At 70.3% G+C, this 455062-nt stretch carries 399 protein-coding genes, 4 tRNA genes and 23 pseudogenes (2 of these 426 only partly in view); 230 read left to right on the top strand and 196 right to left on the bottom strand.

From position 1 onward, the window contains the following. Positions 1 to 76, bottom strand: partial view of a 30S ribosomal protein S6 gene (gene rpsF, locus ABD932_RS22905; protein ID WP_007383258.1) — the 5' portion only. It extends 215 nt beyond the left edge of the window; the window shows 76 of its 291 coding nt (coding positions 1-76); its start codon is at positions 74 to 76; its stop codon lies off the left edge, out of view. A gap of 287 nt (positions 77 to 363) precedes the next feature. On the opposite strand from rpsF, the gene ABD932_RS22900 reads away from it, so the two are divergent. From ABD932_RS22900 to ABD932_RS22890, 3 genes are all read left to right on the top strand, one after another. After that, positions 364 to 675: a hypothetical protein gene (locus ABD932_RS22900; RefSeq protein WP_126393479.1), complete on the top strand. Its 312-nt coding sequence runs from the start codon at positions 364 to 366 to the stop codon at positions 673 to 675. 215 nt (positions 676 to 890) lie between these two features. After that, on the top strand, positions 891 to 2009 hold the full coding sequence (femX, locus tag ABD932_RS22895; RefSeq protein ID WP_345015378.1) for a peptidoglycan bridge formation glycyltransferase FemX: 1119 nt from the start codon (positions 891 to 893) through the stop codon (positions 2007 to 2009). A 98-nt stretch (positions 2010 to 2107) separates the two neighbouring features. Next, entirely contained in the window at positions 2108 to 3139 is a 1032-nt protein-coding gene (locus tag ABD932_RS22890; RefSeq protein WP_250083672.1) for an alanine racemase, read from the top strand. 94 nt (positions 3140 to 3233) lie between these two features. Here ABD932_RS22890 and ABD932_RS22885 read toward each other — a convergent pair whose 3' ends face one another. Together ABD932_RS22885 and ABD932_RS22880 are read right to left on the bottom strand one after the other, a co-directional pair. After that, positions 3234 to 4733, bottom strand: a complete 1500-nt coding sequence (locus ABD932_RS22885) for a glycosyltransferase family 87 protein (RefSeq protein ID WP_345015377.1) — start codon at positions 4731 to 4733, stop codon at positions 3234 to 3236. Positions 4734 to 4989: 256 nt separating this feature from the next. Then, positions 4990 to 7677, bottom strand: a complete 2688-nt coding sequence (locus ABD932_RS22880) for a transglycosylase domain-containing protein (RefSeq protein WP_345015376.1) — start codon at positions 7675 to 7677, stop codon at positions 4990 to 4992. A gap of 352 nt (positions 7678 to 8029) precedes the next feature. Between ABD932_RS22880 and ABD932_RS22875 the strand changes: the two genes are divergently transcribed. The 4 genes from ABD932_RS22875 (at position 8030) to ABD932_RS22860 (ending at position 11903) form a co-directional block, all read left to right on the top strand. Then, positions 8030 to 8713, top strand: a complete 684-nt coding sequence (locus ABD932_RS22875) for a PadR family transcriptional regulator (RefSeq protein ID WP_345015375.1) — start codon at positions 8030 to 8032, stop codon at positions 8711 to 8713. Positions 8714 to 8757: 44 nt separating this feature from the next. Continuing rightward, complete coding sequence (locus tag ABD932_RS22870; RefSeq protein ID WP_126393485.1) at positions 8758 to 9840, top strand: inositol-3-phosphate synthase; 1083 nt, start codon at positions 8758 to 8760, stop codon at positions 9838 to 9840. 130 nt (positions 9841 to 9970) lie between these two features. Then, the gene (locus tag ABD932_RS22865) at positions 9971 to 11248 is read left to right on the top strand and encodes an MFS transporter (protein WP_345015374.1); all 1278 of its coding nucleotides are present in this window, start codon (positions 9971 to 9973) and stop codon (positions 11246 to 11248) included. Between the two features lie 109 nt (positions 11249 to 11357). After that, positions 11358 to 11903 carry an LppU/SCO3897 family protein gene (locus ABD932_RS22860; RefSeq protein ID WP_345015373.1) on the top strand — a complete coding sequence of 182 codons (546 nt, stop codon included), beginning with the start codon at positions 11358 to 11360 and terminating at the stop codon, positions 11901 to 11903. An 85-nt stretch (positions 11904 to 11988) separates the two neighbouring features. Here ABD932_RS22860 and ABD932_RS22855 read toward each other — a convergent pair whose 3' ends face one another. Beyond that, the gene (locus ABD932_RS22855; protein ID WP_345015372.1) at positions 11989 to 13461 is read right to left on the bottom strand and encodes a CCA tRNA nucleotidyltransferase; all 1473 of its coding nucleotides are present in this window, start codon (positions 13459 to 13461) and stop codon (positions 11989 to 11991) included. Between the two features lie 269 nt (positions 13462 to 13730). Between ABD932_RS22855 and ABD932_RS22850 the strand changes: the two genes are divergently transcribed. From ABD932_RS22850 to trxA, 7 genes are all read left to right on the top strand, one after another. Continuing rightward, a complete protein-coding gene (locus tag ABD932_RS22850) occupies positions 13731 to 16139 on the top strand; it encodes a DUF6049 family protein (RefSeq protein WP_345015371.1) in 2409 nt (802 codons plus the stop codon). Between the two features lie 45 nt (positions 16140 to 16184). Beyond that, the gene (murJ, locus tag ABD932_RS22845; RefSeq protein WP_345015370.1) at positions 16185 to 18431 is read left to right on the top strand and encodes a murein biosynthesis integral membrane protein MurJ; all 2247 of its coding nucleotides are present in this window, start codon (positions 16185 to 16187) and stop codon (positions 18429 to 18431) included. Positions 18432 to 18568: 137 nt separating this feature from the next. Continuing rightward, complete coding sequence (locus ABD932_RS22840; RefSeq protein ID WP_345015369.1) at positions 18569 to 20287, top strand: protein kinase family protein; 1719 nt, start codon at positions 18569 to 18571, stop codon at positions 20285 to 20287. A 30-nt stretch (positions 20288 to 20317) separates the two neighbouring features. After that, complete coding sequence (gene sigM, locus ABD932_RS22835; RefSeq protein ID WP_250083650.1) at positions 20318 to 21058, top strand: RNA polymerase sigma factor SigM; 741 nt, start codon at positions 20318 to 20320, stop codon at positions 21056 to 21058. Beyond that, positions 21055 to 21978: an anti-sigma factor family protein gene (locus ABD932_RS22830; protein WP_345015368.1), complete on the top strand. Its 924-nt coding sequence runs from the start codon at positions 21055 to 21057 to the stop codon at positions 21976 to 21978. Before sigM ends, ABD932_RS22830 begins: the two co-directional genes overlap by 4 nt. Positions 21979 to 22148: 170 nt before the next feature. Continuing rightward, positions 22149 to 23117, top strand: a complete 969-nt coding sequence (gene trxB, locus ABD932_RS22825; RefSeq protein ID WP_250083647.1) for a thioredoxin-disulfide reductase — start codon at positions 22149 to 22151, stop codon at positions 23115 to 23117. A gap of 41 nt (positions 23118 to 23158) precedes the next feature. Continuing rightward, entirely contained in the window at positions 23159 to 23491 is a 333-nt protein-coding gene (trxA, locus tag ABD932_RS22820; protein ID WP_031484651.1) for a thioredoxin, read from the top strand. 84 nt (positions 23492 to 23575) lie between these two features. Here trxA and ABD932_RS22815 read toward each other — a convergent pair whose 3' ends face one another. The 9 genes from ABD932_RS22815 to rpmH form a co-directional block, all read right to left on the bottom strand. Further along, positions 23576 to 24193: a GNAT family N-acetyltransferase gene (locus ABD932_RS22815; protein ID WP_126393495.1), complete on the bottom strand. Its 618-nt coding sequence runs from the start codon at positions 24191 to 24193 to the stop codon at positions 23576 to 23578. Between the two features lie 322 nt (positions 24194 to 24515). Continuing rightward, positions 24516 to 25613, bottom strand: a complete 1098-nt coding sequence (locus ABD932_RS22810) for a ParB/RepB/Spo0J family partition protein (protein WP_345015367.1) — start codon at positions 25611 to 25613, stop codon at positions 24516 to 24518. Beyond that, a complete protein-coding gene (locus tag ABD932_RS22805; protein ID WP_079051223.1) occupies positions 25610 to 26683 on the bottom strand; it encodes a ParA family protein in 1074 nt (357 codons plus the stop codon). Before ABD932_RS22805 ends, ABD932_RS22810 begins: the two co-directional genes overlap by 4 nt. A 298-nt stretch (positions 26684 to 26981) precedes the next feature. Continuing rightward, positions 26982 to 27698 (bottom strand): 16S rRNA (guanine(527)-N(7))-methyltransferase RsmG, encoded by a 717-nt coding sequence (gene rsmG, locus ABD932_RS22800; protein WP_345015366.1) that lies wholly within the window; start codon positions 27696 to 27698, stop codon positions 26982 to 26984. 125 nt (positions 27699 to 27823) lie between these two features. Then, entirely contained in the window at positions 27824 to 28336 is a 513-nt protein-coding gene (locus ABD932_RS22795; RefSeq protein WP_250083643.1) for a Jag family protein, read from the bottom strand. Positions 28337 to 28351: 15 nt separating this feature from the next. Then, positions 28352 to 29623 carry a membrane protein insertase YidC gene (yidC, locus tag ABD932_RS22790; protein ID WP_345015365.1) on the bottom strand — a complete coding sequence of 424 codons (1272 nt, stop codon included), beginning with the start codon at positions 29621 to 29623 and terminating at the stop codon, positions 28352 to 28354. Between the two features lie 3 nt (positions 29624 to 29626). After that, entirely contained in the window at positions 29627 to 29980 is a 354-nt protein-coding gene (gene yidD / locus ABD932_RS22785; RefSeq protein ID WP_126393500.1) for a membrane protein insertion efficiency factor YidD, read from the bottom strand. Next, positions 29977 to 30348, bottom strand: coding sequence for a ribonuclease P protein component (gene rnpA, locus ABD932_RS22780; protein WP_345015364.1), 372 nt, complete (start codon positions 30346 to 30348; stop codon positions 29977 to 29979). Before rnpA ends, yidD begins: the two co-directional genes overlap by 4 nt. A 21-nt stretch (positions 30349 to 30369) precedes the next feature. Then, on the bottom strand, positions 30370 to 30507 hold the full coding sequence (rpmH, locus tag ABD932_RS22775; protein ID WP_015659252.1) for a 50S ribosomal protein L34: 138 nt from the start codon (positions 30505 to 30507) through the stop codon (positions 30370 to 30372). Between the two features lie 382 nt (positions 30508 to 30889). Here rpmH and dnaA point away from each other — a divergent pair, with 382 nt between their 5' ends. The 10 genes from dnaA (at position 30890) to ABD932_RS22725 (ending at position 44804) form a co-directional block, all read left to right on the top strand. After that, a complete protein-coding gene (gene dnaA, locus ABD932_RS22770; RefSeq protein ID WP_345015363.1) occupies positions 30890 to 32848 on the top strand; it encodes a chromosomal replication initiator protein DnaA in 1959 nt (652 codons plus the stop codon). 884 nt (positions 32849 to 33732) lie between these two features. Beyond that, positions 33733 to 34863, top strand: a complete 1131-nt coding sequence (gene dnaN / locus ABD932_RS22765) for a DNA polymerase III subunit beta (RefSeq protein WP_250083623.1) — start codon at positions 33733 to 33735, stop codon at positions 34861 to 34863. 178 nt (positions 34864 to 35041) lie between these two features. Continuing rightward, positions 35042 to 35917 carry a phosphogluconate dehydrogenase (NAD(+)-dependent, decarboxylating) gene (gene gnd / locus ABD932_RS22760; RefSeq protein WP_250083618.1) on the top strand — a complete coding sequence of 292 codons (876 nt, stop codon included), beginning with the start codon at positions 35042 to 35044 and terminating at the stop codon, positions 35915 to 35917. 142 nt (positions 35918 to 36059) lie between these two features. Further along, the gene (recF, locus tag ABD932_RS22755; protein WP_345015362.1) at positions 36060 to 37181 is read left to right on the top strand and encodes a DNA replication/repair protein RecF; all 1122 of its coding nucleotides are present in this window, start codon (positions 36060 to 36062) and stop codon (positions 37179 to 37181) included. Then, a complete protein-coding gene (locus ABD932_RS22750; protein WP_345015361.1) occupies positions 37178 to 37741 on the top strand; it encodes a DciA family protein in 564 nt (187 codons plus the stop codon). The genes recF and ABD932_RS22750 overlap by 4 nt, the downstream gene beginning before the upstream one ends. Positions 37742 to 38253: 512 nt before the next feature. After that, the gene (gene gyrB / locus ABD932_RS22745; RefSeq protein ID WP_345015360.1) at positions 38254 to 40314 is read left to right on the top strand and encodes a DNA topoisomerase (ATP-hydrolyzing) subunit B; all 2061 of its coding nucleotides are present in this window, start codon (positions 38254 to 38256) and stop codon (positions 40312 to 40314) included. A gap of 42 nt (positions 40315 to 40356) precedes the next feature. Then, entirely contained in the window at positions 40357 to 42954 is a 2598-nt protein-coding gene (gene gyrA / locus ABD932_RS22740) for a DNA gyrase subunit A (protein ID WP_345015359.1), read from the top strand. An 18-nt stretch (positions 42955 to 42972) separates the two neighbouring features. Next, positions 42973 to 43785, top strand: coding sequence for a DUF3566 domain-containing protein (locus ABD932_RS22735; RefSeq protein WP_345015358.1), 813 nt, complete (start codon positions 42973 to 42975; stop codon positions 43783 to 43785). Between the two features lie 111 nt (positions 43786 to 43896). Further along, positions 43897 to 43973 (top strand) — tRNA-Ile (locus ABD932_RS22730). A gap of 78 nt (positions 43974 to 44051) precedes the next feature. Beyond that, a complete protein-coding gene (locus tag ABD932_RS22725; protein ID WP_345015357.1) occupies positions 44052 to 44804 on the top strand; it encodes an AAA family ATPase in 753 nt (250 codons plus the stop codon). Positions 44805 to 45033: 229 nt separating this feature from the next. Here the strand turns inward: ABD932_RS22725 and ABD932_RS22720 are convergent, their stop codons facing one another. Beyond that, positions 45034 to 45414 carry a DUF6344 domain-containing protein gene (locus ABD932_RS22720; protein WP_345015356.1) on the bottom strand — a complete coding sequence of 127 codons (381 nt, stop codon included), beginning with the start codon at positions 45412 to 45414 and terminating at the stop codon, positions 45034 to 45036. A gap of 346 nt (positions 45415 to 45760) precedes the next feature. Between ABD932_RS22720 and ABD932_RS22715 the strand changes: the two genes are divergently transcribed. Both ABD932_RS22715 and ABD932_RS22710 read left to right on the top strand, forming a co-directional pair. Beyond that, positions 45761 to 45889, top strand: a complete 129-nt coding sequence (locus tag ABD932_RS22715; RefSeq protein ID WP_003999697.1) for a DLW-39 family protein — start codon at positions 45761 to 45763, stop codon at positions 45887 to 45889. 253 nt (positions 45890 to 46142) lie between these two features. Next, positions 46143 to 47492 carry a hypothetical protein gene (locus tag ABD932_RS22710; protein WP_345015355.1) on the top strand — a complete coding sequence of 450 codons (1350 nt, stop codon included), beginning with the start codon at positions 46143 to 46145 and terminating at the stop codon, positions 47490 to 47492. A 208-nt stretch (positions 47493 to 47700) separates the two neighbouring features. Here the strand turns inward: ABD932_RS22710 and ABD932_RS22705 are convergent, their stop codons facing one another. Both ABD932_RS22705 and ABD932_RS22700 read right to left on the bottom strand, forming a co-directional pair. Next, positions 47701 to 49455: a serine/threonine-protein kinase gene (locus ABD932_RS22705; RefSeq protein ID WP_345015354.1), complete on the bottom strand. Its 1755-nt coding sequence runs from the start codon at positions 49453 to 49455 to the stop codon at positions 47701 to 47703. 314 nt (positions 49456 to 49769) lie between these two features. Further along, positions 49770 to 50318, bottom strand: coding sequence for a helix-turn-helix domain-containing protein (locus ABD932_RS22700; protein WP_250083590.1), 549 nt, complete (start codon positions 50316 to 50318; stop codon positions 49770 to 49772). A gap of 182 nt (positions 50319 to 50500) precedes the next feature. On the opposite strand from ABD932_RS22700, the gene ABD932_RS22695 reads away from it, so the two are divergent. Further along, positions 50501 to 50573, top strand: a tRNA-Ala gene (locus tag ABD932_RS22695). Positions 50574 to 51282: 709 nt separating this feature from the next. On the opposite strand, the gene ABD932_RS22690 is transcribed toward ABD932_RS22695, so the two are convergent. After that, positions 51283 to 51996 carry a DUF5324 family protein gene (locus ABD932_RS22690; protein ID WP_345015353.1) on the bottom strand — a complete coding sequence of 238 codons (714 nt, stop codon included), beginning with the start codon at positions 51994 to 51996 and terminating at the stop codon, positions 51283 to 51285. A gap of 325 nt (positions 51997 to 52321) precedes the next feature. Between ABD932_RS22690 and ABD932_RS22685 the strand changes: the two genes are divergently transcribed. After that, positions 52322 to 52849, top strand: coding sequence for a peptidylprolyl isomerase (locus tag ABD932_RS22685; RefSeq protein ID WP_126393516.1), 528 nt, complete (start codon positions 52322 to 52324; stop codon positions 52847 to 52849). Positions 52850 to 52957: 108 nt separating this feature from the next. Next, positions 52958 to 53845, top strand: a complete 888-nt coding sequence (locus tag ABD932_RS22680) for a rhomboid family intramembrane serine protease (protein ID WP_345015411.1) — start codon at positions 52958 to 52960, stop codon at positions 53843 to 53845. Between the two features lie 314 nt (positions 53846 to 54159). Here the strand turns inward: ABD932_RS22680 and crgA are convergent, their stop codons facing one another. Next, positions 54160 to 54414, bottom strand: a complete 255-nt coding sequence (gene crgA, locus ABD932_RS22675; protein WP_126393517.1) for a cell division protein CrgA — start codon at positions 54412 to 54414, stop codon at positions 54160 to 54162. A gap of 142 nt (positions 54415 to 54556) precedes the next feature. On the opposite strand from crgA, the gene ABD932_RS22670 reads away from it, so the two are divergent. Genes ABD932_RS22670 through ABD932_RS22645 form a run of 6 tightly spaced genes read left to right on the top strand, consistent with a single transcriptional unit; the run spans position 54557 to position 59009 of the window. Further along, positions 54557 to 55333: a DUF881 domain-containing protein gene (locus ABD932_RS22670; protein ID WP_345015352.1), complete on the top strand. Its 777-nt coding sequence runs from the start codon at positions 54557 to 54559 to the stop codon at positions 55331 to 55333. Positions 55334 to 55352: 19 nt separating this feature from the next. Beyond that, entirely contained in the window at positions 55353 to 56060 is a 708-nt protein-coding gene (locus tag ABD932_RS22665) for a class E sortase (RefSeq protein ID WP_345015351.1), read from the top strand. A 17-nt stretch (positions 56061 to 56077) separates the two neighbouring features. After that, the gene (locus tag ABD932_RS22660) at positions 56078 to 56275 is read left to right on the top strand and encodes a hypothetical protein (RefSeq protein WP_199830144.1); all 198 of its coding nucleotides are present in this window, start codon (positions 56078 to 56080) and stop codon (positions 56273 to 56275) included. Next, positions 56272 to 56910 carry an aminodeoxychorismate/anthranilate synthase component II gene (locus ABD932_RS22655; RefSeq protein WP_126393520.1) on the top strand — a complete coding sequence of 213 codons (639 nt, stop codon included), beginning with the start codon at positions 56272 to 56274 and terminating at the stop codon, positions 56908 to 56910. Before ABD932_RS22660 ends, ABD932_RS22655 begins: the two co-directional genes overlap by 4 nt. Beyond that, positions 56907 to 58229, top strand: coding sequence for a class E sortase (locus tag ABD932_RS22650; protein ID WP_345015349.1), 1323 nt, complete (start codon positions 56907 to 56909; stop codon positions 58227 to 58229). The genes ABD932_RS22655 and ABD932_RS22650 overlap by 4 nt, the downstream gene beginning before the upstream one ends. 6 nt (positions 58230 to 58235) lie before the next feature. Then, positions 58236 to 59009, top strand: a complete 774-nt coding sequence (locus tag ABD932_RS22645) for a class E sortase (RefSeq protein ID WP_425587499.1) — start codon at positions 58236 to 58238, stop codon at positions 59007 to 59009. Between the two features lie 92 nt (positions 59010 to 59101). On the opposite strand, the gene ABD932_RS22640 is transcribed toward ABD932_RS22645, so the two are convergent. From ABD932_RS22640 to ABD932_RS22610, 7 genes and pseudogenes are all read right to left on the bottom strand, one after another. After that, positions 59102 to 60136 carry a restriction endonuclease gene (locus tag ABD932_RS22640; protein WP_345015347.1) on the bottom strand — a complete coding sequence of 345 codons (1035 nt, stop codon included), beginning with the start codon at positions 60134 to 60136 and terminating at the stop codon, positions 59102 to 59104. 202 nt (positions 60137 to 60338) lie between these two features. Next, a complete protein-coding gene (pknB, locus tag ABD932_RS22635) occupies positions 60339 to 62339 on the bottom strand; it encodes a Stk1 family PASTA domain-containing Ser/Thr kinase (RefSeq protein ID WP_345015346.1) in 2001 nt (666 codons plus the stop codon). Positions 62340 to 62509: 170 nt separating this feature from the next. Continuing rightward, positions 62510 to 63982: a peptidoglycan D,D-transpeptidase FtsI family protein gene (locus tag ABD932_RS22630; RefSeq protein WP_345015345.1), complete on the bottom strand. Its 1473-nt coding sequence runs from the start codon at positions 63980 to 63982 to the stop codon at positions 62510 to 62512. Next, positions 63979 to 65418 (bottom strand): FtsW/RodA/SpoVE family cell cycle protein, encoded by a 1440-nt coding sequence (locus ABD932_RS22625; RefSeq protein WP_345015344.1) that lies wholly within the window; start codon positions 65416 to 65418, stop codon positions 63979 to 63981. Before ABD932_RS22625 ends, ABD932_RS22630 begins: the two co-directional genes overlap by 4 nt. Positions 65419 to 65445: 27 nt before the next feature. Next, complete coding sequence (locus tag ABD932_RS22620; RefSeq protein WP_345015410.1) at positions 65446 to 67032, bottom strand: Stp1/IreP family PP2C-type Ser/Thr phosphatase; 1587 nt, start codon at positions 67030 to 67032, stop codon at positions 65446 to 65448. A gap of 90 nt (positions 67033 to 67122) precedes the next feature. Beyond that, on the bottom strand, positions 67123 to 67635 hold the full coding sequence (locus tag ABD932_RS22615) for an FHA domain-containing protein FhaB/FipA (RefSeq protein WP_062721291.1): 513 nt from the start codon (positions 67633 to 67635) through the stop codon (positions 67123 to 67125). A gap of 10 nt (positions 67636 to 67645) precedes the next feature. Further along, positions 67646 to 68496 (bottom strand): annotated as a pseudogene (locus ABD932_RS22610) (FHA domain-containing protein). A gap of 531 nt (positions 68497 to 69027) precedes the next feature. On the opposite strand from ABD932_RS22610, the gene ABD932_RS22605 reads away from it, so the two are divergent. Beyond that, positions 69028 to 69111: transfer RNA gene (locus tag ABD932_RS22605), tRNA-Leu, on the top strand. A 133-nt stretch (positions 69112 to 69244) separates the two neighbouring features. Here the strand turns inward: ABD932_RS22605 and ABD932_RS22600 are convergent. Further along, entirely contained in the window at positions 69245 to 69607 is a 363-nt protein-coding gene (locus tag ABD932_RS22600; protein WP_250083569.1) for a DUF1304 domain-containing protein, read from the bottom strand. Between the two features lie 237 nt (positions 69608 to 69844). Between ABD932_RS22600 and ABD932_RS22595 the strand changes: the two genes are divergently transcribed. Further along, the gene (locus tag ABD932_RS22595) at positions 69845 to 71305 is read left to right on the top strand and encodes a glycosyltransferase 87 family protein (protein WP_345015343.1); all 1461 of its coding nucleotides are present in this window, start codon (positions 69845 to 69847) and stop codon (positions 71303 to 71305) included. 29 nt (positions 71306 to 71334) lie between these two features. Beyond that, a complete protein-coding gene (locus ABD932_RS22590) occupies positions 71335 to 71511 on the top strand; it encodes a hypothetical protein (protein WP_345015342.1) in 177 nt (58 codons plus the stop codon). 170 nt (positions 71512 to 71681) lie between these two features. Here the strand turns inward: ABD932_RS22590 and ABD932_RS22585 are convergent, their stop codons facing one another. Beyond that, the gene (locus ABD932_RS22585) at positions 71682 to 72332 is read right to left on the bottom strand and encodes an FMN-dependent NADH-azoreductase (RefSeq protein ID WP_345015341.1); all 651 of its coding nucleotides are present in this window, start codon (positions 72330 to 72332) and stop codon (positions 71682 to 71684) included. Positions 72333 to 72482: 150 nt separating this feature from the next. Between ABD932_RS22585 and ABD932_RS22580 the strand changes: the two genes are divergently transcribed. From ABD932_RS22580 to ABD932_RS22565, 4 genes are all read left to right on the top strand, one after another. Beyond that, complete coding sequence (locus ABD932_RS22580; protein WP_345015340.1) at positions 72483 to 72848, top strand: winged helix-turn-helix transcriptional regulator; 366 nt, start codon at positions 72483 to 72485, stop codon at positions 72846 to 72848. A gap of 231 nt (positions 72849 to 73079) precedes the next feature. Then, positions 73080 to 74582, top strand: a complete 1503-nt coding sequence (locus ABD932_RS22575) for a DUF2252 domain-containing protein (protein WP_345015339.1) — start codon at positions 73080 to 73082, stop codon at positions 74580 to 74582. Between the two features lie 241 nt (positions 74583 to 74823). Further along, complete coding sequence (locus ABD932_RS22570) at positions 74824 to 75729, top strand: J domain-containing protein (protein ID WP_425587498.1); 906 nt, start codon at positions 74824 to 74826, stop codon at positions 75727 to 75729. A 177-nt stretch (positions 75730 to 75906) separates the two neighbouring features. Further along, on the top strand, positions 75907 to 76236 hold the full coding sequence (locus ABD932_RS22565) for a rhodanese-like domain-containing protein (RefSeq protein ID WP_250083802.1): 330 nt from the start codon (positions 75907 to 75909) through the stop codon (positions 76234 to 76236). Between the two features lie 19 nt (positions 76237 to 76255). On the opposite strand, the gene ABD932_RS22560 is transcribed toward ABD932_RS22565, so the two are convergent. Beyond that, entirely contained in the window at positions 76256 to 77389 is a 1134-nt protein-coding gene (locus tag ABD932_RS22560) for an acyl-CoA dehydrogenase family protein (RefSeq protein WP_345015338.1), read from the bottom strand. A gap of 268 nt (positions 77390 to 77657) precedes the next feature. On the opposite strand from ABD932_RS22560, the gene ABD932_RS22555 reads away from it, so the two are divergent. Genes ABD932_RS22555 through ABD932_RS22545 form a run of 3 tightly spaced genes read left to right on the top strand, consistent with a single transcriptional unit; the run spans position 77658 to position 80547 of the window. After that, the gene (locus tag ABD932_RS22555) at positions 77658 to 78578 is read left to right on the top strand and encodes a DUF5819 family protein (protein WP_345015337.1); all 921 of its coding nucleotides are present in this window, start codon (positions 77658 to 77660) and stop codon (positions 78576 to 78578) included. Continuing rightward, complete coding sequence (locus tag ABD932_RS22550; RefSeq protein WP_345015336.1) at positions 78575 to 79804, top strand: HTTM domain-containing protein; 1230 nt, start codon at positions 78575 to 78577, stop codon at positions 79802 to 79804. The genes ABD932_RS22555 and ABD932_RS22550 overlap by 4 nt, the downstream gene beginning before the upstream one ends. Beyond that, on the top strand, positions 79801 to 80547 hold the full coding sequence (locus tag ABD932_RS22545) for a TrmH family RNA methyltransferase (protein ID WP_345015335.1): 747 nt from the start codon (positions 79801 to 79803) through the stop codon (positions 80545 to 80547). The genes ABD932_RS22550 and ABD932_RS22545 overlap by 4 nt, the downstream gene beginning before the upstream one ends. A gap of 17 nt (positions 80548 to 80564) precedes the next feature. Here ABD932_RS22545 and paaN read toward each other — a convergent pair whose 3' ends face one another. Then, the gene (gene paaN / locus ABD932_RS22540) at positions 80565 to 82256 is read right to left on the bottom strand and encodes a phenylacetic acid degradation protein PaaN (RefSeq protein WP_345015334.1); all 1692 of its coding nucleotides are present in this window, start codon (positions 82254 to 82256) and stop codon (positions 80565 to 80567) included. Positions 82257 to 82416: 160 nt separating this feature from the next. On the opposite strand from paaN, the gene ABD932_RS22535 reads away from it, so the two are divergent. Both ABD932_RS22535 and ABD932_RS22530 read left to right on the top strand, forming a co-directional pair. After that, on the top strand, positions 82417 to 83943 hold the full coding sequence (locus ABD932_RS22535) for a 3-hydroxyacyl-CoA dehydrogenase (RefSeq protein WP_345015333.1): 1527 nt from the start codon (positions 82417 to 82419) through the stop codon (positions 83941 to 83943). Beyond that, positions 83940 to 84530 carry a TetR/AcrR family transcriptional regulator gene (locus ABD932_RS22530; RefSeq protein ID WP_345015332.1) on the top strand — a complete coding sequence of 197 codons (591 nt, stop codon included), beginning with the start codon at positions 83940 to 83942 and terminating at the stop codon, positions 84528 to 84530. Before ABD932_RS22535 ends, ABD932_RS22530 begins: the two co-directional genes overlap by 4 nt. A 173-nt stretch (positions 84531 to 84703) precedes the next feature. On the opposite strand, the gene ABD932_RS22525 is transcribed toward ABD932_RS22530, so the two are convergent. Beyond that, positions 84704 to 85189, bottom strand: a complete 486-nt coding sequence (locus ABD932_RS22525; RefSeq protein WP_126399877.1) for an Lrp/AsnC family transcriptional regulator — start codon at positions 85187 to 85189, stop codon at positions 84704 to 84706. 190 nt (positions 85190 to 85379) lie between these two features. Here ABD932_RS22525 and pdhA (ABD932_RS22520) point away from each other — a divergent pair, with 190 nt between their 5' ends. From pdhA (ABD932_RS22520) to ABD932_RS22495, 6 genes are all read left to right on the top strand, one after another. Beyond that, positions 85380 to 86516: a pyruvate dehydrogenase (acetyl-transferring) E1 component subunit alpha gene (gene pdhA, locus ABD932_RS22520; protein WP_345015331.1), complete on the top strand. Its 1137-nt coding sequence runs from the start codon at positions 85380 to 85382 to the stop codon at positions 86514 to 86516. Then, positions 86513 to 87517 carry an alpha-ketoacid dehydrogenase subunit beta gene (locus ABD932_RS22515; protein ID WP_126393542.1) on the top strand — a complete coding sequence of 335 codons (1005 nt, stop codon included), beginning with the start codon at positions 86513 to 86515 and terminating at the stop codon, positions 87515 to 87517. Before pdhA (ABD932_RS22520) ends, ABD932_RS22515 begins: the two co-directional genes overlap by 4 nt. Beyond that, positions 87517 to 89025 (top strand): dihydrolipoamide acetyltransferase family protein, encoded by a 1509-nt coding sequence (locus tag ABD932_RS22510; protein ID WP_345015330.1) that lies wholly within the window; start codon positions 87517 to 87519, stop codon positions 89023 to 89025. The genes ABD932_RS22515 and ABD932_RS22510 overlap by 1 nt, the downstream gene beginning before the upstream one ends. Positions 89026 to 89089: 64 nt before the next feature. Beyond that, positions 89090 to 90046 carry an NTP transferase domain-containing protein gene (locus tag ABD932_RS22505; protein ID WP_345015329.1) on the top strand — a complete coding sequence of 319 codons (957 nt, stop codon included), beginning with the start codon at positions 89090 to 89092 and terminating at the stop codon, positions 90044 to 90046. After that, on the top strand, positions 90043 to 91413 hold the full coding sequence (locus tag ABD932_RS22500; RefSeq protein WP_345015328.1) for a molybdopterin molybdotransferase MoeA: 1371 nt from the start codon (positions 90043 to 90045) through the stop codon (positions 91411 to 91413). The genes ABD932_RS22505 and ABD932_RS22500 overlap by 4 nt, the downstream gene beginning before the upstream one ends. After that, a complete protein-coding gene (locus ABD932_RS22495) occupies positions 91401 to 92507 on the top strand; it encodes a potassium channel family protein (RefSeq protein WP_345015327.1) in 1107 nt (368 codons plus the stop codon). The genes ABD932_RS22500 and ABD932_RS22495 overlap by 13 nt, the downstream gene beginning before the upstream one ends. A 31-nt stretch (positions 92508 to 92538) precedes the next feature. Here ABD932_RS22495 and ABD932_RS22490 read toward each other — a convergent pair whose 3' ends face one another. Both ABD932_RS22490 and ABD932_RS22485 read right to left on the bottom strand, forming a co-directional pair. Next, the gene (locus ABD932_RS22490) at positions 92539 to 93387 is read right to left on the bottom strand and encodes an ABC transporter permease (RefSeq protein WP_250083534.1); all 849 of its coding nucleotides are present in this window, start codon (positions 93385 to 93387) and stop codon (positions 92539 to 92541) included. Further along, a complete protein-coding gene (locus tag ABD932_RS22485; RefSeq protein ID WP_345015326.1) occupies positions 93384 to 94412 on the bottom strand; it encodes an ATP-binding cassette domain-containing protein in 1029 nt (342 codons plus the stop codon). The genes ABD932_RS22490 and ABD932_RS22485 overlap by 4 nt, the downstream gene beginning before the upstream one ends. Positions 94413 to 94622: 210 nt before the next feature. Here ABD932_RS22485 and ABD932_RS22480 point away from each other — a divergent pair, with 210 nt between their 5' ends. The 3 genes from ABD932_RS22480 to ABD932_RS22470 all read left to right on the top strand — a co-directional run bounded on the left by ABD932_RS22480 (position 94623) and on the right by ABD932_RS22470 (position 98772). After that, positions 94623 to 95603 (top strand): NAD(P)H-quinone oxidoreductase, encoded by a 981-nt coding sequence (locus ABD932_RS22480; protein WP_345015325.1) that lies wholly within the window; start codon positions 94623 to 94625, stop codon positions 95601 to 95603. A 1945-nt stretch (positions 95604 to 97548) separates the two neighbouring features. Next, entirely contained in the window at positions 97549 to 98079 is a 531-nt protein-coding gene (locus ABD932_RS22475; RefSeq protein ID WP_345015324.1) for a PadR family transcriptional regulator, read from the top strand. A gap of 150 nt (positions 98080 to 98229) precedes the next feature. Continuing rightward, positions 98230 to 98772, top strand: coding sequence for a bacterial proteasome activator family protein (locus ABD932_RS22470; RefSeq protein ID WP_250083524.1), 543 nt, complete (start codon positions 98230 to 98232; stop codon positions 98770 to 98772). Positions 98773 to 98898: 126 nt separating this feature from the next. Here the strand turns inward: ABD932_RS22470 and ABD932_RS22465 are convergent, their stop codons facing one another. Beyond that, the gene (locus ABD932_RS22465; RefSeq protein WP_345015323.1) at positions 98899 to 100641 is read right to left on the bottom strand and encodes a protein kinase domain-containing protein; all 1743 of its coding nucleotides are present in this window, start codon (positions 100639 to 100641) and stop codon (positions 98899 to 98901) included. Positions 100642 to 100993: 352 nt separating this feature from the next. On the opposite strand from ABD932_RS22465, the gene ABD932_RS22460 reads away from it, so the two are divergent. The 4 genes from ABD932_RS22460 (at position 100994) to ABD932_RS22445 (ending at position 106684) form a co-directional block, all read left to right on the top strand. Continuing rightward, a complete protein-coding gene (locus ABD932_RS22460) occupies positions 100994 to 102559 on the top strand; it encodes a protein kinase domain-containing protein (protein ID WP_345015322.1) in 1566 nt (521 codons plus the stop codon). A 508-nt stretch (positions 102560 to 103067) separates the two neighbouring features. After that, positions 103068 to 104246, top strand: coding sequence for a pyruvate dehydrogenase (acetyl-transferring) E1 component subunit alpha (gene pdhA / locus ABD932_RS22455; RefSeq protein WP_345015321.1), 1179 nt, complete (start codon positions 103068 to 103070; stop codon positions 104244 to 104246). A gap of 1 nt (position 104247) precedes the next feature. After that, positions 104248 to 105237, top strand: a complete 990-nt coding sequence (locus tag ABD932_RS22450; protein ID WP_345015320.1) for an alpha-ketoacid dehydrogenase subunit beta — start codon at positions 104248 to 104250, stop codon at positions 105235 to 105237. 10 nt (positions 105238 to 105247) lie between these two features. Then, on the top strand, positions 105248 to 106684 hold the full coding sequence (locus ABD932_RS22445) for a dihydrolipoamide acetyltransferase family protein (RefSeq protein WP_345015319.1): 1437 nt from the start codon (positions 105248 to 105250) through the stop codon (positions 106682 to 106684). An 81-nt stretch (positions 106685 to 106765) separates the two neighbouring features. Here ABD932_RS22445 and ABD932_RS22440 read toward each other — a convergent pair whose 3' ends face one another. Beyond that, on the bottom strand, positions 106766 to 107668 hold the full coding sequence (locus ABD932_RS22440) for a D-alanyl-D-alanine carboxypeptidase family protein (RefSeq protein ID WP_345015318.1): 903 nt from the start codon (positions 107666 to 107668) through the stop codon (positions 106766 to 106768). 229 nt (positions 107669 to 107897) lie between these two features. On the opposite strand from ABD932_RS22440, the gene ABD932_RS22435 reads away from it, so the two are divergent. Together ABD932_RS22435 and ABD932_RS22430 are read left to right on the top strand one after the other, a co-directional pair. After that, positions 107898 to 108560 carry a GntR family transcriptional regulator gene (locus ABD932_RS22435; protein ID WP_345015317.1) on the top strand — a complete coding sequence of 221 codons (663 nt, stop codon included), beginning with the start codon at positions 107898 to 107900 and terminating at the stop codon, positions 108558 to 108560. Then, positions 108557 to 109852, top strand: coding sequence for an MFS transporter (locus ABD932_RS22430; protein WP_345015316.1), 1296 nt, complete (start codon positions 108557 to 108559; stop codon positions 109850 to 109852). The genes ABD932_RS22435 and ABD932_RS22430 overlap by 4 nt, the downstream gene beginning before the upstream one ends. 22 nt (positions 109853 to 109874) lie before the next feature. On the opposite strand, the gene ABD932_RS22425 is transcribed toward ABD932_RS22430, so the two are convergent. Together ABD932_RS22425 and ABD932_RS22420 are read right to left on the bottom strand one after the other, a co-directional pair. Further along, positions 109875 to 110654, bottom strand: coding sequence for an SAM-dependent methyltransferase (locus tag ABD932_RS22425; protein ID WP_345015314.1), 780 nt, complete (start codon positions 110652 to 110654; stop codon positions 109875 to 109877). Between the two features lie 229 nt (positions 110655 to 110883). Next, entirely contained in the window at positions 110884 to 111708 is an 825-nt protein-coding gene (locus ABD932_RS22420) for a maleylpyruvate isomerase family mycothiol-dependent enzyme (RefSeq protein WP_345015313.1), read from the bottom strand. Between the two features lie 202 nt (positions 111709 to 111910). On the opposite strand from ABD932_RS22420, the gene ABD932_RS22415 reads away from it, so the two are divergent. Further along, positions 111911 to 112708 carry a carbon-nitrogen family hydrolase gene (locus ABD932_RS22415; protein WP_345015312.1) on the top strand — a complete coding sequence of 266 codons (798 nt, stop codon included), beginning with the start codon at positions 111911 to 111913 and terminating at the stop codon, positions 112706 to 112708. Positions 112709 to 112721: 13 nt separating this feature from the next. On the opposite strand, the gene ABD932_RS22410 is transcribed toward ABD932_RS22415, so the two are convergent. From ABD932_RS22410 to ABD932_RS22390, 5 genes are all read right to left on the bottom strand, one after another. Further along, complete coding sequence (locus ABD932_RS22410) at positions 112722 to 113219, bottom strand: LURP-one-related/scramblase family protein (protein WP_345015311.1); 498 nt, start codon at positions 113217 to 113219, stop codon at positions 112722 to 112724. 81 nt (positions 113220 to 113300) lie between these two features. Beyond that, the gene (locus ABD932_RS22405) at positions 113301 to 113552 is read right to left on the bottom strand and encodes a DUF6458 family protein (protein ID WP_250083500.1); all 252 of its coding nucleotides are present in this window, start codon (positions 113550 to 113552) and stop codon (positions 113301 to 113303) included. A 75-nt stretch (positions 113553 to 113627) separates the two neighbouring features. Continuing rightward, positions 113628 to 114926, bottom strand: coding sequence for a M18 family aminopeptidase (locus tag ABD932_RS22400; protein ID WP_345015310.1), 1299 nt, complete (start codon positions 114924 to 114926; stop codon positions 113628 to 113630). Between the two features lie 168 nt (positions 114927 to 115094). After that, a complete protein-coding gene (locus tag ABD932_RS22395; protein ID WP_345015309.1) occupies positions 115095 to 116921 on the bottom strand; it encodes an acyl-CoA dehydrogenase in 1827 nt (608 codons plus the stop codon). 130 nt (positions 116922 to 117051) lie between these two features. Next, a complete protein-coding gene (locus tag ABD932_RS22390; RefSeq protein WP_345015308.1) occupies positions 117052 to 117897 on the bottom strand; it encodes an intradiol ring-cleavage dioxygenase in 846 nt (281 codons plus the stop codon). A 179-nt stretch (positions 117898 to 118076) separates the two neighbouring features. Between ABD932_RS22390 and ABD932_RS22385 the strand changes: the two genes are divergently transcribed. Next, positions 118077 to 118550: an SseB family protein gene (locus tag ABD932_RS22385; RefSeq protein ID WP_217206467.1), complete on the top strand. Its 474-nt coding sequence runs from the start codon at positions 118077 to 118079 to the stop codon at positions 118548 to 118550. Positions 118551 to 118657: 107 nt separating this feature from the next. Here the strand turns inward: ABD932_RS22385 and ABD932_RS22380 are convergent, their stop codons facing one another. Next, on the bottom strand, positions 118658 to 119401 hold the full coding sequence (locus ABD932_RS22380) for a TetR/AcrR family transcriptional regulator C-terminal domain-containing protein (RefSeq protein WP_345015307.1): 744 nt from the start codon (positions 119399 to 119401) through the stop codon (positions 118658 to 118660). A gap of 135 nt (positions 119402 to 119536) precedes the next feature. Here ABD932_RS22380 and ABD932_RS22375 point away from each other — a divergent pair, with 135 nt between their 5' ends. The 3 genes from ABD932_RS22375 (at position 119537) to ABD932_RS22365 (ending at position 123532) form a co-directional block, all read left to right on the top strand. Next, a complete protein-coding gene (locus tag ABD932_RS22375; protein ID WP_345015306.1) occupies positions 119537 to 121048 on the top strand; it encodes an MFS transporter in 1512 nt (503 codons plus the stop codon). Between the two features lie 187 nt (positions 121049 to 121235). Beyond that, positions 121236 to 122216, top strand: coding sequence for a pirin family protein (locus ABD932_RS22370; RefSeq protein ID WP_345015305.1), 981 nt, complete (start codon positions 121236 to 121238; stop codon positions 122214 to 122216). Between the two features lie 167 nt (positions 122217 to 122383). After that, positions 122384 to 123532: an AI-2E family transporter gene (locus tag ABD932_RS22365; RefSeq protein WP_345015304.1), complete on the top strand. Its 1149-nt coding sequence runs from the start codon at positions 122384 to 122386 to the stop codon at positions 123530 to 123532. Here ABD932_RS22365 and ABD932_RS22360 read toward each other — a convergent pair. Then, a pseudogene (locus ABD932_RS22360) lies at positions 123487 to 125634 on the bottom strand (SpoIIE family protein phosphatase); the annotation flags it as partial. The gene ABD932_RS22365 and the pseudogene ABD932_RS22360 overlap by 46 nt on opposite strands. Before the next feature lie 179 nt (positions 125635 to 125813). Between ABD932_RS22360 and aspS the strand changes: the two are divergent. Both aspS and ABD932_RS22350 read left to right on the top strand, forming a co-directional pair. Further along, the gene (gene aspS / locus ABD932_RS22355; RefSeq protein ID WP_345015303.1) at positions 125814 to 127577 is read left to right on the top strand and encodes an aspartate--tRNA ligase; all 1764 of its coding nucleotides are present in this window, start codon (positions 125814 to 125816) and stop codon (positions 127575 to 127577) included. Between the two features lie 126 nt (positions 127578 to 127703). Continuing rightward, entirely contained in the window at positions 127704 to 128699 is a 996-nt protein-coding gene (locus ABD932_RS22350; protein ID WP_345015302.1) for an intradiol ring-cleavage dioxygenase, read from the top strand. A 103-nt stretch (positions 128700 to 128802) separates the two neighbouring features. Here ABD932_RS22350 and ABD932_RS22345 read toward each other — a convergent pair whose 3' ends face one another. Continuing rightward, a complete protein-coding gene (locus tag ABD932_RS22345) occupies positions 128803 to 130248 on the bottom strand; it encodes a VCBS repeat-containing protein (protein WP_345015301.1) in 1446 nt (481 codons plus the stop codon). 140 nt (positions 130249 to 130388) lie between these two features. Beyond that, positions 130389 to 133595, bottom strand: coding sequence for an FG-GAP repeat domain-containing protein (locus ABD932_RS22340; protein ID WP_345015300.1), 3207 nt, complete (start codon positions 133593 to 133595; stop codon positions 130389 to 130391). Positions 133596 to 133742: 147 nt separating this feature from the next. Between ABD932_RS22340 and ABD932_RS22335 the strand changes: the two genes are divergently transcribed. Continuing rightward, positions 133743 to 134015 (top strand): hypothetical protein, encoded by a 273-nt coding sequence (locus ABD932_RS22335; RefSeq protein WP_345015299.1) that lies wholly within the window; start codon positions 133743 to 133745, stop codon positions 134013 to 134015. 76 nt (positions 134016 to 134091) lie between these two features. Here ABD932_RS22335 and ABD932_RS22330 read toward each other — a convergent pair whose 3' ends face one another. Together ABD932_RS22330 and ABD932_RS22325 are read right to left on the bottom strand one after the other, a co-directional pair. After that, complete coding sequence (locus tag ABD932_RS22330) at positions 134092 to 134457, bottom strand: PH domain-containing protein (protein WP_048581363.1); 366 nt, start codon at positions 134455 to 134457, stop codon at positions 134092 to 134094. A 112-nt stretch (positions 134458 to 134569) separates the two neighbouring features. Next, positions 134570 to 135046, bottom strand: a complete 477-nt coding sequence (locus tag ABD932_RS22325; RefSeq protein ID WP_345015298.1) for a hypothetical protein — start codon at positions 135044 to 135046, stop codon at positions 134570 to 134572. A gap of 268 nt (positions 135047 to 135314) precedes the next feature. On the opposite strand from ABD932_RS22325, the gene ABD932_RS22320 reads away from it, so the two are divergent. Both ABD932_RS22320 and ABD932_RS22315 read left to right on the top strand, forming a co-directional pair. Then, positions 135315 to 136469: an RNA-guided endonuclease InsQ/TnpB family protein gene (locus ABD932_RS22320; RefSeq protein WP_345015297.1), complete on the top strand. Its 1155-nt coding sequence runs from the start codon at positions 135315 to 135317 to the stop codon at positions 136467 to 136469. Between the two features lie 269 nt (positions 136470 to 136738). Then, positions 136739 to 137086, top strand: coding sequence for a DoxX family protein (locus ABD932_RS22315; protein ID WP_345015296.1), 348 nt, complete (start codon positions 136739 to 136741; stop codon positions 137084 to 137086). Between the two features lie 76 nt (positions 137087 to 137162). Here the strand turns inward: ABD932_RS22315 and metG are convergent, their stop codons facing one another. Both metG and ABD932_RS22305 read right to left on the bottom strand, forming a co-directional pair. Further along, the gene (gene metG / locus ABD932_RS22310; RefSeq protein WP_345015295.1) at positions 137163 to 138872 is read right to left on the bottom strand and encodes a methionine--tRNA ligase; all 1710 of its coding nucleotides are present in this window, start codon (positions 138870 to 138872) and stop codon (positions 137163 to 137165) included. Positions 138873 to 139016: 144 nt separating this feature from the next. After that, a complete protein-coding gene (locus tag ABD932_RS22305; protein ID WP_345015294.1) occupies positions 139017 to 140714 on the bottom strand; it encodes a VWA domain-containing protein in 1698 nt (565 codons plus the stop codon). A 276-nt stretch (positions 140715 to 140990) separates the two neighbouring features. Here ABD932_RS22305 and ABD932_RS22300 point away from each other — a divergent pair, with 276 nt between their 5' ends. Continuing rightward, entirely contained in the window at positions 140991 to 143078 is a 2088-nt protein-coding gene (locus ABD932_RS22300; protein ID WP_345015293.1) for a PhoX family protein, read from the top strand. A gap of 25 nt (positions 143079 to 143103) precedes the next feature. Here ABD932_RS22300 and ABD932_RS22295 read toward each other — a convergent pair whose 3' ends face one another. After that, positions 143104 to 144048 carry a LysR family transcriptional regulator gene (locus tag ABD932_RS22295; RefSeq protein ID WP_126393583.1) on the bottom strand — a complete coding sequence of 315 codons (945 nt, stop codon included), beginning with the start codon at positions 144046 to 144048 and terminating at the stop codon, positions 143104 to 143106. Between the two features lie 184 nt (positions 144049 to 144232). Between ABD932_RS22295 and snpA the strand changes: the two genes are divergently transcribed. Next, entirely contained in the window at positions 144233 to 144886 is a 654-nt protein-coding gene (snpA, locus tag ABD932_RS22290) for a snapalysin (RefSeq protein ID WP_425587502.1), read from the top strand. A gap of 98 nt (positions 144887 to 144984) precedes the next feature. Here snpA and ABD932_RS22285 read toward each other — a convergent pair whose 3' ends face one another. After that, on the bottom strand, positions 144985 to 146940 hold the full coding sequence (locus tag ABD932_RS22285; RefSeq protein ID WP_345015291.1) for an FUSC family protein: 1956 nt from the start codon (positions 146938 to 146940) through the stop codon (positions 144985 to 144987). Positions 146941 to 146969: 29 nt separating this feature from the next. Then, on the bottom strand, positions 146970 to 148007 hold the full coding sequence (locus tag ABD932_RS22280; protein ID WP_425587501.1) for an endonuclease/exonuclease/phosphatase family protein: 1038 nt from the start codon (positions 148005 to 148007) through the stop codon (positions 146970 to 146972). A 111-nt stretch (positions 148008 to 148118) separates the two neighbouring features. Between ABD932_RS22280 and ABD932_RS22275 the strand changes: the two genes are divergently transcribed. After that, complete coding sequence (locus ABD932_RS22275) at positions 148119 to 148307, top strand: hypothetical protein (protein WP_345015289.1); 189 nt, start codon at positions 148119 to 148121, stop codon at positions 148305 to 148307. A 22-nt stretch (positions 148308 to 148329) separates the two neighbouring features. Here ABD932_RS22275 and ABD932_RS22270 read toward each other — a convergent pair whose 3' ends face one another. Then, on the bottom strand, positions 148330 to 149109 hold the full coding sequence (locus ABD932_RS22270) for an alpha/beta fold hydrolase (RefSeq protein WP_345015288.1): 780 nt from the start codon (positions 149107 to 149109) through the stop codon (positions 148330 to 148332). Between the two features lie 77 nt (positions 149110 to 149186). On the opposite strand from ABD932_RS22270, the gene ABD932_RS22265 reads away from it, so the two are divergent. Beyond that, positions 149187 to 150506 carry an aminotransferase-like domain-containing protein gene (locus ABD932_RS22265; protein WP_345015287.1) on the top strand — a complete coding sequence of 440 codons (1320 nt, stop codon included), beginning with the start codon at positions 149187 to 149189 and terminating at the stop codon, positions 150504 to 150506. On the opposite strand, the gene ABD932_RS22260 is transcribed toward ABD932_RS22265, so the two are convergent. Continuing rightward, a complete protein-coding gene (locus ABD932_RS22260) occupies positions 150421 to 151341 on the bottom strand; it encodes a hypothetical protein (protein WP_345015286.1) in 921 nt (306 codons plus the stop codon). The genes ABD932_RS22265 and ABD932_RS22260 overlap by 86 nt on opposite strands. A 152-nt stretch (positions 151342 to 151493) precedes the next feature. On the opposite strand from ABD932_RS22260, the gene ABD932_RS22255 reads away from it, so the two are divergent. Then, a complete protein-coding gene (locus tag ABD932_RS22255; RefSeq protein WP_345015285.1) occupies positions 151494 to 151946 on the top strand; it encodes an SH3 domain-containing protein in 453 nt (150 codons plus the stop codon). A 75-nt stretch (positions 151947 to 152021) separates the two neighbouring features. Here ABD932_RS22255 and ABD932_RS22250 read toward each other — a convergent pair whose 3' ends face one another. Further along, positions 152022 to 152480 (bottom strand): hypothetical protein, encoded by a 459-nt coding sequence (locus ABD932_RS22250; RefSeq protein ID WP_345015284.1) that lies wholly within the window; start codon positions 152478 to 152480, stop codon positions 152022 to 152024. A 170-nt stretch (positions 152481 to 152650) separates the two neighbouring features. On the opposite strand from ABD932_RS22250, the gene ABD932_RS22245 reads away from it, so the two are divergent. The 3 genes and pseudogenes from ABD932_RS22245 to ABD932_RS22230 form a co-directional block, all read left to right on the top strand. Further along, positions 152651 to 153814, top strand: a complete 1164-nt coding sequence (locus tag ABD932_RS22245) for a PP2C family protein-serine/threonine phosphatase (protein ID WP_345015283.1) — start codon at positions 152651 to 152653, stop codon at positions 153812 to 153814. Between the two features lie 171 nt (positions 153815 to 153985). Next, positions 153986 to 155056 (top strand): RNA-guided endonuclease TnpB family protein, encoded by a 1071-nt coding sequence (locus ABD932_RS22240; protein WP_345015282.1) that lies wholly within the window; start codon positions 153986 to 153988, stop codon positions 155054 to 155056. Positions 155057 to 156740: 1684 nt separating this feature from the next. After that, positions 156741 to 157166, top strand: a pseudogene (locus ABD932_RS22230) (hypothetical protein); the annotation flags it as partial. Positions 157167 to 157197: 31 nt separating this feature from the next. Here ABD932_RS22230 and ABD932_RS22225 read toward each other — a convergent pair. From ABD932_RS22225 to ABD932_RS22205, 5 genes are all read right to left on the bottom strand, one after another. Then, positions 157198 to 159195 (bottom strand): Ig-like domain-containing protein, encoded by a 1998-nt coding sequence (locus tag ABD932_RS22225; RefSeq protein ID WP_345015281.1) that lies wholly within the window; start codon positions 159193 to 159195, stop codon positions 157198 to 157200. Positions 159196 to 159366: 171 nt separating this feature from the next. Next, the gene (locus tag ABD932_RS22220) at positions 159367 to 159621 is read right to left on the bottom strand and encodes a Txe/YoeB family addiction module toxin (RefSeq protein ID WP_345015280.1); all 255 of its coding nucleotides are present in this window, start codon (positions 159619 to 159621) and stop codon (positions 159367 to 159369) included. Then, complete coding sequence (locus ABD932_RS22215; RefSeq protein ID WP_345015279.1) at positions 159618 to 159887, bottom strand: type II toxin-antitoxin system Phd/YefM family antitoxin; 270 nt, start codon at positions 159885 to 159887, stop codon at positions 159618 to 159620. Before ABD932_RS22215 ends, ABD932_RS22220 begins: the two co-directional genes overlap by 4 nt. 153 nt (positions 159888 to 160040) lie before the next feature. Further along, positions 160041 to 160820 (bottom strand): NPP1 family protein, encoded by a 780-nt coding sequence (locus ABD932_RS22210; protein ID WP_345015278.1) that lies wholly within the window; start codon positions 160818 to 160820, stop codon positions 160041 to 160043. Between the two features lie 140 nt (positions 160821 to 160960). Next, complete coding sequence (locus tag ABD932_RS22205; protein WP_345015277.1) at positions 160961 to 161647, bottom strand: ATP-binding protein; 687 nt, start codon at positions 161645 to 161647, stop codon at positions 160961 to 160963. Between the two features lie 254 nt (positions 161648 to 161901). On the opposite strand from ABD932_RS22205, the pseudogene ABD932_RS22200 reads away from it, so the two are divergent. Continuing rightward, positions 161902 to 162109 (top strand): annotated as a pseudogene (locus ABD932_RS22200) (mobilization protein); the annotation flags it as partial. A gap of 8 nt (positions 162110 to 162117) precedes the next feature. On the opposite strand, the gene ABD932_RS22195 reads toward ABD932_RS22200, so the two are convergent. After that, positions 162118 to 162978 (bottom strand): WD40 repeat domain-containing protein, encoded by an 861-nt coding sequence (locus ABD932_RS22195; RefSeq protein ID WP_345015276.1) that lies wholly within the window; start codon positions 162976 to 162978, stop codon positions 162118 to 162120. A 361-nt stretch (positions 162979 to 163339) separates the two neighbouring features. Here ABD932_RS22195 and ABD932_RS22190 point away from each other — a divergent pair, with 361 nt between their 5' ends. The 5 genes and pseudogenes from ABD932_RS22190 to ABD932_RS22170 all read left to right on the top strand — a co-directional run bounded on the left by ABD932_RS22190 (position 163340) and on the right by ABD932_RS22170 (position 170934). After that, positions 163340 to 164230 carry a ribosome-inactivating family protein gene (locus ABD932_RS22190; protein ID WP_345015275.1) on the top strand — a complete coding sequence of 297 codons (891 nt, stop codon included), beginning with the start codon at positions 163340 to 163342 and terminating at the stop codon, positions 164228 to 164230. Positions 164231 to 164535: 305 nt separating this feature from the next. Continuing rightward, positions 164536 to 164646: pseudogene (locus ABD932_RS22185) on the top strand (IS5/IS1182 family transposase); the annotation flags it as partial. A 929-nt stretch (positions 164647 to 165575) separates the two neighbouring features. After that, positions 165576 to 169325, top strand: coding sequence for an nSTAND1 domain-containing NTPase (locus tag ABD932_RS22180; protein ID WP_345015274.1), 3750 nt, complete (start codon positions 165576 to 165578; stop codon positions 169323 to 169325). 185 nt (positions 169326 to 169510) lie between these two features. After that, positions 169511 to 170170, top strand: a complete 660-nt coding sequence (locus ABD932_RS22175) for a hypothetical protein (RefSeq protein ID WP_345015273.1) — start codon at positions 169511 to 169513, stop codon at positions 170168 to 170170. Between the two features lie 107 nt (positions 170171 to 170277). Further along, positions 170278 to 170934 (top strand): Uma2 family endonuclease, encoded by a 657-nt coding sequence (locus ABD932_RS22170; protein ID WP_345015272.1) that lies wholly within the window; start codon positions 170278 to 170280, stop codon positions 170932 to 170934. On the opposite strand, the gene ABD932_RS22165 is transcribed toward ABD932_RS22170, so the two are convergent. Further along, the gene (locus ABD932_RS22165) at positions 170836 to 171051 is read right to left on the bottom strand and encodes a hypothetical protein (protein ID WP_345015271.1); all 216 of its coding nucleotides are present in this window, start codon (positions 171049 to 171051) and stop codon (positions 170836 to 170838) included. The genes ABD932_RS22170 and ABD932_RS22165 overlap by 99 nt on opposite strands. 123 nt (positions 171052 to 171174) lie before the next feature. Between ABD932_RS22165 and ABD932_RS22160 the strand changes: the two genes are divergently transcribed. The 5 genes from ABD932_RS22160 (at position 171175) to ABD932_RS22140 (ending at position 175520) form a co-directional block, all read left to right on the top strand. Then, on the top strand, positions 171175 to 172524 hold the full coding sequence (locus tag ABD932_RS22160; RefSeq protein ID WP_345015270.1) for a helix-turn-helix domain-containing protein: 1350 nt from the start codon (positions 171175 to 171177) through the stop codon (positions 172522 to 172524). Between the two features lie 82 nt (positions 172525 to 172606). Beyond that, positions 172607 to 173611, top strand: coding sequence for a permease (locus tag ABD932_RS22155; protein ID WP_345015269.1), 1005 nt, complete (start codon positions 172607 to 172609; stop codon positions 173609 to 173611). After that, positions 173608 to 174414, top strand: a complete 807-nt coding sequence (locus tag ABD932_RS22150; RefSeq protein WP_345015408.1) for a TIGR03943 family putative permease subunit — start codon at positions 173608 to 173610, stop codon at positions 174412 to 174414. The genes ABD932_RS22155 and ABD932_RS22150 overlap by 4 nt, the downstream gene beginning before the upstream one ends. 150 nt (positions 174415 to 174564) lie before the next feature. Next, positions 174565 to 175320: a GAF and ANTAR domain-containing protein gene (locus tag ABD932_RS22145; RefSeq protein WP_345015268.1), complete on the top strand. Its 756-nt coding sequence runs from the start codon at positions 174565 to 174567 to the stop codon at positions 175318 to 175320. 35 nt (positions 175321 to 175355) lie between these two features. Then, a complete protein-coding gene (locus tag ABD932_RS22140; protein ID WP_345015267.1) occupies positions 175356 to 175520 on the top strand; it encodes a hypothetical protein in 165 nt (54 codons plus the stop codon). Positions 175521 to 175582: 62 nt separating this feature from the next. On the opposite strand, the gene ABD932_RS22135 is transcribed toward ABD932_RS22140, so the two are convergent. After that, positions 175583 to 176362 (bottom strand): hypothetical protein, encoded by a 780-nt coding sequence (locus tag ABD932_RS22135; RefSeq protein ID WP_345015266.1) that lies wholly within the window; start codon positions 176360 to 176362, stop codon positions 175583 to 175585. Between the two features lie 256 nt (positions 176363 to 176618). Between ABD932_RS22135 and ABD932_RS22130 the strand changes: the two genes are divergently transcribed. From ABD932_RS22130 to ABD932_RS22115, 4 genes are read left to right on the top strand one after another with little or no spacing between them, the layout of a single operon-like run. Further along, a complete protein-coding gene (locus ABD932_RS22130; RefSeq protein ID WP_345015265.1) occupies positions 176619 to 177107 on the top strand; it encodes a hypothetical protein in 489 nt (162 codons plus the stop codon). A 40-nt stretch (positions 177108 to 177147) separates the two neighbouring features. Beyond that, positions 177148 to 177591, top strand: a complete 444-nt coding sequence (locus ABD932_RS22125; RefSeq protein WP_345015264.1) for a hypothetical protein — start codon at positions 177148 to 177150, stop codon at positions 177589 to 177591. 17 nt (positions 177592 to 177608) lie between these two features. Further along, positions 177609 to 178316 carry a two-component system response regulator CseB gene (gene cseB, locus ABD932_RS22120; RefSeq protein ID WP_345015263.1) on the top strand — a complete coding sequence of 236 codons (708 nt, stop codon included), beginning with the start codon at positions 177609 to 177611 and terminating at the stop codon, positions 178314 to 178316. A gap of 8 nt (positions 178317 to 178324) precedes the next feature. Continuing rightward, positions 178325 to 179518, top strand: coding sequence for a HAMP domain-containing sensor histidine kinase (locus ABD932_RS22115; protein ID WP_345015262.1), 1194 nt, complete (start codon positions 178325 to 178327; stop codon positions 179516 to 179518). Here the strand turns inward: ABD932_RS22115 and ABD932_RS22110 are convergent. Next, a complete protein-coding gene (locus ABD932_RS22110) occupies positions 179494 to 179769 on the bottom strand; it encodes a DUF397 domain-containing protein (RefSeq protein WP_345015261.1) in 276 nt (91 codons plus the stop codon). The genes ABD932_RS22115 and ABD932_RS22110 overlap by 25 nt on opposite strands. Then, positions 179729 to 180577 (bottom strand): helix-turn-helix domain-containing protein, encoded by an 849-nt coding sequence (locus ABD932_RS22105; protein WP_345015260.1) that lies wholly within the window; start codon positions 180575 to 180577, stop codon positions 179729 to 179731. Before ABD932_RS22105 ends, ABD932_RS22110 begins: the two co-directional genes overlap by 41 nt. 292 nt (positions 180578 to 180869) lie before the next feature. On the opposite strand from ABD932_RS22105, the gene thrS reads away from it, so the two are divergent. From thrS to ABD932_RS22085, 4 genes are all read left to right on the top strand, one after another. Then, on the top strand, positions 180870 to 182147 hold the full coding sequence (thrS, locus tag ABD932_RS22100) for a threonine--tRNA ligase (RefSeq protein WP_345015259.1): 1278 nt from the start codon (positions 180870 to 180872) through the stop codon (positions 182145 to 182147). A gap of 43 nt (positions 182148 to 182190) precedes the next feature. Then, positions 182191 to 183162, top strand: a complete 972-nt coding sequence (locus ABD932_RS22095) for a nucleoside hydrolase (protein WP_345015258.1) — start codon at positions 182191 to 182193, stop codon at positions 183160 to 183162. Positions 183163 to 183262: 100 nt separating this feature from the next. Then, positions 183263 to 184258, top strand: a complete 996-nt coding sequence (locus ABD932_RS22090) for an ArsR/SmtB family transcription factor (RefSeq protein WP_345015257.1) — start codon at positions 183263 to 183265, stop codon at positions 184256 to 184258. A gap of 90 nt (positions 184259 to 184348) precedes the next feature. Beyond that, positions 184349 to 184831 carry a hypothetical protein gene (locus ABD932_RS22085; protein ID WP_345015256.1) on the top strand — a complete coding sequence of 161 codons (483 nt, stop codon included), beginning with the start codon at positions 184349 to 184351 and terminating at the stop codon, positions 184829 to 184831. 62 nt (positions 184832 to 184893) lie between these two features. Here ABD932_RS22085 and ABD932_RS22080 read toward each other — a convergent pair whose 3' ends face one another. Beyond that, positions 184894 to 185829: an LAETG motif-containing sortase-dependent surface protein gene (locus ABD932_RS22080; RefSeq protein ID WP_345015255.1), complete on the bottom strand. Its 936-nt coding sequence runs from the start codon at positions 185827 to 185829 to the stop codon at positions 184894 to 184896. A gap of 287 nt (positions 185830 to 186116) precedes the next feature. On the opposite strand from ABD932_RS22080, the gene ABD932_RS22075 reads away from it, so the two are divergent. Beyond that, positions 186117 to 187778 (top strand): glycoside hydrolase family 13 protein, encoded by a 1662-nt coding sequence (locus tag ABD932_RS22075; protein ID WP_345015254.1) that lies wholly within the window; start codon positions 186117 to 186119, stop codon positions 187776 to 187778. Positions 187779 to 187788: 10 nt separating this feature from the next. On the opposite strand, the gene ABD932_RS22070 is transcribed toward ABD932_RS22075, so the two are convergent. The 3 genes from ABD932_RS22070 to ABD932_RS22060 form a co-directional block, all read right to left on the bottom strand. Then, on the bottom strand, positions 187789 to 188436 hold the full coding sequence (locus ABD932_RS22070) for a DUF4142 domain-containing protein (RefSeq protein ID WP_345015407.1): 648 nt from the start codon (positions 188434 to 188436) through the stop codon (positions 187789 to 187791). Positions 188437 to 188581: 145 nt separating this feature from the next. Then, positions 188582 to 189391, bottom strand: a complete 810-nt coding sequence (locus ABD932_RS22065; protein ID WP_345015253.1) for an ABC transporter permease — start codon at positions 189389 to 189391, stop codon at positions 188582 to 188584. A gap of 38 nt (positions 189392 to 189429) precedes the next feature. Continuing rightward, on the bottom strand, positions 189430 to 190368 hold the full coding sequence (locus ABD932_RS22060; protein ID WP_345015251.1) for an ATP-binding cassette domain-containing protein: 939 nt from the start codon (positions 190366 to 190368) through the stop codon (positions 189430 to 189432). A 160-nt stretch (positions 190369 to 190528) separates the two neighbouring features. On the opposite strand from ABD932_RS22060, the gene ABD932_RS22055 reads away from it, so the two are divergent. From ABD932_RS22055 to ABD932_RS22045, 3 genes are all read left to right on the top strand, one after another. Further along, positions 190529 to 191227, top strand: coding sequence for a TetR/AcrR family transcriptional regulator C-terminal domain-containing protein (locus ABD932_RS22055; RefSeq protein WP_345015250.1), 699 nt, complete (start codon positions 190529 to 190531; stop codon positions 191225 to 191227). Positions 191228 to 191295: 68 nt separating this feature from the next. Then, complete coding sequence (locus ABD932_RS22050) at positions 191296 to 191580, top strand: hypothetical protein (RefSeq protein WP_345015249.1); 285 nt, start codon at positions 191296 to 191298, stop codon at positions 191578 to 191580. A 168-nt stretch (positions 191581 to 191748) separates the two neighbouring features. Further along, positions 191749 to 192648 (top strand): collagen-like domain-containing protein, encoded by a 900-nt coding sequence (locus tag ABD932_RS22045; RefSeq protein ID WP_345015248.1) that lies wholly within the window; start codon positions 191749 to 191751, stop codon positions 192646 to 192648. On the opposite strand, the gene ABD932_RS22040 is transcribed toward ABD932_RS22045, so the two are convergent. Then, positions 192642 to 193100 carry an FxLYD domain-containing protein gene (locus tag ABD932_RS22040; protein WP_345015247.1) on the bottom strand — a complete coding sequence of 153 codons (459 nt, stop codon included), beginning with the start codon at positions 193098 to 193100 and terminating at the stop codon, positions 192642 to 192644. The genes ABD932_RS22045 and ABD932_RS22040 overlap by 7 nt on opposite strands. 194 nt (positions 193101 to 193294) lie before the next feature. On the opposite strand from ABD932_RS22040, the gene ABD932_RS22035 reads away from it, so the two are divergent. Further along, positions 193295 to 193846 carry a DUF7144 family membrane protein gene (locus tag ABD932_RS22035; protein WP_345015246.1) on the top strand — a complete coding sequence of 184 codons (552 nt, stop codon included), beginning with the start codon at positions 193295 to 193297 and terminating at the stop codon, positions 193844 to 193846. On the opposite strand, the gene ABD932_RS22030 is transcribed toward ABD932_RS22035, so the two are convergent. The 5 genes from ABD932_RS22030 to ABD932_RS22010 form a co-directional block, all read right to left on the bottom strand. Continuing rightward, positions 193806 to 194039, bottom strand: a complete 234-nt coding sequence (locus ABD932_RS22030; RefSeq protein WP_425587497.1) for a hypothetical protein — start codon at positions 194037 to 194039, stop codon at positions 193806 to 193808. The genes ABD932_RS22035 and ABD932_RS22030 overlap by 41 nt on opposite strands. A gap of 66 nt (positions 194040 to 194105) precedes the next feature. Then, positions 194106 to 194474 (bottom strand): DUF6479 family protein, encoded by a 369-nt coding sequence (locus ABD932_RS22025; RefSeq protein WP_345015244.1) that lies wholly within the window; start codon positions 194472 to 194474, stop codon positions 194106 to 194108. Between the two features lie 75 nt (positions 194475 to 194549). Continuing rightward, positions 194550 to 195029 carry a VOC family protein gene (locus ABD932_RS22020; RefSeq protein WP_345015243.1) on the bottom strand — a complete coding sequence of 160 codons (480 nt, stop codon included), beginning with the start codon at positions 195027 to 195029 and terminating at the stop codon, positions 194550 to 194552. Between the two features lie 198 nt (positions 195030 to 195227). Then, positions 195228 to 196451, bottom strand: coding sequence for a sensor histidine kinase (locus ABD932_RS22015; RefSeq protein WP_345015242.1), 1224 nt, complete (start codon positions 196449 to 196451; stop codon positions 195228 to 195230). A gap of 32 nt (positions 196452 to 196483) precedes the next feature. Then, positions 196484 to 197521: a zinc-dependent alcohol dehydrogenase gene (locus ABD932_RS22010; RefSeq protein WP_345015241.1), complete on the bottom strand. Its 1038-nt coding sequence runs from the start codon at positions 197519 to 197521 to the stop codon at positions 196484 to 196486. A 133-nt stretch (positions 197522 to 197654) separates the two neighbouring features. Here ABD932_RS22010 and ABD932_RS22005 point away from each other — a divergent pair, with 133 nt between their 5' ends. Then, positions 197655 to 198176: a MarR family winged helix-turn-helix transcriptional regulator gene (locus tag ABD932_RS22005; RefSeq protein ID WP_345015240.1), complete on the top strand. Its 522-nt coding sequence runs from the start codon at positions 197655 to 197657 to the stop codon at positions 198174 to 198176. A gap of 68 nt (positions 198177 to 198244) precedes the next feature. Continuing rightward, a complete protein-coding gene (locus ABD932_RS22000; protein WP_345015239.1) occupies positions 198245 to 198985 on the top strand; it encodes a response regulator transcription factor in 741 nt (246 codons plus the stop codon). 108 nt (positions 198986 to 199093) lie between these two features. On the opposite strand, the gene ABD932_RS21995 is transcribed toward ABD932_RS22000, so the two are convergent. The 5 genes and pseudogenes from ABD932_RS21995 to ABD932_RS21975 form a co-directional block, all read right to left on the bottom strand. Further along, on the bottom strand, positions 199094 to 199750 hold the full coding sequence (locus ABD932_RS21995) for a DUF305 domain-containing protein (protein ID WP_345015238.1): 657 nt from the start codon (positions 199748 to 199750) through the stop codon (positions 199094 to 199096). Between the two features lie 130 nt (positions 199751 to 199880). After that, positions 199881 to 200309, bottom strand: a complete 429-nt coding sequence (locus ABD932_RS21990) for a DUF6153 family protein (RefSeq protein WP_345015237.1) — start codon at positions 200307 to 200309, stop codon at positions 199881 to 199883. 68 nt (positions 200310 to 200377) lie between these two features. Beyond that, positions 200378 to 201460: pseudogene (locus ABD932_RS21985) on the bottom strand (cytochrome P450); the annotation flags it as partial. A 72-nt stretch (positions 201461 to 201532) separates the two neighbouring features. After that, positions 201533 to 202270, bottom strand: a complete 738-nt coding sequence (locus ABD932_RS21980; RefSeq protein ID WP_345015235.1) for a TetR/AcrR family transcriptional regulator — start codon at positions 202268 to 202270, stop codon at positions 201533 to 201535. Between the two features lie 174 nt (positions 202271 to 202444). After that, complete coding sequence (locus ABD932_RS21975; protein WP_345015234.1) at positions 202445 to 205714, bottom strand: FG-GAP-like repeat-containing protein; 3270 nt, start codon at positions 205712 to 205714, stop codon at positions 202445 to 202447. A gap of 304 nt (positions 205715 to 206018) precedes the next feature. On the opposite strand from ABD932_RS21975, the gene ABD932_RS21970 reads away from it, so the two are divergent. From ABD932_RS21970 to ABD932_RS21960, 3 genes are all read left to right on the top strand, one after another. Further along, on the top strand, positions 206019 to 206420 hold the full coding sequence (locus tag ABD932_RS21970) for a sortase-dependent protein (protein WP_345015233.1): 402 nt from the start codon (positions 206019 to 206021) through the stop codon (positions 206418 to 206420). Beyond that, positions 206417 to 207067 carry a class F sortase gene (locus ABD932_RS21965; protein ID WP_345015232.1) on the top strand — a complete coding sequence of 217 codons (651 nt, stop codon included), beginning with the start codon at positions 206417 to 206419 and terminating at the stop codon, positions 207065 to 207067. Before ABD932_RS21970 ends, ABD932_RS21965 begins: the two co-directional genes overlap by 4 nt. A gap of 117 nt (positions 207068 to 207184) precedes the next feature. Beyond that, complete coding sequence (locus ABD932_RS21960; protein ID WP_345015231.1) at positions 207185 to 207685, top strand: RNA polymerase sigma factor; 501 nt, start codon at positions 207185 to 207187, stop codon at positions 207683 to 207685. Positions 207686 to 207778: 93 nt separating this feature from the next. Here the strand turns inward: ABD932_RS21960 and ABD932_RS21955 are convergent, their stop codons facing one another. Continuing rightward, positions 207779 to 208147 (bottom strand): hypothetical protein, encoded by a 369-nt coding sequence (locus tag ABD932_RS21955; RefSeq protein WP_345015230.1) that lies wholly within the window; start codon positions 208145 to 208147, stop codon positions 207779 to 207781. A 227-nt stretch (positions 208148 to 208374) separates the two neighbouring features. Further along, the gene (locus ABD932_RS21950) at positions 208375 to 209103 is read right to left on the bottom strand and encodes a DUF6461 domain-containing protein (RefSeq protein WP_345015229.1); all 729 of its coding nucleotides are present in this window, start codon (positions 209101 to 209103) and stop codon (positions 208375 to 208377) included. 310 nt (positions 209104 to 209413) lie between these two features. On the opposite strand from ABD932_RS21950, the gene ABD932_RS21945 reads away from it, so the two are divergent. Both ABD932_RS21945 and ABD932_RS21940 read left to right on the top strand, forming a co-directional pair. Next, entirely contained in the window at positions 209414 to 210208 is a 795-nt protein-coding gene (locus ABD932_RS21945) for a serine/threonine protein kinase (RefSeq protein ID WP_345015228.1), read from the top strand. Next, positions 210205 to 211932 carry a serine/threonine-protein kinase gene (locus ABD932_RS21940; protein ID WP_345015227.1) on the top strand — a complete coding sequence of 576 codons (1728 nt, stop codon included), beginning with the start codon at positions 210205 to 210207 and terminating at the stop codon, positions 211930 to 211932. Before ABD932_RS21945 ends, ABD932_RS21940 begins: the two co-directional genes overlap by 4 nt. 42 nt (positions 211933 to 211974) lie before the next feature. Here ABD932_RS21940 and ABD932_RS21935 read toward each other — a convergent pair whose 3' ends face one another. The 3 genes from ABD932_RS21935 to ABD932_RS21925 all read right to left on the bottom strand — a co-directional run bounded on the left by ABD932_RS21935 (position 211975) and on the right by ABD932_RS21925 (position 214093). Further along, the gene (locus ABD932_RS21935; protein WP_345015226.1) at positions 211975 to 213171 is read right to left on the bottom strand and encodes a hypothetical protein; all 1197 of its coding nucleotides are present in this window, start codon (positions 213169 to 213171) and stop codon (positions 211975 to 211977) included. Next, entirely contained in the window at positions 213168 to 213539 is a 372-nt protein-coding gene (locus ABD932_RS21930) for a hypothetical protein (protein WP_345015225.1), read from the bottom strand. The genes ABD932_RS21935 and ABD932_RS21930 overlap by 4 nt, the downstream gene beginning before the upstream one ends. Before the next feature lie 68 nt (positions 213540 to 213607). Beyond that, positions 213608 to 214093, bottom strand: coding sequence for a hypothetical protein (locus ABD932_RS21925; RefSeq protein ID WP_345015224.1), 486 nt, complete (start codon positions 214091 to 214093; stop codon positions 213608 to 213610). Between the two features lie 502 nt (positions 214094 to 214595). On the opposite strand from ABD932_RS21925, the gene ABD932_RS21920 reads away from it, so the two are divergent. Then, entirely contained in the window at positions 214596 to 215342 is a 747-nt protein-coding gene (locus ABD932_RS21920; protein ID WP_345015222.1) for a hypothetical protein, read from the top strand. 33 nt (positions 215343 to 215375) lie between these two features. Then, a pseudogene (locus ABD932_RS21915) lies at positions 215376 to 215607 on the top strand (transcriptional regulator); the annotation flags it as partial. Positions 215608 to 215657: 50 nt separating this feature from the next. On the opposite strand, the gene ABD932_RS44025 reads toward ABD932_RS21915, so the two are convergent. After that, positions 215658 to 216275: an expansin EXLX1 family cellulose-binding protein gene (locus tag ABD932_RS44025; RefSeq protein WP_425587496.1), complete on the bottom strand. Its 618-nt coding sequence runs from the start codon at positions 216273 to 216275 to the stop codon at positions 215658 to 215660. 583 nt (positions 216276 to 216858) lie between these two features. On the opposite strand from ABD932_RS44025, the gene ABD932_RS21905 reads away from it, so the two are divergent. From ABD932_RS21905 to ABD932_RS21885, 5 genes are all read left to right on the top strand, one after another. Then, complete coding sequence (locus ABD932_RS21905; protein WP_345015220.1) at positions 216859 to 218415, top strand: hypothetical protein; 1557 nt, start codon at positions 216859 to 216861, stop codon at positions 218413 to 218415. A gap of 79 nt (positions 218416 to 218494) precedes the next feature. Beyond that, entirely contained in the window at positions 218495 to 219760 is a 1266-nt protein-coding gene (locus ABD932_RS21900) for an AAA family ATPase (RefSeq protein WP_425587495.1), read from the top strand. Beyond that, positions 219757 to 221019 carry a vWA domain-containing protein gene (locus ABD932_RS21895; protein WP_345015219.1) on the top strand — a complete coding sequence of 421 codons (1263 nt, stop codon included), beginning with the start codon at positions 219757 to 219759 and terminating at the stop codon, positions 221017 to 221019. The genes ABD932_RS21900 and ABD932_RS21895 overlap by 4 nt, the downstream gene beginning before the upstream one ends. A gap of 220 nt (positions 221020 to 221239) precedes the next feature. Next, the gene (locus ABD932_RS21890) at positions 221240 to 223462 is read left to right on the top strand and encodes an MMPL family transporter (RefSeq protein ID WP_345015218.1); all 2223 of its coding nucleotides are present in this window, start codon (positions 221240 to 221242) and stop codon (positions 223460 to 223462) included. A gap of 198 nt (positions 223463 to 223660) precedes the next feature. Beyond that, the gene (locus ABD932_RS21885) at positions 223661 to 224908 is read left to right on the top strand and encodes a sensor histidine kinase (RefSeq protein WP_345015217.1); all 1248 of its coding nucleotides are present in this window, start codon (positions 223661 to 223663) and stop codon (positions 224906 to 224908) included. A 35-nt stretch (positions 224909 to 224943) separates the two neighbouring features. On the opposite strand, the gene ABD932_RS21880 is transcribed toward ABD932_RS21885, so the two are convergent. Next, positions 224944 to 225510: a tellurite resistance TerB family protein gene (locus tag ABD932_RS21880; RefSeq protein ID WP_345015216.1), complete on the bottom strand. Its 567-nt coding sequence runs from the start codon at positions 225508 to 225510 to the stop codon at positions 224944 to 224946. 201 nt (positions 225511 to 225711) lie between these two features. Between ABD932_RS21880 and ABD932_RS21875 the strand changes: the two genes are divergently transcribed. Both ABD932_RS21875 and ABD932_RS21870 read left to right on the top strand, forming a co-directional pair. Beyond that, positions 225712 to 226560, top strand: a complete 849-nt coding sequence (locus ABD932_RS21875) for a PP2C family protein-serine/threonine phosphatase (RefSeq protein WP_345015215.1) — start codon at positions 225712 to 225714, stop codon at positions 226558 to 226560. A gap of 101 nt (positions 226561 to 226661) precedes the next feature. Next, the gene (locus ABD932_RS21870; protein ID WP_345015213.1) at positions 226662 to 227681 is read left to right on the top strand and encodes an MASE1 domain-containing protein; all 1020 of its coding nucleotides are present in this window, start codon (positions 226662 to 226664) and stop codon (positions 227679 to 227681) included. An 82-nt stretch (positions 227682 to 227763) separates the two neighbouring features. On the opposite strand, the gene ABD932_RS21865 is transcribed toward ABD932_RS21870, so the two are convergent. Then, positions 227764 to 228384: a DUF7691 family protein gene (locus ABD932_RS21865; protein ID WP_345015212.1), complete on the bottom strand. Its 621-nt coding sequence runs from the start codon at positions 228382 to 228384 to the stop codon at positions 227764 to 227766. Between the two features lie 31 nt (positions 228385 to 228415). Continuing rightward, entirely contained in the window at positions 228416 to 228865 is a 450-nt protein-coding gene (locus tag ABD932_RS21860; RefSeq protein ID WP_345015211.1) for a DUF5707 domain-containing protein, read from the bottom strand. A 234-nt stretch (positions 228866 to 229099) separates the two neighbouring features. On the opposite strand from ABD932_RS21860, the gene ABD932_RS21855 reads away from it, so the two are divergent. Genes ABD932_RS21855 through ABD932_RS21845 form a run of 3 tightly spaced genes read left to right on the top strand, consistent with a single transcriptional unit; the run spans position 229100 to position 232472 of the window. Then, the gene (locus ABD932_RS21855) at positions 229100 to 231445 is read left to right on the top strand and encodes a sensor histidine kinase (RefSeq protein ID WP_345015210.1); all 2346 of its coding nucleotides are present in this window, start codon (positions 229100 to 229102) and stop codon (positions 231443 to 231445) included. Next, positions 231442 to 232125 (top strand): response regulator, encoded by a 684-nt coding sequence (locus ABD932_RS21850; RefSeq protein WP_345015209.1) that lies wholly within the window; start codon positions 231442 to 231444, stop codon positions 232123 to 232125. Before ABD932_RS21855 ends, ABD932_RS21850 begins: the two co-directional genes overlap by 4 nt. Before the next feature lie 29 nt (positions 232126 to 232154). Then, entirely contained in the window at positions 232155 to 232472 is a 318-nt protein-coding gene (locus tag ABD932_RS21845; RefSeq protein WP_345015208.1) for an SCO4225 family membrane protein, read from the top strand. A gap of 486 nt (positions 232473 to 232958) precedes the next feature. Here ABD932_RS21845 and ABD932_RS21840 read toward each other — a convergent pair whose 3' ends face one another. The 5 genes from ABD932_RS21840 to ABD932_RS21820 all read right to left on the bottom strand — a co-directional run bounded on the left by ABD932_RS21840 (position 232959) and on the right by ABD932_RS21820 (position 238754). Further along, the gene (locus ABD932_RS21840; protein WP_345015207.1) at positions 232959 to 235529 is read right to left on the bottom strand and encodes an FtsX-like permease family protein; all 2571 of its coding nucleotides are present in this window, start codon (positions 235527 to 235529) and stop codon (positions 232959 to 232961) included. Next, positions 235526 to 236275: an ABC transporter ATP-binding protein gene (locus tag ABD932_RS21835; protein WP_345015206.1), complete on the bottom strand. Its 750-nt coding sequence runs from the start codon at positions 236273 to 236275 to the stop codon at positions 235526 to 235528. Before ABD932_RS21835 ends, ABD932_RS21840 begins: the two co-directional genes overlap by 4 nt. A gap of 27 nt (positions 236276 to 236302) precedes the next feature. After that, positions 236303 to 236719 (bottom strand): hypothetical protein, encoded by a 417-nt coding sequence (locus ABD932_RS21830; protein ID WP_345015205.1) that lies wholly within the window; start codon positions 236717 to 236719, stop codon positions 236303 to 236305. A gap of 137 nt (positions 236720 to 236856) precedes the next feature. Then, positions 236857 to 237531 carry a response regulator gene (locus tag ABD932_RS21825; protein ID WP_345015204.1) on the bottom strand — a complete coding sequence of 225 codons (675 nt, stop codon included), beginning with the start codon at positions 237529 to 237531 and terminating at the stop codon, positions 236857 to 236859. Then, the gene (locus ABD932_RS21820; protein WP_345015203.1) at positions 237528 to 238754 is read right to left on the bottom strand and encodes a sensor histidine kinase; all 1227 of its coding nucleotides are present in this window, start codon (positions 238752 to 238754) and stop codon (positions 237528 to 237530) included. Before ABD932_RS21820 ends, ABD932_RS21825 begins: the two co-directional genes overlap by 4 nt. A 132-nt stretch (positions 238755 to 238886) precedes the next feature. On the opposite strand from ABD932_RS21820, the gene ABD932_RS21815 reads away from it, so the two are divergent. Both ABD932_RS21815 and ABD932_RS21810 read left to right on the top strand, forming a co-directional pair. Beyond that, on the top strand, positions 238887 to 239690 hold the full coding sequence (locus tag ABD932_RS21815; protein ID WP_345015202.1) for an SGNH/GDSL hydrolase family protein: 804 nt from the start codon (positions 238887 to 238889) through the stop codon (positions 239688 to 239690). Positions 239691 to 239805: 115 nt separating this feature from the next. After that, positions 239806 to 241179, top strand: coding sequence for a cryptochrome/photolyase family protein (locus ABD932_RS21810; protein ID WP_345015201.1), 1374 nt, complete (start codon positions 239806 to 239808; stop codon positions 241177 to 241179). A gap of 59 nt (positions 241180 to 241238) precedes the next feature. On the opposite strand, the gene ABD932_RS21805 is transcribed toward ABD932_RS21810, so the two are convergent. From ABD932_RS21805 to ABD932_RS21760, 10 genes are all read right to left on the bottom strand, one after another. Further along, positions 241239 to 241751 carry a peroxidase gene (locus ABD932_RS21805; protein WP_345015200.1) on the bottom strand — a complete coding sequence of 171 codons (513 nt, stop codon included), beginning with the start codon at positions 241749 to 241751 and terminating at the stop codon, positions 241239 to 241241. 282 nt (positions 241752 to 242033) lie between these two features. Next, the gene (locus tag ABD932_RS21800; RefSeq protein ID WP_345015199.1) at positions 242034 to 243233 is read right to left on the bottom strand and encodes a cysteine desulfurase-like protein; all 1200 of its coding nucleotides are present in this window, start codon (positions 243231 to 243233) and stop codon (positions 242034 to 242036) included. A 173-nt stretch (positions 243234 to 243406) separates the two neighbouring features. After that, entirely contained in the window at positions 243407 to 243727 is a 321-nt protein-coding gene (locus ABD932_RS21795; RefSeq protein ID WP_345015198.1) for a GYD domain-containing protein, read from the bottom strand. 135 nt (positions 243728 to 243862) lie between these two features. Then, positions 243863 to 244432, bottom strand: coding sequence for a DinB family protein (locus tag ABD932_RS21790; RefSeq protein ID WP_345015197.1), 570 nt, complete (start codon positions 244430 to 244432; stop codon positions 243863 to 243865). 85 nt (positions 244433 to 244517) lie between these two features. Then, positions 244518 to 245102: a cysteine hydrolase family protein gene (locus ABD932_RS21785; protein ID WP_345015196.1), complete on the bottom strand. Its 585-nt coding sequence runs from the start codon at positions 245100 to 245102 to the stop codon at positions 244518 to 244520. A 39-nt stretch (positions 245103 to 245141) separates the two neighbouring features. Next, on the bottom strand, positions 245142 to 246098 hold the full coding sequence (locus ABD932_RS21780; protein ID WP_345015195.1) for an LLM class F420-dependent oxidoreductase: 957 nt from the start codon (positions 246096 to 246098) through the stop codon (positions 245142 to 245144). A gap of 272 nt (positions 246099 to 246370) precedes the next feature. Continuing rightward, positions 246371 to 247852 (bottom strand): aminotransferase class I/II-fold pyridoxal phosphate-dependent enzyme, encoded by a 1482-nt coding sequence (locus tag ABD932_RS21775; RefSeq protein ID WP_345015194.1) that lies wholly within the window; start codon positions 247850 to 247852, stop codon positions 246371 to 246373. A gap of 121 nt (positions 247853 to 247973) precedes the next feature. Beyond that, entirely contained in the window at positions 247974 to 249038 is a 1065-nt protein-coding gene (locus ABD932_RS21770) for a Ppx/GppA family phosphatase (protein WP_345015193.1), read from the bottom strand. 127 nt (positions 249039 to 249165) lie between these two features. Next, positions 249166 to 250947, bottom strand: a complete 1782-nt coding sequence (locus tag ABD932_RS21765; protein ID WP_345015192.1) for a transglycosylase domain-containing protein — start codon at positions 250945 to 250947, stop codon at positions 249166 to 249168. Next, positions 250944 to 252005 (bottom strand): sigma factor-like helix-turn-helix DNA-binding protein, encoded by a 1062-nt coding sequence (locus tag ABD932_RS21760; RefSeq protein ID WP_345015191.1) that lies wholly within the window; start codon positions 252003 to 252005, stop codon positions 250944 to 250946. The genes ABD932_RS21765 and ABD932_RS21760 overlap by 4 nt, the downstream gene beginning before the upstream one ends. A gap of 192 nt (positions 252006 to 252197) precedes the next feature. On the opposite strand from ABD932_RS21760, the gene ABD932_RS21755 reads away from it, so the two are divergent. From ABD932_RS21755 to ABD932_RS21740, 4 genes are all read left to right on the top strand, one after another. Next, positions 252198 to 252713 (top strand): SigE family RNA polymerase sigma factor, encoded by a 516-nt coding sequence (locus ABD932_RS21755; RefSeq protein ID WP_345015190.1) that lies wholly within the window; start codon positions 252198 to 252200, stop codon positions 252711 to 252713. Beyond that, the gene (locus tag ABD932_RS21750) at positions 252703 to 253401 is read left to right on the top strand and encodes a hypothetical protein (RefSeq protein WP_345015189.1); all 699 of its coding nucleotides are present in this window, start codon (positions 252703 to 252705) and stop codon (positions 253399 to 253401) included. Before ABD932_RS21755 ends, ABD932_RS21750 begins: the two co-directional genes overlap by 11 nt. A 10-nt stretch (positions 253402 to 253411) precedes the next feature. Beyond that, the gene (locus ABD932_RS21745) at positions 253412 to 254359 is read left to right on the top strand and encodes an RNA polymerase sigma-70 factor (protein ID WP_345015188.1); all 948 of its coding nucleotides are present in this window, start codon (positions 253412 to 253414) and stop codon (positions 254357 to 254359) included. A gap of 125 nt (positions 254360 to 254484) precedes the next feature. Then, the gene (locus ABD932_RS21740; RefSeq protein ID WP_345015187.1) at positions 254485 to 255681 is read left to right on the top strand and encodes an NAD(P)/FAD-dependent oxidoreductase; all 1197 of its coding nucleotides are present in this window, start codon (positions 254485 to 254487) and stop codon (positions 255679 to 255681) included. Between the two features lie 12 nt (positions 255682 to 255693). Here ABD932_RS21740 and ABD932_RS21735 read toward each other — a convergent pair whose 3' ends face one another. Next, a complete protein-coding gene (locus ABD932_RS21735) occupies positions 255694 to 256626 on the bottom strand; it encodes a helix-turn-helix domain-containing protein (protein WP_345015186.1) in 933 nt (310 codons plus the stop codon). A gap of 119 nt (positions 256627 to 256745) precedes the next feature. On the opposite strand from ABD932_RS21735, the gene ABD932_RS21730 reads away from it, so the two are divergent. From ABD932_RS21730 to ABD932_RS21700, 7 genes and pseudogenes are all read left to right on the top strand, one after another. Then, positions 256746 to 257777 (top strand): saccharopine dehydrogenase family protein, encoded by a 1032-nt coding sequence (locus ABD932_RS21730; protein WP_345015185.1) that lies wholly within the window; start codon positions 256746 to 256748, stop codon positions 257775 to 257777. 174 nt (positions 257778 to 257951) lie between these two features. Next, entirely contained in the window at positions 257952 to 258410 is a 459-nt protein-coding gene (locus ABD932_RS21725; RefSeq protein ID WP_345015405.1) for a MarR family winged helix-turn-helix transcriptional regulator, read from the top strand. 377 nt (positions 258411 to 258787) lie between these two features. Beyond that, positions 258788 to 259360, top strand: a pseudogene (locus ABD932_RS21720) (HNH endonuclease family protein); the annotation flags it as partial. 286 nt (positions 259361 to 259646) lie between these two features. Then, a complete protein-coding gene (locus ABD932_RS21715; RefSeq protein ID WP_345015184.1) occupies positions 259647 to 261080 on the top strand; it encodes a family 2B encapsulin nanocompartment shell protein in 1434 nt (477 codons plus the stop codon). A gap of 5 nt (positions 261081 to 261085) precedes the next feature. Then, the gene (locus ABD932_RS21710; protein ID WP_345015183.1) at positions 261086 to 262381 is read left to right on the top strand and encodes a family 2 encapsulin nanocompartment cargo protein terpene cyclase; all 1296 of its coding nucleotides are present in this window, start codon (positions 261086 to 261088) and stop codon (positions 262379 to 262381) included. 58 nt (positions 262382 to 262439) lie between these two features. Beyond that, entirely contained in the window at positions 262440 to 263315 is an 876-nt protein-coding gene (locus tag ABD932_RS21705; RefSeq protein ID WP_345015182.1) for a geranyl diphosphate 2-C-methyltransferase, read from the top strand. A 193-nt stretch (positions 263316 to 263508) separates the two neighbouring features. Further along, positions 263509 to 264309 carry a cutinase family protein gene (locus ABD932_RS21700; protein WP_345015181.1) on the top strand — a complete coding sequence of 267 codons (801 nt, stop codon included), beginning with the start codon at positions 263509 to 263511 and terminating at the stop codon, positions 264307 to 264309. Positions 264310 to 264420: 111 nt separating this feature from the next. Here ABD932_RS21700 and ABD932_RS21695 read toward each other — a convergent pair whose 3' ends face one another. The 4 genes from ABD932_RS21695 to ABD932_RS21680 all read right to left on the bottom strand — a co-directional run bounded on the left by ABD932_RS21695 (position 264421) and on the right by ABD932_RS21680 (position 270917). Beyond that, a complete protein-coding gene (locus tag ABD932_RS21695) occupies positions 264421 to 267405 on the bottom strand; it encodes an AfsR/SARP family transcriptional regulator (protein ID WP_345015180.1) in 2985 nt (994 codons plus the stop codon). Between the two features lie 122 nt (positions 267406 to 267527). Then, positions 267528 to 269003 carry a DEAD/DEAH box helicase gene (locus ABD932_RS21690; protein WP_345015179.1) on the bottom strand — a complete coding sequence of 492 codons (1476 nt, stop codon included), beginning with the start codon at positions 269001 to 269003 and terminating at the stop codon, positions 267528 to 267530. Between the two features lie 122 nt (positions 269004 to 269125). Continuing rightward, positions 269126 to 269329: a cold-shock protein gene (locus ABD932_RS21685; RefSeq protein ID WP_250083286.1), complete on the bottom strand. Its 204-nt coding sequence runs from the start codon at positions 269327 to 269329 to the stop codon at positions 269126 to 269128. Between the two features lie 244 nt (positions 269330 to 269573). Beyond that, positions 269574 to 270917, bottom strand: coding sequence for a helix-turn-helix domain-containing protein (locus ABD932_RS21680; RefSeq protein ID WP_345015178.1), 1344 nt, complete (start codon positions 270915 to 270917; stop codon positions 269574 to 269576). Positions 270918 to 271104: 187 nt separating this feature from the next. Here ABD932_RS21680 and ABD932_RS21675 point away from each other — a divergent pair, with 187 nt between their 5' ends. Both ABD932_RS21675 and ABD932_RS21670 read left to right on the top strand, forming a co-directional pair. Then, on the top strand, positions 271105 to 271845 hold the full coding sequence (locus ABD932_RS21675) for a DUF4232 domain-containing protein (RefSeq protein WP_345015177.1): 741 nt from the start codon (positions 271105 to 271107) through the stop codon (positions 271843 to 271845). Positions 271846 to 271903: 58 nt separating this feature from the next. After that, the gene (locus ABD932_RS21670; protein WP_345015176.1) at positions 271904 to 272035 is read left to right on the top strand and encodes a hypothetical protein; all 132 of its coding nucleotides are present in this window, start codon (positions 271904 to 271906) and stop codon (positions 272033 to 272035) included. A 206-nt stretch (positions 272036 to 272241) separates the two neighbouring features. On the opposite strand, the gene ABD932_RS21665 is transcribed toward ABD932_RS21670, so the two are convergent. Beyond that, complete coding sequence (locus tag ABD932_RS21665) at positions 272242 to 274263, bottom strand: sensor histidine kinase (protein WP_345015175.1); 2022 nt, start codon at positions 274261 to 274263, stop codon at positions 272242 to 272244. A 115-nt stretch (positions 274264 to 274378) separates the two neighbouring features. On the opposite strand from ABD932_RS21665, the gene ABD932_RS21660 reads away from it, so the two are divergent. Then, positions 274379 to 275317: a CPBP family intramembrane glutamic endopeptidase gene (locus tag ABD932_RS21660; protein WP_345015174.1), complete on the top strand. Its 939-nt coding sequence runs from the start codon at positions 274379 to 274381 to the stop codon at positions 275315 to 275317. A 160-nt stretch (positions 275318 to 275477) separates the two neighbouring features. Here ABD932_RS21660 and ABD932_RS21655 read toward each other — a convergent pair whose 3' ends face one another. Further along, on the bottom strand, positions 275478 to 276632 hold the full coding sequence (locus tag ABD932_RS21655) for a L,D-transpeptidase (protein WP_345015404.1): 1155 nt from the start codon (positions 276630 to 276632) through the stop codon (positions 275478 to 275480). Between the two features lie 275 nt (positions 276633 to 276907). On the opposite strand from ABD932_RS21655, the gene ABD932_RS21650 reads away from it, so the two are divergent. From ABD932_RS21650 to ABD932_RS21630, 5 genes are read left to right on the top strand one after another with little or no spacing between them, the layout of a single operon-like run. Next, entirely contained in the window at positions 276908 to 278134 is a 1227-nt protein-coding gene (locus tag ABD932_RS21650) for a lipid II:glycine glycyltransferase FemX (RefSeq protein ID WP_345015173.1), read from the top strand. Positions 278135 to 278139: 5 nt separating this feature from the next. Further along, positions 278140 to 279753, top strand: coding sequence for a murein biosynthesis integral membrane protein MurJ (murJ, locus tag ABD932_RS21645; RefSeq protein WP_345015403.1), 1614 nt, complete (start codon positions 278140 to 278142; stop codon positions 279751 to 279753). Positions 279754 to 279776: 23 nt separating this feature from the next. After that, entirely contained in the window at positions 279777 to 280460 is a 684-nt protein-coding gene (locus ABD932_RS21640) for a response regulator (protein ID WP_345015172.1), read from the top strand. Between the two features lie 53 nt (positions 280461 to 280513). Beyond that, positions 280514 to 281935: an ATP-binding protein gene (locus ABD932_RS21635; protein ID WP_345015402.1), complete on the top strand. Its 1422-nt coding sequence runs from the start codon at positions 280514 to 280516 to the stop codon at positions 281933 to 281935. Continuing rightward, positions 281932 to 282600: a hypothetical protein gene (locus ABD932_RS21630; RefSeq protein WP_345015171.1), complete on the top strand. Its 669-nt coding sequence runs from the start codon at positions 281932 to 281934 to the stop codon at positions 282598 to 282600. The genes ABD932_RS21635 and ABD932_RS21630 overlap by 4 nt, the downstream gene beginning before the upstream one ends. A gap of 132 nt (positions 282601 to 282732) precedes the next feature. Here ABD932_RS21630 and ABD932_RS21625 read toward each other — a convergent pair whose 3' ends face one another. Then, positions 282733 to 284034, bottom strand: a complete 1302-nt coding sequence (locus tag ABD932_RS21625; protein ID WP_345015170.1) for a phosphatase PAP2 family protein — start codon at positions 284032 to 284034, stop codon at positions 282733 to 282735. 552 nt (positions 284035 to 284586) lie between these two features. Between ABD932_RS21625 and ABD932_RS21620 the strand changes: the two genes are divergently transcribed. Next, entirely contained in the window at positions 284587 to 286080 is a 1494-nt protein-coding gene (locus ABD932_RS21620) for a M1 family metallopeptidase (RefSeq protein ID WP_345015169.1), read from the top strand. On the opposite strand, the gene ABD932_RS21615 is transcribed toward ABD932_RS21620, so the two are convergent. Further along, on the bottom strand, positions 286052 to 287704 hold the full coding sequence (locus tag ABD932_RS21615; protein ID WP_345015168.1) for a serine hydrolase domain-containing protein: 1653 nt from the start codon (positions 287702 to 287704) through the stop codon (positions 286052 to 286054). The two genes, ABD932_RS21620 and ABD932_RS21615, sit on opposite strands and share 29 nt — an antisense overlap. A 109-nt stretch (positions 287705 to 287813) precedes the next feature. Between ABD932_RS21615 and ABD932_RS21610 the strand changes: the two genes are divergently transcribed. Both ABD932_RS21610 and ABD932_RS21605 read left to right on the top strand, forming a co-directional pair. Then, a complete protein-coding gene (locus tag ABD932_RS21610) occupies positions 287814 to 289034 on the top strand; it encodes a sensor histidine kinase (protein ID WP_345015167.1) in 1221 nt (406 codons plus the stop codon). Continuing rightward, positions 289025 to 289672, top strand: a complete 648-nt coding sequence (locus ABD932_RS21605; protein WP_345015166.1) for a response regulator — start codon at positions 289025 to 289027, stop codon at positions 289670 to 289672. The genes ABD932_RS21610 and ABD932_RS21605 overlap by 10 nt, the downstream gene beginning before the upstream one ends. 46 nt (positions 289673 to 289718) lie before the next feature. On the opposite strand, the gene ABD932_RS21600 is transcribed toward ABD932_RS21605, so the two are convergent. Both ABD932_RS21600 and ABD932_RS21595 read right to left on the bottom strand, forming a co-directional pair. Next, positions 289719 to 290633: a peptidoglycan-binding protein gene (locus ABD932_RS21600; RefSeq protein ID WP_345015165.1), complete on the bottom strand. Its 915-nt coding sequence runs from the start codon at positions 290631 to 290633 to the stop codon at positions 289719 to 289721. A gap of 91 nt (positions 290634 to 290724) precedes the next feature. Then, positions 290725 to 292740 carry an ATP-binding protein gene (locus tag ABD932_RS21595; protein WP_345015164.1) on the bottom strand — a complete coding sequence of 672 codons (2016 nt, stop codon included), beginning with the start codon at positions 292738 to 292740 and terminating at the stop codon, positions 290725 to 290727. 200 nt (positions 292741 to 292940) lie between these two features. Between ABD932_RS21595 and ABD932_RS21590 the strand changes: the two are divergent. After that, a pseudogene (locus ABD932_RS21590) lies at positions 292941 to 293165 on the top strand (response regulator transcription factor); the annotation flags it as partial. Between the two features lie 42 nt (positions 293166 to 293207). Further along, a pseudogene (locus ABD932_RS44020) lies at positions 293208 to 293339 on the top strand (SCO4225 family membrane protein); the annotation flags it as partial. A 156-nt stretch (positions 293340 to 293495) separates the two neighbouring features. Here the strand turns inward: ABD932_RS44020 and ABD932_RS21585 are convergent. From ABD932_RS21585 to ABD932_RS21575, 3 genes are all read right to left on the bottom strand, one after another. Next, positions 293496 to 293987 (bottom strand): DUF5994 family protein, encoded by a 492-nt coding sequence (locus ABD932_RS21585; RefSeq protein WP_345015163.1) that lies wholly within the window; start codon positions 293985 to 293987, stop codon positions 293496 to 293498. Positions 293988 to 294098: 111 nt separating this feature from the next. Next, positions 294099 to 294512: a DUF5994 family protein gene (locus tag ABD932_RS21580; RefSeq protein ID WP_345015162.1), complete on the bottom strand. Its 414-nt coding sequence runs from the start codon at positions 294510 to 294512 to the stop codon at positions 294099 to 294101. Positions 294513 to 294921: 409 nt separating this feature from the next. Continuing rightward, positions 294922 to 295605, bottom strand: a complete 684-nt coding sequence (locus tag ABD932_RS21575; protein ID WP_345015161.1) for a DUF5994 family protein — start codon at positions 295603 to 295605, stop codon at positions 294922 to 294924. A 1086-nt stretch (positions 295606 to 296691) separates the two neighbouring features. Between ABD932_RS21575 and ABD932_RS21570 the strand changes: the two genes are divergently transcribed. From ABD932_RS21570 to ABD932_RS21550, 5 genes are all read left to right on the top strand, one after another. After that, positions 296692 to 297225 carry a hypothetical protein gene (locus ABD932_RS21570; protein ID WP_345015159.1) on the top strand — a complete coding sequence of 178 codons (534 nt, stop codon included), beginning with the start codon at positions 296692 to 296694 and terminating at the stop codon, positions 297223 to 297225. A 279-nt stretch (positions 297226 to 297504) separates the two neighbouring features. Beyond that, positions 297505 to 297708 (top strand): cold-shock protein, encoded by a 204-nt coding sequence (locus ABD932_RS21565; protein ID WP_345015158.1) that lies wholly within the window; start codon positions 297505 to 297507, stop codon positions 297706 to 297708. 252 nt (positions 297709 to 297960) lie between these two features. Further along, positions 297961 to 299118 carry a ferredoxin reductase gene (locus ABD932_RS21560; RefSeq protein ID WP_345015157.1) on the top strand — a complete coding sequence of 386 codons (1158 nt, stop codon included), beginning with the start codon at positions 297961 to 297963 and terminating at the stop codon, positions 299116 to 299118. A 104-nt stretch (positions 299119 to 299222) separates the two neighbouring features. Beyond that, entirely contained in the window at positions 299223 to 300233 is a 1011-nt protein-coding gene (locus ABD932_RS21555; RefSeq protein WP_345015401.1) for a fatty acid desaturase family protein, read from the top strand. Positions 300234 to 300708: 475 nt separating this feature from the next. Further along, complete coding sequence (locus ABD932_RS21550) at positions 300709 to 301392, top strand: hypothetical protein (RefSeq protein ID WP_345015155.1); 684 nt, start codon at positions 300709 to 300711, stop codon at positions 301390 to 301392. A gap of 14 nt (positions 301393 to 301406) precedes the next feature. Here ABD932_RS21550 and ABD932_RS21545 read toward each other — a convergent pair whose 3' ends face one another. From ABD932_RS21545 to ABD932_RS21520, 6 genes are all read right to left on the bottom strand, one after another. Beyond that, a complete protein-coding gene (locus ABD932_RS21545) occupies positions 301407 to 303221 on the bottom strand; it encodes a SpoIIE family protein phosphatase (protein ID WP_345015154.1) in 1815 nt (604 codons plus the stop codon). Positions 303222 to 303344: 123 nt separating this feature from the next. Then, on the bottom strand, positions 303345 to 303527 hold the full coding sequence (locus ABD932_RS21540) for a hypothetical protein (protein WP_345015153.1): 183 nt from the start codon (positions 303525 to 303527) through the stop codon (positions 303345 to 303347). A gap of 24 nt (positions 303528 to 303551) precedes the next feature. Beyond that, positions 303552 to 303908 (bottom strand): PRC-barrel domain-containing protein, encoded by a 357-nt coding sequence (locus ABD932_RS21535; protein ID WP_345015152.1) that lies wholly within the window; start codon positions 303906 to 303908, stop codon positions 303552 to 303554. Between the two features lie 60 nt (positions 303909 to 303968). Then, positions 303969 to 304241, bottom strand: coding sequence for a hypothetical protein (locus ABD932_RS21530; protein WP_345015151.1), 273 nt, complete (start codon positions 304239 to 304241; stop codon positions 303969 to 303971). 171 nt (positions 304242 to 304412) lie between these two features. Continuing rightward, a complete protein-coding gene (locus ABD932_RS21525) occupies positions 304413 to 304907 on the bottom strand; it encodes a DUF5994 family protein (RefSeq protein WP_345015150.1) in 495 nt (164 codons plus the stop codon). A gap of 165 nt (positions 304908 to 305072) precedes the next feature. Continuing rightward, on the bottom strand, positions 305073 to 305342 hold the full coding sequence (locus tag ABD932_RS21520) for a hypothetical protein (RefSeq protein ID WP_345015149.1): 270 nt from the start codon (positions 305340 to 305342) through the stop codon (positions 305073 to 305075). Positions 305343 to 305629: 287 nt separating this feature from the next. Here ABD932_RS21520 and ABD932_RS21515 point away from each other — a divergent pair, with 287 nt between their 5' ends. The 4 genes from ABD932_RS21515 to ABD932_RS21500 all read left to right on the top strand — a co-directional run bounded on the left by ABD932_RS21515 (position 305630) and on the right by ABD932_RS21500 (position 307972). Further along, the gene (locus tag ABD932_RS21515) at positions 305630 to 306235 is read left to right on the top strand and encodes a DUF5994 family protein (RefSeq protein ID WP_345015148.1); all 606 of its coding nucleotides are present in this window, start codon (positions 305630 to 305632) and stop codon (positions 306233 to 306235) included. A 5-nt stretch (positions 306236 to 306240) separates the two neighbouring features. Beyond that, positions 306241 to 306489 (top strand): hypothetical protein, encoded by a 249-nt coding sequence (locus ABD932_RS21510; RefSeq protein WP_425587494.1) that lies wholly within the window; start codon positions 306241 to 306243, stop codon positions 306487 to 306489. Between the two features lie 434 nt (positions 306490 to 306923). Further along, positions 306924 to 307295 (top strand): STAS domain-containing protein, encoded by a 372-nt coding sequence (locus ABD932_RS21505; protein WP_345015147.1) that lies wholly within the window; start codon positions 306924 to 306926, stop codon positions 307293 to 307295. After that, complete coding sequence (locus ABD932_RS21500; protein ID WP_345015146.1) at positions 307292 to 307972, top strand: hypothetical protein; 681 nt, start codon at positions 307292 to 307294, stop codon at positions 307970 to 307972. Before ABD932_RS21505 ends, ABD932_RS21500 begins: the two co-directional genes overlap by 4 nt. A 431-nt stretch (positions 307973 to 308403) precedes the next feature. Here ABD932_RS21500 and ABD932_RS21495 read toward each other — a convergent pair whose 3' ends face one another. The 8 genes and pseudogenes from ABD932_RS21495 to ABD932_RS21460 form a co-directional block, all read right to left on the bottom strand. Further along, the gene (locus ABD932_RS21495; RefSeq protein ID WP_345015145.1) at positions 308404 to 308757 is read right to left on the bottom strand and encodes a MerR family transcriptional regulator; all 354 of its coding nucleotides are present in this window, start codon (positions 308755 to 308757) and stop codon (positions 308404 to 308406) included. Between the two features lie 697 nt (positions 308758 to 309454). Further along, positions 309455 to 309766, bottom strand: a complete 312-nt coding sequence (locus ABD932_RS21490; protein ID WP_345015144.1) for an SCO5918 family protein — start codon at positions 309764 to 309766, stop codon at positions 309455 to 309457. Positions 309767 to 309831: 65 nt separating this feature from the next. Continuing rightward, positions 309832 to 310116, bottom strand: coding sequence for a CBS domain-containing protein (locus ABD932_RS21485; RefSeq protein WP_345015143.1), 285 nt, complete (start codon positions 310114 to 310116; stop codon positions 309832 to 309834). Positions 310117 to 310220: 104 nt separating this feature from the next. Beyond that, the gene (locus tag ABD932_RS21480; protein ID WP_345015141.1) at positions 310221 to 311723 is read right to left on the bottom strand and encodes a DEAD/DEAH box helicase; all 1503 of its coding nucleotides are present in this window, start codon (positions 311721 to 311723) and stop codon (positions 310221 to 310223) included. A gap of 253 nt (positions 311724 to 311976) precedes the next feature. Continuing rightward, positions 311977 to 312180, bottom strand: coding sequence for a cold-shock protein (locus tag ABD932_RS21475; RefSeq protein WP_093912074.1), 204 nt, complete (start codon positions 312178 to 312180; stop codon positions 311977 to 311979). A 371-nt stretch (positions 312181 to 312551) separates the two neighbouring features. After that, entirely contained in the window at positions 312552 to 312611 is a 60-nt protein-coding gene (locus ABD932_RS21470) for a hypothetical protein (protein WP_345015399.1), read from the bottom strand. A 138-nt stretch (positions 312612 to 312749) separates the two neighbouring features. Beyond that, positions 312750 to 313217, bottom strand: a complete 468-nt coding sequence (locus ABD932_RS21465; protein WP_345015139.1) for a DUF5990 family protein — start codon at positions 313215 to 313217, stop codon at positions 312750 to 312752. A gap of 114 nt (positions 313218 to 313331) precedes the next feature. Further along, positions 313332 to 313687 (bottom strand): annotated as a pseudogene (locus tag ABD932_RS21460) (response regulator transcription factor); the annotation flags it as partial. Positions 313688 to 314142: 455 nt separating this feature from the next. Between ABD932_RS21460 and ABD932_RS21455 the strand changes: the two are divergent. Together ABD932_RS21455 and ABD932_RS21450 are read left to right on the top strand one after the other, a co-directional pair. Further along, the gene (locus ABD932_RS21455) at positions 314143 to 314538 is read left to right on the top strand and encodes a hypothetical protein (RefSeq protein WP_345015137.1); all 396 of its coding nucleotides are present in this window, start codon (positions 314143 to 314145) and stop codon (positions 314536 to 314538) included. Positions 314539 to 315144: 606 nt separating this feature from the next. Further along, positions 315145 to 315810: pseudogene (locus tag ABD932_RS21450) on the top strand (CU044_5270 family protein); the annotation flags it as partial. A gap of 57 nt (positions 315811 to 315867) precedes the next feature. Here ABD932_RS21450 and pssA read toward each other — a convergent pair. From pssA to ABD932_RS21405, 9 genes are all read right to left on the bottom strand, one after another. Beyond that, positions 315868 to 316683, bottom strand: a complete 816-nt coding sequence (pssA, locus tag ABD932_RS21445) for a CDP-diacylglycerol--serine O-phosphatidyltransferase (RefSeq protein ID WP_345015398.1) — start codon at positions 316681 to 316683, stop codon at positions 315868 to 315870. A 176-nt stretch (positions 316684 to 316859) separates the two neighbouring features. Beyond that, the gene (locus tag ABD932_RS21440) at positions 316860 to 317849 is read right to left on the bottom strand and encodes a branched-chain amino acid transaminase (RefSeq protein WP_345015135.1); all 990 of its coding nucleotides are present in this window, start codon (positions 317847 to 317849) and stop codon (positions 316860 to 316862) included. Further along, positions 317846 to 318517 carry an HAD family hydrolase gene (locus ABD932_RS21435; protein ID WP_345015134.1) on the bottom strand — a complete coding sequence of 224 codons (672 nt, stop codon included), beginning with the start codon at positions 318515 to 318517 and terminating at the stop codon, positions 317846 to 317848. The genes ABD932_RS21440 and ABD932_RS21435 overlap by 4 nt, the downstream gene beginning before the upstream one ends. Further along, entirely contained in the window at positions 318517 to 319854 is a 1338-nt protein-coding gene (locus tag ABD932_RS21430; protein ID WP_345015132.1) for a D-arabinono-1,4-lactone oxidase, read from the bottom strand. Before ABD932_RS21430 ends, ABD932_RS21435 begins: the two co-directional genes overlap by 1 nt. Further along, complete coding sequence (locus ABD932_RS21425) at positions 319851 to 320759, bottom strand: SDR family oxidoreductase (protein ID WP_345015130.1); 909 nt, start codon at positions 320757 to 320759, stop codon at positions 319851 to 319853. Before ABD932_RS21425 ends, ABD932_RS21430 begins: the two co-directional genes overlap by 4 nt. Positions 320760 to 320768: 9 nt before the next feature. Continuing rightward, the gene (locus ABD932_RS21420) at positions 320769 to 321443 is read right to left on the bottom strand and encodes an RraA family protein (RefSeq protein ID WP_345015128.1); all 675 of its coding nucleotides are present in this window, start codon (positions 321441 to 321443) and stop codon (positions 320769 to 320771) included. Between the two features lie 43 nt (positions 321444 to 321486). Then, on the bottom strand, positions 321487 to 323403 hold the full coding sequence (locus tag ABD932_RS21415) for a transketolase family protein (RefSeq protein WP_345015126.1): 1917 nt from the start codon (positions 323401 to 323403) through the stop codon (positions 321487 to 321489). A 32-nt stretch (positions 323404 to 323435) separates the two neighbouring features. Then, entirely contained in the window at positions 323436 to 324239 is an 804-nt protein-coding gene (locus ABD932_RS21410) for an SDR family oxidoreductase (RefSeq protein WP_345015397.1), read from the bottom strand. 13 nt (positions 324240 to 324252) lie between these two features. Beyond that, positions 324253 to 325302: an N-acetylneuraminate synthase family protein gene (locus tag ABD932_RS21405; RefSeq protein ID WP_345015124.1), complete on the bottom strand. Its 1050-nt coding sequence runs from the start codon at positions 325300 to 325302 to the stop codon at positions 324253 to 324255. 275 nt (positions 325303 to 325577) lie between these two features. Between ABD932_RS21405 and ABD932_RS21400 the strand changes: the two genes are divergently transcribed. From ABD932_RS21400 to ABD932_RS21390, 3 genes are read left to right on the top strand one after another with little or no spacing between them, the layout of a single operon-like run. Further along, positions 325578 to 326840 carry an ATP-grasp domain-containing protein gene (locus ABD932_RS21400; RefSeq protein WP_345015122.1) on the top strand — a complete coding sequence of 421 codons (1263 nt, stop codon included), beginning with the start codon at positions 325578 to 325580 and terminating at the stop codon, positions 326838 to 326840. Then, a complete protein-coding gene (locus ABD932_RS21395) occupies positions 326837 to 328087 on the top strand; it encodes an ATP-grasp domain-containing protein (RefSeq protein ID WP_345015120.1) in 1251 nt (416 codons plus the stop codon). The genes ABD932_RS21400 and ABD932_RS21395 overlap by 4 nt, the downstream gene beginning before the upstream one ends. After that, the gene (locus tag ABD932_RS21390) at positions 328084 to 329292 is read left to right on the top strand and encodes an MFS transporter (protein ID WP_345015118.1); all 1209 of its coding nucleotides are present in this window, start codon (positions 328084 to 328086) and stop codon (positions 329290 to 329292) included. The genes ABD932_RS21395 and ABD932_RS21390 overlap by 4 nt, the downstream gene beginning before the upstream one ends. 333 nt (positions 329293 to 329625) lie before the next feature. Here the strand turns inward: ABD932_RS21390 and ABD932_RS21385 are convergent, their stop codons facing one another. Further along, positions 329626 to 331170: a fused MFS/spermidine synthase gene (locus tag ABD932_RS21385; protein ID WP_425587493.1), complete on the bottom strand. Its 1545-nt coding sequence runs from the start codon at positions 331168 to 331170 to the stop codon at positions 329626 to 329628. Positions 331171 to 331599: 429 nt separating this feature from the next. Here ABD932_RS21385 and ABD932_RS21380 point away from each other — a divergent pair, with 429 nt between their 5' ends. From ABD932_RS21380 to ABD932_RS21365, 4 genes are all read left to right on the top strand, one after another. After that, positions 331600 to 332052: a hypothetical protein gene (locus ABD932_RS21380; RefSeq protein WP_345015113.1), complete on the top strand. Its 453-nt coding sequence runs from the start codon at positions 331600 to 331602 to the stop codon at positions 332050 to 332052. Between the two features lie 45 nt (positions 332053 to 332097). Further along, entirely contained in the window at positions 332098 to 332661 is a 564-nt protein-coding gene (locus ABD932_RS21375) for a hypothetical protein (RefSeq protein ID WP_345015111.1), read from the top strand. A gap of 493 nt (positions 332662 to 333154) precedes the next feature. After that, a complete protein-coding gene (locus ABD932_RS21370; RefSeq protein WP_345015110.1) occupies positions 333155 to 333424 on the top strand; it encodes a hypothetical protein in 270 nt (89 codons plus the stop codon). Positions 333425 to 333470: 46 nt separating this feature from the next. Continuing rightward, positions 333471 to 334094: an SGNH/GDSL hydrolase family protein gene (locus tag ABD932_RS21365; protein ID WP_345015108.1), complete on the top strand. Its 624-nt coding sequence runs from the start codon at positions 333471 to 333473 to the stop codon at positions 334092 to 334094. A 288-nt stretch (positions 334095 to 334382) separates the two neighbouring features. Here ABD932_RS21365 and secD read toward each other — a convergent pair whose 3' ends face one another. The 9 genes and pseudogenes from secD to ABD932_RS21315 form a co-directional block, all read right to left on the bottom strand. Further along, entirely contained in the window at positions 334383 to 336725 is a 2343-nt protein-coding gene (secD, locus tag ABD932_RS21360) for a protein translocase subunit SecD (protein ID WP_345015106.1), read from the bottom strand. Positions 336726 to 336787: 62 nt separating this feature from the next. Further along, positions 336788 to 337192 (bottom strand): hypothetical protein, encoded by a 405-nt coding sequence (locus tag ABD932_RS21355; protein WP_345015104.1) that lies wholly within the window; start codon positions 337190 to 337192, stop codon positions 336788 to 336790. A 399-nt stretch (positions 337193 to 337591) separates the two neighbouring features. Further along, positions 337592 to 339298 (bottom strand): alpha/beta hydrolase, encoded by a 1707-nt coding sequence (locus ABD932_RS21350; protein WP_345015102.1) that lies wholly within the window; start codon positions 339296 to 339298, stop codon positions 337592 to 337594. Further along, complete coding sequence (locus tag ABD932_RS21345; protein ID WP_345015100.1) at positions 339295 to 340503, bottom strand: serine hydrolase domain-containing protein; 1209 nt, start codon at positions 340501 to 340503, stop codon at positions 339295 to 339297. The genes ABD932_RS21350 and ABD932_RS21345 overlap by 4 nt, the downstream gene beginning before the upstream one ends. Positions 340504 to 341135: 632 nt before the next feature. Beyond that, on the bottom strand, positions 341136 to 341426 hold the full coding sequence (locus ABD932_RS21340; protein WP_345015098.1) for a hypothetical protein: 291 nt from the start codon (positions 341424 to 341426) through the stop codon (positions 341136 to 341138). Between the two features lie 20 nt (positions 341427 to 341446). Continuing rightward, positions 341447 to 345379: an ALF repeat-containing protein gene (locus ABD932_RS21335; RefSeq protein WP_345015096.1), complete on the bottom strand. Its 3933-nt coding sequence runs from the start codon at positions 345377 to 345379 to the stop codon at positions 341447 to 341449. A gap of 247 nt (positions 345380 to 345626) precedes the next feature. Then, on the bottom strand, positions 345627 to 346715 hold the full coding sequence (locus ABD932_RS21330) for an ALF repeat-containing protein (protein WP_345015094.1): 1089 nt from the start codon (positions 346713 to 346715) through the stop codon (positions 345627 to 345629). A 130-nt stretch (positions 346716 to 346845) separates the two neighbouring features. Then, positions 346846 to 348474 carry an AbfB domain-containing protein gene (locus ABD932_RS21325; RefSeq protein WP_345015092.1) on the bottom strand — a complete coding sequence of 543 codons (1629 nt, stop codon included), beginning with the start codon at positions 348472 to 348474 and terminating at the stop codon, positions 346846 to 346848. Between the two features lie 785 nt (positions 348475 to 349259). Beyond that, positions 349260 to 349394 (bottom strand): annotated as a pseudogene (locus ABD932_RS21315) (IS3 family transposase); the annotation flags it as partial. Positions 349395 to 349717: 323 nt separating this feature from the next. Between ABD932_RS21315 and ABD932_RS21310 the strand changes: the two are divergent. Continuing rightward, a complete protein-coding gene (locus ABD932_RS21310; RefSeq protein ID WP_345015090.1) occupies positions 349718 to 352285 on the top strand; it encodes a hypothetical protein in 2568 nt (855 codons plus the stop codon). Positions 352286 to 352407: 122 nt separating this feature from the next. On the opposite strand, the gene ABD932_RS21305 is transcribed toward ABD932_RS21310, so the two are convergent. Next, positions 352408 to 352611, bottom strand: a complete 204-nt coding sequence (locus tag ABD932_RS21305; RefSeq protein WP_345015088.1) for a hypothetical protein — start codon at positions 352609 to 352611, stop codon at positions 352408 to 352410. Positions 352612 to 352631: 20 nt separating this feature from the next. On the opposite strand from ABD932_RS21305, the pseudogene ABD932_RS21300 reads away from it, so the two are divergent. Both ABD932_RS21300 and ABD932_RS21295 read left to right on the top strand, forming a co-directional pair. Next, a pseudogene (locus ABD932_RS21300) lies at positions 352632 to 352835 on the top strand (tyrosine-type recombinase/integrase); the annotation flags it as partial. 355 nt (positions 352836 to 353190) lie between these two features. Beyond that, a pseudogene (locus tag ABD932_RS21295) lies at positions 353191 to 353316 on the top strand (transcriptional regulator); the annotation flags it as partial. A gap of 101 nt (positions 353317 to 353417) precedes the next feature. On the opposite strand, the gene ABD932_RS21290 reads toward ABD932_RS21295, so the two are convergent. Next, positions 353418 to 356072, bottom strand: a complete 2655-nt coding sequence (locus ABD932_RS21290; RefSeq protein ID WP_345015086.1) for an RICIN domain-containing protein — start codon at positions 356070 to 356072, stop codon at positions 353418 to 353420. 335 nt (positions 356073 to 356407) lie between these two features. On the opposite strand from ABD932_RS21290, the gene ABD932_RS21285 reads away from it, so the two are divergent. Beyond that, positions 356408 to 356998 (top strand): hypothetical protein, encoded by a 591-nt coding sequence (locus tag ABD932_RS21285; RefSeq protein ID WP_345015084.1) that lies wholly within the window; start codon positions 356408 to 356410, stop codon positions 356996 to 356998. Positions 356999 to 357093: 95 nt separating this feature from the next. Continuing rightward, complete coding sequence (locus ABD932_RS21280) at positions 357094 to 358515, top strand: non-reducing end alpha-L-arabinofuranosidase family hydrolase (RefSeq protein WP_345015082.1); 1422 nt, start codon at positions 357094 to 357096, stop codon at positions 358513 to 358515. A gap of 72 nt (positions 358516 to 358587) precedes the next feature. Here ABD932_RS21280 and ABD932_RS21275 read toward each other — a convergent pair whose 3' ends face one another. Together ABD932_RS21275 and ABD932_RS21270 are read right to left on the bottom strand one after the other, a co-directional pair. Further along, entirely contained in the window at positions 358588 to 359484 is an 897-nt protein-coding gene (locus ABD932_RS21275; RefSeq protein WP_345015080.1) for a nuclear transport factor 2 family protein, read from the bottom strand. A gap of 87 nt (positions 359485 to 359571) precedes the next feature. Next, positions 359572 to 359823, bottom strand: a pseudogene (locus ABD932_RS21270) (two-component system sensor histidine kinase CseC); the annotation flags it as partial. A gap of 170 nt (positions 359824 to 359993) precedes the next feature. Here ABD932_RS21270 and ABD932_RS21265 point away from each other — a divergent pair. From ABD932_RS21265 to ABD932_RS21240, 6 genes are all read left to right on the top strand, one after another. Further along, complete coding sequence (locus ABD932_RS21265) at positions 359994 to 360686, top strand: hypothetical protein (protein WP_345015078.1); 693 nt, start codon at positions 359994 to 359996, stop codon at positions 360684 to 360686. A gap of 550 nt (positions 360687 to 361236) precedes the next feature. Continuing rightward, positions 361237 to 362370 carry an SGNH/GDSL hydrolase family protein gene (locus tag ABD932_RS21260; protein ID WP_345015396.1) on the top strand — a complete coding sequence of 378 codons (1134 nt, stop codon included), beginning with the start codon at positions 361237 to 361239 and terminating at the stop codon, positions 362368 to 362370. 120 nt (positions 362371 to 362490) lie between these two features. Then, positions 362491 to 362901 (top strand): ASCH domain-containing protein, encoded by a 411-nt coding sequence (locus ABD932_RS21255; RefSeq protein ID WP_345015076.1) that lies wholly within the window; start codon positions 362491 to 362493, stop codon positions 362899 to 362901. A gap of 207 nt (positions 362902 to 363108) precedes the next feature. Next, complete coding sequence (locus ABD932_RS21250) at positions 363109 to 363276, top strand: hypothetical protein (RefSeq protein WP_345015074.1); 168 nt, start codon at positions 363109 to 363111, stop codon at positions 363274 to 363276. 143 nt (positions 363277 to 363419) lie between these two features. Continuing rightward, positions 363420 to 363950, top strand: coding sequence for a SigE family RNA polymerase sigma factor (locus ABD932_RS21245; protein WP_345015072.1), 531 nt, complete (start codon positions 363420 to 363422; stop codon positions 363948 to 363950). Then, positions 363947 to 364732, top strand: coding sequence for a hypothetical protein (locus ABD932_RS21240; protein ID WP_345015071.1), 786 nt, complete (start codon positions 363947 to 363949; stop codon positions 364730 to 364732). The genes ABD932_RS21245 and ABD932_RS21240 overlap by 4 nt, the downstream gene beginning before the upstream one ends. On the opposite strand, the gene ABD932_RS21235 is transcribed toward ABD932_RS21240, so the two are convergent. Next, a complete protein-coding gene (locus ABD932_RS21235) occupies positions 364623 to 364931 on the bottom strand; it encodes a hypothetical protein (RefSeq protein ID WP_345015395.1) in 309 nt (102 codons plus the stop codon). The two genes, ABD932_RS21240 and ABD932_RS21235, sit on opposite strands and share 110 nt — an antisense overlap. A 76-nt stretch (positions 364932 to 365007) precedes the next feature. Between ABD932_RS21235 and ABD932_RS21230 the strand changes: the two genes are divergently transcribed. Continuing rightward, positions 365008 to 367455, top strand: a complete 2448-nt coding sequence (locus ABD932_RS21230) for a non-reducing end alpha-L-arabinofuranosidase family hydrolase (RefSeq protein ID WP_345015070.1) — start codon at positions 365008 to 365010, stop codon at positions 367453 to 367455. Between the two features lie 357 nt (positions 367456 to 367812). Here the strand turns inward: ABD932_RS21230 and ABD932_RS21225 are convergent, their stop codons facing one another. Together ABD932_RS21225 and ABD932_RS21220 are read right to left on the bottom strand one after the other, a co-directional pair. Further along, the gene (locus ABD932_RS21225; RefSeq protein WP_345015068.1) at positions 367813 to 369522 is read right to left on the bottom strand and encodes an RICIN domain-containing protein; all 1710 of its coding nucleotides are present in this window, start codon (positions 369520 to 369522) and stop codon (positions 367813 to 367815) included. A 791-nt stretch (positions 369523 to 370313) separates the two neighbouring features. Next, entirely contained in the window at positions 370314 to 372050 is a 1737-nt protein-coding gene (locus ABD932_RS21220) for a serine/threonine-protein kinase (protein ID WP_345015066.1), read from the bottom strand. 356 nt (positions 372051 to 372406) lie between these two features. On the opposite strand from ABD932_RS21220, the pseudogene ABD932_RS21215 reads away from it, so the two are divergent. Then, positions 372407 to 372595 (top strand): annotated as a pseudogene (locus tag ABD932_RS21215) (replication initiator); the annotation flags it as partial. Positions 372596 to 372651: 56 nt separating this feature from the next. Here ABD932_RS21215 and ABD932_RS21210 read toward each other — a convergent pair. The 3 genes and pseudogenes from ABD932_RS21210 to ABD932_RS21195 all read right to left on the bottom strand — a co-directional run. Beyond that, positions 372652 to 372933: pseudogene (locus ABD932_RS21210) on the bottom strand (TetR-like C-terminal domain-containing protein); the annotation flags it as partial. Positions 372934 to 373099: 166 nt separating this feature from the next. Beyond that, positions 373100 to 373231, bottom strand: a pseudogene (locus ABD932_RS21205) (chitinase); the annotation flags it as partial. Between the two features lie 642 nt (positions 373232 to 373873). Beyond that, positions 373874 to 374341 (bottom strand): peptidoglycan-binding domain-containing protein, encoded by a 468-nt coding sequence (locus ABD932_RS21195; RefSeq protein WP_345015064.1) that lies wholly within the window; start codon positions 374339 to 374341, stop codon positions 373874 to 373876. A gap of 313 nt (positions 374342 to 374654) precedes the next feature. Between ABD932_RS21195 and ABD932_RS21190 the strand changes: the two genes are divergently transcribed. Continuing rightward, positions 374655 to 375452, top strand: a complete 798-nt coding sequence (locus ABD932_RS21190; protein ID WP_345015062.1) for a peptidoglycan-binding protein — start codon at positions 374655 to 374657, stop codon at positions 375450 to 375452. Beyond that, positions 375449 to 376318 (top strand): helix-turn-helix domain-containing protein, encoded by an 870-nt coding sequence (locus ABD932_RS21185; RefSeq protein ID WP_345015060.1) that lies wholly within the window; start codon positions 375449 to 375451, stop codon positions 376316 to 376318. Before ABD932_RS21190 ends, ABD932_RS21185 begins: the two co-directional genes overlap by 4 nt. Positions 376319 to 376320: 2 nt before the next feature. On the opposite strand, the gene ABD932_RS21180 is transcribed toward ABD932_RS21185, so the two are convergent. Beyond that, positions 376321 to 377229, bottom strand: coding sequence for a LysR family transcriptional regulator (locus ABD932_RS21180; RefSeq protein ID WP_345015058.1), 909 nt, complete (start codon positions 377227 to 377229; stop codon positions 376321 to 376323). A 149-nt stretch (positions 377230 to 377378) separates the two neighbouring features. Between ABD932_RS21180 and nadC the strand changes: the two genes are divergently transcribed. The 3 genes from nadC (at position 377379) to ABD932_RS21165 (ending at position 379532) form a co-directional block, all read left to right on the top strand. Then, positions 377379 to 378272, top strand: coding sequence for a carboxylating nicotinate-nucleotide diphosphorylase (gene nadC, locus ABD932_RS21175; protein ID WP_345015056.1), 894 nt, complete (start codon positions 377379 to 377381; stop codon positions 378270 to 378272). After that, a complete protein-coding gene (locus tag ABD932_RS21170) occupies positions 378260 to 379132 on the top strand; it encodes a PhzF family phenazine biosynthesis protein (protein ID WP_345015054.1) in 873 nt (290 codons plus the stop codon). Before nadC ends, ABD932_RS21170 begins: the two co-directional genes overlap by 13 nt. Before the next feature lie 106 nt (positions 379133 to 379238). Next, positions 379239 to 379532, top strand: coding sequence for a DUF1330 domain-containing protein (locus ABD932_RS21165; protein ID WP_186285217.1), 294 nt, complete (start codon positions 379239 to 379241; stop codon positions 379530 to 379532). Positions 379533 to 379738: 206 nt separating this feature from the next. Here the strand turns inward: ABD932_RS21165 and ABD932_RS21160 are convergent, their stop codons facing one another. Next, positions 379739 to 380074: a hypothetical protein gene (locus tag ABD932_RS21160; protein WP_345015050.1), complete on the bottom strand. Its 336-nt coding sequence runs from the start codon at positions 380072 to 380074 to the stop codon at positions 379739 to 379741. Between the two features lie 857 nt (positions 380075 to 380931). Between ABD932_RS21160 and ABD932_RS21155 the strand changes: the two genes are divergently transcribed. From ABD932_RS21155 to ABD932_RS21130, 6 genes and pseudogenes are all read left to right on the top strand, one after another. Further along, a complete protein-coding gene (locus ABD932_RS21155; protein ID WP_345015048.1) occupies positions 380932 to 381150 on the top strand; it encodes a hypothetical protein in 219 nt (72 codons plus the stop codon). A gap of 655 nt (positions 381151 to 381805) precedes the next feature. Further along, complete coding sequence (locus ABD932_RS21150) at positions 381806 to 382900, top strand: sigma-70 family RNA polymerase sigma factor (RefSeq protein ID WP_345015046.1); 1095 nt, start codon at positions 381806 to 381808, stop codon at positions 382898 to 382900. 143 nt (positions 382901 to 383043) lie between these two features. Next, positions 383044 to 383307, top strand: a complete 264-nt coding sequence (locus ABD932_RS21145; protein WP_345015044.1) for a hypothetical protein — start codon at positions 383044 to 383046, stop codon at positions 383305 to 383307. A gap of 622 nt (positions 383308 to 383929) precedes the next feature. Next, positions 383930 to 384202, top strand: a pseudogene (locus ABD932_RS21140) (helix-turn-helix domain-containing protein); the annotation flags it as partial. A 329-nt stretch (positions 384203 to 384531) separates the two neighbouring features. After that, the gene (locus ABD932_RS21135; RefSeq protein WP_345015042.1) at positions 384532 to 385722 is read left to right on the top strand and encodes an amidase domain-containing protein; all 1191 of its coding nucleotides are present in this window, start codon (positions 384532 to 384534) and stop codon (positions 385720 to 385722) included. Between the two features lie 43 nt (positions 385723 to 385765). Further along, complete coding sequence (locus tag ABD932_RS21130; RefSeq protein WP_345015040.1) at positions 385766 to 386248, top strand: hypothetical protein; 483 nt, start codon at positions 385766 to 385768, stop codon at positions 386246 to 386248. A gap of 181 nt (positions 386249 to 386429) precedes the next feature. Here ABD932_RS21130 and ABD932_RS21125 read toward each other — a convergent pair. Both ABD932_RS21125 and ABD932_RS21120 read right to left on the bottom strand, forming a co-directional pair. Beyond that, a pseudogene (locus ABD932_RS21125) lies at positions 386430 to 386806 on the bottom strand (hypothetical protein). Then, positions 386806 to 387207 carry an ATP-binding protein gene (locus ABD932_RS21120; RefSeq protein ID WP_345015038.1) on the bottom strand — a complete coding sequence of 134 codons (402 nt, stop codon included), beginning with the start codon at positions 387205 to 387207 and terminating at the stop codon, positions 386806 to 386808. The pseudogene ABD932_RS21125 and the gene ABD932_RS21120 overlap by 1 nt, the downstream one beginning before the upstream one ends. Between ABD932_RS21120 and ABD932_RS21115 the strand changes: the two genes are divergently transcribed. The 6 genes and pseudogenes from ABD932_RS21115 to ABD932_RS21090 all read left to right on the top strand — a co-directional run bounded on the left by ABD932_RS21115 (position 387133) and on the right by ABD932_RS21090 (position 389691). After that, positions 387133 to 387399 (top strand): SpdD protein, encoded by a 267-nt coding sequence (locus tag ABD932_RS21115; RefSeq protein ID WP_345015036.1) that lies wholly within the window; start codon positions 387133 to 387135, stop codon positions 387397 to 387399. The genes ABD932_RS21120 and ABD932_RS21115 overlap by 75 nt on opposite strands. A gap of 154 nt (positions 387400 to 387553) precedes the next feature. Further along, positions 387554 to 387982 (top strand): annotated as a pseudogene (locus ABD932_RS21110) (replication initiator); the annotation flags it as partial. Continuing rightward, on the top strand, positions 387888 to 388151 hold the full coding sequence (locus tag ABD932_RS21105) for a hypothetical protein (protein ID WP_425587500.1): 264 nt from the start codon (positions 387888 to 387890) through the stop codon (positions 388149 to 388151). The pseudogene ABD932_RS21110 and the gene ABD932_RS21105, both read left to right, overlap by 95 nt. Next, complete coding sequence (locus ABD932_RS21100) at positions 388111 to 388635, top strand: DUF6879 family protein (RefSeq protein ID WP_345015032.1); 525 nt, start codon at positions 388111 to 388113, stop codon at positions 388633 to 388635. Before ABD932_RS21105 ends, ABD932_RS21100 begins: the two co-directional genes overlap by 41 nt. Before the next feature lie 7 nt (positions 388636 to 388642). Continuing rightward, positions 388643 to 389497, top strand: coding sequence for a helix-turn-helix domain-containing protein (locus ABD932_RS21095; protein ID WP_345015030.1), 855 nt, complete (start codon positions 388643 to 388645; stop codon positions 389495 to 389497). An 11-nt stretch (positions 389498 to 389508) separates the two neighbouring features. After that, positions 389509 to 389691, top strand: coding sequence for a DUF397 domain-containing protein (locus ABD932_RS21090; RefSeq protein ID WP_345015028.1), 183 nt, complete (start codon positions 389509 to 389511; stop codon positions 389689 to 389691). Positions 389692 to 390161: 470 nt separating this feature from the next. On the opposite strand, the gene ABD932_RS21085 is transcribed toward ABD932_RS21090, so the two are convergent. After that, positions 390162 to 393305, bottom strand: a complete 3144-nt coding sequence (locus tag ABD932_RS21085; protein WP_345015026.1) for a helix-turn-helix domain-containing protein — start codon at positions 393303 to 393305, stop codon at positions 390162 to 390164. Positions 393306 to 393322: 17 nt separating this feature from the next. On the opposite strand from ABD932_RS21085, the gene ABD932_RS21080 reads away from it, so the two are divergent. Both ABD932_RS21080 and ABD932_RS21075 read left to right on the top strand, forming a co-directional pair. Continuing rightward, the gene (locus ABD932_RS21080) at positions 393323 to 393598 is read left to right on the top strand and encodes a hypothetical protein (protein WP_345015025.1); all 276 of its coding nucleotides are present in this window, start codon (positions 393323 to 393325) and stop codon (positions 393596 to 393598) included. A 51-nt stretch (positions 393599 to 393649) separates the two neighbouring features. After that, positions 393650 to 394161: pseudogene (locus tag ABD932_RS21075) on the top strand (hypothetical protein); the annotation flags it as partial. A gap of 18 nt (positions 394162 to 394179) precedes the next feature. On the opposite strand, the gene ABD932_RS21070 reads toward ABD932_RS21075, so the two are convergent. The 7 genes from ABD932_RS21070 to ABD932_RS21040 form a co-directional block, all read right to left on the bottom strand. Continuing rightward, on the bottom strand, positions 394180 to 394782 hold the full coding sequence (locus ABD932_RS21070) for a hypothetical protein (protein ID WP_345015023.1): 603 nt from the start codon (positions 394780 to 394782) through the stop codon (positions 394180 to 394182). A gap of 249 nt (positions 394783 to 395031) precedes the next feature. After that, complete coding sequence (locus ABD932_RS21065) at positions 395032 to 396750, bottom strand: relaxase/mobilization nuclease domain-containing protein (RefSeq protein ID WP_345015021.1); 1719 nt, start codon at positions 396748 to 396750, stop codon at positions 395032 to 395034. Next, positions 396747 to 397412 (bottom strand): plasmid mobilization relaxosome protein MobC, encoded by a 666-nt coding sequence (mobC, locus tag ABD932_RS21060; protein WP_345015019.1) that lies wholly within the window; start codon positions 397410 to 397412, stop codon positions 396747 to 396749. Before mobC ends, ABD932_RS21065 begins: the two co-directional genes overlap by 4 nt. A gap of 126 nt (positions 397413 to 397538) precedes the next feature. Then, positions 397539 to 397958: a hypothetical protein gene (locus ABD932_RS21055; RefSeq protein WP_345015017.1), complete on the bottom strand. Its 420-nt coding sequence runs from the start codon at positions 397956 to 397958 to the stop codon at positions 397539 to 397541. Positions 397959 to 397975: 17 nt separating this feature from the next. Beyond that, positions 397976 to 398530: a DUF2637 domain-containing protein gene (locus ABD932_RS21050; RefSeq protein WP_345015015.1), complete on the bottom strand. Its 555-nt coding sequence runs from the start codon at positions 398528 to 398530 to the stop codon at positions 397976 to 397978. A gap of 262 nt (positions 398531 to 398792) precedes the next feature. Next, positions 398793 to 399482, bottom strand: a complete 690-nt coding sequence (locus tag ABD932_RS21045; protein WP_345015394.1) for a zinc finger domain-containing protein — start codon at positions 399480 to 399482, stop codon at positions 398793 to 398795. 12 nt (positions 399483 to 399494) lie between these two features. Next, a complete protein-coding gene (locus ABD932_RS21040) occupies positions 399495 to 400340 on the bottom strand; it encodes a helix-turn-helix domain-containing protein (protein WP_345015013.1) in 846 nt (281 codons plus the stop codon). Between the two features lie 480 nt (positions 400341 to 400820). Between ABD932_RS21040 and ABD932_RS21035 the strand changes: the two genes are divergently transcribed. The 5 genes from ABD932_RS21035 (at position 400821) to ABD932_RS21015 (ending at position 405324) form a co-directional block, all read left to right on the top strand. Continuing rightward, positions 400821 to 401078: a helix-turn-helix domain-containing protein gene (locus ABD932_RS21035; protein ID WP_345015011.1), complete on the top strand. Its 258-nt coding sequence runs from the start codon at positions 400821 to 400823 to the stop codon at positions 401076 to 401078. A gap of 141 nt (positions 401079 to 401219) precedes the next feature. Next, a complete protein-coding gene (locus ABD932_RS21030) occupies positions 401220 to 401432 on the top strand; it encodes a helix-turn-helix domain-containing protein (RefSeq protein ID WP_345015009.1) in 213 nt (70 codons plus the stop codon). Continuing rightward, the gene (locus ABD932_RS21025; RefSeq protein WP_345015007.1) at positions 401432 to 402583 is read left to right on the top strand and encodes a tyrosine-type recombinase/integrase; all 1152 of its coding nucleotides are present in this window, start codon (positions 401432 to 401434) and stop codon (positions 402581 to 402583) included. The genes ABD932_RS21030 and ABD932_RS21025 overlap by 1 nt, the downstream gene beginning before the upstream one ends. Positions 402584 to 402790: 207 nt before the next feature. Next, positions 402791 to 404848 (top strand): GNAT family N-acetyltransferase, encoded by a 2058-nt coding sequence (locus tag ABD932_RS21020; protein ID WP_345015005.1) that lies wholly within the window; start codon positions 402791 to 402793, stop codon positions 404846 to 404848. Further along, positions 404845 to 405324, top strand: a complete 480-nt coding sequence (locus tag ABD932_RS21015) for an ASCH domain-containing protein (protein WP_345015003.1) — start codon at positions 404845 to 404847, stop codon at positions 405322 to 405324. The genes ABD932_RS21020 and ABD932_RS21015 overlap by 4 nt, the downstream gene beginning before the upstream one ends. A 58-nt stretch (positions 405325 to 405382) precedes the next feature. On the opposite strand, the gene ABD932_RS21010 is transcribed toward ABD932_RS21015, so the two are convergent. Together ABD932_RS21010 and ABD932_RS21005 are read right to left on the bottom strand one after the other, a co-directional pair. Continuing rightward, entirely contained in the window at positions 405383 to 405910 is a 528-nt protein-coding gene (locus ABD932_RS21010) for a hypothetical protein (protein WP_345015001.1), read from the bottom strand. 528 nt (positions 405911 to 406438) lie between these two features. Continuing rightward, positions 406439 to 406512, bottom strand: a tRNA-Gly gene (locus ABD932_RS21005). Between the two features lie 323 nt (positions 406513 to 406835). On the opposite strand from ABD932_RS21005, the gene ABD932_RS21000 reads away from it, so the two are divergent. The 3 genes from ABD932_RS21000 to ABD932_RS20990 all read left to right on the top strand — a co-directional run bounded on the left by ABD932_RS21000 (position 406836) and on the right by ABD932_RS20990 (position 408199). Then, complete coding sequence (locus ABD932_RS21000) at positions 406836 to 406961, top strand: hypothetical protein (protein ID WP_345015414.1); 126 nt, start codon at positions 406836 to 406838, stop codon at positions 406959 to 406961. 138 nt (positions 406962 to 407099) lie between these two features. After that, positions 407100 to 407675: a dCTP deaminase gene (dcd, locus tag ABD932_RS20995; protein ID WP_126393788.1), complete on the top strand. Its 576-nt coding sequence runs from the start codon at positions 407100 to 407102 to the stop codon at positions 407673 to 407675. 8 nt (positions 407676 to 407683) lie between these two features. Beyond that, on the top strand, positions 407684 to 408199 hold the full coding sequence (locus ABD932_RS20990; protein ID WP_345014999.1) for a phosphoribosyltransferase: 516 nt from the start codon (positions 407684 to 407686) through the stop codon (positions 408197 to 408199). A 100-nt stretch (positions 408200 to 408299) separates the two neighbouring features. Here the strand turns inward: ABD932_RS20990 and ABD932_RS20985 are convergent, their stop codons facing one another. The 9 genes from ABD932_RS20985 to ABD932_RS20945 form a co-directional block, all read right to left on the bottom strand. After that, positions 408300 to 408809: a hypothetical protein gene (locus ABD932_RS20985; protein ID WP_345014997.1), complete on the bottom strand. Its 510-nt coding sequence runs from the start codon at positions 408807 to 408809 to the stop codon at positions 408300 to 408302. Positions 408810 to 408904: 95 nt separating this feature from the next. Continuing rightward, a complete protein-coding gene (locus ABD932_RS20980; protein ID WP_345014995.1) occupies positions 408905 to 409456 on the bottom strand; it encodes a YcxB family protein in 552 nt (183 codons plus the stop codon). Between the two features lie 339 nt (positions 409457 to 409795). Then, the gene (locus tag ABD932_RS20975; protein ID WP_345014993.1) at positions 409796 to 410017 is read right to left on the bottom strand and encodes a hypothetical protein; all 222 of its coding nucleotides are present in this window, start codon (positions 410015 to 410017) and stop codon (positions 409796 to 409798) included. 174 nt (positions 410018 to 410191) lie between these two features. Further along, positions 410192 to 411238 carry a Yip1 family protein gene (locus ABD932_RS20970; RefSeq protein ID WP_345014991.1) on the bottom strand — a complete coding sequence of 349 codons (1047 nt, stop codon included), beginning with the start codon at positions 411236 to 411238 and terminating at the stop codon, positions 410192 to 410194. 94 nt (positions 411239 to 411332) lie between these two features. After that, the gene (locus tag ABD932_RS20965; protein WP_345014989.1) at positions 411333 to 412766 is read right to left on the bottom strand and encodes an FG-GAP-like repeat-containing protein; all 1434 of its coding nucleotides are present in this window, start codon (positions 412764 to 412766) and stop codon (positions 411333 to 411335) included. A gap of 20 nt (positions 412767 to 412786) precedes the next feature. Further along, complete coding sequence (locus tag ABD932_RS20960; RefSeq protein WP_345014987.1) at positions 412787 to 414259, bottom strand: hypothetical protein; 1473 nt, start codon at positions 414257 to 414259, stop codon at positions 412787 to 412789. Next, complete coding sequence (locus ABD932_RS20955) at positions 414256 to 415665, bottom strand: FG-GAP-like repeat-containing protein (protein ID WP_345014985.1); 1410 nt, start codon at positions 415663 to 415665, stop codon at positions 414256 to 414258. Before ABD932_RS20955 ends, ABD932_RS20960 begins: the two co-directional genes overlap by 4 nt. A gap of 78 nt (positions 415666 to 415743) precedes the next feature. Next, positions 415744 to 417222 (bottom strand): hypothetical protein, encoded by a 1479-nt coding sequence (locus ABD932_RS20950; protein WP_345014983.1) that lies wholly within the window; start codon positions 417220 to 417222, stop codon positions 415744 to 415746. A gap of 224 nt (positions 417223 to 417446) precedes the next feature. Continuing rightward, entirely contained in the window at positions 417447 to 418712 is a 1266-nt protein-coding gene (locus ABD932_RS20945; protein ID WP_345014981.1) for an FG-GAP repeat domain-containing protein, read from the bottom strand. Positions 418713 to 418895: 183 nt separating this feature from the next. Between ABD932_RS20945 and ABD932_RS20940 the strand changes: the two genes are divergently transcribed. Continuing rightward, on the top strand, positions 418896 to 419690 hold the full coding sequence (locus ABD932_RS20940) for an SAM-dependent methyltransferase (protein WP_345014979.1): 795 nt from the start codon (positions 418896 to 418898) through the stop codon (positions 419688 to 419690). Positions 419691 to 419723: 33 nt separating this feature from the next. Here ABD932_RS20940 and ABD932_RS20935 read toward each other — a convergent pair whose 3' ends face one another. After that, positions 419724 to 420191 (bottom strand): GNAT family N-acetyltransferase, encoded by a 468-nt coding sequence (locus ABD932_RS20935; RefSeq protein WP_345014977.1) that lies wholly within the window; start codon positions 420189 to 420191, stop codon positions 419724 to 419726. Positions 420192 to 420238: 47 nt separating this feature from the next. On the opposite strand from ABD932_RS20935, the gene ABD932_RS20930 reads away from it, so the two are divergent. From ABD932_RS20930 to ABD932_RS20920, 3 genes are all read left to right on the top strand, one after another. Continuing rightward, a complete protein-coding gene (locus tag ABD932_RS20930) occupies positions 420239 to 420787 on the top strand; it encodes a YciI family protein (RefSeq protein ID WP_345014975.1) in 549 nt (182 codons plus the stop codon). Between the two features lie 93 nt (positions 420788 to 420880). Next, positions 420881 to 422068: an MFS transporter gene (locus tag ABD932_RS20925; RefSeq protein ID WP_345014973.1), complete on the top strand. Its 1188-nt coding sequence runs from the start codon at positions 420881 to 420883 to the stop codon at positions 422066 to 422068. Between the two features lie 399 nt (positions 422069 to 422467). After that, on the top strand, positions 422468 to 423181 hold the full coding sequence (locus tag ABD932_RS20920) for a DUF2637 domain-containing protein (RefSeq protein ID WP_345014971.1): 714 nt from the start codon (positions 422468 to 422470) through the stop codon (positions 423179 to 423181). Positions 423182 to 423190: 9 nt separating this feature from the next. On the opposite strand, the gene ABD932_RS20915 is transcribed toward ABD932_RS20920, so the two are convergent. Both ABD932_RS20915 and ABD932_RS20910 read right to left on the bottom strand, forming a co-directional pair. Next, positions 423191 to 423484: a zinc-ribbon domain-containing protein gene (locus ABD932_RS20915; RefSeq protein WP_345014969.1), complete on the bottom strand. Its 294-nt coding sequence runs from the start codon at positions 423482 to 423484 to the stop codon at positions 423191 to 423193. An 87-nt stretch (positions 423485 to 423571) separates the two neighbouring features. After that, positions 423572 to 425854 carry a (Fe-S)-binding protein gene (locus ABD932_RS20910; protein ID WP_345014967.1) on the bottom strand — a complete coding sequence of 761 codons (2283 nt, stop codon included), beginning with the start codon at positions 425852 to 425854 and terminating at the stop codon, positions 423572 to 423574. A 189-nt stretch (positions 425855 to 426043) separates the two neighbouring features. Here ABD932_RS20910 and ABD932_RS20905 point away from each other — a divergent pair, with 189 nt between their 5' ends. The 5 genes from ABD932_RS20905 (at position 426044) to ABD932_RS20885 (ending at position 431382) form a co-directional block, all read left to right on the top strand. Next, positions 426044 to 427108, top strand: a complete 1065-nt coding sequence (locus tag ABD932_RS20905) for an MraY family glycosyltransferase (protein WP_345014965.1) — start codon at positions 426044 to 426046, stop codon at positions 427106 to 427108. A gap of 94 nt (positions 427109 to 427202) precedes the next feature. Further along, the gene (dnaK, locus tag ABD932_RS20900) at positions 427203 to 429050 is read left to right on the top strand and encodes a molecular chaperone DnaK (RefSeq protein WP_126393824.1); all 1848 of its coding nucleotides are present in this window, start codon (positions 427203 to 427205) and stop codon (positions 429048 to 429050) included. Further along, on the top strand, positions 429047 to 429700 hold the full coding sequence (grpE, locus tag ABD932_RS20895) for a nucleotide exchange factor GrpE (protein WP_345014962.1): 654 nt from the start codon (positions 429047 to 429049) through the stop codon (positions 429698 to 429700). The genes dnaK and grpE overlap by 4 nt, the downstream gene beginning before the upstream one ends. A 42-nt stretch (positions 429701 to 429742) precedes the next feature. After that, a complete protein-coding gene (gene dnaJ, locus ABD932_RS20890; protein WP_345014959.1) occupies positions 429743 to 430924 on the top strand; it encodes a molecular chaperone DnaJ in 1182 nt (393 codons plus the stop codon). Between the two features lie 5 nt (positions 430925 to 430929). Beyond that, the gene (locus ABD932_RS20885) at positions 430930 to 431382 is read left to right on the top strand and encodes a heat shock protein transcriptional repressor HspR (RefSeq protein ID WP_126393830.1); all 453 of its coding nucleotides are present in this window, start codon (positions 430930 to 430932) and stop codon (positions 431380 to 431382) included. 92 nt (positions 431383 to 431474) lie between these two features. On the opposite strand, the gene ABD932_RS20880 is transcribed toward ABD932_RS20885, so the two are convergent. Continuing rightward, positions 431475 to 433229, bottom strand: a complete 1755-nt coding sequence (locus ABD932_RS20880; RefSeq protein ID WP_345014955.1) for a PA14 domain-containing protein — start codon at positions 433227 to 433229, stop codon at positions 431475 to 431477. Between the two features lie 234 nt (positions 433230 to 433463). On the opposite strand from ABD932_RS20880, the gene ABD932_RS20875 reads away from it, so the two are divergent. Together ABD932_RS20875 and ABD932_RS20870 are read left to right on the top strand one after the other, a co-directional pair. Then, complete coding sequence (locus ABD932_RS20875; protein WP_345014952.1) at positions 433464 to 433658, top strand: hypothetical protein; 195 nt, start codon at positions 433464 to 433466, stop codon at positions 433656 to 433658. Positions 433659 to 433675: 17 nt separating this feature from the next. Further along, positions 433676 to 433936, top strand: coding sequence for a hypothetical protein (locus ABD932_RS20870; protein ID WP_345014950.1), 261 nt, complete (start codon positions 433676 to 433678; stop codon positions 433934 to 433936). Between the two features lie 181 nt (positions 433937 to 434117). Here ABD932_RS20870 and ABD932_RS20865 read toward each other — a convergent pair whose 3' ends face one another. Further along, positions 434118 to 435128 carry a helix-turn-helix transcriptional regulator gene (locus ABD932_RS20865; RefSeq protein WP_345014948.1) on the bottom strand — a complete coding sequence of 337 codons (1011 nt, stop codon included), beginning with the start codon at positions 435126 to 435128 and terminating at the stop codon, positions 434118 to 434120. A gap of 282 nt (positions 435129 to 435410) precedes the next feature. Here ABD932_RS20865 and ABD932_RS20860 point away from each other — a divergent pair, with 282 nt between their 5' ends. Further along, entirely contained in the window at positions 435411 to 435656 is a 246-nt protein-coding gene (locus ABD932_RS20860) for a helix-turn-helix domain-containing protein (protein ID WP_126393836.1), read from the top strand. A 113-nt stretch (positions 435657 to 435769) separates the two neighbouring features. Here the strand turns inward: ABD932_RS20860 and ABD932_RS20855 are convergent, their stop codons facing one another. Continuing rightward, positions 435770 to 436414 (bottom strand): hypothetical protein, encoded by a 645-nt coding sequence (locus ABD932_RS20855; protein ID WP_345014945.1) that lies wholly within the window; start codon positions 436412 to 436414, stop codon positions 435770 to 435772. A 104-nt stretch (positions 436415 to 436518) separates the two neighbouring features. Beyond that, positions 436519 to 438288 carry an ABC transporter ATP-binding protein gene (locus ABD932_RS20850; protein ID WP_345014943.1) on the bottom strand — a complete coding sequence of 590 codons (1770 nt, stop codon included), beginning with the start codon at positions 438286 to 438288 and terminating at the stop codon, positions 436519 to 436521. A 314-nt stretch (positions 438289 to 438602) separates the two neighbouring features. Here ABD932_RS20850 and lxmA point away from each other — a divergent pair, with 314 nt between their 5' ends. From lxmA to ABD932_RS20800, 10 genes are all read left to right on the top strand, one after another. Continuing rightward, positions 438603 to 438821 carry a lexapeptide family class V lantibiotic gene (gene lxmA / locus ABD932_RS20845; protein ID WP_272114553.1) on the top strand — a complete coding sequence of 73 codons (219 nt, stop codon included), beginning with the start codon at positions 438603 to 438605 and terminating at the stop codon, positions 438819 to 438821. Between the two features lie 94 nt (positions 438822 to 438915). Then, positions 438916 to 439524: a peptide terminal cysteine decarboxylase LxmD gene (gene lxmD, locus ABD932_RS20840; protein ID WP_345014938.1), complete on the top strand. Its 609-nt coding sequence runs from the start codon at positions 438916 to 438918 to the stop codon at positions 439522 to 439524. Next, the gene (locus ABD932_RS20835) at positions 439521 to 440534 is read left to right on the top strand and encodes a hypothetical protein (protein WP_345014936.1); all 1014 of its coding nucleotides are present in this window, start codon (positions 439521 to 439523) and stop codon (positions 440532 to 440534) included. The genes lxmD and ABD932_RS20835 overlap by 4 nt, the downstream gene beginning before the upstream one ends. A 5-nt stretch (positions 440535 to 440539) precedes the next feature. Further along, a complete protein-coding gene (gene lxmK / locus ABD932_RS20830; protein WP_345014934.1) occupies positions 440540 to 441829 on the top strand; it encodes a class V lanthionine synthetase subunit LxmK in 1290 nt (429 codons plus the stop codon). Further along, a complete protein-coding gene (locus ABD932_RS20825) occupies positions 441826 to 442896 on the top strand; it encodes a T3SS effector HopA1 family protein (protein ID WP_345014932.1) in 1071 nt (356 codons plus the stop codon). Before lxmK ends, ABD932_RS20825 begins: the two co-directional genes overlap by 4 nt. Next, positions 442893 to 443687, top strand: a complete 795-nt coding sequence (locus tag ABD932_RS20820; RefSeq protein WP_345014930.1) for a class I SAM-dependent methyltransferase — start codon at positions 442893 to 442895, stop codon at positions 443685 to 443687. The genes ABD932_RS20825 and ABD932_RS20820 overlap by 4 nt, the downstream gene beginning before the upstream one ends. Beyond that, complete coding sequence (locus tag ABD932_RS20815; protein WP_345014928.1) at positions 443684 to 444937, top strand: M16 family metallopeptidase; 1254 nt, start codon at positions 443684 to 443686, stop codon at positions 444935 to 444937. Before ABD932_RS20820 ends, ABD932_RS20815 begins: the two co-directional genes overlap by 4 nt. A 67-nt stretch (positions 444938 to 445004) precedes the next feature. Then, entirely contained in the window at positions 445005 to 446246 is a 1242-nt protein-coding gene (locus ABD932_RS20810) for a M16 family metallopeptidase (protein ID WP_345014926.1), read from the top strand. After that, entirely contained in the window at positions 446243 to 447304 is a 1062-nt protein-coding gene (gene lxmJ / locus ABD932_RS20805) for a F420-dependent peptide dehydroalanine reductase LxmJ (protein WP_345014924.1), read from the top strand. The genes ABD932_RS20810 and lxmJ overlap by 4 nt, the downstream gene beginning before the upstream one ends. 257 nt (positions 447305 to 447561) lie before the next feature. Further along, the gene (locus ABD932_RS20800; RefSeq protein ID WP_345014922.1) at positions 447562 to 448689 is read left to right on the top strand and encodes a sugar ABC transporter substrate-binding protein; all 1128 of its coding nucleotides are present in this window, start codon (positions 447562 to 447564) and stop codon (positions 448687 to 448689) included. 143 nt (positions 448690 to 448832) lie between these two features. Here ABD932_RS20800 and ABD932_RS20795 read toward each other — a convergent pair whose 3' ends face one another. From ABD932_RS20795 to ABD932_RS20785, 3 genes are read right to left on the bottom strand one after another with little or no spacing between them, the layout of a single operon-like run. Then, on the bottom strand, positions 448833 to 449675 hold the full coding sequence (locus ABD932_RS20795) for a transglutaminase family protein (protein WP_345014920.1): 843 nt from the start codon (positions 449673 to 449675) through the stop codon (positions 448833 to 448835). 1 nt (position 449676) lies between these two features. Beyond that, positions 449677 to 450609: an alpha-E domain-containing protein gene (locus ABD932_RS20790; protein WP_345014918.1), complete on the bottom strand. Its 933-nt coding sequence runs from the start codon at positions 450607 to 450609 to the stop codon at positions 449677 to 449679. Beyond that, a complete protein-coding gene (locus tag ABD932_RS20785; protein ID WP_345014916.1) occupies positions 450606 to 452150 on the bottom strand; it encodes a circularly permuted type 2 ATP-grasp protein in 1545 nt (514 codons plus the stop codon). Before ABD932_RS20785 ends, ABD932_RS20790 begins: the two co-directional genes overlap by 4 nt. 438 nt (positions 452151 to 452588) lie before the next feature. Between ABD932_RS20785 and ABD932_RS20780 the strand changes: the two genes are divergently transcribed. Beyond that, positions 452589 to 453686: a helix-turn-helix transcriptional regulator gene (locus tag ABD932_RS20780; RefSeq protein WP_345014914.1), complete on the top strand. Its 1098-nt coding sequence runs from the start codon at positions 452589 to 452591 to the stop codon at positions 453684 to 453686. Here ABD932_RS20780 and ABD932_RS20775 read toward each other — a convergent pair. Beyond that, on the bottom strand, positions 453595 to 454632 hold the full coding sequence (locus ABD932_RS20775) for a helix-turn-helix transcriptional regulator (protein WP_345014912.1): 1038 nt from the start codon (positions 454630 to 454632) through the stop codon (positions 453595 to 453597). The genes ABD932_RS20780 and ABD932_RS20775 overlap by 92 nt on opposite strands. Beyond that, on the bottom strand, positions 454629 to 455062 hold the 3' end of the coding sequence (locus ABD932_RS20770) for a helix-turn-helix transcriptional regulator (RefSeq protein ID WP_345014910.1). Its footprint extends 538 nt past the window's final position; only the last 434 of its 972 coding nucleotides appear in the window; the start codon falls outside the window, past its right edge; the stop codon is at positions 454629 to 454631. Before ABD932_RS20770 ends, ABD932_RS20775 begins: the two co-directional genes overlap by 4 nt.

Below are 455062 nucleotides of genomic sequence, written 5' to 3'. Positions count from 1 at the left end.
AGTTCTCGATCAGGGGGGCGACAGCGCGCTCCTCCAGATCGGGGTCGAGGATGACCATCACCTCGTAGTGACGCATGTGGAACCCACCTCCTTTGGACTCAGCGGCCACGGTCGTTCCGTGGCAGGAGGGTCGTGATGCGTACGCAACGGTATCGGCCACCACTGACAATCGGGGGGCCGGCTGGCGGCTTCCCCGCGTGGACTGGGTGGACTCCCTGGCATGGCCTGGGCAGACACCGGTGCAGACGGTACAGAGTACCCGCACACGTGCTTCCGGTTGAAATCAGCCCCCAGGGCCCGTCAATCTGTACACATCGGGTGTGTATGGCGCTACGATGCGCCGCCTTTCGCAGGAGGTGCCCTATGGCACAGGCATTGCGACCCAACACCGTCGGAGGCCTCTTCGCCACGGACGGAAAACCCCACCCTCTCCAGGACACCCTGCTCGCGGTGACCCTGGTGCTGGGCATCACGTCTTTCGTCACGGCGATGTTCCACAGCCTGCATCTGCTCAGCTCCTGGACCGGCCTGGTGGGCATCCTCACCGGCGCCTACGGCCAGTGGGTCTCGGAGACGACCCGCGAGCGCTTCGGACTGATCATCGGTCTCGGCGCCTCGGCGGTCGGCTTCTTCCTGGGCATGGCGCACGGCGGTCTCTTCGGCGGGGTCTTCTGACGCCAGGGGCACCGTCCTTTCCACGTCGGCCACGGAGGAAGCCCTCCGAACACCGGTAAAACACCGAATAGAACGGCAGCGAACGTCTCGGAGGCCTGAAGGTCGAGGCGCAGCTGCCGTACGCCCAGGCGGGGCGCTCTCAAGGCGCAGTAGGCTTCCGCGAGAGCCGGAGCCCCTGTACCCATGGGGACACACCAGCCCGAGGAGCGCCCCGAATGAGCCTGACCCTGAGGACGATCAGTCGCGAGCAGCATCTGGCATACATCCAGAGCCTGCCGTCGGCGAGCCACATGCAGGTTCCGGCCTGGGCGGACGTCAAGGCGGAGTGGCGCTCGGAGAGCCTCGGCTGGTTCGACAAGAGCGGCGAACTCGTCGGCGCCGGCCTCGTCCTCTACCGGCAGCTGCCCAAGATCAAGCGCTATCTCGCCTATCTGCCCGAGGGCCCGGTCATCAACTGGTTCACGCCAAATCTGAACGACTGGCTGGAACCGATGCTCGCGCATCTGAAGCACCAGGGCGCCTTCTCCGTGAAGATGGGCCCGCCGGTGATCATCAGGCGCTGGGAGGCCACCTCCATCAAGGCGGGCATCCAGAACCCGGACGTGAAGCGGCTGCGTGACATCGAGGCCGACTTCATCGAGCCGCGCGCCTTCGAAGTCGCCGACAAGCTCCGTCGTATGGGCTGGCAGCAGGGCGAGGACGGCGGCGCCGGCTTCGGCGACGTCCAGCCGCGGTACGTCTACCAGGTGCCGCTGGCGAACCGCTCCCTGGAAGAGGTCCACAAGAACTTCAACCAGCTGTGGCGGCGCAACATCAAGAAGGCCGAGAAGGCCGGTGTCGAGGTCGTCCAGGGCGGTTACCAGGACCTCGAGGAGTGGCAGCGCCTGTACGAGATCACCGCCGTGCGCGACCATTTCCGGCCACGCCCGCTGTCGTACTTCCAGCGCATGTGGACGGCCCTCAACACCGAGGACCCCAACCGCATGCGGCTGTACTTCGCCCGCCACGACGGTGTGAACCTGTCGGCGGCGACGATGCTGATCGTCGGCGGGCACGTCTGGTACTCCTACGGCGCCTCCGACAACATCGGCCGTGAGGTCCGGCCCTCGAACGCGATGCAGTGGCGGATGCTGCGCGACGCCTACGCGCTCGGCGCGACCGTCTACGACCTGCGCGGCATCTCCGACTCGCTGGACGAGACCGACCACCTCTTCGGCCTGATCCAGTTCAAGGTGGGCACAGGCGGCCAGGCGGCCGAGTACCTCGGCGAGTGGGACTTCCCGCTGAACAAGCTGCTCCACAAGGCGCTCGACATCTACATGTCGCGTCGCTGACCTCGCGCTCCCTGCTTCGATACCGTCAATTGCTGCACCGTCGATAGCTTCCATATCTCTGATACACCGCAGCCACGAGAAAGGTTCCAGGTCCGGCCATGGCGCTCACGCTCTACGTCGACACCGCGCGCTGGCGGGCGCACCACAAGCACGTGCAGGAGCAGTTCCCGGGACTCGTACCGGTCTGCAAGGGCAACGGCTACGGGTTCGGGCACGAGCGGCTGGCGGAGGAAGCCACTCGGCTGGGCTCCGAGGTGCTCGCCGTCGGCACGACGTACGAGGCCGCGCGCATCAAGGACTGGTTCGGCGGTGATCTGCTGGTGCTGACGCCGTACCGGCGCGGCGAGGAGCCGGTACCGCTGCCCGACCGGGTCATCCGCTCGGTGTCGTCGGTGGACGGCGTGTACGGCCTCGTCGGTGCCCGCGTCGTCATCGAGGTGATGTCCTCGATGAAGCGGCACGGCGTGAGCGAGCGTGATCTGCCGCAGCTGCACGCCGCCATAGAGAATGTCCGGCTGGAGGGCTTCGCCATCCACCTGCCGCTGGACCGCACCGACGGCTCGGACGCCGTCGAGGAGGTCATCGGCTGGATGGACCGGCTGCGTGCGGCCCGGCTGCCGCTGCACACGATGTTCGTCAGCCACCTCAAGGCCGAGGAACTTGCCCGCCTGCAGCAGCAGTTCCCGCAGACCCGCTTCCGCGCCCGTATCGGCACGCGGCTGTGGCTGGGGGACCACGACGCCACCGAGTACCGCGGCGCGGTCCTGGACGTCACCCGCGTCTCCAAGGGCGACCGGTTCGGCTACCGGCAGCAGAAGGCGGCCTCGGACGGCTTCCTGGTCGTCGTGGCGGGCGGTACGTCACACGGGGTGGGCCTGGAGGCCCCAAAGGCCCTGCACGGCGTCATGCCGCGCGCCAAGGGCGTCGCCCGGGCCGGCCTCGCCACGGTCAACCGGAACCTTTCTCCGTTCGTCTGGGGCGGCAAGCAGCGCTGGTTCGCCGAGCCGCCGCACATGCAGGTCTCGATCCTGTTCGTCCCCGCGGACGCTCCCGAGCCGAAGGTCGGCGACGAGCTCGTCGCCCATCTGCGGCACACCACCACGCAGTTCGACCGACTCGTCGACCGCTGAACGACTGCCGCGCGGCAACGCCGTAACCGGCAAAGGCCGTACACGGACGATTCCGTGTACGGCCTTTTGCGTGCCCTTCCTACGCCCTGTTCGCTCAGAGCGAACTGTCGGTCGCCTCTCGGCTGCCCCACTCCACCTGCACCCCGTCGAAGTGGGCCGCGTGCCGCGGTGGATGGGCCGCGGGGCCGAGCACGAAGACGTCCTCCGCCCGGTCGAGCACCCCGCCCGAGGGGTCGTCGTCGCCGGCCCTGCGTACCGGGTCCCGATCGGGCATGAGGATGTCCCGTACGACGACGGCGCACAGGTACAGCGTGCCCAGCAGGTGCGCGCCGATCGCCCAGTGGTAGCCGTCGGGCGGCAGTCCCTTGTGGGCGTCCCCGCTGGTCGTGTACGCGAGGTACATCCAGATCCCCAGGAAGTACGCCACCTCGCACGCCTGCCAGATGAGGAAGTCCCGCCACCTCGGCCGGGCCAGCACGGCCAGAGGCACGAGCCACAGGACGTACTGCGGCGAGTAGACCTTGTTGGTGAGGATGAACGCGGCGACGATCAGGAAGGCCAGCTGGGCGAAGCGCGGGCGGCGCGGGGCGGTGAGCGTGAGCGCGGCGACACCGGCGCAGCACAGCAGCATCAGCAGGGTGGCGAGCGTGTTGACGGTCTCGGTGCTCAGCGGGTCGGTCGAGTTCTGGGCCAGGATCAGCCAGAAGGACCCGAAGTCGACGCCCCGTTCCTGACTGAACCGGTAGAACTGCGACCACCCGTCCCAGGCGAGGAGCATCACCGGAAGGTTCACGACCAGCCAAGCGAGGACCGTGCCGCCCAGCGCCTTGCCGAAGTCCCGCCATTTGCCCGCGCGCCAGCACAGCACGAACAGCGGACCTAGCAGGAAGACGGGATAGAGCTTCGCGGCCGTGGCAAGCCCCAGCAGGACACCGAAGGCGAGCGAGCGGCCGCGCGACCACATCAGCATCGCCGCGGCCGTCAGGGCGACAGCCAGCAGGTCCCAGTTGATGGTCGCGGTCAGCGCGAAGGCGGGGGCCAGGGCGACCAGCAGGCCGTCCCAGGGGCGCCGGCTGTGCGTGCGGGTCACGCAGACGGCGATGACGGCCGCGCACACCATCAGCATCCCGGCGTTGACCATCCAGTACCACTGCTCCTGGTCCTGGATGCTGCCGCTGCCCGGCGTGAGCCAGGAGGCGACCTCCATGAACACACCGGTCAGCACGGGGTACTCGAGGTACTCCATGTCACCGGCGAGCTTGTCGAAGTACGGCACGAGCCCGTCAGCGAAGCCCCGTCCCTGATAGAGGTGCGGGATGTCCGAGTAGCAGGCATGCGTGTACTGCGAGCTGGCGCCGAAGAACCAGGCGCCGTTGTAGCAGGGTGCCTTCTGGACCAGGCCGAGGGCGAACATGCCGATCGCCACCAGCGCGATGATCCGCACGGGAGTCCACCAGGACGTCCCGAGCAGGGCGCGCCGTCCGATGGGGCCGCCGATCAGCTCACTCCCGCTCGCGGCGACCTCGTCCTCCTTGGTCGGCCGCACCGGGTCCGGCTCGTGCACGCTCGTGGGCGTCGTCTCTGCGCTGGGCATGGGGGACATCCTGCCGTACGTCCCTGAGACGTCCCCAAGACTCCGACAAACGTTGAGTGCGGCTGTGCCGGTCGGGCCTCCCCCAAGTCATGCACGTGTCCCGAGGAGAGTCCGGAAGCTGAGTGTTTCACGTGAAACCGACGTTTCACGTGAAACAGTCCGGCGTCCGAGGCACGCCCAGGAGCGGAAATGCCAGTGGCCGGCACCCCGCTTGTGGGTGCCGGCCACTGGCCTTCGTGCGACTGGTGAGCCTCGGTCAGCCTGACGGCCCGCCGAAGATGCCTCCGTTGCCGTTGGCATTGCCGTTGCCGTCGGTCTCCGTCTCTGTCGGAGTCGGTGACGACGTCACGCCCCCGTCCGTGCCGCCGTTGTCCGTGCCGCCGTTACCGGGGCACTGGAAGCCGAAGCAGGTCTCGGTCGGCGTGGGCGTCGGCGAGATCAGCGACTCGCTGGGCGTCGGGCTCGGGGACGGGCTGGCTTCCTCGGTCTGGGTGGGCGTAGGCGTGGGCGTCGGGGTCGGAACGTCGTTGACGATCACACCGATGGGCTCCGGCGTCGGGAACGGCTTCGGCTCCGTTCCCTTGAGCGCCTGCTCCATGTAGTCGTGCCAGATCTCGGCCGGGAACGAGGCACCGTGGATCTTCTCCTGGCCGCCCGTTCCGAACATCTTCAGGAACTCACGGTTCTGGTTCTTCTCGTTGTCGTCCATCCGGAACATCGAGATCGCCGTGGACAGCTGCGGGGTGTAGCCAACGAACCAGGCGGACCGGTTGCCGTCCGTGGTACCGGTCTTGCCGGCCACCTCACGGCCGGTCAGCTGGGCGTTGGTTCCCGTGCCGTCCTCGACCACGGTCTTCAGGACGTCCGTGACGTTGTCGGCGACCGGTGCGGTGAAGGCGTCCTTGGTCACGGTCTCGTGGGTGAAGACCTCGCCGTCCTTGCTCGTCACCTTCGTGACGGAGAAGGGAGCACGCTGCTTCCCGCTGGCCGCGAAGGTGGCATACGCGCCCGCCATGCGGATCGCGCTGGGCTGAGATGTGCCGATGGAGAAGGAGGGGTAGTCGGTACCGGTCAGACTGGGCTCGAGGATGCCCGAGTCCACGGCCGCCTCCTTCACCTTGTCCAGCCCGACGTCCATGCCGAGTTGCACGAAGGCGGAGTTCACCGACTCTCGCATCGCCTCACGAAGGTCGATCTGGTAATTCGGGGGAGTGCCGTACGACTGGTCGCCGTCGTTGACCTGGTTCCACTCCTCCCCCTTCTCGTTCTGCCAGATGTCGCCCTTGTAGTCCTTGATCTTGAGCTTGTTCTTGCCGCTGAAGAAGCTCTTCGGAGAGACCTTGGTGCGCTCGTCCTGTGCCTGTTCCGGCGGGCCGTCTTTGTCCCGGACGCCCCACTTCATCGCGGCCGCGAGCACGAACGGCTTGAACGTCGAACCGACCTGGGCACCGGTCACGTCGCAGTTGTTGGTGAAGTGCTTGGTCGCGTCCGAGCCTCCGTAGCAGGCCCTGATCGCACCCGTGGTCGGGTCCACGGAGGCCCCGCCGAACTGGACGTGGGTGTCGGTCTTCGGTCGCTCCTCCGGCTTGATGTTGGCCTTGTACACCTTCTTCACCGCGGACTCGAGCTCCTTGACCTTCTTCTTGTCGAAGGTCGTGTAGATCGAGAGACCGCCCTCACGCAGCTTCTTCTCGGTGATCTTGGTCGTCTCGCTGTTGTTGACCAGGTAGCTGTTGGCAAGGTCGACGAGGTAGCCGACCTGGCCGCTCAGCGCGGTGTTGAAGCGCGGGTTCTGCCACTCGGGCAGCTTGGTGTACTTGGCTCGCACATCGGCGCTCAGATGCCCGTACTCGACCATCTTGTCGAGGGTGTCCTGCATCTGGATCAGGGCCCGCTTTTGGTTTGCCGCAGGCGTGGCCGCAGGGTCGATGGAGACCGAGCCCGCCGGGTCGTAGTACGTGGCGCCCTTGAGCATGGCCGCGAGGAAGGCGCACTGCCCCTCGTTCAGGTCGATGGCGTTCTTGTTGAAGTACGCGCGTGCGGCGGCCTGGATCCCGTAGGCATTGCGCCCGTAGTAGCCGGAGTTCAGGTAGCCGGCCATGATGTCGTCCTTCGACACCGTGGTGCCCACCTTGACCGAGATGAAGATCTCCTTGAACTTACGCGAGATCGTCTGCGACTGGTCGCCGAGCCGCGCGTTCTTCACGTACTGCTGGGTGATTGTGGAACCACCCTGCGTCTCGCCACCGGTGGCCATGTTGAACACGGCACGGGCGATGCCCTTGGGGTCGATCCCGCTGTCGCTGCGGAACGTCTTGTTCTCCTGCGAGATCACCGCGTTCTGCATGGCCTTGGGAATCTGCGACAGATTGATGATCTGCCGGTTCGTCTCACCGCCCGTGGAGACCATCTCGTCTCCGTTGGACCAGTAATAGACGTTGTTCTGAGCCTTGGCGGTCTCGTCGACGACGGGGACGGCCACCATCGCGAACCCGATGCCCGCCACAGCCACCAGGCTGCCCATGAAGCCGATGAACATGCCCATCACGAGCTTCCACGACGGCACCCAACGCCTGATGCCGTACTTACCGGCCCGCGGATAATCGATGAACCGCTTCTTTCCGGGAGGAACTGCCCGCCCGCGGCCCCGGCCGGGACCGTTCGGACCGCCCGGAGCGGCACGGCGGCCACCCCTGCCCGGCGGCTCGGCCGCTCTGCGACGGCCCCCACTTCTCTGTGCCGCGCGTCGTGCCTCGGCGCGGCCGCCGTACTGACGATCCTCGCCTCCCGAACCGGTGGGTTCCGACCCGTACGAGTCGGAAGGAGATCCGGTGGCGCCTCGCGGTGCCGCGCGGCGGCCGGAGGACGAGCCGGACTGGCCGCGTCGGGCCGCGGCACGTCCGCCTCCCTGCGGCTGCGGCGGTTTGCGACGGTGCTCGCTCATGGAACGACTACTCCTCGGGCAGGCGCTCCCCAGGGCGCCCGGCAACGACGGCTGTTTTCCGGTCCCCCCGAAGTACGGATGCGGTCGGTTCCGCATTCACCCGTACTGCACCAAGGATGACGACGCCCTCGGACGTCACTCGGTTCCCGGTGGTGTGCATGGCGCACAGACTACGCACCGTCAAAGCCCACCTAGCTCCGAACTTCACCCCAAATCAGGCAACTCGCTCCACATGAATCGTTGATGTGATCCCGTTCACCGTTCCCCCACTTGTCGCGTCCGGGAGGTCGTTCTATCGTCTTGATGTATCGAGTCGATACATCAGCGCGAGATAAGTCGAGGAGGCGAGGGGATGAGCCGACGTTCCGGGATCCTTGAGTTCGCCGTACTCGGACTTCTCCGCGAATCCCCGATGCACGGCTATGAGCTGCGCAAACGACTCAATACATCGCTGGGCGTGTTCCGTGCCTTCAGCTACGGCACGCTCTATCCCTGCCTCAAGACGCTGGTCGCCAACGGCTGGTTGATCGAGGAACCGGGGAACACCGCCGAGGACGCGCTCGCCGCGCCGCTCGCCGGGCGCCGCGCAAAGATCGTCTACCGATTGACCGCGGAAGGTAAGGAGCACTTCGAGGAACTGCTCTCGCAGACCGGCCCCGATGCGTACGAGGACGAGCACTTCGCTGCCCGATTTGCCTTCTTCGGCCGCACGCCGCAGGACGTACGCATGCGCGTGCTGGAGGGCCGTCGCAGCCGGCTGGAGGAGCGCCTGGAGAAGATGCGCGCCTCTCTGGCACGCACCCGGGAGCGCCTCGACGATTACACGCTTGAGCTCCAGCGCCACGGGATGGAGTCCGTGGAGCGCGAAGTGCGCTGGCTGAACGAGCTCATCGAGAGCGAGCGGGCCGGACGGGACCTGAACGGTTCCGCCTCCGGGGGGCCTGCTCAGCAGGACACCACATCTGGAGCGCCGGGCGATCTGCCCCGTCCCGGGGACACCCCCGGGACGGATTCGTCCGGCGACACCGCCACGTGAGAGCCAAGTCAGGGCCTCACTCGTACACACAGGGAGCAACCGGAATGGGTTCGGTTCGCGTAGCCGTCGTCGGCGTGGGCAACTGCGCCGCGTCGCTGGTTCAGGGAGTCGAGTACTACAAGGACGCCGACCCGGCGTCCAAGGTCCCCGGCCTGATGCATGTGCAGTTCGGCGACTACCACGTCCGGGACGTCGAGTTCGTCGCCGCCTTCGATGTCGACGCGAAGAAGGTCGGCCTCGACCTCGCGGACGCCATCGGCGCCAGCGAGAACAACACCATCAAGATCTGCGACGTGCCGAGCACCGGCGTGACCGTCCAGCGCGGCCACACCCTCGACGGCCTCGGCAAGTACTACCGCGAGACCATCGAGGAGTCCGCCGAGGCCCCGGTCGACGTCGTCCAGGTCCTCAAGGACAAGCAGGTCGACGTCCTCGTCTGCTACCTGCCCGTCGGCTCCGAGGACGCGGCGAAGTTCTACGCCCAGTGCGCCATCGACGCCAAGGTCGCCTTCGTCAACGCCCTGCCGGTCTTCATCGCCGGTACGAAGGAGTGGGCGGACAAGTTCACCGAGGCGGGCGTCCCGATCGTCGGTGACGACATCAAGTCCCAGGTCGGCGCCACCATCACGCACCGCGTCATGGCGAAGCTGTTCGAGGACCGCGGTGTCGTCCTGGACCGCACGATGCAGCTGAACGTCGGCGGCAACATGGACTTCAAGAACATGCTCGAGCGGGACCGCCTCGAGTCCAAGAAGATCTCCAAGACGCAGGCCGTCACCTCGCAGATCCCCGACCGGGAGCTCGGCGAGAAGAACGTCCACATCGGCCCGTCCGACTACGTCGCCTGGCTCGACGACCGCAAGTGGGCCTACGTCCGTCTCGAGGGCCGCGCCTTCGGTGACGTCCCGCTGAACCTGGAGTACAAGCTCGAGGTCTGGGACTCCCCGAACTCCGCCGGCGTCATCATCGACGCCCTGCGCGCCGCGAAGATCGCCAAGGACCGCGGCATCGGCGGCCCGATCCTGTCCGCGTCCTCGTACTTCATGAAGTCCCCGCCGGTCCAGTACTTCGACGACGAGGCCCGCGAGAACGTCGAGAAGTTCATCAAGGGCGACGTCGAGCGCTAGCAAGACACAGCGCTGCGCACGGGAAGCAGAACAGCGCCGCAGCGCCGCACCAGAACGCTCCTGCCAGAGCTGCCGAGGGTCCCCGGGTTGTACCGCCCGGGGACCCTTCCCATATGTGAGGCTGTGCCCCATGTCCGTCGTACGCGACCTGCGGGTCCTGCTGCGCTTCCGGAACTTCCGGCGCCTGCTCTCCGTACGCCTGCTCTCGCAGGGCGCCGACGGCGTCTACCAGACCGCGCTCGCCACATACGTCGTCTTCTCCCCGGAGAAACAGACCTCGGCCGCCGCGATCGCCTCCGCGATGGCGGTACTGCTCCTGCCGTACTCCCTGGTGGGCCCGTTCTCCGGCGTCCTGCTGGACCGCTGGCGCCGCCGCCAGGTTCTCCTGTACGGCAGCCTGCTGCGCACCGTCCTGGCCTCGGCCACGGCCATCCTGATCATCACCGAGGTCCCGGACTGGCTCTTCTACGTCTCCGCCCTGTGCGTCACCGCCGTCAACCGCTTCGTCCTGTCCGGCCTGTCCGCCGCCCTCCCGCGCGTGGTCGACGAAGAGCGTCTCGTGATCGCCAACTCCCTCTCCCCGACCGCGGGAACGCTCGCCGCGACCGTGGGCGCCGGTCTGGCCTTCGTCGTACGGCTGTTGGTCTGGGACTCCGATGCCGCCGTGGTGCTGGTGGGCGCCGCCCTGTACCTGTGCGCGGGGCTGGCGTCACTGCGTATGTCACGGGAACTGCTGGGCCCCGACCGCGTGTTGACGCAGCCGCGCCTCCGAGCGGCCCTCTCCGGCACCGCGCACGATCTCGCGGCAGGCGTGCGCCATCTCGCCACTCCGCCGCGCCGGGAGGCAGCCTGGGCGCTGCTCACCATGACCCTGATGCGCTTCTGCTACGGCGCCCTGCTGGTCACCCTGCTGATGCTCTGCCGATACGCCTTCACCTCGAACGCCGATGACGGACTCGCCCTGCTGGGGCTGGCGTTGGCCATCTCGGGCGCTGGATTCTTCGCCGCGGCCGTGGCAACACCCTGGTCGGCGGGGCGACTTGGCCCGGGCCGCTGGATCGTGGTGTGCGCGGCGGCAGCGGCCGTCCTGGTCCCCGCGCTCGGCCTCCCGTTCGCCACAACTCCCATGCTGGTGGCGGCATTCGTCCTGGGTCTGACGACGCAGGGGGCGAAGATCGCGACGGACACGATCGTGCAGACCTCGGTCGAGGACGGCTTCCGTGGCCGGATCTTCTCCGTCTACGACGTGCTGTTCAACGTCGCGTTCGTCAGCGCCGCGGGCGTGGCCGCCCTGATACTGCCGCCGGACGGCCGCTCGGCATCTCTCCTGGTCACAGTCGCCGTTATCTACGCGGCAGTTGCTGTGGCTATGGCCCGCTATGAACGCCGCGCCGTGTCACATCAATGACACAGAGTCCCCCTCGGTTACAGGGCTGTCAGTGGTGGCCGGTAATTTACGTGCGTCTTATTGCGCGCATTGCACGCGTCACGCATCCATGTTCTAGGGGGACCCCCAAGTGACAACTCCGCCGCCCCAGGGCAACCCGTACGCCCAGGGCCAGAACCCGTACGGCCAGCAGGCCCAGCAGGCCTACGGTCAGCCCCAGGGTCAGGCCCCGTACCCGCCCCAGGGCGGGTACCCGCAGCAGCCGGGCCAGCCGGGCTTCCCCCCGCAAGGGGCGGCACCGTACGCGCCGGTTCCGCCGCAGCAGCCGGGCCGCAGGTTCAACTTCAAGACGATCAAGAACGTCGCTGCTGTCGTGATCGTCGCCATCATGATCGTCGTCGGCTACATAATGAGCCAGGACGACGCCAAGAACGCCGAGGCGGGTGACTGCCTGAAGGCTCCGTCGTCGTCGGTCTCGGACGACAAGCTGGAGGTCGTGGACTGCTCCTCCTCCGAGGCCGAGGTGAAGGTACTCAAGAAGATCAAGGGTCACTACACCGCGATCACCGCCGACACCGAGTGCAGCAAGGTCGAAGGGGCGACCAGCGTCTACACCGAGACGATGCGGACAGGAACCAGCGACGACGAGTTCCTGCTGTGCCTCAAGGACCTCTGATCGGTCGTTGTTTCACGTGAAACATCGAAGAGCGGCGCCATGTTTCACGTGAAACATGGCGCCGCTCTTCGTCTGTCGGCTCGGCTCAGGCCTCTGGCTCCTGCGCCCACCACTCCTTGAGCGCGGCCACCGCCTCGTCGTGCTCCATCGGCCCGTTCTCCAGCCGCAGCTCCAGCATGTGCTTGTAGGCACGGCCGATGACGGGCCCGGGACCGACGCCGAGGATCTCCATGATCTGGTTGCCGTCGAGGTCGGGGCGGATGGCGTCCAGTTCCTCCCGCTCCTGGAGCTGGGTGATCCGTTCCTCCAGGCCGTCGTAGGCACGCGACAGGGCGGCCGCCTTGCGCTTGTTCCGCGTTGTGCAGTCCGAGCGGGTCAGCTTGTGGAGGCGGTCCAGGAGCGGGCCCGCGTCCCGGACGTAGCGGCGGACGGCGGAGTCCGTCCACTCGCCGGTGCCGTAGCCATGGAAGCGCAGGTGGAGCTCGACCAGACGTGAGACGTCCTTCACGAGCTCGTTGGAGTACTTGAGCGCGGTCATGCGCTTCTTGGTCATCTTCGCGCCGACCACCTCATGGTGGTGGAAGGAGACCCGGCCGTCCTTCTCGAACCGGCGCGTGCGCGGCTTGCCGATGTCATGCAGCAGGGCGGCCAGCCGCAGGGCCAGGTCGGGTCCGTTCTCCTCCAGCGCCATCGCCTGCTCCAGGACGATCAGCGTGTGCTCGTAGACGTCCTTGTGCCGGTGATGTTCGTCGCTCTCCAGACGCAGGGCCGGCAGCTCCGGCAGCACGTGCGCGGCGAGCCCGGTGTCGACCAGCAGCGTCAGGCCCTTGCGCGGGTGAGCGGAGAGGATCAGCTTGTTCAGCTCGTCCCGCACCCGCTCCGCCGAAACGATCTCGATACGCCCGGCCATCTCCGTCATGGCCGTCACGACCTCGGGAGCCACCTCGAAGTCGAGCTGCGCCGCGAAGCGCGCCGCCCGCATCATGCGCAGCGGGTCGTCCGAGAAGGACTCCTCGGGGGTGCCCGGAGTGCGCAGCACACGCTCTGCGAGGTCCTCCAGCCCACCGTGCGGATCGATGAACTCCTTCTCCGGCAGCGCGACGGCCATCGCGTTCACCGTGAAGTCGCGCCGGACGAGGTCCTCCTCGATGGAGTCGCCGTACGACACCTCGGGCTTGCGGGAGGTGCGGTCGTAGGCCTCCGACCGGTAGGTCGTCACCTCGATCTGAAAGTTCCGGTCAACAGCTCCGTCGCGGGCACGCTTCTGCGCACCGACCGTGCCGAAGGCGATCCCGACGTCCCACACGGCGTCGGCCCACGGGCGCACGATCTTCAGTACGTCCTCGGGGCGGGCATCGGTCGTGAAGTCCAGGTCGTTGCCGAGCCGACCGAGCAGCGCGTCCCGGACCGATCCACCGACCAGCGCGAGTGAGAACCCGGCGTCCTGGAAGCGGCGGGCAAGGTCGTCGGCGACAGGGGCGACCCGCAGCAGTTCACTCACCGCGCGGTGCTGCACCTGACTCAGGACACTGGGCTTGTCTTCGTTGGCGTTCGGCACAACAGAAGAGGGTACGTGGCCCCGGCGGCCGCGAGCTCCTCCATTAGACGTGCACTACGCGTGCACAGACACGTCTATCCATACGTGCACAAGGACTGCTCTTGAGGCGCAGGGAAACGCTCCGCTTTATACCTACACATAGGGGACAGGCCGACGCCGCGGCCCGATCTTGCGGAGCACTCCGCGGCACTTCCCCTCAGCGCGCATCGTTACCATGCCTGGACGCACATTCCGACGACCACTGACGACGACGAGGGACGGGCGAGCGCGTGGCCGAGGCGGCAGACTTCCAAGGGACGAGTCCCTCACCTGCCCGCCGGTGGCTGCGGCGGACAGGAGCACTGTTCGCCGGAGCACCTCTGCTGGCCGGCCTGCTCCAGCTGCCCGCCGCCGCGCCCACGCACGCTGCCGGGCAGGACTCCCTGAAGGCCGCCTCCGGCTCCGGCACGGTGGCCGTCGCTGTGGACTCGCTCACTCCGACCGTTCCCGGTGAAGGCGACACGCTGACCGTGTCCGGCACGGTGACCAACAAGGGCAAGCAGGCGGTCACCGACGCACAGGTGGACCTGCTCCTGGGCCCCGCCCTGAACACACGCTCCGAGATCGACACGGTCGCCGAGCGCACCGACTACCAGGCAGGCCTCGACGGGTCGCCGGTGGGCGGGAAGTACGTCAAGGAGTTCTCCAAGCTCACGCCGGGCGTCGCCCAGCGCTTCAGCATCTCCGTGCCGGTCGACAAGCTGGACCTCGGTGGGGATGGGGTCTACCAGTTCTCCGTCTCGCTGTCGGGCGAGACGTCCGCGCGGCCCTGGGAGCAGGTGCTGGGCATCCAGCGGACGTTCCTGCCGTGGCAGCCCGACGAGGCCGACACGAAGACGCGGACGACCGTTCTGTGGCCACTCGTCTCCACCGCGCACATGACGGCGCAGACGGGCTCGAACGAGGAGCAGACTCCTGTCTTCCGTGACGACGCCCTCGCCGAGGAGATCTCCGCGGGCGGCCGGCTGCAACAGCTCGTGTCGCTGGGCAAGGAGCTCGATGTCACCTGGGTGATCGACCCCGACCTGCTGGCCTCCGTGGACGCCATGACGGAGAGCTATCGCGTCCAGGGCGAGGGCGACACGACCACGGCGGGCGCCCACCGCGAGGTCGCCAGGCAGTGGCTGGTCGAGTTGCAGGAGGCGGTGCAGGACAAGGAAGTCGTCGCCCTGCCCTTCGCCGATCCCGACGTGGCCTCCCTGGCCCACAACGGCACGAACGTCACCGGCTCGCTGAGCCATCTCAAGGAGGCCACCGACGTCGCCGCCGACACGGTCGACTCGGTCCTCCACGTGCAGCCGACCACCGACTTCGCCTGGCCCGTCAACGGCGCCGTCGACCCGTCCATCGTCAAGGTCGCCACCTCCGCCGGCGCGGACAAGGTGATCGCCCGCAACGACAGCCTCGTGGAGACCGGCGGCCTGCCCTACACACCCTCCGCGGCCCGTCCCATCGGCGGCGGCACGACAGCGGTGGTCGCGGACGCACGGATGTCGACGTTGTTCCAGGGGAACCTGACAAGGGCGTCGAGCTCGACGCTCACCGTGCAGCGGTTCCTCGCCCAGAGCCTGGCCCTCAATCTCCAGGTGGACAAGCAGCGCAGCATCGTCGTCGCCCCGCAGCGGATGCCGACGGCGAGCCAGGCCCAGGCGATGGCCGAGGCGGTGAAGGCGCTCCAGGACGGCACATGGTCCGAGTCCCAGGAGCTCACGGCCGCGGCCACGGCCAAGCCCGACTCCGGTGCCACCACGAAGGTGCCGGCAGCATCCGCATACCCCTCCTCCCTGCGCAAGCAGGAGCTGCCGCGCGCGGCCTTCGAGCAGATCGCGACCACGCAGGACAAGCTCGACAAGTTCAAGGTGATCCTCAGCAGGGAGTCCCGCGTGGTGACCCCCTTCGGGCGGGCCATGAACCGCGAGATGTCCACGTCGTGGCGCGGCCGCTCCGGCGAGGCAGCCGACTACCGCAACGGCATCGAGGCGTACATCGACTCCCTGGCCGGCCAGGTCACACTGATCGAGAAGTCCGACACCAAGCTCTCCGGACGCAGCGCCACGATCCCCGTGACGGTGCAGAACAACCTGGTCCAGGGCGTCGAGCACCTGGTGCTCCGGCTCACCTCGGAGAACCCGAGGCGCCTCGAGATCAACGGCGAGCGCTACTACGAACAGCCCGTCGAGGTCTCCGGCGGGCACAGCCAGACGGTGAAGTTCACCACGTCGGCTCAGGCCAACGGTCAGGCGGCGGTCGTCGCCCAGCTGTTCACGGAGGACGGCCAGCCGTACGGCGCACCGGTCACCTTCGACGTGAAGGTCACCGAGTTCACGGCCACCGTGATGCTGGTCATCGGCGGCGGCTTCCTCCTGCTCGTCCTCGCCGGATTCCGTATGTACACGCAGCGCAAGCGCGCGGCCGCCCGCGACGCCGAGCAGGACGCCTCCCAGGAGGCGAGTGAGACCGACGGCGAACCGGAGAACCCGGAAGGCCCCGAGGGCCGTCTCACGCCCGAGGACCTCCTCGAGGAGGAGTCGGTCACCCGAACCCGGGCAGACGCCCCGGAGCAGCAGAGTGACCCGACACCGGACACCCCAGTGGAAAGCGCCGACCCGTCCGGCACGGGTGAGAGAGTGGACCGTTGAGCGATGTCGTGGCAAGTGGGCCCGGGACGATGAGGTGGGGTAACCATGAACGCGCCGTACGACGGTGACCGCGGCCAGGCCGCGGGCAGCTCGGGGCACCCCGAGGGCCCGCCGCCCGAGCAGGGCCAGGTACCGCCGCAGCACCCCGCGGACATGTACCTCCAGGACGCCTACGACCAGGACCCCTACCGGGCACAGGACCTCTCCGCCCAGGACCCGGTCGCCGAGGCGCTCTACGACCGTGCCGCGCACCCGCCGCCCCCGCCGGGCACGTACCAGCAGCCGCAGCAGCTGTACGCCCAGCCGCCCCAGTCGCCGTACGCCCCCGACCCGCAGGTGTGGGCCCAGACCCCGGCCCCTGAGCCGGAGGGCCCGAACCAGTACATGCCCTACGGCGACGACCCCCGTACGACCCAGTACGTGGGCGTCGACGACCTCGTCACGCACTCCACCGAGGGGCACCAGGAGCACGACGCCTTCGCTCACCTCTTCCGGGACCAGCAGCAGGGCGGTCATCCGCAGTACCAGCAGCCCCCGGCCGTTCCGGGCCCTTCGCCGGCGCCCGCCGCGGGCCCGTACCAGGGATCCACTACGCCGCCTCCCGCAGCCGATCCCCCCGCGCCCGCTCCGGAACCCGCTCCAGCTCCGGCCGCCAAGAAGAGCGGACGGGTCGGCGGTCTGCTGAAGTCGAGCGCGGTGATGGCGGCGGGCACGCTGGTCTCCCGGCTCACCGGCTTCGTCCGGTCCATGATGATCGTCTCGGCACTGGGCCTCGGCCTGCTCGGCGACTCCTTCCAGGTCGCCTACACACTGCCGACGATGATCTACATCCTGACCGTCGGCGGCGGCCTCAACTCCGTCTTCGTGCCCCAGCTCGTACGCGCCATGAAGGACGACGAAGACGGCGGCGAGGCGTACGCGAACCGCCTGCTGACCCTGGTGATGGTGGCGCTCGCCGCACTCACCGCCCTCGCGATGGTCGGCGCGCCGTATCTGGTCCGCGCACTGTCCAACCCCGTGGCCGGCGACCCCGCGGCCAACGACGTCGCGGTCACCTTCACCCGCTACTTCCTGCCCTCGATCTTCTTCATGGGCGTCCATGTGGTGATGGGACAGATCCTCAACGCCCGCGGCCGCTTCGGCGCGATGATGTGGACGCCGGTCCTGAACAACATCGTCATCATCGTGACGCTCGGCGCGTTCCTGTGGGTGTACGGCACGGCCGAGCACTCCGGCATGAGGGTCACGAACATTCCGCCGGAGGGGCAGCGGCTCCTCGGCGTCGGCATTCTCCTCGGCCTGGTCGTCCAGGCCCTGGCGATGATCCCTTACCTGCGCGAGACCGGCTTCCGGCTGCGCCTGCGCTTCGACTGGAAGGGCCATGGCCTCGGCAAGGCGGCCATGCTGGCCAAGTGGACGATCCTGTTCGTCCTGGCCAACCAGGCGGGTGCCCTCGTGGTCACCCAGCTGTCCACCTCCGCCGGCATCGACTCCGGCGTCGACGGCACCGGCTACGCCGCCTACGCCAACGCCCAGCTCATCTGGGGCCTCCCGCAGGCCATCATCACCGTCTCTCTGATGGCCGCCCTGCTGCCACGTATCTCGCGTTCGGCCGCCGAGGACGACTCGGGCGCCGTACGCGACGACATCTCCCAGGGCCTGCGCACCACAGCGGTCGCGATCGTGCCGCTCGCCTTCGGCTTCCTGTCGCTGGGCATCCCGATGTGCACGCTGATGTTCGGCTCCTCGGGCACGAGCGAGGCCACGAACATGGGCTTCATGCTGATGGCCTTCGGCCTCGGCCTGATCCCCTACTCGGTGCAGTACGTCGTGCTGCGTGCCTTCTACGCCTACGAGGACACCCGGACCCCCTTCTACAACACGGTTATCGTGGCGGCCGGCAACGCCGCCGTCTCGGCCGCCTGCTACTTCGTGCTCCCGGCCCGCTGGGCCGTGGTCGGCATGGCCGCCGCGTACGGCCTGGCCTACGCGATCGGCGTCGGCGTCGCCTGGAACCGGCTGCGCAAGAAGCTCGGCGGCGACCTGGACGGCGCCCGGGTGATGCGGACCTACGCCAGACTCTGCATCGCGTCGGTGCCCGCGGCACTGCTGAGCGGTGCGGCCTGCTACGGCATCGGCCGGACCCTCGGTCAGGGCGTCCTCGGCTCCTTCGCCGCTCTGCTGGGAGGTGGAGTCGTGCTGTTCGTGGTCTTCTTCGTCGCCGCCCGCAAGATGCGCATCGAGGAACTGAACTCACTGGTCGGCATGGTCCGCGGGCGCCTGGGTCGCTGAAGCTGGGGTACGCGCACAACCATCGTCCGCCACCGTGTGTCGTGCATAGCGGCGGACTGTGGGCACAATTGGTTTCGGCGTCGGACGGCGCGCACGAAGTCGTACGGCGCGCAATGGATGGGGAGGCAGGAACGACGGTGGCGGAACGGAGCACGGCTGCCGTCGACGTGGCAGACAACAGCGGCGACGAGCCGCTGACCGCACAGGCGGACCAGTCCACGGCCGACGGGGTGGCCAAGAATCGGGAGCGGGACACGGACACCGACGAGGCACAGGGGAGTGGCGGGACCGAGAGTCCCGGAAAGGCCTCACCACCCGAACTGCACAGCGGTCACAAACTCGCCAGACGCTACCGCCTCGAGGAGTGCGTCACCCGTCTGGACGGTTTCAGCAGCTGGCGCGCGGTCGACGAGAAACTCCGTCGCGCCGTCGGCGTGCACATCCTGCCGGCGGACCACACACGGGCCCGTTCCGTTCTGGCCGCGGCCCGCTCCTCGGCACTGCTCGGCGACCCCCGCTTCGTCCAAGTCCTCGACGCCGTCGAGGAGAACGACCTGGTCTACGTCGTCCATGAGTGGCTCCCCGACGCCACCGAGCTGAGCACGCTCCTCGCGTCCGGCCCTCTGGAGGTCTACGAGGCCTACCAGATGGTCACTCAGGTGTCCGCCGCCATGGCCGCCGCCCACCGCGAGGGCCTGGCCCATCTGCGTCTCAACCCGAACGCCGTGCTGCGCACTTCGTCCGGTCAGTGGCGCATCCGCGGCCTCGCGGTGAACGCCGCCCTGCGCGGCATCAACTCCGAAACCCCGCAGCGCACCGACACGGAGGCCATCGGCGCACTGCTGTACGCCGCGCTCACCCAGCGCTGGCCCTACGAGAGCGACGCCTACGGCCTGTCCGGGCTGCCCAAGGACGTCGGTCTGATCGCCCCCGACCAGGTACGCGCCGGCGTTCACCGCGGCCTGTCGGAACTCACCATGCGCGCCTTGGCCAACAACGGCGCGACCGCCTCCCGGCACGAGTCCGCGTGCACCACGCCGGAGGAACTGGTGAAGGCGATCGGTGAGATGCCCCGCATCCGCCCGCCGGAGCCTTCGTTCACGGCCCCGCCGGACTATCAGCGCACGACCTACCAGCAGGGCACGTACGGCCGCCAGACGCAGCACCCTGGTGCCACCCAGCCGGTGCCGACCCCGCCGCCCCCGCTGCAGAGCCGCACCGGCAAGGCCCTGAAGTGGGCCGTGTCGGCCCTCCTGATCGCCGCCCTGGGCCTCGGCAGCTGGCAGTTGGCGGATGCGCTCATGGACCAGGGCAACAAGTCCGACGACACCAACCAGACGCAGACGACGGACGACAACGACAAGAACGGCGACAACGCCAAGCCGGTCCAGCAGATCAAGATTCAGAACGCCCAGGAGTTCGTCGCGAAGGGCGGGGCCCAGGCTCCGGAGGACGTGGCGAAGACGTACGACGGCAGCAGCTCCACGTACTGGCGGACCAAGAGCTTCGTCGACGGGCCGGCCATGAACCCCGCCTACAAGCCCGGTGTCGGGATCGTCTACGACCTCGGATCGGCTCAGGCGGTGTCGGCCGCGTCGATAGGGCTGCTGTACCCCGGCGACCACACCACCGTCACGCTCTACGCGGCGGACTCCCTGACACCTTCGTCGCTGGACTCGATGGAGAAGATCGGCACCGTCACAACGAGCGGCACCAGTGCGACGGTGGAGGTCACCAAGTCGGTGAAGACCCAGTACGTTCTCGTATGGCTCACCGCTCTGCCCCACGCGGACGGAGACCAGTACAGCGGCTCCGGATTCAAGCAGGCCATCACCGACCTGAAGTTCACCGGCTAGAGCTCACCACGCCCAACGGGAGGGGGTCCGATGGCAGAGGGCACCGCGAACCGCGATGCGAGCGACCAGGACCTCCTGGCCCGCCACGTAGCGGGCGACCGGGATGCCTTCGGTGAGCTCGTACGGCGTCACCGCGACCGGCTCTGGGCAGTGGCCCTGCGGACGCTCGGGGACCGCGAGGAAGCCGCTGACGCCGTCCAGGACGCCCTCGTCTCCGCCTACCGGGCCGCCCACACCTTCCGGGGCCAGTCGGCCGTCACGACGTGGCTGCACCGGATCACCGTGAACGCCTGCCTGGACCGCGCCCGTAAAGCGGCCTCCCGGAAGACCTCCCCGGTCGACGACACCGAACGCCTCGAGCAGCTTCTGGAGCCGCACGAGTCCGCTTCGGCGCCCGCGGAGCGCAACGATCTGCATCGCCAGCTCCTGGAAGCGCTCGGCACGCTGCCGCCCGACCAGAAGGCGGCGCTCGTCCTGGTGGACATGCAGGGCTACCCCGTCGCCGAAGCGGCCCGAATCCTCGACGTGCCGACCGGCACCGTCAAGAGCCGCTGCGCGCGCGGCAGAGCCAGACTCCTGCCTCTCCTCACCCACCTGCGGCCGGAAAATGCCGGAGACGGCAAGGACTCCGGCGAGAGGCGGAACCGGACGCAGGGGACATCCGTCCCACCGGCAGCGGGTCCACCTGCCACGGGGACACAAGCAAGGGATCCGCGCGATACCGGGCCGAGTGATTCAGCTGCAGTGAAGGGCGGAGGTGGGCGAGCGTGACATCCACGACGGACACGGCCGGGCACCCGGACGTCGCCGAGATCTCCGACCTCACCGAGGGCCTTCTCCCCCCGTCCAGGACCGCCGCCCTTCGACGGCATCTGAACGAGTGCGAGCTGTGCGCGGACGTCCACGCATCGCTGGAGGAGATCCGGGGGCTGCTCGGCACGCTTCCCGGCCCGGCACGCATGCCCAACGATGTCGCCGAACGCATCGACGCCGCCCTCGCCGCAGAGGCTCTGCTGAGTGCCACGGCGCCCGACGACCTCGACCAGCCGAAGTTCGTCGGCACTGCCCCCTCGGCCTCCGGCGGGGACGACAGTGCGCATGTTTCACGTGAAACATCGGCAGCAGGACGTCCGGCGGGACACGCACGCTCCTCGACTACCGGCCCCGGCCGCAAGAACCGCCAGAAGGGCGGGCGGCGGAGGGTCGCCGTACTGAGCGCCGCGTTCACGGCCGCCGCCCTGGGACTCGGTTCTGTGCTGCTGACCTCATTGATGGGCGGCGCAGGGTCCGGTCCGTCGGCCGACGGGGGTCAGAGCACCGCTGACACCTTCTCGGCGGCGAAGCTGGAGAATCAGGTCTCCGACCTCCTCGCCAAGAGCGAGAGCTCCACCGGTAGCTCCCAGAAGCCGGACCGCAGCCTGGGCGCGGTGGGCGAGCCCGACCCCGCGAGCCCCAGGATCTTCCGCGAGATCACGGTGCCCGACTGCATCCGCAAGGGGATCGGCCGCAACGACCCGGCCCTTGCCGCCGAGGAAGGCGTCTACAAGGGCAAGGACGCTCTCCTCGTTGTGCTGCGCGACGCCTCTGATGTCAGCCGAGTCACGGTCTACGTCATGGACGCGACCTGCGTGAAGCATGCGTCGTCCACGACGGCCGAGGTCCTCCTGACGGACTCCTTCACTCGCCGCTGAGAGGCTGGCGGTTCGTCTCTGTCCGAAGCGGCAACCCCCGCAGTGTGGCGTCACCGTGTGCCCGGACACAGTGGGAATGCGCGCCCCTTAGGATCCGTTGGGTGGGGTGAGAGTTCTGAAAGGGGCTCCCACCGGTCCGACGAGGTATTCCAGAGACGAGGAATCAAGCCGTGAGCGACGTCCGTAACGTGATCATCATCGGCTCCGGGCCCGCCGGCTACACGGCGGCGCTCTACACCGCGCGCGCGTCGCTGAAGCCGCTGGTGTTCGAGGGCGCCGTCACCGCCGGTGGTGCGCTCATGAACACCACCGAGGTGGAGAACTTCCCGGGCTTCCAGGACGGGATCATGGGCCCCGAGCTCATGGACAACATGCGTGCCCAGTCCGAGCGCTTCGGAGCCGAGCTGGTCCCGGACGACATCGTCAACGTCGACCTCACCGGTGAGATCAAGACCGTCACCGACACCGCAGGCACGGTCCACCGTGCGAAGGCCGTCATCGTCGCCACCGGCTCGCAGCACCGCAAGCTCGGCCTGCCGAACGAGGACGCCCTCTCCGGCCGCGGTGTCTCCTGGTGTGCCACCTGTGACGGATTCTTCTTCAAGGACCAGGACATCGCCGTGATCGGCGGCGGCGACACTGCGATGGAAGAGGCCACCTTCCTCTCCCGCTTCGCCAAGTCCGTGACGATCGTCCACCGCCGCGACACCCTTCGCGCCTCCAAGGCGATGCAAGACCGCGCCTTCGCCGACCCGAAGATCAAGTTCGTCTGGGACAGCGAGGTCGCCGAGGTCCAGGGCGACCAGAAGCTCTCCGGCCTGAAGCTGCGCAACGTCAAGACCGGCGAGCTCTCGGACCTGGCGGTCACCGGCCTGTTCATCGCGATCGGCCACGACCCGCGCACCGAGCTGTTCAAGGGCCAGCTGGAGCTGGACGAGGAGGGCTACCTCAAGGTCGACGCCCCCTCCACGCGCACCAACCTGACCGGCGTCTTCGGCGCCGGCGACGTGGTGGACCACACCTACCGCCAGGCGATCACCGCAGCCGGCACTGGCTGCTCCGCCGCCCTCGACGCTGAGCGTTTCCTCGCCGCCCTCGCGGACGAGGAGAACGCCGAGCCCGAGAAGACTTCTGTCTGACCCCCACCCGCCCCACGCACCAAACAGTTAAGGAGCCCGCCGTGGCCGGCACCCTGAAGAATGTGACCGACGACTCCTTCGAGCAGGACGTCCTCAAGAGCGACAAGCCCGTCCTGGTGGACTTCTGGGCCGCCTGGTGCGGCCCGTGCCGCCAGATCGCGCCGTCCCTCGAGGCGATCGCCGCCGAGCACGGCGACAAGATCGAGATCGTCAAGCTCAACATCGACGAGAACCCGGGTACGGCCGCCAAGTACGGCGTCATGTCCATCCCGACGCTGAACGTCTACCACAACGGCGAAGTCGCCAAGACCATCGTCGGCGCCAAGCCGAAGGCCGCGATCCTCCGCGACCTTGAGGACTTCATCGCCGAGTGACGTTTCACGTGAAACACGAATGGGCCAACCCGAGCGGGTTGGCCCATTCGCTTTGGATAGACCCGCTAGAGCACCGCGTCGGCTCTAGAGAGGCCGCAAGGCCGGCTCCTTCTGCACGGCCCCCAGCAGCCGATCGATCGCCATCTCCACGTCTTCCTTCCAGGACAGCGTCGTCCGCAGCTCCAGACGCAGACGCGGAACGGTGGGATGCGGGCGCACCGTCTTGAAGCCCACGGCCAGGAGATGGTCTGCGGGCAGCACACACGCCGGCTCTTTCCAGCGCACGTCGCCGAAGGCCTCGATCGCCTTGAAGCCCCGCCGCAGCAGATCCTTGGCAACCGTCTGGACCATCACCCGGCCCAGTCCCTGGCCTTGGTAGCCCGGCATGATGAACGCGGTCATCAGCTGCACCGCGTCCGGTGAGACAGGGCTCGTGGGAAACGCCGTCGCGCGGGGCACGTAGGCCGGAGGCGCGTACAGCACGAAGCCCACCGGCACGTCGTCGACGTAGACGACCCGCCCGCAGGATCCCCAGTCCAGCAGAACTGCGGAGATCCACGCTTCCTTCTCGAGGGCGGGTGTCCCCGCTTTTACCGCGGCTTCACCGCTGACCGTGTCCAATTCCCAGAAGACACACGCGCGGCAACGCTTGGGAAGGTCCTGAAGGTTGTCCAGCGTGAGCGGTACGAGCCGACGCCCCATGAAGGCTGTTCCTCGCTTCCTTCGCCCGCGGCGTCGCGAGCGGCTGTCAGGGCGTTACGTTCCCTGAGCAGGCTGCCGACGAACCCGCCGACCGCGCCCAACCCAAGACCCGCGCTCACCAGTCCGGTGCGGCTCACCGTTCGCATGGACCCCGCCTCCCCTAAGAGGTCTGCCAGGTGGATGCGCCATACCCAAACGCATCGTATCCACGATGCGTTTCCATCGACACCAGCCAGAGAGCAAAGAGCGGGCCGTGTTCCGGTGTGTACCGGAACACGGCCCGCGCAGATAGGTCAGGAGGCGAAACCCGGCCCATCGGGCGTCAGCCCTCGGAGTCCTCCGTGTCATCGTCCAGAAGGCTCTTCTGAAGAGCCAGCTTCTCGCCCGGAGCGAGCGTGCTGAGGATTCGCTCGAGGTCATCCGGAGAGGCGAACTCGACGGTGATCTTGCCCTTCTTCTGGCCCAGCTCGACCTTCACCCGCGTCTCGAAGCGATCCGAGAGCCGGGTCGCGAGGTCGGACAGCGCCGGGGAGGGCACCGAGCCGGCCCGCGGCCCCCTGGCACGCTGAGTCTTCTGCGGGCGCGAGCCCATCAGCGTCACGATCTCCTCGACGGACCGCACCGACAGGCCCTCGGCCACCACCCGGTAAGCAAGCCGCTCCTGCTCCTCCGGGTCCTCGACAGAAAGGAGCGCCCGCGCATGCCCGGCGGAGAGGACTCCGGCGGCCACCCGGTTCTGGACCTTGGGCGAAAGCTTCAGCAGTCGCAGGGTGTTGGAGACCTGCGGCCGGGAACGGCCGATGCGGTCCGCCAACTGGTCGTGCGTGCAGTTGAAGTCCTTCAGCAGCTGATCGTAAGCAGCGGCCTCTTCGATCGGGTTCAGCTGAGCGCGGTGCAGGTTCTCCAGGAGCGCGTCCAGGAGAAGCTTCTCATCGTCCGTGGCCCGCACGATCGCGGGGATCGCGTCGAGGCCGGCCTCACGGCAGGCCCGCCAGCGCCGCTCGCCCATGATGAGCTCGTAGCGTGCGGGACCGATCTGCCGTACGACGATCGGCTGAAGGAGTCCGACTTCCTGGATGGAAGTGACGAGCTCCTGCAGCGCGTCCTCGTCGAAGACCTCACGGGGCTGCCGCGGGTTCGGCGTGATCGCATCGAGGGGGATCTCCGCGAAGTGTGCGCCCATGGGAGCCGCGGGCGTCTCCACGGCGCCGCCCAGCGAGGGCTCCTCGGTTTCATGTGAAACATGCGGCAGCGTGGCCACCTTGGCCGCGGCCACCCCGCGCTCGGACAGCACCGGGACAGCGGCCGGGGACGTGGGGGCAGCTCCCCCCACCGGGGCCGGGGCCACCGTCTTCTCCGTCGGTGCTGCAGGGATCAGTGCGCCGAGACCACGGCCCAACCCCCTCCGTCGCTCGCTCACTGGATCCCCTCCACCATGCTCGGGTTGCTCTGGGCGCCGATATGGGCGTGCGTCGGGTCGTAACTGACGCCGACACCCTTCAGCGCGATTTCTCGTGCCGCCTCAAGATAGGACAGGGCACCGCTCGACCCCGGATCGTAGGTCAGCACTGTCTGTCCATAACTCGGCGCCTCGGAGATACGGACCGAGCGCGGAATGCTCGTTCGCAGCACCTCGTCGCCGAAGTGGCTGCGCACCTCGTCCGCGACCTGTGACGCAAGCCGCGTCCGGCCGTCGTACATGGTGAGCAGGATCGTCGATACATGCAGGGCAGGGTTGAGGTGCCCCCGTACGAGGTCGACGTTGCGCAGCAACTGGCCCAGGCCCTCCAGCGCGTAGTACTCGCACTGGATCGGGATCAGGACCTCCTGCCCGGCCACCAGCGCGTTGACCGTCAGCAGGCCGAGCGAGGGCGGGCAGTCGATCAAGATGTAGTCCAGCGGCTGCTCGTAGGCCTGGATCGCCCTCTGCAGTCGGCTCTCACGTGCCACCAAGGACACCAGCTCGATCTCCGCACCGGCGAGATCGATCGTGGCCGGGGCACAGAAGAGGCCCTCGACGTCGGGGACCGGCTGGACGACTTCCGCGAGCGGCTTGCTCTCGACCAACACGTCATAGATGGAGGGAACTTCGGCGTGATGGTCGATCCCCAGGGCAGTGGACGCGTTGCCCTGCGGGTCGAGGTCGATGACCAGCACACGGCCGCCATGCAGGGCCAGCGACGCGGCAAGGTTGACGGTCGTCGTCGTCTTGCCCACGCCACCCTTCTGGTTGGCAACCACCATGACGCGGGTCTGCTCGGGCCGTGGCAGGCCCTCGCCGGCACGGCCTAGAGCCTCCACCGCCAGTTGGGCAGCACGACCGATGGGAGTGTCGTCCATCGGGGGCGGTGTTTCACGTGAAACATCCTCCCCCATCGACTCGGTACGGGGACCGGGGACCGGATCGGTCATCGGTCCCGCGATGTTGGCGTCGGACCGCAAGGATTCACTCTCCTCGACTTCAGGCTCGCAATGAACAGAGCCTCCCATGTCTTCGGGGTCGTGAACCAGTGAGGCCTGTTGTTCTGTGGAGAAATCCACCTCTGTGGAAAACTCCGTGCCCCTCCAGGAGGACGGAGCGTCACCGGAAGGACCGTCTCCGAGAGAACCGAGGGGCTTTCGGTCGCGAGGTTCGGCCGCAGCGCGGCCACGGCTGATGATGCCATGCAGCAGTGAGCGACGTTTCACGTGAAACACGATGCACAGCAGATGGAGCCGAACTGTCGCGACACTCCGGCATGCATAGGTTTGCCAGCTTGTGTGGAGTACGTCTCGTCGTCAGGACGGATCAGCGGCGCCGACGAGCACGTCCCGTCCTGGCCGCCTTCGCCCGCTTCGCAGCGAAGCGCACACCGCCCGGACTCTCCCCGACCTCGACGCGCACGACCGTGGACATCGGATCCACCACGCCCTCCCCGACATGCAGGATCGACGTCTCGACCGCGCCCAGCTTGCTCAGAGCCGTCGCAGCACTCTTCAGCTCCTCCTCCGCTGTGTCGCCTTTCAGCGCCAGCATCTCGCCGTACGGGCGCAGCAACGGGATCCCCCACGTGGCCAGCCGATCCAGCGGAGCCACCGCACGCGCGGTCACGACATGCACCGGCGGCAGCTTCCCCATGACCTCCTCAGCGCGACCACGGACGACCGTCACATGGTCCAGCCCCAGCAGCTCCACGACTTCCATCAGAAAGTTCGTACGCCGCAGCAGGGGCTCCAGCAGCGTGATCTTCAGGTCCTCCCGGACAAGCGCCAGGGGAATGCCGGGCAGGCCGGCCCCCGAACCGACGTCGCACACCGTCACGCCCTCGGGAACAACCTCGGAGAGCACCGCACAGTTCAGCAGATGCCGCTCCCACAAGCGGGGCACCTCACGCGGGCCGATCAGACCACGCTGCACACCCGCCTCGGCGAGCAGCTCGGCATAGCGGACCGCATCAGCGAAGCGATCGCCGAACACCTCACGTGCCTTCTCGGGCACAGGGGGAAGCTCCGCTGCCTCCGTCACGGGGGACCGTCCTTCCGTACGGCGCCGGCGCACCCGGCGCCGACACCAGAACCACCAGAACTATCAGGCTGACAAAGTTCGGCCCCGCCTGCGGGCAGACGGGGCCGGGAGAACCTAAGGGCCGATCAAGCGGGCAGCACGACGACGAACCGCTGCGGTTCCTCGCCCTCCGACTCGCTTCGCAGGCCCGCCGCCTTCACCGCATCGTGCACGACCTTGCGCTCGAACGGCGTCATCGGCTTCAGCTTCACAGGCTCGCCGGTGTTCTTCACATCGGCGGCGGCCTTGGCGCCCAGCTCGGAGAGCTCGGCACGCTTCTTGGCCCGATAACCCGCGATGTCCAGCATCAGGCGGCTGCGGTCCCCGGTCTCCCGGTGCACGGCCAGGCGCGTGAGCTCCTGCAGTGCCTCCAGCACCTCGCCGTCACGACCGACCAGCTTCTGCAGGTCTCGGCCGCCCGCGTCGCTGATGATCGAGACAGCGGCGCGGTCGGCCTCGACGTCCATATCGATGTCGCCGTCGAGATCGGCGATGTCGAGCAGACCCTCGAGGTAGTCCGCCGCGATCTCACCCTCCTGCTCCAGGCGGGTCAGGGTGTCTGCACCCTCGGCAGCGGCGGAGGTGGTGCCTTCCGTCACGGGATGGGCTCCTTCTTACTTCTTGGACGGGGACTTGGGGCGCTGCGGGCCGCCCTTGCGCTGCCCGGACTGGGCCTTGCTGCGAGTGCTGCCACCAGGCTTCTGAGCGGCCTTCTTGGCAGCGTCGGGCTTGGCGTCCTCAGGCTCGTCGTCGGACTTCTTGAGCGACGTCGGCTCATCGGCGTGCTTCGCACCGCCGGACTGACGCTGGGACTTGCTCTGCCGCTTCGGCTGCTGACGCTTGGGAGCAGCCGCAGTGGTCGGCGTACCGTCCTCGGCCACGGTGGCGACAGCACCCTCGCTCTTGATCACGCTGCCGTCGGCCTGCGCCGCGAGACCCGCCTTGTTCAGGCCGTTGATGAACTTGCGCTCGTACTCGTTACGGTCGCGGCCCTTGGCCACGATCGCCTTGACGATGGCCTTCTCACCACGACCACGCGTCTTGCCGTGGTTCGTTACGTGCTTGTGCAGGCGCTCCAGGTACGCGGCCTGAGCCTTGGAACCCGGGGTCGGGTTGTTGTGAATGACGTACATCTGCTGGCCCATGGTCCACACGTTGGTGGTCAGCCAGTAGACGAGGACACCGACGGGGAAGTTGATACCGAAGACGGCGAACATGACCGGGAAGATGTACATCAGCATCTTCTGCTGCTGCATGAACGGCGTCTTCACCGTGGTGTCGACGTTCTTCGTCATCAGCTGGCGCTGCGTGTAGAACTGCGACGCCGACATCAGGACGATCATGACCGCGGTGACGATGCGGACGGTGGTCAGTGAGGCCTCGAGCGCCGCGACGTCCGCGGAGCTGTCGGTGAACTTCGCGGCCAGCGGAGCCCCGAAGATGTGCGCCTGCTGCGCGCTCTTCAGCAGGCTCTCGTTGATCACACCGATGGTGTCGTTGTTCGCGATGCTGTTGAGCACGTGGTACAGGGCGAAGAAGAATGGCGACTGCGCCAGGATGGGAAGGCACGAGGAGAGCGGGTTGGTACCCGTCTCCTTGTACAGCTTCATCATCTCTTCGGACTGACGCTGCTTGTCGTTCTTGTAGCGCTCCTGGATCTTCTTCATCTCGGGCTGGAGCGTCTGCATGGCCCGGGTCGCCTTGATCTGCTTCACAAAGAGCGGGATCAGGCAGATACGGATCAGAATCACCAGGGACACGATGGACAGGCCCCAGGCCCACCCGGTGTCAGGGCCGAAGAGGGCGCCGTACACCTTGTGGAACTGGACGATGACCCAGGAAACGGGTGTCGTGATGAAGCTGAAGAGGCTGGCAATCGTGTCCACTAATCATGCTCCTTGCGCATGGGACGAGGTCTCTGCGGCCGGGCTCGAAGGAACATTCTCCTCGGTGGCCGTTTCGGCGGCGGAGGGCCCGCCCTTCCGTGCACGCCACGCATTGCGCAGCAACTCGTGCCACCGCGGACGCTTGCGCGGCGGGACATGGTCCACACCACCCAGCGACCACGGGTTGCACCGCAGGATGCGCCAGGCGGTGAGCGCTGTGCCCTTGATCGCACCATGCCGGTCGATGGCCGTATAGCCGTAGTGGGAACACGACGGGTAGTACTTGCAGACCGGCCCGAGCAGCGGACTGATCGTCCACTGGTACAGCTTGATCAGAGCCAGCAGCGGGTACTTCATCGCGCGCCCCCTCCCAGCAGCCGCTGCAGAGCGGCATCCAGGTCTCGGGCCAGCTGTGCATGGTCGGCGTCACCCGCACCGGGCAGCGCTCGTACGACTACCAGGCTACCGGGGGGCAGCTGGTCGACTCGGTCGCGCATCAGATGGCGAAGCCTGCGCTTCACCTTGTTCCGCACGACCGCGCCTCCCACAGCCTTGCTCACGACGAAACCCGCACGCGTCGGGGGAGCGCTCTCCCCAGGCGCGTGCGGGTCCGTGGCACCGCTACGAAGGTGGACGACGAGGTGCTGGCGTCCTGCCCGGCGTCCTCGTCGAACTGCGGTCGCGAAGTCCTCGCGCCGCCTCAGCCGGTTCTCGGTGGGCAGCACGACGGCATGACCTGACCGGAATCAGGCGGACAGGCTGGCGCGACCCTTGGCACGACGGTTCGCGAGAATCGCGCGACCGGCACGGGTGCGCATCCGCAGGCGGAAGCCGTGGGTCTTCGCGCGACGACGGTTGTTCGGCTGGAAGGTGCGCTTGCTCACTCGGGGGCTCCAGAAATAAATCGGGGTTTGCGGGTGCCGTCCTGGCTGTCACCGTGCGCCCACGAGTAGCTCGCGTTACGCCCGAGTGCACCGCTTACCGATCACCTTTACGCGATCTGTGCCCATCGGAGGCAGGCGGCAGCAGCCATCGACAACTCGACCTGGTTACGGTACGCGCGGCTACGCCATCCGGTCAAACCAGAGGTCACTGGGAGACACTATCCACAGGCTGGGGACAACAACTTGAACCGCACCCGCCGCCCTGACTACCTTGACTGGACTCCGATTCGTTCCCTTGTCCCCCTGATTCCGGCTCCACCCGTTTGAACCCCGACCCGTCCCACAATCACACGTTCGTGGGACCCGTGAGAGAGCGTGCCCTGTGGCTGACGTACCTGCCGATCTTGCCGCAGTGTGGCCACGAGTACTGGAGCAGCTCCTCGGCGAGGGCCGCGGACAGGGTGTCGAGGTGAAGGACGAGCACTGGATCCGGCGCTGCCAGCCCCTCGCTCTGGTCGCCGACACCGCCCTGCTCGCCGTACCGAACGAATTCGCGAAGGGCGTACTGGAGGGCCGTCTGGCCCCCATCGTCAGCGAGACCCTGAGCCGCGAGTGCGGCCGCCCGATCCGCATCGCGATCACCGTCGACGACTCCGCCGGCGAACCCCCGGCCCCGCCGGTGCCCTCCGCCCCCAAGCTCTCAGCTCCGTACGAGCAGGGGGGACACCCATCGCCCCAGTCCCGCTACGAGGAGCCCGAGCTCCCCTCGTACGAGGGCTACGGCCGCCACCGCGCCGACGACCAGATGCCCGGCGCCTCCGCCGACCCGCTGCCCACCGCGCGCCCGGCCTACCCGAACGAGTACCAGCGCCCCGAGCCCGCCCCCGGCAGCTGGCCGCGACCGACGCAGGACGAGTACAGCTGGCAGCAACAGCGGCTCGGCTTCCCGGAGCGGGACCCCTACGCCTCGCCGTCGCAGGACTCCTACACACAGGACTCCTACGGCTCCCCCGCCCAGGACTACCGCCCCCAACCGATGGAGCGGCCGTCCTACGACACACGCCGCTCCGACTACGACGGACACCGCTCCGACTACGACGGACACCGCTCGGACTACGACCAGCAGCGGCCCGACTACGACCAGCCGCGCGGTGACTACGACCAGGGCAGCCGCCGCGAGCGGCCCGAACCGCCCTCCGGTCACGGCCATGTGCACCGCGGCGGCCCCGTCGGCGCCAACCTGCCGACCACCGGCGCCCCCGGCCCGCTGGCCGCACAGCCCGCACCGGCACCCGGACCCGGCGAACCGACCGCGCGCCTGAACCCGAAGTACCTCTTCGACACGTTCGTCATCGGCGCCTCCAACCGCTTCGCGCACGCCGCCGCGGTCGCCGTCGCCGAAGCACCGGCGAAGGCCTACAACCCCCTCTTCATCTACGGGGAGTCCGGCCTCGGCAAGACGCACCTGCTGCACGCGATCGGGCACTACGCGCGGAGCCTCTACCCAGGCACGCGCGTGCGCTATGTGAGCTCGGAGGAGTTCACCAACGAGTTCATCAACTCCATCCGCGACGGCAAGGGCGACAGCTTCCGCAAGCGCTACCGCGAGATGGACATCCTGCTCGTCGACGACATCCAGTTCCTCGCGGACAAGGAGTCGACGCAGGAGGAGTTCTTCCACACCTTCAACACGCTCCACAACGCCAACAAGCAGATCGTGCTCTCCAGCGACCGGCCGCCCAAGCAGCTGGTCACGCTGGAGGACCGACTGCGGAACCGTTTCGAGTGGGGCCTGATCACCGACGTCCAGCCGCCCGAGCTGGAGACACGCATCGCGATCCTCCGCAAGAAGGCGGTGCAGGAGCAGCTCAACGCCCCGCCGGAGGTCCTGGAGTTCATCGCCTCCCGCATCTCGCGCAACATCCGCGAGCTGGAGGGCGCGCTGATCCGGGTGACGGCGTTCGCCTCGCTCAACCGCCAGCCGGTCGACCTGGGCCTGACGGAGATCGTCCTCAAGGACCTGATCCCCGGTGGCGACGACGCGACGCCGGAGATCACCTCGACGGCCATCATGAGCGCCACGGCCGACTACTTCGGCCTCACGGTCGAGGACCTGTGCGGCAGCTCCCGCGGCCGCCAGCTGGTCACCGCCCGCCAGATCGCCATGTACCTCTGCCGCGAGCTGACGGACCTGTCGCTGCCGAAGATCGGCGCGCTGTTCGGCGGCCGCGACCACACCACGGTGATGCACGCGGACCGCAAGATCCGCAACCTGATGGCCGAGCGACGCTCCATCTACAACCAGGTCACCGAGCTGACCAACCGCATCAAGAACGGCTGACGGAGCCGGCCGCCAGGACGGCCGGACGAGTCAGTCCTACGACGCCGAGGGCGCCCACGGAGGAGATTCCGGGGGCGCCCTTCGTCATGTCGCGGACGTCGGCTGTTCGAATATGCGCCGCGTTACGGCCACTCTCCACAGATTCGGTGAGTTTTTCCCGTCCACACCCTGGGGACTGGGAAGTTGTCCAGACTGTGTCCACAGGGGCCGCTGTTGAAAGACCATCAGACCAGGTCACCCGGGTGTGGATTCGTGGACGAACGATCTCCACAGACTGTGGACAGAGCCGAGATCCACAGGCTGTGCAGAAAGTTGTCCACGGGCAACCCACAGGCTGAGGTCAGTTGTCCCCAGCGATCCCCAGCTTCTCCACATCACTGTCCACTGTTCGGCAACGCGACGCGCCTTCTCACCGAGTCGAGTGAAAGCCGTCACACAAAGATGCCGGGTTGGGCTGTGGGAAAGGTGGGTAAAGCTGGGGACGGCACTGGGGAGAACTCCCCTCAGGCTGTGCATGGGGTGTGCAGAACTTTCCGTTCTCCACAGAGATGCTCAGTTGTCCACCGCCGCCGCCCACAGGCCCCGTGGACAAAATCTCGGCCCTGACCTGGGCAAACGAGGTTATCCACGGTATCCACAGGCCCTACTACTACTCCCAACTAGAGAGAGCTGGGAATCCGTTTCGAAGAGGGCCCTGTGCACAACTCGCTGTCCGGCTCCCGGCTGCCCCTCGTCACGACTTGACCCCGAGAGGCACCTACTGTCAGTGGGGTGCGTCAGACTGTTCCCCGGTGTCCTTCCCGTCACAGGGGCCGACGACACCGAGACAGACGACGAAGCCAGGCAGGCCGAAGAAGCGCCGGCAACAGCAGGAGGCGGCAACAGTGAAGATCCGGGTGGAACGCGACGTACTCGCGGAGGCAGTGGCCTGGGCGGCGCGCAGCCTCCCGGCCCGTCCGCCGGCGCCTGTCCTCGCCGGCCTCCTGCTGAAGGCCGAGGACGGTCAGCTGAGCCTGTCCAGCTTCGACTACGAGGTCTCCGCGCGTGTGAGCGTCGAGGCGGAGGTCGACGAGGAGGGCACGGTCCTCGTCTCCGGCCGGCTCCTCGCGGACATCTCCCGCGCTCTGCCCAACCGCCCGGTGGAGATTTCCACAGACGGTGTACGGGCGACCGTGGTCTGCGGTTCTTCGCGGTTCACACTCCACACGCTGCCTGTGGAGGAGTACCCGGCGCTCCCGCAGATGCCGAACGCGACCGGCACGGTCCCCGGCGAGGTCTTCGCGTCCGCCGTGCAGCAGGTGGCCATCGCGGCCGGCCGTGACGACACGCTTCCCGTCCTCACCGGTGTGCGGATCGAGATCGAGGGCGACACGGTGACGCTGGCGTCCACCGACCGCTACCGCTTTGCGGTCCGTGAGTTCCTGTGGAAGCCGGAGAACCCGGAGGCGTCCGCCGTCGCCCTGGTGCCCGCCAAGACGCTCCTGGACACCGCCAAGGCGCTGACCAGCGGTGACAGCGTCATTCTGGCGCTGTCCGGCTCGGGCGCGGGCGAGGGCCTGATCGGCTTCGAGGGCGCCGGCCGTCGTACGACGACCCGTCTGCTGGAGGGCGACCTCCCGAAGTACCGCACGCTGTTCCCGACGGAGTTCAACAGCGTCGCCGTGATCGAGACCGCCCCCTTCGAGGAAGCCGTCAGGCGCGTGGCCCTGGTCGCCGAGCGCAACACCCCGGTGCGGCTGAGCTTCGAGCAGGGCGTGCTGATCCTGGAGGCCGGCTCCAGCGACGACGCACAGGCTGTTGAAAGGGTGGACGCACAGCTGGAGGGCGATGACATCTCGATCGCCTTCAACCCGAACTTCCTGCTGGACGGCCTGAAGGAAATCGGCTCCCCGGTGGCCCAGCTGGCGTTCACGACGTCCACCAAGCCGGCGCTGCTGAGCGGCAAGCCGGCGTTGGACGCCGAGGCGGACGAAGCCTACAAGTACCTGATCATGCCGGTGCGGCTGAGCGGCTGAGCGGCCGGAGTTGTCCACAGGCCGTGGAGAAGATGATGCCCGGCCTGTGGGGAAACCTGCAGGTGAGGGCGTACGAATGAGCGCGTATGCCCACAGCTGTGCGTGAGCGTCCGGGTTTAGGGTCGTACGTGGGTACGGAAGTGCCCCACACGCCTCAGCGACCTAAGGAACACAACTGATGGAGCTCGGTCTCGTCGGCCTCGGCAAGATGGGCGGCAACATGCGCGAGCGGATCCGCCGCGCGGGCCACACCGTCGTCGGATACGACCGCAACCCTGACCTCGCGGATGTCCACAGCCTGGAAGAACTTGTGGGCAAGCTTTCGGGCCCGCGCGTCGTCTGGGTCATGGTCCCGGCGGGTGCGCCGACCCAGGCGACCGTCGACGAGCTGGCCGAGCTGCTGGAGCCCGGTGACGTCGTGGTCGACGGCGGCAACTCGCGCTGGACGGACGACGAGAAGCACGCCGAGGAGCTGGCGGCCAAGGGCATCGGCTTCGTCGACTGCGGGGTCTCCGGTGGCGTCTGGGGCCTGGAGAACGGCTACGCGCTGATGTACGGCGGCGACGCGGAGAACGTCGCGAAGGTGGAGCCGATCTTCGACGCCCTCAAGCCGAAGGGTGACTTCGGTGCGGTGCACGCGGGCAAGGTCGGTGCGGGGCACTTCGCGAAGATGGTCCACAACGGCATCGAGTACGCGATGATGCAGGCTTATGCCGAGGGCTGGGAGCTGCTGGAGAAGGTCGACTCCGTGACCGACGTCCGGGAGGTCTTCCGTTCCTGGCAGGAGGGCACAGTCATCCGTTCCTGGCTGCTGGACCTGGCGGTGAACGCCCTCGACGAGGACGAGCACCTGGACAGGCTGAAGGGTTTTGCACAGGACTCGGGTGAGGGACGCTGGACTGTGGAAGCCGCCATAGACAACGCGGTGCCGCTGCCGGCGATCACCGCGTCGCTGTTCGCGCGGTTCGCGTCCCGTCAGGAAGACTCTCCGCAGATGAAGATGATCGCGGCGCTGCGGAACCAGTTCGGCGGCCACGCGGTCGAGACGAAGTGACCGTCGGGGAAGCAGCGACGGTCGGCAACGAGCAGAAGTAATCCACACCCTGGGGATGGCACCCTGGCACCCTCGGGGGTGACCCGGTTGTCCACAACTGGGGAAAGTTGACGCACTTGTTGGGGGAGGTCGGCGAACGACCATGCACGTCACGCATCTGTCGCTGGCCGACTTCCGCTCGTACGCCCGGGTCGAAGTTCCACTGGACCCGGGCGTCACCGCGTTCGTCGGCCCCAATGGCCAGGGCAAGACGAACCTCGTCGAGGCCGTGGGCTATCTCGCCACCCTGGGCAGCCATCGCGTCGCCTCCGACGCCCCTCTGGTGCGCATGGGTGCTGAGCGGGCGATCATCCGGGCGCAGGTGCGGCAGGGCGAGCGGCAGCAGCTGGTCGAGCTGGAGCTGAATCCGGGCAAGGCCAACCGGGCTCGCATCAACAGGTCGTCGCAGGTCAGACCGCGTGACGTTCTCGGCATCGTCCGTACGGTTCTGTTCGCGCCGGAGGATCTCGCTCTGGTCAAGGGCGATCCGGGTGAGCGGCGCCGTTTCCTCGACGAGTTGATCACCGCTCGCTCTCCGCGCATGGCGGGCGTCCGCTCCGACTACGAGCGGGTCCTCAAGCAGCGCAACACCCTCCTGAAGACGGCGGCGCTGGCCCGTCGGCACGGCGGCCGCACGATGGATCTGTCCACGCTGGACGTCTGGGACCAGCATCTCGCGCGTGCGGGCGCCGAGTTGCTCGCTCAGCGCCTCGATCTGATCGCGACGATGCAGCCGCTGGCCGACAAGGCGTACGAGCAGCTGGCTCCGGGCGGTGGCCCGGTCGCGCTGGAGTACAAGCCGTCGGCTCCCGGTGAGGCGCACACCCGTGAGGATCTTTTCGAGCAGCTGATGGCGGCGCTCGCCGAGGTGCGTAAGCAGGAGATCGAGCGGGGTGTGACGCTCGTAGGCCCGCATCGGGACGATTTGCTTCTCAAACTCGGTCAGTTGCCCGCCAAGGGATACGCCTCCCACGGTGAGTCCTGGTCCTATGCGCTGGCGCTGCGTCTGGCGTCGTACGACCTGCTGAGGGCGGAGGGCAACGAGCCGGTGCTGGTTCTCGACGACGTCTTCGCCGAGCTGGACGCCCGTCGTCGGGAGCGTCTGGCCGAGTTGGTGGCGCCCGGTGAGCAGGTCCTGGTGACGGCCGCGGTCGACGACGACGTACCGCATGTGCTGGCTGGGGCGCGGTACACGGTGTCCGAGGGGGCGGTGGAGCGCGTATGAGCGAGAAACCGTCCGAGAACCCGTCCGAGAATCTGTCCGGAAGTGCGCCCGAGAAGGCTCCCGAACCTTCTGGCGTCGACCTTGCGCGCGTGGCGTTGCGTGCGGCCAAGGAGCAGGCACGCGCGCGTGGGGACGCGGCGCGGCAGAAGAAGCAGGCGCGGCGAGGGGGTCTGCGCTCCGGCGCGCGGGCAGACGGTCGTGACCCCATGGCGCTGGGCTCTGCCATCAACCGCTTGATCACCGAGCGGGGGTGGGAGACGCCGGCCGCGGTGGGCGGTGTGATGGGGCGGTGGCCGCAGATCGTCGGCGATGACGTCGCCAAGCACTGTGTGCCGGAGAAGTACGACGAGGACGAGCGGGTCCTGGTCGTGCGTTGTGACTCGACGGCCTGGGCGACGAACCTGCGGCTGCTGGCCCCGACGCTGGTCGCCCGGCTCAACGAGGACCTGGGCCATGGCGCGGTGCGGCAGATCAAGGTGAACGGCCCCGGTGGCCCGGCCCGCCGTTACGGCCCGCTGCGCGCGCCCGGCAGCACGGGTCCCGGCGACACCTACGGCTGATCACCTAGGGCTGATCGGCCCGGCGCGGGGTGGTGAGCGGCTGTGCGGCAACGGGTGAATCGGGCTTGCCCTGCGGCCGTCACAGCGGTCCCCGGAGCCCCGTCGGCCACAGGTGACAGACATCACATCAGTAGCCGCCGGCGGTCACGGCGTACCGCCGGCGACCTCCTCCTCGTGCAACCGCACGCGGTTGCGAATCGCGACCTGACTCCGAAGTAGCCAAGGGTTGACGGCCGGAAGCGCTGAGTGGCTCCGTGAGCCTCTTGGAGCCCCCATCCGCATATCGGGAGTCGGCCGAGCCGGGTTCAGGGCGGCACATGCGGACTCAGGTACCGGCAAACCCCCATCACTGTCGGCGCTACCGGTAGACTGGAGGCCAATCCCGCCCCAAACGTGGGGACCGCCGGGAAAAGCTGAGCAACGCTGATCAAGGCTTACCAACGCAACATGCCGCAGCCGCTCCGGCAACCCGCCGACGAGCCTGGCTCGTGCTGTGCCAGAAAGGGCGCTTCGTGGCCGATTCCGGCAACCCCAACGAGAACATCCCGTCCACCGACGCCGGCGCCAACGGCGCGATGACCTCGTCGAACGGCGAGGTCACCGCCTCGTACGACGCCAGCGCCATCACCGTCCTCGAGGGTCTGGACGCGGTCCGCAAGCGACCCGGTATGTACATCGGTTCGACCGGCGAGCGCGGCCTGCACCACCTTGTGCAGGAGGTCGTCGACAACTCCGTCGACGAGGCGCTTGCCGGGCACGCGGACACGATCGACGTGACGATCCTCGCCGACGGCGGTGTACGGGTCGTGGACAACGGCCGTGGCATCCCGGTGGGCATCGTGCCGTCCGAGGGCAAGCCGGCCGTCGAGGTCGTGCTGACCGTGCTGCACGCGGGCGGCAAGTTCGGCGGCGGCGGCTACGCGGTCTCCGGTGGTCTGCACGGCGTCGGCGTGTCCGTGGTGAACGCCCTGTCGACGAAGGTCGCCGTCGAGGTCAAGACCGACGGCCACCGCTGGACGCAGGACTACAAGCTCGGCGTCCCGACGGCCCCGCTCGCCAAGCACGAGGCCACCGAGGAGCACGGCACCTCGGTCACCTTCTGGGCCGACCCGGACATCTTCGAGACCACCGACTACTCCTTCGAGACGCTCTCGCGGCGTTTCCAGGAGATGGCGTTCCTCAACAAGGGTTTGAGGATCAAACTCACTGACGAGCGCGAGTCGGCCAAGGCGACGTCGGGGGCGGACGAGGCGGGCGCCGACGAGAAGGCCGAGGTCAGGTCGGTCGACTACCACTACGAGGGCGGCATCGTCGACTTCGTGAAGTACCTCAACTCCCGCAAGGGAGACGTGGTGCACCCCACCGTGATCGACCTGGAGGCGGAGGACAAGGAGAAGCTCCTGTCCCTCGAGGTCGCGATGCAGTGGAACAGCAGCTACACCGAGGGCGTGTACTCCTTCGCCAACATCATCCACACCCACGAGGGCGGTACGCACGAAGAGGGCTTCCGCGCCGCGCTCACCTCGCTGATCAACAAGTACGCGCGCGACAAGAAGCTGCTGCGCGAGAAGGACGACAACCTCACGGGTGACGACATCCGCGAGGGTCTGACCGCGATCATCTCGGTGAAGCTGAGCGAGCCGCAGTTCGAGGGCCAGACCAAGACCAAGCTGGGCAACACCGAGGTGAAGACCTTCGTACAGAAGGTCGTCTACGAGCACCTGGCGGACTGGCTGGACCGCAACCCGAACGAGGCGGCGGACATCATCCGCAAGGGCATCCAGGCGGCCACCGCGCGCGTGGCGGCCCGCAAGGCCCGTGACCTGACGCGTCGTAAGGGCCTGCTGGAGACGGCGTCCCTGCCGGGCAAGCTTTCCGACTGCCAGTCGAACGACCCCACCAAGTGCGAGATCTTCATCGTCGAGGGTGACTCCGCCGGCGGCTCGGCCAAGTCCGGCCGCAACCCGGAGTACCAGGCGATCCTCCCGATCCGAGGCAAGATCCTCAACGTCGAGAAGGCGCGGATCGACAAGATCCTGCAGAACCAGGAGATCCAGGCGCTGATCTCGGCCTTCGGCACCGGCGTGCACGAGGACTTCGACATCGAGAAGCTGCGCTACCACAAGATCATCCTGATGGCGGACGCCGACGTCGACGGCCAGCACATCAACACCCTGCTGCTGACCTTCCTGTTCCGCTTCATGCGGCCGCTGGTCGAGGCCGGGCACGTGTTCCTGTCGCGCCCCCCGCTCTACAAGATCAAGTGGGGCCGGGACGAGGTCGAGTACGCCTACTCCGACCGCGAGCGCGACGCGCTGATCGAGATGGGCCGTCAGCGCGGCAAGCGCGTCCGCGAGGACTCGATCCAGCGCTTCAAGGGTCTCGGCGAGATGAACGCCGAGGAACTGCGCATCACGACGATGGACCAGGAGCACCGCGTCCTGGGCCAGGTCACCCTCGACGACGCCGCCCAGGCCGACGACCTGTTCTCGGTCCTCATGGGCGAGGACGTCGAGGCCCGCCGCCAGTTCATCCAGCGCAACGCCAAGGACGTCCGCTTCCTCGACATCTGAGTCGGTCTCAGCTGACCGCACCAGGAAGGATCTTCACCAGCAATGACCGACGAGAACACTCCCGTCACGCCTGACGAGGGCGGCGACATCGCCCAGCGTGTCGAGCCCGTCGGGCTCGAGACGGAGATGCAGCGCTCGTACCTCGACTACGCGATGTCCGTCATCGTCTCGCGTGCGCTGCCGGACGTCCGCGACGGCCTCAAGCCCGTCCACCGCCGCGTCCTGTACGCGATGTACGACGGCGGCTACCGCCCCGAGCGCGGCTTCTACAAGTGCGCGCGCGTGGTCGGCGACGTCATGGGCAACTACCACCCCCACGGCGACAGTTCGATCTACGACGCCCTGGTGCGCCTCGCCCAGCCGTGGTCGATGCGCATGCCGCTCGTCGACTCCAACGGCAACTTCGGCTCTCCGGGCAACGACCCGGCGGCGGCCATGCGCTACACCGAGTGCAAGATGGCGCCGCTGTCGATGGAGATGGTCCGTGACATCGACGAGGAGACCGTCGACTTCACGGACAACTACGACGGCCGCTCCCAGGAGCCGACCGTCCTGCCCGCCCGCTTCCCGAACCTGCTGATCAACGGCTCGGCCGGTATCGCGGTCGGCATGGCCACCAACATCCCGCCGCACAACCTGCGCGAGGTCGCGGCCGGCGCCCAGTGGTACCTGGAGAACCCGGAGGCCTCGCACGAGGAGCTCCTGGACGCACTCATCGAGCGCATCAAGGGCCCCGACTTCCCGACCGGCGCCCTGGTGGTCGGCCGTAAGGGCATCGAAGAGGCGTACCGCACCGGCCGCGGCTCCATCACCATGCGCGCGGTCGTCGAGGTCGAGGAGATCCAGAACCGCCAGTGCCTGGTGGTCACGGAGCTGCCCTACCAGGTCAACCCCGACAACCTCGCGCAGAAGATCGCCGACCTGGTGAAGGACGGCAAGATCGGCGGCATCGCGGACGTCCGCGACGAGACGTCGTCCCGCACCGGTCAGCGCCTGGTCATCGTGCTGAAGCGCGACGCGGTCGCCAAGGTTGTCCTGAACAACCTGTACAAGCACACGGACCTGCAGACGAACTTCGGCGCCAACATGCTGGCGCTCGTCGACGGCGTCCCGCGCACCCTCTCCCTGGACGCGTTCATCCGGCACTGGGTGACGCACCAGATCGAGGTCATCGTCCGCCGTACGCGCTTCCGCCTGCGCAAGGCCGAGGAGCGGGCGCACATCCTGCGCGGCCTGCTGAAGGCCCTGGACGCCATCGACGAGGTCATCGCGCTGATCCGGCGCAGCGACACCGTCGACATCGCGCGCACGGGCCTGATGGAGCTCCTGGAGATCGACGAGATCCAGGCCAACGCCATCCTCGAGATGCAGCTGCGCCGACTGGCCGCCCTGGAGCGCCAGAAGATCATCCAGGAGCACGACGAACTCCAGGCGAAGATCACCGAGTACAACGAGATCCTCGCCTCGCCGGTCCGCCAGCGCGGCATCGTCAGCGCGGAACTCGCCGCGATCGTCGAGAAGTACGGCGACGACCGCAAGACCATGCTGGTGCCCTACGACGGTGACATGTCCATCGAGGACCTGATCGCCGAGGAGGACATCGTCGTCACGGTCTCGCGCGGCGGTTACGTCAAGCGCACCAAGACCGTCGACTACCGGGCGCAGAAGCGCGGCGGCAAGGGCGTACGCGGTACGAAGCTCAAGGAAGACGACATCGTCGACCACTTCTTCGTCTCGACGACGCACCACTGGCTGCTGTTCTTCACCAACAAGGGCCGGGTGTACCGGGCGAAGGCGTACGAGCTGCCGGACGCCGGCCGTGACGCGCGTGGACAGCACGTCGCGAACCTGCTGGCCTTCCAGCCGGACGAGGCGATCGCCGAGATCCTCGCCATCCGCGACTACGAGGCGGCGCCGTACCTGGTGCTCGCCACGAAGGCCGGACTTGTGAAGAAGACCTCGCTGAAGGATTACGATTCGCCCCGCTCCGGCGGTGTGATCGCGATCAACTTGCGTGAGCGCGAGGACGGTTCGGACGACGAACTGATCGGCGCCGAACTCGTCTCGGCCGACGACGATCTGCTTCTGATCAGCAAAAAGGCGCAGTCGATCAGGTTCACGGCCACGGACGAGTCGCTGCGTCCCATGGGCCGCGCCACCTCGGGCGTCAAGGGCATGAGCTTCCGCGAGGGAGACGAGCTGCTCTCGATGAATGTTGTTCGAACCGGTACGTTCGTGTTCACTGCCACCGACGGCGGGTACGCGAAGCGAACCCCCGTCGACGAGTACCGCGTCCAGGGTCGCGGTGGCCTCGGAATCAAGGCCGCCAAGATCGTGGAGGACCGCGGATCGCTGGTCGGTGCGCTGGTGGTCGAGGAGACCGACGAGATCCTCGCCATCACGCTGGGCGGCGGTGTGATTCGTACGCGAGTCAACGAGGTCAGGGAGACGGGCCGTGACACCATGGGCGTCCAACTGATCAACCTGGGCAAGCGCGATGCCGTGGTCGGTATCGCTCGTAACGCCGAGGCGGGACGCGAGGCGGAGGAGGTCGACGGCGACATTGCCGACGACGAGACCGCCGAGGGTGCCGCCACGACCATCGGCACGGACGAGGGTGACGCACCCTCGGCCGAGTAGCACGAGGAGAGAGTCATCGTGAGCGGAGCCACGGGCGCCGGATCGTCCGGTACCTCGACCGGTTCTACGGCCGGTAAGGACACGGACGGCGGCGGCCGTGGCTCCGCCGCGCGTGCGGCGGACCCGCACACCACCCAGCTGAAGGCGATCAAGCCGTCCGCGAAGAACCCGTCCTCGCCCGACGCACCTGGATCCCAGGGGGGACCCGTGACGGACACCCGAGGCCCGCAGGCCCAGCAGTATGCGGCCGGGGCGGCTCCGGGCGCCCAGCCGCAGCCTCAGTCCCAGCCCGCGCCTTCAGGGGCGCAGCAGGCGGCTCAGGCGCCGCCGGCGTCGCCGCTGCCCGGGGAACGCCAGCCGCAGCAGCCCGCGGGGCCCTACCACCCGCCGCAGGCCTACCAGACGGATGCTCCGGCCGCTTCGGTCCGTCGGCCGCGCACAGGGGCGCGTACGGCGCCCCGCACCCGCAAGGCGCGCCTGCGCGTGGCCAAGGCCGACCCGTGGTCGGTGATGAAGGTCAGCTTCCTGCTCTCCATCGCGCTGGGCATCTGCACGATCGTCGCGGCCGCGGTGCTGTGGATGGTCATGGACGCGATGGGCGTCTTCTCGACGGTCGGCGGCACGATCTCCGAGGCGACCGGCTCGAACGAGTCGAACGGCTTCGACCTGCAGTCCTTCCTGTCGCTGCCGCACGTCCTGATGTTCACGTCGATCATCGCGGTCATCGACGTCGTCCTCGCGACGGCGCTGGCGACGCTCGGCGCCTTCATCTACAACCTCTCCGCCGGCTTCGTGGGCGGCGTGGAGCTGACGCTCGCGGAGGACGAGTGACCTGCCGCTAAACCGCGGCTGACGGTCCTCCGACAACCGATTTTGGGACTGCCCCAGTCGTGCGCTAATCTTCAGGAGTCAGCGCGCGGGACACACACCGCAGAGCGCGGCGGGGCTATAGCTCAGTTGGTTAGAGCGCATCCCTGATAAGGATGAGGCCACAGGTTCAAATCCTGTTAGCCCCACCAGCGAAAAGACCCCCGGTCCACACGGACCGGGGGTCTTTTGCATGCCCGGTTGTCAGTGCCGGATGAGAGCCTGGCGGCATGATCGTCGAACGGGCATACGCGCATGTCGCCGAGGGCGAGCTGGGGGCAGACGGGGAGGACGGACCGTGGCCGTGGTCGGTTCCGTGCGTGCGGCAGCTGCTGGACGACGGCCTGAGATTCACCGCGCCGGTCACGTTCCTGGTGGGGGAGAACGGTTCGGGCAAGTCGACGTTGGTCGAGGCGCTGGCGGAGGGGTTCGGGCTGGACTCCTGGGGCGGATCCGCGGGCTACAAGTACGCCAGTTGGCGCGAGCCGTCGGCACTGGGCGGCCGGATACGCTTCGAGGCGACCGCGACCGGCCGCCGTATGTTGCAGGGGCCTCGCACGCGCCGCAGAGGCTTCTTCCTGCGGGCGGAGACCGCGCTGGACGCGCTGGGCCGGGAGCAGCGGACGGGAAGGGTGTCCGGGGCCGTGGACGAGATGAGCCACGGCGAAGGCTTTCTGATGGCCTTCCGGGAGCGGTTCCGGGAGCCGGGGCTGTACGTCCTGGACGAGCCCGAGGCCGCGCTGTCCTTCGCTTCCTGCCTTCAACTCGTCGCGCTGCTGCATGAACTGGGGCGCTCCGGTGCGCAGATCATCTGCGCCACGCACTCACCCGTGCTGACGGCGCTGCCCGGCGCCGAGATCATCGAGGTGGGCGACCACGGAATGCGTCCCGCCGGCTGGCGGGATCTGGAACTCGTCGACCACTGGAGGCGTTACCTCAACGACCCGTGGGCCTATCTCCGACACATCGTCGAAGCGGGATGAGGTTCGCCGTAGGGGCCTTCGTCATGAGGGTTACGGCATCAAGGGGTGCTGCTCTGCGGTACGGCATGAGCATGCTGCTCAGTGGTGCGCATGAGCGTGCTGCTCAGTGGTGTGGCAAACGCGTGCTGGTCAGCGGTGCTGTGTACGCAAGCTCGCTGTGTCGGTGCAGTGGGACAAGAGGTGGTGCTGCTTCAGGAGAAGACGTGACGGCTCGGGGCGAGTCGTCGGTTCAGCGCTGGTGCGGGACCAGGGGCCGGTCCGGGGCGTCGACCGAGTCGCACGCGCCGGTGGCCGAGGTGGCCGTTGCCGCTTCCGATTCCGTGAGCGGGCGGTGCCGGCAGCTGGGGGTTCTGCCATGGGCCTCGGCGCGGATGCGCTGCTTCATCGTGGGAGGCAGTGATCTGGCATAGGACCACGCCCATTGGGGCATCGCCGGCACCGTCAACTGCATCGTGTTGCGGTCGCCGTCGTCGCTGTCGCTCCTGCGCGTCGTCTCGGTGTTCGGTACGGCCGCGGCGTTGCTGGTGGTGACGAATCCGAGCGCCGTGAACAGCGCGAGGAAGGCAGTGACGATGCTGGTCCACAGGTTCATGACCTTGTTCCTGGCCATGGCCCCTCACTTTCGGGTTGGGCGATTTGCGTACTTTCCTCATGATGTGTATGGGGGCCGCGAAGTCATGGACCGACGCCCGTGGCGCGTCGATCTTCAGATGAACACCACCCGGATGGGCGTAAGAAGCCTGGAAAGTCATAGAAAGTGCAGTAGGTGAGGGGAAGGGGAGAAAGTCACCGTCTGTCGAGGTGTGATCACCCTCCGATCGGAGCGGCGCAATCCGCTTCTACTGCGCTGTTCCCAACGGCAGTTGAGCATCCGACGCAGGTCACCGATCGATATCGGTCGGTGTGTATAGTCGGGCGCCAGAGGTCCCTTACGTCAAGAAAGACGAGGTCGCGCGGTGAAGAAGCTTCTCCTGGTCGCACTGGCCGCCATCGGCGGGCTCCTCGTGTACCGCCAGATCCAGGCGGATCGCGCCGAGCAGGATCTGTGGACGGAGGCGACTGACTCCGTGCCCACGGGTTCGTGAGCCATCACATCGGAATCTGAAGCAGACCCCGGCCGCCTCGCGGTCGGGGTTTTGTGTGCTCGGGGCGCGCGGCGCTTGAGATCCCGGCCGTGGAGTGCCGCCGCGTCGTGCCGTTGCGTCGAGTTGCGGGAGCGATCCGGATGCCTTAGAGCCGGGCGTTTCGGACGGTCGTACGGATTGCGTGGGTGACGCGCGGCCGCGCTGGGCAGGATGGCCGACGTCCATGGTCCGGTGACGACAGGGGTGGCGCGTGATGGGGCGGCGTACGGCGTGGTGGCGCCGCGAGAGGGCGCGGGGTGGTCATCCCTCGCGCTCGGCACGCGCCCGTGCGGCCTTCATCGGCGCGGCCCTGCTGCTGTGCACAACAGCTGCCCTGCCGGCCCAGCCCGCACTCGCGGCAGGAACGCCCAGCCCCTACGCCTTCGCACCGGACGCCCGGCCCGTCACGGGCACGACGAGCACCACCGACGCCGCGGCCCTCACGCCCGGCGCGACGTACAAGAGCTCCCTGCCGAGCAGCGGACAGATCCACTACAGCCTCGACCTCGACGCCACCTCTGTCACGTACGTCTCCGTGACCGCGATCCCCGCCCCCGGCAGCACCGTCACCGCTCGCGACGGCATCAGGGTGTCCGTGGAGGACCCCGACGGCCGTCCCTGCTCCCTCAAGACCGAGACCTTCGACGCCGTCCGCAGCGCGCGTCCTATCGCGGCGTGGGGCGTGCGCGAAGTCTCCGCACACCGGACTCGCTGCAAGAGCGCGGGCACCTACGACGTGATCGTCGAGCGCGTCCGTGCGGCGACTTCCACGCCGGACACCTGGGACCTGGAGCTCTTCGCCACCTCGGAGCCGTCCCTGCGACAGACCGGCGAGACGAGCGCCCCCGAAGCCTGGAACTCCGCCTCCCCGGCCCCCCTCACCGACGAGGACGTGCCCCGCGAAGGCGGCTCCGGCTTCGCCTCGGCGGTATCCATCGGCCAGGGCGTCTGGAGCTCCGACATCGAGCCCGGCCGAACGCTCTTCTACAAGGTGCCCCTCGACTGGGGCCGACAGCTGTACGCCACCGCCGAACTGGGCGGCTCCAGCAACGGCGACGGATACACGGTCGGCGCCCTCAACCTCGCGCTCTACAACCCCGCGCGCGGCCTCGTCGACGACACGAGCGCCAACTACAACGGCAAACGGACGGCCGCCGAACTCGACCCCCTCCCGCCGGTCGCATACGAGAACCGGTACGGCAACCCCGAACGGTTCCGCACCATGCGGTTCGCCGGGTCCTACTACCTCGTGGTCCACCTCGCCGCCGGAATCGCCGAGAGGTACGGCGACGGGCCGTTCGAGCTGACGCTGCGCGTGCGCGTGGGTGGCGAGGAGGCGGCCGGTCCCGGTTACGCGGGGGAGTCCGAGCCCGAGGGTCTCTTCCAGGTTTCGGCGAGCGACCGGGAAGCGGCCGCGGCGAACGGGCCTGCGGACGGGACCGGGAGCGACGGTGACGCTGCGATGACCGTGCTCGCGGTGAGCGGGATCGGGACGGGGACTTTGGTGCTGGTGGTGCTGGGGGTGTGGGCGGTGGTGGCTCGGCGGAGGGTTGGAGCCTGGTAGGGCGGGCGTGGCGGCGGGGCGATGGAGCGGCGGGGTCTGGGCAGGGTGGGGTCTGGCAGGGCGGGTGGAGGTCCTGCGTGGGGTGTGCGGCTCGGGCGCTCTCGGGTTCTCGGGCTGAGGGCCGGGGGCTGAGGGCCGAGGCCGGGGGATAGACGATCACGGATTCGCAGGGGCGGGACCGTGAGCTAAGGGCCCGCGGTCAGCGCTGTCAGATGTGGGCCAGCGCCCAGAACCCCACGGCGTAGCAGGCCAGCGCCAGCAGCAGGAGCGGTACCGCCACCTTGGCGGGCGGGCCGGGGCGGCGTGCGAGGTCCTGGGGGGTGCGGCGGGCGGCGCGATGGCTGCCGCGGCGGTGCTGCTGCGGAATTGGGGGCGCCGAAGGCGGAACCTGCGGGCTCTGGGCGGTGTACGAAGCAGTAGAGGCATCGACGAGCTGGTGCGGCGTCGGCGTCGGCGACGGCGTGGGTGTCGGCGTCGGCGTGGGCGTCTGCGTCGAGGGCTGGGCCGGGTACTGCGGTGCGTGTGCAGGAGGGGAGGACAGGACGTGCGTGGTGTCGTAGGGGGAGACGTGAGCGGAGTGGTACCGCGCGTCCTGGCGTGCCTGTGCCTGGCCTTGAGCTTGCTCTGGCTGTCCCGGGCCGTGCGCCTGCGGGTGGAGTGGTGCCTGTACCGGGTACGGCTGCGGAGGGGGCGTTCGAGTCTGAGGGGAGGACCCGGTGTCCTGAGGCGGCGGCAGATGGAAGCTGCCGGTGTCCGACATGCTCCGGGGCCCGCTGCTGTCGCCGGACTGTGGGGGGACGGACGACTCTTGGGCAGCGGACGGTTGGGGCCCCGGCGGCGGCATGTGCGGGGCACGCCAGGACTGGGACGCCGTGACGTCAGCAGCAGGAATCGGCCGGGCGACGCCCCGGCGTGGATCGCTCGATGCGGTGCCGGCGGACCCGCTGTCTGTCGGCGCAAAGCCGGCCCCCGTCCGTCCGGAGTCGCCGCCCCTCGATACGGACCCGGTGACATCCGCCCCCACCGTGCCCGCCCCGAACTGCCGGGAGCCACCCCTGCCCGCTACGACTCCCGGAGCGGGTTTGAGCGGCCCGCCCGGCCCGTACCCCGGTGGCAGTGGCCCGAGTTGGTCGAAGATCTCGATCAGTTCGTCGTCGGGACCGGCTTCCGGCAAAAGCTCCGCGGCCGAGGCGAGAGCCTTGCGCGCACCCGTGGCCGTGCGGAACCGCGCATGCGGATCCGGCTGCAGCAGCGAGGCCACGACCTGCCACAGCGGTTCGGGAATTCCCTTGGGCGCACCGGGAGTTCCGTGCTCGGCGAAGTACTGGATGAGCGCCTTGGCGTCAGGCTTGGCGCCCTCCAGCAGGTACAGCGCGACCAGTCCTACCGCGAACAGGTCGGCCGGGAAGTCCGGCTCCGCGCCCATGAGTTGCTCGGGCGCGAGGTAACCGGGCGTTCCCACCACGAGGTTGGTCTCGGTCAGGCGCGGCTCGCCCAGCCGCATGGCGATACCGAAGTCGGACAGGCGCAGTCGCGGGCGCGCTGTGCCGGTGGCCTCGAGGAGCAGGTTGGCCGGCTTGACGTCCCGGTGGACGACACCCTCCGCGTGCACCGCGGCCAGACCCGCGAGGAGCTGGTCGAGGAGCGTGCAGACGAAGGAGGGCGGCAAGGGGCCGTAGTCCCCGATGAGATGGACCAGCGAACCACCGGCCACCAGGTCCATGGTGAACAGGACCTTGTCGTCGTCGGCGGCCCAGCTGGCGGGCGCGAGCACATGGGGATGATCGATCCGGAGTGCCTGCTCGCGGACGAACCGCAGCAGCGAGTGCGCGTCGCTCTGCTGCAGCACCTTGGCAGCCACGTACCGGCGGCGGCGGTGGTCCCAGGCACGCCAGACGGCGCCGACGCCTCCGCGTCCGATCGGGTCGACCAGTTCGTACCGGCCGGCGAAGACCTCACCCATGGTTGTGCGTCGCTCCTCCCCCTTCGGTTACCCCCCTTGCTTCCCCCTCGACGAGCGATACGACTCCCCCTCGCCGGCATCTTCGCCCCCGGACGGATTCCCTCCCGGGACTCTCTCTGCCGACTCCCCCGTCACCGACTCCCGGCCCGACCCTCCTCGCCGAGCTACACGCCCCCGTCGTGCAGCTCACCGCGAACGCGTCGGCCAGACGCCCGTGTGACCTGGCCGCTGAACCGCACGACCCCCTCGTGCCGCTCAGAACGCAGGCCGTCGGCCCGGCTGCCGAACCCCCTTCGGCGACCGGGGCCTCAGGGTCAGTTCTGGTGGGACTGGTAGTGCGCGACCGCGTCGGAGGTGCGGCCGGCGCCGTACACCCGGAGGAACTCTGCCAGTTCCGGGTGGCTGGAGGCGAGGGTGTCCGCGGCCTCGATGATGTCTCCCGCGGCCGCCACCGAGCGCAGCAGCGACTGGATCTCGCGGACCACCCGCTTGACCGTGGGCGCCCCCGAACTACTCGTCGTCTGTGTCGTGTTGCTGAGCACCGAGCCCCCCTGCGACTTCTTGATCTCCTCCATGCGGTCGGTGGCCTCGGCCGCGCTCACGCTGCCGTCCGCGACCTGCCCCGCCAGGTCCTGCAGCAGCTGCACCCGCTGGACCACGGCGGGATTGCCGATCTTCGCCCGCTGGCCGCTCATCAGCTGCGACAGCATCGGTGCGGACAGTCCCAGTACCCCCGCGAGACGAGCCTGGTTGAGACCAAGATCGTCGATGAGCTTACGGAAGAGCGCCCCCAGCGGCTCCCCGTACCAGTTCCGCTGCAGTTCCCGCGCTCTTGCGGTGGCTTCCTGCTGTGCGGCGTCCATTGCGTCTCCCCATCGCTTCCCCAAAAACCGTGGTTCGCTGTAGCGAACCACGCCGAGCATCTTACGGAGAGTGGTCGTTCATCGGGACCCCCAATCTTTTTGCGAGATACGGGGGGCGACCCGGTACTCTGGTCTGCGGCGCCCGCCGGAGTGTGGTTCTTCCGGCCGGACGTGCCTCTTCCGGGGCCTTAGCTCAGTTGGTAGAGCGCTGTCTTTGCATGGCAGATGTCAGGGGTTCGACTCCCCTAGGCTCCACTCCTCGGACCGGTCAGACGCCCAAGCGGCCTCTGGCCGGTTTCTGCATTCCAGGTCCCCACGCCGCGGTCCCCGATGGGCCACTCCCCGGGTGACGTGTGTCACGTGACTGGAGACAGTCACGTTGCAGATGTTTGCGCAAACGGGTCGGGTGAATCCAGTCCGCGCGCTGATTGAGTAGGTGGCCGATGTGGCGCCACGGTGGCGTGCTGCGGAGCGCAGCCGTGTGTGAGCTGGCATAAAAGCGGCTCGGTAATCAGAAAGATGCGTTCCGTTAAGAAAATCTGTGCGGGACTTGCACACATGGGCCGTTGCAAACGTCATCGTGGGCGGAGGGCGTAAACACGTGACGTCCCGGGGCCGACGGGGGCAGACATGAGTCAGTCCTTGCCGTGGACGCCGCCTTCGGGCAGCTGCCGAAGGTACCGAGCAACACACCGACCAAGGGGAACCCCGCCGCGTACGCCGGGCGGATCGGGCAACTGCCGATGCGTCAGATGGGCGTGCTCCACCCGCACTTCGAGCTCGGCTGGAGCACGGCAGCGGGCTCGGCCCCTGCCATCACACCGACGGAGCCACAGCCCAGCTCACACCACAGCCGAGGGCCTGACGGCGATGTTCCACGTGAAACATCGCCGTGGGGCGGAAGACCCTCAAGTCTCCCGCCCCACAGTCGAGTTCACCGGGCCGGCCGACGCCGGCCCTCACATCACCGGCCCTCGTCGCGCCGGGCCGCCTCTTCCTCTGCCTCCTTCGCCTGGACCTCGGGATCCAGGTCGGACTGGCCACTGCCGTCCACCGAAGCGAGACGGCCCGACTCGGGCACCTCGGTCGCGGCGGGAGGCTCGACCAGCCAATCCGGGTTGGCCTGCTTGTCCCACCACTTCCAGGCCGCGAAGGCAGCGCCCGCCAGGACACCGACCACCGCCAGCACCTTCGCGGCACTACCCGCCTTGGCGCGCCTCTCGTGCTTGCGGACCAGCCTCTGGATCTCCTTCGGTGAGACCTGCCCGCGCAGCGCCGCCAACGCGGCGGCACTACGTGCGGCCGCCTCGTCCTTGACGGGCACCGCCGCGGCTACGGCCTGCTCGATCCTCGGCCTGGAGTAGACGGCGGCCTGCCGGGCAGCCTTACGCGTACGGACGGCAGCCTCATGAGCGGCCTGGTCGACCTTCGGCGGCACATGGGAACGGGCCTGCTCCAGACGTGGCGCGACATGCGCCCCGTACTGCAGAAGAGCCTGCGCGCGGGCCTGCTCGGTGGCCTGCGTCACCACGGGCGCGAGTCGTACGCGTGCCTCGTGCGCATAGTGCGCGGCCCGGTCCTTGGCGGTGTCGGCGTAGGGCGCCACCACTTCCGCGGCGTGCAGCACGCTGTCCTTCGCCGAGCCGGTCGCGGCGCGCACGCTGTCAATGCGGGTCACGGGATCCTCCTCCTCGGTGGCGTACGGTTTTCGACTTTCCACCCTTTTACGGATCATGCCTGCCAGAACGAAACGCGGCATGTGAGGGCGGGCATATGGGTGCCGATCGACTAGATCAAGTGCAATAACGGATTAATGCGGGCCAACGCGGGCTTGTCGTCGACAATGCCACGGTTCGCCGCTTCGCGCCCCCGCCACGGGCCTTCTCGACCGGTTTTCTGCAAGCGATCGCCACGGTTGCGGGCCGGTGAACGGGTGCCGGGCGACGTAAGCCGCCGTCCATGCGAGGATCAGGGGGTCACAGGAAGACAACGGAAGGCAGATCGTGGCCGAGCAGCTCTACGCCACCCTGAAGACCAACCACGGCGACATCGAGGTCCGGCTCCTCCCGAACCACGCGCCGATCACGGTCAAGAACTTCGTCGAGCTCGCCAAGGGCGAGCGTGAGTGGACGAACCCCGCCACCGGAGAGAAGTCCACCGCCAAGCTCTACGACGGCACGGTCTTCCACCGGGTCATCAGCGGCTTCATGATCCAGGGCGGTGACCCGCTGGGCAACGGCACCGGCGGCCCCGGCTACCAGTTCCAGGACGAGTTCCACCCGGACCTCTCCTTCGACAAGCCGTACCTGCTGGCCATGGCCAACGCCGGCCCGGGCACCAACGGCTCGCAGTTCTTCATCACGGTCTCCCCCACGACCTGGCTGAACCGCAAGCACACCATCTTCGGCGAGGTCACCGACGCGGCCAGCCAGAAGGTCATCGACACCATCGCGACCATCCAGACCAACCCGCGCACCGACCGACCGCTCAATGACGTCGTCATCGAGTCGGTCGTCGTCGAGACCCGCTAAGGCTGAGTCCGACACCTCCCACAGGGAACCAAACGCCCCGCTCGTCCGTAAGGAAGAGCGGGGCGATGCATGAGGACGTGCATCGCGTACGACGACCTAGGGGACCTCATGGACCAGCCGGCCGGCAGCTCACAGGATGCCCAGAGCCTGCCCGTCTGCTACCGACACCCGGACCGCGAGACCGGCGTCCGTTGCACCCGCTGCGAACGCCCTATCTGCCCCGACTGCATGGTCAGCGCCTCCGTCGGATTCCAATGCCCCGACTGCGTACGCGGCGGCTCCGGCACCGGACACGCCCCCGACGCCGCCCGGCCCCGCACCATCGCCGGCGGCACCATCACCGCAGACCCCCGCCTGCTCACCAAGATCCTCATCGGGATCAACCTCGCGATCTTCATCGCCGTCCAGACCAGCGAAGCCCTGCGCAACGACCTCGTCCTCCTCGGCGCCTGGCCGCCCGCCCCCGTCAGCCCCACCGAAGGCGTCGCCGGAGGCGAGTGGTACCGCCTCGTGACCTCGATGTTCACCCACGAGGCCCCCTGGCACATCGCCTTCAACATGCTCAGCCTGTGGTGGCTCGGCGGCCCCCTCGAAGCCGCCCTCGGCCGCGCCCGCTACCTCACGCTCTACCTCTGCTCCGGCCTCGCGGGCAGCGCACTGGCCTACCTGCTGGCCTCCCCGACCACGGCCACGCTCGGCGCCTCCGGCGCCATCTTCGGCCTCTTCGGCGCCACCGCGGTCCTCATGCGCCGCCTCAACTACGACATGCGGCCGATCATCGCGCTGCTGGTCATCAACCTGATCTTCACCTTCAGCCCCGGATTCAACATCTCCTGGCAGGCCCACATCGGCGGCCTCGTCGCCGGCGTCATCATCGGCTACGCCATGGTCCACGCACCGCGCCGACGTCGGGCCCTGGTCCAGTACGGCACCTGCGCGCTGGTCCTGGCCGTGATTGTCCTGGTGACCGTGCTGAGGACGCTGCAGCTCACCTGAGCCCCACGGTTATCCACGTGAGCGGCACTGTTGTCCACAGTCTGTGGCGGATCTTGTGCGCACGGTGCGGGGATAGGTGTGCCCCCTGTCAGTGACCTTTGTTTCCGCAGGTCAGACAGGGGGCGTACATGCATTCGGGTTGGCGCCGAGGGGCCGGTGTGGCAGTCATACCGGCGTCAACGCTCGATGGGTTATCCACAGATCGTCGTCTTTTCCCCAGTCAGCTTGTGGAAATTGCTGCAAGGCTGTGGATAACTCAGCGGATAGCCCTGGGCAGAGCTATGTTCACCGCGACGTGGCCGTCGCGTCGACCGCTACTTCCACTGGGTGGAGACGCCGAATCCCGCCGCGATGAAGCCGAAGCCCACCACGATGTTCCAGTTGCCGAGGGCGTCGATGGGCAGTGAACCGTCGGTCACGTAGAAGACGACGATCCATGCCAGGCCGATGACGAACATGGCCAGCATCACGGGCGCGACCCAGGCGCGGCTGTTCAGCTTGATGGACGTCGTCTGCTTCGACGGCGGCGGCGTGTAGTCGGCCTTCTTGCGGATACGTGACTTCGGCACGAGGGTCTCTCCTGTCGATGCGCTGCGTGGCCGCGCAGGGAACTGTGGCTGGCTCCGGGGCAGCGTACAAGGGGACTCTGATTGCTCCCCCGGGCGTCCGTTAGCGTAGTGCTTCCGCGGCGCCGAAGGAGATAAGGGTACGTTGAGCAATTCTGCCGACTCCCCCGGGACTGGATCCAGTCCTGTCCGCGGCCGTTTCCGGCCGGTGCGGGTGCTCACCGCGGCTGTCTTCGCTCTCGCGGGGCTGATTTTCTTCACGAGTTTCAACACGGCCAAGGGCACGGACATCCGTACGGACGCCTCGTTGCTGAAGCTCTCGGACCTCATCCAGGAGCGCAGTCACGAGAACGGCCGGCTCAATGAGACCAATGGCGCCCTGCGTGACGATGTGGAGGCGTTGGCGGAGCGGGACGACGGCAGTACGAAGGCCGAGGACGACAAGCTGGCGGCGCTGGAGCGGAGTGCGGGTACGCAGAAGGTGACGGGCGAGGCGATCACGGTCACGCTCAATGACGCCCCGCCGGATGCCACCGCCAAGCTGCCCGGGTATCCGGAGCCGCAGCCGGACTATCTGGTGATTCACCAGCAGGATCTGCAGGCGGTGGTCAATGCGCTGTGGCAGGGCGGTGCCAAGGGCATCAAGGTCATGGACCAGCGGTTGATCTCCACCAGTGCTGTGCGTTGTGTGGGGAACACGCTGATTCTGCAGGGTCGGGTCTATTCGCCGCCGTACAAGATCACGGCGGTGGGTGATCCGGAGGTGTTGCAGAAGGCGCTCGCGGCGTCGCCGGCGATCCAGAACTACATGGTGTACGTCAATGTCTACGGTCTCGGCTGGAAAGTCACCGAGGACGGGACGGTGACTCTGCCGGGCTACTCGGGCACAGTGGATCTGCAGTACGCCAAGCCCGTGGAGTGACTCCTCTCTGGAGCTGCCGGTGCGTGTCGTCGTCAGGACCGTCAGCGAACTGTGCATCACCTTCGGGACGGTGGTCGTCCTTTTCGTCGTCTATGTGCTGTTCTGGACCGGCGTGAAGGCCGACAACGTCATGGACGACCAGATTGATCAGCTGGAGGAGCAGTGGGCGCAGGGGGCGGTAGGGCCGACCGCCGGGGCGCCTGACGGTTCGGTGAGTCCGGGCGCGACCGCCAGTCCGCCGAAGCCGGCCCCGTACGCCGCGGACGAGCCCTTCGCGATCATGTACATCCCGCGCCTTGGTTTCACGTGGAACAAGCCGGTTCTCGAAGGGACTGCCACCAAGACCCTCAAGAAGGGTCTCGGCCACTACGCGAACACCGCCCAGCTGGGTCAGAAGGGCAACTTCTCGGTGGCCGGCCACCGGCGTACGTACGGCGATCCCTTCAAGGACTTCCCGAAGCTGCGCCCCGGTGACGCCGTGGTCCTGACCGACGGGACTACCTGGTTCACGTATCGGATCGACAAAGGCCCCTACAAAACCCTGCCCACCGACATTGAGGTGATCGACGCTGTGCCCCGTAAGTCGGGGTACACGCGTGAGGGCCGCTATCTGACCCTGACCACGTGTGATCCGGAGTGGGGGCACAGTCATCGGCTGATCGTGTGGGCTCATCTGGACTCCACGCAGCCTGTGGAGGCCGGGAAACCGGAAGCGTTGCGCCGTTAGTCTGTTGGCTGTACGGCGTGAGTCTGGTGCCGTGGTGCGACGGAAGGGACGGCATGTACGGCTGGATCTGGCGGCATCTGCCGGGGAATGCGTGGGTGAGGGCGCTGATCTCGCTCGCTCTGGTCGTGGCCGTGGTCTACGTCCTGTTCAACTACGTCTTCCCGTGGGCCGAACCGCTGCTGCCCTTCAACGATGTGACGGTGGACAACCAGTGAGCGCGCGCATTCTCGTCGTGGACAACTACGACAGCTTTGTCTTCAACCTGGTGCAGTACCTGTATCAGCTGGGCGCCGAGTGCGAGGTGGTGCGCAACGACGAGGTGTCGACGGCGCACGCCCAGGACGGTTTCGACGGGGTGCTGCTGTCGCCGGGTCCGGGTACGCCGGAGGAGGCCGGGGTGTGCATCGAGATGGTCCGCCACTGTGCCTCGACCGGGGTGCCGGTGTTCGGTGTCTGTCTCGGCATGCAGTCGATGCAGGTGGCGTACGGCGGTGTCGTGGACCGTGCGCCGGAGCTGCTGCACGGCAAGACGTCGCTGGTCGAGCACGAGGGCAAGGGTGTCTTCGCGGGCCTGCCGACGCCGTTCACGGCGACGCGCTATCACTCCCTTGCCGCCGAGCCGGAGACGGTGCCGGCGGAGCTGGAGGTGACCGCGCGTACGCACGACGGGATCATCATGGGTCTGCGGCACCGTGAACTGCGGGTCGAGGGTGTGCAGTTCCACCCCGAGTCGGTGCTGACCGAGCACGGTCATCTGATGCTGGCCAACTGGCTGGTGGAGTGCGGTGACCAGGGTGCGGTGGCGAGGTCGGCGGGGCTCGCCCCGGTGGTGGGCAGGGCCACGGCGTGACCGCGCTGCGCCCCGAGCGCGAGTCCGGCGCCGCATACGGCGAGTCCTTCACGGACTCTCACGGCGGCGCCGGCGACCAGGGCACCTCGTACGGGCAGCAGCCGTACGAGGCGTCCGGTGCGCTCGGGGAGTGGTACGGCGGGAACGACCAGGTCGCTCAGGGTCGGGGTGCCGGGGGATACGGCGCCGAGGGGCTTGGCGCCGACGGTTACGGCGGCGAGGGCTACGGCTCGGAGGCGTACGGGACCGAGGGGTATGGCACCGGCGGTCACGGCACCGACGGGCACGGTCGCGAGGACTTCGGCCGCGAGGCTTACGGCGTCGGCGGCCTCGGTGCCGAGGGGGCCGGCGGGTCCCAAGAACCGTACGCGGAGCCGTACATACCGCCGCCGGACGACGAGACGGTGGCGCTGCGGATAGCGGAGCCGTCCGCAGGCGAGTCCATATCGGCTTCTGCCGCCTCTTCCGCCACGTCTGCCACCGGAACCCCTACGGGTGGCCGTGCGGCCCGCAGAAAGGCCGCCAAGCGGCGCCACGGGCGTCATGGAGGCGCACGCCAGGCGTCGGAGGCCGTGGAGAGCGGTTCGGAGGCCTCGCAGGCCCCCCTCTCGCGTGTGGAGGCGCGCAGACAGGCACGGGCGCGCAGGCCCAGCCCGGGCGTGCTCGCCAGCCGGGCGATCGGTGAGGTGTTCATCACCACCGGCGTGCTGATGCTGCTGTTCGTGAGCTACCAGCTGTGGTGGACGAACGTCCGGGCGCATGCGCAGGCGGACAAGGAGGCGAGCAGCCTCCAGGACGACTGGGCGAGCGGCAAGCGCGCCCCGGGAAGCTTCGAGCCGGGGCAGGGCTTCGCCATCCTGCACATTCCGAAGCTGGATGTCGTCGTCCCGATCGCTGAGGGCATCAGCAACAAGCAGGTGCTGGACCGGGGCATGGTGGGGCATTACGGCGAGGGCAAGCTGAAGACGGCGATGCCGGAGGACAAGGCGGGTAACTTCGGGCTGGCGGGTCACCGCAATACTCATGGTGAACCGTTCCGGTACATCAACCGGCTCGCCCAGGGCGACGCGATCGTCGTCGAGACGCAGGACAAGTACTACGTGTACAAGATGGCGTCGATCCTGCCGGTGACGTCGCCGAGCAACGTGAGCGTGTTGGATCCGGTTCCGCGGGACGCCGGTTTCACCAAGGCGGGCCGCTACATCACACTCACCACGTGCACGCCGGAGTTCACCAGCAAGTACCGGTTGATCGTCTGGGGCAAGATGGTCGAGGAACGGCCGCGCAGCAAGGGCAAGCCGGATGCGCTCGTCAGTTAAGGGCAGATGAACGTGGCAGCGACCACCGACGACACCGAGCACGATCGGCGCACCGACGCGCCCGGGTCCCCGCGCAGGCCGGCGCGCCGTCGCATGGGCAGAATCGCGATGGCGGTCAGCGTCTTCGGTGAACTCCTCATCACGGCGGGCCTGGTGCTCGGTCTGTTCGTCGTCTACTCCCTGTGGTGGACGAACGTCGTCGCCGACCGGGAGGCGGCCAAACAGGCCGACAAGGTTCGCGACATCTGGGCCCACCAGGACGAGGGCTCCGACCGTCCCGCCGAGTTCGACTCCAAGAACGGCATCGGCTTCCTGCACGTGCCCGCGATGAGCGACGACGACATCCTGGTCGAGAAGGGCACGACGTCGAAGATCCTCAACGACGGCGTCGCCGGCTACTACACCGACCCGGTCAAGGCGACCCTGCCCACGTCGGGCAAGAAGGGCAACTTCTCCGTCGCCGCCCATCGCGACGGGCATGGCGCCGAGTTCCACAACATCCACAAGATCAAGAAGGGCGACCCGATCGTCTTCGAGACGAAGGACAAGTGGTACGTCTACAAGGTCTACGCCGTCCTTCCCGAGACCTCGAAGTACAACGTCAAGGTCCTCTCCGCGATCCCGAAGGAGTCGGGCAGGACGAAGGCGGGGCACTACATCACGCTGACCACCTGCACGCCGGTGTACACGAGTCGGTACCGGTACATCGTGTGGGGGGAGTTGGAGCGGGTGGAGAAGGTGGATGTGGAGCGGACGGTGCCGGAGGAGCTGAGCGGCTGACTGAGGTCCTTGGAGGACCTCGGTCCCCTAGCATGGCGGAGGCCCGAAGCCGCAACTTACTCTTGCGGCTTCGGGCCTCCGCCATCCCGTGCCTACTCCAATACCTCCAGCGGTTCCCCGGCGCTCCACTCCTCCAGCACCCCACGGTGTACGGCGGTGATGCCGGCCTCGGCGGCGATGCTCAGGGCCTCAGGCGTGAAGGGGCATGTCGCTACGTAGAGCGCCACGTCCGCACCGTAGAGAACCTTCGCCGACCCGATGAACTTCTGGACTTCCGGGCTGGTGATGGAGAGGTAGGGCGCGAACCTCTTGCACTGGACGACGAGGCGTCGGCCGTCGGCCGTGAGCGCGATGATGTCGACGCCCCGGTCGCCGTGACCGCCCTGTACGACGACGTTCGTGCAGCCGTCGCGGCGCAGGAGTTTGGCGATGTGGTGCTCGAACGTGCGGCCGTGCATGGCGTCCATGGCGGCCATGACTCCGACGGCGGGCCTGTCATCTCGTACGCCTTCGAGCCTCCGCAGCCGGGCGTGGTGCTGGTGGAGCCGTCGTTCGATGCGCTGGACGCCTGCGCGGAGTGCGATGAGTTCCCTGCGGTGCTCGCCCGACGTTTCGATCAGGGCGTTGAACATGGGGACGACGGTCTTGCCGAGGATGTGGGTGATGCGCTGGTCGATGCGGTCGTCGAGAGGATCGACTGCCGTGGGCGCGGGCTGGTTTTCCACAGGCTGTGTGCGGGCCAGGTACTCCATGTCCAGGAGGTACACACGCACCTGACGTGCGACTTTGCTGTCTCGGAGCAGCATGGCGATGTTGAGGACGGCTCGTCGGGAGAAGAGGGCGAGTGCCTTGGCGCGTGACTGGATCCCACTGGCCCTCTTAAAGAGGGCCAGTCGCGTACCTGTCAGGACTTGGTAGCCATTGGCTGCCAACTCTTCCTGGTGGTCCTCCACGACTGACTCGAGCGTTTTCACGGCAACCTCGAAGTGCGCCGCCACCATCGCCGTAGTCACATGCATCCCGTCCGGCAGCAACGACAGCGCCTTCACCCGGTCAAGCACGTCGGTTCGGTCCAGCACGCTGTCGCGCAGTGTCTTCGACTCCATGAGCGCCGATTCGTTGATCACGTTCTGCCCTTCACTCGTGGTGCGGCCGCATGGCCGGGACGGAGCTCTGAGTCCCCACCCCATCCGATCAACGAGTCATGAAATAAGAAGACACGATCGAGGAAGGAATGAATGTCCTATAGTCGCGCGGTCGGGGCAGCCGGGCATGACTGAGCCCCGGCACCCTGCTCAGGGCACCGGGGCTCACTCACGTGCGTCGGTGTCAGTCCTCCGTGCGGGCCGCCGTTCCGGTGACGCCGCCGAAGATCTGGCCGCCGTCGTTGCCGCCGTTGTTGTTGCCGCCCTGGTCGACTGCGACCAGGTTGACCGCGGTGCCCTGGGCGACCGGGGTGTTCGGCTGGGGGTCCTGGGCGAGGACCACCGCGTTGTCGTCCTGGGAGCCCTGGATGTTGCCCACCGTCAGACCCGCGCCCTCGATGGCCTTCCTGGCGTCCTTCAGGGACAGCTGGGTCACGCTCGGCACGGCCACCTGCTGCTGCTCGGCCGCCTTGCCGATCTGGATGTTCACCGAGGAGTTCTTGTCGGCCGTGCTACCCGCCTCCGGCGAGGTCGCGATGACCTTGCCGACCTGGTTCGGGTCCTGGGTCTCCACCTCGGTGCAGGTACCCACTAGCTCGTTCGCCGTCATCTGGGCCTTGGCCTCGTCGCAGGTCTTGCCGAGGACGTCCGGAACAGTGGACTGTTCCTTCTCCTTGGCGACGGTGAGGGTGATCGTCGAGCCCTTCTCCTGCTCGGTGCCCCCCTCGGGGTCCTGGCTGATGACCACGCCCGGCGTCCGTTCGGACTCCTCGGTCTTCTGCTCGACCTCGAAGCCCTTGTCCTCGAGGTCGGCCTTGGCCTCCTTGTATTGCTGGCCCTCAACGTCCGGCACGCTGACCTTCGGGGCACCGGTCGACACCACGACGTTGACGGTCGAGCCCTTCTTGACCTTCTCCCCGAACTCCGGGTCCTGCGAGCAGATCTTGCCCGTGCTCTGGTCTTCACAGGGCTTCTTCGTCGGAACCAGTGTGAGGTCGCTGTTGGACGCCTGTTTCTCGGCCTCGCTCAGCGTCTGGCCCTTGAAGTTCGGCACCGGCACCGTGTCGTTGGCCACGCCGTCGCCGTCGAACACCCACTTGCCGATCAGTACCGCGCCCACGAGGACCAGTACCGCGGCGACGACCAGCAGGATCGTCGAGGTGTTGGACTTCTTCTGGCGGCGCCGGTCCACGCGGTCGTCGTAGCCGTAGCCGCCGTCGTCCGGGTTCATGGGCGGCAGCATCGACGTGGCGCCGGCGTCCGTGGCGCGCAGGGCCGTGGTCGGCTGGTCGTCGGGGTAGCCGCCGTAGCCCACCGAGCCCATCGCGGCCGTGGCGGCGACGGGCTGGCCGTCGAGGCAGGCCTCGATGTCGGCGCGCATCTCGTCGGCCGACTGGTAGCGGTAGTTCGGGTCCTTGACCAGCGCCTTCAGGACGATGGCGTCCATCTCCGGCGTGATCTCGGGGTCGAAGACCGACGGCGCCTGCGCCTCTTCGCGCACGTGCTGGTAGGCGACGGCCACCGGGGAGTCGCCCACGAACGGCGGGCGGACCGTCAGGAGCTCGTAGAGGAGGCAGCCGGTCGAGTACAGGTCGGACCGGTTGTCGACCTGCTCGCCCTTCGCCTGCTCCGGGGAGAGGTACTGGGCGGTGCCGATGACGGCCGCGGTCTGGGTCATCGTCATGCCGGAGTCGCCCATGGCGCGGGCGATGCCGAAGTCCATCACCTTGACCTGGCCGTTGCGCGTCAGCATGACGTTCGCGGGCTTGATGTCGCGGTGGACGATGCCGCTGCGGTGGGCGTACTCCAGGCCCTGGAGGATGCCGATGGTCATCTCCATGGCGCGCTCCGGCAGCAGCTTGCGGCCGGAGTGGAGCAGCTCGCGGAGCGTGGACCCGTCTACGTACTCCATGACGATGTACGGGATCGACACGTTGTCGATGTAGTCCTCGCCCGTGTCGTAGACCGCGACGATCGCGGGATGGTTGAGCGAGGCGGCCGACTGGGCCTCCCGGCGGAACCGGGCCTGGAAGGACGGGTCGCGCGCGAGGTCCGCGCGCAGCGTCTTCACCGCCACGGTGCGGCCGAGGCGGGTGTCATGCGCGAGGTAGACCTCCGCCATGCCACCACGACCGAGCACCTGGCCCAGTTCGTACCGGCCGCCGAGGCGACGCGGCTCTTCCATAAGCTACCTACCAGCCCTCTCCGTCGGTCCCGACCTCACCCTTGTGGGTGCGTCGGTGTGCCGTCCGGGCATACCGTACCCGGCTCATCTTGTGTGACCTGGCCAAGTCCGTAACCCGATACAGGACCGGTATCGCAACGTGCACCGATGTGAAGGGGACGTGAGCGGGGTCACTTCTTGCTGTTGATGACCGCCTCCATGACGCTCTTGGCGATGGGGGCCGCGAGTCCGCCACCGGAGATGTCGTCGCGGACCGCCTTCTCGTCCTCGATCACCACGGCCACGGCGACCGGTGAGCTGCCGTCGTCGGCCTTGGCGTAGGAGATGAACCAGGCGTACGGGTTCTCGCTGTTGTCCACGCCGTGCTGGGCGGTACCGGTCTTGCCGCCCACCTTGACGCCGTCGATCTGTGCGTTCTTGCCGGTGCCGTCCTCGACGACCGTCTCCATCATCGACTGCAGGATCTGCGCGTTCTCCGCCGACAGCGGCTTGCTCAGCTCCTCGGGGTCGGTCTTCTCGAGGGGGTCGAGGTTGTGCGTCTGGACCTCGTCGACCATGTAGGGCTTCATCAGCGTGCCGTCGTTGGCGACGGCCGAGGCGACCATGGCCATCTGCAGCGGGGTGGCGGCGGTGTTGTACTGGCCGATGGAGGACAGCGCGGTCTGCGAGGGGTTCATGTCGTCGGAGAAGACCGAGGCGCTGGTGCGGATCGGCGTGAACTGCTCCTCGGTGAAGCCGAACTTCTTGGCCTCTTCCAGCATCTTCTCGTTGCCGAGGTCGGAGCCGACCTTGCCGAAGACGGTGTTGCAGGAGTACTGCAGGGCGACTCGCAGCGTCGCGTTCTCGCAGGGGATGTTCCCCTCGTTCTTCAGCACGGTCGTGGTGCCCGGCATGGTCCACGGCAGGGGCGTCTTGGTCTTCTGGTCCGCCTCCGTGTAGAGGCCGTTCTCCAGCGCCGCGGCCGCGGTGACGACCTTGAAGGTCGAGCCGGGCGGGTAGACCTCGCGCAGGGCCCGGTTGAGCATCGGGTCGTCCGGGTTGGTCTTCTTCTGGAGCTTCGCCCAGGCCTCTTCGTCGGAGGTGCTGCCGCCGGCGATGGTCGACGGGTCGTACGACGGGAAGGACGCCAGCGCCAGGATCTTGCCGGTGGACGGCTCGATGGCGGCGACGGCACCCTTGCCGCCCTGCTTCTTCAGGCCGTTGTAGGCGGCCTTCTGCGCGGCGGCGTTGAGGGTGGTGACGACGTTTCCGCCCTCCTTCTCCTTCCCCGTGATCATGTCGAGGGTGTTGCGGAAGAAGAGCCGGTCGTCGGTGCCGCTGAGGATGCCGTCGTTGATGGATTCGAGCTGGTTGGCGCCGTAGGCCTGCGAGACGAAGCCGGTGACGGGCGCCCACATCGCGCCGTCCTTGTACGTGCGCTTGTACTTGAAGTCGCCCTTGGTCTCCGTGTACCCGGTGATCGGGTTGCCGCCGACGATGATGTCGCCGCGGGGTGTGGCGTAGCGGGCGATGAGGACACGCCGGTTGTCGGGGTCCTCCCGCAAGGTGTCGGCCTTGACGTACTGGAGCCAGTTGTCGCGCAGGAGCAGGGCGAGGACGAGGAGGCCACAGAAGATCGCGATCCGGCGCAGGGGCTTGTTCACGGTCGGACCACCTGCGTCATCTCGGCGTCGGGGTTGGGGGCGGGGGCGGGCGCGGGGCGGCGCGCGGTGTCGCTGATGCGGATGAGTACGCCGATGAGTGCCCAGTTGGCGATGACGGAGGAACCGCCGTACGCCAGGAACGGCATCGTCATACCGGTCAGCGGGATCAGGCCCATCACACCGCCGGCCACGACGAAGACCTGGAGCGCGAAGGCGCCGGAGAGGCCGATGGCGAGCAGCTTGCCGAAGGGGTCGCGGGCGGCGAGTGCGGTGCGCACGCCGCGCTCCACGATCAGGCCGTAGATCAGCAGGATCGCCATGACGCCGGCCAGGCCGAGCTCCTCGCCGAAGGTGGCGAGGATGAAGTCGGAGTTGGCGGCGAAGCGGATGAGCTCGGAGTGGCCCTGGCCCCAGCCGGTGCCGAGGGTGCCGCCGGAGCCGAACGCCCACAGGGCCTGCATCGACTGCTCGGAGTGGCCGCCGACGCCCTGCCGGCTGAGCGTGTACTCACGCATCGGGTCGAGCCAGGCGGCGACGCGCTGCTGGACGTGCGGTTCGAAGCTCGCCACGCCGACGGCGCCGGCTCCGGACATCAGCAGACCGAAGACGATCCAGCTGGTCCGCTCGGTGGCGACGTACAGCATGATGACGAACATTCCGAAGAACAGCAGTGACGTACCGAGGTCGGTCTCGAAGACCAGGATGAGGATCGAGATCATCCAGACGACGATGATCGGGCCGAGGTCGCGGCCGCGCGGCAGGTACAGGCCCATGAAGCGGCGGCTGGCGAGGGCGAGCGCGTCGCGCTTGACCATGAGGTAGCCGGCGAAGAAGACCGCCAGCACGATCTTGGCGAACTCACCGGGCTGGATGGTGAAGCTGCCGACCTGGATCCAGATCTTGGCTCCGTAGGTGAGTTCGGCGCCGAGGCCCGGGACCAGCGGGAGCAGCAGCAGGATCAGCGCACCGGCCATGGAGATGTAGGTGTAGCGCTGCAGTGTGCGGTGGTCCTTGAGGAAGACCAGCACGGCGGCGAAGAGGGCGATGCCCATCGCCGTGTAGATCAGCTGGTTGGTCGCCTTGCCGCCGGCCTGCCCGATGTCCTGCAGCAGCTTCGACTGGTCCAGCCGCCAGATGGCGACCAGTCCGAGTCCGTTCAGCAGCGTCGCGAGCGGTAGCAGCAGCGGGTCTGCGTACGGCGCGAATTTCCGTACGACGAGGTGGCCGATGCCGGCGAGGAGGCCGAGGCCTATGCCGTAGCTCAGGAGGCCGGCCGGTACCTCGTCGTTGATCGCCAAGCCCACGTTGGCGTAGGCGAACACCGGAATGACAACCGCGAACACCAGCAGCGCGAGTTCGGTGTTGCGCCGGCTCGGCGCGCCGATCGCGCCGATCGTGGACGTGTGGTGCGTCGACGGGTTCGTAGTACTGCTCATCGTGTGACGGGGCCTCTCACGCCTTGCCTACTGCGTACCGCAGTTCGTGACGACCTTCTGCTCTTCCTCCGAGAGTGTGGGGCCGGGGCTTGGTGTCGCAGTCGGTGTCGGGGAGGTGGAGGGGGGCGGGGTGGTCGCGGGCTTGGACGCCGAGGGATTCGGCGTCGATGTCGCCTTGGACGTAAGGGAGGTACGGGTGGTTCCCGTGGTGCCTCCGGCCTCGCCTTCGCCGGTCCCGGCGTTCTTGTCGCTCTCGGCGGACTGCTGCGCGGACCGCTTCTTGCACGCGGAGGCCTGCACGGAGAGCTCGTCGATCTTCTTCTGGGCGTCCTTCAGGCCGCCCTCGGCGATGGTCGCCTCGACCGACTTCTGCCAGACCGGCGGGAGGTACTTGAGTTCGATCTCGGGGTGGTCCTTCTCCACCTCCGACAGCGACACCCAGGCCAGGTCCTGGCTGATGCCCTGGTAGAGGGCGACGTGGTCGCCGTTGACGCCGACGTAGTACTGCGTCTGCGTCCAGCGCCAGCCGCCGTAGAGGCCGCCGCCGATCACACCGAGCGCGAGGGCGATGTAGAAGGATCTCTTCAGCCACGTGCGGCCCTTGCGGGGTTTGACGAAGTCGTCGTCGGTGTAGTCGCCGAAGCTTCCCGCGGGGATGTAGCCGGTGGTGTCGCCGGAGCCGGGCGGGCCGAACTCGCCGCCTCCGCCGCCCTGTCCGGGCACCTGGCGGCCGAGCCCGGAGGCGCGGCCGGCCGGGGTCTGCATGATGCCGTTGTCGTGCAGGTGGTGCTGCTGGTTCTCGGCGACCGCGCCCACCACGACGGGGGTGTCGGACAGCTGGCTGGCGAGGGTGTCGCCGGTGTCCAGGTCGAGGACGTCGGCGACGATCACGGTGATGTTGTCGGGGCCGCCGCCGCGCAGCGCGAGCTGGATGAGTTCCTGGACGGTCTCCTGGGGGCCCTGGTAGCTGGCGAGGGTGTCCTCCAGGGTCTGGTGGGACACGACGCCGGACAGGCCGTCGGAGCAGATCAGGTACCGGTCGCCGGCGCGGACCTCGCGGATGGACAGGTCGGGCTCGACGTGGTCGCCGCTGCCCAGCGCGCGCATCAGCAGGGAGCGCTGCGGGTGGGTGGTGGCTTCCTCTTCGGTGATGCGGCCCTCGTCGACGAGGCGCTGCACCCAGGTGTGGTCCTGGGTGATCTGCGTGAGGACGCCGTCGCGCAGGAGGTAGGCGCGGGAGTCGCCGACGTGGACGAGGCCGAGGCGCTGTCCGGTCCACAGCAGGGCGGTGAGCGTGGTGCCCATGCCTTCGAGCTGGGGGTCCTCCTCGACCATCGAGCGCAGCTGGTCGTTGGCGCGCTGGACGGCCGTACCGAGCGAGGTGAGGACGTCGGAGCCGGGGATGTCGTCGTCGAGGGCGACGATGGTGGAGATGGCCTCGGAGGAGGCGACCTCGCCCGCGGCCGCGCCGCCCATGCCGTCGGCGATGGCGAGCAGGCGGGGTCCGGCGTATCCGGAGTCCTCGTTGCCCTCGCGGATCATGCCTTTGTGCGATCCGGCGGCGAAGCGCAGTGACAGACTCATGCGCACCTCGCCCGTCGGCTCCGGGTACATCCGCACGGTGCCCACCCTCCGGTCGGGAGCGCGCCGGGGCCCGTGGTGTGGGCCACCGCTGCGTGCTCGCTCCGCTCGCTCATTGTCGTACTACTTCCGCAGCTCGATGACGGTCTTGCCGATGCGGATCGGCGCGCCCAGCGGAATCGGTGTCGGGGTCGTCAGCCGCGTTCGGTCGAGGTACGTGCCGTTGGTGGAGCCGAGGTCCTCGACGATCCACTGGCCGTCGCGGTCCGGGTAGATCCTGGCATGCCTGCTGGAGGCGTAGTCGTCGTCCAGCACGATCGTGCTGTCGTGTGCCCGGCCCAGCGTGATGGTCTGGCCCTGGAGCGCGACGGTGGTGCCGGTGAGGGTGCCTTCGGACACGACCAGCTTGGTGGGGGCGTTACGGCGCTGGCGGCCGCCGCCCTGCTGGCCGCGCTGCTGCGGCGGTGCCGCCTGTCGTGCGGCCTGCTGCGGTCGGGCGGCCTCGCGGCGCGCGCCGCGCTGGGTGACGCGCGTACCGAACAGGTCGCTGCGGATGACCTGCACGGCCACGATCACGAACAGCCACAGGACGGCCAGGAAACCCAGCCGCATGACCGTGAGGGTCAGCTCTGACATTGCCCCCGCTTCACCCTTCGGCTTGCCGGTAAATGATGGTGGTGCTGCCCACGACGATCCGCGAGCCGTCGCGGAGCGTAGCGCGGGTGGTGTGCTGCCCGTCCACCACGATGCCGTTGGTGGACCCGAGATCCTGGATCGTCGAGGGCGTTCCGGTCCGGATCTCACAGTGCCGGCGGGAGACGCCGGGGTCGTCGATCCGCACGTCGGCCTCGGTGCTGCGGCCCAGCACCAGCGTCGCGCGGGAGATCTGATGGCGGGTGCCGTTGATCTCGATCCAGTAGCGGGTGCGGCCGCCTGCCGCGGGCGCGGCGGGAGGACGCTGGCCGCCCGCGGGCTGCGGGTAGCNNNNGGTGGCGGCGCGGCCGGCATGGGCGGGGCGCCCGTGGTCGCGCCGGGCGGCGGGTAGCCGTAGCCGCCCTGGCGCTGGGCGCCACCGGGCCGCCCGGCCGGGGCGGCGGGAGCCTGCGGGCTCTGCTGGTCGGTGGAGCCGGCGAGGGTGCGGCTGCGTACGCGGTACAGGCCGGTGTCGAGGTCGTCGGCCTTCTCCAGGTTGACCTTGATCGGGCCCATGAAGGTGTAGCGCTGCTGCTTGGCGTAGTCGCGGACCATGCCGGCGAGCTCGTCGCCGAGCTGGCCGGAGTAGGGGCTCAGCCGCTCGTGGTCCGGTGTGCTCAGCTCCACGATGAAGTCGTTGGGGACGACCGTGCGGTCGCGGTTCCAGATGGTGGCGTTGTTGTCGCACTCGCGCTGGAGTGCTCCCGCGATCTCCACGGGCTGGACCTCGGACTTGAACACCTTGGCGAAGGTGCCGTTGACCAGACCTTCGAGACGCTGCTCGAACTTCTTCAGGACTCCCATGAGGCACCTCCTCCGTAGTTGCCTTCGTCGTGCATCCCGCCGGGCGGGCACTGCCTTACCTGGTACTGCTTACTGATCGTATCCACGCGCCGGTAAATCGGCTGGTTCCCCCTGTCGGCCCGGTCGACGGGTGTCGACGCCCTCGAAGTTCCCTTCGGAGCTCCCCTTCGAACTCCTCACGGACACAGTCTTGCCATGGATCGTAGAGGCGGCCGCAAACCAGTGTCCCGCACCTGACTGTGGACCCCGACCGGCTCCTGGGGAGATGTGCGGTACCGGTACGAGGTTGATACGTGAACAGGTTCTCGTTGATACGGAGCGGAGGGCGCCGTGGGTTGCCCGGTGCCCGGGGCGGGTCCGCGGGGGCCGGCGCCGACTGTGCTGGTGGGCGGCGACAGGGCGGCAGCCCAGGGATGCAGGGGCGGCTGCCCAGGGATAAGGGATGTGAACCCACCCTGGCCGGCGTGCTAATGTTCTGGATGTCGGAAGGCGCCAAACCCCAAGGGGCACGGGCCGGAAGACACACCCAATGCGCGGGTGGCGGAATAGGCAGACGCGCTGGATTCAGGTTCCAGTGCCCGCAAGGGCGTGGGGGTTCAACTCCCCCCTCGCGCACTCTCGAAGAGGCGGCATCGTAGACACGATGCCGCCTCTTCTGTTGTGTTCTGTTGTGTTCGACACATGAGGTCGGTACGGCGTCCTCGGTGGCCGTGACCTGTGATGAAGCTCTCAGGCCACGGCAACGGGCTCAGCCTGCCGCGATGACCGTGGCGAGGGTCACGGCGGCGGGCAGGGCCTGGGCGAAGAGGATGCGGCGGTTGGCGGTGGCCGCGCCGTAGACGCCGGCGACGACGATGCAGGACAGGAAGAAGATCTGGACCCGGTAGCCGGTCGGGTCGTCGGCGATCAGCCCCCAGACCAGGCCTGCGGCGAGGAAGCCGTTGTAGAGGCCCTGGTTGGCCGCCAGCGCCGCGGTGGAGCGGGCCATTTCGGCGTCGAAGCCGGAGAAGCGGCGGCCCGGGCCGCGCTGCCACAGGAACATCTCCAGGACCAGGATGTAGGCGTGCAGCAGCGCCATGAGGGCGACGAGGACGACGGAGATCAGATGCATGCGGTGATTGTGCCGGTGCCGACGTCGCTGTCGTGTCCGTGGTCCGTCAACCTGGCCCGCCGTTCGATGTCCGCCGTTCGCCCTTCGCTGTCCGCTGTCCGCCGTTCAGTGTTCGCCGTTCGTCGGACTTTCGGCTGAGCCGCTGGTTTCGGGGGGTGTGAAAGGTGGCCGTTCGGCCGAGGTGGCCGGTGTGGCCTCGGCGCGAGATTGGAGCTCTCCTTCTCCAGGAGCCCACCGATGCCACCCGAATCACTCACCCTCGTCGCCGGGGCCCGACCCGGCGGTTCCGTCCTCGCTCCCGCGCGGCAGGAAGCCCTCCAGGGCGGCCGTGAGCCGTCCCGCCGGGTTCTCCGCGTGCGCCGGGACGTGTTGTTCTGGCTCGGGTGCGCGGGTTTCGCGCTGACGCTGGCTGTGGTGACGACCCTCACCCCGCACCGGATCTGGGGCGTCTGCGCGGCCGTCGGGTACGCCGTCGCGGCGGAACTCGCCCGTCGCTCGCCGCGCCCCTGGGACCGGCGCGGTGCGGTCGCAGCACTGCTCGGATCCGTCGTGGTCCCGCTGGCGCTCATGGTCGTGGTGGGCGCCGGGCAGTCGGAGGTGCACGTCGTCGAGCGCGCCGGGGGCCTGCTGCTGGACTCCGGCAGCCCTTACCTGCCGCACCCGGCCGATGTCGACGACTACAACCCCTACCTGCCCGGCATGGCGCTCTTCGGGATACCCCACGCGCTGTTCGGCGGTACGCCGCTCGCGGACGCCCGGGTGTGGTTCTGCGCGGCGTTCCTGGCCTGCATGGCGATCTCGGCTCGGAGGACGGGGCGTAACACCCTTTGGCGGGAGTGGGCTTCGGGGAGCGGGTTGGCACGCGGGACGTCGGGCAGGGGCCTCGAGCTTGGGATCTCCAGCAGGCGCACGGCAGACGGGACGTCGAGCGTGAACGCCGTGCTGTTCCTCGCGGCCTTTCCGGCCGTCGCGCTGCCGCTGGCCGTCGGCGGGGTCGACCTGCCGGTGATCGGGCTGATGTGCCTGGGGCTGGCGTTGGCCGGCCGGGGCGGGTCCGGTACGGCGGCGGGGCTGGCGATGGGGGCCGCGGCCGCGCTGAAGTGGACCGCCTGGCCGCTGCTGCCGGTGGGGCTGGTGCTGCTCGCGGTGACGGCGGGGCGGCGGGCGGCCGTACGGGCCGGGGTCGTCGCCGTGCTGGTGGCCGCCCTGGCTGTGGTGCCGGTGGCCCTGGCGAACCCGCACGCCTTCGTCGAGCACGTGGTGCTCTTCCCGCTCGGCGAGGGCGGGGTGCGCTCGCCGGCGGCCAGCCCACTGCCCGGCTACCTGCTGGCCACGTACGTCCCCGGCGGCTCCGCCCTCGCCATGGCCGCCCTCGCGGCCGCCGCGGTCGGCGTGGCGGTGTCGTTGGCGGTACGCCCGCCCCGGACCGTCGTCGCCGCGGCGGACCGGCTGGCGATCGGGTTGGGGCTGGCGATGTGCCTGATACCGGCGACGCGGTTCGGGTACCTGGTCTATCCGCTGGTGCTGGCCGTGTGGTTCCGGCGCACGGAGCTGGTGACGGCTGCTCGGCGGGTGGGGCGGCTGGTGCGGGGTGGGCGGAAGGTGCAGGGCGAGCCGAGGGTGGAACTGGAACAGGAGCGGCGCGTGGATGCGCGTTTGGTGGAGGACGAGCGGTTGATGGGGGTCGGGCGTGGGTGAGGGGCGGGGGGTGCGTCGGGGGAGTGCGGGTGGTGCTTGAGCGCCGGGACGCCTGTCTGGTGCGGGTCACCGTGCTCGCGGTGGTCGGGCTCGTCGTGGCGCTGTTTCTTCCGTCGGCGGGGCAGCAGCCGGCCGGGGATCCGCCGGGAGCCTCAACCGGTGTGTCGGTGCGGGGAGCCGGCGCGGCTGCCGGTGAGGCGTCGTAGTGGCGCCTTCGGGTCAGGCGGCTTGTCCGGTTCCCCGCCACGCGCGTACGCCCAGTCGCTGACCCGCTGACCCGCTGACCCGCTGACCCGCTGACCCGCTGACCCGCCGACCGCGCGAGGCGCCGACCGCCGGAGCACGGCACTACGCCCGCGTGCGGCCCCGACCCGTGCTACACCGCGAGCCGCTGTGCCAGGTGCTTCGCCTTCGTGGCGGCCTCGTCGAGGGCGCGTTCGCGGGAGGCCTCGAAGAGGGGGACCAGGTCGGCCATGTCCGGGTTGGCCGGGGCCATCGTGAGCTCCGGGACGATGAAGTCGACGTCGGCGCCGAGGAAGTCGGACAGGATCGCCGACAGGTAGTTCTGCACGTACTCGTAGCCCTCACGCGGCGTGCCCGGCCCGTACGCGCCGCCCCGGCTGGCGACCACGGTGACCGGGGTGCCCTTGACCGACTGGGCGTTGCCCGCCGTACGGCCGAGCAGGACCACGTTGTCCAGCCACGCCTTCAGCGTCGAGGGGATCGTCAGGTTGTACATCGGGGCGCCGATCAGCACGGCGTCCGCGCGCTCCAGCTCCTCGATCAGCTTCAGCCGCTCCGCGAAGGCCGCGGCCTGCTCGGGGCTGTGCGTGGCCGGATCGGAGAAGCCGGCGGTGTGGGCGTGGGCGGTGATGTGGGGCACGGGGTTCGTGGCGAGGTCGCGGTGGATCACCGTGCCCTCCGGGTGCTGTTCCCGCCAGGTGCGGCGGAAGGCGTCGGTGACGGCGCGGGAGGAGGAGGCGTCGGCCGGGAAGACCGAGGAGTCGATGTGCAGGAGCGTTGCCATGGGGGTCTCCAGAGGGGACGGGCGCGGACGGGCGCACCAGCTGAGGGCCGGTACACGCCGCAGGACGGACTGAAAATTCGTACCCGACTATGGATAACACAGTCACTTACTTTTTTTCATCCCCGTACGGCAGGGCAGTACCCTGGGCGCATGGCGGCGGGTGAGCAGAGTCACGACGTAGCGGCGTGCAAGCGGGTCGACGAGGGCATCAGCCGCGTCTTCCAACTCCTCGGAAAACGCTGGACCGGCCCGATCGTGTCCGTCCTGACCGCGGGGCCCGCGTACTTCGTCGCCCTGCGCCGGGCGATCCCCGGCATCAGCGAGCGCATGCTCTCCGACCGGCTCACCGAGCTCGCGGCCGCGGGGTTGGTGGTGCGTGAGGTGTACGAGGGGCCGCCGCTGCGGGTGGTGTACCGGCTGACGGAGGCGGGTGCCGCGCTGGAGCCGGCGCTCACGGAGCTCGGAGAATGGGCGAAGAAGCATCTGCCGGACGGGGAGCGGGGCGAGGGCTGCTGAGGCCGGGCATCCGACGGGTTTGCTCAGGCTGGGCATCCGAAGGCATCCGAGGCATCCGAAGGCATCCGAGCCTGCTGCTCAGGCAGCTAGCCGGTGCTGCTGGGGGCGGTGCTTGCGCCGTGCGGGTTTTCCACAGGCGCGGAGTTGTCCACAGGGTCTGACGACTTTCGGCCACCGGTTGTAACGTCGGCACGAGTTGATGTTCGTGCGTGAGCGGGGGAGGCGGTTGGTATGACCGAGGTCGGTGCGGAGACTGCGGCGGGTGCCGAGGCCGCGGTGGAGACGGCTGCCGTGGAGACGGCTGCGGTGACGTCTGATTCTTCGTCGAAGTCGCCGTCGAAGTCCGTGGCGCGTCGGCTCCCCCGGGTCGGCGGCTTTGCGGAGTGGCCCGGTGGTGGGTCGCCCAAGGAGGAGGGCAAGGCGCTGCGCAGGCGAGTCCCGCGCGGCGACCACGCGGTCCTCGATCTCGACGCCGCCCGCCCCGACGCGGTGGCCGCCGTCGAGGAGTCCAACCTGGGCCGCCTGCCCGAGCTCACCCCGATAAGGGTCGGCCGGATGGCGGCGACACCCTTCGCGTTTCTGCGCGGCTCGGCGGGGCTCATGGCGTACGACCTCGCCCGCACCCCCATGACCAGGATCCGCGCCCAGATCTGCGGCGACGCGCACGCGGGGAACTTCGGCCTGTACGCGGACGCGCGCGGTGGCCTGGTCATCGACCTGAACGACTTCGACGAGACGCTGTACGGCCCTTGGGAGTGGGACCTCAAGCGGCTCGCCGCCTCGCTCGTGCTCGCGGGCCGGGAGGCCGGCGCCGACGAGGACAAGTGCCGCAAGGCGGCCAACGACACGGTCGGTGCCTACCGGCGCACCATGCGGCTGCTGGCCAGGCTCCCGGTGCTGGACGCGTGGAACGCGATCGCGGACGAGGAGCTCGTCTCCTATACCGACGCCCATGACCTCGTCGGCACGCTGGAGCGGGTCGCGGAGAAGGCCCGGGCCAACACCAGCGGGCGCTTCGCGGCGAAGTCGACCGAGGAGGCCGAGGACGGCGGCCGCCGCTTCGTCGACGCACCGCCGGTACTGAGCCGGGTTCCGGACGAGGAGGCGGCCGCGGTGGCGGCGTCGCTGGAGAGCTACGTCACCACGCTCTCCGAGGACCGCCACCCCCTCCTGTCCCGCCACGCGGTGCACGACGTGGCGTTCCGCGTGGTGGGTACCGGCAGCGTGGGCACACGTTCGTACGTCGTGCTGCTCCTGGACCACCGGGGCGAGTCGCTGGTCCTCCAGGTGAAGGAGGCCCGCTCCTCGGCGCTCGTCCCGCACCTGGTGACGGCCGGCTTCGAGGCGCCGGAGGTGGAGCACGAGGGGCGGCGCGTGGTGCTCGGCCAGAAGCGGATGCAGGTGGTCAGCGACATCCTGCTGGGCTGGACGACGGTCGACGGACTCCCCTTCCAGGTACGCCAGTTCCGCAACCGCAAGGGCAGCGTCGACCCGGCCGCGCTGGCCGCCGACCAGATAGACGACTACGCCCGCATGACCGGCGCCCTCCTGGCCCGAGCCCACTCCCACAGCGCCGACCCCCGCCTGATCTCCGGCTACTGCGGAAAGAACGAGGAACTGGACGAGGCGATCGCCACGTTCGCCGTCGCCTACGCCGACCGCACGGAGGCGGACCACGCGGCACTGGTGGCGGCGGTGCGGGCTGGGCGGATCGCGGCGGAGCTCGGGGTGTGACCTGGTGCGGATGCGTGGTCGGGGCGCCTGCGGCGGCGCGCCGACGATCGGGGGCTGCGCTTCTCGACGCCGGTCGGCGCCAATCAGCCGGTCCGGCGTTTGAGGACGAGGCCCGTTCAGGGCCGAGGCGGGGTCTGGGGCGGCAGCCCCAGCAGGCCCGCAACAACGCCGGTGCTTTCCCGGCGGCGGTGCCCGGGGCTCGGCTCAGCTGACGCGGTCACACGTGGCCTACGCTGGTCGGGTGACGACGCCGGAAGCTGAGCAGTCCCAGCCCGAGCCCGCTGGTGCGGGGACGCGGGGCGGTGCCGAGGTGCCCGCAGGTGGAGCCGAGCAGGGTGGTGAGGCGCAGGTGACGGCCGAGGGCGAGGGGGCCGGTCGGCCCGAGGAGCGGCTGGAGCGGGCCGTGCGGGCCGCCGAGCAGGCGTTGATCGAGTACGAGATCGCGGTGGAGACCTTCCGCGTCGAGGTGGAGAACTTCTCCCGGCTGCACCACCAGAAGCTCGGCCCGATGTACGCCCGTCTCGACGAGCTGGACGCCTGTATCGCCGAGGCCACGGCCGCCCGCACCGGCGACCCCGAGGACATCCGCAAGGCCGACGAGGCACGTGCGCGCGTGATGCCGATGCCCGGCGTCGAGGAGCTGTTCCACGGCTGGATGGACGGCAGCGGGCTGTTCCCGGAGGCCGAGGCGATGCTCACGGACCAGCCGGTACGGCCGCCGCAGCGGGTGCGTCCCAGCGACGAGGCCCGCAAGCTCTACCGCGAGCTGGCCCGCAAGGCCCACCCCGACCTCGCCCAGGAGGATGCCGAGCGTGCCCGGCGCGAGGAGTTCATCACCCGCGTCAACGCGGCCTACGCCCGCGGCGACGAGGCGCTGCTGCGGGAGCTGGCCGAGGAGTGGGCCGCCGGCCCCGCGCCCAAGGAGCAGGGCCCGACGCCCGCCGAGGAGCTCTACGCCCGCCTCGAATGGCTGGCCCGGCGCAAGGAGATGCTCACCCTGGTCGCGAAGGAGCTGGAGGAGAGCGCGATCGGCGCGATGCTCCGCCTCGCCCCGGACGACCCGGACCGCCTGCTGGACGAGATCGCCGAGCAGCTCCTGGCCCAGGTCGCGGAGCGGGAAGCAGCATTGGCGGCGCTGCGCGGATAGGGCGGACGGCATCGCCTTGAGGGACGCGGGGCTGTATCGATGTGCGGCTCCGCCGCGTGGGCGCGACAGCCACGACGAACCCGCAGCCTCCACAGGGCGGACCCATCCCCCCTCCCAGGAGCCCCCACCACACCCCGCAGGTCAGGTAGCGTCGGAGCCATGCATTTCGGATCTGGCGTGCCCACGGTCGAGGTCGCGGACCTCAAGGACGACGATTTCCTCCTGGATGTCCGCGAGGACGACGAGTGGCAGGCGGGCCACGCCGAAGGGGCCCTCCACATCCCCATCAGCGAGTTCGTGGCCCGGTACGGCGAGCTGACCGAGGCCGCCCCGCAGGACGGCAAGGTCAATGTGATCTGCCGTTCCGGCGGGCGTTCGGCGCAGGTCGCGATGTACCTCGTCCAGCAGGGCATCGACGCCGTGAACGTCGACGGCGGCATGCAGGTGTGGGCGGCCGCGGGACGCCCTGTGGTGACGGACGAGGGCAAGCAGGGCTTCGTCCTCTGAGCCCGCCGCCCGCCGGGGCTCAGCCCAGCGGATGCGCCGCCAGCAGCTCCCCCAGCGCCTCCTCGTGCGCAGCCGCCGGGCCGAGCGCCAGCTCCAGGTGCTTGGCCCAGGCGTGGTACCGGTGCAGCGGATAGTCGACGTCGGCACCGAAGCCGCCGTGCAGATGCTGGGCCGTCTGCACGACCCGGCGTACGCCCTCCGACGCCCAGATCTTGGCCACGGCCACGTCTCCGGAGGCGGGCAGCGCTCCTGGCGCCCCCGACGCGATCCGCCACGCGGCCTGCCACAGCGTGGCCTCCATCGCGCGCAGGTCGATGTAGCGGTCGGCGGACTGCACGGCGACCGCCTGGAACGTGGCGATCGGATGCCCGAACTGTTCCCGCTTGCTCGCGTACTCCGAGGTCATCCCCAGTACCCGCTCGCCCAGCCCGAGCGCCAGCGCACAGGTTCCGGTGGCGAGCAGCTCCCGCAGCCACTCCCACGCCCCCTCGGCGTCGATGACGTCGCGCCCCGCGAGCCGCACCGACTCCAGCCGCAGCTCCCCCAGCCGCTCCCCACTGGTCGAGAACTGCTCGCCGAGCGAGACGCCCTCCGCACCGCGCGGCACCAGTGCGAGGACGGTCCGGTCGGCGGCCGTACGGGCCGGCACGACGACGAGATCGGCGTCGTACGCCCAGGGCACCGCGGTCTGCACGCCGTCCAGCACCCACCCGGCACCGTCCTGCCGAGCGGTCACCGCGAACTCGGCCGGGTCGTGGCCGGTGCGGCCGTGCGCGGCGACCGTCAGCACGACCTCACCGCGCCCCGCCCGCGCGAGCAGCTCGGCCTTCAGTTCGGGGCCGCCGTATGCCTGGACGGCCGCCATCGCCGCGCTGCTCTCCAGCAGCGGCACCCGGGCCAGCACCTTCGCCGACTCGCGCAGCACCAGGCACAGTGCGACGGCGTCGAGGCCGGCCCCGCCGTACTCCTCCACGAGCAGCAGGCTCAGCAGGTCCGCGTCCGCGAGACGGCGCCACAACGGGCGGTCGAAGTCGTCGGCGACGGCACCCGGGGTGAGCGCGGGAGAGGGCACCGCGTCCGGCACGACCCCGGCGAACACCCCCCGCGCCGCCTCGGCCGCCGCCTGCTGTTCCTCGGTGAAGGTGAAGTCCACGGTCCCTGCCCTCCCACACGCACGGCGATCTGACGGAGCGTCAAGATAGAACAGGTTCTAGAAGAAGGGAATGCTCCTCGTAGGGCCGTGTGTGAGGGTCTCGTAGGGCACCCGTGGGATCCCCTGTGACCCCCCTGGGATCCTCCGTGACCCCCGTATGGTGTGGGCAACGACAGCCCGACAGGGGCTGTGCCCGGCGGGTGGGCCTGAGTACCGTTCCCGTGCGAGCGCCGAGGGAAGACGGACCGGAATCGGGGAACGAAACGGAATGGCAGACGCGCAGGACACAGGCTCGGCCGCCCGGCCCGGGCCGGACGAGGAGCCCCAGGACGCCTCGCCCGCCGCCGTGCCCTCGCCCGTCGCTGTGCCCCCGCCCGTAGTCGTGCCTTCGTCCGCCGCCGTGCCCCCGCCCGTCGTAATGCCTTCTCCCGCCGCTGTGGTCTCGCCCGCCGCCGTGCCCTCGCCTGCCCCTCCTGCCTCTCTCACCTCGCCCGCGCCACCCGTTCCGTCGCCCTCGCCCTCGCCCGAACCCCGAACCGGCGTGGCCGCGCTCTCCCTGCGGTACCAGATCGGCGCGGCGCTCGCCCTCGCGGTCGTGGCGGTCGCCGTCTGTGTCCATATCGGCATGGTCTTTCTGCACGTGGCGCCGCCGAACACGGTCACCAAGCAGCACGGCAAGGCGATCGACGACTGGATATACCCGGAGTTCGAACAGAACTGGAAGCTGTTCGCCCCCAACCCGCTGCAGCAGAACATCGCGGTGCAGGTCCGGGCCGAGATCGACGTGGCCGACGGCGGCGTCCGCACCACCGGCTGGTACGACCTGTCAGCCCAGGACGGCCGGGCCATAGACGGCAATCTGCTGCCCAGCCACACCCAGCAGAACGAGCTGCGCCGGGCCTGGGACTTCTTCGTCGCCACGCACGACGCCCAGAACAGGCCCGTGGGCCTGCGCGGAGCGCTGTCCGAGACCTATCTGCGGCACATAGTGCAGCTGCGCCTCGACCGTGTGAACGCGGTCGGCGAGGGCGACGTCGTCGAACGCGTCCAGGTCCGCTCGCGCACCACCAATGTGCCCCCGCCGAAGTGGAGCGACGAGCAGGTCTCGGACAAGGCGACCTACCGCGTGCTGCCGTGGTGGTGGGTCCCGGGCGACGACCAGGACGCCACCGCGGGAGGCGCCCGGTGAACCGCTTCTCCCTCGCGATCTCCTCCGGCATCGCCCGCGTCACCGAGTCCGCCCTCGGCCCGTACCAGACGGCCGTCATCCGCATCGGCTTCACGGCGACCTGGCTGCTGTTCCTGCTGCGCGAGTTCCCCCACCGCCAGGAGATGTACGGCCCCGACGGCCCCTGGGGCCTCGACCTCGCCCAGCAGCTGATCAAGACGAACGGTGCCTTCACCGCCCTGATCTGGTCCGGAGGCCAGTTCTGGTTCGAGGCCGTCTACGCCTTCGCCGTCCTGACCAGCGTGCTGCTACTGCTCGGCTGGCGCACCCGCACGATGTCCGTGCTGTTCATGGTCGGCGTGCTCTCGCTGCAGAACCGGTCCATCTTCATGGGCGACGGCGGCGACAACGTCCTGCACCTGATGTGCGTCTACCTCGTGTTCACGCGGTGCGGCCAGGTCTGGTCGCTGGACGAGCGCCGGGCCCGGCGCACGCGCGAGGCACGCGCGCGTGGAGAGCGGGTCGCGCCGGACCGGGTGGGCCCGGCCCTGTGGAGCGTGCTCGGGTTCGCGCTGATCGCGGTGACGGCGGCCGGTCGCCTGGCCGGCGACCTGACCGTGCCGGTGATCCTGTGGGGCGTCTGGCTGGCGCTCGGCGTGTGGTGGATCGTGCGCCGGCGTGCGCGGACCGCCCAGCCCCGCGTCCTGCTGGACGTGGTCGGCAACATCGTGCACAACGGCGCCCTGCTGGTGATCATGGCCGAGGCGTGCCTGATCTACGCCACCGCCGGCTGGTACAAGATCCAGGGCTCTCGCTGGCAGGACGGCACCGCCGTCTACTACCCGCTGCACCTCGACTACTTCTCGCCCTGGCCCGCCCTCGCCGACCTGCTGTCGTCCAGCGGCACGATGGTGCTGCTCATCACGTACGGCACGGTCATCGTCCAGGTCGCCTTCCCGTTCACGCTGTTCAACCGGCGGGTCAAGAACGTCCTGCTCGCCGCGATGATCACCGAGCACGCCGTGATCGCGGTCGTCCTCGGCCTGCCGTTCTTCTCGCTGGCGATGATCGCGGCGGACGCGGTCTTCCTGCCGACGTCGTTCCTGCGCCGCCTGGGCGACTGGGCGGCACGCGCGCGTGGACGCCTGTCACATCTCGTCCGGGGGCGTGGCGAGGACCGTGCGGATCTCCCCGAGCCGCGCACCCCGGAGAACCCCGAGCACGCGCGCGTAGGCTTCACGACATGACCGTGACCTCCTGGAACCGGCTCGCCGGGACCTCCGTCCTGCTCGACGGCTTCCACGCCCTCAAGCACGCCGTGCGCTTCGGAGCCGAGGTCCCGGTGGCGGTCGCCGTGGACCGGCGAGCGGCGCTCGCCCTCGCCGAGGAACTGGCGCCGGACGTACGGGACCCGCTGGACGCGCTCCTGACGGAGGTCCCGGAGTCGACGTACACGTCGCTCGTCGCGCGCCCGCATCCGACCGCGGTGGCCGCTCTGGCGGTACGCCCGTCCCGCGCGGCCAACCTCGAGAAGCTGGCGCACACCCCCCGCACCGCCCCGGTCGTGGTCCTCGACAACCCGCGCAACCTCGGCAACGCGGGCGCCGTGATCCGTCTGGCCGCCGGCTTCGGCGCGACCGGCGTGGTCACCACCGGCACCCTCGACCCCTGGCACCCCACGGTCGTACGCGGCGGAGCGGGCCTGCACTTCGCGACGGCCGTGGAGCGCCTGGCGGTGGACGAGTTGCCGTCGGGCCCGCTGTTCGCCCTCGACCCGGAGGGCGACGACATCCGGGGCAGCAAGCTCCCGGACGACGCCGTCCTCGCCTTCGGCTCCGAGCGCAGCGGGTTGTCCGCGGAACTACGCGCGCGTGCCGACCACTTGGTGTCCTTGCCGATGCGCCCCCAGGTCTCCAGCTACAACCTGGCGACCAGCGTGGCGATGACGCTGTACCACTGGAGTCTCACCGGGGGCGCTTTCCGGGCCTAGGCCTCCCGGTTCACGGCTCAGGCCTCCCGACGCACCTCGACGACCCGGAACCGGTTGGCCACGAACGCCCCGTCGCACAGCGCCGAGTTGGCCGCCGGGTTGCCACCCGAACCGTGGAAGTCGGAGAACGCGGCCGTCTGGTTCACGTACACCCCGCCCGTGAGGTTCAGCGACAGCTGGGCCGCCTCCTCCAGGCAGGCCTCCTGGATCGCCTGCTCGACCTCGCTGTCGGTCGTGTACGCGCCGACCGTCATCGCGCCCTTCTCCCGCACGGTCCGCCGCAGCAACTCCACGGCGTCCGCGGCCGAGTCGACCGCGACGGCGAACGAGACCGGCCCGAAGCACTCGCTCATGTAGGCGGCCTCGTCATCCGGCTTGGCCCCGTCCAGCTTCACGATCACCGGCGTGCGGACCACCGCGTCCGGGAACTCCGGGTTGCTGATCTCCCGCGAGGCGAGGGCGACTTCGCCCAGCCCTGCCGCGGCCTCCAGGCGGGCCTTGACGTCCGGGTTGACGATCGCGCCGAGCAGCGCGTTCGCGCGGGCGTCGTCGCCGAGGAGGCCGTCGACCGCGCGGGCGAGGTCGCCGGCGACCTCGTCGAAGGTCCTGGGCCCCTCCTCGGTGCGGATGCCGTCGCGGGGGATGAGCAGGTTCTGCGGGGTGGTGCACATCTGGCCGCTGTACAGGGACAGCGAGAAGGCCAGGTTGGACAGCATCCCCTTGTAGTCGTCCGTGGAGTCGACGATCACCGTGTTGACGCCGGCCTTCTCCGTGTAGACCTGCGCCTGGCGGGCGTTGGCCTCCAGCCAGTCGCCGAACACGGTCGAGCCGGTGTAGTCGATGATCCGGATCTCGGGGCGGGTGGCCAGGGTCTTGGCGATGCCCTCGCCGGGGCGCTCGGCGGCCAGCGCGACCAGGTTGGGGTCGAAGCCCGCCTCGGCGAGCACCTGCCGCGCGACCTGCACGGTGAGCGCGAGCGGGAGCACCGCGCGCGGGTGGGGCTTGACCAGGACCGCGTTGCCGGTGGCCAGGGAGGCGAACAGGCCGGGGTAGCCGTTCCAGGTCGGGAAGGTGTTGCAGCCGATGAGCAGGGCGATCCCGCGCGGGACCGGCGTGAACTGCTTGGTCAGGGCCAGCGGGTCGCGCTTGCCCTGCGGCTTGGTCCACTCCGCGGTGTCGGGTGTGCGGACCTGCTCGACGTACGCGTACGCCACCGCCTCCAGGCCGCGGTCCTGCGCGTGCGGGCCGCCCGCCTGGAACGCCATCATGAAGGCCTGGCCGGAGGTGTGCATGACCGCGTGCGCGAACTCGTGCGTCCGGTCGCTGATCCGCTTGAGGATCTCCAGACAGACCACCGCGCGCATCTCCGCGCCGGCGTCCCGCCACGCCCGCTGACCGGCCTTCATCGCCGGCAGCAGGACGTCGATGTCGGCGTGCGGATACTCGACGCCCAGCTCGATGCCGTACGGGGAGGCCTCGCCGCCCACCCAGTCGTCCGTGCCGGGCTGGCCGAGGTCCAGGCGGCCTCCGAGGAGGGCGTCGAACGCGGCCTTGCCCGCCGCCGCGTCCAGGCTGCCGTTCTCGCCGTAGGCCTTGGGGTGCTCGGGGTGCGGAGACCAGTACGCGCGCGTGCGGATCGCTTCCAGCGCCTGGTCGAGGGTGGGCCGGTGCTTGGCGATCAGCTCGTGGGCGGTCAGTTCGGCGGCCATGCGAGACCAACTCCTAGTTTCCAGAGCTCTCCGTCGAGCTCATGACCTGGGCAGAACCATGGGCAGAGACAGCCAGTTAGAGTTAGGGTAACCGAACGATCGGTCGGGACAAGGGGGTCCGCCGCATCTGTGGAAAACCCCGTGCGGGAGGATCGCGCACATGACAGCAATCGACCTCAGCAGCCCCGTGGCCGTCGTCGGCACCGGCACCATGGGCCAGGGCATCGCCCAGGTCGCATTGGTCGCGGGCCATCCCGTACGGCTGTACGACGCCGCCCCCGGGCGCGCCCAGGACGCGGCCGACTCGATCGGCGCGCGTCTCGACCGGCTCGTCGAGAAGGACCGTCTCACCGCCGCCGACCGCGACGCGGCCCGCGCGCGGCTGCTGCCCGCCGAGTCCCTCGCCGACCTCGCGGACTGCGCCCTGGTCGTGGAGGCCGTCCTGGAGCGCCTCGACGTCAAGCAGGAGCTCTTCCGCGAGCTGGAGGGCATCGTCGGCGAGGACTGCCTCCTCGCCACCAACACCTCGTCGCTGTCCGTCACCGCGATCGGTGGCGCCCTCGCGAACCCGGGCCGCTTCGTCGGTCTGCACTTCTTCAACCCCGCCCCGCTGCTGCCGCTGGTCGAGGTCGTCTCCGGGTTCGCCTCCGACGTCACGTCGGCCACGCGCGCGTACGAGACGGCACGCGCCTGGGGCAAGACCCCGGTCGCCTGCGCCGACACCCCCGGATTCATCGTCAACCGCATCGCCCGGCCCTTCTACGCCGAGGCCTTCGCGGTCTACGAGGCGCAAGGAGCGGACCCGGCCACCATCGACGCCGTCCTGCGCGAGTGCGGCGGCTTCAAGATGGGCGCGTTCGAGCTCACCGACCTCATCGGGCAGGACGTCAACGAGTCCGTCACGCACTCCGTGTGGCAGTCCTTCTTCCAGGACGTCCGCTTCACGCCCTCGCTCGCCCAGCGCCGCCTGGTCGAATCGGGCCGGCTCGGCCGCAAGAGCGGGCACGGCTGGTACGACTATTCCGACGGAAACGGGGCCGCCGAGCGCGACGAGCCACACACCGCGGAGAAGCGGCCGCAGCCCGCCTATGTCGTCGCCGAGGGCGACCTGGGCCCCGCCGCCGAGCTGCTCGCGCTGATCCGCGAGGCCGGTATCCCGGTGCGCGAGGAGGACGAGGATCACGGCACCCGCCTGGTCCTGCCCGGCGGCGGCCAGCTGGCCCTCGCCGACGGCCAGACCTCGGTGGAGTTCCGGGACGTCGTGTACTTCGACCTCGCCCTCGACTACCGCCGGGCCACCCGCGTCGCCCTGTCCGCCTCCCAGGACACCTCGTCGCAGACCCTCACCGAGGCCATCGGCCTCTTCCAGGCGCTGGGCAAGGACGTCAGCGTCATCGGCGACGTCCCCGGCATGATCGTCGCCCGCACGGTCGCCCGGATCGTCGACCTCGCACACGACGCCGTCGCCAAGGGCGTGGCGACGGAGGAGGACATCGACACCGCGATGCGGCTGGGTGTGAACTACCCGCTCGGCCCCTTCGAGTGGAGCCGCAGACTCGGCCGCAACTGGGCCTACGCCCTCCTCGACGACCTGCACCTGCGCGACCCCTCCGGGCGCTACGCGCCGTCCCTCGCGCTGTACCGCCACGCGTACGCCTCCGACAAGCGGGAGGGCAACACCTCATGACCACCGCCAAGCGCGACACGTACACCCCGGAGACGCTGCTCTCCGTCGCCGTGCAGGTCTTCAACGAGCGCGGCTACGACGGCACCTCCATGGAGCACCTCTCCAAGGCGGCCGGCATCTCCAAGTCGTCGATCTACCACCACGTCACGGGCAAGGAGGAGCTGCTGCGCCGGGCCGTCAGCCGGGCGCTCGACGGGCTCTTCGAGATCCTCGACGAGGAGCCCGCGCGCGTGGGACACGCCGCCGACCGGCTGGAGTACGTCGTACGGCGCATGGTCGAGGTGCTCATATCCGACCTGCCGTACGTGACGCTGCTGCTGCGAGTGCGCGGCAACACCGACACCGAGCGGTGGGCGCTGGAACGGCGCCGCGACTTCGACCACCGGGTCGCCGAACTGCTGAAGGCGGCCGCCGCCGAGGGAGAGGTGCGCGCGGACGTGGAGGTGCGGCTGGCGACCCGGCTCGTCTTCGGGATGATCAACTCGATCGTGGAGTGGTACCGGCCGGACGGGCGCGGTATGAACGAGCGCGAGGTCGCGGACACGGTGGTGCGGCTGGTCTTCGGGGGACTGCGAAAGGCGGGCTGAACGCCGCCCGATGTGACTTGCGCCGGAGTACGCGCGCGTGGACGGGTGGGTATGTCGCTCGATGTCCCCGGTCGGTACCGGCTGGTGGGCTGTGCCGCATGACCCGGAACGACGGCCTCGGCGCCGTCGGGGGCGTGGTCTACCGGGCGTTCGGCTGACGGTGGGGTGGACGCTCACCCCTGCGGCTCCAGGTCCTCCTCCTCGAACACCAGCAGCGTGCGGGTGCTGAGCACCTCGGGGATCGCCTGGAGGCGGGTGAGGACCAGCTCGCGCAGGGCGCGGTTGTCGGGCGTGTGCACCAGGAGCAGGACGTCGAAGTCGCCGCCCACCAGGGCGATGTGGGAGGCGCCGGGCAGCTGTCGGAGCTGTTCGCGCACCGTGCGCCAGGTGTTCTGGACGATCTTCAGGGTGATGTACGCGGAGGTGCCGTGGCCCGCGCGTTCGTGGTTGACGCGGGCGCCGAAACCGCGGATGACGCCGTCCTCGACGAGGCGGTTGATGCGGGCGTAGGCGTTGGCGCGCGAGACATGGACCCGTTCGGCGACCGACCTTATCGAAGCGCGGCCGTCCGCCTGGAGCATCTGCAGGATGTCCTGATCGATGGCGTCGAGCGGACGAGCCGGCGGCAGGGGGGTGCCGCCGTCCGGGCTTTCGGCCATTTGTTCAGGCGCCATGTCCCCCCACCTTCCCGCCGTGGACGTACTGCGTTCATTGGAGGCTGTGGAGAACCGTTTGTCCACAGCCTGAGGGGGCCTGTAGCCAAAATGTGCCGACGACCGAACAATCGGTAGGTGAGGCGCATCACCGAAGCTGCGCCTCCCGTAGCCGCTCCCACGAGGAGGTGCCGTCATGACGGTCATGGAGCAGCGAGGCGCGTACCGGCCATCGCCGCCGCCCGCCTGGCAGCCCCGTATGGACCCCGCGCCGCTGCTGCCCGACGCCGAGCCCTACCGCGTCCTCGGCACCGAGGCGGCCGCGAAGGCCGACCCCGGCCTGCTGCGTCGGCTGTACGCCGGGCTGGTGCGGGGCCGTCGGTACAACGCGCAGGCGACCGCGCTCACGAAGCAGGGCCGCCTCGCGGTGTATCCGTCCAGCACCGGCCAGGAGGCCTGTGAGGTCGCCGCCGCGCTGGCCCTCGAGGAGCGCGACTGGCTCTTTCCGAGCTACCGCGACACCCTCGCCGCCGTCGCCCGCGGCGTGGACCCCGTCGAGGCCCTGACCCTGCTGCGCGGCGACTGGCACACCGGCTACGACCCGCACGAGCACCGCGTGGCCCCCCTGTGCACGCCGCTCGCCACCCAGCTCCCGCACGCCGTCGGCCTCGCCCACGCCGCCCGCCTCAAGGGCGACGACGTGGTCGCGCTCGCCATGGTCGGCGACGGCGGCACCAGCGAGGGCGACTTCCACGAGGCGCTGAACTTCGCCGCCGTATGGCAGGCGCCGGTCGTCTTCCTGGTCCAGAACAACGGCTTCGCCATCTCTGTCCCGCTCGCCAAGCAGACCGCGGCCCCGTCGCTGGCCCACAAGGCCGTCGGCTACGGCATGCCCGGCCGCCTGGTCGACGGCAACGACGCGGCCGCCGTGCACGAGGTGCTGAGCGACGCCGTACGGCACGCGCGCGCGGGCGGCGGCCCGACGCTGATCGAGGCGATCACCTACCGCATCGACGCCCACACCAACGCCGACGACGCGACCCGCTACCGCGGCGACTCCGAGGTCGACACCTGGCGCGGGCACGACCCGATCGCCCTCCTGGAACACGAGCTGACCGAGCGCGGCCTCATCGACGAGGCCGGCAAGCAGGCCGCCCGGGACGCCGCCGAAGCCATGGCCGCCGACCTGCGCGAACGCATGAACCAGGACCCGGCGCTCGACCCGATGGACCTGTTCACGCACGTGTATGCCGAGCCCACCCCGCAACTGCGCGAACAGCGCGACCAGTTGCAGGCCGAGCTCGACGCCGAGTCGGAAGGCCCGCACCGATGACCACCGTCGCCGTCAAGCCGGCCACCATGGCGCAGGCCCTCACGCGCGCGATGCGCGACGCCATGGCCGACGATCCCACCGTGCACGTCATGGGCGAGGACGTCGGCACCCTCGGCGGTGTCTTCCGCGTCACCGACGGGCTCGCCAAGGAGTTCGGCGAGGACCGCTGCACGGACACCCCGCTGGCCGAGGCGGGCATCCTGGGCACCGCGGTGGGCATGGCCATGTACGGCCTGCGCCCGGTCGTGGAGATGCAGTTCGACGCGTTCGCCTACCCGGCGTTCGAGCAGCTCATCTCGCACGTGGCACGCATGCGCAACCGCACCCGCGGAAAGATGCCGCTCCCGATCACCGTCCGCGTCCCCTACGGCGGCGGCATCGGCGGCGTCGAGCACCACAGCGACTCGTCCGAGGCGTACTACATGGCGACTCCGGGGCTCCATGTCGTCGCGCCCGCGACCGTCGCCGACGCCTACGGGCTGCTGCGCGCCGCCATCGCCTCCGACGACCCGGTCGTCTTCCTTGAGCCCAAGCGGCTGTACTGGTCGAAGGACTCCTGGAACCCGGAGGACCCGCAGACCGTTGAACCGATTGGCCGCGCGGTGGTGCGGCGCTCGGGGAGGAGCGCCACGCTCATCACGTACGGACCGTCCGTACCCGTCTGCCTCGAAGCCGCCGAGGCGGCGCGGGAGGAGGGCTGGGACCTGGAAGTCGTCGACCTGCGCTCGCTGGTGCCGTTCGACGACGAGACGGTCGCGGCCTCGGTACGGCGGACCGGGCGAGCGGTCGTCGTACACGAGTCGGGCGGGTTCGGCGGCCCGGGAGGGGAGATCGCGGCCCGCGTCACGGAGCGCTGCTTCCACCACCTGGAGGCGCCGGTGCTGCGCGTGGCCGGGTTCGACATCCCCTACCCGCCGCCCATGCTGGAGCGTCACCACCTGCCCGGCGTGGACCGGATCCTGGACGCCGTGGGGCGTCTGCAGTGGGAGGCCGAGAGCTGATGGCACAGGTGCTCGAGTTCAAGCTCCCCGACCTCGGGGAGGGGCTCACCGAGGCGGAGATCGTCCGCTGGCTGGTGGAGGTCGGTGACGTCGTCGCCGTCGACCAGCCGGTCGTCGAGGTCGAGACGGCCAAGGCGATGGTCGACATTCCCTGTCCCTACGCCGGCGTGGTCACGGCCCGCTTCGGCGAGGAGGGCACGGAGCTGCCCGTCGGCGCGCCGCTGCTGACGGTGGCCGTGGGGGCGCCCGCCTCCGGCGGTCCGGCCGAGGAGCCGGGCGGGAGCTCGGACGAGGGCTCGGGCAATGTCCTCGTGGGCTACGGCACCGGTGCGCCCCCGGAGCGGCGCAGGCGGGTGCGGCCTGCCGCGCCGACGACGTCGCCGGGGCGGCCGTCGGGTGGGGCGGCGAACGGTACCGCCTCGCGTGAGGCCACGCCGGCCGCCGAGCACGCCGCCACCACTGGTGTGGCGCGCCCTGTCGGCACGGGCGCCGCGGCGGGGCACGGCCCCGTCGGGCACGGCCGTGACACCGCCCCGGCCGACGAGGAGACCCGCAGCGACGGCCCCGTGCCCGTGATCTCCCCCCTCGTCCGCCGCCTAGCCCGCGAGCACGGCCTGGACCTGCGGGAGCTGCACGGCTCCGGGCCGGACGGGCTGATCCTGCGCGCCGACGTGGAGTACGCCCTGCGGGCCGCGGAGGTGCACGGACGCACGGCACAGCCGTCGGCCGAGCCGCACACACGCGTGACGCCGACGACGCTGGCGCCCCCCGCGCCTGTCCCGCCCGCGCAGACCCCCGTCCGCTCCTCCGCCCAGCTCGGCGGCATCCGCACCCCCCTCAAGGGCATCCGCGGTGCCGTCGCCGACAAGCTCTCCCGCAGCCGGCGGGAGATCCCGGACGCGACCTGCTGGGTGGACGCCGACGCGACGGAGCTCATGCGGGCGCGCACGGCGATGAACGCCGCCGGCGGGCCGAAGATCTCCCTGCTCGCCCTGCTGACCCGCATCTGCACCGCCGCCCTGGCCCGGTTCCCCGAGCTCAACTCCACGGTCGACATGGAGGCCAGGGAGATCGTCCAGCTCGACCACGTGCACCTCGGGTTCGCCGCGCAGACCGAGAGGGGACTGGTCGTCCCGGTCGTGCGGGACGCGCACGCACGGGACGCGGAGTCGCTGACCGCCGAGTTCGCCCGACTGACCGAGGCGGCCCGCACGGGCACCCTCACCCCCGCGGAACTCACCGGCGGCACCTTCACGTTGAACAACTACGGCGTGTTCGGCGTCGACGGCTCCACGCCGATCATCAACCACCCCGAGGCCGCGATGCTCGGCGTCGGCCGCATCATCCCCAAGCCCTGGGTGCACGAGGGCGAGCTGGCGGTGCGGCAGATCGTCGAGCTCTCGCTCACCTTCGACCACCGGGTCTGCGACGGCGGCACGGCGGGCGGCTTCCTGCGCTACGTGGCGGACTGCGTGGAACAGCCGGCGGTGCTGCTGCGCACACTGTGACGGTTGCGCCACCGGTCCCCTCCCCTGCGTTCCCTGTGATCGCGAAGGCACGCATACTCGGGGGGTGACCGCGTACGAGCCGACGAGCGCCCAGGGCGCCGCCGACACCGGGGACGACGTCGTGTACGACGCCGTCGTGCTCGCCGGCGGCGGCGCCCGGCGGCTCGGCGGCGTGGACAAACCCGCCGTGCGCGTGGGCGGGCGCGCCCTGCTCGACCGGGTGCTCGGCGCCTGCGCCGAGGCCCGGACCACTGTCGTCGTCGCCGATCCCAGGCCCACCCCGCGGCCCGTGATCTGGGCGCGCGAGGACCCGCCCGGCGGCGGACCCCTCGCCGCCCTCGACGCCGGGCTGCGGCACACCACTGCGGAGCAGGTCGTCGTCCTCTCCGCCGACCTGCCGTTCCTCGACGAGGGCACGGTCCGGCGGCTGCTGGCCGCCCTGCGCACCGGCGGCGCCGACGGCGCGCTGCTCACCGACGCCGACGGCCGCGACCAGCCGCTCGTCGCCGCGTACCGGGCGTCCGCGCTGCGCCGCGAACTGGCGTCACTCGCCGGCACCGGCGGCCGTCTCACCGGCCTCCCCCTGCGCCGGCTGACCGGCGCGCTCGACCTCACCCGCGTCCAGGACCCCGTCGCGTCCTTCGACTGCGACACCTGGGACGACATCGCCACCGCCAGGGCACGCATCAGGGAGCATGGGCACGTGTTGGATGAATGGATTTCCGCAGTCAAGGACGAACTCGGCATCGACCTGGACGTCGACACCAAGGTCCTGCTGGACCTGGCCCGCGACGCCGCCCACGGCGTGGCACGGCCCGCGGCCCCGCTGACCACCTTCCTCGTCGGATACGCGGCGGCACAGGCCAAGGGCGGCCAAGGCGGCCCCGAAGCCGTCGCCGAGGCTTCCCGCAAGGCCGTCGCCCTCGCGCTGCGCTGGGCGGAAGAAGCCGCCGCCGAGCCGGACGCGGCCACCGACGCCAAGCCGGCCGCCACCCCCGACACCCGCCCGGACGCCGGATGACCGCCCGCGGCATCCGGGCTAACGAGGACGCCGAGGACCTCGACGTCGAGGAGGTGCTCGCCCTCGTGAACGAACACAACGGCCACCCCACCCCCGGCGACCACGTGCCCGCCCCCACCTCGCACGCCCCGGGCTCCGGCACCCCCGACCGCCACCACAAGGCCACCCCCTGGCCGACCGCCCGCGAGATCGCCTCTCGCGCCGCCCGAACCGCTGCCCGGGCCGGCCGCCGCGCCCCCGTCTCCGTGCCCCTCGACGCCGCCCTCGGCCTCACCCTGGCCGCCCCCCTCACCGCCCTCACCGACCTGCCCTCCTTCGACACCTCGGCGATGGACGGCTGGGCGGTCGCGGGCCCCGGCCCCTGGGACGTACGGGACGAGGGAGTCCTGGCCGGGCATGCCGAGCCCGAGCCGCTCACCGACGGCGAGGCCGTCCGTATCGCGACCGGCGCCCGTATCCCCCCGGAGACCAGCGCCGTCCTGCGCAGCGAGCACGGCCGTATGGACAGTAAGGACCGCCTGCACGGCACCCGGGAGATCGAGCCCGGCCAGGACATCCGCCCACGCGGCCAGGAGTGCCGTAACGGCGACCAACTGCTCGCCGTCGGCACCCTGGTGACCCCGGCCGTGCTCGGGCTGGCCGCGGCCGCCGGATACGACACCCTGACCGCCGTACCCCGCCCCCGCGTCGAAGTCCTCGTCCTCGGCGACGAGTTGCTGGCCGAAGGGCTGCCGCACGATGGCCTGATCCGTGACGCGCTCGGCCCGATGCTGCCGTCCTGGCTGCGCGCACTCGGCGCCGAGGTCACCGCCCTGCGTCGGCTCGGCGACGACGCCAAGGCCCTGCACAAGGCGCTCACCAAGTCCGACGCCGACCTCATCGTCACGACCGGCGGCACCGCGGCCGGCCCCGTCGACCACGTCCACCCCACCCTGCAGCGCATCGGCGCCGAACTCCTGGTGGACGGCGTCAAGGTGCGGCCCGGCCACCCGATGCTGCTGGCGCGCACCAAGGAGGACCAGCACCTCGTCGGCCTCCCCGGCAACCCCCTCGCCGCGGTCTCCGGCCTGCTCACGCTCGCCGAACCCCTGCTGCGCACGCTCGCCGCCCGCCCGGCCCCGGAGTCGTACACGCTGCCCCTGAGGGAGGCGGCGCACGGGCATCCGTATGACACGCGGCTCATCCCCGTCGTGCTGCGCGGCGACCATGCCGTGCCGCTGCACTACCACGGCCCGGCCATGCTGCGGGGCATGGCGGCGGCGGACGCCGTGGCCGTCGTACCGCCGGGCGGTGCCCGTGCGGGTCAGGAGACCGAACTGCTCGATCTGCCCTGGGCGTCGGCAGGCATCGAGGTGTGTTTCACGTGAAACTTCCGGGCCAGGACGCGATCGCCCGTCGGGCGGACGAGAGGGTCGCGACCTATCGGGTCAAGCTCCCGAAGAAGATCGTGGAGCATCCGTTCCGCCAGGTCGCCAAACGGGTCATCCTCGCCCTGGCGCTGCTCGTGGCGACCGCGTTGATCGTCTACGCCGACCACGAGGGCTACAACGACAACTCCGACGGCTCCGTCGACCTCCTCGACTCCTTCTACTACGCGACCGTCAGCCTCTCCACCACCGGATACGGCGACATCACCCCGGTCAGTGACGCCGCCCGGCTCACCAATATCTTCGTCATCACGCCCATGCGGGTGCTGTTCCTGATCATCCTGGTCGGCACCACACTGGAGGTCCTCACCGAGCGGACCCGGGAGGAATGGCGTCTGACCCGCTGGAGGTCCACCTTGCGCGATCACACCGTCGTCGTCGGCTTCGGCACGAAAGGGCGGTCGGCGATCCAGACCGTCTGCGCGGCGGGCCTGCGGAAGGACCAGGTCATCGTGGTCGACCCGAGTTCCAAGGTGATCGAGGCGGCGGTCGCGGACGGATACGCCGGTGTCACGGGGGACGCGACACGCAGCGAGGTCCTGATGCGGGCCGAGGTGCAGAAGGCGCGGAAGATCATCATCGCGACCCAGCGCGACGACACCGCCGTCCTGGTCACGCTGACGGCCCGGCAGCTCAACCGCGGTGCGAAGATCGTGGCCGCGGTGCGTGAGGAGGAGAACGCGCCGCTGCTGAAGCAGTCCGGTGCCGACGCGGTCATCACCAGCGCCAGCGCGGCCGGCCGGCTGCTCGGCCTCTCCGTGCTCAGCCCTGCGGCCGGCATGGTCCTGGAGGACCTGATCCAGCAGGGCAGCGGGCTCGACATCGTCGAACGGCCGGTCGTGAAGGCCGAGGTGGGCAAGAGCCCGCGGCAGACGGACGACCTCGTGGTGAGCGTCGTACGCGGGCACCGGGTGCTCGGATACGACGATCCGGCCGTCGGGACACTGGAGTTGACGGACCGGCTGATCACGATCGTACGGGCGACGCCGAGCGCCCAGGTCGCCCCGGACACCCGGCGTCTGCCTCAGGGCTGAGGCCCCGGCCGGCCACGTGCGTCGTGGTCGGCTACTTGCGGTTGTACAGCCGCATCGTGATCGGCCCGAAGACCAGCACGAACAGGCCCGCCCAGCCCAGCGACCAGGCGACCTCGTCCGCCGGCCAGTCGCCCGCCATCAACCCGCGCACGGCCGAGGACAGATGGGTGATCGGGCTGTTGTTGACGAAGGCCTGGAGCCAGCCCGGCATGGTGCTCGGGTCCACGAAGACGTTGGACAGGAAGGTGAGCGGGAAGATCACCATCATGCTGACGCCCATCACCGACTTCTCGGAGCGCAGCATCAGCCCGAACATCGTCCAGATCCACGAGAACGCGAACGAAAAGACGACCAGCAGCGCGATCCCGGCGAGCACTCCGCCGACCCCGCCGTCCGGGCGGTAGCCCAGGATGATGCCGACGGTGAGCATCACGATCGACGCGATCGTGTAGCGCAGGGCGTCGCCGAGCAGATAGCCGACCATGGTCGACGGCCGCCAGATCGGCAGTGAACGGAAGCGGTCGAAGACGCCCTTCTCGATGTCGGTGTTCACCGAGACACCGGTGTACATCGTGATCATCACGACCGACATCACGAGGATGCCCGGCAGCAGGAACTGGATGTACTCCTCCGGGGACCCGGCCAGGGCGCCCCCGAACAGGTACGTGTACATCAGCACCATCATGATCGGGAACGCCGTGACGTCGAAGAGCTGCTCCGGCACATGCTTGATCTTCAGGATCGCCCGCCAGCCGAAGGTCATGGAGGCCGACCAGGCGCTGGGCCGCGGCGGGCGCTCCCCGGCGACGAGTAGCGCGGCGAGCGACTCGGCGCTGACGGGGGCGAGTTCCCTGCTCTCGGTCTGCGTCACGGTGCTCATGCCGCCACCTCGTCCTTGTCGTCCTTGTTCTTCTTGTCGGCTTCGGTCTTGTGGGTGTCGTGCCCGGTGAGGGCGAGGAACACCTCGTCCAGGCTGGGCTGGCCCAGCGAGAAGTTGTCGACGGTGATGCCGGCGCGGGCGAGTTCGTTCAGCGCGCGGGCGGCCTGCTCGGCCGCGGTGTCCTCGCTCGCCGCCGCACTCAGCCGGGCGGTGAGGGCCACCGGGTCGGGCTCCGGCTGCACATGCGCGTCGAGGGCGCGGACCAGCAGGTCCGCCGCGAGGTCCCGCTGCGCCGCGTCCCGCAGCCGCAGATGGACGGAACCGGCGCCGACGGACGCCTTCAGCTCGCCCTTGGTCCCCTCGGCGATGACCTTGCCCTGGTCGATGACGGCGATACGGGACGCCAACTGGTCGGCCTCGTCGAGGTACTGGGTGGTCAGCAGGACGGTGGTGCCCTGGGCGACGACCGCGCGGATGATGTCCCACACCTGGTTGCGGCTGCGCGGGTCGAGGCCGGTGGTCGGCTCGTCGAGGAAGAGCAGGTCGGGGGTGTTGAGGATGGAGGCGGCGATGTCGATACGGCGCCGCATGCCGCCGGAGTAGTTCTTGACCTGCTTGCCTGCCGCGTCGGTCAGCCCGAAGGCCTCCAGAAGCTGCCCGGAACGCTGCCGCGCGGCCTGCTTGCCGTGCCCGAGGAGCCGGCCCAGCAGGACCAGGTTCTCGGTGCCGGTGAGGTCCTCGTCCACTGAGGCGTACTGGCCGGTGAGACTCACGCGCCCGCGCACCTCGTCGGCTTCCCGCACGACGTCGTGGCCGAAGACATGGGCCTCGCCGCCGTCGGGTCGTAGGAGAGTGGCGAGCATCTTCACCGTGGTTGTCTTGCCGGCGCCGTTCGGGCCGAGGACGCCGTAGACCGTGCCGGCCGGAACCGCGAGGTCCACGCCGTCGACGGCCCGTGTCTCACCGAACGTCTTCACCAGGCCGGCGGTCTCGATCGCGAGACCGGACGTCGTCTGCGTGCTCATGCTTCGGGGTCCTTCCGAGTGGTCCTTCCGCGTTCTTCGGCTACGCATGGGGAGACTTTTACGGTCGCGCAAACTCATCGGTGGCGCACAGGGATTTTCGAAGGACCCGTCGAAGGTCCGAGGGGTGTGGGGCCGGGGACCGAGGAAGGCGGGGTACGCCGAGGGGGTACGCGGGTCGGGGAGCGGAGGCCGAGGAGTAGCGTCCGTGCCATGCATGCGATCACGATTCCCGAACCTGGTGGGCCCGAGGCGCTGGTGTGGGACGAGGTCCCCGATCCCGTGCCCGGTGAGGGCGAGGTACTGGTCGAGGTGGTGGCCGGGGCCGTCAACCGCGCCGACATCCTGCAACGCCAGGGCTTCTACAACCCGCCGCCCGGCGCCTCCCCCTACCCCGGCCTGGAGTGCTCCGGCCGCATCGCCGACCTCGGCCCCGGCGTCTCCGGCTGGGCCGTCGGCGACGAGGTGTGCGCGCTGCTCTCGGGCGGCGGCTACGCCGAGAAGGTCGCCGTACCGGCCGGCCAACTGCTGCCCGTGCCCAAGGGCGTGAGCCTCACGCGGGCCGCCGCTCTGCCCGAGGTGGTCTGCACGGTCTGGTCGAACGTCTTCATGGTCTCCCACCTCCGGCCCGGCGAGACCCTGCTCGTGCACGGCGGCTCCAGCGGCATCGGCACCATGGCCATCCAGCTCGCCAAGGCCGTCGGCGCCAAGGTCGCCGTCACGGCGGGCAGCAAGGAAAAACTGGACCGGTGTGCCGAGCTGGGCGCCGACATCCTGGTCAACTACCGGGAACAGGACTTCGTCGCCGAGGTCAAGAAGGCCACCGACGGGGCCGGCGCCGACGTCATCCTCGACAACATGGGCGCCAAGTACCTCGACCGCAATGTTCAGACCCTCGCCGTCAACGGCCGCCTCGCCATCATCGGCATGCAGGGCGGCATCAAGGGTGAGCTCAACATCGGCGCGCTCCTGGCCAAGCGCGGCGCCATCAGCGCGACTTCGCTGCGCGCCCGCCCGGTCGCCGAGAAGGCGGCGATCGTGGCGGCCGTACGCGAGCACGTGTGGCCGCTGCTCGACGCCGGCCACGTACGTCCGGTCGTCGACCGCGAACTCCCCATGAGCGACGCGGCCGAGGCACACCGGGTGCTGGAGGAGAGCGGGCATGTGGGGAAGGTGCTGCTTGTGGCGCCGTAGGGGGGCGTGAGCGGCTGCTCGGGCGGCTCGGGCGCGCTCGGTGCGGTGGTGGTGGCGGGGGACTGACGGTGCGGCAGCAGTTCGTGCCGGTACGTGGTCGGACGCATCCCGGGGCGGGGCGGCGAGGGGGCGCCCACCGCCTGGGTCGGCTGCGAGCATCCGTTGGGTGTTGGTGGTGGGGGTGAGTGTGTGGGGGGTCTGGGGCGAGGGTCTTTGGGTCGGCGGTAGTGAAGGCTGCGGCGTGTGTAGGGGCGTCGCGGGGCTGGGCGACGGGGCCGGCGTCTGCGCCCGGGAAGGAGCGCCGCCGGTCGGGGCGACGGAGCGCCTCGCCCGGGTCGGCCCGAGCACCGTTTCCCGCGGTCGGCCTGCCTCGGACGGCACCCGCCCCCGTTAGCCGCGCCGCAGCCGGAGGCCTACGAAGGCGAGGCCCAGACCGAGCCCGATGAGCACCAGCCCGCTGCCGAGGGGCAGGATCTGCATCACGGGCTCGGCGGTGCCCTCGGCATGTGCGACAGGCTGCCGTACCCCCTGTGTCGGCGGCGCGGAGGCGTCCCGGGCGGGGTCATCGGCGGCACCCGCGCTCTCGCGCGCACTCCCGCCGTCGTCCTCGTCCTCCGCCTCCGGCGACGTCGCTGCGTCGGCGTCCTCGTCGTCGCCCTCGTCACCGACGCCGCCGTCCGGCTTCTCCCGCGCCGCTTCCTCGTCCTCCAGCGGCCCCTTCTCCCGCCCCGGCCGCTGCCGCCCCTCACCAGCCCGGCTCCCGGCCCGGGACGGCCCGTCGGAGGGCGCGGGAGGGGAGGTGACGGGCCCGTGAGCGGGCGAGGCGGACGACGCCCTGGACTCGCCAGAATTCCTGGAGTCTCCGGAACCCTTGGACTCTCCGGGTCCCCTGGACGCCTCTGACTCTCCGGACCCCCTGGTCTCTCCGGGTCCCCTGGACGCCTTTGACTTTCCGGACTCCCGGGGCCCTCTGGATTCCCCTGGCTCGTTGGACTCCCGGGGCTGCGTGGATTCCGTGGACTTTCCAGGCGTGGCCGAGGGGGCCGAGGTTGCCGCGGATTCATCCGCTGGGCTGGAGGAGGGCCGGGATTCGGCTGTGGAACCGGAGGACTCTTCGGAGGAACGATCCGAGGAATCCCCGGAGGAGGGGACGGACGTAGGACCGGAGGAGTACGCGGAGGAAGGGCCCGAGGACCCACCGGTGGAACGGTCGGACAAATCCCTGGGGGAATCCCCGAAGACATCCGTAGGGGACCCCGTGGGCGCGGAGGGGGCCCAGGACGCCTCTGTGGAGCCGGAGGCGGCCCCGACCGCACCTGTACCACCCGGCCCGGTATGGCCGTACGACACCCCGGCCCCCAGCGGCCCCACGACCGCCCCCACCACCAGCGCGACCAGCACGCTCCCCGCACGCATGGCGACCAGAGCCCGGAGCGCCGGCTGCGCCTGCATCGCCGATCGATTCCGTACCGCCGACTGAGCCCGTACCGCCGATCGATCCCTTACCGCCGACCGATCCCCTACCGCCGACCGATCCTCCACCGCTGACTGATCCCGGACCACCGTCTGATCCCGGACCACCGACCGATCCCGCCCCGCCAACCGCCCCCGCACCACAGACCGCCCCCAACCCGCCCGCAGCACCGACGCCATTCCCACCCCCACCCCGCACCCCAGCGAGCCAAAGGCAAGCCGCCCGAGCCCCCCGCCCGGTCCGCCCGGTCCGCCCGGTCCGCCCGCGCTCACGGCCCCCGGCACGAACCCGCCCGCAGCCGTCGACCTCCGTCGGCGCAAGGCGCGCGGGCCGCCGGAGGCAGCTCGCGGCCGTACCCGTCGCTTTCTCACCACGGCCAGCCATGGAGTCATGGGAACAAGCCTCACAGCACCTACCGCACCCGGCATTCCGGACTCCGCCACCCGACCGAATCGGGCGCACAATCCGGGTATGTCGATACGACACGGGCTGCTGGCGCTCCTGGAACCCGGCGCCCGCTACGGCTCGCGGCTGCGCACCGAATTCCAGGCGCGTACGGGCGGAACCTGGCCGCTGAACATCGGCCAGGTCTATACGACCCTCGGCCGACTGGAGCGGGACGGCCTGGTCGCCCAGGACGGCGTGGACGAGGCGGGGCGGGTGCTGTACGCGCTGACGGAGGCGGGCCGCGCCGAACTGCGGGCCTGGTTCACCCGCCCCGTGCAGCGGGCCGGCCCGCCCCGCGACGAGCTGGCGATCAAGCTGGTGATGGCGCTCGGGGCGCCCGGCGTCGACGTACGTGAAGTCGTGGGGGCCCAGCGCAGACATGTGACCGAGGCCCTGCACGGCTACGTACGGCAGCGGGCCGAGGCACTGGCGCGGGCGCACGAGCACCCCGACGAGATGGCCCGGCTGCTGGTCCTGGACCAGCTCGTCTTCCACACCGAGGCCGAGAGCCGCTGGCTCGACATCTGCGAGGCGCGTCTCCTGCGGCTCACCTAGGCACTCCAGACCGTGCAGACCCCCAGACCAGGCAGGCCGAAGGCCCCGTAGACGCAAGGAGTGACGAAAAGTCCCGCACCGTAAACGGTGGATCTCTCCCCAGCGGGGGCACCACGATGATGAGCTATACGGGTGCGAGAGAATGGCGGCATGGAGATGCCGAGGAACGAAAGGCCGTCCGAGAGCCCCCAGATCCTGGTCGTGGGCCAGGACGGGATGGCGCTCACCGGCGGCAACGGAGACGAGGACTCCCGCGAGATCCCGGTGACGGAGCAGGTCGAGCAGCCGGCGAAGGTCATGCGCATCGGCAGCATGATCAAGCAGCTGCTCGAAGAGGTGCGCGTGGCTCCGCTGGACGAGGCGAGCCGGGTCCGGCTGAAGGAGATCCACGCCAGTTCGGTGAAGGAACTGGAGGACGGCCTGGCCCCGGAGCTGGTCGAGGAGCTGGAGCGGCTCTCTCTGCCGTTCACGGACGAAGCGACCCCGAGTGACGCGGAACTGCGCATCGCGCAGGCCCAGTTGGTCGGCTGGCTGGAGGGCCTCTTCCACGGCATCCAGACCACGCTCTTCGCCCAGCAGATGGCGGCCCGCGCCCAGTTGGAGCAGATGCGTCGCGCGCTCCCGCCGGGCGTCGGCGGCCACGAGGACGGCGAACAGCGCCAGGGCGGCCGATCGGGCGGGCCGTACCTGTAACAACCACCCCCAGACAGGAGAAGGGCCCGGCAGCCGATGCTGCCGGGCCCTTTCACTCACGATGGCCGGCTCACGACGTGAGCACACGCCGCCGACACACGCGACGCCACCGTCACCTCACGGACGTCATGACGTCCGCGGATAGCCCGTCGAGACCTCGATCGTGAACACCGGCGGGTTGTCCGGGTCGAAGTCCTTGTAGGACTTGGGCGTCTGCGCCATGACGGTGTTGTGGCCGAAGAGGTTCTCGTTCACGTCGACCGTCTTGTAGTCCCAACCCGCGGCGTCGAGGCACTTCTTGACCGACGGCCAGGACTTGAACAGGAAGCTCGGTGCCCGCACGTTGCCGCTGCTGTCGTAGGTCTTCAGCGGGTCGGTGCACGCGGTCGTCTCGACCGTGTTCGTGGCGTCACCTTCCCGGTAGTCCGACAGCGATCCCGCCGTGCTCGACCCCGAGGCCGTCGCGGTCGGGGTGCTGTAGGTGTAGTCGCTCGTCGGAAGGCTGTACGGATCGTCGTCGTCCGAACCGCCGTCGTTCAGCGTCGTCGCCAGGATCAGGCTGACCACCGCCACGACGGACACGACGATCGACACGATGATCGTCGACCGGTTGTTCCGGCCGGCGCCCGGAGCGGGCCGCTGCTGGGGCGAGATGTTGTACGGCGGCGGAATCGGGGTGCCCGGCGGAGGGATCGGCGCGCCAGGGGGCGGGACCGGTCCGCCGGGCGGCGGGGTCGACAGGCCCGGCTGCGGGGAGTACGCCGCCGGCGGGGGCGTCTGGGGGCCGGGCTGCTGCGGGTAGCCGTACGACGGAGAAGGCATCGACGGCGGCGGGGTGCTGTACGGGTTCGGCGGCGGGGTCTGCTGGTACGGCGTCTGGACGGGGCCACCCGGCGGGGGCGTCTGGACGACCGGCGGGAACACCGCGGCGCCGACGCCCTGACCGCTCTGCGTCTGCGCGCCCGGCACGATGCTCGGCGGGGTGGCCTGGCAGGACGCGGCCACGCGCAGGCTCTCCTCGCGCATGGCCTCGGCGCTCGGGAAGCGTTCGTTCGGGTTCTTCTTCAGCGCGCGGGCGACCAGCGCGTCCACGGCCGGCGGCAGGGCGCGGTTGATCGAGGACGGAGCCACCGGCTCCTCCTGCACATGCGCGTACGCGATCGCCAGCGGCGAGTCCGCGTCGAACGGCAGCCGCCCGGTGACCAGTTGGAACAGCATGATGCCGACCGAGTACAGGTCGGAGCGGGCGTCCACGGCCCGGCCCAGCGCCTGCTCCGGCGAGAGGTACTGCGGGGTGCCGACCACCATGCCGGTCTGCGTCATCGACGTCACACCGGACTGCATGGCGCGCGCGATGCCGAAGTCCATCACCTTGACGACGCCGCGCTTGTTCACCATGACGTTGCCCGGCTTGATGTCCCGGTGGACCAGCCCCATCTCGTGGCTGATCTCCAGCGCCGCGAGCACATCCGCGATGATCTTCAGCGCCTTGTCGGCGGGCACCGCGCCGAACTGCCGTATGTCCTCGTCGAAGACCGAGCTGAGCGGCCGGCCCTCGATGTACTCCATGACGATGTACGGCGTCGTCATGCCGTCGACGGTGTCCTCGCCGGTGTCGAAGACCGAGACGATGTTGGTGTGCGTGAGCTTCGCCACTGCCTGGGCCTCGCGGCGGAAGCGCTCGCGGAACGCCTGCTCGCGGCCGAGCTCGGTGTGCAGCGTCTTGACCGCCACCTGCCGGTCGAGCACGGTGTCGTATGCGAGGTGCACGGAGGCCATGCCGCCCTGGCCGAGCAGGTCGCGCAGCTGATAGCGGCCGCCGGCCAGCGCCCGCCCCGCGTAGTCGCCCTGTGCGCCGTCCTGGCTCATGTTCTGCTTCCCCCGTAGCCTCTTGGGCGCCTGCGATTGGCGTGGATCGGGTGATCCGAGTGATCCAAAGTGCTATTCCCGGCCAAGTCTGCCCCAAGGCACTGACAGGTCAAGCGAGGTGCCCGTTCCGTGACCGTACGCGAAAGAAGAACCGCGCAAGCGTTACAGGGGCAGTACGGCCGGTACACAGAATTTGCACGAGGGGGCGGAGTACCGGTTTGATGGCCGGTCCGTCTCCTTCCGGTTTGGGGCGACCGTCTCGGACCGACGGCTTGCGCGGAGGCTGTAGCGTGGCCGACGGAGACCGTAACAACACCGCGCGCACCGCGGGCAGAAACGACGGCGAGGACTGATGGCACAGCAGCAGCGCGCTCAGGGCCCGTCCGACCCCGAGGCGGCTGGCGGCGGTATGTCAGATGCGCCGGAGATGTGGGGTAACGGCGGACTTGTCGGGGACGGCCGTTACAGGCTGACCCGCAGACTCGGCCGGGGCGGCATGGCAGAGGTGTTCGCCGCCGAGGACGTACGTCTGGGCCGCACCGTGGCGGTCAAGCTGCTGCGCTCCGATCTCGCCGAGGACCCGGTCTCCAAGGCCCGCTTCACGCGCGAGGCCCAGTCGGTGGCCGGCCTCAACCACCACGCGATCGTCGCCGTGTACGACTCCGGCGAGGACTTCGTGAACGGCCATGCCGTGCCGTACATCGTGATGGAGATCGTCGAGGGACGGACGATCCGGGACCTGCTGATCAACGCCGAGGCACCCGGCCCCGAGCAGGCCCTGATCATCGTCTCCGGCGTCCTGGAGGCGCTCGCCTACTCGCACCAGCACGGCATCGTGCACCGCGACATCAAGCCGGCCAACGTCATCATCACGCACAACGGCGCCGTGAAGGTGATGGACTTCGGCATCGCCCGCGCCCTGCACGGCGCGCAGTCGACGATGACGCAGACCGGCATGGTCATGGGCACCCCGCAGTACCTGTCGCCCGAGCAGGCGCTCGGCAAGGCGGTCGACCACCGCTCCGACCTGTACGCGACGGGCTGCCTCCTCTACGAACTCCTCGCGCTGCGCCCGCCGTTCACCGGCGAGACCCCGCTGTCGGTGGTCTACCAGCACGTCCAGGACATCCCGACCCCGCCGTCCGAGGTCTCCGACGCCACGCCGCCGGAGCTCGACGGCCTGGTCATGCGCTCGCTCGCCAAGGAGCCGGACGACCGGTTCCAGACGGCCGAGGAGATGCGCGGTCTCGTCCAGTACGGCCTGCAGATGCTGTACGACCAGGGCGGCCACACCGGCACCTGGAACACCGGCCCGGTGGCGATGCACGAGGGCCGGCACACCCCGTCGGCGGGCTTCGCGAACACGACCGTCATGGGGCACCCCCACGACTCCGGCTCCGGTACGACGCAGATCCCGCAGCCGATCCTGCCCTCCGGCTACGGCGGCGGGGACGACGGCGGCTTCGAGGGGCACGGCAACAAGGGCAGCGGCCGCGGCAAGCTGTGGATCCTGGCCGTCCTCGCGGTGATCGCCATCGCGGCGGGTGTCGCGCTGGCGCTGAACAACGGCGGCGGTGGCGGCGGGGGCAGCGACACCACGCCGACGCCGACGACCTCGCAGACCACCGACGAGAACAAGGACAGCGAGACGCCGAGCGACGAGCCGACCGAGGAGCCGACCGACACGGTCACGGACGACGGCACCGGCACGGGCACCGACCCGACCTACGAGCCGACCGAGGATCCCACGTACTCCCCGACCGAGGACCCCACGTTCGAGCCGACGGAGGATCCGACCACGGCGGAGCCGACGGAGGAGCCCACGGAGGAGCCCACGGAGGAGCCGACCGAGGATCCGACGCAGGAGCCGACCGAGGAGCCCACGCTGCCGACCGGCGGCGCCGGAGGCGGTGTCTGACCGGCCCCTGGGCACGGTTCAACGAGAAATACGTCCCACGCGCGCGTGCGGCCCGGAATCGGGCTCCACGCGCGCGTGTCGTTTTCGCGTGTCGTTTTTCGGGCCGTACACGCGCGTGGCCGGATCCTTCTGTGGGCATACCCTGACTTATCCGCCTCTGCGTATGAGATCAGCGTCACACGACTTCAGTGACCTCACCCTCGACGACTCTTCCCGTGACCTGGGTCACCGATATAACGTGCCGTTGTTCCGGCCCCCTGCAAGGCTGTGACCAGGACTTGTTCCCGACTTTCGCGATTTACTTGGAAATCCAAGCAAAATCGCAGGTCAGGAGGGGTTTCACAGAAATGTGGAGCACTGGGTAACGTGCCTGTTGCAGGGCGCTCGCCGGGGCACCTGTCACGCCTGTCCCCACCGAGCCGCACCCCACCCCGTGCGTCCGAGGGCCGCAGGTGAGCCGCACTGGCACCCGGCGAACCCGGGTAGCCGGACCGACGGAGGAGCACACGTGACCGTGGAGAGCACTGCCGCGCGGAAACCGCGACGCAGCGCCGGTACCAAGAGCACGGCCGGCAAGAGCACGACCGCAAGGAAACCGGCGAGCAAGGACCCCGAGCTCGTCCAGCTGCTGACGCCTGAGGGCAAGCGCGTCAAGAACGCCGAGTACGACAAGTACGTCGCCGGCATCACCCCCGAAGAGCTCCGCGGCCTCTACCGCGACATGGTGCTCACCCGCCGCTTCGACGCCGAGGCCACCTCCCTGCAGCGCCAGGGCGAGCTGGGCCTGTGGGCGTCGCTGCTCGGCCAGGAGGCCGCCCAGATCGGCTCCGGCCGGGCCACCCGCGAGGACGACTACGTCTTCCCGACCTACCGCGAGCACGGCGTGGCCTGGTGCCGCGGGGTCGACCCGACCAACCTGCTCGGCATGTTCCGCGGCGTGAACAACGGCGGCTGGGACCCGAACAGCAACAACTTCCAGCTCTACACGATCGTCATCGGCTCCCAGACGCTGCACGCCACGGGCTACGCGATGGGCATCGCCAAGGACGGCGCCGACAGCGCGGTGATCGCGTACTTCGGTGACGGCGCCTCCAGCCAGGGCGACGTCGCGGAATCGTTCACCTTCTCCGCGGTCTACAACGCCCCCGTGGTGTTCTTCTGCCAGAACAACCAGTGGGCGATCTCCGAGCCGACCGAGAAGCAGACCCGGGTGCCGCTCTACCAGCGCGCACAGGGCTTCGGCTTCCCCGGCGTCCGCGTCGACGGCAATGACGTCCTGGCCTGCCTGGCCGTGACGAAGTGGGCACTGGAGCGTGCCCGCACCGGTGAGGGACCGACGCTGGTCGAGGCGTACACGTACCGCATGGGCGCCCACACCACCTCCGACGACCCCACCCGGTACCGGGGTGACGAGGAGCGCCTGGCCTGGGAGGCGAAGGACCCGATCCTGCGCCTTCGCCGCTATCTCGAGGCTTCAAACCACACGGACGACGGATTCTTCGCGGAACTGGAGACCGAGAGCGAGGCGTTGGGCAAACGAGTGCGCGAGGCGGTCCGTGCCATGCCGGACCCGGACCACTTCGCCATCTTCGAGAACGCGTACGCGGACGGGCATGCGCTCGTCGACGAGGAACGCGCCCAGTTCGCCGCCTACCAGGCGTCGTTCGCGGACGTAGAGGGGGCCTGACATGGCAGCGGAGACAGTCAAGAACGTGGCTCTGGCCAAGGCGATCAACGAGTCGCTGCGGCGCGCCCTGGAATCCGACCCCAAGGTCCTCATCATGGGCGAGGACGTCGGCAAGCTCGGCGGCGTCTTCCGTGTGACGGACGGCCTGCAGAAGGACTTCGGCGAGAGCCGGGTCATCGACACCCCGCTGGCCGAGTCGGGCATCGTGGGCACGGCGATCGGCCTCGCCCTGCGCGGCTACCGCCCGGTGGTGGAGATCCAGTTCGACGGCTTCGTCTTCCCGGCGTACGACCAGATCGTCACGCAGCTGGCGAAGATGCACGCGCGCTCGCTGGGCAAGGTCAAGCTGCCGGTCGTCGTCCGCATCCCCTACGGCGGCGGCATCGGCGCGGTGGAGCACCACTCCGAGTCGCCGGAGGCGCTCTTCGCGCACGTGGCGGGTCTGAAGATCGTGTCGCCGTCCAACGCGTCGGACGCCTACTGGATGATGCAGCAGGCCATCCAGAGCGACGACCCGGTGATCTTCTTCGAGCCCAAGCGGCGCTACTGGGACAAGGGCGAGGTCAACACCGAGGCGATCCCGGGCCCGCTGCACAAGGCGAAGGTCGTCCGTGAGGGCACGGATCTCACCCTGGCCGCGTACGGCCCGATGGTGAAGCTCTGCCAGGAGGTCGCCGCCGCGGCCGCCGAGGAGGGCCGGAACCTGGAGGTCCTGGACCTGCGCTCGGTCTCCCCTCTGGACTTCGACTCGATCCAGGCGTCGGTGGAGAAGACCCGCCGCCTGGTGGTGGTCCACGAGGCCCCGGTGTTCTTCGGCTCCGGCGCGGAGATCGCCGCCCGGATCACGGAGCGCTGCTTCTACCACCTGGAGGCCCCGGTGCTGCGGGTGGGCGGCTATCACGCCCCGTATCCGCCGGCGCGCCTGGAGGAGGAGTACCTGCCGGGTCTGGACCGGGTGCTCGACGCCGTCGACCGTGCCCTGGCGTACTGAGGAGAGGGTCGTGACGACGATGACTGAAGCGACCGTGCGTGAGTTCAAGATGCCCGACGTGGGCGAGGGACTCACCGAGGCCGAGATCCTCAAGTGGTACGTCCAGCCGGGTGACACGGTCACCGACGGCCAGGTGGTGTGCGAGGTCGAGACGGCCAAGGCGGCCGTCGAGCTGCCCATCCCGTACGACGGGGTGGTCCGCGAGCTGCACTTTCCCGAGGGCACGACGGTGGACGTCGGTACGGCGATCATCGCGGTGGATCTCGGAGGCGGGTCGGCGGCTGCCGCTCCGGCGCCGGCCGCGGAGCCGCAGGCCGTGAAGGAAGCCGTGAAGGAAGCCGTGAAGGAGGAGCCCAAGGCTGCGGGCTCGGGCCGCCAGCCGGTGCTGGTCGGCTACGGCGTGGCCGCGTCCTCGACGAAGCGCCGCCCGCGCAAGGGGGCCGAGGTCCCGCACCAGGAGCCCGTGGCGGCGGCGCAGGCCCTGCAGTCCGAGCTGAACGGTCATGGTTCCGCCCCGGCGGTGCAGTCGGCCCGCCCGCTGGCGAAGCCGCCGGTGCGCAAGCTGGCCAAGGACCTGGGGGTCGACCTGGCCACGGTGACGCCCACCGGCCCCGACGGCATCATCACGCGCGAGGACGTGCACGCGGCGGTGGCCCCGCCGGCCCCGGCCGACGAGCCGGTGCCGCAGGCAGCCCCGGTCGCCGCTCCTGCCGCCGCCCCGGCGCCGCTGGTCACCTACGACACGGCGCGCGAGACCCGTATCCCGGTCAAGGGCGTCCGTAAGGCGACCGCCGCGGCGATGGTCGGCTCGGCGTTCACGGCCCCGCATGTCACGGAGTTCGTGACGGTGGACGTGACGCGCACGATGAAGCTGGTCGAGGAGCTCAAGGAGGACAAGGAGTTCGCGGGCCTGCGCGTGAACCCCCTGCTGCTGATCTCCAAGGCCCTGCTGGTCGCGATCAAGCGCAACCCGGAGGTCAACGCGTCCTGGGACGAGGCGGCCCAGGAGATCGTGCAGAAGCACTACGTCAACCTGGGCATCGCCGCGGCGACCCCGCGCGGCCTGATCGTCCCGAACATCAAGGACGCCCACACCAGGACGCTCCCGCAGCTGGCCGAGGCGCTCGGCGAGTTGGTGTCGACGGCACGGGAGGGCAGGACCACCCCCGCCGCGATGCAGGGCGGCACGGTCACCATCACCAACGTCGGCGTCTTCGGCGTCGACACCGGCACCCCGATCCTCAACCCCGGCGAGTCCGCGATCCTCGCGGTCGGCGCGATCAAGCTCCAGCCGTGGGTCCACAAGGGCAAGGTGAAGCCCCGGCAGGTCACGACCCTGGCGCTCAGCTTCGACCACCGGCTGGTGGACGGCGAACTGGGCTCCAAGGTGCTGGCCGACGTGGCGGCGATCCTGGAGCAGCCGAAGCGGCTGATCACCTGGGCGTGAGGCAGGGGCCGTAGCGGCACAGGCGGTAGCGAAAGGGGCGGCCACTTGCGAGTGGCCGCCCCTTCCGTGTGACCGCGTGCGTCAGCTGATCCTGGCGTAGCCGTAGTTGATGAGCTTCTTCACGTCCGCCGTGCGGTCGGTTGCCGAGGGGGCGGTCATGACGGTGCCCATCACCGACTCCCCGTTGAGGGTGGCGGCGAAGACGAGGCAGTACTTGGCCTCGGTGCCGGAGCCGGTCTTGATGCCCAGCGTGCCATTCCAGCCGAGCAGGGTGTTGGTGTTGGTCCAGGCCGCCATCGTGCGGGTGGAGCCGGAGCTCGTGATCGTCTTCGCCGTGTACGACTTGGTCTTCACGACGGTCTTGAACGTGGTGCTCTTCATCGCGCTCCGGGCGAGCTTCGTCAGGTCGCGCGGCGTCGAGTAGTTGGAGCCGTTGCTTATGCCGTCGAACGAATCGAAGTGCGTGTTCGTCATGCCAAGGTTCTTGGCCATGGTGTTCATCTTGCCGATGAACGACTTAACGCGCGCGTTCACGGTCGTGCCGGTGCCGAACTTGTCAGCGAGGGCCATCGCGGCGTCGCAGCCGGACGGCAGCATCATCCCGTACAGCAGCTGACGGACGGTGACCTTGTCACCGACGATCAGGTGGGCCGACGAAGGGTAGCCCTTGGCGACCATGTAGTCGCTGACCGCCTTCTTGATCGTGACCTTGGTGTCCAGGTTCAGGTTCGACTGCGAGAGCACGACCTTCGCGGTCATGATCTTCGTGGTGGAGGCGGTGAGCCTCTTCGTGTCGGCGGACTTGGCGAACAGGGTCGTGCCGGTGGCGCTGTTCATCAGGAACCCGCCCTTGGCGGTGATGGTGGGCGCCGTCACGGCCTGTGCGGGTGCCGCGGTGAGGGCTCCGGTGGCGAGCATCGCGCCGGTCGTCACGGCGACGGCTGCGGCTCTGCGGACACGGAGGCCCTTGGTGGCGGTTATCAACTGAAATACCCCGATTACGTCGAATGCCCCTGAGTGCGGCCAAGTTGGAGGGGAAGACAGGCGGGCCGCACGTGTGTGACACGTAAGTAGCACAGATGGTTGTGCGTCCGATGAGGCGGGTTGTCCTCAGTGGGCGCTTGATAGCCGATTGACAGGTGGGACGGGCGGGCGCGCGTCCGCATGATGGACCGAAACCCCGATGCGTACGTGTTGTATCTATGCTGTGTGCATGCCTACCGCTCCGCCCGCACCCCTGAAGCAGCCCCCCGCCGCCGACCGCGTCTACAACCACGTCAAGCAGGGCGTACTGGAGCGCCGTTACGAGGGCGGGACGCTGCTCACCGAAGGCGAGCTCGCCGAGGCCGTCGGGGTCTCGCGCACGCCGGTGCGCGAAGCGCTGCTGCGGCTGGAGGTCGAGGGGCTGATCAAGCTCTACCCGAAGAAGGGCGCGCTGGTCCTGCCGGTCTCCGCGCAGGAGATCAAGGACGTCGTGGAGACGCGGATCCTCGTCGAGGAGCACGCGGCGCGCAAGGCCGTCCCCGCACCGCCCGGCCTCATCGCCCGGCTCGAGGAACTGCTCGCCCAGCAGAAGGCGCAGGCCGCCACCGGTGACCTCGCCGGAGCCGCCGTCACCGACCGGTGCTTCCACGCCGAGATCGTCCGCAGCGGCGGCAACGAGATCCTCTCGCGGCTCTACGACCAACTGCGCGACCGGCAACTGCGCATGGGCGTGGCCGTCCTGCACTCCCACCCCGACCGGATCGCCAAGACCCTCGTCGAGCACGAGGAGATCCTTCAGGCGCTGCGCTCCGGGGACGCCGAGGCGGCCGTCGGGCTGGTCCACCGGCACATCGACTGGTTCTCGCACCTCGCGCGAGGTGAGGAGCGTTGAAGCCCGCCGCACTCCCCGGCGACCCTCCGGGCGGCCGCCGCGCCGTCGCCGTCTGGGGCATAGGCGTCTCGGTCTACTTCGTCGCGGTCATCTTCCGTACGTCCCTGGGGGTCGCCGGCCTCGACGCGGCCGACCGTTTCGACGTGAACGCCTCGGCGTTGTCGACGTTCTCGATCCTCCAGCTGCTCGTGTACGCGGGCATGCAGATACCCGTCGGTCTGCTGGTCGACCGGCTCGGCACCAAGAAGGTGCTGACCCTGGGCGTGGTGCTGTTCACGGCGGGCCAGCTGGGCTTCGCCTTCTCACCGACGTACGGCACGGCCCTCGCCTCGCGCGCGCTGCTCGGCTGCGGCGACGCGATGACGTTCATCAGCGTGCTGCGGCTCGGCACCCGCTGGTTCCCGGCCCGGCGCGGTCCGCTGATCGCGCAGCTCGCGGGGCTGGCCGGCATGGCGGGCAACCTCGTCTCCACGCTGGTGCTGGCGCGGCTGCTGCACGGGGTGGGCTGGACGGCGGCGTTCGCGGGCAGCGCGGGGGCCGGTGTCGTCGTACTCGTGCTGATGCTGCTGTTCCTCAAGGACCACCCCGAGGGGCACGAGCCGGAGCCGCTGCCGCACCTGGGCGCGGCCTACGTACGACGCCAGATCGCCGCGTCCTGGCGGGAGCCGGGCACAAGGCTGGGGCTCTGGGTGCACTTCACGACGCAGTTCCCGGCGATGGTGTTCCTGCTGCTGTGGGGGCTGCCGTTCCTGGTGGAGGCGCAGGGGCTGTCCCGGGCGACGGCCGGTGAACTGCTCACCCTCGTCGTTCTGTCCAACATGGCGGTGGGTCTGGTCTACGGCCAGGTCGTCGCCCGGCACCACGAGGCGCGGCTGCCGCTGGCGCTCGGGACCGTCGGGGCGACGGCGGTGCTGTGGGCGACGACACTGGCCTGGCCCGGTGAGACGGCGCCGATGTGGCTGCTGATCGTGCTGTGCACGGTGCTCGGGGCGTGCGGGCCGGCCTCGATGATCGGGTTCGACTTCGCGCGGCCGGCGAATCCGCCGGAGCGGCAGGGGACGGCGTCCGGGATCACCAACATGGGCGGTTTCGTCGCCTCGATGACGACGTTGTTCGCGATCGGCGTGCTGCTGGACGCGACCGGCGGCGACTACGCCGTCGCCTTCTCGGTGGTGTTCGTTCTGCAGGCGCTGGGGGTCGGTCAGATTCTGCGGCTGCGGAAGCGGGCGGCGCGCAGGGAGCGGGAACGGCTGGTTGCCAGCCGGGTGGAGACGGTGCACGTTCCCGCGTGAGCCGGTGTGTGGTTCGTGCGGTTCACCGGGTCGGGACGAGTGTGAGGAACGCGAGTCCCAGTACCCCGCGGTAGCTCATCCACTGGGCGCGATGGCGGTCGAGGCGCTCGCGTGTCTCGGCCGCGAGCGGGTGGTCGGGGTGCTGGGCCAGCCATGTCTCGGTGTCCGCCTGGTACGCCGACTCGAACTCCTCCCACTCGTCGAGGTTCGCCGTCTCGGTCCACTCCGGGCGGAAGCCGGCGGCGACCGCGAGGTCGAGCAGGGCGGCGAGGTCGAAGTGGTCCGTGGCGGCGGCTCCCGGCCACATTCCGGAGAGTTCGGCGGGGGTCGGGGTGCGCTGCCAGAAGCCTTCGCCGAGCAGGACACGGCCGTTGTCGGTGACCAGGCGGCGTAGTTCGCGGAGGGCCTCGGTGGTGTGGTCCGGGGGGCGGGCCGTGCTCAGGGCCTGGCTCGCTCCGACGCACAGGACCAGGTCGGCGGGGCCGCGGGAGGTGCCGATGGCGGACTCCTCGACGAATTCGGCCCTTTGCGTCAGCCCTCTGGCCTCGGCGTTGCGGCGGCCGCGGGCGAGGTCCTGGGGGCTGATGTCGATGCCGACGCCTTTTGCTTCGGGGGCGGCGGACAGGATGCGGAGCATCAACTCGCCCCAGCCGGAGCCGATGTCGAGGACGGTGGTGGGGTTCGTGCGGGTGAGGCGGTGGACGAGGGCGTTCGCCCGTGTCTCGGACAGCGGGCTGTGGAAGGTGAGGCGGGTCAGGCGTGGGGGGTGGCCGGTGGTGGTGTCCGTGTCGGTGTCGGTCATGGCGGGACGTTAGCCATGGGCTGGGGGTGGGGGACAGACGTTTTCTCGCCCCCGCCGCCCCTACCCGTCCCGTCCCTGGGGGCTGCCGCCCCCAGACCCCCGCTTCGGCCCTTAAGGGGCCTCGTCCTCAAACGCCGGACGGGCTGGAATGCCGGGACCGGCGTCGAAACGCCCGGCGGCTGAGATATGCCGTCCGGTGCTGTATTGACCGTCAGCGCCCATGCGGCGCCTACGGCGTCACCGTGAAGTTGCGCAGGATCGCTGTCGTCAGGCCCGGGTCGCCCTCCGCCTTGACCCGGTCCGCGACCGCTTCCGGTGTGACGCGGCCGCAGGCGAGGCGGACGTAGGTCTCCCAGTCGAGGGTGAGGGTGGCGGCGGGGCCGAGGGCGGGGGCCGTTTCCAGGGTGCCGCGGCCCTGGATGTCGACGCGGATCGTGCGGAGGAACTCGATCGGGCCGTGCACGTCGAGGACGATGGCCGAGCTGCGCGGGGCGTCGGCCTTGGTGGCGACGATCTCGGGCAGCTTGGAGAGCAGGACGTCGCGGGCCACGTGCGCGCCGGGGGAGTCGAGGTTGCCGGGGCGGCCGAGGGCGGCGCGCAGGTCCTGTTCGTGCACCCAGACGTCGAAGGCGTGGCCCCGCATCGACTCCTCGAGGGTGAGTTCGGCGCCGAGCGGGCCGCGCACCTTCGTGCCGGGGTCGCGGGACTCGTTCCGCAGCTGGCGGTTGCGGCGGATGACCGTGTACTCCAGCTCGGACGTCATCTCCGGCGCCGTGTGGTGGCGGCGGACGTCGACCTGCATCTCCGTGTAGCGCTGCTGGTCGTTGGTGACGTGGAACAGGTCGCGCGGGAGCGTGTGGATCGGGCGCGGGTCGCCGAGCATCTCGCAGTCGAGGCCGATGACATGGGAGACCACGTCCCGCACCGACCAGCCGGGGCACGGCGTCCGCCGGTTCCACTCGCCTTCCACAAGGGGCGTCACCAGCTCGGATATCGCTTCGATCGAGTGGGTCCAGGCGTCGGCGTAGGGCTGGAGGGTGGGATGCAGACTCACGGAACGGGACCCCTCGGCGGTTGGTACGTCAATACGCGGGCAGGTGGTGGCGGCGTTGCCAGTGGGAGGTGGCAGCTGTCGGCGGGTGTCTTGGAACGCTAAGTTACGCTGCTGTGAGGCACCCCGGCAGTGCTTTCGTGTGACGATCGTAGGCCTGTGTGGAAGCCCGTGTGGACCGCTCGAATGCCAGGACGGTGGTAGTGTGCGCGCCTCTCTGCTCCAGATCGACGTAAATGAGGGCGAATCGATTGATTCGCGTCGGCTGAGAGTTGCCTCGCTCGTGCGCGAACAGGCCGGGGCGGCCGAGCTTGTTGTCCTGCCCGAGCTGTGGACCACGGGGGCGTTCGCCTACGAGGGGTTCGCCAGTGAGGCCGAGCCGCTCGAAGGGCCCACGCACGAGGCGATGGCGAAGGCCGCGAGCGACGCGGGCGTGTGGCTGCACGCCGGCTCGATCCCCGAACGCGACCCTGACGGGCCGCTCTACAACACCTCTCTCGTCTTCTCCCCCTCCGGTGATCTGGTCGCCGCGTACCGCAAGATCCATCGGTTCGGCTTCGACAAGGGCGAGGCCGTGCTGATGGGCGCGGGCGAGGAGCTGGTGACGGTCCGGCTGCCCGAGACAACCCTTGGCGTGGCCACCTGTTACGACCTCCGTTTCCCCGAACTCTTCCGCGGCCTCGTCGACGCCGGCGCCGAGACCCTGGTCGTTCCGGCGGGCTGGCCGGAGCGCCGCCGGGCGCACTGGACGCTGCTGGCTCAGGCGCGGGCAGTGGAGAACCAGGCGTTCGTGCTCGCCTGTGGAACGGCCGGTACGCACGCGGGAGTTCCGCAGGCCGGTCACTCGATCGTGGTCGATCCGTGGGGCGAGGTGCTGGCGGAGGCCGGTGCGGGGGAGCAGGTCCTCACGGTGGAGTTCGACCCGGCGAAGGTGGCGACGACCAGGGAGCAGTTCCCGGCGCTGAAGGACCGGATGCTGGGGCTGCCGGCCCCGCGTCGCTGAGGAGGGCTCCCCCTCAGTCCTCCCCGCGCTCCTTCTCCGCGAGGTGGATCACACACACCGCCACCGCGATCAGCAGCGCCGGATCCGCGTCGTCCCGTACGACGTCCACGCCGTACGTCTCCCGGACGTGCAGCCACCGGCGGGAGACGACGGCCAGGAGTTCGCCGTCGTACTCGACGGCGAACTCCCGGTCGAGGATCTTGCCGCTGACGTCGAGTTCCGTGCTGCCGTCCGCCAGGGACACCCGGTAGTGGTTGCGCAGCAGGGACAGCCGTTTGCGGCGGATCTTCGCCAGCGGTGCGCCGTCCCGCTCGATCACCATCGTGTCGCGCAGGGCGAGCATCTTCTGGTGGATGTCGATGACGACGCGCCCCTGGGTGTCCTTCAGCTCGAAGGTGTCCCGCAGCCGCATCGCCTTGCCGTCGACGAGGAACACCTTGTTGCCCCGGTCGTCCTCGATCCAGTAGTCGTCACCGAAGCCGAGGAGCCGGTCGCGTACGAGGAATCTCATGACACGAGGGGTTCCCCGCCGCGCGATCCGAAACGCCGTCTGTAGGCCGACGGGCCGATCCCGGTTGGGCCGGGCGCGATCTCAGGTGCCGTAACCGTCGCTGTACCCGTCCCGCCTGTGATGGTGACCCTCGTCGTCGACGACCGGCGTCGCGGGTGGCACGACCACGCGCCGGCGCCTGGCGATGCTGCTGAACGTGGTGGTGCCGATGAGCCCCACGATCATCAGGATGACCCCGACCAGGTCGAGATTGACCCCCTCCATCTCCCAGTCGGTCGCGAAGGTGAGGATGGCTCCCGCGGCGATGAGGATGATGCACCCGCCGAGGCCCATGAGTTGTCGCCTCCCTGTCCGGTCCGGTGGTTTCCGGTGGTTCCGGTCGGTGGCGGGTACCCGGTCCCCTCGGAACTACCCCTCCAGGAACGCCACCAGCGAGTTGGCCAGCAGCCACGGGTCGTCCGTGCCGCACAACTCCCGCGCGCTGTGCATGGACAGGATCGCCACGCCGATGTCGACGGTCTTGATGCCGTGCCGGGCCGCGGTGATCGGGCCGATGGTGGTGCCGCAGGGCATGGCGTTGTTGGAGACGAAGGACTGGAAGGGGACGTCCGCCCGCTCGCAGGCGGCCGCCCACACCGCGCGGCCCGAACCGTCGGTCGCGTAGCGGTTGTTGACGTTGACCTTGAGGATCGGCCCGCCGTTGACGCGCGGGTGGTGCGTCGGGTCGTGGCGCTCCGCGTAGTTGGGGTGGACCGCGTGGCCCGTGTCGGAGGAGAGACAGACGGTGCCCGCGAAGGCACGTGCCTTGTCCTCGTACGATCCTCCGCGCGCGAACACCGAACGCTCCAGGACGCCGCCCAGTAGCGGCCCGTCGGCACCGGTGTCGCTCTGCGAGCCGTTCTCCTCGTGGTCGAAGGCGGCCAGCACCGGGATGGAGGGCAGGGCAGCCCCCGAGGCCGCCGCCGCGGTCAGCGCGGCCACGCCCGAGTGCACCGAGAGCAGGTTGTCCATGCGCGGCCCCGCGACCAGCTCCTTGTCCCGGCCCAGGTAGGCCGGCGGCTCCACGGAGTGGACCATCAGGTCCCAGCCGGTGACCTCGCCCGCGGCGAGCCCTGCCGTCTCCTCCAGGAAGGCGATGAGGTCGCCGTCGCGCACGTCGTTGCCGAGTCCCCAGATGGGCTGCAGGTGCCGCTGCTTGTCGAGCTTGAGCCCCTCCGCCGACACCGAGCGGTCCAGGTGGATGGCGAGCTGGGGGACGCGCAGCAGCGGGCGGTCCACGTTCACCAGCCGCGACGAGCCGTCCCGCAGCGTCAGCCGGCCCGCCAGGCCCAGGTCGCGGTCGAGCCAGGAGTTGAGCAGCGGTCCGCCGTAGATCTCCACGGCGACCTGCCGCCAGCCGTGCGCCCCGCTGTCGGGCAGCGGCTTGACGCGCAGGTTGGGGGAGTCCGTGTGCGCGCCCACGATCCGGAACGGCGTGTGGGGCGCCGCACCCTCGGGGACGTACCAGGCCACGATCGCGCCACCGCGCAGCACGTACTTGCCGCCGCTCGCCCCGTCCCAGGCGTCCGTCTCGGCGACCTGCCTGAATCCGGCCTTCTCCAGCCGCTCGGCGGTGTTCGCCACGGCGTGGTACGGCGACGGGCTCGCCGCCAGGAAGGACATGAGGTCGTCGGTGTGGCCGCGGTCGAAGCGGGGGGGTGCGCTCATGGGGTTCACCTTAACGACGTACGAGGGCCCGCTCCCGGTGAAGGGGAGCGGGCCCTCGTAAGGGCGATGTGGATTGTCCGTGAGTGACTGGAACAGGTGGCTTGAACCGAGCGGTAGGGCCGCGCGGTCGGGCCGACCGGTAGGACCGACCGGTAGGACCGCGAGCGGTCAGAAGGCCGCTTCGTCCAGCTCCATCAGGTCCAGGTCGACACCCTCGGCGAGCTTGCGCGCGCCGGTGACGCCCGGCAGGACGTTGGCCGCGAAGAACTTCGCCGCCGCGATCTTGCCGGTGTAGAAGGCCTTGTCCTTGGCGGAAGCCGTCTCCAGCTTCTCGGCCGCGACCGCGGCGCCCTTGAGGAGCAGGTAGCCGACGACGACGTCACCGGAGGCCAGCAGCAGGCGGGTGGTGTTGAGGCCCACCTTGTAGATGTTCTTGACGTCCTGCTCGGTGGCCGCGAGGTCGGTCAGCATCAGACCGACGATCGCCTCCAGCTCGACGGCTGCCTTCGCGAGGTGCTCGCGGGCGCCGGCCAGCTCCTCGCCGCCCTCACCGAGCGCCAGGAACTTCTTGATGTCCTCGGCGAGCGAGTTCAGCGCGGCACCCTGGTTGCGGACGATCTTCCGGAAGAAGTAGTCCTGGCCCTGGATCGCCGTGGTGCCCTCGTACAGGGTGTCGATCTTGGCGTCCCGGATGTACTGCTCGATCGGGTACTCCTGCAGGAAGCCGGAGCCGCCGAAGGTCTGCAGCGACTGGGCGAGCTGCTCGTAGCCCTTCTCGGAGCCGTAGCCCTTGACGATCGGCAGGAGCAGGTCGTTCAGCGCGTGCTCGGCCTTGGCGTCCTCGCCCGCGGCCTCCTTGACGGCGATCGCGTCCTGGATGGAGGCGGTGTACAGCACCAGGGAGCGCATGCCCTCCGCGTACGCCTTCTGCGTCATCAGCGAGCGGCGCACGTCGGGGTGGTGCGTGATGGTGACCTTGGGCGCGGCCTTGTCCATGAAGTTCGCCAGGTCCTGGCCCTGGACGCGCTCCTTGGCGTACTCCAGCGCGTTCAGGTAGCCCGTCGACAGCGTGGAGATCGCCTTCGTGCCGACCATCATGCGGGCGAACTCGATGATGCGGAACATCTGGCGGATGCCGTCGTGCTTGTCGCCGATCAGCCAGCCCTTGGCGGGGTGCTGGTCGCCGAAGGTCATCTCGCAGGTGTTGGAGGCCTTCAGGCCCATCTTGTGCTCGACGTTCGTGGCGTAGACGCCGTTGCGCTCGCCCAGCTCGCCGGTCTCGAAGTCGAAGAGGTACTTCGGGACGAGGAAGAGGGACAGGCCCTTGGTGCCGGGGCCGGCACCCTCGGGACGCGCGAGCACGTAGTGAAGGATGTTCTCCTCCATGTCGTGCTCACCGGAGGTGATGAAGCGCTTCACGCCCTCGATGTGCCAGGAGCCGTCCTCCTGCTGGATCGCCTTGGTGCGACCGGCGCCCACGTCCGAACCGGCGTCCGGCTCGGTCAGCACCATCGTCGAGCCCCAGGTCTTCTCGACCGCGATCTGGGCGATCTTCTTCTGGACGTCGTTGCCCTCGTCGAAGAGGATGCCGGCGAACGCCGGGCCGGAGGAGTACATCCACACGGCCGGGTTCGAGCCGAGGATCAGCTCCGCGTACGACCAGATCAGGGACGGGGGAGCCGTCGTGCCGCCGATCCCCTCGGGGAGACCGAGCCGCCAGTACTCGGAGTCCATGAAGGCCTTGTAGCTCTTCTTGAAGGACGCCGGGACCGGCGCGGTGTTGGTCTCCGGGTCGAAGACCGGCGGGTTGCGGTCGGCGTCCGCGAAGGACTCGGCCAGCTCGTTCTCCGCGAGCCGGGTGAGCTCCTCGAGGATGCTCTTCGCGGTCTCGACGTCCATCTCCTCGAAGGGACCCGTGCCGTACAGCTTGTCGCGGCCGAGTACTTCGAAGAGGTTGAACTCGATGTCGCGGAGATTCGACTTGTAGTGCCCCATGGTGACGACTCCGTTAAAGGGATCGGCGAGGCACTTGGATCCTCGCGCTAGTTCACGTACCAACAAGTAGCTACGATGATGCTACCCGCGAGTAATAAGACGCAACCCCGATCCGGTCATCTGTGACAGGTCACACCGGAACCGTCAGTGTGGCGGTGTATCCCTCCTCGACGCTCCCCTCCAGGGCCGCCAGCTGCTGGTCGTAGCCGTCGCTGAAGATGTTGTCCGTATCCAGGGAGAGCTGAGCGAGGTTCGTCACGCTCTGGCTGTAGCCGTCCGTGGCGTACACCGTGTCGCAGACGTCCTTCGGGAAGGCGAGCTGCGAGGTGTTCGTGATGGAGGTGGCGGCGGTGGCGTCGTCCAGGCTGCCGTAGACCTCGAAGTGGATGTGTGGCCAGCGGCCCGTGTAGCAGGCCGGGAAGATGCTCTTGAAGGTGACCTGTCCCTGGTCGTCGGTCTCCTGGACGCCGCGCAGGTAGTTCTCGTCGGTGGCGCCCTCGGAGTACAGGGAGTACCTGCCCTCCCGGTCGCAGTGCCAGAGGTAGACGGCCGCGCCCTTATTCGGCGTCCCGCAGCCGGAGGCGGCGTCCACGACCGTCAGCGTGACGGTGAGGGGCACGCCCTCGGCGGTACCGCCCGCGGAGTCGCCGAAGCTCTTGGTGATGTCGCTGCGGACGACGCCGCTCTCCTTCAGCACGTTCACGCCGTTCGAGCCGTCGCCCGGGTAGGGCCCGGCGGTCTCGTTCGGGATGGTCGCGCACTCGGCGGACGAGGAGGAGCCGCCGGAGGAGCCGCTGGAGGAAGCGGCCGAGGACGAGGCGGACGCCGAGGTGCCCTCGTCCGCGCTGCAGCCCACCAGCGGGACCAGGCTCGCCCCTGCCATCAGCCGGATCATGCGGCGGCGGGCGAGGACGGGAAGGTCGTAGGAGAGGCCTCTGTCGTGCTCGTGGTCCTCGTCGTCGTGGTGTCGGTGCATGGTGTCCCCTTGCCGGTGCGGTGCCGCTTTCGGGCACTTCTCGCGATACGGCAGACGCTAGGAGCGGCGGCTGTGCGAAACCAGCGCATGGGCTGTCGACGTGCTGTCAAGTCGCTGTCGGTTTGCCAGGACACCCGTACCCGCCCGCTCTCCCCGCCGCTCTCGGTACGCTTGCGCCCATGTACGGCTACGACCAGAACGTCGGCGCACAGCAGCAGTACGCCCCGCCGCAGCAGCCCATGGCCGGCGGTGTCGGCGGTTACGGCCAGCAGCCGCCGCTCTACCCCGAGCCGTCCCCGCCCTCGCTCGCGGACGCGGTGCGCGCCTTCACCACCGGGCAGATGTCCGCCGAGGACTTCCAGCAGGTCTTCGCGACGTCGAAGGTCTACTGCCCGCGCGGCGACAACCCGGGTTTCCTCGCCCTGCACAACACCCAGCAGCCGGTGATCCCGATGTTCACCTCGCTGAAGGAGCTGCGGCGGTACGCGGGCAAGGAGTCCAAGTACTTCGTCATCACCGGCGCCGAGGTGATCGACCTGCTGCCGACCGGGTACGGCTTCGTCCTGGACATGGAGGGCGAGCACCGCATGGTCTTCGACGCGAAGGCCGTGGAGCAGATGGTCGAGTTCGCGATGCGGCGGATGTACGGGTAGTGCTTCGCGGGGTGCCCCAGCGCTTCGCGGGGTGCCGGGTCGGGTTGTTTGGCGTCTGCGGGCCTGTTGTGGCTGGTCGCGCAGTTCCCCGCGCCCCTGAAGGGCGCTCAGGTCCCCGTTGCTTTCAGCCGTAGCGCCAATCCGTCCAGGACGATCTCCAGGGCGGCGGCGAACTTGCCGTCCCGCAGGGCCACGGGGTCGGCCGCGGCCGTTTCCACCCCCGTGTACCCCTGGGCCAGATGCTCGTGGTCGGCGACGGCCTGCTGGGCCGCCGGCAGCAGTCGTGCGATGAAGTCGGCCTCCGTCTCGCCCGAGCGGGCGACCGTGATCAGCCAGGCGCCCTCGGTGGTGCTCATCCCGATGACGTACGACAGGACGGCGTCGATCGCCCCGCTGGGGTCCGGGAACCCGGCGGCCGTGAACAGGGCGGCCAGGCGCTCCGAATACGACATGAGGTTGGGGCCGAGGTAGGCGAGGCCCGCCTGGCCGAGGACCGAGGACAGCCACGGGTGCCGTAGGGCCGTCGTACGGAAGGAGTGCGCCGCCTCGCTGACGGCCGCGCGCCAGTCGGGGCTGTCCGCCGGCGGTACGTGGATCTCGGCGGCGACCTCGTCGACGGCGAGCTCCATCAGCTCGTCCTTGGTCGCCACGTGCCGGTAGAGAGAGGCCGCTCCGGCGTTGAGCCGGGTGGCCAGCTTGCGCATGCTCAGCGCCTCCACGCCCTCCGCGTCCAGCATGACGATCGCCTCGCGCACGATCGTGGCGCGGTTGAGCGTGGGCTGGTCGGGCTCGCGCTGGGGGCGGGCCCAGACGGAGGGGATGGGGCTCGGCTTGGTCGACTTGGCGGCCATCGGGGCTCCTTCGGATCCCTGCGTACAACGTTCGCATCGAGCGTACAGGAATCGAGGCTTGCGAACAGTGTTCCGCTGTGCGTACAGTGTTCGCATCGAAGGAACGGTGTTCACAAACCGGGAGGGGAAGCCGTCATGGACGTCAAGGGAACCCGCGATCCACGCCGCTGGTGGATTCTGATCGTGCTCTGCCTGAGCACGCTGGTGCTGGTCGTCGACAGCATGGCGCTGACCGTCGCGGTGCCGGTGATGACCGGGGAGATCGGGGCGAGCGCCCAGGAGACCCAGTGGATCCTGGACTCCTACATCCTGGTCTTCGCCGGCCTGCTGCTCACCTCCGGCAGCCTGGGCGACCGGTTCGGACGCCGCAAGGTGATGCTGATCGGACTCCTGCTCTTCGGGGCGGCCTCACTGGCCGCGACCTGGTGCACGAACCCCGGTGAGGTGATCGCCGTACGCGTCGCGATGGGGGTCGGCGGGGCCCTGATCATGCCGTCCACCCTCTCGATCCTCATCACCGTCTTCGACGAGGAGGAGCGCGGCAAGGCGATGGCGGCCTGGAGTTCGGTGTCGATGCTCGGCCTGGTCGGCAGCCCCGTGCTGGGCGGTGTCCTGATCGAGCACTTCTCGTGGCAGTCGATCTTCCTCATCAACGTGCCGATCGTGGCGCTCGCCGTCGTCGCCGGTCTGACGCTGATGCCGGAGTCCAGGGCGCCCTGGCAGAAGGCCGACCCGCTGGGCGCGGTGCTGTCGGCGGTCGGGATGACGGCCCTGGTCTGGTGGATCATCGAGCTCCCGCAGCACGGCGCGCTGGGCGGCCGCTCCACGATCACCCTGGTGGTGGCGCTCGCCTCCCTGGTCGGCTTCGTGGTCTGGGAGAACGTCACCAAGTCGCCGATGGTCCCGCTGGTCCTGTTCAAGCACCGCAACTTCAGCGGTGGTTCGCTCTCCCTTGCCCTGGTCCAGATCGGCAACGGCGGTCTGCTGCTGGTCCTCACCCAGTACCTGCAGTTCGTGCTCGGCTACTCGCCGATCAAGGCGGGCCTCGCCTTCCTGCCGCTGGCGATCACGGCCCTGATCGGCAACGGCGTGGGCGTCAAGCTCGCCGCGAAGTACGGCAACCGGTGGGTGATCCTCGCGGGGATGCTGGTGATGGTGGCCTGCTTCGCCCTGCTGGCCACGGTCTCGGCGGACTCCGGCTTCACGGTCCCGGCGGTGGCGCTCGGGCTGCTCGGCCTCGGCGCGGGCCTGGCCATGCCGGCCGCGGTCGGCGCGCTGATGGGCACCATCCCCGAGGACAAGGCGGGCGTCGGCTCGGCCCTGAACGACACCATCCAGCAGGCCGGGACGGCGCTCGGCATCGCGATCCTGGGCTCGCTGCTGTCGAGCGGCTTCGCGGACCGGATGCCCGAGGGTGTGCCGGACGAGGCCAAGCACTCGATCGCCGGGGCGGTCGCCGGCGGTGACGCCGGTCTGGTCGCCGCGGCCCGCGAGGCCTTCACCGCCTCGATGTCGACCACCTTCACGGTCAGCGCGATCGGTGTCGCGGCGGCGGCGCTGCTGGCGACGCTGGTGATGCGGGACGACCGGCGAGGGCCGAAGGACGCCGCTGACGCCTCTGAGCAGCAGCACGAACTGGTCGTCTGACCGCATCGCCCCGGCTCTTCCTGACACACTGAGCCGCCATCGAAGCACCGGATCCTCGTGACGAAGGCCGGCGCCCGCCCCGGGTGTCGGCCTTCGGTCGTGCCGGGAATGACCGCCGTGATTTTCCCGTTAGGGGTGGCAGAAAGTTCAATGCTCAACTAAACTGGCCGCACAAGGAGGTACCGACATGCCTGCAGTGACCGTCGAGAACCCGCTGACGCTGCCCCGTGTCGCCGCGCCCGCGGAGGCCGTGGCCCGTCCCGTGCTCGCCGTCACGACCGCGCCGAGCGGTTTCGAGGGCGAGGGCTTCCCGGTGCGCCGTGCGTTCGCCGGGATCAACTACCGCTACCTGGACCCGTTCATCATGATGGACCAGATGGGCGAGGTGGACTACGCGCCGGGAGAGCCCAAGGGCACCCCCTGGCACCCGCACCGCGGCTTCGAAACCGTCACCTACATCATCGACGGGATCTTCGACCACCAGGACTCCAACGGCGGTGGCGGCACCATCACCAACGGCGACACCCAGTGGATGACGGCCGGCTCCGGCCTCCTGCACATCGAGGCCCCGCCGGAGTCGCTGGTCGTGTCCGGCGGTCTCTTCCACGGTCTGCAGCTGTGGGTGAACCTCCCGGCCAAGGACAAGATGATGGCGCCGCGCTACCAGGACATCCGCGGCGGCAACGTCCAGCTGCTCACCACCCCCGACGGCGGCGCGCTGCTGCGGGTCATCGCCGGTGAGCTGGACGGCAACCAGGGCCCCGGCATCACGCACACGCCGATCACGATGATCCACGCGACCCTCGCGCCGGGCGCGGAGATCACGCTGCCGTGGCGCGAGGACTTCAACGGCCTCGCGTACGTCCTCGCCGGCCGGGGCGCGGTGGGCGCCGAGCGCCGTCCGATCCAGCTCGGCCAGACCGCGGTCTTCGGCGACGGCGGCTCGCTGACGGTCCGCGCGGACGAGAAGCAGGACTCGAACGCGCCGGACCTGGAGGTCGTCCTCCTCGGCGGCCGGCCCATCCGTGAGCCCATGGCCCACTACGGCCCCTTCGTGATGAACACGCGGGAAGAACTCCAGCAGGCCTTCGAGGACTTCCAGAAGGGCCGGCTGGGGACGATCCCGGCGGTGCACGGAATGACCGGGAGCGGGCCCTCCGAGGCCTGACCTCCGTCATGCGACGACGAGGCCCGAAGCCGCCACCTCATGGTGCGGTTTCGGGCCTTTCGTCACCCCTCACCCACCCGGTCAGCCCGTCACTCACCCGGTCCGCCGTCACTCACCCGGTCCGCCCGCACACGACAACCCCACCGCGCGCATGATCCGCTGGGAGCGTGCAGGCCCCCACCCCGCTGCTCCCCGACCCCGTCCGGCGGCTCGCCGCCTGGTGTGTCGTCGTACTGCTGGTCGCCGGGGTCGTCTACGTCGGGATCCGGCTGGCCGTGGAGTTCCGTACGGCCGTCGTGCCCGTGCTGCTGGCGCTGCTCGGTGCGGCGCTGCTCGGGCCGTTGCACCGGCGGCTGGTGAAGGCCAAGGTCAATCGGTCCGTCGCCGCCGGGCTCACCTGCGTCGCCGTCGTGGCCGTCGTCGGCGGGGCCGTGTACATCGTGGCAGCCGCGATCGTCGAGACCGGCGACCAGATCGTCGAGTCGCTCAAGCAGGCGGGCCAGGACCTCGCCGCCCACTTCGGGGCCGCCGGGACCTCGCTGGACGACCTCGCGTCCAACTCCAGGGAGCTGCTCACCAAGTTCGGGGGGACCGCCGCCTCCGGTGTCATCAGCGGGGTGAGCGTCGTCGGCGAGACCATCGCCATCGCCGTGCTCGCGCTGCTGCTCGTCTTCTTCTTCCTACGGGACTCCGACCGGGCCGCGGGAGCCCTGCGGGCCGTCGTTCCGGGGCAGAGCGGGGACGTCGTGGAGGCCATGGCCCGGCGCGCCTTCCAGGCGGTGGAGGGGTTCATGCGGGGGACCACCTTCATCGCCCTCATCGACGCCGTCTGCATCACCGTCGGGCTGCTCGTGCTCGACGTGCCGGGTGCGGTCGGGCTCGGCGCGCTCGTCTTCGTCGGGGCCTACATCCCCTACCTGGGCGCCTTCATCTCGGGGGCCGTCGCCGTGCTGGTCGCGCTCGCCGACCGGGGGTTCGTCATCGCGCTGTGGGTGCTGGCCATCGTGCTCGCCGTGCAGATCCTGGAAGGGCATGTGCTGACGCCCATGATCCAGAGCCGGACCGTGCAGATGCACCCGGCCGTCGTCATGGTGACGATCACCGCGGGGGCCTCCGTGGCCGGCGTCCTCGGCATGCTGCTCGCCGTACCGCTCACCGCCGCCGTCACCGGGGTCGTCCACGAACTGCGCGAGCTCTACGGAAGCTCGGAACCCCCCGAGCCGCCGGACTCCCCCGGGTCGCCGGAACCTCCGGAGCCGTCCCCGCCGCCGGCACCGTCCGCGCCCCCGGAGCCGTCGGGGCCCTTGGACTCGTAGAGCTCGAACCACGTGCTCTTGCCCTCGCCCCGCGGATCCACGCCCCACGCCTCGGCGAGCAGCTCGATCAGCACCAACCCCCGCCCGGACGACGCCAGTTCCCCGGGCCGGCGCCGGTGCGGCAGGTCGTCGCTGGTGTCCGTGACCTCGACGCGCAGTCTCCGGTCCCCCGGCTCGCCCCGCACCTCGGCGAGGAGCAGGGCGTCCGCGTCGGTGTGGACGAGGACGTTGGTGAGCGTCTCGGACAGGAGCAGGACCGCCGAGTCGACCTGGTCCTCGGAGGCCCAGTCGTGCAGCAGCTCCCGCAGCTGCTGACGGGCCACCGCGACGCGCTCCGGCTCGGCCTGCGCGACCGACAACATGGTGCGCCGGATCGTCGGCGGGGCGACGAGCGTGTCGCCGCAGCCGCAGCCCTCCCCCTGCCGGCGCAGCAGCAGCACCGCTATGTCGTCCTCGCGCCGGTCGGCGAGCGGGCCGGTGGTGTGGTGGGAGGACGGGCCGTGGACGGCCTGGACGAGGCCGTCGGCGAGGGCCTCCAGGTCGCCGTCGTGCTCCTCGAGGATCGTGCGGATGCGCTTCCAGCCGGTCTCCAGGTCGTGGCCGCCGGTCTCGATCAGGCCGTCCGTGCAGATCAGCATGGTCTCGCCGGGTTCCAGGGTGATCCTGGTCGTCGGGTAGTCGGCGTCCGGGTCGATGCCGAGCGGGAGACCGCCGGCCGTCGGGCGGGCGAGCACCGTGCCGTCGCTCATCCGGATCGCCGGGTCCGGGTGACCGGCGCGGGCGATGTCCAGCAGGCCGGTCGTGGGGTCGACCTCGACGTACAGGCAGGTCGCGAAGCGCAGCTCGGACGGGTCCTCGTCGGGGGAGCCGAACGTCATCCCGTGCAGGAAGCGCGAGGCGCGGGACAGGACCGCGTCGGGGCGGTGGCCCTCGGAGGCGTAGGCGCGCAGGGCGATGCGGAGCTGGCCCATCAGGCCCGCCGCTCGCACGTCATGGCCCTGGACGTCGCCGATGACGAGGGCGAAGCGGCCGTTGGGCAGCGGGATCATGTCGTACCAGTCGCCGCCGACCTGGAGTCCGCCGCCGGTCGGGACGTAGCGGGCGGCGACGCTCATGCCCGGTATCTCGGGGCCCAGCTGGGGCAGCATCGAGCGCTGCAGACCGTCCGTCAGCTCCCGCGCGGACTCGGTGGCCTCGGCGCGGGACAGGGCCTGGGCGAGCATGCGGGCCACCGTCGTCAGCACGGACCGCTCGTCGGGAGTGAAGGCGACCGGATAGGTGAACGCCGCCATCCAGGCGCCCATCGTGCGGCCGGCCACGGTCAGCGGCAGGAACGCCCAGGACTGCCGGTTGAAGTGCGCGGCGAGCGGCCAGGTGGCCGGGTAGCGGTCCTTGTACCGCTCGGGCGAGGAGAGGTAGACGGCACGGCCGGTGCGGACGACCTCGGCGGCCGGGTAGTCCGTGTCCAGGGCCATGTGTGTGAACGGGTTCTCGTCGCCGGGCTCATGGCCGTGATGGCCGATGATCGTCAGACGGTCGCCCGTGACGCCGAACACCGCGAGCCCGTCGGGTGAGAAACCCGGCATCGACAGACCGGCCGCGACCCGCAGCACCTCCGCCGTCGAACGGGCCTCGGCCAGCGCCCGGCCCGCGTCCAGCAGGAACGCCTCCCGCGAGCGCCGCCAGTCTCCGGTGACCGCCGTACGGCCCGCCGAGGTGCCCGGCGTGGGTTCGGTGACCTCCTGGAGGGAGCCGGTGACCTCGTACGACCGCTTCTCGCGATCGAAGGAGGCGTGGAAGCGGCTGCGGCCCACCCGGACGACCCGGCCCCGCTCGTCCATGATCCGCACCCGCACCTCGCCGAGCGTGCCCTCGGCGACGGCGAGCTGGATCACTCCGCTGATCTCGTTCCAGTCGACGGGATGCAGCCGGGCGCGTACCTGGGCCTGGCTGAGAGTGGCCTGCTCGGCGGGCAGCCCGAGCAGCCGTGCCGCCTCCGCGTCGACCGTGACCAGTCCTGTGGCGGTGTTCCAGTGCCACAGTCCGGTCGCGAGGGCGGCGAGAACCTCCCCCACGGTGGGCAGGGGCTCACCAGTGCGCATTGCCCCACTCTAAGAAGAGGTGATCGCACACTGCCACCGAAGCTGTACGGGGCATCTGGTCGGCCGGGGCCCCGGAGCGCCGCGAAATGGTGGGGAGGCGATCTTGGGGTCCCCGGTAGGCTTGGGGGGAGTTTCACGTGAAACACGCCCCCCGATCCGCGAAGACTGGATGAACGACGATGCATCGGTACAGGTCCCACACCTGCGGCGAGCTCCGCTCCTCTGACGTCGGCACCGACGTCCGGCTGAGTGGCTGGCTGCACAATCGGCGCGACCTGGGCGGCATCCTCTTCATCGATCTGCGCGATCACTACGGCATCACGCAGCTCGTCGCCCGTCCCGGCACGCCCGCGTACGAGGCCCTGGACAAGCTCTCCAAGGAGTCCACGGTCCGGATCGACGGCAAGGTCGTCTCCCGCGGCGCAGAGAACATCAACCCCGACCTGCCCACCGGCGAGATCGAGGTCGAGGTCGGCGAGGTCGAGCTGCTCGGCGCGGCCGCCCCGCTGCCGTTCACGATCAACACCGAGGACGGGGTCAACGAGGAGCGGCGCCTGGAGTACCGCTTCCTGGACCTGCGCCGTGAGCGCATGCACCGCAACATCCTGCTGCGTACGGCGGTCATCTCGGCGATCCGGCACAAGATGACGGCGCTGGGCTTCAACGAGATGGCGACGCCGATCCTGTCGGCCACCTCCCCCGAGGGCGCTCGCGACTTCGTCGTCCCCTCCCGTCTGCACCCGGGCAAGTTCTACGCCCTGCCGCAGGCCCCGCAGCAGTTCAAGCAGCTGCTGATGATCTCCGGCTTCGACCGCTACTTCCAGATCGCGCCCTGCTTCCGTGACGAGGACGCGCGCGCGGACCGCTCGCCGGGCGAGTTCTACCAGCTCGACATCGAGATGAGCTTCGTCGAGCAGGAGGACGTCTTCCAGCCCGTCGAGAAGCTGATGACCGAGCTCTTCGAGGAGTTCGGCAACGGCCGTCACGTCACCTCGCCGTTCCCGCGGATTCCGTTCCGCGAGGCGATGCTGAAGTACGGCTCCGACAAGCCGGACCTGCGCGCCCAGCTGGAGCTCGTCGACATCACCGACGTCTTCGAGGGCTCGGAGTTCAAGGCGTTCGCCGGCAAGCACGTGCGTGCGCTGCCGGTGCCGGACGTCTCCGCGCAGCCCCGGAAGTTCTTCGACCAGCTCGGTGACTTCGCGGTCTCGCAGGGCGCCAAGGGCCTGGCCTGGGTCCGCGTCGCCGAGGACGGCTCGCTGACCGGCCCGATCGCCAAGTTCCTCACCGAGGAGAACGTCAAGGTCCTCACCGAGCGCCTCGGCCTGGAGGCCGGTCACGCCGTGTTCTTCGGCGCAGGCGAGTTCGACGAGGTCTCGAAGATCATGGGCGCGGTGCGGGTCGAGGCCGCCAAGCGGGCCGGGCACTTCGAGGACGGCGTCTTCCGGTTCTGCTGGATCGTCGACTTCCCGATGTACGAGAAGGACGAGGACACCGGCGCGATCGACTTCTCGCACAACCCGTTCTCCATGCCGCAGGGTGGCCTCGAGGCCCTGGAGACCCAGGACCCGCTGGACATCCTGGGCTGGCAGTACGACATCGTCTGCAACGGCGTCGAGCTGTCCTCCGGTGCGATCCGGAACCACGAGCCGGAGATCATGCTGAAGGCCTTCGAGATCGCGGGCTACGACCGCGAGACCGTCGAGGAGAAGTTCGCCGGCATGCTGCGCGCCTTCCGCTTCGGCGCCCCGCCGCACGGCGGCATCGCGCCCGGCGTGGACCGCATCGTGATGCTCCTCGCCGACGAGCCGAACATCCGCGAGACCATCGCCTTCCCGCTCAACGGCAACGCCCAGGACCTGATGATGGGCGCGCCGACGGAGCTGGAGGAGGCGCGGCTGAAGGAGCTGCACCTGTCGGTGCGCAAGCCCCAGCCGAAGTAGGCGGCTCGAAGCAAGCGGCTGAGTAGGGGCCCGGAACCGATCACGGTTCCGGGCCCCTTCGGCTTCCACAGGCAGCCACAGCCCATACCCACGTTGCTTACAGCCCTCTTACCTAGCGTTCCGGGCATGACGGGAAACCAGACGGCCGAAGGGCCGAAACACAAGCGGGACCTCACGCGTCGCAAGGTCGTCGTCGCCGGTGCGGGAGCCGCCGCGGCGGTGGGCGTGGGCGGCACGCTCGCGGCGGGCGCGTTCGCGGGTGAGTCCGGAGCGAAGGGCGCCAAGGCATCGCCGAGCAGCAGCGCCGGCGCCGGTGAGACGTGCTACAAGCTCACCTCGGAGACCACCGAGGGCCCCTACTACATCGACGCCGACAAGCTCCGCCAGGACATCACCGAGGACAAGGAGGGCATCCCGCTCACCCTCCGCATCAAGGTGATCGACGCCGAGACCTGCAAGCCGGTCAGCAACGCGGCGGTGGATGTCTGGCACTGCGACGCGCTCGGCCTGTACTCGGGCTACGAGAGCTTCTCGGGCGGCGGCGGAGGCGGCACCCCGCCCACGGACGCCCCCTCGGGCACCCCCACCGACGTGCCGTCCGGCACCCCGACCGGTGAGCCCCCGTCCGGCGGCGGCGGTGGCGGCGGGCACGAGGAGCCCACCAGCGACACCCGCTATCTGCGCGGCACCTGGAAGACGGACCGCAAGGGCTTCGTCACCTTCAAGACCATCTTCCCGGGCTGGTACCAGGGCCGCTGCGTCCACATCCACACCAAGGTGCATGTGAGCGGCGAGTGGACGGACGCCGGTTACGAGGGCGGCACCACCTGCCACACCGGCCAGTTCTTCTTCGACGAGGAGACGGTCCTGCTCTCCGCCGAGGTGGAGCCGTACTCGACGTCCACGACCGAGCGCACCACGCTCGACGAGGACACGATCTACGACCAGAGCGGCACGACCGGCGGTCTGCTGAAGCTGAAGTACAAGAAGAACGACATCGCCAAGGGCGTCCTCGCGACCATCACGGTCGGCGTCGACCCCGAGGCCACCCACACCGGCACGGACGACTCGGTCCAGCCGGGTGCGTCGGCGTCGGCGTCGGCTTCGGCTTCGGCGAGCTGACGAACCCACAGGGCTCGGGGCGGGTGTGTGCGGACACATCCTCCCCGGGCCCGCGTGCGCGATGAGAGGGATGGGCGCCGACGTCGCGCAGGCGCCATGGCCGTCAGATGCGCCAGAGCAGTCCGTTGCCGCCGAGCAGGGTGCCGTTCTGCTGGGTGAGGTTGACGGAGAACGCGTTGAACACGCGGCTGTTCTTGGCGGTCGGGCCCGTGCCGGCGCCGGGGAACACCCAGACCGCACCGGTGAAGTTGTTCTCGCCGGAGGCACCGACGAACAGCTCGGGCCTGCCGTCCCCGTTGACGTCCCCGGCGGAGACGGTCGTACCGAAGAAGTCGTCGAGTTCGTTGCCGCCGCCGACGCCCGCCGTGAACTGGTTGAACGCGTACGAGCCCGTGCCGAGCGCGCCCGTCCTCCGGCCCGGGATCACCGTCACCTCGCCGGAGCGGTTCTTGCCGGCGACGCCCTCGTAGGGGGTGCCGACGACGATGTCGTCGACGCCGTCCCGGTCGAGGTCGGCGACGGCGAGGGAGGCGCCGAAGGCGTCGTTCTTCTCGCTGGTGCCGGGGACGCCGGGGGTGTTCTGGGTGAGGACGACGGGCTTGACGTCGTTGTTGATCCCGTTCGCCCCGGCGTAGTAGACGATCACCCGGCCCCCGATCTCGCCTTCCCTGCTGGCCGGGGCCGTGGGCTCCTCGGGGTCGCCGACCACGACGTCGTCGCGGCCGTCGCCGTTGACGTCACCGGTGGCGACGACGCGGCCGTCGCCCTCCGCCATCTCGTTCAGCTTCATGGGCGGGATGTACACGTCGTGGGCGGTGGCGGCGGCCTCGTCGGGCTTGCCGTCGCCGTTGAAGTCGCCGAGTCCGAAGCTGGTGAACGCCGTGGTCTCCATCTCCGAGGTGATCCACCGGGAGCCGGAGGTACCGGTGCGGCTGAACGGTCCCGTGAAGTGTGCGGCCCCGAGCTTGCGGCCCGCCGCCACCACCTCGGTCCGGTCACCGGGCCCGAGGCTGAGCGCGGCGAGGTCGCTGCCGTAGGCCGCCCCTTCCGCCCACCCCGCACCCGGCATGAACGGGATCGGCAGTTCGGTGGCGCTCGCCAGACCGCCCTTGCTGCCCCACAGGACCGTGAGCAGCCCGGTGTCCTTGCCTCGGGCCGTGTCCTCGTACGGCGCCGCCACCACCAGGTCGGCATAGCCGTCCCGGTTCAGGTCGGCCGTGGCGGTGGCACCGCCGAAGCGGTCGTAGGCCTCGGGGGAGCTGGGCACCCCGGCCGAGTTCTGCGTGAAGGTCTTGCGCCGCGTCGGCGACAGACCGGTCGACGAGCCGTACAGCACGACGACGGCTCCGGCGGCCTCCTTGCCCGCCACGGCGGCGCCCGGCGCGGGCAGGACGGCGTCCCCGTAGCCGTCGCCGTTGAAGTCACCCGGGACGGCGCCGTCCACGGCACCGGCCGGGGCCGCCGAGAGCAGCGTCGCGCTCAGCAGCGCGGAGAGCACGACGGCGGCGCTTCGCCAACCGCCCGTGCGTATAAGGCTTCTCGTAGTCATGCGCGTCATGTGCGTCATGTGCGTCCCCTCAACCCCAGGCGCACCTTTTGTGCGCCGACGTCACGCGCGGGATGGTAAAGGCGCCCGGTGACCAGCAGTCAACGGGCGCCTTAAGGGAGTGAGTGGCCGCAACTCGCCTGCTACGAAAGGGACTTGTAGCCGCTCCACCCGCTCGCGATCTTCACCCGCGAGCCGAACGACCCCTTGCCGTCCCCGCTGTTGCGCCACGCGTTGCCGCTGGTGTCGCGGGAGACCAGGTCCGGTCGGCCGTCGTCGGTGATGTCGCCGATGCCGACGACGACGTTGTAGTTGCCGCCCCAGTTGGCGAACACCTTCACGCGGGCGGCGAAGGTGCCGTCGCCCTTGCCGTCGTAACGCCAGAGGGTGTTCGCCGTGTCCTGGGCGAGGAGGTCGGGCCGGCCGTCGCCGGTGATGTCGCCGACGCCGACGATCTTCTTGTAGCCCTTCCAGTTGTCGTAGAGCTTCACACGGGCGGCGAGCTTGCCGGTGCTGGTGCCCTTGTAGAGGTAGACCGTGCCGGTGGACGCCTGGCGCGCGATCAGGTCCGGGCGGCCGTCACCGCTCACGTCGCCGGGCGAGGTGAGCGCGTTGTACTGCGTCCAGCCGCTGGTCGCGAGCGTGGTGTACGACGTCGACGGCTTGACCGCCGCGCCGCAGCCCGGCTTGTACAGGCGCAGGGCGCCGCTGCTGTAGCGGACCAGGAGGTCGTTGCAGCGGTCGCCGCTCAGGTCGCCGAAGGGGACGGCCGTGACGGTCGTGGGCCAGCCGGTGCCCGTGGTCTTCTCGCCGACCTTGCCCGTGCCGGTGCCCGCGTGGAAGGTGAGGCCGCCGGAGGAGTTGAGGGTGAGCAGGTCGCCGCGGCCGTCCGGGCCGTCGGGGCTGTCGAAGTCGTGGCGTACGGGCGCTCCCCGGGTGAGGAAGGCCTCGCCGGTGGTGACCGTGACGGGGGCGGAGGTGCCGAGGCCGGTCGCCTTGAGGGTCCAGGTCAACCAGCCGTTGGGGAAGTAACTCCCGCTCGACGCCTTGCCGTTCCAGGTCGCCGACAGCACCGCCGAGGACGCGCCGCCGGTGAGGGTGCGCGTCGCCTTGCCGTTCGCGCCGCTCTGGACCGAGGTGAAGGTCAGCGACCAGGAGGTGACCGGGCGGGACGCCAGCCACTGGCCGGTGAACGGCGCCGCCGGGTCCACGTAGCTGGCGGCCTCCGAGGCGAAGGCCGTCACCGCGGACGGGGTGACGCCGGTGGTGGCGACGTGCGTCTGCTCGAGCCTGTCGAACCACGCGACCAGGCCCGTGTACTCGTCGACCGTCCAGCGGTAGCGGCGGTCGACCGCCAGCCCGCTGTCGGGCAGACCGGAGGCGATCACGCGGGTGGCGCCGGTGGCCGCCTCGGTCAGGACCAGCCGGTCGGCGTCGTGGTCGTGGCGGACGGTGAAGCCGTCGCCGAGGAGCACGTCACCGGGGGTGACGGCCACGGACGTACGCGCCTTGGTGTCGTACACCCCGGCCGAGCCCGTCCCACACGCCCAGTACACCCAGCGGCCCGCCGCCTGCAGCTCGCTCGGTACGCAGCCGAGGCCGGGGACGGTCACCGTGGCGAGGGTCTTGTCCGTGGCGAGGCTGTACGAGGTGAGCTGGCCGGCCGTGGAGGTGGCGCTCCACAGGGTCGAGCCGTTCAGGGCGGCGGTGCGGACGGAGCGCTTCAGCTTCTGGCCCTGGCCGAACTCGCCGATGTACTGCATCGGGGCGGAGCCGCCGGAGTCGTAGACGGCGTAGTCGTCGGAGACGTCGACGATCGAGCCGCCCTCGGTGTGGAACTCCAGCGGGACGTAGCCGATGTTGACCAGCCGGTCCGCGTTCTCCAGACCGCTGCCGCCCTCGTCGCTGTCGTAGTACGTGTCGAGGTAGACGTCCCGGGAGTCGGTGCCGTCGAAGTTGCCCCACAGGGCCGAGCACGTGGTGTTCGCGTACGGGCACTTCGGGCTGATCGAAGAGGACTCCGTGATCGCGGACGCCGTCAGCTCGGTGCCGCCGTTCGTGGTGAGCGTGCGCAGGGACGTGGTGTCGCTGTTGGCGTTACTGGGGTTGTCCTCCACGACGCGCAGACTGCCGCGGCTGAGGGCGATGCCGGTCTTCTTGTTCTCGTACGGCGCGATCTTGGTCAGCCTCTTCACCTGCGGGGTGCCGTCGGATCCGAGGCTCACCCGCTGCACCCACCAGTCGGCCGTGGTGGTGCCGCCGGTGACGACGGCGCCGCCGTCGGGGGTGGCCAGCGGGATGCCGTACGCGGCGGTCAGCAGGGTCTTCGTGGTGCCGTCGGTCAGGGAGACGGCCTTGACGCCGGGGGCGTTGGTGAAGACCGCCCAGTCGCCGACGAGGACGGGGACGGGGTCGGGAGAGATGTTGTTCTCCGTGCCGGCCACCGGGACCGTCTCCTCGGCCGTGAGGTCGGCCCGCGGCTTGAGGTGCAGACCGGCGGCCTCGGTGTACCAGCCGACCCGGTCGGCGGTCAGGACCAGCCGCGGCAGGGTGTCCGCGCCCGTGAAGACCGGCCTGAACTCGGCGGTGGCGAAGTCCAGATAGCCGACGGTGTACGTCGGCGCGGAGCCGCTCCCGTCGGAGACCGGGTAGGAGAGCAGCGCGCCGTCCTTGTCGCCGGTGCGCGGGGACGAGCCGAAGCCACCCGACCAGGCCTGGTCGGCCGGCCAGCCGGTCACCGCGCGGTCGCGCTGCTCGCCGTCGACGATGTCGGTGAGTTCCAGCCAGGTGCCGTCCACGCCGTGACCGTCGATGACGGCGTCCCGGTCGGCCGACACGAGCGTCGTGCCGTAGGTACCGGCGTAGTCCCTGTCGTTCAGGTCGACGGTCGTGAGCCCGTTCCCGCCGGGCGTCCACAGCGAGATCGGATAGTGGGAGTAGTAGTGGGGCAGCGCCACGGTGTCGGCGCCTTGACCGAACGTGCCGGACCGACAGGGCTCGGAGATCTCGTAGCAGTTTCGGCTGTTGGTCGGTTCATAGACCCCGCTCGGGCCCTGGACGGTGACGGTGCTGCCGTCGTCGTAGTCCGTCCACAGCAGCCCGGGGACCGAGGCCTGCCGGTGCAGGAACCCGGTCTCGCCCGCGGCGAGCAGCTGCTCGGTGCGCCGGGTCTCGGTGCGCGGGTCGTCCAGGACGATCTCGGTCGTACCGGCCGCCGCGGTGGCGGCCTGCGCGGCGCCGCCGCCGTCCTCGGACGCGGCGAACAAGGTGATGGATCCGGCCGCCACGGCGACCGCGAGCGCGGAGACGACAGCGGCCCGACCGCCCCGTCTCAGGGCGTGTCTGCCCACGTGAGGTTCCCTCCCCTACGAGGGCCCCTGCCCTCGCACAAGTGGCCGGATCCTATCTCAGGGCCCCGTCAACCCGGCACCGGCGGCGGATCGTTGCTTCATCCCCGCGCGGGTGACGGAGGGCGAGGTCGCGGGAGGAAAACCGCAATGATCGCTCTGTCCAACCGGACGATTCGCTTCCTTTCTGACAAGGAGATGGTCGCCATGCGGCGCACCGCCACCGTCCTGCTCGGAACCCTCGCCCTCGCCGGCGCCATGGCCCCGGCCGCCCACGCCGTTCCGGACCCGGTCGCTACCGTCACCTGTATCGCCGAGACCCCGGCCGGCGTGACGGGGCTCGTCGACCCCGCCGCGCTCCTCGACCCGGCCGGCCTGCTGGACCCGGCCGGCGCCCCGGGCGTCGGCTGCCTGGCTCCCTGAGCAGGACGCCCGCCCGTAGAACGACGTGTGCGGCCGCCCTCCCCGACAGGAGGGCGGCCGCACACGTGTGAACGGGCTACTTCGCCACGAACTGCGTCAGGATCGCCTGCACCTCGTAGATGTCGACGCCCTTGGTGAACGTCTTCTGTATCGGCGTCGCCGAACCCGAGAGCCAGATCTTCAGCTCGGCGTCCAGATCGAAGGTGCCGGCCGTCTCCACCGCGAAGTGCGTGATGCTGCGGTAGGGGATGGAGTGGTACTCCACCTTCTTGCCGGTGATGCCCTGCTTGTCGACCAGGATCAGACGGCGGTCGGTGAACAGGATGGTGTCGCGTATCAGCAGGTACGCGGCGTGCACCTGCTCACCGTGGCCCAGCAGGCGCGCGTAGTCCTGCTGCGCCTGCCCCTGGTCGATGGTGTGCGCGTTTCCGAACAGTGCCATGAATGGATCCCCCCACTTGATGGCGTCTCGCTGGCTTGCGTGATCTTCGCCATGTATAGCGCCTCGAGGGTGTCCGGGCATAGGGGGGTAAACGATCAGGTGTCGTGAACGGTCAGGTGTCGTACGTACCGTCCCAGGGTGCCCCGAACCCCAGGTGGTCGGGGTAGAGCTCGGCCCAGGGTTCGCCCTCGTCCTCTCCCGTCAGCAGACCGAACAGCACGCTGTCCACGGTGAGTTGGAAGGGACGTATCGCGATGTCCGTGTACGTGCGCCGGGGGAGGCTGCGCAGCAAGGTCGCGAGGTGGGCGCGGGCGCGGGCGAGGACGGAGTCCGGGCCGTGCGGGGCGCGCTGCTGCTCGGCCCAGGTGCCGGCGCACCAGATCTCCGAGTCGCGGTACCTGCCGTCGGCGTCGAAGGTGTGCAGGACCGAGTAGAGGCGTTTGTGGTCCTCCCAGCCGGCCTCGAGCTCGAACCCCTTGGGGAAGGCGTACGTGACGGACCCTATGAACTGTCCGTCCGCGTAACGGCCGATCGCCTCGGTACGGCCGTGCGGCTCGTAGGCGATCGGAATGACCTCTGGGACTGCCATGGCGGAAACCTTACGGTCGTCGCGGGGGGCATGGTGGGGGTGGGGGGCGATCGATGCCAAGCGGATGGGCAACATCCGCGTGATGTCCCCAACTTGAGCACTGATCGGCCAAAAGATTCACCTGCTTCTGGCAAGGAAGCCCCAACATTCATGCCGGGTGCGAATCGCCTCGTGTGTCCGTGGAGCGGAGCGTCGCCGCCTCTGCCCTCTGTCACTGGTTGGAGTGAACGCCGAGTGAATTGCGGTTGTGTGTGCGGCTGCCGAACCCATGAAGCTGGTGGTACAGGTGAAGCTGCTGCCGACGCCCGAGCAGGCGCTGGCACTGGAGGCGACCCTGCGTGCCTGCAATCGGGCGGCCACCTATGCCTCGCAGGTTGCCTTCGCCAGAGGCCTCAAAGACCGCAACGGCCTGCAGAAGGCGTTGTACGCGGATCTGAAGGCGACGTTCGGGCTGTCGGCACAGCCGGTGGTACGGGCGGTGAAGAAGGTCGTCGACGCCTACGCCACCCTGAAAGCCAGTTTGCAGGCCGGGAGTCTGGGCTCACCCGCCTCGAAGCGGTACCGCAGGGCGGTCGGTACCCCGATCGCCTTCCGACCGGATGCCGCGCAGCCGTTCGACGACCGTTGCTTGTCCTGGCAGTACGACGCCCGCACAGTGTCGATCTGGACTGTGGACAGGCGGATGAAGGGCATCCGGTTCGCCTGCTCGCCCGACCAGCTCAAGACGCTCGTAGCGCACCGTAGAGGTGAGAGCGACCTCGTCCAGCGCGGCACGAAGTGGTTCCTGATCGCCACCTGCGACATTCCCGAGCCCGAGGTGTTCGAGCCAGCCGACTGGATCGGAGTGGATCGGGGCATCGTGAACCTCGCCACGACGTCCGACGGCATCAACTATCAGGGGCGACGCCTGGGCCGCTATCGGCGCTGGCAGGCCCGTAAACGCGCCGAACTCCAGCAGAAGCAGACCCGCTCGGCCACTCGCCGTCTCGCGCGCCGTGCGCAGAAGGAGAAGCACCATGCCACGCACGTGAACCACCGGATCAGTAGGGAGATCGTGTTCGTCGCGCAACGCACCGGTCGTGGGATTGCAGTCGAAGCTCTCGGCGGCATCCGCGAGCGGGTACGGCTTCGCCGCGACCAGCGGGGCACGCTCTCTTCCTGGCCCTTCCACCAGCTTGGCCAACATCTCGCTTACAAAGCCAAGCGGGCCGGGGTGCCATTCCTTGAGGTGGACGCGCGCCATACCTCGCAGCGATGCCCGCGCTGCGGACACACCGAGCGGGCCAACCGGCCTACCCGGGACCATTTCCGCTGTCGTCGGTGCGGCCTCGTTGGGCCGGCCGATGTCGTCGCCGGGGTGAACGTGCGCGACCGCGCACGCTCGGCGTGGGTGCTTGTCACCGCACCCGCACCCTCTCCCTGAACCTGCGAGTGGGTGGATGCGACCCGTGACCGTCCTGTCGCAGGGGGGCAGTCGGGAGCGCGACGAGGTGTGAGCGACCGAGAGCACAAGCTCGGCCGTTCACGGCCGAGAAGGTGACGGCAACCTTTCAGATCTCCGTGACCACAGACGGGTCGGAAGCCCGCTCACGCGGGCTCGCTCGCGGATCGCTGCCACACGATCAGCTGTCACACTTCCGCGGCGCCCGGCGTCAGTGCGGTACCTACCGCTTCTGACCAGGGGAGTTCCTCATGCGGACCGCACACGTCGTCGTCACCGTCGCAGCCGCCCTGATGTCCGGTTTCTCCGGCGCCGTCCTGCTCCTGCGCGCCCAGTGGATCGTGCGGGCGCTCACCGACTACTCGGTGCCCAGGTCGTGGTGGACGTGGCTCGGGCTGGCCAAGGCCGCCGGGGCCGTGGGGCTGGTGGTGGGGCTGTTCGTGCCGGTGATCGGGGTGCTGGCGGGGGTCGGGCTGGTGCTGTACTTCCTCGGGGCCGCGGTGACGGTGGCGCGGGCACGGTGGTACTCGCACATCGCGTTCCCGCTGGTGTACGCCGCTCCGGTGGCCGGCGCGCTGGCACTCGCGTACGCGAGCTGACCGGCGGAAGCGAACGGGCCCGGAAACCAGCTGGTGAGGCGGGTTCCGGGCCCGTTCGGCCTGTCTCGTTTCGTGCCTACTCGCCGCCGAAGCGCTCCTTGTACGTCACCAGGTCCTCGTCCGTGAGCTTCGCGAAGAGGACCGGCGGGACGGTGAAGGGGGTGCCGACGGGGACGGCCGTGAGGGACCTGGCCTCGTCCGGGGTGACCCAGGTCGCCGTGTCGTCCGTCAGGGCGAAGGCCTGGCGCATGGCTGCCGAGCTCGTCGGGATGAAGGGCTCCGAGACCACCGCGTAGAGGTGGATCAGGTTCATCGCGGTGCGCAGGGTGAGGGCGGCGCCGTCCTTGTCGGTCTTGATCTCCAGCCAGGGGGCCTTCTCCTCCAGGTAGGAGTTGCCGGCCGACCACAGGGCGCGCAGGGCCGCCGCCGCCTTGCGGAACTGGAGGGTCTCCATGTGGTTCTCGTACTCGGCGAGCAGCTCGGCGATCTGCTCGCCCAGCTTCGCCTCCGCCTCGCCGGGCTCGCCGCCCGCCGGGACCTCCTCGCCGAAGCGCTTCTTGGAGAAGGACAGCACGCGGTTGACGAAGTTGCCGAGGGTGTCGGCGAGGTCCTTGTTCACCGTCGCCGTGAAGTGCTCCCAGGTGAAGGACGCGTCGTCCGACTCGGGGGCGTTGGCGATCAGGAAGTAGCGCCAGTAGTCGGCGGGGAGGATCTCCAGGGCCTGGTCGGTGAAGACGCCGCGCTTCTGGGACGTGGAGAACTTGCCGCCGTAGTACGTCAGCCAGTTGAAGGCCTTGACGAAGTCGACCTTCTTCCAGGGCTCGCGGATGCCGAGTTCCGTGGCCGGGAACATCACCGTGTGGAACGGGACGTTGTCCTTCGCCATGAACTGCGTGTAGCGGACGTCGGTGTCGACGTCGTACCACCACGACTTCCAGTCGCGGTTCTCCGGGTCCAGATCGGACCACTCCTTCGTCGCGCCGAGGTACTCGATCGGGGCGTCGAACCAGACGTAGAAGACCTTGCCCTCGGCCGCCAGCTCCGGCCAGGTGTCCGCGGGGACCGGGACGCCCCAGTCCAGGTCACGGGTGATCGCGCGGTCGTGCAGGCCCTCGGTCAGCCACTTGTGGGCGATCGAGGAGGCCAGGTGCGGCCAGACGCCGTCGTGGCGGGCGACCCACTCCATGACCTCGCTCTGCAGCTTGGACTGGAGGAGGAAGAGGTGCTTGGTCTCGCGGACCTCCAGGTCCGTGGAGCCGGAGATCGCCGAGCGCGGGTCGATCAGGTCGGTCGGGTCGAGTACGCGGGTGCAGTTCTCGCACTGGTCGCCGCGGGCCTTGTCGTAGCCGCAGTGGGGGCAGGTGCCCTCGACGTAGCGGTCCGGGAGGAAGCGGCCGTCGGTGGGGCTGTACACCTGGCGGATGGCGCGCTCTTCGATGAAGCCGTTCTCGTGCAGCTTGCGGGCGAAGTGCTGGGTGATCTCGACGTTCTGGGAGCTGGAGCTGCGGCCGAAGTAGTCGAAGGCCAGCGCGAAGCCGTCGTAGACCGCCTTCTGGGCGTCGTGCGCCTGCGCGCAGAAGTCCGCCACGGGGATGCCCTGCTCCTTCGCGGCCAGCTCGGCCGGGGTGCCGTGCTCGTCCGTGGCGCAGATGTAGAGGACGTCGTGGCCGCGCTGGCGGAGGTACCGGGAGTACACGTCCGCCGGGAGCATGGACCCCACCATGTTGCCCAGGTGCTTGATTCCGTTGATGTACGGAAGGGCGCTGGTGATGAGGTGTCGAGCCATCGGGGGATGCTCCCAGGTCGGTTCTGCTGCTGGTTTTGCGAACCTTGAAATCGTAGCCGACATGGGTGGGCCGCCCGCTTCCCGTTTTGAGGGGTGGGAAGGGGGCGGCCGGGGTGGGCGACCGGGGGCGACCGGAGGTGGGAGCTACGGGCGCCAGTTCGCCAGGATGCCCTCGTAGACCTGCTGGTCGGTCAGCTCCAGGGGGGTCTCGCCGGCCAGGAAGTGGGCCGTGTTGTCCGTCTTGAGCTTGCGGAGGTAGTCGAAGGCCTTCTGCTCGGGGTCGCCGAAGGCGACGAAGGAGAAGAACACGGAGGGGTGGTTCTTCGCGGCCTCGGTGAGGGCGTGGGTGGCGGGGGTCTTGGCGTCGGGGGCGCCGTCGGTCTGGAAGATCACCAGGGCGGGGGTGTCGGGGGCGGTCTTCTGGTGGTGGGTGACCACCTCGTCGACGGCTACGTGGTAGCTGGTGCGGCCCATGCGGCCGAGGGCGGCGTGGAGCTCGTCGATCTTGGTCTCGTGGTCGGTGAGGGTGAGTTCGCCGGTGCCGTCGAGTTCGGTGGAGAAGAAGACGACGTGGACCGTGGCCTCGGGGTCGAGGTGGGCGGCGAGGGCGAGGGTCTGGTCGCCGAGGGCCTGGGCGGAGCCGTCCTTGTAGTACGGGCGCATGCTCGCGGAGCGGTCGAGGACGAGGTAGACCTTGGCGTTGGTGCCGGTGAGGTCGTGCTTCTTGAGGGCGGTGGCGGCGGCGCGGTGGGCTGTGCGGAGGGTTCGGGGGATCTTGGGTGCGGTGTCGACTGCCTCGGGCTCGGCCTCTTCCTCGGCTTCGCCTTCGGGCTCCGGGTTCCCACCCGCACCACCCGTGCTGCTTTCGTCGTCGGCTGTGAGTGGCCCTTGCGGGGCTGCCTCGCCGTCGGCGGCCGCGGGGGTGTCTGTGGCAGGGGTGGCCTCGGCTTCGCCTTCGGCCTCCGGGTTCCCACCCGCACCACCCGTGCTGCTTTCGTCGTCGGCTGCGAGTGGCCCCTGTGGGGCGTCCTCGCCGTCGGCGGCTGCGGGCTCGTCGTGCGTCTCCGCGGCGGCCGGTTCGGGGGTGACCTCGGCGACCGGCTCCGGCTCGGGTGCCGCTTCCTCGGCCGCGGCGACCGGGGCCGGCTCATCGACGACCGGCTCGGGCTCTGCGGCGACCGGGGTCTCCGCGACCGGCTCGGCGGCAGCCGGTTCCTCGGCAGCCGGCTCCTCTACGACCGGCTCCTCAGCCACCGGCGTCTCGGCGACGGCCTCCTCGGCGGTCGGCTCCTCGGCGACCGGAGTCTCGGCAGCTGCCTCCTCGGCGACCGGAGTCTCGGTCACGGCCTCCTCGGCCACCGCCGTCTCAGCCGCAGCCTCCTCAGCCACCGGAGTCTCCGCGACGGCCTCCTCAGCCACCGTCGCCTCAGCCGCAGCCTCCTCGGCAACCGCCGTCTCAGCAGCCGCCTCCTCAGCCGCAGCCGCCCCTTCCGGCGCCGCCTCCCCCTCCGCCACCGTCTCCACCGGCTTCGCCGGCTTCGGCACCGTGACGTTGTTGAAGGCGGCCGAGACCAGCTCGTGCTCGTCCTTCGACGTTCCCTCTGCCGGCTCCGCTGTCGCCTCTGCCCGCTTCGGCGTCTCCGGCGTCTCCGGTCCCTCCGGTGCGGTCGGCTCGGCGACGCGCGGTTCCGGTACCTGGGCGGTAGCCGTCGGCTGGGGTTCGGGGGACGGGGACGGGACCGTCGGCTGCGGTTCCGGCGAAGGAGTCGCACCCTCTGCTTCGGCGGTACGCCCCTTGCGTGACCGGCCGAACGCGTTCCGCAGGAGAGTGAGAATGCCCATGTGCGCAACCCTTCGCGTGAGTTGATGCCCGTAGATCCCTGGCCAGGACGGACACGTAAGGTTAGCGGCCCCGGATGGCGATCTTGGGGAGGGGCTGCCACAAGGGGTCCAGGTACGTCAAGGGCTGCATCGAGTCGAGTCGGGGCGTGGGCCCAACTGCCGTACATCTACCTCTGGTTCACCCTCCGTTCACCCGGTCGCCCCGCTCCCGCACAAACGTGCCCCTACCGTCCCCCACGCTGCACTCAAGGGGAAGCAAGGGGAGAACAAAACACCATGCGCATTCCGTTGCCGATCATCAAAACGAACAGTGACTCGCATCACGCCAACCGGTCTGCCCTGACCTGCCGGTTCCGGTGTGGTGACGCCTGTTTCCACGAGGTGCCGAATACCACCACGAACCCGTACGTAGGTGACGTCATCGCCGACGCCATCAGCCGTCGTACGACGCTGCGCGCCGCCGCCGTCGTCAGCGCGGCCGCCGCCGTGGGCGCCACCGCCACCGTCGCCGCGCCGCAGGCCGACGCCGCCGAGGCCGCCGACGCCGCCGCCGTGACCGAGAAGACCGGCGGCACCTTCTCGCGCGGTGCCCGCGGCCTGCGCTTCAGCCCCGTCGCGCCGAACACCGCCGACACCGTGACCATCCCGGACGGCTACGCGCAGAACATCGTCATCCGCTGGGGCGAGCCCATCCTGCGCGGTGCGCCGGCCTTCGACCCGGAGAACCAGACCGGCGAGTCGCAGTCCAAGCAGTTCGGCTACAACAACGACTTCCTCGCGCTGCTCCCGCTGCCCGGCGAGCGGGGCCGGCAGATACTCGTCGCCAACCACGAGTACACGGACGAAGTGCTCATGTTCCGTGGCTACGACGCCGCCAACCCGACGAAGCAGCAGGTCGAGGTCGCCTGGGCCGCGCACGGGCTCTCCGCCGTCGTCGTCGAGGGCGACCGGCGCAGCGGGAAGCTCACCGCCGTGCCGCGCCACCCGCTCAACCGGCGCGTCACCGCCACCACCGAGTTCAAGGTCACCGGCCCCGCCGCCGGCTCCGACCTGCTGAAGACCTCCGCCGACCCGACCGGCACCAAGGTCCTCGGTACGCTCAACAACTGCTCCGGCGGTGTCACGCCCTGGGGCACCACGCTGCACGGCGAGGAGAACTTCAACCAGTACTTCGCCAACGCCACCCGCGCGACCGACAAGCGGTACGGGCTCGGAACCGGTGCGACCGAGCGCAAGTGGGAGCGGTTCGACAAGCGGTTCGACGTCGCGCAGGAGCCGAACGAGCCGCACCGCTTCGGGTACGTCGTCGAGCTCGACCCGTACGACCCGACCGCCGCGCCGCGCAAGCACACCGCGATCGGCCGTTTCAAGCACGAGGGCGCGACCGTGCGGCTGACCGAGGACGGGCGGCCCGTCGTCTACTCCGGTGACGACGAGCGCTTCGACTACTTCTACAAGTTCGTCAGCAGCAAGCGGATGAAGAAGGGCACGTCCCGGGCCGTGCGCGAGCACAACCTCTCGCTGCTCGACGAGGGGACCCTGTACGTCGCCAAGCTCACCGGTGACTCCCCCGCCATCGAGATCGACGGCACCGGCAAGCTGCCGGCCGACGGTGAGTTCGACGGCAGCGGCGAGTGGATCCCGCTGGCCACCGCCACCGCCGACGGTGCCGAGTCGCACGTCGAGGGGATGACGGCCGAGGAGGTCTTCGTCTTCACCCGTCTCGCCGGTGACAAGGTGGGCGCCACGAAGATGGACCGGCCCGAGGACATCGAGCCGAACCCGCACACCGGCAAGGTGTACGTCGCGCTCACCAACAACTCCAATCGCGGCAAGACCGGCTTCGCCGCCGCCGACGAGGCCAACCCGCGCAACAGCAACAAGCACGGCCAGGTCCTGGAGCTGACCGAGCGCTGGAACCGCGCCGACAGCAAGAAGTTCGCCTGGTCGCTGTTCCTGGTCGCCGGTGACCCGAACGACCCGGCCACCTACTTCGCCGGGTTCCCGAAGGACGACGTCTCCCCGATCTCCTGCCCGGACAACGTCGCCTTCGACTCGTACGGCAACCTGTGGATCTCCACCGACGGCAACCAGCTCGGCTTCCACGACGGCCTCTTCGGCGTCGCCACGCGCGGTGACAAGCGTGGTGAGCTCAAGCAGTTCCTGACGATGCCGATCGGCGCGGAGACCTGCGGCCCGGTCATCCAGGACCGCCGCGTCCTGGTCGCCGTGCAGCACCCGGGCGAGGTCGACGGCGCCTCCGTCGAGAAGCCCGCGAGCGCCTGGCCCGACGGTGCCGGCACGTTCGTCCGCCCGGCGGTCGTGGCCGTCTGGCGCGAGGACGGCTGCAACATCGGCGTCTGATCGACAAGGGCGGCAACAGATGCCGTTACGGGAGTGCTGGGACCGGCGGCTGCCGCTCACCGTCGCGTTCCAGCCACTCCCGGTACGCCGGCGCCTGCCGTGCCGCCTCCCAGTACGCCTCCTCGAGGGCGGGGTAGACACCGTCCAGGTCCGTCTCCGTACGGGCCGCGAGGAGCAGGCGTACGCCGAGGGGGTCGCCGTGCAGGCGCCGTACCGCCATCGTGGGGCTGTCGGCGTGGGTCGGCTGGCAGATGGCCACCACCTCGCCGGTGGCGACGAGGGCGTCCGCCGTGTAGTAGTCGCCGTGCAGGACATGGGGGTTGACGCCGGCCGCGCGGAACATCCGCTGCACGGCGTCCCACTCGCCGTCGACCGTCGGGTCGACCATCCAGCGGTCTTCGGCCAGGTCGGGGAGGGTGACCTCCGACTTCGCCGTGGCCGGGTGGTCGGTGGGCAGGGACACGAACTGCGGTTCGCGTTCCATCAACACGCGTAGGCGCAGCTCCGGCGGGAACCGTAGCGGGCAGCCCTCCACCTCGTGCACGAAGGCCACGTCCAGCTGGCCGTCGGCGACCATGCGCAGCAGGGCGTTCGGGGAGACGTTCATATGGAGGGTCGGGTCCTGGCCGTGGCCGCGCAGCCGGCGCAGCCAGCCCGCCAGGGCCTTGCTGGCCGTCGAGCCGACGCGCAGCTCCGGGCCGCCCGTCGCGGCCGCCCGCGCCTCGGCGACCAGGGCACGCATGTCGGCCACCAGCGGACGGGCCCGGCTGAGGACGAGGCGGCCCAGCGGGGTGGGGCGGCAGCCGGATCTCGCGCGCAGGAACAGGGCGCCGCCGAGCTCCTGCTCGATCCGCCGCAGTTGCGTGCTCAACGATGGCTGAGCGACGCCCAGTTGGCGGGCGGCCCGGTGCAGACTGCCGGTGTCGGCTATGGCGCACAGCGCGCGGAGGTGTCTGACCTCAAGGTCCATGCCCTCGGAGACTAAAGCGGAATCAAAGCTTTCACCAGCCGTACAAATCCCCCCGGATGCCTGTCAATTGGGCCCCCGATAGGGCCGCGCTATCACCGGTTGCCATCATCACAGCCGCCCCACAGACGCCGACACTCGCCTTGACGACTCACCCCCCACCTAGGAGTCATCAATGCGTATGTCCATGGCCATGTCCGCACGTACGACCCGTGCGGCGGCGGTCGGTCTCAGTGTCGCGGTACTCGGCCTGGGTACGGCCGTTCCGGCGACGGCGGCGACGGCACCCGTGCACGCCGGCTACGTCGCCAAGTCGGCCGAGTCCGACGCCGGTCGGGCGTTCTTCGAGGCGGTCCTGAAGTCCGTCGCCGAGAAGCGCGCCGAGAACCCGAGCGCCGCGGCCGTCACGGTCGTCTACGACGCCTCCGGCGCGCCCACGTTCAGCGCCCAGATAGCCCGCAGCACCGAGATATGGAACGGCTCGGTGTCCAACGTCAAGCTCCAGGAGGGCTCGAACGCCGACTTCACCTACCGCGAGGGCAACGACTCGCGCGGCTCGTACGCCTCGACGGACGGGCACGGCAACGGGTACATCTTCCTCGACTACCAGCAGAACCAGGAGTACGACTCCACTCGCGTCACCGCGCACGAGACGGGGCACGTTCTCGGTCTGCCGGACCACTACGAGGGGCCGTGCAGTGAGCTGATGTCGGGCGGCGGACCCGGTACGTCCTGCACGAATGCCATCCCGGACTCGAACGAGCGGGCCAAGGTCGAGCAGTTGTGGGCCAACGGGTTCGCTGCGGCGATGGACAAGGCCCTGCACAAGGCCGCCCGCTAGCAAGCCAGAAACGCCGAGTTCCCAGACCCACCCCCCACATGGCGCGGTCGCCCTCCTGCACGGGGCGGCCGCGCCGGCCTTTCAGGGGCGGCTGCCGATCAGCTTTCCTCATGCGGCGACGTGATCGCCCGGGCCGCTGCCACCTCCTGGCGCAGGGGCTCCAGGACGCTGTCCGCCGGGCCCGTCAGGTCCGTGCGGACCGCGTACAGCGTTTCGGCCTCTCTTACGCCCGTCGCCAACTCCCGTAGCTGGAGCGCGACTTGGGTTACCTCGCTCTCGGACGGCGGCGTCGCCCCGTGTCTCACCCGCACCCGTGCCGCCGTCGTCGCGTCCACGATCCGCTCCACCGCCACCACCAGGGGCCACCAGGCCGCCGCCCGGCGTCCGGTCGGTGGGGGTTCGGTCAGGGCGCGTTGGAACTCCGTGCGGATGGCGGAGAGGTTGCGGTAGAGGCGGCGGCGCATGCGGGCGCGGGCCGGTGGGTCGACGGGGTGCGGGCCGAAGGCGCCCTCCACGTAGCGTGCCGTGTCGTCCACCGCGTCCGCGAGCCGGTCGCCGACGCGGGTGTGCCAGCTCTCCGGCCACAGCAGGTACCCGGCGACGAGGGTGATCGCGCAGCCGAGGAGGGAGTCGACGAGGCGGGGCAGCAGCAGTGCGGTGCCCTCGCGGTTCAGGATGTCCGACAGGAGCAGGATCACCGGGGTGATGGCGGCCGTCTGGTAGCCGTACCCGCGGGGCGTGAACGCCGGGATCAGGGGTGCGAGCAGCATCAGCGTCGGTACGTCCGCCCAGCCGCGCGGCACCTGGGCCAGTACCGCCGCCGCGATGACCAGCCCGGCGACCGTGCCCATCGCCCGCAGCAGGGCCCGGGAGAAGACGGAGCCGAAGTCGGGCTTGAGGACGAAGGTGATGGTCAGGGCGACCCAGTAGGAGCGGGGGACGGGGATGAGGGACACCAGGGCCTGGGCCAGTCCGATGCACAGGGCCAGGCGCAGGCCGTAGCGCCAGGAGGCGGCGGAGAGCGTCACGTTGCGCAGTGCGCGGGCGGTGCGGATGCTCAGGGCGGCGGGTCGGCCGAGGCGGTCGTCGATGCCGCGGGGGTCCACGTCGGGGGTGGCGACGACCTCGGCGGCATGGCGCAGGGCGTGGTCCACGGCGCGGGCGGCGTCGGTGGTGGGGGCCGGCAGCTTCAGGCCTGTCGGGCCCGTGTAGCCGGTTTCGACGGCTGAGGCGAGGTGCCGTACGGACTGGGGGATCTCGGGCGGGAGCGGGGTGCCGCTGAGGTGGGCGGCGGGGGCGGCCTCCACCACCGGGGTGATGGCGTTCAACTGGGCCAGCAGCCGGGTGAGTTCGGGGCTGCGGCCGTGGTGGCGGGCGCGATGGGCGAGGACGGTGTCGTACGACTGGTTCAGGGACTGGGTGACGGCGTGCCGGGCGTCGTCGTACGCCTGGGTGCTGCCGCCGCCGCAGGCCGTGAGCAGGTCGGCGACCGCCCGGTAGGTGTCCGCGACCGCGCTCCGTTCCGGCACTCCCATCCGCAGCGGCCAGGCGAGCAGTCCGAGGAGGAGGACGAGCAGGCCGCCGCCGGACAGCAGCAGCGGTGCGTGCCACCACTCGCCGGGCAGCGGGAGGCCCGCCCCGACCACGCAGGTCAGCAGCAGCAACAGGCCCGACACGGAGGCGACCGCGCCGATCGTCGAGATCATCCCGGAGACCAGCGCGACGCCGGTGACGGCGGCGACGGCGACCCAGCCGTGCCCGTACACGAGGGCGCCGAGGGTGATGCCGACGGCGCTGAAGAGCTGGGGGACGGCGATGGTGGGGATACGGATGCGGTACGCCGTGGCGGTGTCGCTGATGACGCCGTTGAGGGCGCCCATCGCGGCGAGGGCGCCGTACTCGGGTCGGCCGGTGGCGAGGCCGATGGCCAGGGGCAGGGGGATCGCGATCGCGGCGCGGATCACGGCCGGCCGGTTGACGGGGGCCGGCTGGGCCCGGAGGTTCCGCACCAGCCAGTCGGGGGGTGTGAGGCCGATGGGGAACTCGCGGGGCATGCGGCCCATTATGAGCACCCTCGTTCAGCTCATCGGCGCTGGTGAAGCGTGACGTCGGTGAGAAGCGCGCGGTGGTCGGTGTCGGGCAGGTCGAGGAAGCGGGCGGCGCGGACGGAGAAGTCCGCGGAGAGGAGCACGTGGTCGATCTGTACGCCGAAGGCGGGCATGGTGCGCGCGGGCCAGCTGGGGGTGCGGTCGTGGCCGGCGAGGCGGGTGGCGTCGCGCAGGCCGGTGTCGAGGATGCGGCGGAAGGCGGCGTGGTCCTGGGAGGCGTTGAAGTCGCCGGCGAGGATCAGGGGCGTACGGCTGTCACCGGCGTTCCCGGCGTTCCCGGCGTTCCCGGTGTTCCCGGCGTTCCCGGTGTTCCGGGTGTTCCCGCTGTTCTCGGCGGCGAAGTCGCGCAGCTTGCCCAGTTCCTCGCGCCACAGGTCGGTCCGGCCGGGCAGCGGCGGCATGGGATGTGCGAGCTGCAGCCGTACGGCGTGTCCGCGCACGTCGGCGACGGCGCCGGGCATGGCCATGGTGCCGGGGACGCCGTCGGCGGCGCTGAGCGGGAAGCGGCTGAGGACGACCGAGCCCGCCGAGCCGGCGGACACCTGGGCCGCCCGGTGCGGATAGTCGGTGCCGAGGGCCCGCTTGAGCGTGTCGTCGCAGGTGTACTCGCACTCCTGTACGAACACGAGGTCCGGCTTCTCGCGGCGGACGGCCTCGACCAGGGCGTCGGTCGCGTGCCCGAACTCGACGTTCGAGGTCAGCACCCGGAAGGAGACGAGCGGCGCCCCGCCCGGCTCACCGGTCTTCCCGTACGGCTCGATGAACCACGCCAGCAGCCCGAGCAGGGCGACGGCCCAGACGACGCCGGTCCACCAGCGGGAGAACAGCGCGAGCAGCAGCCCGAACCCGGTGGGCACGAGCAGCCACGGCAGGAAGGCGAGGAGCTGCGGGAAGGGGGTGATGCAGTCGGTGTCGGCGACGCGACAGCCGACGACCGCGCTGACGCCGAGGAACAGCAGGGCAGCCGCAGTCTCCAAGGGCCGGCCTTCCGCTCGCGGGTGGGATGCCCGAATCCTCCCTCAAAGACGGGGGTCGTGGGGTGAAGGTTGCGTGGGCGGGAGGGGTCCCGGTGGTGCGTGCCGATGATGGGGCGCCGGTCACCGAGTGGGACAAGGAGATCCGAGATGACACCTGTGCAGGTCAACTGGCTGACTCTGCTGCTCGCACCGATCGCCGTCGTCGGGCTGGTGGTCGCCCTGGGCGCCAAGCTTTCGTCGTCCAGGAGGGGCGAGCCGATGCCCGGATGGGCCAATGCCGTTCAGGGTGCGGCGATCGCGTTCGTGCTGCTCGTGGCCATCCTGAACTGGCAATGAGCGGTTCGTGGGCGGGGTCGGATCACCCGTCGACCCGGGCCAGAAACGCCCCCAGCGCCTCGTTGAACTCCGCCGGCCGCTCCAGGTTCGGCATGTGCGCGGCCCCGTCGATCACCCGCAGGGTCGAGTCCGGGAGCGCCGCGTGCATCGCCTGCGCGTCGGCGACGGGGGTGTAGGCGTCGTCCGCGCCCACCACGACCAGGGCGGGGACCGTGACGCGGGTCAGCAGGGTGCGGTAGTCGGGGCGTTCGGCGCGGCCGCGCAGGGCCGCCGCGGCGCCCTCGGGCGGCGTCGCCGTCATCATGCGGTGGACGTGGGCCTTGACCTCGGCGTCCGCGTACGGCGCGACCATCTTCTCCAGCACCTCGTCGGCGTATCCGCGCATGCCCTCGCGCAGCAGCCGGTCCGCCATGGCGCCCCGCGTCCGCCTGCCCTCCGCCGTCTCCGCGGCCGGGAAGGTGTCCGCGAGGACCAGGCCCCGGATGCGGCCGGGGAAGCGGTCGTAGCACTCCATGACGATCTGGCCGCCCATCGACAGGCCCGCCAGCACGAAGGTCTCCACCTTCAGGTCGTCCAGCAGGGCCTCGATGTCCCGGGCGAAGTCGGAGAGAAGCGTGATGCCGGGGACGACCGGGGAGGCGCCGTAGCCGCGCAGGTCGGGGGCGATCACCCGGCGGGCGGCGGAGAACGTCTCGATCTGCGGGGCCCACATCGTGCGGTCGAAGGGGTGGCCGTGGACGAGGACGAGGGGAGTCGACGAAGAATCGATGCCTTTGTCCTCGTATGCGAGGGAAGGTGTCATGTGAACGACCCTAGATCGGCCCAACTCCTCGGTGCAATAAGATCTTTGCCCTCGGTGCAATGTCAGGGGGAGAGCACGTGAACGACTATCGGCGCCTCGCCGACCGCATAGCCGACGACATCACCGCCGGACGGCTCAAGCCCGGCGAACGGCTGCCGCCGCAGCGGGTGTTCGCACGGCGGCGCGGGATCGCCGGGTCGACGGCGGGGCGGGTCTACGCGGAACTCGTGCGGCGCGGGCTGGTCGTCGGCGAGGTCGGCCGCGGCACGTTCGTGCGGGCCGCTCCGGCGGGGTCCGGGCGGGCGCTCGTCGAGGCGGCGACCGCGGGGCCGGTGAACCTGGAGCTCAACTACCCTTCCGTGCCGGGCGAGGCGGAGCTCCTCGCCGCGACCTTCGGCCCGCTGCTGCGCCCCGACGTGCTGGCCGAGGCCCTGCGCCCGGCCGCCGCCACCGGCACACCCGCGGCCCGGAAGGCGGCGGCCGCGCTCCTCGCCACCCCCGGCTGGCGCCCCGCTCCCGCCCAGGTCCTGTTCACCGGCAGCGGCCGTCAGTCCATCGCCGCCACCCTCGCGTCCCTCGTCCGGCCCGGCGGCCGGGTCGGAGCCGAGGCGCTGACGTACCCCGTGGTCAAGGAGATCGCCGCCCGGCTCGGCATCACCCTGGTGCCGCTGGCCACGGACGAGGAGGGACCGCGCCCGGAGTCCGTGGCCGCCGCCCACCGCACGGCCCCGCTGGCCGCGCTCTACCTCCAGCCGACCCTGCACAACCCGACCTCGGTGACGACGAGCCCCGAACGCCGACGCCAACTCGCCCGCACCGCACTCGACTTGGACATCCCCGTCGTCGAGGACCGCATCTGGTCCTTCCTCACGGACGACGACCCCTTCGCCGCGCACGCGCCCGGCCTCACCCATGTCGTCGACAGCCTCTCCAAGCGCGTCGCGCCCGGACTCACGGTCGGTTTCGCCGTCGTGCCCGAGGCACGGGTCGAGGCGGTGGCGGCGGCCGTGCGGTCCGGTGGCTGGAGTGCGGGGCGGTTCGCGGTGGAGGCGGCGGTGCGGTGGATCGGGGACGGGACGGTGCGGCGGCTGGTCGCGGCGAAGCGGGCGGACGCGGCGCACCGGCAGCGGATCGTCGGCGAGGAGCTGCGCGGATTCGCCGTACGGGCCGATCCGCGCACCTGTTTCGCCTGGTGGGAGCTGCCGGCACCGTGGCGCGCGGACACCTTCACGGCCGCCGCGGCCGCGCACGGGATCGCCGTCACCCCCGGCCCCGCCTTCGCCGTCGATGCGAACCGCACCCCGGACGCGGTCAGACTCGGGCTCGCGTCGGCCCCGGAGCCGGATCTGCGGCGGGCGCTGCGGACGCTCGCCGGCGTCGCGCGAGCAGCTCGCTGAGCCGGCAGAGGAGGGCCGCCGTCAGGCCGAGGGCGATCAGCAGCCAGGACACCGTGCGCAGGGTCTGCGTCAGGGCGTCGTAGACCGCGCCGGCGGCCGGGCGGTGGGCCGCCTCGGGCAGGTCGGCCAGCGTGAGTCGGCGGCCGATCGCCACCGCGAGCAGCAGGAACGCGCCGCCGAGGGCCGTGCCCAGCGCGGTCGCCGTGAGGGCGCGGCGGCGGCAGGCGGCGACGGCGATGCCGGTCGTGGCGAGGACGGCGGCCGAGACGGGCAGCCAGAAACCGGCGACTTCGAGCACGTGGTACCCCTTCCTGAGCCGGTCCAGCTCCTGTGCCGGGAGCACCGGGACCTCGGTGTGCTCGACCGGGATGTGCCGCGCCAACGGCACGTGATCCGCGGTGAGTTGGCGTTTGACCTGGGCGGTGACCGGGGCGAGGTCGACGGTGACGGTGCCCTCGCGCCCGCCCTGAAGGGCACTCAGGACGGAGCCGTGCAGCGCCCTGTTGCCCGCGTCCCACGCCGTGCGGAAGGCCTCGGTCCGCGTGAAGGAACGCACCGCGTCGTACACGAAGGGACGCACGGTGCCGCGTTCGTCGCGGATGCCGAGTTCGTGGTCGAGCCGGGGGGCCATCTCGTGCATGATCCCGGCCCCGACGGTGTCCGCGACCGCGCCCTGCACGGCCGGATCCCCGGCGAGCGGCGCCATCGTGGTGACGTAGCGCCCCGTGTCCGCGAGCCCGTACGTCACCCAGGCCGCCAGCGCGCCGAACGGCACGAGGAGGCACGACAGGGCGATCAGCGCTGCCGACAGGGCGTTCCGCAGACGGGTGAGCACGTTCTCAGGCAAGGGGGCCGGGGGGCGGGGCGCCAGTGGTCCGCCTGCATACGGCCGCACGATTCCGCTCTCCCGTGGCTCTGCGATGCCTCTCCGGTGGAGCGTTCACCCGAACGGGTGTCTCATGGATCAGGGGAGCAAGGAGGCGGATCATGCGCACCACCCCGACCCTGCGGATCATGGCCGCGGCTCTGCTCACCGGTGGGGCTCTCGCGGTCGCGGCGGCGGGGACTCCGGCGGTGGCCGTGGACGATCACGACGGCCTGGTCAGGGGCACGGTCGTCTCCCACACCGACCTCAAGGTCAGGGAGGCCCCGACGACCCGGTCGGCCGTGGTCGACCGGCTCGCACCGGGCAGCGAGGTCCGCATCGAGTGCAAGGTGCGCGGTGAGCACATCGGCGGCAACCCGTTCTGGTACTGGCTGGTGGACTCCCATGGCTGGTCGAGCGCCGCCTTCGTGGACACCGGCGGACGCCACGTACCGGACTGCGCCGACCCCGTCCCTGAGTGGAAGGACGGCTCCTGGAGCAACTGGGACCCCTCGTGGAGCGTGTCGGCGTCCGGCTCGTGGAGCTGGAACGTGACCGTGACCGTGGGTGGATGAAGGGGAACGGGTCGGCCCCGGCGCCACCGGCGACCGGGGCCGATCCGTGCGTCCGTGGTCCGTGGCCCGCGTCCGTCACCTGGTACGGCGGCCCTGGGCGTCCTCGTGCGTGTAGTAGCGGTAGAAGAGCACGGCGAAGACGACCGCGCCGATCACGAGCCCCATGACCGCGGACCTGCCGACGGTCTTGTCGGTCTGGCCGTACAGGAACCCGAACGCGCTGCCCGCGAAGGCGGCCCACAGGATCGCGTGCACCTCGCGAATCGTGCGCGAGGCGACCCAGCGCACGGCGACGTACAGCACCATGAACGCTGCCGCGGTGACAAAGCCGAAGAGCAGGTTCCAGCCGGTGATCTCGCCGCCGGAGCGCCGGTTCGCCGCGGCCCAGTAGCCGTAGACGAGCCCGAGGACGACCGGTACGGCCACACTCGCGATGCGGTGTGTCCGCGCACTGAACACATCGGGCAGACCACTCGCCCCGGTCGCCGCCGCCCTTGACGTCCTTCCGCGGGACGCGGGTGCCGCATGAGCCATGAGAGCACTCCTCTCTCTCGTCGCCCCCGCAATCAAGGGCACACCTGGGGCGGTCGGCCGGCAAGTCGGCGGTGCCTGTCAGCCCGTCCGGGCGCCGGCCCCCAGGGACGGTCACGGGAACCCCGGGTACCCGGATGCGGCTGGGCCGACGCCGTGCTTCGCTGAGGCCCATGAGGGCCGTAAGCGACGGTTCAGCCGGCCCGCAGGGCGAAACGCTGCTGCGCGTGCGCGGCCGGAGTGTCGCCTGGGTGCCGCCGCTGCTGCTGCTCGTCGGCATCGTGCTGGTCGACTTCCGGACCAGCAGCGACTTCCGGATCCTGTCCTGGATCGTGCTGGTTCCCGGTATCGCCGCCACGATCTGCGGGGTGTGGGGGACGGCCGTGTACGCGGTGCTCGCCCCCGTCACCTACATCGCCGCGGACGCCACCCTGCCGCACGAGTACCAGGCCGGTACGCCCGACCTCGTCCTCGCCGGCATCGGCGGCGTCCTTGCCACGCTGGCCTGCGTGGTCCGGGTGCGCGAAGAGCGGCGCATGCTGCACATGCAGGACGTCGCCGAGACCATCCGCCGCACCGTGCTGCGCCCGCTGCCCCCGGGCTGGGGCGGCCTCGACCATGCGGCCGTCTATCTGTCCGCCGACAGCGAGGCCAGGGTCGGCGGCGACTTCTACGACATCCAGACCGGCCTGCACGGCACCCGCGTCATCCTCGGCGACGTCCAGGGCAAGGGGCTCGGCGCGGTGGAGGCGGCGGCCGCGCTGCTCGGCACGTTCCGTGAGGCCGCGTACCACGAGGCGGACCTGACGACGGTCGCCGTCTGCCTGGAACTGCGTATGCAGCGGCACATCCGGCTGCGCACCGCGCTCGGCAGGGAGGAGGGCGACCGGTTCGCCACCGCCGTGCTGCTCGGCTTCCCCGACGAGCGGCCGGGTGCGCTGGAGGCCGTCGTCCTCGGCCACGACGCCCCGCTGGTCGTCGGCCCCGACGGCGTACGGCCCCTGCCGCCGGGCAACGGTCTCCCCCTCGGCTACGGCGAACTCGACCCCGCCGACGGTCCGCCGCCCCTGCTGCGCGTGCCCCTCGCGCCCGGCGAGACGCTGCTGCTGACCACGGACGGCGTGACCGAGGCCCGGGACCATGACGGGGCCTTCTACCCGCTCGCCGCCGAGGTCACCGAGGCCGTCGCCGCCGACCCTGGCCTCGCGCGGCCCGCGCGGCTGGTCGCCTTCGTCCGGGAGCGGACGCTGCTGCACTGCGACGGGCATCTGGCCGACGACACGACGGTGTTCGCGGTGCGGAGGAGAACCGGTATGGGGCGAGCAGCTGTTGAGTAGTCACTGCCCGCGCTGCGTAAGGAGTTCAACCGGGTCAAGACCGCCGACCCGAGGTTCGCGGGCTGGTGGCAGGAGAATTCGAAGGAGGCTTACAACACCGGGCTGTCGAACGCGGCTGCCGCATTCGACAACTACGCCAAGTCCAAGCAGGGCAAACGCTAAGGGGGCCGGGTGGGTGTCCCGCGCCGCAAGCTGAAGCGGAAAGCCCGTCTGGCCTGCCGGTTCACCACCGGTACGATCCGTATCGAACCGGACGGCCGGCATGTCACTCTGCCCCGGCTGGGCACGATCCGCACCCACGAACCCACCAGCAAGCTCCTGGCCCGGATCAGGGCCGGCGCGGCGCGCATCCTGTCCGCGGCCGTCCGGCACGAACGCGGGCGCTGGTTTGTCTCCCTCCAGGTGGAGACCACTCGGGAGATCACCCGCGTCGACCGCCCAGATGTGGCGGTCGGGATCGATCTTGGAGTCAAGCACCTGGCGGTCCTGGCCGACAGTTCCGGCGAGATACGTTACGAGCCCAACCCGAAGCGCTTGGACGGTGCCCTCAAGCTGCTGCGGTTCCACTCCCGCCGCGCCTCCCGGCGGCAGGGTCCGGACCGTAAGACCGGACAGAAACCCTCGACGCGGTGGGAGAAAGCCAACTGCGAGCGCAACAAGATCCACCACCGGGTGGCGAACCTACGTACCGACTCGCTGCACAAGCTCACCACCCGCGTGCGTGCTGAGTACGGCACCGTCGTGGTGGAAGACCTCAACGTTGCCGGAATGCTCCGCAACAAGCGGCTCGCCCGCCGCGTGGCCGATGCCGGGTTCGGGGAGATCCGGCGTCAGCTCACCTACAAGGGCCGGCGTTACGCCTGCCCCACGATCGTGGCCAACCGCTGGTACGCAAGCTCAAAGACCTGCTCGAACTGCGGCGCAACGAAAGCCAAGCTGCCGCTGCATGCCCGAGTCTTCACATGCGATGCCTGCGGCCTGGTCCTGGACCGGGACGAGAACGCAGCCCGCAACCTGGTCGCCCTCGCGGCGGCCTGCATCACTGGTACCGGAGTGGCCGGAGACCAGGACACGCCACGCGTGTCGAAGCCCCGTGGAGCCAACCGTCAGACCCGCCGCCAACGCCCCGGCCACCACACTGGCCGGGGCGGGCGGGCAGGTGGCGCAAGCTTGCCGCACCAGCGGCGGAAGGAAACGGGAGACCGTCGTCAGGACACCGAAACGCAACCTGCGCTGTGGTGACACCGTCACGGACCTTCCAGGCGGAAACGTCTGGAATGCTGAGAGTCACTGAGACTTTGAGCAACGGAATGGGGACGGAATCGGGGGGCGTGGGGCGGGGCGGGCGAGGCGCAAACAGTCCTGAGATCCCGCTTTGCAGCCGCAGCGGTTACGGTGCTGCCGTACGTGATCGACGGGGGATGGGGAGGGACCGATGCCCGGAACCGTGCTGCTGTTGGCCGCCGCACCGGCGGGCAAGGGCTGTCTGGTGGACGCCGCCTCCGTGCTCCCCGTCCTCGCCGCCGTCGCGCCCACGGTGCTGTCCGGTACGGACACGGCGAACGTGGTGGAACTCGCCGACCCCTTGGAGCCGCAGGCCGTCCTCACCCGCCTACGGGCAGCCGCGGCCGCGCAGGCCCCGCTCACGGTCTTCCTCTCCGGCCAGCTCCAACTGGACCGCCGCCAGCACCTCCCCCACCTGGCGCTGGCCCGCACGACCCCCGCGACGGTCCGCTACACCGGGTTCCCCTGGCACTGGATCCGCGAGGAACTGCGCCTGCGCGCACCCGGTTCGACGTCCATCCTCCTCGACCTGCACGCCGACACGGAGACCTGGGAGTGGCTGCGCGCCAACGCCCTGGACTCGGGCCGCAACACCACGGTCTACGGCCGCATCGCCCCACCGCCGAGCCGCCGTACGGTGGCGGTGCCGACGTACATGAAGGCCCTCGCCACCATCCTCCGCAGCGGCCACCGCCCACCCCTCGACCAACTCCACCAGCAGGTACTGACCCGCATCTCCCCCGAGGGCGGCGTGGGCACGGACATCGTGCTGACAGCACATGCCCCGGCACAGTTCCCCGCACGGGGCGCTGCGCAGGTGCCGGTACAGGTGCCGGTGCCGGTATCGGGCCAGGCCCTGAGGCAGGCTCCCGTACAGGTGCTGCCGCAGAGCCCGGCGGGCGGCCCGGCACGGCTTCACCCCCAGCCACCTGCGGCGAGTTCGGGCGAGGTCCTGCCGTCGCCTGCGGGGAGCACGGTGCAGCTCCTGCCTCAGAGGCCCTCGGAGGGGTCGGGGCAGGCTCCGGCACAGGTTCAGCCGCAGCAACTCCCGCAGAGCCCCGGCCCGATGCCAGCGCTGAGCCCCGCGCCGAACTCTGCGCCGATCCTGGGGCAGGCACCGGCGCAGGTTCTGCCGCAGGAGCCCCGGGAGAGCCCTGCGGAGGTTTCGGGGCCGGGCCCCGCTCAGGTCCTGCCGCAAGACTCCGAGCCAAGTCCCGCGCAGCTCCCGGCCCAGCTCCCCGCAGAGTTTCTGCCGCGGAGCCCCTCGGAGAGCCCCGGGCAAACCCCCGTGCGGAACCCGGCGTCGACTCTGCCGACTCCGACGACTCCGCTGACTCCTCCCCCGATGCCTGCGCACAGTCCCGCGCAAATGCAAGCACCGAGCTCAGTACCAAGCCCAGCCCAGAGCCTGCAGCCCAGCGCAGCCCAGAGCCTCCCGCCGGGCCCCGCACAGCGTCCCGCCCAGCCCTCCACTCAGGCCCCCGTCCAGCCCTCCACCCAGCCCTTCGCCAGGCCTTCCGCCCAACCCCTCACCCAGCCCTTCGCCGGGCCTCCCGCCCAACCCCCGTCGCAGCCCTCCGTCGGGCCCTCGGCTCAGCCCAGGTCCCAGCCCGCGTCCCCGCCCCCGTCCCAACCCCCCACCCCCAACGACCCCCACGCCGCCATCGCCACCGCCGTCGAGTCAGGTCGGCACGGTGAGGCCGAGGCGTTGGCCGCGCATTATGAGCAGGTTGCTCTGCGGGCCCATGGGCCGGCGTCCGAGGAGGCTCTGCACTGGATCGAGGTGCGGGCCGATCTGGCGATGCTGGTGGGGGATCCGGTGCGCAGTTGCCGTACCTGGCTGACGGTTGCCTCGGCGCGGCTCTCCGCGGGGCAGGCCGCGGACACGCCCGCGGTGGAGGCCGCGGTGGACCGGGCCCACCACCAGTGGGGGCAGATCAAGGACACCGCCCCCGCGCGCGAACTCGGCCCCGTGCTCGCGGAGCTACGGGGCCGAGTGCCGGGACGGCGGCAGGGCGCTCTGGAGAACGTCCTCCAGCAGCTGCAGCAGTTGCAGACGCAGAGCTGAGCCGCTCAGCTCGCGGTGCCGTCCTGCCGCGTCACCTGGTGAACGTGAAGTACGTCCAGCCGCCGTACGTCGTCGCGTTGACGTTGTCGCCCGACGCCGTGTCGATGTAGGAGGAGCGGATCCGGAAGCGGACGCCCGTGGGCGGGGTGTCGTCCAGCTGGACGGAGTCCTTGCCGTAGCGGTCCAGGGCGAAGTACTCGGCGGCCGTCGTGTGCCAGGCCCCGCTGTAGTACTGCTGGATCTGGAACTGGTACTTGCGGCCCGGGTACATCGTCATCGTCGTGTTGAGGATCGGGTCCTTGGACTGGTGGAAGTAGTAGTACTTCGCGTTCCAGGCCGTGGCCGTCTTGTAGGCGCCGCTCAGCGAGGTCGAGATCGCCACCTTGGTGTAGACGGTGTTGGTCGTCGTCTTCGCCGCGTACCGCGTGTCGCCCGTGAACTTCGCGCTGATCTTGGTGTCCCGCGTCAGGCGGACGCTCGCGGTGAGGTTGCCGTTGGCGTCGACCGTTCCCTTCTTCACCAGAGTGTTGGGTTTGTCGGAGCCGTACGGGTCCGCCCAGATCTCCACCGTGCGGTTCTTGTACGTCGTGCCGAGGTGCGCGGTGAAGGTGACGGCGCTGTTGTAGCCGTACACCTTGAGGTTGTTGTTCAGCGTCAGCGTGGTCGCCGACTTCGTGACCGTCAGCGAGTGCGAGGCGGTGGCGGGCGCGTGGTCCGCGTCACCGGCGTAGGTCACCGTGTACGTCACCTTGCCGCCGGCCGGCGGGGTGTCGGTGAAGGAGTACGAGCCGTCGGCGGCGACGGTCGCGGTGCCGAGGGCCTTGCCGCTCGGGGACTCGTCGTCGGTGCGGGTGACCGAGACGGTGGTGCCCGCCGGGAACGGCGCCGAGGAGGTCAGTGAGCCGGTCAGCGTCAGCGGCTTGGCTCGGGTCGCCGTGGCGGGGGCCGTCGCCGTGAGGGTGGTGGCCGCCTTCGTCGGGGCGTCGAAGATGCGCAGCGAGTAGGAGTCGCTGTTGTTCAGCGACACCGCGAACAGCTTGCTCTCGTCCGGCGCCCAGGCCAGGCCGCGCGCGGCGAGGGTGTCGGCGCCGCTGCTGGTGCCGGTGTTGGGGAAGTCGTACTGCTTCACCGGGGTCGACACGCCCTGCTTGAAGACGTGCACGTCCGGGTCGTACCAGGAGCTGGTGCCCGCCGCGACATCGCCGTTCGGGGCGATGTCCACCGCGTTCGGGTAGGTGTTGGTGACGTACTTGCCGTCCGAGGACAGGTCGGAGAGCTTGTAGACCGCCTGGTAGTACGGGGCGCCGCTGGCCGTGATCACGTCCTTGCCGTCGGGCGTGACCGCGAGGTCGGCGAGGTTGCCGCCGCCGGTGTTGCCCGGGTCGAAGGCGTACGCCGTCTGGGTCGCCGTGCCCGACGAGACGTCGTACACGGCGAGTGAGGCCGGGCTCTGGCCCACCGCGCCCGCGACCAGGGTGCCTGGCGCGCCCGCCGAGGCGTCCAGGATCGGGGCCTCGTAGAAGAGGCGGCCGGTGTTCTGGCCCAGGGCGACGGCCGGGTCGGTGCCGGTCGGGTCGAGCGAGCCGAGGTTGCCGCCGCCCCCGGAGCCGTAGCTGAACCAGAGCTTGCCGCCGGTGAGGGCCACGTACCTGGGGCCCGCCGTGCCCGTCGAGAAGCGGCGGGCCTCCGTCGCGGTGGCCGTGTCGATGGCGACGACCGCGGCGGCGCCCGCCACCGCCGCGTACAGGGTGCCCGAGTCGGGCGACAGCTCCAGGCCGCGCACGCCGGGCAGCGAGCCGACGGTGCCGACGAGCTTGCCCGCGTAGTCGGTGACGACGACCTGCCCCGCGGTCGGGTCGCTGATGAAGACCCGCTGGTGGACGCCGTCGACGACCATGTCGCCGGCCGACTTCAGGGACACGGCCGTGCTGGAGTCGGCGGCCGCCGTCCCGCCGCCGGTCGCGACCAGGGCGACCGAGCTGAAGAGGACCGCGAGTGCCGTCGCGGCAGGGAGAGTGCGTCTGCGCACGGTGGTTTCGAACCCCCCGGAACGAAAAGTGAGGGGCGGCCGCGGCAGAGAGGGCACGCGGACCGCCGTAAGTGATCGCAGGCTAGATCATGGCGCCGACAGCCGGGTGAAAGGGGTACGTGAGAGACAGGTGTGAACGCGGGAGCCTGGCGGGACAGGAGGGGTGTCGCGTCAGTAGTGGTAGCGGGCCTGGGCGATCTCCACCGCCCCGTCTTTCACCCGGTACACCAGGCGGTGTTCGTCGGTAATCCTCCGGGACCACCAGCCGGACAGGTTCTCCTTCAGCGGTTCCGGCTTGCCCGCACCCTCGAAGGGCGTGCGCTGGATCTCCTTGACCAAGCGGTTGATCCTCTTGAGGATCTTCGGATCGGCTGTCGCCCAGTACGTGTACTGCTCCCAGGCATGGCCGGAGAAAACGACCTTCATACGGTGGACCGGTCCTCCGTGTCGATCAGGTCCCTCGCCTGCCCCTCACCGGCGTCCAGTTCCGCGATGGACTCCATGAGGAGTCGTGCATTACGCGGCGAGCGCAGCAGATAGACCGTCTCCTGCCAGGAACGGAAGTCCTCGGCGGACATGATCACGACATCGCCGTGCTCGCGGGAGGTGACCTCTATGGGTTCGTGGTCTTCGTTGACCTGCCGGATCAGCGGGTAGAAGCGCTGCCGGGCCTCGTTCGCCGAGATCGACATCGGGCTGACCTCCGAGCATGTCTGGATAACGCAGCCAGTCGTACCAGTCGTACGGCTTTACCGTACCAGTCTCCGAGTGGAGTGAACGCGGGAAGCCCCCGGCGGAAAGGGGGGAGTGTCCCGCCGGGGGCTGGTCGGTGCCGGTCCGTCCCGTCAGAACGCGGGGACCTCGCCGGGCCGGGCCTTGTTGATGTTGCTGACGAGGTTGTTGGTCAGCGGGAAGTTGGCCCTGCCCCACTGGGAGTTCCACAGGGCGTCGCGCGGCGCCTGGGGCATCTGCTCCATGGTGACCAGGGCCGGGGTGTCCCACTGGTTGCCCGGGCCCCAGGCCTCCGTGTCCTCGCCCCACTTGGCGAAGCGGAAGGCGTGCGTGCTCGCGCCGTCCTTGTGGTAGACGATCTTGACGTGGTTGCCGTCCATCGGCACCTCGTTGATCGGGTGAGTGCTGTAGCCGCCGTGCCGGGAGGCGGCCAGGTAACGGGGACGCTCCTCGCCCTGTTTCTGGAAGACCACGACGGACTCCCAGTCGTGGCGGTGCCCGAAGGCGTCGGCACCGTTGAGCGTCTGGTCCTTCTCGAAGTAGAGCGCGTAGACGTAGGCGCACCAGCCGTTTCTGCACAGGGACTGCGAGTACGTGTTGGCTCTGCCGAGGTGGCCGTCCCGGCAGCCGCCGGTGATCGAGCCGCTGTTGTTGAGGCCGCCGTTGAGGTGTCCGGCCGCGTCCACCGCCGCCGCGGGGAAGCAGCCGTCCCCGTCGTAGTCGAACAGCGGCATGTACTTGTTCTGGAAGGTGCTCGCGTTCCACGGCAGCGGGTCCAGGACGGCGGCGTTGGCACTGCCCGTCAGACCGACGGTCAGGGCGGCGGCGCTGCCCAGGACGAGGGCGGCCTTGGCGAGACGGGACCGTCGGCGGGGCTTGGCTGTCTGCGGCATGTGGGTGCTCCAGTCGGTTCGTTCTGCCGGGAGTCCGGCGGGACGAGACCGAGACTGGAGCGCGCGGAATTGATCGGCGGCATGTTCTGAACAGGGCGATCAATCGTCCTGGGCGTTTCGGGCGGATGTTCCTCGTTGCGTCAACAGCCGTTCCTCTCGCGCCGTTCGCCGTTCACCTCACGTTGCGCCTCGGCCTTGGCGTCGCACTCGAACCAGACGGTCTTGCCGGGCCGGTCGGTCAGGGGAACCCACCCCCACCGATCCGTGACGGCCTCGACGATCCCCACTCCGCGCCCGCCCTCGGAGAGTTCGGAGAGTCCGTCCACAGCTGTGGACAACGGCGGGCACGGGCTCGCGTCGGTGACCTCGACGCGCAGTCCCTGCCCCTCCGGCAGCCGCAGGATCAGTACCGCGGCACGCCGGTCGGGACGACAGTGGCGTACGACGTTGGCGACCAGCTCGGTGAGCGCTAGGGCCGCCGAGTCGTACAGGTCGTCCATCTGCCATGCGGCGAGATACAGGCGGAGGATGCGGCGCAGGTGCCGGGCGGAGTGCTCACCGAGAGCGAAGTTCGGTGCCGTACCGACGGCCTGCGAACCCGACGTGGAGATGTACCCGCTGTCGCTGCCGTGCACATGGGCTTGCAGGTCGTAGTTCGTGTTCCAGGTCGTGAAGCCGTTGGCGAAGATGTCGTTCGGGGACCGGGAGTCGCCGCGGTACAGCACACCGGGCAGCCGGCCCTGCGAGAAGCCGTTGGCGGGCTCGTCCTGCGCGCTCGCGGAACCGGTGGTCGTCACGAGCGCACCGGTGGCGAGCAGCGTCACCATCAGGAACTGAAGGATGAGGAAGAGAGGCTTCGGCAGCCGGCGCTGCGTCTGCGGCCGAGGCGCGCCGCGCTGGGGCGGATCCGGCCTGACCGCACCGAGACTGGCGAGCGAAGAGTTGATCGTCAGCCCTCTTTTGTCGGAGCAATCAATTCCGCGTTATTGGGCCATCGATTCCGCGTGGAGCGGCTGCAACGCCGCAAATCGCCGGAGCCAGGCGGCCAGTGGCTTCGGCAGAGGGCGTGATGCGTCGTCCGAGAGAGGGTGTGCAGCGACCGGCCAAAGCCCAGGCCGAAGCCCGACTCCTCGCGGCCGACTACAACCTGGGCCGCGTCGCCCCCCGGCGACTGCACCGCAGCGAAGCGCACCACCAGCGCCGAACGGCACAAGGCCGAACGCCTGGGCAGGGAACGCGCCGCGCGCGAGGAACTGCGCGAGACCGTGCGCCGCACAGTGTCCAAGGCCGCTGATCCTCACGCGGGGCTGCACACCCGCCGGTACGGGGCGTCCGGTACGTAGGTGTGCCATTGGGCTCGGCTCAGTCCGGACCCGCCGGTGCGGGTGCACACCCGCGACAGGGCGTGGGCGGGGTCGAGGTCGTATCGCTGGAGGGGGACGTGGGTGCTGCCCGCGTACAGGGTGGTGCCGCGTGCGTCGAAGGCGAGGGTGTACACCGCCTCCCCGGGTGTGGTGAGCAGCCCGCCGATCGGTTGCCCGGTCGGCACGTCCCACAGTTGCAGGCCGCCGTTGCTCCCGCCGACCGCCAGGGTGCGTCCGTCCGGGCTGATGGCGAGGGCCGACACCGCTTCCGGCGGGGGGCCGATCGGGGGCCGGAAGGTGTTGGGCAGCGTGGTGACCCGGTGGCGGAGATCGCCGTCCCACAAGGTGACCCGGCCGGTCATGTCACCGGCCGCCAGCCGGGAGCCGTCTGGCGAGAACGCCAGTGCGCCCAGCGGGCTGCCCTCGACGAGGTCCGCCCCGCTCCATCGCCAGGACGGCGGGCGGGCTGCGGTGCCGTCGCCCGCGAGCAGCCGTCCGTCGCCGCGGAGCGTCGCATGGTCCCCGGCCGGGTCGCCGGGCACCTTGATGCGTCGTCGGCTGCGGGTGTCCCACACCTCGCCGAATGATCGGTCGTCGTCGCCCAGGCGCGTGAGATGCAGGGTGCGGCCCTCTGGGCCGAGTGCGGCCTCGGCCACCGAGGGACCGGAGAGGTCGAGTGTGGTGACGACGTGCTCGTGCGGCACGTCCCAGATCGTGAAGGACTCGGTGCCGAGCGTGTGCCCGGCCGCTGTGACGCCGTACCCGAGGCGGGTGCCGTCCGTGCTGAACCGCACCCGACCACCTTCGCCATCGTCCGGTACGAGGGGCTGCCCGCGGCGCTGCGCAGCTGCCGCAGCTCATGGGCGAACCGCGCTACCGGCCCGGCCGACGGGTCCACTGGCCTCTCGGGACGCCCCATGGGCTCGTACCTCCGTGCATGAGGCGAAAGCGACATCGAGTGATATCGGCAGCCATGACCATGGGAGGCCGGTCATGGCGACCGCACTAATCACGAGTGACGAGCGATGACTCCGATCAATCACACAATGTTGATCCGGCCGGTGGAGGGGCCTGCGAATCAATTTCCGCGCTGCCAGTGTCGGTGGGGCAGGCCGGGCCCCCGGCCCACCGACCACGCACAACGGAGCGCACACCATGTCCCGAGCACACATCTTCCGCAGGCTCAGCACATCGGCCGTACTCTCGGCGGCCCTCGCCGGCGCCGTCGCCCTCGCCGGCCTGGGCGGCAACCTCACCACCGGTGCGCAGCACCAGTCGCTGGGCGGGCACGTCCAGCTGGCCAGCGCGACGTACCCGACCGATGGCATGACCTTCGACCTGACGAACGCCGGCCCCGACCGGTACGACGCCATCATCAACTTCCTCCGCGAACGGGGCGGCGGCTCGAACCTCTACCAAAGCATCCGTCTCACACGGACGGACAACGACTACTTCCCCCTCACCCTGCGGGTGGGTCAGACCGCGGTCACTCTGATCTTCAACGCGCGGAACGGGTACGTGACCGGCTGGTTCAACGAACAGACCCGCCAGTACGTCCGGCTGGCTCACGGACCCGTTGCATATGAGGGGCAGGAAGGGCAGAACAGGGAGTGGCTCAACTACAACGACATGGAGCGTGCCGCGGGGGTCGACCGCGGTTCCCTCGGCATCACCATGGGGTCCATCCAGGGTTCGATCAGCGACCTGGCGAGGGGCAACAGTCAGGACCAGGCGCGGGCCCTGCTCGTCCTTGTCCAGGCCCTTGCCGAGGGTGCCCGCTTCGACTTCATCTCCTACCGGATCGGCCAGGCGATGCGCAACTTCGGCACCTTCTACGCCGGGTCCTCGTCCGTCATCAACGGCGGGTCGGGCGCCATCCAGCTGACGTCCCTGGATCTGGAGAACAACTGGTCAGGCCTGTCCCAGGCAGTCGAGAACGCGACACACAACGGCTGGCCCATTAACTACGAGATCGGCAGTGGGGCTTTCACGAGGATCCAGCAGCTTGACGAGCAGCTGGCCATGGCCCTGTACATCAAGATGTAGCCCGAAAGCACGCAAAGCAGCCCGAACATGGTAAGCGGGCTCGGGAGCCGGACAGTGTCCGCCCTCGAGCCCGCTTACCGTCGCCGGGCGGTCCTCCCCGCGACCGGCCTGTCGGGCGGTCTCGGGCTCGATGGCCAGGTGGGCTTTGTATCCGTCCTGCTGGTGGGTGCGGGTCTTTTGGATGCGGCGGGCTTTGAGTCGACGGTGGACATGACCCGGCCTGCAACGGTCCCCCTACTGATGCGCCAGCGTCCATCGCGGCCGTCTGAGTCCTCGGCCGGCTCCACGTCCTCGCCCAACTGGGCAAGGAGTGGCGGGGCCTGGCCACCCGCTACGACAAGACCGCCACCAGCTACCTCGCCGGACTCCACCTACGCGGTGCCGTGATCTGGATCCGCAGCCTCCGACCGACGTGATTCGAGTACAGGGCTATCAGGCTCGGACGTGTCTCCTATCGCTGCGATAGCCATACGATGCCGGCACTGCCCGCGAAGTGCCCGGAATGTGGACCGCCTCTGGCAGATTGCCCTGTGGGTTGAGACCGTAGCTCGTGCCGTTTGCCCAGGTGACGGGGGCGCGACCGCTGGATTCGCCCGCGGGCGGCCCGTCGGCGGATACGGCGCCGGCGTTGCCGTAGGGCTCAGGCGCACTCGGTGCGCGCGCCGGGATGGACCATGAAGGCCAGGTCCAGGGACTCGCGCAGCATCCAGAGGTCGTCCGCCACGCCAGAGCGCGAGGATGCGCTCGAGGTCGCACTCGCCGCTCTGTATGGCAACTGTCCGGACGACGAGCAAGCGTTCGACAACCTGCCAGTTCCTCTCAGGGAGCGAGCCCTGGCCCTCAGCGAAATCTTCCGACCCCGGACGAGTGTGCGGAAAGCGTGTTCGGGGATGGCTCTTTGCGCCGCGGCGTCCGTGCCGTCACTCGCCTGAGCGACCTTGCCGCCACCTGCACCTTCGCCCTCCAGGACGCGGGCTCCGTGCGTGAGCGATGCGTGAGCGGACCGCCCGGCAGGAGGCGTCATGAGCCGGATGGAGTACGCCGCCGCGTGGCGCTGATCTGGTTCGAGTGCGACGACCCGACGAGAGACCAGCTCCGCCGGGGAGGTGACCGACGTCGAAACCCTTGCCCCACCGACGCTCGCAACCGGAACGTTGATTTCCACGTCCCATTTGTCAGGTCAATCAGTTTCGTGGGCGGAAGGGGTTGATCGACGGAAGGGGATTGATGCACCTCACATGGCGCATCGCCTCGACGTCACCCGCAGGCAACCCGGGCGTCACCGGACGGCTTGTACGTTCGTCGCGCGCGATGTCCCTTTCGCCAGCCATACGGAGGTGTGCGCATGGGGCGCCCGGAAAGACCGCTGGACCCGACGGCCGGTCCCGTGCCGCGGCTCGCGCACGAGCTGCGGGAGCTGCGCAGGACCGCGGGGAACCCGTCGTACCGGAAGATGGCCGAGTCGGCCGGTTTCTCCGCGACAACGCTGTCACAGGCCGCGGCCGGCGAGCGGCTGCCGTCCCTCGCCGTCGTCCAGGGCTATGTGCGGGCCTGCGGCGGCGACCCGGACGAGTGGGAGCCGCGGTGGAAGGGCGCCGAGGCGGAGGCGGCGGAGGAGGTCCGCGAGGACGACGAGGACGCGGCGCCGCCCTACCGGGGCCTCGCCCGGTTCGAGCCGGCCGACCAGGGCCTGTTCTTCGGCCGGGACCGGCTGACGGAGGACCTGCTGCAGCTGGTGTGCGGGCACCGGTTCGCCGCGGTGTTCGGTGCGTCCGGCAGCGGGAAGTCGTCCCTGCTGCGGGCCGGACTGATACCCCGGCTCCAGGAGGAGATCGCGGACCGGGGAGGTCCGGCGGTGCTGCGGGTGCTCACTCCCGGCGACCGGCCTGCCACCAGATACGGCCATCTGCTGACCCCGGCGGCGGACGAGCCGGAGAGCTGGGTGGTGGTGGACCAGTTCGAGGAGCTCTTCACCCTGTGCCGGGACCGGGCCGAGCGGGCCCGGTTCATCGACCTGCTGCTCACCGCCCGGGACCCGGACAGCCGGCTGCGGGTGCTCATCGCCGTACGGGCCGACTTCTACCCCCGCTGCGGCGAGCACCGAGGCCTGGCGGACACGCTGTGCGGCGCCGGGCTGCTGGTCGGTCCGATGACCGCGGAGGAGCTGCGCGAGGCGGTCGTCAAGCCGGCGCAGCAGGTCGGGCTCCTGGTGGAGCGTGAGCTGACCGCGCGGATCGTGGAGGAGGTCCTCGACGAGCCCGGCGGGCTGCCGATGCTCTCGCACGCGCTCCTGGAGACCTGGCGGCGCCGCAAGAGCCGGCTGCTCACCCTGGCCGCGTACCAGGCGGCGGGCGGGGTGCGCGGCGCTATCGCGGCGAGCGCGGAGGAGGCGTACGGGCAGCTGACCGCGGAGCAGGCGGATTCCGCCCGGCTGCTGCTGCTGCGGATGGTCGAGCCCGGCCAGGGCACCCCGGACACCCGGCGCCCGCTGACCCGGGTCGAGCGTGCGGAGGTGGCCTGCCCCCACCTGCCCCTGGTGGTGGAGCGGCTGGCCCGCGCCCGGCTGCTGACCGTCGACGAGGACGCCGTCCAGCTCGCCCACGAGGCGCTGATCACCTGCTGGCCGCGGCTGCGCGGCTGGATCGAGGAGGACCGCGAGCGGCTGCGCCACCACCGGCGGCTGACCGAGGCCGCCCGCGTCTGGCTGGAGCACGAGCGCGACCCCGGCGCCCTGTACCGGGGCACCCGCCTGAACCGGGTGGCGGAGCTGTTCCCCGACCCCGAGCACGACTACTCCCTGACCGCGCCGGAACGCGAGTTCCTCACCGCCGCGCTGGCCGCCCGCGAGGCGGAACGCCGGGCCGCCGCCCGCGCCACGCGCCGGGCGCGGGCCGCGGTGGGCGTGCTGTCGGCCGTCCTCGCGGTGGCGCTGATCGCCGGTCTGGCCGCCTGGACCCAGAGCCGGGACAACGAGCGCCGCCGCATCGACGACGAGGCCCGCCGTATCGCCGCCGTCGCGGACGGCCTGCGTACGACCGACCCGCGCACCGCACAGCTGCTGGGCGTCGCCGCCTGGCGCGTGTCCGAGCTGCCGGAGACACGGCGGGCGCTGCTGGGCTCGCTCGGCCAGCAGGAACTGGACACCTTCAGCGACCCGGCACCGGGCGCCGGCCCCTTCCGCCGTCTGACGGACTCCGGTCGCACCCTACTCAGCGTCGAGGGGCGCACCTGGCGGACCTGGGACGTGGCACGACACCGGCGGATCGCCGAGGGGCGGCTGCCGGAGGCCGGCACCGATGTCGGGGCGAGCCCGGACGGGCGGCTGCTGGCGATCCAGGGGCATGGCCGGGACGACGGGGTTCGGCTGTGGGACACGGCTGCCGGACGCTGGGTCGGTGACCGGCTGCCGGCGTGGTCCTTCGTGGACTTCGCCGAGAGCACGTATGCCGTGGGCAGTGCGGAAGACGACCGGGTGGGGGTGCACTCGGCCGCGGACGGGAAGCTGCTGTTCGAGACGGAGTCGGACGGCACGGCGCCGAGCGACGACGGCCGGCTGATCGCGGTCTGCCCATTCGGGAGTGGCGCGCCGCAGGTGCGGGACCTCAGGGACCGGCGCACGGTGCACGGGCGCTGGGAACGCGTGGGCGACGTCTGCGGCCATGAGCGCCTGCAGCTGGTGCTCGGCGGGGGACGGTGGCTCGCCGCGGTGCTCCCGAGCGGCGTGCGGATCTGGGACGTCCGCTCGGGGGAGCAGCTGCCCGACCTCCCCCACACGGGAGTGACGTACGCCGCCTTCAGCAAGGACGGAAACTTCCTGGCGACCGCCGACGGGGAGGAGATCAGGGTGTGGCGGCTGGGCGTCGACAACCCGGTGTTCCGGCACTCCCTCAACAACCAGCACCTCGGCGGTCTGGCCTGGGACCCCGCCCACCCGGTACTGCGCTATCTGGAGGCCGGCACGGTCCACACCCTGGACGTCGCGACGGCCGTGACGTCCGCCTGGCAGGACGAGTCACTGGACAGGGTGTGGCTGAGCCCGGACGGCCGCACCCTCGCCACCGTGCGACGCACCGGTGACACCCACCGCTTCGAGCTGCGCGACGCCCGCGACGGCCGACTGCTCAGGACACTGCCGCCCACGCCGCTCCCCGTATCGCGCGACCCCTCCCGGCCGGTACGCCCGAAGGACACTCTCCCCCTTCTGGCCTTCACCCCCGACGGCAAGGCGCTCGCGTACGCCGTCTCGGCGCCCGGTTACGAGGCGTCCCCGCAGCGCCTCACGATCTGGGACGTCACCCGGGGCCGGGTCCGCACGACGCTGGACCTGGCGGCGCAGCCGTCGGCCGGGGCGGTGATCACGATCGCCCTCGGCCCGGACGCTCGCACGCTCCACATCACCCGCACACCGGCCATCGGCGAGCTGAGCAACGAGACCTGGGACATCGCCCGCCACCGCCGGACGGCCGTCCTCACCGGCCTGTCCAGCAGTTACCTGGCCGTCCGTCCCGACGGCGGGCTCCTGGTCGGCGACAACCGCACGGTGGCTCTGCCCGGCGGCAAGGCCACCCCAAGTGACCTGGTCCAGGGCGATCAGATCGGCGCCCTCGCCTTCGCTCCGGACGGTTCGCGGCTCGCGGCGGGGGACCAGGCGGGCCGGGTGGCGCTGTGGGACGGGAAGCTCCGGCAGCGGGAGGGGACCCTGCCGAACGTCTTCCCCGCGCTCCCGGAGGGCGTGGACGAGGAGTTGACGGGCGACACCTCCGAGGCCGTCAGCGCCCTCGCCATCAGCCCCGACGGCCGCACGCTGGCGGTGGGCGGCGAGGCGGGAAGTCTGCAGCTGTGGGACATCGCCACCCACCAGCCGCTCGGCGGACCGCTGACCACACCCGGCGACGCGATCGACACGGTGGCGTTCGGCGCGGACAGCGGCACGGTGTACGCGGGCAGCGCGCACGTGCCTCTCCAGCGCTACACCATCGACCCGGCCCGGGCGGTCGAATCGGTCTGCGCGCGGGCGGGAGAGCACGAGCTGACGCCGGCGCAGTGGCGCACGTACGTGCGTGACGTGCCGTACCGCAGGCTGTGCGGCGACTGACTCGCCGGGCGTTGATTCGCCTGGTGAGAGCCGATTGATTGACCTGACGGAGAGGGTGGCCGATCAACTCCCGGCCCCCCGACGATCGACCTGTCGCTGCCCTGGTTCCGAACTCCCCCCTCCTCGGCCGGGGCAGCGGCCCGGCCCGACGAACGGGTCGCGGCATCCGACAGGAGAACCCCCACATGAAGATCCTGAAGAACGGCCGCCGCCGGACGGCGATGCTGACGTCGGCGCTCGCCCTCGTGCTGATCCCCTTCTCCGCGGGCACGGCCAGCGCCAACACCACCCCCGGCTGGGGCGACGACATGCCCGACGTGATCTGGGACTGCAACAACGGCAACGCCGATTCGTGCCAGTACCACGAGCAGAACGCCGAGACCGAACTCGGCGAGCGGCATCAGGTCTCCAACGTGATCAGCAACTGCGCCAGCAACCGGGACCTGACCCTCACCCGTACCGACACCGCCACCACGAGCACCGAGTACGCCTTCGAGCAGCAGACGTCCGTGGAGGTGTCCGCCGGCTTCAGCGACGTGTTCGAGGCCGGGATGAAGGCCAGCGATACGCAGACGGAGACCTGGAAGGTGGGCGAGGCCCACACCAGGACCGAGACCCACACCACGACCGTCCCGGCCGGCCAGCAGGGCGCCTGGTGGTTCGCGCCGTACGTCCGCCACTCCCAGGGCTACCTGGAGGTCCACTACGGCGAGCGCAACCACGGCCACTACATCTGGTACTACCCCGGCAACGGCGGCCTTCCGGGCATCGACGTCATAACCCCGGTCTTCCTCCCGACCGGCGAGCTGAAGGGCAACTTCTACTGGGCGACCTGGAACTGCTGACTCAGGGGAAACGTAACAGCACACTCGTTCGAGTGAACGGCTCCGCATTCGCTGTGCAGGCTCCGCGTCTACCCTGGGAGGGTCGCGTCGAGCGGGGGAGGTCTGTCATGGCGGTGGCGGAGCCGATCATCATGCCGGGGTACCAGGGCGAGGCCATTCACGGGCCGTACGACGACCCGGACGGCGACAGCGACGCGGACAGCGGCGTGCCCGACTACACGGGCGCGGGTGTGGAGCAGGTCTTCGAGCTCTTCAGTGCGACGGCCCCAAAGGGCTGGCGCGTGGAGTTGATCGAAGGAGAGATCTGCGCGACGCCACCGGCCGACGCGGACCATGAGTTGATCGTTTCGGAGCTCACCGATCAGGTTGCCGAGCGACGCCGTGACCGATCCCTGCGCAACTGGACGGGCATCGGACTGAACGTCCCTGGCGCTTCCGAGACCGGACACGTCGTCCCCGATCTGGTCATCGCCCCGGCGAGAAGCTTCCAGGGTGACCAGAAGTGGAATGACCCGTCCCCTGCCCTCCTCGTCGCCGAAGTCACCTCCACCAGCACCGCCGACCGCGACCGCGAGAAGAAGATCCACGGATACGCCCGCGCCGGCATCCCCGTCTACCTCCTCATCGACCGGGAGGAGGGCGAGGTCACCGTCTACTCCGAGCCGTCAGACGACGACTACGCCAAGGGGGCGAAGCACAAGCTGGGCCTGACCGTGTCCCTCCCCGCCCCCCTGGGCTTCGACCTGGACACCGCGGAGTTCTGACGGCTCCGCCGCCCGCGCCGGCCCCGCGTTCGCTGCCAGGATCAGCGTCACCACGGCCACCACTGCCGCGGCGACGCCTCGGGTGTAACGCTCGGTGGTGCTGGTGGGTTCGAGCACGGCGACCTACCTCTCAGCAGCTCGGGCAGCTCTCAGCGGGAATGTGTTAAGCGCGTTTAATACACGGTTTAACCTAGGGGTGGTCCGAGCCGAACGGCAAGGGGTGCTGGGGGAGTTGGGGCGATGGCCGAGCGTGACGACCCGGGGGTCATCGGGCGCCGGGTGCAGCAGCTGCGCGTCGAACGCGGACTGACCCAGCGGCAGTTGGCGGAACCGGCCTACACGCCCGCGTACATCTCCACACTGGAGTCGGGCCGTGTACGCCCCTCCGATGACGCGCTGCGGCATCTCGCCGACCGGCTCGGCGTCGGCTTCGAGGAACTCGCCACCGGGCGCCCCGCCCACCTCGCCACCGATCTGCGGCTGCGCCTGACCGGGGCGCAGCGCACGCTCGCCGCCGGAGAGGCCGAGACGGCCGCGGAGCAGTACGCCGCCCTGCTCGCCGAGGCACGGCGGCACGAGCTCCTCGAAGTGGAGGCCGACGCCCTGCTCGGACTCGGCGAGTGCGGTCTCTACACCGGCGAACTGACCGAGGCCCGGGACCACTTCGAGCGGGCCGAGCAGGTGCTCGCCGAAGCCGACGCCCCACTGCCCGCCCGCGTCCCGGCCCTGCGCGGAAGGGCCGTGTCCCACTACCTCGCCGGGGAGCTCCGCTACGCCGTCTACCTCCTCGAATCCACCCTCGACGAGCTGAACCGCGGCGGCCTGCACGACCCCGACGCCCTGCTCCTGCTCTACGCCAGCGCCATCGGCCCCTACATGGACATGGGCGCCCACGCCCGCGCCGCCCAGGCCGCCGAGTACGCCCTCGCCCTCGCCCCGAAGGCCGCGGACCCGGCCCTGGTCGCCCGTATGCACCGCTCCGTCGCCCGCACCCTCCTCGCCGAGGGGAGGATCGCCGAGGCCGACGCCTCCCTCGCCAAGGCCGCCGAGCTGTACCGGCAACTGCAGATCCGCACCGAACTCGCCAACTGCCACTGGATGCGCGGCTACGTCTACGCCCAGAACGGCGACCTGGAGCGCGCCGAGGCCGAACTGCGCGAGGCCCGGACCATGCTCACCGCCCAGCGCGCCGCCCTCTACACCAGCCAGGTCGCCGTAGAACTCGCCGACGTACTGCACCGGCGCGGCAAGTCCGACGAGGCCGCCGCCCTCCTCCACGAGGTGCTCAGCGACCTCAGCCCCGAACGCGGCGCCCTGCACTCCGCCGCCGCCCACCGCCTCCTCGGCATCATCGCCGAGGACGCCCACGACACCGAGACCGCCGAGGAGCACTACGTCCGGGCCCTGAGCCTGCTGGAGCGTGCGGGCGCGGCCGGCGACCTCGCCGACCTGTGCCGGCTGCTGGGTGACCTGCTGCGCCGCACGGGGCGGGTGGAGGCGGCCCTGGACGCGTACCGGACGGGGCTGGGGCACCGTACGGCCCCCGGCACGACCACCCTCGGACCGGCCCCCGCACAGCCGCCTCTGTGACGAACCCAAGGCTGCGCACAGGTCGCACCGGTTAGCCTGCGCGGGGGCATTCGGACGGGCTCGGACAGGTGGGGACAGGCGCGTGGAGAACCAGCGGACGGTGGCCGACGGGCTGCGGATCGCCGTACGCGCACTCGTGTACGCCGTGCTCGGCGGCGCCGCGCTCATCGCCATCGCCACGGTCGTCTCGGTCCTCGGGCCGATGCTCGCCCTCGACCTCTACACCCCGCCCGTCGCCGCCTGGTGGACCGTCTTCACGGCGATCGCGGTGCAGGGCGTGCCGTTCCTGCTGCTCGGCACGGTCGTCTCGGCGGCGATCGGGGCCTTCGTACCGGAGAAGGTCTTCAGCCGGCTGCTGCCGCGCAACCAGGCGCTCGCCGTGCCCGTCGCCGGGGCGGCCGGTGTCGTCCTGCCGGGCTGCGAGTGCGCGTCCGTGCCCGTGGCCGGGAGCCTGATGCGACGCGGCGTCGCCCCCGCGGCCGCCCTCGCCTTCCTCCTCTCCGCCCCCGCCATCAACCCGGTCGTGCTCGTGGCCACGTCCGTCGCCTTCCCCGGTCAGCCGGAGATGGTCCTCGCCCGGCTCGTCGCCTCGCTGGCCACGGCCGTGGTGATGGGCTGGCTGTGGGCCCGGTTCGGCCGCGAGCAGTGGCTGCGCCCACCGAAACGGCACACCGACCCCACCGCCACCGGCCTGCGCGCCTTCACCGCCGGGCTCCAGCACGACTTCCTGCACGCGGGCGGCTTCCTGGTGCTGGGCGCGGCGGCCGCGGCGACCTTCAACATCGTCGTGCCCCGCTCGGTCCTGGACCTCTTCACCGACTCGCCCTGGCTGTCGGTGCTGCTGCTGGCGCTGCTGGCGGTCGTCCTGTGCGTGTGCAGCGAGGCGGACGCGTTCGTCGCCGCCTCCCTGACCGGCTTCTCGCCGACCGCGCGGCTGGCGTTCATGGTGGTCGGCCCGATGGTGGACCTGAAGCTGATCGCCCTCCAGGCGGGCACCTTCGGACGGTCCTTCGCCCTGCGGTTCTCGTCCGTGACGTGGGTCGTGGCCGTGGTGAGCAGCGTGCTGGTGGGCTGGTGGGTGCTGTGAGGCGGTACGGGCCGGCGGTGCTGCTGCTCCTGACGGGGGCGGCGATCCTGCGCATCTCACTCTTCAGCGAGCTGTACCTGCGGTACGTGCAGGCGGGACTACGGCCGTACCTGGTCGTGTCCGGGTTCCTGCTGGTGCTGCTTGCGGTGGCCGCGGCGCTCGTCGGGCGACCGGAACAGGAACCGCACGCCGAGCAGGGCCAGCACACAGAGCACGGCGAACACACCGGCCGCGATCAGCAACGCGAGCACGGCGAGCACGACAAGTCCGGCGACGATTCCCACGCCCACGATCAGCACGGCGGCCACCATAGCCCCCGCGTCGCCTGGCTTCTCACCCTCCCTGCCCTCGCGCTCCTGCTCTTCCCGCCGCCCGCCCTCGGCTCCTACAGCGCCGAACGCGAGGCCGCTCAGCAGGCGGCGCAAGGGGTCGGGGCCTTCCCGGCGCTGCCGTCCGGGAACCCGCTGGAGCTGACGCTCGCCGAGTTCGGCTCCCGGGCGATCTACGACAGCGGACGCTCGCTGGCGGGCCGTACGGTCCGGCTGACCGGCTTCGTCACCCGCGACGGCGACGGCACCTGGTACGTCACCCGCCTCCTCGTCGCCTGCTGTGCCGCCGACGCCACCACCAGCAAGGTCGAGATCCGGGGCGTGGACACGCCGCCCGTCGACGCCTGGGTCACCGTCACCGGCACCTGGCAGCCCAAGGGCACGCTCGGCACGGACGGGGCCTGGCCGCCGGTCCTGGACGCCGCGTCGGTGCGGCGGATCGCACAGCCGGCGAACCCGTACGAGAAGCGTTGAGAGCCGGGGAAAGGGTGCTCGCCGGGGCGGCCGACGGGTTTCGTGGGCCGGGCCACGGGTAGTCGGGCGTCGTCCGGGGCGGGCGGTGGAGGTGGCCGCCGAGCGGGGGCCTTGGAGCAAGCAGGCCGCGCTCGGAATGAGGAGGCTGCCGTGCGGCCCAGAGACGAGCATCGAGGTGAGCGGGGCCGGGAGTGCGCCGGGGCCGCGGACGCGATCGCCGACGGCGTACGCGACGTGGGGCCCGGCGACATCCCGGCGCGGCTCTGCGACGTCGCCGTACGACTGCTGCCCGTGACCGGCGCGAGCGTGTCGCTGCACAGCGACGGCATGCCGGTCCAGCTGGGGGCGAACAACGCGCAGGCCGCGTATGTGACGGAGATCCAGGCCACGCTGGGCGACGGTCCCTGCCAGTCCGCCGCGGAGAGCGGGGCGCCGGTGCTGGCCTGCGATCTGACGGCCGGGCGGGACGTGCTGCGCTGGCCGGTCTTCGCCCAGCAGGCCACGGCCGCCGGGGTGCGGGCGGCGTACTCGATGCCGCTCGGCAACGACACGGTGTGCGTGGGCACGCTCGACCTCTACCGCGACACCCCCGGCGACCTCACCGACCACGACCTGCGGACGGCGCGCCTGATGGCCGGGATGATGACCGTGGCGCTGATGGCGCTGTCGCGCATGGACGAGGTGGGCGAGCCGGACGACGAACGCTGGCTGAGCGGCCTCGGCGCCGACCACGACCATGTCTACCAGGCCACCGGCATGATCATGGCCCAGCTGGGCGTCGGCACCGACGAGGCCCTGGCCCGCCTGCGCGCCCACGCCTTCGCACACGGCCGTACGGCGCTGGACGTGGCCCAGGACGTGGTGGCACACCGGCTGCGCTTCGACCGGGACCAGGACCAGCCCTAGGCCGTACGGGCCGGGCCCGCCTAGGATCTTCGACCATGGTTGAGAAGGTGGGAAACTTCGTGCGGGACGACGACCCTCGGCTGGCCGAGGTCGTGGCGCTGGTGCGGGCGGGCAAGAAGATCCGGGCGATCAAGCTGTACCGGCAGATCACCGGGGCGGACTTCAAGGAAGCCAACGAGGCGGTGGAGCGCATCGGTTGATCGTGCGCATCAGTTGACCGCGCTGGGTCGGCCGTGCCGTGAGGCCGTGGGGGCCGCCTCGGTCACACGTCCTCCCGCCCCCGCTTCCTGGCCTCCGTCAGTCGGCCGGCGCCCAGTTCGACGGCCGCCGAGGTGGCGTCGGAAGGGACCTCGGCGAGGCCGCCGTTGGTGAGGGTGATCGCGTCGTCGCCCACGCGGACGGCGGCGACGTGCAGCGTCAGCGTGGGCGCGTCCTCGTCCTCGGAGACGGCGCTGAGGACGATCCGCAGACCCACGCGGGCGTCCCCGACCTCCGGCATCTCGGCCGCACTCACCTCGACGGCCATCTCCCCGCCGCCCGCCGTCGCGATGAACTCCCCGCACTTTTCCGGCAGGCTGCCGAGCCACGCCAACGTCCGGTCCAGTTCGGCGGGCCGATGGGCCACGACCTGGTAGCGCAGCTGGGCCCCGCCCCACTCGTCGTCCAGACCGACCGACGCGCGCGTACGGGCGTCGGGGCCGAAGAGTTCCTCCGTGTACAGGGCGTCGAGCAGCCGCCCGCAGTCGGCCGACTCGGCGCTCGCCTTGAGCATGGAGTCCCGCCAGGTGGCGAAGCCCTGGGTGGGAACCCAGCCACCACCGAGGTCGGCCTCACTGATCAGGGCGGCACGGGCCTGGGCCTCGGTGAGCGTGGGCGCGGCCGCGGGGGTGGGCGGCGCGGTGGTGGTGTCCGCGGGCGTGACCGCTTCGGGGACGCCCCTGATCGCCTTGTCCAGGTCGCCGAGGGAGCACGCGGACGCGGACAGCAGGGCGGCCGCCGAGAGGGTCGAGGCGATGACGGTGCGGGCCGGGGGACGGGGCATCGCGAGCCTCCTGTGCTGGGTTCGGGGGTGCGCTCAAGATCGGGTGCGTGTTCTTAAGGCACCACCGCGGGAGTACGACCACCAGTGCGCCGGGCCGTCCGGGTGACACCGCCCCACTCGGCGGGCGGGCGATTACGTCGGTCGTGTAACAACCGTCGATGAGCGGCCGCAACATGACGGCCGACTCACCGAGAAGCGGCACTCATAGCTTCTGAGCACCAGCCGATGACCAACGACACCAACGGAGCCGGAAGCCATGAACGACACGAGGATCTCCCGCAAGAAGGCGACCCTGGCGGCGGGCCTGACCGCGGCCGTCCTGCTCGGGGCGTTCGCCACCTCGCAGGCGGCGGACGCGTCGGGGGCGTCGTCGGACGACGCCGGGAAGGCCGGCCGTGCCGTCGCCACCCCGCACGTCCTCAACTTCTATGGCGAGGAGTACGCCGACACCGGCCACGCCGAGCGGCGCCCCGCCAGCCTCGTGCTCTCCGAGTTCACCCACATCGACAACGTGAAGTGGAAGCACTGGGGGGCGAAGAAGGCCTTCGGCACCGGCGACGTCAGCGGCATGTGGTGCCTGCCCGGCTGCCTCGACAAGCCGCTGAAGGGGACCGTCACCCTCTCCGACCCCAAGACCGTGAACGGGAAGACGTACTACTCCGCCTTCACGCTCAAGTTGTCCGGGAAGCCCGGAACGTATGATTCCGAGGACCTTCAGGGCAAGCACGCGCTCGCCACTCCCTGAGCGGCGACGCGACCCGCCCTCGTACGCAAAGGTTCCCGCCATGCGCACACCTACGGCCGTCGCCGCCGCCCTCACGCTGGCCCTGGTGTCGGCCGTGGGCGTCGCCGGATGCGGGGGTGCCGAGCGGCCGCGGGTCCAGGGGCCCGCGCCCACCGCGAGCCCCGCGAACGGCCCGGTCTACGCCTCCGACGCCATGGGACGCCCGCTGGTCCGTCCCGCGAACTTCCCCTTCAGCGAGTTCGCCGGGCTCACGCACGTGAAGTGGCGCAACTGGGGACAGCCGAAGGCCGTGGGCACGGGCGAGCTGAGCGCCTCGTGGTGCAGCCCCGAGTGCGACTACCCGACGGCCACCATCGAGCTGACCCGTCTGGAGCACCAGGAGAACGTCTCGTACTACACCCGGGCCACCGTGGTGTCTCCGCGGGTCGAGCCCGAGTACGAGGCCAACGTGCGCTCGGTGCCCCTGTACGTCCCCGAACCCTAGGCAGAAAGCCGCTACCGATGACCGATGTGCTGCTCGTCGAGGACGACGCCCTGCTCCGTGAGGCGACCCAACTGTCCCTGGAGCGCTACGGCTACGAGGTGCGCACGGCCTCGGACGGGCTCGCGGGGCTGGCGGAGTTCAGGCTCAGGGCGCCGGACGTCGCCCTGCTCGACGTGATGCTCCCGCACCTCGACGGCGTCAGCCTGGTACGCCGCATCCGCGAGACCAGCCGAGTGCCGGTCCTGATGATCTCTGCCCGGACCGACCCCGTGGACGTCGTCCTCGGTCTGGAGGCCGGGGCCGACGACTACCTCACCAAGCCGTACGACATGCCGGTGCTCGTCGCCCGGATCCGCAGCGCGCTGCGCCGGGCCGCCGACTTCACCGGCCCCGGGCAGGCGGCCGTGCAGGAGCCGGCCCTCGCGTTCGGCGACATCACCGTGGAGATCGCCTCCATGGAGGTACGCCGCGACGGGCGACTGCTCGAACTCACCCCCACCGAGCGCAAGTTGATGCTGGAGTTCGCGGAACAGCCCGGTGTGGTGCTGTCCCGGGCGATGCTGCTGGATCGGGTCTGGGACTACGCGTGGGGCGGCGACAGCCGGGTCGTCGACGTCCATGTGCAGCGGCTGCGCGCGAAGATCGGCCGCGAGCGGATCGAGACCGTGCGCGGCTTCGGCTACAAGCTCGTGGCCGGACCGCGGCCCGCGTCCGGTGGCGTCTGACCGCCGCCATGGGACTGCGAACGAAGACAGCCCTGGTCATCGCCGCCGTCGCCGCGGTCGTCGCCGCGTTCATCGGGCTCCTGGTGCACCAGCGCACCGCCGACGACCAGCGCGAGGACGCGGCACGCACGGCCGACGCCCGGCTCATGGAGGTGCTGCAGGACCGGATCGCCGGCGTCGAGACGAACGCGCTGGTCAACCCGCGCGCGCTGCCGACCGTGCTGCGCGACACCGTCACCCACCGGCCCGTGCGGGCCACCTACCTCCAGGAGAGCGCCCACGGCGGCCCGGTGATGTGGGCCGCTGCCCGCAGCGGCGCCGACATCGTCGCCGTACGACGCTCCTACGCGCCCGAGGTGCGGGCACTGAACTCCCTGGACCAGGTGCTGCTCAGCGCGGGCGCCGCCGCCGTCGCCCTAGGCTGCGGGCTCGGCATCGCCGTCGCGGCCGCCGCGGGACGCCGTATCGGCGCCTCCGCCCGCACCGCGCAGCGCATCGCCCACGGCGATCTGACGGCACGTGTGACGCCCAAGGGCAAGGACGAGATCGCCGAACTGGCGGACGCGGTCAACACCATGGCCGACGCGTTGAGCCTTCGGCTGGAGGCGGAACGCCGGGTCACCGCCGACATCGCCCACGAGCTGCGTACGCCGGTCGCGGGTTTGGTGACCGCCGTCGGCCTCCTGCCCCCGGGGCGGGCGACCGAGCTGGTCAGCGGGGGCGTGGACCAACTGCGCCGACTCGTCGAGGACGTACTGGAAGTGGCACGGCTGGACGTTCCGGGCATCGAGCGGGCCCAGCGCGAGCAGGTGCTACTGGGTGAGCTCGCGCGCCGGGCCGTGGCTGCGACGGGCAAGGACGTCGAGGTACGGGTCCACCGGGACGAGGTCGTGGCCACCGACCCGCGTCGGGTCGAGCGGATCCTGGCCAACCTGATCGCCAACGCCTATCGGCACGGGGCCCCGCCGGTGACCTTGGAGGTCGACGGGGCCGCGGTACGCGTGTCCGACCGGGGCCCGGGCTTTCCCGCCGACCTCCTGGCGGAGGGCCCGCAACGCTTCCGCACGGGGGCGCGGGAGCGGGGTACGGGGATCGGGCTGGGCCTGACCATCGTCATGGGCCAGGCCCAGGTGCTGGGCGCCCGGGTGACGTACGAGAACCTCGCTGAGGGCGGCGCTCAGGCCACGGTCGACCTGACGTAGCCGATGAAGGCGGCGTAGGCCTCCGGCGAGAGGGTGAGGGTGCCGTGCTCGGGGTTCTTGGAGTCGCGGACGGCGAGGCAGGGGGCGAGGTCGGCGACCTCGACACAATCGCCGCCCGTGGTTCCGCTGTGCGAGGACTTGCGCCAGGCGACCGAGCCGAGCGGGGCGCACTCGACGCACTCGCCGCCCGTGCTACCGCTGTAACTGGACTTACGCCACAGGACGTTGGCCAGTTCCGGTGTGCTGCCCATAACGCTCCTCCAGTACGTTCTTGATCAGTTCCGCCGAATCCTCCACCGAGAGGGCGGCGCCCTGCAAGCCAGCGTAACGAAGGGCGGCTTCGCGGACGGTTTCCGAATTGGCGGTCATGTGGCCCGAGATCAGGTCCTCCGTGTAGATGATGTCCGGGTCGTCGTCGAAGCGGAGCAGGGTGAACGAGCCATCCAGGCTTGCGTGTTCGCCCACCCCGAAGGGCAACACCTGGAGGCGGATCCAGCGCTCCTGCTGGAGGCTCAGCAGGTGGCGGAGCTGTCCGCCCATGACCTTCGGGCCGCCGATCGGGCGGTGCAGCACCGCCTCGTCGAGCACCACCAACGTCAGGGGCGGCTGCTCACGCTTGAGGATGCGCTGCCGTTCCATGCGGGCGGCGACCACCGCGTCGAGATCGTCGGGCTTACCCGTGGCCAGCACCGCCCGCGCGTACTCCTCCGTCTGCAGCAGCCCGTACACCAACTGGCACTGGTACGTGGAGATGTACGTCGCCTTCGCCTCCATGTCGGCGTACGGCTGGAACCAGGTCGGCAGCTGGCTGCGCAGCACCAGTCCCACCAGGCGGGAGAACATCCCGTCCGTCAGCAGCGCCGCGTCCACGCGCTCGGAGAAGTCCCTCGTCGGGACCTTCAGCGTGGTCTCGATCTGGCCGATCAACGACCCCGTGCAGAAGAGGATCGAGCCCAACTGCTTCAGCGTCAGCCCCGCCTCCTCCCGCTTCCTTCTCAGCTCCCAGCCGTAGTAGTCCAGCGGGGAAGCGGTGGGATCGAGTTCACGAATGTGGGCCAAGGCGTGCCACCCCCAAGCGAGTTGACGCTGCGCGTCATTGCGTCCGGTCTGTAGCTGAGGGTAACCACGCGAATTCGCAGTGGTGATGTGAATCGTGAAAACAAACCGATCGCGACCCGGCCCACCCCCCTGTTACCGTCGCCCCATGAAGCGCGCCAACCCGTCTCTCACGACGACGCCGGACCCCGTCCCGGCGCGCTGACAGCTGAGCGAATCCGCAGCCCCGGGGCGAGTGCCCCGGGGCTGCGGCGTACGTGGGTGCTTGCTCCCGGCTCGAATCGAGGAGCCCCACATGCAGCATCCCCCCGCCCGCGACCACCGCCGTCTCGGCCGCGAACTCGACCTCTTCGACACCGACCCCCTGATGGGCGCGGGCCTGCCGTACTGGCTGCCCGACGGCGCCGTCGTCCGCCACGTACTGGAGGAGTACATCCGCGAAGCCGAACGCCGGGCCGGCTACCGCCACGTCTACTCACCCGTGCTCGGCAAACGCGAGCTGTACGAGATCTCCGGACACTGGTCCCACTACAGCGACGACATGTTCCCGCCGATGGACCTGGGCGGCGGAGAAAACCCCGCCGACCAACTCGTCCTGCGCCCCAGCCTCTGCCCCCACCACGCCCTGATCTACCGCTCCCGCAGTCTCAGCTACCGCGAACTACCCTTCCGCATGGCCGAGTTGGGCGGCATGTACCGCTCGGAGCTGTCCGGCGTCCTCGGCGGTCTCACCCGCGTCCGCGCCATCCACCTCAACGACGCACACATCTTCTGCACCCTGGACCAGGCGGTGGAGGAGGCCCGGGCGGCCCTCCAGCTCATCGCCCGCGCGTACGCCGACCTCGGCATCCAGGCCGTCCGCCACCGCCTCTCCCTGCCCGGCGAGGGCGGCAAGTACGTCGCCGACCCCGCGCTCTGGCAGCGGGCCACCGCGCTGCTCCGCGAGGTCCTCGACGGCTCCGGCATCCCGTACGACGCCGTCGAGGGCGAGGCGGCGTTCTACGGCCCCAAGATCGACGTCCAGATCGCCGACCCGTCCGGCCGCGAGGCGACCCTGTCCACCGTCCAGATCGACTTCCACCAGCCCGAACGCTTCGACCTGCACTACATCGGCCCCGACGGCGCCAAGCACCGCCCGGTCATGGTGCACCGCAGCATCATCGGCAGCGTGGAACGAGCCGTCGCCCACCTGATCGAGCAGCACGGCGGTGCCTTCCCGGCCTGGCTGGCCCCCGTGCAGCTGCTGATCCTCCCCGTGTCGGAGGCGCAGGTCGAACCGGCGGAGAAGCTGCTGCGCCGGGCCCTCGACGAAGGACTGCGCGCGGAACTCGCCGGCCCCGAGCACGGCACCCTGGGCGCCCGTGTCCGCGCGGCCCGCCTCGTGCCGTACCAGGCGGTCATCGGGGAGCGGGAGGCCGAGGCGGACGGCGACCTGGTGGCCGTACGGCTGCGGGACGGGCGGCGGCCGGGGGCCGTACCCGGTGCGGAGCTGGTCGCCCGGATCGCCGCCCGCGTCGCGGCCCGCGGCTCCGAACTGTGGGACGGAGGTTCCCTCGCCGGACGGCCTGCGTAAGGTCGCTGTCGTAGGAGCCCATCCCCCCACGAGGAGCCTCGCCGTGACGAACGACGGTCAGCCCATCCCGGTGATCATCGACTGCGACACCGGTGTCGACGACGCCCTGGCGCTGCTGTTCGCCGTCCGCCACCCGGGGCTGGACCTGCGCGCGGTGACCTGCGTGGCCGGGAACACGGACGTGGACGGCGTCGTACGCAACACCCTGACCGTCCTCGAGCAGGCCGGCGCCCCCGAGATCCCGGTCGCCCGGGGCGCCGCCCTGCCGCTGATCGAGCCCGCCCGCTCGGCTCGGCACGTGCACGGCGAGGACGGCATGGGCGACATCGGCCTGCCCGCCCCGACCCGCGCACCGGCCGACGTGGACGCGGTGACGCTGCTGCGGCGCGAGATCCTCGCCTCGCCGAGGCCGGTGACGCTGATCCCCACCGCGCCCCTCACCAACATCGCCCTGCTGCTGCGCACCCACCCGGAGGTGACCCGCAACATCGAGCGGATCGTCTTCATGGGCGGCGCGGTGGCCTGCGGGAACGCCACGCCGGTCGCGGAGTTCAACGTGTGGCACGACCCGGAGGCGGCGGCGATCCTGCTCACGGCCGGGGTGCCGATCACCATGTACGGCCTGGACGTCTTCCAGCGCGTCGTCGTGCCCGGGGCGGACGTACGGCGGCTGCGCGCGAGCGCGGAACCCGGCGCCCGTCTCGCCGGCGAGCTGCTGTCCCACCGCCCGGCCACGCCGGACGTCGGCGCCGACTCCGAGGCGGGCGGCATCGGCGACGCGGGCGCGGTCTGCGCGGTCGTGGACCCGGCGGGCATCACGACCCGGCTCCTGCCCGTGGAGGTCTCCCTCACCCCGGGCCCGACGCGCGGCCAGACGATCGTCGACCGCCGTCCCCGGCCCGGCGAGTCCGAGATCCACGCCGGGATCCGCGATCAGCAGCTGGTGGACGTGGCCCTGGACGTGGACGTCGACCGGTTCGTGAAGCTGTACCTGACGGCGGTGGAACGCGCCTGACTTCGGGTGTCCGAATGCCGCCTTGTCCGCACAAGCGCGGCTCGGCCACTGTCATGGGGCACACGAAGCACACCGATGACCGACCACCATCGGAGACCCCATGCTGCGGGTGCACTTCACAGCCGACGACCTCGCGCGCGTACGCGTCGCCGCCGCCCCCGATCCCCTCTGGGAGATCGCCAACAGTTTCCAGGCACTGATCAGTGCCGACGCCCCCCTGCTCCTCGGGGAGTGGCGCAGGCTCGTGCGGCCCCGCGTGGGCTCCGTGCACGGGCTGCTCGCCGCGCTGCTGCCGCTCCGGGGCTACTCCCCGGACTTCCTCACACCCGATCTGCGCGGCTCGTTCGACCTGGCGGGCGCCGTCGAGACCGTGCTCGGCACGCCCCGGGCCCGGTTGCGCGGCGACCTGGCACGGCTCGCCGTCTCGCGGGCCCGCCCGGGGCCGCTGCCGCCCGGCACACGCGCTCTGGCCGACGGGGAACCCGACGCCCTGCGCCGGCTGGGCGCCGCCCTGCACACCTATCACCGCCGCGCGCTCGCCCCGTTCTGGCCGCGGATCCGGGCCCAGGTGGACGCCGACCGGGCCGTGCGCGCCCGGGCGGTGCTGGAGGGCGGCACCGACGGCCTGCTGGCGGGCTTCCGGCCTGTGCTGCGCTGGCAGTCGCCCGTCCTGGAGGCCGACTATCCGGTCCGTCGTGAACTACGGCTCGGTGGCCGGGGGTTACTGCTGCAGCCGTCGTTCTTCTGCCTGCGAAGACCCGTGACGCTGGCCGCCGAGGACCTGACGCCGGTCCTCGTCTACCCGATCCAGCACACCCTCGGCTGGGCCCGGGAGAGCGGGGGCACGGAAGCCGGCGTGGAGCTGGGCGCCCTCATCGGCCGTACCCGGGCCGCCATCCTGGAGGACGTCGTCACCGGCCGCACGACCGGCGAACTCGCCGAGCGCTTCGGCGTCTCGGGGGCGGCGGTGAGCCAGCACACCGCGATCCTGCGCCGGGCGGGCCTGCTGGTGAGCGTCCGCCGCAGCAAGAACGTCCTGCACACCATCACCCCCACCGGCCTCGCCCTCCTCGAGGGTGCGCGTGCTTCCGTTTAAGGCACGGCTTCAACGTGTGGCAGGGGCGGGGGAGTTGGCCACAGCCTGAGGGCACGCATGAACAAACAGGGGGTTCGAAGAATGCACACAGTGCGTGCCCAACGTTCCGTCCTCGGCGTCATCGGCGCCCTCATCCTGGCTCTGGCGGCCGTGTTCGCCGCCGGACCGGCGCAGGCCGCGTCGTCCTCGACCAATGCCGCGGTCGCGCCGCCCGCACCACAGGGCGCACAGGCGGCGGACGTCTCCATCGCCGCGGTCTCGCCGGGGATCTCCCCGGCCGCCAACTTCATCCATGTGGCAGCCGGCGGCACTTTCGACTGCACCAGCGGCAGCCTCTGCGCGGCGGTCTGGGATCCCACCACGAGCGACTGGAAGATCTACTACCTCTACACCTGCGCCAGGTACTCCCTCTCCAACTGGAACGGCACCGGCTACTACTTCGACGAGCAGACCGGTGGCGTCACCTCCTACTTCTACGGTCAGAGCGGCAACGTCCTCAGGTCGTTCAAGCCCGACGGCGGAATCCGCCACGAGGTGGACTGGACACCGGTCTGGTCCATCCGCAACTGCTGACCGAACCTCAGACGGACAAGGGGCCCGGGGTGATCACCCCGGGCCCCTTCAGTGCCCCTGGATCAGGAACGCGCCGCGCGCCGCCGCTTCGACGCCACGACGAACGCCGCACCGCCCGCGACCAGCACCACCGCGCCGATGGCGATCGGGCCGGTCGCGCTGCTGCCGCCGGTCTGGGCGAGGTCGCCGTCGCCGCCGTTCGGGGACGGGGCCGGGGCGGACGGCGAGTCCGAGGCCTCCGGGGTCGGGGTCTCGGTGGACGGGGTCTCCGAGGCCGGCGGCGTCGTCTCCTCGGCCGGGGTCGACGGCTCCTCGGACGCGGGCTCCGACGGCTCGGCCGGCGGCGTGGTCGGCGGCTCCTCGGTGGCCGGCGGCTCGGTCGTGCAGTCCTTCGTGCCGCCGTTCCAGGCCGCGATCAGCTTGTCCTTGATGACCGGACGGTCCGGGCCCTTGGGCAGCTCCCCGTGCTCGAAGCCGTCGTTCGCGTCGAGCTTGCCGTCGAACTTCACCGCGCCCCGGTACATGTCGATCTGCGCGAAGCAGCCCGCGTCCGGGACGGCGATGTCGAGGGTGTCGGTCTGGCCGGGCTTGACCGAGACCGTGTCGAAGTCGACGAAGACCTGCTCGCCGGAGGTGGCGAAGGTCGGCCCGTGGGCGAGGTAGGAGGCGAGCGAGGCGGTGCAGGTGGTGGCGTCGGCGGCGGCGCGGACGGTGACGTGGACCTTGCCGTCGTCGGTGACCTTCAGGTTCTGGTCGTCGACCTTGACCGAGTCGTAGAAGTTCGTGCCGTCGAGCGAGAACTGGCAGCGGTCGGTGGCCGTCTCCGTGCCGGCACCCGTGCCGGGCTGGTAGGTGCCGCCGGACTTCCAGCCGTCGCCGCCGTGCGATCCGTGCGCCCAGGCGCCGGAGGCGGAGGCGACGGTGGCCGCGCAGAGGGCGAGCGACGCGGCGCCCGTCCCCAGCAGGCGTCGCGCGATGACACGTCTCGCTATGGACATGCGTATCCCCATTTTTTGGTGTGCAGCTGTGCATGCGAATGAGGGGGCCGGAAGCCCCTCATGGTCTGAGAAACACTGGGCTCACTGATCACTTGGGCCACAGCGTGAGCACATGGTGAGGCTCCTGGGAGAACGCTGTCAACCTGCGGTAACGGCCCTTGAGTTCGGCCGCCATCACAATTTCGCCACACCGGGAAGGAACCGCTCCGGCTGCCGCGGACGTTCACTTTTCCGGCGATGTGGACAGAGATCTCCTTATCGCCCGCACGCACCGCAGAGGAGTCCGTGTGACCGACCCGTCCCTGCCCGATCTCTCCTCCCGCGACCCCGACTGGTGGCGCCAGGCCGTCATCTACCAGGTCTACCCCCGCAGCTTCGCCGACGGCGACGGCGACGGGCTCGGCGACCTCAAGGGCCTGACCCAACGCCTGGACCACCTCGCCGGCCTCGGCGTGGACGCCCTGTGGCTCAGCCCCTTCTACCCGTCCGAACTGGCCGACGGCGGCTACGACGTCGCCGACTACCGCGACGTCGACCCACGCCTGGGCACCCTCGACGACTTCGACGCCATGGCCGCCGAGGCCCACCGACTCGGCCTGAAAGTGATCGTCGACCTGGTCCCCAACCACACCTCCCACCAGCACGTCTGGTTCCAGGAGGCACTGCGGTCCGGCCCCGGCTCGCCCGCCCGCGACCGCTACGTCTTCCGCGACGGCCGCGGCCCGCACGGCGAACTCCCGCCCACCGACTGGCAGTCCGTCTTCGGCGGCAGCGCCTGGCGCCGGGTCCCCGACGGCCAGTGGTACCTGCATCTGTTCACCCCGCAGCAGCCCGACCTGAACTGGGAGCACGAGGAGGTCCGCGCCGACTTCCGCACCACCCTGCGGTTCTGGTCCGACCGCGGCGTCGACGGCTTCCGCGTCGACGTCGCCCACGCCCTCGCCAAGGACCTGAGCGAGCCGCTGCGCGACCTCGGCGCCCCGGAGCTCAGCCGCGAGGAGGAGCTGGACCGGTTCCCGCCCGGCACCCACCCCTTCTACGACCGCGACGAGGTCCACGAGATCTACCGCGACTGGCGCAAGATCTTCGACACCTACCGCCCGCCCCGCATGGCGGTCGCCGAGGCCTGGGTGACCTCGGCCTCCCGCCGCGCCCTGTACGCCCGCCCGGACGAACTGGGCCAGGCCTTCAACTTCGAGTATCTCCAGGGGAGTTGGGATGCGGAGGAGCTGAAGCGGATCATCACCGACTCGCTCGCCACGGCCCGCTCGGCCGGCGCCTCCGCCACCTGGGTCCTGTCCAACCACGACGTCGTACGCCACACCTCCCGCCTGATGCTCCCGCCCGGCACCGACGACAACGCCTGGCTCCTGTCCGGCGGCCACGCCCCGGCCGTCGACGAGTCCGCGGGCCTGCGCCGGGCCCGCGCCGCGACCCTCCTCATGCTCGCGCTGCCCGGTTCGTCGTACGTCTACCAGGGGGAGGAACTCGGCCTGCCCGAGGTCGCCGACCTGCCCTTCGAGGTCCTCCAGGACCCCATCTGGGAACAGACCGGACGCGTCCGCAAGGGCCGCGACGGCTGTCGGGTGCCGCTGCCGTGGACGACGACGGGGCCGTCGTACGGCTTCGGCGCGGGCGGGTCCTGGCTGCCGCAGCCGTCGGGTTTCGGGGCGTACGCCGTCGAGGCCCAGGACGGCGTGGAGGGTTCCACCCTGGAGCTCTACCGCAGGGCCCTGCGCCTGCGTCGCAAGCTGCTGGAGGGCGAGGAGCTTCAGTGGGTGCCGGACAGTCCGGCCGGGGTCCTGCACTTCGCCCGCTCGGACGGCTGGCGGTGCGTGGCCAACCTCTCCGGTTCGGCGGTCGAGTTGCCGCCGGGTGAGGTGCTGATCGGCAGCGGGCCGCTGGAGGGGGGTCTGCTGGGGCCGGACACGACGGTCTGGCTGGCGTAGACCGCGCGGGTCATTTGAGGGCCACCTGTGGCTCGCCCGCCGCCGGTGGTGGCGGGGTCAGGTCCTGGGACGGGAGTTTCGGCGGGGTCGTCTCCTGGAACAGGACCTGGTCGAAGTCGACCAGCCCCGTCTTCTCCATGACCGTGATGTGGTCGAGCACGGTGTCGTTGGCCTGATCGGCGAGTTGCCGCACCAGGGAGTTCTCGGTCGTGGCCCGGATCTTCGCGACCGTGGAGAAGATCTGGCCGTGCGTGGTGCGCAGGATGTTCGCCATGTCGCTGTCGAACCGCCTGCCCGTGTCCGAGCTGAGCGTGGCGACGAAGCCTTGCTGCTGAGGGCTCGGCTTGTTCGGCAGGGTGATGTTCAACCGCGCGGCGATCCTGCGGCAGGTGGCGTCGAGCCCGGCGTGTCCGGAGACCAGGTGCCGGCCGGCCGTGCGCACCGCCGCGGTCGTGCCCTTCCGCAGGGCCATCTGCCCCACCGGGTACTCCCACAGCCCGGCCGCCCGCACCTTCACCACGAAGTCCCGGTCGGCCTCCGTCAGCGGGCCCGTCGAGGTCTGCGCGATGACCCGGTCCGGTGCGGCGGAGACGGTGCTGAAGCCGAGCATCGAGGGATAGGCGAGGGCGGCGAGCGTGAGACTCAGGGCGCCGCCCACGAAGAGGGTTCCGGTCGCTTGCCGTGTGATGCGCACCGTGCTGCCTCCTGCCCCGGGGTCGTCGTACGGAAGTACGGACCCCGGGGCGTGGAGAACCTTTTGAGTTGGCATCGGCTCCGCAAAGCAATGGCTGTGCAGGGGCGGCTCAGCGCTCGGCGCCCTTGCGGAAGGTCGCCCGGGCCCACAGGTAGCCCGTCAGGCCGAGGCCGGCGCACCAGGCCAGGGCGATCCAGGCGTCGTTGCCGATCTCGGTGCCGAGCAGGAGGCCGCGCAGGGTCTCGTTGATGGGCGAGAAGGGCTGGTACTCGGCGAACCAGCGCAGGCCGGTCGGCATCGAGTCGGGGGTGACGAACGCGCTGGAGAGGAAGGGCAGGTAGATCAGCGGCATCGGGGCGTTGCTCGCGGCCTCGATGGTCTTCGAGTTCAGGCCCATCGCGGCCGACAGCCAGCTCAGTCCGAAGGCCAGGAACAACAGCAGACCGAGGGCGGCGGCCCACTCGACGGCCGTGGCGTCGGGGCGGAAACCGATCGCGTACGCCACCCCGGTCACCAGGGCGAGGATGAACACGATCTGGATCATGTTGCCCAGCACGTGCCCCGTGAGCACCGAACTGCGCCAGATCGCCATCGTGCGGAAGCGGTTGATGATGCCCTCGGTCATGTCGGTGCACACGGTCACCGCGACCGTGATCGTGCCGGAGGTCACCGCCATCACGATGATGCCGGGGACGAGGTAGTTGATGTAGGCGTCGCGGTCGCCGACCCCGATCCCCTCGCCGATCGCGCCGCCGAAGACGTACACGAACAGCAGCAGCATCAGGACGGGCAAGGTGACGATCTGCACCGTCAGGGACGGATAGCGCAGCATGTGCTTGATGTTGCGGCGCAGCATCGTCATCGAGTCGCGGAAGGCGTAGGAGCGGGTGCGCGCGGGGGTGGTGGTGGCGGTGGTCATCGGGGTGTCCTTTCGGGGACGGGTCGGGCGGCGGTGGGTCATGCGGCGGTGGTGGTCTGCCGGCTCTCGGTCAGTGCGAGGAACACGTCGTCCAGGTCGGGGGTGTGCACGGTGAGCGACTCGGCCTCGACGGCCGCGGCCTCCAGCAGGTCGAGGACCGCGCGCACGGTGGCGGGGGTGCCGTCGCCGGGGACCTGAAGGGCGAGGTTCTCGGGGTCGCGCTGGGCGACCTCGAAGACCCGGGCGGCCGCGTCGAGCTGCCGCTCGTCGGCGAACCGGAGCCGGATGTGGCTGCCGGGGATACGGCGCTTGAGCTCCTCCGCGGTGCCCTCGGCGACGAGCCGGCCGCCGTGCAGCACGGCGATGCGGTCGGCGAGCTGGTCGGCCTCCTCCAGGTACTGCGTGGTGAGGAAGATCGTGATGCCCAGGTCCTCGACCAGGCCGCGGACCAGCTCCCACACGGTGCGGCGGCTGCGCGGGTCGAGGCCGGTGGTGGGCTCGTCGAGGAAGATGATCCGCGGCTCGCCGACCAGCGTCATCGCGAGGTCGAGCTTGCGGCGCATACCGCCGGAGAAGGTGGAGGCGGCCTTCTTCGCCTCCTGCGTCAGGTCGAAGCGCTCCAGCAGGTCGGCGGCCCGGCGGCGGCCCTCGCCGCGGCTCAGGTGGTGCAGGTCCGCCATCAGCAGCAGGTTCTCCTCGGCGGTCAGCAGCCCGTCGACGGCGGCGAACTGGCCGGTCACACCGATCGAGCGGCGTACGTCGTCGGCCTGCCGCACGACGTCGTGGCCGGCGACCCGGGCCTCGCCGCCGTCGGCGCCGATCAGCGTGGACAGGATCTGGACGGTGGTGGTCTTGCCCGCGCCGTTCGGGCCGAGCAGGGCGAAGACCGACGCCTCGGGGATGCGCAGGTCGATGCCGTCGAGCACCAACTTCTCCCCGTACGACTTGCGCAGGCCCTCTGCGTGGATGGCGGTCATGACTCTCCTCGGTGACTTCTACGACTTCTACGACTTCTACGGGGACTTTTACGGTGTGCAACTCCGTGAACTTGCACACCGTAAAACTTGACTTGCACGGTGTGCAAGTCCTTACGGCGAGAAACTTTTACGGCGTGCAAGTTGCGGTTACGCTGGACTCATGGCGCGAGAGACCTTGAACCGTGAACAGATCGTCCGGGCGGCGATCGAGCTGCTGGACGCCGAGGGCATCGACGGCCTGAGCATGCGCAAGCTCGGCCAGAAGCTGGGCTCGGCGGCGACGGCGATGTACTGGCACGTCGGCAACAAGGAGAACCTGCTGGTGCTCGCGGCCGACGAGGCGTGGAGCGAGGTCCGGCTGCCGGACGTACCGGCGGTGGGCTGGCGGACGGCGGCGCGCGAGCTGATGTACGCCGCACGTGAGCTGTGCGACCGGCACCGCTGGCTGGTGCGCGTGATCACCACGTACGTCGGCTACAGCGACGGGATGGCCCGCTTCCAGGAGTGTGCGTACGAGACCTTCGAGACCGCCGGTTTCCGGGACGCGGACCTCGACTGGGCCGTGAGCACCCCGTTCATGTTCGTGACGGGGCTGGCGTTCATGACCTCGACCGAGGCCGCCGAGGTCAAGGAACGGGCGTCGCGGAACCCGGCCGCGCAGTCGGAGGAGGAGGCCGCGGTCGTCGCGCAGGCCCACGCCATCGCGGCGAAGTACCCACGGCTGGCCGCCAGCGGGGAGGCGCAGGCGCGGCGGGGGGAGAGCTTTTCGGAGCAGGTCGACGAGGTCTTCGCGTTCGGCGTGCAGACGATCCTCGACGGGCTGGAGGCCCGACTGGGGGCACGGTCCGACTCCGTCTGAGTGGAAGGCGCGGGCCCCTCGCGTGGCGGACCGCCCGGCGCGGCCCCGCTGCCCGAGGATCCGGACGCGTGGCACGCACCTTCGACGAACTGGTCGCCATGCAACGCGCGGCCGACCAGGCACACACCAGGGTGGAGGAGCTCCGGAGCCAGTACGGGCCGCCCGCCCACAGCCCGTGGACCGAGCTCCAGACCGACACGTACGAGACCGCCTGGCGGGCCTGGCGCGACCTCGCCCGCGACGTCCAGACCGCGGTGACCGAGTACGCGAAGGAGCAGGGCAGCGCGCGGGGCGAGGTCGAGGCGGACGTGAAGAAGGCCGTACGGCATCCGGAGCAGGGGTTTCAGTCGTAGTCGTGGTCCGCCCGTATCGGCTGATCGGCGGCGACAGGCCCCCGCACGGGTGGTGCACGTCGGCTGACCGGCCCGTACGGCCGAGCAACACCCGTCACCTGTGCGAACGGGCCGTGAGAATCGCAGGCAGTGGTGTTGCCGACGCATGTGTGAGGAGCCCCGCCGACGATGAGCAGGTCCTGGAAGACGACGGTTCTCGGGTCGCTCGCTGTCGCGGGCGTGGTGTCCATGTCGGGGGTGACGTACGGCGTGGCGTACGGCGCCGAGGGCCCGACGGAGGCGGTGACCTCGGTGGGCCCGGCCGGTCCGGACGGTTCGGCCGGCCCTGATCTGTGGGCGGCGGCGACGATCGAGCCCGGGCGGGAGGGGCGTGTCGAGGTCGGGGGCTACGAGGGGATGCCGCTGGGCGAGGGTTCCACGCTGACACTGACGGCGCCGACGGGGACGAGGGTGACGGGTATGCCGTTCGCCGCGCTCGGGTACCGGGGGGCGGTGGGGCAGGGCGGGGCCAGCGGGACGTACACGTTCACGGGGCCGTCGGCGGCGGCCGGGGACCCGGATTCGGCAGCGGGTCCGGCATCGGGTTCGGGTTCGGCATCCGATTCGCCGTCGGAGGCATGGAAGCGCCGTACGTTCCCGTTCGTCCTGTCGGTCGGCCCGGAGGCCGAACCCGGCACCAGGCTCCCCGACTGCGCCCTGGTCCTGCGGGACGCGAAGGGCACCGTGCGGGAGAGGGGCACCTGCACCGTGACGGTCGGACTGCCCGCGCCCACCCTGTCCCGCCCTCAGTCGGGCGTCCCCGTGAGCGCGCTGTCGAGGACAGTGGGCACGGCCTACCCGGGCGCCCAGATCACGGTCCGTGACGCCGCGGAGAACGAGGTCTGCTCGACCACCACAGGCCCCAACGGCATCTGGCACTGCGTCCCCGCCCTCGCCCTCACCCCCGGCCCGGGCCGCCTCCAGGCGACGGCGACGATGAACGGCGTCAGTTCGACCAGCGAACAGATCGACATCACGGTGTCGGGCGCGCCCGAGGTTCAGGCGACGAGCTCGCGCAAGCCTCAGTAGCGCACGGCCCTCGCCACCTCCGCCCGCACCTCGCCGCCCAGGTCGCGGGTGCTGCGGCCGGTGGCCGTCCCCGTCTCGCCCGCCGGTACGTCGGACACGGTCACCACGGTGGCGTCCAGGAGGTTGCCGTCCTCGTCGCGGAAGTTGATCTGTACGGCGAAGGACCGGGTCGAGTCGGTCGTGTTGTCCGCGGTGACCTCCACGGTCGTACGGCCGTCCGAGTCGGTCTTCGGCGCGCCCAGTTTCACCGCGTCCTTGGCGTCGATGCCGCCCTTGATGTCGTCCAGCTGGCGGCTCGCCTCCGCGGTCGCCGAGGCGAAGGCCGATGCCGCTCTGCTGGCCACGGAGGAGGGGGTGTCGTCGTCGCCGCACGCCGTGAGGAGGGCGGCGGTCAGTGCGGCGGCCGTCGTGAGCATCGTGGTCGTCGTCCACCGCGTTCGGTGACCGGGCATGGCGCCTCCAGCGGGTGCGTTCCGTGCGCGTCGGGACCTGACTGTCCGGGCTCCTCCAGTGAAGTTCGGTACGCCCGAGCCCGCACTCCGGCCGTCACCCGTTCGGTCCTCCCCCGTGGTGACCGCCCCCGGCCGAACCCATCGTCGTACCGACCGCAGAACACGCGAGAAGCGAGAAGTGGGGTACGGCAACCATGAGCCAGCAGCAGTCGCAGCCGCAGCCGCAGCCGCAGTCACAGGCAACCGACGCGGCGCACAGCCGCCCCGGAGCCCCCGGCCCCACCCCCGCACCGGGCCCCACCGGCGGATCGCGGACCGCACCCGCCGTCCCGGGCTGGGTCACCGGCGGACTCGTCTTCGCGGGTGTGCTGATGCTGGTGAACGGCCTGCTGGCGGTCCTGCAGGGCATCTCCGCGATCGCCGAGGACGACGTCTACGGAACTGTCGGCGACTACGTCTTCGGGATGAGCCTCACGGGCTGGGGCTGGACGCTGCTCGTCCTCGGTGCCGTCGTGGCCGCGGTCGGCTACGGCATCCTCAAGGGGGCCTGGTGGGCGCGGATCACCGGCATCTTCGTGGCGTCGCTGAGCATGGTGCTCCACTTTCTCTTCCTGCCGTACACGCCGGTGTGGTCGGTGATCATGGTCGGCATCGACTTCTTCGTGATCCTGGCCCTGGCCACGGCGCAGGACATCTCGGAGTCGACTAGCGCTTCGACGCGCGACAACGCCTCTGCAGGTCGCTGATCCTGGCCGGGTCCTTGCGGCCGTTCAGCTCGGCCAGCAGGTCGTCGGGGCAGAGTTCGTAGAGGTCGCCCCAGAAACGGCGGCCGTGGTTGTCCCAGATGCGGTAACCGCCGGGGACACCCCTGGCCACGTAACGTCGTCTGCTGCTCAATCCGACCCCTGTCCGGACCCGTGCACGGATTTGCGTAGCCATGCACGTACGTCGTCCGGACAGGGTGACATCACGCAGCCGGTCCCCGCGCCGCAATTTCCCGGCGGCTCAGGCGTGTCCGATACCGCCGCCGCCGAAGGAACCGCTCTTGCCCGGCAGCCACCGCTTGCGGTGCTGGTCCTCGCTGCGCTTGCTGCCCGCGTGGTGCAGCTCGTGCGGCAGGAGCCGTTCCCTGCCCGTCGCGTGCGGCACCTCGTCCGGCTCCCGTATCTCCCGGATCTCATGGACCGCGCCGGTGTCGGGAAGGTGCGGCTGTTCGTCGGCCGTGGGCCGGGGCAGTTCTCGATCACGGACCCGCATGCCGAACTGAACGGCCCAGACCAGGCCGCCGGCGATGAACAGGCCACCCACAAAGGCGGCGATCACGTTGAGTACTTCACTCGACGTGGCCGCTAGTACAAACGTCGTCGTACTCATGCCCCAATTATCACCGAAACGGGCGAATGGGCTCCCTGAGGGGGGCGACCGGATTGTCTACGCGCGTTACGAGCGTTACTCGGCCTGGTCCGACCTCTCACTCACCCCTTCACTCACCCCTTCACCCGCCCCATCCCCCAGCTCCGTGAACAGCGTCAACTGCAGGGCGCCCGGCGCTTCGAGGCGGGAGTTGAGGGAGTTCCAGGGCGTCCGTGTCGGCTCCGCGACGACCTCGGCTCCGGCGGCGGCGAGCCTGGCCGTGACGGCCTTCGAGTCGTCCACCTGGAAGGCGACCCGGATGTGGCCGGCCACCCGTCGGCCGACCTCGACCTCGTCGATGAACTCGGCGTGGTTCGGGTCGGTCAGCTCCAGGGTGGCCCGTCCGGCGTCGAGGATCGTGACCCGGCCGTCGGGCGAGGAGAACGCGCCCCGCTCGGGGAGGCCGAGCTCGTCCCGGTAGAAGCGCAGCGCCTCGTCGTAGTCGGCCGCGGTGACGACCAGGCGGAGTTCGTGGACGCGTACGGGGTGCTGTTCGGCCGGTCCTGCGTCGGACATGTACGGCTCCTCTTCGGGTCTTCGGCATGTCGGTGGTCGTGAGTGGTGAACCCGGGCGCCGGGGCGGGTGATTCCCCGGGAGGGTTTTTCGCCCCCGCCGCCCCTACCCGTCCCGTCCCTGGGGGCTGCCGCCCCCAGCCCCCCGCTTCGGCCCTGAACGGGCCTCGTCAGTGACTTGGCGCAGATGGGCCGGGTCGGTCAGTGGGCCGAGTCGGTCCGGGCCGGGAACGGCAGCTCGGCGACCACCTCGAAACCGCCCTGGGGCCGATGCCCCATACGGATCCGGCCGCCGACGGACCGCGCACGTTCACGCATCCCGATCAGCCCGTAACCACCGCTTGCCGAAAGGGAATCGGCAGGCCGGCCGACCCGACCGCCATTGCTGACGCTCAGCACCAGCCGGTCGTCGCCGTACACCAGCCGCACCTGCGCCGAGCGGTCGTCGGCGTGCTTGGTGACGTTGGTCAGGGCCTCCTGCACGATCCGGTACGCCGTGAGATCCGCACCGGCGGAAAGGGGCCGTGGCACCCCTTCCCTGGTGACCTCCCCTTCCGTGGTGACGGTCACCTTGAGCCCGGCGCCCTGGAAGGAGTCCACGAGCTCGGGGAGCCGGCCGAGCCCGGGGGTGGTGGTCCCCGGCCGGCCCTCCGGTTCGTCGGCGTGGTGCCGGAGCAGTCCGACCGTGGCCTTGAGCTCGCGCAGGGCCGAGTCGGTCGTCCCGGCCAGCTCACCGGTGATCCGCCCGGCCTCCGTCGGGCTGCCGGGCAGCAGCCGGGCCACGGCGCCCGCCTGGATCTTGGCCAGGACGAGGTGATGGGCGACGACGTCGTGCAGATCCCGGGCGATCCGCAGCCGCTCCTCCACGACCCGCCGCCGGGCCTCCTCCTCCCGCGTCCGCTCGGCATCCTCGGCCCGCGCCCGCACGGCTTCGAGATACGCACCCCGCAGCCGCGTCATGGTGCCGAGCGCGGTCGGCAGCAGCAGCCAGGCGGCCGGACCCAGCAGCTTGAGGGACAGGGGTTCGTCGTACGGGTCGAAGACCAGGGTCGTGCCGACCAGCAGGACGATCCCCGCACCGGCGAAGGTGTTGGCGGTACGCCGGTCGCTGCGCAGCGCCAACGTGTACAGCGCGATCATGAACGGCCCGAGCAGCAGCACGGTGAGGAGATAGCCGAGCCCGGCCATCACCAGGGCGCACACCGTCGTCACCAGCGCGGTGCCGCGCGGCCGGGAGTGCCGCCACATCAACGCGAGGCAGGAGACCCCGGCGAGCAGCACCCCGGGCCACCACGCCAGTGCGGGTTCATGGCCCGGGAGCGTGACGACGGTGCCGGGAAGGGAACAGACGAACACGGCGAGGGCGACGCCGGCGTCGACGGTACGGGGGTGACGGCGTAGTCGCCGCTGCACGTTGTCGATCATGGGGGTCCTCATGGGTGCCGTGATGGCACTACCTACGAGTCAAAAGTGACGACGACCTTCTCCGCCGCCCCCGGCGTCATCGCCAGCCCGAACGCCCGCTCCACGTCAGCGAACGGCACCCGATGACTGATCAGCTTCGCGAACCGCTCATGATGCTCGGCGATCTCATCGGTGACCTCGAAGATCTCGGTCGGATACCCCTGGGAGGCGATCAGCGTCAGCTCACTGCGCAGCATGCCCCCGAGATCGATCGCGTCCGACTTCTTCTGCACGGCGACCATGACCAACTTGGCCCCCCACTTCGCGGAGTCCACGGCGGCCTGGAACACGGCGGGCACACCGGCGGCGTCGATGTAGATGTCCGTACCGGCCCGGGCCTGCCCGAGCGCGTTCGCGGCCCGGCCGTGCAGCTCGGTGAGCCGCTCCGTGACGTTCTCCTCCGCCGAGTTGATGACGGCGTCGGCACCGACGGCCAGCGCCGTCTCCAGCCGCTCCGGGATGACGTCGGCGACGACCACGTGCTCGACCCCGCGCAGCTTCAGCCAGATGGTGGCGCCCAGCCCGATGGGCCCGGCGCCGAAGACGACCACCTTGTCGGCGGGGCCCGCCTCGGAGCGGTTGACGCAGTGCCGGGCGACGGCCATCGGCTCGTTGAGGGCGGCGACGTCGAAGGGCACATGGTCGGGGAAGACGGCCAGGTTTCTGCCGACCTCCGCGTCCTCGATGATCAGGTACTCGCTCAGGGCGCCGTGCGCACCGCCGCACCCGATGATCCCGGAGGGCACGCCCTGCGGGTTGACGACCACCCGGTCGCCCACCTTCAGCCCGCTGACCTCGGCACCGACCTCGACGATCTCACCGGCGGGCTCGTGGCCGAGGGGGAGGGAGCGCATCGAGCCGTCGGTGCCGGCGGGTGTGCCGCCGAGGTGCAGGAAGAACGTGTCGGTGCCGCAGATGCCGCAGGCGCGGATCCGCACCAGGGCGTCCTTGGGGCCGGGGTCGGGGCGCTCGACGTCGACGACTTCGATCTCGTTCCTGGCGCCGGTGTGGACGGACCTCATGGTGGCCATGGGAGTGCTCGCTCTCTGTAAGGCTGCCTCATTACTTAACTTAGGCAAGCATGTCTCTGTTACTTAAGTCAAGCAACCATCTGGGGCTGCAAAACTTTGCTTAACTTAGGCAAGTAGCTGCTACGGTGAGCCCATGTCCACACCGTCAGTCGCAGTCGGCCTCGACCACGCAGCGTCGCCCGTCCCGGCGCACATCGTGGAGATCGAGAAGTGCCTCACCCGCGTCACCTACCTGGCGGGCCGGGCGAGACAGCACGAGTACCTGATGGCCGCGGCCGGTCTGGCCCTGGACCGGGCCGCCGTGGCGATCCTGCGCCGCCTCGCCGAGAGCGAGCCGATGCGGCCCGGCGTGCTGGCGGGGCTGATGGCGGTGGAGGCGTCCCATGTCACGCGCCAGATCCAGCAGTTGGAGCGGGTCGGTTATGTGGTCAGGGCCGCGGACCCGCACGACCGTCGGGCCCAGCGCATCGAACTCACCGACGCGGGACGGGCGGCCGTGCACCGCATTCGCGAGGCCGGCCGGGTCGGCATGCACATGGCCCTGGCCGACTGGTCCGACGAGGACCTGCGGCAGCTGGCCCAGCTCTTCCACCGCCTCGTCGACGACTTCGTCACCCACGCCGAAGTACCGGCCGACCTAGGCCCGACCGCCTGAAGACAGCCCCCCACCGCCTGACGACCCGTACCGGCGCTCAGCGCATCCCCCACACGAAGGGTGTCGCCATGAACGCGAACCTCTCGAACCTCCTGGAGAAACCCTCCCTCCCGGAGAAACCCTCCGTCCCGGAGCAGCCCTCGCCCCCGCGCGGGGACGGACAGCGCGTCCTGGTCGTCGCCGACGATCCGGTGGACAGCGAACTGCTCAGCACCACGTTGGAGTTGGCCGGTTACCGGGTCGGAACGGCGGGCACCGGCGCCGAGGGAATGGTGCGGCTGACCGAGCACTGCTTCGACCTGGCGGTGTGGGACGCCGTACTCCTCCCGCACCTCGCGCGGCTGCCCCCCGCCCCGCTGCTCTTCCTCACCACCTGCGACTCGCTCCACCGTCTCGTCCCCGAACTCGGCCCGGGCGAGCAGGACTACGTCACCAAGCCGCTCCGTATCGCCGAGGTCCTGGCCCGGGTGGACGTCCTGCTGCGCCGCCACTGCCGCGAACGCCACGCCGGCCTGCCCCGCTACGGCGACCTGGTCCTGGACGACGCCACCTGCCTGACCCGGCGCGGCACCCGCTCGCTCGACCTCACCCCCGCCGAGTACCGCCTGCTGCGGCATCTGCTCGTCAACGCCGAGTGCGTGCTGTCGAAGGAGCAGATCAGCCGGCATGTCTGGGGGGACTTCCGGGCCAACGAGGCGATCGAGAAACTGGTCTCGCGGCTGCGGCGCAAGGTGGACAGCGATCCGGGGGAGCCGGCGCTGATCCATACGCGGCGGGGGTTCGGGTACTGGCTCGGGGGCGCCGGCTGACATCACGTGCTGTCACGGAAGGAACCAGCCGACTGGCCACACCGGCCGGAGCTGCCCGCGAACGCGGGCGGCGGGGAGTGAGCCACGCCCCGCCGCCCGCCGGGAAGGTCAGCCGCCGTTCTTGCCGAGCAGCTTGTTCATCTCCTCGATCTCGGCGGTCTGGGCGGTGATGACCGCGTCGGCCAGCTCGGTCGCCGGGCCGTACCGGCCCTTCGCCTTCTCGGCCTCGGCCATCTCCACGGCGCCCTCGTGGTGCTCGACCATCATGGTCAGGAACATGGTGTCGAAGTCCTTGCCGGAGGCCTTCGACAGCTTGTCCATGTCCGCCGGGTCCATCATTCCGGCCATGCCGGAGCCGCCCGAGTGACCGGAGTGGTCCATGCCGGGAGTGGCCGACGGCACGTCCTCGCCCCAGGCCTTCAGCCAGCCGGACATGGTCCGGATCTCCGGGTCCTGCGCCTTCTGGACGCGCGCGGCGAGGTCCTTGACCTGTGCCGAGGAGGCGCGGTCGGCGGCCAGTTCGGCCATCTCCAGGGCCTGCTGGTGGTGCGGGATCATGCCCTGGGCGAAGGAGACGTCCTGGTCGTTGTGGGCGCCGGCCGGGGCGTCGGCGGCGGACGCGTCCGCGCTCGCCGACGGCGACTTGTGCGTGCCGGAGGCGCCGTGCCCGCCGTCGTCACCGCCACAGGCGGCGAGGACGAGGGCGGCGGTGGTGGCCGTCGCGGCCAGGGCGGCGCGACGGACCAGGGTACGGGTGCTTGTCATGCTGGTAACTCCTGCGAAGTACGTGACGTGCCGCGGCCTCGCGGGGCGCGGCATGGGCATGGCTGAGCGCCGTACGCCCGTACGCCCCCAGCCGGGGGGGGGACGGGAACGGGGACGGCTCGGCCTTGTCCTACGTCCGCAGGATCTGTAGTTCGGCCAGTGAGGGAGGCGCCCGCCCGCCCTCCGGTGCGGCGGCCACGGAACGGCCGTCGAGATCGCCGGAGACGGCGTTTCCGGCCGGGTCGGGCAGCAGGGCCGGCAGTACGGGTCCCGTGCCGACGGCGCCGGAGGCGCAGGTCGGGTCGGCGTGCTGTGCGTGTCCGCCGCCCGTGGTGCCGCCGTGGCACACGGTCTCGTCGGCCGTGCCCGGCATATGGGTGGCGGCCATGGCACGCGCGTGGGCGTGATGGGACGAGGCGGAGGCGGCGGCGACCGGGTTGCCTGGCCCGAGGGCGTGCATCCCGAACAGCCCGGCGAGCAGCCCGAGCAGCAGAAGCATGCGCCACGGTCCCGTCATCGGGAGCCGAGGCGCACGGTGGTGCTGTGCACGGGCTGTCACGCCCTCATCGTACGTATGCCGTCCCCGGCCGACTCACCAGGTGATCGGTCGCACACATCGCGGCCGGCTCACCAGGTCACCGGCAGCGCGTGGAGGCCGTAGATCACCGCGTCGTGCTTGAAGGGGAGTTCGTCGAGGCCGGCGGCGACGCGCAGGGTGGGCACGCGGCGCAGCACGGTCGGGTAGACGACCTGGAGTTCCATGCGGGCCAGCGGCTGGCCGAGGCAGTGGTGGGTGCCCAGGCCGAACGCCTGGTGGTGGCGGGCGTCGCGGGTGAGGTCCAGGCGGTCGGGGTCGGGGAAGACGGACGGGTCCCGGTTGGCCAGCTCGCCGAGCAGGATCACGCCCTCCCCGGCCCGGATGGTGTGCCCGGCGATCTCGATGTCCTCGAGCGCCGTCCTGCGGCGGCCGAGGTGGACGATGCTGAGGTAGCGCAGCATCTCCTCCACCGCCGAGGCGACCACCTTGGGGTCCTCGGCGTCGCGGACGAGGGCGAGCTGGTCGGGGTGCTGGAGCAGCAGCAGGGTGCCGAGGCTGATCATGTTGGCCGTCGTCTCGTGCCCGCCGAGCAGCAACAGCACGCCCATCGTGGCGGCCTGATGCCGGGTCAGCTCCCCGGCCCCGATCCGCTCGGCCAGCCCGGACAGCAGGTCGTCGCCGGGGTGTGCGAGCTTCTCACCGACCAGGTGGTCGAGGTACCCGTGCAGGTTCAGGTGCGCCGCCTGCCGCTCCTCGGGGGTGACGGCGGAGGAGACGATGGCCTTGCTGTTGGTCTGGAAGAAGTCGTGGTCCGCGTACGGCACCCCGAGCAGCTCCGAGATCACCAGCGACGGCACCGGCAGCGCGAGGGCCTGCACCAGGTCGGCGGGTTTGGGCCCGGCCAGCATGCGGTCGATGAAGTCGTCCACCATCCGCTGCACGGACGGACGCATCGCCTCGATCCGCCGGATGGCGAAGGCCCCGCTCACCATGCGGCGCAACCGGGCGTGCTCCGGGTCGTCCATGCCGACGAAGCTCAGATCGGTGACCGCCTGCTTGCCGCCCGTGTGCGGGACGGGGCTGGGGAAGCCCGGGTTGGAGAAGTCGGCGCTCAGACGGGCGTCACCGAGCAACTGCTTCTGCTCGGCGTGCCCGATCACCGGCACGGGGGTGGGGGAAGTCCGGGGTCTCGGGGGATGCGGCGTCGGTCGTGGGGGTGGGGGGCATGGTGTCGTCTCCCTCGGTCAGGGGTGGGGGGACTGGCGTAATGCGCCGGATGAGGCCGGCGACGGCGACGGGGTGGGGGGAGCCAGGAGCAGGCCGGTGAGGGCGTCGGTCAGGGCGGTGGCGGTCGCGTCCCAGGACGGTGGGGGCGCACCGGTTCCCTCGGCGAGCGTGCGCTCCTGCTCGGCGCAGGTGTGGGTGATCAACAGGCGGGCCATGCGCCCGCGTTCGGCGCGCACCTCGGCGGGCAGGAAGTCGAGGCAGCGGCCGAGGCCGCGCAGGGTGCGCTGAAGGGGTTCCCGTACGAGGGCCTCGTCGGTGACGAGCGCCCGCAGCACGGGGTCGGTCATCACGAACGCGGAGAAGCGAGCGTGCCAGGACGGGACGCCGAGCGAGTCGAGGTACGCGGTGACGGGCCGGACGAGACAGGCCACCCAGTCCCGGACCTCGGGGCCGGCCGACGCGGCCTCCTCGACGTCCATCTCGTCGAGCATCCGCTCCCGTACGTCCTCGATCGCCTCGGCGTTGCGGCGCATGATCGCGCGCACCAGCCCCGACTTGCTGCCGAAGTGGTATCCCACGGCGGCGACGTTTCCCTGCCCCGACGCCTCGCAGATCTGCCGGTTCGACACCGCCGCCAGCCCGTGCTGGGCGTAGAGCCGTTCGGCGGCGGCCATCATGACGTCGCGGGTCTCGGCGGAACGGGCGGCGGAGCGTTCGGTGGAGCGTTCTGTGGGCGGCGGGGCGCTGTCCGTCATGGCGTCCAGCCAAGTTAAATCACGTGACTTAATCAAGCGGAGACGGGTCTCTGGCCGGAAAGGGAGCCGAAGAGTCCGGAACCTGTCGGAGCAGCAGAGAGGCCCGGCTCCAGGAGCCGGGCCTGCTGACTGGTCGCTGTCCTGCTGGTTGTTTTCCTGCGCCGGCTGGTCGTCCTACACGACGGCCTTGTAGCCCTGCCAGCCCGTGGCGATCCGCGTACGGCTGCCGAACGACCCCTTGCCGTTGCCGTTGTTGCGCCAGACGTTGCCCGAGGTGTCCCGGGAGACGAGATCCGCCCGGCCGTCACCGGTGAAGTCGCCGACGCCGACCACCGCGTTGTAGGAGGCACCCCAGTCGTCGAGGACCTTGACGCGCGCCTTGAAGCCGCCCGTGCTCGTGGTGTTCGCCTCGTAGCGCCAGAGCTCGTTGGACTTGTCCTGGGCGAGGAGGTCGCCGCGGCCGTCGCCGTTCAGGTCGCCGGCGCCGATGATCTTCTTGTAGCCGGTCCAGCCAGAGGCGATCTTGACGCGGGCGGACAGCGTTCCGGTGCTGGTGCCCTTGAAGAGGTAGACGTCCCCGGTGGACGTCTGACGCGCGATCAGATCGGGCCGCCGGTCGCCGTTGACGTCGCCGGGCGAGGTCAGGATGTCGTACGCGTTCCAGCCGGAGGTGCCGAGCGAGGTGTACGGCGTCGAGGGCGTCGGCGCGGCGCCGCAGGCCGGGCGGTAGGCGCGCAGGGCGCCGCTGCTCAGCCGGACCAGGACGTCGTTGCAGCGGTCGCCGTCGAGGTCGCCGAACGGCACGAACTTCGCGGTCGTGGACCAGCCGGAGCCGGAGACCTTGCTGCCCAGCGTGCCGGTGCCGGTGCCGCGCTGGATGGTGAGCGTGCCGGAGGAGTTGAGGGTCAGGACGTCACCCACGCCGTCGTTGCCGGCGTGGTCGCGCGGTGCCGCCGACCCGGCCGTCACCTTCACGGTGCCGGTGAGGGAGAGGGCGGCGCCCTGGCCGTCGGCGGGCTGGGCGGTGAGCGTCCAGGTGTAGGTGCCGTTGGCGACGAGGCGGCCCGCGGAGTCCTTGCCGTCCCAGGCGGCCTTCAGCAGACCGCGGGCGGATGAACCGGAGAGGGTGCGGACGGTCGAGCCGGACGCCTTGTCGCGGACGGCGACCGTCCAGGAGGCGACGGGCTTCGACAGCCACCAGGTGCCCGAGAAGCCCGCGGATCCGGCGGTGACCGTGGAGTCGATCGCGGTCGGCGCGGAGGCCGGGACGCCGGTCGGCACGAGGTGGACGCGCTGCTCGGTGTCGGCGTAGGCGACGCCGCCACCGAAGCGGTCCACGGTCCAGCGGGCACCCGGCGTGAGGCTGCCCTGCCCGATGTCGGTCCAGTCCACGAGCTTGCGGGTCGGCAGGTCCGTGTGACTGCCGCTGGACGGCAGCCCGTTGTGCAGGTCGATGAGGGTCAGCCCGCTGTTCGACTGGACACCGTCGACGCGCTGGACGAGGTAGCCGTCGCCGAGCAGGACCCTGCCGTCCGGGGCGGTGGCGGTGCGCTTGGCCGTACGGTCGTACACGCCCGAGCCCTTGACGGTGCCGGAGTTGTCCACACAGGTCCAGTAGACCCAGCGCCCCACGGCCTGGAGATCGGACGGGTTGCAGCCGTTCCGTGTGGTGAACGACTCCACGACGGTGCCGGACGGGAGCCGGGTGGCCGTGACCTTTCCTCCCGTGGCCGCGCCGCTCCACAGGGTGTCGCCCCAGACGGCGGCGGCGACCCGGTCGCGCTTCTGGAGAACCTTCGGCGCTGTCCCGTCGACGGGGAACTCGGCGATGTACTGCCAGCCCGAGGAGGCACCGTCGACGAGCGCGTACCGCCCGGAGAGAGCCTTGAGCTCCGGGGTGCTGTCGCCCGTGTCGAGGACCGGACCCCACGGGACGGTCCCGTTGGTGCGCAGGACGGTCAGACCGGATTCGGAGGCGTTCCGGCGGCCGTGGCGGCCGGTGCCGTCGGCGAGCAGACGGTTGCCGTCGCCTCCGTTGACCAGTCCGTCCACGCTGGTCCTGGCCACGCTCGGAGTGCTGCCCGGGGTGAGCCAGGTGCTGCGATAGGCGCCGACGATCGTGTCCGGCTCGTACAGCGTGCTGTTGTCGGACGTGGTGAGGATGCCGTTGCCGATCGACAGGCCGCGGATCCCCGCGGGCATCGGCTGTACGGCGGTCACCCGGCTGCGGGCGACCGAGCCGTCGGTGCCCCGGGCGATGCGGTACACGCCCCAGTCGAGGTCGCCCTGATCGACGTACTTCTCGGCGCCCGCCACGAGGGCGGAGCCGTCCGGCGCCTGGACGATCTGGTGGGCGGCCGGGTCCATGACCTCGGTCATGCCGGTGTCGGTACCGTCGGAATCGAGGGCCCACAGGGGCTGGCCCCGGTACTTGTTGTTGCCGGGCCACACCGGTTCCACGCCGAGCAGCCTGTCGCCGACGATGCCGTACGTGGCCTCGTGGGTCAGGGACGCCGTGTCGAAGGTACGGGGCGCGGCGGACAGGTCGGCGCGGTCGTACACGTCCGCCTTGCCTCGCCCGGGGCGCAGCCGCAGCACCGATTCGGCGCCCAGCCGGAAGCCGGCCACCTCCCAGCCGTCCGTGGCGTTGACCCGGTCGGGCAGCGGGCTGAACCCGCCACTGGCGAGGTCGACGATGCCCCAGTGGCTGTAGCCGTCCCCGCTGTCGCCGGTGCTGTAGCGGAGGATGACGGACCGCGCGTCGCCGTCCTCGACCTGGATGTCGCCCGCACCGTCCGGGAGTCCGGTGACGGGCGTCTCGGCGACCCCGCCCCCGTCCTGGACGCGCCGCAGCTGGTAGGCGTTCGGGTTTCCGTTGACCCCGCTGGTGCTGGTGAGGACGGTGTCGCCGAAAGTCCCCTGGTAGGTGTGGTACTCGGGCACCGCCACCACGCTCGTACCGCCCGAGGCGCCCGCGCCCTGGAACAGGGTGACCTGGGCGTCCTCCTCGGAGTACAGGGCGACGGTGTCGGAACCGTCCCCGTAGTAGCCGGTCTTGAAGGAGGCGGCCTCCTGGAAGTAGCCGCTGTCGATGTCGTACTGGACGGGGACGTCCAGCCGCTGCTCCAGGGCGGTCGTGGTGCCGGTCGCGTAGTCCGTCCACAGCAGCCGGTCGTCGCCCTCCTGGGCCCAGAGGAACCCGGTGGCACCGGCGTTGAGGATCTGGGTGGCCCGCGGAACGGCACGTGGGGCGGCGGGCAGGACGAGTTCCCCGGCCGCGGCGGCCGCGAGCGGCGAGGGTACCGCGGTGGCGGGCGTCGCGGTGAGCGGCAGGCTGAGGCTGAGCGCCGCCGCGAGTACGGCCGTCTGTGCGGCCGCGGATCTGAGACGTACTGAGCTTGAACCAAGGGCAGGTCTGTGCCGGCGTCGGCCGAGTCGGGCCACCGTTCCTCCTGGGAAGGCAAGAAGAAGGCATGGCGGGACACTCGGCAGCGCTCCGGCTCCTCGCTCGGCCCCCCGGCCGCTCCCCCCACGCGCGTGGAGGGAGAGTAACAGCATGTTCATGACCGGCTGCCGCCGCCTGCCGTGGCACGAGACCTCGGCGGACGACGGCCAAGCCCCCGAACTTTGCCATCTCTTTACAACCCGCCTCACCGCCGCCTCGTCTCTCCGCTCGATCCGTCACTCAGCCCGTCACTGCGGGCGATGTCGGAGGACCCACAAGAGAGCGACGAAAGAGAGCGACTCAATGCGCCGAACTGTCCTCAGCGCCCTGGCCCTCGCATGCACCGCCGTCCTGGCGAGCACCGCGCCCGCCCTCGCCGACGGGACGACCCCGAGCCCCGCCACCACCGCCCCGTCGGCCACCGCCGTCCCGACGCCGGCGGAACCGAGCGCCGAGCCGAGCACCGAGCCGACCCGCACCGCCTCGCCCGTCCCCTCGGCGCCGTCGGAGGCCGAGCCGACGCGGGCGCCGGAGGGCGGCCAGGTCTCCGTCGTACCGTCGGGGGCGCCGAACACCGGAGTTGGGTCGTCCTCCTCGTCGTCCGGCACCGAGGGCGGACTGATCGGAGGCGGTGCCGCCGCGGTGCTCCTCGCCGGGGGCGCGACGGTCTTCGTCGTACGGCGTCGGAGGGCGCACGGGGCATGACGCCGCTGTCCCGGCGCGCATTCGCCACGACGGCCACGGCGGCGATGGCCTCGCTGCTGGTGGGCTGCGGCGGCCAGGAGCAGGAAGCCGGGCAGGGGGCGAGCGCGCACTCCCGGAGAGCGCGGGGCAGGCAGGGGGCGGACGACGGTCCGTCCTCCTCGCCGTCCGCGAACTCGGCCCGCGCGTTGGGGCGTTCGGCTCCGGTCCGGCTGCAGATCCCGGCGATCGACGTCGACACCCCGGTCATACGGCTCGGCCTGGCGGCGGACGGCACGGTGCAGGTCCCGCCGGTCACGGCCCACGACCGCGCGGGCTGGTACCGGCACTCGCCGACGCCGGGTCAGGTCGGCCCGTCGGTCATCCTCGGCCATGTCACGGTGGGCGCCTACGGGGACGGGGTGTTCCGGCACCTCGCCCGGCTGCACCGGGGCGACCGGATCGTGGCGCGCAGGGACGACGGCAGCTCGGCGGAGTTCACGGTGAGCGCCGTACGGACGGTGGCCAAGGCCGACTTTCCGGCGGACGACGTGTACGGGGACGTAGCCCGTCCGGAGCTGCGGCTGATCACGTGCGGGGGGCCGCGTGCCGGGGACGAGTACCGCGACAACGTGATCGTGTTCGCGGGGCTGACGGCCACGACTCCCTGACCACCCGTCCCGCCGCAGTCACGGCACGCACGGATCCCGGGCTTTCGGAACGGCCGCCGGCGGCCCGGCATCTTCCCCCAGGAGTGCGGCGCCAGTTCCTCACGACCATGGAGAGCGTTGAAACGGTCCCGAGACAAGGCAGCGTCCGAGCTGTTCGCCGCCCTGTACCCGCGCCTGGCCGGCTGGTGCCGTCGGCTCGTCGACGACGACGAGACGGCCCACGAGATCGCCTCCGAGGCCTTCACCCGGCTCTGGGCCCGCTGGAGCCGGGTGGAGGAACCTCGCGGCTTCCTCTACGTCACGGCGGCCAACCTGGTCCGGGACCACTGGCGCAAGCTGGAGCGCGAGCGCAAGGCGATGCGCCGGGTCACGGCCGAGGTCGAGGTCAACTCCCGTACGGAACAGGCTGATCCGGCGGATCCGTCCGTACGCCTGCTGGTCCAGTCACTCCCGGAACGCCTCCGGACCCCGATCCTCCTCCACTACTACGCTGACATGCCGATCCGGGAGGTGTCCGTGCTGACCGGACGCAAGGAAGGGACCGTCAAGGCCGATCTCCACGCGGCCCGCGAACTGCTCCGCGCCCATCTGAGGAGAAGCCTTGACCACACGCTTTGACGACGACCCGGACGTCCCTGAGCTCTCCCCCGACGACCCCCTAGCGGTGATCCTGCGCCCTCCGTCCGACCACCTCGCCGCACCGTCCGGCCACTACGAGGCGATCCGCGCCAGGGCGTCCCGTCGCCGCTTCCTGCGTACGGCGGCGGGAGCCGGCGCGGCGGTCGCGGTCGCGGCCCTCATCGCCCTGCCGCTCCACTTCGCCAGGCCCGACGGCGGCCACACGACCCCGACGCCTCCGCTGGCACCCCCGCCGGCGACCAGCCGCACGACACCGCCCGGTCCGTCGCCGACCCCGACCCCGTCGGCGTCGCCCACCGAATCGGTCTCGCCGACACCGACGGTGCCGCCGGCGCCGACGGAGACGGCGGCTCCTTCGGCCGCCACGGGCGACGGGACGCCCACCGAGCCCCGGACGCCGGGGAGTTCGGCGGCTACGGCCGAGCCGTCGTCGGCGCCCACGACGGCACCGTCGACCGCACGGACGTCTGTGCCGACGCCCGCACGGGTGGAAACGGCGCCTACGCGAATCCCGTGAATCCGGCGCGATCCGGAGCGATCCGGCGTTGCGAACGTGTCATCCGCCCAGCACTGCTCCGGGGCGTCAGGACCCCATGTACCGGCAGGCAGGGCAGGACAACCCGAACGCCGTCCACGACCCCACCACCCAGCCTGAATCGGACGCCGAGTCAGAGCTGGTCCCGTCGAAGCTCCATGTAGGTCCGCTCGCCGTGCGCATCCGTGATGTCGATGACGACGCTCTCCCACTCCTCGGCGGGCTCTTCCGGCACCTCCCCCACCCGGTACACGGCTTCGGCCAGCAGTTCCTCGGTGACCTGTACGCCCGTAAGGCGCTCGCTCAGCGCGAAGACAGCCGCCTTGCGATCGACATCGGTGGCCTGGTCACCTGAGGGGTCGAGGCCGAGGTCCGTCATCACGGCGTTCAGGTCATCGGGAGTGCTGCCGGTCCTGACCGACGGCCACTCGAAGGTGGTCCGCAACTCGCCGTTCTCGTACCAGTGGAAGAAGTCCATGGGCTTCCCCCCGTTGCTCGAATGCGAGACGGCACGCGTCCCGGCGGAGAGGGACTCCATGAAGCCGGGCCGCGTTCCCAGGTCACCGCCGACGTCCAGGAGGAGGGCCCAGTCCCCTCCCTCGCCCTGAACGGTGAACGCGCCGGCGATGAAGGACTCGGGCCAGTCGTCGCACTCGTCCACCAACTCCTGGTGCCGCTCGATCAGTTCACCGAGCCCCGCACACTCCTCTGGCGGCTCGGCGTCCGCCCCCGCCATCCTGAGCAACTCGTCCGGCGATACGCCGCGCACCAGCGTCAGGGTGTACCCGATGTCCAGCGCGTACCGGAGCAGGGAGGACGGGGAACGTATCCAGCCGTAGTCAGCTGCGGTGGCCGAGGTCATGCGGTGCATAGTGCCAGGGGGCACTGACACGGGTGCGAGCCACGGCTTGGGACGCATCCCACGCCCGTACGTAACCGCAGGTCGGAAGGGAAGGGATGGTTCCAGGGCGGCGTATCGGGCCGAGGCGCTTGCGGTGGCCGCTGTGACCGGTGATGCTCTCGGTGTCGCACCGCACCGCACCGACCGGGCCCGGACCGACCATCCGCCACCCGCCGGGAGCCGCGACACCTGTTCACGTACGCACCACGCCAGGCCGGCGGCGACCGGAACCGCCCCGCAACCCTGGCGACCACATCGGGGGAGAGCCGGCATGGAAACGATCATCGTCCAGCCGCCCGGTCCGCCGCGGCCGGATGCCGTCGGCGCGGGCAAGCCCGAACTGCTGCACATGGGACCGGGGGACGTGGCCGAGTTCGGGCGCGGGCTGCCCGGTGGCGGGGGAGTCGCCGTCGTCCTGCCCGACCCCGGGATCTCCCGGCGGGCGGGGCGGCTGGAGGCGGCCGAGGACTACTGGCGGCTGTCGAACTTCAGCCGTGACACGGCGTATGTGGTCGAGAACCTGGAGGGGGCCGGCGAGTACATCACCGTCGCGCCCGGGCGGCTCGGAGCGCCGGTGCCCTTCGAGTTCTCCCGGGTCGTCCTGCCCGCGCTGAGCGGGACCGCCGACTTCAAGGTGTTCGCCCCGCAACACGCCTACCTGGACGAACGGTCCGCGCCCGGCGCCGGGGAGCTGACCGTGCACCCCTACGCGCTCGACGCGACGGCGAAGTACTTCCTGGTGCTGGTGGCCCTGTGCGAGCCACGGCTGCGCGACCCCTCGGACAGCGCGCTGCCCGGCGCCGGGGACATCGCGGAGCGGCTGCGCCCGCTGGAGAGCTGCCGGGGCCTGACCCGCTCCGCCGTGAACTACCACATCGACTACCTGGCCTTCGCGAAGCTGCGCCTGGACGTCGGTGACGAGCCCGGTGCGGACGGCAACGCCCGCACCGGCGCCAAGCGCACCCGGCTGGCCTCCCTCGCCCTGCGCTTCGGCTTGGTCCGCGAGGAGCACCTCGCCCTGCTGCCGTCCCGCAGACGGCCCGCACCGCAGGGAACCGGCGCGTGACCTCGCGAGGCGCCGAGGAGGGCGCGGAGGAGATCGCGGAGGCGGGCGCGCGGGAAGGCGCAGGGGCGGGCGTGGAGGAGATCACGGAGGAGGGCACGCAGGAAGGCGCAGAGGCGGGCACGCAGGAAGTTGCGGAGGCTTGCGAGCAGGAGGTCGTAGACGCGGGCGCAGAGGAGGAGCTCGCGTTCACAACGCCGCGTCTGCCCGCGGGTTTCCGTGTCGACGGCTGGCAGCTGGACACGGTCATCGGCTCGGGCGGCTGGGGCACCGTGTACGAGGCGCACGCGGTCGCCGACGGCACGACCGTGGCGGTGAAGGTACTGCCGACCGGCGCCCTGGCACCCAATCAGCGGGCCGCGCTCGGCGAACTGGTCGCGCGCGAGGCGCGGTTCAGCGCCGAGGCGGACCATCCGCACCTCGTACGGACCCACGCCGTGTGCACCGTCGACGCGCCCGACCTGCCCGACCTGCACGGCGCCATCGCGCTCGTCATGGACCGCGCCGAGGCCAGCCTGCGCCAGGTGCTGGACTCCGCCGGCACCGGCAGCCCGGTCCCGGACGCCGTACGGATCCTGCGCGGCGTCGCCGCCGGGCTCGCCCATATGCACGACGCCGGCTGGGTGCACGGCGACCTCAAACCCGCCAACGTCCTGCTCGGCGCGGACGGCGAGGCCCGGCTCGCCGACTTCGGCCTCGCCACCGAACTCGACGGCACCCACGCCCACATGCCGCCGCTCGGCACGCTCGACCACCTGCCCCCCGAGTGGTGGTCCCAGCGCACCGGCGCCGACGGGGCGGTGGTCCGGACGACCGCCGACATCTGGGCCTTCGGCGTCCTCGCCCACCAGGTGCTCACCGGCGGCCTCCACCCGTTCCCCGGCGCCACCGCCCGCGCCCGCTCGCTCGCCGCCCAGGCCTACGCCCGCGGCACCGCACCGCTGCGTCTCGACGCCGGCCTCGACGAGGACTGGCGCCGGATCATCGGGGACTGCCTGGCACCGGACCACCCGGCCCGCCTCCGCCACACCGCCGCGAGCCTCGCGACCCGGATCGGGCAACTGTCCGGCGGCAGACGTGGCCGGCGCCGACTGCTGCCGGTCGCCGCGGTGGCGCTCGCCGGTGTCGCGGCGGCCACTGTCGCCGGGTTCGCGCTGCTCGGCGGCGGAGGCGGAGGGGGCGGTGGTGCCGGGGATGCCGGTGGTGACGCCACCGGGCGCGGTGCACCCGCCGTCGTCACCGGCGCGCAGACTCCGTCGGCCGCCGGGGAGATCCCGGAGGACTCCGACGTACCCGAGGCGCTGCGCCCGGTCATCGTGAGCGCCGCCCGGCGCTGCACCGACGAGGAGGTCACCCCCGCGCTGCTCGCCGCCCTGATCAAGGCGGAGAGCGGCTTCGACGCGAACGCCGCCCGCCCGGCGACCGACGAGTACGGCATCGCCATGTGGACACCGTCGGTGTTCCGGGCCTGGGCGGTGGACGGTGACGGCGACGGAGACAAGGACTACCGCTCGCCACCGGACGCGATCGCCACGATGAGTGTGTACGCGTGCTGGCTCGACCAGCGTTTCAAGCAGGCCCATCTGCCCACGGAGGACCTCCCCGCGCTGATCGCGGCCGGCTACCGCACCAGCGATCGCACGGTCATCGAGGAGGGCGGCGTCCCCGAACGCGTACGGCCGCACGTGGAGGAGGTGCTTCGCTTCCTCGCCGAGTACGAGGGGTGAGGAAGCGGGCGTCGGCCGTCGGCGTTCATCGGTGGCCGGCGTTCAGCACTCCTTGACGTCCGGGATCTTGTTGTCGGGCGAGCTGACGTAGATGTTGGAGATCCAGCCGCCGTACTGGGGCAGATAGGCCCACCAGTCATTGGTGTACGGCGGTACTCGCACCTCCTCCCCCCTCGCCTGGCACCCGATCAACACCTCCGCCCCCGCCGGGAGTTGAGTGATCGGCGATTTACCGGTGGACGGATCCGGACGAACATTCACATGGTCGCTCCACGTGCCGTACCACCACCCCGCCGGCCGTGCGGCCCCCGGCACGTTCAGCGAGCGGGTCAGCCGCCCGATGTCCGTGTACGCCTTCCCGTACGACGTGCCGACCGGCTGCAGCGTGTACACCGCCACGATGGAGCGGTCACCGGCGCCGACGGTTCCCGTGCTGTGCAGCGCGGGACGGGTGAGGTCCACGTCAGCGGCGGCGGCGGCCGGAGCAGGCGCAGTCCCTGTTCCTGTCCCCGTCCCCGCCCCCGAGCCCGCCGTGCGCGAGGCGGCTGCTGTGCCGCACGTGCCCTCCGGATACGACGATCCCGCCCAGCCCTGCTTCACCGCCCACGGCTTCTCGAACGCCCCGGCGATGCCGAAGTGCTGGTCGAAGCGGTCCGAGGCGCAGCGGGTGGACTGGCGCAGGTTGCCCATGACGAAGTCGCGCACAGGGCCCGGCGCCGAGTCCAGGAGGTAGCGGTAGATCGTCACCGTGTCGCGGGCGGAGAGCGAGGTGTAGCCCCAGTAGCCCTCGTACCCGGCGGGCGGCGGTGCGGTGTCCTGCAGACCGAGACGGCCGACCATGCGGTTGATGATCGCCGAGCCGCCGAGCGCCGACCAGTAGTGGTTGGCCGCCTGGTCGTTGCTGCTGCGCAGCATCGGCTCCAGCCGGGCCCGGTCGGCGGCGGGCACGGTGTAGTCGGGGCCCCGGTTCCACAGGAAGTCCAGCGCCAGCAGCAGTTTGACGACGGAGGCGGACCGGAAGCGGGCGCTCGTGTTGAGCTGCTCGGTGAAGGTACCGGTCTGCCGGTCGAAGACGGCGACCCCGGCGGTGACGCCGGCGGGCACCTGGACGGACGCGGCGGCGGCCTGCGCAGCCCGCCCGGATATGGCATCGGCGGAGGCGTTGGCGGCGGCGGACCCCGCCGCGCCGCTGACCAGCAGCAGCGCGGCGGTGGCGGCGGCGAACAGACGGCGCCTCACCGGTAGTGCTCCCTCAGGTGGAGCGAGTTGATCGGGGTGAGGTCGACGTACCAGCCCTCCTGCGGAGGGATGGACTCGTGGCAGTCCGTGTTGATGGACTTGCACAGCTCGACGAGGGCGCCGTCGTACTGGTTGTTGAAGACCCAGTGGTTGCCGTACTGGTTGTAGATGGGGTGGAACCCGTAGGAGTAGAAGATGTGGCTCGGGTTCGGGTTGTTGACGGGGGTCACGTTCTGCGGGTAGATGCAGACGGCGCCGTACGGACAGCCGTCCCATGTGCCGCCCTCGGCCTGGGCCTGGGAGGCGCCGGTCAGGACGGCGGCGGTGGTGAGGGCGAGCGCGGCGACGCCGTGGAGAAGTCTGCGCATGGCTTTCGTGCCTTTCGCGGTGGTCGGTGCGAGGTGGGGAGGAGCGCTGGTGGGGCGGTCGGCGGGGTCTACCACCAGTCGGAGCACTGGACCCGTCCGTCCGAGATGAGCGAGCCGCAGACCCGGAACTGGTACTGGGGGTCGGTGCTGGTGCGCTTGAACGGCGTCGTCAGGCTCTGCCCGGCCGACCGGACGGTGAAGGGCCCGCACTGCAGCCACGGGGACACGGCGCCGGCGTTGTCCCAGCCGTTCGCCCGCCAGTCCATCCAGACGTTGTCGCCGGGCCGGGTCTGCCCGCTGATCTTGCCGAACGCGATCTGCTGGTCGACGAAGACGCCCTTCTCCAACGTGAAGCGGACGTTCCCGAGGCTGAAGCTGCGCGGCTTGTGGGTGTCGCCCTCGGCGTTGTCGGGGTGATCACGGAACCCGTTCCGCCCGCCCTCGCAGTCGGCGGCCGAGGCCTGTGCGGGTTGCGCGGGCTGAACGAGTACGACGCCGGTAGCGACCGCACACAGCGCGGCGGCTGTGGCGAGCGTGGAGCGGAGCAGGCGCATGGGTGCCGTCTCTTCCTGGTCGGGGAGGGGACGCCCCGGGTGCGGGCGGGGCGTGGAGACGGCTTGAAGCCTAGGGAGGGGGCGGTGTTGGCGGTCCTGACGAATGTCAGGGTGCGGGCGGGCACGGCACGGCACGGCGTGGGGGGACCGCCGCGTTCCGGCCTGTGGTTTGCGGTCCGTCTGGAGCCGTCGCCCTCGTCGATGGCCCACAGGCTCTCCACCGACACCGGGGTACTGGGTTCTTCTGCTCAGACGCTGGATCCGGGTTTCACGCCTCAGCCGACGGCAGTCGGCCACAGCGGCGGGTATGCCGGACGATCTGGCGCGCGCGTGCGTGTCGTGCTGCGCCCCACAGGCCTCATCCACGTTGGGGGCCGTCACCCAGAGCCAGCCACAGCACACCCGGGATGGTTCGCGACACGCGACCGTGGAGAAACTCGTGGGAAGTGGGTCCGAGATGTGAGGGGGGACATTGCCTAGTCCTAGGTCTGGGTTTTCGAGCATGGTGCGTACTGTTATTCACAGCCTCGACCTCTACGTAACCTTGATAGCGGCGGTGACATTCGGAATCCTAGGCTTGATGGGGAAAGCTTCGCAGGAGGTGATTACTTCCGGAATTCTGACAGTGCTTGCCCTCGTAGGATTTTCGCTTTTGAGGATGCGCATGCAGGGTGAAAGGATAAATAAATCCTTGACTGAAATCAGCGCCAGGCCGAGCGCTGATAGCTTCTTCTCTAAAGTTGACGATAGGGATGAAATCCGGGAGATGATCTCGTCGTCAAGGGAGGTGTGGCTTCATGGCTGGACCCTCGGGATACACCTGATTTCATACGCAGAGGAAATCAGGAGGGCTGTCGCCCGGGGGCTGCATGTCAAAATCCTCATAATTGAGCCGAACAGTCCAGCCATGAGCATCGCGGCAAGTGAGGCAGAGAACCACAGTGCCGGCGAACTTAGCTCTAATCTGGAGGCTAACCTTAGAAGACTCGTTGCGCCGATCGCTGGATCAGTAGCCGGAAGATTGGAGATCAGGACCCTCAGTCACGTTCCCCATAACACGGTGATTGCTTCCGATCCCTCAGCGGAAAACGGGAAGATCGTCATGCGAATCGCAACCTTCCGTGCCGATCATTGGCAGCGGCCAACCTTTACGGTCACCCGTCAGAACGACCCAGGATGGTACGAATTCTTCAAGGATCAGTTTGATAAGAAGTGGGGGTCGGCGGACCCCTATGCATCGCTGCCATAAGGCATGCTCGGCATTCCGCGGAACACTCTCACCGAGCACGTATCTGAGGGCGTGTACTACGGCACCGCGTTCGGCCCGACTCCGTCCGTAGCCACGAGGTGTCGGTCGCGGTCAGTCTGGGGGACGGGCGTGTCGACCATGCCCTCGGTATATCGTTGCCCGCCGGATTGCCCCGCAGCACACCCGCGAACACCCGTGGCTTCGCGAGTACGCCGCCACGCTGCGCCGGTTGAAGCGTGCCGACTCCGAGGCACGTCCCGTGTGAAACCAGCGAACCGGCGGTAGCCGTGCACGAGCCCGCGCCTCGCGGCGGAATCAGTGTGCCGCGAACTGAACTGCCGTCCGCTGCAAGGCGTCTGGCCGTATAGCGAGCCCACCCACCGTCAGCGTCTCCCCATAAATGTCCGTGAGCCTGATGTCGCCCCCGCAGCCGCTCCCCTGTTCGGAGAGGAAGTAGTTGTACTCGGTGCGCGGGAGTTGGCGCCAAGTGGTGCCGTCGCGGACCTCCAGGCGGGCCAGGGGATTGCGGTGGCCTACGGCCTGGATGCCGCACCAGTAGGGGCTGGAGCCTGTTTTGTAGCGGATCGCGATCTTGTCGGATGTGGTGGGGCTCAGGAGGGTCCAGGTGATGGGGATCTGGCCGGTCGAGGGGGTGGCGAGTTTGGCGAAGGCCTGGGCGCTCAGGTCGAGTTGGCCGGGGGCGCAGGGGGAGGGGCATTCGTTGGTGATGCGGACCGTTATGGAGGCGCCGGACGCCGCGCGGACCTCGACGTACGCCCCGCATGCCTTTGAGGTCTCGTAGTCCGTGGTGTTCATCGCCGCGGTCATGACGTCGTCGGTGGGGCCGTAGAGGCAGGCGCCGTCGCCGTTGCCGGTGTCGTAGAAGGTGGCTACTCCTTCGTGGGTGGTGTTCGGGCGGATTCGGCCTGCCAACGGGGCCTCCGCCGACGCCGGTTGGGGAGCGGGCCGGGTGGTTGAGGGGCGTGTCTTTGCGGCGGGCGTACGAGGTTGGGGGGTGCGGGTTGCCGTGGGGGTGGGCTTGGTGGACGGCTTTTGCTTCTGTGGTGGGGGTGAGGTTGGCGGCTTCGGCGTGGGCGACGACTTGGCTCCGGCCGCGGGCCTGGTCGAGGTGTGGCCTGCCGTGGGTTTCCCGTCGGGGCGTAGTGCCATGAGCAGGGCCGCGGTCAGTGCGACGGCCGCCACGACCGCGGCGGGGACTATGGCCGCGCGCCAGTTGGGGCGGGGCCTGCGGTGGGAAGGGGATGCCACGGTGAGTCCGTCCTTACGTGGTTCGGCAGCAGCAGAGCACGTGGGGGTGGTGGATGTGGGGCTCCCGTGCGGGAGTTTTCCATGGGTCAGTGGTCGCCGGGGGCGGAAAGGTTGCCGAGGGATGGGGGAGGAGAGGGAGGGGGCGGAAAATCTCTGGCGGCCTGCCTCGCGCGGCGTTACGCTCGCCCGCGATGACCACTCACTGTGTTGACAGATTGGGGGTCCCGTCCGCGCAAGGTGAGTGCTGATGGGCACTCGGATCGCGAACGGGGCAGCCGAAACCCGGCTCTTCCAACGTCCTTCGTCGTTTTCCTTCTGGCCGCGCGTGCGTGCCTTCGCCGTGCCGGCCTCCATGATCGAGACCGCTACCGCCCGTCGGGTGGCGGGAGACTGGGCGGGGGCCTGTGCCGCCGCCGGCTTCGATGTTGATCTGAATCTTCGGTCCGTGGCTCGTGACCACGGGCGGGACATCGCCGGGCGGGTGCGGGCCGATCTGCGGGCTCTCGCGCCTGACCTGCTGCGTTGGCACATGCCTCGGGTCGCTCCCGACGGGTTGCTGCGTCCCGGGCTGACTCTCACGGTGGCCACGTATGGCCGGTATGGCCAGTACGGCCATGAGGCGCGGGAGCGTCAGCGGCCGCTGCATCTCGTGGTGCGGACTCCGCCCGCTTGGGCCGATGCCGGTCAGCGGATCAGCCTTGCGTTGTGGGACGGGGGCCGGGGTGGTGGGAACGGTGCCTCTCGGCATCCGCATCCACGGCCCAATCGGCGGTTCCGGCTCGATCTGCACCGGCATCTGTGGGATGCCCGCCGGGCCGGTGAACTGCGGCTCCGGTGCGGGGGGTTTGACGGCGCCGACGGGTTCGACGGGTTCGACGGGTTCGACGGGTCCTACGGCGCCTACGGGAATCAGGTCGTCTTGGATCCCGACCTTCCCGAGCTTCTGCCGTACGGGCGCCGCTGTGCCGTTGACCGATGGGCGGACGAGGCGCGGGTGCTGCTGCGTGCCGAGGGGCGGTCCGGTGGGGCTGTGCTGGTGCGGTTGGGGGGACGGCATCGGCTGGTTCTGGAGCTGGGGGAGGGGGAGGACGGTCCCGGTGGATCGTTCTCGGTGCGGGTCGCCGCGTCCGCCAAGCGTTCCTCCTCCGTTCTTGCCGTCCTTCCCGACGCCGCCACCTGGGTGCTTCCCGACCTGGAGTTGCTCCGCGCGGGGCTCATCGACGCCGATGGGCTGCATCCGTTGGTCGCCTCCGCCCTCGTACCGGACTATTCGGCTTCGGAGCGGCCGTTGCCGGCTGCCGATCCGGCGGGGCAGCCGCGTCTCGTCGAGTGCCGGGGGGCTCGGCATCGGATCGGGCTCGTCGACGGCGTACTGGCTCCGTTGGACCATGATCCGGAAGAGGTCCGGCGGGAGGAACTGCTGGCCGCGCTGACCGGTACGCCGCTGCCGTGCCTGCAGGCCATCGACGAGGCGCACCGTCGGCCGGACTGTCTGCCCGACGTTCGCGAGCGCCTCGACCACGGCGACATCGCCGGGGCGCTGGCCGTCGTCGAGGGGCTGCTGGGGCCTGACGCGGTGTTGCGTGACGGGGCGTTGCGGGACGAGTTGGAGGCGGCCGCGCGGCGGCGGATCACGTACGGGCTGTTCAGGGCCGGGTTGGTCGGGCCGGGACCGGTGCGGGTTCGTTACGACGAGCGGGTCGGCCGGCCCCGGGAGTATCGGGCGCATCCGCGCAACGCGAATCTGCCTGAGGCGCGCCATGTGCCGGCCTCGGCCCACCGGCACCACAGGGCCTTCTTCTGACGGTGATCCGTCTCGCACTGATTCCGCTGTTTCCACTGATCCGGGGACTGCGTCCCCCCAAACCCACAGGTGATCCCACATGCCCATGAGCACCCAGAACCACCACCACTCCACCCTCACCCCCACCCCCTCCCCCTCCCAACTCGACATCGCCGCCGACCTGTTGACCCTCCTCACCGACACCACCACCGAACCCCGCCCGGACACCCAACTGGAGGCCCTCACCCTGGCCGTTGCCGCCGATCTGCCCGTTCTCCTCTGGGGTGAGCCGGGGATCGGCAAGACCGCTGCTCTCACCCAGCTCGCCGCCGCCCTGGATCTCCCTCTGACCACCGTGATCGCCAGCGTTCATGAGCCGTCCGACTTCTCGGGGCTGCCCGTGGTCGGGGACGACCCCGCGGAGCAGGGGGTTCCGATGGCCCCGCCGGACTGGGCCGTGCGGCTGGTGAAGGCCGGGCGAGGGCTGTTGTTCCTGGACGAGTTGTCCACCGCGCCGCCGGCCGTGCAGGCCGCGCTGCTGCGGCTGGTGCTGGAGCGGAGGGTCGGGGCGTTGCGGCTGCCGCCGGGTGTGCGGATCGTGGCCGCCGCCAACCCTCGGTCCTCGGCGGCCGACGGCTGGGAGCTGAGCGCGCCGCTCGCCAACCGGTTCGTGCATCTGCAGTGGGCCCACGACCACGAGGTCGTCGTACGAGGACTCGGCGGGACCTGGCCACGGGCCACCCTGCCGCGGCTCGATCCGGAGAAGCTGGCGCAGGCCGTGGACTTCGCACGGCGTGCGGTGTGCGGGCTGCTGGCCGGGCGGCCGGGGCTCGTGCACCGGCTGCCCAACAGTGAGACGCGCCGGGGTGGACCGTGGCCCTCTCCGCGGAGCTGGGAGATGACGCAGCGGCTGATCGCCTTCGCGACCGCCGCCGGTTCGTCGCGGGACGTGCTCTCCTTGCTGGTCAGGGGCACCGTGGGGGACGGGCCGGGGCTCGAGCTGCTGGCGAGCGTGGATCGCATGGATCTGCCGGATCCCGAGCTGCTGCTCGCCGATCCGGCGGGAGCCGTGCTGCCCGAGCGGGGGGACCTGCGGCAGGCCGCGCTCGACGGGGTGGTGGAGGCCGTGCGGGGGCGTATGGAGAAGACGCGTTGGGATGCGGCCTGGGCGCTTCTTGTGCGGGCGTTGGAGACCGGGGCTCCGGACCTCGTCGTCGTTCCCGCGTCCACCCTCGCCTCCCTGCGTCAGGAGGACTGGGACGTTCCGGCGTCGATCGAGCGGCTCGCCGGGGTCGTTTCGCTGTCCCGGAGGGCGGATCAGGTGGCGGGGCGGACGGCGGCTGCCGGCGCGAAGGCGGGGCGATGAGCGCGGGTGCACCCGAGGCTCCGGGGGGCTCACCCCACCCCCTCGACCGCGACAAACTCTTCGCCGCCCGCCTCCACGCCGCCCGAGTCCGCCCCTACCTCGCCACCGCCCTGTTCGCCCTGCACGTCGTCGAGTCCCGGCGCGTGCCGACGATGGCCGTCGACCGGTACTGGCGGTGCTACGTCTCGCCCGCGTTCGTGGACCGTATGCCGGTGGAGGAGCTGGCCGGGGTGTGGGTGCACGAGGTGTCGCATCTGCTGCGGGACCATCACGGGCGCAGTGACCGCGTGGCACGTGAGCGGGGGCTGACCGGGCCGGGGGAGCGGCTGCGGATGAACATCGCCGCGGACTGCGAGATCAACGACGACGTGTACGGGGAGGGCCTCGCCCGGCCCGAAGGCGCCGTCCGGCCGTCGACCCTGATGCTGCGCGACGGCGAGCTGATGGAGGACTACCTGCGGCAGTTCCGGCTGGGGCCGCGCACGCAGGATCTGGCCTGGCTGGACTGCGGCAGCGGGGCCGACGGGCTGGAGCGGGAGTGGGACATGGGCGGGGACGGCGCGCACGGTCTCAGCGCGCAGGAACGGGACGCCGTCCGGTTCCGGGTGGCGCAGGGCATCAAGGGGCGGCCGGGCAGCGCCTCGCGGGGGTGGCAGCGGTGGGCGGAGGAGGCCTTCCATCCGCCGCAGCCGTGGCGGGAGTTGCTCGGCGCCGCGGTCCGCTCGGCGGCCTCCGGTGCGGGGGCCGGCGAGGACTACACGTACGGCCGTCCCTCGCGCCGTTCAGCCTCGGTGCCGGGCGCCGTCCTGCCGAGTCTGCGGCGCAGGCCGCCCCGCGTGTGTGTCGTCATCGACACCTCCGGCTCGGTCAGCGACGCCGAACTGGGCAGTGCGCTGCTGGAGGTCGCCGCGATCTCCCGTGCCGTGGGCGGGCGGCGCGATCTGGTCAGCGTGGTGCCGTGCGACGCGGCGGCCGGGGGTGTGCACCGGCTCTGCCGTGCCGAGGGGATACCGCTGGTGGGGGGCGGGGGTACGGATCTGCGCGCGGGCTTCGCCAGGGCGCTGCGGATGCGGCCCAGGCCCGATGTCGTCGTCGCCCTGACGGATGGTCAGACGCCGTGGCCGAGTGAGCGACCGCCGTGCCGGACGGTCGTGGGGCTGTTCCCCCGGCAGGGGTCGACGGGCTCGTGGGACGAGGACGATCCCGAATACGTGCCGGACTCGCCGCCCGCGTGGGCCCGTGTGGTCGACATCGGGTAGGGCAGCACCCTCGCAGTCCCCTCGTAGTAGCCGCTCGGAGTCCCTTAGCAGCCCCCTCGTAGCCCTCTCGCAGCACCTCGTCGTACCTCTGGCTGACGTATCCACCACCCCGTACTGCGTTCTCAGTACAGCGGATTGTCGGCACCCGCACGACGACACGGCACCCCCGCTCCCGACAGCCTGGGATCACATTCGAGCCCAGATGTGGAGACCCCCTGCCGTGGCTACTTTCCTTTATCGCGTGGGCCGTCTGGCCTTCCGGCGGCGTTGGTACGTCGCCCTGGTCTGGGCGGCCGTGCTGGCCGCCGTCGGTCTGGGTGCCCTCAAGGCTCCGGGAGCCTCCGATGAGGAGTTCTCCATGCCGGGCATCGAGTCGCAGAAGGCGTTCGACCTGATGGAGGAGCGCTTCCCAGGGGCGACGGCCGACGGCGCCACCGCGCGGGTCGTGTTCGTCGCGCCGGGCGGTGAGAAGGTGACCGCCGCCGAGAACAAGAAGGCCGTCGAGGAGGCCGTGGCCGAGCTGGGCGACGGTTCGCAGGTCGGGTCCGTCGTCGACCCGTTCCAGGCGAAGGCGGTCAGCAAGGACGGTACGACGGCGTACGCGACCGTCACCTACAAGGTGAAGGCGAGCGGACTCTCCGACGCCGACAGGACCCACCTGGAGAAGACGATCGACGACGCCCGGGACACCGGGCTCACCGTCGAGGCCGGCGGGACCGCGATGGACGACGGCGGCGGCCCGGGCGGCGCGGCCGAGGTGATCGGCGTCGCGATCGCCGCCGTCGTCCTCCTCGTCACCTTCGGTTCCCTCGCCGCCGCCGGGCTGCCGTTGCTGACCGCGATAGTCGGCGTCGGCGTCAGCATGGCCACGATCCTCGCGCTGGCCGACGCCCTCGGCCTGTCCACCACGACCGGCACCCTCGCGATGATGCTGGGCCTCGCCGTCGGCATCGACTACGCCCTGTTCGTCGTCTCGCGGTATCGCGAGGAGCGCGCCAAGGGCCGTACGCCGCAGGAGGCGGCCGGGATGGCCGTCGGTACCGCCGGGTCGGCCGTGGTCTTCGCCGGGCTCACCGTCGTCATCGCGCTCGCCGGGCTCTCGGTCGTCGGTATTCCGATGCTCACCAAGATGGGGCTGGCCGCGGCGGGCGCCGTCGTCGTAGCCGTGTTCATCGCGCTGACGCTGGTCCCGGCCTTCCTCGGGTTCTGGCCGAACGCCGTGCTGCCGCGCAAGGCCCGCAAGAGCGGCCGTATCGAGGAGAGCGGCGACACCAACGGCGGGACTCGGTGGGCGCGGTTCGTGCTGCGCCGGCCGCTGCCCGTGCTGCTCCTCGGGGTCGTCGGCCTGGGGGCGCTCGCCGTGCCGATGACCCAGCTGCAGCTGGGCATGCCGGGCGACGAGGCCAAGTCGACCTCCAGCACCGAGCGGCGGGCCTACGACGCGCTCGCCGACGCCTTCGGTCCGGGCTTCAACGGGCCCCTGACCGTCGTCGTGGACGTCAAGGGGGACGCGGATCCGAAGGGTGCCGTGGCGACGGTCTCCGAGGAGATCGGGGGCACGAAGGGGATCGTGTCCGTGTCCCCCGCGCGCTTCAACGACGCCGGTGACACCGCCGTCTTCTCCGTCGTGCCGTCCACCGCGCCGACCGACGAGAAGACCAAGGAGCTGGTGACCACCATCCGGGGCGAGCGTCCGGGGGTGGAGGCCGAGACCGGGGCGACCTTCGAGGTCACCGGCACCACCGCGATGAACATCGACATCGCCGACAAGGTGCAGTCCGCGCTGGTCCCGTATCTGATCGTGGTGGTCGGGCTGGCGATCGTCCTTCTGCTCGTCGTCTTCCGGTCGCTGCTCGTCCCGCTGAAGGCCGCCCTCGGCTTCCTGCTGTCGGTGCTGGCCTCCCTCGGCGCGGTCGTCGTGGTCTTCCAGCAGGGGCACGGCGCGGAGCTGCTGGGCGTCGAGCAGACCGGGCCGATCATGAGCCTGATGCCGATCTTCCTGGTGGGCATCGTCTTCGGGCTCGCCATGGACTACGAGGTCTTCCTCGTCTCGCGGATGCGGGAGGCGTACGTCCACGGGGAGTCGGCCGGACAGGCCGTCACGTCCGGCTTCCGGCACAGCGCCCGCGTCGTCGTGGCCGCCGCCCTGATCATGATCGCGGTCTTCGCCGGGTTCATCGGGGAGAGCGACTCCATGATCAAGATGATCGGGTTCGGGCTCGCCACCGCCGTACTCCTGGACGCCTTCGTCGTACGGATGGCGATCGTGCCCGCCGTGCTCGCCCTGCTCGGCGACAAGGCCTGGTGGCTGCCGAAATGGCTGGACCGGATCCTGCCCCGCGTCGACGTGGAGGGCGAGGCGCTCAGCCGCCGGCCGGAGGTGGAGGCCGAGGCGGAGGCGGAGCCGGCCGGGGCGAAGGAGAGGGAAGAGGCGCGCATCTGATCCATCGGCGCCCACCAGGGCCACCCCCACCAGGGCCCCCACCAGGGCCCCCACCAGGGCCCCCCACCAGGGCCCCCACCAGGGCCCCCCACCAGACCAGGGGCCGCCCGTGACCCAGGACCAGGGCACGGGCGGCCCCGTCGCCGTCCCTGACCGGAATCGTCCACCATGGCCTCAGCACCTCGACCGGAGAGCAGGATGACCACCAACCAGGAGCGCCGCTACGCGGACCGCCTCGAGGGGTTCGCGGGCCGCCACCCCTATGTCCTCGACCTGGTGGTGGTCGCGGCGCTGATGGGCTGCGCGACCCTCGGCGGCCTGCTCACCCTGCCCGGTGCCGAGCCGCCGGACCAGGACACGGCCAGCGTCGTCCTCCTGGGCGTGTCCTGCCTCGCCCTGCTGAAGCACCGCACCCATCCACGCATCGCCCTCGTCGTGACCGCGGTCTGCACGGTCGTCGTCGTGGCGATGGGATACCTGGTCACCCCGCTGCTGCTGGCGCCGATCATGGCGGCGCTGTTCTGGCTGGCCAGCCACACCGACCGCAGGACCACCCGCGCCTACGGCATCCCCACCGTCGTGGCGCTGATGCTCGCGGCCGCGTTCTCCGACTCCATGGACCACCTCTCGCTGCTGCTGAGGACGATCGGCCCGTTCTTCTGGCTGATGCTGCCCGTGGCCGCCGGGAAGATGACCCAGCTGCGCCGCGCCTATCTGCAGTCGGTGCAGGCCCGCGCCGAGCACGCCGAGCGCACCCGGGAGGAGGAGGCGCGGCTGCGGGTCACCGAGGAGCGCATGCGTATCGCCCGTGAGCTGCACGACGTCGTCGCCCACCACCTGGCCCTGGCCAACGCCCAGGCCGGCACGGCCGCGCATCTGGCGCTCAGCAGCCCGGAGCAGACGCGGAAGATCCTCACCGACCTGACCGGCACCACGTCCTCCGCGCTGCGCGAGCTGAAGGCCACGCTGGGGCTGCTGCGGCAGAACGACGACCCGGACGCCGCGCCGCTGGAGCCGTCACCCGGGCTGGCCCGGCTGCCCGAGCTGGTCTCGGCGTGCGCCTCGGCGGGCGTCACCGTCACGGTCACCACGGAGGGAGAGCCGCGGCCGCTGTCTCCAGGCGTGGACCTGACCGCGTTCCGCATCGTGCAGGAGGCACTCACCAACGTCACCAAGCACGCCACCGCCGAGGCCGCCCACGTCCGGCTCGCCTACTCCGGCACCCGCCTGCTGATCACGGTCACGAACGACGGGCCCAGGGCCGCCCCCTGGGGAACCGGGGGTGGGCATCCCCAGGGTTTCGGCGTCATGGGCATGCGCGAGCGCGCCCACTCCATCGGCGGCGAACTCCACGCCGGGCCCCGCCCTGAGGGCGGCTTCGAGGTCGCCACCACGCTCCCGCTCCAGCCGCACGCGACCGAGGCGGACGCGGACGCCGCGCCATGAGCCGGGGCCGCGGCTGCCCGACGGAGGTGATGTCCTCAGAGACCGAACTCCTGGGGGGACAGGCCCAGGGTCGAGCACGCCTCGCGCAGTACCTGCTCCTCGGCCGGGGCGATGTAGCCGTCCGCGCCCGCGACGACGAAGCCGGTCTGGACGACCGCCCTGGCCTCCGTCGGCTTCTTCGCCGCCTTGGCGATCTCCTGGAGGGCCTCGGTCTTGCCCTGCTGGAAGTTGTACGACAGCTGGTCGACATGCTTGTTGAAGCGCTGACGCAGCTGCTCGGACGGGAAGTTCTGCAGGACGTCGTTGTTCAGGATCAGCGACTCCACGTGCTGGCGCTCGGCTGGGTCGACATGCCCGTCGGCGGCGGCGACCAGGGCGCACATGGCCATGCTGGCGTCACGGTAGGCACCGCTCTTCAGCTCCGTCTTGAGGGACGTGAGCTGGGACTTGAGCGCGCTCACCAGCTGCGCCTTCGAGCCCCCGGAGGATCCCGAACCCGGCCGGCCGTGCCCGCCCGCGCCGTGCCCGCCCGCGCCGGTCCTGCCCTGCGCCTGCTGCTGCAGACCCTTGGCCTGGTCCTTGATCCGATCCCACATCGCCATCCGTGCCACCTCGGCTTCAGCCCGTGTCGTTCCGGTCGCGGCGCGTGTTCCACGCGTCCCCCTGGCAACTCCCCCCGACCGCCCGAAGTTCCCGGGCGAGTTCGGGCCGCTGATCTGCGAGGAGTCCGTGGGCCCGGGCACAGGGGTACCGTAAAAGCGTCTTGAATGGCGCAACTCCGCAGGAACCCGGAGTGTGATGCCATGCCTCACCGTCGTACCGCCCCACCCGGTGGCACCGGAGATCTGCTCCAGACGCTCGGCGATCTGACCGGCCGGATACTGGACCGGATCAAGTTCCAGCAGGCCCGCGTCGAACTCGCCGCCGCGCTGCAGCGCCAGGTTCTCGCGGCCGAGCTGCCGGTCCTGCCCTGCCTGCACGCGGCGGGACGGTACGCGCCCGCGCGGGCCGGGCTGGACATCGGGGGCGACTGGTACGACGGGTTCCACATGCCCGACGGCTCGGTCGGGTTCGTGATCGGGGACGTGCAGGGGCACGACGTCGAGGCGGCCGCGCTCATGGGGCAGGTGCGCACCTGTCTGCGGGCCGTCGCGACCGCCACCACGGACCCGTCGGAGGTGCTCCGCCGCACCAACGACCTGCTGGTCTCCATGAACTCCGGCCTCTTCGTGACCTGCTCGTTCCTGCGCTTCGACCCGGTCACGAAGGAGCTCGCCGACGCCCGCGCCGGGCACGTCCCGGCCGTCTGGGCGGCGGACGACGGCCGCTGCGACATCGTGCTGAACGAAGGCGGACTGCCGTTGGGCATCCAGGCCGGCGAGAAGTATCCGTCGACCCGCCGGTCGCTGACCGACGTGGGCGTGTTCGTGCTGGTCACCGACGGGTTGGTGGAGGGCCCCAGCTACCCGATCGAGGAAGGGCTCGAGCGGGTGGCCGCGCTGGCGGGCGGCGGCGCCTGTCGCAGTGATCCGGACGAGCTGGCCAGGCGGATCATCCGGGTGGCGGACGCCACCGGCCACAGCGACGATGCGGCCGTCCTCGTCCTTCGCTACGGAGGGCTTCAGCGGGAGCAGTGGCAGGGCGAGGGGTGAGCGGGCATGCGCGGCTTCGATGACCTGGCTGGCGCCGGGGACGACGCGCAGGGCGCCGGTACGGCCCACCCCGCCCGGCACGACCCCCAGGGCAGGCGGAGATGACCGATGCGGCACGCGGTGCGCGCCGCCGGCAGTACGCCGCCGAAGGCCTGCGGGCGGCAGCCGTCGTGGCCGCCTACTACGTCAGCGGCAAGATCGGTCTGCAGCAGGAACTGGTACGCGGGCAGGTCACGCCGTTCTGGCCGCCCACCGGCATCGCCCTCGTCGTCCTGCTGCTGTGGGGCCTGCGGATGTGGCCGGCCGTCGCGCTCGGCGCGTTCCTGGTGAACGTGACGCTGGGCCCGTCGATCCTCCCCGTGCTCGCCATCACCGTCGGCAACACGCTCGCGCCGGTGTTCGCCTTTCTGCTGCTGCGGCGCGTGGGCTTCCGTATCGCTCTCGACCGGCTCCAGGACGCCCTGGCGCTGGTCTTCCTCGGGGCCCTGGTCGGGATGGTGGTCAGCGCGACGGTCGGCACGGGGGTGCTCGTGGCCGCCGACGCACTGGCGGCCGATGACTTCTGGCCGACCTGGTCGGTGTGGTGGACCGGCGACGCGATGGGTGTCCTGGTCGTCGCGCCGCTCCTGCTGGCCGCACGCGAGGCCCGGTGGCCACGGGGAGTGTCCGCGCTGCGCTGGGCCGAGGCGGTGGCGCTGCTCGGCGGCACGGCGGCGGTCTCGGTGCTGGCCACGCACAGCCGGCTCAACCTGCTCTTCCTCATCGTCCCCTTCCTGATCTGGGCGGCCTTCCGCTTCCAGCTCGCCGGTGCCGTCCCCTGCGTGCTGATCGCCTCCGTGATCACCATCGACGCGGGGGCGAGGGGGGCAGGCCCCTTCGCCGGGCACGATCTCCTCGCCCAGATGGTCATCCTCCAGGCCTTCAACGGCACCGTGTCCCTGACCGCCCTGCTGCTCTCGGCGATCATCACCGAGCGCAACCGCACCCTCGGGGAGATCGAGCGGGTCTGCGAGAGCCTCACGGAAGCCCTGTCCCAACTCGCGCCGGAGGAGACCCTCGACCGGTGGTCACCGTCCCGGCCGGGCGAACGCGACCACCGAAGGGAACGGCACCGGCGGTGAACGCCGGCGGCGGCGACGTCCGGCGGAGCCCACCCGCTCTCTCAGGGAGGGAATCCGACCCTCAGGAGCCGACATCCTCCCGTCATGAGCGGAACCCGATGACCCCGAAGCCCGGCTGTTCCTCCGCACGCCTCATCCAGCCGAGGCACTGCATGACGGCGTCCACGATCTCGGGCTCCAGCGGCGGCGCCTCGCCCGACTCGTCGACCGCCCGCTTGGTGGCCTCGAACTGCTCCAGCGCCCGTGCGATGTCCTCGGGCGTCCAGGTGCCGCAGCCCGGGGTGTAGGTGTACGGCAGCGGAGCGGGCAGACCGCCGTAGTCGAAGTCCTCGACGGACACGGCGGTGATGCCGAGCGCCTTCAGGCCCTGGTCGACCTGTGACAGCCAGTCGCCCCGGTGCGGTGTGAAGCAACTGTTGTCCAGGAACGTGCCGGTGAGCGAGCACAGCCGCTTGTAGGCGTAGCCGTACTGGAAGGCGTGGTCCTCGCTCTCGCTGAAGGGCCCGCCGTGGACGACCGCGCGCAGCGCCTCGTACGCCGTCGGGGCGCCCTGCTCGATCTCGTGGCGGAAGTAGTCGTCGTCGCGGGTCAGGTCGTCCCCGAAGCTGTCGCGTATGACCCCCAGCAACTGGTCGTCCCGGGATCCGACCAGGGCACGGGTGGCGGCGACGTCGAGCAGGTGGACGCTCAGCGAAGAACTCATGCCACGAACCTAGGGCAGGCCACTGACAACGTCAGTGCGCGACCTCGAAGGTGGCGGCGCGGGGCACGAACTCCGTGTCGCCGTCCTCGGCCGTCGCCAGCGCCGAGACGTACCAGGGGCCCTGGGCCAGTTCGGCCGCCTCCGTCTTCGTCACCTTCAGCGTGTAGGTGCAGCGGGCCTTCGCGGCCGAGGTGGTCTCGCACTTGCTGCTGTCCGCGTGCCGCAGCTCCTCCTCGGTCGGGTTCAGCTTCGAACTCGCGGGCCACGCGACGACCTTGAGGTCCCGGACGCCGGAGTCGTCGCGCACGTCAGCGGTGAAGGTGAGCGAGCCGGCCTTGCCGTCGGACGGGGCGACGTACCGGGCCGAGCCGTTCACCACGGTCGGCGCGGTGGCGGCGGAGGCGATGGCGAAGCCACCGGCGACCACACCGCCGAAGGCGAGGACACCGACGAGAGACGACATGAGGGCGCGCTTGGACATGGGAGATCCCCCTGAATTGGCTGGTTGGAAGCGCCGGAAGAGCGTTGGAAAAGCGTCCCGAGAACCGGTGATCGACCGCGTTCTCGATGTGATTCGAGACTAGGGCGCGGGGCATGGCGCAGTCCTCGGGCTGCCGGACGATCCCCTCCTCGAACCAGGGTTGGAGGAGGGGGAATGACCTCCCCCTCCCGCCCGATCCGCGCCCCTCACCAGCGGCCATAGCCTGGATCCACGATGAAGCGAACCGACGACCGGCTGCTCCCGGTCCTGCTGATCTGCGCCCAGGCCGCGGTATGGCCGGGGTCCGCTCTGGTGCGCGGAACGGTCCCGTCCGCGTCCGTCCTGCTGGTGGCGGCCCTGGTGGCCGGACCGGTGACGGCCGCGCTCGCCCTGGGCCGCACTCGCCCGGTGGCCACGCTCGTCCTGGTCGCCGCCGCCTGCGCACTGGGCGCCGGGCCGCTGCCCACCGGCGCCACGGCCGTACTCGGGACCGCGGGTGTCGCACTCGCCCTGTTCACCGTGGCGACCGAACGCGACACCTTCACCGCCGTGTTGTGCGTCGTGGCGCTCGCCGTGTGGCAGCTGCTCCAGGGCATCACCCTGCACGGCCTCAGCGACCGCGACGGCCTCGACCTCGTCCTGACCGCCCTGCTGTACGCCCTCACCTGCGGCGCCGGTCTCCTCGTACGGCGCGCCCGTCGCGTCCGGCGAGCCGCCGAGGAGATGCTCAAGCGGGCGGAGACCGAGCGTCATCGGCTCCCGGCGGCCGAACGGCGCCGTATGGAAAGGGAGTTGCACGACGTCAGCGCCCACCATCTGACGGCCGTGGTGGTCACCGCAGGCGCGGCGCTCGGGCTGCGCGAACGCCGTCCCGAACTGGCCGCCGAGGCCCTGGAGTTCGCCGTCGAGACCGGTCGCGAGGTCACCCGCGCGCTCGGCGCGGTACGGGCACCGGCACCCTCCCGCGAGCACCTGCCGTCACCGGAGGAGCGGCTGCTCGACCTGGTCGCGGGGTTCCGGCGCCTCGACCAGCAGGTGGACTGCGAGATCGACTCCCTCCCCGACGGCGCCGTCGCGGACGCGGCCTTCGGCATCGTGCGCGAGGCGCTGACCAACGTGGCACGGTACGCCCCCGGCGCGCGGACGACGGTGCGGGTCCGCTACGGCGACACCCGCACGGACGTCGTGGTCACGAGCGCGGCGCCGCCCGCCGGTTCGGTGGCCCACGCGGCGGGCCTCGGCGGCGGACGCGGCCAGAACTTCCTGCGGTCCCGGGCCCGGGAGGCGGGCGGCACGCTGAGCACCGGTCCGACGGCGGAGGGCGGCTGGGAGGTGCGGGCGGTCCTGCCCGGCCGTACCGCCACCGCGGTGGAGCGCTCCGCCCCGCCGGGCTACCGCCTGGCGCAGGTGGTCGCCGCCGCGGGCCTCGTCCTGCAACCCCTGCTCCCGGCCCTGGTCATCCATGCCGAGGACGCGTCGAGCGGGACGCGGGTGTCGGCGGGCATGCTCTTCGCCCTGCTGGCGGCAGCCCAGGCGGTCGCCCTGCTGTGGCTGCGCCGGGCACCACGGACGGCGTACGGTGCGCTGCTCGGGCTGGCTCTGCTGTGGACGGTGGCGATGGAGGTGGGGGACTACACGGGGCCGGTCCTCCTGCCGCCCGCGCTGAGCTTGGTGGCCACGTGCGCAGCGCTGGCCGCGGAAGCGTCCCGTAAGGGGCGCGGGGCTGCATCGATGTGCGGCTCCGCCGCGGGGCGCGACCAGCCCTCACCGGCCCGCGGCTTCATGACCACCCAACCGGCGGAGCCCATCGCCGCGCTGGTGCACACCGCAGCCGCCATGGCCGCGGTCATGGACAGGGGCACGACCCTCCCCACCTGGGCAGTGGCCGCGTTGGCCGCAGCGGGCACAACCCTGGCACTCACCGCGGCCCAACACGCCGGAGGCCTCCGTGCCCGCCGAGTGCAAGCGGACCGCGGTGCCCGGGACGAACGCCTCGCCGCCTGGACCGAGGAGGCCGTCCGGGACGCGTGGGCCGAGCGGCGCCGTATCGCGGCCGGCCTGGAGACCACCGTACTGGCGCGCACCGCCGACATGGTCGCCGAGGCGCAGGCGGGCCGGCTCGACGCGACCGCCGAGCGCGCCCGCGAGGCCCTGGCCGCGATGCGCGCCCTCCTCGACACCGTCCGGGACGGCGAGACGGCACCCGAACTGCGGCCGCAGCCCACCCTCCAGGCCCTCGATCTGCTCGCCCACCAACTCCGCGCCACCGGCCGCGACGTGGAGATACGGCTGACCGACCGGGTGCCGCGGCACCTGCCCACCGCCGTCGACCTGGCCGCCTACCATGCCGCCGAGACGGTGCTCGCGGCCGGCGGTGAGGACCCCGCGGTGCTCGAACTCGACGCGGCCGACGGTACGTTGACGCTCACGGCCAGCGGGGTGCCGGACGCCGTCCGACCTGCCGTAAAGGAGCGGCTGACGGCGCGGGTAGCGCCGCTCGGCGGCACCTTGGCCACCGGCCCGCAGGGCACGGTCAGCCTTCGGCTACCACTCCAGCAGGAACAGGAAGGGGCACGATGAGCCTCAGGGTGCTGGTCGTCGACGACCAGGGCATCGTCCGGGCGGGGTTCGCCGCGGTGATCGACGCCGAGGAGGACATGACGGTCGTCGGCGAGGCCGGCGACGGCGCCGAAGCGGTGCGGCTCGCAGCGGAGTTGGCGCCGGACGTCGTCGTCATGGACGTACGGATGCCCGAACTGGACGGCATCGCCGCCACCCGCATCATCACCGGCCGTCAGGACGCGCCCCGGGTGCTCGTCCTGACCACGTTCGACCTCGACGCGTACGTCTTCGACGCGCTGCGCGCCGGTGCCTCGGGCTTTCTCCTCAAGGACGTGCACGCCGCCGAACTCCTCCAGGGCATCCGGGTGGTGGCCGCCGGCGAGAGCGTGCTCGCCCCGTCCGCGACCCGTCGGCTCATCGGCCACTACGCCTCCGGACGAGGCCCCGGGACCGGAACCGGCGGCGGTCCCCGCGAACTGGACAGCCTGACCGGCAGCCAGCGGGGCGTCCTGGCCCTGGTCGCGGCCGGGCTCACCAACGCGGAGATCGCCGAGGAACTCGGCATCACCGTCGGCACCGTGAAGTCCCATGTGAACGCGGTGCTGCGCAAACTCGGCCTGCGTGACCGTGTCCAGGCGACGATCCTCGCCTACGACCTCGGCCTCGCTCGCCCGAACCCGCCCGGCACCCACCTCTGATCCCCGACCAGCCCGAGGAGCCCACCGCCGTGACCGGCCGATCCTTCTCCGACCGCCTGCGCCACGCACACCGCGAGGTCGCCGTCCTCGTCTACCTCGCCGTCGTTGCAGGCCTGCTGGTGTGGGCGCTCGTGGTGAGCCTCGGTGACAGCTCGGGCGAGTCCATGGCGGGCGTCATCCCGCTGCTCGCCACCGCGCCGGGCAGCTTCGTGTTCCTCGTGCTGCCGGACAACAACGTCATGTTCATCACCGCCGTCGCTCTCGGGGCGGAGGTCAACGCCGCGGTCATCGGCTGGTGCGCCCGCGCCCTGCGCCGCGGCGGGGGCCGCCCGGACCCGTCGTCCTGAGCGTCGTCCCGAGCCGGGGGTGAGTTCATGGACGACGGTGCCGAGCGGGTCCTTCTGCGCGAAGTCGTCCTGAGCGGAGTCGGTGTCGTCCTGCCGTAGCGCGTCCAGGAGCTGGACGGTGGGGCAGGTCTGGGAGATCCCGCGGTTGCCGCTGAGCGCCTGACCGCCCTTGGTGCGGGCGACGGTGAACCCGGCCGCCGCGGCCCGTACGGACAGCTCCTCCACCAGCCGGGTCTTGCCGTACCCCTGCTCCCCGTTGACCACGGCCCACTGGGGCGGCCCGCGGCCGCGGCCGGCAGCAGGGCGGCCGGCCGGTCGGTCTCCTCGCCCCGGCCCATGAAGGGGTGGCGGCCGTCGGCCCGGGGTCCGGGTGCACACACGCGGTGCTGAAGCCGGGGACCACGGCGAGGGACGCACCGGACGAAGCCGTGGGTGCGGTGCCGAGAACGACGACGTCGTGCCGCACGTCCACCAGCGGGAAACGGTTCATTCGGTGCCGCCCAGCGCGGTCATCGGCGTGCTGCGGACGGCACGGCGGGCGGGCAGGAGCCCGGCGAGGGCGGTGAGGGCGGCCAGTCCCGCGAAGACCAGCAGCAGGTGGGCTGTCGGCAGGCGCAGGGGCGCGGTGGTGACGGCGGTGCGGACGAGGAGCCAGGCGTAGGGGACGCCGAGGGTCAGGCCGAGGGTGCCGCCGAGGACTCCGTACAGGCCGGCTTCCAGGGTGATGGTCCGGCGCAGTGCGCCCCCGCCGAGACCCAGGGCGCGCAGCAGCCCGAACTCACGGGTGCGTTCGATCGCGGTCAGGCTGGTGGTGGCGGTGACGCCGACCACGGCGACGATGACGGTCAGGGCGACGAGCCCGAGTGCGGTCGTGCCCATCGTCCGGACGGTGTCCTGGCTGCTGTCCCGGGCTTCCGCCAGGACGGTGACGGTGGCCTCGTCGGGGTCGGGGACGTGTGCGCGGATCGTGCTCTCCAGCGCCCGTTGCGCCCTGCCACGGGCGGCGAGACCTTCCGTCGCGGCGTCGGCGAGGATGCCGCTCGCGTGCGCGGAGACGCCCAGCCGGTCGAGATCCGCGGGGGCGACGAGTACGTCCGCGAGGAGCGGGCCCGGGCCGGGCAGCGTGGCGGCGACGGTCAGCTCGACGCGGCCGCGCCGGGACGGGAGCGTGAGGGTGTCGCCCGTGGTCAGGTCCAGTTCGGCGGCCAGGTCGGAGGCGACGACCGCGTGGCCCGGGCCCAGGTCGGCGAGGGAGCCGGTGGCGGTGTCGATGAGCTTGCCGGTGGGCAGGGCGTTCGGGGCCAGGTCGGACACCTCGAACTCCCTGTCCGTGAACTTGACTTGATGGGTCCGGTAGGTGGTGACATGGGTGAGCTGCGGTGATGCGGCGAATTGCCGTACGACGGTGGAGTCGAAGCCCTTGCCACCGGCCGCGATCCGGAAGTCGGCGGGGGCGGCGACCGCGTCGCTGCGTTCCATGTAGCCGGTGAGACAGGCGAGGCAGACCAGGGCCCCGGAGACCAGCGCGGCGCCGAGCGCCACGACGACGGAGACGGCCGCGGCACGGCGCGGGGTGCCGCCTACGCCGCTGACCGCCAGCCTGCCGGTGGTGCCGAGGCGGCGCAGCGGCCATCCGGCGACCGCCAGGACCGGGCGGACCAGGAGCGGGCCCAGCGCGATGAGCGCCAGGAAGGCGAGGCCCGCCGACGCGACGACGACCATCATGCCGAGGTCGCGGTCGCCGTCGTTGTCGCCCTGGCGGAGCAGCATGACGGCGAGGCCCGCGGCCGCGGTGGCGAGGACGACTCCGGTGACGAGCCGGGCGGCCTGGACGCGGCTTCCGCTCGTGCCGGTGTCCGCGGTGCGCAGTGCGTGCAGCGGGGACACCCGGGCCGCCGACAGGGCCGGGGCGAGGACCGCTCCGACCGTCACCAGCACGGTGCCCGCGACGACCAGCACGGCGTACGCCACGGGGAAGCCCGGCGCGGACAGCTCCTGGCCCGCGCTGGTGGCCAGCATGGGGGCGAGGTGCCCGGCGCCCAGCGCGAGCAGCACCCCGAACGAGCCCGCGACCGCGCCCACCAGGGCGCCCTCGACGGCGAGCGCGGTCACCAGGCGGCGCTGCGGGGCGCCGATGGCGCGCAGGAGCGCCAACTGCCGCAGCCGCTGGGTGAATACGATCCGGAAGGTGGAGGTGGCGACCAGGGCGGCGGCGCCCACCGCCACGGCGAGGAACACGGAGATGAGCCGGAAGACTTCCTGAAGGTCCCCGCCCACGGCCTCGCGTGCTTCCCGGGCGCGCACCGCGCTGCCCGAGCTGAGCGACGCGTGGGAGGAGGTCTCGTCGAGTACGTCGCGCACCTGCCGGGACAGCTCGCCCTGCGGGACACCGTCCCCGGCGCGGATGTCCACCTGCTGGTAGCCCGGCAGATCCGCGAGGGGCTCGATGCGCGCCTCGGTGGCGTAACCGCCGGCCTGCTGTTCGGCGGTCGCGGCGCTCTTCACCACGCCCGTGACGGTGAGGGTGACCTTGACGGTCTTCTCCGGGTTGCCGCGGTCGGGGACCAGCAGAGTCGTTCGGGTGCCGGGGGCCAGCTCCAGCTCTTCGGCGGCTCGCCGGTTGACCGCGATCTCGCCGGCCCGGTGGGGATAGGTTCCCTCGACGAGCCGGACCTGGGACAGCGGTCCGGTGCCGGGGTCGGAGTACAGGTCCAGCCAGCGCTCGGACGGACCGGCGATCAGCGCGCCGGAGTTCACGCGTCCGACGGCCTCGGCCACACAGGGCAGCGCGCGGATCCGCCGCAGCGTGTCGCCGCTGAGGCCGGCGTCACCGGCCGTCGCGACCAGGCTCACGGCCTCGGGTGTGCCGCGGAATCGGTCCAGGGTGGTGTTCACGGTGATCTGCTGGGCCATGACCGTGGCGAACACCACGAAGGCGGCCACCAGGACCGACAGCCCCGTCGTCACCAACCGGCCGGGCCGCCGCAGCAGTTCGGCGAGCTGCGAGCCCAGGACGCTCGCGCGCCATGGGGCGTTCGGGCGCCAGGGGGCGTTCACCGGGCCCTCCCCACGGTCGCGACGCTCTGGAGGGCCTGCGCGACATCGGCGCCGGACGCCACGTCGACGTCGTCCACGATCCGCCCGTCGGCGAGGACGAGCACGCGGTCGGCGTAGGCGGCGGCACGCGGGTCGTGCGTCACCATGACCACGGTCTGGCAGAGGTCGCGCACGGAGCGGCGCAGGAAGTCGAGCACCTCCGCGCCGGTCCGCGAGTCGAGGTTGCCGGTGGGCTCGTCGGCGAAGACCACGGCGGGCCGGGCCAGCAGGGCGCGGGCCAGCGCCACGCGCTGCTGCTGGCCGCCGGAGAGTTCGGCGGGCCGGTGGGACATCCGGTCGCCGATGCCGAGCACGCCTACGAGGTGGTCGAGCAGGTCCTGGTCGAGGAACCGCCCGGTCATGGTGACGGGCAGCACGATGTTCTCCAGGGCCGTCAGCTGGGGCAGCAGGTTGAACGACTGGAAGACGAAGCCGACCTTGTCCCGCCGTACGCGGGTCAGCTCCCGGTCGGACAGACCGGTCAACTCCGTGTCGCCCAACATCACCTGGCCCGAGGTGGCCGAGTCGAGCCCGGCCAGGCAGTGCATCAGCGTTGACTTGCCCGAGCCCGACGGGCCCGCGATGGCCGTGAACCGCCCGCGGGCGAAACCGACCGTCACCGAGTCCAGGGCCCTGATCTGCGCCTGCCCCTGCTGATGGACCTTGACCAGATCCACGGCCCTGGAGATGTGTTCAGGCATGTTCATGAGCCGAATTCCCTCTGCCGTGGCGCGTCAGGAGGCGATCGGGGGGAATACGAGCGTGACGTTCGCGTCCGTGCAGTGGCTGTTGGCCTGGTCCGCCAGCTGCTGCACCCTCTTCTGCTGCGGGGTGCCGTCGCCCTTCGCCCGTATGACCGCCAGCGCGTTGTAGTTCGAGATGCTGGCGCCGAGGTATCCGTCGTCGAGCTGCGACCTGAGCTCCCGCTCACTCTTCACCCAGGTCTCGATGGCCGCCTTGTCGCCGGGGATCTTCTGCGCGGAGTCGACGAGCTTCTGCGCCAGCAGGCAGTCGGTCTTCGACGCCTGGCTCGGCTTGTTCCGCTCGTTCCACCAGTAGCCGCCCGCGACCGCGGCGGCCGTGAAAATCAGCAGCGCGATGACGCCGAAAAGAATTGCCTTGCTGTTCTGCGGGCGTGCGAGAGCCGTCATGGTGACCTCCGGGGAATTCCGTCCGACGCTTTTCGTCGTTCGGTACGGGTAAATCCTCCGAGGTGAGGCGTCGCGGCACATCCGTTCGGCAGCCGATCTCCAAGGCGCCGTACTCCAACCGGAGTCAGAGGGCGTGACTACGACTGTGGTCGGACGAGTCCGGAGTCGTAGGCGAAGATCACGGCCTGTACGCGGTCACGCAGGTCCATCTTGGTGAGGATCTTGCCGAAGTGGGTCTTCACGGTGGCCTCGGCGATGAACAGACGAGCGGCGATCTCGCTGTTGGACAAGCCCTCGGCGACCAGTTCGAGCACCTCGCGTTCGCGCAGGGTGAGCAGGTCCAGCCGCTCGTCGTGACGGGCCGCGGGCGCCAGCTTCCCCGCGAACCGGTCCAGGAGCCGACGGGTGACGCGGGGGGCGACGACGGACTCGCCGGCCGCCACCACCCGTATCGCCGTCACGACCTCCTCGGGACGGGTGTTCTTCAGCAGGAAGCCGCTCGCTCCGGCCTGGAGGGCGGCGAAGGCGTCCTCGTCGGTGTCGAAGGTGGTGAGCACCAACACCCGGGGGCCATCGGGGAGCCGGCTCAGCCGCTGGGTGGCCTCCACCCCGTCCAGGACGGGCATCCGAATGTCCATGATGACGACGTCCGCCCGGGTGTGGGCCAACAAGGTCAGGGCATCCGCGCCGTTCTCCGCCTCGCCCACGACCTCGATGTCGCTCTGCGCGGCCAGCACCATCGCGAACCCCGCCCGGATCAGCGGCTGGTCGTCGACCACGACCACCCGTATCGGCCCGCTCATCTCACTCATCCCGCCGTCCTCACCGGAGTCCTGCTGACCGGAAGCTCCGCATCGACCTGCCATCCCGCGCCCAGCCGCGGCCCGGCGCTGAAACTGCCGCCGGACACCTCCACGCGCTCGCGCATGCCCACGAGCCCGTTCCCACCACTGCCCCTCTCCGCCGCCGCCTGCGGACCGGCCAGCCTGCCGGCCCCGTCGTCGACCACGCCGATCAGTACGACCTCCTTGTCGAACCGCAGCGTGATGGTGACCTGCGCACCGGGCCCGGCATGCCGCAGCACATTGGTCAGACTCTCCTGGACGACCCGCAGCACGGTCAGTTCGTCCGCCGTCGACAGCCCCCGGTGATCGCCCTCGACGGCCAGGTCCACCTTCAGCCCCGCGACACGGGCCCGCTCGGCCACGGTCTCCAGGTCGTCGAGCGAGACCCTGCGACGATCGGCGTCCAGATCCTGATCCTGCCCGGAGGCCCGGCCGCCGCGCAGCACCCGCACGATCCGGTGCATGTCCTCCAGCGCGTCCCGTCCCGTGTCGCCGATGGCCTTCAGCGCCGAACCGGCCTTGTCGGGATCCGACTTGAGGGCGTACCCGGCACCGTCCGCCTGGAGGATCATCACCGCCAGACTGTGGGCCACGACGTCGTGCAGCTCCCTGGCGATCTCCGCGCGCTCCTCGGCGGCGGCCAGCTGCACCAGGTGCTCCCGCTCCCGCTCGGCCGTGGCGGCCCGCTCCTCCAGGCTCGCCACATAGAGCCGCCGGGTCCGCAGCACCACGGCGGTGAGCCACAGGGCCGTGCCGAGCCCGCTGTAGGAGGCCAGGGTGAGGAGGTCCACCTCCATGGAGTTCCGCGCGCCGGGAAGGCCGACCCCGGACTCCACCGCTATGCCCGCCAGGACGACCGCACCCGCCGCGTAGCTGTGCCACATCGGCCGGGCATGGGTGACCACCGAGACCATCGCGACGAGCAGCGCCGCGTCATAGGCGGTCGGGGCTGTCGCCAGCATGAATTCCGGGTACTCCGCCAGCACGTACTGGACGAGCGCGAGCCCCGAGACCAGCGCCATCACCGTCAGCGGCCGACGCCGGCGGAACAGCAGCGCCAGGGCCATGCCCCAGCCGATGAGCTGGTCGTACTCCTCGCCGTAGCGCGAGGTCATCAGGACCACCAGCACCGCGAGTGCGACGTCGTACGCCGTGTGGATCCACGGCAGTGACTGTATGCGGCGCGACATGGCGAACAGGCTACGACATTGCCCGGTTCTAAATTCCTGAAAGGCGGTCAATTCCCGACAACAGGCCGACAATTCTCGAGCAACAAGCCGCGGTTACCTTCGGGATCCCAGGTCCGGAATCAGAAGGAACCCATGCGTAAATTGAAGTCGGTCGTCGCCGGCGCGGTGATGGCATTCGCCGGAATCGCGGCCATGGCCAACACCCCCGTCCAGGCGGCGACCGGACCGGAGTACGTGGCCCTGGGCGATTCGTACGCGGCCGGAGTCGGCGCCGGTACGTACGACGCCTCCAGCGGCGACTGCAAGCGGAGCCCGCTCAACTATCCGCACCAGTGGGCGGCCGCGCACACCGACTACACGCTGAAGGACGTCACCTGCAGCGGCGCGACCATCCCGGACGTGCGCAACAACCAGCTGTCGGCCCTGAGCACCACGACCAACTTCGTCACGCTCACCGTGGGCGGCAACGACGCCCAGTTCGCCACCGTGGTCGAGGCGTGCCTGACCAAGAGCGACAGCTACTGCAGTACAGCCACGAGCTGGATGTCGTACTACGCCAGGAACCAACTGGTGGACGAGCTCGCCGGCCTGTACAAGGACATCAAGGCACGCTCGCCGAAGGCACTGGTCCTCGTGCTCGGCTACCCGAGGACGCTCGCCTCGACCGGCTCGTGCGGCGCGATCGACCTCAGTTCTGCCAAGCGCACCTACATGAACGGCCTGGCCGACGCCCTGGCCGAGGGCACCAAGGCCGCGACGGTCAAGGAGTCCGTGTACTTCCTCGACATGCGGGCGCAGTTCACCGGCCACGAGGCCTGCGGCTCCGACCCGTGGATCAACGGCGTCGACCCGAGCAACCCGTCGGCGATCTTCCACCCCAACGCGGCGGGCCACACCAAGGGTTACGCCGCGAAGCTGAAGGCCACCTGGGGCTGACCACACGGCGACACGCAGGTTCCGCGATCTCCGGCGGTACGGCCCGTAACATCGCCGCCGCGGCCGAATGGGCCCACCCCCGAACGGCCCCCACCCACCAGGGGATCGAGGAACCTTGCGCGTCTGCGTCGCCCTCTTCACCGCGGACCTGCGGCTGCACGACAACCCCGTGCTCCAGGCCGCCCTGCGGGACGCGGAACGCGTGGTCCCGCTGTTCGTCGTCGACACCGGCATCCGTCGCACCGGCTTCGCCGTGCCCAACCGTGCGGCGTTCCTCGCCGACAGCCTGGCCGATCTCGACGCGGCCCTGCGGGAGCGGGGCGGGCGGCTGGTGGTGCGGGTCGGTGACGTGGTCGAGGAGACCTGCCGGGTGGCGGCCGAGACCGGCGCCGAGGTCGTGCACCTCGCGGGCGGGGTGAGCCGGTACGCGGTACGGCGCGAGGAACGGCTGCGTGCGGAGCTGGCCGGTGACCGGCGCGAACTGCGCGTCCACGACGCCTCGTTGACGGCCGTACCGCCGGGGGCGCTGACCCCGGCGGGCAGCGGCAAGGACCACTTCGCGGTCTTCACGCCGTACTTCCGCCGCTGGGAGAGCTTCTCCGTACGGCGCGTCCTGCCGGCCCCGGACGCCGTACGGGTGCCCGACGTGCGCTCGGCCGGCCTGCCCGGGGCGCGGTCCCTCGCGCCGGGCTCCCCCTCGCCGGGCTTGCCCGCCGGCGGGGAATCCGAGGCCCGCCGCAGGCTGCGGGACTGGCTGTCCGGCCCGCTGTCCGCCTACGACGAACGGCACGACGACCTGGCCGCCGACGCGACCTCCCGGCTCTCGCCGTACCTGCACTTCGGCTGCCTGTCCCCCGCGGAACTGCTGCACCGGGCCCGCGCCCAGGACAACGCCGGCGCGCACGCGTTCGTCCGCCAGCTCGCCTGGCGCGAGTTCCACCACCAGGTCCTGGCGGCCCGCCCGGACGCCGCCGACCACGACTACCGCCCGCGGCACGACCGTTGGCGCCGCGCCCCGAAGGAGACCGAGGCCTGGCGGGACGGCCGTACGGGCTATCCGGTCGTCGACGCGGCCATGCGCCAGCTCCGCCACGAGGGCTGGATGCCGGGCCGGGCCCGTCTGCTGGCGGCGAGCTTCCTCGCCAAGACGCTGTACGTGGACTGGCGGGTGGGCGCCCGCCACTTCCTGGATCTGCTGGTCGACGGCGACGTCGCGAACAACCAGCTCAACTGGCAGTGGGCCGCCGGAACCGGCACGGACACGCGCCCGAACCGGCTCCTCAACCCCCTCGTCCAGGCCCGCCGTTTCGACCCCGACGGGGAGTACGTACGCCGCTGGCTCCCGGAACTGCGCCACCTCGACGCCAGGGCGGTCCACCGTCTTCCGCGGCTCGACGACGCCGACCGCGCGGGTCTGGACTACCCCGCCCCGATCGTGGACCTGGAGGCGGCCGCCGCCCGGTTCAGGGCGGGGCGGGGCGTCGACTGACGGGACGGGAACACCGGACGGGGACCATGGACAGGCACGGTCCAGCGGCGCTCGGAGGCTCAGCCGTAGAGGGCGACCCTCGGGGCCACCGTGCCCTTGGCCTCCGGGTCGACGACGGTGAGCCGGTAGACCTGGGTGAGGGTCTCGCCCGCGGGCAGCGTGCGCTGGGCGGTCGTGAGGTCGGTGAACAGGGTGCCCGTCTGGGTGCCGACCTGCACGGGCTCCCAGCAGCCGTGCGCGGTGCGCCGCTCCAGCCTGACGTCCGCCGGGGTCAGGAACGGCCCCGCGTCCGGGGACGTCACGAGGAGCTGGGGAGCGACCGTGCGGGCGGCCGTCGAGTCGTTGCGGTAGGTGACCGTGAACTCGTGGGGCTCGCTGTCGGCCGGGAGGGCGCTCGTGGGCAGGTCCACGAAGTCGGTGGGGATCGCGGGCGCCTGCTCCTGCGCGCCCGTGGACGCCGCCGCTGTGGACGGCTGCGTGGCCGCCATGGCGGGGCTCGCCATGGCCAGGCCGGAGAGCGCCACGATGAGCGCCACGGAAGCGAGCCTGAGACGACTGTTCTTCAACGACACGTTCGCTGTTCCTTCGAATTCGCTGGGGTGAACTGGTCTTCCCGGAAGGGCGGTCGGCCGCGGACGTTCCCAAGGGTACGCATCGCAGCCTAGGTGGCAGGCGGCGCCCGGCGGATCGGCCGAACGGCCGAGACGGGTGACATGTGCCGTCCGCGATGCTGATGGGTGCAGTTGTGAAGACCGTGCGCGGAACGAACGCACCGCGGCAGACCCGTCCGTTTCTGTCAGGGGTGACGCCGTAGGTGCGGCTGAACCACCGGGCCGTCTCGTCGGCGGAGATGGTCAGAGGAAGGCGGCGAGGCCGTCGAGGAAGCGGTCCACGTCGTCGGTGGTGTTGTAGGGGGCCAGGCCCGCGCGCAGGGCGGGGTCCTCCAGTTTCAGCGCGGCGAAGGGTTCGTACGCGTAGAACGACCCGGCCGGTGCCACCACGCCGCGTGCGGCCAGGTGGGCCTGGGCCTCGCGGGCGTCGCGGCCGTCCAGGGTCATCAGGAGGGTCGGGGTGCGGTCGGCGGCCTTCGAGTGCAGGGTGACGGCGTCGCCCAGGGCGTGCAGCCCCTCTTCCAGCCTCGTGCGCAGTACCCGCTCGTGCTCGTGCAGGGAGTCCAGCGCATGCGCCAGCCGCTCCCTGCGGGTGCCCGCCGCACCCGGGTCCAGCGCGGCCAGGAAGTCGACGGCCGCGGTGGCGCCCGCCAGGGTCTCGTACGGCAGCGTGCCGAACTCGAAGCGTTCCGGGACGGTGTCGGGGGAGGGCAGGAGCTTGTCCGGGCGCAGGGTTTCGAGGAGTCCGGGCGCCGCCGCGAGCACCCCGCAGTGCGGTCCGAGGAACTTGTACGGCGAGCAGACGAACAGGTCCGCCCCGAGCGCGGGCACATCCACGAGGTGGTGCGCGGCGTAGTGCACGCCGTCCACGTACACCAGGGCGCCGACCTCGTGGGCCAGGTCGGCGATGCGGCGGACGGGCGGCTTGGTGCCGAGCACGTTCGAGGCCGCCGTGACCGCGACCAGCCGCGTACGAGGGGACAGCGCCCGCTCGTACGAGTCGAGGTCGAGCTCCGTCGTCTCCGCGTCGATCTCGATCCAGCGGACCGTCACGCCGGCCCGCTCGGCCGCCTGCAGCCAGGGGCGGACGTTGGCGTCGTGGTCGAGACGGCTGACGACGATCTCGTCCCCGGCCCGCCAGCCCTTGGCCAGGTGGCGCGAGAAGTCGTAGATCAGCTGGGTGGCGCTGCGACCGTGCACGATGCCGTTCGCCGGCACGTGGAGCAGATCGGCGTAGGCGGCACGGAAGTCCGCGACGGCGCGCTCGGCGTTGAGCTCGGACGGGCTGACGGTGCCCCGGTTGGACAGCGGGCCGGTCAGCGTCGCCGCGATGGCGTCGGCGACGGGGCGGGGGGTCTGCGTTCCGCCCGGTCCGTCGAAGAAGGCGAGGCCGGTGTCGAGGGAGGGGAAGTGGGCGCGCAGGGCGGTGAGGTCGATGGCCATGGCCTTTACTCTGGCGGCGGCCTCAGGGACACGTAAAGCGATCGATCCCGCCCTGAGAGCGCCGGGAGGCGTGAGCGGCCTGCCGGAAGCGGTCACTTGTACTTGCGGACCCCAGCGAGGCGCTCCGGCGCGCGTGTGCGACTGACGCCGTGGTGCCGAGCGCCCGCTCGGTCCTACGTGCCGGGTGCCCGGAAGGCGACCTGCCGGCGGATGGCCTCGTCGACCTCGGCGAGGGTGAGGAGGGGGGTGGCCCGGGTGCGGAGGGCGCCGCTGGCCTTGACCCTGAGGCTGATGGCGGCCATCGACACCGGGTCGGGGAAGTCGATGATGCACACGAGGTCGTCCTCGCCGAAGACGAAGTACATGGCCTCGACCGCGCCGCCGAGGTCGGCGACGACCTGGTCGACGGCGGCGCGACGCCCACTCGCGCCCTCCGCCAGCAGCCCCTTGGTGCCCTCGGGCGTGTAGCTCGCCTGAACGAGGAACTTCGGCATCGGGACGCTCCCTGCCCGTCGCTGGTCCGGTACGCGAGATGGCCTTCCCGCCGCGACGCCGACGGCCCCGCGTCGCCTGCCCGGATTCACTCGGATGCCGCTTCGATGACGTCGGCCCGGACGCGGTCGGCCTCCCTACTGGCCCACCCGTCCGTCCACGCACTCGCGCAGCAGGTCGGCGTGGCCGCAGTGGCGGGCGTACTCCTCGATCCGGTGGACCAGCAGCTCGCGGACCGCGAAGCCGTCCTTCCCCAGCCGCTCGGACAGGTCCGGGTGCTCGGCCAGCGCGGCGTCGGTCGCCGCCTGCTCGCGTTCCAGAGCGGCGTACGCGGCGTCGACCACGGCCTGTTCGGCGACAGCTCCGTCGAAGTCGCCGTCGGGCCCGCCGTACAGCGGCGGCAGCGGCTCGCCGTCGCTGATCCAGTTCTGCCAGTCCCGCTCGACCTCGGCGAGGTGCCGGATCAGGCCGAGCAGGGACATCGTCGACGGCGGAACCGACCGACGGGCCAGTTGCTCCGGGTCCAGTCCCTCGCACTTCATCCGCAGGGTCATGCGGTAACCCGTCAGGAAGTCCTGCAGTGTCGCGAGTTCGCCGTCCGGACTGACTCCGTCGCTGTTGCGGGGGTCGTTGTCCGGGTCGACCCACATGTCGGGGTAGACGGTTGCCTGGCTCCAGCGTGCGGGTTCGTCGGTCATGCGTTCCATGTTCGTCTGCGAGGGCCCGGCCCCGCCAGTGAGTTTGGGGGTGCCCGAACGCGGTGGGGCAGTACGCCCGCCGCACCACCCGCCGCTACGGCTCGGTGAAGGGACGGGTGAAGTCGATCTCCTTCGCCGTGACGATCCGCGCCCCCATGTTGCGCCGCATCATCTCCAGGGCGGCGGACGCCAGATGGGGATGTATGGAGGCGACGGCGTCCTCGGGCACGGTGACCTCCAGGTGCCGGATGTGCGCGTCCAGGGCGGAGTAGAGAACGCACTGCTCGGTGACCTGGCCCGTCAGCACCACGTGTCCTACCTCCAGTCGCCACAGGAGGTAGGACAGCGGGGTCTCGTAGAAGACGGAATGGCGGGCCTTCACCACGAAGAGCGACTTGTCGTCGGGCCGTATCGGCTCGATGAGGTCGGCGTGCGGGCGGGACAGCGCGGTGTCCACGAGTTCTCCGTGGTGCGAGCGCCACAGTCCGAAGTTGTCGTTCGCGTAGATCACCGGCACGTCCGCCCCACGGGCTCGTCCGATCAGTTCCGCCAGGACCGGTACGACCCGTCCGGCGGACGGCACCAGCAGGTCGGCGTCCTCGTGGTCGTATGTGTTGATCATGTCGATCACCACGAGAGCCGCTGCCTTCGGCTCTCCGGGTACGTTCCGCCGGTCCACGTCCCTCGCCGCCCGTCCGGTGCCGTCCGTCCGGTGCCGTCAGGCACGCAGTTGAGGAAGGATCTTCGTACGGTAGAAGTCGAAGAAGCCCTGCTGGTCCTTGCCGATCTGGCTGACGTACACCGTGTCGAACCCCGCGTCGACGAACGCGGTCAGGGCCTCGAGGTGCGCGTCCGGATCGTCCCCGCACGGTACGGACGACGCCACCTGGTCCTCCGTGACCAGCTCGGACGCCTGCTCGAAGTGGCTCGGGGTGGGCAGGATCTGGGCCAGTTCCCCGGGGAGTTGCTCGTTCGCCCACAGGCGGTGCGCGGTGCGCCGTGCCTCCTGCCGGTCCGTGCCCCAGCACACCTTGGGTCCTCCGTACACCGGCTTGGTGGTGCCGCCGGCGCGGCGGAAGCGTTCGACCAGGGTGGTGTCGGGCATCGTCGTGATCAGCCCGTCGCCGATCCGTGCCGCGACCTCGGCGGCCTGCGGGCCGAAGGCGGAGACGTCGATGGGTATCGGCTCGTCGGGCAGGGTGTAGAGGCGGGCGTTCTCGACGGTGTAGTGCTTGCCGTAGTGGCTCGTCCGCTCGCCGGTGAACAGCTTGCGGATGACCTGGAGGGCCTCCTCCAGCATTTCCAGGCGTACGGACGCCTCGGGCCAGTGGGTGCCCAGGATGTGCTCGTTGAGCGCCTCGCCGGTACCGACGCCGAGCCGGAACCGGCCGCCCAGCGCGGCGGCGCTGGTGGCGGCCGCCTGGGCGATCACCGCGGGATGGGTGCGCAGGACGGGGCAGGTCACGGCCGTCTCCACGGGCAGCGAGACGGCCTGGGACAGGGCGCCGATCACCGTCCACACGAACGGACTCTGGCCCTGGTTGTCGTTCCACGGGTGGTAGTGGTCCGAGATCCAGAGAGAGTCGAAGCCGGCCTGCTCGGCCATGCGGGCCTGCTCGACGAGTTCTGCCGGGCCGTGTTCCTCGGACGACAGGAAGTATCCGAAGTCGGGCATCGCGTTCTCCCAGGTGCGGCGTGTGGTGACGGCGTGTGGTGACGGTTCCGGGACGCGCCGCCGAGTACCCATGGGCCGGGTCGGCCTAACAAGGGGGGGCGTGGTCCGGCCGTGATCCGCGCCGGACCGCCCGGCGGCGGCGCGCCGGGCGCGTGTGCCCCGCGGCGCAACGGCCCTGGGCCGCCGACTGCGGCGGGGGCAGCACCCCGGTCCTCGGCCTGTGCGGCGGCGAATCCGCCCAGGCCCTGCGGGGCAGCGGGTCGGCGCTGCGCTCAGCGTTCCGCGACGACCCGTACGGTGGTCAGGCGCCGGTCTGCCGCGTCCGGCAGGAACATCCCGGCCTCGACCCCTGTGACCAGGTACTTCAGTACCGGCGCGGTCAGGCGTTCGCCGGGCAGGACCACGGGGATGCCGGGCGGGTACGGGGTGATCATCTCGGCGGCGATCCTGCCGACGGCCTCGTTCGCGGGGACCTTCGCGTGCCGCGCGAAATAGGCGTCCCGGGGGAGGAGTGCCTGGTCCGTCCGCAGGTCGGCGGGGGAGGGGACGGCGACTTCGGGGGCGTCGCGCAGGTCGGCGTGGTCGGTGACGTGGGCGGACAGGTCGCGCAGGGCCGTCAGCAGCCGCGCCGTGGTCCGCTCGTCGTCGGCGTGGGTGAGCTGGGTGCTGATGCGCCGGTGGTCGAAGAGGTGGGCGTCGAGGTGATGGTGGGCCCGCAGCCAGTCGGCCGCACGGTAGCCGGTGGTGCCGAGGCCGCCGATGTCGATGACGACCGGGAGCGGGTCGAAGTCGGCGGCGAGGCCGGGCCCGCAGAAGTCCTCGGCGTCGTTGACGTGGCAGCCGTCGATCGCCTCGATGGCCGTACGGGTGCGGGTGGCCAACTCCGGGGCCCCACCGATGAGTTCGTGCCCCCGCTGGACCATCTGCCGGCGCCAGGCGTCGATGCCGGCGTAGATCAGGACGTTCGGGCTGGTCGTGCCGAGGAGGTCGGCGCGCGAGGCGAGCTCGGCGGGGTCGATGAGGTCGCCCTGCAGGTGGAACACCGAGCCCTGCTCCAGACCGCTGCCCATCTTGTGGATGCTGGTGACGCAGATGTCGGCGCCCGCGTCCATCGCCCACGCCGGCAGCTCGTCGTGGAAGGGCAGGTGCGCTCCCCACGCCTCGTCCACGATGAGCGGCTTGCCGAGCCGGTGACAGACCTCGGCGAGGCCCGCGAGGTCGGCCGCGGCCCCGTACGGTGTGGGGCTGGTGACCAGGGCCCCGTCGGCGTCCGGGTGCTCCGCGAACGCCTTGGCGTAGGCGGCCGGGGAGGGGGGATGGGCGAGGTGCCGGGAGGCGTCCCATCGGGGCTCCACCCACACCGGGTCGACACCGGACAGGATGAGTCCGGCGACGACCGACTTGTGCGCGTCGCGCCCGACGAGGAGCCGGTGGCCGGGGGAGGTCACCGCCAGCATGGCGGCCTTCACGGAGAGGGAACTGCCGCACGTCGAGAAGAACGTGTGGTCCGCGTGCACCGCGTCGGCCATGAGGGCCTCGGCCCTCGTCAGTACCCGGCCCCCGGAGAGCCGGTCGTCCAGGCCCCCGTTGGCCAGGAGGTCGCCGAAGAAGACGGCGTCGCCCAGGACCTCGCGGGCGCGTGGATCCGCGCCGCGTGCCCGTTTGTGGCCCGGGGGCGTGAACCCCAGCTCGTCCACGTTCCGATACCGGGCGAGCGCCTCGAGAATCGGGGCCTCAGTGTGGTTCGCACCCATGCGGGGCGGGTTCCCCACGGCCCGGCGGGCATGCGGGCCGGGTCTTGGGGGCGTGCGGGTGTGGGGGGTGGGGGTGCGGGGGTTGTGGGGGAGCGAGAGAGCCCGGCGGTTCCGCGATGCCTCAGGGAGCCGGCGAGGGCGTGGCCACCCGCAGTGGCCGTGCGCCGACCGCCGCTTCGTCCAGGCCCCGTTTTCCGTCCGGGCCCCGCCTCAGGTCGGCCTGCCGTGCCAGGTCGTCGTGCCGTTCCAGGTCGGCCCACCAGTCGGCCCCGTCCTCCAGGTAGCGCAGGAGGATGCCCTCGCGCAGCGCCCAGGGGCAGATCGTCAGGGACTTCACGCCGCTGAGCTTCATCGCGGAGTGTCCTACGATCGCTCCCGCCAGGCTCTGCCGGGCCCGAGGGGCGGAGATGCCGGGCAGGTCGGCGCGCTCGGCGACGGACAGCAGGACCAGGCGGTCGACGGCCTGGCGCAGGTCGCTTCGGCGCAGGACCCGTTCGGCGAACGGGCCGTGACGGCCCGGAGCCGCGCCGCACAACCGTGCCAGCTGCTGGAACGTCCGTGACGTGGCGACGGCGGTGTGCGGGTGCTCCCAGCGGATGCGGGCGGAGACGTCACGCAGCTGGTGGCGCGCCTTGCGGCGCAGGGCGAGTACGTCGGACGGCGAGGGAGGGTCCGTCGTGTCGAGGAACTCGTTGGTGAGACGGTTGGCGCCGAGCGGCAGGGAGGCCGCGAACTCGGGCGTCCTGCCGCGGCCGAAGGCCACTTCGAGGGAGCCGCCGCCGATGTCGAACAGGGCCAGCGGGCCCGAGCGCCAGCCCATCCAGCGCCGGGCGCCCAGGAACGTCAGCCGGGCCTCCGCCTCACCCGGCAGTACGCGCAGACGCAGGCCGGTCCGGCTGTGTACGGCCGCCAGGACGTCCGCCCGGTCGGGTGCGTCGCGCACCACGGCGGTCGCGAACGCCAGCGGTTCCGGCGCGTCCCACTGCCGCGCCATCTCGATCGCCGCGCTCAGCGCCTTGATCAGGTGCTCCGTGGCCTCTTCCCCCACACGCCCGTCGCTGCCGACCTGTTCGGACAGACGCAGTTTCCACTTCGCGGTGTGCACCGGAAGCGGCACTCCGTCCCCCGCGTCACACACGGCCAGTCGGACCGTGTTGGAGCCCGTGTCCAGCACACTTATTCTCACGGGCTCGGAATACCCCTGACCGGACATTTGATGCGCCGGGCAGTGAGGCGCACAGGCGCATCGACCTCCCGTCCTGCCTCCCCCGCTGAAGCTGTCCACAGCTGTGGACAACCCGTGCGCCCCCACGTCACCCGACGTCACCCTCCCCGACGTCCCGCTCCCCGGCGCCTTTCGCCCCGCCCTTCGTGGCAGCCCCCCAGATCCCCGCCGCCACCCCCTGCGCGAACTCGACCGGCGGCGGCACGTTCGGCAGTTGTGCGGGTGCCGTCGTGCCCTTCTTGCCGCCCGCCCGGTCGGCGAACAGGGCGACCGTCAGGGCGAGTCGGGCGTCGTAGCCGGTGGTCCACACGGTCCGTCGGGTGATCCCGCCACCCGCCCCGCCGGTGGTGAAGAGCTTCGCCTCCGCCGGGCCGACGGCGACGGGCGTAGGTCCGGCACCCGTGCGCGCGCCCGCCACCAGCGCCTCCTTCTCGCCCAGCACCTGCCGCACGTCGGGACGTGCCCGGTAGACGGTGCGGCCCTCCTGCGTGATGCGCGCGACGGTGTACGGGGCGGCGTACGTGCCGTCCGCCGCCAAAGTGGCGTACGCCGACGCCAGGTTCAGCGGGGTCGGCGCCGGCGTCCTCAGCAGCGCGCGCAGCGGGTCGTCCGCTTCTCGTACCGTGCCGAACGGCTCCAGTGCCGTCCCCGCCTCCACCGCCCCGCTCACCGCGTCGTTGAACGGCTGGCGGGCGTAGTCCGAGCCCCCGTACAGCAGCCGCACCGCTCCGTCGCCGGGCACCATTCCGACGACGGCGGTGTGCACCCGGACGCCGCCCTTGCCCCCGGGGTGCTCCTGGACCCGTTGCGCGGTGCTGTCCTGGAGTGCCAGGTCGAAGGTGGTCGTCACGCTGTAGCCGCCGCTCGCCAGTTGGTCCTCGGTGATGCCGAGCCGGTCGGCGGCCTCCTTCGCGGCCACGTCGATCAGATACTGCCGCTGCCCCTCGGTCTCGCCCGGCGGATAGAACCGGAACGCCGGGAAACGCGCCGCGGCCCGCTCCCGCGCCGTGATGCTCCCGCTCGCCGCCATCGCGTCCAGCACCCACTCCCAGCGGTTCTCCAGCTTCGCGGTCACCTTCGGATCGGAGCCCGCCTTCTCGTAGTACGAGGGGATGTTGACGATGGACGCGAGCGCGGCGCCCTGCGCGACCGTCAGGTTCCTCGCGTCCACGCCGAAGTAGTTGCGCGCGGCGGACTGGATCCCGGCGGCGCCCCGGCCGAAGTACACGGTGTTGAGATAGCCCTCCAGGATCTCGTCCTTGCCGCGGGTGCGGTCCAGCTTGATCGCGACGATCGCCTCGCGCGCCTTGCGGGACAGCGACCGTTCCGGGCTCAACAGCGCGTTCTTCACGTACTGCTGGGTGATGGTGGAGCCGCCCTGCGGTTCGCCGCCCGTCAGCGTCGCGAGCGCGGCCCGTGCGATGGCCTTCGGCGAGATCCCGCTGTCCGTACGGAAGGAGCGGTTCTCGGCGGCGATCACCGCTTCCTGCACATGCCGGGGGACCGCGGACAACGGGACGTCCTGCCGGTCGACCGGTCCGCGCCGGCCCAGATAGGCGCCGTCCGTGTCGAGGAAGACGGTGCTCTGGGTGACGGTCTCGGGGTGCGGCTTCGGAATGGGCGTCAGGTGGTACGCCGTGACGGCCGCCGCGCACAGCGTCGCGAGCAGCGTGAGGAAGGCGTGGAGCAGCAGGCGCAGTCGCCGGCCCCGGGTGCGCCGGAACCGGATCCGCAGCGGGACGCGCTCGCGGCGCCGGGTCTGTTTCTCGACGCGCCGTGCCGTGCGCGCCGGCAGCGGCCTGTCCGGCCTGTCAGGCCCGTTCGTCTCGCCCGTCCCGCCGGTCCTGCCCGTTTCGTCCATCTCGCTCATATCCGCCACCACTCGCCGGTCGACCGTGCGGCGACCTTGCCCGCGGCGTCGTACACCGTGACGATCCGTTCTTCGGCGGCGGTGGAGAGGAACGCCTTGATGTCCTTCTCGGGCACGGGCGCGCTCGCGTACCAGAGGCCCCAGCCCGGACTGCCCGCCAGGACCAGGACTTTCGCGGTGGTCGTTCCGTCGCCGGTCTTCACCTCGACGCGGCCCGGTTCGCCGTCCAGGCCATGGAAGAGGCCGGACAGGAAGAGCCCGCCGTCGACGTTGTCGACCCGCAAGGAGACGCCCGGTTCGTCGCGGGCGGGCTCGCTGTCCTCCAGCCCCTTGAGGCGGACGGGCACCGACCAGTACCCGCGATCGGCCGTCAGCCACACCCGCACTCCCGGCCCGGCGGTCACCCGCTCGCCCGGCCCCACGACCCGGACCGGACTCGCCGCCGGACCGGCGCCTTCCCCCGCCCGAGCACCGGAAGTCCCGCCCTGCGTACCGCCCATGCGGTCGACGGCGAGCAGGGCGGCCGGCGCGAGCAGCGCCGCGCACGCGGCCGAGACCACGGCGAGACGGCGCCGCCGCCGGACACGCCCCTGTGCCTGGAGGCCGGCCGGCGGCGCCTCGGACGCGGCGACGTCCTCGACGGCACGGGCGTACACCTCGCGCAGCCGTCCGGGATCGGCGCCGGCCGCCTTGAGACCCTGTCTGACCCAGGCCCGCACCGCGCCCACCGAGCAGCCCAGCAACTGGGCGATCTCCGCGTCCGAGAGCCCCTCCCAGAACCGCAGCACCAGAACCGCCCGCCGCCGCGCGGCCCGCCGCCCACGCAGCGGACGCAGATGACCCCGCACCAGACAGCGCCGTACATGGAAGTCCACGTCGTTGCGCGGCACGCGGCGCCACCGCGCGCACATCCGCACCAGCGTTCTCCGCGCCAACTCCTGCGCCGCACCGGCGTCGTCGGTGAGCAGCCGCGCGGTCGTCACCAGCGCGGACCAGTGCGTCCGGGCGTACGCGGCGAAGTCGTGGTCGGCGGGGAGTACGTGGGGGGTCGGGGGCACGTGGGAGGTCCTTCGGCTCGGGAACTCGGGATCGACTGCGTTTTCGTCGCAGGCGGGTTGAGCAGCCGAGAAGCCAACGCCGTTGAGGAGAGGGGAGCCTGGAACCCCTGTGCGCCGTCTTCCCGGACGGGACCTGTACGCACGGCGGAGGGGGCCGGGTTGCACGGCAAGGGCACGGATTCCGGTGGGGGCATGACCGAGGAAGAGTTCGACGCGTTCTACGCGACCGCGTTCCCCCGGCTGACCGGCCAGCTCTACGCCTTCACCGGAGACCACGGCGAGGCCCAGGACGTAGTACAGGAGGCGTTCGTACGGGCCTGGGACCGGCGCAGGCAGTTCCTGGCGGACAGCGCCCCCGAGGCGTGGATCCGGACGGTGGCCATGCGGCTGGCGGTGAGCCGCTGGCGGCGGGCGAAACGCTGGCTGGAACTGGTACGGCGCACTCCGCCGCCCGTGTCCACTCCGGGGCCGGATCCCGAGCACACCGCGCTCGTGGCCGCGCTGCGCGAACTGCCCGAGGCGCAGCGGATGGCGATCGTCCTGCACCATCTGTGTGACCTGAGCGTGGAGCAGGTAGCCTCCGAGACCGGTGCGCCCGTGGGGACGGTCAAGGCGAGGCTGTCCCGGGGGAGGGCGGCTCTGGCGAAGCGTCTCGCGGTGGACGAGGCCGACGGGCCGGTACGGGAGGAGAGCGGCCGTGTCCGATGAACTCTCTGCCGCACTGCGCGAGTTGGCCGCGAGCGGGGCGGCTCCGCCGGAAGTCGGGGGTGCCGGGATCCGCGCCAGGGCGATGCGCCGCAGGCGCCGGCGCCGTGCCGCCGTGACCCTCGGCGCGGGAACCGCGGCCCTCGCACTGCTGGGCCTCGCCCTGACATCGGCCCTCGACGGGTCCGCGGACCACCCCGGCCGGCCCCAAGTCCCGGCCGCGGAGGGGTCGGTGAGCGGCCCGGCCCAGTCCGTCCCGCCGTCCCCGAGCACCCCCCTGCCGGTCTCGGGCACGCTCCGCCTGCCCGATATCACCCTCACGGTCGGCCGCCGGGCGCTGTCGATCCTCTCGGCATACGACGGCTCGATCGGGTTCACCGGCCCGCTGACGGTGGCCGCGAAGCACGCCGAGAGAGACCTGGCCGTCGACATACCGACCAAGGGCCCCGTCAAGGTGAGCGTCCCCTACGTGGTCGAACTGCGCGACAGGCAGGGCCGGTCCCTCTACGTCGGCACCTTCACCAAGCCGTTGGCCCTGGGCGACCCCTACCCCACCAGCGACTGGATCGGCCTCGACGCCGAGGACGCCAAGTGGTTCTACGCCCGGATCCGCGTCGGCGACAGCATCGCGGTGACGGCCGTCACGACGCCGAGTGCCACGCCCTCCGACCGTGCGCGCCCCGCCAGCTAGGATCCGGACCATGGCCCTGACCCTGAGCGACGTGGACCGGTTCGAGGCATCGAGGCCCCGCCTGGCGGCCATCGCCTACCGCCTGCTCGGCTCGGCGAGCGAGGCCGAGGACGCCGTGCAGGAGACGTTCCTGCGCTGGCAGGCCGCCGATGTCGACCGTGTCGAGGTCCCCGAGGCCTGGCTGACGAAGGTGCTCACCAACCTGTGCCTCAACCAGCTCACCTCGGCCCGCGCCCGGCGCGAGACCTACGTGGGCCAGTGGCTTCCCGAGCCGCTGCTCGCCGGGGACCCGATGCTCGGCCCGGCCGACACCGCCGAGCAGCGCGAATCGGTGTCGTACGCGGTCCTCGCCGTACTGGAACGCCTCTCGCCGGGCGAGCGGGCGGTGTACGTGCTGCGGGAGGCCTTCGCCTATCCGCACCGGGAGATCGCCGAGATCCTCGACCTCACCGAGGCCGCCTGCCAGCAGATCTACCACCGCGCCAAGAAGCACGTCGCGGCCGGCAAGGCCCGCACCGAGGTCGACGAGGACGCTGCCCGGCGGATCGTCGAGGAGTTCCTCGCGGCCGCGACCAGCGGTCGTACCGAGCCCCTCGTGCGGCTGCTCACCCAGGACGCCGTCTCCATCGGCGACGGCGGCGGGAAGGTCCCGGCGCGCGCCAAGGCGTTCGAGGGTGCCGTCGCGGTGGCGAAGTTCCTGCGGGGCCTGTTCAAGCCCAGCGAGGCCAAGCGTGCCCTGATCGGCGGCTCGCCCGAGGTGTACGCCACGACCGCCAACGGCGGCCCGGCCATCGTGGCGGTCCTCGACGGGCGGGTCGTCGGCGTCATGTGCCTGGAGGTGACCGCCGAGGGCATCGCCGGGTTCCGCAACCAGGTCAACCCCGACAAGCTCGAACGTGCGACCGCGCGGTGGGCGGCCACGGACCACGGGGAGCCCCTGCTGCGCGACGCCTTCTGAGCAATCCGATCAATGCCCCCTCTCGTATGTGACGTGCTTCACATTCCATTCCTGTCAGGAAACGGCGGGCTGCCCGGTTCAAGTGGCGAATCCGCTCAAGATCCGCCCAAGACAGGAGTACGGACATGCAGCACCGCATCGTCGTCCTCGGAGCCGGCTACACCGGGGTGACCGCCGCAGGCCGCCTCGCCAAGCGGCTGCACCGCGCGGACGTCACCATCACCCTCGTCAACGCCGAACCCGACTTCGTCGAGCGCGTACGGATGCACCAGCTCGCGGTCGGCCAGGAGCTCAAGCCCCGGCCCTTCGGCGAGATGTTTGCGGGCACGGGCGTCGAGCTGAAGCTCGCGAAGGTCACGGGCGTGGACGTCGACCGCAAGACCGTCACCGTTCTCGACGGCAAGGGCGCCGAGGAGCTCACCTACGACACGCTCGTCTACGCCCTCGGCAGCGGCTGGAACGACCACGGCGTCCCCGGCACCGCCGAGCACGCCCACGAGATCGCCTCCCGACCCGGAGCGCTCCGGCTGCGCGAGCGCCTGGCCCGGCTGGACGCCGGACAGCCCGTGGTCGTGGTCGGCGGTGGCCTCACCGGCCTGGAGGCCGCGACCGAGATCGCGGAGGCCCGCCCGGACCTCGACGTCGCCCTCGCCGCCCGCGGCGCCCTCGGCGACTGGCTCTCGCCCAAGGGCACCCGGCACCTGCGGAAGGTCTTCGCCGGGCTCGGCATCACCGTGCACGAGCACACCGCGGTCACCGAGGTCGCGGCCGACCACGTCAGCGCCGCCGACGGCGGCAGGATCCCGGCCGCGGTCACCGTCTGGACCACCGGCTTCGCCGTCCACCCGATCGCGCGGGCCACCGCCCTGGAGGTCACCGACACCGGCCAGATCGTGGTCGACGGGACCATGCGCTCGGTCTCGCACCCGGACGTGTACGCCGTCGGCGACGCGGCCATGGCGATGGGCGCCGGCGACAAGCCGCTGCGGATGTCCTGCGCCTCGGGCGGCTTCACCGCGTGGCAGGCCGCCGAGGCCATCACGGCACGCCTGACCGGCGGGAAGCTCCCGAGTGTGCCGCTGCGCTACTTCAATCAGTGCATCTCGCTGGGCCGCAAGGAAGGCCTGATCCAGTACGTCACCGCCGACGACCGTGCCGTCTCGGCGGCCCTGACAGGACGGCTCGCCGCCGTCTACAAGGAGCTGGTCTGCAAGGGCGCCGCCTGGAGCGTCGCCAACCCGACGTTCGGGATGCCGACCCGGCGCCGCCGCGTCGTATCGGAACCCGACCTGGCGGGCTCGGCGGTCAAGGCGTCGGCCTGACCGGGCCGGGCCCTAGCGGAAGGTGCGGCGGTAGGTGTCCGGGGGCACGCCGAGGGTGCGGTTGAAGTGCCGGCGCAGCGTCGTGGCGGTGCCCATGCCGGTGGCCGCCGCGATGGCGTCGATGCTGTCGTCGGTGCTCTCCAGCAACTCCTGGGCGCGGCGGATCCGTTGGGTCAGCAGCCACTGCAGCGGGGTGGTGCCGGTGGCCGCCCGGAAGTGGCGGCCCAGGTGGCGCGAGCTCATCCGGGCCCGGCGGGCCAGGTCCTCCACGGTCAGCGGCCGGTCCAGGCGCTCGACGATCCAGGGGAGCAGCGCGGAGAGCGGGTGGTCGTCCCGGGCGGGTACGGGGGCGGCGACGAACTGGGCCTGGCCGCCCGCCCGGTGCGGCGGCACGACCAGCCGGCGGGCGACGGTGTTGGCGATCCCCGAGCCGTGGTCGAGGCGGACGAGGTGCAGACACAGGTCCATCGCGGCGGCCTTGCCCGCCGAGGTGAGCACGCTGCCGTTGTCCACGTAGAGCACGTCGGGGTCGACCGTCACCTTCGGGTAGCGCTCGGCGAGCACCTCCGTGTGCGCCCAGTGCGTGGTCGCGCGCTTCCCGTCCAGCAGGCCGGCGGCGGCCAGGACGAAGGCGCCCGTGCAGAGGGAGGCCACCCGGGCGCCCGCCTCGTGGGCCGCGCGCACCGCGTCGACCAGGCCGGCCGGCGGATCCACGTCGACGTCCGCCCAGCCGGGGACGATCACGGTGTCGGCGTACCGGAGCCGGTCGAGCCCGCCGTCGGGCTCCAGCAGGAACCGGCCGACCCGCACGGCGTCCGGCCCGCACACGGCGACGTCGTACCAAGGGACCGGCACGCCGGCCGGAGCGGCGCCGAACACCTCGTGGGCCACGGACAGTTCGAAGTGCAGCATGCCGTCGGTGACGGCCAGCGCGACAGTGCCCATGTCCGGAATTGTACGAGCCCTGTCGTTCCGGACACTCACGGCCGAGCGCCGACCCCCGCCAGGCTGGTCCACAGCAGGTCGAGCAGACCGAGCGGATCCTTCGAGCACGGGGAGAACTCATGGGAACGGCGCACACGGTGGCGGTCTTCGGCGCCTACGGGCACACGGGGCGCTTTGTGGTGGCACAGCTGCGGGACCGCGGGTTCGTCCCGGTCGCCTCCGGCCGCGACCTCGACAAGCTGCGGGCGCTGGCCGCGTCCGAGCCCGGCCTCGACATCCGTCCGGCGTCCGTCGACGACCCGGCCTCCCTCGACCGCGCGCTGGCCGGTGCGGCGGCCGTGATCAACTGTGCCGGGCCGTTCGCCGTGACCGCCGCCCCCGTGATCGAGGCGGCACTGCGCGCCGGGATCCCGTATGTGGACGTGGCGGCCGAGATCGAGGCCAACCTCGACACGTTCACGCACTTCGCGGACCGCGCTCGCGCCGCGGGAGCGGTGATCGTCCCGGCGATGGCCTTCTACGGCGGCCTCGGCGACCTGTTGGCCACCGCGGCCATGGGCGACTGGACGACGGCCGACGAGGCGCACATCGCGTACGGGCTGGACGGTTGGCACCCCACCGCCGGGACCCGGGCCGCGGGCGATGTCTCCCGGTCGCGGCGCGGCGGCCGACGGGTCCGCTACGCGGGCGGGCGCCTGGAGTACCGCGACGACGCCGCGCCGACCGAGAAGTGGGCCTTCCCCGACCCGATGGGCACCAGGACCGTCATCGGCGAGTTCACGATGGCCGACGTCGTCACGATCCCCAGCCACCTGTCCGTTCCGGAGGTGCGCACCTACATGACGACGGAGGCGGCCAGGGACCTGGCGGCCCCGGACACCCCGGCACCGGCCGCGGTCGACGAGAGCGGCCGGTCCGCGCAGACCTTCCTCGTCGACGTGGTCGTACGCTCCAACGGCACCGAACGGCGTGCCGTGGCGAGCGGGCAGGACATCTACGCCGTCACCGCGCCCCTCGCGGTGGAAGCGGTCCACCGCATCCTCACCGGGCGGACCAGGACGGTCGGCGTCGCCTCGGCCGGCGCGATCTTCGACGCACCCGACTTCCTCGGGGCGCTGTCCGACCGAATCTCCGTCGAACTGCCCCGTTGAACCCCGGTCAACCCCGGTGAACGGCCTGCCCGGTGCCCTCGGGCGGTGCTGTGCCCAGGACATAGGCTGTCCCTGCTCAGGCAGTCATCAGCGCGAGGGGTCGTGAACGACGTGTCGAATGATCCGGGCGCCGCACCCTCGGCCGGCCCCGCCGCGGACGTGGCCCGTACGCCGATGCCGCCCTCCGTCCGGGCGGGTGCCATGACCCACGCGATCTTCCGGGTGGCCCGCCTGCACCGGATGCTCGCCGGCCAGCTCCTGCGCCGTGTGGGCCTGCACCCCGGGCAGGAACTCGTCATGATGCAGCTGTGGGACCTCGGCCCACAGCGCCAGACCGACCTCGTGCGCCTGCTCGGGTCGGACGCGGCCACCATGACCCGTACGGTCAAGCGGCTGGAGAACGCGGGCTTCGTCCGCCGGCGGCCCAGCGAGACCGACAAGCGGGCCACCATCGTCGAGCCCACCGCGGCCAGCCTCGCGCTGCGCAAGGACGTCGAGCAGGTCTGGGCGGAACTCGAGGGCAGCGTCGCCGACGGTCTGGAGGCGGACGAACAGGACACGATGATCCGTGTCCTGGACCGTATCGAGGACCGGCTCAGCCGCGCGGTCGAGCGCCACGACCCGCTGTCGTAGCCGTCAGAGGGTGGCCCGCAGGCGGCTGACGGTGACGAAAAGGGCGCGGCCTGGGGCGTCGCCAAGCCGACGGTGGGCATCCCTGCCCGGGCGCCGCCGCGTCCTACGGGAGCCGGCCCGGGCGGGCTCGGCGGGCACTCGCCCACCCACCCACCCGGCCCACCACGGTCGGAGTCCATGACCTGAGCGTCAACGGCTGGTGCTGAGGGCGTAAGACCACCTGGGCGCTGCCCCGGACCCGGATGCGCGCGTCGTACATCAACGGCTCCTCCGGCGACACGGTCAACTCCACGGCCCACGGCGCCTGGAAGTAGTTCACGTTCACCAACTGACCGGCAGCCAGGGCCAGTTGTCGGCTATGTCGGCTGATCGTCCACACGTTGCCGATGGCGACCGCGATCAACCTCCTCCCGCTCGCCGCGGAGGCGAATGACGCCTACCAGCGCACGAGCTTCAGGCACTGGAACGCCGGCCGGAACCCCACCGACGGATGCAACACCCGAGCGGAGGTGCTGCTCGCCGAGGCGGTCGAACGGCCCCAGATCCTCCCCGGCTGCAAGCTCTCGGGCGGGCGCTGGTGGTCGTACTACGACGCCAAGTGGCTCACCTCGGCGTCCGCCCTGGACGTCGACCACATGGTGCCGCTCGCCGAGGCCTGGGGCTCCGGAGCGTCCCAGTGGACCGCCGAGCGGCGCGAGGCGTACGCCAACGACCTGGCCGTCCACCCCTCCCTCGTCGCCGTCTCGGCGGCCTCGAACCGCAGCAAGGCCGACCGCGACCCTTACGAATGGCTGCCGCCGGCCGTCGAGGTCGCGTGCCGGTACACCTCCGAGTGGATCGCGACCAAGCTCCGCTGGGGGCTGACCGCCGACGCCCTCGAAATCGGCACCCTCGCCCAGCAGGCGGACGCGTGCGCCGGCGCCACCGTGACCTACGAACCCGCGCCGTAGAGCCGCGGCCTCGCTCCGCCCGCCCCGCCCCGCCCTGTCAACGGGCAGGGCGGGGCGCGCCGCGTTGACGCGGCGGCGTCACCATCGGCCTGACGGGCACCCCTCCTGGCCAGGGGGTTCATTCCGGGTGGGGGCGTGAAGGGGCGCACCCGGCGGGAATCCGGGCCTCACGCGCCGTCCCGTTCCATCACTGAAAGTAACTGATTGCTGCTAATTGTTTACGGAACGTGACGTCGAGTGTGTGTCGTCACGTCGACCATTCATGCGCACAGGAAAGAGGTACGTGATGCCGCTCGAGACCGCGACAGCACCGGCGTCCGGGGCCGAGGCGACGCAGCAGCCGGAGCCGCAGAGCCTCAGTACCGCGGCGGCGCGCAATCTGGCCACGACCACCAAGTCCGAACCCCAGATGCAGGGGATCAGCTCGCGTTGGCTGACCCGGATGCTGCCGTGGGTGAACGTGCCGGGCGCGACCTACCGGGTCAACCGCCGGCTGTCGTACACCCTGGGTGACGGACGGGTGTCCTTCGTCAAGACCGGCGCGAAGGTCCAGGTCGTGCCGGCCGAGCTCGGCGAGCTGCCGTCGCTGCGCGGCTTCACCGACGACGACGCGCTCGGCGCCCTGGCCGACAAGTTCGTGCAGAAGGAGTTCGAGCCGGGCCAGGTCATCGTGCGGGCCGGCCGGAAGGCCGATCACGTGTACCTGGTCGCGCACGGCAAGGTGGAGAAGATCGTCGAGGGTGCCTACGGCGACGAGTCGGTCGTCGGGCTGCTGGCCGACGGGGACACCTTCGGCGGGCACGTGCTGGCCGAGCCCGGCAGCAAGAAGTGGGAGTTCACGGCGCGCACGCTGACCGCCACGACGGTCCTCGCACTGCCGCTGACGGCGTACAAGGCGATCGCCGAGCGGCACGACGGACTGCGCGCGCATGTGCGGATGATCAGCTCCAACGGCCACCGGAAGATGAACAGGTCCGGCGAGGCGGAGATCGCGCTGAGCTCGGGCCACACCGGCGAGGCCGCTCTGACGCAGACGTTCGCCGACTACGAACTCGCCCCGCGTGAGTACGAGTTGAGCGTGGCGCAGACGGTGCTGCGGGTGCACAGCCGGGTCGCCGACCTCTACAACGAGCCGATGAACCAGACGCAGCAGCAGCTGCGGCTGACCATCGAGGCGCTGCGCGAGCGACAGGAGCACGAGCTGGTCAACAACAAGGAGTTCGGCATGCTGCACAACGCCGACTTCGACCAGCGCATCTCCACCTTCTCGGGCCCGCCGACCCCGGACGACCTGGACGAGCTGCTGAGCATGCGGCGCAAGACCCGCTGTTTCCTCGCCCACCCGAAGGCCATCGCCGCGTTCGGCCGCGAGTGCAACAAACGGGGCATCTACTTCGGCGGCGTGGAACTGCACGGAAACCAGCTGCCCGCCTGGCGCGGGGTGCCGCTGCTGCCGTGCGGCAAGATCCCGGTCACCCCGCAGGGCACCTCGTCGATCATCGCGATGCGCACCGGCGAGGACGACCAGGGCGTGATCGGCCTGTACCAGACGGGGATCCCGGACGAGGTCGAGCCCGGCCTGAACGTGCGGTTCATGGGCATCGACGAGAAGGCGATCATCTCGTACCTGGTCAGCAACTACTACTCGGCGGCCGTGCTGGTGCCGGACGCGCTCGGCGTCCTGGAGAACGTCCAGGTGACCCGTACGAACGGGAACTGACAGCCGTGTCGTTGATCTCCCGGGCCTTCGCGCCCGCGGCGGACCACGACGTGGCCGGGCTGGTACGGGCCCTGCTCTCGGCGCAGCCGTCGGCACCGCCCCGGTTGCCGGCCGCACCGGTGGCGGCGCGCGTCCCCCGGCTGCCGTCCGCTCCCACGGGACTGGGCACGTCAGCGGCCCGGATTCCCCGGCGCCCGCTCACGCCCGCCGCGCCGGACGTCGCAGGGCCGCCCGCTCCCGTACTGCCCACCGGCCCGACCGGCCTCGGCACGGCGGCCGCCCGGCCACAGCCGCCCGCTCCCCGTCCGGAACCGGCGCGGCCCTCGGCATCGTCCGACCTGGACCGCAGGCTGCACTGCCCGCCCGCCGTACGGGACGACCCCGCGCTCGGCGAGACCGTCAACGAGCGGCTGGTCGAGTGGGCCGAGGAGGTCGGGATCTATCCCGGCAAGCTCGACATGGTCCGCAAGGCCGGCTTCGGCCGCCTCATGATGCTCGCCCACCCCGAGACGGACGACCCCGACCGGCTGCTGGCGGCGGCCAAGTGCGGGCTGTCCGAGTGGTCCGTCGACGACCACTACATGGACGGCGAGGTGGAGGAGGCCCGCCCCGAACTGCTCGGGCAGCGCCTCGCGATCGCCCACTCGGTGATCGACCAGGCCCACCTCCCGCGGGCGTACGCGCCCCAGCTGGAGGAGGTCGTGCGCACCGACCCCGTCATGCGGGCCCTGCGTTCCGGCCTGGACAACCTCGCCCGGTTCGCCACCACCACACAGGTCCGCCGGCTCCGCCACGAGCTGGGCATCATGTTCGTCGCCTACAACCAGGAAGGCGTCTGGCAGAACACCGGACAGACACCGCCTGTCTGGGAGTTCCTGATGCACCGGCACGAGAACAGCTTCATCCCGTGCATGGTGCTCGTCGACGCGATCGCCGGATACGAGCTGCCGCAGGGCGAGTTCGCCGACCCGCGGGTCCGCCGCGCGTTCACGCTGGCGGGCTCGGCGACCGTGATCGTCAACGACCTGTACTCCATGGGCAAGGAGGACCCGACGGACTTCAGCCTGCCCCGGCTGATCGCCGCCGAGGACGGCTGCTCCCTGGAGGAGGCCGTCGACCGCACCGTCGACATCCACAACGAGCTCATGCAGACCTTCGAGGCCGAGGCCGCCGCCCTCGGTCCGACCGGCTCCCCCGAGCTGCGCCGGTTCTTCGCGAGCACCTGGGCCTGGGTCGGCGGCAGCCGCGAATGGCACGCGACCAGCGGCCGCTACCACGGCGAGGACGCGAACGCCGCCTGAGCCCACGCCCGTTCCCCCTCCCACAAGCAAGCAGCACAAGCAAGAAGGTTCCTCACCCATGCCCCGTATCTCGACACAGATGGAGGACATCGCCATGGGCGACGTCCTGCGCACCGACTACCAGAAGTCCGTGGCCGCCTACTGGAACGCCGAGAAGGACCCGGTCAACATCCGGCTCGGCGAGGTCGACGGCCTCTACCACCACCACTACGGCCTCGGCGACTACGACCCCTCCGTGCTGCACGGAGACCCCGAGACCCGCGAGCAGCGCGTCATCGAGGAGATGCACCGCCTGGAGACCGCCCAGGCCGAGGTACTCCTCGACCACCTCGGCGACATCGCCCCCGGTGACCGCCTCCTGGACGCCGGCTCCGGCCGCGGCGGCACCAGCTTCATGGCGAACGCCCGCTTCGGCTGCCACGTGGACGGCGTGAGCATCTCGGAGCAGCAGGTCGCCTTCGCGAGCGAGCAGGCCGAGAAGCGGGGCGTGGCCGACAAGGTCCGCTTCCACTTCCGCAACATGCTCGACACCCGCCTGGAGACCGGCTCACGGCGCGCGATCTGGACCAACGAGACGACGATGTACGTCGATCTCCTCGAGCTGTTCGACGAGTTCTCCCGCCTGCTGGAACCCGGCGGCCGCTACGTCTGCATCACCGGCTGCTCCAATGACGTCACCGGCATGCGCTCCAAGGCCGTCAGCAGGATCGACGAGCACTACACCTGCAACATCCACCCCCGCAGCGAGTACTTCAAGGCGCTCGCGGCCAACAACCTCGTCCCCATCCAGGTCGTCGACCTGACGCCCGACACGATCCCGTACTGGGAACTGCGCGCGCAGTCCTCGGTGGCCACCGGCGTCGAGGACCCCTTCCTCACCGCCTACAAGGAGGGCAGCTTCCACTACCTCCTGATCGCCGCCGACCGCATCTGACCCCCGCGTCCGGGCCGACACGCGCAACGGGGCCGGGCCCGGACGCGGTCAACCACCCTCACCACCAACCACCCTCACCACCACCCCCCCCACCAGCGCAGTCATCGGCATGTCATCGCGATGTGATCAGCCGTTCCTAGCGTCTGGGGTGTTCGTTGCCGGGCACGTCCACAACCCTTGGGGGAGTTCAGCCATGTCGAGAACGAGCAGGATCGCACGGGCCGCCCGCACCGCGGCCATGACGGCGGCGTTGGCGGTCGGAACCGCCGTGGCGTTCCCCTCCGCCGCGCAGGCGGCCGACGCGGAGCACTACTACATCCAGATCGGCGGCACCGGCGAGACACCGCCCGCGCCCCACTGCACCTACTCCTACGACGCCGCCAACGAGGCTCTCCAACTCGGCGACTCCGCGATCCCGGTGTGCTACCCGGCCACCGCGGGACCGTTCATCGGCCCCAACGGCCCGCTCCTCGAGGGCCTGGAACCGCACCCCGACGCCATCACCGCGCCGAGCTACGACGCCAGCGTGCAGCAGGGCTACCAGGAGGCGTTGAGGGTGGCGAAGGAGACCCACCGGGCCCACCCGGACGCCCGCATCACGATCACCGGCTACTCCCAGGGCGCACAGGTCGCGGACGAGGTGCTCCAGACGATCGCGGCCGGCGGCACCGGCATTCCGCTCTCGCAGGTCGACGGCAAGCTCTATGCCGACCCGATGCAGCCCGGCACCGGCTTCACGGCCAACATCCCGAGGGGATGGGGCGTACCCGGGTTCACCTCTCCCGGCGCCGGGCCGACGGACTTCAACGGCATCCCGGTCACGCGGTACTGCATCACGGGCGACCCGGTGTGCGACGCGTCCCTCCTGAACGCGCCGGGCTACTTCAGCCTGCACGGGAACTACCCGGCGCCCGGCAACGCCATCGCCCAGACCCTCGGCGACGCCCCCGGCAACGGCATCCAGTGGCGGAACCCCGACGGGAGCCCCAGGTAGGGCTCTTGGGAGCAGGGGTTCCCGAGGGGCGGCCACGGGAGGGAAGGCCTCGGGAGGGAGGACCCCTGTAAAGAAGGCCCCCTGAGGGGAGGGGGCCGGCGGCCCGGCCGATCACGCTTCGGCCGGGCCGGCTCCGCGCGAGGACGTGCCGTCGTCCGCGCCCGGTCGGCGTCGGCGGCCGAGGTCGTCCAGAACGCGGGAGATCCTCGCCCGGCCCGCGTCGGCGGCGGGAAGGGCGGTGGCCCGCTCGAAGAAGTCGCGCGCCCCGGCCAGGTCCTCCGCCACGGCGCCGTGCCAGATCAGCCGGTGGCGTATCGCGATCTCCGAGGCGGTGCCGGTCTGCTCGTCCAGGAGCGCGCGTGACCGGCGACGGAGCTCGGCGGCCGCCCGCGGGTTGCCCAGCTGAGCCTCGGCCGTGGACAGCCTGCCCAGGACGGCGGAGTACAGGGGGACGTCCCCGAGACGCCTGGCCAGGTCCTCGGCCTTCCCGAGGGTGCCCACGGCGTCGGCCGGCCGGCCGAGGTCGAGTTGGAGACCGCCGAGGCGCAGCAGAGTCTTGCCGTGCAGCCTGGGACTGCCCGTCTTCTCGGCGAGGGCGATCGCCTCCAGGTAGCGGTCGTACGCCTTGTCGTACTCGCCGAGCTGGTGGTGGATGTCGCCGACGCGGGTCATGACCGAACCCGTGAGCCAGCCGTCGTGTTCGAACGTCCCCACCAGGTGGGCGACTTCGGCGAAATGGGTCATGGACTCGGCTATCCGCCCCTCCAGATTGGCGAACGTCCCGAGACCGGCCGCGGCCCTGGCCCGCTCGTGCGGGTCACCGGCCCGGCGGCTGATGTCCAGCGCCTCCGTGAACCAGGTGCGGGCCTGCTGGTAGCGGCCCTGCAGCCCGTACATGATGCCCAGGCCCGTGCGCAGCGCGGAGACCATCCGCCGGTCGGTCGCCTGGCCGACCAACGGCAGCACCGTCTCCAGCGCGGTGCGGCACTCGTGGAACCGCCCCTGTCGGGTGAGGTAGTCGACCAGGCCCTCGGCGATCCAGCAGGCGTCGTCCAGATGGCCCACGGCCGCCGCCTGCCCGACCACGTCGACCAGTTCGCCGCCCGCCGCGTCCAGCCAGTCCGTGGCCTCCTCCCAGTCCGTGAAGGGTCCGGTGCCCTGCGGGCCGGTCGGGAAGGAGGCGCCCCAGTCGCTGGCGCAGCGGGCGGCGGCCACGTACAGCCGGAACACACCGCTGCGGCCCGCCGCGACCTCGTCGGGTGACGTGGCGGCGACGCGTCGGGCGTAGACCGCCGCCAGGTCGTGCAACCGGTAGCGGTCGGCGGTCACCCGCTGCACCAGGCTCGTGTCGGCCAGCCTCTCCAGGTCGCGCTCGGCGTCGGCGGGTGTCCGGTCGAGCAGGGCGGCCAGCGTCAGCCGGTCCAGCCGCACGGTGGGCGACAGGCCCGAGACACGGAAGGCACGCTGCTCGGCGGCCGGGAGCCGGTCGTAGGAGAACTGGAACGCGGCCTCGACGCTGCGATCCTCCACCGCGAGCTCGTCGAGCCGACGCTCGTCGTCCGCAAGCCGCGCCAGCAGGGCTTCCACCTCCCACAACGGGCGGTCCTGTATGCGGGCTCCGACGATGCGCAACGCCAGCGGAAGCCGGTCGCACAACGCGGCCAGTTCGCGTACGGCCGCCCGCTCGCGGTCGGATCCCTCGCCGCCGACGATGCGGGTCAGCAGCCCTGCCGCCTCGTCGATGCCGAGCGGGGACAGCGACACTCTGCGGTCCGCGTCCAGGCCCGTCAGACGCCGTCGGCTCGTCACCATGACCATGCTGCCGGAGCCGGCCGGTAGCAGCGGGCGCACCTGCTCGGCGCGGGCGGCGTCGTCGAGGACGAGGAGCAGCCGAAGGGACGCGGTCGCCGCCCGCCACGACGCGGCCGTCTCGTCCAGGTCCTCGGAGCCCTCGCCCTCGCCGGCACCCACTGCCCGCAGCAAGCGGCGCAGTACGCGTTGCCGCCCCGCCGTCCCACGGTCCTCGCGGTGTCCGTGCAGCTCCACGAACAGACAGCCGTCGGGGTACTGGTCCCGCAGCGCTCGCGCCGCGCGCACCACCAGGGCGGTCTTCCCGACCCCGGCCATGCCGTCCACCGCCCGGACGGTGACCACCCGAGCGTCGCCGGGCGCGACGAGAAGATCCAGCTCCCGGTCCCGGCCCGTGAAGTTGCCGATTTCGACGGGCAGTTCATGACGTGCCGGACGCTTCCGCGGAGCAGGACCCGGCCGGTGAGGTTCGGCGGGCCGCTTCGGCACCTGCACCTCACCCCGGAGAACCGCCTCGTGCACCCGTCGCAGTTCGGCGCCGGGCTCCACCCCCTGCTCGTCCACCAGCCGGCGGCGCACCGCGGCGTACACGTCCAGCGCGTCGGCCTGCCGGTTGCCGGCATGAAGGGCCCGCATGAGCAGGGCGGCCAGGGCCTCGTTGTGGGGGTGGGTCGTGGTCAGGGAGAACAGTTCGCCCACGGTCTCGGCGTGCCGTCCCAACCGGAGCTGGCAGTCCACCTTGTCCTGCACCAGCACGAGCCGCCGCTCCGCCAGCCGCAACCGCTCCCCCTCCGCGAAGGGTCCCGGAATGCCGGTCAGGGGCTCACCGTGAAAGAGTCCCAGCGCCTGGGACCAGGCCTCCACCGCGGCGTCCAGATCTCCGGAGTCCCTCGCCGAACGCCCTTCGGCGGCGATCTCCTCGCAACGCTCCAGGTCCACTTCCGCGCTCTTCGGGGCGAAGCGATAGCCGCCGCGAACGGTGGCGATCACGGAATCCGCCGAGGTCCTTTCGCCTCCGTGCGCATCCAGGCGCCGGCGTAACCGGTGCACATAGACCGGGATCACCCTGTGGCCCGTGCCGGGGGGATCCGCGCCCCACACCCCGTCGAGCAGCTGCTGCCGACTGACCGTCCTGCCCGGTCGAAGCAGGAGAGCGGCCAGGAGAGCCTGTTCACGAACCGGCCCGAGTTCCAGACGCGCGCCGCCCCGCCAAGCCTGGAGCGGCCCCAGCAGAGCGAATCGGAGTTGCTGATTTGCATCCGTGGACAACTCACGCGTGATCGGCACGCGGGGAGCCTATAGGGACCGCGGCCACCTGCTGTGGACATCACAAGTCCTGCGCCTCTCGCGTACGGCGGCACCACACGCGCCTCGCCGGCGCGACCGCTTCCGGGCGGGCGCCGGGGTGGTCACCTTCCCTTGGCTGCGGAGGAGGAGCGGCGGCGGCCCTGGGCGGGGCGGCCGCGGCCGGTGCGCCGAGCGGAACCCGTGCGCTCGGGTCGGTTCTCGGTGACGGGCGGGGTGAGGACGACGGGCACTCCCGAGGGAGTCCGGGCACCGGTGATACGGGTCAGTTCCTCCCCGCCCGAGCGGACCCTGGTGGTCGTCGGGGCGATGCCGGCGTCGGCCATCAGACGCGTCACTTCGCGGCGTTGGTGGGGCAGGACCAGGGTGACGACGGTGCCGGACTCGCCGGCGCGGGCGGTACGGCCGCCGCGGTGCAGGTAGTCCTTGTGGTCGCCGGGCGGATCGACGTTGACGACGAGGTCGAGGTCGTCGACGTGGATGCCGCGGGCGGCGACGTTGGTGGCGACCAGGGCCGTGACGTGCCCGTCCTTGAACTGGGTCAGGGCCCGGGTGCGCTGGGACTGCGACTTGCCGCCGTGCAGGGCCGCGGCCCGCACACCCACGGCCAGGAGCTTCTTGACCAGCCGGTCCGTCGCGTGCTTGCTGTCCAGGAACATGATCACCCGGCCTTCACGGGCGGCGATCTCCGTCGTGGTGGCGTGCTTGTCGTCGTCCTCCACGTGCAGCACGTGGTGATCCATCGTCGTGACGGCGCCCGCGGACGGATCGACCGAGTGGACCACGGGATCGTGGAGGTAGTTGCGAACCAGCCGGTCGACATTACGGTCCAAAGTGGCCGAGAACAGCAGCCGCTGGCCGTCGGGCCGCACCTGGTCGAGCAGGGCGGTCACCTGCGGTATGAAGCCCATGTCGGCCATCTGGTCGGCCTCGTCCAGGACGGTGACGGCGACGCGGTCCAGACGGCAGTCGCCCCGGTCGATGAGGTCCTTGAGCCGGCCCGGCGTCGCGACGACGACCTCGGCTCCGTTGCGCAGTGCGTTCGCCTGACGGCCGATCGACAGTCCGCCGACGACGGTGGCGAGCCGCAGGCGCAGCGCCCGGGCGTAGGGGGTGAGGGCGTCGGTGACCTGCTGCGCCAGTTCGCGCGTGGGGACGAGGACGAGGGCCAGCGGCTGCCGGGGCTCGGCCCGCTGCCCCGCGGTACGGGCCAGCAGCGCGAGGCCGAAGGCCAGTGTCTTGCCCGAACCGGTGCGGCCCCGGCCCAGGACGTCCCGGCCGGCCAGCGAGTTCGGCAGCGTCGCGGCCTGGATGGGGAACGGGGCGGTCACGCCTTCGGCGCGCAGGGTGGTCAACAGCCGCTCGGGCATGTCGAGATCGGTGAACGCCTCGACCGCCGGCAGTGCGGGGGTCAGCGTGACCGGCAGCGCGAACTCCCCACCGGACGCGGCGGGTCGGCCTCCGCGACCGCTCCGCCCGGCCTTGGCCGAACGGGAGGGAGCGCTCTGGCGGCCCGTCCCCTGCGAGCGGGCGCGATTGCTCCGGGCGGAGCTGCTGTTCGTACGAGCCGAGCGGTTCATGGGGGACCTTCCTCGATACGGCACCTGCGGCGCGCGGCACCTGTGGCGCCTGTCGCACCAGTCGCACATGGCCGGGGCCCACACCCCAAGGTGCGGGCCCCGGCCATGCGTGCGCGTCAGCGTCAGGCGGGAACGATGTTCTCGGCCTGCGGGCCCTTCTGGCCCTGCGTGACGTCGAAGGTCACCTTCTGGCCTTCCTGAAGCTCACGGAAACCCTGGGTGGCGATGTTCGAGTAGTGGGCGAACACGTCCGGGCCGCCACCCTCCTGCTCGATGAAGCCGAAGCCCTTTTCCGAGTTGAACCACTTCACGACGCCAGTTGCCATACTGAATCTCCCTAAGGCAGTGCCCGGACCCGCACCTTGCGGACCCGGTGTCGCAGCAACGATTTGACCTGACGGGAAGAGTTGAAAAGTCCCGGAAAGCCCCGGAAACAAAAAGAGTGCCCGTCGACGGAAGGTCGAAGAGCACTCAGAAGCCTCTGGTAACCAATACTGCCACTTCCTAGCAAGGTAGCACAGCCGGGCCGAGCACCGCGTCGGCTTCCCGGGTCCCGGTTCCCGGAGCCCGTCAGCCGATCCGTTCGATCCACTCGCTGCCGCCCAGCGGGTAGTCGTAGCCCGGGCGGTTCACGTCGGCGCTGGTGCGGAACGGGGCGTCGTCGTTGTCGATGTGGATGGTGCCGCGCCGGCTGCCGCTGGACCAGTCCAGGGTGAGGTCCCACCGAACGTCGTGGGCCTTGGTGCGTGCGGTGACGTAGAACACCTCCGGGTCGGACTCGCTGACCTTGTACGGGAAGTCGCGCTGGCCGTTCTTGACGGTGACCGTGGGACTGCCGTTGTCGAGGTCGATGTCGAACGACTTGGTGCCGACGCCTCCGCCGCAGCCGACGCCCATCGAGTAGTCGTTCCAGGCGAGCGGAGCGCCCTTGGTGAGGACGCGTACGTGCAGGTCGTTCAGTACGACGGTGTCCTTGCCGGTGCCCTGGACGGTGAGGGCGATCCGCTGTTCGCCCGAGGACACCGCCCCGTACGCGGCGGCCCAGCGCGGGGCGTCCTGCTCGGTCGCCGGCGGGCCGACCTGCTCGGGTTCGCTGTTCACGAGGAAGTGCTGGCTGCACGGGTCGTCGTAGACGTAGGGACGGACGCCGACAGCGAGCGGGACGGCGTCGGAGGCACTGCCGTCCGTGGGCCGGCTCCCGCCCTGCTCGCCGTCGCCCTTCGCGGCGCCGGACCCGGCGCTCCCGGACCCGGTGCCGGTGGCGGAGGGGGAAGAGGCCGGCTTGTTCCGCTTCGCGCTCGGCGACGGGGAGGCGGACGGCTTCCGGGGGTCCGCCGTGCCGGTGGTCGGGGCGGTGGCACCGGCCGCCTCCCGGTCGTCCGAGTCGTTGCCGCCGCCGAGCGGCGGACCCACGGTGAGTACGACGGCTCCCAGGACGGCGGCCACCGCGGCGGAGGCGATCAGCACGGTACGGCGACGGCGGGGACGAAGGGGCGGCGCGAGCTCGCTCGGTACGTCGACGACGACCGGCTCGGGTGGTGCGGCAGCCGTATCAGCCGTGGCAGCTGCCCCAGCCGTATCAGCTGCATCAGTCGTATCCGCCGAACCGGCTCCCGCAGCCGACCCCGTCCCCGTGGCCTGGTCCGCCCTGCTCCCCCGTGCCGCGTCCGCCAGGATCCAGCGCCGGTGCAACTCCACCAGCTCCTGCGGTGTCGCCCGGCAGACCCTCGCGAGGCGCTCCACCGGCGCGTAGTCGACGGGCACCGCTGTGCCGTTGCAGTAGCGGTGCAGCGTCGACGTGCTCATGTGCAGCCGCTTGGCCAGCGCCCCGTAGCTGAGTCCCGAGCGGTCCTTGAGCTCCCGCAGCAGCCGCGCGAACGCCTCCGTTCCATCGGCCCCTGTTGCCCCTGCCACCCGTTTCCCCATCCCCTCGTGTTCCAGTCCCGCGTTCCAGGGACACTGCCTCGCCCCTGGTCAGAGGGCGTTTCGGCGTTCCAGCGTCCCCAACTGCCCGCCATGCGTGGCGGTTGGGACAGATCGCCCCACAAGCTTCGGTCATCCAATCACCACGGCCACCCGAACACCGAAGGGGCACAGCAACATGTCCAACCTCCGCACCTCCCGCACTCGTCTCGTCGGCGCCGCCGCGACCGTCGTTCTCGCCGCGCTCTCCCTGACCGCGTGCACCGACGGCACGGGCGTCAACGATGAGGGCTCCTCGGCGACCAACACGCCGAGCGCGGACTCCTCTTCCACCGCTGCCTCTTCCGGCGCTTCGTCCTCCGGTTCCGGTTCCGGCTCCGGGTCCGACTCCGGTTCCGCCTCCTCCTCGGAGGCCGGTTCCGCCAACGGCACCACAGGGTCCGCCGGTGGCGCCGCTGCGTCCGAGTCGGAGGGGTCCGACTCCGCCGGCAAGCCGGTCACCTGCGAGGGGTCCAACACCAAGACGGTCGCGGCCCCGCTGAACCGCCCCGTGAACCACATGCTGCTCACGGTGACCAACACCGGTGGCAAGACCTGCTTCCTCTACGGCTACCCCGCTGTCCGCTTCGGCGAGGCCCAGGCCGTGCCTCCGGTCATCGAGGACTCGCAGCCGCAGGCAGTCGTCACGCTCGCGCCGGGCGAGTCCGGCTACGCCTCGGTGAACCTGTCGGCCACCGACGGCAGCGGTTCCGACGGCCGCACCGTCAACTCCCTGGCCGTCTACTTCCACGGCCGCTCCGGCAACGAGAGTGTCGGCGCGGGCGCCAACCCGTCGCTGCCCGCGAAGGGCGTCTACGTCGACGACTCGCTCAAGGTCACGTACTGGCAGCAGTCCATGGACGACGCCGTCAACTGGTGACGCCCGAGCGCGCCCTCGAAGAACCGGCCCACAGACCCCGGCAGGCAGGTGACCCACCATGCGCGGCACCCGAAGGATCTCCCGACTCGTGACCGCCCACTTCGGCGCGGCCTTCCAGGTGATCGTCCTGGGCGGCACGGGCCACCTGCCGCAGGAGGCGGGGGTCCGCCGGCGCCGCCACCCGGTCTGAACGGGCCGCCGGGACGCCACCTGCTCCGTGGGGCGGGTGATGCCGGGTCGGACCGGGACCGGCCCCGCCGCACGGCTGCGTGAGGCGCCGCGTCGGCTCCACGGCGTGGGCGCCGTCCCCGGCATCGGCGAACGACGGCGAGGTCGGGCTCCGCGTCGATGATGGCGGCGAACCGGCACGGACCACGGCCTGGTCGTCGACCACCATCACTCGGACCGTCGCAGTGGTTCGGGCTGTGATGAGGACACCTCCCCGGTGTTGGTGGCGGTGTCGGTGGCGGTGCCCGCCCCTCGTCTCAGTACGGCCAGCAGCTCGCGCATGGCGGCAAGGCCCGCTCTGGCCTGCTCCGCGGCGCCGTCGAGGTCGCCGCGTTCGGCATGGACGACCACGTCGTTCGCGTGCCGGAGCACGGCCTGGCGCAGCTCCGCGGCGATGCGCTGCCGCTCCTCGTACGCCTCCACGACGGCGGACCACACCGCGGCCGTCAACGCGCTGTCCTCACGCCGTGTGACGCGCTCGCGGCGCCTTCGGACGAACACGCCCGAGCCCCAGACCCCGGCCATCGGCAGGGCCAGGAACACGGTGAGGAAGAGGGCGAAGAAGACGAGGAAGGGGAGACCTCCACCGCCTGCCTCGGCCTCGAGCGGGCCGCCGCCGAACACGTCCAGCGCGACCGCCGTCAACGCCAGACCGCCCGCCGTCGCCAGGATCGCCGGCCAGGTGTGACCGGCGGGTCCGGCGAAGGCCGCCACCGCGTGCAGGGCCACGCACTCCGCGCCGGCCCCTGCCACGGCCAGGGACCAGGCCACGTCCGACGGCAGCAGCCCGTACGCCAGTGCGACCGGGGGGATCCAGGCGCTGACCGACACCAGGAGGAGGACGGTCCAGGGAGCCCGACGCCGCCACAGCAGCGGCAGCGCGTGCAGGACGGCGGGCAGGCAGGCCGCTGCGGTGGCGGCGGGCCGCTCGATGAGGACGGCGACGACCGGGAGCGCCGCGACGGCGAGCACGGTCGCCGTATCGGCCCAACTCGCCCTCGGCAGGGCCGGTTGGCGGCGCACCGCCGACGACGGGTGCGGCAGCCGCGCACGGACGGACCATCCCGGAACGTCCCGGCGAGGGCCCGCTTCGAGGGTGCCGCCGAGCCCGGCCGCCCTGTCCCGCATGCCCGCGGTACCCCGACCGGAGCCGAGCCCCTGCCGCGCCTCGGGTGCGCGGGCCGCCGCCTGCGCCGCTCCGTCGTCCTCCACGAGGAGGTCCAGCGCTCCGTCACCGTCCCGCACCACGACACGTACGGCGGCGCCGGGGGCGTAGCGCAGCGCATTGGTGAGGGCCTCGCGGACGATGCCGAAGGCCGCCTCGGCCACCGCACCCGTCAGGCCGGCCGGTCCGGGGGCCATGTCCAGGCTCACGCGCTGGCCCAGGCGCCCGAATCCCGCGGCGAGTTCGGCGACGCGCTCCTCGAGCGGGCTCTCCTCGTCGGCCGCCGAGCTCCGCATCACGGTCACGAGCCGGTGCAGTGCCGCGACGGTCTCGCGCCCGGCCTCCGCCGCCAGCCGCAGGGCATCGGCGGTCAGTTCCGGCCTGCGGTCGCCGAGGCGGCGTGCGGCGTCCGCGGTGACCACGACGGAGGTGAGGTGGTGCGCGCTGACATCGTGCAGTTCACGGGCGAGACGGTGCCGTTCCGTGGACGCCGCCGTGCCCCGTACGGCCTCGGCCCGGGCCAGTTCCCGTTCGGCGGCCCTTCGTCCTGCGAGCCATTGGCGGCGCCCGTGGCCGGCGCCCACGGTGGCCGCGCAGATCGCGAGGCTCACCAGGGCCTCACCGCCGATGTCGACAGCGGAGTCGTACCGCGGCAAGGACCTGAGCACCGCCGATCCGGTCAGTACGGACGCGACGAGGACGGCCGTCCCGGCCGGACGCAGGACCGCGACCGAGTACAGCGCGACCACGCCCGCCACCATGGCGGCCAACAGCGCTTCGTCCGGCACGACGAACTCGGTGACCGTGATGGCCTCGACGGTGAGCGTCGCGGCGACCGGGAAGCGCCTGCGCACTCCCAGTACGGCGACGGCCGACGCGGTCACGGCCAGCCCCACGGCGAGCTGCGGTGCCGCCACGGCCTCGCCGCGCAGCAGCGTGCGTCCCGGCCAGACGGACAACTGCACCACCGCCAACAGCGCGGGCAGCAGCCAGTTCCGTATGTGCCCCATGATGGCGACGATCATACGTTCGGTCCTCTGTCAGGTGTGTCTGTTCGGGGGCGTCCCTATCCCAGGTTGGAGACGCCGATCGTGCCCACGGCCGACGCCACGGCCGTCCACCGCCGGGATGCTGATGCACATGACGACGCACACCCTCCACGAGTCGCCTCAGCCCTCCGACCCGGCCTGGACACAGACCGCCCCTGCGCCCGCGCAGCCGCTTCCGTACCACCGGCAGGCTCGGGCGACCGGCCATCACCGGTGGTGGCGGCCGCTGGTGGGGACCGGCGTCGTGTTCGTCGGCGTGACCCTCGTCATGCTGGTGGTGCTCATCGGCAGCGAGATCGCCGGGGCGGTCCTCGACCGTCCCCGCAATGATGACGGCGACCTCGTGTGGGGCGGAATCGGTGACAACGCCCTGGCGCTGCTGTCCATCGCCCTCTGGATACCGGTGGTACTGCTGGCCGCGCGATGGGTGCAGCGGCGCCCGGCGGGCACGGTCTCGTCGGTGGCGGGCGGGCTGCGATGGCGCTGGCTGGGGCTGTGCCTCGCGGTGGCCCTGCCCGTGGCCGCGGCGTCCCTGGGCATCTCCCTGCTCCTGCCCGAATCCGAGGTCAGCGGGCCGGAGCTGACGTGGGCCGGACTGTCGCCGTTCCTGCTCGGTCTCGCGAGCGTCTGCCTGCTCGTGCCGTTCCAGGCCGCGGCCGAGGAGTACGTCTTCCGTGGCTGGCTGGTGCAGGCGGTCGGCGCCTGGTGCCGCTCACCGTGGGTCGCGGTGATCCCGCAGGCGCTGCTCTTCGCCGCCGCGCACGGCTGGGGAACTCCCTGGGGGTTCGCCGACCTGGTGGTGTTCGGCCTCATCACCGGGCTGCTGACCATCCGTACGGGCGGACTCGAAGCGGCGATCGCGCTGCACGTGCTCAACAACCTCCTCGCCATGGGCGTCATGTCGGCGATCGCCGGAGGGCTCGCATCCGAGGAGACGGCTGCCGACATGAACTGGATGATGGTGGCCGTCGACGTCCCGATGGTCGCCCTCTACGCGGCAGTCGTCCTGTGGCTCGCCCGCCGCCGGTGAGGTTCTCCGGCCGCAGGATCGTGTCGAGTTGGTCGGTGCTGAAGAGGCCGGCCTCGGCGGCGAGGCCTTTTGGCGGGAGCAGGGCGTCCGGGAGGAGAAGGATGGACCGCGACCCGACTCTTTCGGACAGGGGGCGGCATGGAGGCGCCCGGACCCCTGCTCAGCGCAGCGCGCTCTTCTGCTGCCACTCGCTCCACGACAGGTTCCACGCGCCGAAGCCGTTCCCGGGTGCGACCACGCCCTTGGTGTCCTTGCCGGTGATCTCGAACGGGTCACCCGGCCGCACCTGCCCGTAGAACCAGGCGGCGTTCGCGTCGCTCATTCCTATGCAGCCGGAGCTCTGGTTGGAGTTGCCGAAGTAGCGGGCGTTCCACGGGGCGGCGTGCGCGTACATGCCCGACCAGGTCAGCCGCATCGAGTAGTCGACCATCTTGTCGTAGGCGTCGCGCAGGCCCACGGTCTCGGAGTTCATGTTGATCGTGCCCTCCTTGGCCATGAGGACGGCGGTTCCGCGCCAGGACCGCTTGTCACCGCCGGGCGTGCCGCCGGAGACCGGTATGCGCCGGACCGTCTCGCCGTCGCGTTCGAGTGCGAGCTGGTGGCTGTCGAGGTCGACCTTGACGATCTGCCGGGCGCCGATGGTGAAGGCGGTCGTGTAGTCGCGTACGAACCAGCCGCCGTCCGTGCCCGAGTCCGTGCCGTTCAACTCGGCGTTCAGCGTGACCTTGGTGCCGGGCTTCCAGTACGCCTTGGGCCGCCAGTCCACCCGGTCCCGGCCCGACCAGTCCCGTATCCAGCCCCAGGAGCCCTCGGTGTCGTTCGAGGTGGTGATCCTGAGCTGCTTCTCGACCTCGGCCTTGTTCTTGACCGGGTTGTCGAAGACCAGGGAGATCGGCTGGGCGACGCCGACGGTGGCGCCGGCGCCCGGTCGCCAGTCGACCTTGTTGACCTTGTCCGCCGGAGCCGTGCTGAAGTCGGCCCTGGTGCTCTTGGCGGTGCCGCCCTCGGTCCGGGTCGCCGCCGTCACCGCGTACGACGCGCCGGGTACGGCCTTGCGGTCCGAGACCCACGACCGGCCGTCGGCGGCGACCTTGCCGGCGAGCCGGTGGCCCTCGTCGTCGGTGACGGTCACCGAGGTGAGTCGGCCGCCCGAGGCCGTGACCTTCACGGGCTCGCCCGCCGGGGCCCGTTCTCCCTCGGGCGTGACGGTGACCGTGACAGGGCGGTCGTCGGCGCTCGGCTTCCCCTCGCTGTCCGGGGCAGAGGAGGAGCCGCTCGACGAGCAGGCGGCGAGCGGCGCCAGCAGGGCGGCCATGGCGGCGGCCCCGACGGCGGCCCGGACGCGGGCATGGGCGAGGACACGGGTGCGCGACAACAGGACCTCCGGGGGGCGGGAACGGGGTGGACGATTCGGCGATGTCGTGACTGTAGAGCCGGAAAACCCGAGGTCAGGCGCTATCTGGCAATGTGACGGCGACTGGTGAGGAACGGTCATGGTCCGGTCACATTCGCCGGACGGAGCGGTCATGGGCCGCTGTGAGCCTCCTTTGTGTCCCCGCGACGGACCGGGGAGAAGGAGAGGCTCAGACTGTGTCAGCGCTGCTCGTGCCGCCCAGCCGCGTGTGCCAAGCACGGAACCGGGGCTTTGCCCTGCGCCCCATCACCGCGGAGACCTACCGCGCCTTCCTCGCGTCCCCCGACGGCGCCGCGCTCGGCGCCGGATTCCTGCAGTGCCCGTCCTGGGCCGACGTCAAGGAGGGCTGGCGCGCCCAACTCCTCGGCTGGGGACCGGATCCGGAGGCGGGCGCGCTGTCGGGCGTGGCCCTGGTGCTGCTACGGCAACTCCCCGGCACCCGCAAGTACTTCGCCTACCTCCCCGAAGGTCCCGTCGCCGACTGGAACGACCCCGACATCGACGGCTGGCTCGGCCCGCTCCTCGAACACCTGCGCCGCGCGGGCGCCTTCGCCGTGCGCATCGGCCCCTCACCCGCCTACCGGCGCTGGGACGCCGCCCTGCTCAAGCCGCTCACCGGACCGGGCCGGCGCCTGGGCGACGTCCTCGCCAGCGAGGTCGACCCGCTCGGCACCGCCGTCGCCGAGCGGCTGCGGGCCCGGGGCTGGCGCCGCTGCGGTGGTGACGGCACCGGAGGGGGCGGGGCCGGAGGAGGCGGGACCGGAGGGGACGGGGACGCCCAGCCCCGGCACGTCTTCCATGTGCCGCTCGCCGGACGCACCACGCAGGACCTGTGGTCCGGGCTCAACCAGGAATGGCGCCGCAATGTCCGCCGAGCCCAGAAGGAGGGCGTGGAGGTGGTGGTGGGCAGCGCGGCCGAACTCCCCGAGTTCTACCGGCTGCTGGGGATCACCGAGCGACGCGACGGCTTCCGGCTCGGCCGCTCGCTCGCCTACTACGAGCGTCAGTACGCGGCGCTCAACGCCGAGGAACCGGGCCGGATGAAGCTGTACCTCGCCCGGCACCAAGGAGAGATCCTCGCCGCCCACACGATGATCACGGTGGGCCGCAGGGCCTGGTACCAGACCGGCGCCTCCGCTGACCACCGCCGCGAGGTCCGCCCCTCCAACGCCCTGCAGTGGCGGATGCTGCAGGACGCCCACGCTCTCGGCGCCGACGTCTACGACATGCGCGGGGTACCCTCCACACTCGATCCAGGCGAACGTGCGTACGGACTGCTGCGGTGGAAGCTCGGCACCGGGGGACAGGTCGTCGAGACGTTGGGGGAATGGGAGAAACCGTTGGGCGGCAGCGCCAACCACACGCTCTACCGCGCCTTCCAGGCGTACCTGAACCGCCGATGAAGCAGATGACGAAGGAGGCCTCTCCGGCCTCTCCGGCCTCCTCCGCGGCCCGCGGAACCGCCGTCATGGCCGCCGGATCCATCGTCGGACGGGCCACCGGTTTCGCCCGTTCCGCCGTGGTCGCGGCGGCGCTCGGCACCATCGGGCCGACCGCAGACGGCTACGCGGTCGGCAACGCCCTGCCCACCATCGTCTACATGCTGCTCCTCGGCGGGGCCCTGAACGCCGTCTTCGTGCCCGAGCTGGTCAAGGCCGCCAAGGAGCACGACGACGGGGGTGCCGCGTACACCGACCGGCTCGTCACCGTCTGCGTCGTCGCCCTGCTGGCGATCACCGCGACCGCGGTCTGGGCGGCCCCCGCGATCGTCGACGCGTACACCGACTACACCGGCGAACAGGCGGCCATGACCACCGCGTTCGCCCGCTACTGCCTGCCCCAGATCTTCTTCCTCGGGCTGTTCACGCTGCTCGGGCAAGTACTCAACGCGCGCGGCCGGTTCGGCGCGATGATGTGGGCGCCGGTCCTCAACAACCTCGTCGTCATGACCGTGTTCGGCCTGTATCTGGCGCTGGCCATGGGCGGCGGGGACACGCTCACCGCGACCGAGACCGCCGTGCTCGGCTGGGGCACGACCGCCGGTATCGCCGCCCAGGCCCTCGCCCTCGTCCCCGCGCTGCGCGCGGCCCGCTTCCGCTGGCGGCCCCGCTTCGACTGGCGCGGCAGCGGACTGACCCGCCCGCTGCGCGCGGCCGGCTGGCTGGTGCTGCTGGTCCTGGCCAACCAGGCCGCCTACTGGGTCACCACCCGGCTGGCCACCACCGCGGGCCTCGACGGCGGCCCCGGATACGGCGCGTACAACAACGCCTATGCCCTGTGGGTCGTACCGCACGGCATCATCACGGTCTCCGTGGTGACCGCGCTGCTGCCCCGGATGAGCGCGGCCGCGGCCGACGGGGACACCGCCGCCCTGCGGCGCGACGTCTCCCACGCCCTGCGGGTCTCCGCCGCCGCCGTCGTACCCGCCGCCTGCGCGCTGTCCGCCCTCGCCCAGCCGGTGATGGCCCTCGTCTTCGGCTACGGCAGGACCAGCGCCGCCGACACGGCCGCCATGGCCGGGATCCTGATGGCCTTCGCGCCGGGACTTGTCGCCCTGTCGGGCCAGTACGTCCTGTCCCGCACCTTCTACGCGCTCTCCGACACCCGTACGCCGTTCCTGCTCAACCTCGTGATCGTCGCCCTCAACGCGGGACTGTCCCTGGCCGCCGCGCACCTGCTGCCGGCGCGCTGGGCCGTGACCGGCATGGCGGCGGCGTACTCGCTGGCCCTGTGCGCGGGCTGGGCGGTGACCGCCCGGGTGCTCAGCCGTAGGCTCGCCGTCGCCCGCCCCCTGCGCTCGTCCGCCGCCGGCGCCCACGCACGACTGCTCCTCGCCGCCGTCCCCGCCACCGCGCTGGGCCATCTCGCGGTCCTGGGAACCGCACCGGCTGGGGCGGTGGTCTCCACGGGTGCCGGCGCGACCGCCGTCATCCTCACCTTCGCCCTGCTCGCCCGTCCGCTGCGGCTCGCCGAACTCGAAGCGCTGCTCTCCGGCGTCCGCCGGCGATGGACCCGGACCTGACCACCACCGAGGGAGAACCGCCGATGCCCCGCGTGCTCCTCATCGAGGACGACCCCGCCGTACGCGAGGGGGTCGAACTCGGTCTGCGCCGCCGCGGCCACGAGGTACGGGCGGCCGCGACCGGCGAGGCCGGCCTCGCCGCGATGGCCGAATTCCGCCCCGATCTGCTGCTGTTGGACCTGATGCTGCCCGGCATGAACGGCGTACAGGTCTGCCGCCGGGTCCGTGAGCGCAGCCAGCTGCCGATCATCATGCTCACCGCGCGCGGCGACGACTTCGACGTGGTCATCGGCCTGGAAGCCGGTGCCGACGACTACATCGTCAAGCCCGCCCGCACCGAGGTGATCGAGGCCCGGATCCGTGCCGTCCTGCGCCGCCTGGACGACGGCGGCCAGGGCCGGCAGGCCATCGAGGTCCACGGCGAACTCGCCATCGACCGGGTCGGACTGACCGTCGCCAAAGCCGGCCGGCCGCTCGCGCTCGCCCCCTCGGAGCTCAAGCTCCTGCTGCACCTCTCCGCCGCCCCTGAGCAGGTGTTCAGCAGACAGCAACTGCTGGAGCACGTCTGGGACCACAGCTACCACGCCGACGCCCGGCTGGTCGACGCCTGCGTCGCACGCCTGCGCGGCAAGATCGAGGACGAGGTCGGCAGCCCCCGCTACGTCCAGACACTGCGGGGCTTCGGCTACCGCTTCGGACCGCTGTGACCACCGGCCCTCGCCGGTCGCGGTTCAGGGCGTTCGGGCTGCGTACGCGGCTCATGCTCGCCTTCCTGCTGGTCGCCGCCGTCAGCGCCGGCACCACGGCCGCGCTGACCTACCGCGAGGCCCGCACCGCGCTGCTGGAGACCGCCCAGGACACGGCGGTCACGTCGTTCCGTGACCAGGTCCAGCAGACGGCCTTCGGGCTGCCCATGCAGGGAGGGGAGGACCTGGAGTCGGTCCTGCGTGACATCGCCCGCAAGGGCAAGCCGCACCCCTGGGTGGTGTTCGCCGAGTACGGCTCCGTCCGCGCCTCCTCGGGCGAGAACCCCGTCTCCACCGTCATCACCCCCGAACTGCGCCGCGCCGCGCGGGCCAACCCCCACGGCAGCTTCGAGCGGGTCGTCAAGGACGGCGTCCCCTACCTGACCATCGCCATGCCCATGGTCTTCAAGACAGGCCCCTACAGCGTGGTGCCCAGCGGGCTCGTCCTCTACGCCGTCATGCGGATGACCGACGAGCAGGTCAACGTCGACGCCCTCCTCATGGCCGCCCGCGACGGCGCCCTGCCCGGCCTCGCCGTCGCGCTGATCCCCGGCCTGATCGCGGCGCGCAGCGTGCTGCGCCCGGTGCGGGAACTGCGCCAGGCGGCCCGGAGCATGGGCAGCGGCCGACTCGACACCCGGATCCCGGTGCGCGGCAGCGACGAACTGGCGGATCTGGCACGCACCTTCAACGAGTCGGCCGCCCAACTGGAGAGGTCGGTGCGCGAACTGCGTGAGGCCGAGGCCCGAGCCCGCCGCTTCGCCTCCGACGTCTCGCACGAACTGCGCACCCCCCTCGCCGGAATGCTCGCCGTCACCGAGGTCCTCGACGAGGACGCGGACCACCTGGACGCCGACACCGCCCGCGCGGTCCGGCTGGTCAGCGCGGAGACCGGAAAGCTCGCCGTGCTCGTCGAGGACCTGATGGAGATCTCCCGCTTCGACGCCCGCGCGGCCGAGTTGAACGCCGACGAGGTCGACGTCGCCGAGGCCATCCGCAAGACCCTCCACAACCGGCACTGGAACGACGACCGCGTCCGCACCGACCTGCCCACCGGCATCCGCGCCCGTCTCGACCCCCGCCGCTTCGACGTCGTGATCGCCAACCTCGTCGGCAACGCCCTGCGCCACGGCGGCGCGCCGGTGACGGTACGCCTGCGCACCGAGACCCGTTCCCCCTCCGCACCCACGCTGCTGATCACGGAGGTCGCGGACGACGGCCCCGGCATCCAGCCCGCCGTGCTCCCCCATGTCTTCGACCGCTTCTACAAGGCCGACGCGGCCCGCACCCGCTCGGCGGGCAGCGGCCTGGGCCTGGCGATCACCCTGGAGAACGTGAAGCTGCACGGCGGAACGATCCACGCGGGGAACCGGCCCGGGGGCGGTGCCGTCTTCACCGTCGAGATACCGCTCCACGCGGAGGAGGCCGGCGGATGAGGCGTGCGCGGACGCGTCGGCGCGCGGCGCCCGTCGCCGTTGCCCTCGCCTTCGCGGCGGCCGTACCGCTGCTGGGTGGCTGCGGCATCCAGGAGACCGACGTCATCGAGGCGGGCGGTCCCGCCAGCTTCCAGGCCTTCCTCGACCGCGACTACGACATGCTGCTCTTCTTCCGTTCCCCCGACGGAGGACTGAGCGCCGTGATCCGCACGACCGAGCCCCCGGCCGAGTTCGGCGACGCATACGCCCAGTCGGGCTCCGGAGACCAGAACTCCAGTGACCCGGCTGGCCCGGTGCCGACGGAGAAGGTCGTCCTGGCGTTGCTCGCCGGTCCGCGGAAGGAAGACCGAGCCGCCGGCCTGAGCACGTCCCTCCCCGCCGCCCGCCCCGGCGGAACCGTCGAGGTCGACCTCTCCCCGGACGGCAAGGTCACGACCCGCCTCCCGCTGGCCCTGGAGGGGTTGTCCAGCACGGCGCTGCGTCAGCTGACCTGCACGATCGCCTACAGCCAGGACGCCGACGGCCAGGTCACCGTGGAACTGACGGGACAGGACGGCGCATCGAGGTCCGGCACCTGCGGCCTCGCCCCCGGCAGTACCGGGAGCGCACCCGCGGAGCCCGCAGTCCGGGCAGGGACCACACCGACGGGCAAGAGCGGCGGCTGAGCCGGCGTTCCGAGCGGGCAACCGACCTCGCCCGCGGCCGCACCAAGTCCGGGAGCGACGTGGTCAGTTCGCCGGCTTGCCCGCCAGGTCGTCCAGCTCGGCGGCGAAGGGGGCCGCGCGGACCTCCGTGACTCAAGCCATTTCGGGTTGCCGTTCCGGCTGCCGCGCCGGCGTGTTCTTCGGTTCCCAGAGTTTGGTGGCTCGGACATAGCCGTAAACCACCGAGGCCATCGCCAGAATGAGAAGTGGTCCGAAAACCCGCGGATGTTCGGCCATCTCCATCGGCATATGGCGATAGGACACCAAGAGCGCGGCGAAGACCGATGTGCCGTAGGTGACCAGCTGAATTCCTGACCGGTCCCAGCCGCGTGCGTGCGAGCGCAGCGCCGCCTCGATCGTGAGCGCGAAGACCACGCCGGCGATGAGATCCACGCCGTAGTGGTAGCCGAAGCCGAGTGTCGCGGCGAGCGTGGCGATCAGCCAGAACGTGCCGGCGTAGCGCAGAAGCCGTGGGCCCTTGCGGGTATGGATGAAGATCGCGGTGGCCCACGCCGTGTGCAGGCTGGGCATGCAGTTGCGGGGGGTGATCGCGTCGTACGGCATCGGGTGCGGGGCGGTGAACGGCGGCGGTGTGTGGGGCCACAGGTTGGCCAGCGCCCAGTGCACGCCGCCGGTTCCGGAGGCGCCCGGGCCGTAGGCGAAGACCGGTCCGACCACCGGGAAGATCATGTAGAAGGCCGGTCCGATGAGGCCGATGACCAGAAAGGTGCGCACCAGGTGATGGCGCGGGAAGCGGCGTTCGGCCGCCACGTGGCGCAGCTGGTACAGCGCGACGACGACCGCGGCCACCGCGAGCTGGGCGTAGACGTAGTCGAGGACATGGGTGCCGACCGGGCCGATGGCCGCGAGGGTCCGGCCTGCCAGCCATGACGGGTCGCCCAGTGCGTGATCGGCGACGGCGAGGTACGGGTCGAGCACCGCCGGGCGCGTCTTCGATGTGATCAGCAGCCAGGTGTCGCCGATCTTGCGGCCGGCCACGAGCAGCAGGCCCAGCCCGACGCCCTTCAGCAGCAGGACACGTTCCTGGCCCGTGCGGCGCGTGACAGCGATGACCGCACACCCCAACATCACCCACAACGCGCCGCTGCCGAAGAAATGGCCGCCGGGTGGCTTGGCGTCGACCGCCCACCGTCCCAGTGCGAAGACGATGTCGATGCCGATCGCGACACCGGCCGCGACGAACCGTTGCCGCCAGGTGAGCACCACCATCATCAACGCCATACCGGCGTACAGCGGTCCTGGCTTGGGGGCATGTACCAGGTCTTTCACCTGACTGGTCATCGGCCCCGGTGCGCCGCCGCAGTAGTACCGTGCGGCGATCTCCATCGTGATGAGGAGGCCGAGTGTCGCCACGCCCGCCGTGGCCCACAGCATCGCCCGTGGTCGACGCCACGCGGCGCGCGTAATTATGTCCCTTATTCGCGAAAAGACCCGCGGTGGTATGGATATCAACTGCCTGGTGCCGATTTGTTGTTCATCTGACCAGGCCACTTTTCGCGCTGGGTGGCATGGTTTCTGGTGGAGGACGGAGAGGGAGACGGTGGTGGAAGGCCTTGGACGGCCATGGGCTCGAACATGCTATCGGATCGTCCAGGGTGGATCTCGCTGGTCACGCTCACCGAACTGAAGGATCCAGAGATAGCCAGAATTCAAACACCTCCGCGCCCGGACATGAGGATGCGTTGGTAACGCGATATTGGCGAGCTGATTTCCGGAGCCATTGCTCTCAGGTACGCCGGCCGAATTCCCCCATTCAGAGCCGAAGGCCGGTGGTCGGTGCGGCCCACGACCTCAGCCATCATTGATCACGGCCGTGACCGTGTCAGCCGGAAGGCGCGTAAAGAAACTTTTACCAACCTTGAGGCAACCAAGAGGCAATGAAGGGTTTCTGACGTCTCGCGTCCCCCGATCGATTGGAGACACGAGATGGGCCCTCATACAGCGAACGACCGCGGGCTGCTGCGGCCGACGGCCCCGGTCCGACGTCTGTCCCCCTGGGCTCCGGCCGCAGCACTCCTCCTGGCCGTGACGACCTCCTGCACGGGCTCCGCGTCGGGGAAGGATGCCGCCGCGGCCTGGAAGCCGGGCGCGGCCGGGGTCGGTGACCGGCTGTTTCCCGGACTCGGCAATGGCGGCTACGACGTGGCGCATTACGGACTGACCCTGGACTACGTGCCCGAGACCAACCGTCTGAAGGGCACGGCTGTCATCACGGCCCGCGCCACCCAGGACCTGAGCCGCTTCAACCTCGACCTGTCAGGGCTGCGGGTACGCCTGACCACGGTGCAGGGGGCGAAGGCCCAATACGCGCGCGAGAAGAACGAGTTGCTGGTGACACCGGCGAAGCCGCTCAAGGACGGCGACATCTTCAAGACAGTCGTCACCTACGACGGCACCCCCCGCACGATCGAGGACGACGACGGAAGCCTGGAAGGCTGGATCGAGACCGACGACGGCTCCACCGCCCTCGGGCAGCCGGCCGGTTCCATGACCTGGTTCCCGGGCAACCACCACCCCTCGGACAAGGCCACGTACGACATCACGGTCACCGTGCCCAAGGACGAGGACGGCGACCCTTACGACGTGGTCAGCAACGGCGAGCTGATCACGGAGGAGGACAAGGGCGAGACAGTGACCCGGCACTGGCGCACCGAAGAGCCCATGGCCGCCTACCTCGCGCACATCTCCGTCGGCTACTTCGAGGTCCACAAGGGCCGGACCGACGACGACCTGCCCGTCCACGTCGCCATTGACCCCGACGAGTCCGAAAACGCCGCAGACGTCAAGGACCTGGTCCCCGAGATCGTCGGCTGGGCGAGCGAACGCTTCGGTCCCTACCCCTTCTCCTCCACAGGCGCCGTGGTCGACCACCTGCCCGGGCTCGACTACGCCCTGGAGACCCAGACCAAGCCCTACTTCGATGAGGCACCGGACGAGACGCTGCTCGTCCACGAGCTGGCGCACCAGTGGTTCGGCAACTCCGTCACCCCGCGCGAGTGGAAGGACATGTGGCTCAGCGAGGGCATGGCCACCTACGCGGAGTGGCTCTGGGAGGAGGAGCGGGGCGGCGCGGGGGAGCAGGGCGGCAGGACCACCGACGAGATCTTCGAGGACTTCTACGACGGCACGGACCCCGAGAGCGAGGGCATCTGGTCCTTCCCTCCGGCCGACCCTCCCGGCGCGGCACGCGTCTCCGACCCGCCCGTCTACGGCCGCGGCGCCATGGTCGTGCACAAGGTGCGCAAGGCCGTCGGCGACAGAACCTTCTTCGACGTCCTCCGCACCTGGACCCGACAGCACCGCCACGGCAACGCCGACACCGAACAGTTCATCGCCCTGTGCGAGAGCAAGTCCGGGAAGGACCTGACGAACCTCTTCGACGCCTGGCTTTTCAACAAGGAGAAGCCGACTCGATCTTGAGGGGAGCCGCAGACTCAGGGTCGCCTGCGCCGAGTGGTGTGTCACCCTCGTCGCCCCCGGCTCCGGCCCCGGCCCCGGCCCCGTGCCGGGGCTGTTGGCGCTGGCGGAACAGTGCGAGGGCCCGGGCGGTGACGACCGACGTGGAAGCGAGGGCACCGGCCGCCGCGCAGACGACAAGGGCCGGCCAGGCGTAGGTGGCCTGCGCAAAGGTTCCGGAGCGGTTCATCAGCAGGCCCAGAAGCGAGGCGAGTTGGGTGAGGAGGAGGACCGGGAGCGCCTGGGGCAGCAAGCGCAGGGCCGTACGCCACCACGGTCGCCGTGCGGTGTGCCGCGCCCATCGACGCGCACGCAGGACGCCGCGGACGCCGAGACCCGCCGCCAGGAGGGTCAGCGCCGCCAGGACCCAGTCGGCCGTCATCGAGAAGGGCTTTGCCACCTCGGGGCTCTTGCCCCGTGCGAGGTCCACGAGGCCCAGCGTGATCTGGGCGGCGTCGTCTCCGGAGATCAGGCCGGTGTTGGTCACGACGGCGATGCCGACCTTGTCGTCGGGCAGCAGGGTGGCCGTGGAGTTGTGGGTCAGGAGCTGGCCGTTGTGCTGGATCTCCTCGGTTCCGTCGCCGTGCCGGTACCGCGCCCAGCCCATCGCGTAGTCCGTGTCGCCCGGCACCTTCGGTGGGGTGTGGGTGAGCCGGATGGTGCGCGCGGTGGCAATGCGGCGGCCGTCGGCCGACACGCCCTGGTTGTTCTGGGCGATCAGCCACTGGGAGAGGTCGTCCGCGGTGGTGACGACACCGTGGCCGCCGGCGGTGAACCAGCGGGGGTGCGCACGGGAGAACGTCGTGCCGTACGCGCGAACGTAGCCGCGGGCCTGGTCCGGCATCTCGGTGGTCGTGTCGACGGACGCGGTGTGTGTCATGTGCAGCGGGTCGAAGAGCTTGGCGGACAGGTAGTCGGCGAAGGGCTGACCGCTGACGACCTCCACCAGCCGCGCCGCGACGAAGTAGTTGGGGTTGTGGTAGCGATACCCGGTGCCCGGCGCGGTGGCCAGGTGCGCCTCGCGCATCGCGGCGACGGCCTCTTGGAGGGAGTGCGGCTGGGCTCGGGTCAGATCCGGGTAGGCGGAGTCGGCCATACCGGAGGTCTGGGTCAGGACCTGCCGGACGGTGATCTCCTGGGAGCGCCCGTCGGCCATCGTGAACTCGGGCAGATAGCGGCGCACAGGCTGGTCCAGGTCGACTTCGCCCGCCTCGACCAGTTGCATGACGGCGAGTGCGGTCATCGACTTTGACAGGGACGCCACGGGCAGGCGCGTCCGCTCCGTCATGGCCTGCCCGGCCGCGGTGTGCCCGTATCCCGCGGTGTGGACAACCCGGTCTCCCTTGGTCACGGCGACCACCGCGCCCGGCAGACGGGTCTGCTCCAGGTAGTCGCGTACGAATCGGTCGATCGAGGCCGGATCCAAGGTGGCGGTGGTGGTGGAGGCGGTGGAGGTGGACTGCGTGGCCGACGACGCCGGTACGGCGGTCGCCGCGATCGCGATCCCGAGCGCGGCCGCCACGGTGCCGAGCCGGCGACGCGTACCGGCATGAACGGTGAACAGCTTCATGTTCATGTTGATGTTCATGGAAGCCAGTGCACCGGTCCGACCCCCGTCGGCGCACTGGCGCACATGAGAGTCCAGGGGTAGTGCTTGCACTACTGCTTCAAGATCTCCGGCTCGCTAGGGTCGACAGATGCGACATCGGACCGCGTGGCAGGCGCTCGGCCAGAACCCGCTGAAGGTGCTGGGCTCAAGCTGGCCCTGGCGGTCCTTGGCGTACCTGCTGTCCGGTGTCGTCTTCGGTGCCGTCACCAGCGTCGTCCTCGTGATCGCGCTCGTCGCGGGAATCGTCTCGCTGGTGGTGTTGGTCGGGGCGCCGATCCTGCTCGGTGTGGCGGTGTCCGGCGTCGCCGTCACTCGCTTCGAGCGGTGGCGCCTGCGTCTGGTGGACCTGGACCCGGTGCCGGACCCGCACCAGGCTCCGGAACGCACGGGGCCCACCGGCTGGGTGCGGACCCGGCTGCGGGAGCCGGCGACCTGGCGTGAGCTGGGCTTCACGGCGGTGTCGGCGACCGCGTTGTGGTGGATGGACTTCCTCGTCCTCGCCTTCGCCCTGGTCGTCCCCGTGCTGGTGATCATGTCGCCGATCGACGATCCCGGCGCCTGGCCGCTGGCGATAGTCGGCCTCTGCCTGCTCGCTGCCGCCCCGTACACCATCACCGCCTGGGCCGGCGCGCGGGCCGCGGTCACGCGCCTCATGCTGGCGCCGCGCGACAGCGAACTGGGCCGGGAACTCACCGACGTACGGGCCTCCAGGGCGCGGCTGGTCGACGCCTTCGACGCGGAGCGGCGCCGGATCGAGCGGGACCTGCATGACGGGGCCCAGCAGCGGCTGGTCTCCCTCAATGTGCTGCTCGGCCTGGCCGCCCTCGACACGGAGCCGGACTCACCTCTGGCCGGTCAGCTCGCCAAGGCCCAGGAACAAGTCACGCTCGCCGTGGACGAGTTACGCGAACTCAGCCGCGGCGTCCATCCGAAGGCCCTCACCGACCATGGCCTGGCCGCGGCGGTCGAGAACCTCTCGGCCCGCTCCGCCCTGCCCGTCACGGTCGACATCCGTCTGCCGCGTCGTCTGCCGCTCTCCGTGGAGACCACGGCGTACTTCGTGATCGCCGAGGCCCTGACCAACGCCACCAAGCACAGCGAGGCGACCCGAACCGAGGTACATGCCCGCCTGCACACCGACGTCCTCGTGCTGTCCGTCAGGGACAACGGCGTCGGAGGCGCTTCCCCGGCGGCGGGCAGCGGGCTGACCGGCCTGGCCGACCGCGCCGCCGCCGCGGACGGCAGACTCCGTATCTCCAGCCCGCCGGGCGGGCCCACCCTGCTGCATGTGGAGCTGCCGTGCCGCTGACCGTCGTACTCGCCGAGGACTCCCCGCTGATGCGGGACGGCCTGGTCGGTGTGCTCACCCGCTTCGGCCACCACGTACTCGCCGCCGTCGGCGACGCGGACGCCCTGATCGGCGCGGTGCGGGCGCACGATCCCGACATCGTCGTCACCGACGTCCGCATGCCACCGGACAACACCGACGACGGCCTGCGCGCCGCCATCGCCCTGCGCCACGAGCACCCCACCCTGCCGGTCCTGGTGCTCAGCCAGTACATCGAGCAGTCCTACGCCGCCCACCTGCTCGAGCTGGGCAGCGACACCGGGGTCGGCTACCTCCTCAAGGACCGCGTCAGCGCCGTCGGGGAGTTCGTCGATGCGGTCACCCAGGTCGCCGCGGGCGCGACGGTCGTGGACCCCGAAGTGGTCCGCCAACTTCTCAACCGCCGCCGCGATCCCCTGCAACGCCTCACCCCACGAGAACGCGAGGTCCTCGCACTGATGGCCGAGGGACGCACCAACGCCGCCATCGCCCGCGAGCTGTACGTCACCGAAGCGGCGGTCAACAAGCACGTCAGCAACATCCTCCAGAAACTGGACCTGCGCCTCGACGGCCAGGTACACCGCCGGGTCCTCGCCGTCCTCACCTACCTCCGCGCGTGACCGGCGCCGAGCGGTCGGTCGCCCGTTGCAATGGGCACGGCGTCGCTCAGGAGAACAGCAGACGCCAGGTCAGCGGGCCGGGGTTGCCGTCGGCGTCACCGCGCAGTTCCTTTCGTGACTTCTGGAAGTCCCGCACGTTCAGCCGGTCCGCCTCGCCCCACGTCCTGCTCGGGCCGACCTTGTAGTGGTCGCCGAAGCCGCGCTTCACCAATTGCTTGCCGAGCTGCAGGACGTACGCGTTCGAGGCCCCGGCCGCGAAGTACTTGCGTCCCGGGAACGCGGGAACCTTCGGCTTGGCGGGTGTGGTCGTCTCCGGGGTGTCGTCGTCCACGTCCAGCTCGGCCTTCGCGTACTTGGTGATCCTGGCGAAGTCGATCGCGCCGGGGTCGCCATGGACGTTCTCCGGCACGTGCATGTGCCCGCAGACTCCCTTGAAGTCCGCCCACTGAGCGCCCGTCAGCCGCTGGCCGCCGCTCCCGTACGACGTGGGGTACGCGGGCCACGCCTTCGGGCCGGACAGCGGTACGCCGTGTTCCTCGTGCATCCAGGCGAGGAAGCGGGCGACGCCCTGCAGCGCCCAGTCGGGGGCGTCCGGCCAGTAGATGTGCGCCTGGTCCGCGGTCTTCCACTTCGCGTGGGTCTTCGGGTCGCAGGTGCCGACCAGCTCGACCTGGCACACGTTCATGGTGTTCGTCTCGACGCCGCCCCGCAGGTTGACCAGCGCCCTGGAGGAGGTCTCTATGTCGAAGTGCTGGTACCACTTCAGCTTCTTGGCGGCGAGGTCGGGGACCGCCGTCAGGTTCGGTGCGGAGGAGCCGCCGCCGTATCCGGGAAGGGTGCGGCCCTCCGTGGTGTGGAGGACGACGACATTGACCTGCATCGGGTCACCGCCGAAGTCGTCCTGGTACCAGTTCGCCCGGCTTGCGCCGGGGTATCTCTGTGGGCCCGTCTTGGTGCTCATCACAGACTCCTGGGTCGAGTGTGGGCTCGCTCGGTTCGGCGAGGTAGGGGTGGAGGTGGAAGAGGAGTTGGAGGTGGGGGAGAAGCGGGAATCAGTGCCCTTGTCCCAGGGCGGACGGGCGGCTCGGGGCGGGGGCCGCGGCCGGGGCCATGGGGCCTGCCGCGCGCAGATGCCGGGCCAGGCGCGCCGGGTCGGTATCGGTACGGCCCGTCAGCTCGCGGGCGAGCGCGGCGTGCCGGAGCTGTCGGGATGAGGGGGTTTGGGTGCTCAGCACGACGTCGCGGGGCAGTTCGGGCAGCCGGTAGCGGCCGGTGCCACCGGCGGCGGGGTCCGCGTCCCAGGCCAGGATCCGGGCGGTGACGGCGGCGTCGATCAGCGGCAGCAGTTCGTCCGGTGCCAGACCCTGGACGTCCGCGAGGAGACCGACGTCGAGCCATTCGCCGTCGGCGGCGGCGTAGGTGAGCATGGTCCGGGCCGCATCGGGCAGCTCGACCAGCCTCGCGTGGAGGATGTTGCGCACCGCGGCCGGTACCTGTGCCTGCGGCCCGGTGCGCCGGCCGGGTGGCAGCTTGAGCAGCTCGGCCAGGGCGAACGGGTGTCCCTCGGCACGCCGGTGCAGCGCCGCCGCCTCCTCCGGGCCGGCCTCCTCGCCGTGCGCCTTGAGCATCTCGGCCACGCCGTCGGCGGTCAGCGGCTCCAGGGTCAGCCAGCTCGCGCCGAGCAGGGCCAGGTCCGCGAGCAGCATGCTGGACACGGGGGCGTCGGGGTTGCGCAGGGTGCAGACGAAGACGACGGGGGCCTCCCGCACCACGCCGGCGAGCCGCCTGAGCAGGCGGTGGAAGCCCTGCGGTGCCTGGTCGAGGTCGTCGACGACACACAGCGTGGGTGCCTGCGTGAGCTCATGGACGACGGTGCCGAGCGGGTCCTTCTGCGCGACCTCGTCCTGAGCGGAGTCGGTGCCGTCCTGCCGCAGCGCGTCCAGGAGCTGGACGGTCGGGCAGGTCTGGAAGACCCCACGGTTCCCGCTGAGCGCCTGACCGCCCTTGGTGCGGGCGACGGTGAACCCGGCCGCCGCGGCCCGTACGGACAGCTCCTCCACCAGCCGGGTCTTGCCGTACCCCTGCTCCCCGTTGACCACGGCCCACTGGGGGCGACCCGCGGCCGCGGCCGACAGCAGGCCGACCAGTTGCGCGGTCTGCTCGTCGCGGCCCACGAAGGGGGTGGCGGCGGCAGGTCCTGGGTCCGGGTGCACACCCGCGGCGGTGAGGTCGGTGCCCGAGGGAAGGCCGGGGGAAAGGGGCGTACCGGACGAAGCCGTGGGAGGTGTGGTGGGAGGTGTGGGAGGCGTGCCGAGTACGCCGACATCGTGCCGCAGGATCGCGGTGTGCAGGTCCCTCAGCTGGGGGCTGGGATCCAGGCCGAGCTCCGTGGCCAGCATGTGGCGGAACCGCTCGTACTGCCGCAGCGCCTCGACCGGCCGCCCCGCCGCGTACAGCGCCCGCATCAGCAGCGCCCAGGACGTCTCACGCAGCGGTGCTTTGAGTACGAGGCCCTCGGCGACGCCGATCGCCGGTTCCGTCTCGCCCTGCTGGACGAGGATGGCGGTCTGCAGCTCCCGGGCGTCCTGCAGGGCGCCGTCGAGCCTGGTGCGCTCGCGTATCGCGAAGGCGTGCTCGGCGGCCTCGGCCAGCGCCTCACCCCGCCACAGCCCGAGCGCCGTGTCGATCTCCTGCCGGGCGGCGGGGAGTTGACGGCCGCGCAGCGCCTCGCGGGCCCTGGTCACGGACTCCTCGAAGAGTGTCGTGTCCCGTGCCTCGCGGGGCACCTTCAGGGCGTAGCCGGCCGGACCGCTGACCAGCAGGGCGGACCGGCCCTGCCGTACCGGATCGAGGACCGCGCGCAGTCGGCTGATGTGGGCGCGCACGGAGGAGGCGGCACCCGTCGGCCGGTCCGTCGGCCACAGGTCGCGGCAGAGGGTGTGCTGCGAGACGGGGCGGCCGTCCTCGATGAGCAGCCGAACGAGCACCAACCGGCGCTGGCGGGGGCCCAGATCGAGGGAGGTGCCGCCCTTGAGTACTTCGACGGGGCCGAGCACGCCGAACCGCATCGTGTGTCCATGACGTGAGTTCAACGGGCGGGCCACCTCCTGGGCGACATCAGGTTTTTGCACGCTACGCGATGGATGCGACGACGAGCTCGGGTAACGGTCACTTATTTTCGCAGTCAACCAATGGTTCGTTGCTCTGCTGTTGTCCCCGTGTTGTTCGCGACGCGCGCACAACGCGCGCAAGCCGTCACATCGTTTCGGCCGGGAGCTCCCCCGACTTGGACAGCCTGACCGGCAGCCGGCGGGGCGTCCTCACCCTGGTCGCGGCCGGCCTCACCAACGCGGAGATCGCCGAGCAACTCGGCATCACCGTGGGCACCGTGAAGTCCCACGTGAACGCGCTGCTCCGCAAACTCGGCCTGCGCGACCGCGTACAGGCGACGATCCTCGCGTACGACCTCGGCCTCGCCCGCCCGAACCCACCCGTCTACCTCGTGGTCCGTGTCGTCCTGCTCGTGTGGGCGCTCATGGCGACCGCGGGCGACAGTTCGGGCGAATCCATGGCGGGCGTCATCCCGCTCCTCGCCACCGCCCCCGCCGGCCTCGTGTACCTCGTGTTGCCGGACAATGACGTGATGTTCATCAGCGCCGTCGCCCTCGGCGCAGAGGTCAACGCGGAGATCATCGGCTGGTGCACCCGCGCACCGCGCCGCGGCGGTCGCCGGACTCGGCGTCCTGAGCCAGGGCATCAGGGCTTCCGCTCCTACGGCCGCCCTCGTCACGTCCGCCACACGCTGTCGACGCGCTCGGGCCCCTCAAGCCGGGCCGGTGTGGCCGGCCTGACCCGTGCCGGTGTCGAGCAGGATCTGCACGGCCTGCCTGGGGTTGTCGGCCCGCACCGCCTCGGCCATCGCGGCCCGCGCCGCCTCGGGCAGCGTGTCCGGTGGTACCACGAGCAGGGAGAAGTAGTCCTGGTCTCCTCGGGTCACGAGCGCGGTGTCGTCGCCCACGGAGAACGCGTCGATGTGCACGACACGGTCGTCGACGGTCATCCGAGTCGGCACGTCGTCCCACGCCGCGGAGTCCAGGCCGATCCGGGTGACCGGACCGAGGCGCTCGGTCAGTGCGGAGATCAGACCGGGCAGTTCGGCGGCGACGTGCCTCGAACGGGGCCACCAGGCGCCGTCGAGTATGCCTTGGCGGTCGTGGGTGGTGGTGAGCCGCAGAAGAGCCGTTCCGGGGCGCACCGACTCGTGCAAGCCGTCCGCCAGGAGCCCTTCGGAGTGCGGGGGAGGGGAGTCCGGCATCGCGCTCACCTGCCAGTTCGGGTGGGTCAGGTCGCCGACTGCCGGTACCGGCGGTGGTCGAGCGGCGGCCCGAGGAGAGCATCCTGCATCCTCGCTCTCCTTGCGCCCACACTACTCCCGCCGGTCTCGGGCGCGGTCCTCCAGAGCCGCGGTCATGAGTGCCTCGGCCGCCTCCGGGGTGGTGTCGGGCGGCACGACCAGCAGATCCCAGCGACCGTGGCCGGGGGCAAGCAGGACCACGGTGTGCTGCGCATTCGACGCGACGGTCCTGCGCAGCCGTACGACCTGGTCGCACACGAACATCCGGCCCGGCGCCGCAGACCAGACCGCTGAGTTCACCGTGACGCCGGCGATGTGCCCCCAGGCGCGCGGCAGCGCGGTCAGCAACTGGGGGAGCTCCGCGAGGAGATCGTAGGAGCGGGGCCACCACACGCCGTCGAGGCGGCGCGGCAGGGTGCTGTGGGGCGCGAGGCGCAGCCGGAGGAGGGGATGGGCGAGCGGTGCGGGCGGGACAGTGGTGATCATGAGTTTCCTTGGGTGGGCTTTACTGCGCGGGCGGTCCCGGGCCGGTCACGGCCGGGGCGTACGGCGGTCCGAGGTGGGCCGTGGTCCACGCTCCAGGTCGGCCTACAGCCGGCCGAGGTGTTCGAGGAGGTGGATCACGGCGGCCGGCGGGTCGGCCCGGCCGGGGGTGCTCGGCTGCTGGGACGCGGACGGCGGCACATGCGGTCGCCGACCTGCGGCGGGCGTCAGATGGGGCCGCGTCCCGATCGAGGGCGTGGAGGGCGGGCAGCGGAGGCGGTCATGATGCGGCACCTGTCCCGGGCGACGAGCCGCTCGGTGTCGTCGTGCGCCGGGAGCGAAACCGGTCCGGTCACCGGTATACGGGGGCCCTCGGTCCTTGCACCCTACCGGGCGCAGCGCGATGCGGGGGTCACGGACCGTAACAGTTGTGGAAGAAGGGAAGATCGCCTGAAGGGCGCCCCGTTGTACCGCCCTCGCCTTCCCACTGCTCCACCCGCTCCCGCTCGCACCGGGTGCCGTCCGCGTCGAGCCGATGCTGTTCGGCCGCGACGAGCGCGCTCGCGGTGAGGTGGAGCGCGGGGTCGGCCGCTGCGGTCATCAGCCGGGCGGCCGCGGCCGCCTCCGTCCCGGGCGGCACGACCAGCAGGTCCCAGCGGCCGACGCCGTAGGAGTAGAGCCGGATGGTGTACAGGTCGAACCCGGACGCGAACCACGCGGCCTTCACCGTGTGACCGGTGGTGGGCAGGTCGCAGGGCGCCACAGGCCAGGTGCCGCGGCGAGACGCGATACTCGTCACCCTCGCCCGCAGCGCGTCGAACGCCTCGGTGAGGATGGGCAGTTCGGTCATCAGGTCGTGGGAGCGGGGCCACCAGGCACCGCTCACGGGGCCAGGCGGGAAGGTCGGCGGGCGCAGGGTGAGCCGGGCGGGCAAGGACGGGGAGGAGGGTTCCTGTTCGGGGGTCGCACGTTCATCGGCGCGCGATTTCATGTCGCGGTCCTGTCCCCGGCCGCCGCGCGACGGACCGGTGCCGTGGTGCGCCAGGAACGACGCCAACGGGGCGCGGGCGTACGGAGAACTCCCGGTGTCCGCCACGCTACTCCGCCGCTGCGGTTCCCGGACCGCTCCACGGACGCCGCGTCCGGGACATGGCGGAAAGCGGGCCTCCCCCGGGGTTCCCACCCCCGGGGAAGCGGGCCTAGGCTGATGTCGTCCGGCCGTGTGCAGGAGTCCGCCGGAACGTACTTTGTTTCGGCAGCCCATGGGCCGCCTTCTCCCCGGCCTACCGGGCAAGGACCGATTCGCCGCCGCCGCAGGACAGTTGGCCGTGGCTCTCCTCGCCCTCCGGCAGTCGGCCTCGGTCACCTTCACCTCCCCTCGTCGCGAGATCTGCGCGGTGACATCCCGCCTGCCGTCGTGGGTCCGATGTGGGGCACCTGGCTCCCGAACGCGCGCCCAAGAAGGGGGAGCGGCCGCGAAGGGAGCCTCGGGCGGCCGTCGTCGGGGCCGATCGACCGGCGGCGGCCGTCGGAGCGTGCGGAGGGGGAGCGGGACGGTTCCCGCGCGGAGCCCCGTGGGCGTTCGGTTCCTCGGCCGAACGGCGATGGCAGCCGTACGACGTACCGCGGTGGCCGCCGGGTCGGCGCGGCTCGTCGGTGTGGGCGCGTTGTGCCTGGGAACGGCTGGAACGGCTGCTGGTGGGCCAGGACGATGCCGATGACGGCGCGCGGGAGGGGCGCGCGGTGTCGACCGTCGGGTGGAGCAGGGTGCCGCCTCCGTTGTCCGTCCGAGGGGCGGAGCGACGGGAGGAGACCTGTGAGCCCGGCGCGACCTGCTCCTCCGGGTACGTCCATCGTGCGTCCGCGCCCTGCGGAGCCGGACGCAGCCTGCGCGCCCGGGCGTAGGCTGAGGGCACCGAGGGCTCCTCGCGCGTCGGCTCACACACCGGTGCCGTTCTCGGCGAACGACGACGCCGGGCCGGCTCCGTCCGGACCCGGGGCAGGGCCCGCCCCCATGACTGTGAACGTGCCGGACCGGCCGACGACCGTGCACCCGGGGCCAGGCCCGGTCCCGGACGCGAGGCGTCCGGCGAGGCCCGCCCCGTCGAGGGGCCGGAAGGGCCCGTCGCCCCTGGAGGGCGAACGCCTCCGTCCGCTGACCCGCCGTCAGGTGGAGGACCGCATGCCGGAACTCGGGGACCTGTACGCGCAGACCTCCACCGGCGACCCGTGCGCGTGGAACCGTGCCCGCTCCGCCTTCCTGCGGCGGCTCGCCACCGACGTACGGCGACCGGGGTTCGCCCTGCTGATCGCGGAGACCACCGTCTCCTCGGGCGCCACGCTGCTGACGGGATGCGCCCACGGCTTCCCCGTGCGCGGCGGCGGGCCCTGGTGGCAGGGCCTCGACGGATACCTCCCCGAGGGCCTGCTCCGTGTCGCCGCGTCCGGGAGGCTCTTCGCGATCTCCGAGATACTCGTCGGGCGCAGCGTGCGCACACAGAACCAGAGCCGCGACTGGAACCTCGCCCGGCGCCTGCAGAGACGACTGCTGACCGACCACGCTGCCGCGCTCGGCGTCATGCTGGTGCACCGCGGCGACGTTCGGACGCTCGAGGCGCTGCGGTTCTGGGGATGGCAGTACGTCCTGGCGGACGTGGCGGACGCCCGGGGGACGCCCCTGTGCGCTCCTCCCTGCCGAGTACTGGTCCTGCGGTGACGAGGAGCTGACCAGGAGCCGAGAGGCAGATGACAAGTGAAAGTCCGATGGTGCCGGAACATAAATTTGGCCGGTGCCATTAAGACCTTTTTCCAATCGCTCTGCCGGCTTTTTTCGGGCAGTTTCTCTTTCCGCTTGTCGCTGATTATTTCCGGTGCTACGCTGGACTTAAATTGCAGTTGTGGTTGCCATTCTTCGGGATTCCCGGGCAGGTGATCATCGCGGCGATGAGGGGGCCCGCGAGGTGCGGGTCTCCAGCACTGCCTCAGGAGAATCAGCATGGCCAGCGGTACCGTTAAGTGGTTCAACGCGGAAAAGGGCTTCGGCTTCATCGAGCAGGAGGGTGGCGGACCGGACGTGTTCGCTCACTACTCGAACATCGCCACCTCCGGCTTCCGTGAGCTGCAGGAAGGCCAGAAGGTCACGTTCGACGTCGTGCAGGGCCAGAAGGGCCCGCAGGCGGAGAACATCGTTCCCGCCTGACACGCGCGACCGAACCCGTCTGAACGCGTCGGACACTCTTTCGTACGCGCATACGACGAAACAGACGAAACAGGGGCTCGCACCTTGGGTGCGGGCCCCTGTTCTGTTCCCGAAGACCCGTCTCGGCCTCACCTGCCACACCGCGCCCCCTATGCCCCCCTCCGGCGCCGGCCCGGCGCATGGCGGAAAGTCGCCGCGGAGTCGGGTTCGCCTCGGCTCGGTGTGCTTCGCTCACGGCGAGGGGGTACCCGCATGCCCGTGCGATGGCTGCCTTCGTCTTTCTCCGCCCCAGGACTCACCGCGTCGCGGCGCGGGCGGGTCACGCAAAGAGCTCTGTCGGCCGCTTCCTGGCTGACCAGTCCGCTGTCCCCGGACGACTACCTCGGTCTGCTCGACCCGCTGCTCTCCGCCCGGCATCCCGCGGGCCGTGTCGTCGCGGTCCGGGCCGAGGGGCCCGCCGCGGCCACGCTCGCGATCCGGCCGGGGCGGGGCTGGTCGGGGCACCGGGCCGGGCAGTATCTGCCGGTGGGGGTCGAGATCGACGGCGTACGGCACTGGCGTACGTACTCGATCACCTCACCACCCGACGCACCCGACCGCCTGGTCACCGTCACCGTCAAGGCGGATCCGCGAGGCCGCGTCTCCCCACACCTCGTGCACCGGACCGCGCCCGGAACAGTGCTGCGACTCGGCCCGGCCCAGGGAGAGTTCGTCCTGCCGGAGCCCCCGCCCGTCCGGATGCTGTTCGTGACGGCGGGCAGCGGCATCACCCCCGTCATGGGCATCCTGCGCACCCTCGGCCGCCGCAGTCCCGCCGCCTGTGACGTCGTACTCCTGCACAGCGCACCCGAGCCGGGCCAGTGCCTCTTCCGGGCCGAACTGGCCGACCTGGCGGCCCGGTCGCCGTGGCTGCGGCTCTCACTGACGTACACGGGTGCGGACGGCCGGCTCACCCCGGAGCGGATCGGGGCACTGTGCCCCGACTGGCGCCGACGGGACACCTGGGTGTGCGGCCCGGCGGGCCTGCTCGACGCGGCGGAACGGCACTGGAGCGCCGCCGGTCTGCGGCAGCGGCTCCGCGTGGAGCGCTTCCGGCTCACACCGGTGGCGCCGCCGCGCGCGGGCGTCACGGGCGGCCGGGTGCGGTTCGAACACACCGGAGTCGAGGCCGACGCGCCCGCGTCCGAGCCTTTGCTGGTGACCGGAGAGACGGCGGGCATGGCGATGCCGTACGGATGCCGCATGGGCGTCTGTCACAGCTGCCTCGTGCTGCTCGTCGACGGGCGGGTCCGCGATCTGCGGACCGGTGAAGTGCACGGTGAACCCGGCGAGTTGATCCAGACCTGCGTCAATGGCGCCGCGGGTCCGCTCGTCCTCGATGTCCAGGACCTCCCGAGGAGGATTCCGTGACCGCAAGTGCCCTGCCCAGCAAGCGTGTTGACCTCAACCGTGTCGACCTCAACCGTGTCGACCTCAACCGTGTCGACCCCCAGCGGGTCGACCCCACCGAAGAACTGGGGCGGGAACTCGACCGCATCCGCTCCGAAGTCATCGCGGCACGAGGCGCGAACGACGCCCGCTACATCCGCACCGTGATCGCCGTCCACCGCGGCCTGGAGGCCGGCGGCCGGCTCGCGCTCTCGGTCTCGCTCTTCCCGCCCGCCTGGTGCGCCGGCACCGCGATGCTGGCCGTCGCCAAGACGCTGGAGAACATGGAGCTGGGCCACAACATCCTGCACGGCCAGTGGGACTGGATGGGCGACCCGGCGATCCACTCGACCACCTGGGAGTGGGACTTCGCCACCCCCGCCGACGCCTGGAAGCGCACCCACAACCACCTGCACCACACCTACACCAACGTCGTCGGACGCGACCGCGACCTCGGCTACACCGTCCTGCGGATGAGCCCCGATCAGCCCTGGCACCCGGCGCATCTCCTCCAGCCCCTCTACACCGCGCTGCTCGCGCCCGTCTTCGAGTGGGGTATCGCCCTGTTCGACCTGGAGGCGGACGCGGTCGCCGACGGCCGCAAGAGCGTGCGGAGCTTCCTCGGCGACGTCGCCGGCCTGGCACGGAAGACGGTCCACCAGTTCACCAAGGACTACGTCCTCTTCCCGCTCCTCGCGGGCCCCTCCGCCGTACCCTGCCTTCTCGGCAACCTCACCGCGAACGCCCTGCGCAACGTCTGGGCCCACACCGTCATCTTCTGCGGCCACTTCCCCGGCGAGGTGCGGACCTTCACGGAGGACGAGATCGAGGGCGAGACCCGCGGGCAGTGGTACGAACGCCAGATCCAGGGTTCGGCGAACATCGACGGCGGCCTTCTCTTCCACGTCCTCTCCGGCAACCTCGGCCACCAGATCGAACACCATGCCTTCCCGGACCTGCCCAGCAACCGCTACGCAGAGGTCGCGCCCCGGGTGCGGGAGATCTGCGCCCGGTACGAACTGCCGTACGTCACCGGGCCTCTCCGGCGGCAGTACGCGTCGATGTGGGGGCGGGTACTGCGCCATGCACTGCCGTAGGCAGGCTGCGGCGGACTGACCGGGTACGTCACCCGGCCCCTCCTCCGTGCTGTCGTGTCCAGCGGCCCACCGCCCGACGGGTCGCGCAGCGGACCCGGGATGCTTCCGTCCGCGAAGGTCACCTCACTGAGGTCGACCATGAGAAAGAGGCGCCCGCATCCGGCGCGGGCGCCTTCCATTGCGTGTTCCAGGGGTGCCACGGTGGCCAGGACCAGCTCGCCGTGGGCGCGGACCATCCGGCATTCGTCGAACGGCGCGGGCGTGGACAAGGGCGACCGCACGACGAGCCTACTGCCGTGGGGTGACGAGGAGACCATTGTTGAGACGGCTCCCGCGTCCACGGCAGGCGATGCGCCGCCGGGAGTACGGTGGAGACACCGAGAGCTCCTCGCGTACCGGCTCCGACACCGGTGCCGCCCTCGGCGACCGAAGACACCGGGTCGGGTCCGCCCGTGCCCGGGGCAGGGCTTGCCCCATGACCGTGAACGTGCCCGTTCCGCCGACGCCCACCGAGCTCCTCGGAGGGCAGGTCGGCCCGGACCGGCGTGGCACGCGGGAGGCGCGTCGGCCGGGGCCGGAGCGCGGCTCGTCGCCACGCGCGGGCGAACGCGTCCGTGAGCTGAGCCGAGGTCAGATCGAGGACCGGCTGGGGGAGCTGGGCGACCTGTACGCGCAGACCGCGGGCGGCGGCCCGTGGGTGTGGAACCAGGCCCGCGGCGCCTTTCTACGACGGCTGGTGGCAGACGTACGCCGCCCCGGATTCGAGTTGCTGATCGCGGAGTCCACCGAGCTGATCGGGTGCGCGTACGGCTTCCCCGTATGCGGCGCCGGGCCCTGGTGGGAGGGCTTCGACGGATACCTTCCCGGGAGCCTGCTCCGCCCCGCCGCCTCCGGACGCCTTTTCGTGATCTCCGTGATACTCGTTCCGCCTCGGGTGCGCAGAGAGAACCAGGGCCGGCCCTGGAACCTTGCCCGGCGCCTGCAGAAGCGGCTGCTCACCGACCATGGCGCCGCGCTCGGCGTCATGCTGGTGAGCCGCTCCGACAACACGACCGTCGAGGCGTTGCGGTCCTGGGGGTGGCGGTACGCCGAGGGCGACGCGTCTCGGAGGTCCCCGTCCCTGTACAGCCCGTTCCGTGTTCTGGTCCTCGGAGCCTGAGCACCCGTCCGCTGTCATGGTGGCGGCAGACGCAGGGCGAGCAGGGCCACGTCGTCGGTGCTACCGGGGGGCATCCGGGCGAGCAGTTGGTCGCACAGCGTGTCCAGCGGTGTGTGGGCGAGCGTGAGGGCGTGGCGGCGCAGCCGGTCCAGGCCGGTGTCGAGGTCGCTGCCGGGGATTTCGATCAGGCCGTCGGTGTAGAGCAGCAGGGTGGAGCCCGGCGGCAGGGCGTGCGTGGCGTTCGGCCGGCTCGCGCCGGTGTACGCGGGGGCGCCGAGGACGAGTCCCTGTCCGGCTTCGAGGTACTGCGCGTGCCCGCCGGGGGTCAGCAGGAGAGGCGGCGGATGTCCGGCGCTGGTCCACCGCAGGGTCCACGGTCCGGTGTGCGGGTGGCCTTCGACCCGGGCGAGGACGAGGGTGGCCATGGGGACGGTGGTGATGGCGGGCATGGCGTCGTCGAGGCGGTCGATGACGGCGCCGGGCGGTCCGGTGTGGTCCCAGGCCAGGGACCGCAGGATGCCGTGCAGTTGGGCCATTCCGGCGGCCGCGGTCAGGTCGTGGCCGACGACGTCGCCGATGACCAGCGCGAGCGTGCCGTCCTTCAGCTCGAACGCGTCGTACCAGTCGCCGCCGACCTGGGAGCCGGCGGGGGCGGGCTGGTAGCGGGCGGCCAGCCGCAGCCGGCCGGGCTGGGGCAGTGGGGCGAGCAGGTTGCGCTGCATGGCCTCGGCGACGGCGCGCTGGCGGCCGAACCGCCGTGCGTTGTCGATGACCAGGCCGACCCGGCGGCCGATGTCGCTCACCACCTCCAGGTCGGCGGTGTCGAAGGGGTGCGCCGGATCGGTGCGCACTACCGTCAGGGCGCCGGTGATCTGCCGACTGGAGCCCAGCGGGACCGTGATGGCGGAGGCCGCGTGCACCGTGCGCAGGAAGTCGCTGTGCGCGGCGGCCAGGGGCGAGCCGGGCGGTGCGGCCGCCTCCGTCTCGTTCTGCGCGTCCTGCTCGCTCTGCAGCACGGGATCACCTCCGGTCAGCGCCCGGACAAGAGCTGAGGGCTCCGCCTCCCCGGCCTCGGGAAGGCGCTCGCGCCCGCCCTCCAGCCCGGCGGCCCGGCCCGCGGGACCGGTCACCGCCACCCGGTGGACCTGCCCGGAACCGGTCCGGAGGTCCACCGCCGCCCAGTCGGCGAGGCGGGGAACCAGCAGGCGGCCCAGCCGGGCGAGGGCTTCGTCGGTCTCCAGGGTCTGACCCAGGACGTCGGTGATCTCCGCGACCAGCGTCAGCCGCTCGTTGAGGTCCTCCAGGGCACTCGTGTAGGCCGCACGTTCCCGGCCCGCGCTGCGGTCGCTGGTGATGTCGGTGAACAGCACGGCCATGCCCTTGAAGGAGCCGCCGTCCGTCAGGGGAGAAGCGGACCAGGAGATCGTGACCAGGCGACCGTCACCGCGCAGATAGCTGTCGCCCTCCCCGCGCGCGGCGGCCCCTTCGGCCAGCGCCCGGAGCAGCGGGCACTGCTCGCGCAGGAGCGTGCCGCCGTCCGTGTCCCGGTGCAGCAGCTCGTGCGCGTCCTTCCCGCGTATCGCGCGGGTGGCTCGGCCCAGCAGCCGTTCGCCGGCCGGGTTGACGGCGAGGATCCGGCCGGCCGGATCCACCACCATCAGGGCTGTGCTCAGCTGCTCGACGACCTGCTGCCAGAAACCCGGCTCGGCCGCCGGCCACGACCGCCCCTCACCTCCCGCACCGGGCACCGCATCCTCCACCACGCCGCCCTCCAGCCATGGCAGCCTCCCACCGAAGACCGGGCACATCGGCATCAGGGGAACCGACACATCAGTAACCTGATGGTCCCCCGACAGGAACCCGCTCGCATGGCCGAGGCGAGGACCTGGTCGCCCACCTCCGCCGTGCCGCGTGCCATCTCCGTGGGCCGAGTTTCCGCTCACCTGCCGCCGTCAGCGGGCGGGACGCCGCCTGGCGCGCCGGGACAGCCGCACCGCGAAGAAGGTCACGTCGGCGACGAAGAGCACGATGCCGATGGCCAGGAGATAGCCCAGGTCGTCCGCCACGGCCCCGATGATTCCCAGTACGACGGCCACGAGGACGAGCAGAAGAAGAGCGCCATCACGCCGGACCACCTCTCCTGTGCCGCGTGCTTACGGTCAGCGGCGTGCGAGCTGACGTTCGCCGCCTGCTCCCGGCCGGTACGTCATGCCGTAGTGATGGAAGATCTCTTCCTCCTGCTCGGCCGGCAGCACGTCGTCCGTACCGATCGACGGGGCCTTCCGTACCTGTCCCCTGGCGTAGGGGACCTTGACGTAGCCCGGTCCGAGGACCGCGTCGTCGACGGGGACGAAGACCAGGCGGTGGCGGGTGGGCAGCCCGGTCCGGACGGTGGCCATGGCCGGTTCGTCGGTGGCCGTGTCCACATAGACCGCTTCGAGCATGCCGATCCTGCGCTGTTTCGGATCGACCACGTCATGGGTGCGCCACTCGCGGATGTCGGCCGAACGGATCATGCCCTGCTCCTGTCTGCGCGCTCCGCCGGCGGCGCAACGGCCCCGGTGTCCACCCGCCGGTCAGCCGCGGTCCTCCTCCTCGGCCTCCATGAGTCGTATCCCCTGATGCGTCAGCATGACCGTCGCGGGAGTGTCTCCATGGGCCCAGCGGACCGTGACGAGCCCTTCCTCCACCAGATAGGTGCAGGCCGCGGCCAGATCCTGCTCGGGGATCGCGAGATCTTCACGCAGCTTGGCCCCGGAGACGTCAGGGAGGCCGCTGCCTTCCATGTCCTCGTACAGGGTCTTCATGATCGCTTCGCGGTAGGTCTTCCGCTCGTGCAGTGTTGCCATGGTCGCCGCCACTCGTGCCGGGCTCCGGACCCGTCGCCCCCTGCAAGGAGAAGGTCGCAGGTCACCGACTGACTCCCGCAGCTCACTCTACTCCGGGCCGGGGCCCGAGAACCTGCCCACGAGCAGCGCTCACGACCACGGGGGCGGCACCCCGTCCGCCCGCCCCCCTCCTCACATCCCCACAGCGCGCAGCTGATTCCAGCCGGGTGACGAGAGGACACCGCCGCTCCCGTCCTTCCCGGCCGGCGCCCTGCTTCCGTGGCGGGCCCGTTCCGCCGTCATGAGCGCGGTCGCGGTCCTCGGCGGACCGGCGTCCGCGCTCGCGGCGGCCATCAGCCGGGCGGCCGAGGAGGCGCCGGTCTCCGGGGGGACCACCAGAAGATCCCAGCGGCCCGCGGTGTAGGACAGCAGAGTGATCCCGTGCGGATCCAGCTCAGAGGTGAACCAACCGACCCTCACCACATGGCCGTTGACGAAGATCCTGGGCGGGAGTATCGGCCAGTGGCGGGGGTTGACCGCGATACGGGTGATCCGCCCCCACAGCGGATCCAGCACGTCCGCCAAGGCGGAGAGTTCACTCGGCAGGTCACGTGAACGAGGCCACCAGGCGCCGTCCAACTCGGCGCGTCCTCCGGAAGAGTTCTCGGACCTCAACGCGAGGCGCACGGTCGGGGCCCTGAACGGAACGGCCCGTAGCGGGGGGTGAGAGGTGGTCGCGGACATCGCGCAAACCCGTCTCCGGACTCCTGCGCGAGAGCAGCTGCCCGGTGTCGTCGCTCACCGGGAACGACACCGGCATCGGAGCCGATGTGCGAAGTGCTCCCGATGGCTTCACGCTACTCCCCGCAGGAGCCGGGCGGACCGGACAGCGTGCCGCAGGCCGAACAGCCCCTCAGCCGGGGAAGCGCGGCCGGTCGGCCGCGGCGGGGTCTCGGGCCGGATTGCCGTCGGTGCGGGGATGGCCGGGTTGGCCGGGTTGGCCGGGTTAGCCGGGTTGGCCGGGTTGGCTGGGATGGCCGTGGTGGTGTCGAAGCCGCCCGAGATGATCCGCGCGGCGAGGTGCGACAGTCGCAGCGGGACGGCGTGTGTGCTCAGGTGCACCGTCTGCCCCGTCGCGCGGGCCCGTGCGACGAATGCCGATCGTCCCTTTCCACCATCTGGCGAATACGGCCCGTTCAGACTGTTGCCCCTGGGACGAATGGCCGGGGCAGGGGCGCATGGGAGCGCATGGGGCCGTTTCTCCCTTGGCCGTACGGTCCGTTGGGCGTGCCCGAGGAGTAGGCTGAAATCACCGAGGATATTTCGCGCACAGGCTCCCAGGCTCGTGTCGTTTTCGGCGATTGAATACGCCGGGCCGGTCATGACCGGCCCGGGGCAGGGTTCGCGTCATGACTGCGACCATTTCCCTCCCGCCGACAGCCGAAGCCGAAGTCGATGACCGTGTGTTCTCCTCGTCGTCTCCCCGTCTGTCGCTCGCTCCCACCGGCCCCGCACCGGCTCTGCTGGACGGCGCATGGTGGCCCCGCTCCCGCGATCTCGGGGCCGAACTCCCCTCCCTCACGGCCGTATTGGATCCGTTGTGGGGGCGGATCACCCGGGTCACGGTGAATCCCACCCACTGGCCGGTCGTTCCGCGCAAGGTGCCCGTCGCCGGGCACGTGGTGAAGGTGGGCTGGTTCCTGGCCGAGCAGGACCCGCACGAACTGCTGTTGCTCTCGTACGGCATGGGCCGCTGGAACCTCCTGGTGGTCCCGCCGCAGACGACGCCCGTCTCGGCCGCCTGGCTGATGGCCGCCGCGAGCGACCCACTGGGCACGTCGACCGCGAGCCGGTTGATGGCGGAGGCCGCGCGCCTGCGGACGGTGTCCGAGGCCGACCGGGCCGTGGAAGCGGTCTGGGACTCCGAAGGAGGCCACGAGGCCCGCGATCCGGCCGCACGTCCCCGGATCCCGGCCGTGACCGCCACGCTGCCGTATCAGCCGATGGGGAGGTGAGGACCGTGGAGACGTTCGCGATCGTGATCGCGGTCCTGGCGATGATCGCCTTCGGGGTGCTCCTCATCCACCTGCTCAACTCACAGCACAGTGACCGCATGGCCGCCTTCCATTACGGCCGCACCGGGATGCCTGTCCCGGGCCCGGCCCCGTCGGCTCCGGGGAAGGGACACGGCCGGGCGAGAGTGAGCGGCATTGTCGGCCGCCGTGACCGCCGTGACCGTCGTGAGGACGGGCCGAGCCGACCGAACTGACACCACCGCACGAACGAACAGCGCCACCGCCCGAACCAACAGCACCGCCCGCAGCCCAAGACCCCGGTCGCAGCACGCGCACGACAGGCCGGGGTCTTCCCGTGTCCTGTGCCCCGAGCCCGGGCTGCCCGGGCCCGGGGACGGCACAAAGCCAAGGAGGCCGATGAGCAGTCAATGCCGTCCGGGCCTCGGCGGCACTCCTACAGGACACGATGCCCGCGGGGCGCGGACCTTCCGTCCGATCCCGTGGCGCATCCCGGACAGCCGATCCGTCATCCGCCACCGTGCTCGCCAACCCGGGCTGCCGGACCGGCCGTTCACCCGTCACCGCGCACCCCCGTTTCGGCGGCATGCCGCGAGGGCACGGCCGGCAGGGCCTGACCCAGCCACGCGGCACTCTCCGACGGGTACTTCGTATGTCGAACCGAGGAGCCATGCCCCTTCCGCAACTGAACGTCCACCGCCACGACCACGCCACCCGCGCGCTGGTCACCCTCGCCGGAGAGATTGACCTGGTCACCGCCCCGCTCGTGCGCGCCGCACTGGCCGCATGCCTGCGCGACGGAATCCGCACCACCGACGTCGATCTCACGGCGGTCACCTTCTGCGACGCCAGCGGACTCAACGCCTTCCTCACGGCATCCGGGCTCGCCACCGATGCCGGAACGTCCCTCCAACTGCACTACCCGCCGCCGACCCTGGCCCGCATCATCGAGCTCACCGGCTCCGGCTTCCTGCTCCACGAGCTCCACGCCGTTCGACCACCGTCACCGCGGGTTCCCGCTGCCGCGGGCGGTGCGCCGTGACGGCCCCGCTCCGCGGTGAGCCGCCAAGGGGCGAGGGAAGCACACCGTCTCACGCCAACGCGGTACGTCTGCGCCGGCTGAACCGCTGGCAGGCCGAGACCCTGCGGGAGGACCTGGCCGATCTGTACGTGGAGTCCTCCCGCGCGCAGGCAGGCCAGGAATACCGAGGCCGGGAGGCGTTTCTGCGGCGGCTCACCGGTGACATCCGGCGCGCGGGATTCGCCCTGTTGATCGCAGAGGACAGTGCCTTCGCCGGGTGTGCCTACGGATTCCCCGTACCGCGCGAGGGGACGTGGTGGAGGGGGTTCCACGGAACCCTTCCACAGAGCGTCGAACAACTCACCGCGTCCGGCCATGTCTTCGCGATCACCGAGATCGTGGTGCATCCCCATACGGACGACCAGGACCTCGCCCGCCGACTCCAGCAACGCCTGCTCGCCGACCACCACGCCTCGCTCGGGGCGACACTGGTCGACCAAGCCGACGCTCCGGCCTACGACGCCCTCCTGTCGTGGGGGTGGCAGGACATCGGGTCGATCCGCCGCCCGTCGGATTCCATGGTCCTCCGTCCGTCGGCCCCGGTGCTGCTGCGGGCCCTGATCCTTCCCCTCGGCCCACGCACGGCTGCCCGCCCGGACGGCCTCGCTCACGAAAACCGCACCCAACGGCCCGACTGACGGCAAACGGGCGGCCGGGCCGGGTGGCAGCAGGGGGACCGGGCCGCTGGGGTCGTGGGGGCGTTCCGAGGACAGGGGAAGCGCGCGAACAGTGCTCGATCAGCACTCATGTCCTGGTGGGGAAGCCGCGGCATAGCACAAGCCCCAGTCCGTTGACCTGGGGCTTCAAAAGAGCGGGTGACGAGAATCGAACTCGCGCTCCCAGCTTGGGAAGCGACGGTGCTTGGCAGGCTACGTGGTCTTTGACCTGTACTTATGTGGCTTGCGGGTAGCGCTGTGTGAGTCCCGGCTCGCACCGCTGTCGACCGCGGAGGCGCCGCCGCCCACTGCCGGGAGGCTGACCCGCGGGGCATGACCTGCTGGCCCGGGCGGGCGCTCAGGGGCGATCGGGCGTCGCGCGTGTGCGAGCCGACCGGCACGCGCCCACGTGATCAGCTGTCACCGGGAAGGGAGCTGTCGGGCGCTTCGCGCTCGGCACGGCTCCGGTACTCGGCGTTGATGCGCTGAGCTTCCTCGAGCTGGTCCTCAAGGATGACGATGCGGCAGGCAGCCTCGATCGGGGTGCCCCTGTCGACGAGCTCGCGGGCGCGCGCCGCGATCCGCAGTTGGTAGCGGGAGTACCGGCGGTGTCCGCCCTCCGAGCGAAGCGGAGTGATCAGACGGGCCTCACCGATGGCTCGGAGGAAAGCCGGGGTGGTTCCGAGCATCTCGGCGGCCCGCCCCATGGTGTATGCGGGGTAGTCGTCGTCGTCCAGACGATCACTGAGGGGGATATCTGCTGTCATGTCACCTCGTTGTGCAACGCGTCGAGGGGCCCTGGTGCCGTACGGCACCAGGGCCCCGAAGGAAATTCAACACCATCTGTCGGCCCTATTGCTGTGCCGACCTTCTGTTTCCGCTACCAGCCCTGCAGCAGGGGGGTGCGGGGATCGCGGCTGCGTGACCGGGGACCACCTTCCAATCCGGGGTCTTGCGGTACCCGGCCGAGTGCTTCCCGGGCCGGGCGATCCTGATGGCGTCTGCGTCCTCCGTCCTTCCTCTGAACCAACCGCTTGGTGAACTGGTACTGCGGTACTGCGTACTGCGGTACTGCTGTCGGCGGCCCCTCGACCTGCGGGCCGCCCAGTGTGGCTCTCAGTCCCGTCACCGTTCTGCGAACACTTGGCTTCGGTACTCCAGAGCCGCACTGGCCTGCGAACTTCATGTACTGCAACCCGCCAGTTCGTGTCTGCCGGGTTTCGCTTGACCGGTGTCTACGAGAAAAAGGCTAACCGTGCCAGGACTCAATGTCTACTCTGGCAAGAGTAGATTTCAGCTATCTGGGGGAACAGATAGCTTGTGACCTGCAACAACGGGTGACGCAGGCCGTTGTGGCCGGCGGCCCAGTCGCGGAGAACGGACGGCGAGACGGCCGTGAGGGCCCTGCCGACACATGTCGGCAGGGCCCTCACGGGGATCCTGATGGCGGTTTGCCGCCTGGCCTCATACGTCCATGGAGGCGGCGCCGAGCAGTGTCGACGCGGTCTGGAGCGGAGTCGGGACACACACGGGCGCGGCGTCGGGGCGGGCATGGCAGGTGAAGCCGAGGCGGGTCATGGCCCGGATGACTTCGCCGCCGGTGAAGTCGCGGCGGTCCTGTCGGGTGATGACCTGGCCCACCTGCTTGACGGGGTAGCGGCGGCGGCCGATGGTCACGGACTCACCTGTGACGATCTCGGGCGTGATGCCCTTCATCGAGGCCAGCACCCCGCTCTTGGTCAGGTCGAACGGGTACCTGGCGATGACACAGCGCATGAGCCCTCACAGAGAGATGGAGACGGGCTGAGGGAAGGAGAACGAACTGACCGGGGTGAGGCGGATCAGCGGGAGAGGGCGAGCACGCCCGGGGCCCGGCCGTGTTCCCCGACGGCGACGGGCCGAGGGGCGGGCGAGGCGAACGGTCCGTCGAGGACGTCCCGTAGCCGGATCCGGTCCGTGTACGCGGAACTGCCGCGGTGAACGGCGAGTTCTGCCCGGGTGATCGAGCCCGTGCACTCGTCGTCCCCGTCGCACAGGAGGAGGTACTCGACACCGGCACTGGCCATGACGGCCAGGGCGACCTCGACGGTCATGTCGTCCCGGACCCGGGGTCCGGCCGCGTCCATGTCGTCGACTGCGCTCCTGGGGGAGGGAACCGTTCGTTGCCGCCGCGTCTGTACCGGTGTCAAAGCTGTCTCCTCGGGGATGGGTGAGCTTCTGATCGATGCCTCTAGGCAGCCGGGTCGAAGGCGGGCCGCTGCGTCCTGCGCCGCCCCGCTCGTCCGGTGGCGCGCCCCTGGGCGGGGCGGGCGCGGCGGCCTCGGGGCGAGGAAGCCGCGGACGACCCGGCGCGGCGGGGGCGTTCCGCGGCGGGGGCGGTGATGACGACGGGAATTCCGGAAGGGGCCTGGGCCCCGGTGATGCGGCTCAGTTCCTCCTCACCCGAACGTACCGGGGTGATCCGGGGGGTGATGGCGGCCGAAGCCATCAGTCGGCTCATGCCGCGGCGCTGGCCGGGGGTGACGAGGGTGACGACGCTGCCGGACTCGCCGGCGCGGGCGGTGCGGCCGCCGCGGTGCAGGTAGTCCTTGTGGTCGGTGGGCGGATCGACGTTGACGACCAGGTCGAGGTTGTCGACGTGGATGCCGCGGGCCGCGACATTCGTCGCCACCAGGACCGTCACATGTCCGGTCTTGAACTGGGCGAGGGTCCGGGTGCGCTGGGGCTGGGACTTGCCGCCGTGCAGGGCCGCGGCGCGGACGCCGCTGTTCAGCAGGTGCTTGGTGAGCCGGTCCACGGCGTGCTTGGTGTCCAGGAACATGATCACCCGGCCGTCTCGTGCCGCGATCTCGGTGGTCGTCCGGTGCTTGTCCGCCTCGTGCACGTGGAGTACGTGGTGCTCCATCGTGGTGACCGCTCCCGCGGAGGGGTCGACGGAGTGGACCACCGGGTCGGTCAGGTAGCGGCGGACGAGCAGGTCGACGTTGCGGTCCAGGGTGGCGGAGAAGAGCATCCGCTGTCCTTCGGGGCGCACCTGGTCGAGCAGGGCGGTGACCTGCGGCATGAAGCCCATGTCGGCCATCTGGTCGGCCTCGTCGAGGACGGTGATGGCGACGTCGTCCAGCCGGCAGTCGCCACGGCCGATGAGGTCCTTGAGCCGACCCGGCGTCGCGACGACGACCTCTGCCCCGGCTCGCAGCGCCCCGGCCTGCCTGCCGATGGACATCCCGCCGACCACGGTCGCCAGCCGCAGCCGCACGGAGCGGGCGTACGGGGTGAGCGCGTCGGTCACTTGCTGGGCCAGCTCGCGGGTGGGGACGAGGACCAAGGCAAGCGGCTGCCGTGATTCCGCGCGCCGGCCCGCTGTACGGGCCAGCATCGCAAGACCGAAAGCGAGGGTCTTGCCCGACCCGGTACGGCCGCGGCCGAGCACGTCACGTCCGGCGAGGGAGTTCGGCAGGGTCGCTCCCTGGATGGGGAACGGTACGGTCACGCCCTCGTGCCCCAGCGCGGCCAGCAACGGCGCCGGCAGGGCGAGGTCGGCGAACGACTCGACGGCTGGCAGTGCGGGCGTGATCGTCTTCGGCAGCGCGAACTCGCCCTGGGGTGCGGCCTGTCGACGTCCGTAGCCCTGGGAACGCCGCGGCGCTCCCGAGCGCTGGGCGGCAGAACCCCGGGAGCGGTCGTAGGTGCGGGTTGTGCGGGTCGTGCGAGCGGTGCGTGCGCGGTTCAAGCGGAACCTTTCCTCGAGGTGAGCACGTGGGCACGTAGCAAGGAGATTCCGCAGCAGAGTGAACGGCGCAGAGAATCGCGAGAACGGGCCGGAGGTGATGGGCGCCGATTCGGATCGACGGGGGAATGCGTCACCGTGCGGTGATGCGGTGAGGCGGTGAGGCCTTCCCGTCATGCGCCCTGAAAATGCAGCGAGCTGGGGCCCGCACCCCAAGGTGCGGGCCCCAGCTGCGAAGTATGCGTTGCCGCCGGTGTCAGGCAGGAACGATGTTCTCGGCCGTCGGGCCCTTCTGACCCTGCCCGATGTCGAACGACACCTTCTGGCCTTCCTGCAGCTCGCGGAAGCCCTGGGTGGCGATGTTCGAGTAGTGGGCGAAGACGTCGGCGCCGCCGCCGTCCTGCTCGATGAAGCCGAAGCCCTTTTCCGCGTTGAACCACTTCACGGTGCCAGTAGCCATGTCATTTCTCCTTCGGAGACGATGTGCGAAATTCGCCCTGTGCGGATTCCGCGTCGCCGTGCTGATTAACCCGTCGGAAAATGAACCTTCTGGCAACCACACCTGCAACTGAGATCGACATTAGCATGCCGCGATCGGCCCTGCGCGGGAAATAATTCCGCCAGTGTCGGTGATCGAGGAATACTCGCCGTGTGCCGCACCTATTTCTCACTTCACGGATACAGATATTGATCCGCGCGGATGCAGTGTTCCTGCCGGGTGCTTCCGGCCACAGCGCCATGACCTCCGTCGATGAGCCATGCGCCGCTGCCGTCGTCATCAGCGGATGGGGCAACGGGCACCCCGCCGAGACCCCACTACCGCGATGAAGGTCACATCGGCCAGATGGGCGCGACGCCGACGGCCGCAGCCACGGCGGTTCCCGTGAGCACCCCGCGTCGTCAACCGGACGGGTGGCCGGTTCGTCGGTCAGGTGCTTTCGCCAGGCTGCCGGCCGGCGTTCCGCCCGTACGGCGACGACATCGTGCCGCGCCTGCCGCCACGAGAATCGTCTGTGTATGCAACCGCTCTCAGCCGGCGCGTGCGGCGGTCCAGGTGATGTGCGGGGGCTCGACGCGTCCGCACAGGGGCCCGCCCTGCGCGTCGGTCAGGCCGAGTCGTCCGACCAGCAGCCCGTCGCGTGCGGCGGCGGCGAGTACGTCGGCGGGGATGACGTCGAGCATGAGCTTGGCGCGGCGGAACATCGTGAAGGTGCCCGACTCGTCGACCGTGCCCCACGACAGGTAGATGAACCGTCGGCCCAGACGGTCCTGCACGTAGGGCCCTTTGACCTCGGTGCCGGTCGGCGAGGAACTCGTGGTGCACTCCAGGGTCCATGTCGCCGACGGTGCGTCGCCGGGCTGTGGCTCCAGGAGTTCGGCCGGACGGTCGCGGCGTTGCACGGCGATGTGGATGTTCCCGTGGGCGGGCACTTTGCCGTCGACGGAGGCGGGGCGGGTGAGCCCGGGCAGGTCGACGGCGTCGATGCGGATGCGCATGGGGGCCATCATCCCGTCATCGTCCGCGCAGAGGTCGGCCGACCTCGCACCGGGGGTGATCAGGGAGGTACGGCGGCAGTGCACCGCAGCTCAGGCGGGTGAGAGGGGGACGGCGCGCATGGCCTGGTTTATACGGGCCAGCAGCTCCCGTGGGCTGTACGGCTTGGTCATGTAGTCGTCCGCGCCGACCTCCAGGCCGAGCAGCACGTCGTCCTCGGTGGAGCGGGCGGTGAGCATGAGGACGGGTGTGTCCCCGTTCTGCCGCAGCACACGGCACACGCCGAGGCCGTCGATCCCCTGGGCAGCATCAGGTCCAGGACGACCAGGTCGGGCCGGCGGCTTGCGGTCTCGTCGATCGCGGCCCGCCCGTCGGCGACCACGACGGAGGTGTGACCCTCCCGAAGCAGCAGCCGCCGTATGAGCTCGGCCTGCATGACGTCGTCTTCCGCGACCAGAATATGTGCGCACACGAGGCCGACTCTAAGCGCGGGTGACCGGGGTCCAGGCCCGACTGCGGGGCTTCCCACACCCTCACGACTTCCTGACATGTCTGCCGGTCGGCCGAAGTCCGGGACCGGAGTCCGAAGCTGACGGGTTCCTCATACGTCTGCTTCAGCCTGACGCTCATGGCTTCATCGACGCACCGTCCCGGGATGCCGGCCGCCGGCCTGGCGCTGCTCCTCACGCTCACGGGGTGTGGCGGGACGGGGACGGGTGTGAGGACGGCCCAGGACGGCCGGTCGGCGACCGTCGGAGCATCTGACCGATCGGCCACCGGGTCCGCCGCCCCCGGCACGACCCAGGCCAGGCCAGGCGTCCTCGAACAGCGCGAGCCCCGTGCCGCTGCCGGGTCCGCCCGCTCGACGCGGACAAGGGCGGCGGCATCTGGCTGCACGTCGACCACGGCGGAACCACACAGGGCTGCGTGAGCGTGGCGCAGCAGCTCGCGGACCAGGTCACCGAGGGAAAGAGCCTGACCTGGCGGGTGTCCCTGTCCGAGACCGCCGACACCGAGATGTTCGTCCCCTTCAGCGTCCTGCCGACGGACGACGGCGCGGAGCTGTCCAGCACGGACGTGGACCCGCAGTGGCTGCTGGAGAACTACGGCGAAGCGGCGCTTCCGGAGCGCCCCCTGTCCAAGGTGGGCGGAATTTCCCTGCTTGCCGTCGTGCCCGCCGGTCAGCTCGGCACCGACGTGTCGATACCTACCGTCGCGGACGGCGCGACCGAACCGGAGGAAGCCGTGCGGATCCAGCTGTTCGGCTTCGAGGAGCTGCCGGTCGGCCCGATCTTCACCGGCCGGGTCGAGGACGGCTCCTGATGCGTAACGACTTCCGCTCGTGCTTACGGGACGCGACAACTTACGCAACAACTTCCTGACACGCGGCCGCAATGATCACGATCAGCCGGGAGGGACGGGTCAGGCCGTCCCTCCCGGTGTTTCCTGTGTGGTGATCTCCCTCGACCGGGAGCGAAGCAGCCGGCTGTTCAGAGAGGCGCGCAGAACACAGTTGCTGCCTCCGGTGGTCAACGCCTGGGGGACGCTGGGTGCTTATGGAGAACTCCTGTCCCGACGACCGTGCCCGCTGGCGGTGCTGGACGTGCCGAACGAGGGGTGTGCGCAGGAGCTCAGTCAGCGCGTCGGCATTCTGCGGCGGCTGGCGCCCGTGACGGTCCTCGCGCCCGAAGGCACCTGTCCCGCGGCGTTGTTCGAAGCGGGTGCCACCAACGTCCTGGATCGAGGCATGCCGATCGATGAGCTGGCCGCCCGGCTGGCGGCGGACCAGCGGTGGGCTGCCAGGGACGTGGCGCGGGAGTTCCGGTCGCGGGCGCGTGACCCGCAGCCGCCTCATGTGCTGCCCCAGCAGATGTCGCAGCGAGTCCTCCTGCGGCTCGTCCTCGCCGATTCCCTCCGCATGACGTCCGCGCGCTTTCCGCCGGGCCCGGCGGGCTCGGGTCGCCGGGGCAAGACCCCGTCACGGCGGGCATCGACCACCCCACATACAAGTGGCTGGCCTCGCTGCCCACCGACCCCGACGCGCTGCTCGAACTGCTCTACGCCCGGACCAGGGTGGACGACGGCGTGTCGAAGGAGCAGGCCGTCTTCTCCAGGATCGGCGACCTGGTGAGCGAAACGATCATGCCGTCGGCCAACGCCTCCGCGTTCTACAAGGCAGCGGCGAAGATCCCCGGCGTGCAGCAGATCCCCGACGCCGCCGGCCGTCACGGCATCGCCGTCACACGGGAGGACGCCTCCTCCGCAACCCGTGACGAATGGATCTTCGACAAGGACACCCTCGGGTTCCTCGGTTCCCGCTCGTACATCACCCAGGACGAGGTCAAGGGGGGCACTTCCGACACCCTGTTCGGGACCAGCACCATCATGGAGCGCACGGTCGTCGACCAGCACGGCAAGGCCCCGGCTGACCAGTGCCACGCGGGGTCCCTCAGGGTGCTGCAGGGGCACACGGACGAGGGACTGACATCCGGTACGGCGCGCTGTCTCACGTTTTCGCGTGATGTCGCGGGGCTTGGGGGCGGGTGCGCTCCCCAAGCCCCGTCCAAGCCCACCCTGCCGCATGCCGTCCGTTGACGCGTCCCAAGGCGTCGAGGCGGGTTCCTTCTCGGTGAAACCCGGTAAGGCCCTCGTTCAGACTGCCTTGGCCGAGCGTGCGTTGCGGGCCGAGGTGACGCGGCTCGCGCCGGCGAACACGGGAAGCAGGGCAGCCAGGCCGAGTTGCGCCGCGCAGCCGGTCACCAGAAGGATCTCGGCGCCTGGCGCGTCGGCGGCCCAGGCGACGAGGCAACCGATGTTGACCGCGGCCCAGCCCATCGTGGCGATTGCCATCGAACCGGTGGGCTTGGGGTACTCCACCCGGCTCACCATGAGCCAGGCGACAGAGAGGACGGCGAACAGGGTGACGTAGAAGGGCAGTTCGAGCAGAACGACGGAAACCACCGTGAGTGCCGCGAACGGGATCGGCATGCCCTGGAACATCCCGTCCTGCATCGTCGTGACGGAGAACCTGGCCAGACGCAACAGGCCACCGAGTAGAACGGCCACCGCGGCGACGACGGCGAGACCCAGCTGCCCGTCGTTGTTGACGAGCCCCCACACCAGGACGAGGTACGCGGGTGCGAGCCCGAAGCTGACCAGATCAGAGAGGTTGTCGAGCTCCGCCCCCATCCCGGAGCTGCGGAACCTCCGCGCGACGAGCCCGTCGCACAGATCGAAGAGGGAGGCCATCAGGATGAGCATCACGGCGGTGGCCGCACCGTGCCGTATCGAGCCACTGCCGGTGCTGCCCTGGAGGTAGGGGACCAGAATGGCGGTCGTGATGAAGTAGATCGAGGAGAAGCCGCAGACCGCGTTGCCGAGCGTCAGTACATCGGCCACCGACAGCTTCGAGGGGGAGGGCTGGTCATCTGTCACCGCGAGGGGTTCGTCAGCCCAGGATGCCGACATCTCGGGATCAGTGAGGGACAAGGCTTATCTCCTAGCACGACTCTGGCGGACGATCGCCAGTGGCGAGCCATCATCGCAGCAGAACGACGGAATCGACAGTCGAGGCCGGACTGCCGCCCGCCCCTACCGGAGAATAAACGCGGGCAAACGGACGGCAGTCCGGCGTCAGCATCCGATCAGAACGGAATCTCCGTCAGCCACTCCGCGTGCAGATCCGAGGCTCCGCGCACCAGGGCGGCGTACGATTCGTCCAGCGCCCGGACCACCGGCCCCGCGGTCCCCTCCCCGACCTTCAGGCCGTCGACCCAGGTCACGGGGAGGATCTCCCAGCCCGTACCCATGAAGAAGACCTCGTCCGCCAGATACAGCTCCGTGCGGTCGACGTCCCGCTCGACGACCGTGTACCCGAGCTCCCGCAGCAGTGTGATCGACGTATCGCGGGTCAGGCTCTCCAGAATTCCGCTGGTGGTGTTGGGCGTTGAGACGACACCGTCGCGGACGATGGCGATGCACGCGCCCGGTCCCTCGCTCACCTTCCCCCGCTCGTTGAGGAGGATGGGCCAGTCATGGCCGTTCTCCCGCGCCTCGATCATGGCGAGTCGGCCGTTGTGGTAGTTGGAGAATGCCTTCACCCGCGGCGGCATGGACGCCTCGTTGATACGGGTCCACGAGCTCACCGCGGCCCGGCAACCGCGCTCGGTACCGAGCCCGCTCTGGAACGTCCAGCTGTCCACGACGAGTTCACAGGCGATGCCGGCGGGCACCATCTGCTCCTGGATGATTCCGGCCGGGAAGGCCCAGGGCCGCAGATATACGTCATCACGGTAGGCGTTCGCGCGGATGACCTCGATCACGGCGGCGCGGAGCGTGTCGATTCCGTAGGGGATGTCCAGCCGGACGATGCGCGCCGACTCGTACAGCCGCCGCAGATGTTCATCGAGGCGGAAGGCCAGCAGCTTGGTCGCGTCGTGGGACACGTATGCCTTGATGCCTTCGAAGACTGCCGCGACCGAGGCGTGGCCCACGGCATTGACGTGGATGCTCGCTTCCGCCCAGGGAACGAGCGCCCCGCTGCGCCACAGCCAGTCGGGGTGTGCGCGGTCGTTCCGCACCAGAGAGTCCATGATCGACATGGCCGACAGGTCGAGTTCCTGTTCCATCGTCATCCGGGTATCACCTTTACTGTCGTGCCTGGCACGTCGAAACGTTCCAGCTGTTCCAGACTGTCGAGGACGAGGTCGGCCGCCGTCAGCTCGTTCCGACTGCCCAGCGCCCCCGGTACCGCCACACACGTCAGACCGGCGGCCTTGGCCGCCGCCACACCAACGTGCGAATCCTCCAGGGCGAGGCCGGCCTTCGGGCTGACACCCAGCAAGTCGAGGGCGCGCAGATACAGGTCGGGAGCGGGCTTGCGGGCCGCGACCTGCTCGCCCGTGACGACTGTGGTGAACCGCTCGAGAGCCTTCAGCCGGTCCAGGTGGCCCCGGACCCAGACCTCGTCGGAGCTGGAGACGACCGCGCTGCGTATTCCCTGTCGCGCGGCGCGCTCCAGCAGCTGCGTCACTCCTGGGCGCAGGGGTTCGGCGTTCGCCAGACGGGCCTTCGAACCGCGTCGCTCCGCCAGTTCCTCGGGGGACAGGGCCCGGCCGAGACGCTCGGCCAAGTCCTGCGCTGCGTACTTCTCTCCTTCGGCCCGGCCGGCCATCGCCGCCCACACCTCTTCGGGGAAGGCCAGACCGTGCCGGGAGTAGAGCAACTCCCAGGAGCGGTGCGCAGCCCGCTCCGTGTCACAGATGAGGCCGTCGAAGTCCCACAGCAGTGCCTCCGTGGGCATCAGTGTGCGCGGCGTGTGCCGCCGAGCACACGCCTGAGGTAGTCGCTCGTGAACATGTTGTCGGGGTCGAGTTCCGCCCGGATGTCCTGGAACGTCTTCCACCCCGGATAGAGATCCTCGAGCGATTCCGCCGTCGCCGTGTGCGCCTTGCCCCAGTGCGGCCGCCCGTCGTGCTCCTGCAGAGCCGCTTCGAAAACACGGAGGAGTTCGGTGTAGCCGACGGTTCGCGGGACGGTGATGTTCACATAGGCCGTTGTGCGTCCCTGCGCGGGGCTGAGCAGATACTCGTCGCCGGCGCCGAAGCGCACGGTGATCGAGTACGGCGTACGCAACCCGAAGCGTTTGACGTCCTCGTGCACGTTGCGCACCGCGTCGGTGGCCCTCGTCAGGGGCAGGGCGTATTCCAGGGAGAGGAACTTGACCGGCTGCGGGAAGGTGAAGGCGTTGTAGCTGACATCGACGTAGTCCGCCGGTCCCGCACTGCCGCCCAGCTGCGCGGTCATGATGCGCTGCACCGCCCTCTGGTCGATCCTCCCCACCAGGCCGGCCGTGGCGCACCGCACCTCTCCGAGGGTGTTGGCCCGGCGGCGGCGGGCGGCATCGACGGAGACCGGGGCGTCGGTGGGCTCCAGCTTGAGAGTCGAGGCGTTGTCGCTCCACCCCTTGAGAGAGAAGGTGGCGTGCTCCGCACTGCCGGCATACGCCTCGATGTCCTCAAGGATGCTCTCCAGCGGCTGACTGCCCTCCGTCACTCGCAGGTTGAACTTGGGCACGCAGCGCAGGGTCACGGTGGAGATGACACCCAGCGCGCCCAGGGAGGTGACCGCGGCCTGGAAGAGTTCCGGGTTCTCCTCGGGGCCGCAGGAGCGAACGCTGCCGTCGGCGGTCACGAGGGTGAGCCCGAGCACATGGCCGGAGAACGGACGGTGGTGCAGTCCGCTGCCGTGGTTGCCCGTGGAAATGGCGCCGGCGATGGTCTGGTCCTCGAGGGTACCCATGTTGGACAGGGCCAGACCCGCCTTGTCCAACGCCCAGTTGAGCTCCTTGAGCAGCGTTCCGCCCCGTACGGTCACGGAGGGCGTCTCGGGGTCGAGAGCGACGATGCCGGTGTAGCCCGTCAGATCGAGGAGCACCCCGCTGGTGGTCGCGATGGGGTTGAAGGAGTGTCCGGTGCCCGCCGCCCGCAGCGTCAGGCCGCGACTCGCGGCCTGATTCACGGCCTCGACGATGTCGCCCTCGTCGGTCGCACGAACCAGACGGCTCGGAACACACTGGGCGGAGCCGGCCCAGTTGCGCCACACGTTGGGGGCGTGCGATCGCCCGGTGCGCATTCTCATGCGGAGGTCCTTTCGGATGCGGTCCGACGGGGTAGGACGGCGCAATGCCGGTCCACCGCGTCACGCCAGTCGGGCATGACGAAGCCGAGTCGCGCCAGCCGGTCGGTGTTGAAAGCGGAGGTCTTGGGCCGACCGCCGACGAACTCGCAGTCGTCGAAGGAGATCGCCGTCGGTGGGTGGTCCGCGTTGAGCTTCGGGTCGTATTGCATGAGCGCGTAGGCGCCGAGCTCGTAGCGGGTGGCCCAGCCCTCGTTCGCGACATGCACGATTCCGGTCGGGAACTCGTCCCGTGTGATCAGGTGAACGATCGCGCGGGCCAGGTCCACCGTGTAGGTGGGCCGGCTGTACTGATCGTCGATCAGCTCCTGCCGTTCACCCCGTTCGGCAGCCCTGATGGTGGCCAGTACATCGTCGTTGTTCTCGGCGGCGCCGCCGAAGAGCCACGAGGTGCGGATCACCAGATGTTCCGGCACATGCGCCGCGATCTGTTCACCGGCGAGCTTCGTCAGCGCGTACACGCTCAGCGGGTTGGGCACGTCGGTCTCCCGGTAGCCCTCTGCCGGGGCCTCGACGCCGTCGAAGACGTAGTCGCTGGAGATGTAGACCAGACGGCTGCCGACCCTGCGGCATGCCTCGGAGACCTGGTGCACGCCCGAGACGTTGACTCGGAGGGCGAGGCCGGGGTCGGTCTCGCAAGGGGCCACGATGGCGATCGCGGCCAGATGCAGGACGATGTCCGGGCGGAAGCCGTCGATCGAGGCGGACACCGCGGCCTCGTCGGCGATGTCGAAGTCATGGACGGAGACGCCCTTGACGGTCCAGTCGGCCGTGTGGGGATGGGAGTTCAGCTCCCGTGTCAGGGCCTTGCCCAGGCTTCCGTCTGCACCGGTTATATACAGGCGCATCGTTTCTCCCTAAAGGTTGCCGAACTCGGCGCGCAGGTCGGCGGCGGTGGCACCGGAGGCGATACGGTCGCGGATCTCGTTCTCCCGGCGCGCCACCTCACGGGCGCTCTCCAGCACGTCCTTGGACTTCGCCGACGGCACGGTCGCCACACCGTTCTCGTCCGCAACGACGATGTCGCCGGGGAAGATGACCTGGCCGCCGATCGACACCGGGACGTTCACTTGGACCGGCTCGATGCGGTCGTGCACGGCGCCGGGCGACTGCCTCGGCGAGGTCGTGCGGTACCAGAGGGGGAAACCGATGTCGCGGATCTCGTCGATGTCCCGTGCGGCGCCGTCGATGATGGCCCCGGCCACACCGAACTTGTGCGAGACCGTCGCCGTGAGGCCGCCCCACATGGCCGTGGTGGCCACGCCGTGGCAGGCCATGACGATGACGTCACCGGGCTGGGCACGGGACAGGATCGGCAGCGTGTTGACCCAGTCGTCGATGGAGAGGTTGATGGTGAACGCGGGACCGGCGATCTTCTGGTCGTGCCGTACGACCTGGAATCCGCCGATGGCGCCGGCGCGGCGCTGTCCGTCGGTGACCACACAGCTGGGGCTGTACTCGGCCAGCAGCTCCTTGAAGCCGTCGATGATCTCCTGCGGGGGACGGGCCGGGTCGTTGTAAACGGTGTCCATGACGTCTGCTCTTTCTGTTGGTGAGGCCGCTCTGACCGGTCGGTCAGTGGTGCGTGCTCAGGCGGATGCGGGCCTGGAACCGCTTGGCGAGCTGCTCGGCGCTCAGGCCGTGGGCATCGAGGACTTCCGCCTCGGTGCCGCACTTCGGCACTTCGGTGAGGCCGATGCCACAGAAGGCGGGAACCTTCTCACTTCCGCGCTCCAGGAGCGTCCGGGCGATCAGGTCTGCCTGGCCGCCATGGGTGTAGTGGTTCTCGACCACGAAGAGCTCGTCAGTACCCGCAGTCACATCTGCGAGCCAGTCGGAGTCGATACGGTTCAGCCATGGCAGGTCGACGACAGTCAGCTCGATGCCTTCGGCCGCCAACAGCCTTGCCGCGCGCATCAATTGGGTCAGAACGATGGGGCCGGAGCCGATCGCCATCGCCGTGCCGCCGGAGCGCACGACGCGGCCGCGGCCGACCGTCAGCGGTTCCGCTCCCAGTGCCTCGGCCTCCGCGGAGACCGGAGTGCTGACGAGTCGAAGGTAGGTGCTGGACTCAGAGGCGATGCAGAAGTCGAGCGCAGCCTCGGTCGCCGCCGAGTTGGCCGGCTCGACCACCACCAGACCGGGGATGGCGCCCAGCGCGCTGATGTCGCGCACCGCCTGATGGGAATGGCCGGGCGCAGCCGGGATCAGACCCGCGAGCGAGCCCACATAGACGATCTTCCGGTGCTCCGACGCATTGGTGTACATCTGCTCGTTCGGCCGGGCGTGCAGGAAGCAGGAGAACGAGTGCACGAAGGGCAGCAGGCCGCGTGAGGCCATACCGCCGGCTATGGAGACCATGTCCTGTTCCGCGATTCCACACTCGAAGAAGCGCTTCGGCAGCGTCTCGGAGAACGGGATCAGACCCGTGTCCAGCACCAGATCGGCGTCCAGGGCCACGATCCGGTCATCGCTCAGAGCACGTTCCACCAGGGCACGGCCGTAGACCTGCGGAAGCTGGGGACCGGTCGCCTTGACGGGCAGGGCGACGTCGGCCACGGACAGCTCGGCCGGGGCGAGACCGTGCCTGCTGAGCAGCGAGTTCAGCGACGCGAGCAGTTCCTGGTGGGCGCTGACATAGTCGTCCGTGGCCGGGGCCCCGCTGTGGAAGCGGTAACGCCACTCCCCCGCAGGCATCGACGTGGCCGCGAAGGTGACGGCTCCGGCGCCCTTCACCGTGTCGGCGATGATGACGGCGGGCATCCCGGAGTGCTCCTTGTGCCGCAGCCGGAACGCGGTGTCGAGCTCCCGCGCCGAGTTGCCGTCACAACGCAGGACACCCCAGCCGAAGGCGCGGAACTTCGCCTCCAGATCGCCCAGGTCGCTCACGTCGGCGACCCAGGTGTCGGACTGGATCTTGTTGTGGTCGACGATGACGGTCAACTCGCCCATGGCGTGGTGGACCGCACCGGCGAGTGCCTCCCAGTTCTGGCCCTCCTGTAGTTCGCCGTCGCCGGTCAGGACGTAGATGCGGCGGTTCACTCCGGCCAGTCGGTCGGCGAGGATCATGCCCTTGGCCCGGGAGATGCCCATGCCGAGGGAACCGGTGTTGGCGTGCATGTGCGGGATGCTCACGTCCGGGTGACCCGGCAGACCGCCCAACCTGCGGAGCCGGTGCAGCTTCTCCTCGGGGAGCGCGCCGAGCCCTATGAGGGACGCGTACAGGCCGGGAGCATCGTGGCCCTTGGACGAGAAATAGATGTCTCCATCCGGCCCGAAGGGCGAACGCATCTCGTGCAGCAGCAGCCAGGCGACCGTGTCGGCCGCGCTGAAGCTCGACCCGAGGTGGCCGGATCCGGCGCGCATGATGCTGTAGAGGGTGTTGATCCGGGACGCGTCGGCGAAGGCTCGGCTGCGATCGTGGGGATCTTCGATGCCGTTCAGGATGCGTGTGAACTCGTCGGCGGGCAGCCAGGCGAGAGAGATGTTCATGACTTCTCCAGAAGTACGAGCGGCAGGCCGGGTCACCAGCACACGTAGCCGCCGTCAACGAGCAGTTCGGTGCCGGTCACGTAGCTGCTCATGTCGGAGGCGAGGAAGAGCAGCGGCCCCGTCAGGTCCGTGGCCTCAGCCATGCGGCGCAGCGGGACACGATCGCTGAACTTGCCGCGAAAGAGCGGATCCTGTCCCCCCAGCACCCCGCCGGGCGAGAGCGTGTTGACCCGTACCCCCTGCGGGCCCCACAGCGCGGCGAGATACCTGGTCAGCGCGGCAGCGCCGGCCTTGGACATCCCGTAGGAGGGCGGCTTGAGAAAGGGCGGGTCCTGCGGCAGGTGTTCGTAGAGCCGCGGGTCCGGCGCCATGCTGCCGTACAGGGACCCGATGTTGATGACGGATCCGGTGCCCTTGCGGACCATCTCCGGGCCGAACACCTGGCAGACTCTCAGCACACCAAGGGCGTTGACGTTGAGGACGGCCTCTGAGACGTCGGCGGGGATGTCGCCGAAGTGCCAGCTGCCGCCCGTCGCGGCCGGCGGCTGGTCGATCCCGGCGTTGTTGACAAGGATCGTCGGAGAACCCGCTTTGACCAGGCATGTCTCCAGGGCCCTGCGCAGACTCGCCGTCTCCGTGACGTCGGCTTCGACAAGGTGAAAGCGGTCGGAGGGGTGGCGGGCGAGCAACTCCCCGAACTCCGGGGGAATCGTCGTCGTGCGGTCGAGGCCCACCACTACGGCTCCCGAGCCGAGAAGGGCGTCCGCCCAGATCCCACCGAGGCGGCCCAACACCCCTGTGACCACCGCGACCTGACCGCTGAGGTCGACGCGCATACTCACGCGGCGCTCAGCCGAGGTCGTCGAACTGGATGGCGTCGTCTTCGGAGAGCCCCGCCACCAGCGGGCGGCCGAGCACCTCGTCGATCAGGTACGGACGGAGGCCGTCTCCGGGGGACTTGATGGCGATGTCCTCCACGGTGAGGACATGTCCGGGGTTCAGGTCACGGGCGGCGACGAGCTTCTTCGCCATCTTGCGCAGGGCCGGGGCCTCTACGGGAAGCTGACGCTTCTCAGGGCTGCCCAGGGAACGGCGGGTCCGCTCAAGGCTGTCCACCAGCTCGCGCAAGTGGCTTGCCTCCAGGGAGAAGTGGTGGTCGCTGCCCGGCAGGGTGCGGTCCAGAGTGACGTGCTTCTCGATCACGCGGGCGCCCAGCGTGTAAGCGATCACGCTCGACTCGGTTTCGATGTCGTGGCCTGACAGCCCGACCACCACGTCCGGGAACGCCTCGCGGTAAGTGTTGATCACCGAGAGGTTCAGTACGTCGGGGGTGGCGGGGTAGGCAGCGGTGCACTGGAGCAGCGCGAGCTGGTCGTTGAGCGGTGCGATGGTTTCGACAGCCCTGCGGACCTCTTCCATGTCCGCACCGCCCGTGCTCACGATGAGGGGGATGCCGGTCTTGGCCGCGTGGGCCAGCAGGGGCGTATTGGTCAGATCACCGGAGGCAATCTTGATGGCCGGAACTCCGAGTTCCGCAAGGAAGTCAACGCTGGGCAGATCAAAGGCTGTCGAGAAGAAATCGATGCCCAACTCCGCGGAGAGTTTTGCAAGCTGCCGGTACTCATCGGCGCCGAACTCCACCGCTTCGCGATGCGCGCCATACGTGGGACCGAAGCTGTTCCGGCCCGTGTAGGGCTCGTTGTACATCGCCTTGGTGAACAGGGCCTTGTTGTCGCGCTTCTGGAGCTTCGCGGCGTGCGCGCCGGATTCCGCGGCCATGCGAATCAGCTCGGCCGCCTTTTCTACATCACCACCGTGATTGTGTCCAATCTCGGCTATGACATAAGCACTCGCACTGTCGGTAATCAGGTTCTTACCGATGGTGATGCTGCGGGGCATGGGTTGATGTTCCCTTACGTGCGTTCTACCCCGGGAGGCCAACACGGCGTAGTACGCATATCGCCCCCCCGAGTGATTGACCGACCGAACGCTAGCATGATCTGATCATCTTTGACATGCATTAACTTCACGCCAAGTGGCCCTGTAGCGCGCCTGGTTGGCGTGAATGATCATGTATGTCCGAAATTCAGCGTGGCCGGACTGCCGCGGTAACGGGGGCTTCTTCCGTCGCGCCTTGGTACGGGTAGTACTTCCACTGATTGAGAGACGGAACTGTGAGTATTCTCCTTCTGCACACCAGGAATCTCAGCCGCCGCAATCACCTGTCCCGGGTGCGGGATTACGCCCGAGAACACGGCGAACGCCTTTTGATGGTCATGAAGGACGCGTCGTGGGAGAGTTCCTACGTCGATCGCGTGGTGTCAGCGGATACGACCAGCATAGAAGAGACCGTTGCCGCGGTTCGCGCGCTCGTCGCCACCGAGGACGAGCCTGTGCGTGGGGTGGTGACCTTCGTCGAGCAGAGTGTCCCCGCAGCGGCCGCGGTGGCTGCGGAACTTGGGCTTCCGTCCATCGATGAAAAGGCCGCGTATCTGGCGCGCGACAAATACGCCATGCGCTCCGCATTTGGCCGGGCAGGGCTCGTACAGCCCGGATTCCACCTCGCCTCCACCCTGGAGGGGGCCCTTGAAGGTGCGAGGAAGCTCAAGTACCCCTTGGTCCTGAAGCCGTTGATCGGCGGCGGAAGCAAGTACGTGCGCCGAGTGAACGACGATGCGGAACTGGCCGAGCACTTCGCGCCCATTCAGAAGGGTGCCTGGACCGGCTTCGCCCACGACCCGCTGCACACCCGCACCCGGGAGCAGTACGGCGAGGCCATCCTGCTGGAGGCGTATGTCCCCGGTTCCGAGATCAGTGTCGAATCGCTCGTCGTAGACGGTGGGACCCGCGTCGTAGCCATACACGACAAGCCACTTCCGATGGAAGGCCCCTTCTTCGAAGAGGTCTACTACACGACACCGACGCGCCTTCCGGCGGAATTGGTCGAGCGCATCACCAAGGCCGTGGACGCCGCCCACTCCGCGCTCGGCATAGGCACCGGCGCCACACACACCGAGTTCCGCATCACAGCGGACGGTGAACCGTACATCCTCGAAACCGCTGCGCGTCTTGGCGGTGGCCCCGTATACCAGTCCGTTCTCCTGAGCACCGGCATCGATATGGTCGATGCCTTGCTGGACCTCGCCACTGGCCGTGAGCCGCAACTCGACGTACCGAACTCGCCGACGCCCACCGGTTTCTATCTCTTCTTCGCCGAGCGGGCCGGTGAACTGGTCGGCGTGGCGGGCCTGAACACCATCGAGTCGGACCCTCGGGTCGGCGAGATCATGCTGTACGGACAGCCCGGCGACCAGGTTCTCGTTCCGCCGCACGCGTCGGCGGCCCACGGACACGTCGTCTTCTCGGCTCCCACCGCCGCGGCCGTCGACGCGGCATTCCAGGAGTTCCGCGACGCCATCACGGTGGAGGTCCGATGAGGTACCTGGTACTCAATCGGACTCCGCTTACAGGCCGCCGCTTTCCCGACTGGCTCGGCGCCGCCCACGAAGTCATACTTCTCACCGATGCGGCAGCCGTCTCGTCCGACCCGGACGTGCGATCAGCGCAACTTGCTGGATATGCACACGTGGAGATCATGGAGGACTTCCACTTCAACCCCCTGGTGGAAGCAAGAGCCGTGGCGCTCCATCAAAAATGGGACTTCGACCGCGTTCTGGCGCTCTCCGAGTTCGACATCCTGCGAGCCGCCCGGCTGCGTGAGCTGTTCGCCGTACCGGGACAGGACGTCGCCAGCGCCACGGCGTTCCGGGACAAGCTGGAGATGAAGCGCCTACTGGAGCGGGCCCAAGTTCCCCTCGCCCCCTACGCATCGGTCGCCAACCTCGCCGATCTGCTCGGATTCATCGATCAGGAGGGGTATCCAGTAGTCGTCAAGCCGCGGTGGGGCGGCGGTTCCATCGATGTCCACGTGCTGCACGATCAGCAGGACACTGAAGAACTCCTTGCCACCCACCGCTCGCTGGGAACCGACGACGGCGCCCAACTGCTCGCCGAGAAGTACATCGAGCACGAACTCATCCACATCGACGGCATCGTCGTGGCCGGTGAAACGCTGTTGATGTGGCCCTCGACCCATGGTGACACCACCTGTCTGGACTTCAAGGAGGGGGGTGCCCTGCAGAGCTCCCTCCTGGACCCGGCCGACCCGCTGCTGGTCCCCGTGCGGGACCTCACCCGCCAAGCGCTGGCCGCACTGCCGACCCCGGACACCTGCATGTTCCACGCCGAAGTCTTCCTCGACGCGAACGGTCGTCTCGTGTTCAACGAGATCGCCAGCCGGATGGGCGGCGGCATGATCGAACACGTTCTGCGACAGAGCTTCGGCGTCACGCTGCCCGAGGTCTACGTCAGGGCCCACAGCAGTGACGAACTGCCGCAGATCCCTGCCACCCCAGTGCGGATAGCCGGCTGGTCGCTGTTCCCGCCTCGCGCCGGCACCGTGACCGAGATACCCACCGAGTGCCCGGTCCCCGGCACCACTCAGTATCGCCGGCACGTCGAACCGGGTACGGTCCTCTCGAGGGCCCAGACGAGCGTGGACAAGATCGGTTCCGTGCTGGCGGTCGGAGACACGCGCACCGAGGTCGAGACTGCGCTGGGCGAGGCGCTGGTCTGGTTCCAAAGCTCCACGGTCATCCAGCCCGAAGCCCAAGGCAGCGAATGATCGAGACGTTGCGCCTGGCCAGGCGCACGCCTGGCTGCCTCCTCCTGCTGACCGGCAACTTCGCGGTGGCGTTCGGCAGCAACCTCGTGCTCCCGTACCTCGCGGTCTTCCTGACCCGGGAAGAAGGTCTGAGTTCCGCCGTGGTGGCCGTGGCGATCACGGTGAAGTTCTGGTCCCAGCAGGGGCTGACCATGCTGGGCGGGTGGATCGCAGACCGCGTCGGTCCGGTCGGCGCCATGTGCATGGGGTTGCTGATCAGGGCCCTTTCGTACCTGGCGATCTTGGGCGCCTCGGGACCTGTGCAGGTGGTGGCTGCGTGCGCGCTCCTCGGATTCGGGGGCGCGATCTATGTACCGGCCTCCAAGTCGGCACTGGTGCGGCTGTTGGGCACCGGTGAGCAGCTCAGAACGCTGTTCGCACTTCGGAGCACGGCGAACAACGCGGGCAACGCCCTCGGCCCCCTGGCCGGCAGCCTCCTGCTGCTCCTTGCCGACGCCCGGGTCGGCTTCGTCATCACCAGCGCTGTCTTCGTTGTCCTGGCCGTCGTCCTGCTGCGCCTGCGTACGTTGCCGGCCGCTGACGAACCAGCAGCCAGGACGTCCGCGGAGACCGCGGCCTCACCGCTGGACTACCGGCAGCTCGCGTGGGTCCTGTTGTGTGCCTTCGCCTTCGGTTTCTGCTACATCCAACTCGAGTACGCACTACCGGTGTTCACCGGCAGTGTGCAGAATCCGGCCTTCGTCGGCGTACTGTTCACCGTCAATGCCGCTGCTGTCGTACTGCTCCAGGTTCCCCTGAATCAGACCGTCAGCAGAATCAGCGGTTCAGCAGTTGTCATAGCAGGCGCGCTCCTGCTGATGGGAAGCGGGTTCGCGGCCGCCTCCTTGGGATCGATGGCCGGCCTGATCGTCTGTGTCCTGCTCTTCTCCATCGGAGAAGTGTTGATCGACCCACGGCTGGACAGCGAGATCGCCGCCTCGATCCCCGCGCATCGGCGCGGCATGGCCTTCGGTTTCGTGGGCACGGCAATAGCCGCCGGTGGTGCGGCCGCCAACGGACTGGCGGCCATGCTTTCAACGGGTCAAGGAGCGGTGGACCGCTCCTTCTGGCTGATCCTGGTTGCCGTGAGTGCCGGCTTCGCAGCGATCATCTACGTGACCTCTCTGACCAGGTCTCGCGTTCTGGAGGCGTCTGCAAAGTCATGACCGGCGCGTGCTGGGTGCCTCCGGATGCGCTGCGTGTCCGGAGCATCTGGTCAGACACCCCATCGCGTTCGGTGTCAGGCGGCATGGGCACGGTCCTGGTGATGTCGCGCGACAGGGCTGTCACCTACGCGTGGAGAGGTGTACCGGGCGCCAGCCGTCACGCTGCTCAACGAGGCGCCGACGCAGGCGTCGCCGCGCGGGGACCGCAGCGGCGCTGTGAGGTCAGCTGAGAGCGCCGCAGGTCCTGGCCTCGACTTACTGAGCTTGAACTCGTGGTGTCGCAGTGAGTCATCCGGGTCCGAGCGGATCGCCGGGTTCATGTGACGTGTCCTGTCACTGGCTGCTCCGTGGGCCGGAGGGCTGGAGGAGCTGGTCGACGGGTGCGTAGTCGTCCGTGAGCGGTCGGGCATCGCCGATCCAGGAGGTGAGGTCGTCGCCGGTGGCGATCTTCCAGCCGGTTTGCCGGGCGTTCAGTGCTTCCTGGGTCGCGTGCAGGTCGACCGGTCGGTCGGAGGCGAGCACCACCAGATTGCCGCCCTCGGCGGTGGCGGTCGGGTCGAGGCCGATTTCGGCGGGTTCGCCGACGACGGCCACGTGCTCGAAGGCCTCGCTGAGGGTGGCTGCTTCGGCACGTGCGAAGGCCATACCGCCGTGATCGATGAGGTTGGCAACGTACAGGCCGTCGTCGTCGAGCACCCGCCGTACGTCGGTCATCGCTTCCACCGTGGTGAGGTGCCACGGCACGCTGACACCCCCGAAGGCGTCGCCGACGACGAGGTCACGACTGCCGGCGTCCAGTCGCCGCAGGCCGAGCCTGCCGTCCTCGGCGCGTACGTCTATACCGGCTTCTGATCCCAGACCGAGTCGGTCGCGGTTGATGCGCACGACCCCGCTGTCGATCTCGGACACAAGGCTGCGCGTCCCGGGCCGCGTGGCCGCGAGGTAACGGGGAAAGGTGAGCCCGCCGCCGCCCACGTGGTGGGCAACCAGTGGCTCACCTTCGGGAAAGGCGGCATCGACCACCGACGCGATGGCGCGCACGTACTCGAACTCCAGGAAGGTCGGGTCGTCGACGTCGACGTAGGAGTGCCGCAAGCCGTCCAGAACGAGCGTGCGGCCGCTGTCCCGGTCGGGGTCTGCGACGACCCGTGCGCAGTGGTACTTGGTCTCCGTGTCGCAGGCACCGGGCGCGACCGTGGTGGCGAGGCCGCCGGCAACGACCACGAGTGTGAGGGCAGGGGTGCCGCTCCACCCGCGCGTTCGCCACTCGACCAGCGCCGCGCCGACCACCAGCAGAGTTCCGAGGCCGATCAGGATGCCGCTGACCGACAACCGCGATACGAGGACGAAGCCGGTGAGGACGGTGCCGAAGATGGCGCCGAAGGTGCCCACGCCGGACAGCCGGCCGACAACCGTTCCGGTCTCGGCGAGGCTGGTGAGCCGTAACTTGGTCACGATCGGCGTCACCGCCGAGAGCAGAGCGCCCGGCACGAGGATGGTCAGCGACGCGATCAACAGGAGCATCGCCGGCGCCCACTCCGCAGTGGTGCGCAGCACGGCAGGGGTGACCGCCACGACCGCTCCCGACACCCCGAGCGAGGGACCTAACAGCCGACGTGGATTGACCTGGTCGGCGATGAGCCCACCCAGCCACGAGCCGAGGGCGATCGCGGTGAGGGCGATGCCGATCACCATGGTGCTGGTCTCGAGGGTGAGGCCGAGGTAGGGAGCCAGCAGCCGCAAAGCGACGATCTCGACCACCAGAACCGCGGCCGAGGACCCGAACACGAGCGCGGCAGCGGCACGGGCGCCCAGGCCGTGGTTGCGAGGCGTACCCTCGGCGACAGGCGAGGATGACGATCCGGTCACGGGCGACATCCTTGCATGCGACTCATCGACCGAACAGCACGGTGAAATCCACTTCCTCCGCCGGCTACCTGGTGCTGTGACCCGACGACCGGGCAGGTCACCGAGCCCGCCGCGGCCGAGCGCCTCACCTACGACCTTGACCGTGCCGTCTCGGTCAGCGCGATCGACGCCCACCGCCTGAGCCGCTTGGCGCGGCACACGGCCCGGGCCAAGTTGTCTCCCTGGTACAGGAGTTGACGGTGCCGCCGTATGGGGCGACCGGGCGTCTGATCACCACCTGGGCCTTCGGCTCGCGGGACCGGTCCCGGACGCTCGTCCCTAGCATCGGCGGACGACAGCAGCTGCATGCGACAGCAGCTGCATGCGGCACCCGCGACCGGCCTCAATGGGAGTCAAGTGCCTCGCGTGTAACGACCGATTCGGGTCCAGTGAAGGGGGATGGCCATGGGGCAGGTACGCGAGGGAGCACGGATGGGGGCTTGGGCCGTCAGTGGGGTCATCGGCCTGGCGGTGTTGTACGTGATCGGGGTGTTCGCCTTCGGCGGCGCGGGATGGATCACCGCACCGTTCCGCGGTGAGGCGGACAAGCGCGAGAACACCGTCGGCTCGGGCGAGTTCCGTCAGACCACGTACGAGCAGTTCTTCGAGCTGTGCGAGGCCGTGCAGAACGCCGAAGGAACGATCCAGGCGCTCCAGGAGGAGCGGAAGGCCGCTTCGGAGACCCGCACGACGCAGATCGACCAGTCGATCACCGCGCTGAAGGCCACGCGGATCGAGTCGGTCAACGCCTACAACTCGAAGGCCGCCCAGGAGCACCGCGCACCCTTCCGCGACAAGGGTCTGCCGTATCGGCTGGATGCCGGTGCCGCGCGCACGACGTGCACCAACTGATCCCCGTCTCATCCCCATGTCATCCCGGGAAGAGGGCAGCACCGCATGAAGAACTTCGCACGCATGGCGCTGGCCACCGTCGTCGCGCTCGTTGTGGGCCTTGCCCTGACGTCCTGCACCGACTCCAGCCAGGACAAGGAGAACAAGGCCAAGCAGGAGAACTACGACCACCTCGTGGCCCAGCAGCCGGCGGGCCGCATGGAGTACTCGCCGACCCGCGAAGCGATCAACCAGTGGATCAAGACGTGGGGAAAGCGGGGCAAACTCTCGTACGTCTACATCCAGAACGCCAACGGCGAGTACGGGTACTTCATCATGAAGGGCCTGCCGGTGCCGCGCTGCAAGATGCTCACTCCGACGGAGAAGGTGGAGTCCTCCTCCCACGGCGTCGCGGTCCTCGCGCAGCCCGGCATGGACGGCACGTACACGTCGGGTTCCACCTGCAACGCCTACTACGGTTTCGACGCCACGACGGGCGCGTACATGGAGTTCACGGTCGGCACGAACCAGTCGTTCTTCCTGTTCGACAAGCCCATGACGATGCCGGAGTACGCCAGCGCCAAGCAGTTGGGGCCGACCTCGGTGAAGGACGTCGAGCAGCAACCTTGAGCGGTCGGGGGCCGGTTGCAAACTCCGGCTGTCCCGCGGCGCTGCATCACCGTCCTGGACCTGGCCCGAATGCGTGACGAAGCCGGGTAGCGCGGAGATCGCCATGGAACTGACCTGGGCCGGCCGGGCGGACTCCACGATCGTGCGCGCTCACCGGCATGTGGCTGGGGCTTGCAAACCGGGGGACGGGCCGGCGAACCGACCGACCACGCCGAGTTCCCCGTCCGAGTCGGCCCGGGTCCTGGGCACCACGGGCCACGCGGCGCCGGAGGCGGGGATCCTCCGCCGCGGCCATGCTGTCTGAACTCCCCCTCTTCGACGGTGAGTTGCACACGCGTCACAGCTGGCATGCGCCGGCCCTCCGGATGTCCTGGTTCTGTCACGCGACAGCCATCAGGTGGTCTCACCAGTAACCACATGCAGCACTGCTTGCTCTTCTCTGACAGCACCGGAGCGGACCACACCCCCTGAACCATGAAGACAGGAGCACCTCGTGGCAGCGGACACACCCCGACGAAACGCCCTGATGGCCTGTGCGGCCCTGGTCGTCGGTGCCCTCACCCTCACGGCCTGCGGTGGCAGCGCAACAGCGGACGGCTCCAGTCGGCAGTCGAAGGCGCAACTGGCCCGGACCGCCGACTCGGTCACCACGAAGACCGCTCAGGCGGGGACTGCCTCGACCACGGCGGCCGGTCTCGACTACGTCGCGTTGGGCAGTTCGTTCGCCGCGGGGCCCGAGCATCCCGCCGCTGCAGTCGAGTAGCGGGGCGGCGGCGTGCAGCCGGTCGGCCAACAACTACGCCAGCATCGTGGCCCGCGACACCGGGGCGAACCTGACGGACGTCACCTGCAGCGGTGCCACGACGGCGAACATCCTCACCACCAACCAGGGTTCGCAGCCGCCACAGATCAACGCCGTGAACAGCGGGACCGACCTGGTCACGATCACCATCGGCGGCAACGACGTCAACTACCTGGGGAGCATGGTCACGTACTCCTGCCAGAACAGCGGCGGCACGAACTGCGGCACCGTCGACCGGGGCGCGATCAACACCGCCCTCGGCACGGTGGGCCAGAAGATCGAGAATGTCGTGAACGCCGTCAAGGCCAGGGCCCCACAGGCCCGCATCCTCCTGGTGAGCTACTCCACCCTCCTTCCCGACACCGGCGGCTGCACCGGCGTACCGCTCACCGCCGACCAGCGGACCTTCGAGCGCACCGTCGCCGCCCGCCTCGCGCAGGCCTACATCGACACGGCGAACCGCACAGGCGCCACCCTGGTCCGCCTCGCCACCGCAAGCCACGGTCACGACGCCTGCGCGGCCGACCCGTGGGTGGAGAAGTACAAGCCGGCCTCGGGACGGACCACATACCACCCGAACGAGGCCGGCATGAAGGCCGCGGCCTCCTTGGTGAAGTCCGCGCTGGGGTGAAGCCCGGGCGCAGGGTACCGACACCCTGCGCCCGGGCTTCAGCCGGTGCGCGCGCGAGGGCGGCACCCGCACTTTCACCGGCACCCGCGCGGTGGCGTTCTTCACCCAGGCGGACCGCCCCCGGCTGATCAGCCTGCGGAAACAGTTGCCGAGCCACTTGTAAGAAACGTGGGTCTGTCGCCATGCACAGGTACCGGCGTCGCACGAGGAGCATGCTGCACGTTGCACAGCCGGATCGGGGGGATGCGCCCGGCCATCCGCGTCTTCCCCACGCGCCTCCGCGCGCCCTCACACCACAGCGCCTGAATCCCGCGCCCGCCCGCGTCGCTCCAGCGGACTGCGCGCCCCGCTGTCCTCGCTGCGCTTGGGGCGCACTGGCGGCGCCGGGCGGCTGCCCTCGAGCTGCACGGCGATCGGCACGGCGGTGAACACCGTCGATGCCATACCGATCACCACGCCGGCGATCAGCGCCACGGAGAAGTCCGCGAGCGAGTCACCGCCGAGCACGGCCAGGGCTGCCAGGATGAACAGCGCGCCCATACCGGTGTTCACAGTGCGCGGCAGCGTCTGGATGACGGCCTTGTTCGCGGTGGTTTCCAGGTCCGCCGCCGGATCGCGGCGGCGCGCCTCGCGCACCCGGTCGAAGACGACGACGGAGTCATTGACGGAGTACCCGATGACCGTGAGCAGGGCCGCCAGGAAGACGCTGTCGACGGGCCTGCCGAGCCAGGCGAACAGGCCCACCACAAGCAGCACGTCGTGCACCATGGCCGACACCGCCGCGGCGGCGAACGTCCACCGGAACCGCACGCTGAGGTAGATCAGCTGGGTCGCGACGGCGATGCCGAGCGCGATGAGCGCGTGCCGGCGCAGCTCGTCGCCGAGGCTCGGGCCGATCAGCTCGTCCCGCTCGACGGTGACCTCACCGCCCTCCTTCGCCAGCGCCGTTCTGATCGTGTGCTGCTGGTCGTTGCTCAGCTCACCGGTGCGTACCGAGATGTCCCCGTCCCCCGACTCCTGCACCACCGCGCGCGGAAACCCGGCGTCCGTGACCGCCGTACGTGCTGCGTCCACGTCCAGGGGCCTGCTGGTGCTGTACTCCACCAGGCGCCCGCCGGTGAACTCCACCCCGAACTCCAGGCCGCGCAGGCCGATTCCGGCGACGGCAACCACGATCAGCAGCGCGCTGACGCCGAGCCAGCGGCGCCGATGGTGCACCAGGCGGGGTTTGCGGCGCGCGAGCCAGGCACGCACCCGGCCATGGGAGGTGATCCCGGTCAGGCCGGGTCGGTTGCGCACGAAGCGGCGCCGGATCGCGAAGTCGGCGAGGACCCGGGTGATCACCAGGGCCGAGATCATCGAGACGAGGACACCTATGGAGAGCGTGACGCCGAAGCCCTTGACGGGTCCGGTGGCGAAGAAGAAGAGCAGCCCGGCCGCGAGCAGCGTGGTCACATTCGAGTCGACGACCGCGCTCCATGCCTTGCCGAAGCCGATGCGCAGCGGCTTGTCCAGGTGCGACGGACCCGACTTCAGGGCGCGGACTCCCAGATACTCCTCGCGGGCACGCTCGAAGACCAGCACGTTCGCGTCCACCGCCATGCCGATCGCCAGGACGAAACCGGCGAGTCCGGGCAGTGTCAGGGTCGCGCCCAGAGCGACCAGTACGGCGTAGGAGATCAGCCCGTACAGCGCGAGCGCGATGGTGGCCAGGGCGCCGAGCAGCCGGTAGACGACGAGGATGAACAGCCCCGTCAGCGCGAGCCCGATGATCGCGGCCTGGGTGCTGGCGGCGATGGCGTCGGCACCGAGCGTGGGGCCGACGGTGCGCTGCTCCACGACCTCTACGGGCACCGGCAGCGCACCGCCCTTGACGAGCGCGGCCAGATCGCGGGCCTCTTCTCGGCCGAAGCCGCCGGTGATCTGCGTGGAGCCGCCGGAGATGCCGACCTCGCACGCCACATCCGCGTTGACGCCGGGCGCCGAGAGGACCTTGCCGTCCAGGACGATGGCGACGCGCCGCTCGGGGGCGCCCTGCGGGGCACAGGCCGCCGCCCCGGTGACCCGTGCCCAGTCCTTGCCTGCCTGCCCGCGGAAGGTGAGGTTGACCATCCAGCCCGACATCGTCTGCTGGTCGAGCACCGCCTCGGCGTCCTTGACGCCCTCGCCGGTGAGGACGGTGGGCCCGAGCGTGAGGAACGCCCCCTTCTGGTCGGGGTCGGCCAGGGTACGCGAGCCGTCCTTGGCCGGCTTCCCCTTGTTCGCGTCCTGCTGGTCCGTCGCGCCCTGCACCGGGTGGACGGTCAACTGCGCGGTGCGGCCGATGACTTCGGCGGCCTCGCGCGGGTCCTGTACGCCGGGCAGCTCGACGAAGATCCGCTGCTGTCCGGACCGGTACAGGCTCGGCTCGGACACGCCGAGCGCGTCGACCCGCTGGCGGAGCACCTCCAGGGCCCGCTGGGTCGATTCGGCATTGGCCTTGACGACGGGTGAGTCCTTGGTCTCCAGGACGATCTGGGTGCCGCCGCGCAGGTCGAGGCCGAGGCGGGCGGACTGGGTGAGAGCGAGGAAGAGCGAGGCGGCGAACACACCTAGGGCGACGATCGCCCGCCACATGGGCGCGCGAGACATGAGTTCTCCACGATGGGCAGGCAGACGGAGTCGACGTCTGCCCCGGGCGCGGAGGCGAACGGTCAGGCGTCGATACGGACTTCGTTGCTCCATCGGGACGGCGGGCCGCGCGGGCGATACGCGTGGGCGCCCCGGCTCGCTCCTGCGGCCGCGGCCGCCACGGCCACGGCGGGGCCGCCGACAGCGCGGTGCGGGGCTGCGTCCCCGGTGCCAGGACCCAGGAAGCCGTGGTACGGGGACGGCACGGCGTCGGCGCGGCCGAGCACGGAGTGCGCCACGGCCACGGGGCGCTGCGCGTCGGCGGTCGCGGACGCCTGCGCGGTCGCTGTCGCGGCCGTGCCCGTCGAGGACGGGCGGGACGCCGGCGTCGACTTGGCCGACACCGGCAGGAGGAAGGTCAGGACCGCGAGCAGCGCGGAGAGTGCGACGGCGGCCGGGCGCGTGGGGTGTGCGCGGTGCAGCTGCACGCCTCTTGCCCCCCCGGTCAAGTCGTCGTACGGAACCAGCAGTTGAGCACTGTGAGCCGACGGCTCGGCTCGTCCGGCCGTCAGTGACACGAACGCCGTCGGGCGTCCGGAGGTTCCCGAACTCGGGTCGTGGAAGGGTGTGAATCGATGACGGTGTTCCGTCCGCCCGCTGGAGCGTGGCCAGGCGCTCGTGCCGTACGCGGATATCGGCGATGTACTCCTCGCCCGGAAGGCAGATGTGCTCTCGCGGCGGCGTGATGTATGTCTTGCCGACCACCTTTCACCCTTGATCGTCCTGGTCGCCGAGCGGCGCCTCCGCAGCGACGGGCCCCGGGCGGCGCGCGCCAGGTCCGGCGACACCTCTCCGTACGTTTGCCGGCGCTCGACGGGCCGCCTCCCTCAGCCGGAAGGCCGGTCGCAGGTGACGTCCGTGGCCGGCAGGCGGCCGCTGGCCAGGTAGGTGTTGACCGTCGCGTCGGCACAGGAGCTGCCGAAGACGCCGTACACGGCGTGCTGGTCCGCGCCACGGAGGGTGACCAGGCGGGAGGAGGGCCACATGCGGCGCACCGTCTGCGCGTTCCGGTAGGTGGTACGCGGGTCACCGGTTGCGTTGACCAGCAAGGCCGGAAGGTCGCCGCGGATCGTGGTGGGGCGTTCGCGTGGCGGGTCCCAGAACGCGCACGGACCGATGTTGTTGGTGACGGGACCGAACAACGGGTCCTGCGCACGGGCACGTCGGACATCGCGCCAGTACACCTCGGGAGAGCGCGGCGCGGACGCGTCCCCGCACAGGATCGCTGTCTGGGCACTGCCGTATGCGGAGTCGGATCCATTCAGCAGGAAGCCGAGCGTTTCGGCCAGCCACGGCGAGGGGGTGACCGTGTGGCCGTCGGCGGCGCGACGCATGTCCCGTACGGCCTGCGCGAGATCGGCGTAGGCGGCGTCGTTGTCCTGGGAGAGGCCGTTGAAGACGACGACGGGCACCAGATGCTCATCCACCCGGTGGGCGCCGATCGGCAGGGGCGTACGTCCGGCCGCCGCCTGGACGCTGTCCACGGCCGCCAGCACCTGGCCAGGGGTGCGGCCCAGACCGTAGGCGGTGTCGCGGGCGGCTGCCCAGGAGGCCCAGCCCTTGAGAGCGTGCCGGTTGGCCGGTTCCGTGCCGCGCAGCAGCCGGGGGTTGTAGCTGTCCGGAGCGACGACGCCGTCCAGCACGACTCGGTCGGTGCGGCCGGGGAACATCGTGGCGTACACCTGGCCGAGGTAGGTGCCGTACGAGTATCCGAGGTAGGAGATCCTGGGCTCGCCGAGCACGGCGCGGATGACGTCCATGTCGCGTGCGGTGTTCCGGGTCGTGACGTACGGCAGGACGTCGCCCCGTGACGTCCGGCAACGACCGGCGAGTTCCTCGGCCAGGGCCACCGCGCGGTCGAACCCCGCACGGTCGATCCCCGCGCCGCGTATGAAGGAGCCGGTGGGCCAGTGGCAGTCCAGCGGTGTGCTGCGGCCGACGAAACGGGGGTCGACGCCCACCACGTCGTAGCGCTCACCGACCTGCTTCATCGCCGTGCGCACCCACGGCGGGTCGCCGATCGTCTGCCCGCCGGGGCCACCACCGTTGAGCAGCAGCGCGCCCACGCGGTGGGCTGTGTCGGTGGCCCGGATCCGCGAGATCGCGACAGTGATCGTGCGGCCGTCCGGGTCGGCATAGTTCAACGGGACGGTGACATCGGCGCACTGGGCGCCCGCCTGCTGGAGTTCCTTGCCGGTCTGGTCGTCGGGTCCGAGCAGGCAGCTCTTCCAGTCGAGGTACTGCCGGTGGTAGCGGGCGAGGGGGTCCGCGATCGCAGGGGCGGGTTCGGCCGCCGCTGCGGGCGACGCGGCGACGGTGAGCGCCCCGACCAGGCACAGGGCGGCCCCCGCCGCGGTGCGCGACACGAGCCGGTGCAGGCCGCCGGCCGTGGAACCGCGCCGCGGTCCGGCCGTGCTCGCGGCTGCGGGGGAGGTGGGGGCAGGCGGCGGGGCCGGAGGCAAGGGAGCCGTACGGGCTGAGGAGATGGGGGACGACGTCGTACGGGACGGTGTACCGGGGGAGGAGCCGGTCATGCGGAAGTCCTTTCGGAAGACGTGCCCTCACAGAGGGACTTGTCGACGAGGTCCAGGAAGTCGAGCTCGGCCTGGAGCGAGGCGGGCACCTTGTTCAGGGCGACGGCCACACTCCGGCCGCCGGGGCCGACGGCGATCAGCGCCCGGTGACCGCCGGGCACCGTGCCGCCGTGCCCCCACCACGTCCCGCCGCAGGACAGCGGTGTCGAGATCAGGCCCAGCCCGTAGCGGGCGCCCGGCCACAGCCGATCGGCGTCGGTCTCCACCGTCCGTCGCATCTCGGCCAGTTGGGCCGCGGGCAGCAGTCGGCCGTCGAACAGGGCGGCGGCGAACCGCGTCAGGTCGCCCGGCGACGAGACCAGGGCGCCGCCGACCCCGCCGAAGGTCATGTTCCAGGCGGTGCCGTCGACGCGCCGGCCGTCGCCGTCGATGAAGTAGCTGCGGGAGTGAGGTCCTCGGACGCGGGTGTCGTCGCCGGGCCAGTAGGTGTCGTGCAGCCCGAGGGGCTTGATGATGCGGCGGGTGATCTCCGCCTCGGGGGTACGGCCGGTGACCTCGCGGACGATCATGCCGAGGACGAGGTAATTGGTGGTGGCGTAGTGCCAGTTGCCCTGCGGGCGCGGCAGTTCGAGGGCACGCGTGACGAGGTCGCGCGGCTCGAAGTGGCGGTACCGCAGCCGCTCGGGATGCTCCCATTCGGGGGCGTCGAGATAGTCGGGCAGTCCGCTGGTGTGCTGCAGGAGCTGTCGTACGGTGATCAGGCCCCCGTCGTGGCCGTGCCCGTGAATCAGGCCGGGCAGATAGCGGTCGACTGGGGCTTCCAGCGAGAGGCGGTGCTCGGCCACGAGTTGGAGGACGAGCGCCGCGGTGAACGTCTTGGTCACGCTGCCGACGCGCAGCCGGTCGACGGTGTTCATCGGGCGTCCGGCACGCAGATCCGCCGTTCCGGCGGTCTCGGCCCAACGTCCGCAGGGCTCGTCCGCGGTGGGGTCGCTCACCAGGACCGCGGCACCGGTGATGCTGTCGCGCTCGGTGAGGATGCGCAGCGCCTGGCGGGTCTCATCGTGCGTGCCGCAGTCGCGGCCAGAGCGTGAGCCCGGCGCCTGCGCGGTCGCCGCCGGGCCGGTGGCCAGCACGGTGGCCGCCACCAGGGCCGCGAGACCGATGCGCCTGCCGGTCCCAGAAGTCGGTAAGAAGGTTGGCATGCCACATCACGGTAGGCACGAGCGGTCCCGTGATCACTCCGGCAGGCATGTGCTTCGGAGCTGAGGCCAGCCCAAGCAGAGAGCCGGGAGCAGTCCCCCTGGACGGTCGGGGCCTTCTGCTGGTACGGGCGAGTTGGTGCGGCGGTTACCGCCGCTCCTCACAAGGCCGGTGGATGGCCGGTGGAAGGCCGTGGAAGGCCATTGGCATCGGTCGAGAGCCAATGGTGCGGTTGTGGTGCGCACCCCGCCCACGGGTCTGGACAACAAACAACCCCCGGGTCTCTGACCTGGGGGTTCGTAGTGGAGCGGGTGACGAGAATCGAACTCGCGCTCTCAGCTTGGGAAGTGGGTCAGTTGGCGCGGCTGCCATCCGGAAGAGTCGGGCCGTAGGCCCTGACGTCGGCCTGCTCCGAGGGGAGGCCATCCACCCACAGCGTCTGGATCTCGCAAACCGAACCGTTCATACGCGTACGTGTCAACGACGTCGACGTCCGCCGAGAGCCACCAGTCCATCGTGACTCCGAAGACCCCTTGACCTGCTTGATGGCCGATCCGCGACCCGTCCCCGGCCTTGCACCCGAACGACCGGAGGGGTCCGACCGCAAGCTGTCGGACCCCTCACGCACGCGCCACTAGTCCCCGATGAAGAGCATGTAGCCCGACCGGCGGATCGCCTGGTGGGCCTGCTCGATGACATGCCTCACCACAGGGGTCTTCTCCTCCTCTCGCAGCTCTTCGAGTTCGACGACAAGGCGCTCCAACTGGGGGGTGTTGAACATCGTCAGGTCGTACGGCGAGATGCCCCGCCGCAGGCTGTTTTCCGGCGCTCGCGCGCACAACGCGAGGAACGAATCCTCCACATCGTCACCGAACTCCTCGACGACATCCTGCGCGCGGTTCAGTCTCCGCATTCCCAGACCCATGCCGGGTCTCCTCTCTCGTTTCAGGGTGTCGGAGAAATCGGGTACATCGTCACTAGATCCCCGTGCACGCTCACCACAATGGTGAGGCAGTGGGTTTCCTGCTCTCCGCTCTGCCTGGAGGACTTGCCGAACTTCTTATTGGGGTCAAGGCAGACGTTCTTCTCACGGTAGGAGGAACCGCCATTCGCGTGCTTCCACCCACCCTGGTCCGTCATCGCCCCGTAGAAGATGTCCTTCAGGTCCCCGAGTGTGAGGTCGGAGTTGAACAGCCCCTTTTTGTCGGAGACCATGCTTCCGCCCTCGAAGTGGTAGTTCCGCAGGTTCCTCAGCGCGATCGTGTCGAGGGCGACCTCGATGCCATTCTCGGGGAGGTTCTGGCCAGTGGGAATGAACTCGCAGTCGTCCCAGCCGTCCCAGCCGTCCCAGCCGTCAAAACCTCCCCCTCCCGAGGAGGCTGCGGCCATGGATGCCCTCGAGGCCGAATTGGACATGGACTTGGGCGTGGACCTGGGCTTGGGCTTGGTGTCGCAGAGAACGGCCTTGGCGCGCTCGATGACCTTCTCGCCCTTGTCGACGAGCTTCCTCGCCTTGGCCGACTTGTCGAGGAAGTCGTTGATCCCCCAGATGATCTTGCCGAGCTTGGGCAGCTTGCTGAATAGCTTGGCGGCCTTCGTCCAGGGCAGGTTGGTGACGATCGCCCACAGGCAGGTCGGGATGTCGGGGTCGTCCCAGCACTCCTTGATCTCCTCGGCGGCGAGTTCGACGAGGAGTTCGGCGCCGTTCTCCATCAGGTAGTCGAGCAGGTCCTTCTGCGCGAGCGCTCGGGCAGCCTCGTACTCCGCCACGCTGATGCCTGCGGCTTCGAGGGCCTTGCGCTCCGCCTCCGTCAGGTCGCCGCCGGAGACCTCCTTCTTGGACTTGGCTGCCTCTTCGCGCTCCTTGCGCTCCTGCTCGCGTTGGTACTCCTCGGCTCGTCTGGCCGCCTCGTCGGCTTCCTTGGCGTGGGTACCGGCGTTCTTGGCGGCGGTCTCGGCCGACTTGGCGTGCTCCTCGGCGGAGGTGGCCAGCTTGTCGGCGTCGGCGGCGTCCTTCTCCGCCTGAGTTGCCGCGCCCTGGGCGACGCTCGCCTCCTTCTCGGCCAGGGTGGCGGCGCTGCCCGCGGCCGCGGCCTGGTTCTCCGCGTCGGTGGCGGCTCCACGGGCGCGTTCGGCCTCGGCCTCGGCCTGGGTGGCGGCAGTACGGGCCGCCGCCGCGTCCGCGAACGCCTGGTTGGCGGCCTGGCGGGCGAGTTTCGCGTCGGCCTGTGCCTGGGCATCGGCCTCGTTGGCCCGTGCCGCCGCGGCTCGTGCCTTGGCTCCGTCCTCGGCGGCCTGGGCCGCGGACTTCATCGCGGCCACGGAGGAGCGTGCCGCGTCCGCGGAGGAACGCGCCGCTGCTGCCGCCGCCTTGAACGCGGGGCCCACCTCGGCGTTGGCACGTGCGGCGGCGGCTTCGGCCGCTTCGGCGGCCTTGACCGCCTCCGCCGCTCTGGCCTCGGCCTTGGTGACCTCCGCCTGACCCGTCGCCAGGGCGGCCTGGGCCACCTCCGCGGCGAAGTCGGCGTTCACGTCGGTGCCGGTGAACGGCGCGGTGAGCTGGATGGCGGTGTTGGCCGGGTCGGCGATACCGGCGGCGGTCGTACGGGCAGAGGTAGCGGCCTGGACGGCGATGGTGGACTGCAGGCGGGCCATCGCCGCTTCCCTGGTGGCGCCGTCGGCTTCCTCCCGGGTGCGGTTGGCCGCCTGAAGGGCCTGGTTGGCCTGGATGGCGGCCAGCCCGGCGAGGCGGGAGGCCTCGTGGGCGGCGATGCCGGCCCGGGCTTCCTGCGCGGTGGCCTCGGCCGCCTTGGCATTGGCCCGCTGCGCCGCTGCGCGCGTGGCCGCGGCCTCGGACTCCGCCTTGCTCGCCGCCGCGTTCGCCGCGAAGGCGGCGGCTTCGGCCTTGTTGGCGGCGGCGTTGGCCCGCGCGGCGTGCGCGGTGGCTTCACTGGCCGCCGCCCGCGCCCGCGCGGCCGCACCGGCAGCCTCGATGGCCGCCGAACGCGAACGCACCGCCGCCGCAGATGCCTGATCGGCGGAGCCACGGGCCGCACCGGCGGCTGTTCCGGCCGAGTTCGCTGCGGATCGGGCCTCGGTGGCAGCCGTGCGCGCCGTCTCGGCGTGCTCGGTGCCCTTCGCCTTGGCGGCCAGCGCTTCGGTCGCCCGGGCCCGGGCCTCTTCCGCCTTGTGGAGGCGTTCGGCCTCCACCGCCTTGTTCCTGGCGTTGCGGGCCTTGGTCTCCTCGCCCCTGGCCAGCCCGTCGGCCGTGGCTGCGATGCCCTCCTGGGTCTGCGCGGTGGCCCGCTTCTCGGCCGCGACGGCCGCGGCGGCCTGCGCGTCGGCCCGCTTGGCCGAGGCGGTCCGTGCTTCGGCCTCGGCCCGCGCACGTGCCTGGGCGGCCACATCGCGTTCCCGTTCGGCCCGCGCCCGTGCGGCAGCCGCCAGGTCGCGCTCGCGTTCGGCGATCGCCCTCTGCTCGGATGCGATCCTGGCCTGGCGCTGCGCCTCGATCCGTGCGGCGCGCGTCTTCTGGGCGTGGTCCCACGCCTGCTTCTCGGCCTGCTCGGCCTCGATCCTGGCCTGGCGGGACTTGGCCGCCGCGTCCGCCGCGATCTTCGCCTGTTTGGCCGCCGCCTCGGCGAGCCGGGCCGCCGCCTTCGCGTGCTCCTCGGCGTTCGCCCGCCACTTGGCAGCCTGCTTCGCGTGCAGCTCGGCCTGGTTCTGGGAGTTCAGCCCGGCAGCGTCGGCGGCCGACGCGTCCACCGCGTGCTGTGCGGTCGCCGCCGCCTTGGCCGCCGCATCCGCCGCAGCCGCGATACCGGAGGCGACCTCGGACCACTGGACGCCGTGGGTGAGCCCCGTCTCGACCAGAACATCGGCCTGCACCTTGGCCTGGCCCGCCGCCACCTGCGCCTGCTTGGCCGCGTCCGCGGAGATACCGACCTGCCGCGCGATCTCGGTCTTGACCGGCCCGTAGTCGGACAGGCGCTTGCCGGCCCGGTCGGCGGCGAGCATCCGGTCGGCCTCGCGGGACTGCGAGGCCGCCGAGCTCATCGCGTTCGAAGCGGTCTTGAGTGCCTTCACCGCGTTGCCGTGCGCGGCAATCAGCTTCTTACGGGCCTCGGCGGCCGTGGCCGCGTTCTCCGCCAGCTTGCGCAGCCGCTCCGCCGCCTCCAGCGCCTCCTTCTGCGCCTTCTCGTGGGCCGCCTGGTCGTCCGCGTCCTTGCGCGCGGCGACCGTGTAGCCCTTCTCCAGGAACTCGGCGATCACCTTGTCGTCACCCGTGGCCAAGGCGGCCTGTGCGGCCCGCTTCACCTCCGGACCGCCGACCCCGACGAGCATCTCCACCCGCTTGCGGTTCTCCGCCGCGCGTTCCTTGTCGTTCTGCTCCGTGGCCTTGTCCCGCTGCCGCGCGATCTCGGCGCCGAACGCCAGGAAGTCGGCCCGGTCGCGGGCGGTGCCCTTCAGGACCCGCTCGACCTCCGCGTTGAAGAACGGGCCGCCCGTGCCGCGCAACGCCTCGATCTGGCGGCGGCCCGCGACATCGGCCGCGTCCCGCTTGTCCTTGGCGCGCTGTCGTGCCTCGGCCTCACCACGCTCCAGGAAATCCCGGATCGCATGCGGATCCGTACTTTCCAACGCCTTCCTGGCGGCCTCGCGGACTTCCTCCTCCTCGTCGAACTCCGCGAAATCCTCCACCAATTGCCGGTCGTGTTCCGCATTGATGTCGCCCAACGCGGAACGTGCCGGGGGCGCGACGGCCTCCGATTTCGGCAACCCGGCCAGTACCTGCGCAGGTGCGACCGTGTCACCCGGCCTCGGCGGGGTCACAGCACCGGCTTCCCCGGCCACAGCGCCGAGAATGACCACCGCCATGACGGCTGACACGACCTTGCCCATCAGGCCTGGCGCGCGGCCGCGTATCCGCCCGGCTCGAGTCCTGGGTCTTCCCCCCACAAAAAACTCCCTCAATGAATCGATCGGTAGATCGGGACAAGAAGCCGGCAACAGAAGACCGGCCGAAGAAACCCCCTGCCCTCGATGCGCGGGCAGGGGGAACAGGCCGGCGCCATGGCCGCGGACCCGGCGGTACGCAACCGGCGGAGTGCACCGGCCCGTGGCGTCAGCCCTTGACGCGGTTCTCGCTGTCGCGGGCCCGCTCGGCCATGTCCTTCCAGAACGAGGCCGTCAGGCCGGCCTCCGTCTGCTCCTTGGCCCAGTCGTCCTGCCGAGCCTCGGCCGGCGCTGCGATCTTCTGCCAGAGGCCGTCCGCGCTCTCCTTGGCCAGCCGGGCGATGTTCTGCCAGTTCCCCGCCTGCGCCATGGCCGCATCCTGCTCGGCCAGCCACGAGTTGCGCGCACCGTCCGCGTGCTCGGCCACCGCATGCCAGGCCCGCTCGGCCTCCGCACGCGCCTGCGCCGCGTCCGCCGACGACTTCAACGCCTCTTCGGCGGCCACCGCCTGCGCGATCAGCAACGACAGCACGTGGTGGCGCCGGACCTCCGCGTCCGCCACCCGAAGCCGGTAGGCCTCCACATCCAATGCGGCACCCGTCGCCCAGCCGTAGCCGAAGAACTCCTCGACGTCCGCATCCGTGGAGCCGGGCCGCAGCGCCCACCGCGCCGCCACCCGCACCTGCTCACCCGGGTCGTCCTCCGCGAGCGCCCGCACGAAGGCACGGTCTTGCTCAGCGACCTCCAGACGCTGCTTCGCATCAGCCTCCCGCCTCGTGCGGTCACGCTGCTGCGCCTCGGCGTAGCCGGTCTTCACGAACGCGGCCCGGTCGGCATCCGTACCCTTCAATGCCCGCTCCGCGGCCGACCGCACCTCCGGGGAGAACCCCATCGGATGCGTGGCCACCACCCGCTCGCAGAACGCCCGGTTGCGTGACCGTGCATCACGCAGCCGCTGCTTTGCTCCGTCGTAACCGCCCCCGGGGGCCAGCCACTCCGCGATCGCCGCGTCGCCCCGCGTACTGCGCAGCGCGTTCCACGCCGAGGTACGGATCTCCGCGGGCAGACCCGACTTGGCCAGCCGCAGTACCCGCGCCCGCGCCTCGTCCGCCGCGGCGGCCACCGCCGCCGAGGCCGGGCCGGCCGGATCGGCGGCCACCACGGCATGCGCCCGGGCGGGCGCCGCGCCCACGGACACGCCGCCACCGGTCAGCACGGCGACCGCCAACGCGGCCACGGCCCACCTCTGAGGTCTCACGCCGCGACCGGCGGAATCTGCCACCACTTCTGCCCTCTTCCCTCTCCTGCCGCTACACGCGGTTACCTGGCCGCGCGCGGTCGCGAGGCCCGACGCTGTCACGCCGGGCCGCCGTCCTCTTCGAGCCCCGTCAGGGAGCCAGCGGTGTGGAGACGCGCCAGCCCGCGATGCGGACCTTCTTGGCCTCCCCGGGTTCACCGCCGGGCAGGGGAAACGTGAAGGTGGAGCGGGCGTAAACGTCCTTCGTCGTGGGCGCGAGCCAGTTCACTCCACTGCCGGCGGTCTGGGTGAAGGACACGGCGCCGTGATTCGTGGGCACCAGGGGGGTCGTGCGAGTGCACCACGTGGCGCTCTTCCGGAAGGCGGCACTGCGGTCGTCCGCGGCGATCTCCACCCGCAGACCGTTCGCCTCGGCCTTGCCGCTCCTGAGGTAGTGGCCCGGCTTGCGCACGGACTCGAAGGAGTAGCAGCCGGGCTGGCTCGCGAGGGAGGGCACGACGACCCAGGTGGCGTCCTCACGGTCGGCCAGGGCGCTGGTGGACTTGAGTGAATCGTTGAGAAGGATCTTCCCGCGGTCGGCGCTGGACTGGCGCGCGTACTCGCCTTCTCCCCACGCCTTCAGGGACTGGCGCTTGAGCCGGTACTGGGTGTCCGCCTTCAGGAACAGCGCGACGTCGTCGTCGCTGCCGGCCAGGGCCTTCTTGGCCGCGGCGACCAAGTGAGGGTTGACGCCGCCGTTCTGCGCGGCGGCCTGTATCTGCAGGGCGAGCTTGCGGTTCGCCTCCGCGAGCTTCTTGCGCCGGTTCTCGTCGTCACGCTTGTACGCGGCGTCGGCGCCGGTGTGGATGTACGCCTTCCACACGGCCGGGTCGGAGCTGAGGGTGGCGCGCTGCCCTTCGGCGTACAGCTCGGTGCCGTGCAAGTCGGCGGCGGCCAGGCGCAGCAGTTCGCGGATGAAGTTGTCGTCGCTCAGCGCGAGCATGGCCTCGGAGGGCGTGATACGGAACAGGGCCGCGGCATTCTTGCGGGCGGCCAGTTCCTTGCGGCGTTCGGCCTCCTTGCGGTCCTGCTCCGCGAGGTCCTCCAGTTCCTTGGCCACGTCCCGCTTGTGGGCCTCGCGGGCGCCGTTGACGATGAACTCCCGCCAGTCCGCCGGCTCACCGAGCAGCGCCTGCAGTGCCGCGGCGCGTACCTCGGGGCCGGACGCCTCGTGCTTGGCGACGGCTCGGATGAAATTGTCGTCGCTGAGAGCCAGCAGTTCCGGGGTGCTGGGGATGCCGATGGTGAGCAGTACCTGGGACTTGGCCAGCCGCGCCGCCCGCTCGGCCTCGGCCTTCTCCCGCTCGCGCTGCTGGTCGAGCTTGTACGCCTCGTGGACGCCGGACACGATGAACTGCACGTGGTCCTCGGCGGACGTGCTGGCCATCGCCTGCTCGGCGGCGGTGCGCACCGCGTCCAGCTTCTCTCCCGCGTCGCCGGCCTTCTGCCACAGAGCGTGGATGAAGTCGTAGTCGCTGAGCAGGAGTACATCGGACGTCGGATCGAGACGGACCACGGCGGCGGCCTCGACGCGCTGGGCGTCGGTCGTCCCGATGCCCGCCGCTCGGGCCACGACGTCCGATGCCTCAACGGCGGGAGCGCTTTCGGCGACTGCTCCCGGTGCGATTGCGCCGGTGACGGCCGTGAGGGCGGTGGCGGTCACGAGGCCGCGCGTCACGATCCGCCGCATGCGTGCGGAAGCGAGGTGCTTGGTGTTCACGTGGGTGAAGACCTTTCTGCCGCTGCGTATCGGCGGCTCGACAGAAGAAAGGTAGAGACAGGAGAAAGGCAGAGAAAGGAGAAAGGCAGAGACAGGTGGAGGTGCTGCCGACGCTCTGCGGGCGGCAGGCACGCGAAAGCAGGCGTCAGACGGGTCCGCAGCGCGCGGTCATCGCGGTACTCACCCTCGTACGCCGCCGGAGGTGAAAATCAGTGATCCGGAACGCGAAGTCGTGCAGGCTACGGAACCTGACGGTCCTGCCCGAACCGGTGAATGTGATGAAGAAGGCGAATGGAAATGGTCACCCGGAGGAATTCCGAAGCGTCACAGGACAAGGCACTTGCTTGCCGCGCCATGGCTCGAAGATGCACTCGGCAGCACAGCAGCACAGACGTCCGCCATGACAATGACGGAATACACAGGCCTACGCCTCACGATTTCCCCCGCTACTGCAAATGAAATACCTGGGGGCGCCCGGTCCGTCGAAGCATCACTGCCCCGTCGGTCCCCTCCGGAACGCAGCCCGGTCATGCTGGTCATCAGGAGCCTAACCCACGTTTACCGAGCCACGCAATGATTTCCCTGCCGTGCGTATATGGTCGGCCGGTGGCGACTACCGGTAGTTCGTTACTGAACTTCAACTCGGGTTGTCGCAGTGGGTTATGCGGGGTGCAGGGCGAGCCCGGTTTCTGCGAGACAGCCGTCGAGGAGGGCAGGGCGGTGCTGGATCCTGCGGAGCCCTCGGCGAACGGCGCGGATGAACCGATCCGGGTTCGGTAGAGATCTCAGATGTTGGCTGTGATCTGGGAGTTCGTGGTTGCTCGGTAGAAGTTGGCTTCGTATTCGACGGGCGGAACGTGCCCCATCTCACTGTGGAGTCGGCGGTGGTTGTACCAGTCGACCCACTCGGCAGTGGCGAGTGTCCAGGGCGTCCAGGACGAGTTGGTTCTGTCTCGACAGAAGGACGCGGACCAGCCGACGATGCGGCGGGAGAAGGTGTCCACGATGCTCGTGATGACCTTCTTGCCGAGCGCTGGCCACCTCCGACACCAGCTGATCGCCGAGGTCGGCCACGGTCCGGCTCATCGGCTGCAGATCCGTAGACCTGGCAGGCCGGCGGCGTGTCGGTGCACATGACAATCAAGCTGGCGATCGCGGGAAAGCGTCTTAAAGTGAGCTGATCGTCACCTGTGACAGATGTGCCGGGGACGGTCTCAAGGGATATGGCCAGGGGGGGCAATTGATGTCTGTTTTTCGCACGGGACTCGTTCGAAGACGTGCCGCGGCGGGGCTGTGCGGAGCGGCGCTGGCCGCCTCGCTGCTGCTTGCGCCCGCGGCGACGGCGTCGGGCGGCGGACCGGCCACGGTGGGGGCGGTTTCGTCGGTGGAGGACGAGGCGCTCCGCATCGGGCGCAGCGTCGAGATGGGGGACGACGGGCGCGTCGAGCTCATCGACGGACGAGATGTCCGGGTGACGGCCGACGGGGCAGGGGCCGGGCAGGCAACCCGTTACTCCGTCGCGTCGGTGCAAGGCACCGTGTCCGTGCGGCCGACCGGGAAGTCCGCCGCTCATCGCACGGCCGCGAAGCTTCCGTTGACGGCGCGAACCAAAGCCACACAGAGCGTCGCCACTACGGCGAACGCCGGCGCGTCAACGTACTCGGTCAAACTGAGCATCACGAACGCCGACGTCCGGTCCAAGTTGTTCTACGTCTGGGACCGCCGGACCTGGACGCCGTACGCCGTCAACAGCGACACCGCCGGCGGCTCGTCGACCGTGAAGCTGCCGCCGGGTGACTACTTCTCGGTCGCGCTGCACAGTGACTGGCAGGAGCCGAGCTATCTGCTCTCCCGTGCCTTCTCGGTCGGTTCGGCCGCCAAGACGGTCACCTTCGACGAGCGCGCGGCCAAGGAGACCGCGATCCGCACCGACGACACCACCGCTACCCGGCACGCATCCGCCGTGTGGATCAGCGTCCCGGGCGGCGATCTGGCGGGCTTTGCCGGCTCGGGGGCCGACAAGGTGTACGTCACTCCGTTCTCGGTGAGCGGCGTTTCGCTGCGCCTGCACGAGGTGCTCGGCAAGAAGGGCGCCTCGGCGAGCGTGCCGAGCCCCTTCCGCTACGACCTCACGCACAGCTTCACCACCACCGTGCCCGCCTCGCCCATCAAGACGGTCCGTGCGTCCTCCCTGGCGAAGAGCGTCACGAAGGTGGCCGCCCCGGGCACGCGGACGACTGCCTTTCTGCAGAGCGTCCCTTCCTTCGGCGAGTGGACGGGCGTCTACATTGGCGCCGCGGTGCCCGTTGGCGGTTCGGTCACCGAGTACGCCACCCCGGGTATCACCTACAGCCGACTGCTGTCCTACGGCACCGGCGAGCTGAGCCTGGACCTCCCGGACCGCACGTCTGTCGCCGGTACCGGTGCGGGCGAGACCCTGGGCGCGGCCCCGCTGCAGCCACTGCGCGAGGAGTGGGGCGGTTCGGAGCGGAACTTCGGGAAGATCCGGCTGTACGAGCCGAATGCATTCGGTGACGCGGCCGGCCACGCGGGAACCGACAGCCGCGCGATGTACTCGTACAAGCTCACCTCCTCCGACGGCGTCACCTACGCCCAGGCCGACGGCCTCCACGCGTTCGACGCGCTGACGTCGTCCAGCTTGCCGTCGTTCGAGAGGACGTACACCCTCGACCAGACCGTCCACCGCCGTGTCCCGTACTCGCGGCTGTCCACGGACGTACGCAACGAGTGGACGTTCCGCTCGGAATACGAGGAGGGTCAGGAACTCCCTCTGATCGACGCCCGGTTGAACGTTCCGGGACTCGACGGTTTCGGCCGGGCGGCCGCCGGTACGGTTCGGGTCCAGGCGAGCGCGATCACCCGCAACACGGATGCGGCGGAGGCGAACACCAGGATCACGGGGCTCGCCTACTCCACGGACGACGGCACGACCTGGACGGACCTGGCCGTTGCGTCGGACGGCTCGGCGGGTCTCGACGTTCCCGTCACCGCCTCCTTCGTCTCGCTGCGCGTGACCGCCGCCGACGACCAGGGCGGCAGCCTCCGCCGCACCATCACGCGGGCGTTCGCGGGCCCGGCGCCGCACGGCGACGAGACAGTGGGAGCGACCCGCATCTCGAACGTCACGGTCAACGCAGGCAAGCCGGTAGAGCTGACCGACGAGCCGCTGCAGGACTTCAAGGCGAAGTTCACCGCAACCGCCCCGTCCGGGATCGCGAGCGGAGACATGTACCTCTACAAGGGTTCGTACGACACCCCTGACGCCGTCCTCTACGGAACTTGGCCGGCCGCCTGCACCAAGGTCAACGCAACCACCTCCACCTGCGAGGCGCACTTCGCCTACATCCACCCGCGCTGGAGCCTCGGCCGCAACTCCCTCGCCGGCACCTGGAAGTTGGCTGCCTGGGCCGAGTCCGCGGACGGTACGGGCCACGTCGACCTGCACGCCGCCAAGTCGGCGCCCGTACTGCGTGACGCGACGCTGACTGCCAACGCGGCTCCCGAGCCGGTGACCAAGGGCAAGACCCTCACCATCACCGGCAAGCTCTCCCGCGCGGACTGGGAGACGCTCGGCGGCCACCATGGCTACGCCGGTCAGAAGGCGAAGCTCCAGTTCCGCAAGAAGGGGACGTCCACGTACACGACCCTGAAGACGATCACCACCGACAGCTCCGGAAACCTGAAGACCACAGCGAAGGCGACGACGGACGGCTACTGGCGTTACACCTTCGCCGGCACGTCCACCACCGCGCCCGCCACCGCCGCGGGCGACTACGTCGACGTCCGCTGACCTCGCCTACCTCGCCGGGTCCCGGTCCGTGGAGCCAGGACCCGGCGAGCCTCACCCGGGTCCCGCCCGACAGCGAGCACAACATCCACGACATCGCCTGAGGCGCTTCCGCCGTGCCTGCGTCAGGCGAAGGTGGCGATCAGGGAGAGCGTGGAAGTCAGCAGGGACACGAGTCCTGGGATTCCGTCGCACTTGGCCAGGATCTGTTCCAGCATGGTCCTCGCGGCTGAGCGGCCGCCGGTGTCGTCGAGGTGTTGCTGGGCGGTGAGGTCGAGAAGGACGACACACTGCTGGTAGTCGTTGACGCGTCCTTGCTCGGCGGCCAATTCCCGTCGGATGCGGTCGAGCAGTGCTCAAGGACACCATGGTTCGTGCCGGGCAGTCCTCGGAGAAAGCCGCGCTGATCTATCAGCACTCCGACGACGAGCGGCAAGAGGAGGTCGCCGCCGGGCTGGACGCCACGGTCCGGAGGGCTCGGGCCGCTCGGGATACCGGCGCCCGGATGAAGCCCGACGAGCCTTCTGCCACGAATCTGGCACGCGACCGCTGATCACGACGGACAGCAAAAAGGCCCGGGTCTCTGACCTGGGCCTTAGTCGTGGAGCGGGTGACGAGAATCGAACTCGCGCTCTCAGCTTGGGAAGCGACGGCGCTCGACTGGCCCCTATGTCTATGACCTGGACTGGTGGGCAGAGTGCGTTCTCGGACGGGCACGGTGTCGAGGACGAGCTCGACGCTGCCGCCAGGGCTTCCGGCGGGGAGGTCCGGGAAAGTGGCGGCCATCGGCACCGTGGCCGGACCGGGGCTCACAGGACTCCTCCGAGAAGCTCTTCGTGAGTCGGGAAATATCAATGCCGTCCGTCGCCGTGTACTTGGCGGGCCGCTGCTGATAGCCGGCCGGTGTACCGCAGGTCGTGGAGCTTCTCCGGGTCGCACGGACCATCCTGTCCGGGGTGCTCGCCGGGCAGGCCGAGCTGCTGGCCGACCTTCAGGCCGCGCAGGGTGAGGGTGAGGCAGAGCCGTCGTCGTAGCGACCCGGTTGAAGTGACGCGCCCCACGCCTCCGCAGGGTCCCTCAGCCCCAGCGCGGGGCCGCCGGCCGTTGTGGCTGCGGCCCCGCTCGGGTGTGTGGGTCAGGACGGGTCGCCGTACTGGAGGCCGCGTCCGTTGGTGCCGACGTAGACGCGCCCGTAGGTGTCGGGGTCGCCGGTGATGACGCCGACGCCGCCGATGGCGCCCCACTGGTGGGCCTTGTCGTTGACGCGGAGCCAGGTGGCGCCCTTGTCGGTGGAGCGGAAGACTCCGGTGACGTCCTTGACGGTGCCGATCAGGTACAGCGCCTGGTAGCCGGTGCCCGGCTTGGCCTTGCCGAAGCCGAGGGCGGAGGCGGACTGCACCGACCTGAGCGTGGTGAAGGTGCGGCCGCCGTCGGTGGAGTGCAGCAGTCCCTTGCCGTAGCCGGAGATCCACAGGTCCTCGGCGATGCCGGGGGCGGCCTTGAGCCGGCCGTCGGTGGGCAGGTTGCCGGCGCGGGCGGTGAAGGTCGCGCCGCCGTCGGTGCTGGCGTAGAGCGTGCCGCCGGACAGGGAGTAGAAGGTCCTGGCCGAGGAGCGGTCGGCGACGACCACGGCGTCATTGCCCAGGCCACTGACCCTCGACCAGCTCGCCCCGTTGTCGGTCGAGCGGTACGGGGCCTGGCCGGCCTGGGTCCAGACGATGGTGGAGCCGTCCGCCGCGAGCGCGACATGGCCGTCCTGGGCTTCGGCCACCGGCTCTGCCTTGAAGCCGTTCCAGCTGAGGCCGCCGTCGGTGGAGTAGGCGCCGTCCTGCGCGCTGCCACGGCCGACGCGGACCATCATCGAGGGCTTGGACTGGGCGAAGTCGATGTCGGTGCTGTTGGTCATCATCGGGTTCTTCAGCCGCCCGGAGGGCACCTTGGTCAGGGAGTCGTGCCGGAAGCCGCCCTGGTCGCCCATGGAGGTGATGACGGTGGCGCCGCCGGGCGGGGCGATCGCGTCCATCAGCGCGGTCTCCTCCAGCCCTCGGGCACCCATGTGCCAGTGGCTGGTGCCGCCGCTGTCGGAGGCGTTCGCGTCCTTGCTGCGCAGGATGCCGTTGCCGGTGCCGTACAGCACGTGCCCGGAGTTGAAGGGATCGATGGCCAGGGCGGTCATCCAGTGCCCGGTGTGGGTGCCGACGTAAGGAGCGGCGGAGGCGCTGCGCACCGACTTGTCGGCCAGTGCCTTCCAGGTCGTGCCGCCGTCGGTGCTGCGGTAGATCTCGTCCTCGGGCCACCAGCGGCCGAGGGTGGTGACCATCACCGTGGAGGGCTTGCGCGGGTCGACGGCCAGACCGGAGAACCCGTAGCTGCCCTGGGACGGGGAGATGTTCTTCCACGCCCCGCGGTTCGGCGTGTACTTCCACACCGAGCCCGCCGTCACACCGTTGGGTCCGAGGTTGTTGGTGTACGTCAGGTACAGCGAGCCGTCACCGGAGAGCACGCCGTGCTGCGGCAGTTGGCCGGTGGGCTGTCCGGCAACCGGCTGCCAGCTGTTGCCGCCGTCGGTGGAGCGGTACAGGGAGGTGGACCTGTCGTTGACGCCGACGTAGATCGTCTTGCTGCCGGCCGGGCCGTACGTCACGAAGGAGATGCCCGCGCCGCTGCCCGCCCCGTCCTTGACGGGGAACGAGGAGACCTGACGCCATGTCACGCCGTAGTCGGTGCTGCGCCACAGGCCGTTCTTGCGGCTGCCCAACAGCAGGGTTGCGTTGTTCGCGGGGTCGACCACCAGCCGTTCGCCCGCCCCGCGGCCGTCCTCGTTGCCGCCCAGCTTGAACGGCAGATCGGTGCGCTTGAAGGTGCGGCCCCGGTCGGTGGAGCGCAGGATCGCGCCGTTGCCCGCCCAGTCGTTGGTGTAGGTGCCGGCCCCGAGGTAGAGCCGCTTGGGGTCGACGGGGTCGGTGGCCAGCGAGTCGATGCCCAGCAGGTTCCAGTCCTTCTCACCCAGCCAGTCGGTCAGCGGGATCCACTGCTCGGCCCCGGTGTCCCAGCGGTAGGCGCCGCCCATGTCGGTGCGCGCGTACAGCAGGCCCTTCTCCCGCGGGTTGAACACCAGCCCGGTGACGTAACCGCCGCCCACCACCTGGGCGTTCTTCCACACATACGGTCCGGCCGCGGCCGCGGTCTGCGCCCCGCCGGTCCCGGACGTCTGCGTCTCGGCCGTCTTGACCAGCTTCCACTGCTGGTTGGTGCCGCCCCGGCTCGGATACTGGACGACTGCCGCGCCTTGAGCCGTGGAGCCCCCGGAGACGTCCAGGACCTGGCCGCTCCTGCGGGAGGTGAGGGTGACGGCGTCGGAACCGCTCACATCGTCGATCCGCCACTCCTGTGAGGTGGCGGAACTGTCGGTCTGCTGTTCGGCGGCGGCCCCCTGGGCGGTCGAGTTGCCTGCTATGCCCAGTACTTTGCCGCTGTTGCGGTTGACGAGCTCGTAGTAGCCGTCGCCCTTGGACTTCAGCTTCCACTGCTGGTTGGCGGTGTTCTGGTCGGTCCACTGCTGGATACGGGTGCCGTCGGCGGTGGAGAAGCCGTTGACGTCCAGCACCTTGCCGCTGCGCACGGAAACCAGCCGGTAGTACGCGTCGCCGTCGACCGTCGCGGCCTGCGAGTCCTCCTGCGCGAACAGGAGATACGGCACGACCGCGGCGGGCACGCCCAGCAGCACAGCGGTGGCGGTCCAGCGACGGCGATGACGCCCGCGGCGCCCGCCGTTCGTGGGGTTGTTCATGGGGAGGCGTTCTCCTTGCCTGCCGTTCACCAGAGGAAAAGCGAATCCGGGCACCGGAACTGGCCGGATCCGCTTCCTTGTCGTCACAGGCTCCGCACAGGTTGCCGCGCGCCGGGAACTTTTTTCAGGGCACCTCCTCCGATCTGCGTCATTCCAGCCGCCGCCAGGCCCGGATCGGCGCTGCGGAAAGAACCTGCCGTGCCTTCCGGCCATCTCACAGAGGGGCACATCGCCTGGGGGAACCGTGCGATGCGACCAGAACCACCAGGTGGTGGTGGGCCGCAGCGCCGCCTGGCACTTCCTGGGCACCGGCACCAACCATCCTGGCCCTGGCCATGGATTCCAAACCGACCGCGCTGGCCTTCCTGCCGTTGCTGCTCGCACTGCCGAGAAAGCAGTGGCTGCGCGCGGGGCTGTGGTGTGCGGGTCTGGTCGCGCTCGTCTGGCTGCCGTTCCTCCTCCACGCCCCGCAGTCGTTCGCCGCGGCCGAGTTCACCATCCCCAACCAGCCTGCGTCCGCCCTGCGCTGGCTGGGCGTCGACGATCCGCGAACCCCGCCCTGGGACCGGCCCGCACAGGCCGCGGTGGGCCTGGCGCTGGGTTGCGTCGCGGTCCGGCGAGGGCGCTGGCCCGCAGTCGTCCTGCTCGGCGCCAACGCCCGGATCGCCCTGGACCCCAGCGTCTACACGTACTGGGTGCCGTGGTGGAGCTGGATCGCACTGATCACCCTGTACGGCACGGTCTTCGTCGTTCCCCATGACCCGACCCGCGGCCTGATCCGCCTGGGCTTCGTCGGCGTCTCCACCGCATACGTCCTGTTCTGGCCGGTGCGAGACCGACGCCGCCGGCGCTCGCTGTCCCGTGGCGGGCGGGTGAGCGCAAGCCCTGCGAATGTTGCGGGGCGCGAATCGTGTGAGAAGTATTGACGCCGTTCGCCGGGTCTCTCATCATCCACTCTGCTCGATATGTCGACTCCGGTTCGGAATATCGAACATACTACTTCTCAAGGATGAGAGGTCCCATGCGCGGACGTAGTTTCATCCGCAGACGGCTGTCTGCGGTGTTTGCAGTCCCGGTTGCGGTTCTGGCCACGTTGTCGGCGATGCTCGTCGCCAACCCGGCTCAGGCTGCCACCACCGGCGCCGTGCGCGGCGTCGCTTCCGGCCGGTGTCTCGATGTGTCGGGCGCGAGCCAGACCGACGGCACGAACGTGCAGATCTGGGACTGCCACGGCGGGACCAACCAGCAGTGGACGCTGACGGACAACAACCAGCTGACCGTGTACGGCAACAAGTGCCTGGACGTTCCGGGCCACGCCACCACGGCCGGTACCCGGCCGGTGATCTGGTCCTGCAACGGCGGTACGAACCAGCAGTGGCGGGTCAACGCCGACGGCACGATCGTCGCCGTGGAGTCCGGACTGTGCCTGGACGTGTCGGGCGCCGGTACGGCGAACGGTACGGCGGTGCAGCTGTGGAACTGCACCGGCGGCAGCAACCAGAAGTGGACCGGCCTGTCCGGGGCGGGCAGCACCTGTTCCCTTCCGTCGACGTACCGGTGGACCTCGACGGGTCCGCTGGCGCAGCCGGCCAACGGGTGGCTCTCGCTGAAGGACTTCACCACCGTGACGTACAACGGCAAGCACCTGGTCTACGGGACGTACTCCGACGGCAACTGGCACTCGATGGGCTTCGCTCCCTTCACGAACTGGTCGGACATGGCGTCGGCCGGACAGACCGGGATGAGCCAGTCCGCGGTGGCGCCCAAGCTGTTCTACTTCGCGCCCAAGAACATCTGGGTGCTGGCCTCGAACGGGTGGGGCACCCAATGGCCGTTCGTCTACCGCACGTCGAGCGACCCGACCAACCCCAACGGCTGGTCTGCGGCGCAGCCGCTGTTCACCGGCAGCCTCCCCGTCGGCGGCCCGATCGACCCGACCCTGATCGCCGACGACCGGAACATGTACCTGTTCTTCGCCAATGACAAGGGCGGCATCTTCAAGTCGACCATGCCGATCGGGAACTTCCCGAGCAGCTTCGGCTCGTCGTACACCACGGTCATGACCGACACGGAGAAGAACCTGTTCGAGGCGCCGGAGGTCTACAAGGTCCAGGGCCAGAACCAGTACCTCATGATCGTCGAGGCTCGTGGTGTGAATGAGGACCGCTTCTTCCGTTCCTTCACGGCCACCAGCCTGGACGGTCCGTGGACCCCGCAGGCCGCCACCGAGTCCAACCCCTTCGCGGGCAAGGCCAACAGCGGCGCCACCTGGACCAACGGCATCAGCCACGGTGACCTGGTCCGCAACAACCCCGACCAGACCATGACCATCGACCCCTGCAACCTGCAGTTCCTCTACCAGGGCCTGCCCACCAACACACCGGCGAACACCCCCTACGAGAGACTGCCGTACCGGCCGGGGCTGCTCACCCTGCAGCGCTGACCCGTAGCGGAACCCCAGCCGCACGGCGGCTGGGGTTCCGTCGACGCTTGCCGTTCAGCCCTGCGGACCGGGCTACTGCCCGTCGGCGACGACGTCCCAGTGCTCGATGATCTTTCCGTCGACCACGCGGAAGAGGTCCACGACGACGTAGTCGGAGCTGAAGACCCACACCAGATCCCCGTCCGCGAGGGTGTTGCCGAACCAAATCCCGCCGCCTCCGGTACCGCTGGGCGAGGGAGCGCCCTGCGTGTTCTGCTGGAAGAACTGCTTCAGCGGAGCCGTTCCGCTCGCGGCCGCCGGGTTGTGCTGGTGGTACCGCGGATCCCAGCTCTTGTCGATCACGGTCGCGTCTCCGTCGGAGAGCTTGCGATACGCGTCGACCGCGAACTTCCGGTTCTTCTCCTCCTGTTCCTCGGACAGGGTCGGTTCCCCGTTCGGGTACCGGTACACATCGCTGAACAGAGAGTTCCCGCTGGCTGTCTTCTTCAGCACGGTCTGTGTGATGCCCCAGCGCTCGACCAGCTTGCCGTTGTCGACCCGGAACAGGTCGGCCTTGGCCTCGCCCGTCGCCTCGTTCTTCGGGGTGGCCGACGCGTGCCAGTGCACGGCCACCAGGTCACCGTCGGCGGCCACGTGCTTGACGGTCACCACCGCGCCGGGAATCTTCGCCTTGACGTCCTTGAACTGCTTGACCTGCCCGTCGGCCCCGCCGGGCACCGACTTGTCGTGCTGCACGTAGTCGGTACCGACGAGTTCCTTCACCACGTCGGTCTTGTCCTTGTTGAACGCCTCCGAGTACAGGCGCAGAACGAGCGCCTCGTTCCGCTCCTCGGAGGCCGACGACGAGCGGGCCGCGGCGGACGTCGTCGACGGGGTGGCCGGGTCGGTGGCGGACGTGCTGCTGCAGGCCGTCGCGAGGCAGGCCACGGCCACGGCAGCAAGCCAGGGCAGAGTCTTCCGGTATCTCACCCGAGTCTCCTGTGTACGGTCCTACTTGGGGGGAGTCCCACCAGGCGCGGTTGGAAAGGGCCCCTCCCGCACGGCCATCCCATCGCGTCAGCCGCAGACATCCACTCCGCCGACCAGTGGGGCCACCCCCGCCGACTGGCTGGATCCGGCCCATCCGAAAGGTGCACCCCGCCTCCGGCGGATCAGTCCGTCGGCAGCCGCAGCTCCGTCTCCGCACCCCCCCTCCGGACGGTTGCGGAAGGTCAGGCGGGCGCCGAGCAGACGGGCCTGGCCGGTCGCGATGGTCAGGCCGAGGCCGGTGCCGCCGGTCCGGGAGCCTGTGCGGAAGCGCTGAGGGCCGGAGTGCTCTTCGGCGGCAAGACCTACCGGAAGTCGTTCGACACGGCGGTGTTCGCACCGAGGGTGGTCCCCGGGCTGTCCGGTGTCTTCCACGGCCCCGACGGAAGCTACGGCCAGCTTCCGCTCTTCCGACGGCCGGCGCAACGAGGCGGCGCTCCACCCTGGCCTCGGTGCGCACGACGCTGTACCGCAACGGCCGGAAGGCCGCCTCGAACGCCGGCCCGCTGACCGGCGAAAAGGTGTTCAAGGTCCTGGCCGGCGAGGCCGAGTACACCCTGACTACGTCGGCCAGGCGCAGCGCCCGGGTTCAGGCCGCCTCCACCCGGGTCGACGCGAGCTGGACGTTCCACTCGAAGGCGCCGTCCAGTGGGCTGCCGACCGAACTGCCGGTCTCCACGGTGCGCTTCGCACCGAAGACGGGCCTGGACAGCCGGGTCGAGGTCGGCCGTACGGGCACCTACCCGGTCACCGTCGAGGGCGCGGCCAGGGGCCGCAACCTCAAGTCGCGGACGGTGTACGGCATCGACGCGTTCGACCCGATCGCGCGACTCTGCGGCGCAGGCGTGCTGGATCTCCGCGGCATGACGTTAGGTCGGCTGGATCTGAGCTCCGGCGCGGTGCGGCTGCGGCTGGCCGTGGTCGGTCCCGCGCTGATCGCGTTCGGATACGCCGTCTCGTGGCTGGCGCTCCGGCGACCGGCGGTGCTCAGAACATCATGGCCGGGATTCATGCCAAGAAGGGGGTGCCCTGAAGAACCCCGGCATGCCATCGGGATCCTTCGACACGCCCGCCGGCCCGGCGCCAGGCGTATCACGTCTGTGCTGTCCAATTCCGCCGAATGTTTGGCCCGGATTAACTTCTAGCGTCTGCGTTCTGCGATCGGGGTCATTCGACCCGCCGAACACGAGGGCCGATGCTATTCGACCCGTCGAACAAAAGAGTCGACTACTACGCTCAAACGCCAGCTCCGACCGACAGTTGGACCTCAGCCCGTGCAGGTAAGGGCCCTGCACACAAGGGCTGTTCACCACCCAGTCGATCACTCAGCGAATGGCTACCAACGGGTCCCGTCACCAATTCCCGGCCGACCGAGCCTTTCTGACGGTTACACCTGTCGTCGTGGCCCTGGATTTGTCAGCGCCCCATATTCAAGGCGGTTTTCGGCCTGCTAGATTGACGCCCGCGTCTCAGAGACGAAGTCGGGCAGACCCGGCAGTCTCGCGGAGGCGAAGACCCCCTATGCCTTCACCAAGGCCGTCTTCGGGTGCCCGGAAACCGCCGCGGATGAGATTCGCTGCGTCCACCACGTCTCACGCCAAAGCTTTTCGGCATCCAACCCCCCAACCCACTGGAAAGCGCACGTAAGTGATGAGATCCCTTCAGCGTTTCGGCCCCCCGCTGGCCATCTCCGCCATGGCGATCGTGCTGAGCACGCCCGGGCCGGCCGCCGCCGACGAGGCGACCGACGGCAAGGACACCACGTACTACATCTCGCTCGGCGACTCCCTGGCCTCCGGCTACCAGCCGGACGTCGACAAGGACACCGACGTCGCCTACACCGACCAGCTCTACGCGCAGCTCAAGCAGCGCACTCCCGGACTGAAGCACATACGCCTCGGCTGCACGGCTGAGACCACCGAGTCTCTGATCAACGGCGGCAAGTGCGACTACCCGAACGCCAAGTCCCAACTGGACGCCGCCCTGAAGGCCATGGCCCAGCACAAGGGCAAGGTGGCCTACGTGACCCTCAGCGTGGGCGCGAACGACATCCTCCTCAGCTGCGTCAGCCGCCCGGCCGGCACCCTCGACGGGGCGTGCCTGAACAGCAAGAGCCAGACCATGGCGAAGCACCTCGCCCAGATCGCGGGCGCGCTGCGCCAGGCGGGCACGGACAGCACCCAGTTCGTGGGCTCTGACTACCACAACCCGTTCCTGGCGGCCTGGCTGCAGGGCGCCGCGGGGCAGCAGGCCGCCAAGGAGTCGGCACCCCTGGTCAAGGCCGCCAACACGGGGATCGCCCAGGTGTACAAGTCCACCGGCTTCAAGGTGGCGGACGTGGCCGGGGCCTTCTCCTCGGACGACTTCACCACCCAGGTGAACGTGCCGGGTGCGGGTGAGGTGCCGGCGAACGTGGCCCAGATCTGCCGGCTGACCTGGGCGTGCACGAAGCAGGACCCGCACCCCAACGCCGACGGCCACAAGGTGATCGCGGGCGCCTTCGCGGCGCAGCTCACCGAGAACGACACGCCCGGTGCGGGAGAGTCCCCGGCCCCCAGCGAGCCGGCCACGCCCGGTGAGGGCGAGTCCCCGACTCCCGGCGAGACGACCCCGTCCGGTGAGGGCGAGTCCCCGACCCCCAGCGAGTCCGCCACGTCGGCGCCCGGCACCGACACTGGGGCGAACGACCCGAACGCGAACGGAGATCTCGCCGAGACCGGCGCGTCGAGCAACGCTCCCGTCCTCGCGGGTGCCGGTCTCGCGGTCGTGGCGGTCGGCACCGCCGCGGTCTACTTCGCGCGCAGGCGCCGTACGGGCGAGGAGAGCTGACGAGTAGCCAGTACGCACGCACCGGGCAGCGGGCCGCTCGCGATGTCGCGGGCGGCCCGCTCGGACTCGGGCCCCCTCCCCCCCGGAAGAGTCGCCGAGGCCGCTGCGGGCAGCAAGACGGTGGAGGTCCGCCGCCAGCGCGTGGCCGCGCCTCCCGGAACCCTGGTGCTGCTCTATGCGACCGCGCCCACCATGGCCCTGGTGGGCATGGCGCGCATCGCGGCAGTCCACGTCGCCTCCCCAAAGGAGGTCTGGTCGGCGCACCGTACCCAGACAGGGATCACCCGACGTGAGTACGACGCTTGCATGAGCGGTGCCAGCCAGGCGAGTGGCCTCACGCTGGCGGACCCCGTGTCCTTCGACGAGCCAGTGACACTCAGCGCGTTGCGTGCGAAGGGAGCCTTCCATCCTCCGCAGAGCTACCGCTACATGAAGGGCAACGACCTACGGCGGGTGGCCGAGGCCGGACCCGTGGTGGTGGCTGCCCTTCGTGAGGTGCTGGGCGATCTTGTGCTCGCTTGGGGCGAGTGAGTGAGCCGCGGCGGGCGGTCACCAGAGGTGATCGTTTTGACCCGCCTGGATCAGGAGAAGAGCAACGTCGCCCAGGAGCTTCCGGGGACGACGCCGCCGTGATGGGAACACGCTCCTTGGCGCCCGATGGACGTGGAGGGCCATCCGTCACAGCAGTGCGCGGGAGAGGGCATCACCTCCTGGCTGACTTCCTCGGGAGCCTGCTGGATGCGGGTGGCCTGGCCTATGGTCGTCGGGTGCTGGCGTGCCGTCCCCCCGGGGAGCGGGACCGGTGTCAGGATCACCGACATCTACAGGGAGCGGCTGACCGTCGACGGCACCGCCGTGCAGCCGGACGTCGCGCAGCCGACGGGCGTCCAGTTCGCCCGGCATTGACCAGCCCGCCGGACAGCCTTCACCGGTCCGCAACCGAGCACGACCGCCGTTCGAATCCCGGGCCGCGCACTGCTAGGCTGCGCCCCCTGTTGTTAAACATGCAACTAACGCGCACATCATCGCCAGGAGAGGGCGACGGAGGGATGCTCGTCGACGACGCGTCCGCGGAGTTCCACGAATTCTTCGAACGCCACTATGCCGAACTCGCCCGTCTGGCACACCTCCTGACCGGCGAGACCGACGCGGCGGACGACCTCGCGGCGGATGCCCTGGTCGCCCTGTGGCAGCGCTGGGACCGGTTGCGGCAGGCCGACCACCCGCTCGCCTACGCCCGCGGTGTGGTGGCCAACCTGGCGCGCGGACGGATCCGCAGCGCGGTGCGCGAGCGACACCGGATCACGCTGTTCTGGTCCCGCAGCCCCGAGAAGGTGGAGGGGCCGGACATGGCGGCCGTACTGGACGTCCGCGCGGCGCTCGCCCGGCTGCCCTTCCGCAAGCGTGCCTGCGTGGTGCTGCGGCACGCCTTCGACCTGTCGGAGAAGGACACGGCGGCAGCGCTGGGCATATCGGTCGGCACGGTGAAGAGCCAGACCTCGAAGGGAATGGCCGAGCTGGAAAGGATACTGGGCGCACGAGCGGCCGGGGACCTGGTGGCAGGGAGGAGGAACCGGTGAACGACGAGATCGCCCGTCAGCTGCGCGAGGCCGCCGAGGCGCATCGGCCCGACCGCGCGCGGATGCTGGCCCGGGTGCAACGCGGCATGGCCGGCCCCGCCGTCCGTCACCGCGCGCGGCCGTTCGCGAGGTCCGGGACCAGGGTCGCGCTCGCCGGGCTCGCCGCCACCGGCATCCTGGCGACCGGCGGCCTCGCCGTCGCCGCCATCGTCGCGCACTCGTCGCCGTCGGCCACCGTGACCACGCCTGCCACCCCGTCCCCGACCGTCAGCTCCCCGCACCCGACATCGGGCCGCCCCACCCCCATCGCGCCGGCCCCGGCCACCACCCCGGGCAGCGCGCGCCCGACTCCGCCGGCCACCAGTCCCTCGCCGACCGCCGGCGAGAGCCAGAACGGGCCGCTGTGGTCGGCCGGCTCGCTGGGCCCGGGCAGCACCGTCTACTGGACGCAGAGCAACCTCGCCCTCAAGACGACCCGGCCCCTCACCTCGCTCACGGTCGAGATCCGGATCGCGCAGACCGGCGGGGTGAAGGACACCGGCACCTGGCAGACCCTGCCGAGTGCTGACTTCACCGTCACCGCTCAGGAGGCCGACGGCACGCTGGTCTACCGCTGGGTCCTCAAGCCGGGCCTGACCGTGCCGGCCGGGAGCCATGAGTTTGCCGCCCAGTTCAACAACGGCACTGGCGCGCGCAGTGCGGCGGGCGACGGCTACCGCGTCGACGCGCAGGGTTCGGGCGGCTCCGCGTCGGTCCGGGGAGGGTTCGTCCCGACCCGGTGAACGCCGCTGTGCGGCAAGGGGATGAGTCCCCTTGCCGCACAGCTCGATGGGAGAACAAGTACCCGCACTGCTGGTACGGGGTCCAGTCGGCCGGGCCGACGTCGGTCCCGTCGGCGTAGGTGGCCTCCATGGTGGCCGGCGGGTCGCCGTGGAACTGGGTGCGGACGGTGACAGCGGCCGTGAAAACTCTTCCCTCGATCGCGGCAACCTTTGTGTGCGTGGCGGCAACTGGCAGGTAACCGGGTCCGGATCAAGGCCCGCTGTGCCAGAAGGACATGCCGTTGTCAGATCAGAACCGCTCTCATCGCCGCCGTCCGGCTACCCGGCGCGTGCTCGCCGCCGCCGTGGTCCTCGCCGCCGCGGGTGCCGCCGTACCGCTGGTCGCGCTGGCCGCACGCACGCCGGAGGCCCGCACACCGACCCTGGCCGCCGCGGCGACCGGCAGCGGCCGCTACTTCGGCACGGCAGTGTCCTCGGGCAGGCTCGGCGACTCGACGTACTCCACCATTCTCGACCGGGAATTCAACATGATCACCCCGGAGAACGAGATGAAGTGGGACACCGTCGAACCCTCCCGCGGGAAGTTCAACTTCGCCCCCGCCGACTCGATCGTCAGCCACGCCTCCGCGCACGGCCAGCGCCTGCGCGGCCACACCCTGGTCTGGCACTCCCAGCTGCCCGGCTGGGTCAGCTCCATCACGGACGCGGGCACCCTGCGCAGTGTGATGAACAACCACATCACCCAGCAGATGGCCCACTACAAGGGCAAGATCCACTCCTGGGACGTGGTCAACGAGGCCTTCGCCGACGGCCCCGGCGGCCAGCTCCGCAGCTCGGTCTTCCGGGACGTGCTGGGCAACGGCTTCATCGAGGAGGCCTTCCGCACCGCCCGTAAGGCCGACCCCGCGGCCAAGCTCTGCTACAACGACTACAACATCGAGAACTGGTCCGACGCCAAGACTCAGGGCGTCTACAAGATGGTCAAGGACTTCAAGTCCCGCGGTGTGCCCATCGACTGCGTCGGCCTCCAGAGCCACTTCGGCGCCGGCGGCCCGCCGGCCAGCTTCCAGACCACGCTGTCCAAGTTCGCCGCGCTCGGCGTGGACGTCCAGATCACCGAGCTCGACATCGCCCAGGCGTCCACCACCGCGTACACCAACGCCGTCAAGGCGTGCATGAACGTCGCTCGCTGCACGGGCATCACGGTGTGGGGCATCCGCGACAGCGACTCCTGGCGCACCGGTGAGAACCCGCTGCTGTTCGACGCGGGCGGCAACAAGAAGCCCGCCTACGGCGCGGTGCTCACCGCCCTGGGCGGCGGCAGCAGCAGTAGCGGCGGCGGCACGCCGGGCGGGAGCATCACCTCCGGCACCGTCTACACGCTCTCCAACGCGGCCACCGGACGCGTTCTCGACGAGCCCGCGGGACACAACGGCAACGGCACCCCGCTCCAGGTGTGGGACGCCAGCGGTGCCTCCAACCAGCAGTGGCGGGCCAGCCGGAACAGCGACGGCTCCTACACGCTGACCAACGTCGCCAGCGGCCGGGTACTGGACGAGCCGGCCAACCAGATGGCCAACGGGACGAGGATGACTGTCTGGGACGCCAACGGCGGCAGCCACCAGCACTGGCGGGCCCGCCAGAACAGCGACGGCTCCTACACGCTGACCAACGTCGCCAGCGGCCGGGCGCTGGAAATCCCCGGCGGTCGGACGGCCAACGGCACTCCCGTCCAGATCTGGGACTCCAACGGCGGTGCCAACCAGCACTGGAACTTCAAGACGACCGTGCCGAAGAGCGACACGTGTGCACTTCCGTCGACGTACCGGTGGACCTCGACGGGCGCGCTGGCACAGCCGGCGAACGGGTGGGCCTCGCTGAAGGACTTCACCAACGTGACGTACAACGGCAAGCACCTGGTCTACGCGTCGAACTACTCGGGATCGGCCTACGGCTCGATGGCGTTCAGCCCCTTCACGAACTGGTCGGACATGGCGTCGGCCCGCCAGACCGGCATGAACCAGAAAGCGGTGGCGCCCACCCTGTTCTACTTCGCGCCCAAGAAGATCTGGGTGCTGGCGTACCAGTGGGGTCAGTGGCCCTTCATCTACCGCACGTCGAGCGACCCCACCAACCCCAACGGCTGGTCTGCGCCGCAGCCGCTGTTCACCGGCAGCATCCCCCGCACCGAATCCCCCACCGGCCCGATCGACCAGACCCTGATCGCTGACGACAACAACATGTACCTGTTCTTCGCCGGTGACAACGGCAAGATCTACAAGTCGACCATGCCGATCGGGAACTTCCCCGGCAACTTCGGCTCCTCGTACACGACGGTCATGAGTGACACGGTGAAGAACCTGTTCGAGGCGCCGCAGGTCTACAAGGTCAAGGGCCAGAACCAGTACCTCATGATCGTCGAGGCGCGGGGTGCGAGCGAGCAGCGCTACTTCCGCTCCTTCACCGCCACCAGCCTGAACGGTCCGTGGACCCCGCAGGCCGCCACCGAGTCCAACCCCTTCGCGGGCAAGGCCAACAGCGGCGCCACCTGGACCAACGACATCAGCCACGGTGACCTGGTCCGCAACAACCCCGACCAGACCATGACCATCGACCCCTGCAACCTGCAGTTCCTCTACCAGGGCAAGTCCCCCGACACACCGCCGAACACCCCCTACGACAAACTGCCGTACCGGCCCGGCATCCTCACCCTGAAGCGCTGACCCGCCTGGTCCACGGTGATCGCGATTGGGTGCGGTCCGCCGACATGTAGACGAGCGGTCTGCGGCGTGGGCGACTCCACCTGCTGACCGATACTCACCACCTCGAGGAACCCCAGCCGTGCGCCGGCTGGGGTTCCAATCGTTTGGGGACCAGGCGGAGGCTCGGCGAGGCTTGTCGGGCTGATGGGTGGGCTCCTGGTCCTGCGTCAGCACGATCATCCCCTTCGCCAAGGCTGCCTCGATCGGCGCCCGCACCGACGGCGGCATGGCCGGCGCCGACGGGAGAAGGCCTCAGCCCGACGCAGACGACGAAATGCGCCCCCATCGAAGAGATGGGGGCGCATTCGCCGGCTTCGCCTACTTGAGTCGTGTACCACCCGAGTTGTGATACGCGATCGTCTTGCGGATCAGGTTTCCGCCGTCGGTCTCAGGCGTCGTCTGCTCCGTCCACCCCGCACCGAACAGCAGGCCGGCGATGTGGGCGTTCGCCACCTGGTCCATGTGGCCGAAGAGCCAGTCCACCTTGTCGTCCTTGAAGTGGCCGGGAGTGTTGTTCCCCGCCATGTTGCCCACGGGGATCTGCCACAGGACCACCGGCTTGCCCACGGACTCGGCCATCGTCTTCCAGAACTTCAGCGAGGCGGCGGCCTTCTGGTCGGTCCAGAAGGTGTCACGGCTGCCGTGGGCCGGCTGTGCGTACCAGCCCGCGTCGCGGTCCGACACATCGGTGACCAGGAAGTCGGCGTTCTTCGCCCCGAGGTCCGCGTAGTCCTTGACGCACTTCTGGAGGTTGCTCTCCCAGTCGAAGCAGGAGAGGTGCAGCCCCACGGCGGCGTTCGGCGCGTACTTGTGCGCCATGTGAATCAGGCACTGGGCGAGTCCGGCGGCGCTGTTCTCCTGCGATCCGCAGTCCGTCGGGTTGGCGCCCGAGACCTGCGAGGGAACCTGGTGCAGATTGCCGAGCGACCGGGCGAAGCCCCAGAAGTCGGGCTCCAGGTCGATCATGTCGTGGGACTTGCCGATCTTCTGGAGGAAGAACCGGTAGTCGTTCAGGTACTTGGTGAGCAGGTCACGCCTGTCGATGGCCTTGACCTCGCCCGGGCCGTCACCCTCGCCTGCCATGTCCCCGAGGTCGCGCAACGAGTACCAGGTCCACAGGTACTTCTGCGGTCGCGACTTGCCCTGGTACGTCGCCTTGGCCGCCACGCTGTCCTGCCAGGTCACCTGGTTTCCGGGCGCCGTGCTGGTGCCGCCCCAGCAGCCCCACCAGGCCGACCACTCAGCCTTGCAACGCGATGCCGTGTAAGCGTCCGACGAGGGCGCGGGCTGGCTGTGTATATAGGCGTAGCGCACGTCGAACGGCGCGGCGTTCGCCGAGGCGTCAGTCATCGAACCGCCGATGAACACCTTGTCGCTGCCCATGAAACGTGCCGTCGAGCTGCCGTTGGTGGCGGCCGGAGACGCCGGCGGCGACGCCGGTTGGGTGCCGCTCGGAGCCTGGCTCGCCGGAGTGCTGCCGCCGGGCGTGGGCGTGCTGCCGGAGTTCCCCGGGTTCCCGGTGCCGCCGGCGACGCTACCGGCCGCGACGAGCTTCCACTGCTGGTTGGCGCCGCCCCGGTCGCGGTTCTGGACGACGTCGCCCCCGTTGGCCTTGGTGGCGTTCTTGACACCGACAGCCATGCCACTGAAGCGATTGACCAAACGCACGTAGCCGTCCGACGACTTGGCCAGTTTGAACTGCTGGTTGGTGGCGTTCAGGTCTTTCCACTGCACGATGGCGGAGCCGGCGGTCTTCGACCAGCCGAAGTCGTCCAGCACCTTGCCGGAGGTCCGGTTCTGCAGCCGGTAGTACCCGTCACCCGAGTCGACGAACCGCCACTGCTGGTTGGCCCCGCCGTGACGGCTCCACTGCACCACCGCCGCGCCGTCGTTCTTGGCGGAGCCGCGGTCGTCCAGCACCTTGCCGCTGTTGCGGTTGACCAGCACGTACCACTTCTTCAGATCCAGGGTCTTCTGCTCCGCAGAAGCCTGGGTGACCACGACAGCCGAGCCGGCCACGACCACCATGGCGAGACCCGCCCAGAGACCCCGACGCGCGAGGAACCGACGGCCACGATGCTTCGGGCGATCACCGCGCGCGCCGCCGTCGGCGGCACGGTGGCCGCCGACGCGGGACGCCACCGGTGACGTGGGTGGGCCTGGGACATGTCTGTGCTCTCGTTCCAGGGACATGCCTGTGCTCTCTTTCAGCCGTTGCATCTGACCGGACCACTTGGCCGGACAACGCTTAGTGGTCCGAGAGGCCGAAAAGGTTGCCGCGAAGATCCACAGATTTTTTCGCCTTGACCGCTTCCCGTTCGCTGCGGAGCACGGCACACCTGACGCCGGTGGTGGCGAACGCCTGATGGCTGGTCGGGGAAGGTGGGGGACAGCAGCGCGATCCCGACCCCGCAAGGCCGCTCCGAGCGCCTCGCCGACCTTGCGGCAGGGCATTCCCGTGCTGCCCTTCCACACCCAATGCGCTTGTGGACCACCTGGCCGCCCAACTGGCCCATCTAGCTCTGACCTGCGGAGATTCGCTATGCCGACATGGTTGTTCCGGGTTGGATCGCACCCCTGTTGACCGTGGTTGACCGCCCTTACGGGCACTCCAAGGGCACGGAGCAGTAGGGCGGCGAGGCATGGGGCTCTGGTGTCGCTTCCATGTGCTGGATGCCTGGACTCCTGGGCCATGGATGGTGCCGTCGCGAATGCACATGGATGCCGTCTCCCGGATTCCTGGGCCTGGCGAACGGCCGGGCGTCGTCGCTGTTCGCCACTCTCGCCGGGTTCTCGTCTGGTGCTGATCGCAGGGGCCGTCAGTCCACCTTGATGTACTCGCCGGGCTCGCCCTGCGCGATCATGCCGTACATCAGCAGCCGGTCCTCGCCGTTGACGCGTTCGACGCGCAGGCTCTGCGACGAGCTCCACTCGATGCAGCCGGGCTCCCAGGCGCCCGCGGCTGTGTCGGGTGTCGGCGGGCCGATGATCAGCAGGTTGCCGGCGCCGCCGACTACGGCGGTGCTCGCGCAGTTGTTGGTGCCGCCGGTCTCTTCGCCGGTCTTCTCATCCGTCTTGGGGTAGCTCTCCGCGATGTGGACGAGCGAGGCACCGATCGGGCCCTGGTTGATGGTGATCCGGATCGACCGCAGGTCCTGCTGGTCCGCCGGCAGTTCGGGGTCGGGGGCCTGCTTCCAGCGGCCCACCATCTTCGTCGGCACGATCTCCGGCGCCGCCTTCACCTTCCGGAACGTGGCCGTCGCCGCCCCCGACCGCCACTGCAGGACGTCGGGCGAGCGCATGGTCAGCGTCTGGTGCGCGGCCGGGGTGCACTGCTTGGCGGGCACGCTGGTCGTCACGTCGCTCTCGCCGAACACGACCTTGTCCTCGTTCGCCGAGACCAGCGTCGAGCGCCCCATGCAGAGTCGGTCGCCCGTGACCGTGACGTAGGCGGCTGCCTTGTCACCCGGTTTGCCGTCGGTGATCTGGATGCGGGCGGTCTCCGAGGGGACTTCCTGCGTGCCCGTGACGATGCCTTCCCAGGCGCCCTGGAAGGCGGCGGGGATCTCGTACTCGGTGGTCGTGGTCGTGCGCTTGCCGGGCTCGAGGACGTAGACGAGGCCCCCGGCGAGGGCGAGTGCGACGGTAGAGCCCACGCCGATGAGCAGCGGGCGTTTGGTGGGCCGCGTGCGTCTCCTTCTGCGCGAGGGCGCGGGTACGGGGGTCGGTAGGGGGGTGGCGTCGCCCTCCTCGTCGAGGAGCCGGGCGGCGTGCCGTCCGAGGTGGGCGAGCAGCCCGGCGGGGAGCCACGGGTCGGTGGCCTGGACCGTGGCGGCGAGCCGCGCGGCGGTGGGGCGGGCGGCCGGGTCCTTGTGGAGGCAGGCGCGCACCAGGTCGGCGAGCTCGTCCGGGAGTCCGGCGAGGTCGGGCTCCTCGTGGGCGATGCGGAACATCGTGGCGTGGACGCCGCTCTCGGCCGACCCGAACGGGGAGCGGCCGGTCGCCGCGTAGGCCAGCACCGAGCCGAGGCAGAAGATGTCCGACGCAGGCGTCAGACGCTCGCCCCGCACCTGCTCGGGTGACATGAAGCCGGGGGATCCGACGAGTGCGCCGGTGCTGGTCAGCCCGCCGTCGGTGACGGTGTCGACGGCTCGGGCTATGCCGAAGTCGATGATGCGGGGGCCGTCCACGGTGAGCAGGATGTTCGACGGTTTGAGGTCTCGGTGGACCAGCCCGGCGGCGTGGATGTGCGCCAGTGCCTGGGCGAGCCCGACGGCCAGCGACCGTACGGACGCCGGGGGCAGTGGCCCGTACTCCTCGGCCACCACCGTCCGCAGGGCGGGCCCGGCGACGTACCCGATGGCAACCCAGGGGGACTCGGCGTCGCTGTCCGCGTCGAGCACCGGTGCGGTGCCGATGCCGCCGACTCGTTCCAGCACGGCCACCTCGCGCGCGAAGCGGCGCCGGAACTGGTCCTGGGCGGCGAGCTCGGCATGCACGACCTTGACCGCGACGGTCCGTCCGCCAGCAGACCGGGCGAGGTAGACACGGCCCATGCCGCCGGACCCCAGTCTGCCCAGGAGCCGGAATGAGCCAATCTGGGTGGGGTCTTCATCCTTCAAAGGTTGCACGTTCACAGAGCATGCCAGAGAGGAGCGGGACCACTTCGGTGGCGTCGGGCAGGGAAGGTCTGTGACCAGCTCTTCAACCGCCATGAGGCGACCGAGCAGGGCTTCTTCCGGCCCTCGGACATGGACGAGGAGACCGCGGAGCCATACGCCGACTGGTTCGGGAGTCTGTACCCGTTTCTGTGTTATTTCAGGCCACTTGAGGTAAGGCAGGGTTGGGCTCGGTCGAGGGGACGGCCATGTAGGCGAAGCGTCCCCAGCCGCCGGTCCGGCGCAGGGCCAGGAATGCACAGGCCGGGCAACTTTGGGGACACTTCCCGACCTGCTTGCGCCGGGAGGTCGCCAAGCGTGCGGGCCTGTCTCAGCGCCGGTTCCGCGAACACTGGCGCGTGTCCTTCGCCAAGGTCGCCGAGTACCAGAAGCGGGGCGCCGTCCACGTCCACGCGGTCATCCGCATCGACGGCCCCAGCGGTGTTGTCCGCTCTGAAGGGCACGCCGTGGGCACGCACCAAGGCCGGGCGTGACGTGGTCAGTTCGCCGGCGCACCCGCCAGGTCGTCCAGCTCGGCGGCGAAGAGCTGCGCGGGGTCGATTCCCATACCGGTGAAGTGGCCGGCGAGTTCCAGGGACAGGACGCCGTGCAGCCGGGTCCAGAAGGTCAGGGCCCGATGGAGGGCCGGGGGCGGGGCGGGATGGCCGTCCGCCCAGTCCCGGTGGTCTTCGAGGTGCGCGTCGAACGGTGTCGCCGGTCCGCCCGAGGGCAACGCGGCACACGCGTCCAACAGGGTCGCCATGATGGGACGGGGCGCGGCACGCGGAGGGGAGGTGCCGCGCCCCGCGGATTTCGGTCAGGAGAACTGACGGCCGCGTTCGACGATGCACGCGCCCCGGCCGGATGGGGGAAGACCGGCCGGGGCGCGCCCCCCGTGGTCCGGAGACGGTCGCGTCAGTCGTAGGCCACGTCAGTCGCAGACCTCGTCAGTTGTAGGCCGCGAACGCCTTCGAGAACGCGAACTTCTCCTGGAGGACCGAGCTGCACGTCGCGTCCGCCGCCGGCTTCTCGCCTCCCGGGCACTGCTTGTCGCGGGTCGCCGACCACATCGACATTGGAGCGGTCCCGCGACAGGTGAGGGGCTGCGTATCGACGAGGGCGTCCACCTGTGGACCTTCCGCAAGGTCGAGGGTGGCCTGCACGTCCACACCGAGGAAACCTGGACCGGCCCCCAGGTCGAAGCAGACGTGCCCACCGCGACCGCGGCCCTCGGCGCGGGCCTCGAAGCGTGGCTGCACGACCTGAAGACCACCGCCGAAGCCCCCACCAGCGACCACCAGCGTCCCCACTGACCGGATCGAGCGGCCTTGATGGCCGGCATGAGGCCGGCAAGCGACAACTGACCATAATGAACAGCGAACAGGCCCAGGTCCCTCGGTTCTCGGTTCGGCTTGTAGCGCTCGGGGAAGTCGGGATGGTCTTGGTAGGGGAGTGCATGGTCGAGTAGGTCGTCGCACGGCCAGAGGTCACCGTCGAACTGGCAGTCGTCACGGTCATCCCAGAGACGCTCCGGGTCGCCTTCGGCTGGACTGAGATGGATGACCAACGAGGCCCCCGAGCAGCGTGGTTGAGACGTCAGACATCTCGATCAACAGCTCGCGGGCCTCGCGCGTCGCGCTGCGCGGACCGTCACCTGATCAGTGGTCGGCTCGAAGAAGCCAACTTCTGCATGCGGTGTCGGACTGGAGGGTTGCGAATGCCTACTCGCAGAACTGCTCCAAGCTCGACTGACCGAACCTGGCGAACGCCGCTCGCGTGCCTGAGCCGGCGATGCCGTCGAGGGCGCCGGTGTACCCCCAGCCGCCGTTCTTGAGGAAGTACTGAAGTCCCCTGATCGTCGCCGGTCCGACGATTCCATCAACAACGAGGTTTTGGTCCCAGTGGTTGTTGAGGAAGTTCTGGATCGCCTTCCAGCTTTCCTTGCCGAGATACCCGTCCACTTCGAGGTCGACGAGGACTGAGGTGTTCAGGAAGCACTGAACGCCGTAAGCCTGGTACTTGGTGAGTCCGAGGTTGTTGTATGCGGCCACCGCTGCGGGCGAGGCTGCAACCGCAGACCTCGGGGCGGTTGGCGTAGCCGCCATGGCGGTGCCCGCGGTGGCCAGGCCGCCGGCCGCGATCCCGACCGCGGTGGTGACACTGACGAGTGCCTTCGTGAGAGCTCGCATGCTGTTCCCCTCAATTGACGTGCGATTGAAGACGCCGACCCCAGCGGCCGGTTCCGCAACGAGACTGCGGGTTCGGCGAGATGTTCGGCCACAGGTGACACGGAAGTGACCTCGTCCCGGGACGTCCCGTTCGATGACCTGCGGAGATGCCGCCCGCCGAGTCCCTGCGGCGGGACTGCGACGAGAGGGGGGATGACTGATTCCGCGCCAGGGCGGGGCCGCAGCAGGGCGGGGCCCCTGTGACAGCTGGTGCAGAATGAGGCCGGGACACGGGGGGCCGGGCCTGCGGTCCCGAACGCGAGTGGGGGGAAGCGTGTCGCGCTGGAAGGAACTGCCCGCAGAACTGCATCCACACGTCCACCAGCTGATCGTGCGACTGCGCAGGCTGAAGGACCACAGCGAACTGAGCACGCGGCAACTGGCCGCGAAGACCGGGTACAGCGCGAAGTCGTGGCAGCGATATCTGAACGGCAGGTCTCTGCCGCCCCGGGAGGCCGTCGAGGCGATGGCCCGCGTCGGCGGTGACGATCCGCACCGGCTGCTGGCGATGCACGAGATCGCCGCCCAACGCTGGGCGGAGGGAAGGGCGGTCACCACCGACACCCCCGAGGACTTCTCCGCGACACCGGAACACACCTCCACGGAGCAGCAGCCGTACGGGCGTCACCTGCGCGTTGCGCTCACGGCGGGAGCCGTGGTCACGGCGCTGTCCGTCTCCGCCGCACTCCTGTTGGCCGTGCGGCTCACCGAGGCCCGTGCCCAGCTCGCGCACGACCGCAGCGATGCTGTAGCGACGGCCCTGGCCACCGTGTCGGAGTCCATGGTGCCGGTCATCTACACCTGTCGGCTGGAGCAGCGTGACGGCCGCTGGTACGCGGGCCTGAGCCGGACCACGGACATCCTCCTGTCCAACACCCACGTGGGGCTCGAAGTGGCCGAGGCACAGTGCCTGCTGCACCGGGCGGGCACTGCGCCAGGGGAGATCGACGGCGTCTTCGGCCCGATGACGCGGCGAGCGGTCGAGCGCATGCAGAAGCAGAACGGGCTGATCGTGAACGGAGTCATCGACCCGCCCACCTGGCAGGCCCTGCGGGAGGCGGCGCCCCAGTGACCACGGAACACACCCGGCTGGCCGCGGCGCTGCGGGAGCTGCGGGCCGGTGCGGGGCTGAGCCTGGCGGCGCTGGCGGAGCGAACGCCGTACAGCAAGTCCTCGTGGGAGCGTTACCTCAACGGCAAGAGCCTGCCTCCTCGCCAGGCCGTACGGGAACTGTGCCGGCTCGCGAACGAACCGGACGGGCGGCTGCTGGCCCTGTGGGAGATCGCCGAGTCGCACTGGAGCGGACGCGCGGTGGCCCCCGCACCCGCCCCTCCCACGGACGAGTCGCCGCGGCCACATCCTCAGGAGTCGCCACCGCCCGCCGGAACCGGGCGGCGGCGACTTGGCGGGAGCAGGCTCCTGGTGGTGCTGGCGTCGGCGTACACAGTGATCGTCGGTGGTGCTGCGGCCCTGCTGTTCCTCCTGCTGCCGGACTCGGAGGCTCAGGAGGACGAACCGCTACCGGCCTCCGTCCCGTTCTCCCTCGCTCCCCAGTGCCACGGAGCCGCCTGCGAGGGCCGGGACCCGATGCGCCTGATCTGCGGCATCGGCCCCGACACCCTCGCCTCGTACCGCACGGCCACCGGCGCCCACATCGAGCTGCGCCACAGCAAGAAGTGCGGTGCGAGCTGGGCCCGGACCTGGGGGACCGAGATCGGCGACCGGGTGGACGTCACGGCAGGCGGCCCGACCCACGGCGTGCGCATCAGGAACAAGGACGACGCGGCAACCTTCATCTATACCGAGATGACCGAAGTCCGTCCCGGCAGCACCGTCCGGGCCTGCTTCCGGCCCGCGTCGGCCGACGGCGAACGGGAGTGCTTCGAGGCCCGCGTGGGCGGGGCCGCCACCACTACCCGGCCGCCCTCATCTCAGTAGCGTCAGGGCCTCGTGCGCCTCGATGCCGACGATCTGGTCAGCCGCGACCCGTGCCGGATCAACAACCCCGTCCAAGGGCTGTCGCCGAGAGTGACCAGGACGAACCGGCGGCGCGGCGGGTCGGACACGAACGGCCGCCACGCCATCCCCGCGTCCGCTGTGAAGCTGTTCCGGCTTCGCAGGCCCACCAGGTTCTCGCTGGTGCGCAGGTGGCGGCAGTACAGCGCCTGACTGTGCGCGTCGACGATCCGCAGCTGCGGCGTCCAGCCGTGGCCGGCGAGGTGGGCCAGGACGTCCTCGGCGAAGCGGCGGTTGCGCTCGGCCGGGAACCACAGGAGCTCCTGGTCCGCCAGGTCGGCCCAGGACAGGGCGGTGTGCTCGGCCAGCGGGTGGTCGGGGCGCAGCACCACGCCGTGCGGTTCGTCGTCCAGGGTCAGCGCGGCCAGGCCGTCGATGGGGTGGAAGACGCGCATCACCCCGAAGGCCAGGGCGCCGGTCCGCAACAGGTCGAGCTGCCGCTGGGAGTCGGCCTCGTCGAACTCGACGGTCAGGGAGCCGTCGTCGGCGAGGATCCGCTCGACGCGGGCCAGTAGGTGCTCCGGAACCGTTCGGCAGACCCCCACCCGGACCGCGCGGCGCGCGTCGCGCGCCTGGGCCAGCGACGCCTCGATCTCGGCGAGGGCGCGGATGGCGGTCGCGTACAGGATGCGGCCGCCCTCGGTCAGCTCCATCCCCTTGGGCCTGCGGTGGAACAGCGGGGCGCCGACGCGGCGTTCCAGGGCGCTGATCTGCTGGCTCAGGCTGGGCTGTGCGATCCGCAGCACGCGCGCCGCCTCGGTCATCGTGCCTTCCTCGGCGACGGCGACGAAGTAGCGGAGATGGCGAAGTTCGACGCCCCGGTGGTCGTTCACGGCCGCTCCTTCCTCTCGCGATAGGCCCGAGCCTATGGCTTGCTTCCTAACGGCTATTGGCATGAGTCGGATCTCGTGGGTTTTCCTGAGGAGGCCGTCCACGGCCTCGTCGTTCCGGTGATCAATCTCTGAGAGCTGAGGAACCACCTATGAAGATCGCCGAGTTTCCCGCGTCGGCGGCGCGGGCCAGCGTGGCCGCGGCCCTGGCGGAGGACAGGGCCGCATACGACATCACCACCTTGTGGAGCGTCCCGGCCGGCCCGATCGCCACCGCCGAGATCAGTACCCGCCAGCCCGGTGTCGCCGCCGGACTGCCCGTGGTCCACGAAGTCTTCGCCCAGACCGACGCCGAGGTCGAGGTCGAGACTTTGGTCGCGGACGGCGTGCGGCTGCGGGCCGGGGACGCCCTGGTGCGGCTGACCGGATCGGCTCGCAGCCTGATCACCGCCGAGCGCACGGTGCTGAACTTCCTGCAGCGCCTGTGCGGCATCGCCACTGTCACCGACGGCTTCGTCCAAGCCGTGGCCGGAACCCCGGCGCGGATCCTGGACACCCGCAAGACCGCCCCGGGGCTGCGGGCGCTGGACAAGTACGCCGTCACCGCGGGCGGCGGCAGCAACCACCGGCTCACCCTGGCGGCGATGGTCCTGCTGAAGGAGAACCACATCACCGCGGCGGGCGGAGTGACCGCGGCGATCGATGCGGTCCGGAAGGGAATGGCCGATTCCGGGACGAGCGTGCCGATCGACGTCGAAGTGCAGACCGTCGCGCAGGCCCGCGAAGCCATGGAAGCGGGAGCTGGCTGGCTCATGCTCGACAACATGGAGGTGGCCGACATCGAAGAAGTGATGCGAATGAGGGCCGGCCGTTCCGGCGGTTCGGAGATCCTCCTGGAGGCTTCCGGCAACGTCACCCTGGACCGGGTTCGCGCCATTGCCGATGCCGGCGTCGACCTCATCTCGATCGGCGCCCTGACGCACAGCGCACCCGCGCTCGACCTGACGATGCTGATCACGATGGACGCGGCGCCATGCCCGAGGTGACGATCGTCGACGCGTGCCGGCGGCAGGGCCAGGGTGGCAGTCCGACCGCCGTTCTCGACGACGCGCCCTTCACCGATGCCGAGCGACGGCGCATCCCTGCCGTGACAGGCACCTCGCACGCGGTCTTCATCGCTGCGGTGGAAGGCGAGGATCAGGCTCGACCGTCGTATCGGCTCCGGTTCTTCACCGGCGAAGGCGAGTTGCCCGCCTGCGGTCACGGCACAGTCGCCGCACTGGCGCTGCTCGCTCTGCGCTACAGCGGCGACGCCGATTACCGGGCCGCGCTGCACACCACAAGTCGCGTATTCGAAGGCTGGGTGAAGCGAGAACACGACGACCTGACGGCCACTTTCGACCCGGGCCCGATCAGCCCGCGGGACGCCGGGGAACTCGAACTCCGGGCGATCGCGACCGCCCTCGGCCTGATGAGCGAAGCCCTTCCCGACGGCGCCTGTGTGGCCTCACCCGGCCGGCCACGGCTCCTGTTACCCGTGCGATCGCGCACCGTGCTGGCCGAACTCCGTCCGGACTTTACGGCACTGCGCCATGCCTGTGACCGCTACGGACTGCTGGGCTGCTACGCCTACTCGATCCTCGATGCGGACGGTCGGGCGGCGGCCCGGATGTTCGCCCCGTCGATCGGCGTCCCCGAGGATGTCGCCAACGCCAACAGCACCGCATGTCTGGCCGCGTATCTCGCGGATCAGGGCGTCACCGGCATCGCGGTCGACATGGGCGATCACCTCGGCCATCCGTCCACGATCACCGCCAACGCACAACGCAGCGCGTCCGGCACCCTGATCCGCCTGGGCGGCGCCGCAGAAATCGCTCGCGCCGTCCGCCTTCCCCGGCTCGGCTGACACGAAGGCGACTCGCGGTGGTCAGCAGACCAACAAGGACGGCCGCCGACGCTCGTCAGAGACCAACCCGTAAGTCAGGTGCACTCATCCCAACACTGGAGGTTCCATGCCCAAGGGCTACTGGGTCAGCGTCTACCGCACCATTTCAGATCCTGAGAAGCTGGCTGCTTACAACAAGCTGGCCCGCCTGGCCGTCGAGCCCGGGGGCGGCCGGACCATCGTCCTTGGCGGTCGGGTCGTGGCGCATGACGCCGGAATCGCAGAGCGCACCGTCCTGGTCGAGTTCGACAGCTTCGAGCAGGCCGTCGCGGTGCGCGAGAGTGCGGCCTACCAGGAGGCGCTGGTCGCCCTCTCCGACGGCGTCGAGCGCGACTTCCGCATCGTCGAAGGCATCGACTGACCGAGGTCCAGTCGGATCTTCACTGAAGCCATGGCAGAGAGCACCACTCGCTTTGAAGCCGGGCCTCCCGTTCAGGAGGCCCGGCTTCGCGCTGCGGTGCCTTGTTCTGGTGTCCATTTCGCGTCACTGCCCGCTACTGGTGAGGGTGATCTGTCCTCGGAGCCAGTCACTTCCTCACATTGGTCAGTGAGTGACGCGGGCCCTCGTCAGAAGGTATACGGGGCGAAGGGGCGAACCGGGTGGATCATGAGGCCGAGCAGTCGGTCGAACTCGGCCCGTTCGTCCTCGGTCATGAGCTGGACGGCGTTGCCGAGGGTGTTCTGGCTGAGCTGCTCCATGAACGGGGCGAGGAAGAGCTGGAGGGCTTCCGGCGCTTCTTCCACAGTGCGCATGTACTCCTGGTATCGGGTGAGCTGTTCGCGCACCTCTCCGAATTCGACGCGGGTGGCGGTGAAGGCGAGGTCCTGTTCTTCCTTGCTGAACGGGCGTCCGTCGCGGTGGCTCCAGGTGTTGGTGTCGGATCGGTACTTGAAGTCCGCCATCAATGGTCTGGAGAATCGCCGGTTACGGTAATCGGCGATCGTCGGCTATATTCCGCCCGCTTTGCCGGTCAGCGGCGACGGCTGGAGTCGTTCAACGCGCTGGTGGCCGGTTGTTTGGTGGGAGCCAGGGACGGGCGGATGGAGTTGGCGTCGCCACTCCCGCGGTCGCGGCCCTGCTCGCCTGTGCAGCTCGCGCTTGCTCGCTGGGTGCCTGGACTTAGGGCACGCGGAGGGCACGCCGACCCCAAATTGGTCTAGATAACAAACAAACCCCAGGCCGCTGACCTGGGGTTTCATCATGGAGCGGGTGACGAGAATCGAACTCGCGCTCTCAGCTTGGGAAGCTGCGGGTATTTGTGGGCGATATCGGCGTTGACCTGGGCGAACAGCCGGACCGCGGTTCCGTCAGGCTCGGCTGTTTTCACCGTGACTCCCCGCTGTTCCCCGCTCGATCTGGTGCGGTTGTGGTGCAGCCTCTCTGGCCCAGCACGCAATGGTGCTGACGGCAGGAGAGCATCAGACTGCAGGCGTTGGTCTTGGCCGACGGCCCCCGCTGATGGGCGTCGGCCAAGCTTCACAACCCCGTAACAGCGGGCAGGACTTGGCTTCTCACTCCTCACCGGCAGTGCAGGATTCCGGACGGAGGTGCTTACACCAAACGGCATGTTCATGCGCGAGTTGCCGATCGAGGGCCAGGCCAGGCTCTCGCCCGTCACTCGCGGACATGACTATGGGTCCCTGGCCCTCTGTTTCGCGTCGCCTCGCCAAGCCCGCGGAGCCCTGACCGTATTTAACTGGAGACCGCCAACTCCGGTCTGACCGAAAGGACTATGTGCGATGGCCAGCACCATCGACCCGTGACCCGCGGGCTGCTGATCACGCTGAGCGCAGGAGCTGCAACAGCATCGATCGCAGCCGCCCCCTGGTGGATCACTGTCTCCCTTTTGAGCTTGCCGCTGATCGCGATTTCTGCGATCTTCCTGCCGGCCGTCTGGTCGCGCAGGCCGGCTCGGAGACGTGACGCCCGCCTGCTCTCCGAACGCATCCTGCGGATGTTTGAGCGGAGGCGCGGGTGATTCCTAAGCGAACAGGTCGCGCGCCACCGTGACAGGTTCAGCCCCGCTGCAGCAACGAGGCAGCGGGGCTCTCGGTGCCTCGCTGCACAACCCATGACTGTGAGTCGTCCCGGCCGTAGTTGGTACACGCTCTCAACTTGGGAAGCTGAGGGCATCTAGGGTCTGTTCCAGGCCTCACCTGCGGCGGAGGGACGCAGACGCGCGGCAGACGGTCGATTGGTTCCCCGCACGATCTGGCAGGCGTCTGGCACGAGTCATTCGTCGTCGCACCTCTCCAAGACCAGGCCCGAAGCCACTTGCGCTCGGCCTCAGCGTTGGGCCGGGGCGCCTCTCACCATGGCGGATGGTCCGCGTGTGTCCCCGCTCGTTCGCGGGTGTGCGTCGGCGTTGTCACGCAGTTAGATACTCAGCGAGGGCAACGATTCACCGCTTCAGCAGTCTTCGTGTGAACGGCTCGCCCCCGTCTGGCTCCGTGGGAGATATCCGCGGGTTTCGGCGGACAACTTTCCCCAGCACTCTTCGCGTCGGCACAGTTGAGCGCCACGAAGCGGAAGAGGAGTGCAGTATGGCAGGGGGGCGCAGGACTCGGCCATGGGGGCCATTACGCGGCGCGACACCCGGGCAGGACGCCACCGCCCGGTTGCTGCGCCGCTGGATGGACGACGCGGGCGGCCTGACCGTCACCTCCCTGCACAAGGCGTTCACCCGTGAGCACTTCTCCGGTGGCCCAGTGCCCTCGCGGACTACGGTGGGCGATCGCCTGGCCGGCCGTTACCTCACCCAGGACTTCGTGAAAGCGGTGGCGGCCGTCTGCTTTCCGGACGCTTCTACCCGAGCGGTACGCATCGCACAGGCTACCGAGATGCTGCGCGAGGACACCTCCTCCTTGCTCCCCGGACATGCCGCGGGCGGGCGGTATGCCACCTCTCCGGCGGCTCTGTCCCAGCTGCACAGGGCGATCAACCTCATGCGGCAGGGACTGCCAACGGACAGCATGGCGCCCGGCCAACGAGTCAGGATGTTGCAGCGCCAGAACCAGCAGCTCAGGGAGCAGCTCGCCGAGGTCAACAAGGTTCTGGACGCCGTAAGACACGAGCTCGACCAGACAAGTCGGCTTCACGAAAAGCTCTTCCAGGAGAACGCGAATCTCAGGAGCGCTGTGCGCGAACTGCAGGAGAACCTGCAGAACGGGCGATCGCCTGCTAAAGCGGCCCCATCGCTCGGCCTTGAGGGAACCGGTGATGCCCTGCCGGCCCCCGTCTCTCCAGCCACGCAGACGCTGCCCTTGGGCTTCGAGGCGTTCTACCAGCAGAACGTGCACAACTATCTCCGGTACGTTTCGGCGCGCACCGGCTCCCCCAAGCTCGCAGAGGAAGTCGTGCACGAAGTCTTCCTTACCCTGCTCAGACGCTGGCAGGAATTCCTCGGCGCAGGGCTGTCGTCCGCGTGGGCCTGGAAAATCCTCCAACAGACGGTGCAACCCCACGTGCGACCAAGCCCTCCCGCGTTTGCCAAGGTCATGCGTCAAGCCCGGATGAGAATCGCAAACCTGGAGGGCAGCATCGGCCTATATCAGGCCATTGCTCGGCTTCCGGAGCGGCAGTTCGACGTCATCGTGTTGCGCTACGTGCTGGGCTACAGCGCCGACGACGTGGCCCGGTTGATGGGCATCTCTCCGAGCACGTACCGGGCCTACCGCCTGGCCGGCCGAAGGCGCCTGGCAAGGGAACTCGGCATGGAGCTCGGGTGACAGGGCATGGCCGACGAAGTCGGGGCCCACCTCTGCGGGGTGGCGGCAGTAGCAGCAATTACCGCCCGCACCGTGTCATGCCCTACCGAGGCGGCTCTCCGGACTGCCCTCTCGGCACCACGCATCCTCCCAAGGAGAAGCACGTGAGCCTTCCCCCTAATTCCAGCGACCCCTCGCGCGAACCGGTCATCAACATCAACGTTAGAGGAGATGCACGGTTCAGCCTGACTGCCTCGATCGCACAGGCCGACCACGGATCGACCAGCCAAGCTGCAGCTCTGGAGAACCCCAAGACGCCGGTGGAAGCACCCTTCTGGCACCGCACCGCAGTCATCTGGAGCGCACTGGCCGCCCTTGCGGCGATCGCCGGGGTTGTCGTGACCTGGCTAGTGAAAAGCGCCGCCTAATGTCCTGGTCATGAGGCCTTGGGCCACCTCACAGCAGCTGAGACCGCGACGCTACGTGGGCCCGTCGGCTGTCTGAGCCCCAACTGACTGAGGCCAGCCACGAGATGGCAGGGGCGTCGACCGGTCAGGCACGTGCGCGCCTCGCTGCACTCCCGTCGGCCTCAACTACGCTGCTCCATGGCAGTCAGAGCAGGTGGTGACGGCGGGAGACGGCTCGGCGATGTGCCTGTTGGCCCGGTCGACTACGCCCCAATGCCTCTCAGTGTGCCCTCCATCGTGCTTCGTGGCGGCTTGGAGAGCCGACCGCCCCAGCCACGACGTGCCCCTTCTCTGGCATCAGGCGGCTGCATGCTTTGAGCGCGGCACGGGCGCCGGCCGGGCTGGAGCGGGGCGGAGACAGGAGCGCAGGCCCGGCCGGGGGCCGTGCCGCGTGCGGGGAGCGGAGCGAGCCGCCTTGAACCAGTAGAGAAAGTTGTAACTCAGTCGGCCGCGTGGGGCTTGTCCGGTCCCGGGTGATGCTTGACAGTTCGGTCCCAGCTGATGGTTGACAGTGGCCGTGATCGGCTTTTCTGTGCGCGTCGTTGCGGCGTGTGGCAGGAGGCCGGGATTGGCGCTGGTGGAGTTGTCAGTTGTTGAGCAGAGATACCGGGCTGTCCTGGCGGTGCTGGCGGGTGCGACGGTGACCGAGGTCGCCGCCCAGTTGGGGGTGTCCCGTCAGACGGTCAGCGGGTGGAAGTCCCGGTATGCCTCCTCGGGTCTGGCGGGTCTGGCGGACCGTTCACGCAGGCCGGCCTCGTGTCCGCATCAGGCGTCTGCCGAGGTGGAGGCGGCTGTCTGTGAGCTGCGGCGCAAGCATCCCCGATGGGGTCCGCGGCGGATCGCCCATGTTGTCCAGGCCCACCGTCAAGCATCACCTGGGACCACAACGTCAGGCATCAGCTGGGATCCGACACGGCCGCGTGGGGCTTTGTCTTGTCTCGGTTGATGCTTGACGCTGTGGCCTCACTTGATGCTTGACACCGCTTGCCTCGGCTTGGCTGTGCGCGTCTGATCGGAGCGTGCAGGGAGGGCCGAGGCCGGTCGGCTCTGACCCACGCAGCCCCTTCCTTGATCAGGAACCAGACATTCTGGGATCAGGAATGCGCCACTCGGAACGCGATGCTCGAATAGGCCCTCTTGCCCTGCGGGCTGACCCGACCAGTCAGCCGGTATCAAGGGGGTTTCATGCGCATTGCGCATCACAGACGTGTCCTCGCCGGAGCCGCGGCCTCAGCCACAGCAGCGATGCTTGTGCTCACCGGCACCCCGGCGGACGCCCAGCCTGTCTCTCCGCCAGCGGCTTCGTCGGCGAAGGCCGACTCCACCGCCCTCACTCAGCTCGCCGAAGGCTATCTGCAGCAGCGGGCCGACATGCTGACGACGACTCGTCCGACGGCCAGAGCTGCGACCGCCCGCGTCCGGGCCACGCGCTCCATGACCGCGCAGGTGCAGGATGATCTCGCCGCACTGGTGGAAAAGGGCAAGCGGTACAAGGAAGTCGACGGCGGCTACACGAAGGCGCAGGTCGATGTGGAGGTGGCCGACACCTCCGTCACCGGCCAGTCGGCAACGCTCCAGCTCATCGAGCGCACCCGCCTCTACCTCCCCTTCACGCCGCAGGAGGTCGCGGACGGCGCTCCGGAGTACGAGGAACTGTCCGTCCCGCACACCGTGAAGTTCACCCAAGGCTCCGACGGTGCCTGGCTGCTGTCGTCTGACAGGGCCGACACCAAGGGCGGTCCGACGCCGACCACGCAGGTGTCCGAGGCGGACGCCGCTGACGGCACCGATGACGGGGGCGGTAAGGCAGAAGAGGACGAGGGAAGCAAGGACGCCGCGTCTGGCACCGCTCCGCTTCCCGGCAACAGCGACGACTCCGGCGACAAGCGGGAGGTCAGGGGCTACAGCTACGGCAAGATGGTTGCCTACGCGGACAAGTACTGGGACCACCACAACAGCGCCTGGCGCACGTACGGCACCGACTGCACCAACTTCATCTCCCAGGCGATGCATGCCGGCGGCTGGGGCCCCAAGGGCGGCGCGATCATCCAGCGGCCCAGCAACAAGTACTGGTTCTACGGACCGACGACGTGGACCACCAGCTACACATGGGCGGCTGCGGAGAACTGGTACTGGTTCGCGAAGAAGCACTCGAAGCGGACCAAGATCCTCGACAACGTGTGGAAGATGGCCAAGTCGGACGTACTCCAAGCTGACTGGGGCCGCGACAACAACATCGACCACACGATGATCGTCACGAAGAAGTACCGGGGCACCCCCTACCTGACGTACCACACCAGCGACACCCACAACAAAAGCCTGAAGAAGCTCCTCTCGGACCACCCGCGTGCCTGGTGGTACGCGCACCGCACCTGACAGGCTGCTGATCCCCCTCACAGGAACCACATAGGAGTGCGCTGTGGAGCGTCGACATTTTCTGGCTGTGCCGGCCGCTCTGGCCGCTCTTGCCTTCGCATCCGGCTGCTCGTCCGGTGATGACGAGGCCAAGTCCTCAAGCCCCTCGAACCCCTCGGCCTCGGCATCGTCCGACGGGGCCCGCGAGGCCGTCGTGGCGTACGTGAACGCCCTGAACTCCCGCAGTGCCGACGGCCTGATCGAAGTCGGGGGCGTGAAGGACGAGAAGTGGTCCAGGCACGAGGCCGAGCAGATTCTCGCGGACAAGGGCGGGCGGGGGTGGAAGATCAAGGACGTGCAGGTCGAGCACGACATGGGCCCGGACACCGGCTCGGCCCGCCTGATGGCCGAGGACAAGGCAGGAAAGGCCATGCGGGACACTTTCACCGTGACGCGGGAGAAGGGCGCCTGGCACCTCGTGGTCTTCACACAGCAGCCTGCGGAGTCCGGGAAGGAATCCGCGTCTACCGACAAGCCGAGTTCCTGACAGACCTGTTCTGGTGGCCTGCCCCCGTCACCCGGGTGCAGGCCACCACAGCCATTGGGCTCCGCCGGTGACGACACCGAACCAATTCCAGATGTCCTTCGAGGGCCGGGTCCGCAGCGTCGTGGTGGACGGTCAGGATGTGACCGGAAGTGTCGCTGCTGTCGAAGTGCACGCTGAGCCTTCAAGGGCTGGCGTGGGGCTTGAAGTCGTATGCGCAGGCTGGGAGTTCGACCCCATAGCGGTGGGCCAGCGGCATGAAGAGCACCGGCCGGATCGTCCACGTGATGCGCGTGCGCTCTTGAGTGATCGACACTGTGCAGGGCTCCGACCGTAGGAGAGCTCGCCGCGTCTCGATGCGGCCCTCGTACAGCCAATCCCATGCCTCGTCGGAGGCTTCAGAATCCAGAGCGGGTGTGATCGTGCGCAGGGCGACCGCAACCACCTGTCGGCTTGTGACGCCGAGTACGCGTCGATCGATGCCAGAAGCGCCGGCCTCCGCTGCTCGTCCAAGTCCTCGGTCCAGCACTCACACCAGTACCCCCACCGCGGCTTGTCCATCAGCACGGGTGGCCTCCTCGGCGCGGGCGGGCGAAGAGTTCCGCGGTGACTGTGTGGCCGCCGTCGGTCTCGTGGACGACGACCCGGTGCGCGATGGCGCTGACCATGCCGAGACCTCGGCCGTGCTCGGCCTCCTGGTCCTGGTGCTCGACCTTCGGGGTCATGCCGGTGCCTCCGTCGTCTGTGACCGACAGGGCGATGACCTGCGGGGAGACCGCGAGTGCCAGATGGAAGCTGCCGGATTCCTGGCCGCTGGCCGTGTGGAGGATCGCGTTCGCGCTCAGCTCGCTGACGATCAGTTCGGCGTCTTCGGCTAACGGCGAGCCGTGCAGGATGTCGCGGGTCCATCGGCGGGCCCGGCTGACCTCGACAACCCGACCCCGCCGCCAGCACACGTCCACGCCCCGACCGATACGGCTCCCGTACGGCGCTCGCTTCCCCCGGTCTCGATCAGCACCGGAGCGGTCGCGGCCGTGATCACGGGCGGTGTGGTCCTCACCGCGCTCCTGGCCGCCGTCGTCGTCTCGGCCATCTCCGTGGCCATCGCCGCCGTTGTCCTGCGCTCCCTGCTCCGCGAACACCACCGGCGCTGAAGGCGCCCGGCCTCCGGGGCGGCGTACACGACTAAGCATCCGCCGCCCCGGGGCCCGTCCTCCCGACCGAGCCAGTCAGAAGGAGAACGTCATCTTCGCCCGCACCACTCCGCCCCCACTGCCGGAACTCGTGAACCTGGCCTCGGACGGTGCACTGCCGGGTATCCTCCGCCAGCTCTCCGGCCTGGGCGGCTGCACCCACCCGATCCGCCTCGACGGCCACCGCACCGAGTACGACGTCGACACCGCAACCGGCGAGATCGGCCGCATCCTCCACGACCTCGACTCGACAAGCCTCCCGGTCGGCCAACTCCTCGTCCGCTGCAACAACCGCCGCACCACCCGCTGCCCGGCCTGCGCGGAGGTCTACCGCCGCGACACCTTCCACCTGATCACCTCCGGCTTGCGCGGCGGAAAGGGCACCCCGGAACATGTCGCCGCCCACCCGCGCGTATTCGCCACCTTCACCGCGCCGAGCTTCGGCGGAGGTGCCGACGGAGCTGTTCGAGCACCTCACGAAAGACGGCCTGCCGGCCGGGGAGATCAGGCGCCTCGAAGACCCGATCATGATCCTGACACCGGGGGGTACGTTCGTCGTCCAGGGCCGCGAGGTGACCGACCCCGAGGCCCTGGCCCAGATGGAGATTCCGGACTACGAGACCGTGGTCGAGGTCCCCAAGACCGCGATCATCGCCCTACTGGAGGAACCGCGTGAAGCTGATCTCCAGCGCCGAGCGCAACCAGCTCTTTGAGAGCTTCGTGCAGGACGCATTCCATCTGGAACTGCGGGACGACTACTCCGTCCCCGACGAGGACAGCCCGTTCACGAGCTGGCTGCGCGGTGCGACCGTCGACTACTCCTACATGGAACCGTGGACGCAGCTCATGCGGCGCGTCACCGGGGAGGGGAAAACCGTCCGACGCGTCCGCGTGATCACGGAGCCGCACACTCCCTACATCCAGTGGGAGCACGCCACCACCGCCCTCAACGAGGCGGCCGGCGAAGATATCCGCTGGCTGCCCCGGCACCGCTTGCCTGACGGCGTCACCTTCCCCTTGGGAGGCAACGACTGGTGGCTGTACGACGACCGCCTTCTCGCCGTGGGGCACTTCGACTCCGACGGCAGGGTGCTCGGATCGGAGATCGTCGAGGATCCGGCAACCGTAGCCGAGTGCGTGCGCCTGCGGGACCTGCTGTGGGCCGCCGCCATCCCCCACCCCGAGTACAAGCCCTGACCGACCCGTGACCACGCGAGTAGAAGAGGCACTGCAAGCGCTCGGTGCCCGGCTGCGCGGCTTCCGTAAGGACGCCGGCTTCACCAGCGGCCGGGCATTCGCGCGTGCCACTTCGTGGCAGGAGTCGAAGGTCTCCCGCATCGAGAACGGCAAGCAGCGCCCCAGCGAGGACGACATCCGCGTCTGGTGCGAGATGACCGGCCAGGGCGACCAACTGGGGGACCTGGTCGCGATCGTCCGCCACGTCGACGAGCTGTGGCTCGAGTGGCGCCGACAACTCCAGACCGGCGTCGAAAAACGGCAGCGTCAAGCCATTCCGGTGTACGCCAGAACCAAGGTCTTCCGTATCTGGCACCCCACGGTCGTCTGGGGAACCCTTCAGATCTCCGAGTACGCCGCCGAGGTCTTCCAACAGGGCGTCAGCTACTACGAGATTCCCAACGACGCCGAAGCTGCCGTGGCGAAGCGCCTGGAGCGGCAGCAGTACCTGTACCAGGGGGATCGCATCTTCAATGTCCTGCTCGGCGAACAGGCCCTGTACACCAACTTTGGCGGCCCGGAAGTGATGAGGGGGCAACTCGACCGCCTTCTGGCCGTGATGAGGCTCCCCCGCCTCAGCCTGGGCATCGTCCCCAGGTCGGCGCCAACCTCCATATGGCCGGGCAACGCATTCTCGATGTTCGATGACCGGCTCGTCCTCGTCGAGACCTACTCAGCGGAGCTCTCCGTCACACAGCCCCGAGAAATCGAGCTGTACACCAAGGCGTTCGCCCTCTTGAAACAGTCAGCGGTCTACGGCACCGCCGTCCGAGACCTCATCTCCACAGCGATCCAACACTTCGATCAGATGCCGAGCGACTAGGAGAGCGCACCATGCAGCCCATGACCCCGAACTGGCGAACCAGCTCCTACACAGAGACGCAGAACTGCGTCGAAGTGGCCGACAACGACCCTGAGCACGTGCTGGTTCGGGACACGAAGGCGCGTGGTTGGGGAATGCTGGCCGTCCAGCGAGATAGCTGGGCGGCATTCGTTGAGTACGCCACGAAGGCGTAGCGCCGGATCGGGTGGGGCCCGTCCACAGCTTCTCAGTGCAGAGCCCCCACCCAACTTCGCGGCGTTGTCTGTTCCGTTTCGGAACGGCCTCTATGTTCCGCTAGGGAACAGCTTTGTTGTTCCGAATCGGAACGGTCTTGATGGGATGACGGCGGCCAAGTCTGTCCGCTCTCACCGACAGTTGACTGCGTTCTAGTGATCAGGGCGGACTAGCCTTCGGTGAGACGGCCACCCGACGAGCGAGCGCCTCGCTCCCGGCCGCTAGCCCGCGACGCCTGGATTTCTTGAGACATATCGGTCCCGACTCGGTTCGGCGAGACGGGACAATCGGCTCATCACGGCTCAGAGGCGGGGCCCGTCGGCCTGCGCGCTATTCGACGTAATTGCGCGCACCTGTTGCTGGTTGGATCTCATAGGTACCGACCCGCGCGCTGCGGTTTACAGCCTGGGAATGACGCGCTGGAAAGTGTTCAGGGCCGGCCGTCCGAGCCGTGTCCCTCCCACGGCGAAGACGGCGTACCGTCGGGATCAAGTCCGTAGGGCCAGAGCGCCTCGCCCTGCCGCATTGCGCTCAATGAGGTCACAGCGGAGGCGTCGCCAGCGTCCGCTGCTTGAAGAGCGAGACGCTCGGCTCCGCGACAGTCCCCGGCGCGCTCCCACGCCTCAGCGAGCTTGACCAGAGCAACGGTGCTGCCCGCCCGGGCGGCTTGGCGTGCAAGGCGCTCAGCGCCTGCGTAGTCATGCGCTCTGGCTCGCGTCAGGGCTAGTTGGCGTAACGGGATGGGGTTGCCGCGTTCGGCGGCCTCCCCTGCGACCTGCTCTGCTCCTTCGCGATCACCAGCAGCCTCTCGGAGCTCCGCGAGGTTGCTGATGATCGCGTCCTCGCCGCCGGCATCCATGGCCTGGCGGATGAGACGCTCTGCTTCATGATGTGCGCCAGCAATGCCCCGTAGTCGCGCCAGCTCGCGGAGGGCATACGTACTGCCTGCATCGACGGCCTGACGCAGCAACTCCTCGGCCCTGGCACGGTCATCGCTTCCCTCCCGCGACCAAGCCAGCCGGATCAGGACATCGAAGTTGCCCGCATAAGCTGCCTGTCGGGCAAGGTGCTCGGCTCCCCGGTGGTCCCCTGCTCTTTCCCGCATCCACGCACGCTCGGCCAGGTCCACCCAAGTTTGGGCCTCTACGGCAGGGGCGAGGGCGTCGCCCGCTGCGTCACTGGGCTGTACCTCTGCTCGCACCTGGGCGAGGCGCCCCAGGGCTGAGGTGTCGCCGGCTTCGATGGCTGCGCGGGCGAGGCGCTCGGCCTCGTCGTGTTTTCCGGCGCGCTCTCGCAGCAGGGCAAGGGCGAGCATTACGGAAGTGGCTCGGGTAGGAGACTGGTAGGCGAAGCGCTCGCCCCCCTCCTGGTGCCACGGCCTCTCAAGCCCTAGCCGGGGGATTCGCCCCAGGGCTGAGGTGTCGCCGGCTTCGATGGCTGCGCGGGCGAGGCGCTCGGCCTCATCGTGTTTCCCGGCGTGCTCTCGCAGCAGAGCCAGCGAGTGCAGCGCGGAGATGTCTCCCGCCGCGGCGGCCTGGATGGCGAGCCACTCGGCCCCTTCACGGTCCCCATCCATCTCGCGTCGCTGCACGAGATTATCCAACTCAGAGGCAACGCCAGAGTCGAGAGGACCCCTCAAGAGGCGTTGCACTCCCCCACCGTCACCTTCTGCCTCCCGCTCCTGTAGGAGTCGGGACCACATACTCGTATCCCTTCTGGTAGCAAGGCGTCGCGCCAGCAACTCCGCTTCTACTCGATCGCCGGCGGTCTCGCGCTTGTGGGCAAGCTTGCGCAATGCGGAGTGACTACCGGATTCGGCAGCCTGCCGGAGAAGCTGCTCGGCCCTCTCATGGTCCCCAACCGCTTCGCACTGCTGGAGCTGCTTGTGCAGCGCTGCAAGGTCACCGGCTTCGCTGGCCTCGCGGAGCAAGCTTGCTGCTCCCTCGGGATCGCCGGCCGACTCTCTAAGCTCAGCCAGTTCGTACAGGAGCCTGCCCCGAGATCTGGGGATTAGGTGCAGCCTTTCACTGCGATCGTGATCGGACAGAATCAGAAAGCCCTCTGAGGCTTTGTAGCGGAGACGATGTGACCAATGGGCGCGGTGCCGCGCTTTGGCGGCGTTGGCCAGATTGATCAGCTCCTCCGACGCGAGGTGATCACAGGCGGATTGCCAGAACGAGGCCGGGGGACATAGCAGCCGTCGTGCGCGGCGTGCATGCTGCTCGAGGTAGTCGGTCAGCCGGTAAATCGGTGAAGCTCCAGTAGTTGTTGCTCCAGCTGGGTAGGTTGATCGATGTCGCACGCGGCGCAGCGGTGCGAGGTTGCCGTGGACCGGATCGCTGGTCTCGGTAAGAGCTTGCTCAAGCCAGTTCTCGGCCAGCGTGCTGTATTCGTCATCGGTGAGATAGTCCGCGGCGGCGCCTTCGAGGAAGGCCAGCGGCAAATGGAGGCCGACACCGAGACGGCGAGCATCCATTGCCGCATGCAGGATGGCTCGAGCAGGAGGGGAAGCTGTTTCGTACCGGTGCAGCAATTCCGGAGCCCCAGCCAGGTACTGCGTCAGTCGCCCATCGCGTGCGTGTTCCAGGGCATGAGCGAGCCGTCGGTCGCCTGCTGCGGCCAGCTTTCGAGTGGCGTCTGTTGCGTCCGCGTCGAAGGCATCTGGCAAGGTGATCCGCGCCCGGCTGAGCAACTCTCGTACCTGGGAGTACGGATCCATATGCCCAGGCTGCGGGCGAGCAGTATACGCAGTTGCGTACTCGGGCCAGAGGGTGCCCAGGACAAGGATCGGTCGGCGGCTTGTATCCGAGAGCAGGGTACGAAGCGCGGCGACGATTCGTTCGCCGACTCCTTGGCCCGCGTCCAGGTAGTGCTGTGCTTCATTGAGCCAGACCACGGTGCGCGGCGGCACACGGTTAAGGTCGCTGAGTGCTGCTTCGGCTCGGGTGGGATCGAAGGGATGCCACAACCTCCACCCCTGTGCAGCCAGGGGCTGCACGGCCTCCCAACAAGCACGTGTCTTGCCCGTTGATGAAGAGCCGACCAGCACTGCTATCCGGCTGAGACCGTTCGCAGCATCAGCAACGACGGAAGCGATTTGCTCATCATGTGGGCGGCGCACATAGCTGGGTAGCGAGGCTGCCCAGTCCGTTCCTCGGCCGCCGAATGAGTCGCTGCGTTGTGGGCCATGGGCGGTTACGACGGCAGCTGGGTGCACCTCAAGGTCGTGAGGATCCCACTCTGTGATGGGCCGTCCCAGGCCGTTGGATGGTGCTGGTGCTCGAGCGGTTGCCACCGTCAACAGATTCAACAACGGTTGGACATCGAGGCTGAGGGCACGCGCCAAGGCGGCGATGGTGTCCGGCGATGGCGGCGGTGCTGAGCTGCTCAGGGCTTGGCTGACAACGGTCCGGCTCAGACCGGCACGTTGCGCCAACTGGGTCTTGTTCAGCCCGCGGGTGACGCGACCGGTCTCCAACTGGGTCCGCAGTTGGGTCAGCGCAGCACCCATCTGTTGGGAACCGTTCCCGCCCATGCTGCCCCCGATGCTGTGCCGGTGTTCGTCCTCGTTCATTTTCGACCATCCGCACCATGACGAACATCCACCTTGCGAGCTTCGGTGCCACGACACATCATTCCGCGCCGAAGGGAAGACACACGATGTCCGACCGCGTTGCTTTGACCCTGCTTGCTTGTGCCCTGACGGTCGTTGTCGCTTTGCTAGCTGGCGTCGGAGCCGGCTACCTCGCCCGACGTGACAACGCCACCTACCCGGCCGCACTTGGCCGCGCAGCCCTCGCTTTTGTGGCATTTCTTACCCTTGCTGCCACTATTGCCAGCGCTCTGTCAGACGTGGCGGCCAGTTGACGTCGCTGAGTTCAGTGGGCTCGGCCTGCCTCGCTCATGTGATCTCAGCGGGACGAGCGGGACCTCGGCGAGGGGTATGTCCGCATGCCGCAGCAGCCCCAGGGACATGACGACGTCACAGTGTCCGGTTGCCCGGCCCTGGATACGAGCTCGGCGGCGAGGCTGTTGTCGGTGGCGGCCTCGACTTCCCGCGCAAGGCGAAGACGTCTTTCACCTATGCCCGCGGCAGCAACTCGGAGGCGGCCGAGGAGCTGTACAGCGACACCGAGGCGAAGCTCTCCAGGGGCGTGGGCCGGATCTTCGACGCGATGACCTCCTGCCCCACGTACCAGGTCCTCGTCGGCAGCACCCCCGTCACGGTGACGACTCGGACGATGGCCGCGGCCCCACTGGGCGACGAGCGGTGGAGCCAGCAGCTCACCTTCACCGTCGGCGGGCGCAGCAGTGTCGTCAAGCAGACGGCTGTCCGCACAGGGACGGTCGTTGTGGTGGTCTCCGGTAGCCCCGGCCTTGTCGACGTCCACTTGGCGAAGGCCGTCGACAAGGCTCGTCGCGTGGGCTGACCCCGCCGGTCCCAGGAGCTATCGCACGCCTTCGGCGCACGCGGCGACTGCCTTCTGAAGGCCGGTGAAGTCGGTCTTCAGCGGGTCGAGGCGCTCCAGGCTGGAAAGCCTGATGGTCTTCTGGGCCGGGCACCGCTCGTCCAGGAGACGGGTGGGCAGGACGTAGAAGGTCCACTGGTCCAGATCCAGGGGATCGAGGGTCTGCTTGTCCTGGTGGTGCAGCAGGCAGAAGACGTACACGTCCGAGCGGCGCAGTACGTCGGCCGAGGTGGTACCGGTCAGGGCGTCCCAGCCGGAGGCCGGCGCAATGGAGAACGAGATCTCCGACAGCTGGGGCTGCGCCCATGACTGCAGATAGGCCGCCGACTTCACCTCGACGCGCCACTTTTCGGGCGTACGGATGTCAACCGTGTCCCATTCGGTGCGGGTACCGGCGGAGGCTTCCAACGCCGTGGCCACGAGGTACTCGGCCAGAACACCCCGCATGGTGTTGTTGGCCAGGTCGGAGCATGCCCAGCTCCAGAACTCGCCGAGTCTGCTCACGATTTCGCCGTTGGCCCGTATCGGCTCGTTGCCGTTGCAGCGCGTGATGGCCAGCGGGCCAAGATCGGCGTTGCTCATGCTCTCCTCCTGACGACGGCTTGCAGGGTGTGGTGCTCAGCCTGACATCAGCCACTGACAACGGAGTTGGGCTCTTGCCGGAGCCTGGGCCGCGTCGCCGGAAGCCGTTGCGCGAAGACAACCGGCGGGTCCGACCATGACCCGTTCAGGCCCGTCAGTCGTTCGCCGGCCTGGAACCGGTTCCTTCGATGTCGTGTCAGGGGGCTCCGGCACAAGCGCCGAAGCCCCTCTTTTTGCTTGACCGGGTGGTCACCGTGACCAGTGCGGACGGGACGTTGGCGGAGTGACCGCAGGAGGGGTCTGCTCAGCGACCTGTGGGATGGACCCGGCGCGGGCAGTAGTGCTGCGAACTTGTGCGGCACGGGCGCGGGCACGCGGGCTGGGTGCGTGGCGTTCGCCGAGGCGCTGGATGCGCCAGGTGAGGACTTCCGCCGGTGAGCGGGCATCGTCCAGCGGGCGTTGCCCGGCTGCTCGTTCGAGCAGGGCGGCGGGGTCGTGGCCCGCGCGTTCGGCGTCCGCGAGCACGGCCGCCAGTGCGTCCCAGGCGGCTTCGTCGAGGACCTGTTCGGCGTAGGCGGGGACAGCGTTGCGCAGGTGCTCGGCGTATCGGCGTGTGACGTCGGCCGGCGGCTTGCGTTCGGCGAGCCGCGACAGTGGGACCGGTGCGGCCTGCCCGTACACGGCCTGGAGGTGGAGCAGGGTCTGCCAGGCTGCGGCCACCTGCTGGTCGTGCTGCTCCAGGGCGCTCCTGCGCCGCACGGCGATGACAGCGAGGATGGCGGCGTCCACGAGCATGGCCACGAGGCCGTCGTCGGCGGGGTGGGAGCCCATGGTTCTCAGGGCGCCGCGCATTGCGCGGGCATACTGATGGTCCACGCGGGCACGGGTGTTGACCGCGTACTCGAACGCGAAGGCCGCCTGGCGCAACTCGGCGCGGAGGTGGGCGGGGGCGAGGGCGGGCAGGGCGTAGAGGATCTCCCCGAACGCCACCAGGTGTGCCGAGGCTGTCGCCGGGTTGTCCTGGGCGAGGTGGTGGGGGATGCGCTCGTTGGTGGCGGTGGCCTGGTGCCACGGGTTCGGCTGAGGCCGGCCTGCTGGTTGCGGGGTGACGGGTTCGGGGGCGGCGAGGCGTTCTTGGATCTTGGGCAGGGACAGGTCGGTGGCGAGACTGGAGCCGGAGTACCAGATGGGCTCGAAGTCGGTGTTGGTGTCGTCGGGCAGAGCGACCTTGTAGCCCTTGAGGTCGCCGGAGGGCAGGGTGCGGGTTTCGACCTGCAGGCCCGCATCGGCGAGCAGGTTCAGGAACTCCTCCACGCTGTGAGCGTGGGAGAGCGCGGTGCGCACCATGCGGCGCAGTTGCTCGCGCGCGGCCCGGTCGCGTCCGTTGCGGGCGGCCTTCTCCGTCTCCGCCCGGGTGGGGCGCTTGGCAGCGGGCCAGGTGTCACGGTCGCGGTTGACTTGATGGAGGCCGAAGTCGGTCTCGATCTGGGTGAGTTCTGTCATGGCGCGGTGGTAGTCGTTCCAGTTGCGCGGCGGGCGCAGGTCGCCGCGCATCTTGGTGGCGACGATGTGGATGTGGTCGTCCGCGTGGCGCACGGCGATCCAGCGGCAGCCGTCCGGATCACCGTCCGGGGCGATGCCAGTGGCGTGGAGGACGCGGCGGGCGATGGTGGCCCACTCGGCGTCGGTCAGGTTGCGGTCCTTGGGTGCGGCGCGCAGCGAGCAGTGCCACACATGGCCTTCCGGAGCTTGGTCGCCCGCCTGTTTGACCCGGAGGTCGAGCGCCTTGACGAGCTGGTCCATCCGCTCCCTGTGACCGGGGCTGCCTTCGGGGCCGGGGTCGGGAGCAAAGCCGTCCCAGGAGGCGACGATGTGCTGGTCGGTGTGAACGGTCGCCGTGCCCGGCCCGAAGAGGTAGGTCAGCACGCCTCGGGTCTTGCTGCCCGGTTTGACGATGTTCGCGATCACGCCCGGCCCGCCTTCTGCCGCGCCGCCCGGAAAGCGGCCTCGTCCACGGCCTTCACCGCGTCCCGGGTTGTGGCCAGGAGGCGTTCGGCCCGCTCCAGAATGGCGGCGTCCACAGGGTGTGGATCGCCACCGGAGTTGAGGCGGCGGGCGATCTGGTTGACGTTGGTGCCGATCCGGGCGATCTGGGTGCGCAGGGCGGCGAACTCATCGATCACGTCGTCGTAGACCGTGCGCTGGTCAGGCAGGTGTGCTTCGCCGTTGACGAAGGCCATGACGACCGCGCCGACCAGGTGCGCGCCGGTGATGTCCAACGCCTTGGCCTTCGCGAGGATCCTCGCTTTCTCGTCGACGCTGTAGCGGGCATCGACACGTTCCTTACGCTGGCCGTCGCTGCTGGCTTCGCGGCGACGGGCGACACGGTAGAGCGCGGCTTCATCAGCAGCGCGCACGACAGCGGGCTGCTGCTCGGCGACGACGACTTCGCCCACCCCCTCCTGCTCTGGCACGCCCTCGTGCCGGAGTTCCCCCTCCGCTATCCCCGGGGCGGAGGCGTTCGCGATGGACCGGCCCGTGGACGGTCCATCGCCATTGCTTGCTCCGCTGTTCAGGCCGGTGGTCATCTCCTGCTGGCGGGTAGGGATTTCGCGGTGCGGGTCGTGCATGGGGTGGTTCTCCGTGGGGTGCTGGTGCCGGGGGCTTCGCTGTGCGCGGTTCCCGTGTCCCGGCGCTTGTCGGCGCGGGGGCATGGCGAGCCGGCAGGGTGGGGCGATCGGTGTGTTTTGCGGGGGTCAGGCGGTGCCGACGGGGGTTGTGTCGAGTTCCGTCTGCCGTTGGGAGGCGGTTTCGTCGAGTCCGTCGAGAGGCTCGGCCTCCATGCCGTCGTGTGCGACGGGCTCGGCTGCTTGGCTGGTGCGCTCGGCCTGCAGCTGGTCGCGCAGGGCGCGGGCGCGGCTCTGGCCGATGCGAAGTTCGCTGCGCAGACGTTCGGCGGTCAGCAGGTCGTCGCTCCAGCCGACGGTCAGGAGTCGGGCCTCGTCGAGAACTTCGGCGTCGGTGCGGGTGCGCGTGCGGTCGGCGGTCGACTTGGCGGTGGAGCGTACCCGACCGGTCGCCCGACGCCGGGCGGCTCCGGTCGACTCCGCTGCGGCGGCTGACCGGGGCGGTCGGGTAGCGAAGGTCGACTCGTCGGCCTCGGTCGGCCTCGGCACGGGTGCCTCGGCGACCTTTACGGGGGTCGACTCGGTCGGCTGCTCGGGGACGATTCGGCCTGGTCAGACCTCGACCGTGAGGCTTGCTCGTCAGCTTGCTGACCAACCGACTGGGCAGAGGCCGCTTCGGCGGAGTCAGCCAGCTCGGGGTTGTGGTGCAGCACCTTCGCCACGAGGTCCGACCCGAAGTAGATCGACCCGACCGGGAGCGAGGTCGCCAGCAATACGAGGGCCCAGTTAGCAGGGTCCCTGTCGGTCAGTCGGCCCCACTGGATCGACGTTGTGTGCAGGGCCGGAGTGAGGCCGTGCACGTAGTTCAGCAGGAGGCTGGCGATCGTGTAGGTCGCCAGCACCCGCAGGGCGAACTTCCGGTCGTCGCCGGTCAGCACGAGTGTGGCGACCAGCGCGAGGGCCATCAGTCCGTCGACAACGATTGGGTAGAGGAAGGCGGCGGTGGAGTCGGCGCCGATGGCGCGAGCCACGTCGGACAGGGCGTTCCACGAGACCCGGAAGGCCATGAGTACGACGGTCACAAGGCCGCCGACGAGGGTGCGGCGTCCCGTGCGGTTCACGCGCCGCCCCTCAGCGGGTGCGGGTGCTCGACGACTGGGGCGAGCGCGGAGCAGGGCGATGGCAGAGCGGAGAATGCGGCTGCCGGGGTCGGCGGCCGGGGCTATCGGGGCGGGGGAGGGCAAGTCAGATATCTCCGGGGGGCATGGAGTACGGACCGAGAGGGGTCTGCAAGGAAGCCGTCCGGGCATAGGCGTTAGCGCTGGCGGCGCGAGCGGCGGAGGGCTGCTGGTCAGGCGTCGGCGCCGACACGAAGACCGCGGGTCACGCGGCGTCCTGCCGGGCTAGCTCCGCCACAGCCAGGTCCACGCGGGTGGGGTGCGGGGTCGTGCGGGGTGCGTTGCCCCGGGCACGGCCGTCGAGCCCCAGGCGCCGGCTGCGGCAGGGTTCGCCCTGCCCGACGTGGCACCACCGGCACGGGACGCTGAGAGCGTCGGGCTGTCCGGCGGCGACGGCGGCCTCGCGGGCGGCGCGAGTCGGCCGGTAGCGGGCGAGTTCGGCTCGGACGCTCGGCGGGATGCACGATCCGATGGTGGCGAGGCGGGCCTCGATGTCGGGGTCCGGGCTGCCGCTGGTGATCTGCCGATGAGTCGAAGGCTCAGCGGTGCCGGTGGCGACCGCCTGTCGGCTGGCGGCCAGTTCGTTCCGCCAGGCCGCCCAGTCGTCCGGGTCGGCGGCCGGTGTGGGGTCGGTGTGGCGGTTGAGGCGGTCGCGCCGGTAGGCGTGCCACTTGCGGGCGACGTCCACGGGCAGGATCGCGTACGGGGAAGCGAGGACGTGGGCCCGTATCGCCTGGCGGACGTCCCAGCCATGCGCGGTGGCGAAGGGCACGTCGCGGAGCAGCTCGTGCCACTGGGCGATCTGGTCACGAGCCTCGCCCGTACCGGGGCGGATGGTGCGGGGGTCGAGGCGGCCGATGTAGGCCAGGACGGCGGCGACTTCGTTTCGTTCCAGGGTGGTGGCTCCTTACGTTCCGGTCGGTTCGTCGAGGGCGGCGAGCAGGGCGGCCATGTGCGCCTCGGCTCGGGTCATGCCGGCTTGCGGCGCGGGGATGCGGGTGCCGCCGGGCAGGGCGTAGAGGTTCGGGCGGCCAGGAGTGGGGGTGTGTTCCCGGGTGATCCACGCGCGCCAGTCGGTCGCCCATGCGGCGGCGGTGCGGGGCGCCCAGGTGGCTCGGTAGGCGCGCCACTTCTCGTCAGCGGCGTGCAGGGCTTGCTCGCCGAGTCGGTCGAGGTGGCCGTGATGCCGCAGCCAGACACGGGCGCTGTCGTCGATCTGCCACTCGGTGGCGGAGATGAGCGGGGCAGAGCTGCTGCTCTTACCGTTCACCTTCGGTTCTCTTCTGTTCTGGGGGTCGGAATCTGCACCCCCGCCGGGTCGGAATTCGATCCCCCTGGGGGCCGGATTCCGTTCCCCGGGGTCGGATTCCGATCCCCCTTCGATGTGCTCGGTAGGGTCAGGTTCCGACCCCCCGACGGTCGGAACCTGACCCCCTTGGGGAGCCGGATTCCGGTCCCCTTCCCGAGGCTGGTCGGCGAGGAACCGGGCGGCGACCGGGAGGCAGTAGTACGTCTCTCCCCGTGGCCCCTTGCGGTCGGCGAGTTGCACGAGCTCGCCGCTGTCGATCAGCTTGGCCAGCGCGTCGCGCACGGCGGTGCGGGAGGCGTTGCCGCGTTTCATGAGGGTGGGCACGGACGCGTACGCGACGCAGTGCCGGTCGCGGCACCGGTCGGCGATCAGGGCGAGGACCATGCGGGCGGTGCCCCTGCTGCGGCTGTGGTCCCACACCCATTCGCGGGCGTCGTAGCTCATCGGGTGGCGGCTCCTAGGTGAGGACGGGGAGGTGCGCCCGGCCCTCGTCGGGCGGTGCACGGGGGAAGGGTGGCCCACAGCCCCGGTCTGAAGGCACGGGGGAGGGCTGGTGGCGTCGTATAGCCAAGACAGCCACATCAATGCCGCACAAGTCCAGCATTCCGCCGGGAAATCAGACAGCTGACGGCGAACGTGTGCTGCGAGGCATCACCAAAACCATAAACCCGGATCGCCGGTTGCCGAAATAATGGACCGTCAGCTAAAGCCAGAAGGATCACATCGGGAACTCGTTGACCCCCCGTTGCGGCGCAAGCTACAACACAACACCCCACGTCAGAGCCCATCATCTGGCTGGCGAAGAGAGACCCGCCGGACACCTGGAACCTCAGCCGAGAGGTAACTCCCGACCGTCCGCGGGGCGCAACATAGCCGACGATCCCCGGTTAACCAAACCGGCGAATGCAAGCTACAAATGGAGCCATGGCAGCACGATCCCTGGAAATCGGGCCGACCGGAATACGGACCGCCCGCACCATCGAAATTCTCCGCACCGAACGCGGCCTCGCCCAGCGCGAGCTCGCTGCCCGGGTCACCGCCCTTGGCCGTCCGATGACCAACACGATGCTGTCCCGCGTCGAACGCGCCCAACGCCGCTGCGACGTCGACGACCTCGTCGCCCTCGCCCAGGCCCTCCGGGTCTCGCCCTTGTCCCTCCTCCAAAGGACCCGCGCCGCGTAGCCCAGGCGACGCCTGCCGAACGGCCTGCCTCACCGAACCACTCCCGATTGAAGGACCCAACGCTCTTGCGCCGACCCGCAATACCCTCTGCCCTTCCCCGCTCCCAGCGCACCGCCTGCACCGCGCAGGAGGTGACCGCGAATGGCTGACCGCCTCCTGACCGTGGTCGAGGCCGGCGAAATGCTCGGCACGGGCGAGCGCTTCGTCCGCCGCCTGATCACCGAGCGCCGCATCCGCTACGTCAAGCTCGGCCGCCCCGTGCGTATCCCCGAGAGCGCCGTCGCCGAGTACGTCGAGGCGCGCACCGTGGAGCCGGTCAGCCGCATCCGCGCCCGCTACGGGAAGGCGGCCTGATGGCCGGGTGCAAGCCGCAGCGGCGGCGCGAGTTCGGCACGACCCGCAAGCTCCCCTCCGGTCGATGGCAGGCCCGCTATATCGGACCGGACGGACAGCGGTACACCGCGCCGGAGACGTTCGACACCAAGAGCGACGCGCAGAAGTGGCTCAACCTCACCCGCGCCGACATCGAACGCAACCACTGGCGCGACCCGGACGCCGGCGCGGTGAACTTCGAGAAGTACGCCCTGCGTTGGATGGAGGAGCGTGGCCTGGCCCCGACCACGGTCGACCGCTACGACGGCCTGCTGCGCCTGCACATCCTGCCCACCTTCGGCCGCAAGGACCTGGACGAGATCACCCCGCCCTCCGTCCGCACATGGCGGGCCGAGCGCCTCAGGGCGACCGGTGCCACCACGTTCGCCAAGTCGTACCGGCTGCTGAAGGCCATCCTGCAGACGGCGGTCGACGACGACCTGCTGCCCAACAACCCGTGCCGCATCAAGGGCGCCGGCAAGGAAGAGGCCGACGAGCGACCCACCGCCACCGTCGAGCAGGTCTTCGACCTCGCCGACGCCATGGGTCCGCGCTGGCGTCTGATGGTCCTGCTCGGCGCCTTCGCCTCCCTCCGCCCCGAGGAGCTGGCCGAACTGCGCCGTCGCAGTGTCGATCTCGACGAATGCTCCCTGCGCGTCACACAGGCTTCCCCGGAGCTGACCAACGGCAGGCGCGTCACCGGCGACCCCAAGACTCGGGCGGGCAAGCGCACCGTCTACCTGCCGGACTTCCTGAAGCCCGAGCTGCGTCGCCACCTGCAGTGGTTCGCCGAGAAGGAGTCGGACGGCCTCCTCTTCGTGGGCGAGAAGGGAGCGCCCTTTCGCCGCTCGACCTTCGGACGGAAGTGGCGCAAGGCGAGGACCAAGGTCGGGATGCCGGACAACTTCCGCTTCTACGACCTCCGCCACACCGGCAACACCCTCGCCGCCGACACCGGCGCCAAGCTGAAGGACCTCATGGTCCGCGTCGGCCAGTCCTCGGAGCGGGCCCAGCTGATTTACCAGCATTCGACGGCGAAGCATCAGCGCAGGCTCGCTCAGGGCATTGACGCCGAGGTGCGGCAGCAACTGCGCGAGTCAGCTACGGAGGCGAGGCCGGCCGCAGAAGCGTGATGACGCGCGGGGCCACCTACAGAACCCGGTCGGACAGGTTTCCGCCCGGGTTCCCTGCACCAGTAGCCGTGTTGAGACGGACACTGCAGCACCGTGCGCCCCTCGTGCCCCCTTGAGGCACGGCCTCCGTTGAGATCAGCTTTCCCTGTATGTACTGACAGGGGAGTTGAGGCTGGTCTCGGCCGGCCCTTCTGGAGGGGGAAGTTAGTGGCGATCAAGTTGCTGTCGGTTTCGCCTGCGCAGGCCGAGCTGATCGACAAGGCCATTGCGCTGGGCGATGGCTACACCAAGACGCTGGGACTCCTGACACCTCCTGCGTACCGCCAGGCGGCGGAGGCGGGCGGACTTCTGGTCGCCGTCGAAGCGGACGAGGTAATCGGCTACGCCCTCTTCGGACTCCCGAAGAGGAGTGCGCACATACGCCTCGCCCACCTCTGCGTGGCGGAGGAGCAGCGCGGCAGGGGCATCGCACGACTGCTGGTGGAGGCGATCAAGGAGAGGTATCCGCAACGGCTCGGCATCAAGGCCAAGTGCCGACGGGACTACAACCTCAGCGACATGTGGAGGAGTCTGGGGTTCGTCCCGCACGGCGAGGTACGAGGACGCGGCCGGGACGGAGAGATCCTGGACGGATGGTGGCTGGACCTTGGGCACCCGGACCTTTTCACGGAGGTGGAGAGCGACGCCCTGCTGGTGGTGACGGTCGACCACGGAGTCTTCGCCGATCTGCGCGGACTCGCCGACAAAACCGACGCCGAGGAATCCCGCGCGTTGGAAGCGGGCTGGATGACTGACCTGGTCGAGCTCGCCTACACGCCCCAACTGGTCCATCAGATCCGCGACATCGCCGACACCGCCGAGCGCCAGCATCAGAGGGCGGCGCTGCACGGCCTTCGCCAGCTCACTCCCGATGCCGCAGTCGTGGCCGAACGAGCGGCTGAGCTGCTCAGTGCGGCCACGAAGTCGCTCCCAGAGGTGCCCGTCAACGAGGCACTCCGTCGGTGCGTGCGGTACGTCGCCGAGACCTCGTGCGCCGGCCTCCAAGTGCTGGCCACCAGGAACCCGCTCCTGACCCGCCTGGCCGACGTGGCCTGGGACGTCGCCAGGGTCCGTGTCGTATCACCCTCCACCGTGACGCTGCACGTGGACGAGCTGCGGCAGGCACAGGTCTACCGCCCGGCCGATCTGATGGGTACGGAGTTCCGGTCCACCGAGGTGTCCCCGGGCGCAGAGGATCAACTGGTCGCGTTCTTCAACCAGTCAGGTGGAGACGACGGTTCGGCCTTCGCCGAACGCCTGCGATCCCTGAACGCGGACACGGTCGTATGGCGTCGCGAGCTGCTGCGGGACGGCGAGGGCCACCCCGTCGCCCTCTACGCATGGGCGCTGGACGGGCGGACTCTGGTGATCCCCGTGCTCCGCACTGCGGACCACCCTTTGGAAGAGACCCTGGCCAGGCAACTCCTCTTCCTGCTCAAGCGCCTTGGGCGCGACTGTGGCGCGGAAATCATACGGATCGCCGATCCGCATCCCTCCGCGGTCGCCAAGGCTGCCGCTGCGGACGACGGCTTCTTCGAGCACGACGGCAGGCTCGTGGCCCTCCTGGTGAACGTGTGCGGTACCGCATCCGAAGTTGAGGCGGTCGCCGGCGGACTCGCTCGCGAGCTGACTATGGAAGCGGCCGCTCTGCACGCCGGGATGCCGGCCGAGGTGGCCGCCGTGGTGGAACGAGCCTGGTGGCCGGCGAAAGTCATCGACTCCGGGCTGCCGTCCTTCCTCGTGCCGATCAAACCGCGTTGGTCCACCGAGCTGTTCAACGTGCCCGCCATGCTCCTGCCGCGCAGCCACGTCCTGGGGATCAGCAGGGAGCACGTCTACTACCGTTCCTCGGGTCGCCGAGGCGAGAGTGTCCCCGCCCGCCTCCTCTGGTACGTCAGTGAGGGCGCTGCCGGCGTGGACGGCCAGATGGTGGTGGGGAGTTCGCGCCTCGACGAGGTGCTGATCGACACACCCGACACCCTCTTCTCGAAATTCGAACACCTGGGCGTATATGGTCGGGCTGAGGTACAAGGAGCCGCCGACGCCACCGGTCGCGCCATGGCGCTGAGGTTCTCGGACACTGAGATCTTCCCCAAGCCGATGACGCTGCGGCGATTGACCTCGCTGGCCAAGGAGCTGGGACTACCGTTGTCGCTGATCTCGCTGTCGAAGATCAGTAACGAGCTGTTCCAGGCGGTCTACAAAGAGGGGCACCGAACGACGTGAACGATCCGGAACGCGCGATGCTGCTGTCCGTCCACCCGCGCTTCGCCACCGCGATCCTGGCCGGCAGTAAGACGGTGGAGGTCCGCCGCCAACGCGTCGCCGCGCCTCCCGGAACCCTGGTGCTGCTCTATGCGACCGCGCCCACCATGGCCCTGGTGGGCATGGCGCGCATCGCCTCAGTCCACGTGGCTTCCCCCAGGGAGGTCTGGTCGGCGCATCGCGCCCAGACGGGGATCACTCGACGCGAGTACGACGCCTATATGAGCGGCGCTGCCCAGGCCAGCGGTCTCACGCTGGAAGATCCCGTGTCTTTTGACGAACCCGTGCCGCTCAGCGCGCTGCGTGCCACGGGTGCCTTCCATCCTCCGCAGAGCTACCGCTATCTGAAGAGCGACGATCTCCGGCGGGTGGTCGAAGCTGGCCCTGTTGTGGCCACTGCCCTTCGCGAGGCGTTGGGTGGCCTGGTGCCCGCGTAGCGAGAGCAAGTGAACGATACGGCGCGGTCATCGGCGCCGATCGGTTGACTTACCTGGGTCAGGCGAAGAGCAACGTCGCCCACTGGCTCCCAGGAACGACGCCGCCGTGATGGGAGCACGCTCCTTGCGGTCCGATGGACGTAGAGGGCCATCCGTCCAGGCAGTGCGGGGGCGCGGGCATCACCACGCGGCTGACTTCTGAAGGCGCCTGCCGTATACGGGAGGCTTGGCCTATGTAGAGATCGCTGAAGCACTCCCGGTGATCGAGCACGACTTGCGCGGCCTGCCCGGCGAGGTCGCGCTTCTCGCTGTACGCCGCCGCGATGTCCGACTCTGTAGCCGACGTGGCGTCGATGTCGCCGAGGCCGTCAGGGAAATCGGGGCCGAGTTGCAGGTGGACAACGCTCGGGTCGATGGCCGGCACAAGAGGAACCCGTACCGCCTGCGCTTTGTCGCTCAACCTGCGTGCCTTGCTTCGAAGCGGGTTGCATGCGGCCTCGTGCTGCTCGTCCGTCCAGGAGCCCCAGGCGCAGGAGCCCAGGCCGACCAACAGGGCGAGGGTGACGACGCCGAGGCCGACGTGCATCCTCCGCCGTTCTCGTTCGGCTCGCAGTCTTGCCCTGTCGGCTCGGGCTTCTGCTTCCGCCTTTGCCGCTTCGCGTTCGGCCCGTGTCGCGTGATGGCGGCAGCCCCGGCCGATCTCTTGGGGGAGCTTGCACGGCGTCCCCTTCTGCGTGGGGCGCCTGCACCGCGGCGCTGGTCGGCTTCTTCGAGAGCGGCTGTACCTGGGGGACATGTCGCGCATTGTTGACCACCGGCCCGCATAGCCGGGGCCGAATGGTCGAAGCAGGGCTTGCGCAGTCGAGGCCCGGAGCCATCCTGCAAGTCGCCCTTTGCGACAGTGACTTGTTCACCATTTGCTCGACCTGTGACCGGGATCACTCAGAATGCGTCTCGCTATTCGAGACGCGCCAGCGCTGCTGCGGCCGAGCTGGTGCTCCAGGACCCTCTGAGTGGCCGTTTGACCTGCACTTAGGGCACGTGGAGGGCACGCCACCCCCAAATTGGTCTAGACAACAAACAAACCCCAGGCCGCTGACCTGGGGTTTCATCATGGAGCGGGTGACGAGAATCGAACTCGCGCTCTCAGCTTGGGAAGCTGATGTTCTACCATTAAACTACACCCGCGTAAGACGCCCGCTTCCGTGATCATCCGGAGCCGGTGTCCGATCGCCTGGTCACTGTACCTCATCACCGGCCCCTGGCGCTGACGCCCTGGGGCCTGAGGGCGTTTCAGGGGGTGGATGTGACTGCGGTGCACCGGAGTTGGGGCGTACGGTGGAGGGGTGGGAGAGGGTCCGGGTGGGGTCGGAGTGCCGCCTGGAGGGCCGTCCCTTTGATCCCGTAATGTGGCCTCTCGTCGTGAGGCAGGCAGTAGCCAGACGCGGCTCTTGGGGAAGGGACTCTAGGACTTGATGGAGCGCACCGTCGTCCGTTGTGCCGATGGGCACGTGTTCAGCACCGCTTCGTTCCCGATGCAGCAGGCCGAGCGCCTCGGCCCCGGCCGGCTCGTCCGGTGTCCTCGGTGTGCCCGGCTCCGCAGCGTGGTGCCGGTGCAGTTGGAGAAGCAGCAGTAGCGGTAGCTGCAGTAGCAGTAGCAGTAGTAGCGGTAGGTACCGCTGGTACCGCAGTAACCGCAGTAACAGCAAGTGCAGCGCCAGGCGCGCGGACGTCACGATTGTGGTCGTTCCGCGCGCCTTGCGTATCCTCGGGGCGTGCTTCTCTCAGACAAGGACATCCGGGCCGAGATCGACGCCGGGCGGGTACGGATCGATCCCTTTGACGAATCCATGGTGCAGCCGTCGAGCGTCGACGTGCGGCTGGACCGGTACTTCCGGGTGTTCGAGAACCACCGGTACCCGCACATCGACCCCTCCATCGAGCAGGCGGACCTGACCCGGCTCGTGGAGCCCGAGGGCGACGAGCCGTTCATCCTGCACCCCGGGGAGTTCGTGCTGGCCTCGACGTACGAGGTCATCTCGCTGCCCGACGACCTCGCCTCCCGGCTGGAGGGGAAGTCCTCCCTAGGGCGGCTCGGGCTCGTCACCCACTCCACCGCCGGGTTCATCGACCCGGGGTTCAGCGGGCACGTCACCCTTGAGCTGTCCAACCTCGCCACCCTCCCCATCAAGCTCTGGCCCGGCATGAAGATCGGCCAGCTGTGCCTGTTCCGGCTCAGCTCGCCCGCCGAGTTCCCGTACGGGAGCGAGCGGTACGGATCCCGGTACCAGGGGCAGCGTGGGCCCACCGCCTCCCGGTCCTTCCAGAACTTCCATCGGACTCAGGTGTGAGCAGCGGTATGAGTGACAAGCAGCTGCGGGAGAACCTCACCTACGAGCTGTTCGGCACCGCCGTCCGAGAGCTCGCGCAGAGCATCGCGGACGACGGGTACGAGCCGGACATCGTCCTCAGCATCGCCCGTGGTGGCGTCTTCGTCGCCGGCGGGCTCGCCTACGCCCTCGACTGCAAGAACCTCCACCTGGTGAACGTGGAGTTCTACACGGGCGTGGGGGAGACCCTGGAAATGCCCGTCATGCTCGCTCCCGTCCCGAACGCGATCGACTTCACCGACAAGAAGGTGCTGATCGCCGACGACGTCGCCGACACCGGCAAGACGCTGAAGCTCGTGCACGACTTCTGCCTCGACCATGTCGCCGAGGTGCGCTCCGCCGTGATCTATGAGAAGTCCCACTCCCTCGTGAAGTGCGAGTACGTGTGGAAGCGCACCGATGAGTGGATCAACTTCCCGTGGAGTGTGTTGCCTCCGGTGCACAGGGCGGGCGAGGCGCCCAAGGAGAACCTGGAAGCGCTCTGACCTGCATGGCGGCCTTGCGGCTGCTGCGGTACCGGAAAGGCAAGAGGCCCTCGGCTGATCGCCGGGGGCTTTTCTGTGCGTGCTCTACGGAGCTCGGCGGCTAGTCCGCTTGTTCAAGGGTCAGTTCACTGCGGATGGGCTCGGCGCGCCACATCGCTGCCAGTGGGGGACAGGACTCGATGAACCTGCGCACCTCCGCGAGCGCGGCAGCCCTGGGGGCGCCGATCTCGTCGAAGTCGTACCCGGTGTCCTGATGCCCGAGGCCGTCGAGACCGGCCCACGCGGGGTCCTCGGCGAAGACGAGCTGCAGGTCCACCTGCCAGTACTCGGGCTGCCACTCGGGATCGTCACGCCCGCCGGCCCCGGTGACCGCGAGCTGCCGCCCGAAGGACAGCGACGGCTGGTCGTCGTTCCAGTGCCATCGGCCCCATTGGGCGATGAAGCCGTCGCCGTCGTCCTCGGGCCGCTCGATCCCGTCGACCTCGATCTGGCAGAACTCGCCGAAGGCATCCCAGGCGGCATCGACGTCGCGTACGGCATCGGGTTCGAACCCGCGCTGTCTCAAGAGCTGCGCGAAGACCTCGGCGCTGGATCTCCATGAAATGGGCATGCGGGATGCTACTGCGGTGCTGCCCGTCGCTCAGGGTTCGGCCCTGGTCGGCCCGGAGCTACGGCACAGGGTCGCCGACGTGGGTCGTCCCCGGACTAGAGCCGCTTCAGATTCCGGTCCAGGATCTCCCGGAGCCGGTCGACGTCCGCCGGGTCCTGTGCGCCCCGCTTGGGCACTATCGCGACGCCGGTCGCGCGGTCGCCGCTGAGGAGTACGAAGAGGCCGGGTGTCTCCAGATACGCACGGGACACCGTCCAGTCCATGCTGAAGGACGCCCGCTCGCCGGTGCTGACGGCGCCGCGGTCGTCGGCCACCGTTCGGCACTGTCCGTATGGCTCCACCATGCTGAACATCCGGCGGGCCATGGTGCGCAGCCCTCGTAGGGTGGCCCAGAACGCGAGGGGCACGGTGAGCACCAGCGAGATGCTCCACACGAGCAGCCCGGCATCCTCGAGAACCGCGAAGACGGTCACGGCGATCGCCGCAGTGAGCGGCGCCATGAGTGCCTGGGCCCGCCCGGACGGTGACCGGCGAGCTCGGGCACGGAGCGCCTCTTCGTAGTCCGCGGCCGTCGGCCGGTAGACGAACTCCACGGCCGTGCCGAGGTTCGTGTTGTGATGTGAGGATTCCCCGCCCCTGGTGTCCATGGGCAGGGATCGTAGCGAGAAGGCGTCAGGCGGATCCGGCCGGCCGGGCCAAGATCCACCGATGCCCTGTCGAAGCCACCGCTAGGCGGCCTTGCGCCGCGCCGCACGCGGGCCCGGGGCGGGCTCCTGTGCGTCCTCGGACCAGAGGATCTCGTCTTCTCCGAAGTCCGGGGCCTGGAAGGGCTGTGTCGTCGGAGGCGGTGATGCCGCCGTGGAACGGCGGGGTTGCCCTTCCAGGGCGGAGAACAGCGACGTGGGGTCGATGGGAGGTCTGCCTTTCGTTACAGGTCCCTGAGAGGGCCTGGCGTGCCGTGACGGGCACAGAGGGTCTGAGCGGTCCTAGAGCTTGGTCATTTTGGCGTACGGGCTCAGGATCCGCATTTGCGCCGAGCCGAAATCCACGAGCGCCGCGATTCCGTCCTCCACGCCGACCACCCGGCCGAGGCCGTACACGTCATGTGTGACCTGGTCGCCGGTGGCGAAGTGCTTGGGAGGCGGTGCGACCGGGGCCTTGAAGGGGCTGGTGGGCAAATGACGCTTCGGTGCCGCAGGCTTAGTCATGGCTCAGTATGAGCCCATGTGTGTCCCGCTCGCTGTGGCCATTGGCACAGATCCTCACGGCGGCAACCGGGTCACGCCACTGACCTGGGGTTTCGAGACAAGGCGAGGCGAAACTCGACCGTACGAAAGGGCCCCCGGCGTTCTCGCCGGGGGCCCTTTCGTAGGTCGTGGGCTCTAGAAGGTGCCCAGCTTCACGATCGACAGCAGCGCGACCAGCTGGATCGCGCTCGCGCCCAGTGCCTTCGGCCACGGCAGGTCGTGGGACTTGGACACCATCAGGGTGAGGAGGGCGCCCGCCGCCACCCAGGTCGCCCAGCCGAGGGCCTGGACGAACGTCGCGTCGCCGCCGGCGAACATCGCGAAGATCAGGCGGGGCGCGTCCGTGAGGGACATGATCAGCATGGAGAGGCCGACCGTGGGCTGCCAGGCGCCGTCGCCGCCGAGCTGGCGGGCGAGGGTGTGGGTGACCACGCCCAGGACGAACGCGGACACCACCATCGCCACCGCCGTCGTCGCGACGATCGGGACCGCGTTGGAGAGGGTCGCGTTTATCGCGTCCTCTCGTGCGGTGTCGAAGCCGAAGACGGCCAGGAGGCCGTAGAGGAACGTCACGACGAGGGCGGGGCCCCACATCGTGTAGTCCCGCATCTGGAGGAAGGTCTGGGTGGGGGAGAGGACGATGCCGCGCAGCAGCTGCTTCCAGTGCAGGCGGGGGCCGATCGGGCCGGCCGGGGCCGCGCCCGCCTGGTAGGTCCCGCCCTGGTTGTAGGGGTCGTCGCCGACCGAGAACGCCTGGGTGTGGCCCGGGTTGTTCGCCGCGTACGGGTCCGGGGCGCCGCCGCCCGGGCCCTGCGGGTAGTCACCGTCGCCGAAGTACTCCGGCTCGCCATGACCACCGTGACCGCCATGACCACCGTGGCCGCCGCGGCCGCTCGCGCCGTAACCGCCGTAGCCACCACCGCCGTTCGCCTGAGGCCAGCCGCCACCGCCGCTGCCCGAGCCGCCGTACGGCTGCTGCGGCGGCGGGGGATAGCCGTACGACGGTCCCTGGGGCGCCTGCTGCCCGTACGGAGGTTGTTGGGGGCGCGTCTGCGGGGTGCCGTTGTTCCGGCTGCCCCGTCCGATCCTGAATCCAGCCACGTCTTCGAACGTACCTGGTCCAGGAGAGTCGCGTGCCGGGCCCTGCGGATCGGGCCCGGCTTTGCGGCCGAGCTGTGACATCCCCTAAGGGGTGCAGCGGTGCTGTTCTCCGTGGTCGGTCGGGGTTCGGCCGTACGGGAGGCCGTACGGCAGCCCCACAGCACCGGGCAGCGCGTCAGCCCGCCAGCACGTCGCCGAAGTAGGCGAGGCCCGACGGGCCGCCCAGCGTAGTGCTCCCGAAGGACTTCGAGCCGGTGGCCGTGATGCCGGTGGAGCTGCCGCGCAGGACCCAGACGGCGCCCGCACCGTCGTTCTCGGCGCGGGCGCCGGCGATCAGCTCGGCGCGCCCGTCCTTGGTGGTGTCCGTCAGGAGGACCGAGTGGCCGAACTGGTCGTACTTCTCGGCGGTGCCCGGCACACCACTGGTGTCCTGCGAGAACGACTTGGATCCGGTGCCCGTCAGACCGGAGGCCGAGCCGCGCAGGACCAGGACGGAACCGGCGTCCGCCTGCCCGCTCAGGTCCTCGTTCGCGACGCCGACCGCGACGTCCGTGTAACCGTCGCCGTTGGTGTCACCGGCTGCGAGGCTCCAACCGAAGGCGTCGTTCTTCTCCGCCGTGCCCGGCACGCCCGCCGTGTCCTGGGTGATCCGGACCGGGGTGCGGGTGCTCATGCCGTCCGCGGCGCCGTACGTCACGGTGATCGCGCCGCCGGGGCCGCCGTCGGGCTCGGAGGTCGACTTCTCCATGAAGTTGCCGGTGACGATGTCGCCGTAGCCGTCCTTGTCCACGTCCGCGACGGCCGCCGCGTAGCCGCCCGCGAGCTTGTCGCCGGGCGTGAGGCCGGCCGCCGACCCCTGGTAGAGGACGCTGCGGGTGCGGTAGCCGCCGCTGATCTCCTCCAGGCCCATGACCAGCAGGTCCGTCGTGCCGTCGCCGGTGACGTCGCCCGCGACGAGCTGCTCGATGCTGATGCCGGTCTGGTCCAGGGTGTCGATGCCGACGTGTCCGGTGGCCGTGCCGGTGCGGGAGATCGGGCCGTTGAGGATGTTGAGCTCCGGGGCGGCGCCGTTCACCGTGGCCAGGTCGGTGTCGCCGTCGCCGTCGAAGTCGCCGGCTGCCACGGATCGGCCGAGTTCGTTCTTGTACTGGGGGAGCGGCGAGGTGATGTCGGTGGCGGACTTGATACCGGTCGCGCCGCCCCACAGCACCGTCAGGACGCCGTACTGGCCGGTCCGGCCGATCTGTTCGCGGGGGACGCCGACGACGATGTCCGTGTACCCGTCGTCGTCCAGGTCGCCGGTGGTCAGGTGGTCGCCGAAGTCGTCGTACGCCTCGGGGACACCGGGGATGCCGGCGGTGTCCTGGCTGATGATCTGCCGCTTGCCGGTGTCCAGGCCGCTCGCGGTGCCGTAGACCACGGCGACGTAGCCGGCGTCGCCCTTGCCGATGATCGGGGCGAGGGGCGCGCCGATCACGGCGTCGCGGTAGCCGTCGCCGTTGAAGTCGCCGTGCAGGCCCGAGGGGGCGGCGGAGGCGCTGGTGGCGGGCAGGGCGGTGAGGAGGCCGGTGGTGAGGGCGGCCGAGAGGAGGAGGGTGCGCTTGCGCATCGTGAAGTCCTTTGCCGTGCTCAGGAGTTGAGTGCGGAGCCGTAGCCGGGGCCGCCCGCCGTGGACACGCCCGTCGTCGCCGGGCCGAAGCTGATCGCGCCGCCGGTCGTCACACCGGTCGTCGCGCCGCGCAGGGACCAGATCGCGCCGTCGCCGTTCTCGCCGGTCGCGGAGACGGTCAGTTCGGCACGAGGGTCGCCGGAGTGGTCGGCGAGCAGGACGCGGGCGCCGAAGCGGTCGTTCGGCTCGGAGGTGCCGGGCACGCCGGCGGTGTTCTGCGTGAAGGTCTGGACGCCGGTCGTCCTGAGGCCGGAGGCCGAGCCGTACAGCACGGTGACCGCGCCGGCCCCGGAGTTCTCGCCGGACGCGCCGACGGCCAGGTCGGCGTAGCCGTCGCCGTTGACGTCGCCGAGGGAGACCTCGCTGCCGAAGTTGTCGCCGGTCTCGGACGCGCCGGGCACTCCGGCGGTGTCCTGGGTGAGGACGAGCGGGGTACGGGCGCTGTCGGGGCCGTCCGGGCCGCCGTGGACGACCGTGACCTTGCCGCCCAGCGCGCCCGACGGGTCGGCGGAGGTCTCCCGGTGGTTGCCGACCGCGATGTCCAGGTAGCCGTCGCCGTCGATGTCGCCGACGGCGGAGGTGTAGCCGTACGGCAGGTACTCCAGCCAGTAGGCGTCGAAGTTGATGTCGCCGTCCGCCAGCGCGGTGACCGCGTCGTCGGTGCCCGACTGCCGGCCGTGCACGATCAGGCGGACGTGGCCGTCGGCCGCGACGGGTCCGGCGGTGAGGTGTTCGATGCCGTACGACGACGAGAACGGGTGCTGGGCGGAGGAGGCCAAGGACGCGCCCCAACCCTCGCTGAGGGTCCCGGACTTGGTGATCGGACCGGAGACGGCGCTCAGGTCGAACGTGCCGGTGCCGCCGGCCGCGGCGTCCGTGTCGCCGTCGCCGTCGAAGTCGCCCGCGGCCAGCGCCTGGCCGTAGCGGTCGCTGTCGAGACTGTTGAAGTTGGGGAGCGTACGCGCCCCGGACAGCCCGGACGCGGAGCCCCAGATCACGACGACCGTGCCGTCGTTGGTGTCCCCGCCGACATCCTCGCCGGGCGCCCCGATCAGCAGATCCGCGTACCCGTCGGTGTCGAGGTCGGCGGAGGCGACGGCGGACCCGAAGGCGTCGTCGGTCTCGGCGGCGCCCGGGACGCCGGCGGCGTTCTGGGTGAGGAGCGTGCGCGTCGAGGTCTTCAGGCCGCCGGAGCTGCCGTAGACGACGGAGACGGCGCCCGCCTTGGCCTTGCCGCCCACCGTGGCGCCCGGCGCGCCGATCGCGAGGTCGACACGGCCGTCGCCGTTGAAGTCGTACGGCTTCGCGGCGGTGGCGGCATGGGCGGCCGGGGCGGCGAGGGTGAGCGCGAGCGGGGTCAGGGCCGCCGCGACGAGGGCGACGGTGACGCGGTCGCGGGTACGGGCGCGTGCCGTACGGCGAGGGGACGTCACTGGGCGATCACCGAGCCGAAGTAGTAGCCGGACGGGAGGGAGAGGGCGGCCGCGGTCAGGCCCTGGGCACCCGTGGTGGTCAGGCCGGTGGAGCCGCCGCGCAGGGTCCAGACGCCGCCGGTGCCGTTCTCGCCGTCGACACCGACGACGAGGTCGGCCCGGCCGTCCTTGGTGATGTCGGTGAGGTCGACCGCGGAGCCGAAGCGGTCCCCGGTCTCGGCGGTGCCCGGCACACCGGCGGTGTCCTGCGAGTACGACTTCGCACCCGACGTGCTCAGCCCGGCGGCCGAGCCGAACAGCACGGTCACCGAGCCCGCCTCCTTGGCCGCGCCGAGGTCCTCGCCGGGGGCGGCGGACGCCACGTCGGCGAACCCGTCGCCGTTGATGTCGCCGGTGCTCAGGAACATGCCGAAGCCGTCGTCGGTCTCGCCCGCGCCGGGCACGTTCGCGCTGTCCTGGTGGACGACGGTCGGCGTCTGCGCGGGGTCGGGGCCGTTCGGGCCGCCGTACCAGACGGTGATCTGGCCGCCCTTGTGGCCGCCGGGCTTCTCGGCGTTCGGGTCCGAGGAGTCGCCGAGGACGAGGTCGCCGTAGCCGTCGCCGTTGATGTCCGCGATGGAACCCGCGAGGCCGTCCGCGTTCGGCAGCCCGGTGAACTTGTAGCCGCCGCCGGTCCAGCGGTAGTAGTCGATCCGGCCGCCGGAGTCGCCGTCCTCGCCGAAGGGGTAGACGCGCTCGGCCGCGCCGTCGCCGGTCAGGTCGCCGGCGATCGCGTCGAGCGTGGAGCCGACCTCCCCGACGCGGTAGTGGCTCAGCGGCCCGCCGGTGCGCGTGAACGGGCCCAGGTACAGGCGGGTGTGATTCTGTCCCGTGAGGGTGACGTCCATGTCGCCGTCGCCGTCGAAGTCCCCCGTCGCGATGCCGCGCGAGAAGCCGCCCCACTCGGCGAGCGTGGACGGCTGCGGCAGCCCCTTGCCGCCGGACAGCCCGGACTTGGAGCCCCACAGGACGGTGCCGGAGCCGACGCCGTCCCGGTCGCCGATGCTCTCGCCGGAGGCGCCGACGACGAGGTCGGAGTAGCCGTCGCGGTCCAGGTCGGCGGTGGCCAGGCCGGAGCCGAAGAGGTCGCCCGACTCGGCGGTGCCCGGGACGCCGGTGGAGTTCTGGGTGATCACTGCCTTCCGGGTGGCCGAGACGCCGGACGACGAGCCGTACAGCACGACGACGGCACCGGCGCAGGACGCGGATCCGACGTCCGTGCACACGGCGCCGACGGCCACATCGCGGTATCCGTCGCCGTTGAAGTCACCGGAGAGCCCGGCGGCGGCGTTGGCGGTGGCGGCGGGCAGCGCGGTGAGCAGGCCGGTGGTGAGGGTGGCGGCGAGGAGAAGGGTGCGCTTGCGCAAGGTCGGTGGCTCCTGGGAGACGGAGGGGAGGCCGGGCCCGCGGGGACGGACGGGCCCGGCCTGTCGGGACGTACGGGCTCAGTCGGCGAAGTTGGCGCCGAAGTACGGGGTGCCCGTCGTCGAGACGCCCGAGGTGCTCGGGGCGATGCTGCGGGAGCCGGTGGTGACGATGCTCGCGCCGTTCGAGGGCAGGTAGGTGAGGCCGCCGTTGCCGGCGTTCTCGGCGGAGCCGGCGATCAGGTCGGCCTTGCCGTCGCCGGTGACGTCGTCGAGCTTGAGGTCGATACCGAACAGGTCGCCGTCCTCGTCGTTGCCGGGGACGCCCGCGGTGCTCTGCGCGAAGGCCTGGGCGCCGGACGTGGTGTTCAGTCCGGAGGCCGAGCCGTACAGGACGGTGACCATGCCGGTGTCCGTGGCGCTGCCGATGTTCTCACCGGCGACGCCCACCACGAGGTCCTGGTAGCCGTCGCCATTGATGTCGCCGAGGTCCAGCTCGTAGCCGAACCAGTCGTTCTTCTCGGCCGTGCCGGGCACATTGCCGGTGTTCTGGGTGATGCCGGTGGTGGAGCCGAGGCCGCTCGCGGCGCCATAGGTGATCCACACCTTGCCGCCGTCCTCGGCACCGGGGAAGGTCACGCCGTCGTCGGCCTTGTTCCAGTGCATGCCGGTGACGATGTCGCCGTAGCCGTCCCCGTTGACATCGCCGATCCCGGTGATGACGCCGCCCTTGAGGGGCCGGGCGTCGCCGGCGGACAGGCCGCCGTCGGTGCCGGGCACAAGGTAGTTGGTGTTCCAGCCGTACTCGGTGTCGTTCTCGAAGCCGTCGACCACCATGTCGGTGCGGCCGTCGCCGTTCACGTCGCCCGCGGTGAGGTTGAGCGGGCCGCGGGCCGTGCCGCCGGACCGGATCTGGGGCTTGACGGTGTAGCGGCCGCCGAGTGCGGTGCCCGAGGTGCTGAAGCCGCCCTTGAAGACGTGGATGGTGCTGGAGGTGTTGCCGACGGCCAGGTCGTCCGTGCCGTCGCCGTCGAAGTCGCCTGCGGCCAGGTTCTTGCCCCAGGCGTCGTGCTGGGCGGGGGCCGGGTCGGCGATGGTGACGCCCATGCCCGTGATGCCGGAGGCCGAGCCCCACAGGATGGCGAGGCCGCCGCCGTCGACGTCGCTGCCGACGTCCTCGCCCGCGGCGCCCACGGCGATGTCGTCGTAGCCGTCGCCGTTGAAGTCGGCGTAGGCGGTGTCGTGGCCGAAGCGGTCGCCGGCCTCGGCGGTGCCGGGGGCGCCGGTGGTGTTCTGGCTGATGGTGTGGCGCTTGCCGGACGAGACGCCGGTGGCGGTGCCGTACAGGACGACGAGCTGGCCGGCGTCCTTCTTGCCGCTGACGTAGGCGCCGTCGGCGGAGAAGGCCACGTCCCCGATGCCGTCGCCGTTGAAGTCGGCGTGCGGGACGTGGGCCGAGTCGGCGGCGGTCGCCGTCGAGACGGCGACGCTGAGCAGACCGCCCGTCAGCGCGGCCGCGGTGGCCGTCGCGAGGGCGAGTCGCAGGTGGTGCTTGTGCATGCGGGTTCTCCTGCTGCATGCGGGGATGCCTGGCGGGGCATCCGCAGTCGGTGGGGTGCGACCGCCGGTGTTCTCCGGGAGTTGTCCTCGGGTTCACGGTGCGGTCGGCGAACAGGAGACCGGTGATGGGGCGGAAGGGTTGTACGTGAGTTCGGTAAATCTTTGAGGCGCTGGCGGTGTGCGGCGTGGGTCCCGATTTCCTGCCGTACGCCCACCCGCCGGGCCTACGGCGTCAGGAACTCCGAGCTGGAGAACGTGACCGACGGCCGCGCCGCCACCAGACCCTTCTCGACCCCCGGGTACACGGCCACCGTGTCCTTCGTCTCGCCGACGTACGCCCGCACCACCAGCTCCGCCCGCCCGTCCCCGTCGAAGTCGCCGACGGCGATGACGCGTGTGGTGCCCCGGGCCGGTGGCTCGACGGTCACCATGCCCGACTCTCCGACTCCTGCCGTACGGCCCCGGAAGACCCGCAGCCGCGAGCCGCTGGAGACGAGTTCGCCGATGCCGTCGCCGTCGAAGTCGGCGGTGTCGAGCATGGAGCCGGGAACGTCGAGGGTGCCGCGGGCGGCGGTGGCCGGGAGGTCGTAGCGCAGGAACGTTCCGTCGAGGGTGCCGATCGCCGCGTCCAGGGTGTCCCTGCCCTTGCCGAAGGCGCCGAGGGCGACGTCGATGCCGGAGGGGAGGGCGACTCCGGTGCGGGTGGGGCCGGTGGGGCCGCCCAGGACGAGGGCCGAGGGGCCGGCGCCTTCGGTCGTACGGATCACCAGGTCGTCGTATCCGTCGTCGTTGACGTCGGCGGACGGGCCGGTGGGGACGTTGCCGGGGGCCGGGACCGGGGCGCCCGCGGTGCGCGGGGTGCCCTTGCGGCTGAACGGGCCCCGCAGGAAGCTCAGCTGCCCGCCCGACGCGTGGACGACCAGGTCCTGTGCGCCGTCGCCGTCGAAGTCGCCGCACACCGGCCGGTCGGGCCAGTCGTTGCCGACGCGGGCGGAGGCCGGGATGGCGAGTTTGACGGCCTTGCCGGCCAGGCCCTTCGGGGAGCCGAAGAGGAGCTGGAGGGGGACCGGGGGCCGGCCCTGGCCGTCGTAGGGCGGGTCGGTGGAGACGACCAGGTCCGTGAAGCCGTCGCCGTCCAGGTCGCAGGTCTCCTCCGCGTCGAAGACGGCCGGGAGCTGTCCCTTCGTCGGTGCCGCCTGCCGCTGCGGGCTGAGCAACTGCCGTGCGCCGGGTGTCAGTCCGCGGTCGCTGCCGTAGACGATGCCGATGCCCGCGTCGTCGGCGTGGGCCTGGGCCTTGACCAGGTCGTTCAGGACGAGGTCGCGGTGGCCGTCGCCGTTGAAGTCGTCGGGGGTCCTGCTGCCCTTGCCGCCGGGGACGGGGAGTCGCGTGGGGGCGTCGGCGATCTGGACCGGAGTGGGCCGCGCCGACTCGGCGTCGTCGTGCCGGGTGGGGCCGCAGGCCGCTGCCAGCAGGAGGGTGACGCTCATGGCCGCCGTACATATCCCGGCTCTTCGCATGCGCACCGATCACCTCGTCAGCACCTGGGGCAACAACTGGGTAATGATGCACGCGTTCGAGGAGAGGCGACAGACCTGTGCGGGGATACGCGAAGCCGCGGCGGCCGCGGGGCTAGGTTATGGGGTGACATTCGGCCAACTCGGGGAGTTCCCATGCCAATTGAACGCCCGCTGATCAACAGCAGCGTGCCGCATTCCGCCCGGATCTGGAACTACTGGCTCGGCGGCAAGGACTGCTACGAGATAGACCGGCAGGTCGGCGACCAGATAGCGGGCGGCAACCCGGCGATCCTCGACATCGCCCTGGCCCAGCGGGCGTTCCTCGTGCGGACGGTGGAGTACCTCGTGCGCGAGGCCGGCATACGGCAGTTCCTGGACGTCGGCACCGGGCTGCCGACCGCGAACAACACCCACGAGGTCGCCCAGCGGCTCGTCCCCGAGACCCGGATCGTCTACGTCGACCACGACCCCGTCGTCCTGGCCCACGCCGAGGCGCTGCTCACCAGCACGCCCGAGGGCGCCACCGACTACATCGACGCCGACCTGCGCGAGCCCGAGACCATCCTGGAACAGGCCGCCAAGACCCTGGACTTCAGCCGGCCGATCGCGCTGATCCTGCTGGGGATCACCGCCCACATCACCGACGACACCGTCTACGGCATCGTCGGCCGCCTGGTGGACGCACTGCCCTCCGGCAGCCACCTCGTGCTCTGCGACGACACCGAGGTGCTCAACCCGCGGCAGATGCGGGAGATGATCGAGCAGTGGAACGAGGCGAGCGACAACCCCCGGGTCAACCGCAGCCCGCAGGAGCTCGCCCGGTTCTTCGAGGGCCTGGAACTGCTGGAGCCGGGTGTCGTGTCCGTGTCCCGGTGGCGCCCGAACGAGCCGGGTGACCAGGCGCCGGCCGAGGTCGACGACTTCGGCGGGGTGGCGCGCAAGCCGTAGCGTCGTCGGAGCCGCAGTGGCCCTCAGCGGACCTCAGTGGCCCTCGGTGGCTCGGCCGCGAGGGCCACGCACCATGAACACGTCCACCGGATCCTCGGACTCGACGGTGAACCCGTGCCGCTCGTACAGCCGTCGGGCCGGGCTGCCCCGCAGCACGTTCAGCCGTACGACGAGGCCGTCGCCGTAGCGGTCACACCGCTCCAGCAGCTCGCGCAGCACACCCGAACCGATACCGCCGCCCTGCAGAGACGGGGCCAGGTAGAAGTGCTCCAGCCAGTGGCCGCCCTCGCCCGGCCGCAGCGCCACACACCCGGCGAACGCGCCGCCCACCTCGATCACCCAGGTGTGCTCCGGCTCGAACCCGTCCCGCAGCCGCTGCCGCACGCGCCGCTCGTCGTACCGCCCGAGCCGCTCCAGATCCGCCCGCAGCACGAGCGCGCGCAACTCGGCCACCGCCTCGACGTCCGACGCCGAGGCGGGCCGTATCTCCCAGTCCGCCATGATCGGCACGCTAGCCGGGCGGGGGTCCGTCGGGCTTCACTGGGTGAATGGAGTTCTTCTGCTACCACCGCGATCGGCCCGGCTCGCTCCCGTTGCGCGAGGAGTTGCTGGAAGCGCACTGGTCCTACATGGACGGATACGAGAAGGAGCTGATCGCCCGCGGCCCGACCTTCGCCGCCGACGGCGAGACGCCCACCGGCAGCGTGCACATCGTCGACCTGCCGGATCCGGCCGCCGCCCGCGCGTTCGCCTTCGACGAGCCCAACTACCAGGCAGGCGCGTACCGGGACGTGCTGCTGCGCCGGTGGCGCAATCTGCTCGGGCGCACCATGTGGGACTTCCCCGGCGGCCGGACCGACGGCAACCGCTACCTCGTGCTCGGCCTCGGCACGGGCGAGGCCACCGACCTCGCCGTACCGCCCGACCGCGACGAACTGATCGCGTACGGGCCGCTGCTGTCCGACGACGGCGCCACGTGGCTGGGTACGGCGGTGCTGCTCAGGGCCCCCGACCTGGACACGGCACGCGCCGTGCTGACCGTGGACCGGTATGCCGACGTCGAGGTGCATGACTGGGAGTTCGGCGGGCGGCGATAGGTGCCTGGGCGGCGAGGGCTTGATCGATGCCCCCTTCCTGCCGGATGCGACAGCTGATACGTACGTACATGTGACTGACGAGGAAGGCGCCGCATGACCGCGACGTCGGCGCAACAGGCCGCCCCCGCCGCCCGGATGTGGCCCCTCTACGCCGCCGGCTTCACCACCGCCTTCGGGGCCCACGGCATCGCCGCCAACCTCGGCGGGCACTCGGAGGACGCCGTCACGTCGCTGCTCGTCCTGGGCGGCCTGCTCGCCCTGTACGACGGCGCCGAGGTGCTGCTCAAGCCGCTGTTCGGGGCGCTCGCCGACCGGATCGGCGCCCGGCCGGTGCTGCTCGGCGGGCTCGTCGCGTTCGCGGCCGCGTCCGCCGCCTATGTCGTCGCGGACAGCCCCGGCTGGCTGTGGGCGGCCCGTCTGGGGCAGGGCGCCGCGGCCTCCGCGTTCTCGCCGTCGGCGTCCGCGCTGGTCGCCCGGCTGAACCCGGCCGCGCGGCACGGGCGGGCGTTCGGCAGTTACGGCTTCTACAAGTCCATCGGCTACACCCTCGGCCCACTGCTCGGCGGCGTCCTGGTGTGGGCCGGTGGCCTGCGGCTGCTGTTCACCGTGCTGGCGGTGCTCGGCGCGGCGGTCGCGCTCTGGGCCGCGGTCGCCGTCCCGCACGTACCGCCGCTGCCCAGGCAACGGCAGACGGTCGTGGACCTCGCCCGGCGCCTGGCCGACCCCGCCTTCCTGCGGCCCACGGCAGCCCTGGCCGGGGCGACCGCCGCCCTCTCCGTCGGCGTCGGCTTCCTGCCGGTCTCCGGCGCCGCCGCCGGACTCGGCACGGTGGCCACCGGCGCCGCGGTCTCGGTGCTGGCGGCCTGCGCGGCCGTCGTACAGCCGAAGGCCGGGCGAGCCCTGGACGAGGGCCGCCTCACCGCCCCCGCCGGCCTCACCGCCGGGCTGCTGATCACCTCGGCGGGCCTGGCCTGCGCGATGCTGCCCGGCCTGACCGGCGTCCTGGCCGCCGCGGCCCTGATCGGCATCGGCACCGGCCTGATCACCCCACTCGGCTTCGCCGCGCTGGCCGCCGCAACCCCCGCCGAACGGCTCGGCCAGACCATGGGCTCCGCCGAGCTCGGCCGCGAACTCGGCGACGCGGGCGGCCCGCTGCTGGTGGCCGCGGTCGCCTCCGTCGCCACCCTCACCTACGGCTACGCCGCCCTCGCCCTCCTCCTTGCCGCCGGCCCCGCCCTCGCCCTCGCGGCCCGGCGGCGCCCCACACCCGACAAGATTTAGTAATACATTTTCGAGATCTTGAGGATCTCGAGGATCTCGAAGACCGTGGCGATCTTCGGCGCCTTCAGAATTTCATCGGACGGGCATTGTCATTGGATATTCCAGATAATCACCGTTGACGGATATTCCCCCGAATGCCAGATGTCCTGCGCCGTCCGGCACTCGTTAGGTGGGCGTGACTTGGCAGGAAAGAGACGCAGGTGAGGGTGGCCCGTTCCGCTCGCGACAAGCAGCTGATCGGACCACTGCGGAGAGCATCACGCATTGCTCGGATCTGCTCGAGGACTTCCTGAGAACCATCAGTCGTATGGAGAGTGAATATCTCCGGGCGTCGATGGAAGGGGAAAGGTTCTAGAAATGAGGACCGACTATGACGCGGTAGACGATCACCCTCATTACATGCAGCAGGTCGACACGCAGCATCTCTGGCAGGTCCCCGATCCGACGATCTCGGCGGAGGCGTGGGATCCGGATGCGGAACTGGCCCAGATGCTGAACACGACGCACGGCGTGGGCCTGGATCCCGCTCCTCCCCTGCTGGACAGCGGCACACGTCTGCTGGACAGAGACGCTCGCCTGCTGGACCGGGACACCCGCCCACCGGAGCGGGACACCCGCCCGCGCCGCCCGGTCAATCGACGGCGGCCTCAGGCGGGCGCACACATTCTCGGCGGGAATCCGCGGATCATCACCGTCGCGGTTCTGGTCGCGGCCATCACGGTGTGTGCGGTGACGATGCTGACCTGGTCCATCTCGTACTCGTACGATCAGCTGCGCAGTATCGCGCTGCTCGTCGTGTCGCCGAAGCTCGCGCAATGGTGGCCGTTGACGGTGTACGGGCCCTGGCTGTTAGCGGGACTGTCCATTCTGCGGGCCTCCGTGCAGCGCAGAACCGCCCGGCGGTCCTGGGCGGTCATGCTGGTCTCCTCCGGCGTGGCGGTGGCCCTCTGTATCGGCCAGTCACCGCATTCCCTGCTCGCGATGGTCGTCGTCGGAATTCCGCCGATCACCGCCCTGGTCTGCTTCCGCGAACTCGTCGGCCAGTTCTCGTCGCGGCCCGGCCCCAAGCACGCCGCCGACCCGGTGAACGGGTCGAAGCAGACGAAGTCCTGACCGGCCGGGTCAGGACCGGTACGGCTGCTGCGGCTGCCCGTAGGACTGCTGACCGCCGGGTCCGCCGGACGCGGCCTGCGCCTGCAGCCGCTCGGCCTGCTCCGTGGTGACCTTCTGCTCGGCGCCGCAGAAGGTGCACTGCGTCGCGTACTTCGTGGAGACCGGGAACAGCGGCACGAAGAACAGCGTGAACTTCGTGACGCGCTTCCTGAGCGTGTGCGCGGCCGGATTGCCGCACTGGCCGCACACCAGCGTGAGGATCGCGAGCTGGTAGAGGTAGCCCTTGGTACCGAAGATGATCACGCGCCGGATCCTTTCCGATCACTTCCTGCCTGTACGACGACGCCCCCTGTCCGAACGTGGACAGGGGGCGTCGGACTGCCATCGACGCTACTTCACCGGCTCGGGCTCCGGCTCGCTCTCCGTCTCGGCGGTGTCCTCGGGGTCCACCGGCGTCTTGACGGACTCCAGCAGCAGCTGGGCGACGTCGACGACCGTGATGGACTCCTTGGCCTTGCCGTCGTTCTTCTTGCCGTTGACCGAGTCGGTCAGCATGACCAGGCAGAACGGGCAGGCGGTCGAGATGATGTCGGGGTTGGTGGAGAGAGCCTCGTCGACGCGCTCGTTGTTGATGCGCTTGCCGATCCGCTCCTCCATCCACATCCGCGCACCACCGGCGCCGCAGCAGAAGCCGCGCTCCTTGTGGCGGTGCATCTCCTCGTTCCGCAGACCGGGAACGTTCGCGATGATCTCGCGCGGGGGCGTGTAGATCTTGTTGTGGCGGCCCAGGTAGCACGGGTCGTGGTAGGTGATGATGCCCTCGACCGGGGTCACCGGGATCAGCTTGCCCTCGTCCACCAGGTGCTGGAGCAGCTGGGTGTGGTGGATGACCTCGTAGTCGCCGCCGATCTGCGGGTACTCGTTGCCGAGCGTGTTGAGGCAGTGCGGGCAGGTGGCGACGATCTTCTTGGCCGACTTGGGCTTGGCGGACTCGGGCGTCACCTTGCCGTCGTCGTCCATCTCCTCGCCGAACGCCATGTTCAGTGCCATGACGTTCTCCATGCCGAGCTCCTGGAACAGGGGCTCGTTGCCGAGGCGGCGGGCGGAGTCACCGGTGCACTTCTCGTCGCCGCCCATGATCGCGAACTTCACGCCCGCGATGTGCAGCAGCTCCGCGAAGGCCTTGGTGGTCTTCTTGGCGCGGTCCTCGAGGGCGCCGGCGCAGCCGACCCAGTACAGGTACTCGACCTCGGTGAGGTCCTCGATGTCCTTGCCGACGACCGGGACCTCGAAGTCGACCTCCTTGAGCCACTCCAGGCGCTGCTTCTTCGCCAGGCCCCAGGGGTTGCCCTTCTTCTCCAGGTTCTTGAGCATCGTGCCCGCCTCGGACGGGAACGCGGACTCGATCATCACCTGGTAGCGGCGCATGTCGACGATGTGGTCGATGTGCTCGATGTCGACGGGGCACTGCTCGACACAGGCGCCGCAGGTGGTGCAGGACCACAGGACGTCCGGGTCGATGACGCCGTTCTCCTCGACGGTGCCGATCAGCGGACGCTCGGCCTCCGCGAGGGCGGCGGCGGGCACCCCGGCCAGCTGCTCCTCGGACGCCTTCTCCTCGCCCTCCATCGACTTGCCGCCACCGGCCAGCAGGTACGGGGCCTTGGCGTGCGCGTGGTCCCGCAGCGACATGATCAGCAGCTTCGGGGAGAGCGGCTTGCCCGTGTTCCAGGCCGGGCACTGCGACTGGCAGCGACCGCACTCGGTGCAGGTGGAGAAGTCCAGCAGGCCCTTCCAGGAGAACTGCTCGACCTGGGAGACACCGAAGACGTCGTCGTCACCGGGGTCGGTGAAGTCGATCGGCTTGCCGCCGGAGGTCATCGGCAGCAGCGCGCCGAGGGCCGTCCCGCCCGTGGCGTTGCGCTTGAACCAGATGTTCGGGAAGCCCAGGAAGCGGTGCCAGGCAACGCCCATGTTGGTGTTCAGCGAGACCACGATCATCCAGATGAACGAGGTGCTGATCTTCACCATCGCGGTGAAGTAGATCAGCGTCTGGAGCGTGGGGACGCTCAGGCCCTTGAAGGCCAGGACCAGCGGGTACGAGGCGAAGTACGCGGCCTCGTAGTGCTCCACGTGGTGGATCGCGCCCTCCAGGCCGCGCAGCACGTAGATCGCGAGGCCGATGGTGAGGATGACGTACTCGACGAAGTACGCCTGACCCGACTTCGAGCCCGCGAAGCGGGACTTGCGGCCGGCTCGGGAGGGCAGGCTCAGCAGGCGGATCACGATGAGCACCGCGATGCCCAGGATCGTCATGACGCCGATGAACTCGATGTACAGCTCGAACGGCAGGAACCCGCCGATGACGGGCAGCGTCCAGTCGGCCTGGAAGAGCTGGCCGAACGCCTGCGCCAGGGTCGGTGGCAGGGTCAGGAAGCCGACCGCCACGAACCAGTGCGCGAAGCCGACGATGCCCCAGCGGTTCATCCGGGTGTGGCCCAGGAACTCGCGTATCAGCGTCACACTGCGCGCGTAGGGGTTGTCGGTCCGGCTGCCGGCCGGGACCGGCTGGCCGAGCTTGAAGTACCGGACGAACTGGCCGATGGCGCGTGCTAGCAGCGCAACGCCGACCACGGTCAGTACCAGCGACACGATGATCGCGGCGAGTTGCATTTCGGGGCTCCTCGGGCCTGCGAGGGGTCAGATATTACTAAGCGGTAACTTATGCAGTCCGTCTGAGACTACCCCCATCTTCAGTCGCACTGTAGCCAGGTGCGGGGTGATCTGAGTCGCTGAGGGTTGCCTTAAGATCCGAACGTGTTATTCGTCTCAAAAAGGGATATACGGCACTAACCTAGCTCCGTGCTGTACGGGATCGCCGCCGCCACCGCCGCCCTTCTCCTCGCCGCCTTCCTGTCGGCGCTGTTCCGGCTGCCCGCGCTGCGCCTCGGCATCATCGACCGTCGGCGGCAGCGGCCCCTGCCGTTGTTCGGCGGTCTGGCCGTCGTCCTCGCGACCTGCCTGGTCGTGGCCGGCTGGGAGTGGGCGGGGGTCGCCCCGCTGGGTCCCGAGATCCGGCGGCTGCTGATCGCCGCGGGCGCTGTCGCCCTGCTCGGGCTGGTCGCCGACGTGCGGCGGGTGAAGGAGCGGTTCCTGGTCGGCGGTACGGCCGTGGCGGCGGCCTTCGTGGTGCCGTACGGCGAGACGGGCTTCCTGCTGGGGGTGCCCGCCGTCGGCCTGATCGTCCTCGTCGCCGTCGGTTTCAAGGCGCTCGACCATGCGGACGGGCTGGCCGGCACGGTCGGGGTCGTCACCGCCTTCGGGGTCGGTGTCCTCGCGGCGGCCGAGGTGATGGACGAACTCGCCGTGCTGCTCAGTGTGCTGGCGGCCGCGCTGACCGGGTTCCTCATGCACAACTGGCCTCCCGCGCGGATCGGGTTCGGGGCGTGCGGGTCCCTGTTCGTCGGGTTCGTGCTGGCGGCGTCGGCGGTGATGACCCGTGCCGGACGCGATCCGGTGTCGAGCCTGGGCATCCTCTACTCGCTCACCGCCCTCGCCACCGCCGACGTGCTCCTCGTGGCGCTGTCCCGCCGACTGGCCGGGCGGCCGCTGCTGCGCGGCGGACCCGATCACCTCGCCCATCGGCTGCGCCGCCTCGGACTCACCCCGCAGGGTGTGACGATCCTCCTCGGTGTCGCGGCCTTCGCCGGGGTGCTCGTCGGCGTTCTCGTGCACATGGGGTGGATGGCCGTGTCCGGGGTGTACTGGGTGGGGGTGACCGCTCTCATCGCCGTGGTGGGCTGCCTTCGGATCAAGGTCTACGGGCCTCGGCGTCAACCCTCATTTCCCCTGGGGGAACCCTCTCGGACGTCTACCCACGTCACATCCACGCAGGTCAGAGCCCAGTTGCGTGTAAGGAACGGATAAGAGTTGAGTGGGGTCGACTCAGCTCTGTTGACCGGGTGCGAGCCGTCATGCACACTTGAGTCCGTTCCACTCAAGTCAGCTGGAGGAATCAACCATGGCACGTGCGGTCGGCATCGACCTGGGCACGACTAACTCCGTCGTCAGCGTTCTGGAGGGCGGCGAGCCCACCGTCATCACCAACGCCGAGGGCGCCAGGACCACGCCGTCCGTCGTCGCCTTCGCCAAGAACGGCGAGGTGCTCGTCGGCGAGGTGGCCAAGCGCCAGGCGGTCACCAACGTGGACCGGACCATCCGTTCCGTGAAGCGTCACATGGGCACGGACTGGAAGATCGAGCTCGACGGGAAGCCTTTCAACCCGCAGCAGATCTCCGCGTTCATCCTGCAGAAGCTGAAGCGGGACGCCGAGTCCTACCTGGGCGAGAAGGTGACCGACGCGGTCATCACCGTCCCGGCGTACTTCAACGACTCCGAGCGCCAGGCGACGAAGGAGGCCGGCGAGATCGCCGGTCTGAACGTCCTTCGTATCGTCAACGAGCCCACCGCGGCCGCGCTCGCCTACGGCCTCGACAAGGACGACCAGACGATCCTCGTCTTCGACCTCGGTGGCGGCACCTTCGACGTGTCCCTCCTGGAGATCGGCGACGGCGTCGTCGAGGTGAAGGCCACCAACGGTGACAACCACCTCGGTGGTGACGACTGGGACCAGCGCGTCGTCGACTACCTGGTCAAGCAGTTCCAGGCCGGTCACGGCGTGGACCTGTCCAAGGACAAGATGGCCCTCCAGCGTCTGCGTGAGGCCGCTGAGAAGGCGAAGATCGAGCTGTCCTCGTCCACCGAGACCTCGATCAACCTGCCCTACATCACCGCCTCCGCCGAGGGCCCGCTGCACCTGGACGAGAAGCTCACCCGGGCTCAGTTCCAGCAGCTGACGGCCGACCTGCTGGAGCGCTGCAAGACCCCGTTCTTCAACGTCATGAAGGACGCCGGCGTCTCCATCAACGAGATCGACCACGTCGTCCTCGTCGGTGGCTCCACCCGTATGCCCGCCGTCGCCGAGCTCGTCCGTGAGCTGACCGGCGGCAAGGACGCCAACAAGGGCGTCAACCCGGACGAGGTCGTCGCCATCGGCGCCGCCCTGCAGGCCGGTGTCCTCAAGGGTGAGGTCAAGGACGTCCTGCTCCTCGACGTGACCCCGCTGTCCCTCGGTATCGAGACCAAGGGCGGCATCATGACCAAGCTCATCGAGCGGAACACGACGATCCCGACCAAGCGGTCCGAGATCTTCACCACCGCCGAGGACAACCAGCCGTCCGTGCAGATCCAGGTCTACCAGGGCGAGCGCGAGATCGCGGCGTACAACAAGAAGCTCGGCATGTTCGAGCTGACCGGTCTGCCGCCGGCGCCCCGCGGCGTCCCGCAGATCGAGGTCGCCTTCGACATCGACGCCAACGGCATCATGCACGTGACCGCGAAGGACCTCGGCACGGGCAAGGAGCAGAAGATGACCGTCACCGGTGGCTCCTCGCTGCCGAAGGACGAGGTCAACCGGATGCGCGAAGAGGCCGAGAAGTACGCGGAGGAGGACCACGCCCGCCGCGAGGCCGCCGAGACCCGCAACCAGGGCGAGCAGCTCGTCTACCAGACGGAGAAGTTCCTCAAGGACAACGAGGACAAGGTCCCCGGCGAGGTCAAGACCGAGGTCGAGGCCGCCGTCGAGGAGCTGAAGACCGCGCTCAAGGGCGAGGACACCGCCGAGATCCGCACGGCCACCGAGAAGGTCGCCGCGGTCTCCCAGAAGGTCGGCCAGGCCATGTACGCCGACGCCCAGGCCGCGCAGGCCGCGGGCGGTCCCGAGGGCGCCGCCCCCGGTGGCAAGGCCGCTGACGACGACGTCGTCGACGCCGAGATCGTGGACGACGAGCGCAAGGACGGTGCCGCGTGACGGAGGAGACCCCGGGCTTCGAGGAGAAGCCCGACGTCCCCTCCGGCGCGACCCCCGAAGGCGCCGAGTCGAAGGCCGCTCCCCAGGAGGGGGCGGCCCCGGCAGGGGACGCAGCAGCACAGATCGCCGGTCTGACGGCCCAGCTGGACCAGGTGCGCAAGGCGCTCGAGGAGCGCACCGCGGACCTCCAGCGGCTCCAGGCCGAGTTCCAGAACTACCGCCGCCGCGTGGAGCGGGACCGGATCACGGTCAAGGAGATCGCCATCGCGAACCTCCTGACCGAGCTCCTGCCCGTCATCGACGACATCGGCCGCGCCCGGGAACACGGCGAACTCGTCGGCGGATTCAAGTCCGTCGCGGAGTCGCTGGAGACCGTCGCGGCGAAGATGGGACTGCAGGCGTTCGGCAAGGAGGGCGAGCCCTTCGACCCGACGATCCACGAGGCGTTGATGCACTCCTACGCGCCGGACGTCACCGAGACGACCTGCGTGGCGATCCTGCAGCCCGGGTATCGCATCGGCGAGCGCACCATCCGCCCCGCGCGGGTGGCCGTCGCCGAGCCCCAGCCGGGCGCGCAGAGCGTCAAGGCCGAGGAGGCGACCGAGGCGGCCGGCGACGACAAGGAGAGCGGTGGCCCGGACGAGGGCTGACGTTGAACTGACGAGGGACTACCGGAAGGGGGTACGTCGAGGATGAGCACCAAGGACTTCATCGAGAAGGACTTCTACAAGGTCCTCGGCGTCCCCAAGGACGCCACCGAGGCCGAGATCAAGAAGGCGTACCGGAAGCTCGCCCGCGAGAACCACCCGGACGCCAACAAGGGCAACGCCAAGGCGGAGGAGCGCTTCAAGGAGATCTCCGAGGCGAACGACGTCCTCGGCGACCCCAAGAAGCGCAAGGAGTACGACGAGGCACGCGCCCTCTTCGGCAACGGCGGCTTCCGCCCGGGGCCGGGCGCGGGCGGCGGCTCCTTCAACTTCGACCTGGGCGACCTCTTCGGAGGCGGCGCCCAGGGCCAGGGCGGTTCCGGCGGCTTCGGCGGCGGAATCGGTGACGTCTTCGGGGGCCTGTTCAACCGCGGCGGCACGGGCGCGGGCACGCGTACCCAGCCCCGGCGCGGTCAGGACATCGACACCGAGGTCACTCTCAGCTTCACCGAGGCGATCGAGGGCGCGACGGTCCCGCTGCGCATGTCCTCGCAGTCACCGTGCAAGGCCTGCGCGGGCACCGGCGACAAGAACGGCACGCCCAGGGTGTGCCCGACCTGCGTCGGCACCGGCCAGGTGGCCCGGGGCTCGGGCGGCGGCTTCTCGCTGACCGACCCCTGCCCGGACTGCAAGGGGCGCGGCCTGATCGCCGAGCACCCGTGCCTGGAGTGCAAGGGCAGCGGCCGGGCCAAGTCGTCCAGGACGATGCAGGTCCGCATCCCGGCCGGGGTGTCGGACGGCCAGCGCATCCGCCTGCGCGGCAAGGGCGCACCCGGCGAACGCGGCGGCCCGGCGGGCGATCTGTACGTCACCGTGCACGTCGACGCGCACCCGGTGTTCGGCCGCAAGGACGACAACCTCACGGTGACCGTCCCCGTGACCTTCACGGAGGCGGCGCTCGGCGGCGAGGTCAGGGTCCCCACCCTGGGCGGACCGCCGGTCACCCTGAAGCTGCCGCCCGGCACGCCCAACGGCCGCACCATGCGGGCGCGGGGCAAGGGCGCGGTCCGCAAGGACGGCACCCGCGGCGACCTCCTGGTCACCGTCGAGGTGAGTGTTCCGAAGGACCTTTCGGGGAAGGCTCGTGACGCGCTCGAGGCGTATCGCGAGGCGACCGCGGGCGAGGACCCGCGGGCGGAGCTGTTCCAGGCCGCGAAGGGAGCATGAGTCAGATGGACGGTCGTCGACGCAACCCGTATGAACTGACCGAGGAGACCCCGGTCTACGTCATCTCGGTGGCGGCCCAGCTCTCCGGCCTGCACCCGCAGACGCTCCGCCAGTACGACCGCCTGGGCCTCGTCTCCCCCGACCGCACCGCCGGCCGGGGCCGCCGCTACTCGGCCCGCGACATCGAACTGCTCCGTCAGGTGCAGGCGTTGTCGCAGGACGAGGGCATCAACCTGGCCGGCATCAAGCGCATCATCGAACTGGAGAACCAGGTCGCGGCGCTGCAGTCCCGGGTGGCCGAACTTCAGGCCGCCGTCGAAGGGGCCGCGGCGGCGATGCAGCAGCGCGAGGCGGCGGTACACGCGTCGTACCGCCGGGACCTGGTGCCGTACCAGGAGGTGCAGCAGACCAGCGCGTTGGTGGTCTGGCGGCCGAAGCGGCAGCAGTCCTCGGACTGACGGACCGGACCGCGCACGCGGACAGCGGATACGAGAGGGGCCCGGAGACTGAACTCTCCGGGCCCCTCTCGTGTGCTGCCGCTGTTCCCGGGTCAGCCGACGGGGGCCGTGACCGCCCAGTCGCCCGCGGGGACGGACTCGGTGCCGTCGGCCTGCACACCGGTCACCCAGTAGAAGGACGTGGTGCCGCGCCGCGCGCCCGTGTCGAAGTAGGTGAAGGCACCGGCCGGGAGTTCGGCGATCTTCTCGTACGTGGCGGAGGCGGGGTTCCACCGGTAGACGCGGAAGCTCTCCGCCGGGTCGGCGGACTCCTCCTCGCCCGCGCCGAGCCCGGACCACGTGAGCTGGTTGCCCTCGTCGCCCTCCGCGCCCGACGCCGTCAGGTGCAGCGGCGAGCCCTCGGGCGTCGCCACGCTCGGAGTCATGTCGAGCTCGGTCGCGGCCACGGCCGGGACGCCCTCGTCGCTCCACTTGATGGCGGAATTCCCGTCGTCGTCCACGGCGTCGAGGAAGAAGCAGACCTCGTCGCCGTCCGGGAGCGTGGTGTACGCGAAGGACGTCTTGTCGGGGGAGACGTAGTCCGACACGGTGCCGTAGCAGACCTGTTCGTCGCCCTCGTCGCCCAAGAGCTCGCCCCAGTAGACCCGGTAGTGCCGCAGATCCTCGGCCGGGCTCTTGTCCCAGTCCAGCTGGAAGCCGTACTCGGTCGGGGTGACGTTCAGCCCGGAGACGAGCGGCGGCGGGTCGTTGTCCCAGATCTTGCCCCGCTGAGGCTCTGACCTCGCGGACTCGTTGCCCGCCGCGTCGACGGCCGACACCCGGTAGTAGTAGACGGTGCTCTCGGCGGCCGAGGTGTCCAGGTAGGTGAGCTGGTCCGTGCTCCCGACCGTGGCGTACGTGCCGTTCTCGCTCGCCGCGCGGTAGACGCGGTACGACGCCGCGTCCGCGACCTGGTCCCAGCCGACCTGGAGCCCGCCGCTGCCGCCGGTCGGGGTCACCTCGCCCGTCGCGCGCGTGATGGTGGGCACGCCGGGGGCGACCCGGTCGACGGTGGTGACGGCCTGGTCCGCCGTACCGGCCGACTCGTTGCCGGCCTTGTCGTAGGCGCGGACCTCGTAGTAGTAGGTCGCGCCGGTCACCGGCAGGGTGGTGTCGGTGTACGTGGTGGAGGTGGTCGTCGCGAGGGGAGCGGTGCCGAAGGCGGCGCCCTTCAGGCGGCGGTAGACGCGGTAGCCCGCGAGGTCCATCTCCTTGTTCTTGGCCCAGGTGAGCTTCGCGTTGCCGCCGGCCTGGTCGTACGTCACGGCGGGGCCGGTCGGGGCGAGGGGCTTGACCGTGTCGACGGTGGCCGAAGTGCGGGGCGCGTAGCCGAAGTTGACGCGGGCGCTGCCGGTCCAGTTGACGTAGTCGACGCGGAGGGTGTGCTTGCCGGACGGGATCGTGACGTTGACGGCCTTGGAGACCGTGGTGGAGGTGTTCTTCCACAGGTCGATCTTGCGGGTGCCGTCGAGGTAGACCCGGATGCCGTCGAGGCCGGAGGCGGAGAGGGAGAAGGGGCCGCCCGAGCCGAAGTCCCGCGTCACGCTCCAGCGGACGGCGAAGTTGTCCTTCGGGAGTCCGGAAGCCGGGGCGTTCGTGCCCCAGTTCTGGTCGACGGCGGTGTCGCAGTCGGTCTTCTTCGGCGTACCGGAGAAGGTGGTGTTCGCGAAGAACTGCCGCTTGAAGACCGGTGACGTGCAGGTCACGGCGGCGGAGGCGGGCGCGGTGGTGATGGTGAGCAGTCCGCCGGCGGTGGCGAGCACGAGGGCGGTCGCGGTGGCCGCGGTCGTGCGTCTGGCTGGGTTCATCGGGTCCCTCGGTCCTGTTCGGCGACGGCGATGATCAGCCGTCGCGGAACAGGACTCGTCGGGTGGGGGATTGGTTGTACGGGGGGCGGTGTCGTTGTGTCGTAGTGCTGCCGTCGATCTGCCGTCGATCTGTCGTCGCGCTGACAGGTGCTGACAGGAAGTGGTCCTTGCCGTGCAGGATCCTGACAGTGATCGCTCTGGAAGCGGTTCGTGGGCGCTGGCAGAGTCGTGGACATGGACAACAGGGGGAACGCGCGGATTGCGCGGAACACGGGTATCGCGGGGATGACGACGGCCAAGGCCGGTCTGCGGAGAGGGTTGCCGGTACTCGCGCTGGCGCTGATGGTCACGTTGCCGGTGGGGACGGCGGTGACGGTGGGCGTCGAGGGTGGGCCTTCGGTCGGGGTGGCCGTCAACGGGTGGCAGTGAACGGGGTGGATGAGGCTGTGGAGTTCCAGGATCTGGTGCTGGTCCGCAAGGCGGCGGGGGATGCGCCGGCGGCGACCGCGGTGATCAGGGTGCTCGGTACGTTGCCGGAGGGCTGGGGGCATGACTGGCGGCTCGACGAGGACGGGGGTCGGATCCATCTGCGGATCCGGCCCCCGTCGGGGTCAGGGCCTGGTGTGGTGCGGGGGTGGCTGGCCGGTGTTCTCGAGGATCCGGCGTTGTGGGCTTGGGGTGTGGAGGGGGCGGAATCGGGTGGGTGACGGGTTTTCCTCGCCCCCGCCGCCCCTACCCGTCCCGTCCCTGGGGGCTGCCGCCCCCAGACCCCCGCTTCGGCCCTGAAGGGGCCTCCTCCTCAAACGCCGGACGGGCTGAGATGCCTCGGCCGGAGTCGAGGAATGCTTGGGCCGGCGACCAGAAGGGGCCGTCCGTCGAGAGGTTGTGTCAGATCCAGCCCCGTTCGCGGGCCAGCAACGCTGCGTGGGGGCGGTTGCTGGCGTTCAGGGTGCGTAGGACGTCGGCTACGTGGCGGCGGTAGGTGCGTAGGGAGACGCCCAGTTCGCGGGCGCCGATTTCGTCCTTTGTCACTCGGCACATGGATTTGAGGACCTCCAGCTCCATGGGGGTGAGGGGGACGGAGTCCGGGGGCGGGGTGTCGAGCAGGCTGGACAGGTCCGTGGCCTGGTCCCAGATTCTTTCGAAGAGGGACAGGACGCTGGCCACCAGGCCCGGTTCCTGGGCGACCAGGGCGCCGCGTGAGGTGTCCGCGGGGTTCGCCGGGACCAGCGCGGTGTGGCGGTCGTAGACGAGGATGCGCTCGGCGATGTCGGGGGCGGCTCTGATGCTGGCGCCCTGGGCGGAGAGTTCGTGCAGGTAGGCCGCGGTGGGTGGGTTGTCGAGGGCCTCCTTCAGGACGACGCTGCGGATGCGCACGCCCCGGCGCAGACAGCGGCTGTCGAGAGGGCGCGCGTGCTCGATGTTCTCCGGGGTGAGCGCCTGGTAGGGCTCGACGGAGAGGATCTCCTCGCGGGCGAAGAACGCGAGGTCGTCGATGCGGTTGCGGATCTGCGCGAGGTTGGTCATCCGCTCCACGCCACCGCCCGTCGGCGTGTGCGCGCTCTGCTCCGCGCGGAGTTCCGCGACCAGGTTGCGAGGCCTGGTCACCTGCTGCAACTCATGGTGCAGCTCGCTCAGTCTTCGGTCGGTGAGCAGCCCGACCGCGATCTCCGGGTCAGCCGCCGTCAGGCTGCCCTCCGGAACGTCCCCGTTGTCCGCGCGGCGGAGCAGGCCCAGGTCCGTGAGCCGCTCCAGCGCGGCGCCGACGTCACCCCGTCGTGCGTGGAGCAGTAGATGGATGTCCTCTGTCGGCGTACCCGGATGTCTCAGGAAGTGCCGGTAGACGCGCTCCTCCAGTGCGGAGAGCCCCAACAGGTCCATGGTGCCCGCATTGTTCATCCTTCCCCCTGCGTTTCTTACGGCTGGTCAGGCCGTGGCGATGTGGAATCCACCGAAATGCTTCGTACACAGGGTAATGCGCTGGTCAAGAGCTTGGAGTGGGTGTGGTGCGGAGCGCGGTCGGCAGGATGGTGTCGTCGGTGTGCAGCAAGTTGCTGTGTACGAGCCCTGCTCCGTGCCCCGACGCTTGGCAGGCTGGAATCCGTCGGCCAAGAACCGACGGAAACGCCGGCCACGAGCCGACGGAATGCGGCACCACCGAACACGATCTGGGGGAAACACATGACTGTTGTCGTACGGGAGGACGCGCTCGACTTCTCCGCGCTGACCGACCGCGAACGCGAGGTCCTGCTCCTGCTCGCCACGGGGGAGCAGAACCGCTGGCTCGCCCGCCGCCTTGGCATCGCGGAGCGCACGGTACGGGCCCACACCGCCAGTATCGTGCGCAAGCTCGGCATCAAGTCGCGGTTCGAGGCGGCGATCGTCTCGCACCTCTACGCGGACGACATCAGAGGGGCGTGCGGCTGACCACCGCCGCTCCGCCGCCCCGTCGCCCGCGTGGTGACATGGCGGACGTGAAGGGCCCCTCCGGTACGGCGCCGGAGGGGCCCTTCACGTCGTCTCGCGTCGTCCCCTGCCGGTCAGCCGGGGGTCATGTCGCCGACCATCTCTATCGCGATCATCCACCAGGGCTGGGCGCCCGTGCCGAAGGCGGCGGCGAGCGCGTAGCCGAGGGCCGCGTCCAGGGGCTCCGGCTCGGCGTCCTCGCGCCACTCGACGAGCACGCGTCCGTCGCCGTCCGAGGAGAAGTCGCCGATGTGCTGCTCGTCCCGCAGCAGCCGGCTGCCCGGGATGGAGTCCGGCACCAGGCGCCAGGTGCGGCCCGCGTGGCGGACGTCCACGCGGTACGAGCGACGGCTCAGCCGTCCCTTGGCGGGGTCGAGGACGACCTCCTCGCCGTCCACGGTCAGCGTCAGCCGGCTGCCGTCGCGGGTGCCGACCGGGATGTGGTCCTCGGCCTCGGTCCCTTCCGCGCGGAGCAGTTCGACCCGGGGCACCGAATCGCCCTGGACGGTGACCTCGCCCAGCCGCATGTCGAGCCGGACCGTCAGCGCGCCGAACCGGTCGTCCTCGACGAGGGTCTCGACGACGGGCTTCTCCTCGTAGTCGTCGTCCTCGTACCCGTCGTCCTCGTACTCGTCGGCCTCGTAACCGTCGTACGTGTCGGCGTCGTCGTACCGGTCCGTGGTCGTGGATGCGGGTGCGGGTGCCGGGTTCTTCGGCATCGGGTCTTCCTTTGCTGTGTCGCTTCTGACGGGTGGTCAGTGGTGGGGGGTGTCGTGCGCCGTGCGCCGTGCTGGGTTTTGTGCCGACGTCGTGGGGTGGGCTCTCACGCTCCCGTGGTCGTCAGCTGGGTGGCGGCGAGGTCTCGGTACAGGTCGTCCCTGCCCAGCAGTTCCCCGTGCCGGCCGTGGTCGCGTACGCGGCCGCCCGCCAGCAGCACCATGTGGTCGGCCGAGGTCACCGTGGAGAGCCGGTGGGCGATCAGGACGACCGTGCAGTGCTCGGCGGCGCGCTCCACGGTCTGCCGCAGGGCCGTCTCGCTCAGTCCGTCGAGGTGGGCCGTCGCCTCGTCGAGCAGCAGCACCTGCGGGCGGCGCAGCAGGGCGCGGGCGATGGCCAGGCGCTGGCGCTCTCCGCCGGACAGGGCGAGACCGCGGGTGCCGACGTGGGTGTCGAGGCCCTCGGGGAGCCGGGCGACGAGCGCGTCGAGCAGGGTGTCCCGCAGTACCCGGTCGACCTCCTCCCCGGTGGCGTCGGGGGCGGCGTACAGCAGGTTCTCGCGGAGGGTGCCCGCCAGCATGGGGGTGTCCTGCTCGACGTACGCGATGCGGCGGCGCACCTCGGCGCGGCTGAGGGTGGCGATGTCGGTGCCGTCGAGCAGGATGCGGCCGGAGTCCAGGTCGTAGAAGCGCTGGAGGAGTGAGAAGACGGTCGTCTTGCCGCTGCCGGACGGGCCGACGAGCGCGGTGACGCCGCCCGCCGGGGCGGTGAGGCTGACGTCGTCGAGGGTGCCGGTGCGGCCCGCGTAGGCGAACGTGACGTTCTCCAGCGTGACTTGGGGCGGCGGGCCGACGGGGCGGGCCGGGGTCTCGTCGACGTCCGTCTCGGTCTCCATGTGCCGCACCTCCTCGATCCGGGTGAGCGCGCCGAGGCCCTGCTGGAGGGAGGCCGTGCCGCCGACCAGGGAGAGCACCGGGCCGCCGAGGTTGAACAGGTAGAGCAGGAAGGCGATCAGCGCGGCCAGGTCCAGGGTGCCGGTCGCGACCAGGGCGCCGCCGAAGCCGATCACCGCGAGGAACGAGGCCTGGACGACCAGGGCGGAGAGCACCGCGATCGTGGCGTGGTAGCGGGCGCCGGCCAGGCCCGCCCGGTAGGCGTCCTCGGCGGCGGCCACGGCCCGCGCGGTCTCCGTCGCCTCGCCGCCGTTGGCCTTCACGGTACGGGCGGCGCCGAGCGAGCGGTCGAGGGCGGCGCCGATCTCGCCGACCGATGTCTGCGCGCGCGTGGTGACCCGCCGGATCCGCGGCATCACCACGCCCATGGCGACACCGACCACCAGCAGGACGCCGGAGGTGATGCCGAGCAGCGGCAGACTGGTCATGCCCATCAAGACGATGGTGGCCAGCAGATGGATGCCTCCGTCGAGCAGCTGGATGACCCCGCTGGTCGCCGCGTGCTGCACGAGCGTGCTGTCCGAGGTCACCCGGGTCGTCAGACCGCCGGGCTCGTGCTGGTCCAACTCGCCGGTGCGCAGCCGGATCAGACGGTGGATCAGGCCCTTGCGGACATGCAGGACGACCTTCTCCGCCGTGCGTTCGCTCAACAGGGCCTGGGCCCAGGTGAGGACGATCGAACCGGCCAGCAGGGCCAGCATCAGCAGGATCTCGTCGCCGAGGCCCCGGCCGGTCATGAGTGCCGTGAGCGCCGACTCGACGACCATCGGCTGGGCCAGCCCCGCCGCGCTGCCCGCGAGGGTCAGCACCAGGACCAGCAGGAGGACGCGCCGGTGCGGGCGCGCGTGGGCGAGGAGGGCCCGAAGCGGCGGCCGGGGCGCGGGCCGCGGGGCCTGGGTGGTTGCGGAGTCAGGTGAGTTCACCCTGATCTTTTTACGCGGGAGGGCGGGGGTGGCGGTATTGGCGGTTGCGGCAATGCCGAGTCCGGTCATGCCGTTTTCGGTTATGTCGCCACCGGTTATGCCGATCCGGTCATGCCGCCTCCGGTCATGCCGCAACTGACAATAGCGGGCGGCTTTTCGGCTGGGCCATATTTCTCATGTCCACAGCGGACAGCAGCGGCGGACCGCGGCCGAAAGGCAAAGCCCAAGGCCAAGCCCAAGGCAAACGGTCGCAATACGCCTCTGTAATTCATTCCACGAGCTTCAAATGGCTCGTGACACCAAGGGAGAGACTCATGCAGTCGACGCAGAACGAGAAGGACCTGTTCGAGGGCTACACCGCCTACACCTCCGCCGAGGAGCTGGGCCTGTACGACGGCAAGGACGCCGCGCCCGCGTTCAGCCCGACCATCCCGTGGGCGATCCGCGCGACCATCATCACGGCCCGCTCCTCGCAGCAGTGCGCCGCGGCCCTGGGCTCGCTGACCGCCAAGACCATCGAGAACAAGTGCTGACGGGACATCCCGAGCAGTGACCCGCGGGGAGGGGCCGGTGACGGCCACCGGCCCCTCCCCGGGCAACCGAACCACATATCCCAGGAGGACGGTCATGGAGATCCCGGACCCCACCGGTGTCGCGGATCCCGGATTCCGGCGAGTGCTCCTTGTGGGCACCGGAGCGCTCAGTGTGGCATTTCTTCCCTTCTGGACCAACTGGCTGAACAACACCTTTCCGGAGATGGAGAAAAGGGTCGTGCTGACCCGCTCCGCCCGCCGATTCGTATCGGCGGAGGCGATATCCGTGCTCTGCGGAAGGGATGTCCTCACCGACGACTGGAACGAGGCGGATCCCGGTACCGCCCCCCATGTGGAACTGGCCGGCTGGCCCGACCTCGTCCTCGTCCACCCGGCGACGATGCACTTCCTGACCCGGTACGCGCTCGGGCTCACCGACACCCCGCTGCTGTGTGCCCTCCAGTCCACCACCGCCCTCGTCGGCGTAGCCCCCTCGCTGCCGCCCGGCGCCCAGCTGAGCCCTGTGCTGCGGGGCCACCTGGACACCCTGCGGGCCCGCCCCGGAGTCGTCGTCGCGCCGACCGTGCCCGCGGTCAGCGCGAGCACCGGCGAACGGGAGGACGGCGGCGCGGCCCCGCTCTCGGAGCTGATGGGGCTGTGCGTGGGCGCGTACGCGAGGGCGCGGCGAGGGGAGGAGGAGTGACGGGGGCCATCGCGACGCCGGTCGACGCGACGCCGGGCACCGAGACGGCATCCCCAGCAACGCCGGGCACCGCCCAGCCGGTCGCGGAGTTCGGCACCGGGCTCCAGGTCACCCGTGTCACGCCTACGTCCGACGGGCGTTACGAGTGGTGGCAGGGGCCGGGAGCGCGGCGGTCTGACCCACCGGCGGTGCCTTTCGTGTCGTACGTTCCCCGCCACACCTCCGGCGCTACCTCCGGCGCTCGTCTGGTCGTCCCGCGCCTCTCGGGCCACGGGCTCGCGTACCTCGCCGACGGGCCGTACTCGGCCGCCGCCTGGCTGCGTGATCCACGGCCGCAGGCACGGCGGCTGGTCGCGCACGCGCTCGCCGCGACGGGTGCCGCGCTGCGGGAGCTGCACACGACTCCCGCGCCCACGGCGGACGTTCCGCCCGCGCTCGCGCGACTGCGGTCGTTCGTCGAAGGCGGGGACGGGAGCCTCGCCGCCGTCGTCGAGCGCGGCGACGTGCACACTGCCGCCGTACGCCGCCTGCGCGAGCACGCCGTACGCGTCTGGGGACCCGCCCGTCTCGAACTGCTCCGTGCCTGGTGCGCCGAGCTGACCGGCCCCGCCGACCCCGTCCTCGTCCACGGTTTCGCCTCCCTCGGCGCGCTGATCCCGCCCCTGCACCGGGGTCCGGTGGCGCTGCTGACCGGGGAGGACCTGGGGGCCGGCCGGCCCGAGCTGGACCTGGGCTGGCTGCTGGGCGACCTGGCCGAACTCGCCTGGGCCGTCCCGGTGTTCGGGGACGACCCGGGGCCCGATCTGCCGGGTGTGCTGCTCGACGCGTACGGGCCGGGCGCGGACCGGGAGTGGGCGGCCCGGGCCGCCGTGCTGCGGATCACCGCGCACATGCGGGACTTCGCCGCGTACTGCGACTGGAGCGACGAACTCACCGACTACACCGCCTTCATCGCTGACCTGATCGACGAGGAGGGCCGCCGCGCGGTCCCCGGGGGAGCCACACCGTGACCACCATGACCACCACCACGACCGAACAGCCGCGTACGCGGCAGCGCTACCGGCCCACCGAGCTGGAGACCGTGCCCGCCGTGAACGCACTGCTGGAGCGGCTCGGGCTGGGCCGTCTCGACGCGGAGGCGGTCACCGCGTTCGGCGGGCGCAACGACAACTGGGCGGGGCCGGCCACCACCGGCGAGCAGGTCTTCGTCAAAACGGTCGCCCTGCTGCCGGACGGCGACTGCCCCGAACTCGAACGCGCCCTGAGCTTCGAGGAGTTGGCGTCCCGTCGGCTGCCGCCGGGCTCGCCGCTGCGCTCGCCCGCGCTGCTCGGCGCCGACCGCGCGGCCGGGGTGACGGTGCACCGCCTGGTGCCGGGCGCCCGCTCGGGCGCCGAGCTCGCCCTGGACGGGGAGTTCGACGACGAGCTGTGCCGCGCGGCCGGCCGCGCCGTCGGCACCCTGCACGGGCTGGGCCCCGCCGAGGACGTGGACACCGGTGAGGCCCCGCTGCCGCCGCTCGCCTGGCTGAAGGCCCTGCCGTGGAGTGCCGTCCAGGAACGGAGCATGGCGCAGATCGCCGCCTGGCAGCTGGTCCAGGACGACACCGAGGTGGTCGCGGCACTGCACCGGCTGCGGGACCTGGAGAAGACCGTTCCGCACGGTCCCACGCACTGCGATCTGCGCTTCGACCAGTTCATCCGGGCGGAGGAAGGCGCCGGGGACCTCTATCTGTGCGACTGGGAGGAGTTCCGGCTCGCCGATCCCGCGCGGGACGTGGGCGCGTTCGCCGGGGAGTGGCTCTTCCACGCCGCGTACTCCGTGTTCGCGCCGACGGGCGAGGGGGAGGGGCAGGGCCAAGGCGGGGGCACGGGGCAGCCGGGGCCCGCCGCCGGGTTCGGGCTGACGCACGAGGAGATCGTCGCGCGTGGCTCGGCGAGCCTGCGCCGCCATCTGCCGCGGATCGGTGCCTTCTGGCGCGGCTATCTGGAGTGCCGTACGCCCGACGCCGGGTTGCCCGAGCGGGCCGCCGCGTATGCCGGGTGGCACATGTTCGACCGGCTGATCGCCACGGCCGAGGCGCACGCCACGCTCAACCCGGTCGCGCGGGCCGCCGCCGGCATCGGCCGGACGGTCCTGCTCGACCCGGCGGCCGCCGCGCGCACGCTGGGCCTGACCCTTCCGGCCTCTTCCCTGCCGGCCTCGCTGCCGGGGCAGTCCCTTCCGACCGCTTCCCTCCCGGCCCAGTCCCCCAAGGCCCCTTCCCACCCGGCCCCATCCCTCTCGAAAGGGAGCAGCCACCGATGACCCTCGCCGCCCCCCTCAGTCCCCTCAGTCCCCTCGACTCCCCGGTGCCGGACGCTTCCCCCGTCGCCCCGCACCGGGGCCTCGCACCGCGGCCGGCCGCCGCGCTCGCCGCCGTCGCCGTCGCGCCGGGCGCCCGTGAGGCCACCGTCGCCGGGCGCACGGTCACCGCCGACAGCCCGCGCGACCTGCGCGGCCGGCTCACCAACGCGCTGTACGAGGAACTTCACGCGGGCCGCCACCAGGGCGGTGCGCTTCCCGACGGTCCGCCGCCCCGGCGCACCCTGCGCGACCCCGACCTGGAGCGTCGGCTCGCGGCCGCCGTGCCGCACCGCACCACGCCCACCCTGGGCCGCCTCATCGAGGTGCTGCGGCGGCCGGACGGCGACCAGCTCGTCGTACGTCTCCCGGAGGTCACCGCGCGTGTGCCGGCCGACCGGCTGCTGAGCCCGGACACGCCGCCCGCGCCGGGCGAGTACGTCGAACTCGCGCTGGAGGCCGCGCGGCCCGCGCTGTCACCCGGGTTCTTCTACGTCATGGGGTCGCGCCCGCTGCCCCGGCCCGCCGGTGCCGTACGCCGTCTCTTCCTGCACGCGCGGGACGCGGACGCGGCGGTTGCGCTGTGGGGCCTGGCGCTCGACGCGCTGGAGGCCACCGGGGCCCGGTACCACGCGAAGGTGCTCTCCGATCCGCAGGACTTCCCGCGCCGCGACGCCGTCGTGGTCTATCTGCACGGCGACCACCTGCCCGGCGAGCGCGCGGTCGCGGCCGCCGTGGCTCCGCACGCGGGCACGCTGACCGGCGCCGAGACCTCGGTCTTCACCGAGGAGCTGGCCCCCGGCGTCGCCGCCGCCTGGGATCCCGAGGACCCGCGCCCCGGCCAGGACGGCATGAGCTTCGGCCAGCACCGCGCCTTCGCCCTCGCCTCCGGGCTCATCGCGCACGCCCTGGCCGACGGCTCCGAGGGCCGTACGCGCGAGGAGTACGTCGTACGGGCCTTCCGCGAGGCGGGAATCGACCCGCTACATCCCCAGAACAACCTCGACACCCGCTCGGGAGACGGACGATGACCACGACCACCGAAGCCGCCGCGCCCCCCGAGCCCGGCGGGCTCGGCACCGCCCTGACCACCGCCTACAGCGACGCGATCGCCGAGGTGTACGACGAGATCTACCCCTCCACCCCGGACCTGGAGGACATCGCCGACTTCCTCCTCACGCTCACCGCATCCGGTGCGAGCGTGCTCGAACTCGGCGTCGGCACGGGCCGGGTCGCGCTGCCGCTGGCCGACAAGGGTTTCCGGGTGCACGGCGTCGACTCCTCCGCGGGCATGCTCACCCGGCTCGCCGAGAAGGACCCCGAGGGCCGGATCACCCCCGTGCACGCCGACTTCGCCGCGCTCGACCTGGGACGGACCTTCGACGTCGTCCTCGCCCCGTTCAACTCGCTGTGCTGCGCGGTCACCCCGGACGAGCAGATCGCCCTCATGCACGCCGTGGCCCGGCACACCGCGCCCGACGGATGCGTCGTGATCGAGACGTTCGACCCCAGCGACTACCACGTCCAGAAGAAGAACGAGATCAGCACCTACCCCGTCGACGGGCGCGGCGCCATGATCGAGTCCATCGGGGTGCTGCCCGCCTCGCAGAACATGATGGTGCACAACACCCTCTTCCTCGACGGTGAGCCGCCCAAGTCCGCGACCACGGTGATGCGTTACCTGTGGCCGAGCGAGCTGGACCTGCTCGCCGGGATCGCCCGCCTGGAGCTGTCCGGCCGCTACTCCGGCTGGCGCGAGCAACCCTTCGACGGGGGCGACAGCCGCAAGATGTGCGTGTCCGTGTACCGGCCGCTCCCGTGAGCCTGCGGCCGGAGACGGGGGTGCGGCTGATCACCGAGGAGATGCCGGGGCGCGGGCTCGTGGCCGTGGCGCTGACCGTGGGCGCGGGCGGCGACGACGATCCGGCCGGGCGGCACGGCATGGCGCACCTGGTGGAGCACCTGATGTTCCCGCGCGACGACGAGGCCGACGGTTTCGTGGCCCTCGTCCAGGAGGCGGGCGGCATGTGCAACGCCGAGACCCACCGCGATCACACGGTCTTCCACACCGTCGTCCCCGCCGACGCGCTGCCCGACGTCCTCGCCCTGGAGGCCCGTCGGCTGCTGCGCTTCGGGCCGTCCGCCGCGACCCTCCGCTCCGAGGCGGCCGTCATCGGCGAGGAGATCCGCGCCGCCGGAGCCGGGAACCGCCTGTGGGACACCGTGCTCGCCGCGCTCCACCCCGGCGCCCGGGACGCCTACGGCACGACAGCGGAGCTGCGGGACGCCACGGTGGAGGAGGCGGAGACCTTCTTCCACCGCCACTACCGGCCCGAGCGGGTCGTGCTGTCCGTCGTCGGAGACGTGGACGCGGGGCGGGTGGAGGAGCTGGTGCGGCGGGAGTTCGGTGCGTGGACGACGCCTGCCGCGGAGGTGGACGCGAAGGCCGGCCCCGCCGCCGAGGCGCCCGCCCACCGGGAAGCGGCCCGCCGCACGCCCGGGGCCGCCTCTTCCCTCCCGTACGGCCGGAACGGCGTCGCGATCGGCCACGCCCTGGCCGACCCGAACCGGTGGGGCCTCGGGCCGTACCTCGCCCAGGTCGTGCTCTGCGAGGTGCTGCGCCGCCGGATCCCCGGACTGATCGCCCGCACCGGCGCGTGGGACGCGGCGAGCGTGCACACCGGCTACCAGGGCCAGTGGCTCGCCTCGGCAGCGCCCGACCTCGCACTCGTTCTGCTCGGCCGGGCGCCGGGCGCCGACAGCGAGGAGGCCGTCGGGCCATGGCTGGACGCGCTCGCCGACGTGGCCACCGCCCCACCGGACGAGCCCGAACTCAGACGCGCGGTCGCCGTGTTGCGGGCGTCCTGCTACCGCCAGGCCGACTCACTCACCGCCCGCGCGGTCACCCACGGCCGCGCCGCGCTCCTCTTCACCCGGGCGGGCGGCGACACGAACCCCGACGCCATCCCCGCCCACCTGGCCGCCGTCACCGCGGCCGGTGTGTCGGAGGCCGCACGTGACCTGCTGGTCGCGCCCAGGTCCGTGCATGTCCTGGAGGGGGTCGCCGTATGACCGCGTTGGCCGCACCCGGATCCGCGCACGTCCTGGCCGGAGTCGCCGTATGGGAGGAAGCCGCCGTATGACCACGTCACCCGCGCTCGGATCCACCCTGCGCACCGCCCTGCCGAACGGCCTGGACACGGTCGTAGTGGCCGCCCCGGGCGCCCCCCTCGCCGAGATCCGCCTCGTCCTGCCGTACGCCCGTACCGAACCCGCCCTCGCCGCCGTGCAGGAGCTGCTCGCGGCCGGCCTCGGTACCGCCACGGTCTCCCGGGACCGGCGGGCCGTCGCCGACCGGGCGGCCGATCTCGGTGCCGAGTTCAGCACGGTGGTGACCGCCGAGCAGCTGGTGCTGTCGGCGAGTGTGCTGGCGGAGGGGCTGCCGGGCGCGCTGGAGCTTCTCGCCGACCTGCTGCTGCGACCGGCGTACGACCACCTGCCGCCCCCGGGGAGCGGACCCGCGCCGCGGACGAACCCCGGCCCCCGCACCCGCCTGCGCCGCGCCCAGCTCCGCCACGCCTTCGGCGGGCCGCACCCCCTGGTCGACGACGACCACGCCACCGGCACGGCGGACGTCGACCTGCTCGCCTTTCACCGCCGGGCCGTCGTCCCGGCCGGCGCCGTACTGCTCATCCTCGGCGGCGACGACCCGGATCGCGTCCTGGCCTCCGTCCGCGAGGAGTTGGCCGACTGGACCGGCGGCCCCTCCGGGCTCACGCTGCCCCCGTTCCCCCGCCGCGAGCCCACCCCCGGGCGCCTCGCCCTGCACGACCCGTCCGCCGACCAGGCGTTCCTGCTCACCGCCGGCCCGGCCGTTCCCGTCCCCGACCCCGGCCACACCGCCCTGCACCTCGCCCAGACCGTCCTCGGCGGCCACGCCACCTCCCGGCTGACCCGGCGGCTGCGTGAGCGGCACGGGCTGGCGTACGCGGTGGACGCGCGGATCCGGCAGAACGGCGCGGGCTGCTGGCTGGAGATCGACTGTGTCGGTGCCCCCGGCACGGGGGACCGGCTCGCCGAGGAGGTCACCGCCTGCATGGCGGAGCTGGCCCGTACCGGCCCCACCCCCGAGGAGACGCACCGGGTCCGCCGTTACGCGGCCGGGTTCACCCGGTTCGCCCTCGCCACCCGGGCCGAGGAGGCGAGTGCCCTGGCGGGCTTCGCGGCGAGCGGGATGGACCTGGACTGGCTGACGCGATACCCGGACGCGATCGCCGATACGACGGACCGTCACATCGCCGAAGCAGCCGCCCACTTCCTCGACCCGGCCCGCACCCTCGTGGCCACCCTCGACCGCACACCCACAGGAACCCGCCCGTGACCGCACCCGAGCCTGCCTCCGCCCTCGCATCCGTCCCCGCCGTCCTCTACCCCCTCCAGCCCGACCACCCCGAACTCGTCGCCCCCTTCGCCGAGTTGGTCGCCCGCACCGACGCGCGCCGCCTCTGGCTCTGCCAGTCCTTCCGGTCGGAGCCGCACCAGGTGCTGGCGTACCTGGCGGGCCAGGGCCACACCGTCCCCGTGGGCACGGCGGTCACCCTGCTGCCCCTGCGGCACCCGTACGAGGCGGCGCTCCAGGCCCGCTCCCTGGCCCTGCTCACCGGGCGGCCGGTGGTGGCCGGGTACGGCATCGGCACCCCCGAGTTCGCACACGGGCTCACCCCGGAGCCGTATCGCAGCCCCCGTACGGCGGTCGGGGAGTACGTCACCTCCGTACGGGCCCTGCTGGACGGCGAGAGCGTGGCGCACGACGGCCCGTACCACCGGCTGCACGCGGCGCTCCCGCCGGTCGGGCCGCACGCGCCGGTGGAAGTGGGCGCCGGGGTGCTCCGCCCCGGCATGGCCCGCACGGCGGGAGCCACCGCGGACGTGGCGATCACCTGGATGACCCCGCCGGACTACCTCCGCGACACCCTCGTACCCCGACTGGCCGCAGGCGCCGCCGAGGCGGGCCGCGCCACCCGGCCCCGCATCGCCACGGCGGTCCACGTCGCCGTCCGCCGCCCGGGCCGCGACCCGCGACGCGTGGCGCAGGCGGCCGCGGGCACCCACCTGCGCGCCCCGCACTACGCGGACATGCTGCGCCGCGCCGGCGTGGACGTCGACGGGCCCGACCCGGCGACGCAGCTCCTGCGCGCCGACGTGGTCGTCACCGGCACCCCGGACGAGATCGCCGCGACCCTGGCCGGCTACCGCGCCGCCGGCGTCGACGAGATCCTCCTCAACCCCACCGCCGTCCTCCTCACCGAGGGCGTCCACGCGGCGGTGACGGACCTGGAGGAGATCATCACCGCGTGCCGGTCGTCCGGCCGGTCGTCCGGCGGTTCGACCGGCCGTGCGCCCGCCTCTGCTTCTGGCCGGGTTCATTCGGTCCTCTGATCGAGAACCGGACCCTGGCCGGCTCTTTGATCAAGTTCCGGTGGAGGCGATGTAACGGATGATCAAGAGCTGATGGAGGGGGTGTAATGGGCGTTTGGGTGTGGTCCGTCATGTCTTCACAAGCTCAGCGGAGCGTGGTGTTGCGCACTCGTTAAGTAGTTCGGCTTGACGCTGAGGGTCCACGGCGCGTTGGCTTTTCAGTCATCTGGGCGCAATGGCGCGCCCGAGTCCCGAAGGCACCAGAAGTGAGCTCCTCTATGCGTCCCCTGCGTCCCCTGCGCCGTACTGCCACCGCTGTGGCCGCCGCGTCCACGCTGACCCTCTCGCTGGCCGCGTGCGGGGCACTGGGCGTCACCGGGGACAGCAGCGAGGCGAGCCCGACCAAGGGCAACGACGTCACCGTGGGGTTGCTGCTGCCGGAGACGGCGAACACGCGCTACGACAAGTTCGACTTCCCCATCATCAGGAACAAGGTCCTGGAGCTCACCGACAAGCAGGGCCGGGTCGTCTACCAGAACGCGGACGCGGACGCGAGCAAGCAGGCGGCCCAGCTCCAGCAGATGATCGACGACCAGGTCGACGTGATCCTGCTGGACGCCGTCGACTCGCACGCCATCGCCACCGGCGTGCAGAAGGCCAAGGACGCCGGGATCCCGGTCATCGCCTACGACCGCCTGGCCGAGGGGCCCATCGACGCGTACGTCTCCTTCGACAACGAGCTGGTCGGCGAGGTCCAGGGCCGCTCGCTGCTGGAGGCCATGGAGGCGCCCGACTCCTCCGACAAGATCGTCATGATGAACGGCTCGCCCACCGACCCGAACGCCAAGCAGTTCAAGGCGGGCGCCCTCTCCGAGCTCAACGGCTCGGTGGACATCGCCAAGTCGTACGACACCAAGGACTGGAAGCCGGAGAACGCCACGGCCAACATGGCCCAGGCGATCAAGTCGATCGGCCTGAGCAACATCAAGGGCGTCTACTCCGCCAACGACGGCATGGCCGGCGGCGTCATCAAGGCCCTGAAGGCCGCGGGCGTGACCAATCTGCCGCCGATCACCGGGCAGGACGCCGAACTGGACGCCGTCCAGCGGATCGTGAGCGGCGAGCAGTACATGAGCGTGTACAAGTCGTACCCGCAGGAGGCCGAGAGCGCCGCGCAGATGGCCGTGGCCAAGGTCCAGGGCAAGGACATCCAGTTCGACTCCCTCACCCAGAACCAGGTCGACAGCCCCACCGGCAAGGACATCCCGGCCCTGCTGGTCCCCGTGGTCGCCCTGACCCAGGACAACATCAAGGAGACCGTCCTCGCCGACGGGATCTACGAGCTGTCCGAGATCTGCACGGCCGAGTACAAGGCCGACTGCGCGCAGATCGGGCTCAGCAAGTAAGGGCCGGCGGGCAGGGTTCAACAGGCAGTTCAGCAGGCAGACACCGGTGTGCTCGACGGAGCCGTCGGCGTTCTGCAGACAGGGCCCGTCGGTCTCCCCGACGGGCCCCGCCCGTTTCACCCTGCCGTTTCACCCTGCCCGTTTCACCCCACCCGCGTGAACTCCACCGTCACCTCCGGCGGCCCGCCGGGCACCCCCCGGTAGATGCCCTTGTGCGGGGTGACGTCGTCGTAGTCGCGCCCGCGCCCGACGACGACGTGCGACTCGTCGGCCCGGGTCCGGTTCGTGGGGTCGTAGCCGCACCAGTCGCCCGCCCAGTACTCGATCCAGGCGTGGCTCTGCCCGGCCACCGGGCGGTGCAGTTCCGCGTCCCGCTCGGGATGGAGATAGCCGGAGACGTATCTCGTCGGCAGCCCCAGCCCCCGCAGCAGCGCGATCGTCAGATGGGCGATGTCCTGGCAGACGCCCGCGCCCTGCTCCCAGGCCTCGGCGGCCGAGGTGTTCACGCCGGTGGCGCCGGGGAGGTATCCCACCCGGTCCGCGACCAGCGCCGAGACCGCCACCGCCGTGCCGTGCGGGTCGAGGCCCGCCGCGGCCTCCCGCGCCTTGTCGACCAGCTCGTCCGGGACGGTCGTACGGGGCGTGGTGCCCGCGAACTCCAGCAGACGGGTCCGCGCGACCTGTTCGGCCACCTCCGCCCAGGCGGGCGCCTCGGGGAGCGTGCCCGGCGGGGACGTCTCGACCAGGCTGGAGGCCGTGATGGTGAGGTCGGCGTGCGGGTCCATCAGGTCGAAGCCGGTGACCTGCGTGCCCCAGTAGTCCCAGTACGACCAGGTGGTGGCCGCCGGGCTGATGGTGACCCGGGAGTCCAGCGTGGTCTGGGCGGGCAGCGTGAGCGGGGTCATGCGGACCTCGTTGTGGGAGGACGCGGCGGGCTGGGCGTACGAGACGCGGGTGACGTGCTTGATGCGGAGCCTGCGAGTCATCTCACGCTCCTTCCTGGGCCCACTCGACGGGCCCCTGGTACGGGAAGAACCGGTCGGCCACCGCGTCCGCCGAGGCCATGCAGGCCTGCCGCAAGTCCCGCAGCAGCACGGGCAGTTGGTCCTCCAGCGTGTGCGTGTCGAGGTATTCGAGCCGGGTGCGCATCCGGCCGATCGGGCGGCGTGCCGGGTCCTGACGGGGGCGGCCCAGCGCGGTGAGGCACTCCTCGGCGGTGGTCAGCGCGTGCAGCGCCGAGCGCGGGAAGTCGCGGTCGAGGAGCAGGAACTCGGCGACGCGCGGGGTGTCGCCGAAACCGCCGTACACGCGCGCGTACGCCTCGTCCGCGCCGGACGCGCTGAGCAGGGTCGGCCAGTCCGGCGCGTGGGCGGCGTCCAGCACCCGCACCGACAGCAGCCGTACGGTCATGTCCACCCGCTCCAGGCTCCGGCCCAGCACGACGAAACGCCAGCTGTCGTCCCGGCTCATCGTCGAGTCGGCGAGCCCGAAGAACAGCGCCGCGCGTCTGCGCACCAGCTCCAGATACGCGTACGGCCCCGTCCGTCTGGCCGCGAGCCGCTGGTCCGCGAGGGCGTGCCAGGTGGAGTTCAGGCACTCCCACATCTCGGACGAGACGGCCTCGCGGGCGCTGCGCGCGTTCAGCCGGGCGGCGCCCAGCGCGCCCTCGATCGACCCGGTGGAACGGGCGTCGAAGGCCAGCTGGTCGAGCACCTGCTGCATGTCCACGGGCTCGCCGCCGGCGTCCATCCCGAGGATCGCGTACAGCGACCGGCAGGCCACGTCCTCGTCGCGCCAGGGGTCCTCCAGCATGCGGTGGAGGTAGGCGTCGAGGATCCGGCCCGTGGCGTCGGCCCGCTCGACATAGCGTCCGGTCCAGGTCAGTGCCTCGGCGATGCGGGAGAGGATCACGTCGTTCACTGCTGCTGCGCCCCTTCCTGTACGACGGTGGGGGTGCCGTCGGGTCCGAGCTGACGGGGTGCGACGGCGAGCGGATCGCCCGCGCTGACCGGCGCGGGGGAGTCCGCCGGTCCCTCCGCGAGTACCCAGGTGTCCTTGGAGCCGCCGCCCTGGCTGGAGTTGACGATCAGGTTGCCCTCCTGGAGGGCTACCCGGGTGAGGCCGCCGGGCAGCACCCAGACATCGTTGCCGTCGTTGACGGCGAAGGGCCGCAGATCGATGTGGCGGGGTGCCATCCCCTCGCCCGCGAGGGTCGGGGAGGTGGACAGGGCGACGGGCCGCTGGGCGATGAAGCCGCGCGGATCGGCGACGACCGCTTTGCGAGTGCGTTCGATCGTGTCCCGGTCCGCCTTGGGTCCGATGACGATGCCCTGCCCTCCCGCGCCGTCCACGGGTTTGATGACGAGCTGCTCGATCTGGTCGAGGACGGCCTCCAACTGGCCGGGCTCGTCGGGCCGGTAGGACTCGACGTTGGGCAGAATCGGTTCCTCGCCGAGGTAGTACCGGATCAGGTCCGGGACGTAGGTGTAGAGGAGCTTGTCGTCGGCGATGCCGTTACCCACGGCGTTCGCGAGTGTGACGTTGCCCGCCATGGCCGCGCTCATGATGCCCGGGCAGCCGATCACCGAGTCGGGGCGGAAGTGGAGAGGATCGAGGAAGTCGTCGTCGAGCCGCCGGTATACGACGTGGACGGGCACCTCGCCGCGCGTGGTCCGCATCCACACGCGGTTGTTGCGGCAGACGAGGTCGTGCCCCTCGACGAGCTGCACGCCCATCAGCCGGGCCAGCAGGGCGTGTTCGAAGTAGGCGGCGTTGCTGGGCCCGGGGGTGAGGACGACCACGCGCGGATCCTCGATGCCGTCGGGAGCGGCCGCGCGCAGGGCGGCGAGCAGCTTCTGCGCGTACCCGTCGACGGGCAGGACATGCTGCTCGGCGAAGAGGGAGGGGAAGATCCGGGTCATGGCACGCCGGTTCTCGATGACGTACGAGACGCCGCTGGGCACGCGCACGTTGTCTTCCAGTACCCGGAAGTCCCCGGCCTCGTCCCGTACGAGGTCGATGCCGGCGACGTGGATCCTTACCCCGCCCGGTGGTTCGACCCCGTGCGCGGCTCTGTGGAAGTGCGGGGAGCTGAGCAGCAGCCGCCAGGGCACGACACCGTCCTCGAAGGCGCGGGCGTGCCCGTAGGCGTCGGCGAGGTAGGCCTCCAGGGCCCTGACCCGTTGGCTCACCCCGCGTTGTATGAGATCCCATTCGAGGGCGTCGAGGATGCGGGGCACGAGGTCCAGCGGCCAGGGCCGCTCCTCGCCCGCGAAGGCGTACGTCACGCCTCTGTCGGTGAACGCCCGGGCCATCTGGTCGGCCCGGAACCGCAGTTCACTCGGCTCGATCGGCTGCAGTGCAGCCAGCACCGGCTCATAGGCGGTCCTGACCTCACCCGGCCGCTCAAACATCTCGTCCCACGCGTCGGCCAACGCGTACGCGTCAAATATGTCCGCCATGGCCTGACGTTAAGTGGGGTGTGTAACGCGGTGATCTCTGGCGGATTTCCGGGAGGTGCACGCGGAAGGGTGGCGTCCGGGTCGCCGGGTGCGGCCGGTCGGCACCCGGGAGTTCGGGGGCGGCGGCTTTGCTGCGCACACGGCAAAGGCCGGGAAGAGACCCCCAGCTTGTTGCAACTCGACGGACGGAGGCCCGGAGATAGTGGGGCAAACCGGTGGTTTAAGGCGCCCTTCCCGGCGGGAGCCGTGTTGCGGAGCACGGCCGGTCCGCGCATAGTTGCGCTGCGGAAGCGCGAGCGAACCGTAGGCCCGACGGGCTGTGCAGGTGGGCCCCTCGACCAGGGCCACGCCTGCCGTGGCGCCCCGGCAAGGGTGTCGGCACCGCGCTCCGGAGGTGGGCGAGCCGGCGAAGAGGCAAGGACCGGGGGTGGACGGGCGATGGCCGGGCACGGGACGGAGGAGCATCCACACGGTGCCGACCGACTGTGCGGGGCCGGGGATCGCGTGTATTCCCGGGCCGTACGGCGCGGTCGTGTGCCGCGCCGGGACGCCGAGCAGGTGCCCTGCCTGCTGGAGCTGGCGCTGCTGCACCCCGACCCCGACGACATGGACTGGCTGGTGCCGACCTCCCCGCAGGAGGTCATGACGCGGCTGCTGCGCGGGCTGTACGACGAGGTCAGCGCGAGTCAGCGGCGGGTGGGCTCGGCGGTGGCCGCGTTCGAGTGGTACGCCGGGCTCGGTCCCCCGCAGCCGCAGGCGTCCGGCGCGGAGGGCGCGGCGATCCGGGTGCTGGACGGCTCCTCCCGCATCCAGGGGGCCCTGGACGCGGCGACGGAGGCGTGCACGGCGGAGGTGCTGACCGTGCAGCCCGGCGGCATCCGTCCCGAGCACGAGCTGACCGAGGGCCTGCACCGGGCGCTGGCGCTGCGGGGGCGGGGCGTGCGGATGCGCGACCTGTACACGCATGTGGCCCGGCACGGCCAGGGCCTGCTCAACTACCTCGAGCTGATGGGTGATTCGGTCGAGGCCCGCACCCTGGACGAGGTGATCGACCGGCTGATCCTCTTCGACCGCACGGTGGCCTTCATCCCGGCGAACGCGGACCGCACGCTGGCCCTGGAACTGCGCCACCCCGCCCTGGTGAACTACCTGGTGACGGTGTTCGAGCGCCTGTGGCGCCTGGCCATCCCGCTGACGGCACCCCTCCCCGACACCGGCATCGAGGGCATCTCCCACCGCGAGCAGTCCATCGCCGCGCTGCTCGCCGAGGGCCACCAGGACGCGGTGATCGCGGAACGGCTCGGCATAAGCGTGCGGACCTGCCGGGCGCACATCGCGCGGCTGTCGGAGACGCTGGGCGCGGCGAGCCGGACGCAGCTCGGGGTGCGGATCGCGCAGGTGGGCCTGGACCGCCCGCGGGCGTCGTCGTCCGAGGCCGCGGTGATCAGCGTCGCCGGGGTGCCGGGGGTTCCCGGAGCGCCGGGGGGCCCTGGGATTCCCGGGGTTCCTGGTCAAGGATCCCCGACTGGCCTATGAGATAGCCGAGTTGGGCCCGGCTCTCGCTGCCCAGCGTCGCCGCGAGCTTGGCGATGTGGACGCGGGCGGTGCGGATGTTCATACCGAGGCGGTCGGCGATGACGGCGTCGGTGTGTCCCTCGACCAGGAGGCTCGCGATGGCGCGCTGGCGGGGGGTGACGCCGTTGAGCGTGGGCTGCTGGACGGCTTCGGGGTGCATGGGGGTGGCCAGGCGCCAGAGGCGGTCGAACACCGTGACCAGGTAGTCCACCAGCGCCGGGTGGCGGACTTCCAGGGCGAAGGTGCGGTCCTTGTTGGCGGGGATGAAGGCGACGGTCCGGTCGACGACGATGAGCCGGTCGGTGACCTCGTCGAGGGTGCGGGCCTCGGCATCGCCCCTGAGCTGCTCGTAACGCGCCATGACCAGGGGCCGGTGGCGCTGCGTGTGCTGGTAGAGGCTGCGGATGCGGGCCCCGCGGTCCAGCAGGGCCTGGTCGCGGTCCAGCGCGAGGGCCTGGGCCGTCTCGGTGCGCGCGTCGTTGTGGTGCGTGGTGGGCTGGATGGACAGGAGTTCCCGGGAGGCCTCGGTCATGGCCTCGCTGATGGCCTTGTTGATCCGCTCGGTGCCACTGAGCGTGAGGATCGCCGGGTTGTCCGAGGTCGCCGAACGGCTGCAGTCGATCCGCATGAGCGGTTCGAACATGTCGGCCAGCACCTGTTCACGTCGCCGTTCGTGCGCGATGCGGTCCGCGGAGCCCCGCAGCAGCCGGTGAAGCGCGACGGCGGGGGCGACGGGCTCCAGCCAGTCGAGGTCCTCGACGGCCGGCTGGAGCAGACCGAGATCGACCAGACACGCCACACCGTCCGCCTGCTCGGCACGCAGCCGCCCTTCGCGCAGGGCGCGTGCGTACAGGCCCATGCCCGCCTCGCACGGTTCGTCCACGCCATGCGTGTGTGCCTCGGTCACGGGTGGGAGTCGTCCCCCTGCGCGTGATCCTTGTCCAGGATCCCCGACTGGGCGATGAGATAGCCGAGCTGGGCCCGGCTGCCGCTGCCCAGGGCCGTGGCCAGCTTGGCGATGTGGGCCCGGCAGGTGCGCACGTTCATGCCCAGGCGGCGGGCTATGGCCTCGTCGACGTGGCCCTCCACGAGGAGCTTGGCGATCGAGTGCTGGATGTCGGTGATGCCGTCCGGGTCGGTCTCGTAGGGCGTGCCCGCCTGCAGCGGTACCGCGCGGGACCACATGAACTCGAAGACCTTGATCAGGTAGCGCACCAGGCCCGGGTGCCGGAGCTCCAGGGCCACCTGTCGGTCGTCCCGTATGGGGATGAAGGCGACGGTCTCGTCGCAGATGATGAGGCGCTCGACGAGCTCGTCGATGGTGCGGTACTCCACCT

The sequence above is a fragment of the Streptomyces shaanxiensis genome, assembly GCF_039537145.1.
GTDB classification, from domain to species: domain Bacteria; phylum Actinomycetota; class Actinomycetes; order Streptomycetales; family Streptomycetaceae; genus Streptomyces; species Streptomyces shaanxiensis.
This window is presented reverse-complemented; position numbering and strand designations above follow the sequence as displayed.

What these genes read in the sequence shown, in the direction of transcription:
- ABD932_RS20785 (WP_345014916.1), bottom strand. Translation starts at nt 452,150, where the DNA reads ATGGCGGACATATTTGACGCGTACGCGTTGGCCGACGCGTGGGACGAG.
- ABD932_RS21025 (WP_345015007.1), top strand. Translation starts at nt 401,432, where the DNA reads ATGGCCGGGTGCAAGCCGCAGCGGCGGCGCGAGTTCGGCACGACCCGC.
- ABD932_RS22555 (WP_345015337.1), top strand. Translation starts at nt 77,658, where the DNA reads ATGGCAGACGCGCAGGACACAGGCTCGGCCGCCCGGCCCGGGCCGGAC.
- ABD932_RS21690 (WP_345015179.1), bottom strand. Translation starts at nt 269,003, where the DNA reads ATGAACCGCTCGGCTCGTACGAACAGCAGCTCCGCCCGGAGCAATCGC.
- ABD932_RS22485 (WP_345015326.1), bottom strand. Translation starts at nt 94,412, where the DNA reads ATGAGCACGCAGACGACGTCCGGTCTCGCGATCGAGACCGCCGGCCTG.
- cseB (WP_345015263.1), top strand. Translation starts at nt 177,609, where the DNA reads ATGACCGATGTGCTGCTCGTCGAGGACGACGCCCTGCTCCGTGAGGCG.
- ABD932_RS20950 (WP_345014983.1), bottom strand. Translation starts at nt 417,222, where the DNA reads ATGCACAAGCACCACCTGCGACTCGCCCTCGCGACGGCCACCGCGGCC.
- ABD932_RS21085 (WP_345015026.1), bottom strand. Translation starts at nt 393,305, where the DNA reads ATGAACGAGGACGAACACCGGCACAGCATCGGGGGCAGCATGGGCGGG.
- ABD932_RS21250 (WP_345015074.1), top strand. Translation starts at nt 363,109, where the DNA reads ATGCGGGTGGCCTGGCCTATGGTCGTCGGGTGCTGGCGTGCCGTCCCC.
- ABD932_RS22385 (WP_217206467.1), top strand. Translation starts at nt 118,077, where the DNA reads ATGTACGGCTACGACCAGAACGTCGGCGCACAGCAGCAGTACGCCCCG.
- ABD932_RS20865 (WP_345014948.1), bottom strand. Translation starts at nt 435,128, where the DNA reads ATGAACAATGCGGGCACCATGGACCTGTTGGGGCTCTCCGCACTGGAG.
- ABD932_RS21640 (WP_345015172.1), top strand. Translation starts at nt 279,777, where the DNA reads ATGCCCCGCGTGCTCCTCATCGAGGACGACCCCGCCGTACGCGAGGGG.
- ABD932_RS22890 (WP_250083672.1), top strand. Translation starts at nt 2,108, where the DNA reads ATGGCGCTCACGCTCTACGTCGACACCGCGCGCTGGCGGGCGCACCAC.
- ABD932_RS22180 (WP_345015274.1), top strand. Translation starts at nt 165,576, where the DNA reads ATGGGGCGCCCGGAAAGACCGCTGGACCCGACGGCCGGTCCCGTGCCG.
- ABD932_RS20885 (WP_126393830.1), top strand. Translation starts at nt 430,930, where the DNA reads ATGGACGGTCGTCGACGCAACCCGTATGAACTGACCGAGGAGACCCCG.
- snpA (WP_425587502.1), top strand. Translation starts at nt 144,233, where the DNA reads ATGGCCATGTCCGCACGTACGACCCGTGCGGCGGCGGTCGGTCTCAGT.
- ABD932_RS21170 (WP_345015054.1), top strand. Translation starts at nt 378,260, where the DNA reads ATGCCCGAGGTGACGATCGTCGACGCGTGCCGGCGGCAGGGCCAGGGT.
- ABD932_RS21600 (WP_345015165.1), bottom strand. Translation starts at nt 290,633, where the DNA reads ATGAGCACCAAGACGGGCCCACAGAGATACCCCGGCGCAAGCCGGGCG.
- ABD932_RS21620 (WP_345015169.1), top strand. Translation starts at nt 284,587, where the DNA reads ATGGGCCCTCATACAGCGAACGACCGCGGGCTGCTGCGGCCGACGGCC.
- ABD932_RS22215 (WP_345015279.1), bottom strand. Translation starts at nt 159,887, where the DNA reads ATGTCGATCTCGGCGAACGAGGCCCGGCAGCGCTTCTACCCGCTGATC.
- ABD932_RS22255 (WP_345015285.1), top strand. Translation starts at nt 151,494, where the DNA reads ATGCGCACCACCCCGACCCTGCGGATCATGGCCGCGGCTCTGCTCACC.
- ABD932_RS21010 (WP_345015001.1), bottom strand. Translation starts at nt 405,910, where the DNA reads ATGCACGTCGGCCTCGGCGTCGTCACCCTCGCCCTGTTGGTCGGCCTG.
- ABD932_RS20980 (WP_345014995.1), bottom strand. Translation starts at nt 409,456, where the DNA reads ATGGACACCAGGGGCGGGGAATCCTCACATCACAACACGAACCTCGGC.
- ABD932_RS22170 (WP_345015272.1), top strand. Translation starts at nt 170,278, where the DNA reads ATGGCGGTGGCGGAGCCGATCATCATGCCGGGGTACCAGGGCGAGGCC.
- ABD932_RS21430 (WP_345015132.1), bottom strand. Translation starts at nt 319,854, where the DNA reads ATGAGAATGCGCACCGGGCGATCGCACGCCCCCAACGTGTGGCGCAAC.
- ABD932_RS21780 (WP_345015195.1), bottom strand. Translation starts at nt 246,098, where the DNA reads ATGCCCGACTTCGGATACTTCCTGTCGTCCGAGGAACACGGCCCGGCA.
- ABD932_RS22350 (WP_345015302.1), top strand. Translation starts at nt 127,704, where the DNA reads ATGACGGGAAACCAGACGGCCGAAGGGCCGAAACACAAGCGGGACCTC.
- ABD932_RS20920 (WP_345014971.1), top strand. Translation starts at nt 422,468, where the DNA reads ATGCAGCAGGTCGACACGCAGCATCTCTGGCAGGTCCCCGATCCGACG.
- ABD932_RS20970 (WP_345014991.1), bottom strand. Translation starts at nt 411,238, where the DNA reads ATGTCACAGCTCGGCCGCAAAGCCGGGCCCGATCCGCAGGGCCCGGCA.
- recF (WP_345015362.1), top strand. Translation starts at nt 36,060, where the DNA reads ATGCACGTCACGCATCTGTCGCTGGCCGACTTCCGCTCGTACGCCCGG.
- ABD932_RS22410 (WP_345015311.1), bottom strand. Translation starts at nt 113,219, where the DNA reads ATGAGATTCCTCGTACGCGACCGGCTCCTCGGCTTCGGTGACGACTAC.
- ABD932_RS21765 (WP_345015192.1), bottom strand. Translation starts at nt 250,947, where the DNA reads ATGAGCGAGATGGACGAAACGGGCAGGACCGGCGGGACGGGCGAGACG.
- murJ (WP_345015370.1), top strand. Translation starts at nt 16,185, where the DNA reads ATGAACGCGCCGTACGACGGTGACCGCGGCCAGGCCGCGGGCAGCTCG.
- lxmK (WP_345014934.1), top strand. Translation starts at nt 440,540, where the DNA reads ATGACCACCACCACGACCGAACAGCCGCGTACGCGGCAGCGCTACCGG.
- ABD932_RS22270 (WP_345015288.1), bottom strand. Translation starts at nt 149,109, where the DNA reads ATGACACCTTCCCTCGCATACGAGGACAAAGGCATCGATTCTTCGTCG.
- ABD932_RS21755 (WP_345015190.1), top strand. Translation starts at nt 252,198, where the DNA reads ATGACCGAGGAAGAGTTCGACGCGTTCTACGCGACCGCGTTCCCCCGG.
- ABD932_RS22425 (WP_345015314.1), bottom strand. Translation starts at nt 110,654, where the DNA reads ATGACCGACACCGACACGGACACCACCACCGGCCACCCCCCACGCCTG.
- ABD932_RS21565 (WP_345015158.1), top strand. Translation starts at nt 297,505, where the DNA reads ATGGCCAGCGGTACCGTTAAGTGGTTCAACGCGGAAAAGGGCTTCGGC.
- ABD932_RS22035 (WP_345015246.1), top strand. Translation starts at nt 193,295, where the DNA reads ATGAGCCAGCAGCAGTCGCAGCCGCAGCCGCAGCCGCAGTCACAGGCA.
- ABD932_RS22315 (WP_345015296.1), top strand. Translation starts at nt 136,739, where the DNA reads ATGCGGACCGCACACGTCGTCGTCACCGTCGCAGCCGCCCTGATGTCC.
- ABD932_RS21670 (WP_345015176.1), top strand. Translation starts at nt 271,904, where the DNA reads ATGCGCGGCACCCGAAGGATCTCCCGACTCGTGACCGCCCACTTCGGC.
- ABD932_RS21290 (WP_345015086.1), bottom strand. Translation starts at nt 356,072, where the DNA reads ATGAACAACCCCACGAACGGCGGGCGCCGCGGGCGTCATCGCCGTCGC.
- ABD932_RS22210 (WP_345015278.1), bottom strand. Translation starts at nt 160,820, where the DNA reads ATGCCGCAGACAGCCAAGCCCCGCCGACGGTCCCGTCTCGCCAAGGCC.
- ABD932_RS22220 (WP_345015280.1), bottom strand. Translation starts at nt 159,621, where the DNA reads ATGAAGGTCGTTTTCTCCGGCCATGCCTGGGAGCAGTACACGTACTGG.
- ABD932_RS21390 (WP_345015118.1), top strand. Translation starts at nt 328,084, where the DNA reads ATGATCGAGACGTTGCGCCTGGCCAGGCGCACGCCTGGCTGCCTCCTC.
- ABD932_RS21280 (WP_345015082.1), top strand. Translation starts at nt 357,094, where the DNA reads ATGCGCGGACGTAGTTTCATCCGCAGACGGCTGTCTGCGGTGTTTGCA.
- pdhA (WP_345015331.1), top strand. Translation starts at nt 85,380, where the DNA reads ATGACGGTCATGGAGCAGCGAGGCGCGTACCGGCCATCGCCGCCGCCC.
- ABD932_RS22110 (WP_345015261.1), bottom strand. Translation starts at nt 179,769, where the DNA reads ATGGGCAGCACACCGGAACTGGCCAACGTCCTGTGGCGTAAGTCCAGT.
- ABD932_RS22470 (WP_250083524.1), top strand. Translation starts at nt 98,230, where the DNA reads ATGGAGATGCCGAGGAACGAAAGGCCGTCCGAGAGCCCCCAGATCCTG.
- ABD932_RS22435 (WP_345015317.1), top strand. Translation starts at nt 107,898, where the DNA reads ATGCCTACCGCTCCGCCCGCACCCCTGAAGCAGCCCCCCGCCGCCGAC.
- ABD932_RS21340 (WP_345015098.1), bottom strand. Translation starts at nt 341,426, where the DNA reads ATGGGTCTGGGAATGCGGAGACTGAACCGCGCGCAGGATGTCGTCGAG.
- ABD932_RS21375 (WP_345015111.1), top strand. Translation starts at nt 332,098, where the DNA reads ATGAAGAACTTCGCACGCATGGCGCTGGCCACCGTCGTCGCGCTCGTT.
- ABD932_RS21395 (WP_345015120.1), top strand. Translation starts at nt 326,837, where the DNA reads ATGAGGTACCTGGTACTCAATCGGACTCCGCTTACAGGCCGCCGCTTT.
- ABD932_RS21465 (WP_345015139.1), bottom strand. Translation starts at nt 313,217, where the DNA reads ATGCGCATCCGCATCGACGCCGTCGACCTGCCCGGGCTCACCCGCCCC.
- ABD932_RS20825 (WP_345014932.1), top strand. Translation starts at nt 441,826, where the DNA reads ATGACCCTCGCCGCCCCCCTCAGTCCCCTCAGTCCCCTCGACTCCCCG.
- ABD932_RS21595 (WP_345015164.1), bottom strand. Translation starts at nt 292,740, where the DNA reads ATGCGGTTCGGCGTGCTCGGCCCCGTCGAAGTACTCAAGGGCGGCACC.
- ABD932_RS22460 (WP_345015322.1), top strand. Translation starts at nt 100,994, where the DNA reads ATGGCACAGCAGCAGCGCGCTCAGGGCCCGTCCGACCCCGAGGCGGCT.
- ABD932_RS21775 (WP_345015194.1), bottom strand. Translation starts at nt 247,852, where the DNA reads ATGGGTGCGAACCACACTGAGGCCCCGATTCTCGAGGCGCTCGCCCGG.
- ABD932_RS22645 (WP_425587499.1), top strand. Translation starts at nt 58,236, where the DNA reads ATGAACGTGGCAGCGACCACCGACGACACCGAGCACGATCGGCGCACC.
- ABD932_RS22490 (WP_250083534.1), bottom strand. Translation starts at nt 93,387, where the DNA reads ATGAGCACCGTGACGCAGACCGAGAGCAGGGAACTCGCCCCCGTCAGC.
- ABD932_RS20880 (WP_345014955.1), bottom strand. Translation starts at nt 433,229, where the DNA reads ATGAACCCAGCCAGACGCACGACCGCGGCCACCGCGACCGCCCTCGTG.
- ABD932_RS21080 (WP_345015025.1), top strand. Translation starts at nt 393,323, where the DNA reads ATGACGAACATCCACCTTGCGAGCTTCGGTGCCACGACACATCATTCC.
- ABD932_RS21475 (WP_093912074.1), bottom strand. Translation starts at nt 312,180, where the DNA reads ATGGCTACTGGCACCGTGAAGTGGTTCAACGCGGAAAAGGGCTTCGGC.
- ABD932_RS21850 (WP_345015209.1), top strand. Translation starts at nt 231,442, where the DNA reads ATGAGCCTCAGGGTGCTGGTCGTCGACGACCAGGGCATCGTCCGGGCG.
- ABD932_RS22125 (WP_345015264.1), top strand. Translation starts at nt 177,148, where the DNA reads ATGCGCACACCTACGGCCGTCGCCGCCGCCCTCACGCTGGCCCTGGTG.
- ABD932_RS21380 (WP_345015113.1), top strand. Translation starts at nt 331,600, where the DNA reads ATGGCCATGGGGCAGGTACGCGAGGGAGCACGGATGGGGGCTTGGGCC.
- ABD932_RS21285 (WP_345015084.1), top strand. Translation starts at nt 356,408, where the DNA reads ATGGATTCCAAACCGACCGCGCTGGCCTTCCTGCCGTTGCTGCTCGCA.
- ABD932_RS22015 (WP_345015242.1), bottom strand. Translation starts at nt 196,451, where the DNA reads ATGATCGACAACGTGCAGCGGCGACTACGCCGTCACCCCCGTACCGTC.
- ABD932_RS21925 (WP_345015224.1), bottom strand. Translation starts at nt 214,093, where the DNA reads ATGCGCCTGCTCCGCTCCACGCTCGCCACAGCCGCCGCGCTGTGTGCG.
- ABD932_RS22615 (WP_062721291.1), bottom strand. Translation starts at nt 67,635, where the DNA reads ATGTCAGAGCTGACCCTCACGGTCATGCGGCTGGGTTTCCTGGCCGTC.
- ABD932_RS21550 (WP_345015155.1), top strand. Translation starts at nt 300,709, where the DNA reads ATGACCGTGAACGTGCCCGTTCCGCCGACGCCCACCGAGCTCCTCGGA.
- ABD932_RS21515 (WP_345015148.1), top strand. Translation starts at nt 305,630, where the DNA reads ATGACTGCGACCATTTCCCTCCCGCCGACAGCCGAAGCCGAAGTCGAT.
- mobC (WP_345015019.1), bottom strand. Translation starts at nt 397,412, where the DNA reads ATGCACGACCCGCACCGCGAAATCCCTACCCGCCAGCAGGAGATGACC.
- ABD932_RS20925 (WP_345014973.1), top strand. Translation starts at nt 420,881, where the DNA reads ATGACCGCGACGTCGGCGCAACAGGCCGCCCCCGCCGCCCGGATGTGG.
- ABD932_RS21790 (WP_345015197.1), bottom strand. Translation starts at nt 244,432, where the DNA reads ATGGAACGCATGACCGACGAACCCGCACGCTGGAGCCAGGCAACCGTC.
- ABD932_RS21345 (WP_345015100.1), bottom strand. Translation starts at nt 340,503, where the DNA reads ATGCCAACCTTCTTACCGACTTCTGGGACCGGCAGGCGCATCGGTCTC.
- ABD932_RS22115 (WP_345015262.1), top strand. Translation starts at nt 178,325, where the DNA reads ATGGGACTGCGAACGAAGACAGCCCTGGTCATCGCCGCCGTCGCCGCG.
- ABD932_RS22395 (WP_345015309.1), bottom strand. Translation starts at nt 116,921, where the DNA reads ATGGGGCACTACAAGTCGAATCTCCGCGACATCGAGTTCAACCTCTTC.
- ABD932_RS21490 (WP_345015144.1), bottom strand. Translation starts at nt 309,766, where the DNA reads ATGCGCTGTGTCATCGCCAGGTACCCGTTCGACCTGACCAAGAGCGGG.
- ABD932_RS21725 (WP_345015405.1), top strand. Translation starts at nt 257,952, where the DNA reads ATGCCGCCCTCCGTCCGGGCGGGTGCCATGACCCACGCGATCTTCCGG.
- ABD932_RS22805 (WP_079051223.1), bottom strand. Translation starts at nt 26,683, where the DNA reads ATGGGAGGCTCTGTTCATTGCGAGCCTGAAGTCGAGGAGAGTGAATCC.
- ABD932_RS22275 (WP_345015289.1), top strand. Translation starts at nt 148,119, where the DNA reads ATGACACCTGTGCAGGTCAACTGGCTGACTCTGCTGCTCGCACCGATC.
- ABD932_RS22285 (WP_345015291.1), bottom strand. Translation starts at nt 146,940, where the DNA reads ATGCCCCGCGAGTTCCCCATCGGCCTCACACCCCCCGACTGGCTGGTG.
- ABD932_RS21880 (WP_345015216.1), bottom strand. Translation starts at nt 225,510, where the DNA reads ATGGCGATGTGGGATCGGATCAAGGACCAGGCCAAGGGTCTGCAGCAG.
- ABD932_RS21580 (WP_345015162.1), bottom strand. Translation starts at nt 294,512, where the DNA reads ATGATCACCACTGTCCCGCCCGCACCGCTCGCCCATCCCCTCCTCCGG.
- ABD932_RS21970 (WP_345015233.1), top strand. Translation starts at nt 206,019, where the DNA reads ATGCGCCGAACTGTCCTCAGCGCCCTGGCCCTCGCATGCACCGCCGTC.
- ABD932_RS22815 (WP_126393495.1), bottom strand. Translation starts at nt 24,193, where the DNA reads ATGGGGCGTCGGCTCGTACCGCTCACGCTGGACAACCTTCAGGACCTT.
- ABD932_RS22500 (WP_345015328.1), top strand. Translation starts at nt 90,043, where the DNA reads ATGACCGCCCGCGGCATCCGGGCTAACGAGGACGCCGAGGACCTCGAC.
- ABD932_RS21855 (WP_345015210.1), top strand. Translation starts at nt 229,100, where the DNA reads ATGAAGCGAACCGACGACCGGCTGCTCCCGGTCCTGCTGATCTGCGCC.
- ABD932_RS22325 (WP_345015298.1), bottom strand. Translation starts at nt 135,046, where the DNA reads ATGGCAGTCCCAGAGGTCATTCCGATCGCCTACGAGCCGCACGGCCGT.
- ABD932_RS21965 (WP_345015232.1), top strand. Translation starts at nt 206,417, where the DNA reads ATGACGCCGCTGTCCCGGCGCGCATTCGCCACGACGGCCACGGCGGCG.
- ABD932_RS21260 (WP_345015396.1), top strand. Translation starts at nt 361,237, where the DNA reads ATGGCGATCGTGCTGAGCACGCCCGGGCCGGCCGCCGCCGACGAGGCG.
- ABD932_RS21980 (WP_345015235.1), bottom strand. Translation starts at nt 202,270, where the DNA reads ATGACGGACAGCGCCCCGCCGCCCACAGAACGCTCCACCGAACGCTCC.
- ABD932_RS22025 (WP_345015244.1), bottom strand. Translation starts at nt 194,474, where the DNA reads ATGAGTACGACGACGTTTGTACTAGCGGCCACGTCGAGTGAAGTACTC.
- ABD932_RS22885 (WP_345015377.1), bottom strand. Translation starts at nt 4,733, where the DNA reads ATGCCCAGCGCAGAGACGACGCCCACGAGCGTGCACGAGCCGGACCCG.
- ABD932_RS22535 (WP_345015333.1), top strand. Translation starts at nt 82,417, where the DNA reads ATGACAGCAATCGACCTCAGCAGCCCCGTGGCCGTCGTCGGCACCGGC.
- ABD932_RS21615 (WP_345015168.1), bottom strand. Translation starts at nt 287,704, where the DNA reads ATGAACATCAACATGAACATGAAGCTGTTCACCGTTCATGCCGGTACG.
- ABD932_RS22175 (WP_345015273.1), top strand. Translation starts at nt 169,511, where the DNA reads ATGAAGATCCTGAAGAACGGCCGCCGCCGGACGGCGATGCTGACGTCG.
- ABD932_RS22080 (WP_345015255.1), bottom strand. Translation starts at nt 185,829, where the DNA reads ATGTCCATAGCGAGACGTGTCATCGCGCGACGCCTGCTGGGGACGGGC.
- ABD932_RS20855 (WP_345014945.1), bottom strand. Translation starts at nt 436,414, where the DNA reads ATGCCGAAGAACCCGGCACCCGCACCCGCATCCACGACCACGGACCGG.
- ABD932_RS22135 (WP_345015266.1), bottom strand. Translation starts at nt 176,362, where the DNA reads ATGCCCCGTCCCCCGGCCCGCACCGTCATCGCCTCGACCCTCTCGGCG.
- ABD932_RS21675 (WP_345015177.1), top strand. Translation starts at nt 271,105, where the DNA reads ATGTCCAACCTCCGCACCTCCCGCACTCGTCTCGTCGGCGCCGCCGCG.
- ABD932_RS21930 (WP_345015225.1), bottom strand. Translation starts at nt 213,539, where the DNA reads ATGCGCAGACTTCTCCACGGCGTCGCCGCGCTCGCCCTCACCACCGCC.
- ABD932_RS21655 (WP_345015404.1), bottom strand. Translation starts at nt 276,632, where the DNA reads ATGGCCGCCCTGCTGGCGCCGCTCGCCGCCTGCTCGTCGAGCGGCTCC.
- sigM (WP_250083650.1), top strand. Translation starts at nt 20,318, where the DNA reads ATGGCAGAGGGCACCGCGAACCGCGATGCGAGCGACCAGGACCTCCTG.
- ABD932_RS22390 (WP_345015308.1), bottom strand. Translation starts at nt 117,897, where the DNA reads ATGCACCGACACCACGACGACGAGGACCACGAGCACGACAGAGGCCTC.
- ABD932_RS21625 (WP_345015170.1), bottom strand. Translation starts at nt 284,034, where the DNA reads ATGCTGTGGGCCACGGCGGGCGTGGCGACACTCGGCCTCCTCATCACG.
- lxmD (WP_345014938.1), top strand. Translation starts at nt 438,916, where the DNA reads ATGGAGATCCCGGACCCCACCGGTGTCGCGGATCCCGGATTCCGGCGA.
- ABD932_RS21195 (WP_345015064.1), bottom strand. Translation starts at nt 374,341, where the DNA reads ATGCGAGCTCTCACGAAGGCACTCGTCAGTGTCACCACCGCGGTCGGG.
- pknB (WP_345015346.1), bottom strand. Translation starts at nt 62,339, where the DNA reads ATGGAAGAGCCGCGTCGCCTCGGCGGCCGGTACGAACTGGGCCAGGTG.
- ABD932_RS22710 (WP_345015355.1), top strand. Translation starts at nt 46,143, where the DNA reads ATGGGGCGGCGTACGGCGTGGTGGCGCCGCGAGAGGGCGCGGGGTGGT.
- ABD932_RS21635 (WP_345015402.1), top strand. Translation starts at nt 280,514, where the DNA reads ATGCTCGCCTTCCTGCTGGTCGCCGCCGTCAGCGCCGGCACCACGGCC.
- ABD932_RS22345 (WP_345015301.1), bottom strand. Translation starts at nt 130,248, where the DNA reads ATGACTACGAGAAGCCTTATACGCACGGGCGGTTGGCGAAGCGCCGCC.
- ABD932_RS21920 (WP_345015222.1), top strand. Translation starts at nt 214,596, where the DNA reads ATGGTGCGTACTGTTATTCACAGCCTCGACCTCTACGTAACCTTGATA.
- ABD932_RS21335 (WP_345015096.1), bottom strand. Translation starts at nt 345,379, where the DNA reads ATGGCGGTGGTCATTCTCGGCGCTGTGGCCGGGGAAGCCGGTGCTGTG.
- ABD932_RS21945 (WP_345015228.1), top strand. Translation starts at nt 209,414, where the DNA reads ATGGAAACGATCATCGTCCAGCCGCCCGGTCCGCCGCGGCCGGATGCC.
- ABD932_RS22600 (WP_250083569.1), bottom strand. Translation starts at nt 69,607, where the DNA reads ATGCATCTGATCTCCGTCGTCCTCGTCGCCCTCATGGCGCTGCTGCAC.
- ABD932_RS22045 (WP_345015248.1), top strand. Translation starts at nt 191,749, where the DNA reads ATGAGCAGGTCCTGGAAGACGACGGTTCTCGGGTCGCTCGCTGTCGCG.
- nadC (WP_345015056.1), top strand. Translation starts at nt 377,379, where the DNA reads ATGAAGATCGCCGAGTTTCCCGCGTCGGCGGCGCGGGCCAGCGTGGCC.
- ABD932_RS20810 (WP_345014926.1), top strand. Translation starts at nt 445,005, where the DNA reads ATGACCACGTCACCCGCGCTCGGATCCACCCTGCGCACCGCCCTGCCG.
- ABD932_RS22625 (WP_345015344.1), bottom strand. Translation starts at nt 65,418, where the DNA reads ATGAGCAGTACTACGAACCCGTCGACGCACCACACGTCCACGATCGGC.
- ABD932_RS22130 (WP_345015265.1), top strand. Translation starts at nt 176,619, where the DNA reads ATGAACGACACGAGGATCTCCCGCAAGAAGGCGACCCTGGCGGCGGGC.
- ABD932_RS20965 (WP_345014989.1), bottom strand. Translation starts at nt 412,766, where the DNA reads ATGCGCAAGCGCACCCTCCTCCTCTCGGCCGCCCTCACCACCGGCCTC.
- gyrA (WP_345015359.1), top strand. Translation starts at nt 40,357, where the DNA reads ATGACCGACGAGAACACTCCCGTCACGCCTGACGAGGGCGGCGACATC.
- ABD932_RS22055 (WP_345015250.1), top strand. Translation starts at nt 190,529, where the DNA reads ATGGCGCGAGAGACCTTGAACCGTGAACAGATCGTCCGGGCGGCGATC.
- ABD932_RS22525 (WP_126399877.1), bottom strand. Translation starts at nt 85,189, where the DNA reads ATGGCCGAAAGCCCGGACGGCGGCACCCCCCTGCCGCCGGCTCGTCCG.
- ABD932_RS20820 (WP_345014930.1), top strand. Translation starts at nt 442,893, where the DNA reads ATGACCACGACCACCGAAGCCGCCGCGCCCCCCGAGCCCGGCGGGCTC.
- metG (WP_345015295.1), bottom strand. Translation starts at nt 138,872, where the DNA reads ATGGCTCGACACCTCATCACCAGCGCCCTTCCGTACATCAACGGAATC.
- ABD932_RS22295 (WP_126393583.1), bottom strand. Translation starts at nt 144,048, where the DNA reads ATGGACCTTGAGGTCAGACACCTCCGCGCGCTGTGCGCCATAGCCGAC.
- ABD932_RS22245 (WP_345015283.1), top strand. Translation starts at nt 152,651, where the DNA reads ATGAGGGCCGTAAGCGACGGTTCAGCCGGCCCGCAGGGCGAAACGCTG.
- ABD932_RS22725 (WP_345015357.1), top strand. Translation starts at nt 44,052, where the DNA reads ATGATCGTCGAACGGGCATACGCGCATGTCGCCGAGGGCGAGCTGGGG.
- ABD932_RS22865 (WP_345015374.1), top strand. Translation starts at nt 9,971, where the DNA reads ATGTCCGTCGTACGCGACCTGCGGGTCCTGCTGCGCTTCCGGAACTTC.
- ABD932_RS21900 (WP_425587495.1), top strand. Translation starts at nt 218,495, where the DNA reads ATGCCCATGAGCACCCAGAACCACCACCACTCCACCCTCACCCCCACC.
- ABD932_RS22205 (WP_345015277.1), bottom strand. Translation starts at nt 161,647, where the DNA reads ATGGTGACGCTGCTCGCCACCGGTGCGCTCGTGACGACCACCGGTTCC.
- ABD932_RS22320 (WP_345015297.1), top strand. Translation starts at nt 135,315, where the DNA reads ATGAAGCTGGTGGTACAGGTGAAGCTGCTGCCGACGCCCGAGCAGGCG.
- ABD932_RS21705 (WP_345015182.1), top strand. Translation starts at nt 262,440, where the DNA reads ATGCCCCGTATCTCGACACAGATGGAGGACATCGCCATGGGCGACGTC.
- ABD932_RS21350 (WP_345015102.1), bottom strand. Translation starts at nt 339,298, where the DNA reads ATGACCGGCTCCTCCCCCGGTACACCGTCCCGTACGACGTCGTCCCCC.
- ABD932_RS21745 (WP_345015188.1), top strand. Translation starts at nt 253,412, where the DNA reads ATGGCCCTGACCCTGAGCGACGTGGACCGGTTCGAGGCATCGAGGCCC.
- ABD932_RS20990 (WP_345014999.1), top strand. Translation starts at nt 407,684, where the DNA reads ATGAGTGACAAGCAGCTGCGGGAGAACCTCACCTACGAGCTGTTCGGC.
- ABD932_RS22595 (WP_345015343.1), top strand. Translation starts at nt 69,845, where the DNA reads ATGCCACCCGAATCACTCACCCTCGTCGCCGGGGCCCGACCCGGCGGT.
- ABD932_RS20910 (WP_345014967.1), bottom strand. Translation starts at nt 425,854, where the DNA reads ATGCAACTCGCCGCGATCATCGTGTCGCTGGTACTGACCGTGGTCGGC.
- ABD932_RS22300 (WP_345015293.1), top strand. Translation starts at nt 140,991, where the DNA reads ATGCGCATTCCGTTGCCGATCATCAAAACGAACAGTGACTCGCATCAC.
- ABD932_RS22160 (WP_345015270.1), top strand. Translation starts at nt 171,175, where the DNA reads ATGGCCGAGCGTGACGACCCGGGGGTCATCGGGCGCCGGGTGCAGCAG.
- ABD932_RS22680 (WP_345015411.1), top strand. Translation starts at nt 52,958, where the DNA reads ATGGACCAGCCGGCCGGCAGCTCACAGGATGCCCAGAGCCTGCCCGTC.
- ABD932_RS21220 (WP_345015066.1), bottom strand. Translation starts at nt 372,050, where the DNA reads ATGGGCCGTGTCTACCTCGCCCGGTCTGCTGGCGGACGGACCGTCGCG.
- ABD932_RS21485 (WP_345015143.1), bottom strand. Translation starts at nt 310,116, where the DNA reads ATGGACGCGGCCGGACCCCGGGTCCGGGACGACATGACCGTCGAGGTC.
- lxmA (WP_272114553.1), top strand. Translation starts at nt 438,603, where the DNA reads ATGCAGTCGACGCAGAACGAGAAGGACCTGTTCGAGGGCTACACCGCC.
- ABD932_RS20985 (WP_345014997.1), bottom strand. Translation starts at nt 408,809, where the DNA reads ATGCCCATTTCATGGAGATCCAGCGCCGAGGTCTTCGCGCAGCTCTTG.
- ABD932_RS21715 (WP_345015184.1), top strand. Translation starts at nt 259,647, where the DNA reads ATGCCGCTCGAGACCGCGACAGCACCGGCGTCCGGGGCCGAGGCGACG.
- secD (WP_345015106.1), bottom strand. Translation starts at nt 336,725, where the DNA reads ATGTCTCGCGCGCCCATGTGGCGGGCGATCGTCGCCCTAGGTGTGTTC.
- ABD932_RS21950 (WP_345015229.1), bottom strand. Translation starts at nt 209,103, where the DNA reads ATGACCTCGGCCACCGCAGCTGACTACGGCTGGATACGTTCCCCGTCC.
- ABD932_RS22750 (WP_345015361.1), top strand. Translation starts at nt 37,178, where the DNA reads ATGAGCGAGAAACCGTCCGAGAACCCGTCCGAGAATCTGTCCGGAAGT.
- ABD932_RS21800 (WP_345015199.1), bottom strand. Translation starts at nt 243,233, where the DNA reads ATGGCCATCGACCTCACCGCCCTGCGCGCCCACTTCCCCTCCCTCGAC.
- ABD932_RS21870 (WP_345015213.1), top strand. Translation starts at nt 226,662, where the DNA reads ATGACCGATGCGGCACGCGGTGCGCGCCGCCGGCAGTACGCCGCCGAA.
- ABD932_RS21895 (WP_345015219.1), top strand. Translation starts at nt 219,757, where the DNA reads ATGAGCGCGGGTGCACCCGAGGCTCCGGGGGGCTCACCCCACCCCCTC.
- ABD932_RS21425 (WP_345015130.1), bottom strand. Translation starts at nt 320,759, where the DNA reads ATGCGCCTGTATATAACCGGTGCAGACGGAAGCCTGGGCAAGGCCCTG.
- murJ (WP_345015403.1), top strand. Translation starts at nt 278,140, where the DNA reads ATGACGAAGGAGGCCTCTCCGGCCTCTCCGGCCTCCTCCGCGGCCCGC.
- ABD932_RS22450 (WP_345015320.1), top strand. Translation starts at nt 104,248, where the DNA reads ATGGCAGCGGAGACAGTCAAGAACGTGGCTCTGGCCAAGGCGATCAAC.
- ABD932_RS21740 (WP_345015187.1), top strand. Translation starts at nt 254,485, where the DNA reads ATGCAGCACCGCATCGTCGTCCTCGGAGCCGGCTACACCGGGGTGACC.
- ABD932_RS22330 (WP_048581363.1), bottom strand. Translation starts at nt 134,457, where the DNA reads ATGGCACTGTTCGGAAACGCGCACACCATCGACCAGGGGCAGGCGCAG.
- ABD932_RS22190 (WP_345015275.1), top strand. Translation starts at nt 163,340, where the DNA reads ATGTCCCGAGCACACATCTTCCGCAGGCTCAGCACATCGGCCGTACTC.
- ABD932_RS21560 (WP_345015157.1), top strand. Translation starts at nt 297,961, where the DNA reads ATGCCCGTGCGATGGCTGCCTTCGTCTTTCTCCGCCCCAGGACTCACC.
- ABD932_RS22030 (WP_425587497.1), bottom strand. Translation starts at nt 194,039, where the DNA reads ATGGCTACGCAAATCCGTGCACGGGTCCGGACAGGGGTCGGATTGAGC.
- ABD932_RS21820 (WP_345015203.1), bottom strand. Translation starts at nt 238,754, where the DNA reads ATGTCGCGCCGCATACAGTCACTGCCGTGGATCCACACGGCGTACGAC.
- ABD932_RS21860 (WP_345015211.1), bottom strand. Translation starts at nt 228,865, where the DNA reads ATGTCCAAGCGCGCCCTCATGTCGTCTCTCGTCGGTGTCCTCGCCTTC.
- ABD932_RS22720 (WP_345015356.1), bottom strand. Translation starts at nt 45,414, where the DNA reads ATGGCCAGGAACAAGGTCATGAACCTGTGGACCAGCATCGTCACTGCC.
- ABD932_RS22370 (WP_345015305.1), top strand. Translation starts at nt 121,236, where the DNA reads ATGCCTGCAGTGACCGTCGAGAACCCGCTGACGCTGCCCCGTGTCGCC.
- ABD932_RS22480 (WP_345015325.1), top strand. Translation starts at nt 94,623, where the DNA reads ATGCATGCGATCACGATTCCCGAACCTGGTGGGCCCGAGGCGCTGGTG.
- ABD932_RS21150 (WP_345015046.1), top strand. Translation starts at nt 381,806, where the DNA reads ATGGACGACGCGGGCGGCCTGACCGTCACCTCCCTGCACAAGGCGTTC.
- ABD932_RS20875 (WP_345014952.1), top strand. Translation starts at nt 433,464, where the DNA reads ATGGACAACAGGGGGAACGCGCGGATTGCGCGGAACACGGGTATCGCG.
- ABD932_RS20930 (WP_345014975.1), top strand. Translation starts at nt 420,239, where the DNA reads ATGGAGTTCTTCTGCTACCACCGCGATCGGCCCGGCTCGCTCCCGTTG.
- ABD932_RS22335 (WP_345015299.1), top strand. Translation starts at nt 133,743, where the DNA reads ATGATCGCTCTGTCCAACCGGACGATTCGCTTCCTTTCTGACAAGGAG.
- ABD932_RS21835 (WP_345015206.1), bottom strand. Translation starts at nt 236,275, where the DNA reads ATGAACATGCCTGAACACATCTCCAGGGCCGTGGATCTGGTCAAGGTC.
- ABD932_RS22545 (WP_345015335.1), top strand. Translation starts at nt 79,801, where the DNA reads ATGACCGTGACCTCCTGGAACCGGCTCGCCGGGACCTCCGTCCTGCTC.
- ABD932_RS22065 (WP_345015253.1), bottom strand. Translation starts at nt 189,391, where the DNA reads ATGACCACCGCCACCACCACCCCCGCGCGCACCCGCTCCTACGCCTTC.
- ABD932_RS21090 (WP_345015028.1), top strand. Translation starts at nt 389,509, where the DNA reads ATGCAGCCCATGACCCCGAACTGGCGAACCAGCTCCTACACAGAGACG.
- ABD932_RS21420 (WP_345015128.1), bottom strand. Translation starts at nt 321,443, where the DNA reads ATGGACACCGTTTACAACGACCCGGCCCGTCCCCCGCAGGAGATCATC.
- ABD932_RS21135 (WP_345015042.1), top strand. Translation starts at nt 384,532, where the DNA reads ATGCGCATTGCGCATCACAGACGTGTCCTCGCCGGAGCCGCGGCCTCA.
- ABD932_RS21995 (WP_345015238.1), bottom strand. Translation starts at nt 199,750, where the DNA reads ATGACAAGCACCCGTACCCTGGTCCGTCGCGCCGCCCTGGCCGCGACG.
- ABD932_RS21665 (WP_345015175.1), bottom strand. Translation starts at nt 274,263, where the DNA reads ATGATCGTCGCCATCATGGGGCACATACGGAACTGGCTGCTGCCCGCG.
- aspS (WP_345015303.1), top strand. Translation starts at nt 125,814, where the DNA reads ATGCATCGGTACAGGTCCCACACCTGCGGCGAGCTCCGCTCCTCTGAC.
- ABD932_RS21905 (WP_345015220.1), top strand. Translation starts at nt 216,859, where the DNA reads ATGGGCACTCGGATCGCGAACGGGGCAGCCGAAACCCGGCTCTTCCAA.
- ABD932_RS22700 (WP_250083590.1), bottom strand. Translation starts at nt 50,318, where the DNA reads ATGGACGCCGCACAGCAGGAAGCCACCGCAAGAGCGCGGGAACTGCAG.
- ABD932_RS21495 (WP_345015145.1), bottom strand. Translation starts at nt 308,757, where the DNA reads ATGACAGCAGATATCCCCCTCAGTGATCGTCTGGACGACGACGACTAC.
- ABD932_RS21630 (WP_345015171.1), top strand. Translation starts at nt 281,932, where the DNA reads ATGAGGCGTGCGCGGACGCGTCGGCGCGCGGCGCCCGTCGCCGTTGCC.
- ABD932_RS21245 (WP_345015072.1), top strand. Translation starts at nt 363,420, where the DNA reads ATGCTCGTCGACGACGCGTCCGCGGAGTTCCACGAATTCTTCGAACGC.
- ABD932_RS21385 (WP_425587493.1), bottom strand. Translation starts at nt 331,170, where the DNA reads ATGTCGCCCGTGACCGGATCGTCATCCTCGCCTGTCGCCGAGGGTACG.
- ABD932_RS22405 (WP_250083500.1), bottom strand. Translation starts at nt 113,552, where the DNA reads ATGGGCCTCGGCGGGTGCATCATCCTCATCGCCGCGGGAGCCATCCTC.
- yidD (WP_126393500.1), bottom strand. Translation starts at nt 29,980, where the DNA reads ATGAAGTACCCGCTGCTGGCTCTGATCAAGCTGTACCAGTGGACGATC.
- ABD932_RS21225 (WP_345015068.1), bottom strand. Translation starts at nt 369,522, where the DNA reads ATGGTGGTCGTGGCCGGCTCGGCTGTCGTGGTCACCCAGGCTTCTGCG.
- ABD932_RS20945 (WP_345014981.1), bottom strand. Translation starts at nt 418,712, where the DNA reads ATGAGCGTCACCCTCCTGCTGGCAGCGGCCTGCGGCCCCACCCGGCAC.
- ABD932_RS22005 (WP_345015240.1), top strand. Translation starts at nt 197,655, where the DNA reads ATGTCCACACCGTCAGTCGCAGTCGGCCTCGACCACGCAGCGTCGCCC.
- ABD932_RS21070 (WP_345015023.1), bottom strand. Translation starts at nt 394,782, where the DNA reads ATGAGCAACGCCGATCTTGGCCCGCTGGCCATCACGCGCTGCAACGGC.
- ABD932_RS21830 (WP_345015205.1), bottom strand. Translation starts at nt 236,719, where the DNA reads ATGACGGCTCTCGCACGCCCGCAGAACAGCAAGGCAATTCTTTTCGGC.
- ABD932_RS22400 (WP_345015310.1), bottom strand. Translation starts at nt 114,926, where the DNA reads ATGAGCGCACCCCCCCGCTTCGACCGCGGCCACACCGACGACCTCATG.
- ABD932_RS20800 (WP_345014922.1), top strand. Translation starts at nt 447,562, where the DNA reads ATGCGTCCCCTGCGTCCCCTGCGCCGTACTGCCACCGCTGTGGCCGCC.
- ABD932_RS21865 (WP_345015212.1), bottom strand. Translation starts at nt 228,384, where the DNA reads ATGAGTTCTTCGCTGAGCGTCCACCTGCTCGACGTCGCCGCCACCCGT.
- ABD932_RS22380 (WP_345015307.1), bottom strand. Translation starts at nt 119,401, where the DNA reads ATGGCCGCCAAGTCGACCAAGCCGAGCCCCATCCCCTCCGTCTGGGCC.
- ABD932_RS22060 (WP_345015251.1), bottom strand. Translation starts at nt 190,368, where the DNA reads ATGACCGCCATCCACGCAGAGGGCCTGCGCAAGTCGTACGGGGAGAAG.
- ABD932_RS22010 (WP_345015241.1), bottom strand. Translation starts at nt 197,521, where the DNA reads ATGGCCACCATGAGGTCCGTCCACACCGGCGCCAGGAACGAGATCGAA.
- ABD932_RS20780 (WP_345014914.1), top strand. Translation starts at nt 452,589, where the DNA reads ATGGCCGGGCACGGGACGGAGGAGCATCCACACGGTGCCGACCGACTG.
- ABD932_RS21035 (WP_345015011.1), top strand. Translation starts at nt 400,821, where the DNA reads ATGGCAGCACGATCCCTGGAAATCGGGCCGACCGGAATACGGACCGCC.
- ABD932_RS22375 (WP_345015306.1), top strand. Translation starts at nt 119,537, where the DNA reads ATGGACGTCAAGGGAACCCGCGATCCACGCCGCTGGTGGATTCTGATC.
- ABD932_RS22620 (WP_345015410.1), bottom strand. Translation starts at nt 67,032, where the DNA reads ATGTACCCGGAGCCGACGGGCGAGGTGCGCATGAGTCTGTCACTGCGC.
- paaN (WP_345015334.1), bottom strand. Translation starts at nt 82,256, where the DNA reads ATGGCCGCCGAACTGACCGCCCACGAGCTGATCGCCAAGCACCGGCCC.
- ABD932_RS22305 (WP_345015294.1), bottom strand. Translation starts at nt 140,714, where the DNA reads ATGGGCATTCTCACTCTCCTGCGGAACGCGTTCGGCCGGTCACGCAAG.
- ABD932_RS22475 (WP_345015324.1), top strand. Translation starts at nt 97,549, where the DNA reads ATGTCGATACGACACGGGCTGCTGGCGCTCCTGGAACCCGGCGCCCGC.
- ABD932_RS22000 (WP_345015239.1), top strand. Translation starts at nt 198,245, where the DNA reads ATGAACGCGAACCTCTCGAACCTCCTGGAGAAACCCTCCCTCCCGGAG.
- ABD932_RS21735 (WP_345015186.1), bottom strand. Translation starts at nt 256,626, where the DNA reads ATGGGCACTGTCGCGCTGGCCGTCACCGACGGCATGCTGCACTTCGAA.
- ABD932_RS21660 (WP_345015174.1), top strand. Translation starts at nt 274,379, where the DNA reads ATGACGACGCACACCCTCCACGAGTCGCCTCAGCCCTCCGACCCGGCC.
- ABD932_RS21585 (WP_345015163.1), bottom strand. Translation starts at nt 293,987, where the DNA reads ATGCCGGACTCCCCTCCCCCGCACTCCGAAGGGCTCCTGGCGGACGGC.
- ABD932_RS22880 (WP_345015376.1), bottom strand. Translation starts at nt 7,677, where the DNA reads ATGAGCGAGCACCGTCGCAAACCGCCGCAGCCGCAGGGAGGCGGACGT.
- ABD932_RS21530 (WP_345015151.1), bottom strand. Translation starts at nt 304,241, where the DNA reads ATGGCAACACTGCACGAGCGGAAGACCTACCGCGAAGCGATCATGAAG.
- ABD932_RS22465 (WP_345015323.1), bottom strand. Translation starts at nt 100,641, where the DNA reads ATGAGCCAGGACGGCGCACAGGGCGACTACGCGGGGCGGGCGCTGGCC.
- ABD932_RS22040 (WP_345015247.1), bottom strand. Translation starts at nt 193,100, where the DNA reads ATGCCCGGTCACCGAACGCGGTGGACGACGACCACGATGCTCACGACG.
- ABD932_RS21535 (WP_345015152.1), bottom strand. Translation starts at nt 303,908, where the DNA reads ATGATCCGTTCGGCCGACATCCGCGAGTGGCGCACCCATGACGTGGTC.
- ABD932_RS22575 (WP_345015339.1), top strand. Translation starts at nt 73,080, where the DNA reads ATGACCGAGGTCGGTGCGGAGACTGCGGCGGGTGCCGAGGCCGCGGTG.
- ABD932_RS22515 (WP_126393542.1), top strand. Translation starts at nt 86,513, where the DNA reads ATGACCACCGTCGCCGTCAAGCCGGCCACCATGGCGCAGGCCCTCACG.
- ABD932_RS21570 (WP_345015159.1), top strand. Translation starts at nt 296,692, where the DNA reads ATGCCGGAACTCGGGGACCTGTACGCGCAGACCTCCACCGGCGACCCG.
- ABD932_RS22585 (WP_345015341.1), bottom strand. Translation starts at nt 72,332, where the DNA reads ATGGCAACGCTCCTGCACATCGACTCCTCGGTCTTCCCGGCCGACGCC.
- ABD932_RS22870 (WP_126393485.1), top strand. Translation starts at nt 8,758, where the DNA reads ATGGGTTCGGTTCGCGTAGCCGTCGTCGGCGTGGGCAACTGCGCCGCG.
- ABD932_RS21885 (WP_345015217.1), top strand. Translation starts at nt 223,661, where the DNA reads ATGACCACCAACCAGGAGCGCCGCTACGCGGACCGCCTCGAGGGGTTC.
- ABD932_RS21505 (WP_345015147.1), top strand. Translation starts at nt 306,924, where the DNA reads ATGCCCCTTCCGCAACTGAACGTCCACCGCCACGACCACGCCACCCGC.
- ABD932_RS21310 (WP_345015090.1), top strand. Translation starts at nt 349,718, where the DNA reads ATGTCTGTTTTTCGCACGGGACTCGTTCGAAGACGTGCCGCGGCGGGG.
- ABD932_RS20940 (WP_345014979.1), top strand. Translation starts at nt 418,896, where the DNA reads ATGCCAATTGAACGCCCGCTGATCAACAGCAGCGTGCCGCATTCCGCC.
- ABD932_RS20975 (WP_345014993.1), bottom strand. Translation starts at nt 410,017, where the DNA reads ATGACTAAGCCTGCGGCACCGAAGCGTCATTTGCCCACCAGCCCCTTC.
- ABD932_RS21030 (WP_345015009.1), top strand. Translation starts at nt 401,220, where the DNA reads ATGGCTGACCGCCTCCTGACCGTGGTCGAGGCCGGCGAAATGCTCGGC.
- ABD932_RS22875 (WP_345015375.1), top strand. Translation starts at nt 8,030, where the DNA reads ATGAGCCGACGTTCCGGGATCCTTGAGTTCGCCGTACTCGGACTTCTC.
- ABD932_RS22020 (WP_345015243.1), bottom strand. Translation starts at nt 195,029, where the DNA reads ATGTCCGACGCAGGACCGGCCGAACAGCACCCCGTACGCGTCCACGAA.
- ABD932_RS21040 (WP_345015013.1), bottom strand. Translation starts at nt 400,340, where the DNA reads ATGAGCTACGACGCCCGCGAATGGGTGTGGGACCACAGCCGCAGCAGG.
- ABD932_RS22090 (WP_345015257.1), top strand. Translation starts at nt 183,263, where the DNA reads ATGCTGCGGGTGCACTTCACAGCCGACGACCTCGCGCGCGTACGCGTC.
- ABD932_RS21685 (WP_250083286.1), bottom strand. Translation starts at nt 269,329, where the DNA reads ATGGCAACTGGCGTCGTGAAGTGGTTCAACTCGGAAAAGGGCTTCGGC.
- ABD932_RS21410 (WP_345015397.1), bottom strand. Translation starts at nt 324,239, where the DNA reads ATGCGCGTCGACCTCAGCGGTCAGGTCGCGGTGGTCACAGGGGTGTTG.
- ABD932_RS20935 (WP_345014977.1), bottom strand. Translation starts at nt 420,191, where the DNA reads ATGGCGGACTGGGAGATACGGCCCGCCTCGGCGTCGGACGTCGAGGCG.
- ABD932_RS21700 (WP_345015181.1), top strand. Translation starts at nt 263,509, where the DNA reads ATGTCGAGAACGAGCAGGATCGCACGGGCCGCCCGCACCGCGGCCATG.
- ABD932_RS22705 (WP_345015354.1), bottom strand. Translation starts at nt 49,455, where the DNA reads ATGGGTGAGGTCTTCGCCGGCCGGTACGAACTGGTCGACCCGATCGGA.
- ABD932_RS21795 (WP_345015198.1), bottom strand. Translation starts at nt 243,727, where the DNA reads ATGCCGAAGTTCCTCGTTCAGGCGAGCTACACGCCCGAGGGCACCAAG.
- ABD932_RS21415 (WP_345015126.1), bottom strand. Translation starts at nt 323,403, where the DNA reads ATGAACATCTCTCTCGCCTGGCTGCCCGCCGACGAGTTCACACGCATC.
- ABD932_RS21825 (WP_345015204.1), bottom strand. Translation starts at nt 237,531, where the DNA reads ATGAGTGAGATGAGCGGGCCGATACGGGTGGTCGTGGTCGACGACCAG.
- ABD932_RS21815 (WP_345015202.1), top strand. Translation starts at nt 238,887, where the DNA reads ATGCGTAAATTGAAGTCGGTCGTCGCCGGCGCGGTGATGGCATTCGCC.
- ABD932_RS21435 (WP_345015134.1), bottom strand. Translation starts at nt 318,517, where the DNA reads ATGCCCACGGAGGCACTGCTGTGGGACTTCGACGGCCTCATCTGTGAC.
- ABD932_RS21610 (WP_345015167.1), top strand. Translation starts at nt 287,814, where the DNA reads ATGCGACATCGGACCGCGTGGCAGGCGCTCGGCCAGAACCCGCTGAAG.
- ABD932_RS21160 (WP_345015050.1), bottom strand. Translation starts at nt 380,074, where the DNA reads ATGGCGGACTTCAAGTACCGATCCGACACCAACACCTGGAGCCACCGC.
- ABD932_RS22140 (WP_345015267.1), top strand. Translation starts at nt 175,356, where the DNA reads ATGGTTGAGAAGGTGGGAAACTTCGTGCGGGACGACGACCCTCGGCTG.
- ABD932_RS22530 (WP_345015332.1), top strand. Translation starts at nt 83,940, where the DNA reads ATGACCACCGCCAAGCGCGACACGTACACCCCGGAGACGCTGCTCTCC.
- ABD932_RS21440 (WP_345015135.1), bottom strand. Translation starts at nt 317,849, where the DNA reads ATGACGATGGAACAGGAACTCGACCTGTCGGCCATGTCGATCATGGAC.
- ABD932_RS22510 (WP_345015330.1), top strand. Translation starts at nt 87,517, where the DNA reads ATGGCACAGGTGCTCGAGTTCAAGCTCCCCGACCTCGGGGAGGGGCTC.
- ABD932_RS21165 (WP_186285217.1), top strand. Translation starts at nt 379,239, where the DNA reads ATGCCCAAGGGCTACTGGGTCAGCGTCTACCGCACCATTTCAGATCCT.
- thrS (WP_345015259.1), top strand. Translation starts at nt 180,870, where the DNA reads ATGCAGCATCCCCCCGCCCGCGACCACCGCCGTCTCGGCCGCGAACTC.
- ABD932_RS20860 (WP_126393836.1), top strand. Translation starts at nt 435,411, where the DNA reads ATGACTGTTGTCGTACGGGAGGACGCGCTCGACTTCTCCGCGCTGACC.
- ABD932_RS21875 (WP_345015215.1), top strand. Translation starts at nt 225,712, where the DNA reads ATGCCTCACCGTCGTACCGCCCCACCCGGTGGCACCGGAGATCTGCTC.
- pssA (WP_345015398.1), bottom strand. Translation starts at nt 316,683, where the DNA reads ATGTCGGCATCCTGGGCTGACGAACCCCTCGCGGTGACAGATGACCAG.
- ABD932_RS22900 (WP_126393479.1), top strand. Translation starts at nt 364, where the DNA reads ATGGCACAGGCATTGCGACCCAACACCGTCGGAGGCCTCTTCGCCACG.
- ABD932_RS21230 (WP_345015070.1), top strand. Translation starts at nt 365,008, where the DNA reads ATGCCGTTGTCAGATCAGAACCGCTCTCATCGCCGCCGTCCGGCTACC.
- gnd (WP_250083618.1), top strand. Translation starts at nt 35,042, where the DNA reads ATGGAGCTCGGTCTCGTCGGCCTCGGCAAGATGGGCGGCAACATGCGC.
- ABD932_RS21405 (WP_345015124.1), bottom strand. Translation starts at nt 325,302, where the DNA reads ATGCCCCGCAGCATCACCATCGGTAAGAACCTGATTACCGACAGTGCG.
- dnaK (WP_126393824.1), top strand. Translation starts at nt 427,203, where the DNA reads ATGGCACGTGCGGTCGGCATCGACCTGGGCACGACTAACTCCGTCGTC.
- femX (WP_345015378.1), top strand. Translation starts at nt 891, where the DNA reads ATGAGCCTGACCCTGAGGACGATCAGTCGCGAGCAGCATCTGGCATAC.
- ABD932_RS22580 (WP_345015340.1), top strand. Translation starts at nt 72,483, where the DNA reads ATGGCGGCGGGTGAGCAGAGTCACGACGTAGCGGCGTGCAAGCGGGTC.
- dnaJ (WP_345014959.1), top strand. Translation starts at nt 429,743, where the DNA reads ATGAGCACCAAGGACTTCATCGAGAAGGACTTCTACAAGGTCCTCGGC.
- ABD932_RS21730 (WP_345015185.1), top strand. Translation starts at nt 256,746, where the DNA reads ATGGGAACGGCGCACACGGTGGCGGTCTTCGGCGCCTACGGGCACACG.
- ABD932_RS20795 (WP_345014920.1), bottom strand. Translation starts at nt 449,675, where the DNA reads ATGACTCGCAGGCTCCGCATCAAGCACGTCACCCGCGTCTCGTACGCC.
- ABD932_RS22250 (WP_345015284.1), bottom strand. Translation starts at nt 152,480, where the DNA reads ATGGCTCATGCGGCACCCGCGTCCCGCGGAAGGACGTCAAGGGCGGCG.